Source organism: Constrictibacter sp. MBR-5 (assembly GCF_040549485.1).
Lineage (GTDB): Bacteria > Pseudomonadota > Alphaproteobacteria > JAJUGE01 > JAJUGE01 > Constrictibacter.
In genome coordinates, this window is sequence record NZ_JBEPTK010000001.1 from 1 (window position 1) to 452251 (window position 452251).

The following is a 452251-nucleotide window of genomic DNA, read 5'->3' on the forward strand; positions in this document are numbered from 1 at the left end:
CGCCTACGGCTCCGCATCACCCAGGACGGCAGCGAGCACTTCAGGGGGTCAATATTGCAAGCCGATACGGGGTCAGCTTTGAACGCCGTTTGACAGTCGTCGGTTTCGAACAGCCGACTGCAGATGCATCCGATGACCTTGCCCTCCCTGTCGCGCAGACGGACCCAGAAGCTGTTAGCCGGTGTCAGCCAACTGTGTTCCGGGTCGAAGCTGGGGGAAACGGCGGTGATCGAAGGCGCGTTCCGCATCGTGTCGGCCCAGGCGGCAAGGTCGCTCTCCACGGAAAAGCTCAACCCTGCGCTCTCGAACGCCGCGACCGTCTTGTCGACGTAGGCCTGAAGCAGTTCGAGTTGACGATCAGTGAAACGTGCCATCGATGCCTCCCGCAGCGTCACCAAGTGCAGCAAGCTTAGCCCTGAACAACTACCGTAACAACATATAAAATCGTATATATACAACTATAAGTTATATTTCGCCAGTAGGGCCTGGAAGACGCCTGGACCATCAGCCGTTCTTGCGCGGGCGCTCTTCGATCGGTGACACGGCACGACGTCCGAGACGCCACCCCCGCCGCGGACGACGCCGACAATTCGCCTGCCGCCTCAGGATAGGAGGAAGGCAGCGCCTGAATGAGAATACTGGTCAGGCGAGGACGAGGCGGACCATGTACCCAGTCCCGCTGTGTTCGAGACCGGAAACCAAAAGCCCCCGGAAACCTAACGTTTCCGGGGGCTTGAAATGGTGGGCGCACAAGGACTCGAACCTTGGACCCGCTGATTAAGAGTCAGCTGCTCTACCAACTGAGCTATGCGCCCGCGAGGGAGGTGGGTAGGTAGCAAACGCCGGACGGCTTGTCGAGAGTTGATGGACGTCGGTGCGCCGTTTTATCGCGGTGGGCCGCTCTGGGCGCTGCCAATGCGCGTGTCGCGGTAGACGGAAACGCTGAGCACGAGCCCCAGCCCGAGTTGCACCGTGAGCATCGAGCTGCCGCCGTAAGAGATGAGCGGCAGGGGGACGCCGACCACGGGCACGAGGCCCATCACCATCGCGATATTGATGAAGACGTGGACGAACAGCAGCGCCCCGACCCCGACGCATACCAGTCTGCCAAACTGGTTTTCGCTGCGCAGTGCGACGACGTAGCAGATCGCGATGACCAGGGCGAACAGGGCCAGCACGAAGATGCAGCCCATGAGCCCGGCCTCCTCCGCCAACATGGTGAAGACGAAATCCGTCTGCTTCTCCGGCAGGAAGTTCAGCTGGCTCTGGCTTCCCTGCAGAAAGCCTCGTCCGAACAGCCCCCCGGCGCCCAGAGCGATCTTCGACTGAAGAATGTGATAGCCGGCGCCGAGCGGATCGCTCTCCGGATCGAGGAACGTCATGACGCGGCGCTGCTGATAGTCGTGCAGCATCGTCCAGGCGATAGGCGCGGCGGCCGCCACGACGAGGCCCGCGACCAGGAACTTCCAGAGCGCGAGGCCGGCGACGAAGAGGATGACGGTCCCCACGGCAACCATCAGCACCGCCGTTCCGAGGTCGGGCTGCTTCAGGACCAGGAGCGTCGGCAGCGCCATCATGGCCGCCGGAACGAGCATCGTCCCGATTCGGTTGACCTGCGCGTCGTCCAGGTCGTGGAAGTAGCGCGCGAGCGCCAAGATGAGCGCGAGCTTCATCATCTCCGACGGCTGCACGCTGACCACCCCGAGATCGAGCCAGCGGGTCGCGCCCATCCCCGTCAGGCCGGCCACTTCGACCGCCACGAGGAGTACCAGGACGACGAGGAAAATCAGGTAACTCCAGCGCAGATAGAAGCGGACGTCGACGAAGCCCATGGTCAGCATGATCGCGAGGCCGAAGGCAAACCGATACATCTGGCGTCCGGCCCACGGCTCGAGGCTGGCGTCGGCGGCCGAGTAGAGGACCAGCCAGCCGATCGAAGCCAGCGCCACCACCAGGACGACCAGCAGCCAGTTGACTTGGAGCAGCTTCGTCACGAAGCGCAGCCTCGGCCCCTCGGAGGGCGGCGCCTGGAACAGAGTCGTCATCATCGGCGCATCACCTCCATCGCCTGCATGACGTCTGGCGATGCCGACGCCTGCGGGGAACCGGGCAGGGTGCGCGCCGGATCGCGGCGCTGCGTCTCGATCAGGATATCGCGGGCGATGGGGGCGGCCACCGCCGATCCGCCGCCGCCGTGTTCGATGACGACCGCGACTGCGTACCGCGGCGCGTGCAGAGGTGCATATCCGACGAAGAGTGCATGGTCGCGCTCCTTGCGATCGAGCATCTCGTTGCGGCGCACGCCCGTACGACGCTCCGTCATGGTGATCCGCCGGACCTGCGACGTGCCGGTCTTGCCGCCCATGGCCATTTCGCGGTCCTCGATGCGGGCGGCATACGCTGTCCCGCGCTGGGTCGTCGTGACCGCCGCCATTGCCCGCCCCATCACCTGAAGCGTTTCCTGTGAGATGCCCACCGGGCCGGCCGAAGCGACCGGCAACGGCCGCATGGCGCCATCGCCGCCGGAGAGTGCGGCGGCGATGCGCGGCGAGACGGCCAACCCGCCGTTCACCAGCCGCGCCGTCATCACCGCGAGCTGCAGGGGCGTCGCCAGAACGTAGCCTTGACCGATGCCTGCGATCAGGGTCTCGCCGATGGTCCACGACTTGCCGAGTTCCGCCTTCTTCCAGGCGCGCGTGGGCACAAGGCCGGCGCGTTCGTTCGGCAGTTCAACGCCGAGACGAACGCCGACCCCCAGGCGAGCGGCCATTTCGGCGATCCGATCGATGCCGACGCGTCGGGCAACCTCATAGAAGTAGACATCGCAGGACTGGGCGATCGCGTCGTGTACGTTCATCGAGCCATGGCCGCCACGGCGCCAGCAATGAAAGCGACCGTCGCCGAGTTCGATCGACCCGCCGCAGAAGAACGTCTGACCGGGCGTGACCACCCCGGCTTCGAGTGCAGCCGCGGCGACGATCATCTTGAAGGTCGAGCCGGGCGCATACTGTCCCGAAACAGCCTTGTTCGTCAGCGGACCCCGCTCGTCGGTGGAGAGCGTCTTCCATTCCTCGGGCGTGATGCCGCGGCTGAATGCGTTAGGATCGTAGGCAGGATTGGACGCCATGGCTAGGACGTCGCCGGTCTTGACGTCGAGCACCACCGCCGCACCCGTTTCGGTGCCCAATCGATTGAGTGCGAACCGTTGGAGTTCGACATCAAGGCTGACGGTCAGATCCCTGCCCGGCTCGCCGTCGATTCGGCGCAACTCGCGAACGACCCGGCCGACGGCATTGACCTCCACCTCTCGAATATCGGCCGTGCCACGGAGCGCAACGTCGCGAGCCCGCTCAATGCCGCTCTTACCGATACGGAATTCCGGTATTGTGAGAAGTGGATCGCCCGTCAGATCGGCGACGGAGGCAGGCCCGACATAGCCGACGACGTGCCCCGCGAGCTCGCCATAGGGGTAGAGCCGGCGCGGCACCATCTCCACCTCGACCCCAGGCAGTTCCGGCGCATTGACCGAAATCTTCGCGATGTCCTCCCAGGAGAGGCTGTCGAGCACGGTGACGGGCTGGAACGCGCGCTGGCGACGCGCCGTCTTGAGCACGCGCTGGCGATCATGATCGGCAATCGGCACGAGCTGCGCGAGACGGTCGAGGGTCTCTTCCAGGCCTCCGCTCTGTTCCGGCGTGACCGAGACGCGCCACGTTTTCTGATTCACGGCCAGCGGCACGCCAGCGCGGTCGAAGATCAGCCCTCGGGTCGGCGCGACGAGCCGCGGGCTGATCCGGTTGTCGTCGGCCATGGCGGCGTAGCGCCGGCCCTCGACGACCTGGAGGTAGTACATCCGGCTCGCGAGGACGCCGAACATGCCGAGTTGCCCGGCGCCGAGCAGCAGCGCGCGGCGGGTGAAGGTCCGGTATCGCTTGTTGTCGCGACGCATGTCAGGCCCTTCCCACCACGACGCGCTGGACACCCGCGAACAGCAGGCTGAGAGGCGGATAGAGGCAGACGCCGAGCAGATACTGGACCAGGAAGGGCTGGGGCGCGAGCGGAACGAGGAAATACAGGGATCCGAACGCCCACAGGGCGACCTCGGCCAGCGCCGCCAGGACGGCGTAGCCCCACCAGGTGACCACGAAGGGCTGCCGGGCGAGCGGACCGCGGCGCAGCTGGACGAGGGCGCTGGCGAGCAGCAGGACGAGCGCGTTGAGCCCCACCGGCGCGCCGCCGAGCAGGTCCTGGGTCAACCCGAGGAAGAACACGGCCGGCGGCGGCAGCACGTCGTCGCGCTGCAGGGTCCAATAATACACCGCGGCCAATGGCAGCGCCGGCGTCACCGGCGGCGCTCCCGGCAGCGGCCAGGGCAGTACCGCCACGATCGCCAGCATCAGGCCGAGTACGAAGGGCGTGGAGAGACGGGCCCAGCGATCGAGCTTCTGCCAGATCGTCCACCGCATCTCAGCGGAGAGCCCCGGACTCGCTGACCAATCCACCACTGAAGTCGACGATGCGCACGAACTCCAGACGGTGCCAGTCGATCAACGGCACCACTTCGGCGGCGTCGTCGGATTCGGCGCTGGCCCGCGCCACCGTACCGATCGGCAGGCCGGGCGGGAACATGCCCCCCTGCCCCGAGGTCATGACGAAGTCGCCGTCGGCGACCGTGTCGTCACCGACAAAATACCGCAGCACGGGCCGGTCGCCGTTCGTGCCGGAGAGGATCGCGTGCAGCCGCCGATCGCCCACGACGACGGGCACCCGCGAATTGAGGTCGGTGATCAGTAGGACGCGCGCCGACCGGCGCCCCACCTGCACCACGCGGCCGACGAGCCCCTCGGATGACAGGACGCTCTGCTTCTGCCGGACGCCGTCCAGCGTCCCGGCGTTGACCAATACGGAACGCGCAAACGCCCCGCCCGTGTCGGCGACGACACGCGCCGCGATGTGGCGTGCCGGCGGCCCCGGCTTCAGGCGCAGCAGGTCGCGGAGCGACTGGTTCTCGCCCTCGAGGCGGCGCGCCAGGAGCTGCCAGTGGATCAGGCGCTCGTTCTCCTCGCGCAGACGGGCATTCTCGGACCGCAGCGACGCCAGTTCGTCGAGGCTCTCGACTGCGCCGGCGAAGCCGGCCACGGGGCGCGAAAGAAAATCGAGGATCGGCGTTATGGCGTCCGTCGCACGCATGCGCAGTTCCTCGACCACGACGGTCTCGATCTTGCCGACAAGCATCAGGGCGACCGCCGCCCCGACGAAGGCCATGAACACGAACCGCCGGAGTATGGCCTTCAGGGGCAGTGATTCTTTCAGTGGCGGTCCGGGTATGCGTGCCACCTCTCGTCCTCGCACCGCTGGCGGGTCAGCCGATCAGGACGTGCTTCAGCAGCTTCATTTCTTCCAGGCATCGCCCCGTGCCCAGGACAACGCAGGACAGCGGGTCCTCGGCGATGGTGATCGGCAGGCCGGTAGTATGGCGCAGGACCACGTCCAGATTGGTCAGCAGCCCGCCGCCCCCGGTGATGACGATACCCTTGTCGACGATATCGGCCGCCAGTTCGGGTGCGGTATGCTCCAGCGCAACCGTCACCGCCTCGATGATCGCGTTGACGGGATCGGACAATGCCTCCGCGACCTGGGTCTGGGTCACGGCGATCTCGCGCGGGACGCCGGTCATCAGGTCGCGGCCCTTGATCGGCATCCACTGCTCCTCGCCGCGCGGCGGCGGACAGGCCGAGCCGATGTCCTTCTTGATCCGCTCCGCCGTGCTCTCGCCGATCAGCAGGTTATGGTGGCGGCGGATATAGGCGATGATCGCCTCGTCCATCTTATCGCCGCCGACACGGACCGAGCGGGAATAGACGATGCCGCCCAGCGACAGCACGGCGACCTCGGTGGTGCCCCCGCCGATGTCGACGACCATGGACCCAGTCGGTTCGGTGACGGGCAGGCCGGCGCCTATGGCGGCCGCCATAGGCTCCTCGATCAGATAGACACGGCGCGCGCCAGCACTCTCGGCGGATTCCTGAATGGCACGGCGCTCGACCGCGGTGGAACCGGACGGCACGCAGACGATCACCTGCGGACTGACGAAGCTGCGCCGGTTGTGCACCTTGCGGATGAAGTGCTTGATCATCTCCTCGGCGACCTCGAAGTCCGCGATGACACCTTCGCGGAGCGGACGGATCGCCTCGATGTTACCCGGCGTGCGGCCCAGCATCTGCTTCGCCTCCTCGCCGACGGCCAGCACCTGCTTGCGCCCCTTCACTGTGGCGATCGCCACGACGGACGGTTCGTTCAGCACGATGCCGCGGCCGCCGACATAGATCAGGGTGTTCGCCGTGCCCAGGTCGATCGCCAGATCTGCCGAAACCAGGCCGAGAAAACTCGAGAACATCTCACCTCGCGATGCGCGGCCTGCCACCGGGGCGACACGCGGGACCTACCCAAACACGAACGACCGGAAGCGGGCCTGCGCAGGCTGTGCGCGGCAGACCATGCGGATCGGGCCGCCAAACCATCCCGGATCCTGCTGACGCAGAAAGTAGATTGGATCGGCCATGGCGCCGCCGGCACCGGCGCCCTGGCGCCCACTGCCGATCCGGAGGGAACCCGGAGGGTCGCTCACCCGGCGGGGCCGCGATTATTAAGGCCGTCGGCCTGCCGCCCGCAACTCTTTTCGTCTTCCTCAGTCTCCCATTGCGACGCCCTCACGGCGCGGATCCGCCGCACCGACCAGCGAACCGTCGGGAAGGATGCGGATCATGTTGAGGCCACTCGTCAGCGTGACGCGACGTACCTCGTGACCACGCGTCACCAGGGCATCTACGACCGAGGCAGGCATCGTCGTCTCGACCGCCGCCACGCCATTCCGGTCCGACAGATTCGGCAGCACAGCCGCGGCTGCCGGTCCCATGTCCCAGTCCAGTTGCGCGACGATGCTTTTGGACACGTAGTTGATGATGTGAGCGCCGCCGGGCGAGCCCGTGACCAGGACGGGTCGACCGTCAGGGTCGGTGACGATCACCGGCGACATCGAACTCCGCGGCCGCTTCCCAGGCGCCACGGCATTGGCCACGGGCGACCCGTCGGCCGCCGGCCGGAAGGCGAAATCGGTCAGTTGGTTGTTCAGGATGAAGCCTCCGGCCATCAGCCCCGTTCCGAACGATCGCTCGACGCTGGTCGTCATCGACAGGATGTCGCCGTCGTCGGCGACGATGCTCATATGCGCTGTCCCCGGCGGCCGCTCCATCGCGTCGGGCGACAGGTCGGTCCGGCGGTGCACCGGAACGCCGGCTTCGACTTCGTCGAGAGCCCTTCCTGGATCGATGAGCGCCGCGCGCCCGGCGAGATATCCGCCATCGAGCAGGCCCGCTGTCGGCACATCGACGCGGTCGGGGTCGGCCAGCCACATGTTGCGATCGGCAAAGGCGATCGCCGACGCCTCGGCGAACAGGTGCGCGGATTGCGGCGACCAAGGCCCGAGGGCACGCATGTCGAAGCGCTCGAGCATCTTGAGCGTCTGCAGCACGGTGACCGGCCCGGACGTTGGGGGCGGCGCGCCGCAGACACGGTAGCCGCGGTAACTGCCGCACACTGGCGGCCGTGCCTTGGCCTCGTATCCAGCCAAATCGTCCTCGGTCATTCCGCCTGGATGGATCGGCGCGCGGCGGACGGCCGCGACAATCTCGCGCGCGATCTTCCCGGCGTAGAAGGCGCCGGGCCCTTCGTCGGCCAGAACGCGCAAGGTCGCGGCGAGCGCCGGATTGCGCAGCACAGTGCCCTGGCCGTGCGGGATCCCCGGCGGGTCGAAGAAATAGGTCCCCGCCACCGCCGCCGATCGCAGTTGGGGCGCCGCGGCGATCGACGCGGCGAGCCGCTCCGATACCGGAAAACCAGCTTCCGCCAGAGCGATCGCCGGCTCCAGGAGCCGTCGCCAGGGCAGCTTGCCGTGAGCGGCGTGCGCCATGCCCAGCATCCGGACCGCCCCTGGCACGCCAACCGCGATTCCGCCGGCCGCCGCTTCGTCGAAGGCCATTGGCCGGCCGTCGGTGTTCAGGAACATCCCTGGCGTCGCCGAGGTGGGTGCCGTCTCACGGCCGTCATAGGTAAGGATCCGGCCGTCCTCAGCGCGTCGCAGGACGAGAAACGCACCGCCGCCGATGCCGGACGACTGCGGCTCGACCAAAGTCATCACCAGCTGCGCGGCGATCGCTGCATCGACGGCGCCCCCGCCGTCGCGAAGAACATCCATCGCCACCTGCGCGGCGAGGGGATGGCTCACCACCACCATCTGCCGCCGTGCGACCACATCGTCCGCACGCACTGATGCCGCCCCCGAAGGGAGGAGCAGGACGAGCGGGAACAGGATCAGAAGAATGAGGCCGCGCATCGCCAGATGGTGGCCCGAAGATCGTCGCGCGGAAAGCCCGGATCGCTTCGGGTCATTCGGCGTAGCGGGGCGGCGTCTCCGAAGAACCGACGTGCGGCGCAGCGGTGCCCCAGGCATTCTCTTCCATCTCGTGCGGTGTCATCGATCCGGTAACCGGACGTTCCGGCGCATCGCGCGGATCGATCCCCTCCCCGTCCGGGCGCGGCACTGGCCCGTGGCCGCCCGGCCGCTGCGGCAGATAGCGCCGGAACGCCTCATACAGCAGCCACCCGGCACCGGCGGCGATCCCCAATAGGGCGAGCGCGCGCGGGTTGCCGAAACCGCAGGCGCAGGATGTCCGATTCCGGTTCATGGGATCCTCGTCGATCGTTCTGTGACGGGGGACGAACGTCGCTGCCGCCCTCCGGTTGCATCAGGCGAGGCGATAGAACCGCTGTGCAGTATCGCGAAACAGGTCGGCCTTCTCGGCGGGCGACGCGCCAGAGGCGAGGCGCTTGAACGCGTTCCACAGCGCCGCATACGTGCAGGACGCTTTATCTACTGGGAAATTGCTCTCGAACATGCAGCGCCCGGCGCCGAACGCCTCGATGCAGGTGTCCACGTAGGGCCGCCAAGCGTTGGCCAGTTCCTGCGAGGTGGGCGGCTCCGGCCGCTCGTGCCACCCGAACCCTGCCCGCTTCGACCCAAGCCCGCCCAGCTTCACGTGCACGTTGGGACATGCGGACAGGTCGCGCATCGCTGCCGACCAGTCCGCGAACACCTCGTCGCGACGCCCCGCATAGTGGCCGATGCCGATCGGCCCGCCTACGTGATTGAGGACGACGGGCAGTTCCGGGAAGGTCCGTGCCAGATCGACGACATCGCTGATCTGCGGGTGATACACCCAGGCATCGAAAGTCAGCCCCATCCGGCCGAGAACGGCGATGCCCTGGCGGAAGATCGCGTCGCGGTAGAGGCCGGGGTCGGGGCGGCCATGGCTGCTGGCGATAACGAATCCGGGATCCCAGGCGGCGGCTTGCCGGACGCCGCGGAACCGCCCCCCTGCGGCAGCGGCCAGCGCCTCCAGCACTGGTGCGACACGCGCCCCGAGCCTCAGGTCGGCATAGCCCACGAAGGCAGCGGCGACGCGGCTCGCACCGTAGCAGCCGCTGTCGCTCATGGCGCCGATACCGGCGACGAATTCCGCCTCGCCGACCGAGCGCTGTTCGGGCGGTCCCTGGGTCCGATAGAACGAGCCGCACTCCAGGTAGACTGTGCTGACGACATTGTGCCCGCTGCCGGCGTCGAGGAGGAAATCGGTGAGCAGGTACGGGTGTCCGTCGCGCTGCCAGAGATGATGGTGGGGGTCACAGATCGGCAGATCCGGCTCGATGATCTCTTCGTGGCTCCGTGCGAGCCAAGCGTCGTCCAGGCCGGAAATCAGGCTCGGCATCACCATCGCTTCGGCGCTCATCGTCCCTCCCCTCTATTGCTCTGCAGAAACGATACCCCCTGCGCACAGAGCCCGCCATCCGCCCCCGGGGCGTGCAGGCGGCTACGCGGGTCGGTCCGTCACAATCGCACGCTTGCACCGTTCGGTCGGCGGCAGGCATTCTCCGCAGGACGGATGTGCATCGGCCGGCAGCCGCAGTGGAGGCGACACCCATGCCGCACGATCATCATGACCACCAGCACGACGATCACGGAGAAGGGTCGGAACTGTCCGATGTCGCGCTGCGCGTAAAGGCTCTCGAATCCCTGCTGGTCGAGAAGGGATTGGTCGACCCGGCATCGCTCGACTATCTCGTCGACCTCTACGAGACGAAGATCGGCCCCCGCAACGGTGCGCGCGTCGTTGCTAGAGCCTGGACCGATCCGAGTTACAAAGCATGGCTCCTGAAGGACGCGACCGCGGCCATCGCGTCGCTCGGCTTCGTCGGACGCCAGGGCGAGGACATGGTCGTGCTGGAGAACACAGCCGAGGTGCACAACCTCGTCGTCTGCACTCTTTGCTCCTGCTATCCATGGCCGGTGCTCGGCCTGCCGCCCGTCTGGTACAAGGCTGCCCCGTACCGCGCCCGAGCCGTTATCGATCCCCGTGGCGTGCTGCGCGAATTCGGTGTCGAACTGCCTCATACGACGACGGTGAAGGTGTGGGATTCCACGGCCGAGCTCCGGTACCTCGTGCTGCCGATGCGCCCCGAGGGGAGCGAAGGCATGGACGAGGAGACGCTCGCCGGCCTGGTGACCCGCGATTCGATGATCGGCGTGGGACTGGCGAGCCGGCCGGGAGCCCCGACATGAATGGCGCCCACGACCTCGGCGGCATGCACGGCTTCGGTCCAATCGCACCGGAGGCGGACGAACCTGTCTTTCATGCTGAATGGGAGCGTCACGCCTTCGGCATCACGCTCGCCGCCGGCGCGCTGGGCAAATGGAACATCGACACCAGCCGCTTCGCCCGCGAGGGGATGAATCCGGCGGATTATCTCGGCACGACCTACTACGAACACTGGCTGCACGGGCTGGAGACCCTGCTCGTCGAGAAGGGTCTCGTCGGCGCCGACGAGATGGAACAGCTGAAAGCCTTGCGCCCCGCCCCTGCCGGAATCGCGGCGGTGCCCCCCGAGCGGATGGCCGAGGTCATCCGACGCGGCGGTTCGGCGAAGCGCGCCGACGCCCCTGCGCGTTTCACTGCCGGTCAGCGGGTCGTTGCACGAAACATCCACCCGACCGGCCACACGCGCATCCCGCGCTACGTCCGCGGCCGGAACGGCACGATCGCCATCGACCATGGCGTGTTCGTGTTCCCGGATACCAACGCCCACGACCGGGGCGAAGCTCCGCAGCACTGCTACAGCGTCCGCTTCACGGCGCGCGAACTTTGGGGGCCCGACGCGCCAGAAGGGGATTGCGTTCATGTCGACCTCTGGGACAACCATCTCTCCCCCGTCTGAGCCTGAGGACACCGTCGAACCGCCGGAGCGCACGTCGCTACCGGCACTGTTCCTGGTGTTCCTGCGACTGGGCCTGACGTCCTTCGGCGGGCCGATCGCCCACCTCGCCTACTATCGCGAAGCCTTCGTCGTGAAACGCCGATGGCTCGACGAGCGCGGCTATGCCGACCTGGTGGCGCTCTGCCAGTTCCTGCCAGGCCCAGCCAGCAGCCAAGTCAGTTTCGCCGTCGGCATCCTGCGCGGCGGCTTGCCCGGCGGGGTTCTCGCTTGGCTCGCGTTTACCGGCCCCTCCGCACTGCTGCTGATCGCGTTCGCCTGGGGCCTCGCCGAATCGTCTCAAGGGGCAGGGTGGCTGCACGGCCTGAAGCTGATTGCAGTGGCGGTCGTCGCCCAGGCCGTGTGGGGCATGGCACGCAACCTTTGCCCGGATCGGGAGCGTGCGACGATCGCCGGCATCGCCGCTGTCGCGGTCATCCTGTGGCAGACGAACCTGACGCAGATCGCGGTCATCATGCTCGGCGCGGCCGCTGGCGCACTCCTGCTGCGCGACAAGGCGCCGGCACCAGGGCCGGCTGTCGGGTTTCCGATAGGCCGGCGAAGTGCGTGGACCGCGCTTGCTCTTTTCACGGCCTTTCTCGTCGGCCTGCCGTTCTTCGGCAGCACCCAGCCCACGCTGCTATCGGTGGCGGACGCCTTCTACCGCACAGGCGCGCTGGTGTTCGGCGGCGGTCATGTCGTCCTGCCGCTGCTGCAGACGGAGGTGGTGGACCCAGGCTGGGTCACATCCGACGCGTTTCTCGCCGGCTATGGCGCGGCACAGGCTGTTCCCGGGCCGCTCTTCACGTTCGCCGGCTATCTCGGCATGGTCGTTGCGCCGAACGGTGCGGCGCTCGCACCACCGATTCTGACGGCTTTGGTCGCGGTGGTCGCGATCTTCCTGCCCGGCCTGCTGCTCGTCGTCGGCACGCTCCCCTTCTGGAACGACCTCCACAACGAGCCGCACGCCCAGGCCGTGCTCCTTGGCGTCAACGCCGCGGTGGTCGGCCTGCTGGGCGCAGCTCTCTACGACCCGATCTGGATCAGCGCGGTGCGCGGCCCTCTCGACTTCGCCATCGCCCTCACCGCATTCCTGGCCCTCCAGGTGTGGAGGGCCCCGGTCTGGGCAGTCGTCGCCGCAACGGCGGTCGCCGGGTCGATACTGCTGTGAGGAGACCTTGCCGGCTCAGTGCGACGCACCATAGAGGATCCGCGCCCGAACCGTCTCGGGTATCGCGCGGAGGTCGGAGAGGATCGCCGCACCGTCCCAATCGCCTTCGGCGTCAGCATCTACCACCAGATATCCCACGTCCGGATCCGTCTGGAGGTACTGCGCTCCGATGTTGGCGCCGTGCCGCGAGAAGACCTCGATGACGCGCGCCAGAACCCCCGGCGCATTGCGGTGGATGTGCATGAAGCGATAGCCGCTCGGGCGGGTCGGCAGCTGGACCTGCGGGAACTCCACCGCCCCAATGGTGCTGCCGACGTCGCTGTAGTCGCCGAGTTTCTTCGCCACCTCGAGGCCGATCCGCTCCTGCGCTTCGGCCGTGCTACCGCCGATATGCGGCGTCAGGATGACGTTGGGAAGGCCGCGCAGGGGCGACACGAATTCCTCGATCGAGCTTGAAGGCTCGGCGGGAAACACGTCGATCGCGGCCCCCAGCAGGTGCCCACTCTTCAGCGCTGCCGAGAGAGCCTCGAGATCGACCACGTTGCCTCGTGACGCGTTGATCAGGAACGCCCCCTGCCGCATCGCCCGGATCTCCGCCGCCCCCATCATGCCGGCCGTGGACGCCGTCTCCGGCACGTGAAGCGACACGGCGTGGCTCTCTGCCAGGAGTTCGGGCAGCGACTTCACGGGCACGGCATTGCCGAGCGGCAGCTTATCGGTGTGATCGAAATAGAGAACCCGCATGCCGAAGCTCTCGGCAATGAGGCCAAGCTGCGAGCCGATGTTCCCGTAGCCGATGATGCCAAGGGTCTTGCCCCGCACCTCCCAACTGTTGGCCGCCGACTTCAGCCATTCGCCACGGTGGGCTGCGCGCGACTTCTCCATTATGCCTCGCATCAGCATAACGATCTCGCCCATGACGAGCTCAGCGACACTGCGGGTATTGGAGAACGGCGCGTTGAACACCGGCACGCCGGCGCGCCGCGCCGCGACCAAATCGACCTGATTGGTGCCGATGCAGAAGCAGCCGACGGCGATCAGCCGGTCTGCCGCGGCGATCACCTCCTGCGTGACCTGCGTCCGCGATCGGATGCCGAGGATATGGACGCCGCGCAACCGCTCGATCAGATCCCGCTCGGCCAAAGCCTTCGGCACCTCCTCGATCGAGGTGTAGCCGCTGTCGGCCATATGTTGCACCGCTGAGGGATGAACCCCCTCGAGCAGGAGGACACGGATCTTGTCTTTCGAGAGGGACAGCTTTCGCATTGGCGGGCCAGTTCAGTCTTCAGGATGCGGTATACCGGCCGCCCCCGCGCCACTTTCGCGCGGGCGGACGACCGACGCCTCAAGCGTGGTCTACCTACCACGCCGCGCGGCGCGCGTCGCCCCGCACGGCCAGGGGGGCGCGTCGATACCGCTCCTCCGCGATCCATCGAGGGCACGAACCGCCCGGAAGGGCGCGCGTTGAGATCGAGGTAAACTCACTCCTGAGGAGGCGCGCCATGGCGTTCGAACTCTACTATTGGCCGGGCCTGCAAGGCCGCGGGGAATTCGTCCGGCTCGCTCTGGAAGAGGCCGGAGCCGACTATGTCGACGTGGCGCGGCGGCACGACGGTATGGTGGCGATGAACCGGTTGCTCGAAGGCGACGGCGCGAACCGTCCCCCCTATGCGCCGCCGTTCCTGAAGGATGGTGATGTCCTGGTGGGTCAGACGGCGGCGATCCTGCTTTACCTCGGGCGCAAACTCGATCTCGCCCCGCGCGACGAGCAGGGCCAGTTGTGGACGCATCAGATCCAGCTGACCATCGCCGATCTGGTCGCCGAGGCACACGACTGCCATCACCCCATCGCATCGAGCCTCTACTACGAGGATCAGAAGACCGAGGCGAAGCGGCGTTCGGCCGATTTTCGGGACTCAAGGATCCCGAAATATCTCGCCTGGTTCGAAACCGTGCTCGCCCGCAATCCGCACGGGACCGAACATCTCGTTGGCGATGCCATCACATATGCGGACCTTTCGCTCTTCCAGGCGGTCGACGGCCTCAACTACGCATTCCCGATAGCGATGGCTAGGCTACTGTCGGAAGCGCCTGCGGTAGCGGCTTTGCATACCCAGGTAGCGCACCGGCCGCGCATCGCGGCATATCTCGCCAGCGAACGGCGGCAGCCGTACAATGAGCAGGGCATCTTCCGCCACTACCCTGAGTTGGACGCCTGAAGCGAGTTGCGAAGCGGCTTGCGCCGACGCCCCGACGGGCCTCATACTTCGACCAACAAAAGAATAGGGAAGAAGATGTCCGAGCCGATCAAGGTATTCTGGCAGCCGGCTTGAACCAGTTGCCTGAAACTCAAGGAGTTTCTCTCGATCCGTGCGATCGGGTTCGAATCGATCAACATCACCGACCGACCGGACGGGATCGAGGAGCTGCGGCGCCTGGGCATCCGCACCATCCCGGTGGTCACACGCGGCGATAGTTTCGTCTTCGGCCAATCCCTGAAGGACGTGGCCGCGTTCCTCGGCATTGCGGTGGAGGCCCGGCGAGAGCTGACGGTATCGGAAATCGCCGGCCGCATGAATACGATCCTGGCTGCAGCGGAACGTTATGTGCGCCAGATGCCGGACGACCTGCTCACGCACAAGGTGCCGAACCGCGACCGCACCTACCGGGTGCTCACGCATCATATCTTCCGGATTCCGGAATCTTTCGTCGAAATGGCGGACGACGGCACCCTGACCGCCGAGGCTCTGGTCGCGCGACCGCCGGACGACATGCAGAGCTTCGGCGCCATCGCCGACTACGGTGCGGTGGTGCGGCGGCGTGTAGCGGACTGGTGGTCCGCCGCACCAAGCCGGCCGGACGACAAGCCCGTCTCCACGTATTTTGGCATCCATCCGTTACGCGACGTGATGGAGCGGACGGCATGGCATTCCGGCCAGCACGTCAGGCAACTGATGGCGATCCTGGAGATGAACGGAATTCCACCTGAACGACCGCTCGGGCCCGCCGACTTCGATGGGCTTCCCTTACCGGAGAAGGTTTGGGACGAGTAGGGGAAGAGCGGAGGCGGACTCCTCTTGAACGGCGCTCGCTGCTGCCGTTAAATGGCGCCGGTTCGCGGGTGTAGCTCAATGGTAGAGCAGTGGCTTCCCAAGCCACCGGTGAGGGTTCGATTCCCTTCACCCGCTCCAGTCGCCCCATGAAACACCACAAAAGGGAATGTTTGCACCGTCGCAAGGCTCGCCCGGCGCGTGACCATCCGTTATTGTTTTGCGCTTGCGAACGAAGGCGCCCTCGGGCGCGACGCGGAGGTGGTCGTGGACAAGCCCTACCTGCTCTTTCTCGGCGACGTGCCGGATCAACTCGCCGCCAAGACGGCGCGCGGCATAGCGGATTGGCGCCCCGAGTGGGTGGTGGGACAGCTGCGGCTGCCGGGCTGCAACGCCGACGCGGGCGTACCCGACACGACCGTCGCCGAGGCCGCGCAGAAGGGCGCTCGCACCATGGTCGTCGGCGTCGCCTTCTCCGGCGGCGTGATGCCGAGCCACTGGGTCGGCACGATCGTATCGGCCATCGAAGCCGGCATGGACATCGCGAGCGGCCTGCACGACCGCCTGGGCGACGTGCCGGAGATCGCCGACGCTGCGGCGAAGCACGACCGTAAGCTCTACGACGTGCGCCATTCGACGCAACGCTTCTCGACCGGCAAGGGCCACAAGCGAACCGGCAAGCGGCTTCTCACGGTGGGCACCGACTGCTCGGTCGGCAAGAAGTACACGGTCCTCGCACTCGAAAGGGAGATGCTGGCGCGCGGCATGAAGGCGCGCTTCTGCGCCACCGGTCAGACCGGCGTTTTCATCGCCGAGCGCGGCGTGGCGATCGACGCCGTCATCTCCGACTTCATCGCGGGTGCGGCGGAGTGGCTGTCACCCGACAACGAACCCGACCACTGGGACCTCATCGAGGGCCAGGGATCGCTCTTCCATGCGGCCTTCGCCGGCGTGACACTGGGCCTGCTGCACGGCGCACAGCCCGATGCTCTCGTGCTCTGTCACGAGCCGACCCGCACACACATGCGCGGCCTGAAGCACATGCCGATACCGAAGCTCGAGGATTGCTTCGAGCCCTATCTCCACCACGCCTACCTGACCAACCCCGAGGCGAAGTTCATCGGCATTTCGATGGATACGCACCTTCTTTCACCGACAGAGGCGGAGCGCGTGCTCAAGTCGACGGAGGACAGGTTCGGCCTTCCCTGCTGCGACCCACTCGCCACGGGCACCGGCGCCATCGTCGATAGGCTGACCTCGTGAGGCGTCTGACGCACACGATCGAGGCGCTGCCGATTCGCGGCGCCTTCACGATTTCGCGCGGTTCGCGCACCGAAACGGTGGTGATCGTCGTCGAGATCACCGACGGCTACGTCTCCGGCCGCGGCGAATGCGTTCCCTATGCCCGGTACGGGGAGACCCCTGCCAGCGTCGCGGCACAGATCGAAGGCATGGCCGAGGCGATCGCCGGGGGCATCGACCGCCTAGCCCTGCAGAGCGCGATGCCGGCAGGTGCCGCACGCAACGCCGTCGACTGTGCCCTCTGGGATCTCGAGGCCAAGCGGGCGGGCAAACGGGCTTGGGAGATTGCCAGCATCACGATGCCCGAGCAGCTGACCACCGCCTACACGCTCAGCCTCGATACTCCGGAAGCGATGGCTACGGCAGCGCGGGAGGCTGCCCACCGTCCCCTGCTGAAGCTGAAACTCGGCGGCAGTGAGGACATCGAGCGCGTTCGCGCCGTGCGGTCGGCGGCTCCGGACTCCGAACTGATCGTAGATGCCAACGAGGGCTGGCAACCCGACCAGCTGCCTGTCCTGATGCAGGCGATGGCGGATCTAGGGGTCGCACTGATCGAGCAGCCACTTCCCGCCGGAGGCGATGGAGCCCTCGCCATCGTGCCACATCCGGTGCCGGTGTGTGCGGATGAATCGTTTCACGACAGAACGAGCCTCGCCGAGGTAATCGGTCGCTATGACTTCGTGAATATCAAGCTGGACAAGACAGGAGGCCTGACAGAGGCGCTGGCTGCTGTTCGCGAGGCCGAGCGAGCCGGACTTGGGATCATGGTGGGGTGCATGCTCGCCAGCTCTCTATCGATGGCCCCCGCGACCCTCGTCGCCGCCGTCGCTCGCTTCGTCGACCTTGACGGCCCACTTCTCCTGGCGAAGGACCGGCGGCCAGGACTTGTCTACAAGGGCAGTACCTTAGGAAGGCCACCGCCTGACTTGTGGGGCTGACCTCGCGCGGGTCAGCGTCCCAGCCGTGCTGGCTTCACGCATCACACTAGGCGCAAATGAAAGGAAGCCGCCATAAATGAGGCAGTTCGGTAGCTCAACCGACTGGCGGCATCATACCGCACTGCACCATATGGACGTTCGGCATAGGAACCGCATAGAGTGTGACTATCGTCGCATTCTGTTCGGGCGTATGACCCTCTAAGACAATGGTGGCGGCTAGGGGATAGGCTCGCAACGACAGCAGTTTTGTCCCTCTGTGACATTACTAAGTCGTCTGGGCTCGGTTCTGCCATCGCCTGTCGGCAGGGTTCAAGTAGAGGCGAAACAGCGGCGAGGAACGAATTAATGCTGCGATCGCTCGTAGGCAGTAACGATCGAAACGGACACGACGGGACCGTGCAGAAACGCTCACTTCTTGAAGCCGTACATGGTTTCGCCGTTGGGGCGACCCAATGGCCGCGTTGGGGGAAACGGCTCCTATCCGGAGCCGTAGATTTCATCATCGCCGCCGCGGCTCTGTCCGTGGTCGTCGCCGCCTATCAAATGCTGTGCAGCTGCTACGCAGGCCCGCTCCATCCGGTTCTCCTGGTGTTTGCGTGCGGTCTGCTGACCGTCGGATCACTGGCGATCTGCGGCATCTACCGGAACGTCGTCCGGCACTGGTCGTATTCGGAGCTCTTTCCTTTCGCTCTAGGCGTCTTCGCGGCATCGACCGCCAGCGCTACGCTGCTCAGCTTCTCCCTGCCCAACGGAGCTGTTGCGCTCGCGTATCCGCTGCTGGCGGTGTCGCTGTTCGGGCCTCTGCTCGCATGGCGCCTGATGGCCGTCGCCTTCCTTTATCGTGCGCCAAACCCGCTTCCGCCGGACCAGCGTCGCCGCAAGCTCGCTGTCTACGGCGCAGGCAGCGCTGGCGCGCAATTGATCAATTGGTTGCAGCGCGAAGGCCGTGCCGAAGTCGTGGCCGTTTTCGACGACAACAGCGACCTCCATGGACGGCGACTGCACGGACGTGAGATTAGCCCACCGAGCGATCTTGAGCGGCAGATCACTGCGAAGGGTCTCGAGCAGATCGTGGTTGCCATCCCGTCGGCTTCGGTCGAGCAGCGGCGAGCGGTTCTCAACAAATTGGCGCGCTACCCAATCAACGTTCAGACGTTGCCCTCCTTATCGGAGATCGTCGATGGGCGCCGATCGGCGACGGAATTCCGGGAAGTGACACCGGAGGAACTTCTGAGCCGCGAGCCGGTGAAGCCCGACATCGCGCTGATCAGCCATGAAATCGAAGGCAGGCGCGTGATGGTGACTGGCGCCGGCGGCTCGATAGGCTCAGCGCTCTGCCGTGAGATCCTCAGGCACAAACCGCTTGTTCTCGTGCTCTTCGACGTTTCGGAATTCGCGCTCTACTCAATCGAGCGCGAATTACGCGGCGTGCTGAAGCGTCGCGGCCTTCGGGTGGAGCTAGTGCCAATCCTCGGATCCGTGCTGAACCAGGAAGGCCTCAGCCGTACCATGGCCGAGCATCGGATCGACATTGTCTACCATGCAGCGGCGTATAAGCACGTTCCGCTCGTCGAGGCCAACCCGCTCCGCGGCGTCGAGAACAACGTCTTCGGAACGATGAACGTGGCGAAGGCGGCCATCGAAAACGATGTCAGAAAATTCGTCCTGATCTCTACCGACAAGGCGGTGCGGCCGACGAACGTGATGGGCGCCTCCAAGCGAATGGCGGAGAAGGTGGTCGAGGGCCTCAGCGGCGCCGGAACAAGGACCCGCTTCGCCATCGTCCGGTTCGGCAATGTTCTTGATTCAGCCGGGTCCGTCGTACCTCTGTTCCGCGATCAGATCCGCGACGGTGGCCCCGTCACCGTGACCCACCGCGACGTCGTGCGATTCTTCATGACGATACCCGAAGCCGCAGAACTCGTGATCCAGGCCGGGGCGATGGCCGACGAGGGCGTCGAAGTATTCCACCTCGACATGGGCGAACCGGTCCGGATCGGCGATCTCGCCGAGAAGCTGATCCACCTCAGCGGCTTTGAGGTCGCGTGCCCGGATCACCCCGGCGGTATCCAGATCGAGTATGTCGGGCTTCGTCCGGGCGAGAAGCTCTATGAAGAGTTGCTGGTTGACGGCGAGGCCCAACCGACAAGCCACCCGCGCGTCTACCGCGCCCGCGACGTGAACGCCTCCTGGGAAAGCATCGAACCGCAGGTGATCCGTGCGCGCGAAGCGATCGAGACGGCCGACGTAGCGATGCTCAAGAGCGTGCTGCGGGCCTGCGTCGAGGACTACAACCCGCAGCCGTTGAGCCAGACTGCCTCGCCGGCTCTCCCCCAAGCGGCCGCCCCGGTCCGTGAACCGGTCGTCACGGGCGCATAACACTCCAAGACGCACCGCGGTGGCAGTCCGGCCATCGCAGCGCGTGCCGCCTCGTGTCAGGCGGTCAGTTCCGGAAGGGCCTTGTAAAGATCGAGCGCAGCGGGATTGTCCAGCGCCTCGACATTCTTGACCGGTCGACCATGCACAATGTCGCGCACCGCCAACTCGGTGATCTTGCCGCTCTTCGTCCGCGGAATGTCCGCGACCTGAATGACACGGGCAGGGACATGTCGTGGCGACGCATTCTCGCGGATCTGACGCTTGATTCGATCCCGCAGTGCATCATCCAGGGATACGCCCTCGCGCAGCCGAACGAACAGGACCACCCGGGTATCGCCGTCCCACTCCTGCCCGATGACGATCGATTCGACGACCTCCTCCAACTGCTCGACCTGACGGTAGATCTCCGCGGTACCGATCCGGACACCGCCCGGGTTGAGCGTGGCGTCCGATCTGCCATAGATCATCATGCCGCCGGCCTGGGTCCACTCGGCCCAGTCGCCGTGACACCAGACGCCCGGGAATCGTTCGAAATATGCGGATCGATAGCGCTCGCCGTCGGGATCGTTCCAGAACATGACCGGCATCGACGGAAACGGTTCGGTACAGACGAGTTCGCCCTTCTGCTCACGGATCGGCTTCCCATCGTCGTCCCATACGTCGACCGCCATTCCGAGCATCGGACCCTGAATTTCACCGCGCCGCACCGAAGCCAGCGGATTGCCACCGACGAAGCAACCATAGAGGTCGGTACCTCCCGACATCGAAGCCAGATGGACGTCGCTCTTCACCCGCTCATAGACGTAGTCGAAGCCTTCCGGGACCAGGGGCGAACCAGTCGAGAGGATGGTCCTGAGCTTGCTCAGATCGTGCGTCTTCGCAGGCTCCAGCCCCGCCTTGCGGATGCTGTCGATATATTTCGCGGACGTTCCGAAGACGGTCATGCCCTCGTCCTGGGCGAAATCCCAAAGGGCCTCGGGGCCGGGGTGGAAGGGTGAGCCCTCATACAGCAGCAAAGTGGCGCCGGTGCCGAGCCCGCCGAGCAGCCAATTCCACATCATCCAGCCGAGGGTGGTGAAATAGAAGAGACGATCGCCCGGCCGCTCGTCGACATGCAGTGCGTGCTCCTTCATGCCAGTGAGCAACGCGCCGCCGTGACTGTGCACGATGCATTTCGGCATACCCGTCGTGCCCGACGAGAACAGAATGCAGAGCGGGTGATCGAATGGCAGCGGCGCGAAGCTGGGCTCACCCACAGTCGCACGCCCGAGAAAGGTCTCGAATGAGACGGCCTTAGGAAGACCGCCGAGATCAGGTTCATTCTGCAGGAACGGGATGACGACGAGTGCCTCGACCGTCGGCAACCCCACCATTACGTCCGTCAGCTTTGCAGCTTGGTCGAGACTCTTGCCGGCATATTTATAGCCGTCGACCGAGAACAGGATCCTCGGTTCGATCTGCCCGAAGCGGTCCGTAACGCCCCGCACACCGAAGTCGGGCGAACAGGACGACCACACCGCACCAATGCTCGCAGCCGCGAGCTTGCACGCCATTGCCTCGGGGATGTTGGGCAGGTAGCCCGCCACCCTGTCCCCTTTCTTGATCCCCGCATCGACCAACGCGGTCGCGATTCGCGCGACCAGCGCCCGCAGTTCGTCCCGCGTCAGGCTGCGCCGCAACCCGTCCTCCCGGCGGAAGATGATCGCCGGCTCGCTGCCGGTGTGGCGCAGCATGTTTTCGGCGAAATTGACGCTGCCGTCGGGGAAGAAGCACGCCCCGGGCATCTTCTCGCGATTCGACAGGACACGTTCACCACAGTCCCCGACCAGATCGAGCTCGTCCCAAAGTGTCTGCCAGAACTCCTCGAGCCGATCGATCGACCAGCGGTGGGCGGCGTCGTAGTTCGGCAGCGCCACTCCCCATCGGCCCTCCGCCGCGCGGAGGAACCGATGGAGATTGGTAGCCGCCTTGCGGTCCTCGGAAGGTTCCCAGAGCACCTCGTTCACCACGACCACCTCTTTAAAACACAGCGCCAACTTCGGCAGAAACTAACATGTGGCCGGCAGGGCTTCGAGTCCGGGCCGGATCGGGCGGTCAAGTGGCACGCCGCGCGAGATCTTCGAGCACGAAAGAAGTCAGACCCTCGGGCCGATCCCGCAGCGCTGCGATGCAGGGCACCGGCTCCGCCAGCAGCAGCCGCTCGACCACTTGAGGGTTGGCGCCGCGCGCGATACTCGGCAGTCCCTCGATCGGCACTTCGAGTGAGCCCATGCAGCCGATGCGCCCCGCGGGAGTAGCCCTCAGCTTGGCGAGGCCGCAAGGCGTGGCGCAGTGCGGCCCTACGAAAGGAATCGTCCAGTTCGCGAGGTTACGGAAACGCCCCTGGAGCACATCGCCCGGCGCAGACGAATAGACGGCGACGCCGGGTGTCGCGAACAACTTGCTCATATGCGCCGGTCCGGAATCGGCGAATACTCCATAGTCGAAGCCGTCGATCGCCGACAGCAGCGCGCCGATACTGGCGAAACCGTCAAGAATCTCTACGCCAGCTGGCAACCCGCCGATCTCCCGGGCGTAAAGGACGCCCTGGTGCTGGTCCTTGTTGAGGCACAGCACGACGCGCCCTCGTTCCGCCAGCGCTTCGCAGAGTGCGCGCGTCGCCGCGATCGGCAACGTGCGGAGCGGGGAAGACGCCAGTGGCAGGATGCCGATCACCGGCGGACGGTCCGCGGGAAGAGCTTTCCCCTCTACACCGTATCGCCGGCTCGGCGCCACATTGAACGCCTCGAGAAGATCGGCCTCCATATCGACCGGCCAAATGTCGATGTCCCGACGGCTCTCCAGATGTCCGAGATCGACGACAACATCCCACCGCCGCAGTTCCCGCTCGCCGATCCAGAGCGGGAAGACGGTCGTCTGCGGGTCCGTCAGGTAGATATCGGCGGCCGAGCGGGCGCAGAAGACGCCAAGCCCGCCCATGGAGAATTTCTCGCGCAGCGCCTGCAGGAAAAGCAGCGTCGCGACGTTGCTGCCGAGAGCCTGGGATGGCAGCAGGAAAAGGGCACGCTTGCCGGTGAAGTCGTAGGTCGGCCAGTCGCTTCGCGGCAGCGATGGCAGTGTGGCACGGGTTTCGATCACCCGGAACTGCTTGGGCGTCGCGACGACCACCCGGTTCGCGAACTGCTCCGACGTCGTATAGAAGGTCTCGCCGCCCCGGCCCATCTGCAGCGCGTTCTCGCCGGTGTTATGCTGGCGAAACCGGAACGGTGCCTTCGCGGCGAACTTCAGCAGCGGGGTGCGCGTCACCGCGGTATCGGGCACCGTCATGCCCGCCCGGGCTTTACCGCACGCAGCACGATCTCGGTTTCCTTGATCACGTTGTTGAAGCGGCGCATCGCGACGGCGAGATCGGCCGGCTTCAGCCTTCCGGCGTCCAGATCACCGCGCCACGGCTGGTCGGGCCGCATGTTCACCGACTCGATGGCGAAATCGACGCCGAGGTAAATGCCCAGTGGCGAGTTCGGCATCCCCTTCGCCGCCCATTCGCGGTTCTTGGCTTGGTCGAACAGTTCCAGGCCCTGCGGGGTCACCGGCCGCACATGCGTCGGGTCGCTGAGAAAGTCGTCATGTCGCGGGTGCGGCACGGCGATGCGCACCGAGGCGCCCGGCGCACACACCCGATAGAGCTCCCGGATGACGTTCAGGTAGATCGCAGGTGTCGCTCCCAGATGCTCGAGAACGTGGCGAAGCTCGATCTCCTGCGCCGCGTCGTCGGGGAACGGCCACGGAAACTGCTCCAGGTCCACCACGGCGTCGGGCGCACAGGCGGGCGAGTGATCCACGTTCACCCAGCCCTCCATCTTCTTCAGCCCGCATCCGAGGTTCAGCCGCACCGGTCTTTCCACATCCTTGCCGACAATGCGCAGACATCATAACCCAGCATGTGGAATCAAGCCGCCCGGCTGTTAAAGTCCGTTCCATGGAACACGCGACGGAACAGAACGAAGTCGAGATCACGGTCGCCGCAGCACTGGCGGGGGTCCGTGGACGCATCGCAAAAGCGGCGACGGCCGCAGGCCGCTCCGCCGATGCGGTAACGCTCGTCGGCGTCAGCAAGGTGCAGCCGCCGGAGCGCATAGAGGCCGCACTCGCCTCCGGCCTGCGGGTCTTCGGCGAGAATCGGGTCCAAGAGGCGGCGGGCCGGTGGGAATCGCTCCGGCCGCTCTACCCCGACCTCCAACTGCACCTGATCGGGCCGTTGCAGACCAACAAGGTGAAGCAGGCCGTCGCCCTCTTCGACGTCATCGAGAGCGTCGACCGACCACGTCTCGCCGAGGCATTGGCCGCGGAGATGACGCGAACCGGCCGCCAGCTTCCCTGCTTCATCCAGATCAACACCGGCGAGGAGCCGCAGAAGGCGGGCGTGCTGCCCGCCGATGCCGATGCCTTCATCGTGCGCTGCCGTGATGAGTTCGGCCTTCAAGTGGTCGGCCTGATGTGCATCCCACCGGCCGACGAGGAGCCCTCGCCCCACTTCGCGCTGCTCGCGGAGATGGCGAAGCGGCACGGGCTGTCGGGGCTGAGCATGGGAATGAGCGGCGACTACGAAATCGCCGTGCGGCTCGGCGCCACCCATGTCCGAGTCGGCAGCGCGATCTTCGGGACACGCCTGCAGAAGTAGGCGCTGCCGGAGCAGCCGCGCTCAGCCCGAACTGGCGCCTCCACTTTCGGTGGGTTTGCGAGCCGGCTGACCCGCTCCGCCGTAGCGATCGAGATTCTGCAGGACGCGGTCGGCGAACCACGGCGGCACCTGCCGGTTGGGTTGCGGTGCCGCGCGCGCCGGCTCGGCGGCAACCGGATCGGGCTCTCCGACGGGTTGCGCTTCATTTCGAACCGTCGGGGCAGAGGCCCGCCCGATCGCATTTTCGGCAGGCGCCGAGGCGGCACTCTTGGCAGAAGCGGGTTCCGCCGTTGCCTCGGCGGCGGCCGCAACGGGCGGCCGCCGCACGACCGGCACGCTCGGGACGGCCGTGGCGAAGTAAGTGCGAATGTCCTTTCCAGCGGCGGATCGCGTGGCACCGGCATTGCCGTTGTAGGCGGCAAGATCGAATCGGTTGGGCGGCTCGGCACCCTTCAGATCCCGAGGCTGCGAGGCGGCCATCAGGGCCGCGAGCGTCGCTTCACCCGCCGCGCCGATGTCCGCAGGCCCCGCCGCCTTCGGCTCGGCAGCAGGTGCCGGGGCCTCATCCGGTCGCACGGACTGTGGGAGTACCGGTTCCCCTGGGTTGGTGGCCCTCTTGGGGAGCTCGGCGACCTGCTGCAGTGCTGTGGTATCCGGTGGAGTGATCGCGGCGGACTCCAGAGTCGGAGCCGTAGCGGCGGCAATGGAGGTCGCCGGCGAGGTCCGCGAGGAGTTCGTCCCGAGGGCGGCGTCCGCAACCCGCGCCAGCGGATCGCCGAGCATGCTGTCCACCACCGCACCGCCGGCGCCCAGCAGCAAGCCGGCAGGGCCACCGAACACGAGGCCGCCCATGACCTTGACCGCGGGCTTGATCGTATCGCCCGTCAGAGCCCGATAGACCTGTGACACGCCCGGAATGTGCTGGAGCGGATTGATCAGATCGACGAGGTCGCTGAAGGTCAGATCCTCGGTGGCCGCCTGGGTGTAGCCACCCATCGTCCCCTTTTCGACATCGAACGCATCGGCGGCGCTCCAGTCAGCCCGCACCGCCGCCGCCCGCGGGCGAATCGGTTCGACGGTCTGAATGGTGGGCGGCAGCGCGGCGGTTGTCGTCATCCGATCCTCCTCGTCCCGATGGAGAGCAACAACGGTGCCACCCGAAAGGCCAGCAAAATGGCGGGCCTATCTCAACGGGCGGGCAGATCTTGCCGACCGTTCGGCATCTGCTGCCGGGCCAGTCCTGCCCTTCCTGGCAAGGAGGGCGATGTCGCGCGCGAAGGACCACGACAACGCCGCCAACGCCGCCAGCAGCGCGACCGAGGGCCACGGCGCCGGCATCCAGGGCGGTATGCACGCGACGAGCGTCGCGACCTGAATCACACAGACGGTCTGGCGCCGGCGGCTCGGCGGCAAGTCGGCGCGCAGCCATGGCCACAGCGATCCCGCCGCGACGAACACGTAGCGCATGAGGCCGGACGCGATGACCCAGATGCCCGCGTGGCCCAGGCGAAAGACCAGGATTGCGAGAACGAGGGTGGTGAAGGCGTCCACCTCCCTGTCCATGCGCGCGCCGAACTCCGACGCGGATCGGCTTCGTCGCGCGACGAAGCCGTCGACGCCGTCCGTCACCAGCGCAATCGCCGCCATGCCGGCCAGGAGCCAAAGCTGGCCATCGGACAGTTCCGGAGCGGACACCGCTCCGGCTGCCACGAGGCTGGTGGCGAAGCCTCGCGCGAGCGTGATGCGATCGGCCGCTCGCAGATCCCTGTCACGGCCCCATCGCCACGCCGCCACACCGGCGCCGAGGATCGTCAGCGCCCAGCACACCGCCATGCCGACCCCGGCGGGCACGGACGCCAAACGCCCCAAACCCGCGGCGGCCATCATGCCCGCCGCACACAGCAAGAGGAGTTCAGTTATCGTCGCCTCGAAAGAGCGGATGCGCACCTGAGCGCCTCGCAGAACGTATCTAAAGGATCGCCCCGACCGGACAGTGGGCGGGTCGGCTTCTCGCTCTATCATCTTTGTGGTCGCGAGCACTCGGAGACAAGGTTGCGACGCGGAACTGCGGAGGGGACCGTTTGAGGATCGAACTTGAGGCCGCCCGCCCGCCGGGGGCGGCCAGGCGGCCGGACGTCGATGCGGACACGGCTTGGGCCGCACTGCTGGCGGTTCGCGACCATACGCGGCGATCGGGCAGGACGCGGGGAGACCTGTCGCTGCGGCGCTGCGACGACCGCAGCGGCTTTGACGTTCTGACGGGACGCGCCCGCGACGCGATCCTGATCAGCACCGACGATGGCGGATGGGAGAGCGCAGCACCGCCCGACCGGGGTGCGGCGCTTCTCCTGGACCTGTACATGCCGTTGTGTCGCGAGTCCGGCGGCGACGGCCGTCCCTACGTCGTCGGCCACCTCGGCCAGAGCCTGGACGGTCGGATCGCCACGGTGAGCGGCGTCTCCCAATGGGTGACCGGCCCGGCGGACCTAACCCACACGCACCGGATGCGCGCGCTCGCCGACGCTGTCCTGGTCGGTGCGGGAACGGTGAGACAGGACGATCCGCGCCTCACCGTTCGCCGCGTCGACGGCCGCAACCCGCTGCGCGTCGTCATCGACCCGCAGCGCCGCCTTCCCGCCGATCGCCACGTCTTCACCGATGGGAACGCAGAGACCCTGGTGTTCTGCGGAAGGGACGCCGCAGAGCCCGCCGGTCCCCGCACAGCCGCCAGTGCCCAGGTCATCGGACTTCCCTGCGATCAGACCGGCGGCCTGCAGCCGGCGGCCATCTGCGCCGCCCTCGCGGAGCGCGGCATAAGGCTGCTCTTCGTCGAAGGCGGCGGTGTCACCGTCTCTCGCTTCCTGCAGGCGGGCTGCCTGGATCGATTGCAGGTGACGGTGGCGCCCCTGGTGATCGGCTCCGGCAGGCCCGCCATATCGCTGCCAGAGATAGCCGACCTCTCGCGCGTGCTCCGACCGCGTGTGCGGCACATCACCCTCGGCGTCGACGTGATGTTCGACTGCGTCTTCGATGGGTGATGCACCGATCGCGAAGGCGTTCTGGACGCTGAAGCCCGGCTGCGCCGCGATCCGGGATGAGCCGCTTCCGGAGCCGGGTCCCGACGAGGTCCGGATTAGAACGGCCTTCAGCGGCGTGAGCCGCGGCACCGAGGCTCTCGTCTTCAGAGGGCTCGTGCCGGAGCGCCTCTACGACACGATGCGTGCGCCGTTCCAGGCCGGGGATTTTCCGGGACCGGTGAAGTACGGCTACATGTCGGTCGGTACGGTCGAAGCCGGGCCGGCCGACCTGGTCGGGCGGGCGGTGTTCTGCCTGCACCCCCATCAGGATCGCTATGTCGTGCCGGCCGCCGCTGTGGTCCTCGTGCCGGCGGCGGTCCCCCTGCGGCGCGCCGTCCTCGCCGCCAATCTGGAGACAGCGATCAACGCGCTGTGGGACGCACCGCCCCTGGTCGGCGACCGGATCGCGGTGGTCGGCTGCGGCGTCGTCGGCGGCATGGCGGCAGTGCTCGCGGCGCGCGTGCCGGGCGTCGAGATCGAACTGATCGATCCCTCGCCGCACCGGCACGCACTGGCCGACGCAATCGGGCTGCCGCTCGTCGCCGAAGCCGGCGCCCGGACCGGCCGTGACCTGGTCATCCACGCGAGCGGCACGTCCGAAGGCCTCGCCGCGGCGCTCCGTCTCGCAGGCGACGAGGCGACCATACTGGAACTGAGCTGGTACGGCGCAAACCCGGTCGCCGTCCCGCTGGGCGAGTGGTTCCACGCGCGCCGCCTGCGCCTCGTCTCGTCTCAGGTCGGCAAGGTGGCGCCGGCGAAGCGTCTGCGATGGAGCCACAGGCAGCGGCTGGAACTGGCGTTGCGCCTGCTCGCCGATCCTGTCTTCGATGCCTTCCTGACCGGGGAGAGCCGGTTTGCCGACCTGCCCGAGACGATGGCGCAACTCGCCGCCGGGCGCGGCAATGCCCTGTGCCACGTCATCCGCTACGAGGATCCCGATGTATAGCCTGACCGTCCGCGACAGCATCATGATCGCCCACAGCTTCCGCGGCGCCATCTTCGGCCCGGCGCAGGGGCTGCACGGTGCCACATTCGTCGTGGAACTGACGTTCCGCCGGCCCGAGATCGACGCGGACGGCCTCGTCTGCGACATAGGCGCCGCCTCGGTCCTGCTGAAGAAGGTCCTCGCCCCGCTGAACTACGCCAACCTGGACACGATCCCCGAGTTCGCCGGCATCAACACCACCACCGAGTTCCTGGCGGGCGAGATCCACCGGCGGGTCTCGGCGGCGCTGCGCGCAGGCGAACTGGGCCTGCCGCCGGAGACCTTCTCCGCCCTGCAGGTGCTGCTGCGCGAGTCGCCCGACGCCTGGGCCGCATACGAGGCACCGCCGTCGTGAGGCGATGCCTATGACCCTGGCGCAGGTCCATCTCGCCGTCGCCGGACCGATCGGCCAGATCACCGGCGGCTACATCTACGACAGGCGCATCGCCGAAGGCCTGGAGGCGAACGGCCAGCCGCTGCGGATCCACGCGCTGCGCGGCGCGCATCCCGCGGCGGACGCGGAGGCGCTCGCCGCCGCATCCGACTGCGTGGACGCGGTGCGGGCGGGCGAGATCTTGCTGGTCGACGGCCTGGCCCTCCCCGCCTTCCTGCCGGCACTTCCGCGACTGGCCGGCGGCGCGCGGCTGGTGGCACTGGTCCATCATCCGCTCGCCGACGAGACCGGCGTGGACGCGGTCACACGACGGACGCTCGACGAGGCCGAGCGCGCGGCCCTGGCCCGGGCGGCACGCGTGATCGTCACCAGCGACACCACCGCCGCGGCGGTGGCCGCCATGGGCGTTCCGCGCGACCGGATCGGCACGGTGCGCCCCGGCGTTGACCGCCGTCCCGAGGTGGCCGCGCGACGCGTGCCGTCCGAGGCGGACCCGGTCGCGCTTCTCTGCGTCGCCACCATCACGCCGCGCAAAGGCCATGCGCTGCTGGTCGAGGCGCTGGCCGGTCTCGACGCCCTGCCCTGGCGCCTCGACTGCGTCGGCAGCGACGCGCGCGACCCGGCGACCGTGGCGGCCTTGCGCGACCTGATCGCCCGCCACGGCCTGGACGGGCGAGTCCTGCTGCACGGCGAGCGCCCGGCGGCAGAGATGGCGGCCGCCTATGCCGCAGCCGACCTGTTCGTGCTGCCGTCCTATCACGAGGGCTTCGGCATGGCCTTCGCCGAGGCGCTGACCCAGGGGCTTCCGGTGGTCGGCACCACCGCCGGCGCCATCCCGGAGACGGTGCCGGGCGACGCGGGCATCCTCGTCCCGCCCGGCGACGTGCCGGCCCTGCGCGAGGCGCTGCGCCGGCTGCTGACGGATCGCGCTCTCCTGCATCGCCTGGGCCAGGGCGCGACACGCGCCCGTTTCCCGACCTGGAGCGACGCCGCGGACGCATTCGCCCGGCAGCTCGAATTGGCGGCGGCGTGAGCGAGGCTCGCAGCTTCGATGCCGATTGGCTGGCGCTGCGCGCGCCGGCCGATGCGGTGGCGCGATCTTCCGCGCTGACCCGGCGCTTCGCCGAGGCGGTTGCCGCCGGCGAGCAGCGCCCTGCCCGGCTCCTCGATCTCGCCGCCGGCACCGGCGCCAACCTCCGCTTCCTGGCACCACGGCTGGGAGCCGCGGGCATCGCCGCGCAGACGTGGCGACTGGTCGACTACGACCCCGATCTTCTGGCCGCCTGCATCGACGCCTGCCGCACCTGGGCGGGCAGCAACGGCTGGTCGCTCCACGACAACGGCGCAGGCTTCAGGATCGTCGCCGACGGATGGCACGCTTCCGTGCGCTGCGTGCGCCGCGACCTGAGCCGCGGGGTCGACACGCTTCCCGTCCAGCCCGGCGAGGCCGTGGTGACGACGGCGCTGCTCGACCTCGTGTCGCACGACTGGATGGAGGGGCTGGTCCGGCTCGTCGACCGTACCGGCGGGCCGGTGCTGGCGACCCTGACGGACGACGGGCTGCTCCGCTTCGCGCCGTTCGACGCGCTCGACGCCACGGTCGCCGGTCTGTTCGAAGCGCATCAGCACCGCGACAAGGGCTTCGGCCCCGCCTTGGGCACCACGGCCACCGCCGTGCTCGCCGGACTGCTCGGACGAACGGGCTGGCCTGTCGCGGTCCGGCGCAGCGCCTGGGTCCTGGGGGCGGAGTCCCGCAGCCTTCTGAGCGAGACGATCCGCGGGATCGCTACCGCGGCGAAGGAGCAGGATCCTTCACGGACCACCGAAACCGAGGCATGGCTGGCCCGCCGCGTATCGCAGGCGGAGGCGGGTGGCCTGCGCCTCGTCGTCGGTCACCGCGACCTGTTCGCCCAGCCGAAGCCTTCGGCTGGGCCGACCCCGTAGGATCAGCCGTCCAGCCACGTGCGGATGAGCCTGTAGGCGATCGAGTCGGCCCGCGGCATCTGCATGCCCAGGTCCTCGATATTCTCCACCTCGGCGCGGGTCAGCCAGCGCGCGTCCTCGATCTCCTCGGGGTCGAGGGTGAGTTCCATCGTCTCCGCCACGGCGTGGAAGCCTAGCATCAGCGAGGACGGGAACGGCCAGGGCTGCGAGCCCAGGTAGCGCACGTCGCCGACGCGCACGCCGACCTCCTCGAACACCTCGCGCGCCACCGCCTCCTCCAGGCTCTCGCCCGGTTCGACGAAGCCCGCCAGGGTCGAGTACATGCGCGGCCGGAAATTGTGCGTGCGGCCGAGCAGGCACATGTCGTCCTTCACGACCAGCATGATCACCGCCGGGTCGGTGCGCGGGAAGTGCTGCGCGCCGCAGGAGGTGTTGGTGCAGGTGCGCTGGTGGCCGGCGTGGGTGATCTCGGTCGGGCTGCCGCAGACGCCGCAGAAGCCGTGCTTCGCATGCCAGTGCATCAGCCCGCGCGCATGGGCGAGGATCGCCCCCTCGGTGCGCGCGAGGTTCGGCCCGACGCTGCGCAGGTCCTCGAAGGCGCCCTGCTCGCCGATATACGGGTGCGCGTAGGGGTCCTCGATGTGCGACAGGTCGACCGCGAAGTAGGCGACCCCGTCGACCACGCCGAGCAGCGACGGGAAGCGCCCCTCGTCGAGAAGGTCGCCGGCTTCGGCGAGAGTCGGCAGCAGCGCGCGTTCGTCCTCGACGTGGACGAGGCTGCGGCTGCGCCACACGGGCACGATGCGCGTCTGCTCCGCCTTGCGCAGGCCGTGGAGCCAGATGTCGTCGCGGCGACGCTGGGAGACGCGGTCGAGCGGCGACTTGGTGTACCAGAGATCGGGTATCATGCCGAAGTCTAGGCATAAGCCGGCGCCGCGGGCAATCGGTCGGCTGATGCCTGTGGCTAGTTCGTGAAGTGTCCGCACCTGCTGAAGCGACGCGGCTGCCAGCCGGGCTACACGGTGACAAATGTGCACGCCGACCCGGCGGAGACGTGGCGCGAGATCCTCGCCATTCAGGAGAAGCGCACCATCGACAACGACAATCCCGTCAAATGGCACGAGCTACCAACAGCGGGCATGTCGACCGGCTGGCTGCAACGCGAAGCAGAGCACTACTGAACGACGAGTGTCGAGCGCCCATCGAGTGTAACGGGCCCGATAGGCAGCAGGCCAAGCAGGACACGGAACGGGCTGGATGTCGCGACCGTGACGGAACTGCCCGAACGGTTATCAGGCGCCCAGGCCACATTCACGCTCACAGTACCAGGATCGAGGCCATAGATGCGGGAGCGAGCCACGGCGCTCACCTGCTCTGCCGTGGCGGGAGCGGCGGACTCGGCCCCGCGCAATGACGCATATCGCGCTGCTTCCTGCGCACCCCTTGTGAGGGACGCGGTGGCCAAGCCGATCCGGCCGAGATCGACCAGAGAAAACGCCACCAGCAGCATCGCCGGCGCCACCAGCGCGAACTCTGTGACGGTTATTCCTCGCCGGTCTTCGAGAAAACGGTGAAGCGCCAACATGGTCAATTCACTCTCACGACACGAGTGCCGGCGAGCCTCATTGGGTTCTCGAAGCCTGGAAAGCCGAACAGCAACCGCACGTCGGCGATTGTCGAGACCTCGACATAGTAGGGCGCGAGTTGACCGGAAGTGCAGTAGGAGCCGCAGGCGACCTCGGTCGCGCAGGCGCAGAACTGGCGAGCGGCAACCTCGATCGGCATGTCGGCGGCATCGGCCAGGGCTGCCCGCACCATCCCCTCGCTGTCGGATGCGGTGAGCATATCCCGCATGCCGTACTGTGCACCGGCCTGGGCCGCATTGATGAGGTGCAGCTGAGCGAGAAAGATGCGCGCACCGTCGAACGTGCCGAGCGCAAGAACCATCAGGATCGGCACGACGAGTGCGAACTCGACGGCGATGTTTCCGTCGGCGGCGCAGCGGAAGCCTCGGAGCAGCTTCATCATCATGTGCCTACTCGAGCAAGGCGGCCCGCACCAGGTAGCGGTTTTCGGCAACGGCGGAGGCCGCCAGGTTGCCGACGTGGCTGTTGCCGGTAAATGTCAGGCTGTCCACAACGATCAGCGACGCACTGAGGTCGGCCTCCGAGCCCCCGGCATAGGTGACCGCCTGCTTTGGAAAGTAGAGGATCCCGCTCATGCGCATGCTGCTCCCCCCGGCCAGCGTGTGGGTCACGTTCGCTGGAGCGTTGCGGTCCTGGAAAAACAGCACCCCCGCATAGTCCCCGTCGACGGGCGCCGAGAGGTCGACGTTCGCATCGCCGGCGATCGCGATTCCGTCGCTCGCGCCGGAATTTTCGGTGAGATAGAAGAAGACCCCTTCGCCGAACACCTCGCTTTGGGCGGAGAACTTCAATCCGGCGCCGTCCAGAACGTAAAGACCGGGTGCGAAGGTGAGGCGACCCGATCCGTGGACCTCGATGCCGCTGCAGTAGACGCCAGGCTGGATTGTGCGGGTTTCCCCACCCATGACCTTGATCTTCTGATGCGTATCGCAGGCGCCATAGACCGGCGCAGGCATCCCGGCGAGCGGATCCGCCACATGCGCGGCCTGACGCGTCGGCTGCGGATGGACGCAGTCGCCCGTGAAGTCGCCGACAAGGCGGATGCCGCTCGCCGTGAGGCAGGATCCTCCGCCATCCTGGGACAGCGCAGACAGGTCCGCAGAATTCACGACGATGCCGCAGTCGAGATTGACGACGGCACCGCCCGAAACCTTCACCGCAGCTCGCATCTCAGGGTTCATCGCCCAGACGCAGTAGTGGCCGGATGCGGAAAAGCTCGCCCGCGCAACGGAACGGGCGGTGAGGACCGGGCCGTCGGAAGCGAGAATGCGGCCGAAGAACAGAGAGCCCGGCCGGTTTACGACGATTTCGGCGGCACTGGGGTCTCCGGCAAAGGGCCCTGACTGAGGAGGAATGTTGACGGAAATGTCGTCGCCGCTGGCCGCACCGACACCGTTCCGTGCGGCATCCCGCAGCGCTGCGGCCTGGATCTGAGCGGGATCGCTCGTACGCATACTCTCCAAGGCCGCCGATATGGCGGCAGCGTCGGCCGCGGTCTGAATGGCGCGCGCCTGGGCATACCACCCCGCAACGTCCACCCCCAGGGCGGCGAACCCCAGCAGTACAGGAAGAGCCAGAGCGGTGATTACCGCTATCGCGCCTCCCTGGTCCCGAAGGATACGGTCAAAATTCCCGAAGGATTTGCCCCGCAAACCGAGACTATTGTATGAAATCGCCCTTTTCATAGGCGATGTTGGCGAACGGAGATTAATCGAACGTAAACGTGAGACTGTCGGCGCACGTTCGGGCCAATGATGTGCCTGTGCGGGCCAATTCGGGCCAAGTGGGCCTATTGAGGCCAAGTCCGGGCCCTCGTCTGTCAAAATATCACATGAAGATAGCCGTTTATCGTATTGATATTAATCCATTTTGCCAATCAATCATCCGGCTGGACCTCTAGTTCGGGAGGGGCGTCGGCGAGGAGCCTGCGGATCATGGCGTCGTGCCGGCGCTGCTCAGCCTCGGCCCGTTCCTCGGCCTGCTCCTCGGGTGAGAGCGGCGGCGACAGCGGCGTGTCGTCGAGGCCGAGGTGCTCGGCCAGCCAGAGCAGCACCCGGACGTTGCCGCAGGCCGCCGCGTCGGCGAGACCGCCGGCGACGAGTCCGCGCAGCGCGCCGAGCGACAGCGCCGCTTCGGCGGCGACGGTGCGGCGTTCGCTGTCGATGCGGTCCCGGAAGCGCCGCGACCGGCGCAGGTTGCGGCGGATCTGGTCCACCGTCCCGCCGAGGCGCCCGGCCACCTCCTCCGCCGGTACGCCTTCGGCCATCAGCCGCGCCGCCGCGGTCCAGTCGAGCCGCGGACGCCGCGGGCGGGGCATCGCACGGGTGTGTTCGCGTTCGAACATCGCCGATCCTCGTGTGAATAAAGTCCGATGCCGAGAGATATGGGACTTTATTCTGTTTTGCAAGGCGGGGATGTTCGTAGGGGCGGGGCTCGCCCCGCCCCTGTGACCGCTGAAGGCCGCAATGGGGTCGAGAGGGCGGGGCGAGCCCCGCCCCTACGTGAGCCTGACGGTCAGATGACGGCGTGCCGGACGCGGGCCGAGACCCACTCGCTGACGATGACGGTCACGAAGATCGCGATCAGGATGACGCTGACCCGGCTCCAGGCCAATTCGCCGAGGGCGGCGTTGAGCTGGAGGCCGATGCCGCCGGCGCCGACGAGTCCGAGCACCGTCGATTCGCGGATGTTGATGTCCCAGCGGAACACCGTGATGCCGGCGAAGGCGGGCATGATCTGCGGCGCGATCCCGTAGGCGATGACCTGTCCCCGCCCCGCCCCGGTCGCAGTGATCGCCTCCACCTGGGCGTGGTCGATCTCCTCGATGGCTTCGTAGAGCAGCTTCGCGACGAAGCCGATCGACCGGAAGGCGATGGCGAAGATGCCGGCCAGCACGCCGGGGCCGAGGATGGCCACCAGCAGCAGCGCCCAGATGAGCGCGTTGATCGAGCGCGACGCGACGATGACGAAGAGCGCCAGCGGTCGCACGAAGCCGGCGCTGGGCGTCGTGTTGCGCGCCGCGAGGAAGGCGACCGGCACCGCGATCAGGATCGAGAGCAAGGTACCGAGGGTGGCGATGTTGATCGTGTCCCAGAGCGCGCGCCACAGCCGGTCCATGTAGGTCCATTGCGGCGGGACCATGCGTTCGAGCAGGTCGCCCGCCTGCTCCGGCGCGTCCCAGACGAACGCCCAGATGGTCCGGTCCGAGATGAACTGGAAGCTGTAGGCGAAGAGCGCCACGCCGACGAGCCAGCCGGCCCAGATCGCCAGCTGCGCCCAGGTCGTGCGCCGCCGCCAGTCCTGGCGGCCGTCGTCGGAACGTACCGGCATCACTGCACCCAGCGGCGGATGTGGCCGGACGCATACTCGGCCAGCATGACGATCACGATGATCATGATCAGGATCGCGGCCGCCGAATCGAACTCGTAGCGGTCGAACGCCGTGTTGAGGGTGGCGCCGATGCCGCCGGCACCGACGATGCCGATCACCGCCGATTCGCGGAAGTTGATGTCGAGCCGGTACACGGCGAGGCCGATCATGCGCGGCATCACCTGCGGCAGGACCGCGTAGTTGAGCCACTGGGTCCAGGAGGCGCCGGTCGCCCGCACCGCCTCCGCCTGGCCGGGATCCATGTCCTCAATGTCCTCGGCGAGGAGCTTGGCATAGAAGCCCATGGTCGCGACGACCAGCGTGATGAAGCCGGCGAAGGGGCCGAAGCCGAACAGCTTCACGAAGAAGATCGCCAGGATCACCTCCTGGAAGGTACGCGACAATGCGACGACGGAGCGGCAGGCGTAGTAGATCGGCCGGGGTGCTATGTTGCGCGCGGCGCCGAGCGCCAGCGGGATGGAGAGCGCGATGCCGACCGCCGTCGCGGCGATCGTCATCCACACGCTTTCCAGCATGCCGTCGAGGATGTCGCCCCAGCGGCTGGCGAAGTCGGGCGGGAAGAAGGCGGCGACGAAGCGTGCGCCGCGCGGCAGCCCTTCCGACACGCGCGCCCAGTTGATCTCCAGCGTTCCGAGCGCCAGCGCCAGATAGACTGCGGCGCCGAGGCCGAGCGCCCAGCGCAGCCGTCGATCGGCGATCATCGGCGGGGGACGCCAGCGGCGCGGCGCCCCGCCGGCCACGGCACCCGCCGCGACGGGGGTGGTCATGTCATCCCCGCGAGTCGCTCGGGATCGAGTACCGGCGCATGGCGATGACGTTCCGTCGCGGCCCCTTCCACGCCGTCGTCGCCTTCCTCGCCGTCCTCGTCCGCCGGCCGGATCGTCTGCGACCAGTCCTCCTCGCCGTAGATGCGCGTGAGGACGTCGGCGGTGAGGCCGTCCGGGGGGCCGTCATAGACGATCTCGCCCGCCTGCAGTCCGACGATCCGCTGCGCGAACATCTGCGCCAGCATCACGTCGTGGATGTTGATGATCGCTGCCAGCCCGCGCTCGGCGCAGAGCTCGCGGATGAGCCGCATGATCTGGCGCGACGTCTTGGGATCGAGGCTGGCCGTCGGCTCGTCGACGAGCAGCAGGTCCGGCTGCTGGATCAGCGCCCGGGCGATGCCGACCCGCTGGCGCTGGCCGCCGGAAAGCGCGTCGGCCCGCTTGTCGACCATGTGGTCGAGGCCGACCCGGCCGAGCAGGCGGAACGCCTCGTCGACGTCCGATTGCGGGAAACGGCGGAACCAGCTCCGCCAGAAGCCGACATAGCCGAGCCGGCCGGAGAGGACGTTCTCCATCACCGACAGCCGCTCCACCAGGGCATATTCCTGGAAGATCATGCCCATGCGCCGGCGCACGCGCCGCAGCGCGCCGATCCCCAGGCCGGTGACCTCGCGGTCGCCCAGGAAGATGCGGCCGCCCGTCGGCTCGACCAGCCGGTTGACGCAGCGGATGAGCGTGCTCTTGCCGGCGCCGGACGGGCCGATAAGCGCCATGACCTGACCGTCGGGGACGGTCAGGTCGACGGTCTTCAGAGCGAGATCGCCGGTCGGATAGCGCTTGACCAGTCCCTCGATGCGCAGCACGGGCGGACTACTTGCACTCGTAGGAGACGCCGAGCGCAGCGTCGATCTTGCGGATGATGTCCCAATCGTTCTTGTGACGGATACCGATGAAGCGATCCTCCGCCTTGAACTCCTTCTTCAGCTCCGAACCTTCCCAGTCGAACGTGAAGAAGGCCTGCTTCACCTTCGCCGCCAGCGTCGGGTCCAGGTTGTAGACATGGCCGTAGCCGGTGGTCGGGAAGGTCTGCGACTTGTAGACCGTGCGGATCTTCGCGGCATCGACGACGCCGCGGTCGACCATGCGCTTCATGACCGAGTTGGCGATCGCCGCCGCGTCATAGTCCTTGTTGGCGACGCCGAGGATCGAATTGTCGTGCTTGCCGGAGAACTCCGCGGTGAAGTCCTTCTCGGCCTCCAGCCCGAACTCGGACTTGAGCAGCGCGGACGGCGCCTTGAAGCCGGAATTCGACGTGGGCGAGGTGAAGGCGACCTTCTTGCCCTTCAGGTCCTCCACCTTCTGGATGGGGCCGTCGGCCTGGACGATGATCTCCATCTCGTAGCCGAAGGAGCCGTCCTTCGACGCCATCATGGCGAACGGCACGAAGCCGGCGCATGTGGTGGCGATCGGGTTGCTGCCGGTGTTGAAGCCGGCGATGTGCAAGCGGCCCGACCGCATCGCCTCGAGCTGTGCGGCGTTGGACTGGACCGGGAAGAACTGGATGCGCTTGCCGGTGACCTTGCCCAGATGTGCCAGGAAGCCGTCCCAGACCTTGGCGTAGATGGCGGGATCCTCGACCGGCGTGTAGGCGAAGATCAGGGTGCCGGGATCGATCCAGTCCTTCCGGTCCAGCGGCAGGTCGGCGACGAGGTCGCCGTCCCAGTCGCAGTAGCGGTCTCCCAGCTTGCTCGGGCATTCGCGGTCGGCGGCCAGCGCGGGCGTGGCGGCGGGCGTCGCGGCGGCCGCCATCAGGCCCAGGCCGCCAACCAGGGCGGCCATGAGGGTCGTCTTCAATGACATGATCGTTCAGCCCTTTTTCGAGCGTTGCATCTCCCTCCCTTCATCCTAGTGCAACGCTACAGCGGCGTGAAAGACCGATGACAGTATGATGACGCCGATCGATGCCGCCGATTGCTGAAAGGGGCGTCGACCGGTACGACAGTCGCGGATGCGGGCCGTCCGGCATGGCCGTGACGGCGGCACACGAAAGGGGATGAAGGCTACGGACACGCTCCTGCATATCGCCGGCGGCGTCGCTCTGCTGCTGTGGAGCGTGCGGATGGTCCGCACCGGTATGACCCGCGCCTTCGGCGCGGCGCTGCGCCGGGCGATCGCCAAGGGTACCGGCACGCGCGTGACGGCGCTGCTGACCGGCGTCGCCGTCACCACCGTCCTGCAGAGCAGCACCGCCACCGCCCTCCTCCTCGTCTCCTTCGTCCAGCGCGGCGCGATCGCGGTGACCGCCGGGCTCGCCATCATGCTGGGCGCCAACATCGGCACCACGGTGGTCGCGCAGATCCTGTCGTTCGGCCTGGACTGGCTGGCGCCGCTGCTGCTGATCGCCGGCTTCGTCTCGTTCAGCGCGGTCGGCTCCGGCCGCTGGCGGCACATCGGGCGCATGATGATCGGGCTCGGGCTGATGCTCGTCTCGCTCGACCTGATCGGCGCCGGCTCCGCACCGCTGCGCGATTCGCCGACGCTGCAGCTCGTGCTGGCACCGCTCGCCGACGAACCGCTGCTCGCCGTGCTGGTGTCCGCGGCGCTGACCTGGCTGTCGCATTCCAGCCTGGCGATCGTGCTGCTGGTGATGTCGTGGACGCTGCACGGCGTCATCCCTGAGCCGCTCGCCTTCGCCTTCGTGATCGGCGCCAACATCGGCGGCGCCCTGGCACCCCTGGCGGTCGGCTGGAGCGCCGGGCCGGTGGCCCGCCGCGTCCCCGCCGGCAACCTGGCGACGCGCGCGGTGGCCGGGCTGCTGCTGCTGCCGCTCATCGCGTGGATCGGGCCGTGGATCGCGGCGATCGACGCCGATCCGGCGCGCCAGGTCGCCAACTTCCACACCGCGTTCAACATCGCCTCGGCGCTCGTCTTCCTGCCGCTGGTCGGCATCGTCGCGGCAGGCTGCGCGCGACTCTTCCCGGCGCGGGCGACGCCGGACGATGCGAAGCGGCCGCGCTACCTGGACGACGACGCGCTCGACACGCCGTCCGTGGCGCTCGCCGCCGCGGCGCGCGAGACGCTGCGCATGGGCGACCTCGTCGAGGACATGCTGCGGCGGAGCATCGACGTCTTCCGCACGGACGACGCCAAGCTGGCCCAGGCGATCGAGGCGGAGGACGACCAGGTCGACAGCCTGAACGAGGCGATCAAGCTCTACCTCACCAGCGTGTCGCAGGCCGGCCTGGACGAGGACGAGAGCCGGCGCATGACCGACATCCTGACCTTCACGACCAACCTGGAACATGTCGGCGACATCATCGACAAGAACCTGATGGAACTGGCGCGCAAGAAGATCCGCCACCGCATGCTGTTCTCCGAGGCGGGCTTCGCCGAGATCAGCGCCTTCCACGCCCGGGTGCTGGACAATCTGCAGCTGGCGCTCAACGTCTTCATGTCGCGCGACGTCAACCTCGCCCGGCGGCTACTGAACGAGAAGGTCGCGATCCGCGACGCCGAGCGCGCCGCGGCCGAGAGCCATATCGGCCGCCTGCGCGCCGGCCGGCCGGAGTCGATCGAGAGCAGCAGCCTGCACCTGGACGTGATCCGCGACCTGAAGCGAATCAACAGCCACGTCACGTCGGTGGCCTATCCGCTGCTGGAGCAGACCGGCGCGCTGCGCGCCAGCCGGCTCCAGTCGGCGGACTGAGGAGGCACCCGGGGCATGGCGACCAACTGTCTCATGTGCAGGTTCGCCGCCGACGGCCTACGGTGAGCCGAACAACGTTGTTTTGGGGGAGCCAGCCATGCCCACACCGTTCGAGATCGTCCGCCGCCACGTCGACGCCGCCCTGACCGAGGCCGCCGCCAACGGCATCGCCGCCGACCAGGTCGGCCGCACGCTGCTCGACGTCGCCGCCGAGGTCCTCGGCCGCGACCGCTCGCCCCAGGAAGTCGCCGACGAGATGACCTTCATCGCCCGCAACATCGCGGACGAGGAGGATCATTCGTTCATGCGGCCGTGAGGAGCGACCGTAGGTCCCCTCACCCGGCGAGCGCCTCGCCAGCCAGCGCCTTGTCCAGCAGCGTCACGAAGGCGGCGCGGCCGTAGAGGGCGATGAAGGAGCCCATGCGGGGGCCCTCGCTCTGGCCGAGCAGGACTTCGTAGAGGGCCTTGAACCAGTCGCGCAGGTTGGCGAAGCCGTGGCGCTTGCCGATCTCGTAGACCTCGTTCTGGAAGGCCTCGGCGCCCGCATCGTCGGCCAGCGCCGCGAGGGCGGCGCGCAGGTCCAGCAGCGCCGCGCGCTCCTGCTCGGTCGGCGCGCGGTAGCTCTTCTTCGGCTTCACGAAGTCGCGGTAGTAGTTCAGCGCATAGCCGACGAGGCTGTCGAGCATCGGCGCCGTCGCCGGGGTCGCCTCCGGCGCGTAGCCGCTGATGAAGCCCCACAGCACCGCCTTGTCCTCGGCGTTGCAGACGCTGGCGAGGTTCAGCAGCATCGTATAGCTGAGATCGGCGCGGTCGAGCGTCGGGATGTCGCCGGCGTGGATGTGCCAGGCCGGGTTCTCCAGCAGCGCCGCCGGCTCCATGGCGGGCGCCTTGTCGACCCAGGTGCGGTAGTCGTCGACGGCGCGCGGCAGCACGTCGAAATAGAGGCGCTTCGCCGCCTTCGGCTTCTGGAACATGAAGAGCGCGAGGCTCTCCGGCGGCGCGTAGGTCAGCCACTCGTCGACCGTCAGGCCGTTGCCCTTCGACTTCGAGATCTTCTCGCCCTTCTCGTCGAGGAAGAGCTCGTAGGTCAGGTCGACCGGCGGCCGGCCGCCGAGGACGCGGCAGATCTGCGACGACAGGCGGACCGAGTCGATCAGGTCCTTGCCGGACATCTCGTAGTCGACCTCGAGCGCATACCAGCGCATCGCCCAGTCGGCCTTCCACTGCAGCTTGCAATGGCCGCCGGTGACCGGCACCTCGACCTTCGCCCCGCTCTCGTCCTCGTAGACGACGGTGCCGGCGTCGACGTCGCGTGCCACGATCGGCACCTGCAGGACGCGCCCGGTCTTCGGGCAGAGCGGCAGGAACGGGCTGTAGGTCGCCCGGCGCTCCGGCCCGAGGGTCGGCAGGATGACCTTGATCACGTCGTCGTAGTTGCGCAGCACCGCCAACAGCGCCGCGTCGAAGCGGCCCGAGCGGTAGCAGTCGGTGGCGCTCTGGAACTCGTAGTCGAAGCCGAAGCGGTCGAGGAAGACGCGCAGGCGGGCGTTGTTGTGGTGGCCGAAGCTCTCGTGCGTGCCGAACGGATCCGGCACTGCGGTCAGCGGCTTGCCGAGATGCTGCGCCATCATCTCCTTGTTCGGGACGTTATCGGGCACGCGGCGCAGCCCGTCCATGTCGTCGGAGAAGGCGAAGAGGCGCGTCGGCAGGTCGGAGATGCACGCGAAGGCGTTGCGCACCCAGGACGTGCGGGCGACCTCGCCGAAGGTTCCGATGTGCGGCAGGCCCGAAGGGCCGTAGCCGGTCTCGAACAGCACGTAGCCCTTCTCGGGCGGCGCTTTCTCGAACCGGGCCAGCAGCTTGCGCGCCTCCTCGAACGGCCAAGCCCGCGCCTGCATCGCCAGATCCCGATCCGCACCCATATCGCCCTGCCTTTCCGAGTGCGGCGGAAGGTAGCGACGAACGCCGGGCGGTCAAGCCGTTGTAGGGCGTGAGGGGACGGAGCGCAGGCGTCCCGCCCGCGCTCCGGAGGGAAGATCAGATGTCGGCGTAGGACTTGATCTCGGCCGCGGCACCCGGATGGGTGACCGCGCCCTTGCTCGCCGGGCCGACCGTCTGGGCGTATTTCCAGATGGCGCCGGAGCGCAGGTCGGGGGTACGCGGCTGCCAGGACTTGCGGCGCTCGGCCAGTTCGGCGTCGGAGACGGCAACGTCGAGCGTGCCCTTCACCGCGTCGATGGTGATGACGTCGCCGTCCTTCAGCAGGCCGATCGGGCCGCCGACAGCCGCCTCCGGCCCGACATGGCCGATGCAGAAGCCGCGGGTGGCGCCGGAGAAGCGGCCGTCCGTGATCAGGGCCACGCTCTCGCCCAGGCCCTTGCCGTAGATCGCCGAGGTGGTCGACAGCATCTCGCGCATGCCGGGACCGCCCTTCGGACCCTCGTAGCGGATGACGATAACGTCGCCCGCCTGGACCTTGTTCTTCATCACCGCCTCGAACGCGTCCTCCTCGCAGTCGAAGCAGCGGGCGGGGCCGGAGAAGGTCAGCTTCTCCATGCCGGCGACCTTCACGATCGCGCCGTCGGTGGCGAGGTTGCCCTTGAGGCCGACGACGCCGCCCGTCGGGGTGATCGCGTCCTTCACGCGGCGGATGACCTTCTGGTCGTCGCGAAAGCGCACGCTCTCCATGTTCTCCGCCAGGGTCTTGCCGGAGACGGTCATGCAGTCGCCGTGCAGGAAGCCGGCGTCGAGCAGTTCCTTCAGCAGCGCCGGGATCCCGCCCGCGTCCCACATGTCCTTGGCGGCGTATTTGCCGCCCGGCTGCAGGTCGGTGATGTAGGGCGTGCGCTTGAAGATCTCGGCCACGGCGTCGAGGTCGAAGTCGATGCCGGCCTCGTGCGCGATCGCCGGCAGGTGCAGGGCGCCGTTGGTCGAGCCGCCGGTCGCCGCAACGACGGTCGCCGCGTTCTCCAGCGCCTTGCGGGTGACGATGTCGCGCGGCCGCAGGCCGAGCTCGAGCAGGTTCATCACCTGCTGGCCGGCCGCCTCGCACAGGGCGTCGCGGGATTCGTAGGGTGCCGGCGCGCTGCAGGAGAAGGGCAGCGCCAGGCCGATCGCCTCGGCCACCGTCGCCATGGTGTTGGCGGTGAACTGGCCGCCGCACGCACCGCCCGACGGGCAGGCGTGGCATTCCATCTCGTGCAGGTCGGCATCGCTGTATTCGCCCGAGGCATGCTTGCCGACCGCCTCGAACACGTTGAGGACCGTCACCTCCTGGCCGCGGAAACGGCCGGGCAGGATCGAGCCGCCATAGAGGAAGACCGACGGCACGTTGAGGCGGACCATCGCCATCATCATGCCGGGCAGCGACTTGTCGCAGCCGGCGAGGCCGACGAGCGCGTCGTAGCAATGGCCGCGCATGGTGAGTTCGACAGAGTCCGCGATGACCTCGCGGCTGACCAGCGAGGCCTTCATGCCCTGGTGGCCCATGGCGATGCCGTCGGTGACGGTGATCGTCGTGAATTCGCGCGGACTGCCGCCGGCGGCCTTCACGCCCTTCTTCGCCGCCTGCGCTTGGCGCGACAGGGTGATGTTGCAGGGCGCGGCCTCGTTCCAGCAGGTCGCGACGCCGACGAGGGGCTGATGGATCTCCTCCTCGGTCATACCCATCGCATAATAGAACGACCGGTGCGGCGCGCGCTCCGGGCCCTCGGTGACGTGGCGGCTGGGCAGCTTCGACTTGTCGAAGCGGCGCTTTGCTGCGTCGAGCGGCATGCGATCCTCCCTCGCCGCTGCCTTGCGGTGCGGCCGTTTTTGAACTGCTGCGGTGCGGCGGCGAACTGCCGCGGCGCGGCGACGTTGAACTGGTGCCGACGATACGTGCTGATATCGGCGCTGGCCAGACCGACGTCCGCTGCACGGCGACACGCGGATGACGGCACCGCCGGCCTGACGACGCGGGCGCATTCATATCGACGAACGATGGTCTTGGTCGCATGATACCGGGCATGGCTTCCCTGGCGCACCGACAGGCTGACGACGTCTTCATAACGGACGAGCTGAACACGCGGGCGCCGGGCCGCGTCGATTCGCTGAAGGAAAAGCAGGCGCTGCAGGATCTCGCCGGCCGCATGTCGAGCTGGCCGGAAGAGGTCCTGCCGCGCTTCGTCGAACTGGCCATGGAAATGACCGAAGGCAGCTCGGCAGGGCTGAGCCTCTACGAGGAGGAGCCGGCGCCGGGCGTCTTCCGCTGGCGCTGGCTGCAGGGCCTGCTTTCGCCGTTCGAGGGCACGACGGTACCGCGCGATTTCAGCCCCTGCGGGGTGGCCCTCGACCGGAACGACATCGTACTCTGCGCGCATCCGGAGCGGGTCTACAACTGGATCGCCGAGGCAGGACTGACGATACCCGAGGCGCTGCTCGTGCCCCTCTACCTGGGCGGCACGGTCCCCCTCGGAACGCTCTGGATCATCGGCCGGGGCCCGCGGCATTTCGACCGCGGCCACGCGCGAGCCATGAAGGAGCTGGCGAGCTTCGTCGACATCGCGCTGCGCATGGTCCGGACCGAAGAACGCCTGCAGCAGGCACTGGATGCGCAGCAGATGCTCGCGCGCGAGATGAGCCACAGGATCAAGAACCTGTTCGCCATGACGAACGGCCTGCTGCGGCTGAGCGCCCATGCGGCCTCGGACAAGGACGAACTGGTGCAGCTGATGTCGGGCCGGCTGCAGGCGCTGGCGACGGCGCATGCGCTCGTCCGGCCCGCCTTCCGGGGGCCGGTGCGCGGCGACCGCGACCACGCGGGCGCTGCGAAGGCGGCCGGACACGACCTCGACACGCTGATCCGGACGATCGTGAGCCCTTACGAACGCTCCGGAACGGAGCAGGGATCGCGCTTCGCGATCGCAGGCCCCGGCGTCTCCTGCGGCGAACAGAGCTCCAACGGCATGGCCCTGGTCCTCCACGAACTGGCGACCAATGCGGCCAAATATGGCGCGCTGACGACGGAGCACGGCCGCATTGCCGTCGACTGGCGGCTGAGCGAGGGAAAACTGGCGCTGCAATGGGAGGAAACCGGCGGGCGGCCTATCGAGGCGGAACCCGCGAGCACCGGCTTCGGCGGCTCCCTGGTCAGAACGATCGTCCAGCACCAATTCGACGGCACCCTGTCGTATGACTGGCGCGGCGACGGCATCACCGTGCGCATCGCCGTCCCGGCGGACCGCCTGTCGGCCTGACGGGGCCACCCGCCGCACGGCGGCGAGGCCGAAGCCCGGCGGAGTCCGCATATCCTCATGCCGATGCCGAAGCTTGCCGGCAGGCGTATTTCCGCCACCTTCCCCGCAGAAGACCGAGCACACGACGCCATCCGTGCAGGGGACATCCATGAAGAACGCCGCCATTCTCTCGATCTGCGCCATCGCCCTCGTCGCCGCATGCGCCCCGCACCGCGACCATGCCCCGCCTGCAAGCCCCCCGACCGACAGCGCCTGCAACGCCGACGCCGCGTCCTTCGCGGTCGGGCGGCCGGCCACGGCGGCGCTGGGCGAGGAGGTCCGGCAGGCCGCGGGCGCACGGCGGGTGCGGGTGATGGAGCCCGACAAGGCCTATACGATGGAGTTCGACGCGCAGCGCGTGAACCTCGTCCTCGACCGCGCCGGCAACGTCCAGGCCGTCCGCTGCGGCTGACGGAGGCCTGTTCGGATTTCCGGACATCGCCGGCTTCCGGCGTTCGGATCTCCTGACGCGCGGCATCGCGACATTTCCCTAAGGGACTGATTTTCCTTCATTCGTTCGGCTGGCACCGGCATTGCGACGTGTTCCGCACCAGAGCGCGGAGCATCATGTGCCGGAACTGCTGATCTACGTCCTGCTGCCCTTCTTCCTCGCAGGCCTGCTGTGCGCCTTGCCGGGCGGCCTGCGGGCATACGGTGCGGCCATGGCCGCGCTGCTGTGCGCGGTGCTGTTCGGCCTGTTCGCCACGGCGCTGCCGACGGTGGGCGCCGGCGGGGCGGTGGTGCAGTCGATGCCCTGGCTGCCGTCGCACGGCGTCGAGCTGGCGCTGCGGCTCGACGGCCTGTCGATGCTGTTCGCGCTGCTGATCACCGGCATCGGTGCCTTCATCTTCCTCTATGTCGGCCGCTATCTGGCCGGGTCGGCGATGCTGACGCGCTGCGTCGTCCTGCTGCTGCTGTTCATGGGCGCCATGCTGGGCTCTGTGCTGGCGGACGACGTGGTCATGCTCTTCGTCTTCTGGGAGCTGACCAGCCTGATGTCCTTCCTGCTGATCGGCTTCGACGGCAAGGAGGCCAAGGGCCGTGCCGCGGCGCTGCAGTCGCTGCTGGTGACCGGCGGCGGCGGCCTCGCGCTGCTCGCCGGCCTGCTGCTGCTCGGCAACGTGGTCGGCACGTTCCGCATCTCCGAGATGATCGCGGCGACGCCGCTGGTGCTGGAATCGCCGCTGCTGCCGGCGATCGTGCTGCTGATCCTGGGCGGCGCCTTCACGAAGTCGGCGCAGTTCCCGTTCCACTTCTGGCTGCCGAACGCCATGGCGGCGCCGACCCCGGTCAGCGCCTACCTGCACTCTGCGACGATGGTGAAGCTGGGCGTCTACCTGATGGCGCGCTTCACCCCCGTGTTCGGCGAAGATCCGCTGTGGACCGGCGCGCTGCTGACGGCCGGCAGCATCACCATGCTGCTGGGCTGCGCCCTGGCGCTGCGCGAGCGCGACCTGAAGCGCATCCTGGCCTACACGACCGTCGTCGGCCTCGGCACCCTGACCATGCTGCTGGGCATCGGCGGCGCGGTCGCGGCGCTGGCCGCGGTGATCTTCCTGGTCGTCCACGCCCTCTATAAGGCGTGCCTCTTCCTGGTCGCCGGCGCGATCGACAAGGCGACTGGCACCCGCGACATCACCCGTCTCGGCAAGCTGGCGCGCGCGATGCCGGTCACCGCCTGCGCCGCCATCCTGGCCGGCCTGTCGATGGCCGGCCTGCCGCCGCTGGTCGGCTTCCTCGGCAAGGAGCTGGTCTACGAGGCCGCGCTGGGCGGATCGGCGGTCGTCGTCGTCGTCGCGCTGCTGACCAACGCCGCGACCGTCGCTGCCGCCGGCGTCCTGGTCTACCGGCCGATGTTCGGCCCCGGCCATCCGCTGCCGAAGGCGCCGAAGGAGGTCTATCTCAGCCTCTATGCCGGCCCGATCGTGCTAGCCGTGCTCGGCCTGCTCTGCGGCCTGGTGCCGGCCCTGATGCTGGGCCCGCTCGCCAGCGCGGCGGCCGCGGCCATCGGCGGGCACGAGTACGTCCTCATCGACCTCTATCTGTGGCACGGCTTCACGCCGATGCTGCTGCTGAGCATCGTGACCGTCGCACTCGGGCTCCTCATCTTCCGGTTCGCCGATCGCTGGCGCCGGGCGGAACTGCCCGGCTCCGTCAGCGCGGAGGGCGTGTACGCCACGCTGCTGGAAGGCATGCAGCGTCTGGCCGTGTGGCAGACGCGGCGCCTGCAGACCGGCAGCCTGCGCGGCTACATGCGGGCTGTCTTCGCGGTGATCGTCGTGACGATCGGCTCGGCGCTGCTGGTCTTCGACGGGCTCGCGATCCCGGACGACGTGCTCGCGCCGCGCCTGCTCGACATGATCGTGATCGGCCTCGTCCTGCTCGGCGCCGTCGCGACCGCCCTGCTCTCCTCCCTGCTCGCCGGCATCGCCGCTGTCGGCCTGGTCGGCTTCGGCGTGGCGCTGATCTTCCTGCTGTTCGGCGCACCGGACTTGGCCTTCACCCAGTTCGCGGTGGAGACGCTGTTCCTCGTGATCCTGACGGTGCTGCTGCTGCACCTGCCGCACCGCGAGCCCGAGCACCGGACGCGCGGCCAGCGTCTCGCCGACGGGGCCGTGGCCATCGGCGTCGGCACGGTGGCGTGCCTGCTGCTGCTGGCGGTGCTGTCGCAGCCGTTCGACCGCTCCGTGACCGCCTTCTACGAGACCGTGAGCCTGCCGCTCGCGCACGGAAAGAACATCGTCAACGTCATCCTCGTCGACTTCCGCGCTCTCGACACGCTGGGCGAGATCGCCGTGCTCGGCTTCGCCGGGCTGGCCCTGGCGGCGCTGCTGCGGGTGACGCGCGGTGACGACGAAGCCGAGAGGAGCGCCGACCGATGAACTCGCTGATCCTGCGCACCAGCGCGCGCCTGCTCCTGCCGGCGATGCTGATCTTCTCGCTGATCGTCCTCTTCCGCGGCCACAACGACCCCGGCGGCGGCTTCATCGGCGGACTGATCGCCGCGAGCGGCGTGGCGGTCTTCGCCTTCGGCTTCGGCCGCGAGTCCGCCCTGCGCGTCCTGCGCGTCGATCCGATCGTGATGCTCGGCATCGGCGTGCTCGTGGCCCTGAGCAGCGGTCTCCTGGGCCTGTTCGCCGGCGAAGCCTTCCTGACCCACCACTGGACGTTCCCGGGCGGCCTGCCGATCGGCACGGCCCTGGTCTTCGACGTCGGCGTGTACCTGGTCGTGCTGGGCGCCGTCACGTCGATCCTCTTCGAGTTCATGGAGCGCTGACATGGAAGCCCTGATCGCCATCGCCGTGGGCGTCCTCCTCGCGTCCGCCACCTATCTGCTGCTGAGCCGCAACCTGCTCCGGCTGATCCTCGGCCTCGTGCTGATCGGCAATGCCGCCAACCTGACGATCTTCGCCGGCGGGCGGCTGGTCGGATCGACGCCGCCGCTGCTCGGCGGCAGCGACGCCGGCGTCATGGCGAACGCCCTGCCGCAGGCACTGATCCTGACCGCCATCGTCATCAGCTTCGCGCTGATCGCCTTCACCATGGGCCTGATCTACCGCGCCCAGGCGACGCTGGAGACGGTCGACACCGACGGCATGCGCCTGGCCGAGCCGCCGAACGAGCCGCCGGCGGTGCCCGGCACCGAGATCGCCGAGCCGGCCGCCGCGCCGGCCTCGCGGCCCGCGCCGCGGCCGCGGCGCACCGCTGCCGGAGCCGCCGAATGACCGATTCCATGACGATCGCGGCACCGATCCTGATTCCGCTGATCGCGGCGGCGCTCTGCGCGGTCTTCTGGCGCTCCGCCTCGGTCCAGCGCGCGATCAGCCTGGCGAGCTCGGTGCTGCTGCTGGCGGCGGCCGTCTGGCTGCTCCGCACCGTCACGACGCAGGGCATCATCGCCAGCAACATGGGCGGCTGGCAGGCCCCCTTCGGCATCACCATGGTCGCCGACACCTTCTCGGCCGTGATGGTCGTCATCACCGCGGTCATGGGCATGGCGGTGGCGATCTACAGCGTCGCCTACCCGGACACCGCCGCACGCGAGGCCGCCGGATATCACCCGCTGTTCCAGGGCATGATCTTCGGCGTGACGGGCGCCTTCATGACCGGCGACCTGTTCAACCTCTACGTCTGGTTCGAGGTCATGCTGATCACGTCGTTCGGCCTGCTGGTGCTGGGCGGGCGGCGCGACGCGATCGACGGCGGCGTGAAGTACGTGGCGCTGAACCTGGTCGCGACCACCGTCTTCCTGATCGCCATCGGGCTGCTCTACGGCGTCGCCGGCACGCTCAACATGGCCGATCTCTCCGGCAAGCTGGCGCTGGTCGAGAACCAGGGCCTCGTGACGGTCATCGGCCTGCTGTTCCTGCTGGCCTTCGGTATGAAGGGGGCGGTGTTCCCGCTGTTCTTCTGGCTGCCGGCCTCGTACCACACGGCACCGATGCCGATCGCGGCGATCTTCGCGGCACTGCTGACCAAGGTGGGCGTCTACGCGATCATCCGCGCCTTCACCCTGATCTTCACCGGCGACGTCGGCTTCTTCTCGAACGCCATCGCGTTGATCGCAGCCGCGACGATGATCACCGGCGTCCTGGGTGCGGCCGCGCACTACGACATCCGGCGGATCCTGTCGTTCCACATCATCAGCCAGATCGGCTATATGCTGATGGGACTGGCGATCTACACGCCGCTCGCGGTGGCCGGGGCGATCCTCTACATCGTCCACCACATCGTCGTGAAGGCGAACCTGTTCCTGATCGCCGGCGCGATCCGGCAGGCTGGCGGCTCGTTCCAGCTCAAGAAGCTGGGCGGCCTCTATCACACCCGACCGCTGCTCGGCGTGCTCTTCCTGATTCCCGCTCTGTCGCTCGCCGGCATTCCGCCCTTCTCCGGCTTCTGGGGCAAGCTGCTGGTGATCGACGCCAGCCTGCAGGCCGAGCACTACGCGCTGGCCGGGATCGCTCTGGCCGTCGGCCTGCTGACCCTCTACTCGATGATCAAGATCTGGCTGGAGGCCTTCTGGAAGCCGGTTCCCGAAGAGGGCTCCGCGTATGGCGGTGCCGTGCCGGTCACGCTCAGCCGTCTCCGCTTCGCGGTGATGCTGACGCCGATCGTCGGCCTGGCCGCGATGACGATGACCATCGGCATCTGGACGGAACCCTTCGTCGCACTGGCGGGCGACGCCGCGGCGCAGCTGCTCGACCCGCGTGCCTATATCGCCGCCGTCATGGGAGCGCCGCGATGATGCGCCGCCTGCTGCTCGTCCCGAAGGTCGGGATCCTCGGCCTGATCTTCCTGCGCGAACTGATCCTCTCGAGCCTGGCCGTCGCCCGCGACGTGCTGCGGCCCGGGCACGCCTACCGGTCGGCGATCGTGGGGGTGCCGCTCGACCTGCGCAACGACGCGCAGATCACCGTGCTGGCGAACATGGTCACGCTGACGCCGGGGACGACGAGCCTGTTCATCTCCGACGACCACGAGACCCTCTACGTCCACGTCATGGACACGCCGTCCCCCGAGGCGACGATCGCGTCGATCAAAGACGGCTTCGAAAAGAAGGTGATGGAGACGTTCCGATGATCCCCGAAGGCGCGATGTTCTCCGAAGGCGCGACGTTCGTCGACATGGTCACGATCCCGGTCGTCGCGATGCTGCTCGCCGCCGTCCTGGTGGCGGCGTGGCGGATGGTGCACGGACCCACGCTAGCGGACCGCATCGTCGCCCTCGACATGCTGGGCGTGATCGCGATCGGCTTCACCGCGGTGGCGGCCCTGCTCGCCGGTCACCTGGGCTTCCTCGACGTCGGGCTGGGCGTGGCGCTGTTCGGCTTCCTCGGCACCGTGGCCTTCGCGGCCTTCGTCGAGCGTTCCGCGAGGGCGCCGCGATGAACGGGATCCTCGACGCGGCCGCAGCCGTCCTGATGCTGCTCGGCGCCGGTTTCGTGCTGGTCGCCGCGATCGGCGTGGCGCGCCTGCCCGACATCTTCATCCGGATGCATGCGGCGACGAAGGCAGGGGTGGTCGGCGTCGGTCTGCTCCTGCTCGGCGTCGCCCTGTCGTTCGACGAGGCGGGGGCCTGGGTGCGGGTGCTGCCGGCCATCGTCTTCCTGATCGTGACGACACCGATCGCGGCGCATGCCCTGGCCCGCGCCGCCTATTGCGCCGGCGCCCAGCTCTGGCCCGGCACGTTCGCCGACGAACTCTCCGAAGTCATTCCACGGCGCGTCCAGCGCCTCGACGCCGGCCGGCCGCAAGCAGACGAACGCGAGCCCGCATCGGCGGACCCGGCAAGACAGAAAACGGCAAGCGAGGTCGACCCCATGACGATCCTTCCCTTCGACGGCCGCTCGACGGCCGAGCGCCACATGCCGGCCACCATGCGCACGCGGCCGGACACCGGACTGCGCCGCCTGCTCGTCGGGCTCGTCTCGGGAGACGCCGGTCGCATCGCAATCGACCAGGCGGTCCGGCTCGCCCGCGAGACCGGCGCCGAGCTCGTCGGCTTGTCGATGGTGGACGTCCCGGCGGCCCGGCGGGTGGGCGCCGTGCCGCTCGGTGCCATGCACTATGCGCGGCGCCTTTCGGAACATCGCCTGCACGAGGCGCGCGACAAGGCTGCGGACGTCGTCTCGGCTTTCGAGGTCGCCGCGGCGGCAGCCGGCGTCCGGTACGAGGTCCGCCACGAGGAGGGCGATCCGCGGACGCTGCTAGCCGACGCCTCCGGCTCATTCGATCTTGTCGCCATGCCGGCCTATGGCTGGGAGAGCGACGGCGCCGAGCCGAACGGCCCCGGCCTCGACCCGCTGCTGGCCGCCGGGGTACGCCCGCTGCTGACCGGCACGCCGGCACGGCGCGAGGTCCGGCACGTCCTGCTGGTTCACGATCTGAGCCAGCGCGCCGGCCAGACCGTCCGCTGGTTCGGCCAGACGCGGCTGTGGCCGAACGCCACGATCCACGTCGCCGGCATCGGCGACGCGAAGCCGACGATGGACGCGACGCTGGAGGAGGCCGCGGCCTATCTCGGCGCTCACGGCTATGCCGCCGAAGCGATCGGGCCGATGCCGCAGTCCTCGGTCGCGGCCGACCCGCTCGCGGACCTGCCGTTCCGGTGCGACGTCGCGATCATCGCGAATGCGGGCAGCGGCGGACGGCTGCAGCGGCTCCAGGCCGATCCGGGACGCCGGCTGCGCGACGCCCGCTGCACGCTCGTGCTGGGCTGAGGACTTCGCGCCGCGTTCCGGTGGCGGCGTGCGGCTGCTAACCTGCCGCACCGCGCCCCGGAAGCCGCAGGCAAGCATTTGAAGCGCATCGGCGTCCCCGCCCTTCGTCGGGTTCCCATCGCCGTCCGGCTGCCGATCGTCATGGCAGCTTTCTTCCTGGCCGGCATGATCGGCACCTCGCATGTCGCGCTGCTGTCGATGCTGACTGAGCTGGAGCGGCAGGTCGAAAGGGTCGGCGCGGTCTATGTCGACGCGATCTCGATCATGGCCGCGCCGCACATCCTGGCGAAGGACCGCCAGGCGGTCTATTACGCGCTCGACCGCGCGATGCGCCTCGCACGGAGCGTGCACAAGCACCAGGTGCTGGCGCTCGACGCCGAGGGCAACGTCCTCGCCCACATCGTCCGCGACGCGGACGCCGACCCCGACATCCCCCGGCCGGCCAACAGCCTCTTCCGCATGGGTGCGGGCGGCGAGTCCGCGTGGGTCGGGGAGGCGGTCTGGATCGACGGCGACGTCATCGGCTACCTGATGACGGAGATCGACATCAGCGACATCCGGGCGCACCACACCTGGCTGCGCTGGACCGTCATGGTGGTCGACCTCGTCATCGGCGTGTTCTGCGCCCTGCTCGGCTTCGCCCTGATGCACCGGATGCTGACGCCGATCCGCGTCCTGACGGACCGGCTGACGGCGTTCGGCCACGGCGACGTGCGGGTCATGCCGGCCGAGGAACTGCCGCCGGCATCCACCGAGTTCGGCCGGCTGATGCGGAGCTTCAACGGCATGGCGGCGGCCGTGCGCGACCGCGAGCGGCTGGCGGCCGACATGGCGGCGCACGATCGCAGTGCTGCCCTGGGCAAGCTGGCGGCGACGGTCGCGCACGAGGTGCGGAACCCGCTGGCGGGCATGTCCAACGCCGTCGCCACCATCCGCCGGTTCGGCGACTCGCCGACGGTGCGGGACCAGTCGCTCAGCCTGCTCGAGCGCGGACTGGAGAGCATCGGCGACGTGGTGCAGGCGACCCTCTCGACCCATCGCGGCGGGCCGGGCCAGCGCGTCCTCACCGCGGCCGACCTGGAGGACCTGCGGCTGCTGGTGGCGCCGGAGGCGCGCCGGCGCGGCGTGGTACTGGAATGGACCGTGGCGGTTCCCGACACGGCGGACGTGCGGGCCACCGAACTGCGCCAGATCCTGCTGAACCTGCTGCTGAACGCCTGCGCGACGACGCCCGCGGGCGGCACGGTCCGCTTCACGGCCGAGCGCGGCGGCGATGCCCTGTCCTTCTCGATCGAGGACCAGGGTGGCGGCATGCCGCCGGAGGTGGCGCGCAGCCTGGAGCGCCAGGAGGAGGATCCGGGACTGCCGCCGAAGGGGCTCGGCACGCGCGTCGTCATGCATCTGGTCCGCGAACTGAGCGGCAAGGTCAGCGTCGCATCGTCGCCGGACACGGGAACGCGCATTACATTGACGATACCATTGAACCAGGAGTGACCGTGTCGGAACGCAGCGCGCTGCGGGTGGCCCTGATCGAGGATGATCCGATCCTCGGCGAATCGCTCGTGCAGCGCCTGACCTTGGAGGGGATGGAGGTCGTCTGGTGCCGCAGCGGCGCCGAGGCGGTGACGCGCCTGCGCCGGTCGCGCTGGGACTTCGTCGTCTGCGACATCCGCCTGCCCGACATGAACGGCGAGGAGGTCTACGGCGCCGTCATGCCCGAACTGGGCGGCGCGCCGATCATCTTCATGACGGCGTTCGGCGACATCGAACAGGCGGTACGCCTGATGCGCGCCGGCGCCGACGATTATCTGATCAAGCCGTTCAAGATCGAGGAACTGGTCGAGCGGCTCGACAGGCAGCGCCGCCTCGCACCCGAGGGTCGCGAGGGCGAGCCGGTGCTCGGCCTGTCGCCCGCCATGCGCCAGGTCGAGACGGTGCTGCGGCGCGTTGCCTCGCTGGACACGACGGTGCTGCTCCTGGGCGAGAGCGGCGCCGGCAAGGAGGTCGCCGCGCGCTTCCTCCACGGCGCGGGAAACCGGGCGACGAAGCCGTTCGTCGGCGTGAACTGCGCCGCACTGGCGCCCGAACTCGCCGACAGCGAGATCTTCGGCCACGAGCGCGGCGCCTTCACCAGCGCCGTCGGCCGCCACACCGGCGTCGCGGAGCGTGCGGCGGACGGCATTCTGTTCCTGGACGAGGTCGCAGAACTGCCGGCCGGGCTGCAGGCGAAGCTGCTGCGCCTGATCGAGGAGCGCAGCTTCACCCGGGTCGGCGGCGAAAAGGCGATCCCCTTCCGCGCCAAGCTCGTCTGCGCCACGAACGCCGACCTGCGCGCCCGGATCGCGGAGGGCAGCTTCCGCGAGGATCTCTACTACCGGATCAACGTGATCGAGGTGACGGTGCCGCCGCTGCGCGACCGGCGGATGGAGATCGTTCCCCTCGCCCGCCACTTCCTGCAGCGGTTCGGCGCGCGCTTCGAGCGCGGCGCCATGCGGCTGTCGCCGGATGCCGAGACGGTACTCATGGCGCACGACTGGCCCGGCAACGTGCGCGAGCTGCGCAACCGCTGCGAGCGGGCGGTGGCGCTGGCCGAGACGCAGACCGTCGATGCGCGCGCCCTCTTCCCGGAACGGACGCTAAGCGGCCGGGGGCCCGGCGGCGAGGCCGCGGTCAGCATGGAGGCCGCCATCGAAGACCTGGGCGCCGTGCGCGAACGGGCGGAACGCGAGCACATCCGCAACGTCCTGGTCCAGACCGAAGGCCAGGTGGGCCGCGCCGCGGGCATCCTCGGCATCTCGCGGACGACGCTGTGGGAGAAGATGCGCCGCTTCGGCATCGGTGGCGACGGCTGAAGCCACAGGGGCCGGGTTTCGGCGCCGCGGCCATACCGAACGTTAACCATCGGTCGATAAGTTGTTCTAAGTTGTGCGCCGCGCGGCGCCCGGGTGCGGGTGCCGGACCATCGGCGCGGAAGCATGGTCGGGGCATCGACGCCTCGGTGCCGCCGGATTGGTGCGGCAGAGACGAACGGAACGTGAGGAGCGGCGGCGGCATGCGGATTTCGAGACGGTCTCTGCTCGGCGGCGTCCTCGCCGCCCCGGTAGCAGGCTCCGCGTGGCCCACCCTCGTCGAACCCCGGTTCCTGGAAATCCGCCACCGCACGCTGACGCTGCCGCACATGCCGGCGGCGCACGGGCCGCTGCGCATCGTCTTCCTGACGGACCTGCATGTCGGCTGCCCGCACGTGACGCTCGACCGCACCGCGGCATTGGTCGAGCAGGCGAACGCGCTGTCCCCGGACGTGATTCTGCTCGGCGGCGACTATGTGGTGCAGGGCGTCGTCGGCGGCCGGTTCGTGGCACCCGAGGACACGGCACGGGTGCTCGGCGGCCTGCGCGCGCCGCGCGGCGTCTACACCGTTCTGGGCAATCACGACTGGTGGCTGGACGGCTGGCGCGTGCGCAAGGCCTTCGAGGCGGCCGGCATCCCGGTGCTGGAGAACGAGGCGATACCACTGCCGGAGGGTCCGAAGATGTGGCTCGCCGGGCTCGCCGACGAGCAGACCCGCACGCCCGACGCGGTTGCGACCCTGGCCCGCGTGCCCGAGGACGCGCCGGTCGTCGTGCTCGCCCACAATCCGGCGACCTTCGCGACGGTGCCGGACAGGGCGCTGGTCACGCTGTGCGGCCACACCCACGGCGGGCAGGTCTCCCTGCCCTTCTACGGGCCGCTGGTCAACGCCACGAAGTCGCCGCTGCGCTGGACTTACGGCCACATCGTCGAGGGCGGCCGCAACATGATCATCTCCGCCGGGATCGGCACCAGCGTGCTGCCGATCCGCTTCAACATGCCGCCGGAGATCACGGTCGTCGACCTGCAGTCCGCCGCAGCGGCCGAGGCGCTCGCCGCCTGACGCGGCGAGGCCTCTCCCCGCGTCAGGCGGCGGCCCTGCGGGCGGCGTAGCCCCAGAGATAGACCACGCCGACGATCGCGGCACCGCCGAGGTCCGACCAGGTGCCCGGGATCAGGAGCACCAGCGCACCGGCGAGCAGCAGGATCCGCTTGACCGGGTCCAGCCGGCCGACCCCGTAGAGCCACCCTTCGAAGCCGGACGCGATCAGCCAGACCGCGAAGACGGCGGTCGTGACGTCGTGCGCCACGTCGATGGGATCGCCCTGGAGAATCAGCGTCGGGTTCAGCACGAACAGGAACGGCAGGATGAAGTTGATCGCCCCCATGCGCATCGACTTGAAGCCGGTGGCGAGGGCGTTCGCCTTGGCGATGCTCGCCGCCGCCACCGCCGCCAGTGCCACCGGCGGGGTGATGAAGCTGAGCATGCCCCAGTAGAGGATGAACAGGTGGCTGGCGATCGGGTCGAGGCCGCCGCCGATCAGCGCCGGGCCGAGCACGATCGCGAGGAAGATGTAGCAGGCCGATGCGGTCATCCCCATGCCGAGGATGAAGCTGGTGATCGCGCCGAAGATCAGCAGCAGGTAGATGTTGCCGCCGGCGAACTGCAGCAGTTCGCGCGAGAAGGCGCCGCCGACACCGGTGTAGGACAGCGCGCCGACGATCATGCCGATGCCGACCAGAATGCCGACGATGTTCGCGATGTTCTTGGTGGAGTCGACGATGAGTTCGAGCATCGCCGCGAGGCCGAAGCGGTTGGTGGGCCTGAGGGCGCAGGTGACGAGGAGGACGGCCGTCGCGAAATAGGGCGCGTAGGACTCGATCCGCATCGCCAGCAGCATGTAGACGAGAAGGACGAGGCTGAAGAGATAGTACCAGCCGCCCTTGAGCACCTGCCAGAGGTCGGGGATCTCCGACGCAGGCTGACCCTTGAGCCCGTGCCGCGCGGCGTAGTTGTCCACCTGGAGCAGCAATGCCAGATAGAAGAGCAGCGCCGGGACCAGGGCCGCGAGCATGATCGTGCTGTAGGGCACGTTCAGGAATTCGGCCATGATGAAGGCGACCGCGCCCATCACCGGCGGCATCAGCGCGCCGCCGGTGGACGCGCATGCCTCGACCGAGGCGGCATAGACCGACGGATAGCCGATCCGCTTCATCGTCGGGATCGTCAGCTGCCCCGTCGTGACGACGTTGGAGATGACGCTGCCCGAGAGCGAGCCGAAGAAGCCGCTCGACAGGATGGCCACCTTGGCCGGGCCGCCCCGCGACTTGCCCATCAGCGCGGTGGCGAACGCCATGAAGAAGTCGCCGCCGCCGGTCACCACCAGGGCCGAGCCGAAGATCAGGAAGCCGAGGAGCAGGCTCGCGACCGTGCGCATCGGCACGCCGATGATGCTCTCCGACCCGAGGGCATGGCTGGTGAAGACCTCCTCGATCGGGCTCGACGGGCCCCAGAGGAAGCCGGGCATCTGTTCCGCGAACAGCGGATACAGGAAGAAGAAGCCGCAGATGATGAACAGCGGCAGGCCGCCGCAGCGCCGGACCGCCTCCAGGCCCAGGATGCAGAGCACCGCTGCGGCGACGACGCCCTCGGTCGGGGCGATGATGTCCCATCCCTCCTGGATGATCTGACCGCCGTGCCAGGCGAGCCACATGGTGGCGCCGAACGCCGCGGCCGCCAGCAGCCAGTCGTACCACGGCACGTTCGTGGCGGCGCCGCGCCAGGCCGGGAAGATCAGCAGCGAGAGGGAGAGGAAGATGGCGACGAGGACGTAGAAGTATGAGGTGTCGATCAGCAGGAGACCGAACACCTGCAGATTGAAGACCTGGTTGATGTTGATCAGGATCCCGGCCGCGCCGAGGACCAGAACTACCCAATAGGCGACCCCGGTCAGCCTGTGCGGGTCGCCCTGCCCGTATCCCTCGCTCTCATAGCCCCCCGCAACCACGGCCGCTTTTGCGGTCGGTTCCGCCATCCGCCCAACCTCCCGTTCTCCCTATTGCCTTGGGGAGGTACCGGACGAGGGCAGCGCTGTCCACAGAGAACGGCCCGGCCCCCGGTTGAGGAGACTCGGTGCCGCCCGCCATGCCACGTCAGGCCAGCGATTCGAGCTCTTCGTCGGACAGATTGCCGGGCACGATCACCAGCGGCACGCGCAGCCGCCCGATCTGCTTGCCGGTCAGGGACGAGACCAGCGGTCCGGGGCCCTGCGGCCCGACATCGGCGCCGAGAATCAGCAGCGCGACGTCCTCGTCCTCCTGGATCAGGGTGATCAGCTCGTCGATCATCGGCCCTTCCCGGACATAGACGACCGGTATCTTGCCGCTCCAGCGCTGAACCTGGCTGGCGGCGCGCAGGAGGTTCTGTTCGGCCTCGTCGCGCGCTTCCTCGCGCATCAGGTCGCCGACCGCCGCCCAGTGCTGAAAGTCGGCCGGGGCATCGATGACATAGGCGATGCCGACGCGCGTGTTCGGCAGGCGTTTCGCCCGCAACGAAGCGAACTCGAGCGCCGCATGCAGTTCTTCGGTATCGTCGACGACGCAGAGAAAGACCCGGTTCCGTGCGCGGGCGCGGGGTTCCTGCGACGCTCCGGTCTCTTCGGCCATGGTCACGTCCGAGGAAAAATCACGCCTTCCGGAACATCGTTCCAGCACCCCATCCTGCCACCAGGGCGACGGCGATGGCAACCAGACCGTAGGCCGGCGAATAGTCATGGGCAAAGTCGTAGACCGCGGCGCCGAAACCGGCCCGGCTCACCAGCAGCGGCGTGGACGACATCTCGCGGATCCGGCCGTCGCCGACGCTGTAGACCTCGACGTTGTAGCGGCCCGTGGGCACGTTGGCGGGAAAGGGAATCGTCGTCCTGAACAGGCGGTCGCCGACGAACGTTACCGGCCAGACCTCGCTGGCATAGAGGTCGGCCGCCTGCTTGTTGCGGATCAGCGCATCGCGGAAGGCGGCGACCCGCATCTTGTTGGCGTCCGGCTCGTCCGGTTCCGCGGCCAGGAGATCGCGGCCCAGACCGTAGCGCTCCAGCAGCTTGCGGACCGGCTCATCCGCGAGTTCCCCGGTCGCGGCGACGTGGAAGAAGGCCGGTACCGCCTTGAAGCCGACGCTGTCGCGGTTCACCCAGATGCCGGCGATCCGGTCCTTGCGCCGTACCGTCGTCGTCTCTGGCGGCCCGCGCACGACGACGACGATGTCGCCGACGCCTTCGCGCACGCCGAACAGCAGGACATCCGCCCCGGTGAACCCCGTGGTGATCGCCACCAGATGCTGCGATATGTCGACGATGAGGTCTTCGGCCCGCGCCGAGGATCGCCATGCCTCGACCAGCAGCCCCACTGCCAGAGCCGCGCACAGCGCCATGCCGGCACAGCATCTGCGCACGCGGCGGCCGCCGACTGACGGTGCGGCTGACGGTCGAGCGGTGGTGGGGCGGTGGGTTGACATCAGCCTGCCGGACGCACGGCCGGCACGCCGCGCGCGGCGCAAATCCTACTGGGGCTACCGATTCGAAAACAACCCCGGCCGACCGGCGAACACGATCTTTTGCAACGGTCGCCGTGGCGCCGGCGCCTCACCGGGAAGCCCGCCGGCCACTAAAAGCGATGGGGGGCTGTTGAGGAACATAAGGATATGTTTATATAGCGATGCACCTGCCGCCCCGTGGCGGGTGCCATGCTTTGGAGAATCACGATGAGCACGACCGCCGAGCGGGTCGAGGCCCTCAAGAAGGCAGCAGCGGAGCGGATCCTGGTCCTCGACGGCGCCATGGGCACCGTCATCCAGGGCTACAAACTGGAGGAAGCCGACTTCCGCGGCGAGCGCTTCGCCGGCTGGCCGAAGGATCTGAAGGGCAACAACGACCTGCTGATCCTGACGCGGCCCGACGTGATCCGCGAGATCCACCAGGCCTATTTCGAGGCCGGCGCCGACATTGTCGAGACGAACACGTTCAGCTCGACGACGATCGCCCAGGCCGACTACGGCATGGAGGAGCTGGCCTACGAGCTGAACCTGCAGGGCGCGCGGCTGGCGCGCGAGGCCGCCGACATCGTCACGGCGAAGGACCCGTCGCGTCCTCGCTGGGTCGCCGGCGCCATCGGGCCGACCAACCGGACAGCGTCGATCTCGCCGGACGTGAACAACCCCGCCTTCCGCAACGTCAGCTTCGACGAGCTGCGCGAGGCCTATGCCCAGGCGGCGCGCGGCCTGATGGAGGGCGGCGCGGACATCCTGCTGGTCGAGACGATCTTCGACACGCTGAACGCCAAGGCGGCGCTGTTCGGCATCGAAGAGGTCTTCGAGGAGCGCGGCGAGACGCTGCCGATCATGATCTCCGGCACGATCACCGACATGTCCGGGCGCACGCTTTCGGGCCAGACGGTCGAAGCCTTCTGGAATTCGATCCGGCACGTGAAGCCGTTCTCGGTCGGACTGAACTGCGCTCTCGGTGCCGAGCAGATGCGGCCGTTCCTGGCCGACCTGTCGCGCGTCGCCGATACGCTGATCTCGACCTACCCGAACGCCGGCCTGCCGAACGAATTCGGCGAGTATGACGAGACGCCCGAACACATGTGCGTGCAGATCGAGGAGTGGGCCAAGGCGGGCCTGCTCAACATCGTCGGCGGCTGCTGCGGGACGACCCCGCCGCACATCAAGCACATCGCGGCCCACGTGGCGGGCGTTCCGCCGCGCGAGGTGCCCGAGAAGCCGATCGCCATGAGACTCTCCGGACTGGAGCCTTTCGAGCTCGCATCATGAACCAGGAAAACCTCACAAGCCGCTTCGTCAACGTCGGCGAGCGCACCAATGTCACCGGCTCGGCCAAGTTCAAGAAGCTGATCGTCGAGGGCGACTTCGAAGCCGCCCTCGCCGTGGCCCGCGAGCAAGTCGAGAACGGCGCCCAGGTCATCGACGTCAACATGGACGAGGCGATGCTGGATTCGGAGGCGGCAATGGTCCGCTTCCTGAACCTCATCGCGACCGAACCGGCGATCAGCCGCGTGCCGATCATGATCGATTCGTCGAAATGGTCGGTGATCGAGGCCGGCCTGAAATGCGTGCAGGGCAAGGCGATCGTCAACTCGATCAGCATGAAGGAAGGCGAAGAAGCCTTCATAGCGCAGGCCCGCGCCGTGCGCCGCTACGGTGCCGCGACCGTCGTCATGGCCTTCGACGAAAAGGGCCAGGCCGACACCGAGGCGCGCAAGTTCGAGATCTGCGAGCGCTCCTACCGGATCCTGGTCGACAAGGTCGGCTTCCCGCCCGAGGACATCATCTTCGATCCCAACATCTTCGCGATCGCGACGGGCATCGAGGAGCACAACAACTATGCGGTCGACTTCATCGAGGCGACGCGGCGGATCCGCAAGGAGCTGCCGCACTGCCACGTGTCGGGCGGCGTCTCCAACGTCTCCTTCTCGTTCCGCGGCAACGAGCCCGTGCGGCAGGCGATGCACTCGGTGTTCCTGTACCACGCGATCCGCGCGGGCATGGACATGGGCATCGTCAACGCCGGCCAGCTCGCCGTCTACGAGGACATCCCGGCCGAGCTGCGCGAGCGCTGCGAGGACGTGATCCTGAACAAGCGGCCGGACGCGACCGACCGCCTGCTGGAGATCGCCGAGCAGTTCAAGGGCGGCGGCAAGAAGCGCGAGGTCGACCTCAAGTGGCGCGAGGCGCCGGTGGCGGAGCGGCTGACGCACTCCCTCGTCCACGGCATCACCGAGTGGATCGACGAGGACACCGAGGAGGCGCGCAAGCTCTTCGACAAGCCGCTCGAGGTGATCGAGGGGCCGCTGATGGACGGCATGAACGTCGTCGGCGACCTGTTCGGCGCGGGCAAGATGTTCCTGCCGCAGGTGGTGAAGAGCGCGCGCGTGATGAAGCGCGCCGTCGCCTGGCTGATGCCTTACCTCGAAGAGGAAAAGGCGAAAAACCCGGTCAAGGAGAAGAAGGGCAAGGTCCTTCTCGCCACCGTGAAAGGCGACGTCCACGACATCGGCAAGAACATCGTCGGCGTCGTGCTGCAGTGCAACAACTACGACGTCGTCGACATGGGCGTCATGGTGCCCTGCGCGAAGATCCTGGACGCGGCGCGCAAGGAGGAGGCGAACATCATCGGCCTCTCCGGCCTGATCACGCCGAGCCTGGACGAGATGTGCTACGTCGCGGCGGAAATGCAGCGCGAGGGCATGAACCTGCCGCTGCTGATCGGTGGCGCCACGACCAGCAAGATCCATACGGCGGTCAAGGTCGCTCCGAACTACCAGAGCCCGGTCGTCTACGTCATCGACGCGTCGCGCGCCGTGGGCGTCGTCGGCAACCTGCTCTCCGCCGGCAATCGCGACGCCTATGCGGCCTCCATCCGCGAGGAATACGCCAAGATGCGGGACGCGCATTCGCTGCAGCAGGAGGCGAAGACGCGTGTCGCCATCGCCGCGGCGCGTGCCAACCGCGTGCCGATCGACTGGGAGGCCTATGAACCGCCGCAGCCGCTGAAGCCCGGCATCACCGTTTTCGACGATTACGATCTGGCCGAACTCGCCTCCTGCATCGACTGGAAGCCCTTCTTCGAGACGTGGGAACTGTCGGGCCGCTATCCCGACATCCTGGAGGACGAGGTGGTCGGCGAGGTCGCGACGTCGCTGTTCGCCGATGCCCAGGCGATGCTGCAACGGCTGATCGGCGAGAAGTGGACGACGGCCCGCGGCATGGTCGGCCTGTGGCCGGCGAACGCCGTCGGCGACGACATCGAGGTGTATGCCGACGAGGGTCGCACGAAGCTCGCGGCGCGTTTCCACACCCTGCGCCAGCAGATGGCGCGCGAGGGTCGTGCCCGTGCGCACAACGCGCTGTCGGACTTCGTCGCGCCGAAGGAAAGCGGCCGCCCCGACTGGCTCGGCGGTTTCGTCGTCACGGCCGGCCACGGCATCGAGGAGAAGGCGCGCGAGTTCAAGGCGAATGGCGACGACTATAACGGCATCCTGGCGCAGGCGCTGGGCGACCGACTGGCCGAGGCCTTCGCCGAGCGGCTGCACGAGCGCGTCCGCAGGGAGATCTGGGGCTATGCGCCGGACGAGACGCTCTCGAACGAGGAGCTGATCGCCGAGAAGTACCAGGGCATCCGGCCCGCCCCGGGCTACCCGTCCTGCCCCGACCACACCGAGAAGCGGACCCTGTTCGACCTGCTCGACGCTGAGAATGCGGTCGGCGTCGAACTGACCGAGAGCTATGCCATGTGGCCCGGCTCGGCGGTCAGCGGCTTCTATTTCGCCCACCCGCAGAGCCGCTATTTCGGCCTCGGCCGCATCGGTCAGGACCAGGTCGAGGACTATGCGAAGCGCAAGGGCATGACGGTGCAGGAGGTCGAGCGCTGGCTCGCACCGAACCTCGCCTACGACCCGAACGCGAAGAAGGCGGAAGCGGCGTAGCCGCTGCCGCGCGGCGGACGACGGAAAACGGGGCCGGCATCGATGTGCCGGCCCCGTTTCGTATGGCGCCTCCTGCGGGACCGCTGGGAGAGATGGATTAGATCGGGACGACGGCTGCCTGTTCCGGGGCAACGTCGAGCAGGCGGTTGCGCAGGCGCACGAGGAGGCTGTCGATCTCCGCCATGCCTTCGCGGCCGAGGCTCGGCGCCGGCCAGCGGGCACGAGCGGACTTCGTCCCGCCGCGGCGGCGCAGGATCTCCTTCCGGACGGCGAGGCCGTAGCCGGGCTGCTGTTCATAGCGGATGAACGGCATGTAGGCGTCGAACAGCGCCGCGGCGCCGTCCCGGTCGCCGGCGGTGAAGCGGTCGTAGACGCCGACCAGCATCTCCGGGAAGCCGAAGCCGGTCATCGCGCCGTCGGCGCCGCGCTCCATCTCCTCCAGATAATAGAGGGCGCCGTTGCCGACGAGGATGCTGACCCGTCGGCGGCCCGCCTCGTCCGCACGCACCCGCGACAGCTTGGCGAGGCCGGGGCAGTCCTCGTGCTTCAGCATGACGATGCTGGGGAACGCGTCGGCGATGCGGTTCCAGAGCGGCACCGAGAGGTGAATGCCGGTCGACTGCGGATAGTCCTGGTAGACGACCGGCACATCCGGGCCCAGCGCGGCCGTGACCGCCTCCATGTAGCCGAAGGTCTGGTCGTCGGTCTTCAGCGGGCCGGACGGCGCCACCATGACGCCGGCGGCGCCCTGGTCCATCACCTTGCGCGACAGGTCGGTGACGCTGGCGAGCGCCGTAGCACTGGTGCCGACGATCACCGGTACCCTTCCGTCAACGGCCTTCAGGAAGCGCGCGGCAACAGCCTCGGTCTCCGCGGCGGTGAGCTTGTTCGCCTCGCCCATCATGCCGAGGATGGTGAGGCCGTGCACGCCGCAGCCGAGATAGAAATCGACCAGCCGGTCGATGCCCTCCAGGTCGAGGGCACCGTCGTCTTCGAACGGCGTGGCGGCGATCAGATAGACGCCCTTGGCGTCCTCGGTCAGACGATGGCCCATGTCCCCTGCCCTCCGCGGCGCCTGGCTCAGCTTCTGTTCTCGGGTGCCGTCACGTCGCGCAGGCCGTCGCCCATCAGGTTGATCGCCATGACGAGCGCGAACAGCGCGAATCCGGGGATGCAGATGACCCAGGGCATGAAGAACATGAAGCCCTTGCCCTCCGAGATCATCAGGCCCCAGGACGGCGTCGGCGGCTGTACGCCGAGGCCGAGGAACGAGAGCGCGGCTTCCAGAAGGATCGCGTGCGCGACTTCCAGCGTGGCCACGACGATCAGCGGGTTGGCGATGTTCGGCAGGATCTCGCTGCTCAGGATCCGCCAGCGCGAGCAGCCGACGGCCTCTGCCGAAGCGACATAGTCCAAGCCGCGTACCTGTTGCGTGGCGGCGCGCACGACCACCGCGAACCTGTCCCAGATCAGCAGGCCAAGGACGATGATGACGATCTGCAGCGAACTGCCGATCAGCGCGACCACGGCGAGCGCGATCAGGATCGCCGGCATGGCGAGACGCGTCGTCACGATCAGTGTGATGATCATGTCGATTCGGCCGCCGAAATAGCCAGCGGCGATACCCATCGCCGTGCCGATGATCCCGGAGATCGCCATCGCGGCGAAGCCGATCAGCAGCGACACCTGGGCGCCGTACATGATCCGGGAGAGGTAGTCGCGGCCGAAGGCGTCGGTGCCGAGCGGATGCTCCCACGTGCCGTTGGCGTGCCAGAACGGCGCGATCAGCCGCTTCGACAGATCCTGCGCATAGGGATCGTGCAGGGGCAGGATCGGGGCCAGCAGCGCCATCAGCACGATGACGAGCAGGACGGAGCCGCCGATCATCAGACCGGTGTGCCCAAAAATCCGTCCCCGGAGGATCGCAGCCGGCGACGGGCCGGTATTGGCTTCGGCGGCCGGGCCCGCGGTGGCGGACGACGGTGCGGTGGGCGCCGGTGCGGAATTGGCGACGGCCATCTCAACTCACCCGAATTCGCGGATCGAGGAATGCGTTCAGCAGATCGGCCAGGAAGGTCAGCACGACATAGACGCTGGCGATCACGAGAATGACGGCCTGCATGACTTCAAGGTCGGACCGCTGGATCGACTGCCAGGCGAGCCGGCCGAGGCCGTTGAGCGAAAAGATCGTTTCGATAACGATCGAGCCGCCGAGCATGAAACCCAACTGAACTGCGGCAACCGACACAACGGGAATGACCGCGTTGCGCAGCGCATGCTTGAACAGGACGACCCGGGGACGCAGCCCTTTCGCATAGGCGGTGCGGATGTAGTCCGACGACAGCACCTCGATCATGCCCGTACGGGTCAGACGCATGAGGGCCGGCGTCGCGTAATAGCCCAGAGCCAGCGAAGGCATGATGAAGTGCAGCCAGGTGTCGCTGCCGGTGATCGGCAGCCAACGCAACTGCACGCCCAGAACAAGGATCAGGATGAGCGCAAAGAAGAAGCTGGGCATCGCCTGCCCGACCACGGCGATAGACAGTGCCATGCGGTCGAGCAGGGTGTTCGGTCGAAGCGCCGCCAGGACGCCGAGGGGAATCGACACGATCAACGCAAAGGTTAGGGACAAGAGCCCCAGCGTCATCGTGACCGGCGCCCGCTCCCAGATGATCTGCGCGACCGGCTGCTTGAGATATATGGAAATGCCGAAATTGCCCTGGATCGCCCTGCCCGCCCAGTCGAGATACTGGACGATCAGGGGACGATCGAAGCCGTACTGCTTGCGGACATAGTCGATGTCCGACGGTGTCGCGTTCTCGCCGGCCATCGCTGCGGCGGGGTCGCCCGCCAGATGCAGAAGGCTGAAGGTGGCGACCGACACCAGGAAAGCGACGAGGAGGGCGAGCCCCAGCCGCCGTGCTGTAAATCTGAGCATGAGTGCTCGCCCTTCTCGATCAGTAGCGGGTTACTTCCAGCTCGCGCGGTAGAATTCCGGGATCTCGTCGGCGCTCGGCTCGAACTTCAGACCGTCCGCGAAGGCGTAGTACTTGCTGTAGGTGAAGAGAGGCACCCAGCAGGCCAACTCGGCGATGCGGGTCAGCGCCTTCTTGTAGATCGCCTTCCGCTCTTCCGCATCGACGGTGATGTCGCCCTTCTTGAGAAGCTCGATGACCTGCTCGTCGCGGCAGTTGTCGTCGCGGCCGCCCTCGAAGAACAGGCTGGTGAACGCCGAGATGTCGTTCACGGAACTCGACCCCCAGGTCATGTTGTAGATCGGGGTCTTGCCGTCCCAGACGAGGCCGCGCAGGGCCTGATACTGCATGTACTTCAGGCTGGCACGGATCCCGACCGCCTGAAGGTCGCCCAACACCGCCTCGGCGATATGCCGCTCGCGATAGGCGTACAGTTCCGTCTCGAAGCCGTTCGGATAGCCGGCCTCTTCGAGAAGCTTTTTCGCCTTCTCCGGGTTGTAGTCGTACTTCGGAACGTCCTGCGTGCAGCCGACCTGGCTGGGATAGCAGGGGGAATGGACGACTTTCGACGCACCGCCCATCAGGTTCTTGGCGATCGACTCGCGATTGATCGCATGAGCCACCGCCTGACGGACCTTCAGCTTGGTGAACGGCGTCTCGCCGCCGCGACCGGTCGCCTCCATGCCGACATAGCTGACCCGCATCGTGTCGGCGTTAACCACCGTCAACTGCGGCATCATCTCCAGCTGCTCGGCCTTCTCCTTCGGCACGTCCCAGATCCAGTCGATCCCGCCCGTCATGATCTCGGCGATCTGCGTCTCAGGGTCGGCGATCGTGCGGAACTTCACGGTCTTGATCGTGGGCTTGGGCCGGGGACCGTCGAAGTAATCCTCGTTACGGACCATCGTGAAGGATTCGCTCGGCTCGAAGCTGGCCAGCTTGTAAGGCCCGGTCCCGATCGCCGGGATCGTGCCGTAGTCGACCTTGCCGGTCTGATCCTTCTTCGCCTTGTCCCAGATCCCTTCCGGCATCATCGCGATCGGCCCGGCGAGCATTTCGAGCGCTGCGGGATACGGATCCTTCAGATGAATGCGGACCTTGTAGTCGCCGAGCTTCTCCGCGCTCTTCATCCAGTCGTAGTAGTTGCGCGAGAGGACCCCGCTGTCCGGCTTGACGATGTGGTTGACCGTGGCGACCACGTCGTCCGCATCGAACTTGCTGCCGTCGTGGAACTTGACACCCTCGCGCAGTTCGAACTCCAGCGTGAGGTCGTCAACCCACTTGTAGGACTTCGCGAGCAGCGGCTCGTACTCGAAGTTCTCTGGATTGCGATACAGAAGCGTGTCCCACATGTGGCGGGCGCTGATAACCGTCTCGCGCAGGTTGTTGTAGAAGGGCAGAACGACGTTCACTTCCTTGTTCGTCGCCCAGACCAGCGTGTCGTTGGCCTTGCCCGCGAAGGCCGCCGGAGCGGCGGCCATGCAGATCGCGCCGATGGCCCCGCCCAGAATGCTCCCGTATCTCATCCCATCTCCTTTCAGTGAACAGCGTCGCGGCCTTCTGACCGGCCGTTCCTCCACGCCAGCGCCCTGCCGAAACCCGCGTTGATTGTCGGGCGGGCCGCCTCGACGCACGGAGAGCGCCGAACGGCAGGCAGGGTCGAGTTGCGCGCATTCTAGAAGCTGACGCGCGATACCGAAAGCCCGCTGGACGGAAAAAAGGCTGCATTGCGGCTCGAATGAGCCGTGCGGCCGGTACGTCGTCAGACGGGAGCGGGAAGTCTGGGCCGGCTGCGCCGCCTACCAGAGGGTGCGGCGGATCCCGTAGCGGCGCAGACGCGGCGAACGCGTGGCCCGCTCGATGTGCCGGGCCGTCGGGACCGAGCCGATCCCGAGCGCCAGAGTGAACGCGAGGCTGACGCCGGTCGGCGCGGCCCAGAAGCCGTGCAGGATCATCACCGCCGCGACGACGGCCATGATGCAGCCGGTCCAGATCAGGGGCAAACGGTATCCAGGCATGACAACCCTCCGCCGACAGACGGGCGGGTTTAAACCCGCACCGCGGCGCCGGTACAGTGACCCGGCGCACAGACTGGAAGGTTGGTCGCCCCGGAAGGCGAAATTGCGGCGGCGGCGGGGTTTTGTTCGGCCGCGCGCCGCGATCGCCATCAGTCCCGCTTTGGGAAGAAATCCGGACCGCCGAAATTGCCGCGGTTCCAGGTGGGCGTCACGAGCAGTTCGTTGATGCAGACATGCTTGGGCTGGCGCGCGAGAAACAGGATGATCTCGCCCATGTCCTCGGACTGGACCATCTTCGCACGCGCCTCCTCGGTGACCGGAACGGGCCGCTTCTCGAGGATCTCCGTCGCCACTTCGCCGGGCGACAGGGCGGTCGCGCGGATGCCGTTGTGGCACTCCTCGAAGTTGATCGTCTCGTTCATGGCGACCAGGCCGTGCTTGGCCGCCGTATAGGGCACGCCGGAGACGTAGCCGACGCGCTTTCCCGCCATCGAGGCCACGTTGATGATCAGCCCGTCCGTCTGCGCGCGCATGATCGGCAACGCCGCGTGGACGACGTAGAAGGCGCCGTTGAGGTCGACCTGGACGATCTTCTCCCAGCTCTCCAGGTCCATGTCGTTCCAGTGCCGCTTCGCCATGTTGAGGCCGGCGTTGTTCACCAGAATGTCGAGCCGTCCGAAGCGATCGGCGATCCGCTTCGCCACCGCGGCGACGGCCTGGGCGTCGGCCACGTCGAGCGCCTCGACGATCGCCTCCCCGCCCCTGTCGCGGATGGTGGCCGCCGTCTTCTCCAGCGCGTCGACCCGGCGCCCCGAAAGGACGACCTTGGCCCCCGCGCCCGCGAGCGCCTCCGCACCGGCGCGGCCGATGCCGGAACCGGCACCGGTGACCCACGCCACCATTCCATCGATCGTACGCATGTCGCTCCCCCTTCGGGCCGCTATGGGATTGTGGCAGCGACCGCCGCAGGGCCGCTCCGCTGCAGCCTACTCTATCCGCTCGTCGGGATAGACCCCCCATCCCTCCACCTTGCGCAGCCACCCTTCCCGCCCGGCGACCGACACGTGGCACCATTCCTGGTCGCAGGTCTGGACGTCGACGATGACGCCGGGCTCCAGCCGGGCGACGGGCGGCGCCCACGTCGCAGGCTCGGCGTGCATGGTGCGGATCTCCCCCTGGATCACGATCGTGCGCTGGGCACTCAGCAGCGCGCGGTGCATCCAGCCCTCGGTCCTGTCCGGCGCGCGCACACGGCGCCAATGCTCGAACTCGGCGACGACCTCGACGGGGAGCCCCCGCCGCCTGTACACCCATTCGATCGGGTACTGATCCCCCGGACCGGCGCGCATGCGCGCCTCGTCCGACTTCAGGGAGACGAAACGCGGCAGCGACTGGCTCGTTTCCGACTGCGCCGCAGCCTGCGGCGCCGCCGGTATCGTGCCGAGCAGAAGGGTACAAAGCAAAGCCGCCGCGGCGCGCCTGCGGCGGCAGCTGATGGGACGGCGTCCTGCCGGATCTGTCATGCGAACAACGATGCTCCCGTTCCGGTGCGGAACCCGCTCGCGTATTGTCCCGGCCGGGCCCCGGGGGTCAAGGTGTCCGACCGTCGCGCCCCGTCAACGCAGTCCAGAGAGCAGAGATACGCGCATGAGGAAGAAACCGCTCGTCGTCGTCACCCGCAAGCTTCCCGATGCGGTGGAGACGCGGATGATGGAGCTTTTCGATGCGCGGCTGAATGTCGACGACCGACCGATGCCGCGCGCCGCGCTGGCGGAGGCGATGAAGACCGCCGACGTGCTGGTTCCGACGGTGACCGACCGGATCGATGCGGAGCTGATCGGCGAGGCCGGTCCGCAGCTGCGGCTGCTGGCGAATTTCGGCGCCGGCGTCGACCATATCGACCTGAAGACGGCCAAGGCGCGCGGCCTGACGGTGACGAACACGCCGGGGGTGCTGACCGAGGATACGGCAGACATGACGATGGCCCTGATGCTGGCCGTCATGCGCCGCCTGATCGAGGGCGAGCGCGTCGCCCGCTCCGGCGACTGGCAGGGCTGGGCGCCGACCGCGATGCTCGGCCGGCGAATGCGCGGCAAACGCCTCGGGATCGTCGGCATGGGCCGCATCGGTCGCGCCCTGGCGCGCCGGGCCGGCGCTTTCGGCCTGACCGTGCACTATCACAACCGCCGCCGCGTGGCCCCGGAGGTCGAGGCCGACCTGGAAGCGACCTGGTGGGAGAGCCTCGACCAGATGCTGGCCCACATGGACATCGTCTCGGTCAACTGCCCGCGCACGCCCGCGACCTATCACCTGCTCTCGGCTCGGCGGCTGGCGCTGCTGCGCCCCCAGGCGGTGATCGTCAACACCTCGCGCGGCGAGGTGATCGACGAGACGGCGATGGCGCGGATGCTGGAGCAGGGCAAGCTCGCCGGCGCTGGCCTCGACGTGTTCGAGAACGAGCCCGCGATCAGCCCGAAGCTGCTGAAGCTGGAGAACGTCGTGCTGCTGCCGCACATGGGATCCGCCACCATCGAGAGCCGCATCGAGACCGGCGAGAAGGTCATCGTGAACATCAAGACCTTCGTCGACGGCCACAAGCCGCCCGACCGCGTGATCGAGGAACTGTTCTGATCGCACCATAGAGAGGAGACGCGCATGTCCGTGATCCTGGGAAGCGGCGAGCACCGCTATCGCGTCGTCGAGGACTGGGCGAAGCTCCCCGACGGCTGGTCCTTCCGCGACGTCGCCGCCGTCGCCACGGACAGTCGGGACAATGTCTACGTCTTCAATCGCGGCGAGCACCCGATGATGGTGTTCGACCGCGACGGCAACTTCCTGCGCTCCTGGGGTGAAGGCCTGTTCCGGCGCGCGCACGGCCTGCATATCGGTGCCGACGACCGCCTCTACTGCACCGACGACGGCGACCATACCGTCCGCGTGTGCGACGGCGACGGCAAGGTGCACCTGACCATCGGCGTTCCGGGAAAGCCCACGCCCTATATGAGCGGCGAGCCGTTCCACCGCTGCACCCATACCGCCCTGTCGCCGAACGGAGACATCTACGTCTCCGACGGCTACGGCAATTCCTGCGTCCATAAATACGCGCCGGACGGACGCCTGCTGAAGACATGGGGCGGCCCCGGCACCGACCCCGGCCAGTTCAACATCGTCCACAACATCTGCTGCGACGCGGACGGCTGGGTCTATGTCGCCGACCGCGAGAACCACCGCGTCCAGGTGTTCGGCGGCGACGGCGCCTATGAGACGCAGTGGAACAACCTGCACCGGCCGTGCGGCCTGTTCATGTGCGCCGGGCGGCATCAGCACTGCTATATCGGCGAACTCGGCCCCGGCATGCCGGTGAACCGCAACATGCCGAACCTCGGGCCGCGGATCAGCATCGTCACCCACGAGGGCAAGCTGGTCGCGCGGCTCGGCGGTGAGGAAGGGCCCGGACTGACGGCGGGCAAGTTCCAGGCGCCGCACGGCATCGCCGTCGACGGCCGCGGCGACATCTATGTGGGCGAGGTCGCCTACACCAACTGGCCGAGCACCTATCCCGACAAGCCGGTGCCGGCGCACGTCCGCACGCTGCAGAAGCTGGTGAAGGTCAGCTGACCTCGTGCCGCGCCTGCCCGGCGACGTGCCAGGGCGGGCCGGCGGCGAGCGCCCGGGCGTGCGCCGGGCAGTCCTCGCGGTGGGCACCCGGCAGGTAGCCCGTGCTCATCAGGAACTCGCCGACGATCTCGCCGCCCATGAAGCGGAAGGTGGCGCGGAACAGCTTCACCCATTCCGGCAACGTGCGCGGATGGTGCGCGTCTAGCCACGCAGCGAAGGACCCGTGCGTCTCGCGGATCGCCACCAGCCGGCGCGCATTCTCGATGACGGCGTCGACCTTCAGGCGGTTGCGGATGATTGCCGCGTCCTGGAGCAGCCGCTCGCGGTCGGCCTCGCCGAAGGCCGCGACGGCGTCGATGTCGAAGCCGACGAAGGCGGCGTTGAACGCGGCGCGCTTCTTCAGCACGGTCAGCCAGGAAAGGCCGGCCTGGTTGATTTCCAGCGCCAGCCGCTCGAACAGAACGTGGTCGTCGCGGACTGGAAAGCCGTATTCCGTGTCGTGGTACGGGCCGTGCCATTCGTGGCCGGGCGCGCTGTCGCAATAGCTCATGCTGCCCCTCGCTCTCCCGGTGTCAGGGCTGCCGGAAGCTGAACACGTCCGACACGATGAAGACGTCGATTCCCACCCAGAGCACGGCGGCGACCAGGGTGGTGATCAGGGCCTTGAGCCACATCCGCGGCGCCTGTGGCGCACCGGCCTGGTGACCGACTTCCTGTTCCTCCGGCGCGCGCACGCCCCATGGCAGCACCATGAAGAACACCAGCCACCAGACGATGACGTAGACGACGATGCCGGAGACGATGCCCACGGGATCAGGCCTGTTCGAGTTCGATCAGGGTGCCGTTGAAGTCCTTGGGGTGCAGGAACAGGACCGGCTTGTCATGCGCGCCGTTTGTCGGCTCTCCCGAGCCCAGTACCCGCGCGCCCGTCCCGACCAGGTGATCGCGGGCCGCCAGGATGTCGTCGACCTCATAGCAGAGGTGGTGGATGCCGCCGGACGGGGTGCGGGCGAGGAAGGCGGCGATCGGCGACCCCTCGCCGAGCGGCTCCAGCAGCTCGATCTTGGTGTTCGGCAGTTCGACGAAGACCACCGTGACGCCGTGCGACGGCAGTGCGATAGGGTCGGAGACGGTGGCACCGAGCGCGCCACGATACTGCTGCGTGGCCGCAGCGAGATCCGGGACGGCGATGGCGACGTGATTGAGTCTGCCGATCATGGCGCGGCGATGCCTCGATTGCGTTTCCGTGCAGCACGATTAGCCGAGGCGCGGGCCGGTGTCACCCCGCGCGCGAACGTGCGTTCAGGCCGGCCGTGGCAGGAGGTCGCGCATCGCGAGCAGCCGCCCGAGCCGCGCGAGGCACTCGGCATCCGGCTGCCCGTCCATTCGCGCCGGGCGGAAGCGCCGCTGGAAGGCGGTTAGCACGACCTGGGTGGCCGCATCCAGCTGTCCGGTGTGCGGGCAGTCGTAGCCGAAGGCCGCGAGCCCCGCCTGGATCGCATCGACCGGCGCCGGTGCCGCGGGGACCGCTTCCATGTCGGGCCAGAGGCCGACGCCGGCACGGGCGAGCGCCGGCCAGTCGAACAGCTCGCCGGGATCCTGCTTGCGATCCGGCGCGATGTCCGAGTGCGCGACGACCCGGTCGGCGGGAATGCCGTGGCGGGCGATGATCTGCAGAGAGAGCGCCTCGACCGTGCGCATCTGCTCGTCGGGAAATCGCCGGTAGCCCCACTCGTGCCCCGGATTGACGATTTCGATGCCGACGGAGACGTCGTTGAGGCCGCGGCGGCCCTGCCAGAAGGAAACGCCGGCGTGCCAGGCGCGCCGCTCCTCGGGCACCAGCCGGAAGACCGTGCCGTCCTCCTCGACCACATAATGCGCGCTCACCCGGGCAGCGGGATCGCGCAGTCGGTCGATCGCGTCCCGGCCCGAGCGCATGCCCGTGTAATGCAGGACCAGCATGTCGACGCCGGCGGGACGCGCGTCGTGGTTGGGCGACGGCAGATCGATTGCGGCGATGCTCATGGCGCCTGCGCCGTCAGAGTTTCGCGCTTTTCTTCCAGCACGAGCCAGCGCTCCTCGGCCGCCTCCTGCTCGCCGCGTGCGGCGGCGAGACGGTCCGTGGCCCGGCCGAACAGGGTCGGATCACGGCTGTAGAGTTCCGGGTTGGCCAGCGCCGCCTCGAGCTTGGCGATCTCGGCCTCGAGCTTGGCGATGCGCTCCGGCAGCAGGTCGAGTTCGCGCTGCTCGTTGTAGGTGAGACGCGGCGCGGGCGACGGCTTCGGCTTCTCGCGATCCGGCCTGGACTGGTCCTTGGACTGCGCGCCACCGCCGGACCCGCGCGGATCCGGATCGCGCTGGCGGCGATAGTCGCTGTAGCCGCCGGCATATTCGCGCACGCGCCCGTCGCCTTCGACCGCGATGACGCTGGTGACGAGACGGTCGAGGAAATCGCGGTCGTGGCTGACGACGAGGAGCGTCCCGCCATAGTCGCTGAGCACCTCCTCCAGGAGGTCGAGCGTGTCCATGTCGAGGTCGTTCGTCGGCTCGTCGAGCACGAGCAGGTCGCTCGGCTGCGCCAGGATGAGGGCGAGCAGCAGCCGGTTACGCTCGCCGCCGGAGAGTGTCGAGACGGGGCTGCGCATCTGATCCGGCTCGAACAGGAAGTCCTTGAGGTACCCGACGACATGGCGGGAGCCGCCCTGCACGGCGACGGTGTCGCCGCCGCCCGGACAGAGCGTGTCCCAGAGGGAGGCCGCCGGATCGAGCTGGCTGCGCTGCTGGTCGAAATAGGCGCGGGCCAGGGGGTCGGCGACCTTCACGCTGCCCGCGTCGGGCGCCAGTTCGCCGATCAGCATGCGCAGCAGCGTGCTCTTGCCGGCGCCGTTCGGCCCGAGGATGCCGATCCGGTCGCCGCGCAGAATCCGTGTGCTGAAATCCTGTACCAGAACGCGCGTGCCGCCCTCCTCGCGCGGATAGGCCTTGGCTATGGCCTTCGCCTCGATGACCGTGCGGCTGCGCACCTCGCCGTCGCGCAGCACGATGTTGGCACGCGTCGGCCGGCCGAGCAGCGAGGCACGCTCGGCGCGCATGTCGTGCAGCCGTGCCAGCCGGCCCTGGTTGCGCTTTCGCCGGGCGGTGACGCCGCGGTGCAGCCAGCGCGCTTCCTGGGCGAGCTTGGTGTCGAGCTTCGCCTGCTGCTTCTCCTCGTCGGCGAGGACCTCCTCCATCCACTCGTCGAAGCGGGCGAAGCTGCGGTCGGTTTCGCGCAGGCGGCCGCGCTCCAGCCAGCAGACGCGGCGGGTGACGTTGGTGAGGAAGGTGCGGTCGTGGCTGACGACCAGCAGCGCGCCGGAAAAACGCGCCAGTTCCTGCTCCAGCCATTCGATGGCCGGCAGGTCGAGATGGTTCGTCGGCTCGTCGAGCAGCAGCAGGTCCGGCTCGCCGGCGAAGGCGCGCGCCAGGGCGGCGCGGCGTACCTCGCCGCCGGACATGCTGCCCATGCGACGGGCGGGATCGACCTGCAGCCGGTCGAACCAAGCGGCAACCTCGTGCGGCGCCGGCGCGAAGCCGCCCTGCGGCCGGGCGGCGAAGGCTTCGACGGTCTCGTCCGGGTCGTAGGGCGGCTCCTGCTCCAGCCAGGCGACGCGGGTGCCAGGCTGGACGAAGAGCTCGCCCGAATCCGGCTCCAGGCGACCGGAGAGCATCTTCATGAGGGTCGACTTGCCGCTGCCGTTGCGGCCGACGAGGCAGACGCGGTCGCCACGGACGATGCCGACCGAGGCGTCGTCGAGGACGCGCTTGGTGCCGAAAGCGTGGCGCACGCCACGCAGCGAGACGATGGGCGGTTGGTTCATCGCCGAAAGGTCATGCGGGCGCGGCGTTCTTCAAGATCGCATCATAGGCGGCGTTGATGGCGGCCATCCGTACGGTGGCGGTGCGGGCGAATTCGGCGGGCAGCCCCTGGGCGACGAGCCGGTCGGGATGGTTCTCCCGCGCGAGCTGGCGGTAGCGGGAGCGAATCTCCTCGACCGAGGCGGAGCGTGCGACGCCCAGGATGGCGTAGGGGTCGCGCTCGTCGCTGCCGACATGGGCGGCGCTGATCCGGTCGAAGGCGGCCGCGTCGAGGCCGAAGATGCCCGCCACGTTGCGCAGGAAGACCAGCTCGGCGTCGCCGGGCCGGCCGTCGGCCGCCGCGATGTGGAACAGGCAGTTGAGCAGTTCCTGGAGGACCGCGGGGCGGTCCTTCAGAAGCCGCGCGAGCTGCCGGGCATAGGGCTCGTAGCCGTCGGCGTCGCGACGTGCCTGATCGAACAGGCGCGCGACGTTGCGCTCCTCTTCCGGCGGCACCTTGAACAGGCGCCGGAAGGTGGCGATCTCGGCCTCGGTGACCACGCCGTCGGCCTTGGCCATCTTGGCGCCCAGAACGATGACGCCGATGGTGAAGCCGATGCTCTGCGTGGCGTCGCCAGACCCCGGCTCCTCGCGGAACCGGTCGACGGCGTGTCCTGCCACGGCACCCACGAGCGCCCCGATTGGGCCGCCCATGACGAGCCCGGCGGCACCCCCGAGAAGCTTGCCCCAGATGCTCATGCGGGCAGCTTTAAGGCGCCGCGACCGCGACCGCAAGCATCAGGCGCGGTCGCGGATCGCGTGCGGCCGTCAGGCCCGGCCGGCGCCCATGAGGGCGGGCGCCGCGCGGTCGCGATTGTCGTTGGCCGGCGGTGCCGTGTCGGCCGGCATCGGCCGCAGGATCGGGGTCGGGACGTTGCTGTTCGCCGTCGTTCGGAGGTCGACACCACGCGCCGCGGCGTCGGCCGCGTGCCAGATCTCGCCGCGGTACAGACCGATATCCTTCAGCATCGAGTCGTCGAGCATGCCCAGCTCGCGGACGGCCGCATTGCGCTCGGCGCGCTGCGCCAGACGCGTGAGGGTCCGGCCGATCGCCGAGGGAATGCCGCCGATGAGCGAGCCCAGAACCCGCGCCCGCTCCGCCCGCGCCGCGCGCAGGTGAACGTCGAGCTGATCCTGTGTAATCGGGGTATGCATCTGCCGTCTCCAGTCCTTCAGTCCGTCGAAGGTTGCGGTGCAAAACAACCACCGCCCTTTTGCTGGCTGGAATAATGGGCACCGATATCGCGCTGCACAAATGCGGTATCGGCGTGGCAGGGTTGCCGCTACGGCAGGGCTGGAGCCGGGACCGCTTCACCCTTCCTTCACCCTCGCCGCCCGGCCCTGCGCATGGACCGCGGCCAGAGGGGGTTGTCGTTGGCCGCCGGAGCGAGCCTTTCCGGATCGTCCGTGGCCGCAGGCGGCGGGGCTGCGGGTGCCGCCTCGCGCTGCTCGCCGCCAGCGACCCGCCACAGATCGTTCCGGTACAGGCCCACGTCCTTGAGCGTTCGGTCGTCGAGCGCCTGCAGGGCCCGGTATGCAGCCCGCCGCCGGAACCATGCGCGGACGGCGCGAGCGCCCGCGGCCGCCGCGGCCGCCAACGCTCTGACGTTCCGCGCGACGGCCCTCGCCCGCTCGGCCCGCGCCCGAAGCATGATCCTGTCGATACCCTCGGCTTCTCTAAGGTCGGACATAGGATTCTCCTATTGCTGAGGGATCCTGCGGCATAGGCCTACCGCCGGTCCGCCCGCCTGCATTCCATATCCGCCGTATTGCGCACTGCGACAAACGACTTATCCTAACGGTTCGCTTTAGGATTTCTCATCCATGACCGCTGCGCGCCTGCCGCCCCTCAATGCCCTCCGCGCCTTCGAATCGGCGGCGCGGCACATGAGCGTCAGCCGCGCCGCCGCGGAACTTCATGTCACGCCCGCTGCCGTGAGCCACCAGATCCGTGCACTCGAGGAGCATCTCGGCGTGCCGCTGTTCCGCCGGCTGAACCGGGGACTGGTACTGACGGAGGACGGCGCCCTGCTCGCCCCAGGCCTCCGCGACGGGTTCGACAGGCTGACGGCAGCGATGCAGCGGCTCGACGAGCGACGCAGTGGCGGTACCCTCGTCGTGAGCGTCGCCCCGTCCTTCGCGGCCAAGTGGCTGGTGCCGCGGCTGGAACGGTTCACGCGCGCCCATCCCGACATCGACGTGCGCATTTCGGCGACGATGGAACTGGCGGACCTGCGGCGCGATGCCGTGGATGTCGCCATCCGCTTCGGCTGGGGCGACTATCCGGGCCTGGAAGTTCACAAGCTGACGGCGGAAACCACGACGCCGATGTGCAGCCCGGCGCTGCTGGCCGGCGCGCGTCCGCTGCGCGAGCCCGCCGACCTCCGCCACCACGTCCTCATCCACGACGATTCGATGGCCTTCGACCCGACCGCGCCGGACTGGCGCATGTGGCTGAAGGCAGCGGGGATCGAGGGCGTCGACGTGTCGCGCGGGCAGCACTACAGCTTCGGCGACCACGCCATACAGGCCGCCGTGAACGGCGCCGGCGTGCTGCTCGGACGGCAGTCCCTGGCCGGCGACGACCTCGCCGCCGGACGGCTGGTGATGCCGTTCGAACTGTGCCTGCCGGTGAAGCCGGCCTACTACCTGCTGCTGCCGCCCCCCGGCCAGCGGCCGGCGCGCGTCGCGGCGTTCCGGGACTGGCTACTGTCGGAGATCGCGGCGCGCCGCGACGCCTGAGGGATCGGCCGACGGATCAGCCGCCGAAAATCTCGGCGAAGGAGGCTTTGAGGGCGGCGTCGACCTCGGCCATCGAGACCGGGATGCCCAGCGCGGTCAGCGACGTCACCCCGTGCTCGGCGATGCCGCAGGGGACGATACCGCCGAAATGCGACAGGTCGGGATCGACGTTCAGCGCGATGCCGTGGAAGCTGACCCAGTGGCGGATGCGCACGCCGATCGCGCCGATCTTCTCCTCGCGCCCGCCGCCGCGGTCGACCCAGATCCCGACGCGGCCCTCCCGCCGCTCGCCGCGCACGTTGAAGCGGTCGAGGGTGCGGATCATCCATTCTTCCAGATCGTGGACATAGCCGCGCACGTCGGCACCGCGGGCGCGGAGGTCGAGCATGACGTAGCCGACCCGCTGACCTGGACCGTGATAGGTGTGCTTGCCGCCCCGGCCCGCCCGATAGACCGGGAAGCGACCCGGCGTCAGCAGTTCCTCATCGCTGGCACTGGTGCCGGCGGTGTAGAGCGGCGGATGCTCCACCAGCCAGACGAGTTCCGACGCCTCGCCGGCCCGAATCGCCGCGACGCGCGCCTCCATGCGCGCGACGGCCGCCTCGTAGGCGACCAGCTCGTCGGCCACCTCCCATTCCGGCAGGTGCCGACCCGCGGCCTCTGTGCTCGTCGATCCGTGCAGCATCAAAGTGTCGTCCCGGTCCATCACGGCAGTTCCGCTCGCTCACGAAGCACGTTAGCTTACCTCGCCCGCAGACAGGCAGCACGGCGCAGTGAAACGCTTCTCGTTCCTATCCCTCGCCCGCAACGCCCTGTCCGGCCACCGGGACTGGCCACGCTACTGGCGCAGTGCGCCGCCGAAGCCGTCCTATGACGTGGTGATCGTAGGCGGCGGCGGCCATGGGCTCGCGACCGCCTACTATCTGGCCAAGGAACACGGCATCACCAACGTCGCGGTGCTGGAGAAGGGCTGGATCGGCGGCGGCAATACCGGCCGCAACACGACGATCATCCGGTCGAACTATCTCTGGGACGAGAGCGCGCGACTCTACGAGCATTCGCTGAAGCTCTGGGAAGGCCTCTCGCAGGACCTGAACATCAACGTCATGCTGAGCCAGCGCGGCGTGCTGAACGTGGCGCACACGCTGCACGACGTGCGCGAAGGCATCCGGCGCTGCAACGCCAACCAGCTGAACGGCATCGACGCCGAGTGGCTGGAGCCCGATGCCGTGAAGGCCTTCTGCCCGCCGCTGAACGTCTCGCCGCGGCTGCGCTATCCGGTGCTGGGTGCGACGCTGCAGCGCCGCGGCGGCGTGGCCCGGCACGACGCCGTCGCCTGGGGCTATGCCCGCGCCGCCGACGCGCGCGGCGTCGACATCATCCAGAACTGCGAGGTCACGGGCATCCGCACCGAGGGCGGCCGGGTGGTCGGGCTCGACACGACGCGCGGGCCGATCGCCACCGGCAAGGTGGGCCTCGCCGTCGCCGGCCACAGCACCCTGCTGGCGGACATGGCCGGCTTCCGCCTGCCGATCCAGAGCCATCCGCTGCAGGCCTTCGTCTCCGAGCCGATCAAGCCGGTGCTCGACTGCGTCGTGATGTCGAGCGCCGTGCACGTCTATGTCAGCCAGTCCGACAAGGGCGAGCTGGTCATGGGCGCCGGCATCGATCCGTGGACGTCCTACGGCCAGCGCGGCAGCATGCACATCGTCGAGCAGCAGATGGCCGCCATCGTCGAGCTGTTTCCGATCTTCAGCCGCCTGAAGATGATGCGCAGCTGGGGCGGTATCGTCGACGTGGCGCCCGACGCCTCGCCGATCATCGGCCGCACGCCGGTCTCCGGCCTGTTCATCAACTGCGGCTGGGGTACGGGCGGGTTCAAGGCGACCCCCGGCTCGGGCTGGGTGTTCGCGCACACCATCGCCCGCGGCGAGCCGCATCCGCTGGCCGCACCGTTCGCCCTGGACCGCTTCACCACGGGCGCCCTCGTCGACGAGCACGGCGCCGCCGCCGTGGCGCACTGAGCCCCGCACCGAGGACCACCATGCTGCTGATCCCCTGTCCCTGGTGCGGGCCGCGCAACGAGACGGAATTCCGTCCGGGCGGCGAGGCCGGGATAAAGCGTCCGGAGCGCCCGGCCGACGTCTCCGATGCGGCGTGGGCGGACTATCTGTTCATGCGCACCAACCCGCGCGGGCGCCTGCGCGAGCGCTGGTTCCACGTCCACGGCTGCCGGCGCTGGTTCGACGTCGAGCGCGACACGGTCACGCACGCGGTGCACGGTTCCGCCCTGCCCGGCCAGCTCGTCCCGAACGGCACTCTCGCTCATCAGGCCGGCGGGGACGGTCGCGAATGACGGGATTCCGCCTGCCGGCCGGCGGCCGGCTCGACCGCGGCCGCCGCATCCGCTTCACCTTCGACAGCAAGCCCATGACGGGGCATCCGGGCGACACGCTGGCGTCCGCGCTGCTGGCGAACGGCGTCAGGGTCGTCGGGCGCTCGTTCAAGTATCACCGCCCGCGTGGCGTCTTCTCGGCCGGCGTCGAGGAGCCGAACGCCCTGGTGCAGCTCGGCCGCGGCGAGTATTCCGAGCCCAACGTGCGCGCCACCCAGGTGGAACTGTATGACGGGCTGGAGGCGCGCAGCCTCAACGCCTGGCCGAACCTGCGCTACGACCTGGGTGCGGCCACCGGGCTGTTCGCGCCGCTGCTCGGCGCCGGCTTCTACTACAAGACCTTCATGCCGTCGCAGCGCGCCTGGCAGCGCGTGTTCGAGCCGGCGATCCGCCGGATGGCGGGCCTCGGCCGGGCGCCGCAGGTGGCCGACGGCGAGATCTACGACCACACCCACCGCCATTGCGACGTGCTGGTGGTCGGCGGGGGACCGGCCGGCCTGATGGCGGCACGCGCCGCCGCCCGGTCCGGCGCGCGGGTCGTCCTGTGCGACGAGCAGAGCGAGTTCGGCGGGTCGCTGCTGTCCGGCAGTGTCCCGGTCGACGGGCGGCCCGGGGCGGAATGGGCGAAGGACGCCCTGACCGAACTGCACGCCCTGCCCGAGGTGACCGTCCTGCGCCGGGCCTCGGCCTTCGGCTATTACGACCACAACTATGTCTGCATCGCGCAGCGGCGCACGGACCATCTGCCGGTCGGCGGTCGCGGCCAGGGTCCGCGCCAGCGGCTCTGGCACGTCCGCGCCAGGCAGGTGATCCTCGCCACCGGCGCTCACGAGCGGCCCCTGGTGTTCCCGGGCAACGACCTGCCCGGCGTCATGCTGTCGGGCGCCGTCCGCACCTATCTCGGCCGCTACGGCGTGGCGCCGGGACGCCGGCTCGTCGTCGCCACCGGCAACGACGGCGCCTACCGGCTGGCGCTCGACTGGCTGGACGCCGGCCTGCCCGTGGCCGCCGTCCTCGACCTGCGCACCGGCGTCGACAGTGCCCTGCCGCGCGAGGTCTGGCGCCGTGGCGTGTCCGTGTTTCAGGGCCACGGACCGACGGCGGCGACCGGGCGCAACGGCCTCACCGGGATCGAGGCGGCGGCACTGGATCCCGCGAACGGCGGTCTCGCCGGCCGGCCGTTCCATATCGACTGCGACCTGCTGGCCGTCTCCGGTGGATGGAATCCGGCCGTTCACCTGTTCGCGCAGTCCCAGGGGCGCCTGCGCTGGGACGACCGGCGCGCCTGCTTCGTCCCGGGCTACGCCGCGCAGTCCGTCCGGTGCGTCGGGGCCGCGAACGGGACATTCGACCTCGCGGCCGCCCTCGCCGAGGGCCTGACGGCCGGCACCGACGCGGCACGCGATGCGGGTTTCGAAAGCCCCGCCCCGACCTACGCGCCGCATGTCGACACGGTCGAAGAGACGCCGGCACAGACGGCCTGGCTGCTGCCCGGCCACGGCAAGCGTTTCGTCGACCTGCAGAACGACGTCACCGCCGACGATATCGGCGCCGCGGCGCGCGAAGGCTTCGATTCGGTCGAACTGCTGAAACGCTACACGACGGCGGGCATGGGTACCGACCAGGGCAAGACGTCGAACGTCAACGCCCTCGCTCTGCTGTCCGTCGCCACCGGCCGCAGCATCCCCAAGACCGGGACGACGACGTTCCGCGCGCCCTACACGCCGGTGCCGTTCGGCCTGCTCGGCGGCCGCTCCGTCGGGCCGCTGTTCGAGGCGGTGCGGCGCACGCCGATCTACGACTGGCACGTGGGCCACGGGGCCGTCTTCGAGGATGTCGGGCAGTGGAAACGGGCGCGCTGGTATCCGCGCGGCGGCGAGACGATGCGCGAGGGCGTGGCGCGCGAATGCCTGGCCGTGCGCAACGCCGTCGGCATGCTCGACGCCAGCACGCTCGGCAAGATCGAGCTGGCCGGGCCGGACGTCGGCATCTTCCTCGACCGGATCTACACCAACCGCTTCTCCGACCTGGGGATCGGCCGCTGCCGCTACGGCCTGATGTGCCGCGAGGACGGCATGGTGTTCGACGACGGCGTGACGACACGCCTCGACGAGAACCGGTGGCTGATGACCACGACCACCGGCAACGCCGCATCCGTGCTGGATTGGCTGGAGGAGTGGCGGCAGACGGAGTGGCCGGACCTGCGCGTCTTCTGCACCTCCGTCACCGAACAGTGGGCGACGGTGACGCTGGCCGGCCCCAACGCCCGCGACGTGCTGCAGCGGCTCGCGCCGGAGATGGCGCTGTCGGCCGCCGACTTTTCGTTCATGACGATGCGCGAGGGCACCGTCGCCGGCATGGCCGCCCGCGTCTTCCGGGTGAGCTTCACGGGCGAGCTCAGCTACGAGATCAACGTCGCCTGGCACCACGGCCTCGCCCTGTGGGAGGCGGCCATCGAGGCCGGCCGGCCGCACGGCCTCGTTCCGTACGGGACCGAGGCGATGCACGTCCTGCGCGCCGAGAAGGGCTACATCGTCGTGGGGCACGAGACCGACGGCTCGGTCACGCCGATCGATCTCGGCATGGACTGGATCGTGTCGAAGCGGAAGGACTTCGTCGGCCGGCGCTCCCTCTCCCGCCCGGACACGGCGCGCGGCGACCGCAAGCAGCTCGTCGGACTGCGGCCGATCGACCCCGGCGCGGTCCCGACCGAGGGCGCGCAGATCATCGACAAGCCGGAACTGCCGCCGCCGGCACCGATGCTGGGCCACGTGACGTCGAGCTACTGGAGCCCGAGCCTGGGCGGCGGCTTTGCGCTGGCGCTGATGCGCAACGGCCGCGCGCGGATGGGCGAGACGGTCATCGCCTGGGATCGCGGCACGGCGACCGAGGCGCGCATCGTGGAACCGGTCTTCTACGACCCGGAAGGGAGCCGCCGCGATGGCTGAGACCGCCGACATCCAGATTCGCCGCAGCCCGCTGCAGCATCGGGCGGAAGCCCTCGCCGCAGCATCGGACACTGCGGCGTCGATCCTAGAGATCCCCTTCCAGGCGCAGACTGTCGTTCGGGGCGATCTGTCCGACTCGGCCTTTCGCGCGCGGAGCACTGCCGCCCTCGGCTACGAACTGCCGTCGGCGCCTAACGGCACCGCTTCCGATGACCGCACCACCGCGCTGTGGCTAGGGCCCGACGAATGGCTGGTGACCGGTCCCGACGGAAGCGGAGCCGACACTCGCGCGCGGCTTCGGGAAAGCCTGGCCGGGCTGCATGCGGCCGTGGTCGACGTGGGCGGCTCAAGGACACTGTTGGAACTGCGCGGGCCGGGCGCACGCGCGGCACTGGAGAGCGTCTGCGTCATCGACCTGCATCCGCGCACCTTCCCCCCTGGGCGATGCGCGCAGACGATGATCGGTCCGGCACAGATCATCCTGCTGATGCGGAACGACGCGCCGACATGGTGGCTGTTCGTGCGCAGCTCCTACGCCGACTGGCTGGCCGCGTGGCTGACCGACGCGCTCAAGAATTCGCGCTGACGAAAAATACGCGCCCAAAGTCGGGACAGCGACAGATTCACGGCCGGCCGGGAACCGATCTCTCACGCGCGGGTTTAGCTCCCGTTCTTAACAGGGGGCGTGTCCCATGAAGTCGAGTGCTCTGAGCGTCAAGGTTCTGATCGGTTTCGCAATGCTGGCGCTGGCCGCCTGCAACACCATGGAAGGCGCCGGGGAAGACATCCAGTCCGGTGGCAAGGCGCTGGAGAATTCCGCGGAACGGAACAAGTAGCACGCCGCCAGCACCGGCGCCTGAACAGGCAAATCGGGGAGAGAGCGGCCAGCCCGCCTCTCCCCGATTTGCGTTCGGGGTCAGACCTCGACCAGCACGCCGTCCTCAAGGCGGACGCAGCGGTCCATCTGCGCCGCCATCTCTGGATTGTGCGTGGCGACCAGCGCGGCGACGCCGGTCCTGTGCACCAGCCGCACCAGCTGCGACATGACCCGCAGGGCCGTCGCGTGATCCAGGTTCCCCGTCGGCTCGTCCGCCAGCAGGACCTTGGGCGCGTTCGCCATCGCACGCGCGATCGCCACTCGCTGCTGTTCGCCGCCGGAAAGCTGCGCCGGCTGGTGCGCCTCCCGGTCCGACAGGCCCATCATGTCCAGCAGCTCCAGCGCCCGCATCCGCGCCTCCGCCGGTCGCAGCCCGGCGATGAGCTGCGGCAGGACGATGTTCTCGGTCGCCGTGAACTCCGGCAGAAGATGATGGAACTGGAAGATGAAGCCGATGTAGTTGCGCCGCATGGCGCTCAACGTGTCGTCGCCGAGCCCGATGCAACTCTCGCCGGCCAGCAGGACGTCGCCGGAATCGGGGATGTCGAGCAGCCCCGCGATCTGGAGCAGCGTCGTCTTGCCGGCCCCCGAGGGGCCGACCAGCGCGACGATCTGCCCGGGCATCAGCTGCAGGTCGAGGTTGCGGAGGATATGCAGCGCCTGCCCGCCCTGGGCGTAACTGCGCGACACGCCGCGCAGCTCAAGGTTCGGCACCGACGGAAAGGGAGCGCTGTCTCTGTCCGGCACGGGCCTACTCGTAGCGCAGGGCTTCGGCGGGGTGCAGCTTGGCCGCACGCCGCGACGGGAAGATCGTCGCCAGCATCGACAGCCCCAGTGCCATCAGCACGACGGTCGCCACCTCGCCGGGATCGACCTCGGCCGGCAGACGGGAGAGGAAGTAGATCTCGTCGGGGAACAGCTTCGTTCCGGTCAGCGTCTGCAGGGCGCTCCGGATGCTCTCGACGTTCAGGCTGAAGACGAGGCCGAGAACGAAGCCGGCGATCGTCCCGGCGAAACCGACGGCCGACCCGCTGAGAAAGAAGATCCGCATGATCATGCCGCGCGTGGCGCCCATGGCGCGCAACACGGCGATGTCGCGCCCCTTGTCCTTCACCAGCATGATCAGGCTGGAGATGATGTTGAACGCGGCGACCACGATGATCAGCGTCAGGATCAGGAACATGACGTTGCGCTCGACCTCGAGCGCGTTGACGAAGGTGGCGTTCGACTGCTGCCAATCGAACACGCGCGCATCCGGGCCGAGCGCCTGACGGATCGCCGTCCCCACGGCCCGCGCCTCGTCGGGATCGGCGACGGTGACCTCCAGGTTGCTGACGGCCTCGGGCAGCTGGAAGAAGAGCTGCGCCGCCGGCATCGGCATGAAGATCATGCTGTTGTCGTATTCGAACATGCCGACCTCGAAGAGGCCGACGATGCGGTAGCCGCGCATCCTGGGAACGCTGCCGAACGGGCTGATGCTGCCCTGGGGCGCGACGAGGTTGAGCACGTCGCCCGGCCCGACGCGCAGGCGCCCGGCCAGTTTCGAGCCGACGAGGATGCCGTCCTCCTCGCCGAACTGCGACAGGGCGCCGTTGAGAACGCCTTCGGCGATGGTCTTGCGCTTGGCGAGATCCTCGGGGCGGAGGCCGCGGACGAGCGCACCGGAGGCGGAGCCGCCGGCGGTGACCATGACCTGGCCTTCGACGGTCGGCGTAACCGAGACCACGCCGTCGATCTGGCGCACCTTGTCGGCCATTGTGTCGAAGCCGGTCATGCCGCCCATGGCGCTGTAGACGGAGACGTGACCGTTGACCCCCAGCACCCGGGTCATCAGTTCGCCCCGGAAACCGTTCATCACAGACATGACGATGATCAGCGTCGCGACGCCGAGGGCGATCCCCAGGAGGGAGAACCACGCGATCAGCGAAATGAAGCCCTCGCGGCGGCGCGCCCGCAGATATCGGAACGCGACCATGCGCTCGAAGGGGGAAAAGATCATGCGTCGCCCGCGATGCGCGCCAGCGCCGCGTCGAGCGGTATCTCGTCGCGCTCGCCGCTGCGGCGGTACTTCAGTTCCACAATGCCCGCCTTGACGCCGCGCGGGCCGATCGCGAGCTGCCAGGGCAGCCCGATCAGGTCCATGTCGGCGAACTTGACGCCCGCCCGCTCGTCGCGGTCGTCGTACAGCACCTCGATGCCGGCGTTCTTCAGCTGCGCGTAGGCATTCTCGCAGGCCGCATCGCAGGCGGCGTCACCGCTGCGCAGGTTGATCAGGCCGACGGCGAACGGCGCGACGGCTTCGGGCCAGACGATGCCCTTCTCGTCGTGGTTCGCCTCGATCATCGCGCCGACGAGGCGCGACACGCCGATGCCGTACGAGCCCATCTCGGCCGGCACCTGCCCGCCCTCCGGGGTGGTCAGCATGGCGCCCAGCGCCTTGGAATATTTGGTGCCGAAGTGGAAGATGTGGCCGACCTCGATGCCGCGCGCCGTGACCAGCTCGTCCTCGTCGACGGGGCAGGTCGCCGCGTCGTGCTTCTCGTCGGTCGCAGCATAGAGGTCGGTGAAGGATGCGATGACGTCGTCCAGGTTCTGATCGTAGCCGACGTCGTCGCGGCGCAGATCCAGTGTCAGCCACTGCCGGTGGCAGAAGACTTCGCTCTCGCCCGTATCGGCCAGAATGATGAACTCGTGACTGAGGTCACCGCCGATCGGCCCCGTATCCGCCGCCATGGGAATGGCGCGCAGGCCCATCCGGTCGAACGTTCGCAGGTAGGACAGGAACATCTTGTTGTAGGAGTGCCGCGACGCCGCGAAATCTATGTCGAAGGAATAGGCGTCCTTCATCAGGAACTCGCGGCCGCGCATCACGCCGAACCGGGGCCGCACCTCGTCACGGAACTTCCACTGGATGTGATAGAGCATCAGCGGCACCGACCGGTAGCTCTTCACGTAGTAGCGGAAGATGTCGGTGACCACCTCCTCGTTGGTCGGACCGTAGAGCATGTCGCGCTCGTGACGGTCCTTGATGCGCAGCATCTCCTTGCCGTAGTCGTCATAACGGCCGCTCTCGCGCCACAGGTCCGCGGACTGGATCGTCGGCATCAGCATCTCGTGCACGCCCGCACGATCCTGCTCCTCCCGGACGATCTGCTCGATGCGCCTCAGCACGCGGAAGCCGAAGGGCAGCCAGGAGTAGATGCCGGCGGACGCCTGCTTGATCATGCCCGCGCGGAGCATCAGCCGGTGCGAGACGATCTGCGCCTCGGCGGGCGTCTCCTTGAGCGTCGGCAGGAAATAGCGGGACAGGCGCATTCGGCACTCGTGATGCGGGATGCCGCCGCACGGTGCGGACGGCGCGCGACTTTAGGAAATCGCGGCGACCGGCGCAACGAACCGCGCAACGAAAAGCAAAAGGGGCCGCCCTTGCGAGCGACCCCTCCGCCGGATCAGGAGATCCTACTTCTTGTACGTGTCCTTCACCGAGACGCCGGCAGTGGCGTCGGCGTTGTATTCGGGCTGCGTCTTCAGCTGATCCTTGGTCATGGAGACCGCCAGCCCCTCGCTGCTCTTCGTCGCCTCGTCATAGGGGACGGTCACTTCCTTCTCGCCGATCCCGAGGAAGCCGCCGACGCCGACGATGAGGACCGGCCGCCCGTCAACCATGACGACGTCGTTCACTTCACCGATGTCCTCACCCGAGGCGTTGCGCACATCCTGGCCGATCAGCGCGTGGAGTTCGCCCTGGTCGTAGGTGGTCTTCGCGGTCGAACCCATACCGCCGCCGGTGGCACTGCCCTGCGCCGCCTGCGAGCCCGTGCGGGCCGGATCGGAGCCCGTCGTATCCGTCGTACCGGAGGCGGCGGTGCCGGCCGGGCTGGCACTGCGGTCGGTGCCCTGCATACCGCCGCCGGTCGCGCTGCCCGATGTCGCGGCGGAACCCGTGCGGGTAGCGTCCGCGCCAGACGCCGGGTTGGTCTCGGACCCGGCCGCGCCCGTCGTCATCTGGCCGCTGCCCGTGGTCGACGTCGCCCCGCCACCGCCGGTGGCGCTGCCGCTGACCGCGGCGCTGCCCGTGCGGGACGGATCGCTTCCGGTCGTCGTCGAATCGTTGGCGGCGAGCGCCGGACCGGCCATCAGCACTGCGGCGAGGCTTGCCGTGGTCATGAGCTTGCGCATCGTCTAAACTCCTTTTCGGATCCTGGTGGACCGTCTTCAAGTGCGTGCCGCCGGGCGCGTCGTGCCCAGCAACGTGGCTAAACAACAAGGCCGCCTCCAAACGGTTCCCGCCGACGACAGACGCTCCGCGCTTTCTCGGTGCGGCCGACGCCGAGCCGGGAAAGTGGCCGATTTCCGCGGATCGCCGAGGTTGGCAGGGCGGCGGCGATGCGTTAGCCTCACTGAAAAATCCGGATCTTTATTAGGGAAGACTCACGTTGAAATCGGCCACGCCCTTCGTGGGCCCGCAGCCTTGAGCGCACTTCTCGATGTCCGTGACCTGACCGTCGACATTCCTCTCGCGTCAGGCATCCTGCACCCGGTCCGCGGCATCTCCTTCTCGATTGCGCGCGGCGAGACCCTCTGCATCGTCGGCGAGTCCGGCTGCGGCAAATCGCTGACGTCGCTGGCCCTGATGGACCTGCTGCCGAAGCGGGCGCGCCGCACCGCCACGACCCTGTCGCTCGGCGATCAGGACCTGCGCGGCCTCTCTCAGAACCGCATGTCGGAGCTGCGCGGCAACCGGATGGCGATGATCTTCCAGGAGCCGATGACCAGCCTGAACCCGGCCTACACGATCGGGAACCAGTTGGAAGAGGCTCTGCTCCGGCACCGCAAGGTGCCGCGCCGCGAGGCGCGCGAGCGCGCGGTCTACCTGCTGGAGAAGGTCGGCATCGCGAATGCCGGCGGACGGCTCGGTCAGTATCCCCATCAGCTCTCGGGCGGCCTGCGGCAGCGGGTGATGATCGCCATGGCGCTGATGTGCGGGCCGGAGCTGATCATCGCCGACGAGCCGACGACGGCGCTCGACGTGACGATCCAGGCGCAGATCCTGCTGCTGCTCGCCGAACTCCAGCGCGAGTTCGACATGGGCCTGCTGCTGATCACCCACGACCTCGGCGTCGTCGCTCGCGTCGCCGACCGCGTGGCTGTCATGTATGCGGGGCAGATCGTCGAGCAGGGAACGGCGAAGGAGGTCTTCGAGGCCCCGCTGCATCCCTACACGCGCGGCCTGATGAACTGCATTCCGATCCCGGGCAAGACCGCGCGCGGCTCCCACCTGGGCTCGATCCCTGGCCTGGTCCCGAACCTTGTGGGCGACCTGCACGGATGCGCCTTCCGCGACCGCTGCCCGCATCGCCGCGACATCTGCGAGAACGACGTCGCGATGCGCACGCTGTCGGACGGGCGCGCCTATCGCTGCGTGATGGAGCCGGAGGAATCAATGCGCGAAGGCGCCGCGGTGCTGGAGGCCGTGTCTTGAGCACCGTCCTCGAAACCCGCGACGTCCGCCGCACCTTCCGGATAGGCGCCGGCATGTTCCAGCCCAAGAAGACGCTCCACGCCGTCAACGGCGTGTCGATCAAGGTCGAGAAGGGCGAAGTGCTGGGGCTGGTCGGCGAGTCCGGCTGCGGCAAGTCGACCCTGGCGAAGATGCTGCTCGGCCTGCTGGAGCCGACCGGCGGCGACGTTCTCTTCGACGGCCGGCCGCTCTACGAGATGGACCGGCTCGCTCGTGCGCGCCGCGTGCAGCCGATCTTCCAGGACCCTTACTCGTCCCTCAATCCGCGCAAGCGGATCGACGACATCGTTACCCTGCCCCTGCGGGTCCACAAGGTCGGTGACCGCGCCGACTGGCGGCGCAAGGCCGAGGAAATGATGGACTTGGTCGGCCTCGCCCGGCGCTACCTCACCGCCTATCCGAGCCAGCTCTCGGGCGGCCAGCGCCAGCGCGTCGCCATCGCCCGCGCGCTGATCATGCGGCCGGAGATGGTCATCTGCGACGAGCCGACGTCGGCACTGGACGTCTCCGTGCAGTCGCAGATCCTGAACCTTCTGCTCGACCTGCGGAAGGAACTGGGGCTGACCTACGTGCTGATCAGCCACAACTTGGCGGTGGTCGAACATCTCGCGACGCGGGTTTCGGTCATGTATCTCGGCCGGATCGTCGAGGAGAAGGAAACGGACGATCTCTTCCGGGACCCGCAGCATCCATACACCAGCGCACTGCTGAAATCGGTGCTGACGCCGGAACCCGGCCTGGGCGTACCCGATACGCACATGGGCGCGACCTTCCCCAACCCGATCGCGCCGCCGCCGGGCTGCACCTTCCACCCGCGCTGCCCGGACGCCATGCCGCACTGCAGCCGCATCGCCCCCTGGCCGGTGCCGAAGGCCAGCGGCTTCGCCGAGTGCCACCTCTACACCGACGCCGACGAAAACACCCCGACGGGCACCGGCGAGAAGCGCCGTGCCGAGATGGGAACCGCTGGAGCTGCCGCATGACCACGCCGACCGAGATGTGCGACATCAGTGCCGTGGAACTGCGGCGGATGATCGGTACGAAGGAGATCTCGCCGGTCGAGCTCCTGGAGTCCTGCATCGGACGCATCGAGGCGGTAAACCCGGCGGTCAACGCGCTGGTCGCGATGGACCTGGACGCCGCCCGCCGCGCGGCCCGCGAGGCCGAGAAGGCCGTGATGCGCGGCGACGAGTTGGGCGTGCTGCACGGCCTGCCGACGGGCGTGAAGGACCTGAACGACACAGCCGGCCTGCGCACCACCTACGGCTCGCCCATCTTCGCCGACCACGTACCGGAGAAGGACGAGCGCATGGTGGCGGCCGTGCGGGCCGCCGGCGCGGTTATCGTCGCGAAGACCAACACGCCGGAGTGGGGCGCCGGCGCCAACACGCGCAACCCGGTCTACGGCGCCACCGGCAACCCCTTCGATCCCAAGCGCATCTGCGGCGGCTCCTCAGGCGGCTCGGCGGTGGCACTCTCGCTCGGGATGCTGCCGGTCTGCACCGGCTCCGACACTGGCGGGTCGCTGCGCATCCCGGCCGCCTTCTGCGGCATCACCGGCTTCCGTCCCTCCCCCGGCACCGTGCCGTCCGACAAGCGCGGCTTCGGCTGGGCGCCGATCTCGGTCCAGGGCCCGATGGGCCGCACCGCGGCCGACGCGTCGCTCATGATGGCCGCACAGGCGGGTTTCGACTCCTGCGACCCCTTCTCGACGCCGATCGACGGCATGTCGTTCCGCACGCCGCAGCCCGTCGACCTGGGCCGGCTGCGGGTCGCCTATACCGAGGATCTGGGCTTCGCCCCCGTCGACAACGACATCCGGGCCGCCTTCCGTTCCAAGGTGCGGGCGTTCAAGGGGCTGTTCCGCGAGTGCGTCGAGGCGACGCCCGACCTGGGCGACGCCAACGACGTGTTCGAGGTGCTGCGCGCGGTCGGCTACCTCGCCCGCTACAAGGCCTGGTACGACGAGGATCCGGCGAAGCTGGGCGCCAACGTCCGCGCGAACTACGAGCAGGGTCTCAGCATGACCCTTGCCGACTTCTCCCGCGCCCATTCGGAGCAGACCAAGGCCTATCGCCGGGTCCAGGCCTTCTTCAAGGATTTCGACCTGCTGCTCTGCCCGGTGACGCCGGTGACGCCGTTCCCCTGGACGCAGCTCTACATGACGCACATCAACGGCGAGAAGCTGCGGACCTACTTCCACTGGCTCGCCCTCACCTACGGCATCACGAACACCGGCCATCCGGCCTGCGCCGTGCCATGCGGTGTCGACCATGAAAGCATGCCGTTCGGCCTGCAGGTGGTCGGGCCGCACAAGGGCGACGCCTTCACGCTGGGCGCCGCGCACGCGCTCGAGCAGGCGTTCGCGGCCAAGCCGGAACTGGCGCGACCGATTCCGGACCTGTCGAAGCTGAACGGCGTCGTGAACGACTTCCGCGTCTAGGCGCGTCGCAGTACCGCCCTTAACGGCTTTTTCACCGTCGGCACGGTAGCTGAGAGGACGGCGTCGCGGACGCCGCCTTTCGGGCCGGGCCATGTCAGCGATCGAGGCCTCTCGGGACGTTCGGGTCGATTTCCTGCGGGGAATCGCCCTGCTTGTCATCTTCGTCGATCATATCGACGGCAACATCCTCGCCCGCGTGACCTACCGCCTGTCCGGCTTCGCCGACGCGGCGGAATGGTTCGTCCTGCTGTCGGGCTACGTCGTCGGGATCGCCTACAGCCGGTCGGTGGAGCGTAACGGCGGGTTCCGGACGCTGGCGAAGGCCTGCCATCGTGCCGGCGAACTCTATGTCGCCCACATCGCGACCCTCGGGATTGCGCTCGCCCTGTTCCATCGCCTGCATGCCGGCGCGTCCCCCCTGACGCTCGGCTCGCTCGACTACACCTATCTGGCCGACAAGGGCCTCACGGCGCTGTGGGAGGTCCTGACGCTGAAGCACCTCCCGACGCTGTTCGACATCCTGCCCGCCTACATCCTCTTCATCCTGGCGGCGCCGACCTACCTCGTCGCCCTGCGCCGCTTCGGCTGGCGCGGCCCGCTGGCCGCGAGCGCCGCGGTCTACACCGTTCCGCTGATCTTTCCCGGCGCCAACCTGCCGAACCTGCCGGACGGTCATTGGTATCTGAACCCTCTGTCCTGGCAGTTCCTGTTCTTCATCGGCGTCTCGGCCGGCGCCTGCGGCTGGCTGCGCAAGGACCTCAACGCGCGGCCGCACCGGCTGATGCGCGCCGCACTGGCCGTCTTCGGCACCGGGTTCGTCGTGAAGGCCGCGGTCGTGCAGACCACCCACGACGCCAGCCTCGTCCCCTGGGTCGGCAAGGTCGCGCTGGAGCCTATCCTGCTCCTGCACTTTCTCAGCCTCGTCTATCTGGTGCTCTGGCTTCTGCCGCGTCGCGCCCCGGTTCTCGCACGAGCCTGGGTCGGGCCGCTCATGACCTGCGGCCGGCACCCTCTGCCGATCTTCTGCGGCGGGCTCGTCCTGTCGGTGGCGGGATCGGTGCTGGTCGCCGACCATCCCGGCCTGACGACCCAACTCGGCGTCAGCGTCGCCGGCTGCGCGGCCCTATGCGGCCTCGGGTGGTTGATCGATATGGCCACCGGTGCCGGCGGCGGCCGCGCTGCCGCAGCAATCGCGCCGGCTGCGGTGCGGGACGGCCCTGCGGCACGGGGCGGCGAACAGGCGCAGGAAAGGCGACGCGCCGCCTGATCCGGATGCCGCCCGCCTACCAGCCCTTCTCCACGATCTGCCAGCCGACCTCGGCCAGCTCGCGCGCCTTCTTGCCGCGCTCGATCGCCTGCGGCGAACTGGCGTTGCCGTCCAGGCCGCGCCTGTACACGCCCTGGGCGATGGCGCCCAGCCGGAACAGGGAGAGCACCACGTAGAACGGCCAGTTGTCGATACCGCTGCGGCCCGTCCGCTCGCAGTAGGAGGCCACATACGCCTCCTCGCTCGGGATGCCGGACGACGCAGGCATGTCGCCGAGGAAACCGCGGTGCGAATCCGGCACGTGCCAGGGCAGGCAGTTGTAGGCGATGTCCGACAGCGGGTGGCCGAGCGTGCCCAGTTCCCAATCGACCACCGCGAGCACGCGCGGCTCGGTCGGGTGGTAGATCATGTTCTCCAGCCGGAAGTCGCCGTGCACGACGGTCGTCTCGTCGGCGTCCGGCATGTTCTCGGGCAGCCAGCGGATGAGATTCTCCATCGCGGGAACCTCTTCCGTCTTGCTGGCCTCGTACTGCTTGGACCAGCGCGAAACCTGCCGCTGGCAATAGCCGCCTTCGCGCCCGAAACCCTCCAGGCCGATCGTCTTGTAGTCGACCCTGTGCAGGGCGGCGATGGCCGCGTTCATCGCATCGTAGATCGCCGTGCGCTCCGACGGCGCCATGTCGGGCAGCATGAAGTTGCGGAAGACGCGGCCCCGCACATGCTCCATGACGTAGAAGGCCTGGCCGATGACGCTCTCGTCCTCGCACAGCACGTAGGGCCGCGCGACCGGCACGTCCGTCCCGTAGAGCGCCGAGATCACCTTGAACTCACGGTCCACCGCATGCGCTGACGGCAGCAGCTTGCCCGGCGGCTTCTTGCGCATCACGAAGGTCTGGCCCTTCGCGTCGGTGATCATGAAGGTCGGATTCGACATGCCGCCGATGAACTGCGACAGCGTGATCGGACCCTTCAGGTCGGGAATATGATCGAGAAGATAGCGTTCGAGCGCCGCTTCGTCGAAGCGGTGCTGCGGCATCACGGGCTCGGCGTCCGTGGTCGAGGTTACAGCGATCTGCGCGGTCATTCTCTTCGCTCCGTCGTTGCCGCCATCCTTGCCGCCGAGGCGGCGGGGCGCAAGGCCCTGCCGGACGGCAACAGGCGACAATCCTGGATGGTGCGCGCGGCCGGCTCCGCGATCAGTCCGACGTCGACAGGGCGTGGGCAATCGCCGTCTTCAGGGTGTCGGGCTCGAACGGCTTCGTGATCACGAAGGCGGGCTCGAGCGTCCTGCCGGTGAGCAGCCGCTCCGGAAAACCTGTCACGAAAATGACCGGCATCTTGGCGGTCTTGAGGATCTCCTGAACCGTCTTGATGCCGTCGTCGCCGTCGGCGAGCTGGATGTCGGCGAGGATCAGGTCCGGCGAGGTCTGCTCGACCAGGGCGATGGCCTCGCTCTGTCGCGCCGCTGTTCCGGTCACGTTGTGGCCCATCTCGCGCACGATCTCGGCATTGTTGAGCGCGATGATCGCGTCGTCCTCGATGATGAGAATGTTGGCCGTGGTCCGCTGCGACAGGTCGGCCCGCGCCTTGCGCATCAGCGCCTCGACCTCGGCCACGTTCGTGCCGAGGATGACGCCGGCTTCGGACGGCAGGAAACCTTCGACCGACACCAGAAGGAGCGCCTGCCGCTCCCGCGACGGCAGTGAGGCGAGGCTGCGCTTGACCCGGCTGTCCAGATCGATCGTCGCGTCCTCGGGCGCAACCGAATCCACGGCCGACCAGACCGCGTGGAACCGCGCGAACAGCTCGACCCGAACATCCTTGGCCACCCGGATGCTCTCCGGCTCCTCGACGATCGCCTCAAGGCAGGCGCGGACATACTCGTCCCCCCGCTCCTGCGAGCCGGTCAGCATGCGGGCGTAGCGGCGCAAATAGGGCAGGTTGACGAGGATCTTGTCCTGAATGTCAGCCATGTCTGTTCGATTCCTTGCGAGATGACTTCAAGGCTACCCCGTAACGGGCCCTCGTGACCATGCGAAACAGCCGCACGAGCGAGGCACGCACCCCGGGCAGATGGCGATCGCGACGCCGTGCGGCCAGTCGCCGTTAGCGTCGTTCGCCCAGGGCGCAGTGCAGCGTCCCCCGCCGCGGAGCGGAGAACGACGACATCAACGCCGCCCGGCGAACCCGGTTCGCCCTATCCGACGTGGTTCCGGAAGAATGCGAGCGTCCGCTCGCGCGCGACCTTTGCATTCTCCGGACTGAAGTCCGCGCGCTGGTCGCAGTTGAAGCCGTGGCCCGCCGCGTAGACGTGGACCGTCACCTCGGGGTGCGCCGCACGCACCGCCTCGACGTCCGTCATGGGGATGCTCTTGTCGGTTTCGCCGAAGTGCAGCATGACGGGGCACTTGGGCGCCTCGTCCTTGAAACCGGCGATCTGGCCGCCGTAGTAGCCGACCGCGGCGTCCACGCCGTCGATCCGCGTCGCCGCCAGCCAAGCGAGCGAACCGCCCCAGCAGTAGCCGACCGCTCCCACCTTACCGTGGGGCTTAAGCGCCGCGACGGTGGCGGCCATGTCCATAACGGCCGCGTCCCACGGCACCTTGGCGCGGACGTCACGGCCCTTCTGGATGTCGTCGGGCTGATAGCCAACCTCGAAGCCCTTCTCGGCCCTGTCGAACAGCGCCGGCGCCAGCACGAAATAACCGTCCTGCGCGTAGCTGTCGGCGACGCTGCGCATGTGGCTGTTGACGCCGAAGATCTCCTGGATGACCAGCAGCGCCCCGCGGGGCGTGCCGGACGGTTTCGCCTGATAGACGTCGAACCGATGGCCGTCCTGCGCCGTCAGCTGAACGATCTCGCCCATGGTCTTCCTCCCTCTGCGGTGGCAAGAGTGTAGCCGCCCGCGGCCCGTGCCGCAAAAGGCAGTGGCGGCAGCCATCCGCACGGGCTCGCGGGCGGCGCCGGCTGCCGATATAAGGGAGGGAATGACCGGACACATCGGGAGGCGAAGATGGGCGAAACAGAGGATGCGGCACTGCCGCTGAAGGGCATTCGGGTGCTCGAGGTGGGCCAGGCGCTGGCGGGTCCGCTCGCCGGCTCGATCCTCGCGGACATGGGCGCCGAGGTGATCAAGGTCGAGAAGCCGGACGGCGGCGACGACGGCCGGACCTGGGGCCCCCCCTTCGCCGAGGACGGCGCCTCGCTGTTCTTCCACGCCTTCAACCGCAACAAGAAGTCCGTCACGCTGGACGTTAAGGATGCCGGCGACGTGGCGCGGCTGAAGGCGCTCGCCGCTGAATCGGACATCCTGATCCAGAATCTCCGGCCCGGAATCGTCGACGAACTCGGCATCGGCCCGGAGGCGCTGACCGCGGTCAACCCGCGCCTCATCTACTGCTCGATCTGGGCGTTCGGCTACAAGGGGCCGATGCGGCTGAAGCCGGGATACGACCCGCTGCTGCAGGCCTTCGGCGCCGTGATGACCCTCACCGGCCGCCCGAGCGACCCGCCGACCTTCCAGGCGCCGGCGATCAACGACAAGGCGACGGGGATGTGGTGCGTGATCGGCGCCCTTGCGGCGCTGCAGCAGCGCCATGCGACCGGCAAGGGCTGCGTCGTCGACACCTCGCTCTTCGAAACCGCCGTCAGTTGGGTCGAGAGCCAGGTCAACAACTACCTGGAGACCGGCAAGACGCCGGTTCGGCACGGCGCCGCGAGCGCGGTGCTGGCGCCCTACCAGGCGTTCGAGACGGCCGACCGCCCGATCTGCATCGCCGCCGGCAACGATCGCATCTTCGTGCGCATGGCGAAGGAGATGGGACACCCGGAATGGCCGCAGGACCCGCGCTTCGAGAACGGCCCGAAGCGGGCGGGCAATCGCGACGCAATCGTCGCTGCGGTGCAGGAGGTGCTGCTGACCGCCGGGCGCGACGAGTGGATCGCCCGGCTGGAGAAGGTCGGCGTGCCGGTCGCCCCGATCAACGACGTCGCCGAACTCGCCGCGGCCGAACAGACCCAGATCATGGGCATGATCCAGAAGGAGCCGGAAACCGGCCGCTCGATCGTCGGCCTGCCGATCTCCTTCGGGCAGCGGCGCCCGGCGATCCGCACCCGCTCGCCGAAGCTGGGCGAGCACAATGAGAGCGTCCTGCAGCGCACCAAGCCGGATGCTGCGGAGTAGCAGGCTTCACCGCGCCGGCCACGAGAACGGAACAATCGGCTACCGTCCGGGGTTTGCTCCCCGGAACGGCCGCCGGGCCGTTCGGACAGAGAGAGTGACCGACGATGCTGAAAGCGCTGCTGTGGTTCGTGATTATCGTGTTCGTGATCGGCCTGCTGGTCATCTTCGGACTGCTCGACCTGATCTTCTGACGCGGCGGTTCGATGCGGGCGCTTAAGGCCCCTTCAGGCTCAGCGCGCGCCCCGCATCAGCTTCTTCGTCTCGGCCCGGGCGAGTTCGTCGACGCGCTCGTTCTCCGCGTGGCCGGCATGCCCCTTCACCCAGACCCATTCGAGTTCATGGCCGGTGACGGCGGCATCGAGCCTGCGCCAGAGGTCTTCGTTCTTGACCGGCTGCCGCGCGGCGGTCTTCCAGCCGTTGCGCTTCCAGTTGGCGATCCACTGCATGATTCCGTCACGCAGGTAGCGGCTGTCCGTGTGCAGCCGCACCTTGCACGGCCGCTTCAGGGCTTCCAGCGCCGCGATCGCCGCCATCAGTTCCATGCGATTGTTGGTGGTCATCGCCTCGCCGCCGGCCAGTTCGCGCTCCGTGCCGCCGTGGCGCAGGATCGCCCCCCAACCGCCCGGGCCCGGATTGCCGCTGCAGGCGCCGTCCGTGTAGATGTCGACGGTTCCCGTCACAGTCCGTAGTCTCCCGGTCCGGTAACGCTGCGGTGGAAACGCAGCTTGTGAAGATATTCGACGGGGTCCTTCGGCGTGACGAAGGCGCCCTCCTGCCGGTTCAGCCAGTCGAAGAGCCGGGTCAGCAGAAAGCGCAGCGCGCTCCCGCGCGCCAGGATCGGCAGGGCCGCCAGTTCGTCCTCCCCCAGGGGGCGGACGCGACCGTAGTTCGACAGCAGAAGGCGGGCCTTCGTCGCGTTGAAGCTGTTGTCGCGCTCGAAGCACCAGGCGTTCAGGCACACCGCGATGTCGTATGCCAGAAAATCTTCACAGGCGAAGTAGAAGTCGATCAGCCCCGACAGCCGGCCGTCGATGAAGAACACGTTGTCCGGAAACAGGTCGGCATGGATAACGCCGCGCGGCAGATCCTGCGGCCACGCGGCGGCTAGCTCGTCCAGTTCCCGTCCGATCTCGTCGGCGAGGCCGGGCCGCACGGTATCGGCGCGGCCGCGAGTGGCCTCCACCAGGCGCCGCCACCCGTCGAGGGACAGGTCGTTCGCCCGCCTCAAGCCGAAATCGCGGCTCGCCAGATGCATCCGCGCCAAACCGGCCCCCAGTTCGGCGCAGTGGCCCGGCTGGATCCGCCGCGGCCACAAGCCGCGCAGGAAGCTGACCAGCGCCGCCGGTCGTCCGCACAGGTGGCGCAGCGCCACGCCGTCGCGCCCGTGAATGGGCGTCGGGCACGGCACCCCGGCGGCGGCGAGATGGTCCAGCAGCCCCAGGAAGAACGGCAGGTCGGCCGGAACGACGCGCTTCTCGTAGAGCGTCAGGATGAAGGTGTCGCGATCCGTTTCCAGCAGATAGTTGCTATTCTCGACGCCCTCCGCGATGCCCTTGCAGGCGACGACACTGCCGATGTCGTATTCGGCGACGAAGGCTTGCAGATCCTCGTCGGAGACTTCGGTGTAGACGGCCACGGCGGCGTCAGGCGACCAGGACGCGTGGCAGTTTGAACTCCACGTTCTCGCGCGTGACGACGACGTCGCGCAGTTCGACCGTGAAGTGATCCCGGCAGGCCGCGATGACCTCCTCGACCAGGGTCTCGGGCGCAGAGGCCCCGGCCGTGAGACCCAGGGTGCGGACGCCTTCCAATGCCTTCCAGTCGATGTCGACGGCGCGCTGCACCAGAACGGCACGCGTGCAACCCGCGTTCTTCGCGACTTCGACCAGCCGGTTGGAATTGGAGGAGTTGGGAGCGCCGATCACGAGAAGGGCGTCGGCCTCCGGCGCGATCGCCTTCACGGCCTGCTGGCGGTTCGTCGTCGCGTAGCAGATGTCCTCCTGCTTCGGCGACTGCAGCTCGGGGAAGCGGCGGCGCAGCACGGCGATGATCTCGGCGGTGTCATCGACCGACAGCGTCGTCTGGGTGATCAGTGCGACAGCGCCGGGATCCGCCACCTCGACCCGTTCGGCATCGGCCACCGTCTCGATCAAGGTGATGCTGCCGTCCGGAACCTGGCCCATGGTCCCGACGACCTCGGGATGACCGGCATGGCCGATCAGCAGCATGTGCCGGCCGGTGCGTTCGTGCCGCTCCGCCTCGCGGTGCACCTTGCTGACCAGCGGGCACGTCGCGTCGACATAGAACAGCTTGCGCCGGGACGCCTCGGCCGGCACCGACTTCGGCACGCCGTGCGCGGAGAAGACCACGGGCACGTCATCCGGCACGTCGTCGAGCTCGTCGACAAAGATGGCACCCTTCGCCTCGAGCTGGCTGACGACGTAACGGTTGTGCACGATCTCGTGGCGCACGTAGACGGGCGCGCCGTAACGCGCCAGGGCGCGCTCGACGATCTGAATCGCGCGGTCGACACCGGCGCAGAAACCGCGCGGCGCGGCGAGCAGGATGGTCAGTGGCGGCAGTGTCATGCGGTCCGATCGCTGTCGCGCCCGGCGACAGGCGCTTGTGTGCCGGGCGTCGGTTCCGTAGCTTCCCGGCGGATCGGGCCGGGAGGTCAGAGAAACTAGTATAGCGACCTGCCGAAAGGAAGGTCGCGGATCGCAGTATGGGAAGCTGCGCCGAACGTCACCATATCATGCGGCGGCCGCATGGCCGCCAGGGTCAGCCTCATTGCGACGGGACGCGCATCAGCCTGTGACACATTTCGCCCGCACGACACCGCTCCGAGCCCTCGCAGCCTGCATGGCGCTGCTCGCCTTCGCCGGCTGCAGCTCGAACGACAAGACCGAGGCGACCGTGATGTGCCCCGAGTTGCGGGTGCCAGACGACGCGGCGGAACTCACGCGCTTTCGCCCGGGTGGCGCCGCGGACCTGACGGACGTGGCGTTCCAGGCGCGAATTTCCGGCACCGGCCTCAACTGCACCAAGGGGGACGGCCGCGACACCATCGTCGACGTAGCGATCGGCTTCGAGGGCGCGCGGGGACCGGCAGCCACCCAGTCCGCCTATCCGGTGACGTATTTCGTCGGCGTGGTGGGGCCGGATGGGGCGATCCTCAACCGGGAGAGCTTCAGCATCGAACTGCAGCTGCCCGACCGGCAGTCGCTCGACGCGCGCGTCGACGAGATCCGGGTGACGATACCTGTCGCCGAGGGCCGGGTCGCGGCGGACTACACACTCATCGCCGGGATCCAGATGACGCCGGACGAACTGAAGTACAACCGCGAGGTTCGCTGAACGGCGCGACGTCCGCTGAACGGCGGACGCGCCGCCGGCGGTGCCGGCAGCGCGTCGCTCGCCGATTACTTCACCAGCGCCTTGATGCCCGAGGACAGCGCGATCCGCCCTTCCCCGGTATAGGCCTCGTGGTTCGCGTCGATGGCGTCGAGCTTGTAGAGATAGTTGATCATCAGGCCGGCCGACTGGGCGATGCCCTTCTTGGAGACGTCGCCGAGCCAGTCCAGCCGTTCCATCCGCGCGCCGTTACTGAGATGGAAGTGCGCCACGGGGTCCGCCGCACGGCTGCCCGCGCGCTTCTCCTTGGCGAGATAGATCGCGCACTGGCGCAGCAGCGGCTGCTTCGCCGCCGCCGACAGCACGGGATCGGCGTGCCAGCCCGGCATCGCCAGGAGCGCCGCGAGGCGCGAGCCCTCCCCCTCCGGGATCTGCTTCAACTCGCCGAGCGCCTTGCGCTCCGCCTCGGTCAGCACGTCGTCGCCGTTCTCGGCCAGGCGGGCGTCGAGCCAGCGCCGAAAACCGGGAATCGGCGACAGGGTCGCGAACGTCTTCAGGTTCTTGAATTCGCCCGAAAGGTCGTCGACCACGCGCTTGATCAGGAAGTTGCCGAAGCTGATACCCGCCAGCCCCTGCTGCGCGTTCGAGATCGAATAGAAGATCGCGGCGTCGGCGGCGTTGGGGTCGGCGACCGGCGAATCCTCGTCGAGCAGCTCGTGGATATTGTCGGCCATCCCGCTGACCAGGGCGACCTCGACGAAGATCAGCGGCTCGTCCGGCATGCGCGGGTGGAAGAAGGCATAGCAGCGCCGGTCCGAATCGAGCCGGTTCTTCAGGTCTGTCCAGCCGCGGATCTCGTGCACCGCCTCGTAGGCGATCAGCTTTTCCAGAAGCAGGGCCGGCGAACGCCAGGTGATGCGGCGCAGCTCCAGGAAACCGACATCGAACCAGTTCGCCAGCACGCGCTTGAGGTCCGCCTCCAGCCCGCGCAGCGACGGCTCGTCGCGGGACATGCGCAGCAGCTCCGCGCGCATGTCGACGAGGAACTTCACGCCGTCCGGCAGGGCGTTGAACTGGGTCAGCAGCCGCACGCGCGGCGCCTCCAGCGCGTTACGCAGACGGTGCTCCGCCTTACGGCGGTCGGCGGGGTCGGTCGCAGTCGTCAGGGCAGCGGCGGCCGCATCGACCGCGTCGCGATCGACGTCGAATTCCTCGGCGAGCATCTTGAGGAAGCGCAGGCGCCCCGCCTCTTCCAGGGAGAGGTAGGCGCGGCCGAGGGCGGTCGCGCGGGCACGCGCCGTCACCTCGCCGCCACGCCCTTCCAGGCAGGCGCGCATATGTTCGCGGACCGCCGCGACATCGGAATCGGGAAGGTCCGGGCGCGTCTCGATCGGCTCGAGGCCGCGGCGTCCGGGGGCGATGTCGCGCAGGGCCTGCCGAAGCGAGGCCCAAGTGCGATCGAGGATTGTCGTGTTCGCGATCTGGCTCATGGCGCCGCCATGATCGGCGGGCGCCACGCCCACTGGCAAGTCCTTCGCGTCGACAGCGACGATGCTACGCAGCCACATGATTCGATCCTGTCAGATCCGCGTTAAAGCAGAATTACGCTGGTGTTTCAGTTTTGCGAGGACCGCCGGCAGCCTGTCCGGCAGATCCTCCGCGATGAGGCCCGGCCCGAAGGCCGCAGCGGCCGCTCCGTGCAGCCAGACTCCCGCACACGCCGCCTCGAAGGCTCGCATGCCCTGAGCCAGGAGTGCTACGACGAATCCGGCGAGCACATCGCCGGTTCCGCCCGTCGCCAGATCCGGCGGCGCGTTGGCGTTGATGGCTGCCCGTCCGTCGGGTGCCGCGACGACCGTATCCGGCCCCTTCAGCACGACGACAGCGCCGCTTCGCCGCGACCCGGCGCGGGCACGGCCGAGGCGGTCCCCCTGCAGGTCGGGGAAAAGCCGCCCGAACTCTCCGTCGTGCGGCGTCAGGACGGTCGGCGTCCGGGCGATGGCGCCGAACAGCGCCTGCGGCTCGTCCCGAAAGACCGTGATGGCGTCGGCGTCGAGCACCATCCGCCGCCCGGCGGCGAGGGCATCGAGGACGTGATCGCGCGTGCGACGGTCCGTCCCGCCACCGGGCCCGACCAGCACCGCGTTCCGACGCGCATCCTGCAGCAGCGCCCGGAAGGCGTTTGCGTCGGCCACCGGCTCGACCAGCGCGCCGGCCAGGGCTGTCGCATAGATCGGCACGACCGACGGATCGGCCGCGATGGTGACGAGGCCGGCGCCGGCGCGCATCGCCGCGCGGGCAGCCAGGCGCGCCGCCCCCGTCCGATGGCTGCCGCCCGCGATCAGGGCATGGCCGCGCGTATATTTGTGCGAAGCGTGCGACGGCCACGGATAGCCGCCACCCCAGAGGTCTGGCGTGTTCTCCCAGGTATCCGGCGCAAGCGCCGACAGGACCGAGGCGGGTATGCCGATGCCGGCAACCACCAGTTCGCCGCAGAGCTCGCGTCCCGGAAACAGCAGGTGGCCGGGCTTTGGCCGGAAGAAGGTGACCGTCAGATCGGCCCGGATCGCCGTGCCGCTTACCGCGCCCGTGTCGCCGTGCACCCCGCTCGGCACGTCGACGGCGACGACGGGAACGGCGCGGTCGCGCGCCGCGGCCAACGTCGCGGCCGCAACGCCCTCGACGGGCCGCGCGAGCCCGGCGCCGAAGATCGCGTCGACGATGAGTTCCGCCCCTTCTACGGCCTCCGGCGCCAGGGGAAGCAGCGCCCCGCTCCAGCGGGCGGCGTTCTCCGCCGCGTCGCCGGCGAGCCGGTCCCGGCTTCCAAGCAGCGCCACCCGCACCGGCCAGCCTGCCTCGGCGAGCAGGCGTGCGATGACGAACCCGTCGCCGCCATTGTTGCCTGGGCCGCACAGGATTAGCGCGGGCCTCGGCGTCCAGCGCCGGCGCACGGCGTCGGTAACCGCATCGCCGGCACGCTCCATGAGGACGATACCGGGAACCCCCGCCGCCACGGCGAGCGCGTCCGCCCGGTACATCTGTTCGACGCGCAGCAATTCGCCGGTGTGCATCTCAGCCAACACAGTCTTCCCCTGCGCGCCGTCAACGATCGTCACTAACGCGGGTTACGCCCCGGAACATGACGGTTGTGCTTCATTGCACAAGCGATGTTCCCTCATGTGCCGCATGAACCACGCTTATCCTCCGGCGGCGACAGGCCTGCGCCTTCACCGCATAGCGTACGGCGACTTGGCCGGGAGCGGCAGGACCGGCTCGTGCGGCGCCACGTGGGGCGGCCAGACCAGCTTCATGTCGCCGCCGATGTACTGGATGATTACCGGGAAGGCGCGGTTGTTCTGACCGGCCATTTCATGCTCGGGCGGGTTGAACCTAATGCCGTATCCCTGGGTCGTGCCGCCGTCCGGAATGTCGGTTTCCAATGCCGCCTGACGCAGGGCATCCGGCGTGATGCCGCCATGGTTCCGGATCGCGCGCGGTAGGACGTCGTTCAGGAAGGCCCAGGTGTGGCCGAAGCCGATGCTGGCGTGCAGGGTCAGCTGCTTGGCGCTGGGATTCGCGGCGAGGTACGCCTTCTCGAGCAGATTCGTCACCTCGGCGATCTCCGGCGCCATCTTGGCAGGATCGAGCAGCGTGGCGGCGACCGAATCCACGTCGAAGATGTGGTCGACGTCGTTGCCGAAGGCGGCGTAGAGCCGGTCGACTTCGCCATAGCCGGCACCGTGGCCGATCAGCACCTTGAAGCGCAGGCCCTGCTCGCGCCCCTGCCGCAGGAACAGGGTGATGTCGGGGTTGTAGCCGGTGTGCAGGATCACGTCGGGGCGGGCGCGCTTCAGCTTGGTGATCAGCGACGATAGATCGGGGGAGGTCGCCGCATATCCCTCCTTCAGCACCACCTGCATGCCGTGGCGCCTCGCCGCACGGTCGTTGCCCTCGGCCACGCCGACGCCGTAGGGGCCATCCTCGTGGATGATCGCGACCTTCAGGTGCTTCTTGTCCATGCCGAGCTTGCTCTGGCTGAACTCGGCCAGCATGTCGGGCGACATCTCGCCGAACTGGCCGCCATGCACCTGCGGGCGGAACACGTAGCGCAGGTGCCGGTCCTTGAGGACGGCCGGCGAGATGCAGGTGTTGATCCAGAAGAACTTCTTGGCCGTGTCGACCTTGGTCGCCAGCGGCACGCAATGGGCGCTGGAGAAGACACCCATGATCATGTCGACGCCGGTCTGCGTCAGCATCCGCTCGGCCTCGTTTATGGCCACGTCGGTCTTGCTCTGCGCGTCGGCATAGGTGGGCTGGATCCTGTAGCCCTCGGTGCCGCCGCGCGCGTTGACCATGTCGATCGCGAGCTTCGTGCCCCAGGCGTGGGTCTCTGACCCGCCGGCCGCGTACGGGCCGGAATAGTCGTAGATCACGCCGATCTTGATGACCTTGTCCTGCGCCGCCGCACCGCCGGCCAGCGGCAGCAGGACAGCGGCCACCGCCGCGGCGGCGATCCTGCGGATCGACCTCGTTCCGTGCATCGCGCTTCCTTCCCTGCGGGGCGCGGTCCTTAGTTGCCACGCGTCCTGTTCTTATCCAAGCGCAACTATGGTCGGATTAGCTTACGCAGTCGTCAAGTCGACCAAGAGTGGATAGCCGATCGGGACTAATGTTCTATTGGGGCGGACGCGGCGGCTCGCGCAGTATCCAGGCCATGGCGATGGCGACGATGCTGCAGATCGGCAATATCGACAGTGCGGTGCGGAAGGTCGCGGCGTCGTACACGCGCGCACCGTCCACCACCGCACCCTCCCAGTTCAGGTCGAGCAGCAGGCCGACGACCGGCTGCAGGATGGCGCCGCTGAGCATCACGGCGGTGTTGGAGAAGCCGATCGCCGCACCGCTCGCCCAGGGCGGGTTGTGCTCCTTGGCGCAGACGAAGTTGAGCAGCATGCAGCACGAGACCGCGCCGTTGATCAGCAGCACCGCCGAGATGGCGACCAGGCTGAGGTCGGTCAGCCAGATGATCGCGGCGTTCGTGCAGAAGGACAGCATACTGCCGACGATCATGATCGGCCGCCGCGCCCCCAGCCGGTCGGACAGGAGACCGATCAGCGGTGCGCACAGGCCCCAGCCGACGAAGGAGAGCGACACGGCCCCCGCCGCCGTCGGCCGGTCGAGGCCGTAGACGGCCTGCAGATAGGACGCGCCCCACAGGCTGGTGAAGGCGAGCATCGGGCCGGTGATGAAGAAGCCGAAGCCGGCGGCGAGCCAGGTCTGGGGATTGGACGCGACCACCTTCAGGGCACCCGCCAAGCCGACCGTCGACCGCCGGGCCGACGGTCCGTCGCGGGCGGTGAGCCACATCGCTACGGCCAGGGATGCGGACAGCGCCGCCGCCCCCAGCATCACCGAGCGCCATCCCGTCGTCTGCAGCAGCGCCGCCAGGGGCGCCGCCCCCAGCACGGCACCGGCCATCGCGCCCGCCTGGGCCATACCGGTCAGCATCGCGAAGCGCCGCGCCGGAAACCAGGTCGTCGCCACCGCGAGCGCCCCGACGAAGCTGATCGCGCAGCCGGCGCCGATCAGCAGCCGCCCCGCGTAAGCGACGACGAGCTGGTCGGCGACGGCGAAGACGAAGCTTCCGGCGGCGCACACCAGGGCGGCCCCCGTCATCAGCCGGCGCGGGCCGAAACGGTCGAGCAGCAGGCCGACCGGAATTTGCAGCGCCGCATAGGCGTAGAAGTAGAAGGCCGAGAGATTGCCGAGCACCGCCCCGCCGACGGCGAAATCGCGCATCAGGTCCGAGACCATGACGGCAGGCGCCACGCGCTGCAGAAAGGCGTAGCAGAAGAACGCCACGGCAAAGCCGAAGGCGAGCCACGCGAGCGCGCCGGGCGCGCCGGGCGCGCGCGCCTCTTCCAGTTTCACGGACACGCCCGCTACCCCCGCCCGCCTCAGCCGGCGTTCGAGGAGAACGCGGGAGGCGCGAGGCGGCCTCCTGTGGTTATCGGGCGGTGCATCACGATTCCCTCTCGATGGGCCGCCCGGGCGCGGCGGGGTGCGAGAATAGTCCGCACAATTGCCCCATGAAAGCGTTGCCTGCCCCCGGTCGACTGGCTAGGCTCGCGCCCTCTCTGCAAGGCAGGCAGCACCGACGAGGGAGCACCTCCGCTTGACCGATTCCGCCTTCGTGGGCCCCGGCCCCGACGCCGAGTTCCAGAGCTACCTGGAGCACGGCAAGTTCATGATCCAGCGGGTGAAGGAGACCGGCCGGCACGTCTTCTATCCGCGCGTGCTCGACCCCGAGACCGGCTCGCCCAACCTGGAATGGGTGGAAGCCTCCGGCCTCGGCACGGTCTATTCGACCAGCGTCGTCCGCCAGCGCCCGCCGGCGAAGGACTACAACGTCGCCCTGATCGACCTCGCCGAAGGACCGCGGATGATGAGCCGGGTCGAGGGACTGGCACCCGACGCCGTGACCATCGGCATGCGCGTCAAGGCGAAGATCGTTCAGGAAGACGGCGCGCCGCTGATCGTCTTTGAGCAGGCGTAGGAAGGACCGACCCATGGCACATCCCCTGCGCGGCAGCAGCGCCATCGTCGGCGTCGGCCGGGCCGGCTGCGGCAACAGCGGCGGCCGTTCGCACCTGGAGCAGATCGGCGAGGCCGTCCACTACGCCCTCGAAGAGTGCGGCCTGAAGAAGTCCGACATCGACGGCGTCTGGAACGCCAACCTCGTCAACTTCATGCCGGCCCTGACGATTCCGGAATATCTCGGCATCAGGCCGAAGATCTCGGACGGCACCAACCTCGGCGGCTCGTCCTTCCTGTCGCACATGGTCATGGCGGCGGCGGCCATCAAAACCGGCCTCTGCGAGGTCGCGCTCGTCTGCTACGGCAGCGCCCAGCGCAGCCAGGGCGGCAAGCTGCAGACCAGTTCCGACCCCGCCCCGTACGAGTATCGCTACAAGCCGCGCAACCCGCCGACGACCTATGCCCTCGGCGCGGCGCGGCACATGTACGAGTTCGGCACGACCCGCGAGCAGCTGGCGGCGGTCGCCGTCGCCGCCCGGCAGTGGGCCCTGATGAACCCGGAGGCGTTCACGCACAAGGACGGGCCGCTCACCATCGAGGACGTGATGAGCAGCCGCATGGTCTGCGACCCTCTGACCGTGCGCGACTGCTGCCTCGTCACGGACGGCGGTGCGGCGCTGATCATGACCAGCGCCGAGCGGGCGAAGGACCTGAAGCAGAAGCCTGTCTACCTGCTGGGTGGGGCCGCCGCGACGCACAACCGTGCCGTCTCGTCGATGCCGGACATCGTCAACACCTGCGCCCAGGAATCCGGCCGCCGCGCCTTCGACATGGCCGGCATCACGACCAGGGATGCCGACGTGCTGGCGCTCTACGACGCCTTCACGATCAACGTCATCCTGCAGCTCGAGGACCTGGGCTTCGTCAAGAAGGGCGAAGGCGGGCCGTTCGTGGCGAGCGGCGCCATCGGTCCGGGCGGCGCGCTGCCGGTCAACCCGAACGGTGGGGGTCTTGCCGACGTGCATCCCGGGATGTACGGCATGTTCCTGACGATCGAGGCGGTCCGCCAGCTCCGGGGCACGTGCGGCCCCCGCCAGGTGAAGGACGCCAAGATCGCCGTGTGCCACGGCAACGGCGGCAGCTTCTCCAGCCAGGCGACGAACGTCCTTGGTACCGAAGAGACGCTCTAGCCCGATAGAAACAGAGGCCCGCGGAACCCGCGGACCCGTCCATCACGAAGAGAGAGGAACGACATGTCAGGAGTTCTCGAAGACAAGGTGGTGCTCGTTACCGGCGCCGGCCGCGGCATCGGCCGCGAGGTCGCCATCCTGGCGGCGGCCGAAGGCGCGAAGGTCGTCGTCAACGACCTGGGCGGCTCAGTCACCGGCGAAGGCCAGGACACGACGCCGGCCCAGGACGTGGTGAAGGTCATCGAGGCCGCCGGCGGCGAAGCCTGCGTCAACGGTGACAGCGTCGCCGACTTCCAGGCCGCCAAGCGCATGGTGCAGCAGGCCGTCGACACCTACGGCAAGATCGACTGCGTCGTGAACGTCGCCGGCATCCTGCGCGACGTCATCTTCCACAAGATGACCGAAGACGACTGGGATTCGGTGATCCAGGTCCACCTGAAGGGCTCGTTCAACGTCTCGCGCAACGCGGCCGACCATTTCCGCGCGCAGGAGAGCGGCTCCTTCGTCCACTTCACCTCGACGTCCGGCCTGATCGGCAACTTCGGCCAGGCGAACTACGCGGCGGCTAAGCTCGGCATCGTCGGCCTGTCGAAGTCGATCGCCCTCGACATGGCGCGCTTCGGCGTCCGCTCGAACTGCATGTCGCCGTTCGCATGGAGCCGCATGATCGGCACCATCCCGACCAAGACCCCGGAAGAGCAGGCCCGCGTTGAGCGCATCAAGCAGATGACGCCGGCTCACATCGCGCCGATGGTCGTCGCATTGCTCTCGGACAAGGCGAAGGATGTCACGGGCCAGATCTTCGGCTCTCGCATGAACGAGCAGTTCCTGTTCAGCCAGAACCGGCCGATCCGTTCGGTGCAGCGAAGCGACGGCTGGACGCCGTCGACCATCCTGGAGCACTGCCTGCCCGCGATGAAGGCGAGCTTCACGCCGAACGATCGCTCCGGCGACATCTTCTCCTGGGATCCGATCTGACCCACAGATCGGTTGCAGGCCAAGGGCGCTCCGGCTGATGCCGGGCGCCCACTTGCCGCCTCAATCGCCGTATAAGCCCCGGGGCGAGCGGGACAGGCGCAGCACGCATCGACATCGACGAGCCGAGATCGCGCAGGCATTTCGGACCGTCGACGACGCGGACCGCCCAACCGCCTCCATACGCGCTCCAACGGACAAAGCCATGACGAGACGCTGCGCGGGTCGCAGAAACGGTCTGCGGGCCATAGCCCTCCTCGCCGTCGCCCTCCACGCCGTCGCAATGGGAGCCGCACGCCAGGCGGGTGCCGCTGCTTCCGAGAAGCCGGGCGAGACGAAGGTCACGGAAGTGCGGGCGGCCGTCGGCCTGCCGCCGACGCATCCGGTCGTCGCGGAAGGATGGCGCACGTTCGAGCAGGTCGCCACGAGCGCCCCCGACAGCGGCCTGAAGTTCCGGCTCTTCATCAACGGTGCCGTCCTCGGTGCCTCCGGCGGTCTGGAGCCGCTCTCCCAGGGCGACGCCGACCTGGGACTGGTCGTGCCAGCGCGATACCCCGAGCAGTTTCCGTTCACCGGCTACGTGACCGAACTGGCGCTGGCGAGCGAGAACGGCATGGCCGCGGCGGCAGCGATGACCGAGCAGGTCCTTCTCGGCTGTCAGCCCTGTGCCGACGAATTCCTGGGCCAGGGGCTCGTTTTCCTCGGCACCTACAGCGCTCCACCCTACGTCCTGATCTCCAGAGCACGCATCGACACGCCCGCCTCGCTGAAGGGGCGCAACGTCCTCACGCCCGGCACCATCTGGGACCGGTGGGTCGCCTCGCTGGGCGCGCGCCCCGTGCATGAACCGGCGCTCGGCGCCGCGGTCTCGGGGGTCAAACCACCCGCGCCCGATGCATCGATCGACGTGGCGCTGGCGCTCAACCAGGTGAACCCCGCACAGGGCCCCCACTTCCTGACGCCGCTCCACCTCGGCGGATACCGGGGCGCCAGCCCATTCACGGTCAACCGCAGCTTCTGGCGTGCGCTGAACGTCAAGCAGCGCGCGATGCTGCTCGAAGGCGCCGCTGCCGGGATCGTCGCCGCCACCGAAGCCTACGAAGAACAGGCGCGCAGCGTCATCGCGAGCGCCGCCGACAAGGGCGTGACCTTGGTCAAGCCCGATGCCGCGCTCGACCGACTGGTCCGCGGCATGGCCGAACAGGATGGCGAGCGCGCCGCGGGCGTCGCCCGGGAACGCGAGGGCATCGTCGACGCGGACGAGATCCTGGCGCAGTATCGCTCGCTGTACGCCAAGTATGACGGCCTGTTCCGTACCGCGACCGGCGAGGACCGCGTACGCATTCTCTCTCGGGAGATCTACGCCAAGATCGACGTCGGCCGGTTCGCAGCCATCCCGTCGACCGACGAAGCGGAGGCCAAGAAAAAATGAGCTACGAAGCGCCCTATGCCGGCATCAAGGTCGTCGATCTCAGCCAGGGCATCGCGGGACCATACGCCGCGATGCTGCTCGCCCAACAGGGCGCGGAAGTCATCAAGGTGGAGCCCCCTGACGGCGACTGGGCGCGGATCCTCGGGCGTCGCTACGGCGACCACACCGCCTTCTCGATCGCCGGCAACCTGGGCAAGCGTTCGCTGTCGGTCGACCTGAAGACGGACGAGGGCCGAAAGCTGGTGCAGGCGCTGGCCGCCAAGGCGGACGTCTTCATCGAGGGGTTCCGGCCCGGCGTCGCCACCCGCCTCGGCCTCGGCTGGGACGAACTCTCGGCCGCCAACCCGGGACTCATCTACCTGTCCGTGTCGGGCTTCGGCCAGAGCGGTCCCTCGCGTGACCGGCCGGCGATGGATCCGGTGCTGCAGGCCTTCACCGGCATGATGGAATCGAACAAGGGCAAGGATGGCGTGCCCAACCGGGTTTCGTTCATCCCCGTCGACATGTGCACCGCGCTCTACGGGTTCCAGGCGCTGTCGGCCGCGCTTTATGCGCGCCGCAGCGAGCCCCGCGGCCGCTACATCCAGGCGAGCCTGATGGAAGCCGCCGCGTCCGTGCAGATCGTCAGGATGATGGCGACCTGGCTGGAGGGCGGGCAGATGGGCATGCCCCTCGTACCGTCGGGCGTCTTCCGCACGGGCGACGGGTGGCTGCAGCTGTCGATCCTCCGCGAGGCGCAGTTTCCGATCCTGTGCGACGTGCTCGGCATGCCCGAGGCGAAGACGGATCCGCGCTTCCGCGACAATGCGAGCAGAGTGGCACACCAGGCGGAACTGGAAGGCGCGCTGGAGGCGGCGCTGGCGGCGGGCAGTGCATCAGACTGGTCCACGAAGCTCGCTGCCGTCTCGATCATGCACGAACGCGTCAACACCTATGCGGACTTCCTGGCGGAACCGCAGGTGGAGGCCACGCAGGCCGTCGCATGGCTCGACCAGCCGGGCGTGGATCGGCCCGTGCCGATACCGAACATTCCAGGCGCGGCACCGTTCGTCGTAGGAACGCAGCGGGCGGAGTCCCCCACCCTTGGTCAGCACACCCGCACGGTACTCTCCGATGCCGGTTTTCCCTCGGATCACATCGACGATCTGCTTTCCCGCGGAATTCTTCGGCAGGCGTCATCCGGCAACGACTGACCGGCCGCCCGGCCGCCCGTCGCTGGGCCGCCGAGGATGAACGAGGAGGAGCCGATCACGCCGCCGCGGCGCCCGTTCGCCCCGGTCCTGCTGCGGATATCCCTGGCCACCTTCGCGGTGCTGTTGATCCTTCTCGCGGCCGGAGGCTGGTGGGGTTTCAAGCGCCACGTGGCGGACGTCCATAGCGGGACCGACGCCGTGGCGCGCCTGCTGGCCAACCAGACGGCACGCAGCTTCGAGGCGACCGACCTCGCCCTGCTCCGCCTGGTCGATGTCGCCTCGGTCGTCGACTGGTCGGACCCGCTGTCGACGCAGTCGGTGGAGAGCGAGGTCGTCTCGCTTCGCTTCCGGCTGCCGTTCATCTCGCGCGTCTTCGTCCTCGGCCCGCAGGGGGCGGTGCGCGCCAGCACGCTGGGCGATTCCGCACGTTCCATCGACGCATCGCACCGCGACTACTTCAAGGCGATGCGCGACGGGAGCACCGATCTCTTCGTCTCCTCCAGAGTGCAGTCGCTGGCGGACGGCGAGCCCGTCGTCATCCTTGCACGCCGGATCGGTCGGCCGGACGGGTCCTTCGGCGGGGTGGCGGTGATCTCGTTCCTGACGAACGACCTGAAGCAGTTCTTCTCCGGCCTTTCGGTCCGCTACGCCTCGGTGATGGTCATCATCGGCCCGGACGGGAAGCTGCTCGTCCGGGAGCCTGAACCGGAGGAGGAGGTCGACGATCCGGTGGAACAGCCGCTGCTCACGGCGATGTCCATCAGCCGGAGCGAGGGCCAGAGCTGGGGGCAGATCGAGACGGAGACTCGCTACTGGTCGTACCGGCGAGCCGGAACCTTCCCGGTCACCGTCGCGGTCGGCGCGTCGCTGGAAGCGATGCGGACGGCATGGCTGGGCTATGTCACGCCCTATGCCGGGTTCGTGCTCAGCGCCCTCGCCGCGCTGGGTACGCTGATGTACGTCGCCTATCGCCATGCCGGGCTGGAGGACGCCTATCGCCGCCGCCTCGCCGAGACCAATACGGAGTTGGAGCGGCGGGTCGGGGAGCGGACGTCCGACCTCGAAGGCCTGAACACGCGCCTGCGCGGGGCGCTGGAAGAGCGGGACGTCCTGCTCCGCGAGATCCACCACCGGGTGAAGAACAACATGCAGGTCATCGCGAGCCTGCTGTCGATCCAGTCGAACTCGGTGAACCCGGAACTCCGGCCGTATTTTCACGACAACATGCAGCGGATCCGCGCGATGGCCCGGATCCACGAGAGTCTCTACGCGTCCGACAACCTGTCGCAGGTGGACTTCGGGGCGTATCTCGCATCGCTCTGCGGCGATCTGAAACATTCCTTCGGCGCAGGGGACCGCGTCGAGGTCGACATCGCCGGTCCCCACCTCTCGTTCCCGATCGATACCGCGACGCCGCTCGGCCTGCTGCTCAGCGAGGTCATCTCGAACAGCCTGAAGCACGGCTATCACGGCGACGCGCGGGGGCGCATCCGGATCGATATCGAGAGGACGGAGGGCGCGACGACGTTCCAGGTGCATGACGACGGCGCCGGCATCCCGCCGGACCTGGACCTCGCGACGGAGAGGTCGATGGGCCTGCGCCTGATCCGAATCCTGGCGCAGCAGCTGGGAGCGACTTACGCATACGAACGGCCCGAGGGGAGCGGCACCCTCTTCCGCCTGACGTTGCCCCGGACTGCGGGAAACTGAAACGTCAAGCCGAGGGCAGCAGAGGTGACGCGTCGCTCACGGCGGGTACTGCAGTGTCCAGATCTCGGTGAGATCCCGGCCGTCGCGGTGCAGGACGAGGCGCAGATCGATCGGGTCCGCACCCTCGGCCGTGAGGTCGACATGCGCGCGCCAGCCCTTCCCTTCGGGCAGGGCGACGACGCGTGTCGCGTCGATCGTGCCGCGCGACACCGAGAGAGCGGGCTCGACCTTCGCGTCCGCCGGCAACCGTGCGAGCGGGCCGCCGACGAAGTCGATGACGAACCGGTAGCTGTCCGGCGCGGCCTTGCCCGCCCTGCGTCCGCCCGCTCCGATTCGCGTCGCCACGACGGTGCCCAGTCCCGACGGAAACGGCTCCTCGACCGTCCAGTGCAGTCGATACGCGAACGTCCACTCCGACCCCGCAGTGGCCGGACGTTTCGGCAGCCAGTAGGCGACGACATTCTCCGTGTACTCGTCGCCGGCCGGAATCTCGACGAGTTGGACGGCCCCCTCGCCCCAGTCGCCGACGGGCTCCACCCAGAGCGACGGGCGCAATTCGAAGCGCCGCCGGTCGTCCTCGTAGTCGGCGAAGTCACGCTTGCGCTGCATCAGGCCGAAGCCCTTGGGCGATGCGTCGACGAACCAGTTCGTCTGAACCACCGGCGGATTGCCCAAAGGGCGCCAGATCCGCTCGCCCTTGCCGGTCCAAATGGCCAGGCCCTGGCTGTTGTGCACGGCCCGTCGCCAGTCCCGCACCGGACGACGACCGTCGCCGCCGAACCAGAACATCGTGTTCAGGGGAGCGATGCCCAGGCGCTCGGTATCGTCGCGGACAAAGAGTTCCGCCGTGATGTCCGCCGTCACCGCCTGGCGCCCGCGCTCCCATGTCATGCGGTAGGCGCCGGTCACCGTCTCGCCCTCCATCAGGGCGTGGACGACGAGCGCCTCGGGGCGCCCTGCAACCGCCTCGAGCCAAAAGCCGGTGAAGCGCGGAAAGGATTCCGGTTCCGGCAGGCCGGTGCCCACCGCGACGCCGCGGGCGTAAACGCCGGAGCGATCGAGGGGTCCCGCGCTGCGGAAGTAGGTGGCACCGAGAAAAGACAGCCAATCCGCCCCGCCTCCGCGCGACATCACCCGGAAGCCGGCAAACCCCAGGTTCGCGGGCAGCGCACTGGCGAACGCCGCGCGCTCGCCGAACGCGAACAGGCCGGGAGAATAAAGAACCTCGCGCGCCTGACCGTCCTCGACGACATGGACGTTGACCGGCAGCTGATAGTGCCGGCCGAGATGATAGAGGCGGACGGGGAACGGCCCGCCGCCGTCGGACCAGACCGACAGCTCCGGCTTGTGGGCGATGTCGCGATGCGCCAGGTAGCCAAGCCGGTCCAGGATCTCCGGCACCCGGACGCGCGGAGGATCGTAGGGTCGCGACGCCAAAACCTTCGCCCGCGCCTTGAGCCTCTGAAAATCGAACGGATATGGGTTGGCGAACTCGACCGCAGGCGGCGTAGCCGCGTCACCTGCAGCGGCGGCGGCGAGCGGCTTCAGGAACGGCAGGGCCGCCGCGAGAGCGAGCAGGCTGCGGCGGGACAGGTCGGACTGCGTGACCGTCGTCGTTGCCATTCACGGACCGGATTCAGCGGCGAGGACGGGGCGGCGCGTCAGACTTCCGCGGCGCCGTAGTACAGCGTCACACTATGCTTCGCCTCGGCGAAAAACAGCCAGCGCTCGACGAAGGTGCCGACGAGAGCCGAAGCCGCCGCGAGCGACAGCAGCACCGTTCGCAGGCCCGCTCCGTCGATCGCCACCGCCACGAGTGCGATCAGGGCCGGCACGCCGAAGCCGACGACCAGGGCGATCATACGCAGCTTCGCGGCGTGCTTGCGGGCGATCCGGTAGCCCATCTCCTTCATGAGGTAGTTTTCCTCGGTATGCGGCGCCTCGAGCAGACGTACGCGACCGAACTTCCCCAGCCCGGTCGCCGTCTCGGCGGTCGCCGCGGCGGGCGCTGCGTCGATCTCGCGCCAGTAGATCCACTTCACCGCGCCGGCGGCGACCGCCGCGAGGGCGGCGATAAGCGGCAAGGCCGGCCCGATGAGGCCGAAGGCCGCCGCGATCGCGGCGAACAGCACCGCACCCGTCGACACCGACATGGCGAAATAGCCGGGGACGACCCACCGGTTACGCCAGCGCGGCACAGGCTTCAGCGAGGCGTAGATCATCGCCGTACAGTAGATCGTGACCGCGGCCGCTACCGCGGAGAGGATGCCCGCGACGGCCCACATGCCACCGGTCCGCCCGGCGAGAATCCACCCGGCTGCGAAGATCAGCGCCGGGATATAGGTGATCACCGACGCCACGCCCTCGCGCGAGAGCCAGGAGGAGCGCCACTGCGAGAAGGCCCGCCATGCCCGCTCGGGATGGCCGAGATGCAGCGTCGACGCCAGCAGGCCGACGGTGACGAGCGCCAGCGCCAGCCCCAGGCTCACCGCGCCGAGCCATGGATCCGGCGGCAGCAGGCCGAAGGCGCCGAAGAGACCGAGCAGCGCCAGCAGGCCATAGCCGGCGCCGGCCGCCGTGGTGAAGAACACGACCGAGGGAGCGGGATGCATCGCGGCGATCCGTCGTCAGCGCTGGAAGGTGGGGCGGACGGCGCGCCGTCCGGAGCGAGGGGCGGTCAACGGGACAGCACCCGGTCGACCCAGCGCAGCAGGCCGGTAGCCCCCGCCTCCGCCGGCGCCATCGAGGCCGCCGGCTGGCCTGTCGGGCCCAGGCGCGGCCGCGGCGGCAGGTATTTGTTGACCGGCTTGTAGCCCATCTCCGGCATCAGGTCGTAGCCGCCCCGCTCGGCGACCATGCGCGAGACGTCGGAGTCGGGATCGCCCAGGTCGCCGAAATGCCGCGCCGAGGCCGGACAGGTCGACACGCAGGCCGGCACGCGGTCGACCTCGTCGAGATTCTCGTTGTAGATGCGGTCGATGCACAGCGTGCACTTCTTCATCGTGCCGCTGTCGCCGTCGAACTCGCGTGCGCCGTAGGGGCAGGCCCAGGAGCAGAGCTTGCAGCCGATGCACAGGTCCTCGTCGACCAGGACGATGCCGTCTTCGGAGCGCTTGTAGGAGGCGCCGGTCGGGCAGACGGTGACGCAGGCCGGCTCCTCGCAGTGCAGGCAGGATTTCGGGAAGTTGACGGTGCGACCGCCGCAGCCCTCGCCGACTTCGTAGGAGTGGATGCGGTTGAACCAGACGCCGCTCTGGTCGGCCCCATAGGGGTTGGTGTCGGTCAGCGGCGCCATGTGGCCGCCGGTGTTCCATTCCTTGCAGTTCACCGCGCAGGCATGGCAGCCGACGCAGGTGTCGAGGTCGATGACGAGGCCCAGCTTTTTCGCCGGGCGCGGCTCCGGAAGACTGGTCATTCGGCGGCCTCCCGACTGCGGCGGAAGCTCTTGCCGTAACGCAGGATGCCGGGCCGGTTCGGCAGCTTCGGCTGCTTCATGTCGGGGAAGCCGATGCCGCTGGCAACGGGCGCCTCGGCCGGCGCCTTCTCGATGCGCACGCGCAGGTCGTACCAGGCCGCCTGCCCCGTCACCGGGTCGGCGTTGGCGTAGCGATAGCCGTCCTCGCGCGGCGGCAGCAGCTCCGAGATGATGTGGTTCAAGAGGAAGCCCTTCCGGAATTCGGGCGAATCGTCCGCGAGGTTCCAGGCGCCCCGCCGCTTGCCGATGGCGTTCCAGGTCCAGACCGTGTCCTCGTTGACGCCGTCCATCAGTTTGACCGGCACCTTGATGCTGCCGTGATGGCTGGTGACGACGACCCAGTCCTCGTCGGCGATGCCGAGCTTTTCGCCGAGCGTGCGGCTGATGTGCAGCTTGTTGTGGCCGTGGATCTGGCGCAGCCAGGCGTTCTGGGAGCCCCAGGAGTGGTACATCGCCATCGGGCGCTGGGTCACGGCACGCAGCGGATAGGCCGCGCTCTCGACCGCCGCATGCTCGAACGGCGCGTACCAGATCGGCAGCGGGTCGAAATATTCCGCGATCCGTCGGCGCTCGGCATCCGGCGGCTGCACCGGTCCGTGTCCCTGGGCGGCGAGCCGAAACTTCTGCAGCGGCTCGCTCCAGATCTGCATCACGACGGGCTCGGCCTTCGGGATGAAGCCGACCGAGGCGGCCCATTCCAGATAGCCGCGGTTCGCATGCTTGAAGAACTGATGCTCGAGCGGCAGCTCGTGCTTCCAGAAGCAGCCGTTGTCGATGTAGCGCTGCAGCTGGTCGGGGTTCGGTGCCCCCTTCCCCTGGCCGCTGCCGTCGGCGTTGCGCCAGCCGGCGAGCGGACCGATGCCGGGCGAGCGCTCATGGTTGACGATGTAGTCCGGATAGCCGCCCGGATAGCGCGGCTGCCCGTCCTCGGTCGTGAAGGCCGGCAATCCCAGCCGGTACCCGAGGTCGAGCACGACCTCCTGGAACGGCCGCACGTCGCGGTCCGGCTGCACCACCGGCTGGCGGATCGCGTCGCCGGCGCCGTGCGCGTTCGAGATCGGCCGGTCGAGCAGCGAGATGCAGTCCCAGCGCTCCAGATAGGTCGTATCCGGCAGCACGAGGTCGGCGTAGGGCACCGTCTCGGAGTAGAAGGCGTCCGAATAGATGATCTTGGGGATCTTGTATTCGCCGGTCGCCTCGTCCCTGTCGGTCAGCATCCTGATCGTACCGGGCACGTTCATGGCGCTGTTCCAGCCCATGTTGGCCATGTACATGAACAGCACGTCGATCGGGTACGGGTCGCCCTTCCACGCGTTGGTGATCACCATCTGCATCAGGCCATGGGCGGCGACCGGCGCCTCCCACGAATAGGCCTTGTCGATGCGCACGGGACTGCCGTCCGCCTCGACCAGCAGATCCTCCGGCCCGGCGACGAAGCCGAGCGGCGGCCCGGGCATCGGGGTGTTCGGCTTGACCTGCCCCGGCTTGCCGGCCGGCTTCGGGCCGGGCGGCGCGGGGCGCGGGAACGGCGGCTCGAAGCGGTAGGAACCCGGCGTGTCCACCGCCCCCAGGAGCATCTGCAGCAGGTGCAGCGCCCGGCAGGTGTGGAAGCCGTTGGAATGGGCCGAGATGCCGCGCATGGCGTGGAACGAGACCGGCCGGCCGATCATCCGCTCGTGCCGGCGCCCCGCCCAGTCGGTCCAGGGCTGCTCGATCACGACTTCCTGCTCGAAGGCGGCGTGCGCCAGTTCGGCGGCGAGGCGGCGGATCGTCTCGGCCGATACGCCGCATTCCGCCGCGACCGCCTCCGGCGCATAGCGCGGGTCGAGATAGCGTTCCGCGAGCAGCTGGAAGACCGGGACCGCCTTGCGCCCGTCGGGCAGCGTGAAGTCCCCGACCATGACCGGGCTCACCTCGGCCTGCATGGCGCTCGCCGCACCGCCGCTCGTCCGGTCCCAGCACAGGGGATTGCCGTCGCCGTCACGGGCGAACAGGCCGTCGTCGGCGCCGCCCGGATTGCGCACCACCAGCCAGGGTGCGTTCGTGTAGCGGACGAGCGAGTCCAGGTCGATGCGGTCGGCCTTCAGCAGCTCGTGCACCATCGCCAGGATGAACAGGCCGTCCGTGCCCGGCTTGATGCCGATCCACTCGTCCGCCGTGGCGGAATAGCCGGTCCGCACGGGATTGACCGAGACGAACTTGGCGCCGTTGGCGCGCAGCTTCGACAGGCCGATCTTGATGGGATTCGAATCGTGGTCTTCGGCGACGCCGAACATCATGAAATAGCGGGCGCGATCCCAGTCGGGCTCACCGAATTCCCAGAACGACCCGCCGATCGTGTAGATGCCGCCGGCCGCCATGTTGACCGAGCAGAAGCCGCCGTGTGCGGCGAAGTTCGGCGTGCCGAACTGCTGCGCCCAGAAGCCGGTCAGCGACTGGCTCTGGTCGCGGCCGGTGAAGAAGGCGAGCCGCTTCGGGTCGCGCGAGCGCACCTCCGACAGCCACGTCGTCGCCAGCTGCAGCGCCTCGTCCCATTCGATCTCGCGGAACTCGCCGCTGCCGCGCGGACCGACCCGCAGCAAGGGCTTCGAGAGCCGCGCCGGCGAATAATGCTGCATGATCCCGGCCGAGCCCTTGGCGCATAGCACGCCGCGGTTCACCGGATGATCCTTGTTGCCCTCGATGTAGCGGATGCGCCCATCGGCGAGATGGACTTTGATGCCGCACCGGCAGGCGCACATGTAGCAGGTCGTCGTCTTGACCTCGTCCGACACGTGGGGCGAGGTCTCGGCCGGCGTCTGGGGGCCGGTGGCGGAGCTTGCTGTCATCTGGGCCTGGGGATTGTTCTTCTGCCTGGGCGCCACCCACTGTTTGGCATGTGTCTCCGCGGGTCAAGGCCGCCGGGCCGCGTCAACGCTTGAGCCGGCTTTCGACCATCGTGGCGAACCAGCTGGCGCCGACGGGAAGGACCGAATCGTTGAAGTCGTACTTCGGGTGGTGAACCATCGCGTCGTCGCTGCCGCGCGACTGACCCAGCCAGATGTAGCAGCCCGGCCGCTCGTTCAGCATGAAGGAGAAGTCCTCGGCCCCCATCACCGGCGGCGCGTCGTGGATGACGTTCTCCTCACCCACGACACTGGCGGCGATGTCCGCCGCGATGCCGGCCTCCTTCGCCGGATTGACCGTCGCCGGGTAGCCGCGGCGATAGTTCGCGACCGCCGTGGCGCCGAAGCCGCTCGCGATCCCCGTCGCGATGGCCGCGATGCCCCGCTCGATCATGTCCTGGGTTTCCTTCTTGTAGGTCCGCACCGTGCCAGACAGCTTGGCGCTGGCCGGAATCACGTTGTGCGCCATCCCGCCCTCCATGCGCGTCACCGAGAGGACGGCGCTGTCGAGCGGATCGACGGCGCGGCTGACGAGGCCCTGCAGCGCGGTGATGACCTGGGCGGCGATGAAGACGGGGTCGATGCCGAGATGCGGCATCGCGCCGTGCGCGCCCTTGCCGTGGATCTCCACGTCGAACTGGTCGGCTGCCGCCATGATCGGCCCGGAACGCACCGCGATTCGGCCGGCCGGCAGCAACGGCCAGTTGTGCATGCCGTAGACCTCGTCGCACGGGAAGCGGTCGAAGAGGCCTTCCTTCACCATCTCCCGGCCGCCGCCCTTGCCCTCCTCGGCCGGCTGAAAGATGAAGTGCACCGTGCCCGCGAAGTTGCGCGTCTCGGCCAGATACTTGGCCGCACCGAGCAGCATCGAGGTGTGCCCGTCATGCCCGCAGGCGTGCATCTTCCCCGGCGTCTGCGATGCGTAGGGAAGGCCAGTCTGCTCGTCCATCGGCAGGCAGTCCATGTCGGCGCGCAGCCCGATGCTGCGCTCGCCGGGGCCGCTGCCACGCAGCGTGCCGACGACCCCGGTGCCGGCGACGCCGCGCGTCACCTCGATCCCCCAGCTCTCCAGCAGCTTGGCCACGATCTCGCTGGTCCGGAACTCCTCGAAGCCCAATTCGGGGTGCATGTGGAAGTCGCGGCGCCAGGCGGTCATCTCGTCTTCGGCGGCGGCGATCGAGTTGATCACGGGCATCGAGTTTCCCTTCCTGGGACGTAGCAGTCAGTTGGATGACGTTAGGGCAGGCAGGGCGCGAAGTCATGGGTTGTCGTGCTAGTTTCCGCGCCATGCACGACCTGACGACCGCCCCCCGATCGGACTCCGCGTCCCCGCCCGACGGCGACAGCAAGATCGCTGCGCCTGCCGTCGAGATGACTCCCATGCTCGCGCACTACCGCGCCTGCAAGGAGCGGCATCCCGACCATCTGCTGTTCTACCGGATGGGCGATTTCTACGAGATGTTCTTCGAGGACGCGGTCCAGGCGGCCGGCGCGCTCGACATCACGCTGACCCGGCGCGGCAAGGTGGGCGCGGACGAGGTGCCGATGGCCGGCGTGCCGGTAAAGGCGCACGAGGCCTATCTGGAACGGCTGATCCGCAAGGGCTTCAAGGTCGCGATCTGCGAGCAGGTCGAGGATCCGTCCGAGGCGAAGAAGCGCGGCGGCAAGACGCTGGTCCGGCGCGAGATCGTCCGGCTCGTCACCCCAGGGACGCTGACCGAGGACACGCTGCTCGACGCCCGGCGCCACAACTATCTGGCGGCGCTGGCGGAGGCCGCGGGCGAGATGGCGCTCGCCTGGCTCGACATGTCGACGGGCGACTTCGCCGTCGAGCCGGTGGCGCCGCCGGAAGTGGCCGCATGCCTCGCCCGGCTCGATCCGGGGGAGTTGCTGCTGCCCGACCGGCTGCTGCAGCGCCCCGACCTGTTCGAGACCTTCCGCGACTGGAAGACGGCGTTGACGCCGCTGCCCTCCAGCCGCTTCGACAGCAGTAACGCGAAGGCGCGGCTGCAGAGCCTCTACGGCGTCGGCACGCTCGACGCCTTCGGCGACTTCGGCCGCGCCGAGCACGCGGCGTGCGGCGCCGTCGTCGACTATGTCGAGTTGACCCAGCAGGGGCGCCTGCCGCGGCTCGCCCCGCCACGACGCATGAGCCGCGGCGGCAGCCTCGCCGTCGACGCCGCCACCCGGCGTAACCTGGAACTGACCCGCACGCTCACCGGCGAACGGCGTGGCAGCCTGCTCGACGCCATCGACCGCACCGTCGCGGGCGCCGGCGCGCGGCTTCTGGCGGAGTGGCTGTCGGCGCCGCTCACCGACGCCGCCGCGATCAACGCCCGCCTCGATGCGGTCGGCTGGTTCGTCGAGGGCGAACGCATCCGCACCGACCTGCGCGCGGCGCTGCGCCGGTGCCCGGACGTCGAGCGCGCGCTGTCGCGGCTCTCGGTCGGCCGCGGCGGCCCGCGCGACCTCGCCGCCGTGCGCGATGCGCTGCGGCTTGCGGCCGAACTGCGCGCGCTCCTGGAACAGGCCGCCGATGCCGGCCTCGCCGGCCTGCCCGACACCCTCGCCGCGGCGGCACGCGACCTGGGCCATCACGCGCAGCTCGTGGACCGGCTTTCCCGTGTCCTCGGGCCCGACCTGCCGCTCCTCGCTCGCGACGGCGGCTTCGTCGCCTCCGGCTATGCCGCCGAACTGGACGAACTGCGCACCCTGCGCGACGACAGCCGCCGACTGGTGGCCGAGCTGCAGGGCCGCTACGCCCGCGAGACCGGCGTCTCGGGCCTGAAGGTCCGGCACAACAACGTCCTGGGCTACTTCGTCGAGACGAACGCCGCCAATGCGCCGAAGCTGCAGGCCGACAGCCGCTTCATCCACCGCCAGACCCTCGCCTCGGCGATGCGCTTCGGTACCGTCGAGCTCGGCGACCTGGAGAGCCGCATCGCGCAAGCGGCGGATCGGGCCATGGCGCTCGAACTCGAGCTGTTCGAGACGCTGGTGAAAGACGTCGAGGCGCGCGCCGACGAGATCGCGCGCGCCGCCGGCGCCCTCGCCCGGCTCGACGTCGCTGCGGCGCTGGGCGAACTGGCCGTCGAACAGAACCACGTCCGGCCGCGCATCGACGACGGGCTGGGTTTTCGAATCGTCGGCGGCCGCCATCCGGTGGTCGAGGCGGCGCTGACGCGCGAGGGCAAGCCCTTCGTCGCCAACGACTGCGCGCTCGGCGAGGACGCCGGCCGGCTGTGGCTGGTCACCGGCCCGAACATGGCGGGCAAGAGCACCTTCCTGCGCCAGAACGCCCTGATCGCGCTGATGGCGCAGATGGGCGCTTTCGTGCCGGCGGCGGAGGCCGAGATCGGCGTGGTCGACCGCCTGTTCAGCCGCGTCGGCGCTGCCGACGACCTCGCCCGCGGCCGCTCGACCTTCATGGTCGAGATGGTCGAGGCGGCGGCCATCCTGAACCAGGCGACCGAGCGCAGCCTCGTAATCCTGGACGAGATCGGCCGCGGCACCGCCACCTTCGACGGCCTATCGATCGCCTGGGCCTGCGTCGAGCACCTGCACGAGGCGAACCGCTGCCGGGCGCTGTTCGCCACCCATTATCACGAGCTGACCAGTCTGGCCGGGCGGCTGCCGCGGCTGGCGCTCAGGACGATGCGGGTGAAGGAGTGGCAGGGCGACGTCGTCTTCCTGCACGAGGTGGCCGAGGGAGCGGCCGACCGCTCCTACGGCATCCATGTGGGCCGGCTCGCGGGCCTGCCCGCCGCCGTGGTGGCGCGCGCCGAGGAGGTGCTGAAGCTGCTGGAGTCGGGCGACCAGGGCAACGCCGTGGCGCGGCTCGCCGAGGACCTGCCGCTGTTCGCCGCCGCGCGCAAGGCGCCGCCGAAACCCGCACAGCCGGACGGCTTCGCCGAGCCGGCCGCATCGCCCGCGCTCGACGCGCTCGCGGCGCTGAACCCGGACGAACTGACGCCGCGCGCGGCGCTGGACGCGCTTTACAGGCTCAAGGAGCTGGCCGGCCGCAGCTGAGGCGGCCGGCGCTCAGGCGTTGTTCGTCTGGCGGCTGGCGAAGCGGACGGCTTCCTCGGCCGCCCGCACCAGGGCTTTCGCCTTGTCGATGCTCTCCTGATACTCGGAAGCGGCCACACTGTCCGCCACCACGCCGACGCCGGCCTGGACGTAGAGCGTCCCGTCCTTCACCACGCCGGTGCGCAGCGCGATGCAGGTGTCCATCGTGCCGTTGCCGGCGAAGTAGCCGATGCAGCCGGCATAGATGCCGCGCTTCTCCGGCTCCAGCTCGTCGATGATCTCCATCGCCCGCACCTTTGGCGCACCGGACACGGTGCCGGCCGGGAACCCCGCCATGAGCGCGCTGATCGCGTCGTAGCGCGGGTCGAGATCGCCCTCCACCGTCGAGCTGATGTGCATGACGTGCGAGTAGTATTCGATCTCGAACTGTTCGACGACGCGCACCGAGCCGATCTTGCTGACCCGGCCGACGTCGTTGCGGGCCAGGTCCAGCAGCATCAGGTGCTCGGCCAGTTCCTTGGGATCCGACAGCAGGTCCTGGGACAGCACCCGATCCTCGGCCGCGTCCTTGCCGCGCCGGCGCGTGCCGGCGAGCGGGCGGATCGTCACCTTGTCGTCGCGCACCCGCACCAGGATCTCCGGGCTCGACCCGACGACCGCGAAGTCGCCGAAATCGAGGAAGAACAGGAAAGGCGACGGGTTCAGGCGACGCAGCGACCGGTAGAGCGCGAACGGCGGCAGCTTGAAATCGAGCGAGAAGCGCTGCGACGGCACGATCTGGAAAGCATCGCCGGCCACGATGTATTCGCGCGCCGTCTCGACCACCTCGAAGAATCGCTCGCGCGTCATGTTCGAGCGCGGCTCGGGCACTTCGGCCTCGTCCAGCACCGGCGCACGGTGCGACAGGCTGCGCTCCAGGTCGCCGGTGATGTCACCGAGCCGCTCCAGCGCCGCCTCGTAGGCCGCCGTGGCGCTCACACCGTCCCTCGGCCAGACCGGGGTGACGATGGTGACGTGATCGCCGATCGCGTCGAACACCAGCATGATCGTCGGACGCACGAACATGCCGTCCGGTACGCCGATCGGGTCGGGCGGGACGTTCGGCAACCGCTCCATCAGCCGCACCATGTCGTAGCCCATATAGCCGACGAGGCTGGACCCCATCGGCGGCAGCGACGCGGGGAAGTCGGGGATGCGGCACTCCTCGATCAGCGCGCGCAGCGAATCGAGGCTGCCCTGGGCGCACGGCTCGAACGCGTCGGCGTCGGTCAGCGCGTGGCGATTGATCTCGGCCGCGTCGCCGCGGCAGCGCCAGATCACGTCCGGCTTCAGGCCGATGAAGGAATAGCGCCCGCGGATCGCGCCGCCCTCGACCGATTCCAGCAGGAAGCTGTTCGGCCGGCCGTCGGCGACCTTCAGGAAGGCCGAGACCGGCGTATCGAGGTCCGCCACGGTGCGCGACCAGACGAGCTGCGGCTTTCCGGCGTCGTAGCACTCGCGGAACGCATCGAAGCTCGGGGTAGCGGTCACGATTGCACCTTAAGTTGGTGCGCCGGATGTCCCCGGCGCAGCTGGAAAGCGGGCGGTCTCTAGAACAGCGACTGCACGACCGTCTGGTTGATGGTAACGCCGTAGCGGGCGCGCAGCGCCTGCAGATACTGTGCGCGGATGTCGGCCGCCATGCCCTGGCTCAGCTGATCCCGGACGCCCGCCACCTCGGTGGACTCGGCCGCCGGGTCGACCTTGTCGATCTTCGTCAGCTGCGCGATCGCATAGCCGCCCGGCAGCGCCTCGACGAGCACGTCGCCCTGCTTGGCAGCGAAGACCTTGGTGACGAGTGCCGGCGGCAGGTTCATCTCCGATGCGTTGGTCGAGCGGCGCACCGCCGGCGGCGTCTCCACCGTCAGGCCCGCCTCGCTGGCCGCCGCGGACAGCGCGGTACCGCCACGCACCTGCTCGGCCAATGCCTTCGCCTTCGCCTCGGCCATCCTGTGCCGCTCGGCGGCGCGCCATCGCTGCGCCACCTGCTCGCGCACCTCGTCGAGCGGGCGTTGCCGCGCCTCGATCACGTCCTTGACGCGCACGACGTAGTAGGCGCCCTCGGGCGTCTCGACCAGCCGGCTGGTCGAGCCCGCCGATGTCTGGAAGACGGTATCCAGGAGGCCGCGCACCGTCGGCATCTCTGCGGGGGGAGCGCCGCTCTGCGTCACCCCCTGGCGCGAGATCGGCGGCAGTTCGACCAGCGGCAGGCCGAACTGGCCCGCCACGTCCTCCACGGACGCTCCGCCCGCCAGGGCATCGTCGACCTCCGTCCCCACGCCGTAGATCCGGTCGACCGCGCCCTCTCGTGCGATGTCGTCGCGAATGCGATCGCGCACTTCGGCGAGCGGCGTGACGGTGCCCGGCTTTATGTCCGTGACATGCAGGAGATGCCAGCCGAGCGGGCTGCGTACCGGCTGGGTCGTGCCGGCCGCATCGAGCGCGAAGGCGGCATCGGCGACCTCGGCCGGGAAGAGGTCGTCCTTCGTCACCGTCCCGATGTCGGTGCGGTCGGCGCCGTTGCCGGCGAGATCGGCGGCGACGGCATCGAAGCTGTCGCCATCGGCGATACGCTTGCTCGCCGCCGCGGCCGCAGCCTCGTCGGAGAAGAGCAGCTGCGAGATGTCGCGCGTACCAGGGGTCTCGAACTGGGCCTTGCGTGCCTCGTAGGCCTCCCGGATGCGATCCTCGTCGACCGACACCTCGCCCATCAGGTCTTCGGGACGCAGCAGCACCGCCACGGCGCTCCGATATTCGGGCGCCATCCAGCGCTGCTTCTCCGCCTCGTACGTCTCGGCAAGCTGTGCGTCCGTCGGCTCCGGCGGCTGGTCCGCCGCGGTGTCCGGCAGGACCACCAGTTCGACGCTGCGCGTCTCCGCCTCGTCCGCATAGATCATGCGCGCGACGTCGGCCGGTATCTCGGCGCCGGCAGTGACCGTATCGGCGACCATCCCGCGAGCCAGATCGCCGCGCATCATGGCAACGAAGCCCTCTTCGGTCAGGCCGTTGTTGAACAGGGTCTGTTCGAACCGGACCCGGTTGAACTCTCCGGTCGCCGTCGTGAACGCCGGCTCCTGCAGGATCCGATCCCGCACGATGTCGTCGGAGACCCGCACGCCCAACTCGCGGGCCTCGAGTTCGAGCAGCCGGCGATCGATCGCTTGGTTCAGCGCCTGATCCACCAGACCCAACCGCGCCGCCGTCTCGCGGTCGATGGCATTGCCGAAGCGCTGCCGAAGCTGCTCCAGCTGGCGGTTGAAGTCGCGGTTCAACTCGTCGCGCGAGATTGCGAGATCGCCCACCTCGGCGGCCGGCGCTGCAGGATCAGGGCGCAGATAGTCGCCGATCCCCCATGCGCCGAAACTGAGGATCAGGAGAAAGAAGAGCCCCTTTGCGACCCAGGATTTAGCGCCCTTGCGGAGAGTGTTGAGCATAAGCCTTCGATCGCTGCGATAGGGCGTCGCGCCGCCGGACGGAACCCGGCGGAAGCTGGCGGCATCATAGGGAGGGGGTCGGCGAGCGGCAACAACGCCCACCAGGACGTGTCTGCACTCCCCTCTCCGCTCTCCCCGCCATGCCGACCGGGATGATCCGGTGCGCCACGGCGTGCTAAATGGAAAAGGTGCGTCGTGAACGCAATGCATCGGACGAGTGAAACAGAGGAGCGCACATGAAGGCGCGTCGCCCGCTTATCGCCGGCAACTGGAAGATGAACGGCTTCGCCGTCGCCGGTACCCACCTCGCCGGCGCGCTCGTCGGCCGCGCCGCGGAGGATCCGGACATCGCCGCGGACATCGTCGTCTGCCCGCCGGCGACCCTCCTCGCCCCCGTGGGCGAAATGCTGCGCGGCACCATCATCGCGCTCGGCGGCCAGGACTGCCATCCGGAACCGAGCGGCGCCCATACCGGCGACATTGCGGCCGAGATGCTGGCCGACCTCGCCTGCGATTTCGTGATCGTCGGCCATTCGGAGCGCCGGGCGGACCACGGCGAGACCGATGCGGTGGTGCGCAGCAAGGCGGAGGCCGCAGCGCGCGCCGGCCTGATCGCCATCATCTGCGTCGGCGAAACCGAGGCGCAGCGGGATTCGGGCGAAGCGCTGGAAGTCGTGCGCGCCCAGGTGCGCGGATCCGTACCCGACGGCGCGACCGCCGAATCGGTCGTGCTGGCCTACGAGCCTGTATGGGCGATCGGCACCGGCAAGGTCGCCCAGCCGTCGGACGTGGCGGAGATGCACGCTGCGATCCGCCAGGAAATACGCGGCCTGATTCCCGACGCCGACGCCCTGCGCATCCTCTACGGCGGTTCGGTGAAGCCCGACAACGCGGCGCAGCTCCTCGCGCTGGAGGATGTGGACGGCGCCCTCGTCGGCGGCGCCAGCCTGAAGGCGGACGACTTCTGGGCGATCGCGAAAACATGTGGCTAGCCCCGGCGGCGGCAACCAACTAAAAGGGCGGCCGGGCCGAACGTGGTTCGGCCGCCACCCGCACGTCCCGGACAGCGTTCCGTCGGGCGTGCTCGTGCTTGTTTCGTCTTTGCGGATTGGTCCCGGATGATCACCGTCGTTCTCGTCATCCATATCCTGATCGCCATCGCGCTCGTGGGCGTCGTGCTGATCCAGCGCAGCGAGGGCGGCGGTCTCGGCATCGGCGGCGGCGGTGGCGGCTTCATGACCGGACGGTCAGGCGCGAATCTCCTGACGCGTTCCACGGCGGTGCTGGCGGCGCTGTTCTTCGTCACGAGCCTCTTCCTCGCCTGGCTCTCCACGGGCACGTCGCGGCCGGGTTCGATCCTCGATACCGGTCGCCCCGTGGCACCGGTCGAGCAGAGTGCGCCTGCGGCACCGGCCGAGCCGGCCGTACCGCTGTCGCGCTGAGTCTATCTGCGATGCATCGATTGGCAGTTGCCCTCCGCGCTGGAACGCGGCAGGGTCTTCGGAACGCGGGCTGAGACAGGCGCCAATGACGCGCTTCATCTTCATTACCGGCGGCGTCGCATCATCCCTGGGCAAGGGACTCGCGGCCGCCGCTCTCGGCGCGTTGCTGCAGGCACGCGGTTTTCGTGTCCGCATGCGGAAGTTCGACCCCTACCTGAACATCGACCCGGGCACGATGAGCCCGTACCAGCACGGCGAGGTCTTCGTCACCGACGACGGTGCCGAAACCGATCTCGACCTCGGCCACTACGAGCGCTACACGGGCGTGTCCGCACGCCGCAGCGACAGTGTGACCACGGGGCGGATCTACTCCACCGTGCTGGGCCGTGAGCGGCGTGGCGACTATCTTGGCGCGACCGTCCAGGTCATCCCGCACGTCACCGACGCCATCAAGGAATTCATCCAGGCCGACCTGGACGGCGAGGACTTCGTTCTGTGCGAGGTCGGCGGCACGGTCGGCGACATCGAGAGCCTCCCCTTCCTCGAGGCGATCCGGCAGCTGCGCAACGAACTCGGCGCGGAGCAGACGCTTTTCGTGCATCTGACCCTGGTGCCCTGGATCCCCTCGGCGGGCGAACTGAAGACCAAGCCGACGCAGCATTCGGTGAAGGAGCTGCTGAGCGTCGGCATCCAGCCGGACATCCTGCTCTGCCGCTGCGACCGCGAGATTTCGCGCGAGTCGCGCCGCAAGATCGCGCTCTTCTGCAACATCCGCGAATCCTGCGTGATCCCGGCGCTCGACGTGGAGACCGTCTACGCCGCCCCGATCAGCTATCACGAGGCCGGGTTCGACGTGGAGGTGTTCCGCCACTTCGGGATCGAGGTCGCGGGCGAGCCCGACATGAGCCGCTGGACGGAGATCGTCGAGCGCACCCTCAATCCCGAGGGTGAGGTCACCATTGCGGTCGTCGGCAAGTACACCGAGCTCAAGGACGCCTACAAGTCGCTGATCGAGGCTCTCAACCACGGCGGCATCGCCCACCGGGTGCAGGTGAACTGCGACTGGATCGAGGCGGAGATCTTCGAGACCGAGGGTGCGATCGAGCGGCTGGAGCGGGTCGACGGCATCCTGGTTCCGGGTGGCTTCGGCGAGCGCGGCACGCCCGGCAAGATCGAGGCGGCGCGCTTCGCGCGCGAGCACAACATCCCCTATTTCGGCATCTGCTTCGGCATGCAGATGGCGGTGATCGAGGCGGCGCGGAACCTGGTCGGGCTGAAGGGCGCGAGTTCGACGGAGTTTGGTCCGTGCGAGCATCCGGTGGTCGGCCTGCTGACCGAATGGACCCGCGGCAACACCGTCGAGCGCCGCAACGCCGAGGGCGAGTTGGGCGGCACCATGCGGCTGGGCGCCTATCCGGCGCATCTGCTGCCGGGCAGCGCCGTCGCCGAGGTCTATGGCTGCACGGAGATCCAGGAGCGGCACCGTCACCGCTACGAGGTCAACGTGAACTACAAGCGCCAGCTCGAGGAGGCCGGAATGACCTTCTCCGGCATGTCGCCTGACGGCGTTCTGCCGGAGATCGTCGAGTATCCCGACCATCCCTGGTTCATCGGCGTTCAGTTCCATCCGGAACTGAAGTCGAAGCCGTTCGAGCCGCACCCCCTGTTCAAGTCGTTCGTCGGCGCGGCGGTCAAGCAGTCGCGGCTGGTATGAGCCACACCAGCACGACATCTCCCGTACCCGTCCGGGTGCGCGTTGGCAGCATCGAAATCGCCAACGACCGGCCGTTCGTTCTGATCGCCGGACCGTGCGTCCTGGAGAGCCGGGCGCATGCCCTGGAGATGTCCCAGGCGCTGGTCGAGATGTGCGGCCGGCTCGGGCTGCCGCTCGTCTACAAGAGTTCGTTCGACAAGGCGAACCGCACCAGCGTCGCCGGCGAGCGCGGGCTTGGTCTGGCGGAGAGCCTGCCGATCCTGGCCGAGGTGCGAGAGCGTTTCGGCTGTCCGATCCTGACCGACGTGCACCTGCCCGACCAGTGCGTGACCGTCGCCGAGGCCGTCGACATCCTGCAGATCCCGGCGTTCCTGTCGCGGCAGACCGACCTGCTGCTCGCGGCGGCGGCAACCGGCCGCGCGATCAACGTGAAGAAGGGCCAGTTCCTGGCGCCTTGGGACATGGCCAACGTCGCCGCCAAGATCGAGAGCGGCGGCAATCGGAACATCCTGCTCTGCGAGCGCGGCGTCAGCTTCGGCTACAACACGCTGGTCAGCGACATGCGCGCCCTGCCTGTCCTGGCGGCGACGGGTTATCCCGTCGTCTTCGACGCGACCCATTCGGTGCAGCAGCCGGGCGGCCGCGGAGGCTCCAGCGGCGGCCAACGCGAGTTCGTGCCGGTGCTCGCACGCGCCGCGGTGTCGATCGGCGTCGCCGCCGTTTTCATGGAGACGCACCAGGATCCGGACGCCGCCCCCAGCGACGGACCGAACATGGTGCCCCTCGCCCGGCTCGAAGCCGTCCTGCGCGACCTGATCGCGTTCGACCGGCTCGCCAAGGCCAACCCGATACCCCCGACCTGACCCCAGCAGCGACAGGACCAGGACAGCGATGACCGCGATCACCGACATCCACGCCCGCGAGATCCTCGACAGCCGCGGCAACCCCACCGTCGAGGTCGACGTCCTGCTCGAGAGCGGCGCCACCGGCCGGGCGGCCGTTCCGTCGGGAGCCTCCACCGGCGCGCACGAGGCGAACGAGAAGCGCGACGGCGACAAGGGCCGCTACGGCGGCAAGGGCGTGCAGCAGGCGGTTGAGGCGGTCAACGGCGAAATCTACGACGCGCTGTCCGGCATGGATGCCGAGGACCAAGTGACGCTCGACGCCGTCATGATCGACCTGGACGGAACGCCGAACAAGGCGCGGCTCGGCGCCAACGCGATCCTCGGCGTCAGCCTCGCCGTCGCGAAGGCGGCGGCAGCCGAGGTGAACCTGCCGCTGTTCCGCTATGTCGGCGGCGTCTTCGCCCGCACCCTGCCGGTCCCGATGATGAACATCGTCAACGGCGGCGCGCACGCGGACAACCCGATCGACATCCAGGAATTCATGATCATGCCGGTGGGCGCGCCCACCTTCGCCGAGGCCGTCCGGACGGGGTCGGAGGTCTTCCACGCGTTGCGGAAGCTGCTGAAGGACGCCGGCCACAACACGAACGTCGGTGATGAGGGCGGTTTCGCCCCGGCCCTCTCCTCCACCGACGAAGCCCTCGGCTTCGTGATGAAGGCGATCGAGACCGCCGGCTACAAGCCGGGCGACGACGTCATGCTGGCGCTCGACGCCGCGTCGACGGAGTTCTTCAAGAACGGCAAGTACGAGCTCGAGGGCGAAGGTAAGAGCCTGGATCCCCATGGCATGGTCCGCTACCTCGCCGACCTGGTCTCGCGCTACCCGATCGTGTCGATCGAGGACGGCATGGCCGAGGACGACTGGGAGGGCTGGAAGGCGCTGACCGACGAGATCGGCAAGAAGGTCCAGCTGGTCGGTGACGACCTCTTCGTGACCAACCCGAAGCGCCTGTCCGACGGCATCGCGAAGAGCGTCGGCAACTCGATCCTGGTGAAGGTGAACCAGATCGGCACGCTGTCCGAAACGCTCGAGGCGGTCGAGATGGCGCACCGCGCCAGCTACACGGCGGTCATGTCGCACCGCTCGGGCGAGACCGAGGACTCGACCATCGCCGACCTCGCCGTCGCGACGAATTGCGGGCAGATCAAGACGGGATCGCTTGCCCGGTCCGACCGGACGGCGAAGTATAATCAGCTGATCCGGATCGAGGAGGCGCTCGGTTCGGCCGCGCGTTATGCTGGACGCGACGCCCTGCGCGTGATTCGATAGGCGCGAATCCGGCGGAGAGTCATTTATGGATGTGCTGCGCGACATACGGCGCCGAGCCCAGGCGATGCTGGGCCCGCTCGCCGTGGCGTGCGTGGCACTCTATTTCGGCTACTACGCCGTGTATGGTGGTCGCGGTATGCTGACGATGATCCAGCTCGATCAGAAGATCGCCGAGGCGCAGGCGGTTCTCGATGTCGAACAGGAGAAGCGCGACCAGCTGAACCGGCGGGTCGCGCTGATGCGGCCGACCAGCGTCGATCCCGACATGCTGGAAGAACGGGCGCGGGTCCTGCTGAACTTCGCCAAGCCCGACGACGTCATCATCCTCAATGCCGCACCGGGCCGTTGAGCCCGATCGATCCAAGCGGCTGCGACGCCGTCGCGGCGTAGGCGGTCAGCGAAGTCCGAGTTCGCGCTGCGCCCGCTCCAGATACAACCCATACAGCTTGTCGGGCGCACAGTCGCGGTTGTAGTCGGCCAGCGCCGTATTGTAGGCAGCGACCCGCTGGTTGTAGGCCGTCATCTCTCGGGTATAGCGCTCGTACTCGCGATAGTGCCGATCGCGAAGCTCCTCATACTGACGCGAGACGGCCGGGTCGAAGACCGCCGTCGAGCGTTTGCGAAGGTCCTCGACCTGGTTGCCCAGCCGTTCGACCTCCGCCCCGTCACGCTCGACTGCGGGACGTTGCGCCTGGATTGCAGGGAGTTCCTTGTCGAGCCGCGCGCCTTCCTGGACGCAGCGGCGGGTTTCCTCGTAACTCAGCTGCCCCGGCTCCTGGGCGAGCGCCGCCCCCCAGGCGGCAGCGAGCGTGCCCGCGGCGGCGATGGATGCGAACGCAAGACGCCTGACAGTCATTGCGGATTTCCTTTCCGTTCGGCTAGGTACCGACCTTCAGCGTACTCGTCAGGCCGCGCAGTGCCGCGATGACGCTGAGGCCCGTGTTCTTGCCGGTCCGCGGGTTCTCCTCGGACGGCACGTTGGCGATCTCCAGGGTGAAGCGGGCGCTGTCGGCGTCAACCTCGATCCTGTGGGTGTTCCGGTCGAGGGCCGGATCCGCCCAGATCTCAAGCGTGGTCCGGTCGGGTCCGATCCCCGCCAGAGACAACGCCGCCGCGACGTTCACGTTCGCCGGAAATCCGCGCGCGCCCTCGCGCGCCGTGCCCTCGAAAACCTTCTTCGGCTCGGTCAGCCCCTCTACCGAGATGCCGTTCTCCACCAGATGCGGTGCTCCGGACAGGCCGCCCGGCGGCTTGCGCGTGACCATCCGGACGGAGTGGATGGTGCCTTCGGCCACGGCGCGGACAGCATCCAGCCCGAGCAGCGCCCCCGTCGGCACGACGATGCGGGCCCCGGTCTCCCGTGCCAGATCGACCAGATGCATGCGCGGCAGCAGCGCGCCGACGCTGCTCGGCACGAAGATGCGGCCGGCGCGGATCGCGGGCTCCGCGACCTCTTCGAAGACGGCGGCCGGCGCGCATTCGACCACGATGTCGGCCAGGGCGCCCAGTTCACCGAGCCGCACAACCTTGGGCGGCCGTGCGAAACCGGCGACCTTGGCGCGCGCGCCTTCGAGGTCGCGGGCCGACACGGCTACGAGTTCGAGCCCCTCGACGCCCGCATCGATCGCGGCTGCGACTTGGCGGCCGATCGCCCCAAGTCCGCCGATCCCGACGGTCAGCGATTTCCGGACATTCCCTCCAGCCTCACTTCGCATCGGCACGCTCCAGGACGGCGTGGAACAGCACGTCGCACGCGGCCGTGAGGTCCTCGGGCTTGCAGTTCTCCGCCTCGTTGTGGCTGATGCCCTTCTCGCAAGGAGCGAAAATCATCGTCGTCGGCGTGACGCGCGCCATGTAGACCGCGTCGTGGCCCGCGCCGCTGACCACGTCCATGTGGCTGTAGCCGAGGGTCTCGGCGGCCTGCCGCACCGCTGCGACGCAGCCCTTGTCGAAGGCGACCGGCGGCGAGTACCAGGTCTCCTTCACCTCCACGGGGGTGCCGTGGTTGAGCGCGGCTTCGTCGGCGGCGGCGCGAAGTTCGCCGTCCATCTCGGTCATCACGTCCGCGTCCGGGTGACGGATGTCGACCGTGAAGAAGACCTCGTCGGGCACGACGTTGGGCGAGCCCGGGGAGACGCGCATGATGCCGACGGTGCCGCGGCCGTAGGGATCGCGCCGCCTCCCGATGCGCTGTACCGCCTGGACGATCTGCGCCGCAGCGACCAGCGCATCCTTGCGCATGTCCATCGGCGTGGCACCGGCATGGCCGGCCTCGCCGCTGACCGTGATCTCGTACCAGCGCGCGCCCTGGCCGCCGGTCACGACGCCGATCTGCTTGGCCTCGCGCTCCAGGATCGGCCCCTGCTCGATGTGCAACTCGAAATAGGCGCCGACCGGACGGCCGCCGACCGACGCCTCGCCCTTGTAGCCGATGCGCTCCAGTTCCTCGCCGATCGTCTTGCCGGCGGCATCCCGGATGCCGTGGCCCTCCTCCAGCGAGAACACACCGGCGAAGACGCCGGAGGCGATCATCGGCGGTGGGAAGCGGGCACCCTCCTCGTTCGTCCAATTAACGATCTCGATCGGTGCCTCGGTCTCGACGCCATGATCGTTCAGCGTGCGCACCACCTCCAGCGCCGCCAGCACGCCCAGCACGCCGTCGAACCGTCCACCGGTCGGCTGAGTATCCAGGTGGCTGCCCGACATGATCGGCGGCAGGTCGTTGTTGCGGCCCGGACGGCGCGCGAAGATGCTGCCCATGCGGTCGACCGTCACCTCCAGCCCCGCCTCGCGGCACCAGCGCACGAACAGGTCGCGGCCGGCCTTGTCCTCGTCGGTCAGCGTCTGCCTATTGCTGCCGCCCTTCGCGGTCGCCCCGATCTTAGCCATCTCCATGATGGTGTCCCACAGCCGCTGGCCGTCGATCCTGATGTTCCGCATGTCGTAGCCCCGTGTGTCGGCGAGGTGACGAGTGTCCGGCGGGGTCGCCACGGGGTCAACGGAAACCGGGGTGGACGGGCGATCGATCCTATTGCTGGATCGGCACTCGCAGGCTCGTGGCGGAATGCATGATGGAGGTCGAACATTCCAAAGGACAATCTGACGCCAGCCAAGCGGACCGCCTTCGCGTGGATCGAACGTAACCGAGACGCTGTCGCGGCGCTGGGTGACGCCATCTTCTCCTTCGGCGAGCCCGGTCTCGAGGAGTATGAGACTGTCGCACTGATGACCGAGCTGCTGGAGGAAGCCGGGTTCACCATCCAGCGCAACCTCTCTGGCTTTCCGACGGGCTTCCTCGCCACCTGGGGCTCCGGGTTTCCGGTGATCGCACTCCACGCGGAGTATGACGGCAATCCCGACAACAGCCAGGAATCGGGTGCCACCGAGCCCACACCGATGGTCCAGGGGGCACCGGGCCACTGCGAAGGGCACAATCTCAACGCTGCCGCGCTGGTGGCGGCCGCCCTGGCGGTCCGGCACGCCCTGACCGACAGCCAGATGCCGGGAACCCTGAAGGTGTTCGGCGCGCCCGCGGAGGAGCTTGTCCTAGCCCGGCCCTACTTTGTACGGGACGGCCATTTCGCTGATGTCGACCTCGCCTTCCATGACCATGTCCTCGGCGAGTTCATGACCGAGCATGGGCAGGTCCAGATCGCCGCGGTCTCGGCCGAGTTCATCTTCACCGGCGAGACGGCACATGCCGGCCTCACTCCCTGGCGGGGACGCGACGCGCTCGACGCCGTCGTCCTGATGGACATGGGCATCGCCCAGCATCGCGAACACATGCTGCCGACGATGCGCGCTCACAGGGTCATCACCGACGGCGGCAAGCAGCCGAACGTGATTCCGGCCCGTGCTGCAGTCTGGTGGTATTTCCGCGATCCGAGCGCGGCCGGCGTGCGCGCGTTGTTCGAGCATGCGAAGCGGGTGGCGGAAGGGGCCGCGCTGATGACCCGCACGGAGGTCACGGTCGACGTGCGGAGCGCGGTCTGGCCGGTCCGCTGCAATCGGACGCTGGCGGAGGTCATTCAGCGCAACATCGAGCAGGTGGGCATGCCCGATTGGACGGACGCGGAGCACGCGTTCGCCCGGGCGCTTCAGGAGAAGGCCGGTGTCCGGACCGAAGGGCTGCGTACCGCCATTACGCCGCTGACCGGTCCCGCCGAGGCGATCGCCGCCTCCAACGACTGCGGCGACCTCTCATGGGTGGTGCCGATGGGCCGGCTCTGGTTCCCGGGCACCGTGCCGAACATCTCGTTCCATCACTGGACCGGCGGAGCGCCACTGGCGACGTCGATCGCGCACAAGGGAACAGTCGCGGGTGCGAAGGCGCTGGCCGGCGCCGTCCTCGACTTTTTCGGCGATCCCGATCTGGTGGCCGAAGCGAAGCGGACGTTCGCCGAGGAGGTCGGCGACACGGTCTACGAGCCGCTGTTGCCGCCCGGCCAGAAGCCGCGGCTCGACGTCAACACCGCCCTGATGGAGCGCTTTCGCCCCGCGATGCGCGCACATTACCGCCGGGAGCGGCCGAAGTTTCGTTAAGACGCTTCGGCTGCGTTCCCGCCGGCGCTTCGCGGATAGCCGAGCACCAGCACTTCCGCCCCCTCCTCGCCCGCGTCGACCGCGAGCGCAGGCTCGTCCGCCGGGACGAAGAGGGTCGACCAGCGGTCCAGCCTGCGGCCGTCGCGCCGGATCGCGCCCGACACCACCAGGACGGACTGCCCGGCGGTCCCTCCCGGCGCGGGCGCCGTCAGGCGGGAGCCGGGCGGCAGACGGAGCATATGGGCCGCCAGACCGTCTTCATGGGCGAGGATGCATTCGCAGACCGGGTCCGCCAGCCCCCTCAGCCCCTCCACGCCCAGCGGATCGACGGGATCTGCCAGAATGTAGCGGCGCTTGATCGGGCGGCGACGATCGCGCATCGCAGGCAGGAACTGGGCGCCGGTCGAATCGGCGCTCGCGCGGAAGGTGAAATAGCCCAGGCCCTGCGGCCCCGGCCGGATCGGGCCGTAGCCGGTGCAGGCCCCGGCGAAATGCACGGTCAGCGGTGCGAGGGGATGGTGGCCGATCTCGCCGCCGCCCTCGACGATCACCTAGAACTGATCGACATAGTGGAAGTGCGGGTGCACGACGGCGCCCGGCTCCTGCTGCACCAGGAAAGCCTGCGGCGGCCGCCGTTCGCCGGGCGCGGGATCGACATAGGCGGGCGCATCGGCCGTCGGATCGACCGAGGCCGACCCCTCCGGCGAGGGCGACGGGCCGAAATAGTTGCTGCGCCAGATGGTCGAGCCGCTCGGCGTCTGGCGAGCAAAGCGGGTGGCGGCGGCGGTGGCCGCGTCCGTGGCGACGATCATCGTCTGGCCCTCCCTGGTCGGCCGGCATCTCGGCCAGCGTCTCTCGTTTTCATAGCGCTCGGAGCCGCGCCTGCCAACGCCGACCCGAATGCCGCCGACGCGCTTCCCATTGCCTCGCGGTGCGGATCGGCCGACAATCCGGCCTGGAGGAACGCCATGCAATTGCCGGAAAACGGCCTCGTCGCCGTCGTCAAGCGCGACTGCCCGACATGCGAACTGCTCGAGCCGGTCTACCGGCAGCTGCGCGACGGACCGGGACTGACCGTGTTCTCGCAGGACGATCCCGCCTTCCCGGAAGCGATCGGCGGCGCGCACGACGACCGCGACCTTGAACGATCCTACCGGCTCGACGTCGAGACCGTGCCGACGCTGATCCGGCTGGAGGGTGGCCGCGAGGCCGGCCGCGCCATCGGCTGGCACCGCGGCGACTGGGAAGCCGTGACCGGCATTGAGGGCCTCGGCGCCGACTTGCCCGAATGGCGACCCGGCTGCGGCTCGAAGAGCGTCGAGCCCGGCATGGCGGAGATCCTGAAGGTCCGCTTCGGCGACGCCCGCTTCGGCGCACGCCCCATCGAACTTCGCAATTACGATGACCCGATCGAGGCGGCCTACGAGCGCGGCTGGAGCGACGGCCTGCCGGTCGTGCCGCCGACCGAAGTGCGCGTGCTGCGCATGCTCCGGGGCACGACCCGTGCGCCCGACGAGATCATCGGCAGCATCCCGCCGAACCTGGCGCCCTGCACGGTCGAGAAGGCGGCGATCAACGCCGTCATGGCCGGCTGCAAGCCGGAATACTTCCCGGTCGTGCTGGCGGCGATCGAGGCGGCCCTGATCCCCGAATTCACCATGCACGGCCTGCTGTGCACGACGTACTTCGCCGGGCCGGTGGTCGTCGTGAACGGCCCCATCGCCAAGGCGATCGGCATGAACTGGGGCGGCAACGCGCTCGGCCAGGGCAACCGCGCCAACGCCACCATCGGCCGCGCGCTGCAGCTGGTCATCCGCAACGTCGGCGGCGGCATCCCCGGCGGCATCGACCGCGCGACCCTGGGCCAGCCCGGCAAGTACACGTTCTGCTTCGCCGAGGACGAGACAGACCCGACCTGGGAGCCGTGGCCGGTGACGCGCGGCTTCGCGGCCGGGACGTCGACGGTCTCTCTGTTCGCGGGCGACGGCGTCCTGTCGAATTTCGACCAGATCTCGCGCACGCCGGACAGCCTGGTGCGGTCGCTGGCGATGTCGCTCTGGTCGATCGGCCACCCCAAGAAGGTCCAGGGCCACGATGCGCTGCTGGTCCTGTCGCCCGAGCATTATCGCATCTTCCGCGACGCCGGCTGGGACCGGGCACGGATCCTCGCGGAATTCGAGGACGTTCTCCGCAAGCCGGGCAGCGAGCTGGTCCGCGGCGCCGGCGGCGTGATGGAGGGCGTCGTGCCGGAGCAGGCCGAAGGCGTGCTCTCCAAGTTCCGGCCGGGCGGGCTGCACATCGTGCGGGCCGGCGGCCAAGCCGGCCTGATGTCGGCGATCATCGGCGGCTGGGCGTCCGGCGCCCGCGGCAGCATACCCGTGACCAAGGAGGTGAAGACCTGATGGAGACGAGACTGCTCGATCCCACGGCGGAGAGCGCGCCGCTGATGCGGCCGCGCCTCGATCCGCCGGACAGCCTCGACGGCAAGACCGTCGCGCTGTTCGATATCGGCAAGGCGCGCGGCAGCGTCTTCCTCGACCGGCTCGAGGAAAGGCTGTCGCAGCAGGGCCTGAAGGTCCGGCGCTACGCCAAGCCGACGAACACCAAGGTCTCTCCGGTCGAGACGCTGCAGGCGATCGCGACCGAGTGCGACCTCGTCGTCGAGGCATTGAGCGATTGAGGCTCGTGCACGTCGTGCAGTTTGCATGACATCGCGAGCCTCGATCAGCGCGGCGTACCGGGCGGCATGATCGCCACCACCGAGTTCAAGGCGGGCTTCGAGGCGCAGGCCCGCTCGCTGGGCTTCGACGGGGCAGTGGTCTACGTGCCCCACCCGATCCAGGACCGCACCGACGAGGAACTGCGCGCCATCGCCGACGATGCGGTGGAGCCCGTCCTGGGAATGCTGCGGAAGGGGTAAAGGCCGGAGCGCGGGCGTCTCGCCGCCCCCTTCGCTGGTGCGGGCGGGAACGCCCGCGCTCCGGTTTCTACTTCACCGCGCCGCTTGCGCGCAGCTTCGTGATGGCATCGGCGTCGAACCCGAAGCTCTCCAGGATCGCATCGCTGTGCTCGCCGATTCCCGGCGCAGCGCCAGCAGGACGCTTCGTGACCCCCTCCAGCACGATCGGACTGCCGACGGTGTTCTTCGCGGCCGAATTCGGATCGTTCAGCGGCACGATCACGTCGGTCGCCAGCATCTGCGCATCGGTTTCCAGATCGCCGAGCTTGGCGATGCTGCCGAACGTCACGCCGCACTCGTCCATCCGCGCCTGCCACCAGGCGTAGTCGCGGGTGGCGAACGTCCTGTCGAGTTCCGCGACGAGCGCATGCGAATTGGCGATCCGGGCCGGCTTGTCGACGAACCGCGCGTCGGCGGCGAGTTCGGGCCGACCGATCGCCTTTAGAAGACCCGGCCACTGCCGATCCTCGGAAACCATGGCCAACATGAACCACCGCCCGTCCGCCGCCTCGTACAGGTTGTTGAGCGCGTTCAGCGATTCCTCGCGCTTCGGGCGCAGCTTGAACGGCGCGCCGCACAGCATCGCCTGGGCCAGGAAGGCGTTCGACCAGACACCGTTCGCCATCAGCGAGGTGCCGACCATGCCGCCCTTGCCGGTCCGCTCGCGCCGGAACAGGGCCAGCATGATGGCGCCGAACAGCGACATCGCCGTCGCATGGTCGCCCATGCCGGGCAGCGACCGCGCCGGCGGCGCGTCGGGTGCCGACCGGACATTGTCCATCAGGCCGGAGCGCGCCCACCATGCGGTGCTGTCGAACCCGGTCTTGCTGGCCTCGTCGCCCTTTTCGCCGTAGGCGGAGAGCGAGGCGTAGATCAGCCGGTCGTTGAGATGGGACAGGTCCTCCCAGCGGATGCCGAGCCGGGTCCGGACATTGAGCGGCATGTTGGTGAGAAAGACGTCGGCGCCCTTCACCAGTGTCGCGAGCACCTCGCGCGCCGCCGGCTGCTTGAGGTCGAGGGCGATACTCTTCTTGTTCCGGCTCTCGACGATCCAGGCGTAGTCGTCCTTCGACACCGGGTTGCCCGGCGAATCGCCCAGCCGGCGGTAAGAATCGCCCTCCGGCGGCTCGATCTTGATCACCTCGGCGCCGAAATCGCCCATGACCGTCGCCGCCGCCGGCCCCGCGATGAAACTGCCGGCGTCGATCACCCTGATCCCCGAAAGAGGCATACGAACATCTCCTGGATTGCCAATCGGCCGCAGTGTGCGCGGGATCGTCCCCCGCGTCACGTGTGCGTCGGAGACGCGGCGGCCGGTCAGGCTTCGTTCGCCGGCTATTCCTTGGGCGGCTGATCCAGCCTGACGGCGAGATCCTCCATGCCGTTCTGCGCCGCCTCGTAGCGCTGCATGACCAGCGGGTCGTGACCAGGGACGATGTGCCGCGGCGAATCGGCGAGCCGGTGCAGCTTCTTCCAGCCCTCCAGCATGTCGCCGAGATTGTAGAGGATCGGGAAGGGGCGCTGCTGCTCCATGTTGGCATAGAGATGCGCCGCGTCGGAGGCGAGGACGACGTGGCCGCGCCGGGTGTTCACGCGCACCGACATCAGGCCCTTCGCATGGCCGCCGATATGGTGGACGCTGATGCCCGGCGCGATCTCCGCGTCGCCGCAATGGAAGCACACCTCGTCCTTGTAGACCTTGCGCACCATCGTACAGACGTCCTCGACGTCGTAGGGATGGCGCAGGCGCTCGTGGCACATGAGCCGGCCCGTGGCGCAGTCCATCTCCTCGTCCTGCAGGTGGAAGCGGGCGTTCTCCCAATCGCCGAGCGTGCCGGCATGGTCGAAATGCAGGTGCGTCACGACCACGTCCTGCACCTCGCGGGGGCTGACGCCGAGCCCTTCGAGCCCCTCGCGGGGCAGTCGGTCGAGGGTCCGCCCGCGCGAGGCGGCAGCTTCCTTGGTCATGCCGGTGTCGACGAGCACCGTCCGGCCGTGCCCGCGGATCAGCCAGACGTAATAGGCGATCGCGCCGGAGGTATCGTGCGGGTCGCCGTCGATGAAATTGATGTTCATCGGGCGTCCGGTATGCGCGCCGTACTTGACGGCGAAGACTTCGTACTCGGCACTCACGGCATCCTCCCCTTATTTTCTTTGCCCAGCGATCTTACACATGGTCGAACGCGCGGTGCGATGGATCCGATGAACGTCCGCGCCCGTCGTACGTTGACCGCCCGTGCCTCCACACCGACCTTAGGCCGATGAACAGCCCGAACCCGACCTCATCGAAGCTGCGCGACGCCGTTCTGGCTGCGGGACGCGCATTCTTCCGTATCGCCTTCCGGGCCAGGGTGCGCGGGGTGGAGCATCTGCGCGGACTCAAAGGCCCGGCGATGATCACGCCGAACCATCAGTCCTTTCTGGATGCGGCCCTGCTCGCGGTCTTTCTGCCGGAGATGCGGTTCGCGATCGACACGCACATCGCGCAGCGCCGGATCATCCGGCCCTTCCTGCGCCTCGCCAACACGGTCCCGATCGACCCGACCAATCCGTTCGGTGCCCGTGTCCTTGCGCGTGCCCTGGCGGACGGCGACAAGGTCTGCGTCTTCCCCGAGGGCCGCATTACGGTCACCGGTGGCCTAATGAAGATTACCGGCGGCCCGGGCATGCTGGCCGACAAGGCCCAGTGTCCGGTCGTGCCGATCATCATCGAGGGAGCCCAGCGGACCTTCCTGTCGCGCATGCGCGGGCGATTGCCGCTCGCCCTGTTCCCGCGCATCACGGTCACCGTAATGCCGCCGCGGCCGACACCCACGGTCGAGGGCCTGTTCGGCAAGAAGCGCCGGGCGGTGCTGAAGAACTGGCTGACCGACCAGATGGTCCAGGCCACCTTCGCCGCCTACGAGCCACCGAAGACGATCACCCATGCGCTGCTCGAATCGCGTCGGCAGACCGGTGCGGGGCAGGACGCCGTGCGCGATGGGATCGCGCCGCCCGTCTCCTACCGCGCCCTGGTGGCGCGCGCCGCGGTGCTGGGCGACATCCTGACCCGCGACACGACGCCTGGCGAGCCGGTGGCGCTACTGCTGCCCACCGCCTCGGTCACCGCCGGCGTCTTCTTCGGTATCGTCGCGCACGGACGGCCGGCCGCGATGCTGAACTTCACCGCGGGCGCCGAGTCGCTGCGCGGTGCCTGCCGCGCGGCGCAGGTGCGCATCGTCGTGACGTCGCGCGAGTTCGTCGAGAAGGGCCGACTGAACCATCTGGTCGAGGCCCTGGCCGAAGATTGTCGCCTCATCTACCTGGAGGATGTCCGCGCGGCGATCGGCACGGCCGACAAGCTTCGGGGGCTGATCGCCCTCGTCGCTCCGCAAGCCGTTCTGCCGAGGCGCGGCGAACACCACGACGTCGCGGCGATCCTGTTCACGTCCGGTTCCGAGGGACCGCCGAAAGGGGTCGCCCTCAGCCACGCCAATCTCCTCTCCAACATCGCGCAGATCGCGTCGGCCGTCGACTTCAACCGCAGCGACAAGGTCTTCAACTGCCTGCCGATGTTCCATTCCTTCGGGCTCACGGGCGGCGTTCTGCTGCCGGTGCTGCGCGGCGTGCAGAGCGTGCTCTACCCCAACCCGCGGCACATCCGCATGGTGCCGGAACTGCTCTACCACACCGATTGCACGGTCATCTTCGGCACGGACTTCTTCCTGTCCGCATGGGCCAAGGTCGCCGACCCCTACGATTTTCGCTCGGTCCGCATGATCGTGGCCGGCGCTGAGCGGGTGCGCGAGGAAACGCACGCCACCTACGCGGAAAGGTTGCGGACCCACGTCCTGGAAGGATACGGCACGACCGAGACGTCGCCGGTGATCGCCGTGAATACCCCCGCCCGGCATCGCCGCGGCACGGTCGGCAAGCCCCTGCCCGGCATGGAGACGGAACTGGTGCCGGTCGAGGGCATCGAAGCAGGCGGTCGCCTTCGCGTGCGCGGGCCGAACGTGATGCTCGGCTACATGTTCTCCGAAAGGCCCGGCGTCATCCGGCCCCCCGAGGGCGGCTGGCACGACACCGGCGATATCGTCGAGATCGACGCCGAGGGGTTCATCCGGATCGTCGGCCGCGCCAAACGCTTCGCCAAGCTCGCGGGCGAGATGATCGCCCTCGGGACCGTCGAGGATGTCGGCCGCGCCGCAGACCCGGAAGGCGCCCACGCGGCGATCAGCCTGCCCGATCCGCGCCGCGGCGAACGGATCGTCCTGGTGACCACGAGCCAGCACCTCGACCGCAACGCCCTGGTCCAGGCGGCCCGACAGATCCACGCACCCGACCTCGCCGTACCCCGCGACATCGTGCCGGTCGAGAAACTGCCGCTGCTCGGAACGGGCAAGACCGACTATCCGGCCGTCACCCGTCTCGCTGCCGAGGCGCTCGGGGTGGATGCTGCGGCCTGAAACCGGGTCCGAAGGCGGCGCGCACAGGCTTGCCGGCCGTTGACGCGCGTCGCACCGACCCGCACATAGGCGGCATGGGAGAGGAGCAGACGGCAGCGCCGGCATCCGCCGTTCGGGGATCCACCGAAACGGTATCGCCGCACGACGCGCAGGCGACGACCTCCGCCGCCCGGCGCGCCGCGGGTATCGCCGGCAGCGTGGCGGCCACCGTCCTCGCGCCCGCCCTGCCCCGCGGCGATCCGGACAGGCCGCTGGCGTCGGGCGTCGAGCTTCTGCGCGCGCAGATCCGCCACCTGCCGATGGGCCCTGGCGTCTATCGCATGTCGGACGCCCGCGGAACCGTTCTCTATGTCGGCAAGGCCGCGTCGCTGCGGAAGCGCGTCGTCGCCTACACCCACCCGGAGCGGTTGCCCAACCGCCTCCGCCGCATGGTGGCCGAGACCGCCGCCCTGGAGATCGTCCAGACGCACACCGAGGTCGAGGCGCTGCTGCTCGAGATCAACCTGATCAAGCGGCTCAAGCCTCGCTACAACGTGCTGCTGCGCGACGACAAGTCGTTTCCGCACATCCTCCTCACCGGCGACACCGACTGGCCGCAGGTCACCAAGCACCGCGGTGCACGGACGGCCAAGGGCGACTATTTCGGCCCCTTCGCCTCCGCCGGCGCCGTGAATCGGACGCTGACGGCCCTCCAGCGAGCCTTTCTCCTCCGATCCTGCTCCGATGCGATCTTCAACGCACGGACGCGGCCCTGCCTGCTGCACCAGATCAAGCGCTGCTCGGCACCCTGCGTCGGGCGCATCTCCCGCGAGGATTATGCGGGGCTGGTCGATCAGGCGCACGGCTTCCTCAAGGGCGAAAGCCAGACGATCCAACAGACCCTGTCGGACGAGATGCAGGCGGCCAGCGAGGCGATGGATTTCGAGAGCGCGGCCCTCTACCGCGATCGCATCCGCGCCCTGGCCCACGTCCAGTCCCATCAGGAGATCAACGTCGAGGGCCTCGGCGACGCCGATGTCGTCGCGCTCCACCAGGAGGGCGGGCAGGCCTGCGTGCAGGTGTTCTTCTTCCGCGGCGGACAGAATTTCGGTAATCACGCCTATTTTCCGACGCATGTCCAGAACCTGGAGCCGGACGAGGTTCTCGCCGGCTTCGTCGGCCAGTTCTACAGCGACCGGCCGCCGCCCCGGCTGGTCCTGATCTCCCACCCCGTCGCCGAAATCGAGCTGCTGACCGAAGCGTTGGCGCTGCAGGCCGGTCATGCGGTCAGAATCGAGCGGCCGCAGCGCGGGCATAAGCGCAAGCTCATCGAGCGGGCCGAACTCAATGCGCGCGAGGCGCTCGGTCGGCGCGTGGCCGAGAGCGCAGGCCAGGCCAGACTGCTGGCGGGCGTAGCCGATGCCTTCGGCCTCGGGGCGCCCCCCCAGCGCATCGAGGTCTACGACAACAGCCACATCGGCGGCACCATGGCTGTCGGCGGCATGATCGTCGCCGGTCCGGAAGGACTGATGAAGGGCGCCTACCGCAAATTCAACATCCGCTCGGCCGGCACGGCCGCGAACCTGGAGCCGGGCGAGATCACGCCCGGCGACGACTACGGCATGATGCGCGAGGTGCTGAACCGCCGCTTCGCGCGGGCGTTGAAGGAAGATCCGGACCGTAGCGGCGGCTCATGGCCCGACCTGGTCCTCATCGACGGCGGCCTGGGTCAGTTGAACGCCGCACGTAAGGTGTTCGAGGAACTCGGCATCGCCGATCTCGCCCTCGTCGCGATTGCCAAGGGCCCCGACCGGGATGCCGGTCGCGAGCGTTTTTTCATCGCTGGGCGCGAGCCGTTCATGCTGCCGCCGAACGATCCGACCCTCTACTTTCTCCAGCGGCTGCGCGACGAGGCGCACCGCTTCGCCATCGGGACGCACCGCGCCCGGCGGACGAAGGCCATCGGCCAGTCCACTCTGGACGAGATCGCCGGAATCGGCGCGGCGCGCAAGCGCGCGCTGCTGCATCATTTCGGCTCGGCGAAAGGCGTGTCGCGGGCGGGACTGACCGATCTGGAAGCCGTTCCCGGGATTAGCAGCTCTGTCGCGAAAAAGGTTTATGACCACTTTCATCCGCAGGGATAAGATGCGCCCTCTCCCAGCCGAGGGCCGAGGCAGGCCATGATCACGAGCATCCCCAACCTGCTCACCATTTCGCGCGTGGTGGCGATCCCCGTGATCGTGGCCCTCTTCTACGTCGAGGGACGGGAATGGCAGTGGCTGGCCTGCCTCCTCTTCTCGATGGCGGCGATCACAGACTATCTCGACGGTTATTTCGCCCGCGTCTGGCGCGAGCAGTCGGCTTTCGGCCGCTTCCTTGATCCCGTGGCGGACAAGCTGCTGGTCGCGGCGGTGATCCTGATGCTGGTCGCGTTCGGGCGTATCTCCGGTCTGTCGGTCATCCCTGCCCTCATCATCCTTTGCCGCGAGATCCTGGTCTCGGGGCTGCGCGAGTTCCTCGCGAGCCTGCAGGTCAGCCTCCCGGTCAGCCGTCTCGCCAAGTGGAAGACGACGATCCAGATGGTCGCCCTCGGCTTCCTGATCGTCGGCAATTCGGGGCCGGTCTGGCTCCCCGTCGAGACGATCGGCGACATCGGGCTCTGGACCGCGGCGATCCTCACACTGATCACCGGTTGGGACTATCTCCGCGCTTCTGCACGCTACGTGACCCCGGGTGCCGAACCGCCGCCGTCGGGCGGCGTGCCGCGGCCGGCGGCCGAGGGAGCTGGACAGCGATGAAGGTCCTCTATTTCGCGTGGCTACGCACGAAGACGGGTATCGGCGAGGAGGATGTCTCGCCGCCCGCCGAAGTCGCGACCGCGGGCGCGCTCGTCGACTGGCTCGCGAGCCGCAGCCCAGGTCATGCCGACGCGCTGGCGAACCGCAAGGTCGTGCGCGTCGCCGTGAATCAGGAGCATGTGGGCCTGGACCATCCGGTGCGGGCCGGCGACGAAGTCGCGCTCTTTCCGCCCGTCACGGGGGGCTGACGCCATGATCCGTGTCCAGCGCGAGGCATTCGACACCGGCGTCGAACTGGCGCGCCTATCGGCCGGCAATCACGGCATCGGCGGCGTCGCCTGCTTTCTGGGACTCGTGCGCGATATGCTCGGCGACGGCACTGCCGTGAAAGCCATGACGCTCGAGCACTATCCCGGCATGACCGAGCGCGAACTGGAGCGGATCGAGGCCGAAGCCAACCGGCGCTGGACGCTCGACGCCAGCCTGATCGTCCACCGCTACGGCCGCCTGGAGCCGGGCGAGCCGATCGTGCTGGTCGCCACCGCGTCGCCGCACCGTCAGGCGGCGCTCGACAGCTGCGCCTTCCTCATCGACTGGCTGAAGACGAAGGCGCCATTCTGGAAGCTTGAGGAGACGCCGGAGGGCGAACGCTGGGTCGACGCCCGCGAAGCCGACGACGCGGCCGCCGCCCGCTGGCAATCCGCCGGCTGATCCTTCCCCCATGCCGTTTCCCGGACGGAGCATTGCTCATGCGGACGACCGCGTTCGTCTTCGCCGCCGCTGCCGCCCTCATGTCCACCGCCGCCGGTGCGCAGAGCTTCTCCGCCTGCGTCGACGGCCTCCGGGCGTCGGCCGCGAGCGCCGGGATCAGCAGCGGCATCCTCTCCGACGCACTGAACATCGACGCACCGAACGAGGACATCCTGCGCGTCTCCCAGGTGCAGCCGGAGTTCAAGACGCCGATCTGGGACTATCTCGGCTTCCTCGTGGATGAGCAGCGCGTCGCCGACGGTCGCGCGATGATGCAGCGCTACGACGACGTGCTGCGCCGCGTGGAGCGGAGCTACGGCGTCGACCGCCACGTCGTCGCCGCGGTATGGGGCGTGGAGACCGACTATGGGCGCGAGACCGGCCGGAACTTCCTGCCGCACGCGCTGGCCACCCTCACCTGCGCCAGCGATCGGCGCACAGACTTCTGGCGCGGCGAACTGCTCGCCGCGCTCAAGCTGGTGCAGAACGGCGATCTGAGGCTCGACGAACTCTATGGCTCGTGGGCCGGGGCCTTCGGCCAGACGCAGTTCATTCCGTCGACCTATCAGCGCCTGGCGGTCGATTTCGACGGCGACGGCCGGCGCGATCTGGTCTCCTCGGTGCCCGACGCGCTCGCCTCTACGGCGAACTACCTGAAGCGCGCCGGCTGGCGCAGCGGCGAGCCCTGGCTGATCGAGGTCCGCGTCCCCGGCGGCTATTCCGGGCCGGAGGGACGCGGCGACAAGATGCCGATCGCCGATTGGGCACGGTACGGCATCGTTCGGGCCGACGGCGCGTCGCTGTCGGGCGGAACGCCAGCCGGCCTGCTGCTGCCGGCGGGCGCGGCGGGTCCGGCCTTCCTCGTGACCCGCAATTTCGATGCGATCTATCAGTACAACCACGCCGAATCCTATGCGCTGGCGATCTCGCATCTCGCCGACCGGCTGATGGGACTGCCGCCGTTCCGTACGGCCTGGCCGACGGACGACCCCGGCCTGTCGCGCGCCCAGCGCCTCGAACTGCAGAAGCTGCTGCTCGCCGCCGGCTACGACATCGGCGAGGCGGACGGCAAGATCGGCCCCGCCTCGCGCGCCGGGATCGCCGAGGCGGAGCGGCGTTTCGGCATGGAGCCGACCGGCCGGGCCGGCCAGAAGATCTATCGCGCGCTGGGCGGCCGATAGCTGGAGGAGCGATAGCGCGGCACCCCGTAGGGCACGCTGCAGCCCAGAATGCCGACCACCGCTGCGGCGAGCGGGATCGCCGCCTCCGGGACATCCAGCGCATAGAGCGTGAGCGCGCTCGCCAGGCACCAGAGCAGGGGGATCGCGCATACGACCCACGCCCCGGCGGCCGGGATGGTGAGGACCGCAAACCCGATCGTCGCCATCGCGGTGGGATCGGGTGCGATGCCGAACAGCTCCGCCGCCTGCCACGGCCGCCCCGCCAGCGGCGCCACGAAGGGGTGCAGGGCGACGGCGTAGACGATCAGGAGCAGCCCGCACCCCGTCCGGAGCGTCGGACCGGGCAGGTCGAGCCAAGCCCGACCGGCGAATCCTGCCGCGAACAGCAGCAGGCCCTGCACCGCGAAGAACGGCACAACGTAGGCGACGGCCCAGTTGATCGCGGCGTACCGTCCGCCGAGGAAGCTCAGCCCCACCCAGACCCAGACGGCGCCGAGCGCCACGAAAGCGGCCAGACGCAGCGCCCGCGACGGACGACTGAGGGCCCCCGCCATCAGGATCAGCGCCGCCACGCCGGCGAGCAGCGCTGGCCACGCCGCCGCATTCTGCAACTCGAACATCCGCCAATAGACGCGGGGCGAGAAGAGGACGAAGTCTTCCAGGCTGTAGCTCGACCAGTCGGCCATCAGAGGTCACGCACGTAGGCTGACATGCGTTCCCGCATCGCCGCGTCCGGCAGCGGGTCCGACGCCGCGGCAACGTTCTCGCGGACATGATCGACGCGCGTGGTGGCCGGAATCGCGACGGTCACCGCCGGATGGGACTGAATGAACTTCAGGATGATCTGCGCCCAGCTCTTCGCACCGATCTCGGCGGCCCAGTCGGGCAGCGGTTCCCGCGCCAGCCGGTCGGTCAGGCTGCCCTGGCGGAACGGCCTGTTGACGATCACCGCGATTCCCCGCTCCTGCGCCATCGGCAGGATGCGCTGCTCCACCTCGCGATCGAGGACGTTGTAGGTGACCTGGACGAAGTCGAGCGGCCGTGTCCGCATCACCTCCTCGAACAGGTCGTGGCGCCGGTTCTCGGACGTGGTGATGCCGACGTAGCGGACCTCTCCGGCCGCCTTCATCGCGGCCAGCGTCTCCAGATGCTCGCGCCACGCGAGCAGGTTATGCACCTGCATCAGGTCGAAGCGCGGAACGCCCCACCGCCGCGCCGAGCGCGCGATCTGCTCGGTCCCCCGGTCGCCTTCCGAGGTCCAGACCTTGTCGGCGGAAAACACCTGCTCCCTCGCCCCCAGCTTCTCCAGCCCGAAGCCGACGACGTCCTGGGACGCCCCGTACATCGGCGACGAATCGATCATCGTCCCGCCCGCTCCGAAGAACGCCGCCATGACCGCGGCGCTCTCGTCGCGCAGCCGCGGATCGCTGCCGACGTTGAAGGTGATCCAGGTGCCCAGCCCTACCGCAGGCACTTTCTCGCCGCTCGACGGGATCGTGCGCATCAGGGGCGCCGGCGCGGCATGGAGCGCCGGCAGGGGCAACAGCCCCGCCCCGGCGAGAGCGGCTCCGCCGCACAGAACGGTCCGCCGCGTAACCGATCGCGTCATAATATCTCCCTTCGACGGCGGCCCCGGTCATTCAACGCGGCGTCGGCGGACCGGGTCCCTTTCGGCGTTACGCCGCGCGACATGCCCTGGATTGCCGCGCGGCGCGGCCGGGGGTACGACTAAGCGCCGAGAGCCAACGCCAGCCACCGGGAACGCCGCATGCCGAACGCCAGCATCGCCGATCTGATCGAGGACCGCTTCGGTGTGCGGATCGACCCCGGCTCGGACGTGCCGGGCGAAGAGACGCTGGCGCGCGTGCTCGCGCGGCGTACCCACCGGCGCTATGCCGACCGGCCCGTCCCCGAGCCCCTCCTCCAGACCCTGCTCGCCTGCGCCTTCTCCGCCAGCGCCAAGTCCGACCTGCAGCAGTCGGGCGTCATCCTGGTCCGTGATCCGGCCAAGCGTGCCACCATCGCGGGCTGGATCCCGGACATGCCCTGGATCGCGCAGGCCCCCGTCTTCATGGTGTGGATCGGCGACAGCCGGCGCATCCGACGGATCTGCGACCTGCGCGGCAAGCCGTTCGGCAACGATCATCTGGACAGCTTCCTGAACGCGACGGCCGACTGTGCGCTGGCGATGCAGACCTTCATCCTCGCCGCCGAGGCGGCCGGGCTCGGCTCCTGCTGCATCAGTGCCGTGCGCAACCATGCCCAGGCACTGGCCGACCTCCTGGAGATGCCGAAATGGGTTTTTCCGGTCGCCGGCCTGTGCCTCGGCTGGCCCGACCGCGAGGGCTTCATCAGCGCGCGGCTGCCACTGTCGCTATCGGTCCATACCGACCGCTACGACGACTCCCGGCTCGAGGAGGAGGTCGACGGCTACGACCGCCGGCGCGAGGCGCGCAACCCGACCCCGCCCGAGAAGCAGCGCGACCGCGACCTCTACGGAACCTCGCCCGCCTACGGCTGGTCCGAGGACAAGGCCCGGCAGGTCTCGCACACCGAGCGGGACAATCTGGGTCCGTTCGTCCGGCGCCAGGGGATAGGGCTGGAGTGACCCACACGTTGAGCCGCGTATGATCGGCACTGCGGCGGTGCGGGCTCTTTTCTCGCGATCCGGCGGGATCGGCCGCGCCTTCTCCAACCGCAACTTCCGCATCTGGACGACGGGCAACGTCTTCTCGCTGATCGGCACCTGGATCCAGCGCGTCGCCGTCGGCTGGCTCACTTGGGAACTCACCAAGTCCGGTGCATGGCTCGGGCTGATGGCCTCGGCCGAGTTCCTGCCGTCGATCTTCGCCGGTCCCCTGGGCGGCGCGGTCGCGGACCGCGTCGACAAAATCAATCTGACGCGCATCTGCCAGATCTTGCTGGGCATTCAGGCGTTCGTTCTGGGTGGGCTCACCCTCGCGGACAGCATCACGCCGGAGATCCTGTTCCTCCTGACCCTCGTCTTCGGCATCGTGACGGCCTTCAACCAGCCGTCCCGGCTGTCGCTGATCGCCGTTCTTGTTCGGCGCGAAGACATCTCTGCCGCCGTCGCGATCAACTCGATCATGTGGAACGGCGCCCGGTTCGTCGGCCCGGCGATCGCCGGTGGTTTGATCGTGTGGGTCGGAGTCGGCTGGACCTTCATGGTGAAGGCGGCGACGATCCTGATCTTCCTCTTCTCGATATCGCTGCTGCGGCTGCCGCCGGTCCCCAGCAAGCAGTCCACCGTGTCGATGTGGCGCGAGATCACCGAGGGCTTCGCCTACGTCTTCCGCCACCCGGCGATCGGTCCGCTGCTCCTGGTCCTCGTCGCCGGGTCCGTCTTCGCGCGCCCCTTCGCCGAGCTGCTGCCCGGCTTCGCGGACGCGGTCTTCGGCCACGGTGCAGACGGCCTGGCGATTCTGACCTCCGCCACCGGCCTGGGTGCCATGATCGGCGGCATCTGGCTCGGCCAGCGCGGACGCCTGGGTGGCCAGACCGGCATCTCCATCACCAGCACGCTGCTGCTGTCTCTGGGCCTCCTCGGCTTCTGCGCGACGGACGTCTTCTGGATCGGCGCCGCCAGCCTAGTCGTGGCGGGCTTCGGCATGGTGGTGCATGGGGTCACCACGCAGAGCCTGATCCAGCACGCCTGCGATCCGGCCATGCTGGGCCGGACGCTCAGCATCTACGGCTTGAGCTTCCGTGCCGGGCCCGCGCTCGGCGCCATCGTCATGGGGGCCGCATCCGACTTCGTCGGCCTGCGGGCACCGGTGGCCGTCGGTGCCGTGCTCTGTATCGCCGTCTGGGCCTGGGCGATCACGCGACGGGAATCACTGGCCGGGATGCTGGAGGCGACGGAAAAGGAGGGATGACACCTCGCGCTCAGCGCCGGTAGCCCAGCACCCTGCCCGCGACCGCATCGAGCCGCGCCATCGTCTCGGGATCGCGCATCTCCGGCGGCGTGATGATCGCGTTGTCGAGGGCGTGGTGGCAGCCGGCGGAGCACGGCCCGGAGTGGGCGCCCAGCTTCGGTACGACAGCCCGCACCAGCGAGCGTGCGGTATCGGCATTGCCGAGAAGAACCTTCACCACCGCCTCGACCGTCACATGGTCGTGGTCCGGATGCCAGCAGTCATAGTCGGTAACCATCGCGACGGTCGCGTAGCAGATCTCGGCCTCGCGGGCGAGCTTGGCCTCCGGCATGTTCGTCATGCCGATGACGTCGCAGCCCCAGGACCGGTAGAGGTTGGATTCGGCCCGCGTCGAAAACTGTGGGCCCTCCATGACCAGGTACGTCCCGCCCCGCACCGCGTCGATACCCTGCTCGGATGCGGCCGCCTGCAGGGCGTCACCGAGGCGGCGGCAGACGGGATCGGCCACCGAAACATGGGCCACGCACCCCGTGCCGAAGAAGCTCTTCTCGCGGGCGAAGGTGCGGTCGATGAATTGGTCGACGATGACGAAGCGCCCCGGAGGCAATTCCTCCTTGAGCGAGCCGACCGCCGAGAGGGACAGGATCTGGGTGACGCCGCAGCGCTTCATCACGTCGATGTTGGCGCGATAGTTCAGTTCCGTGGGTGGGCGACGGTGCCCACGGCCATGGCGGGGGAGGAAGACCAGACGCTGGCCTTCCAACTCGGCGTGCATCAACTCGTCGGAGGCGGTGCCGAAGGGCGAGTGCACCCGCTCCCATCGGACGTCGTGGAGGCCCGGGATGTCGTAGATACCGCTGCCGCCGATGATGCCGAGAACGGTCGGCCGCTGCGCGTCGGACATCTAGGCCTCCTCCGGTCGGGAGTCGGGAGCGTCGTCCAAACGACGCCCCCGACGGATCAGGTCAGTGGATGTTCGCCCAGACCTTCCGCTTCACCGCATAGAGCAGCGCGGTGAAGATGATCAGGAACAGAAGGACCTTGACGCCCATGCGCTTGCGGTCCTCGAGGTTCGGCTCCGCCGCGAAGGCCAGGAAGGCCGATACGTCGAGTGACATCTGCTCGACGGTGGCTTCGGTCCCATCCGGATACTCGATGCTTCCGGCGGCCAGCGGCGGCGCCATGGCGATCATGTGGCCCGGAAAGTACAGATTGTAATACATGCCCGGCGGCACGGTGATGCCCGCGGGCGGCTCCTCGTAGCCGGTCAGGATGCCGTGCACATAGTCGGCGCCACCGACCCGGGCCTTGGTGATCAGCGACAGGTCGGGCGGATAGGCCCCACCGTTCGCCGCACGTGCCGCCTTCTCGTTCGGGAACGGCGACACGAAGCGGTCCGACAGGCGGCCCGGACGTTCGAACATCTCGCCGTCGTCGTTGGGTCCGTCGACGACGATCTTGCTGGCCGCGATCTCCGCCGCCGCCGCTTCCGAGACGCCGACTTGCGTCAGGTTGCGGTACGACAGCAGCGACATCGCATGACACGCCGCGCAGACCTGATTGTAGACCAGGAAGCCCCGCTGCACGCTCGGCTGGTCGAACGTGCCGAAGATCCCGTTGAACGACCAGTCGACCGCCGGAGGATGCACCGCCTCGCCGGCTGCGAACGCGGCACCCGGCAGGACGACGGCGGTCATTCCCGCCGCGAGGGCCGTTCCCCGCAGACGCTTAAAGAACCGTCCGAACATCACGCCTTCTCCATCGGTCGCGCAGAGGGGGCGCCAGCAGCGACACGTCCGCCGCCGCGCAGCACCGGCTCGCTGATGCTGGCTGGCAGGGGCCGCGGACGCTCCATCTTGCCGAGGAGCGGCACGATCACCAGGAAGTGCAGGAAGTAGTACGCGGTGGCGAGGCGACCGACGACGATGTACCAGCCCTCCGCCGGCTTGCCGCCGGCCCAACCCAGCACGAACACGTCGATCAGCAGCAGCCAGAAGAACCACTTGTAGACCGGCCGGAAGCGCGCGCTGCGCACCGGCGAACGATCAAGCCAGGGCAGGATGACCAGGACGAAGATCGCGGCGAACATCAGGAGCACACCGCCGAGCTTGTCGGGCACCGCGCGGAGGATCGCGTAGAACGGCAGGAAGTACCATTCGGGCACGATGTGCGCCGGCGTCACCAGCGGGTTGGCCGGGATGTAGTTGTCCGGATGGCCGAGATAGTTCGGCGCGAAGAAGACGAACGCGCAGAACACGATCAGGAACACGCCGAGGCCGAAGAGGTCCTTGATCGTGTAGTAGGGATGGAAGGGGATCGAGTCCTGCGGGCCCTTGGTGTCGATGCCGAGGGGATTGTTCGACCCGTGCGTATGCAGCGCAACGATGTGCAGAACCACCACGCCCACGATCACGAAGGGCAGCAGGTAGTGCAGCGCATAGAAGCGGTTCAGCGTCGGGTTCGCGACCGAGAAGCCGCCCCAGAGCCACGTCACGATCGATTCGCCGACCAGCGGTATGGCCGAGAACAGGTTGGTGATGACGGTGGCGCCCCAGAAGCTCATCTGGCCCCACGGCAGCACGTAGCCCATGAACGCCGTCGCCATCATCAGCAGCAGGATGACGACGCCGAGGATCCACAGCAACTCGCGCGGCTGCTTATAGGAGCCGTAGTACAGCCCACGGAAGATGTGGATGTACACCACGATGAAGAAGAACGACGCGCCGTTCATGTGGATGTAGCGGATCAGCCAGCCATAGTTCACGTCGCGCATGATGCGCTCGACGCTGTTGAAGGCCATGTCCACATGGGCGGTGTAGTTCATCGCCAGCGTGATGCCGCTGACCAGCATGATGGTCAGCACGATGCCGGCGAGCGACCCGAAGTTCCACATGTAGTTGAGGTTCTTCGGAGTCGGATACTCATGCAGTTCGTGATGCATGTAGGTGAAGACCGGAAGCCGGTCGTCCACCCACTTCACGAGCCCGTTGCGAAAGGCGGGAGAGCTCATCTGCGTCAGCCGATCCGTATCTTCTGGTCTTCGATGAAGGAGTACTGAGGTACGGCGAGGTTCGCCGGCGCAGGCCCCCTGCGAATGCGGCCCGAACTGTCGTAGTGCGAGCCGTGGCACGGGCAGAACCACCCGTCATAGTCGCCTTTGGGATCGCCGGCCTTGGTGCCCAGCGGCACGCATCCCAGATGCGTGCAGACACCGACGACCACGAGCCATTCCGGCTTCTCGACGCGGTCCGCATCCGCCTGCGGATCGGGGAGATCATTGACGTTGACCGTCTCCGCCTCCTCGATCTCCTTCGGAGTACGATGGCGAACGAAGACCGGCTTGCCACGCCAGACGACCGTGATCGCCTGACCGACCTGGATCGGCGTCAGATCCACGTCCGTCGTCGATAGGGCGAGGACGTCGGCCGACGGATTCATTTGATGGATGAACGGCCAGACCGCCGACGCGAGGCCGACGGCGCCCACCGCGCCAGTCGCCAGATAGAGAAAGTCCCTGCGGGACTCGCCGTCTGAGTGACCCGCCGTGTGTGCCGCTTGCGCCATGAATTCCCCTTATCGTCGAGTGCCGGACGACGAGCGGGCCAGAATGCTTCCCCACCCGGCGGCGGCAATGCGGCAAGCTGACGCGGAACCGGGTCCGGCACCTCAGCCCCGCAGGCCGCCGAGACGTATAATCGAAACGTCCGGCGATGCAAATGCCCGGACTGCCACATTTCGGACGGAGTCGACCCTGCGCATCGCCCTGCTCGAACCGGACATCCCGCAGAACGTCGGCACGATCCTCCGTCTCGGAGCCTGCATGGGCGTGCCGATCGACGTCATCGAGCCGTGTGGCTTCATCCTGGAGGACCGCCGGCTGCGCCGCGCCGGGATGGATTATATCGCGCTGTCGAACATGACGCGGCACCGCGCATGGGAGGATTTCCGTATCGCCCAGGCCACGCGCGGCGGGCGCCTGGTGCTGCTCACGACGGCCGCAACGGCGGACTGCTACAGCTTTTCGTTCGATCCCGCGGACACCCTGCTCCTCGGGCGCGAGAGCGCCGGCGTTCCGGCCGCGGTGCACGCGGCGGCGCACGCGCGCCTGCGCATTCCGATGGCACCGGGAGCACGTTCGCTCAACGTTGCGCTGGCCGCCGCGATGGTATTGGGTGAGGCCCTGCGACAGACAGGCGCGCTGCCGAAGGACCCATGAGCGAAGAGATCGAATCCCGAAAAGCGACTGCCCGCACCTGGTTCGAGTCGCTGCGCGACCGGATCTGCGGCGCGTTCGAAAGGATCGAGGACGAGCTGTCCGAGGCGCAGGCCCGCGGCGTGGCGCCCGGCCGATTCGAGCGTCGCGCCTGGCAGCGGCCGCCGACCGCCCCGGAGACGGATGCCGGCGGCGGCGTCATGTCGATCATGCATGGCCGCGTGTTCGAGAAGGTCGGCGTCAACGTGTCCACCGTCTACGGCACCTTCTCCGAAGAGATGCGCAAGCAGATCCCGGGGGCGGACGAGGATCCGCGCTTCTGGGCGAGCGGCATCTCCCTGGTCGCGCACATGCGGTCGCCGCTGGTCCCGGCGGTGCACATGAACACCCGCCACATCGTGACGACCAAAGCCTGGTTCGGCGGCGGCGCGGACCTGACGCCGATGAGCGAGGATCCCGATAGCGCGGCGATGCTGCACGGCGCGCTCCAGGCGGCGTGCGACCGGCACGGTGCCGACTACTACGCGCGGTTCAAGGCGTGGTGCGACGAGTATTTCTATCTTCCGCACCGGGGCGAACCGCGCGGCGCGGGCGGGATCTTCTACGACTGGCTGGACAATGGCGACTGGGACGCCGACTTCGCCTTCACCCGGGATGTCGGAGAGGCGTTTCTGGTCGCCTATCCGGCCATCGTCCGGCGCCGCATGGAGGAACCCTGGACCGAGGCTCAGCGCGAGCACCAACTCGTCCGCCGCGGCCGCTACGTCGAGTTCAACCTGCTCTACGATCGCGGCACCCAGTTCGGCCTGCGCACCGGCGGGAATGTCGAGGCCATCCTGATGTCGATGCCGCCCGTCGCGAAGTGGCCGTAACGAGGCGATCACCCTACTCCAGGCGGACCGGCTCGTTGCTGAGGTTGCGGCCGAGCGCTTCCACGAACAGCGGCGCCAAGGCAACGGCCCCGAGCGGCAGATCGCCGTTGTTCATCCGATAGACGGCGCGGCCCTCCCAGATCGTCTGGCCAGACGCGACGTCGACCAGTCCGCCCTCCAGGACGCCGAGCACGTACAGTTCCTCCTGCTGGCCGGCGCCGGTGCCAGCCGGGGGCTTGCCGCTCCCCCGCCTGCCGTCCCTGGTCTTGCCGCCCTGCGGCGGCTCGGCCGTGCCTGCGGCACCGATAGTATAGGTGTCCAGGGTCAGCCGGAGCGTCGGCCCCTTGTCGGCGAGCCATCCCGCCTTTTGCAGCAGGTTGTGCGTCTCCCATGCGAGCCGGACATTGTCCGGGCTGTCGTCCGCCAGAACCACCTCGACATAGGACGGCCGGGGCGCTGCCGCATAGGCGACGGCGGAGAGCGACGCGCTGCCCAGGGCTGGTGCAGACGCTTCCTGCGCCACCACGGCTCCGCCCGCGGCGACCGCGGCAGCGGCCAGCATGCACGTGAGTGCCAGTGCGGATCTGATCGGACGGTGGATTCTCAAGGTCGGTACCCGGACTGTGGGCGCATGCGCTGGTGCCGACATGTCGGCGGCACCGCGACGAGGCGCAAGGCCGTCCGTCACCCGCCGGCGGCGGCGGCGCCGCGCGCGACGATGGACCGGAGCTCGGCGAGACACGCCTCCCGGTCGGGGCGAAAATCACGCTCCATCCACCATGTCTCGACGCCACGGAGCGCGGCCCCCACCGCAGGCCCCGCGGTCACCCCCGCCTCGGCAGCGTCGCGGCCGTTGATCGGCAGGCGCGGTGCCGTCCACGATCGTGCCGCCTCGAGCCGCCGCGCGAGGAGCCGGGCGGCCTCACCGCCCTCGGCCGCGTCGAGATAGGCAAGGTCGCGATAACGCTCGGCGCCGTCACGGTAGAGGCGCCGCCGCATCGCCGCGGCATCATCCCCGAGCGCCCCTTCCCCGCCTGTCGCGGCACGAAAGCGGGCGGCATCGAGCAACCTGCGACGCTCGCCGTTCGAGAGCCTGAGCCGGTGCGCGAATGCATCCACGGCATCGGGCGCCATGTCGACGAGCGCCGCGAGCCGTCGGACGGCGTCCGTCTCGCCGCCGGCGCGCTCGAGATCGACCAGCGCCGACAGCCTCGCGAGGCAGTAGGGTTGCGGGAGAAGGTGGACGAGGATTCCCGCCTCGTCCATGACACGAAGCGCGGGGATCGGATCGGGCGCTTGCAGCAGGCGCAGGAATTCGCGGCGCACTCGCTCGGCCGACAGGCCAGCCAGCATCGGCGCCGCCTCCCGGCACGCCGCCAAGCCTTCGGCATCCGGCGGAGGCCTCCCGTACCAGGCATGGAACCGGAAGAAGCGGAGCAGGCGCAGCACGTCCTCCGCGATCCTGCGGCGCGCATCGCCGACGAAGCGGACGCGGCCGGCGCGCAGGTCGTCAATGCCGCCGAACGGATCGAACACAGTGCCGTCGGGTCGGCAGGATAGCGCGTTCATGGTGAAGTCGCGGCGGGCGGCGTCGGCCTGCCAGTCGTCGGTGAAGGCGACGCGGGCATGCCGGCCGAACGTCTCGACGTCGTGGCGCAGGGTCGTCACCTCGTAGGGATGGCCGTCGACGATAGCGGTAACTGTCCCGTGCGCGATCCCCGTGGGTACCGCATGCAGGTCGGCCGCATGCAGCAGGTCGACGACCCGGTCGGGCGGGTCCGGTGTCGCCAGATCGATGTCGCTGACCGGCCTGCCGGCGATGGCATCGCGCACGCAACCCCCGACGAACCGCACCTCGGCACCACCGGCGGTCAGCGCAGCGAGAAGACGCCGCGTCGCCGCGCTCTGCATCCAGGGCTGGGGAGCGAGCGGGACCGCATGCTGCATGGTCTACTGGAAGTGGCCCGGGACCAGCTTGCCGTCCTCGAAGCGCGGCGGCACGTAGGTCGATCCGGGCGGCTGGTGTTCAACGGCGATCCATACGGCGGCGCTGGCGGCCACCAGGACCAAGCCTGCGCCGACGAGCCAGATCCACGGGCCTCGCCGCAGATCCGCCAGCGTGTGCTGTCGCGCATAACGCGCCCACAGCACATACGCCACGGTCGGGAGCAGCAGCGGAACGACGATCTGGAGAATGATTCGAATCAAGCGCGCAATACCTCGTAAAGGTTGACCAGCATGCCGGCCGTCGCGCCCCAGATGTACCGGTCCTGGTAGGGTAGCACATAGAAGCTTCGACTCCGGCCGTCGCGAACGGCACTGTCCCGCCGGTGGTTCGCGGGATCGAGCACGAAGTCGAGCGGCACTTCGAAGACGTCGGCGACCTCGAACGGATCGATCTTCAAGGGAAACGGCGGCTGGATCCATCCCACCACCGGCACGACGCCATATGCCGTCGACGTCTCGTAGAGATCGAGCCGGCCGAGCACCGCCACATGCTCCGGCGGCAGGCCGATCTCCTCCTCGGTCTCGCGCAGCGCCGTGGCCACCAGATCGGGGTCCTGCGGTTCATGGCCGCCGCCGGGGAAGCTGATCTGCCCGGCGTGCTTCTGGAGATGTGCCGTCCGCTGGGTCAGCAGGACCGTGAGGCCCTCCGGCCGGTCGATCAGCGGCACCAGGACACCCGCGGAACGCAGGGTCCGCTCGCCCTTCGGACGACCCGCCGGGTCGAGGTCGAAGTCGCTGCGGCCGGCGGAGGAGCGGCGGCCCGGCGCTTGGCCGTTCAGCTTCGCCGCGATCTCGTCACGCGTCATTCGGCCGGCGCCGTTCCGAGCGGGAAGAAACCGCCGGCGCTGCGGACGCCGAGCATGGTCTCGCCCTTCCCGTCTTCCCGCTCCTCGGCGCGCTCCACGAGGTCGTAGAAGACCGCCCGCGTCACCAGCGCCTCGATCCCTTCTCGCAGGAGGATGTAGGGAGACGGTTCGCCGGTCGCCGGATCGAGTTCGACCCGCAGCGGGTGCTCCTCGTCGAGCGTCACCCACTCGTCGATGTTCGTGCGGAACCGGAGGCACCGCGTCTCGCCCTCGCCTTCCTCGACCATCTCCACGGCGACGAACGGTGCATCCTCCACCTTGACCGCGACGCGCTCCACCGGCGTGGCCAGCATATAGCCGCCGTCTTCGGTCCGCCGCAGGACGGTCGAGAAGAGCTTGACCAGGGGCAGGCGCTTGAACGGCGTGCCCTCGTGGTACCAGGTCCCGTCGCGCGCGATCCGCATGTCGCCCTGCACGAGCGGCGGCACAGGGCGTGCGCCGGGTGCGGCCGCCGTCGATCCTGTGTCCGGCGCGCTGTCGTTGTTTGGCGTTTCCGTCATTTGGCCGTCCCGCTTTCGCCGTATTTCACGTTACACTCAACCGAACGCCGTCCGGTGGTCGCCGCCCGGTCGGGACATATAATTCACGGCGCACCGTCACGGTTCGAACGGAAGCCATCCGATGCTGGGCAGCGACACGGTTCTCAGGAGCGCGACCGGCGAGGCACTCGCCGCGGAGATAGAGGCGCTCGGCGATCGCCTCGCTCGGGCACGGTCCGAGATCGGCAGCATCATATTCGGGCAGGAGGAGGTGGTCGACCAGACCATCGTCACCCTGCTGTCCGGCGGACACGCCGTGCTGATCGGCGTGCCCGGGCTCGGCAAGACTCGACTGGTCGAGACGCTGGGCGCCGTGTTTGGCCTCGACGAGAAGCGGGTCCAGTTCACGCCGGACCTCATGCCGGCGGATATCCTCGGATCGGAGATCCTAGAAGAGACCGAGAACGGCCGGCGCGGCTTCCGCTTCGTGGAGGGCCCGGTCTTCGCGCAGCTCCTGATGGCCGACGAGATCAATCGCGCCAGCCCGCGCACCCAATCGGCACTGCTCCAGGCGATGCAGGAACGGCGGGTTTCGGTAGCCGGGCAGTATCGGCCGCTGCCCAAGCCGTTCCACGTGCTCGCGACCCAGAACCCCCTGGAACAGGAAGGCACCTATCCACTGCCAGAGGCGCAGCTCGACCGTTTCCTGATGGAAGTGGACGTCGTCTACCCGGACCTCGCGGCGGAGCGTCAGATGCTGATCGCCACGACCGGCCTGGAGGAGCAGCCGCCGCAGCGCATTCTCACCACGACGGACCTGCTCGAAGCGCAGCGCCTCGTGCGCCGCATTCCGGTCGGCGAGGGCGTCCTCGACGCCATCCTGCGGCTGGTTCGGTCGGGCCGACCCGGGGAGAGCTCACTGCCCGGTATCGACGACGCGGTGGCCTGGGGTCCCGGACCCCGCGCCTCTCAGGCCCTGATGCTCGCCACCCGCGCCCGCGCGCTGCTCGACGGACGGCTGTCGCCGTCGGTCGACGACGTGCTCGCCCTCGCCCGGCCCGTCCTGCGCCACCGCATGGCGCTGACCTTCGCGGCGCGCGCCGACGGCATGACCGTGGACGCGGTGATCGATCGGCTGTGCGAGCCCCTGGCCTGACGCGCCCGATGACAGCGCCGCGTGCCGGATCCCGTCTCGATGCCGAACGGCTGGGAGCCGGCCTGCCGCCGCTGCTGCTGGCCGCCCTGCGGATCGCCGAGACCGTCTCTCCCGGCGTGCACGGCCGCCGCCGATCCGGTCCGGGCGACGCCTTCTGGCAGTTTCGTCACTATCAGCCGGGCGATTCGGTCCGGTCGATCGACTGGCGCCGTTCGGCGCGCGCGGAGCCGGTCTTCGTACGCGAGAACGAGTGGGAATCCGCCCAGACCCTTCTGCTGTGGCGCGACGTGTCGCCGTCGATGCGCTGGCGGTCGGCGCGCACGCTCCCGGAAAAGGCGGAGCGCGCGACGGTGCTCATGCTCGCGCTCTGCTCGCTCCTGCTGCGCAGCGGCGAGCAGGTCGGCCTGCTCGGCGACGCCGCGCCGCCCGTTCGCGGCGTTCCCGGACTCGGCCGGATTGCCGACATCGTGGAGCGCGGCGAGCCGTCGGCGGACGACGCGATCGGAATGCCGCCGCCCGTGCCGGTTCCGCGGCATGCGCAGGTCGTGATGTTCGGTGACTTCCTCGATCCCCTGCCGGAGATCGAGGCACGCATGCGGACCTTCGCGGCGCAGGCGGCACGCGGACACCTGCTGCAGGTGCTCGACCCAGCGGAGGAGGCCCTGCCCATGCGCGGCCGCATCCGCTTCGAGGGCCTGGAGCATGAAGGCTCGCTGCTCGTCCGCCGGGCAGAGCGCCTGCGGCCCGACTATCTCAGCCGCCTCTCGGCGCAGCGAGCGGGCCTTGCGGTCCTGGCACGGCAGCTGGGTTGGACGTTCGCCACCCACCATACCGACGCTCCACCCCACCTGGCGCTTCTGGCCCTGCACCGGGCGCTCACGCTGGCGCCGAGCGTCTGATGCTGCAGCTCGGGCCGCTCGCCTTCCTCTCCGCCCCGATCCTCGGCGCGCTGCTGCTGCTGCCGCTGATCTGGTGGATCCTGCGGATATCGCCGCCGGCACCGCGGATGGTACGGTTTCCGGCGATCCGGCTGCTGTTCGGCCTGCGCCAGGACGAAGAGACGCCGGCGCGCACGCCCCTTTGGCTGCTGCTGCTGCGCATGCTGCTGGCGGCGCTGGTCATCCTGGCCCTCGCCCATCCGATCCTGAACCCAGCCGTCGGCCGGATCGGGACGGGCCCCATCCTGATCGTCGTCGACGACGGCTGGGCGGCAGCCCGCAACTGGCCAGCGCGAATCGCTGCGGTAGACGCTCTGCTCGACGATGCCGAACGGACCGAGAGGCCGGTCGTGCTTCTGACCACGGCTGCGGCCCCCAGCGGCGAGCCACCGCCCGAACTATCGCTGCAACGGGCGGCGGACGTCCGCGCCGCCGTGCGTGCCCTGGAGCCTAAGCCGTGGCCGGTCGACCGCGCCGCGGCGGCAAGGCGCCTCGACGGCCTGTCTTTGGATGCGCCGGCGTCGGTGCGCTGGATCGCGGAAGGCGTCGAGGGGCAGGATGTGGCGGTGCTCGCGCGACGCCTCCAGCGGTTCGGCCGCCTCGAAGTCGTCACCGATCCGCGGGCGGAGGCGGCCCGTCTGATCCGTGCGCCCCGACGCGACGGCTTGACGCTGACGCTCGTGGCGGAGCGCGCCGCCGCGATCGGCCCGGAACGTCTCTTCATGCGCGGCCTCGCCACCGACGGACGCACCGTGCTGCGTGAGGAACTCGCCTTCGCGCCGGACGCGACCCAGGCGGAAACCGCCCGGGACCTCCCAAGCGAGATTCTCAACGCGCTGGCCGTACTGCGCATCGACGAGGAGCCGAGCGCCGGCGCGACGTTCCTGCTCGACGAAGGCTGGCGCCGCCGCCCGGTCGGCATCGCCGTCTCCGGCGCGGTCCAGTCCGGCCACCCGCTGCTCGACGACCTGCACTATCTGACCCGCGCTCTCGCGACCTACACCGATCTGCGCAGGGGCTCCCTGTCCGAACTGCTCGACGGCCGTCTGGCAGTCATCGCCATCACCGATGCGGTAACCATCCCGGATGATGTGCGCCCCCGGTTGGACGCCTGGGTCGAGGCGGGCGGGGTGTTGCTGCGCTTTGCCGGCCCCGACCTGTCGGACGGCCGCGACGACCTCCTGCCCGTGACGCTGCGCGTCGGCGGCCGCGCCCTCGGCGGTGCGCTGTCCTGGTCGCAGCCGCAGCCGCTGTCGGGCTTCGCGGCCGACGGCCCCTTCGCAGGCTTGGCGCCGCAGGCCGAGGTGACGGTGTCGCGCCAGCTCCTCGCCGAGCCCAGCATCGACCTCGTCCAGAAGACCTGGGCCAGCCTCGCGGACGGCACCCCGCTCGTCACCGGCGCACCGAACGGCAAGGGATGGCTGGTCCTGTTCCATACGACGGCGTCTGCGGACTGGTCGTCGCTGCCGATGTCGGGCCTGTTCGTTCAGATGCTGCAGCGGATCGTCGCCCTCAGCCAGGGGGTGACCGGCGGCGACGCCGAAGGCCCCCTGCCACCGGTCGAAGTGCTCGACGGCGCCGGCCGGCTCGAACGGCCGACACGCCCGATCCGACCGATCGCGGTGTCCGACATGCTCCGGACGGCACCCGGACCTGATCGGCCGCCCGGATTCTACGGCGACGCTGCGGGGGTCCGGGCCTTTAACCTGAGCCCCTCCCTCGCGGCGCTGACGCCGTTTCCGCGAGACCTGCCGGGAGGTGTCGCCATCGGCACCTTCGGCCGCGGCACCGCCGAGCGCGACCTGAAGCCGTGGCTTCTGGTCGGCGCCGTCCTGCTGGCGCTCGCCGACCTGATGATCGCCCTCGGCCTGCGCGGCCATCTCACCGGACTCGGCCGCCCCCTGCGGCGCACCGCGGCCGTCTCGTTCGTCGCGGCGGCGGGACTGGCCGCGGGACTGGCCGCGGGCGCCCCGCTTGCCGAGGCCCAGACCGCTGAACCGAGCGTATCCGAGGAGGCGGCGCTCGCCGCCACCCTGAAGACCCACTTGGCCTATGTCCGCACCGGAGTCGCCGATGTCGACCGCATCAGTCGCGCCGGCCTCGGTGGACTCAGCCGGACCCTCAGCCAGCGCACCTCGATCGAACCCGGCGACCCGATCGAGGTGGATATCGAGACCGACGAACTCGCCTTCTTCCCGCTGCTCTACTGGCCGGTCATGCCAGAACAGCCTGCGCTGACGTCGCGTGCGCACGGGCGCCTTCTGGCCTATCTGCAGAACGGCGGCACCGTATTGTTCGATACCCGCGACCAGGGCGCCGTCGCCGGAACCCTCGATCTCGGCGCGCAGCTGGTGACACCGGAGGGCCGGAAGCTCCGGGAGATCCTGCGGGGGGTCAACCTACCCTCGCTGACGCCGGTCCCGCCCGATCACGTCCTGACCAAGGCGTTCTATCTCCTGCACGATTTTCCCGGCCGCTGGACCGGCGGATCGGTCTGGGTGGAAGCGACGTCGGGGAATCGGAACGACGGCGTCTCGCCCGTGATCATCGGCGGGCACGACTGGGCGGGCGCCTGGGCGACCGGTCCCGAGGGGCAGCCGCTGCTCCCGGTCGTTCCGGGCGGTGAGCAGCAACGCGAAATGGCGTGGCGGTTCGGCGTGAATCTCGTGATGCATGTCCTGACGGGCAACTACAAGACCGATCAGGTGCACGTTCCCGCCATTCTGGAGCGGCTCGGCGAATGAGCGCGGCTCTCACCAGCATCGCGTTCAGCCCGTTCGTTCCCTGGTGGACCATCGGGGCCCTCGCCACCGTGGCCCTCCTCCCGATCTGTTTCGGCTTCGTACGTAGTGCACGGGGCATGGTGTGGCGCGCCGGTATGCTGGCACTGCTGCTGCTCGCCCTCGCCAACCCGTCGCTCGTCGAGGAGCAGCGGCGGCCGCAGCAGGACGTTGCCCTGCTGGTCGTCGACGAATCGGGCAGCCAGGGCGTCGGCGACAGGACGGCGCAGCGCGAAGAGGCCGTCGCCAGGCTTCAGGAGGAACTGTCGGACCTGCGGGATCTCGACGTCAGGGTCGTTCGCGTCGGCGACGAGAAGCTGGCGCCGGGGACGGAGCCGACAGAAGGCGGCACCCGGCTGTTCGGCGCCATCGCGCGCGAACTGGCCGATGTACCGGTGCAGCGCCGCGCAGGCACCATTCTCGTCACCGACGGACAGGTGCATGACGCGCCCTCGGCCGGCGACGCACAGCCCGGTGCGCCGGTGCACGCCTTGCTGACCGGTCGCCCCGCCGAACGCGACCGGACCCTGCGCATCGTGCGCGCCCCCGGCTTCGGCATCGTCGGACAGGAGGTCGAGGTCACCATCCGGGTCGACGACCTGCCGCTCTCGGGCGATCGCCCCACCGTCGTTCCCGTGGCGATCCGCCAGGACGGGCAGCCGGCACGGACGCTCAATCTGCTGTCGGGGCGCGACGAGATCGTCCGCATCCCCATCGAACGGGCGGGCGGCACCGTGGTCGAGTTCGAGACAGCCTCTGCGCCCGGCGAACTGACGGACATCAACAATCGCGGCGTCGTCGTCATCAACGGCGTCCGCGACCGGCTGAGGGTGCTTCTGGTCTCGGGGCAGCCCCACGCGGGCGAACGCGTCTGGCGCAACCTGCTGAAGTCGGATCCGGCGGTGGATCTCGTCCACTTCACGATCCTCCGCCCGCCGGAGAAGCAGGACGCGACGCCGATTCGGGAGCTTTCGCTGATCGCCTTCCCCATCCGCGAGCTTTTCGAGGTCAAGCTCTCCGAGTTCGATCTCGTGATCTTCGACCGCTACTCGCGCCGCGGCGTCATCCCGCAGCTCTACCTCTCCAACATCGCCAAGTTCGTTCAGGACGGCGGCGCCCTGCTGGAAGCGGTCGGCCCCGGCTTCGCCGAACCGTTCGCGACGCTCTACCGCACGCCGCTGGGGCAGGTCCTGCCGAGCGAGCCCACCGGACGCGTGATCGAACGCGGTTTCCGGCCGAAGGTGACCCCCCTCGGCGAGCGCCATCCGGTAACCGCAGGCCTCGCCGAGCGCGCCGCGCGCGGCGCCCCATGGGGCCGTTGGTTCCGGCAGGTCGACGCCGACGTCCGCGAGGGCGAAACGCTCATGACCGGGGCCGACGACCGGCCGCTGCTCGTCCTCAGCCGTATCGGCGAGGGCCGTGTCGGGCAGTTGCTCAGCGATCACATCTGGCTCTGGGCGCGCGGCTTCGAAGGCGGCGGGCCGCACGGCGAACTGCTCCGCCGCATGGCGCACTGGCTGATGAAGGAGCCCGACCTCGAGGAAGACGCCCTGCGCGCCGAAATCTCGGGCGACCGGCTGCTGATCCAGCGACAGAGCCTGGCGCCGGATCCGGCGCCGGTAACCATCGTGGCACCCGACGGGACGCGCACCGAGGTCACACTGGAGGACGGCACCGGCGGCCACTCCACCGCGTCCGTTCCGATCGCCCAGGCGGGCCTCTATCGCATCGAAGACGGGTCGAACACCGCCATAGCCGCCGCCGGCCCGCCGAACCCCGTCGAGTTCACCGATGTCCGTGCCACGACGCGGCGGCTGACGCCGGCTGCGGAGACGACCGGCGGCGACGTGCGCTGGCTGGTCGACGGCATTCCCGACATCCGTCGTGTCCGCCCGGATTCGGGGGCGCATGGCCGTGGCTGGATCGGACTGCGCGTCAACGGCGACTACACGGTGACCGGCGTCCGCGAGATCCCACTGCTCCCGCCGCTGGCGCTGCTGGTCCTGATCTGCGGCAACTTGGTGGCTGCATGGCGGCGCGAGGCACGCTGACCATGACGCCGCACGCTTCGACGGACCTCGTGATCTTCGACTGCGACGGCGTGCTGATCGACAGCGAGTCGATTGCCTGCCGGGTCGATGCCGCGTGCCTCACCGAAGCCGGCTTTCCGACGGAGGCGCACGAGGTGCGCAGCCGCTACGTCGGGATCGGCGCCGCAGCCATGTTCGCGGACCTGGAGGCGCGCCACGGTCGTCCCCTGCCCGCCGGCATTCCCGATCTGATCCATGACCGACTCGCGGCCGCCTTCGAAGCCGAGTTGGAAGCGGTTCAGGGAATAGCGGACGTGGTCGCCGCCCTGCCCTGCCGCACCTGCGTCGCGTCGAGCAGCGGGCCCGAGCGGCTCCGACACTCCCTCGGCCTCGTCGGCCTGTACGAGCGCTTCGCCCCCCACATCTTCAGCGGGACGCAGGTCGCGCGCGGCAAGCCGGCACCGGACCTCTTCCTGTTCGCCGCCGGCCGGATGGACGTTCCGCCGCACCGGTGCCTGGTCGTCGAGGACAGCCTCGCCGGCGTGGAAGCCGCCGTCGCGGCCGGAATGCGGGTCATCGGCTTCACCGCGGGAGGCCATTGCCTGCCGGGACACGGCGCGAGGCTGAAGGAGGCCGGCGCTTTCGCTGTCGCGGCGGACAGCGGCGCGCTGTCTTCGCTCCTCCCCTCCCGCTAGGGTCGCCCCTCGCTGTTCCGCAGACTGCGCCGGGGCCTTATCGACCTTTGACATGCGGACCGCGGAGGCCCATGTATCAGCAGCGAATTCACAACGATCGCGGCGAGTATTTTTCATTCTCATGACTTTTGCTGATCTCGGACTTGGCGACGGTGTCCTGCGTGCCGTAGCCGATGCGGGCTATACGCAGCCGACGCCGATCCAGGAGCAGGCGATCCCTGTCGTCCTGATGGGACGCGACGTCCTGGGGTGCGCCCAGACCGGTACCGGAAAGACGGCCGGTTTCACGTTGCCGATGATCGAGATCCTCGCTGCGGGCCGTGCACGGGCACGGATGCCGCGGTCGCTGATCATCGAGCCGACGCGCGAGTTGGCGGCCCAGGTGGCCGAGAACTTCAACGTCTATGGCAAATATCACAAGCTCTCGATGGCCCTGCTCATCGGCGGCGAATCCTTCACCGAGCAGCAGCGCCTGCTCGAGCGCGGCGTCGACGTGCTGATTGCGACGCCCGGCCGCCTGCTCGACCTGTTCGAGCGCGGCAAGATCATCCTCACCGACGTGAGGGTGCTGGTGATCGACGAGGCCGATCGCATGCTTGACATGGGCTTCATCCCGGACGTCGAGCGGATCGTGTCGCTGCTTCCGCCGCTGCGCCAGACGCTGTTCTTCTCGGCGACGATGGCGCCGGAGATCCGTCGTCTCGCCGACGCCTTCCTGTCGAACCCGAAGGAAATCTCCGTCGCACCGCCGGCCTCGCCGGCTCTCACGGTGGAGCAGCATCTCACGATCGTCCACGACGAGGACAAGCGCGAGGCGCTACGCGAACTGCTGCGCGCCGAGGATGTCCGCAACGCGATCATCTTCTGCAACCGCAAGCGCGACGTCGACATCCTGTTGAAGTCGCTGGTAAAGTACGGCTTCGACGCGGTTGCGCTGCACGGCGACATGCCGCAGCACAAGCGGACCGAGACGCTCGATCGCTATCGCACGGGCCAGGTTAGGCTGCTGGTGGCAAGCGACGTGGCGGCACGCGGCCTCGACATTGACCATGTCAGCCACGTCTTCAATTTCGACGTGCCGATCCATGCCGAGGACTATGTCCATCGCATCGGCCGCACCGGACGTGCCGGCCGCAGCGGCAAGTCGTTCACGCTCGCGAGCCCCGACGACGGCCGCTTCGTCGAGGCCATCGAGAAGATGCTCGGCCGCGCGATTACCCGCTTCGTGATCCCGGACATCGAGCCGACGGAGTTCGCGGCGGACGAGGACGGTGGGCGGCGCGGTCGCGGTCGCGGTCGCAGCCCGGCACGCGGCGCATCTTCGCCGAAGCCTGCCGCCGAGCGCTCCAGGAGCCGAGGTCGCAAGCCCGCCCAGAGCGAAATCGAGGCGCCGCTTCAGGCCTCTGTGCCGGCCCCCGTGCGAGTGGACGCGGTCGAGATCGTGCCGTCGCCGACCCCACCAGCGCATGCGCCAGCCTCCGTCGAGGTCGACGAGCAGCGCGATGCCCCCCGGCGTCGCCGTCCCGCCGCCGCGCGGCCGACACCCGCCCCTGCGCCAGCCGAGCGCGTCGAGGCCGCCAACGGCCGCGACGATCGTCGTCCGCGGCGCAGCGGTCGGCACGAGCAGGACGACGAACCCGCGCCCCTCGGACTCGGCGACCATGTTCCCGCGTTTCTGCTGAGGCCGGTGCCGATCGCCCGCGCGCGCTGAGGCGCAAGACCTCGCGACGCCCACACGGGAGCAGCGCATGAAGCCGATCTTCGTGATGATCAAGTGCGAGCTGGGCAAGGCCTACGACGTGGCCGATTCCCTCGTGCAGCAGATCGAGCAGGCGTCCGAGGTCTACTCCACCTCGGGAGACTATGATCTGCTGGTGAAGTGCTACCTGGACTCCGATGCCGACGTCGGCCGCTTCGTCACCGAACGGCTTCAGACGCTGCCCGGCATCAAGGACACGTTCACGCTGATCACCTTCAAGGCGTTCGCCTGAGCGGTCTGCCTCACTCCACCGCGATCAGGGCCGCGGCCACCCGCCGCCCCTCGGCCATCAGCACATTGAACGTGCGGCACGCCGCCCCGGTCGCCATCGGCTCCAGGACGACGCCTCCCGTGCGTAATGGCTGGCGGATGGAACGCGGTACGAGGCACATGCGCGGCCCGCATCCAAGCAGCAGCAGATCCACGTCGGCCGCAGTGATGCCGGCGAAGCTGCCCTGATCGATCTGATCGAACGCGGCAATCCGCCAGGGCTCCGTGCGGTCGGGGAAGACGATTACCGAACCCTCGTGAACCGTGCCGCTCACGCGGAAGCGGCCGGCGCCATAGCTCTCGATCACCTGACGACCCGGTGTCTTGGCCTGGGCGAGTTCCATCTCTCACGCCTCCTCAGCCGCAAACGCGGCGCAGCCAGCCGAAGGCTCAGGTGGCTTCCGGCTGGCTCGCCTCGATGGCGTCCTGCTGCGTTCCGGAACCCGTTCCCGGGCGTAGCCCCAGGTGGAGCAGCACGGGTACCGCGATCCACACCGAAGAATAGGTCCCGATGATCACGCCCCAGATCATCGCGAAGGTGAAACCACGGATCACCTCGCCGCCCAGCACGTAGAGCGCGCCCAGGGCGAGCAGCGTGGTCAGCGACGTCAGCAGCGTACGGGACAGCGTCTCGTTGATGCTCCGGTTCAGGATCTCCGTCGTCGGCAGACTCTTGTAGCGGCGGAGATTCTCGCGGACCCGGTCGAAGACCACCACGGTATCGTTGATCGAATAGCCGATGATCGTCAGCACCGCCGCGACCGTCGACAGGTTGAACTCGATCTGCGTGATCGCGAAGATTCCGACGGTCACCGTAATGTCGTGCAGCAGCGCGATCACGGCGCCGACGCCGAACTGCCACTCGAACCGGAACGACACGTAGATGAGGATCGCCAGCAGCGCGAGCCCGACGGCCATGAAGCCGGACTGGATCAGTTCCTCACCCACCTGTGGGCCGACGTACTCGACGCGCCGATACTCCACCCCCGCACCGAGTGCCTCCTTAACCCGCTCGATCGCCGCAATCTGGGCCTGCTCGTCGCCCTCCTGCTGCTGGAGCCTTATCAGGATGTCGCGGGGGCTGCCGAACTCCTGCAGGGACACGCCGCCCAACCCGAGATCGGACAGCGTTCCGCGCATTGCAGCGGTGTCTGCCGGCTCCGCCGTCCGAATCTCGATCAGCGTGCCGCCGGTGAAGTCGATGCCGAAGTTCAGTCCCTGGACGGCGAAGGCCACCACCGACACCACGATCAGCAGCGCCGAGGCCATATAGGCCAAGATCCGCTGTTCCATGAAACGGATCGTCGTACCGGGTCGAACGAACTTCATCGGTCGCATCCGGCTCTCCTCAGATCGGAAGGGTCTGCGGGCGCCGCCGACGCAGCCACAGCACCACCATCAGCCGCGTGACCCAGATGGCCGTGAACATGGACGTCACGAGGCCGATCGCCAGGGTGACGGCGAAACCGCGCACCGGACCCGACCCGAAGATGTACAGCAGCATGGCTGCGATCAGCGTCGTCAGATTCGCGTCGACGATGGTCGTCAGGGCGCGCTTGTAGCCGGCGTCCACGGCCGAGATCGGCGTGCGTCCCAGCCTCACCTCCTCGCGTATCCGCTCGAAGATCAGCACGTTCGCATCGACCGCCATGCCGATGGTGAGGACGATGCCGGCGATGCCGGGCAGCGTGAGAGTCGCCTGCAGCACCGACAGGGACGCCACGATCAGCGACATGTTGAAGAGCAGCGCGATGTCGGCCATCAGGCCGAAGAGGCCGTAGGCGAGCACCATGAAGATCACGACCAGAACCATGCCGACGATGCTGGCGATCTTGCCGGCATCGATCGAATCCTGACCGAGGCCGGGACCGACCGTCCGCTCCTCCAGGATCTTCAGCGGCGCCGGCAGCGCACCAGCCCGCAGCAGCAGCGACAGGTCCTGTGCGCCCTGCACCGTAAAGCTGCCGGAGATGATACCCTCGCCGCCGAGGATCGGCTCCCGGATCACCGGGGCGCTGATCACCCTGTTGTCGAGCACGATGGCGAGCGGCTGGCCGACATTCTCCTGCGTCGCACGGCCGAATCGGCGCGCACCCTGGGTGTCGAAGCGAAAACGCACGACCGGCTGACCATCCTGGAACGACGGCTGTGCGTCGATCAGATGCTCGCCGCTGACGATCGGGCGGCGGCGGACGACATACTCCGTCTCCTGCCCCTGTGAACTCGTTCCGGGCAGCAGAACCGACCCGGCCGGTAGGCGGCCCGCCCGTGCATCCGCCGCGGTCGCGGTTGTATCGGCCAGATGGAAGTCCATCTTCGCCGTTTCGCCGAGCAGGCTCTTGATCCGCTCCGGGTCGTCGACGCCGGGCAACTGCACGATGATGCGGTTCTCGCCCTGCCGCTGGATCGTCGGCTCCCGCGTACCGGTCTCGTCGATGCGGCGGCGGACGATCTCGATCGACTGCTGGATCGCGCTGTCGCGGATCTGTCTCTCTTCCGCCTCGGGCATGGCGACGGTGACGAGCGCGTTGTCACCGACGGTGACGTCGACCGTGCTGTCCTCGGCGCGGATCAGCCGGCGCACCTCGTCGGCCCGCTCCGGCTCCCGCAGGGTGAAGCTCACCACGCGGTTGCGCGTGCCGAGATTGGTATAGCCGATGTTCTGCGGACGCAGGGCGGCGCGAACGACGCCCTCCAGCGCCTGGACGCGGTCGCGCACGACGGCGTCGACCTCGACTTCGAGCAGCAGGTGCGAACCGCCCTGCAGGTCCAGGCCGAGATTGATCTTCTGCACCGGCAGCCAAGTCGGCAGCCCTTCCAGCGCGCGGCTCTGGAAGAAGTTCGGCGCGGCATAGATCACGCCCAGGAAGCAGATCGCGAGGATGACCCCGATCTTCCACTTGGCAAAATATAGCATGTGAGCGCCTCCGCGCGGCTGCGCTAGCCGCCCTTGCGCCCGAACAGACCGCTACCCTTCTTCGCCGGGGGCTGCTCGGCGGACGCATCCTCGACCGTCTCGGCCGGCTCATCGACCTCCGGTGCCGTCTCCTCGTCCGGCTCGGGCTCCTTCTTGGTCCGCGTCGCCGGTGCCGGTTTTGCCAGCACCTCGATGATCTGGGACCGCACGACCCGTACTCGCACGCCCTCGGCGATCTCGACCTGGACCTCCGCGTCGTTCACGACCTTGGAGACCGTGCCGATGATGCCGCCCGCAGTAACGACACGGTCGTTGCGGCGCAGATTGCTGACCAACTCGCGATGCTGCTTGACCTTCTTCTGCTGCGGCCGGATCAGCAGGAAATAGAAGACCGCAAAGATCAGGATCAGGGGCAGGAAGGCCGCGATGTCGAATGCACCCCCGCCGCCGGCAGCCTGCGCATAGGCCGGTGAGATCAACATTTTCGCTCCAAAAGCTCCGCCGCGAAGAGGGCGGGACTATACAGACTGGTCCACCGCATGCAACTGCGGCGGACCGGCGCGGAAGGCGGAACTCAGCGGTTGGAGAAGCGCGGCTGCCGCTTCTCGGCGAACGCCGCCATGCCTTCCTTCTGATCCTCGGTCGCGAAGGTCGAGTGGAACAGGCGCCGCTCGAACCGCACGCCTTCCGCCAGCGTCGTCTCGTAGGCCCGGTTCACGGACTCCTTCGCGATCATCACCGAAGGGCGCGACTTGGCGGCGATCGCCTCCGCGGTCTTCATCGCCTCGTCGATCAGGTCTGCCGCCGGCACGACCCGGCTGACGAGCCCGGAACGCTCGGCCTCGGCCGCGTCCATCATGCGGCCCGTGAGGACCATTTCCATGGCCTTCGACTTTCCGACGAAGCGCGGCAGGCGCTGTGTGCCGCCGGCCCCCGGAATGGTGCCGAGATTGATCTCGGGCTGGCCGAACTTGGCATTGTCCGCCGCGAGGATGAAATCGCACATCATCGCCAGTTCGCACCCGCCGCCGAGCGCATAGCCTGAAACCGCCGCAATTACAGGCTTGCGGCAGCGTGTCACCCGCTCCCAGCCCTTCGTGATGAAATCTTCCAGGTAAACGTCCATGTAGGACTTCGACTGCATCTCCTTGATGTCGGCCCCGGCGGCGAACGCCTTCTCGCTGCCGGTGATCACCACCGCGCCGATGTCGTCGTCGTCCTCGAACGCATCGAGGGCTGCAGCCACGTCGGCCACGAGCGCGCCGTTCAGCGCGTTCAGCGCCTTGGGGCGATTCAGGGTGATCAGCCCGACCGCGCCGCGCTTGTCCACGATGATATTGTCGTAAGGCATGAGGGCTCTCGTCTCCTCGGAATGGGCGGGCGTTGGGGCGCGGCGTTTTCGCCGTCAGCCGGGTGTCAGGAAGAAGCGCACCTGGCGCGTACGTCGGTCGTCGCGGATCTCGATCTGCAGCGTTTCCTGGCTGCGCTTGAACAGCAGGCCGCCGAAGCCGCCGACAGGCTGCCAGCCGAGTTCGGGCAGGGTCGCATCGTAGAAGGAGCGGATATCGGCGACCGCCGGCCTGCCGCCTGCGATCGTCTCGACGATCCGGCCGGTCGGCTTCTCGAACAGCACGCCGGCCGTAGCGTCGACGGCGAGCCCCGGCATCAGCGGCAGGTCTTCGAAGCCGTCGACGAATCCGACCTCGTTCGCACGGCTCTCGGCTGCGGCACCGAGAAGGCCGGACGTGCCGAGAAGAAGCGCCAGAAGGACGACCGTGATGTGCGTGCGCCTTTGCATCGCCACACAGTACATCATCATCGCTGACGCTTCACGCAGAAGAACGTCGATCGCCCCGACTGGACCAGACGGTTGATGCCGCCAGTCACGCGCCGATCGCAGTTGCAGGCCGGACATGCCTCTCCCTCCCGCCCATAGACGGCCCAGCTGTGCTGGAAATATCCCAGCTCGCCTGACGTCTGCACATAGTCGCGCAGGGACGACCCGCCCGCCGCGATCGCATCCTCCAGCACCGAACGAATGGCTTCGGCGAGGCGCGCCGCCCGTGCGCCCGTCACGGTGCCCGCGATGCGCGTCGGCGACAGCCGCGCCCGGAACAACGCCTCGCAGGCGTAGATGTTGCCCAGGCCGGCGATCAGGCGCTGGTCCAGCAACGCGGCCTTCAGCGGTGCCAGCCTGCCGGCGAACAGGCCCGCCAGCACCGGTCCGGTCAGCGGCGCGACATCGGCGCCCACCGGCTCCAGGCCGAGCCCGGCGAGCCGCGGGTGCGCATCCAACCCCGCCTTGGGGAAGAGATCCATGAAGCCGAACCGGCGCGCATCAATGTAGCGGACATGTTGGCCGTCGTCGGTCTCGATCGTCACATGCTCGTGCAGGCCGACCTCGTTGAGAGACCCGGAGCCGAGCACCATGCGCCCCGCCATGCCGAGATGCGTCATCCAGATCGCGCCGTCGTCCAGTTCGGCGAGGATGTACTTCGCCCTGCGGCCGATCGTCACCACGCGCCGCCCCTGCAGGCGCTCGGCGAAGCGTTCGGGAAAGGCGAAGCGCAGGTCCGGCCGGCGCACGGTCACGCGCACCAGCCGGCGGCCGACCAGTGCGGCACGCAGTCCGCGGCAAACGGTCTCGACTTCGGGCAATTCGGGCATGGGCGCCAAGCTAGCGCGAACGGGTGCCGCGCGCTATGTTCCGGCCCATGTCAAACACCGCCGATACCGCGCGGCAGCCGGCATCCGGCACCCAGGACCCCGCGATGGACGAGCCCGTATCGTTCGGCTTCCGCTCCGTCCCGGCGGCGGGCAAGGCCTCCATGGTCCGCGGCGTCTTCGATAGCGTCGCGCCGCGCTACGACCTGATGAACGACCTGATGAGCATGGGCGTCCACCGCTTGTGGAAATCGGTGCTCGTCGACACGCTCGATCCGCAGCCCGGCATGACGATCCTCGACGTCGGCGGGGGAACCGGCGACATCGCGTTCCGCATCATCGACCGGATCGGCTCGCGGCAGGCGACGGTCCCAGGCGATATCGTCGTCTGCGACGTCAACGCGGAGATGCTGTCGGTCGGCCGCGACCGCGCCGTCGACCGCGGCCTCGTGGGCCGGCCCGGCTGGGCCGGCGGCGATGCGGAGCGCCTGCCCTTTCCCGATCGCTGCGCCGACGCCTGCACGATCGCCTTCGCTCTGCGCAACGTGACCCACATCGACCGTGCGCTGGCCGAGATGTACCGGGTGCTGAAGCCCGGCGGCCGGATGCTCTGCCTGGAGTTTTCGCGCGTCGCCGTGCCCCTGTTGGCGGAAGCCTACGAGACCTATTCCTTTAAGGTCCTCCCGATCCTCGGCAAGGTCGTGGCGGGCGACCGCGAGGCGTACCAGTATCTGGTGGAGAGCATCCGGCGGTTCCCGCCCCAGGAAGACCTCGCGGGACGCATGCGCGCCACCGGCTTCGAGCGGGTGACTTGGCGGAACCTGTCGGGCGGCATCGTCGCCCTCCATTCCGGATGGCGCCTCTGATCGGGGTGCGCGTGTCCCGGACAGCCGCATGATCGCCGGCCTGCGCAATCTCGCCCGCCTGATCGTCATCGCCCGGACGCTGTCGCGCCATGACGCCCTCTTCCCGCTCGCCCTCCTCTCCGGCACGCCGCGCGTCGGATGGCTGGCGCGCCGGCTGGGGCGTGAGCGAACGGCCGGAACGCGACGGCGGGGCGAGCGGCTCGCCGATGCGCTCCAGGAACTGGGCCCGACATTCATCAAGCTGGGGCAGGCCCTGTCGACGCGCCCCGACCTCCTCGGCGCCGACGTCGCCGAGGATTTGTCCCGCCTGCAGGACAGGCTGACCCCTTTCGACGGCGACACTGCCATGAGCGTCGTCGCCCGCGAACTGGGACGGCCGGTGGAGACGCTGTTCTCCACCTTCGATCCAAACGCCGTAGCGGCGGCCTCGATCGCCCAGGTCCATCGCGCGGTGACGACGGAAGGCGAGGTCGTGGCGGTGAAGGTGCTGCGGCCCGGCGTGGAAGCCGGCTTCGCCCGCGATCTCTCGCTCTTTCTCTGGCTCGCCCGACTGACGGAGCGGCTGGACCGCGGAATGCGCCGCCTTCGGCCCGTGGAGGCGGTCGAGACCTTCGCCGACAGCGTGCGCAGCGAAATGGACCTGCGCCTCGAGGCGGCCGCCGCTTCGGAACTGCGCGAGAACTTCATCGACGTGCCCTGGTTCCGCGTGCCCGAGGTGGACTGGCAGCGCACGGCCCGCGGCGTCATGACCCTGGAATGGATCGACGGCATTCCCGTCGACGAGAAGGAGCGGCTGATCGCGGCGGGGCACGATGTCCGCACCATCCTCAGCCACGCCGCAAATTCCTTCTTCACCCAGGTCTTCCGCGACGGCTTCTTCCACGCCGACATGCATGCCGGCAACGCCTTCATCGCCGCCGACGGCACCCTGGTGGTGATCGACTTCGGCATCATGGGCCGGCTCGACCGCAGCACCCGAGACCATCTGGCGGACATGCTGATCGGCTTCGTCATGCGCGACTACGACCTGGTCGCCGACGTCCATTTCCGCGCCGGCTGGATCCCGCGCCACCAGTCGCCCGCATCCTTCGCCCAGGCGGTCCGCTCGATCGCCGAGCCGATCATGGAGCGGCCGCTGAACGAAATCTCGATCGGCCGTCTTCTGGCTCAGCTGTTCGAGGTCACCGAACGGTTCGACATGCAGGCGCAGCCGCAGCTGCTCCTCCTGCAGAAGACGATGCTGATGGCCGAGGGCATGGGTCGCCAGCTCGACCCGACGATCAACATGTGGACGCTCTCGCGGCCGCTGATCGAGGACTGGCTGCGCGAGAACCGCGGCCCGGAGGCGCGGATGCGCCGCTTCGCGGCCGAATTCGTCGCCAACGTCGTCCGCCTGCCCGAACTGCTCGACAAGATGGAGACGGCGGCGGACCGGATCGCCGAGGCGGAGGCCGACCGGGAGCAACGATCCGTGCGGGCACGACCGCGGTTCTGGCCGTGGCTCGCAGCGCTCGTCTTCCTAGCGGTGGCTCTCGCGGCGGTCTGAGCGTCAACGAAAAAGGGCGCCCCGAACGGGACGCCCTTCCTTCGATGGCCGTGAGGCCAGGCGATCAGCGCTTCGAGAACTGGAAGCTGCGGCGCGCCTTGGCCTTGCCGTACTTCTTGCGCTCGACGACGCGCGGGTCGCGGGTCATGAAGCCCGCGCTCTTCAGCGCCGGACGCAGCGGCGGCTCGTAGCAGATCAGCGCGCGGCTGATGCCGAGACGGACCGCACCGGCCTGACCCGACAGGCCGCCACCGGCGACCGTGCACCAGACATCATACTGGTTGGCGCGGTTCGTGGTCACGAACGGGGCCAGCAGAACCTGACGCAGGTTCGGGCGGGCGAAGTAGTTCTCGCCGTCGCGGCCGTTGACCGTGATCTTGCCGCTGCCCGGCTTGATCCAGACGCGGGCGACCGCGTTCTTGCGGCGACCGGTGCCGTAGGACCGGCCCTGCGCATCGATCTTCGGTTCGCGGGGCGCGTCGTCCGTCTCGACCGGCGTGCTGCCTCCGAGCGCGGACTTCAGATCGGCGAGCGAATGTGCATCCGCAGCCATGCTCAGAAGCTCCTCTTGTTCTTCACGTTCATCGCACCGACGTCCAGCGCCTCGGGCTGCTGGGCGCCATGCGGGTGCTCCGCGCCGGCATAGACGTGCAGCTTGCGCATGACGTCGCGGCCGAGGGGGCCGCGCGGCACCATGCGCTCCACCGCCTTCTCGATGATCCGCTCCGGGAACCGGCCCGACAGGATCTGCTGCGCCGAGCGCTCCTTGATCCCGCCCGGATGACCGGTGTGGTGATAGTACATCTTGTCGGTGATCTTGTTGCCGGTCAGGCGAACCTTCTCGGCATTCACGATCACGACATGGTCGCCGCAATCCATGTGCGGCGTGAACATCGGCTTGTGCTTGCCGCGCAGGCGCATCGCGACGATCGTCGCGAGCCTGCCGAGCACAAGGTCTTCGGCGTCGATCAGGCACCATTTGTGCTCGATGTCCGCCGGCTTGGCTGAATAGGTCTTCATGTGTCCGTCCGCTGGCCTCACGCCATCCCGTGTGGCGGCGGGATATAGGGGGGTGCACCAAAGGCGTCAACAACAATCGATTTTTCGTTTTAAAACAGCCACTTGATATGAACTACCATTTTACCGCGATATCAAGCCTCTGACGGCATTGCGTAAGTGACGGATGCCTGGGCGACGGGGTCGGCGACGCCCTCGCTGTAGAGCAGCACGTCGCCGAAGGCGAGCCGCCGGCCCATGCGGAGCAGCCTTCCCTCCGCCACCACGGCCGCCGCGGCGGGGCGGCGCAGGAAGGCCATGTTGAGATGCGTCGTCACCGCCAGTTCGACCGCCCCGGCCCGGCTCATGACCAGGCCGTACATCGTGATGTCCGCCAGAGCCATCAGCACCGGACCGGAGACCGTGCCGCCGGGCCGCAGGAAATCCGGGTCGAACGGCGCCCGGATACGCACGAAGCCATCCTCCAGCCGCTCGACCTCGGGCCGCAGGATCCGGGTCATCGGCACGGCCTCGCGGACGAGCGCCTGGAACGCGGCGGCGGTAACGGCAGCGATGGCGGCGGCTGGCATGGCTTTCCCTTGGTCGGTTGGCGCGGACGGGCCTATCTTCCACCCCAGCGACCGTGATCGGAAGCACCGCGAGGCCAGTCATGAACCACCTGCCCAACGCCGAGCCGCTGCTGCTGCGCGACGACCGCGACGGCATCGTCACCCTGACGCTGAACCGGCCCAAGGCGTTCAACACGCTGTCGCGCGCGCTGATGACGGATCTCCAGACCGCCTTGGATACCATCGCCGAGGACCCTGAGGCCCGCGTCGTGGTGATCGCCGGCAGCGGCCCCGCCTTCTGCGCCGGCCACGACCTGCGCGAGATGCGCGCCGATCCCAGCCGCGCGGCGCAGCAAGCGCTGTTCGACCAGTGCAGCCGCCTGATGCTGACGCTCACCCGCATGCCGCAGCCGGTGATCGCGCGCGTCCACGGTCCGGCCGCCGCCGCCGGCTGTCAGCTGGTCGCGACCTGCGATCTCGCCGTCGCCTCCGATGCCGCGAAGTTCGGCACCCCCGGCGTGAAGCTCGGCCTGTTCTGCTCGACCCCGATGGTGGCGCTGACGCGCGCCGTCGGCCGCAAGGAGGCCATGCGCCTGCTCGTCACCGGCGACATCGTCGATGCAGCGACCGCACAGAGCATCGGGCTTGTGAACGAGATCGTCGCGCCCGATGCGCTCGACGACGCCGTCGCCGCGCTGGCCGGAAAGATCGCTGCCCATTCCGGCACCGTGGTGGCCATCGGCAAGACGGCCTTCTACCGCCAGATTGAGCTCGGCCTGGAGGAAGCCTATGCCTATGCGAGCGGCGTCATGGTCGAGAACATGATGAAGCAGGATGCGGCCGAGGGCATCGACGCCTTCCTGGAGAAGCGTCCGCCCGTCTGGCGCAACGGCTGAATGGCATAACGGCCGGCGCGCCGCCGACTGGAGGAGAGCGCCATGGCGTGGAACTTGCTGGCCTTGCTGACCCGCCCCCGCCGCCGCGAGGCCAGATCCGCGCCATGCTGACCATCACGCCAGAGCCGCTGACGAAGGAAGCCTTCGCTCCCTATGGCGACGTACTGGAGGCGCCCGTCGAGAAAGGGCGCCTCTATTACGAGGAGGCCCTGGGTAACGGCCGACCGGACGCCTGGCCCAGCCTGTTCCTCTCCTGCGCCCTCCCCGTCGCCGACTTGCCGCTCGACGCGACGATCATGGAGCGTCACGAATTCTCCTCGCAGACCTTCGTGCCCCTCGCGCCGACCCGCTGGGTCGTCATGGTGGCGCCGCACGCCGCCGACGGCGGCCCGGACATGCGCCGCGCCCGGGCCTTCCTGCCCGCGCCCGGCCAGGGCATCACCTACCGTATGAACGTCTGGCACCATCCGAACACGGTGTTCGGCGCCCGGGCGCCGTTCGCCGTCTTCATGTGGCGCGACGGCGGCAAGGGCGACGAGGAGTTCTTCACCCTGCCCGAGCCCGTGCGCATCGCCGGATGAGGAGAATGCGATGACCTACGACCGCGACCTCATCGGCTACGCGAACGATCCGCCGGACCCGAAATGGCCGGACGGCGCCCGCATCGCGATCAACTTCGTGATGAACTACGAGGAGGGCTCCGAACCCTCCGTGCAGGACGGCGAGGGCTATACAGAACGGGCGCTCACCGAGGCCGGCACCGCCGATCCCGGCGTCGTCGGCCGCGACCTCGCCGGCGAGGGCCTGTTCGCCTACGGCTCGCGCGTCGGCTTCTGGCGGCTGATGCGCCTGTTCCAGGAGCGCGGCCTGCCGATGACGATCTTCGGCTGCGCCCTCGCCCTCGAACGCAACCCGCCCGCGGCCGCGGCCATCAAGGCCTCCGGCTTCGACATCTGCTGCCACGGCTGGCGCTGGGTGCCGCACTACAAGCTGACCGAGGCCGAGGAGCGCGACCACATCCGGCGCGCGATCGCCTCGTTCGAGAACATGATGGGCGAGCGCCCGCTCGGCTGGTACTGCCGCTACGGGCCGTCCGTGAACACCCGGAAGCTGGTCGTCGCGGAGGGTGGCTTCCTCTACGACTCGGACGCCTACGACGACGAACTGCCCTACTGGGTGAAGGTCGACGGCAAGCCGCACCTCGTCGTGCCCTACAGCATCACCAACAACGACGCGCAGTTCGGCCGCGGCAAGTTCGCCACGGGGGACGACTTCTTCACCTTCTGCCGCGACGCGTTCGACATGCTCTACGCCGAGGGCCGGACCCAGCCGAAGATGATGTCGGTCGGCCTGCACATGCGGATGATCGGCCACCCGGCCCGCGCTGCCGGCCTCGCGCGCTTCCTGGATTACGTCCAGATGCACGCCGGCGTCTGGGTGACGCGCCGCATCGACATCGCCCGGCACTGGATGGAGCATCACCCCTACCAGGGGTGACGCCCCTGCCCGTGCCCGATCAACCGAGCTTCGGCTCGAGGTCGACGCTGTAGAGCGTGTCGCCCTTCAGGTCCTTCAGCATGACGGTCATCACCTCGGTGCGGCCGTCGATCCTGGTCTCGCCGAAGAACTGCAGGCCGGCGGTCGGCGGAGTGTTGGCCTTGCCGTCCGGATGCTTCGTGTAGACGACCTGCGGCCCGAACGTGTCGTCCATCTTGCCGGGCCCGAACGAACCCGCGTTCAGCGGGCCGCTGACGAACTCCCAGAAGGGTTCGAAGTCGGTGAACTGCGCCTTGCCGGGATCGTAATAGTGCGCGGCCGTGTAGTGCACGTCCGCCGTGAACCACACCGTGTTGCGGATGCCGTTCTGCTTGATGAAGCGCAGCAGGTCGGCGATCTCGTGCTCGCGGCCGAGCACCGGGCCGTCGCCGTTGGCGATCGCCTCGAAGGCCTCCTTGCCGTCCGCGACGACGATGCCTATCGGCATGTCGGCGGCGATCGCCTTCCAGGTGGCGCGCGAGGCGAGCAGCTGCTGCTTCAGCCAGCGGATCTGGTCCGCGCCCATGAACGCCGTCTCGGCCCCCGCGACCGGCTGGCGGTTGCCGCTGTTGGCGGCGCGATAGGTGCGCATGTCGAGGAAGAAGACGTCGAGCAGCGGCCCGTAGCTGATCGCGCGATATATGCGATCGGGATCGGTCGGCTCCTCGCGGATCGGCATGTACTCGCTGAACGCGCGCCGCGCGCGGGCCGAGAGCAGCGAGGCGCTCTTCTCGGTATAGCGGTCGTCGAGCATCTCGCCCGGATACCAGTTGTTCGTCGTCTCGTGGTCGTCCCACTGCGCGAACATCGGCACCTCGGCCGCCAGCCGGCGGACGTTGGCGTCCATCAGATTGTAGCGGAAGTTGCCGCGGAACTCCGCCAGGGTCTCGGCGACCTTCGACTTCTCCTCGATCGTCACGTTCTTCCAGAGCGTGCCGTCGGGCAGCTTCACCTCGGCCTGGATCGGGCCGTCGGCATAGATCGTGTCGCCCGAGTGGATGAAGAAGTCGGGCTCCGACTTCCGCATCACCTCGTAGATCTTCATGCCGCCCCAATCCTCGTTGATGCCCCAGCCCTGGCCGGCGGTGTCGCCGGACCAGACGAAGGCGACGTCGCGGGCATGGCCCGGGGCGGTGCGGAAGCGGCCGACCGCGGCCTCGCTGACGATGCCGGGCTCGGCCAGGTCTTCGAACTGCACGCGATAGAAGATCGTCTGCCCCGGCGGCAGGTCACGCAGGTCGACCTTCGCCGTGAAGTCGGTGACGTCGAGCGCGGCCGGGCCGACCACCCGCCGGGGGTTCTTGAACGACTCCGTCGTGGAGTATTCGACGATCATCCGCGCCGGCCTGTCCGTGCGGCTCCAGACGATGCCGCGATCCATGCCAACATCGCCGCTCTGCACCCCGTTCGGGATCGTCGGCCGGACCTTGTCCGAAGTGATCGACGCCGGCGCCGCAAGGCCGGAGCGTGCCAGGAGGCCGGAGGCGGCAAGCCCGCCGCCGATCAATGCGGTCCGCCCCATGAACAGGCGTCGAGTCAGCGGCTGGACAAGGTTGGTGCGGCGCATGATGTCTCCTGGCACAGGCTCGGCTTCTCGGCCCCGGACCCTAGCGCCGCCGCGTGTCGCGGCGGTGACTCGGCTGTTGCAGCCTCATGACGCGCACAGCAGTACGCGCCACGTTTCCGCCGGTGGACGGTCCCGCTATCATGCGCCGCGACGCACTGCCGGAGAACATGCCGATGCCCGAGACGCCCGCCCCCTGCCGCATCGCGATGGTGATCTTCCCGCGCATGACGCAGCTCGACCTGACCGGCCCGTTCGAGGTGCTGGCGCGGATGCCGGGCGCCAAGGTCGACCTGCTCTGGCACCATATCGAGCCGGTGAAGGACGCCCAGGGCCTGACCTTCACGCCGACCGCGACCTTCTCCACCTACGGCACGCCGGACATCCTGTTCATCCCCGGCGGTCCCGGGGTCCTGGAAGCGATGCAGGACGAGTATCTGATCGCCTTCGTCCGCTCGGCCGGCGAAGGGGCGTCGCTCGTCACGTCGGTCTGCACCGGCTCTCTCGTCCTCGGCGCCGCCGGCCTGCTGAAGGGCAAGCGCGCGACGACGCACTGGGGCGCCATCGAACAGCTCGCCCTGCTCGGCGCGATTCCGACGCCCGAGCGCGTCGTCGTCGACGGCAACACCGTCACCGGGGCCGGCGTCACCTCGGGCATCGATTTCGGCCTCGCCGTCGTCGCCAAGCTGCACGGCGAGGAGAAGGCGCGTGAGATCCAGCTCCAGATCGAATACGACCCGCACCCGCCCTACGACAGCGGCTCGGTCCGCAGCGCCAGCCCCGAACTCGTCGCGCGCCTGAAACGCCGCAGCGCCGGCATCACCGAACAACGCCGCGCCGCCGCCGAACGCATCGGCCGAACACTGGGCGCCCCCGGCTCCGCCCGTTAAGCAAGGCACCGGCCCTTTAGCTGCTTAGACGCGGATCAGGTTGTTTCGGGCAGCGGCGCGTCGCTACAGCGGCTAGCCGTCGCGCGACGCCATTGCGCCGCGACGGGGCTCCGTTCGGGGAGTGAGACCCCGTTCGGCCAAGCGACGGCGGCGGCGGCGCCACTGGACGGTGCCGAAGATCATGGCGATCGCCAGGATGATGGGCCCGCCGAAGATCGCGAAGCCCCATAAAGCTGCAAAGAACTGTTCCATATCCCGCTCGGATGCTGCGAACCTTGCGCTCGCAACACGCAGGGTCCCTCCCGGTTCCGTATAAGAGAGAGGCTACAGATGGAGTCAGCCAGGATCGCCGCCGCGGTGTCGGCACGGCGCCCGCTCGCGGAAGGCTTTTTCGACACGCTGCGCGCCAAAACGTTTGACGGTGTCGGCATCACGCGTGCCTCGTACGGGCCGGGCGAGCAATTCGCGCACGAACTGCTGCGTGCACGGGCGGCGGAGCTGGGGCTCGAGACGGCGACCGATGCGGCCGGCAACAGCTACGTGACCCTCCCCGGCCGCGACCGGTCGGCGAAGCGGACGGTGATCGGCTCTCACCTCGATTCGGTGGCGCAGGGCGGCAATTTCGACGGGGCCGCCGGGGTGATCGCCGGCGTGACCGCGATCGTTGCACTGGCCGACGCCGGCTGGTGCCCCGAGGCCGACGTCTCGGTCATGGGCATCCGCGCCGAGGAGAGCGCCTGGTTCGGCGTGTCCTATATCGGCAGCCGCTCCGCCCTGGGCACCCTGCCCCACGGCGCGCTCGACGATGCGCGCCGCGCGGACACGGGCCGAACCCTCGCCGACCATATGGCCGAACTTGGCTGCGATCCAGAGACGGTGCGCAGCGGACCACCTCATCTCGACACCTCATCGCTCGCAGCCTACCTGGAACTGCACATCGAGCAGGGACCGGTACTGGAAGACCAGGAGATTCCGGTCGGCATCGTCACCGGCATCCGCGGCAATCTGCGCGTGCCCGCTGCACGCTGCGTCGGCGAATACTCCCATTGCGGCGGGGTGCCGCGCAGCCACCGGCGCGACGCGGCGATTGCCGTGTCGGAACTGGTGATGGGCCTCGACCGGATCTGGGACGCGTGCGAGGCGCGCGGCCAGGACTTCGCCTTCACCGTCGGCAAGATGGCGACCGACGCGCAGCGCCACGCGATGACCATCATCGCCGGCCAGGTCGACTTCAGCGTCGACATGCGCAGCCTCGACATCGCCTTCCTGGACGAGATGGAGGCGCGCATCCAGGAGATGGCGCTGGAGATCGCCGAAAAGCGCCGGGTGCGCTTCGACCTGGGCCGTTTCACGCGCGCCGCACCCGGCATCCTCGACGAGGGCATCAAGGCGCGGCTGCGCGAAGGCGTCGCCGCGCTCGCCATCCCTTCGATGGACATCCCCTCCGGCGCCTCGCACGACGCGGCGGCGTTCGCTGCCGCCGGGGTGCCGACGGCGATGATCTTCGTGCGCAACGCCAACGGCAGCCACAATCCGGACGAGGCGATGGAGATCGCCGACTTCATGAAGGGCGTCGAACTGCTCGCCTGGTACCTAGCCAATCCGGTCTGACCGCCGCGGGAGTGGACGGAGACGGGTGCGGCGCGTCATCTTCGGCGGCGATCAAGACCACGGACCGGGAGAGAAGCATGCCGCGCGTCGCCGTTCTCGACGACTATCAGAACGTCGCCCTGAAGATGGCGGACTGGTCCGCCATCCCCGCAGGCTACGACGTCACCGTCTTCGACGACCATGTCTCAGAGCCCGAGGCCCTGGTGCGCCGTCTCGCCGACTTCGAGGTGGTCTGCATCATGCGCGAGCGCACGCCGTTCCCGCGCGCCGTCTTCGCGGCATTGCCGAAGCTGAAGCTCCTGGTCACCACCGGCGGCCGCAACCTCTCGGTCGACGTCGCTGCGGCGACCGCCCAAGGCGTCACGGTCTGCGGCACCCGCGGCACCACGCCGCCGACGCCGGAACTCGCGATGGGACTGATCCTGTCGCTCGCGCGCAACATCCCGTTCGAGCACCGCGCCATGCAGGAAGGCCGCTGGCAGACGACGATCGGGCGCAGCCTGCACGGCGCGACCCTCGGCCTGCTCGGCGTCGGGCGCCTCGGCGGCTATGTGGCTAAGCTCGGCAAGGCCTTCGGCATGGAAGCGATCGGCTGGAGCCAGAACCTCACCGATGAGAAGGCGGCGGAGCATGGCGTGAAGCGGGTTGAGCGCGACGCGCTGTTCGCACAGTCCGACTTCCTCAGCATCCACCTGGTCCTGGGCGACCGGTCGCGCGGCCTCGTCGGCGCCGACGACCTCGCCCGGATGAAGCCCACCGCCTTCCTGGTCAACACCTCGCGCGGCCCCATCGTGCAGCAGGAGGCGCTGCTCGCCGCGCTGCGCGAGCGGCGGATCGCTGGCGCCGGCCTCGACGTCTACGACGTGGAGCCGCTGCCCGCGGATCACCCGCTGCGCAGCCTCGATAATGTCGTGCTGACACCGCATCTCGGCTACGTCACCGACGACACCTACCGCTTCTTCTACAGGGACACCGTCGAATGCATCGCCGCTTGGGCGAAGGGTGAGCCGGTCAGAGTCATCACGGCCTGATACCGTCAAGAGCGCCCCGGAACCTGCGGTCTGGCGCCGCGTTGGTGCCAGGCCGCGTGCGTCGTTCCCTCCCCCTATAGCGAGAACCCAAGTGCCGGATCGGCGCGCCGTCCTGATCGTCAATCGCAATGCGCGCTCAGGCGCCGAAGCGTATGAGGCCGTCGTCGCGGCTCTCGACGAGGTCGGCATCGAGGCCGTGCCGCCGAAGGGCGAGGCGACCGACGACAGCATCGCGATGGCCGCCGCCAACGCCGACATGCTGATCCTCGGCGGCGGCGACGGCACGCTGAACCATTTCGCCGAAGCGGCCGTCGCAACGGGCCTGCCGGTCGGCATCCTGCCGCTCGGCACGGCCAACGATCTGGCCCGCACGCTGGGGATACCGGCGGATCCGGCCACCGCCTGCGCGATCATCGCGGCCGGCGAGACCCGCCGGATCGATCTCGGCGAGGTCAACGGCAAGCTCTTCTTCAACGTCGCGAGCATCGGCCTGAGCGTCGAGGTCGCGACCCGGATGACCAAGCAGTTCAAGAAGCGCTGGGGCGTCTTCAGCTATCCCTTCGCCGCCGCCGATGCATGGCGCGCGATGCGCAGCTTCCGCGCCCGGATCACCGCGGACGGCAGCCAGCAGGTCCTGCGCTCGATCCAGCTCGCCGTCGGTAACGGCCGCTACTATGGCGGCGGCATGTCCGTCTCCGAAGACGCCGCGATCGACGACGGCCTGCTCGACCTCTACTGCATGGAGCCGCGACCGCTGGCGCGGATGGCCGCACTCCTCCCGGCCTTCCGGGCCGGCCGGCACCGAGCGAACGAGGCCGTCCACTGCCTTCGTGCCCCCGAGATTAAGGTAGAGACGAGCCGCCCGATGCGGGTCAACACCGACGGCGAGTTGACCACCGTGACGCCGGCGACCTTCCGAGTCGTGCGTCACGCGCTGGAAGTGTTCGTGCCGCGACCGCCAGAGGATCGCTCCGAGGCGGGCTGATACGACACGGGCTGTTCACCAGCCCCCGCCGCCACCGCCACCGCCCCCACCGCCGCTGGAGCCGCCGCCGCCGGAACCGGAGCTGGACTGGGTTGTCGCACTGCCGACAGCCGAGGAGATCGAGCCGCCGATCGCCGAGATGCCCGCGGCATCGAAGCTCCGGCCGCCATACCAGATGGGCCGGTACGTCTCCTGCCCGGTGCGCTGCGCCTGTCGCAGCGCCTCGGCGAACTGCTCCGCCCACTGCGTCTCGACGTCGAGCGCTATGGCGTAGGGGAGGAAGCGTTCGAACAGCTCCGGCGTGATCGGACTGCCGTGGTGGAATCGCAGGCGCTCGGCCTCGGCCACGGAGAGGTAGAGCAGCATGCCTTCGATCTCGTCGAGCGCGTCCCTGCCGATCGCCGTCGGCGCCCTGAGCAGACGAAAGAACAGGATGTTGAGCCCGAGCGCGGCGACCAGAAAGACGGCGGCAGCCGGGCCGACGGCTTGGCTCAGGGCGAAGACTCCAAAGAGCCAGCCGCCGACGAATGGCATGGCGAAAGCCGTGCCGAACAGCGCGCCGAACACGTGTCCGAACCCCGCTCCACCGAGCGCCAGCCGCCACTGGCGGACTAAGAAGACCAGCAGCCACCCGGTGCCGACCGACCAGCCGGCCAGCCAGACCGACAGGAACAACGTCTCGAAGAGGGTCGGTGCCGATGCCGCGACGGCCAGCCAGCCGAGGACCGTAAGACCCGCACCGACCATGAAGTACGGGCGGTTGTGGCGGAAGAAGGTCGTGTCGAACGTCTTGTCGAAGTGACCCTTCAGCGCCCGCCGAGCCGCGATCAGTGTCTTGCGCGACTCCCTGTCGAGGGCGACGCGACTGCCGGTCGCAAAGAGCGTCCGACGCAATGCATCCTCTCCCGGCGAGGCCGGCTGGCTGCTCGTGTCCCGCCGCTCCACCGTGGGTGTGCCGTCGCCGTCGCGGATGACGAGATATCCCTTGACCGCGAGGCTGACCAGGGCGGCCGCGAGGCAGCGATCATCATAGCCCATCCGCCGGATGTAGCGCATCGCGGCCGGGGGCAGTGTCGGCGCGTAGACCGGGATGATCGGCCCGCCTCGAGGATCGCGGCCGACGCGATGCCAGACCAGCAGGTAGTACACCAGGACGAGCCCCAGGACGGCCAGGGCGACGAGGGATTGCCGGCTGTCAGTCAGGAACCAGCGCCAGCGCTCCGCTGCGGTCGGTTCGGCCACGTAGCCTTTCGCCCAGCCCACCGCCACGGTCAAGCCTTCGCCCGGTGCCAGTTGCCGGGTCGCCGTCACGAGGATCTCGCCGGCGGCACCGCTCGCGATCTCCACTGCCTGCTCGGTGTCGCCGCGGGCGCCGGTATAGCCGGCGACCTGCAGGACCGGCGCCCGCGGCGGAGGCATGACCCTCACCCGCGCGTTCTCGATGCGGAAAGCCCAGTCGTTGCCGGTGACGTTCCAGTAGATTTCGTCGAACCCGTCGAAGAAGCGAACCTGTCGGGCGACGGTGTAGACCAGTTCGTATGTATGGACGCCCGGCTGCAGAAGCCTGTCCGGGTCGCCGACATAGATCCGGATGCCGTCGCCGGCGGCTTCCTGGCTGTGGGGCTCGGCCTTGCCGTCGCGGCGCACGGCGACGAGGTCGAAAGCCGGCTGCGAGCGACCGAGCAGGCTCTCCTGCACCAGCGGCAGGTCGCGGTAGATGCCGCGCCGGATCTCCCGGCCGAGTGCCACGACCGTGATCCGCTCGGTGACGGTCGTCAGGCCGTCCGCCGCGACCTGCACCGTGACGTCGTAGTCGGTGATCCGCTCATGGTCGAGGCGCGTCTGCGCGACGGCAAGTCCAACGCCCAGCAGCAGCGCGACCAGCGCAACGACCAGATATCGCATCGACGTCAGGGAAACGCGACGCGCGGCGGCTCAGCGGCCTCAGGCGTATCCAGTTCGAAGAAGTCCGCCGTACGGAAGGAGAACTGTTTGGCGACCAGACTACTCGGAAACTGCTCGATCGTCACGTTCAGCTCGCGCACGTTGCCGTTATAGAAGCGGCGGGCCGACTGGATGCGATTCTCGGTGTCGGCGATATCGTGCTGCAGCACCAGGAAGTTCTGGTTCGCCTTGAGGTCGGGATAGGCCTCCGCGACGGCGAGCAGGCTGCGCAACGCCCCCTGGAGCAGGTTTTCCGCCTTCGCCTGCTCGGCCGGGGATCCCTGCGACGAGACCGCGGCGGCACGTGCTGCCGTCACGGCGTCCAGCGTGCTGCGCTCGTGCTGCATATACCCTTTCACCGTCTCGACCAGGTTCGGAATGAGATCGTAGCGGCGCTTCATCTGCACCTGGATATCGCTCCAGGCTTCTTCAACGCGCCGCGAGAGGCTGACGAGCTTGTTGTAGACGGCGATGAAGTAGCCGCCGACGAGAGCGACCGCTCCCAGGAGGATCAACCATTCCATGCGCGGTCCGCCTGCCCCCTTCTTCCGATATCAGCCTATAGAGTGAACACGCCGCCGCCAAGCACGGCCACCGCGGCCTGTGCCTTGCATCGCCGCGGCATAGGGTGATGATGCCGAAGCGTCGTAACGGCGCGCGTCGCATCCCGGTTCCGGAAAACGGCGGAGTAGGACATGGCACGGGTTATCACGGTCGCGGGCGCGCAGATGGGGCCGATCGCACGCGGCGAGACGCGCGCTGAGGTGGTCGAACGCATGGTGGCGCTGCTCCGCCGGGCCCACGAACGTGGCGCCAAGCTGGTCGTGTTCCCCGAACTGGCGCTGACGACCTTCTTCCCGCGCTGGTACATGGAGGACTGGAACGAGGTCGATGCCTTCTTCGAGAAGGAGATGCCCGGTCCGGATACGCAGCGTCTGTTCGACACGGCGCGCGACCTCGGCATCGGCTTCTACCTCGGCTATGCCGAGCACGAGCACCGCGACGGGGTGCTGCACCGGTTCAACACCTCGATCATCGTCGACTTCGAGGGCCGGATCGCCGGCAAGTACCGCAAGGTCCACCTGCCGGGTCACACCGATTTCGAGGGCCACCGCCCATGGCAGCATTTGGAAAAGCGCTATTTCGAGGTGGGTGACCTGGGCTTCCCGGTCTTCCGCACGATGGGCGGGATCATGGGCATGTGCCTGTGCAACGACCGCCGCTGGCCCGAAACGTGGCGCGTCATGGGCATGAAGGGCGTCGAACTCGTCATGCTCGGCTACAACACGCCGGCGGCCAACTCGCTGTCCGCCACCGAGCCCCCGCACGTCCGGATGATGCACAACCATATCACCGTGCAGGCCGGCTGCTACCAGAACGGGACCTGGGCCGTCTCGGTGGCGAAGGCGGGCCACGAGGACGGCTGCGACCTGATGGGCGGCAGCATCATCGTCGCGCCGTCGGGAGAGATCGTGGCGCAGGCGCACACGCTCGCGGACGAACTGATCGTCTACGACGCCGACCTCGACGAGGGCCGCTTCAACAAGACGACGATCTTCAACTTCGCCGCCCACCGGCGCCCGGAAGTCTACGGGATCATCACCGAACGGGCGGGCATGATCGAGCCGGACTGACGGCTCGACCGAAGCCCCGCGGATGGTTCAGATCGTCATGTGCCGAGCGCGTGCGCCGCGCTCGATCGCGGCGGCGGCGAGCCGGCCGACCTGCAGGCGGTAGCGGATGATGTCGAGCATCCGCGCCTCCTCCTGGGTCACGCGGCCGTCGGCTGCGGCGACGTCGCAGGCGAGCGCGTAGGCCGTCTCCCGCAGGCGCTCGGGCAAAGCCGCCTCGACCTGATCGAGAACGTTCTCCAGGCCGTCGTCGTCGTTCAGCAACCGGCCGCAGGCAGCCGCGTCCTTCGTCAGGCGGTCACGGTCGTAGTCGCGGAAGATCGGCAGGTACTGGACGACCTCGCCGATGCTGCGCAGTTCGGAGTTCGGCATACCGCCGTCCGAACCGGCGACGAGCACCATGACGTAGATCAGAGCCGTGTGATGGGTCGTGGAAGTCGTCAGTGTCATAGCGCGTCCTTCGCTGATCTGCTGGTGCTGTTAAGCAGGCGCGCAGCCTAGGTCAAGTTAAACGCCGGTAACGCGGTCCGCGCGCGGCTCGCCTCCGGCGCCGATGAAGGCGCGCGTCGTGGCGACGGCTTCGGCCAGTCCCACCCTTTGGACAGCCACGCCCTCCGGGAAAGCGCTGCAGAGGCGCGACGGCATCATCGGATCGAGGAGGACGAACACGCCGCAGTCGTCGGCGCGCCGGACGAGGCGGCCGAACGCCTGCCGCAGGCGCAGGCGCGTGATCCGGTCGTCGTAGGCGCGACCGCCGAACCGCGCGCGCCGCGCCCGATGCAGGATGTCCGGCCGCGGCCAGGGCACGCGGTCGAAGACGATCAGGCGCAGGGCACGTCCCGGCACGTCGACCCCGTCGCGCACCGCATCCGTTCCGAGCAGACAGGAATCCGGCTCGGCACGAAAGATCTCGATCAGGGTATTCACGTCCATCCGGTCGACATGCTGGGCGAGCAGCATCCGACCTTCCGCCTCGAGCGGTTCCACAATGCGCTCGTGCACCGCGCGCAGCCGGCCGATCGCCGTAAACAGACCGAGTCCGCCGCCGCCGGAGGCCATGAACAGGGCACGATAGGCCGCGGCGACCTGGCTCAGATCATCCTTGCGCACGTCCGTGACGATCAGGACCCGTGTCTGGCGCACATAATCGAAGGGCGACGGCACCGCCGCCCGCAGTGCCGGCGCCGAGAAATGCACCGCCCCGGTGCGTGCCTCGGCGGCCAGCCAGTCCGCCTCGGGATTTCCGGTCGCGTCGCGCAGGGTCGCTGACGTGACCAGCAGCCCATGGGCGTGGCCGCCGATGCTCGCAGCGAACGGGACAGTCGGGTCCACCCAGTGGCGGTGCATGCCGACATCGAAGTCGCGACCCTCGATCCGGTCGATGGCCAGCCAGTCGACGAACTCGGCCGTAGGCTCGGCGCCCATGCCGTCGAGCATGCTGCGCCACGCCGTGACCTGGACCTCGGCCCGGCGCTGCAGCGACCGGCACAGCCCCTCGATGCGCAGCCGCATCGCGGTCTCGAGCGTGTCGGCTTCATCCTCCAGGCGCTGCAGCAGGCGCCGGCGCAGGGCCGACAGCGGGCGGGCGAGCTTGGCCAAGGCCGCCGCGAGGCTCGCCGACGCCTCTGGCAAGCCGTCGACAGCCGGCAGCAGGTCCGCTTCTATGCCATAGGGTGCGTCGGGACCGACGGCCCGCGCCGCCACCTGCTGGCGGACCAGCGCCAGGAAGGTTTCGACCGGTCCCTGCGGCCGGCCTTCGGCGAGCCGCAGCATCCAGCCTTCCGCCGGCAGGATGGCAGCCGCACGCACCGCCTGCTCCACCGCGTCCGCCGTCTCCTCGTCGGCGGACAGGTCCTCCATCCGGCGGCGCAGGCCGCGGGCGCGGCTGCGGCCGCCCTCCGCGCCCAGCATCCAGCGCCGGAGTTCCGCCGTCTCCAGGCCGGACAGCACGGCCGAGAAGGCCGAATCCGCGGCGTCGAACAGATGATGGCCCTCGTCGAACACGTAGCGCGTCGGCAGATACGCATCGTCGAGCCCGCCGAGCGCGGCCTGCGCCATGACGAGCGCGTGGTTGGCGACGACGAGTTCCGCCCGTCGGGCGCGGCGGACATTCCGCTCGATGAAGCACTTCTGATAGTGCGGACATGCGGCATAGATGCACTCGCCGCGCTGGTCGGCGAGACCGCGGGTGCGCGCTGCCCCGAGGAGGTCCGGCAGCCAGGCGGGGAAGTCGCCGCCGACCATGTCGCCGTCGCGCGTGCGCTCGGCCCAACGGACCATCAGCCCCAGGACCACGGTGTCGCCGGGCCGCGCGCCGACCACCCGTGTCGCATCCTCCAGGTTCAGAAGGCAGAGATAGTTCTCGCGTCCCTTGCGGATGACGACCTTGCCCTGCCGCTCCTCGGCATCGGGGAAGAGCCGCTCCAGTTCCCGGTCGACCTGATGCTGCAGATTGCGCGTATAGGTACTGATCCAGACGGGGGCGCCGTTCTTTTCCGACCAGACGCTCGCCGGCGCGATATAGCCGAGCGTCTTGCCGACGCCGGTGCCCGCCTCGGCGATTACGAACAGCGGCTCATCGCGGCGCTCGCGCGGCTGGAAGGCGCCGGCCGCGGCAGACGCATAGTCCGCCTGGCTCGGCCGCGGCTCGGCGTCGGTGCCGAGGAGGTCCGACAGCCGGTGGCGCGTCTCCGCCGACGAGACGGGGTGGCTGGAGGGCGGAGGCAGCGGCGCCTCCTCCTGCCAGGCCTGAAGCCGCTCCCACACCGCCATGGCGCGCTGCACCCGAGGCGCCTCTGTCGCGTTACCGTTTTCGGGGCTGAAGCCCAGGGCGTTCAGCAGCGCCGGTCCCCACGGCCATCCGGCCCTGGCCATTCCCCAGGCGACGGGCAGGGCATGCGGATCGTCGGAGCGCGCCGCCTGTTCCTGCAGGAGCACACGCGCCGCGCCGATCAGCGCCTCGACTTCCGCCGCCTTACTGCGGGGCGGCGGCAGGCCGACGGCGGCAGCGAGGCCGCGCGGGGTCGGCAGACAGAAGCGCGCGGCTCTGACGAACGCGAACAGTTCCAGCAGGTCGAGACCGCGGAAAGGCGCGATCCCCAGCCGCCGCGCCAGGGCCGGGGCGTGCGCGACCAGCGGCATCTCGGACTGGATGCGCGCGGCCGCCTCGGCCGGCGCGAGTTCCAGCATCTCGCCGTCAGGGGTTACCCAGAGAGCCGATCTGAACGTGGCGATCAGGACGGGGGAGCGCGGGACGTGCAGCAGGGCGTACGGCCTCCTCGGGTCATCGGTCTACGCCCGGACGTCCAACTTGCTGAGGTGCGCCGCGGCGTGCAAGGCCGCAGAGGCGACCGAGGACCTCGTGACGTCTTGACGACCGCCGCAGCCGCGCATATCCGATTGGCAAGGTCCCGACGGGGGCGCGGAAATGAACAGAGAGGCGACATGCAGCCGGCGAAAGCGGATATCGACCGTCATCGCGACATTTGGGGAGGTTTCGTGCTCTTCACGAAGCTCTCCATCGCCGCGATCGCAGTGGTGATGGTGCTGATGTGGTTCTTGGTCGCTTGATGCACTGAAACGCGAAACGGCGGCCTAGGGCCGCCGTTCCACTGTCGACCGGTCGGCGTTTCAGCCGACGATGTCGCACTCGGCGAAGAAGAAGCCGATCTCGCGCTTTGCGTTCTCCAGCGAGTCCGAACCGTGCACCGAGTTCGCCTCGACGCTCTCGCCGAAATCCTTGCGGATGGTGCCGGGTGCGGCGTTCGCCGGGTTGGTGGCGCCCATCACGTCGCGATGACGCTGCACCGCATTCTCGCCTTCCAGGGCCTGCACGACGACCGGACCGGAGGTCATGAACGCGCAGAGGTCCTTGAAGAACGGACGCTCCCGGTGGACTTCGTAGAAGCGCTCCGCCTGCTCGCGGGTCAGCTTGACCCGGCGCTGGGCGATGATCCGCAGCCCTGCTTCCTCGAAGCGGGCGTTGATCTTTCCGGTCAGGTTGCGCCGCGTGGCGTCGGGCTTGATGATGGAAAGTGTCTGCTCGGTAGCCATGTGGCTCCTGTCTCCCTAGGGGATCAACGGCGCGGCGTTATAGCCGCGCCCGTGATGCCGGGCAACTCCATTGGACGGCGTAGGCCCTTCAGCCGTTCTTCCGCCACCCTTGCGCCGAAAACTCCCAGTAGACGGGAGTATGCCCGGCCGCGAGGCAGTTGCGCCAGCGTGCGCGGGCCGCATCGCGCACAGCCGGATCGTTCCTGTCGAAGAGTATGCTGCATTTCTCGAAGGCTTCGGGCGCCGCCGCCTCGGCATCGTCGATCATGACCAGCAGCGACGCCGCGTTCGGGTTCTCCTCCGCCAGCGTCAGATAAACCGGCTGCCGCTCGGCGTGGCCGTCGGCCTCGCTGCCGTGCGGCAGAAAGGATGCGGGATCGTAAGTCCAGAGGCCGAGGTTCAGCGCCTCCAGGCGTTCACGCGTACCGCAAAGCACGACGGCGCGCCGCCCGGCGGCGAGTTCCGGCTCGAGGAACGCCGCCAAGCCCGTTTCGAAGCGCTGCCCGGCCACGTTGCGGAACTCGATCTCCACGGCCCCTCCCCGGCCCCGTGCTGCGGGCGCTCACTGCTCGTAGTGATCGGCGACGAAGCGGTCCAGCAGGCGCACGCCGAAGCCGGTACCCCCCTTCGGCGACGTGGGCTTCGCCTTGCTGCCCCACGCGACGCCAGCGATGTCCAGATGCGCCCAGGGCACGTCGTTGCAGAACCGCTTCAGGAACTGCGCCGCAGTGACGCTGCCACCGTCGCGACCGCCGATATTCTTCATGTCGGCGATGTCCGATTCGATCTGCTTGTCGTAGGCGTCATCCAGCGGCATGCGCCACAATGTCTCGCCGGAGGCCTTGCCGGCCGCCAGCAGGCGCTCCGCCAGCGCGTCGTCAGTGGCGAACAGGCCGGCATTGTTGTGGCCGAGCGCGACGATGATGGCGCCCGTCAGGGTGGCGAGGTCGATCATCGCCTCCGGCTTGAACCGGTCCTGGGTGTACCAGAGGACGTCGGCGAGAATCAGGCGGCCCTCGGCGTCGGTATTGATGACTTCGATCGTCTGGCCCGACATCGACTTCACTACGTCGCCCGGACGCTGTGCCGTGCCGGAGGGCATGTTCTCGGCGAGGCCGATGATGCCGACCGCGTTGACCTTGGCCTTGCGGCCGGCCAGTGCCTTCATCAGGCCGACGACGGCCGCCGCGCCGCCCATGTCCCACTTCATGTCTTCCATGCCGGCGGCGGGCTTGATCGAGATGCCGCCGGTGTCGAACGTGACGCCCTTGCCGATGAAGGCGACCGGAGCCTTGCCCTTCTTGCCGCCGTTCCACTGCATGACGACAATGTAGGAATCATGCTGGCTGCCGGCGCCGACGCCGAGCAGCGCCCCCATGCCGAGCTTGCGCATGTCCTTCTCGCTCAGGACATCGATCTCGACGCCGAGCTTAGACAGTTCCTTGGCCCGGTCGACCAGCGTCGCCGGGTAGAGCACGTTCGCGGGCTCGGAAACGAGATCCCGCGCCGTGAAGACGCCGTCTGCGACCTTGTCGAGGCCGGCGAACACCTTTTTCGCGGCGGAGTGGCCGTCGAGCATCACCGACAGACGGTCCAGCGCGGGCTTGTCTTCCGGCTTCTGCTTCGTCTTGTAGAGGTCGAACCGGTAGCTCGCCAGGCGGAACCCGAAGGCTAGTCGCGCACCGATCTCGGCCGCGGTCTGCGGCGCGCCGTCGATCGGATCGAGCGACACCGTCACGCGCTTCGTCCCCGTGCCGGCGAGGTGACCGAAGATGGCACCGCCAAGATCCTCAGCCGCACGCTGGTCGAGTGCAGCGGCCTTGCCGAGGCCGGCGAGGACGACCCGATCCACCGGCAGTCCGGCGGGTGCCAGCACGTCCAGCATCTGCCGCGCCTTGCCGGTGAAACGGCTGGCACCGATGGCACGGCGCAGCGCGCCGTTCAACCGCCCGTCGAGTTCTTCCGCCGATGGCGTCAACACACCGTCCTCGAACACGCCCAGGACGTGCGCGCCCGTGTCCGGCTGCGTCGGCGCTCCAAACTCGATCTTCATGCGGCACTCCTCGGTGGGTCTCGGCGCGGCGCCCGCGGCTCCCGGACGCCGGCATCCTCGTTGGATAGGAGCAAGCCCAAGGCCCGTCAACCTTACGGACCGAGAATTCCCGGCCACAGTGGGAAACGCCGGGCACATCAGCCGCTCCGACAGCCTTGACACGGCCCCGGCCCCATGATGCCTAGAAGCCGATGCAGCGCGGGATCTCAGCTCGCGAGGCCAGGACTCAGGCTGACGACGATGTGGTCGCAGGCCCACCGGTACATCTTCCGGCAGACGGCGCTGGCCCTACTCTGCGCCGCCGCCGCCTTCACGGCTGTGGTCTGGCTCGTTTATTCGCTACGGTTCCTCGATCTCCTGGGCGCCGGCAGCGTTTCCCCCGCCGTCTTCGCGCAACTGGTCCTTCTCAACCTGCCCCGCTTCCTCGCGGCGGCGTTGCCGCTCGCCCTCTTCGTCGCGATCCTGCTCGTCTTCCATCGCCTCGCCGGAGACCGGGAACTCGTGGCGCTGCGTGCGGCGGGCATGAGCAATCCGCGGCTCGCCCTCGCCCCGGCCGCCGTCGCGCTGCTGACCGCCGTGGCGGTGGCGTCGATCAACCTGATCGTGGCGCCCCTGGCCGCACAGGCCTTCAGGTCGTTGAACCAGACGGTGCGGGCGGACCTGCCGCTGGCGGGAATCCGGCCGGGCGCGTTCCAGTCGCCTCGCCCCGGACTGACCATCTTCGCCGCCGCCGTGAACGGCGACGGCACACTGTCGGGCCTGCTCGTCCACGACACACGCCGATCGGATCGCACCGTCACGATCTCGGCGCGCAGCGCCCTGCGCATCGATCGTCCCGACGGCGCTGCCCTCCTGCTCGACGACGGGTTGCTGCAGGAGCGCAATCCGGAGGACGGTCGACTGACCACGGTGCGCTTCGAGCACTATACCCTCACGGCCGCCAGCCTGACGGATGCCGCGGCCACGCGCAGGCCCGATCCCTCGGAGATGTCCCTCGCCATGCTCCTCGCGGGAGGCGCCGGCTGGGCACCGCCCGGCACCGCGGCCCGGATGCTGGCCGAGGGGCACTACCGGCTCGCGGGAATCCTTCACGCTCCAGCCATGGCGGCGCTCGCGCTCTGGCTTCTCCTCCACCCGGTGGCCGCACGGCAGACGCCCGGCCTGCGCCTGGCCGGTACGGTCGCGGCCGCCCTCCTGCTCCAGGCGGCCATCCTCGCTGCCCGCTGGGCCGCCGCGCGGAATCCCTGGATGCTCGGCGCGGTATACCTCGTGCCGCTGCTTCCAATCGCGACGGCAGCGGCCCTGTGCCTGCGCGATGCGGACGGTCCCAGCCGTACGGCAGCAGCCCAGTGACCCATTCCACCACATTGTCGGCCTATCTTGGCCGCCAGTTCCTGCAGTGGCTGCTGGCGGCTGCGACGCTCGCTGCCGTCCTCATCCTGCTGTTCGATTCCCTCGAACTCATGCGGCGCGCCGCCGATCGCCCGGACATGACGATGGGCATGGTGGCCGAGATGGCGCTTCTGCGCCTGCCCGGTCAGTTCCGGACCGTCCTGCCGCTCTGCGTGCTGCTGGGCGCCCTGTTCGCGTTCAGGCATCTGACGCGGAGCCGCGAACTGGTGGTGGCCCGCGCTTCGGGTATCTCGGTCTGGCAGTTTCTCGCACCCGCCCTCGGGCTGGCGCTCGCGATCGGCCTCTTCGCCGTGACCGTGCTCGGACCGGCCGCGGCGATCCTGCGCGACTGGGCCGACCGCGTGGAGCATGACCATCTGCCGGTGGGCGCCGCGGCGGTCTCCGTCGGCGCATCCGGCATCTGGATGGCCGACGGCGCGGGCGGCGGACAGCTCCTGGTCAATGCGGCCGAGGCCGACGGCAATGCCGGGCAGCTGAGATCGGTGACGATGTACCGACTCGACGGCGATGGCCGTCTGGTCGAGCGCATCGACGCCGAAGCGGCACGCCTCACGGATGGCGGCTGGATGCTGGAAGCCGCAGTGGTAACCGACCGTGACGGCAGAACGGTGCGCCACGACCAAGATCTGCCGGTAACGACCGGGCTGACGTGGCAGCGGATCGAGCATGCCGGTGCACCGGTCGAGACGATGTCCGTCTGGGATCTGCCGGGTGCCATGGCATCGCAGGAACAGGCCGGCCTGTCGAGCCTGCGCCACAGACTTCAACTGCATACGCTCCTCGCCTCGCCCGCACTCCTGTGCGGCCTCGTCCTGGTCGCGGCCGCATTCGTGCTGCATCCGGGGCGCAGGCTGCATCCGGTCGCGGTAGCCGCCGCCGGGGCCGCAACCGGGCTCGTCCTCCTTCTGTGTTCCGACCTCGTCACTGCGCTCGGGGCGGCGGGGCGGCTCCCGCCGATCCTGGCCGCGTGGGCGCCTGCCGCCTTCTGCATCGTGGCGGGAACGGCCGCACTCTTGCGCAGCGAGGACGGTTGAGGCGTTTGCGTCGCCGGGGCGCGGGGGCTATTGTCGCCGGTCCCCGGGGGGCGGCCGTACGCGAGCGACGAGTTCAAACAGTCATGTCTATCAGACCGACCGCCATCCTCCGTCATGCGGCCCTAGCGGCACTCGTCGCCACCTCGACGGTGGCGGCGTCGGGTGAGGTTCTGGCGCAGCGCGGCCCTAGCCAGCAGGCTCCCGTACAGCAGCCTTCCATTCAGCAGGGCCCCATCCAGCAGGGGCCGACGATCGCTGCGATAGTCAACGAGCAGTTGATCTCGACATACGATCTGCAGGCACGCCTCCGGCTGGCGCTGTTCAGCGCCAACCTGCCCGACACGCAGGAGAGCCGACAGCGGCTGCTGCCGCAGGTCTTGCGCCAGTTGGTCGACGAGCAGCTGCAGATGCAGGAGGCGCAGCGCCTCGGACTGACGGTGTCCGAGAAGGAGTTGGCGGACGCCCAGGCGACCATCGAGCGGCAGAACAACCTGCCCCCCAGCGGGCTGCCCCAGCATCTGGCGCAGGGCGGCGTACCCTTCGAGACGCTACGCGCGCAGCTCCGCGCCAGCATCGCCTGGGGTAAGATCGTCCGGCGCCAGATCCGCCCGCAGGTCGAGGTCGGCGAGGAGGAGGTGGACGACTATCTCCGCGACCTCCGCGCCCGCGGCGGCCGGACGGAGTATGACGCCGCCGAAATATTCCTGTCGGCCGAAGTGTTCGACAGTGTCGAGGCGGCGCGCCAGGCGGCCGAACGCCTCGCCATTCAGGCTCGCGGCGGCGCAGCCTTCGGCGCGCTGGCCCAGCAGTTCTCGCAGGCGCCGAGCGCGGCCAACGGCGGTGCCCTCGGCAAGGTGCAGGAGGGCCAGCTTGATCCGCGCCTCGAGGCGGCACTGGCGACGATGCAGCCCGGGCAGATATCCGATCCCGTGCCCGTGGAGAACGGCTTCTACATCCTGCAGCTGAACGAGAAGCGGCGCATCGAACACGGTGCCGGCGGCCCGGAGACGGTGTCCCTGCGGCGCGTCTTCCTTCCGGTGGCGCCGGGCGCCGCCGCCGAAGTCGTGGCCGAACAGGAGGCCGCCGCCAGCCGGATCAGCAACACGGCGCGAAGCTGCGCCGACATGGAGCGCCTGGGTCGTGAGGCCGGCAGCCGCGGCAACATGAACCCGGGCCCCATCCCGCTCTCCGAACTGCCGCAACAACTCCGCGACATCGTGGCGCCCCTGCCGCTCAACCGCCCCACCCCGCCCCTCCGCCTCGACGACGGCTTCCTCGTCATGATGGTCTGCGCGCGCAGCGTCGGCGACACCGCTGGCCTGCCGTCGCGTGACGAGGTCATGCAGTCGCTCGGCATGCAGCGCATCGACATGATGGCGCGGCGCTACCTGCGCGATCTGCGCCGGTCGGCGTTCATCGACGTCCGCCTATGAGCGGTCGCGGCGAAGCGCCGCCGCTCGCCGTCACGATGGGAGATCCCGCCGGAGTCGGCGGGGAGATCGCTCTCAAGGCGTGGCTGGCAACGCGTGGCGATGCGGCTGCACCGCCCTTCTTTCTGATCGATTCGCCCGACCGCATTGCGGCGCTGGCACGAAGCGTCGGCATCGATGTCCCCGTGCGGAGCGTCGCCGCCGCGCGCGAGGCGTCGGCCGTCTTCCGTTCGGCGCTGCCGGTGCTGGCGATCGATGTCCCCCGGCCGGTCGTCCCCGGCAGGCCAGACCGGGGCAACGCCGCGTCGGTCGTGGCGGCCATCGACCGTGCGGTGGCGCTGTCGGTGGCGGGCGATGCCGCCGGCGTCGTGACCAATCCGATCCACAAGGAATCGCTCTACGCCGCCGGCTTCCGCCATCCCGGTCATACCGAGTATCTGGCCGAACTGGCGGGCGGGGTGCCGGTGGAGATGATGCTGGCGTCGCCGCAGTTGCGCGTCGTGCCGATGACCATCCACGAGCCGCTGCGCGAGGCGATCGGCCACGTCACCGTCGAAGCGGTGCTGGGATGCGTCCGCCGCACCGCCAAGGCGCTGCGCGAAGACTTCGGCGTCGTACGCCCGCGGATCGCCGTGGCGGGCCTCAACCCGCACGCGGGAGAAGGCGGGACCATCGGCCGCGAGGAGGTGGAGATCATCGCGCCCGCGATCGCGACGCTGCGTGCCGAAGGCCTCGACGTCGCTGGCCCACTGCCCGGCGACTCGATGTTCCACGCAGAGGCGCGCGCGGGATACGACGCCGCCGTCTGCATGTATCACGACCAGGCTCTGATCCCGATCAAGACGCTGGATTTCCACGGCGCGGTCAACGTCACCATCGGCCTGCCATTCGTGCGGACATCGCCGGATCACGGCACGGCCTTCGGCATCGCCGGGACCGGCCGGGCCGATCCGGCTAGCCTGATCGCGGCGATCGCGCTCGCCGCGGAGATCGCCCGCCGGCGCGCCGATGCCGCCGGGAACTGACGGGCCGGAGACTGACGGGCCGCCGTCCCACGCCGCGATGCGCCTGCCGCCGCTGCGCGAGGTCATCGCCCGGCACGGACTGGCCGCGCGCAAGGGGCTGGGCCAGCACTTCCTCTTCGACGAGAACCTGACGCGCCGCATCGTCCGCGGCGCCGGCACACTGGCGGGCCACACGGCCATCGAGGTCGGGCCCGGCCCAGGCGGCCTCACGCGCGCTCTGCTGGAGTCCGATGCGCGCGAGGTGGTCGCGATCGAGATCGACACGCGCTGCCTCGGCGCGCTGGCCGAACTCGCCGCGACCGCGCCCGGCCGGCTGCGCGTGATCGAGGGCGACGCCCTCTCGGTCGACCTGTTTGCGATCACCGAGGGACCGCGCAAGATCGTCGCCAACCTGCCCTACAATGTCGGCACGCGGCTCCTGGTCGGCTGGCTGCCGCGCACCGATGCCCTCGCCGGCATCACCGTGATGCTGCAGAAGGAGGTGGCCGAACGCCTCTACGCCGTTCCGCGGACCAAGGCGTATGGCCGGTTGAGCATCATGGCGCAATGGCGCTGGCGCGTCCGGCGCCTCTTCGACGTGCCGCGCCAAGCCTTCGTGCCGCCGCCGAACGTGACCTCCGCCGTGGTAGGCCTGGAGCCGCTGCCGGCACCCGCCGCAGAAGCGGATTGGGAAGCACTTCAAACGGTTACTGCTGCTGCCTTCAACCAACGCAGGAAGATGTTGAGATCAAGCCTCAAGGCGCTCGGCCCCCATGCCGATCGTTTCCTCGAACAGACCGGCATCCGCGGCGAAGCGCGCGCCGAGGAACTCGACGTGGTCGCCTTCTGCGCCCTCGCCCGCGCATGGCGGGAGGTGAATCCGTGACGCACGCAACCGTCACCGTGAACGGCGTGCCGCTGATGGTCGATGCGAGCGGCGCCCTGTGGTGGCCGGAACATCGCCTGCTGGTGGTCGCCGACCTGCATCTGGAGAAGGGCTCCGGCTTCGCCGAGCGCGGCGCCTTTCTGCCGCCCTACGACACCCGTACCACGATCGAGGGCCTGGAGCGGCTCGTGCGCCGCTACCGGCCTGGGTCCGTCGTCGCCCTCGGCGATAGTTTCCACGACACGCGGGCGCGCACGCGGCTCGGCGAGGCCGAAATCGAGCGCCTGCGCCGGCTGACGGCCGCGACGGACTGGCTGTGGATCGCCGGCAACCATGATCCGGCCCCGCCTGCCGACCTGGGCGGACGGGTCTCCGACGAGACGACCCTGGGCGCCCTCACCTTCCGCCACGCACCGGTGGCCGAGGGCGGCGCCGGCGAAATCTGCGGCCATCTGCACCCGAAGGCGTCGGTCGCGGTGCAGTCCCGCCTGGTCACGGCGCGCTGCTTCGTCACCGACGGCCGGCGCATGGTGCTGCCGGCCTTCGGCGCCTTCACCGGTGGCCTGGATGTAAACGACGACGCCTTCCGTCCGGTCTTCCGACGCGGCTTCCGCGTCTTCATGACCGGCAGTGATCGCCTGCACATGTTCCCCGCCTCGCGCCTCACCCGTCGGGCCGTCCCGGTCGAGGCGTAGGACTGCTGGAGACGCGGGCCCGGCGCCGCGGACTGCGCGAGCGTCGGGGGTGTCTGGAACAATCGACGATGTCCGGCCTATGCTCGGCACCAACGAGAATGCTTGCCCCGGGGAAACACCGATGACCGTCCGCATGATCGGCGACGTGAGCCTGAGCCGTGTCGAGGAGAACGCCGGCCCGTCCTTCACGCCGAGCGCGCTCTACGCCGACTGGACGCCGGCGGCGCTAGAGAAGCACCGCGACTGGCTGGTGCCGCGCTGCTTCCACGAGCGGACGGGCCGCTTCCTGATGAGCCTGCACAGCTGGATCATCAGGACCGACCGGCACACGATCCTGGTCGATACCTGCGTCGGCAATCACAAGACGCGCTCGCGCGCCATGTGGAACGGGCTGGACACGCCCTGGCTCGACCGGCTGAAGGCGGCCGGGGTCGAGCCGGAGGCCGTCGACTTCGTGCTCTGCACGCACCTCCACACCGATCATGTGGGCTGGAACACGCGCCTTAAGGACGGCCGCTGGGTGCCGACCTTCCCGAACGCGAAGTACCTGTTCTCGAAGACCGACTACGACTATTGGGGCGAGAAGAACCGGACGGAGCCGGCGCTGGACGGGGCTTATACCGACAGCGTGCTGCCGATCGTCGAGCACGGCCGGGCGGTGATGGTGGACGGCGAGCACGCCATCGACGACCAGATGATCATCCGGCCGGCACCCGGCCACACGCCCGGACACGTGACGATGCGGCTCGATTCGAAGGGCCAGTCCGGGCTCTTCACCGGCGACATCATGCACCACCCGATGCAGGTCTACGAACCGCACTGGAACAGCCGCTTCTGCGAGTTTCCGGACGATGCGGCGAAGACGCGACGGCAGGTGCTGGAGAGCCTGTGCGACACGCCGACGCTGATGCTGCCGGCGCATTTCCCCGCACCCCACTGCGGCCACGTGAAGAGCAGCGGCCACGGCTTCCGCTTCGCCTTCGCCGACTGAGGCCTCCGTCTTGCACGATTCGGCGGAGGCGCCGACGCGTCTCGACCGCTGGTATCCCTGGCTGATCGTCGTCGCGTCGCTGACGATGATCGTGGTCGGCCAGGGCATCCAGTTCGTCCTGTCGGTGTCGCTGAAGGCGATGACGGCCGACCTGGGCTGGCCGCGGCAGGTTCCGTCGCTGGCCTATGCCGCATCCATGGTCTGCGCCGGCATCGGCGCGCTCTATCTGGGCCGCCTGTCCGACCGGCTCGGCATGGGGCCGGTGGCGCTGATCGGCGCGGTGATGATCCCGGGCGGCGCCGTGCTGACCAGCTTCGTCACCGAGCCGTGGCAGCTCTATCTGGTCTTCGGCGTAATGATCGGGCTGTTCGGCAACGCGACGATCTTCGCGCCGCTGATGGCCAACACGACCCGCTGGTTCGACCGCAACCGCGGCCTGGCGCTGGGCATCGTCGCCAGCGGCCAGAGCATGGGCGGCACGATCTGGCCACCGATCGCGACGGCGCTGAACATCGAGATCGGCTGGCGCGGCACCTTTCTCTGGTACGGGGTGGCTGCCCTGATCCTGATGATGTGCATGACGCTGATCCTGCGCCGCAGGGCGCCGGGCCACCTGCCCCCCGCCCCCGTTTCCGCGGGCAGCCGGCGGGCCGCGGCGGCGCCGGTGCTCGGCTGGCCGGCATGGCTGGTGCAGGCGATGCTCTGCGCCGCCATCGTCGGCTGCTGCGTGCCCATGGCGCTGCCCCTCGTCCACCTCGTGCCGCACGCCAGCGACCTCGGCTTCGGGCCCGCGGCGGCGGCCGGCCTGCTCTCCGTGGCGCTCGCGACGAGCTTCGTCAGCCGGGTCGGCGGCGGCATGCTGGCGGACCGGATCGGCGGCCTGCGGACGCTGTTCATCGGTTCCGCCATTCAGGCGGCGATGCTGGCGGGCATCGCCTCGACCACCGATCTGGCCCTGCTCTTCGGGTTCGCGGCGATCTTCGGCCTGGGCTACGGCGGCATCATCGCGATGTACGCCTTCATCGTACGGGAATATTTCCCATCGGAAGGCCTCGGCGGGCGGATCGCCGTCGTCTATCTGTTCGGCACGCTCGGCATGGCGCTGGGCGGATGGACGGGCGGCTACGTCTACGATGCGGTCGAATCCTATGCCGTGGCTTTCGCCATCGGCGTCGCTTTCAACGTCGGCAATCTTGCCTTGATCGGCACCCTGATCCTGCGAAGCCGCGGCCGCTCGGCCGCGGCGGTCGCCTGAAGAAGGTCAGCGCGGCACCTCGGCTCGGCTTTCGCCGACATTTTGAGCCATGGTCAGCCCGGCCCAGGGCCGCAACGCGCGGCGATAGGCCGCCTGATCCAGCAGCAGCGACTCCGCCAGCGTCTCGTCTGCGGCGCTCTCGTCGGTCTCGGCAGGGCAGACGAGGCGAAGGGTCCGCGCCAGGGCATCGTCGCTGTGGTCGTAGGCATGCCATGCGATGAAGTCCGACTGGACTGCGTAGCGCGGCGTGTTGCTGTGCTCGCCGATCACCTTGCCATCCGGTCCCCGGTTTTCCGCTGCCTCGCTGGTGCAGACGCCGGGCAGCACGCCCAGCCGGTCGAGCACATATCCCGAGGGTGCATGCATGCGGGACCAGGTGATGATCAGTTCCCCGCCGTTCGGCATGCGGGCGACGTTCTGCACCGACCCCTTGCCGTGGGTCGTCGAGCCGATGACGACCGCCCTGCCCCAGTCCTGGAGCGAGGCGGCGACCATCTCCGCGGCCGAGGCGGAGCGGCCGTTGATCAGGATCGCCATCGGGATGCCGCGTGCGATGTCGTCGCGGCTGGCGGTGAAGGCGCTGTTGCTGGCCGGGTGGCGGCCGCGCGTCGACACGATCACGCCGTCGGTGAGGAACAGGTCGGCCACGCCGATCGCCTGGTCGAGCAGGCCGCCCGGGTTTCCACGCAGGTCGAGCACGATGCCGCGGAGATTGCGCCCCATCTCCTGGCGCGCCTCCCTGACCATGCTCATCAGGTCGCTGGTCGTATGGCGGTTGAACGAGGACAGGCGGAACGTCGCAATGTTGCCTTCTCTCTTCCACGTCACCGTCTGCGGCACGATGTGCGCGCGCTGGAGCACGAGGTCGAAGACGACCTGCGGGTCCTTGCGGGCGATGCGGATCCGCACCTCGGACTCGAGCGGCCCGCGCAGGAACTCGACAGCATCGTGGTGCGACATGCCCTCGAGCGCATAGCCGTCCACATGCGTGATCTCGTCGCCCGCGAGGATTCCGGCGCGCGACGCTGGCGTGTCAGGCAACACCCGGACGACGCGCGGCCTGCCTTGCTCCTCCTCGACCACGATGCCGATGCCGCCGAACCCCTCGCGCGAGGCGCGTGCCTGATCGGCGGAGTCGGCGTCGGTGTAACGCGAGTAGCCGTCCAACTGCGTGAGCAGGGAGCCGAACATGCTGTCGTAGATGCGCTCCGGCGCCACACCCCGAAGCTTCGGCGAATGCGCCCAGCTCGCATCGAGCACGCCAGCGGTGACCCGCGCCCATCCCTCGGCGTCGCTGGCCGAGGGAACCGGGAAGGTTCGCGCTTCCCGTCCCTCAATCAACAGCTGGACCTGATCGGATGTGCGCCGGATCTGCAACCCGGAGTCGAGGCTGGTCAGGCCGTCGAAACTGGCCTGCGCGATCCGCTCGACCGGCAGCGGATCGATATAGCGCTCGTGCACATGGCGGTAGCCATCGGCGAACAGCAGTTGCGCCGACGCCTCGGGGAACGCCGCGACGGCATCCGGCTGCGCCGGCTTCGCACAGGCCGAAAGAAATGCACAAAGGCCGCCCACGGCGAGGAACGCCATTGTCGTCCGCCGCTTCGCCGAGCCGGCAACTACTGGGGTCACGCCACTGTCCATCGCCAAGATGGTAATACCTTACGATAACGCCGAGAGGCGCACCACGATCCGTGCAAGCTAAAGGCGAATGATCAACAGGCCGTCAATGGGCTGTTGCTTCGCCGACACAACGTCCCACACTGGGCTACCGTTGCTCGCGACCTGTACAGGACGCAACCATGCGGTGCCAAAACATCATGCGGATTCGGCGCTGGCCGCAGCTTCAGTCCACGGATCGAGCTGCACGGGCGGCGGCGTCGTCGTCGACATCGGCACGAACACCGTCTTCTCGTCGTGAGGCGCCGGCGACCGCTGGCGAATCCGCCACAGGGTGAAGGCGGCGAGCAACACTCCGCCGCCGAGCGAGTAGTAGAACAGGGCGTTGCGGCCGAACACGTCCATCAGGATGGATGCGGCGATCGGCCCCAGCATCGCGCCGAGCCCGAAAGCCAGCAGCAGCCCACTAGTCGCGGCAATGGCATCCTCCGGCGGCAGGAAGTCATTCGTATGTGCCACGGCGATCGGATAGATCGCGAAGGCGGTCCCGCCATAGACGGCACCGACCGCGAGCAGAAGACGCAGGTCCTCGCCCCCGGTCGCCGCCAGCACGCCGGCGGCCGCGACGAGACAGACGCAGACCGCCAAAAGGATGCGACGGCGGTCCATCCTGTCCGAGAGCCGCCCGATCGGCCAAGCCAGCACGAAGCCGCCGAAGATGATCGCCGCCATCCAGATCGAGACCTGCGACACGTCCAGCCCGGCGCCGCGCCCGTAGATCGGTACCAGGGCGTAGAGCGGTCCGAGCAGTGCCCCGGAGATGAGGCAGGCCACGATACCCAGCGGCGACGCCTCGACCAGCTGACGCAAGGTGAGGCGCGACACCTCCTCCTGCGACGGCACTGCCTGCCGCGTCAGGCAGACCGGCACGATCGCCAGCATCACCAGGATCGTCGCGACGCTGAAGGCCTCGAAGCCGCGCGCGCCGAAGACCAAGAGCAGAAGCTGCCCCAGGCCGATAGCGACATAGTTCGCCACCATGTAGAGGGAGAAGACGCGGCCGCGGTTCTCGTTGCGCGACGACATGTTGAGCCAGCTCTCCATGACGATGAAGAGCGCCGCCAGGCTGTAGCCGGCGATGGCGCGCAGCACGCACCAGACGACCGCGTCGACGAAGATCGCATGCAGCAGCATCGTCGTGCCGGCGATCGCGGCGAAGGCCGCGAACGAGCGGATATGCCCGACGCGAAAGATGAGGTCCTGGCTGATCCGGGTGCCGAAGAGCAGGCCGAGATAGTAGGCGGCGGAGACGAAGCCGGCCGTTTGGGTCGAAAACCCGGCGATATCGAGCCGAAGGCTGAGCAGCGTCGTCATCAGCCCATTGCCGAGTTGGAAGATCAGCGACGCGAGAATGACGGGCAGGACGGCACGATAGACGGACATGGCTCACCGATGGGCCGGCAGGAAGCGACCTTAGATGGGGCCCCGATCGCTCACGCCAACCGTCGATGGCGGCTCAGCCGACGTGCGGCTGGGCGATATAGTCTTCCGCCTGCATTTCCATCAGGCGGGATGCCGTCCGCTGGAACTCGAAGGCACCACGGCCTTCGGGATAGAGTTCCTGCGGCGGGGCCGCAGCAGAGCAGACCAGATTGACCCTGTGTTCGTAAAGCGAGTCGATCAGGGTGACGAACCTGCGGGCCCGGTCACGGTGATCGGGCTGCATGCGCGGAATGCCCGACACAATAACCGTGTGAAAGGCTTTCGCCAGGGCCAGGAAGTCAGCCGGACCGAGCGGCTTGTCGCAAAGTTCGAGGAACGTGAACCAGGCCACGCCCCGCGCCGCCCGCGGCACATCCAGCTTGCGCCCCTTCAGCCGCAGTTCCGTCGGCCGCGCCGGCGCCTCGTCGGTCAACGCCGCGAAGGCTTCGGCCAGCGCCGCCTCGGCGCGCGCATCCGCCGGCACGTGATAGGTCGGCTGGCCCTTCAGCCGCGCGAGCCGGTAGTCGGTGCCGCCGTCCACGGAGAAGACCTCGCAGCGTCGCTCGATCATGCCGATAAACGGCATGAAGCTCTCCCGCTGCAGTCCGTCCTTGTAGAGGTTGCAAGGCTCGACGTTGGAGGTCGCGACGACCACCACGCCGCGCTCGAACAGGGCCTCGAACAGCCGGCCCAGGATCATCGCATCGGTAATGTTGTCGACCTGGAACTCGTCGAAGCAGAGCAGCCAGGCATCCTCGGTCACCGCGTCGGCGATCGCGGGGAGCGGATCGCCCCCCTTTCCGCCGCGGCGCAGCCTGTGTGCGCGCTCGTGCACCTCCTGGAGAAACTCGTGGAAGTGGACGCGCCGCTTGCGCGCCACGGGTGCGGTGACGAAGAAGAGGTCCATCAGCATCGACTTGCCGACGCCGACCGGCCCGAACATGTAGATGCCGCGCGGTGGCTCCTGCTTCGGCCGGTCGAGGCCCAGCTTGGCGCGCCAACCCGTCGAGCCCCCCGGCCGATAGGTCGCGAGCTCGTCGTAGAGCCGCTGCATCCGGCACGCCGCCTCGTCCTGCGCCGCGTCCGGTCGCATGTCGCCGCTCTTGCGGCGCTCGGCGAGCGCCGCGACTGGTCCCTGTGTCATTCCCGAAGCCGTATCCGCCGGTATGGGTGGTTTCGACACTTAGCGGATGTACCCCGCAGCGTGAAGCCTCTGCAGGCGCACCCGCGGCCGCCAAGAGTTCTCTCCTGGCCGACGCGCTCTACCGCGGGGCCGGCGCGAAGGCGGCTTCCATTTGGCGGCGGAAGGCAATGGCGGGATCGGCAGCATCGAAGCTCACATCGCTCCAGCGCAGTGTCTCGCCCGCCTTGACCGCCCGGTTCAGCCGCACACCGTGCGCGAGACCTATCGGGAGGCCGCCGAGTGCCAAGCTGCGTTCTGCCGGCATGATCTTGCCCCACACCTTGTAGCCGCCCTCGCCGTCCAGCATGTCGCCTTCCGGCAGGTCGAACTTCGCCGTGGCCACGACGTCGGCCCGCCAGCTCTGCGCCGATCCGGTCGCCTCGCGGCGCAGGGCGGCGCTGGCCACCGAGATGCCCAGTTCCAGGCCGATCAGGTGGAACGGCCGCCACAGCGCCGCGTAGTTGCCCTCCTCGTCGCGAGCGAGGCCGTATTCGCGGAAACAGCGGCGGACATACTCGGTGTCGCCGGCGAAGACGACGTAGACGCCCCAGCGCAGATTGTCGGGAACGGGCCCTCCCTCGTGCTTCTCGCTGGACACCACCTCCACCATGCCGCGCCGCTCCAGCAGCCCGTCGTCCGCCTCCGGCTTCAGGAACCGCGCAAGGTCCGGGATGGAGATCGCAGGGAAGGATAGGCCGCGGCTCGGCGCCGACAGGCCGGTGGCGTTCGCGACCGCCGCCATCTCGATGCCCGACTTCGTGCCGTCGATGAAGCTGTTGAACATCTGCGGGTTCAGGCTGTTCGCGCGCGCGTGCTCGGCGGAGAGCCCGTAATAGTCCCAGACCGTCTCGGGCGTCGACTGGTGGAACATCGGCCGGTAGCGCGTGCCCTTGCCCGCCGCGATCACCTCGAACCCGCAGGTCCGCGCCCAGTCGACGAGTTCGCAGATCAGCGCCGGCTGGTCGCCGTAGGCGAGGCTGTAGACGACGCCCGCCTCGGCCGCCCGGCGGGCCAGCAGCGGGCCGGCCAGGGCGTCGGCCTCGACGTTGACCATCACGACGTGCCGCCCGTGGTCGAAGGCCAGCAGGGCGTGCCGGATGCCGGCACCGGGATTGCCGGTCGCGTCGATGACCACGTCGAGGCCGTCGGCGGCGATCAGTGCCGCCGCATCGTCGGTTAGGAAGGTACCGCCATGCTTGCGCGCGGCGGCGAAGGAATGGGCGGAGTATTGGTCCTCCGGCCATCCCACCCGCGCCAGCGCCGCGCGCGCCTTGTCGAGATCGAGGTCGGCGATGCCGAGCACGTGGATGCCGGGCGTGCGGATCGCCTGGGCGAGGTACATCGAGCCGAACTTGCCGGCGCCGATGACGCCGATGCGCACCGGCTTCTTCTCCGCCTCGCGCGCTGCGAGCAGCTTGTGAAGATTCATGTGGTGTCTCCTAGAAGCTGGCGAATTCGGCGTTGAGCCGGTCGGTCACGAGCATGTGTCCGGCCTTGTGAGTGATGCAGAACGGCGGCTTCGCCGCTTCTATCGCCAGTTGCGGGGTCACGCCGCAAGCCCAGAACAGCGGCACCTCGCCGGGCCTGATCTCGGGGTCGACCCCGGACCAGGGCGTGCGGATGTCCGGGATGCCGATCATCGCCGGATCGCCGAAATGCACCGGCGCGCCGTGGACCCGCGGGAAGCGCGACGTCACCTGGATCGCACGGATCGCGTCGCGCGGCGCGAACGGCCGCATCGAAACGATCATCGGCCCGGAGAAGGCACCGGCCGGCGCGGTTGCGATGCCGGTCCGGTAGATCGGCACCTTCGTGCCGTTGGCGATGTGCTGCAGCCGCAGCCCCGCCTGAAGCAGCGCCTCCTCGAACGAGTAGGAACAGCCCAGGGCGAAGGTAACCAGATCGTCCCGCCAAAGTTCACTTATGTCCGACGGTTCCTCGGTGCAGACGCCGTCGCGGAAGACGCGGTAGCGCGGCACGTCGCTGCGGATGTCGATATCGTCTCCCAAGTCCGGCAGCGTCCAGTCGCCCGGCGCACCGACGCCGATGACCGGGCAGGCCTGGCCGTTGCGCTGGCAGTAGAGCAGGAAGTCCGCCGCCCAGGCCTTTGGCAGGATGACGACGTTCGCCTGCACGAACCCAGGGGCGAGACCTGTCGTAACCGTGTCGTGCGCACCCGAGCGCGCTGCCGTGCGCACGGCGCGGCCGGCGTCGCGACGGCCACCCCCGCCGTCGACGAGGGACCCATCCATCATCGGTAAGCCTCCACGGCCGCAGCGCCGACGCCCGTGCGTCAGGCGGCGACGATGATACCGCGGTCGCGCAGGTCCGCGATACGCTCGGCAGAGATACCGACTTCGCGCAGGATCGCGACCGTATCGGCGCCGACGGCCGGCGGCTGCCGGCGCAGGCCCATGTCGTGGTCGCCGATCTCCAGCGGCAGGCGCGGCAACTTCGTGGTGCCGCCCTGAGGCAGTTCGACCTCCAGCACGCGGCCGGCGGCGTTCACCTGCGGGTCGTCGAAGAGATCGCGCGTGCGCGCCACTGGTGCGAACGGCACGCCGATGCGCTCGCACACCTCGACGAGCACCGCCTTGGACTGCCGCCTGGCGATGTCGGCGACGATCGGCAGCAGGATCGGGCGTGCCGCGACGCGCGCCTCGTTCGTGGCGTAGTCCGGGTTGTCGAGCAGGTCCTGCCGGCCGAACTCCGTGCAGAAGCGGCGCCAGTGATTGTCGCTGGTGATGCCGACAAAGACCTGTTCGCCATCCTGGGTCTCGAACGGCTCGTAGATGCCCCAGGCGCCGTGACGGGCGGGCATCGGCGGCACTTCGCGTCCGGTCAGCGCCTCCCCGGCCATGTGCTGCGCCATCAGGAATACGGTCGACTCGAACAGGGCGCTCTTCACGAGTTGCCCCTTTCCGGTGCGGTCGCGCTCGCGCAGCGCGGCCAGGACGGCAATGACGGCGAAGGTACCGCCCATGATATCGATCACCGATGTGCCGGCCCGCAGCGGCCGCCCCGGCGGGCCGGTCATGTAGGCGAGTCCGCCCATGAACTGAACCACCTCGTCCAGCGCCGGCCGGTGCTCGTACGGACCCGAGAGGAAGCCCTTCAGTGCGCAGAAGATCAGCCGCGGGTTCGCCTTGCGCAGGTCCTCCCAGCCGCAGCCGAGCCGCTCCATCGTACCGGGGCCGTAATTCTCCAGTACCACGTCGGCCTTCGCGGCGAGCGCGTGGGCGAGTTGCCTGCCTTCCTCGGACTTCAGGTCGAGCGCGATGCTGCGCTTGTTGCGGTTGAAGGTCAGGAAGAAGCCGGCGGCGAAACCCGGCAGGCGCCGCGTCTTATCGCCGCCCGGCGCCGGCTCCACCTTGATCACGTCGGCGCCCATGTCAGCGAGGACGAGCCCCGCCGACGGCCCCATGATCGTGTGACAGAATTCGAGCACCCGCACGCCCGCCAGCGGCAGGGCATGTCCAGTCTCAGGCGAACTCGCGGCTTCGGCGGTCATCGTTCCGGCATCCTGCTGTGCGACGGTGGCATGGTAGTCCGGCCCGACGTGGACACGCAAACGGCCGGACCGAGGCGCTAAAACCTCGGTCCGGCCGCTCGTGTCGGCCAGGCCGCAGCCGTTCAGGCGCTCTTTTCGAACGCCATCGCCGTGGCTTCGCCACCACCGATGCACAGGCTGGCGACGCCCTTCTTCACATCGTACTTGTACATCGCATTGATCAGCGTCGCGATGATGCGCGCGCCGGACGCACCGACCGGATGGCCGAGCGCGCAGGCGCCGCCATGTACGTTCACTTTGTCTGGCGACAGGTTGAACTCCTTCATCGCCGCCATCGGGACGACCGCAAAGGCCTCGTTGATCTCATAGAGGCCGACCTCGTCCGGCGACCAGCCGGTCTTGGCGTAGAGCGTCTTCAGCGCGCCCACCGGGGCCGTGGTAAACCACTCCGGCTCCTGGCTGTGCGTCGAGTGCGCGACGATCGTCACCAGCGGCGTCAGTCCGCGGCGCTCGGCCTCGGAGCGGCGCATCATGACGAGTGCGGCGGCACCGTCGGAGATCGAGCTGGAGTTGGCCGGGGTCACGGTGCCGTCCTTCGAGAAGGCCGGACGCAGCGTCGGGATCTTCTCGATGTTCGCGGTGAACGGCTGTTCGTCGCGGCTGACGACCCTCTCGCCCTTACGGCCCTTGACGGTCATCGGCACCATCTCGCGGTCGAAGGTGCCGTCCTCGTTGGCCTTCTTCGCGCGGTTGAGCGAGCGGATCGCGAACTCGTCCTGCTGCTCGCGCGTGAACTGATAGCGCTCTGCCGTCGCCTCGGCGAAATGGCCCATCAGCTTGCCGGGCTGATACGCGTCTTCCAGGCCGTCCCAGAACATTGCGTCGAGGACCTGGCCGTGGCCCATACGTAGGCCGCCGCGGCCCTTCGGCAGCATGTAGGGGATGTTGGTCATGCTCTCGAAGCCGCCCGCAACCATGATGTCGTTCGAGCCGGCGACCAGCAGATCGTGCGACAGCATGGTCGCCTTCATCGCCGAGCCGCAGAGCTTGTTGATCGTGGTGGCGCCGGCGGACATGGGGATGCCGGCATTGATCGCCGCCTGACGGGCCGGGCCCTGACGCTGACCGTGCTGGAGCACGCAGCCCATGATGATCTCTTCGACGTCTTCCGGCTTCACGCCGGCGTCGGCGAGAGCGCCCTTGATCGCCGTCGTGCCGAGCTCGGGCCCGGTCGCGTCGGCGAGGTCGCCCTGGAAACCGCCCATGGGCGTGCGCGCCATGCCGACGATGACGATCGGGTCTTCCCGCATATTCCTTCTCCTCATTCTGTCTGCGCGGCGCTCCGCGCGCTCGCGCGCACTATACCACCTGCGGCGGGGCCCGCTATCGGGCCCCGCCGTAAGCTCGATCAACGGCCCAGGCGCTTGAGATCGGCCTTTGCGGCGGCCGTTTCGACCAGCGTCCGGTCGCCGCTGGCGGCGGAGCGTTGGAGCATCTCCCGTGCGCTCTGCTTCTGGTTCTGCAGCAGGTACCACTCGCCGATGTAGAAGTTCGCCTCCGCCAGCCGGCTCGCCGCCCTGGCCGGATCGGCATTCGCCGCCGCAACTACGGCATTCGGATCAGTCTGGCCCAGAAAGAGTTGCACCGCAGGCCAGGGCCAAGCCGCCTTGTTTATGCTGTCAGACTGCTTCGCCAGCAGTTCGGCGCCGGTGTCGCCGCTGCGGCTGCGGGCGATGTGCGCGAACATGGCCGCATAGGCATTGGACGGTGCCGCGGCGGTCACCTTGCCGAAGTCACCCGCCGCCTCCTTGAAGCGCCCGTCCAGGAAGCGGAAGACGCCCCGCTCCCACAATGCCAGCGGGTGGTTCTTGCGCAACTCGACGACGCGCGTGCCACGCTCGACGGCGGTGGCATAGTCGCCCTTCTCGACACTGGCCCAGGCGAGGCGGCTGAGTGTGACGGTATCGTTGGGTTCCAACTTGGCCGCGGCTTCGAGATCGGTGATCGCACGGTCCACCGCCCCCTGCCGCAATTCGAGATTCCCGCGAGCGCTCAGGACGGAGGCCTCGTTCGGGTTCAGTTCGAGCGACCTGTTGAAGTCGGCCAGCGCGCCAGTGACATCGGCCGCATCGGCCTTAACGCGGCCGCGGGTAGCGTACCACGAAGCCAGCAGGTCGGGCCGACCCTCCGGTACCAGCCCGATCGCACCGTCGAGGTCGGCGATGGCCTCGGCATTGCGGTCGAGAGTCGCATAGACGCTGCCGCGCATCGCATAGAGGACGGCGCGCCGGATCGGCTGCGCCTGGACCATGAGGGTCAGCGCCTTGTTGAGGTCGGCAAGCGCCGGCTCGAAGCGCCGCTCGTCGATGTGCAGGCGCGCCCGCAGGAAATAGCGGTCAGCGAGAGCGGCCGAGCCCTTCGGCGACGCAGCGATGGCGACGTCGAGATCCTTGAGTGCCTTTGCCTCGTCCCGCATCGCGGCGTGCATGCGGGCACGGTCGGTGTACCACTTGGCCCGCTTCGCCGGCGCTGCCTTTGGATTGGCGGCGATAACCTTGTCCATCGCCGCGATGCCTTCGGCGGGCTTTCCGCCGACGGCCAGCAGCGCGGCACGATCAACCGCAACGTCCGGATCCTTCGGATCGAGCTTCGCGGCCTGGTCGTAGGCGGCGAGCGCGCTCGCCATGTCCTGCTGGGCCGCCGCAATGGCGCCGCGGCAGGCATAGGCCTCGCTCGACTTGGGGTTCAGTTCCAGGGCCTTCGCCGCATCCACCTTGGCCGGCTCCGCGTTGCCGGTCATCGCGAGGACGCTGCACCGCAGCGCGTGTGCCGATGCCAGATCCCGGCCCTTCAGCGTGTTCGACTTGATGGCCTGGTCGACCTGGGCCATTGCCGCGCGCGGGTCGCCGCGATCGAGAGCATCGCGTGCCGCGGCCACATCGCCCTTCGCATCAGCGAAGGCGGGACCGGCGACGGCCATCGCCGCGAAGCAGGTTAGGACGAGCCGTTTCATGCATTCTCCTGGGCCGTGGCTAGACGCCTAATTTGGCCGGCAGGCGGCGTTCCGCAATGGGAACCGCCCCTTCAGCGCGTGATCAGGCGCTTGGCGTAATGGTACTCGACGGTGTTCGAGATATCCGCCAGCGAGCGCGTCTGCGTCTGCCGGACATAGCCGCAGCGTTCGTAGAGGCGGTGCGCATCAAGGAAGCGAGTGTCCGACCAGAGTTCGACCTCGCCCGCGCCGGTCTCCACCGCTGCAGCCTCGACCATCCCAACGAGCGTCCGGCCCAACCCGCGGCGGCGCTGAGACCGGTCGACATAGAGCTTGCAAACTTCGACCCCCAGCGGCGACGGCAGGTAGCCCGCCGATGCAACGATGCGGCCGTCCTGCTCCGCCACCCAGAAACGGCCGCCACGCTCGGAGACGTAGCGCGCGATCGCCCGCAGTTCCGGCACCTCGCCGTCGACGTCGAGGAAGCAGCCGTCATACTCGGCCCAGCAGGCCCCGATGAGCGCGATCAGGCCATCGGCGTCCGAATCGCGCGCCTCCCGGATCGCCGGACTCACAGCAGCACCAGGGTGCCGAGGCCGAGGAAGGCGAGGAAGCCCACCACGTCGGTCACCATGGTAACGAAGATCGACGCGGCGATCGCCGGGTCGATCTTCAGGCGGTCGAGGACGACCGGAATGACCACGCCGACGAACCCCGCCACGACCAGGTTCACGACCATCGCCGCCGCGATAACCAAGCCGATCAGGACGTCTTGGAACCAGGCGAAGGCCACCAAGCCGACGAGTATCGCGAACGCGACGCCGTTGAACATGCCCACCACCGTCTCCTTCCAGACGATGCGCATGGCGTTGGATGCCGACAACTCGCGAGTCGCGAGGGCCCGCACGGCCACAGTCAGCGTCTGCGTCGCCGCATTGCCGCCCATCGAGGCGACGATCGGCATCAGTACGGCCAGCGCCACCACGGCCTCGATGGTCGCCTCGAACAGCGAGATGACCGTCGCCGCCAGGAACGCGGTGCAGATGTTCACGGCCAGCCAGGTCGAGCGCGAGCGCGCCGTGGCGAAGGCGGCGCGATAGAGATCGTCCTCCAGCACGCCACCCATCTTCATCAGGTCGTCTTCGGCCTCCTCGTCGATCACGTCGACCACGTCGTCGACGGTCACGACGCCGACCAGCCGGCCGTCGTCGTCGACCACCGGCGCGGACACGAGGTCCTGCTGCCGGAAGACCCGAGCCAGTTCCTCCTGGTCCATCGACACCGGCAGCGGCGAGAGGTCCACCGACATGATGTCGTCGATGCGGACCGCACGCCGGTTGCGCAGGACGCGCGACAGCGACACGGTCCCGACCGGACGGTGACGCGGATCGACCACGAACAGGTCGTAGAAGTCGTCGGGTAGGTCGGGCGACGCGCGCATGAAGTCGATCGTCTCGCCGACCGTCCAGAAGGCCGGCACGGCGACGAGGTCGCGCTGCATCAGGCGCCCGGCGGAGTATTCCGGGTAGGTCAGACCCTGCAGTAGTGCCACCCTGTCGGCGACCGGCAGCCGCGCCAGAAGCTCCTGCTGCTGCGCATCGTCGAGGTCGGCGATGACGTCGAGTGCGTCGTCGGTATCGAGTTCCTGAACCGCGGCCGCGAGTTGCTCGGGCTGGAGAAGCCCGAAGACCTCGTCGCGGATCTGCTCGTCGAGTTCCGGCAGGATCTCCGGATCGAGCGTGGCGCCGATCGATTCGATCAGCGCGCGCCGCTCGTCCGGCGATAGGCTGGCGATAAGGGCGGCCGCATCCGCCGCATAGAGATCGTCGACGATCTCGACGACCCGGCCGGCGTCGCCCGCGCGGAGTGCCTCGCCGACCGCACGCACCGTCTCCGGCGTAAGGCCGTACTCATCGGCCGATGGCTCGGCCCGCGCTTCGTCTTCGACCGGCATTGTCATCGGCTGCCTCCCGCCGGACGGTTGCCGGCGGCTCGCGGGTCACGGCTGGCTGGACGGCTGGGCCGCCGCACCGCCACATCGGAGGCGAACCTCACCATGTCCAGCACCTTCAACAGGATGCCGGCCGGTCGATGGCGTCGCCACATTCCTTAGGGGCCGCCGCTCCGGGTCTCCCGCCCCCGATCGTCCGGCCGAGGCGCGAGATAGCGCGGGCGCCTTCGAAAGTCCAGCGCAGGCACCGGAACATGCGCGCCGCGCACGGCCTTCCTTGACATGCCCGGCCGCGCCCCGTAAATCACCCGCCACGGCCCGGGCGCGTAGCTCAGCGGGAGAGCATCGCCTTCACACGGCGGGGGTCGTAGGTTCAATCCCTACCGCGCCCACCACCCGGCCCTCCGCCGCTCCGGACCATCCCCGCCCAGGAGCAGGCAGGCATGAAAACCAGAATCAAGTGGGTCGAGGAAGCCTCCTTCCTCGGCGAAACGGGCAGCGGCCATGCCGTGCTCATGGATGGCGCCGCCGATGCGGGCGGCCGCAACCTCGGGCCGCGCCCGATGGAGATGCTGCTGCTCGGCCTCGGCGGCTGCACGGCGTTCGACGTGATGCTGATCCTGAAGCGCTCGCGCGAGCCGGTCACCGACTGCGTCATCGAGATCGACGCCGAGCGGTCGGAAGACGTCCCAAAGGTTTTCACCAAGATCCACCTGCGCTACATCGTGACGGGGCGCAAGCTGAACCCCGCCAAAGTCGAGCGGGCCGTCGCGCTGTCGGCGGAAAAATACTGCTCGGCATCGGCGATGCTCGGTCGTGTCGCCGACCTAAGTCACGAGATCCAGATCCGCGAGGACGGCGCCGCCTGAGGCGGACGCCGGCTTTCGACCCCCGGACAGCGAAAAGGCGGATCTTTCGACCCGCCTTCGACGCGAAGATATACCCAATGGTGCCCGGAGGCGGCCCGGAGCCGATCAGACGGCTGCCGGATCCCGCGCCGGCGTCGACACCTCGGCCTCCTCGCCGCTTGCCGCGGCCCGGCGCCTTCGCGTCCGCGGCTTCGGTTCCGCTTCATCGCCGGACGTTTCCGCATCGGGCGCTGCGCGGCGCCGGCGCGTCCGAGGTGCCGGCGCGGCAGCCTCTTCGGGCGCTGCCGCAGCGGGAGCGATATCGAGCGACGGCTGAGCGGCAGCCGCCTGCTCGACGGCGGGCGCAGCCGCCGGCGGCTGCTCGGTAGATGCCGAGCGTCGCGACCGGCGCGCAGGAACGCGTTGCGCCGCCTCGCCCGGACTTTCGGCCGAGCGATCGTCGTTCCGCGTCCCGGACGGTTGGCCAGTCGGCAGGTAGCGAGCCGGAAGGCTCTCCTCGACCGGCTGCGGCTGCGGCTGCGGCTGCGGCTGCGGACGATCGAACTGCTGGCGCACCGACGGTTCGCCGGCTGACGCATCGGAACGCCGCGGCTCATGCTGCGGACGTCCCTGCTGCGGACGCCCTTCCTGGGCCCGAGGCTCGTGCTGGCGACTGTCGTTCTGACGGTTGTCGTTCTGACGATTGTCGTTCTGACGATTGTCGTTCTGACGATTGTCGTTCTGGCGGGCTTCCTGCTGACGATAATCCTGCTGGCGCCCGTCCTGGTTTCGCCCGTCCTGGCCGCGCAGGTCATTGCGCCGCCCGTCCGGGTTACGGGCTTCCTGGTAGCGAGCGTCGTTGGAGCGTCCGTCCTGCTGCCGTCCGTCCTGACGGAAGTCCTGTCGGCGGCCATCGTTGCGCTGGCCCTGCTGACGATCCTGCGGACGGCCATCATCGGACTGGTCGTCGCGGTAGGACTCGTTGCCGTCGTCCTCCTCATCGTCGTCCCGCATGTCGATATCGCCGAACTGGCGCGGGCGCCCCTGGTTAGCCTGCTGCTGCGTGCCCTGACCGTTCAGGTTCATGACGCGGAAGTAGTGTTCCGCGTGCTGCAGGAAGTTTTCGGCAAGCACCGTATCGCCGCTGGTCTGCGCATCCCGCGCCTGCACCAGATACCGCTCGTAGATGTGAGACGCCGTACCGCGGACACGGCCCTCGGGGCCGTTGCTGTCGAGCTGCTGATTGGGGCGGTGCATGTGGCGGCCGCCACGAGGGGGACCCCCGCGACCGCGCGAACGACGCGTGTTCAAGCCAAGCCTCATCAATGCTGTCGATGCCGAACCAATGGGTTCATCACTCCCATCCCTTCCCGGGGCCGAAACCCGCGGATATTCCCGGCCGGATCTACAAATGACCAGCGTCGGAACCTGAAGAAGGGAGTGGCCTAAGGGCGCCGCGACGCCCGCGGTGCGTATAGCCGAGTTGAACGTAGTCGCTGATACCGGCCGTGCAAACCCCTTTTCGCCCGTCAGCCCGCTTTTTCAGTCGATTGCACCAGGATGCACCGTTCGATACCCGCCAGGTCGCACTTCGCCCCCAGATCGGCCAGTCCGGCGGTACGACACAACTCCCGCACGTCCTTCGCCTGTCCGGCGCCAACCTCGAACCCCGCGACTCCGCCCGGCGAAAGCAGCCGCGGAAGATCGGCCACGATCGACCGGTAGGCCGAGAGACCGTCCGCCCCTCCCGCCAGCGCCCGGTGCGGATCGTGTCGACGGACTGCAACGTCGAGTTCGGCGATGTCGCAGTCCGGAATATATGGCGGATTGGACACGACGACGTCGAACTGCCCGTCCACGGCCGTGGCCCAGTCGGACACGGCAAAAGCCGCCCGCGGCGCGATGTCCAACGCCGCCGCATTCTGCGCGGCGATGACGCAGGCACCGGGTGCCACGTCGAGGCCGACACCGTACGCGGCGGGGTACTCCTTCAGCAGCGCCAGCACGATGCAGCCGGTGCCCGTACCGAGGTCCAGGATCCGCAACGGGAGCCGCCGGTCAGGGACCGCTTCGAGCACGGCCTCGACCAGCGTCTCGGTGTCCGGCCGTGGATCGAGCGTGTCGGGCCCGAGACGGAAGGGCATGCTCCAAAACTCGCGCATGCCGGTCATCCGGGAGAAAGGTTCGCCGACGCACCGGCGCGCGACGAAGCTGCTCAGTCGCATGGCCGCTTCGTCCGGAAAGGGTCGCTCCGGCCAACCGATCACGACCTCCGGCCCGACGCCGGCAGCGAGCGCCACCAACAGGCGGGCCTCGCGTCGCGCCTGTCCGACGCCGGCCGCCTTCAGACGTCCGGCGGTCTCCTGCAGTGCCCCGCCAAGGGTGCCTGCCGCCGCTGCGGTCATTCCAAGCTGGCCAGCGCCATCGCCTGGTCTTCCTCGGTCAGCGCGTCGATGATCTCGTCCAGCGCTTCGCCGGTCATCACCTTGTCGATCTTGTGAAGCGTGAGGCCGATCCGGTGATCCGTCACCCGTCCCTGCGGGAAGTTGTAGGTGCGCACGCGTTCCGACCGGTCGCCGCTGCCGACTTGGCTGCGCCGGTCTGCCGACCGCTCCGCCTCCAGCGCCAACCGCTGCGCCTCATACAGGCGGGCGCGCAGCACCTTCAGCGCCTTCGCCTTGTTCTTGTGCTGCGACTTCTCGTCCTGCTGCGACACCACGATACCCGTCGGCAGATGGGTGATCCGCACCGCGCTGTCCGTGGTGTTAACGCTCTGCCCGCCGGGTCCGCTCGACCGGAAGACGTCGATCCGCAGGTCCTTGTCCTCGATCCTGACGTCAACCTCTTCGGCCTCCGGCAGCACCGCCACGGTCGCTGCTGAGGTGTGAATGCGCCCGCCACCCTCCGTCACCGGCACCCGCTGCACGCGATGGCCGCCCGATTCGAACTTCAGCCGGGCGAATACGTCCCGCCCAGTCACGTTCGCGATCGCCTCCTTGTAGCCGCCGAGGTCGGTCTCGGCGATGCTCATCGTCTCGAAGCGCCAGCCGTGCAGTTCGGCGTAGCGCTGATACATCCGGAAGAGTTCGTAAGCGAACAGTGCGGCTTCCTCACCGCCCGTCCCCGCCCGGACTTCGAGGATCGCGTTGCGCGCATCCGCTTCGTCCTTCGGGATCAGCATGAGGCGCAATTCGCGCTCGATCGCTGGCAGGCGCTCACGGAGCGCCTCGGCCTCGTCGCGCGCCAATTCGCGCAGATCCGCGTCGGTCACCGGGTCGGCAGCCAGGGCCGCCAGTTCCTCCGCTTCTGCCCGCACCTTGCCGAGTTCGCCGAATTTTTCGGCGATCGGGGTGACGTCGGAGAGTTCCTTGGACATCCGCGCCATTTCGACAGGCGTCAGCGCCTCACGACCGGCGAGCCGGTCGCGCAGTTCGTTATAGCGGTCGACGACCGCGCCGAGCTTCGCTTCGAGGCTCATATTCGGTGACACTTTTCGGAGCAGGAAAGCTGCGCTTTTTGCCAGTGGGCGGAACGCGAGACAAGACCGTAGCCGAATCGCATCGCAAGTAGGCAAGAAGCCGTGGGGGTGTCGATCTTTGTGATTACAACAATAGGTTCATGGCGCAAGGTGACTCCAATCCGGTAGCTGGGAGGCCGAGGAACACATATGGGGCTTTTCCGAGGAGGCTACAGCGGCTGGTCGAGCGACCGGCGCACCGCCGAACAGCAACTGAGGGAAAGCGAGAGCCGGCTCCGGGCCGTGGTCGAAACTGCGGTCGACGGCGTTATCCTGATCGACGCGTTCGGTCTCGTGGAGATGTTCAACCCGGCCTGCGAGACGTTGTTCGGCTACCGAGCAGACGAGGTGCTGGGGCAGAACGTCAAGATGCTCATGCCGCAGCCCTACGAGGCGGAGCACGATGTCTATCTCCGCCGGTACCGGCATACTGGCGAACGCCGGATCATCGGCATCGGGCGCGAGGTCGCCGGTCAGCGCAAGGACGGCACGGTCTTCCCGATGGAGCTGTCCGTCGGAGAAGCCCAACGCGACGGTCGTCCGGTGTTCGCCGGGATCATCCGCGACATCAGCCAGCGCAAGCAGGCGGAGCAGAGCCTGCGCGAGAGCGAGGGGCGCCTGCGCGCGCTCGTCGAAACGGCCGTTGACGGGGTCATCCTGATCGACGCCGTCGGCACGGTGCAGATGTTCAATCCGGCCTGCGAGACGCTGTTCGGTTATCGCGCGGAGGAGGTCGTCGATCGGAACGTCCGAATGCTCATGCCGGAACCGTATCAGAGCGAACACGACCGCTACCTCGAGCAGTATCGCGAGGACGGAGTGCGCAGGATCATCGGCATCGGCCGTGAGGTATCGGCCCGGCGCAAGGACGGATCCATCTTCCCGATGGAACTTTCTGTCGGCGAGGCCACCCGGGGCGACCAGCCGGTCTTCGTCGGCATCATCCGTGACATCAGCGCCCGCAAGGAGGCGGAAACGGCCCGCGAGCAGCTGCAGCAGGCGCAGAAGATGGAAGCAATCGGTCAGCTGACCGGCGGCATCGCCCACGATTTCAACAACCTGATGGCGGTGATGTTGGGCAATCTCGAGCTGGTCCTGGACCGGCTCGACCCGGCCGACGCGTCGACTGACCTCATCCGAACGGCGATCCACTCCGTCGAGCGTGGCGCGCAGTTGACCCAGCGATTACTGGCCTTCTCGCGAACCCAGACGCTGAAACCGCGCCAGATCGACGTCAATCAGCTGATCACCGGGATGATGCCGCTCGTCCGCCTCTCGGTGGGTGAGGCCATCGACATCAGGATGGACCTGGAGGCTGAGATCTGGACGACGATGATCGACGCAGCACAGTTGGAGAACGCGCTGCTCAATCTGGCGAACAACAGTCGCGATGCCATGGCGGGCAAGGGTCGCCTCACGATCTCGACCGCGAATGTCGCGATATCCGCCGACGATCTCGTCGACGAGGGTGCCGCTCCCGGCGCCTATGTCCGCGTGACGGTCCGCGACGACGGCGCCGGAATGGACGCTGCCGTTCTCGCCCACGTCTTCGAACCCTTCTTCACCACAAAGGAGGTCGGCCACGGAAGTGGCCTCGGGCTCAGCATGGTCTACGGCTTCGTAAAACAGTCGAACGGCTTCGTCGCTATCGACAGCAGGGTCGGCGGCGGCACGCGCGTCGATCTCTTCCTGCCGCGCGTGACCGACCCTGCGCTGTCCGACCGCCGCGCAGAGGAGGGGCCGGCGCCGCGGTCCACTGCACGATCCTGGAACATTCTGTTGGTCGAAGACGACGCGGCTCTGCGGCAGTTGGCTCGCCGTATACTGGAATCGCTCGGCCATTCGGTCCGGGGGGCGTGCGACGGGCCGGAGGCACTGCGGTTGCTGCGGGAAGACCCGCGCGTCGATTTGCTTTTTACGGACATCATACTGCCCGGTGGCCAAAACGGCGTAGACATCGCCCAGGCAGCGCGGGAGATGCTCCCGGACCTGAAGGTACTTTTCACGTCCGGCTACCTGGAGACCCGGGATCGCGGTGCCGAACTGTCTCCCGACGAGGAGTTGATCACGAAGCCGGCGCGCCGCCGCGACATCGAGGCCGCCATCCAGCGCGTGATGAACGGCTCCCGCTAGGATGTCGGCTTCAGCCTTTCCACCAACCCGGCCAGGGGCACCTCGGCCTGCTCGCCGCCATCCATGTCCCGCAGCGTCGCCACCCCCCGCGACAGCTCGTCGTCGCCTATGATGACGGCCGCCCGGGCGGCCGCGCGGCTCGCACGCGCCAGCCGACGCTTCAGATTACCGCTATAGCCAAGTTCGACGTGCAGGCCCTCGCGCCGCAGGCTCCACGCCAGCTTCTGCGCCTCGCGCTCGGCAGCCGGTCCCATGGGCACGATCGCCACCGGCCGCGGCGGCGGCGGCGGCTCGCCGGCCAGCATTGCCAGCCGCTCGATCCCCGCCGCCCAGCCGATGCCCGGCGTCTCCGGTCCGCCCATCGCGCCGATCAGCCCGTCGTACCTGCCGCCGGCCAGCACAGTGCCTTGTGCGCCGAGATCGGTCGTCGTGAACTCGAACGCGGTATGCGTGTAGTAGTCGAGGCCGCGCACGAGGCGCTGATTGACCTCATAGGCGATGCCGATGTCGTCGAGGCCCTGGCGCACGGCGGCGAAGAAGTCCGCCGCAGCCGGCGACAGGTGCTCGGCAAAGGAGGGTGCCTCGGCCACGACGTGCCGGTCGCCCTCGTCCTTGGAGTCGAGAATTCGCAGGGGATTGCGTTGCAGGCGCGTACGACTGTCCTCGGACAGCGCGTCGCGATGACCGGTGAAATACTCCACCAGCACGTTGCGATAGGCGCGGCGGCTCTCCAGATCGCCCAGCGTGTTCAGTTCCAGCACGGTGCGGCCGAGCAGGCCCAGTTCGTCGAGGATCTGAGCGCCGACGGCGATCACCTCCACGTCCGCCTGCGGCCCCGACACGCCCAGGATCTCGATGCCTATCTGGTGAAACTGGCGCTGCCGCCCCTTCTGCGGCCGCTCGTAGCGGAACATCGGCCCCGCATAAAACAGCTTGAGCGGCAGGCTCTGCGAGAGGCCGCCGGAGATGAAGGCGCGCGCAACGCCCGCCGTTCCCTCGGGGCGCAGGGTGATCGAATCACCGCCGCGATCCTCGAAGGTGTACATCTCCTTCGTGACGATGTCCGACGTGTCGCCCAGAGTGCGGGCGAAGACCTCCGTGAACTCGAAGATCGGCGTGGATATCTCACCGAACCCGTAGCGCTCGGTCACCGAACGCGCGCGCTCGACGATCGCCCGGAAGCGGCGCGACTCGTCGGGAAGCAGGTCGCGCGTGCCGCGGACCGGTTGCAGATTCGCCAATGTCCCGCCCTTCAGATGATGCCGTCAGCCCGCCGCGAGTGCGGGAACCGGTCGGGTCGCCGCCGCCTCAGCCTCGGCGCGTTCGGCGTCGATCTCAGCGGCCTTCTCTTCGATCAGGCCGACGAGATGATCGACCAGCTGCTCGTCCTTGATCTTGTGATCGGGCAGGCCGGCCACATAGACCATGTGCGTACCCCTGCCGCCGCCGGTGATGCCGATGTCGGTCTCGCGTGCCTCGCCCGGTCCGTTCACGACGCAGCCGATCACCGAAACGGTCATCGGCGTCGTGATGTGCTCCAGCCGCTTCTCCAGAAGCTCCACCGTGTTGATCACCTGGAACTGCTGCCGCGCGCAGGATGGGCAGGAGATGATGTTGACGCCGCGGTGACGCAGGTTCAGCGACTTCAGGATGTCGAAGCCGACCTTCACCTCCTCGACCGGATCCGCCGAGAGCGACACCCGGATCGTGTCGCCGATGCCGGACCAGAGCAGCATGCCCATGCCGATCGACGACTTGACCGTACCGGTGCGGAGGCCCCCCGCCTCGGTGATGCCGAGATGCAGCGGGTAATCACACGCCTCGGCGAGTTGCTGGTAGGCGGCCACCGCCAGGAACACGTCCGAAGCCTTCACGCTGATCTTGAACTCGCGGAAGTCGTTGTCTTCGAGAATGCGCGCGTGGCGGAGCGCACTCTCGACCATCGCCTCGGGACAAGGCTCGCCATAGCGCTCCAGGAGGTCGCGCTCCAGGCTGCCGGCGTTCACGCCGATACGCATCGAACAGCCGTAATCCTTCGCCGCCTTCACGACCTCCCGCACGCGCGCATCCGACCCGATGTTGCCGGGATTGATGCGCAGGCATGCGGCTCCCGCTTCGGCGGCTTCGATGGCGCGCTTGTAGTGGAAATGGATGTCGGCGACGACCGGTACCGTCACCTCCGCAACGATCTCCTTCAGGGCCGCCGTGGACTCCTCGTCGGGACAGGAGACGCGGACGATATCGACGCCCGCCATCTCCGCCTGCCGGATCTGCCGTATCGTCCCCGCGGCGTCCGCCGTCAGAGTGTTCGTCATCGTCTGGACGCTGATCGGCGCATCACCGCCGACGGCAACCTTGCCGACCATGATCTTGCGGCTGATGCGGCGGTCGATATCCCGGTACGGCCGGTGGCTCATGCCATCCTCGTGCGCGCGGCTTCGGTGTCGACGCCTATATAGCGGCACGGCCACCGATTCTGAAGGTGCGAAGGGGCGGTTGCCGCCTCAATTCCGCGTTGCTGTCCCGGACAGCAGCCGCGGCCCCTCGAGCGGGATCTCGCGGATGACCGCGCCCCGTGCCCCAAGCTTGGGCGTGACCTCGCCGCCGACGGTCACGTCCAGGCCGCCCGCGTTGCCCGTGGTGAGGCGCAGGCCGGCGCGCTGGGGCACCTCATAGCTGTCGCCCGCCTTCATCAGCTTGGCGTGGACGACTTCGCCCGTCTCGGCACGCACCTCGATCCAGCTCGCCTCCGCGGCCCGGAGCACGACCGGACCCGTCGCGACGCTAGGCATCTGCGCCCATGCGACGCCGGGACTCGCACTGGACGGGCTGGGAGTGCCCGGGCTTGCAACCTCGACAGGATTCGGCTGCCGCATGACCGGCATCCAGGACGAGCCTTCGGCGATCCGATCGGGGCGCACGACCGCGCCGGATCCAGCCATGACGGACCTAGTCGCCTGCGCGACCTCGGTGCCCCGCGGCTCGATCGTCACGGCCGGTACCGTCGCATACTGGCCGGGAGACACCGATCCTGCCGAGGCATGGCGGGTGTCGCCGGGTGCGCCGGACGGATCCTGAACCGATGGACTTGGGGCGGGTCTGCTCGGGTCCGGGCGCGCGCGCGGGAGCGGCGGTCCCGAGGGCACGGGGGCGTTCGCGACCGTCGTCGCCGGGGCGGACACCTCGTTCAGCGGGACGGGCCGCCAGACGCCGAGCACCTGATCCGCAGGTGCCGTTGCGACCGCCAGGGTCCGAGCCGCCGACTGATCGGAAGGCGGCACGAACTCGCTTCGCCCGCCGAGGCCCGGCGCCAGATCGGCGACCCGCCGCTCCGTCGCCGGTGGCGAATCGTCCTGTGCGATCTCGATCGGCGCGACCGGGACGCGGTCACCGTGCGCCCAGTGCTGAGCGGTCTGCATATACCAGACGACATAGACGGCGAGCGCCGCGCAGACGCTTACCGCGACGAGTGCACCGCCGGGTACGCGACGCTCCGTTGCAGGCTCCGGAAACAGGAGAACCGGACGGGCGGCGAGTTCGAGCGCTTCCTTCTTGAAACGCTCGACGGCCGCACGCGCGTCCATGCCGAGATAGTCCGCATAGGAGCGCACGAAGCCGATCGCATAGATTCGCGCCGGCAGCGCCTTATGCCGCGCAGTCTCGATGGACTCGATGTGGCGCGGCGGAATCCGAATCGCGGCGGCCACGTCGTCAAGATCCAGCCCGAGGGCCTCGCGACGGCGCCGCAGTTCGGCTCCTATGCACGCGGAAGCGGCACCGGCCGCCACCGCGGTGGGCGGGTGTTCCACCCACAGCCTAAGTCTGTGTGCCCTCGGCTTCGACATCCCGACTCATTGCTGGAGGACGCGGCGCGGCGACTGCCGACAGCGCCCGCGGTATTAGAGTATCCTAACCGACGATCGGCCCGTGTTTTTACCCGTGACTCCGTCAACGTTCAACGAGGGAAACCGGTCGGGGCATCATCAGACCGTTACGGCATGATCATTGGCGTAGGCGCGGATCTTGTCCCGTACCGAGTGGTCGGGCAAGGACAGCAGAGTTTGCATGTAGGTGGCGAGCGGCCGCAAGCGAAGGCTGCGGATCATCAGCTTGATCGCACCGACCGCCGGTGGCGGCATCGACAGCGAACGGAAGCCGAGGCCGACCAGCGCCATCGCCTCCAACGGCGTGCCCGCCATCTCGCCGCAGAAAGTAACGGGCGTCCCGCCCGTGTCGCAGCCGGCGACGATGAAGCGCAGGAAGGACAGGACGGCGGGCGAGAGCACGTCGTAGCGGTTTGAGAGGCGCGGATTCTGCCGGTCGGCGGCGAGCAGGAACTGAACGAGGTCGTTGCTGCCGACCGAGAGAAAATCGACCCGCCGGCACAGCGCCGGAAGCTGCCAGGCAAGCGACGGGACCTCGATCATCGCGCCCATCATCACCCGGGTCGGCATCGGCCCGCCGATGCGCTGCTCCCGCCGGCTCTCGACATCGAAGATCGCGCGGGCCCGCTCCAGCTCCGCCACCTCGGTCACCATCGGGAACAGCACACGCAACTCGCGGCCGGCCGAGGCGCGGATCAGTGCGCGCAGCTGCTGATGCAGCAGGAACGGGCGGTCGAGCGACAGGCGCAACGCACGCCAGCCGAGTGCAGGATTGGCGTCCCGCCCAGCGCGCCAGTAGGGCAGCAGCTTGTCGCCGCCGATGTCGAGCGTGCGGAACACCACGGGCTTATCGCCTGCCAGCTCAATGATGCGCCGATAGAGTTCAGTCTGGTCGGTCACGTCCGGGAAGCGGTCGCGCACCATGAACGGCACTTCGGTGCGATAGAGGCCGATCCCGGCCGCACCGCTGGTGGACACATGCTCGGCGTCGATCTGCAGGCCGGCGTTGATGTGCAGCGCCACCTCGATCCCGTCGAGGCTGATCGCTGGCTCGTCGCGGATGGCGGCGTAGCGCGCCTTCTGCATCTCGCGCAGCCGGACGCTCTCGACGAAGACGGCCTGCACGTCCTCTCCGGGGCGGATCAGGACCTGACCGTTGTTGCCGTCGACGATGATCGGGTCGCCAGGCTGCACCGCGCCAAGCGCGTCCTCGACCGCCCCGATCATCGGGATGTCGAGAGCTCGGGCGACCACCGCCACATGCGCGGTCGGCGTGCCCTCCTCCAGCACGACCGCCGCGATCCGCTCCCGCGGATAATCCAGGAATTCCGCCGGGCCCATCGAGCGGGCGAACAATACCGCGCCCTGCGGCAACTCCGTCGGCGGCGCGCCGTTGGGATCGCCGGCGGCTAGATGCTGAAGCAGGCGGTTGCTCAGGTCGTCGAGGTCGTGCAGCCGTTCGCGTATATAGGGGTCGCGGATCTGCCGCATGCGCGCACGCATGTCGTCCTGGACGCGCCGAACCGACGCCTCCGCCGTCAGGCCGTTGTGCATCGCCTCGCGGATCCGCTCCAGCCAGCCGCGGTCCTGGGCGATCATCAGGTACGAGTCGAGGACGTCGCGATGCTCGCCGGTCGCCGCTAGGTCCGGTGCTGCAAACATGCTGTCGAGGCTGCTATACATCTCCCGTAGTGCCGCATCGAGACGGATCTCCTCTTCGGCAGGATTCTCCGCGACCATCCGGCGGATCGAGATCCGCGGCTCGTGCAGGAACGCCGTCCCCAGTGCCACACCCCCTCCGAGGATCGTGCCGGTCAGGCGCACAGGGCGCGCGGTCGCCTCAGCGATCGCCGCCGTCTCCTGCCACCGCGGCAAGTCGCCCGAAGCGGCAACCTCGGCGAGAACCATCGCCACTGTCTGCAGCGCCTCGACCTCGTCCTCGGTATAGTTGCGCCGGCTGCGGTTCTGGACCGCGAGCACGCCGAGCAGGCGCCCGCCACGCAGGATCGGCACGCCCATCAGGGAGTGGTAGATCTCTTCGCCCGTCTCCGGCCGGTAGGCAAACTGCGGATGCGACTGGGCATCCGCCAGCGCCAGCGGCTGTGCCTGCTCGCCGATCAGGCCAATCAGGCCCTCGCCCAGCGCCAGCCGCGTAACATGCACGGCGTCGGGCTTCAGGCCCTGGGTGGCATAGAGGACGAGCATCCTGCCGCTGCGGCGCAGATAGACCGAACAGACCTCGGCCACCATTTCCGCGGCGATCACCCTGACGACCTTGTCGAGCCGGTCCTGGGACGGGCCGCCGTCGGCCATCACGTCGCGCACGCGCCGGAGGAGCCGTCGCGAGGCCTCCCAGCTTTCGTGCACGGCGGACATCAGCCGTCGTCCATGTCGCGGGCCCGCGCCGCCAGCACCGCCGCGGCTTGATCCGCCAGTTCCTCCAGGATCTCCGCCACGGTCTGCTCGCACCGCACCATGCCGACGCTCTGGCCCGCCATCAGCGAGCCGCGCTCGACGTCGCCGTCGATCACCGCCCGCCGCAGGGCGCCCGCCCAATAGTGCTCGATTTCGAGCTGGGCCGCGCGCTGGTCCATCTCGCCGGCGCGAAAGCGGCCGATGACCTCGTGCTGGAACTCGGTGAAGAGACGCGTCCCGTCATTGTTCAGGGCCCGCACCGGAATGACCGGGAAGCGCGGGTCGACCTGGACCGTCGGCATGGCGTCGCGCGCCTCGGCACGGATGAATGCCTGCTTGAAGCGCGGATGCGCTATCGATTCGCGAGCGCAGACGAAGCGGGTGCCGAGTTGGCAGCCCGAGGCACCCATCTCCAGGAAGGCCACCATCGCCTCGCCACGGCCGATGCCGCCGGCGACGAAGACCGGGATCTCGCGGATGACGGGCAGGATCTCCTGGGCGAGCACCGCGGTCGAGACCGGGCCGATGTGGCCGCCCGCCTCCGCCCCCTCAATGACCAGAGCATCGGCGCCGTCGCGCATCAGCTTGCGCGCCAGGACCAGGGCCGGCGCAAAGCACACCAGCTTGGCGCCGTGGCTCTTCACCTGACGCATCGCGTTGCGCGGCGGCACCCCGCCCGCCAGCACCACATGCGTGACGCCCAGGTCGCCACAGACGTCGATCAGCTCCAGGAGCTGCGGGTGCATGGTGATCAGGTTGACGCCGAACGGCCGGTCGGTCAGCGCCTGCGTTCCCTGGATCTCCAGTCGCAGGCGCGCCGGGTCCATTGAGCCGCACGCGATCACGCCGAATCCGCCAGCGTTGGAGATTGCCGCGACGAGGTTGCGCTCCGACACCCAGGTCATGCCGCCGCCCATTACGGCATAGCGGGACCCCAGGAACGCGCAGCCTCGTCTTTCCAGCTTCTCGAGTTTCGCCCGTCCGCTCAGGGCCGCCATCAGGACAGAACCATCATGCGGCATCCAGACCATAGGCGGTGTGCAGCGTGCGCAATGCGAGTTCGATGTACTCCTCGGCAATCAGCACGCTGATCTTGATCTCCGAGGTCGAGATCACCTGGATGTTGATGCCGCGCTCGGCGAGCGCTTCAAACATCCGATTGGCGATGCCCGCGTGGCTGCGCATGCCGACGCCGATCACCGAGATCTTCACGACGTTCGGGTCGGGCAGGATGCGGTCGAACTTCAGTTCATCGCGCTTCTGCTCGAGCAGCGCCACCGTCTTGTCCAGGTCCGCCTTCGTCACCGTGAAGGTTATGTCGGTCGCGGCACCGTCGGGTGAGACGTTCTGCACGATCATGTCGACGTTGATCTCGGCCGCCGCCAGCGGGCCGAAGATCGCCGAGGCGACGCCCGGACGGTCCGCCACCCGCGTCAGCGTGACCTTCGCTTCGTCGCGGCTGTAGGCGATGCCGCTGACCAGTTCCTGTTCCACGATTTCGTCCTCGTCTACGACCAGAGTGCCGGGTCGGTCGTCGAAACTCGACAATACCTGAACGCGCACTCGATGTTTCATCGCCATCGCGACCGACCGGGTCTGAAGGACCTTGGCCCCCTGGGAGGCCATCTCCAGCATTTCCTCGTACGTCACCTTGTCGAGCTTGCGCGCCTTCGTGACGATGCGCGGGTCGCAGGTATAGACCCCGTCCACATCGGTATAGATGTCGCAGCGCTCCGCTCCCAGCGCCGCGGCCAGCGCCACGGCGCTGGTGTCCGAGCCGCCGCGGCCGAGCGTGGTGATCCGCCCGTCCGGCGCCACGCCCTGGAATCCGGCGACGACGCAGACCTGCCCGTCGTCGAGGCGCTTCCGCATGTCCTCGGTTTCGATCGCCTCGATCCGCGCGCGGCCGTGCATGCCGTCGGTTCGCAGCGGGATCTGCCAGCCGAGGAACGACCGCGCCGGAATGCCGATCTGCTGCAGCGCCAGGGCGAGAAGGCCGCTGGTCACCTGTTCGCCGGAGGCGACGATCACGTCGTATTCGCGCGCGTCGTGCAGCGGCGCGGTATCCCGCACCCACTCGACCAGCTGGTTCGTGACGCCGGCCATCGCGGAGACCACGACGGCAACCCGGCTGCCGGCATCGACCTCGCGTTTGACCCGCAACGCGACGTTGCGGATGCGCTCGACGTTGGCGACGGACGTGCCGCCGAATTTCTGCACGATCAGGGCCATGTATACAGTCGGCCCGGCGAAGGGCCTCCCCCGACGCGCGCCGCCACGGCGGTGGGCGGAAGCAGCGTCTCATCTGTGTTGCGGTTGTCGCCGGAAGGCGGCCGTAACATATTCGGTCGACCTATGGGCAGCAAGTCCGCGTGGCCCGACGGCCGCGCGTTCCTGCGCCGACGTGGAGCCAAGGATGCAGATGCCGGCAGCGGCCCCCCCGACCACCACGACCACCGTCGACCCCGCCGAGACGGCACGCTTCGGCGCCATCGCGGCCGAGGTCTGGGACCCTCACGGCAAGTTCCGCCCGCTGCATCAGCTCAATCCCGCACGCCTGCAATTTCTGCGCGACCGTCTGACCGAACATTTCGGCCACGGTAAGGCGGCGACGCGGCCACTCGACGGTCTCAGCGTCGTCGACGTCGGCTGCGGCGGTGGAATCCTGACCGAGCCGCTCGCACGCCTCGGCGCGACCGTCGTCGGCATCGACGCCGCGGCGGAGAACGTCGCCGTAGCGGCGGCGCACGCGGCAGAGGCCGGGCTCGACATCGACTATCGGTGCACCACGGCCGAGGCCCTCGCCGCGACGGGCGCCCGGTTCGACGCGGTCATCGCCATGGAGATCGTCGAGCACGTTTCCGATGTCGGCCTGTTCCTGGGCGCGACGGCGGCGCTCGTGCGGCCGGGCGGCACCTTCGCCATCGCGACGCTGAACCGGACCGTCAAGTCGCTGCTGCTGGCGAAGATCGGTGCCGAATACATCCTGCGCTGGCTGCCTGCCGGCACGCACGACTGGCGCCGCTTCCTCAAGCCTTCGGAAATCGCCGTCCATCTGCGCCGCAGCGGGCTGACGGTCCGCGACGCGACCGGCGTGGTCTACAGCCCGCTGACCGACGAGTGGCTTCTGTCGAAGGACCTGGACGTCAACTACATGATGTTCGCAGCCAAGCCGCCGGTCTGACGGTCGGCCGCCGCCTCAGCCGCGCAGCGTCTCCCGCGTGGCGCGCGGGTCGAGGGCGTCCTGCAGGCCGTCGCCCAGAAAATTAAAGGCGATGACCGTGGCGAAGATCGCCAGCCCCGGATAGACCGCCAGCATCGGCGCCTCCCAGACCAGTTCCTGAGCATTGGTCAGCATGTTGCCCCAGCTCGGCAGCGGCGGCTGGATGCCGAGGCCGAGGAAGCTCAGGACCGATTCGAACAGGATGATGTTGCCGACCGAAAGTGTCGTCGCCACGACGATCGGCGACACCACCGCGGGCAGGATGTGGACCGCCATCAGCCGCAGCGGCCCCGCTCCCAGCGCCCGCGCCGCGCGTACGAATTCCTGCTCGCGCACCGCGAGCGCGGAACCGCGCACCAGCCGCGCCACGGTCGTCCAGCCGAACAGCGAGACGATCACCACGATCCGATAGAGGCTGATCTCGGGCGATTGGGCCAGCGCCGGCGACATGCCGAGCTTGGTGAGGTCGACAGCGGCGAGGACGATCAGCAGCGGCAGCAGCGGCAGCGAGATGACGCCGTCGGTGAAGCGCATCAGCAGCGTGTCCAGCCTGCCGCCGTAGAAACCGGCCGCCAAGCCGATGACGGTCCCGAAGACCGCGCTGGTCAGCGCCGCCGCCAGCCCGACGAACAGAGAGACCCGCCCGCCCTGGAGCAGACGCGCCAGCACGTCGCGGCCGAGATCGTCGGTGCCCAACGGATGCGCCGCGGACGGCTGGCCGAACCGCAGCAGAAGGTCGACCGCCTCGCCGTCGACGCCACGCCACGCGGCGATCCAGGGCGCACCCAGCGCCAGTAAGGCCAATAGGATCAGCAGAGCGGCACTCGCCAGCGCCAGCCGGTGGGCTCGGAAGCGCCGCCATGCCAGGGCACCCGGACTGACGGAGACGGGCATGGCCGCCGGCACGCTCACCGGACCGCCTCGCCGGTGAAGCTGATGCGCGGATCGAGCGCGGCATAGGCGACGTCGGCGCCGAAATTGGCCAGCATCGTCACCAGCGTCGCAAACAGCAGCCCGACCAGCGCCAGATTGTAGTCGTTGCTCATGACGGCGTCGTAGAGCAGCTTTCCCATTCCCGGCCAGCCGAACATGATCTCGGTGATCAGGGCACCGGAGAACAGCGCTCCCGCGTCGAGCGCCAGGATCGTCACCACCGGGACCATCGCGTTGCGCAGCGCGTGCCGCAGCACGAGCCGCCCGCCGGACATGCCCTTGGCCCGGGCGGTGCGGATGAAGTCGTGGCGCAGCGTCTCGCGCATCGACGCGCGGACGTAACGCGTGATGCCGCCGGCGCGCAGCAGTGCCAGCGCGGCCACCGGCAGCACCAGGTGCCGGATCCGGTCGAGGATGCCGATGTCCGCGTCGAGCGGCACCGCGCTGGCCGGCAGCCAGCCGAGGCTGACCGCGAACAGCATGATCAGCAGCAGCGCCAGCCAGAAGGGCGGCACGGAGATCCCGGCGAAGCAGAGGAAGTTCACCGCATAGTCGGCGGCCGAGTATGGCCGCAGCGCCGCCCAGATGCCGACGGGCAGCGCGATGGCGACGGCGATCGCGAAGCTGGCCCCCATCAGCAGCAGCGTGTTGGCCAGCGGCTGACCGATCACCTCCAGCACCGGCCGTGCATAGAGGCGCGAGTAACCGAAGTCGCCCTGCACAGCGCTGACGAGCCAGGCGAGGTAGCGCTCGTGGATCGGCCGGTCGAGCCCGTGGAGCGCCTTGAGGCGCGCCGCATCCTCCGCCGTGAGGTTCGGGTCGCCGCTGATCATCAGGTCGACAGGGTCGCCCGGCATCAAGCCGAGCAGCAGATAGATCGCCGCAGACATGAGCAGCAGGACGATCACGACCTGGAAGAGGCGGCTCGCGAGGAAGCGGATCATCCGCCGCCTGCCGCCGCGAGCCCCCGCACCGTGCCGCCGCCTACTTGTTCATCAGCAGGTGGATGAGCGCCGACGTGTCCCAGCGCCCGCCGCCACGCTCCTGCACATGGGCGTAGAACTGGTCGACCAGTGCCGTCACCGGAAGACGTGCGCCGTTGCTCTTCGCCTCCTCCAGGCAGATACCCAGGTCCTTGCGCATCCAGTTCACGGCGAAGCCGAAGTCGAACTTGCCCTCGATCATCGTCCGGCCGCGGTTCTCCATCTGCCAGGACTGCGCCGCCCCCTTGGAGATGACGTCGAGCACCTTGTTGCAGTCGAGGCCGGCCTTCATGCCAAAGTTCATGCCCTCGGACAGCGCCTGGACCAATCCGGCGATGCAAATCTGGTTGACCATCTTGGTCAGCTGCCCGGCGCCCGGCTCGCCCATCAGCGTCACCGCGCGGCCGTAGCAGCGCATCGCCGCCTCCGCGCGGTCGAATGCCGCCTGATCGCCGCCGCACATCACGGTCAGCGCCCCGTTCTCGGCACCGGCCTGTCCGCCGGAGACCGGCGCATCGATGCAGTGCACGCCCTTTTCCTTGCCGGCGGCATGCAGTTCGCGCGCGAGATCGGCCGAGGCGGTCGTGTGGTCTACAAAGACCGCATCCTTGGCGATGCCCGCGAAGATCCCAGCGTCGCCATAGACGACGCTGCGCACGTCGTCGTCGTTGCCGACGCAGGAGAAGACGATATCCGCGCCCTTCGCCGCTTCAGCCGGGGTCTTCATCGCCTTGCCGCCGTGCTTGCCGGCCCATTCCTCGGCTTTGGCGAAGGTGCGGTTGTAGACGCTGACCTCATGTCCCGCCTTGGCGAGGTGCCCCGCCATGGGAAAGCCCATGACGCCCAGGCCGACGAACGCAACCCTGCTTGTAGCCATTTCTCTGTCCTTCTTCCTCGGAACGGCCGGGATGATAGACGGCGGCCATGCGGCGGTTCAACGCCGCGGGGTGGCTCAAGCCGACTTTCGCGTCTCGCCGAGGGCCGGCTGGACTAACTCGCGGTCCAACAGGTCCCACAGTGCGGGATCGGTCGCGACGACGATGCCCGGATCGCGGGCGGCCGGCCGGTAAGGGGTGCCGTCGAAACGCATGACGTGTCCGCCTGCCTCGGCGTGCAGCAGGCAGCCGGCGGCGTGGTCCCAGGGATTGAGGCGGGTATAGACACCGAAATGCATCCCGCCCTGCAGCCGCGCCAGATACTCCTGGCCGACGCAACGCGGATTGAACACCTGCCCCAGCCGACCGCGGCCGCCGGACCACAGGCCGCGATAGACCTCGCTGAAGCGGAAGGGACGACCGTAGACGGCCCCGTTGAGCTTGCGCAGATCGTCGGGGCGGCCGACGCGCACGCGGTGGCCGTCGATCCAGGCCCCCTCGCCCTCCAAGGCCGTCGCCATGCGCCCGTTCAACGGATCGTGGATCCAGCCGGCCTTCACGCGTCCCTTGACCACCAGCGCCACGATCACGGCGAAGATGGGGAGCCCGGCGGAGAAGTTGCCGGTACCGTCGAGCGGATCGACCACCCAGACGGGATCGTCCCGTTCGAGCATCGACAGCAGGCCGGCATCCTTCGCGACGGCCTCCTCGCCGAGGACGACCGAGCCGGGCAGCAGGTCGGGCAGCGCTGCGCCGAACCGCTTCTCCGAGGCCAGATCCGCCACGGTGACGAGATCGCCGGGCGACTTCTCGACGACGTCGCCGGTGCCGAGACGCGCGAAGCGCGGCACGATCTCCTCGGCGGCGACCTCCCGGACCAGCGCCTCGACCTTATGGGCATCGAAATTCATCAGGTGTCGGCCTCGGGTCAGTGCAGCGCGTCGGCGAAGCGACGCTCAAAGCGCGCCCGGTCGGCCGGCTCCAGGCCGACGGCGATATTGGCGGTTTCGCCCTCGTCCCTGCGATCGAGCACGTTGCCGTTCTCGTAAAGCCACGCGATGGCGGCGCCGTTGCTGGCGTCGACGGCGAAGCGCACGACCTCCTCGGAGCGCGAAATGCGCCGGTCGATGGCGGCGAGCAGGTCGCCCTCGCCCTCGCCCGTCAGCGCGGAAACGACGACCGACGCATCGGCGCGGACCGCTTGCTGGGCGATGCGGTCGCGTTCCTCCACATCGAGCAGATCGACCTTGTTCAGCACCTCGATCAGCCGCGAATCCTCGGCGGTGATGCCGAGCTCCGCCAGGACCTTGCGCACGTCGCTATTCTGCAGGTCGCTCTCGGGGTCGGCGATATCGCGCACGTGAAGGATAACGTCCGCCTCGAGAACCTCTTCGAGCGTCGCGCGGAAGGCCGCGACGAGTTGGGTCGGAAGTTCCGAGATGAAACCGACCGTATCCGACAGGATGACGTGGCGGCGCGACGGCAGCTTGACCACACGCATCGTGGGGTCGAGGGTCGCGAACAACTGGTCACGCGCCACGACGTGCGCCGCGGTGAGGCGGTTGAACAGCGTCGACTTGCCCGCATTGGTGTAGCCGACCAGCGCCACCACCGGATACGGCACACGCTTGCGGGCCTCCCGGTGCAGGCTGCGGGTGCGCTTCACGTCCTCCAGGTCGCGTTCAAGACGGACGATCCGCTCGTCGATCCGCCGCCGATCGAGTTCCAGCTGCGATTCGCCGGGGCCACCAAGGAAGCCGGCACCGCCGCGCTGGCGCTCCAGATGGGTCCAGGACCGCACCAGCCGCGTGCGCTGATAGTTCAGCGCGGCGAGGTCTACCTGAAGGCGGCCCTCCCGCGTTCGCGCGCGGGCGCCGAAGATCTCCAGGATAAGACCTGTCCGGTCGATGACCTTGCAGTTCCAGGCCTTTTCGAGATTGCGCTGCTGGACCGGCGACAGGGTCGTGTCGACGATCGCGATCCCGGCCTCGCTCTCCTCGATCTCGGCCTTCAACTCCGCGACGATGCCCTCGCCGAGGAAGGTGGCTGGATTGATACGCGACACCCGCACGATGCGGGTGTGCACGATGTCGAGGTCGATCGCTCCAGCGAGGCCGATGGCCTCCTCAAGCCCGGCCTGCGCGGAGCGTCCTCGACCACGCTTGAGCGTCGTCTCGGGGTGAACGATCAGTGCGCGGCCGGTCTCGCCGGCCGCAGAACCCGGTGTGCTTTCGGTCAATCGGCCGCCACTTCGTCGTCCGCCGGCTCGAACAGGCTGATCGGTCCGCCCGGCATCACCGTGGAAATGGCGTGCTTGTAGACCAGTTGGGAATGCCCGTCGCGCCGCAGGAGGACAGAGAAATTATCGAACCAGGTGATCATGCCCTGCAGCTTGACGCCATTGATCAGGAAGATAGTGACCGGCGTCTTCTGCTTGCGGACATGGTTCAGGAACACATCCTGAAGATTCTGTGACTTTTGCGAACTCATGTCGCAGTCCTTTTCTTTGTTGTGTCTACCAGGACCGCGTCCGACCGACGCACATAAGTGGCCAGACCCCTTGCGGGAATGCGCCCCCGGATCGAACGCTATATGGATGCCCGCCGGCGACGGGCAAGGGCGGCAATCTGCCCCAGCCGTTCCACCGTCACGTCCGCAGCGAGGCCCTCGGGAAGCGGCGTCGGGTTGGCACCCCGATGCCGGATGAGGATCGCCGTGCAGCCGGCGTTGCGGGCCGTCTGCATGTCCGTGGCGGAGTCGCCGACGAACCATATCGAGCTCGCCGCTGCATGCCCCGTGCCATTCAGGACGAGGTGCACCGGGTCGGCGGCGGGCTTGTCCTGGGCGGCGTCGTTGGCGCCGACCACGCCGCCGAAATAGCCGCCCCAGCCCAGATGCGCCACTTCCTTGCGCAGATAGTCGCCGCGCTTGTTGCTGACCACGCCCATCCAGATGTCGGCGGCCCGCAGGGCATCCAGCGTCTCGACCACCTCCGGCAGGAGTTCGAGGCCAACGAGATGGTGCTTCTCGAACTGCGCGTAAAAATGGTCGCGCGCCGCCTCCCATTCGTCGCCGAACAGGATGGGGAAGCTGTCGCGCTGTGATTTGCTGACCCGCTCCATCACCTCCTGCATCGACCAGGGCTCGCGGCCCCAGGCGACGAGGGTGTCGTTGAGCGCCAGTCGGATCACCGGCCAGTTGTCGATCAGCGTGCCGTCCCAGTCGAAAAGGATCGCGCGCGGTGCCGCGATCGCATCGCTCAACGGCTGGCTCCCGCACCTTCCATGTGGGCGAGATAGGCCTGCAGCAGCGTCCGGGCGATGGTGCCCGGCTTGCCGTTGCCGATCACCGCATCGTCGATCTGCACGATCGGCAGCACGTAGGAGGTGGCGCTGGTGATGAACGCCTCTCGCGCCTGCTTCGCCTCCTCCGCGGTGAAGGGCCGCTCGACGAAGTCGATGCCTTCGCGCTTCACGAGGTCCATGACCGAGGCGCGGGTGATGCCGCTCAGGATCTCGTTGCCCGTCGGGCGCGTGACGAGCTGCCCCTCGCGCGTCACGATCCAGGCGTTGGTCGACGAGCCCTCGGTGACGTTGCCCTGCGCGTCGACCATCCAGGCTTCGTAGGCGCCGGAGGTGCGCGCATGCTGCTTGGCCAGCACGTTCGGCAGCAGTCCCACCGTCTTGATGTCGCAGCGGCCCCAGCGGATGTCGGGAACCGTCACCGCCTTCTTGCCGGTCTCCAGCACGGAGAGGTCTGGCGGCGGCTTGCGCGACGCGGTCATCACCAGCGCCGGAACGGAGACCTTCGGGAACGGATGATCACGGCGCGCCACGCCACGCGTCACCTGCATGTAGACGATGCCCTGGCGGATGCCGTTGCGGCGGAGCAGTTCGCGTATCACCGCCATCAGCGCCCGCCGGCTCATCGGCTGGTCGATGCGGAGTTCGCGCAGAGACCGGTCGAGCCGGTCGAGGTGCGGGTCGGCGTCGACCAGCATCCCCTTGTGGACGGCGATCACCTCGTAGACGCCGTCGGCGAATTGATAGCCGCGATCCTCGATATGGACCTGGGCACGGTCGTGCGGGACGTAGCGACCGTTGACGTAAGCAATGCGCCCCATGGGTCGGTCGGGCCTCCAAAAACGGTTAGAAATATTCCAGGCGGACGGCGAACATCTTCTCGACCTTCTTCACCACGGCCTCGGTCGAGAAGACGATCACGCGGTCGTTCGCGCGCACCACGCCGCTGCCGCGCGGGATCACCACCTCGCCGTCGCGCACGATGGCGCCGACGATGGCGCCCTGGGGCAACTTCAGGTCACGGATCGGCATGCCGACGATCCCGGAGGTCTCCATCGCCTCGACCTCCAGCACCTCGCCGAAGCCGTCGCCGATGGTATGCACGGCGCGTACCCGTCCGCGCCGGACATGCTGCAGGATCGTGGAGACGGTGATGGCCCGCGGATTCACCACCGCGTCGATGTCGAGCACCGAGAAGAGCGAATTGTAGGTCTGCTTGTTGATCAAGGCGACCGTCCGCTGACAGCCGTAGCGCTTTGCCAGCAGCGACACGAGAATGTTGGTCTCGTCGTCGTCGGTCAGCGCGATCAGCGTCTCGGTCTTGCGAACGTTCGCCTCTTCCAGGATCTCCGGGTCGAGCGCGTCGCCGTGCAGCACCATGGTACGGGTGAGCGACTGCGCGATCTGTTCGGCGCGCTCGCGGTCACGTTCGATGATCTTGGTCGATACCGACGGCGTGCGCGCCTCCAGGAGACCCGCCAAGCAGAGGCCGATATTGCCGCCGCCGACGATCACGATGCGCTGGGCTTCGCGCTCCTCGTGGCCGAACGCCGCCATGGCGCGCATCATGTGCTTGGTGTCGGCGACGAAGTAGACCTCGTCCTTGACCAGCATCTGGTCGTCGCCGTGCGGCACGAACTGCGTGTCGCCGCGCATGATCGCGACGACGTTGATGTTCAGGTCCGGAAACAGCGCCGTCAGCTGGCGCAGCGGCGTGTTGATGATCGGACAGTCCTCGCCCAGCCGCACCCCGATCAGCCGCACCTTGTCCCCGGCGAGCGGGATCATCTCCGATGCTCCCGGCAGCAGCAAGCGCCGCGCCACCGCCTTCGCCACCTCCAGCTCCGGCGAAATGATGACGTCGATGGGCATGTGGTCGGCGCTGAACAGCGCCATGTAGTCCTCGCGCAGATAGATCTGCTGCCGCACGCGCGCGACCTTGGTGGGCACGTTGAACAGCGAGTGGGCCACCTGACAGGCGACCATGTTCACCTCGTCGGAGTAGGTCGCCGCGATGATCATGTCGGCGTCGCTGGCGCCCGCCTGCTCCAGTACGTTCGGAAAGGAGGCGAAACCCACCATCGCCTTCACGTCGAGGGTGTCGCTGATCTTCTGGATCAGCTCCGGTGAAGAATCGATGACCGTGACGTCGTTCGCCTCGGCGGCAAGGTGGCGGGCGATGTTGCTGCCCACTTGGCCGGCCCCGCAGATGATGACCTTCATCGTCGGGCGGTCCGGCCGTCTGTCCGGTCATCCATCATCCGCGCTCCCCCGAGACCTGGACCCCCAGCGATTTCAGCTTTCGGTGGAGCGCAGACCGCTCCATGCCGATGAAGGTCGCCGTGCGTGAGATGTTGCCGCCGAAGCGGTTGACCTGCGCCAGCAGGTATTCGCGCTCGAAGACCTCGCGCGCGTCGCGCAGTGGCATGGTCATCATCTGCTCGCCCTTGTCCATGCGCAGCACGGTCGGGGCGATCGCGCTGATGTCCGGCGGCAGCATGTCCGATCGGATCGGATCCCGCACCTCGCCCGGCGCCATGATCAGCAGCCAATCCATCACATTGCGCAACTGGCGCACGTTGCCCGGCCACTCGTAGCTCTGCAGGGTCGCCAGCGCGTCCTCGCCGATCTCCCTGGCCGGCAGGCCGGCCATCTCCGCGGCGACCTTCAGGAAATGCTTAGAGAGCAGCGGGATGTCCTCGCGCCGCTGGCGCAGCGGCGGCACCGTGATCGGCACGACGTTCAGGCGGTAATAGAGGTCCTCGCGGAAATTCCCCTGCCCCATCGCCTGGACCAAGTCTCGGTTCGACGAGGCGATGACGCGGACGTCGACCTCGACCCGCTGGGTGCCGCCGACGCGCAGGAAGCTCTGCTCCTGCAGCACGCGGACGATCTTGCCCTGGGTCTGCAGCGGCATGTCGGCCACCTCGTCCAGGAACATTGTGCCACCGTGCGCCTGCTCGAGCACGCCAATCCGGCGCGGCGTGTCCGGTCCGTTCGACCCCGGCTCGGTGCCGAACAGCTCGGTCTCCATCCGATCCGGGCTCATCGTGGCGCAGTTCAGCACCACGAACGGTCCTTCAGCGCGGCGCGACCGCGCGTGCAGCAGCCGGGCCACCACTTCCTTGCCGGCGCCGGGAGGGCCGGCGATGAACACCCGGCTGCCGGTCGGCGCGACCCGCTCGATCGCCTGGCGCACCGCGTTGATGGCCGGAGAGATGCCGATCAGCTCGCCCTGCCCGCCGGCGCGCAGACGCAGCTCGGCGTTCTCGCGCCGCAGCTGCGCCGCCTCGATCGCCCTTTCCACCACGAGGATGAGCCGGTCGGCCTTGAACGGCTTCTCGATGAAGTCGTAGGCACCTTCCTGGATCGCCGCCACGGCGGTCTCGATGTTGCCATGGCCGCTGATCATGACGACGGGCACCAGCGGGTGCTCCTCGCGCAGGATCTTCAGCAGGTCGATGCCGTCATACTCGCTGCCCTCCAGCCAGACGTCGAGAATTACGAGGTTGGGCTGGCGCGCGCGCATTGCCGCCAGGGCGCTCGCCGCGTCTCCGGCTGCGCGCGTCTGATAGCCCTCGTCGCTCAGGATGCCGCCGATCAGCATCCGGATGTCGGCTTCGTCGTCGACGATCAGAATGTCACGCGCCATAGGCCTTCTTACCGCTCTGCCTGCCTTCTGTCGGAGGCTCGCCATCGGAAGCGGACGGGGCACCGACCGCGATCTCCTCTAGAAGAGGTAGGGCGATCACTGCGCGCGCGCCACGTTCCTCGCGATCTTCGAGTACGAGCTCGCCGCCGTGCTCCTCCATGATCTTCTTAGCGATGGCCAATCCCAGTCCTGTGCCCTTGCTGCGCGTCGTGACGTAGGGCTCCGTCAGACGGTCCTTAAGCGCGGTCGGCAGGCCGACGCCGTTGTCCTCGACGAGGATCATCGCACGCCCGTCCTCTTCCTGCATCCGGAGGCCGATCCACCCGCGCCCCTCGATGCTGCCGGCCGCCCTGGCGGCCTCGATCGCATCGGCAGCGTTCTGCAACAGGTTGGTGAGCACTTGATTGATCTGCCGGCGGTCGCAGCTGGCCAACACGCCGTGCTCGGGCAACACGACGCCGAAGTCGATGTCCGAATGGGCTTGCCGTTGCAGGAACACGGCCTTGCGGCAGATGTCCGCCAGGTCTTCGGGCGCCATGACCGGTGTCGGCAGCCGGGCGAAGGAGGAGAATTCGTCCACCATCTGCCGCAGGTCGTCCACCTGCCGCACGATCGTGTCGGTACACTGCTGAAATGTCTCGGGGTCGTTGGTGATCTGCGGGAGATAGCGTCGGCGCAGGCGTTCGGCGGCGAGTTGGATCGGCGTCAGTGGGTTCTTGATCTCGTGCGCGATGCGCCGGGCGATGTCCGCCCACGCCGCCTTCCGTTGTGCCGCCAGCAGGGCGGTGATGTCCGTGAAGGTGACCACGAAGCCGCCGAGATCGCCGCCGGCGACCTCCGCGGTGACCCGCACCAGCAGGGTGCGCGCCCGGCCCTGCACCGTAATCGTCACCTGCGACTCGACCAGCCGCGCCGGACGGCGACGCGACTCGTCTAGCGCATCGGCCATTTGCGGCACAATCTCGCGCAGCGGCTGGCCGACGAAGGCGTCAAGGTCGATCCCGAGCAGCTCCGAGCCGGTCCGGTTCGGCAGGTTAAGGCAGCCCTCGGCATCGAGCCCGATGACGCCTGAGGCTACGCCCGCAAGCACCGCCTCGGTGAAGCGGCGGCGCTCGTCGAGCTGCCGGTTGGCCTCGATCAGTTCGTCGCGCTGCGCCTCCAGCTGGCCCGTCATCCGATTGAACGCACGGCTGAGCACGTCGAGCTCGTCTCCGGTGCCGGGCGTCGGCACCCGGACCCCGACGTCCCCTGCGCGTATTCGCTCCGCCGCCCCCACCAGCCGTCCGATCGGCTTCGCCAGGCCGGAAGCGAAATTGAAGCCGAACCAGACCGCCGCGAGCAGGAAGAGCAGCGCCACCATCGCATAGAGCAGCGCGAAATTGATCTCGATCTGCGACCGCCGCCCCTCGAGCGTCTCGTAGGCCGAGACCGCCGCGCGCACCTGTTCGAGGTGGTTCAGGACGCGGCGTTCGACGAACCGACCGACATAAAGGAACAGGTCGTCGAACACCTCCAGCTTCACCAGCGCGCGCAAGCGGTCATCGTCGTCGCTGGTAAGAATCGGCACGCCGCCGCGTCGCGCCTCGTCGAGCGCCCAGTCCGGTACGGGCTCGAACTCCAGGCCGAACGTCAGTCCGGCACGCGCTAGGACGCGGCCGTCGCGGTCGAACAGCACCGCCTCGGTCAGGCCCCGCACCCGCGCCTGCCCCTCCAGGAATCGTTGCATGCGCGGCAGGTTCGCGAGCAGCAGCGGGCCCTCGCGGTTGAAGTCGTTGGCCATCGCGAGGACGTCGCCGATGATCGTCTGCCGATGTTCGGACAGATAGGCTTCGGCGACCGCGATCGACTCGCTCAGGGCGGTGCGTACCCGGTCGCTGAACCAGCCCTGCAGCCCGAAATGGAAGAAGAGGACAGAGAAGCTGGCGATCACGATCGTCGGCACGATGGCCACGACGCTGAACAGCATCACAAGCCGAACGTGCAGCCTCGAGCCGGCGAGCTGACGGCGCTGGTTGGCGATCAGCAGCACGACCCGATACGCGATCACCGCGCCGAGGAGCAGCAGGACGATCAGGTCGAATAGCAGCAGGCCGAGCACGTTCGGCGTGGTCGGCCGCATCACCGGGACACGCCCGGTCATCACCGCATAGGTCAGGAAGCCGCTGAGAATGGCGAGGATCGCCAGACCCACCGCGAGCGTTCGTCCCACCGCAGGCCGCCGCATGACGCGGACGAGCCGGGTAGCATGACGGCGGAGCCAGTCCACCCGAGCCGAATCCATCAACCAGCCGATCGGCGTGCGCCGCAGGCTGCCCGCACGGCGTTCCTGCGACGCGCCCTGAGTGCGCCGCGGGCTATTTTAGACCGCGAATCACCGGGATATCCAGTTCGCGTATCTTCTTGCGCAGGGTGTTGCGGTTCAGCCCGAGCAGCTGCGCCGCCCGGATCTGATTTCCGCGGGTCGCGCCCAGGGTCAGCGTAATCAGCGGACGCTCCAGCTCTTGAAGAATGCGGTCGTAGAGGCCGGCCGGGGGGAGTGCTCCGTCGTGCGCGTGGAAATAGTCCCGCAGGTGCCTCTCGATCGCCTCGGACAGGGATTCGCCCGAGCGCGGCGCCGACTCCATCGGCGTGGATTCGGCCGGAACGGTGTCGGCGAGTTCCTTCTCGATGATGTCGACGCCGATCACCTCCTCCGAATAGAGGGCGGCCAGACGCCGGACCAGATTCTCCAGTTCCCGCACGTTGCCAGACCAGCGATGGGACCGCACCCGCTCCATGGCCGCGGCATCCAGGCTCTTCGCCGGCAGGCCGGCAAGCGACGTCTGCGCGAAGAAGTGCCGCGCCAGATCCGGGATGTCGTCGGTGCGCTCGCGCAACGGCGGCAGGCGAATCGGCACGACATTCAGTCGGTAGAACAGATCCTCGCGGAAGGTGCCCTGGCGGATGAGCTGGCGCAGGTCGCGATGGGTGGCCGCGATGATGCGCACGTTCGCTTTGATCGCGGTGCGGCCACCGACAGTCGTATATTCGCCCTGCTGGAGCACGCGGAGGAGGCGCGTCTGCGCCTCGAGCGGCATGTCGCCGATCTCGTCGAGGAACAGCGTGCCGCCCTCCGCCTGCTCAAACCGGCCTGGCGCCCGCGCCGAAGCGCCTGTGAAGGCGCCCTTCTCGTGCCCGAACAGGTCGCTCTCGATCAGATCGCGCGGGATCGCCGCCATGTTGACGGCGACGAACGGACCGTTACGGCGGCGGCCGTACTGGTGCAGCGCGCGTGCCACCAGTTCCTTGCCGGTGCCCGATTCGCCGACGATCATGACGGTGAGGTCGGTGTTCATCAGCCGCGCGAGAACCCGGTAGATCTCCTGCATCGCCGGCGACCGGCCGATGAGCGGCAGCTGCTCGTCGATCTCGCTCGCCGCTTCCTGAACCGGGCTGGACCGCGGCTCGGTCAGCGCCCGCGTGACGATGCTGGAGAGTTCCTTCAGGTCGAAGGGCTTCGGCAGATACTCGAAGGCACCACGCTCGGTCGCCTTTACCGCCGTCATCAGCGTGCTGTGCGCGCTCATCACGATGACGCGCAGCTCCGGCCGCAGCTTGCGGATGCGCGGCACGAGGTCCAGGCCGTTCTCGTCAGGCATCACCACGTCGGTGATGACCAGGTCGCCCTGCCCGTCGGAGACCCAGCGCCAGAGAGTACTCGCATTCCCGGTCGCGCGGACGTCGTGGCCGAGGCGCCCCAGCGCCTGGCTCAGGACCGTCCGGATGCCCCGGTCGTCGTCCGCCACCAGAATGGTCGCGTTAGACATCGCTGCTGTTCTCCTCAGTGGCACACATGGGCAACATCACCCGGAAGACGGTGCGGCGGGGCTCGCTCTCGAACTCGATGACCCCTCCATGCTCGTCGACGATCTTCGCGACGAGCGCCAAGCCGAGGCCGTGACCGCCAGCCTTGGTCGTGACGAACGGATCGAACAGATGCTGGCCGAGATCCTCGGGGATGCCCGATCCGTTGTCCTGGATGCTCACCATCAGCGGCAGGGCGACCTTCTCGCCCGTGCTGCGAACCGCGAGCCGTACGCCGTGCCTATATGCCGTGGAAATGACGATTTCGCCGTTCTCTTCGGGCACCGCCTCGGCGGCGTTCTTGATGAGGTTGAGGAAGACCTGGACCAGCTGGTCGCGGTCGCCGAGCACCGGCGGCAACGAGGGGTCGTAGTGCTCCGCGAAGCGGACGTGCCGCGCGACGCCGCTCTTCGCCAGCCGGCGCACATGATCGAGGACCTCGTGGATGTTCACCGGCCCGCGCACAATTGGGCGCTGCTCGGCGAAGATGTCCATCCGGTCGACCAGCGCACAGATCCGGTCGGCCTCGTCGCAGATCAGGCGCGTCAGTTCCCGGTCGTTGTCGTCGCAATTCTCCTCGACCAGTTGCGCCGCGCCGCGTATGCCGGCGAGCGGGTTCTTCACCTCGTGCGCCAGGACCGCGGCCATGCCGGCGACCGATCGCGCGGCATTGCGGTGGATCAGCTGCTGGTCGATCTTCTGGGCAATGGAGGGTTGGTGGATGGTCAGCAGCACACCGCCGCCGCCATCGGCCAAAGGACCGGCGTGAACGGTCGCCCCGGCGACGGCGAAGCGCGGCGATTCCAGCGCGACGCCGTACTCCGTCAGACTGTAGCCGCCTTCCCGGACCTGGTGGACGAGCCCGACAAGCGGATGCGAGCGGCTGAGCAGCTGGCCGAGTTCCTGCCCCCAGAGATTCTCGATACTGGCCTGAAAGAGCTGTTCGGCAGATGCATTGGCGTAGCGGATCCGGCTGCCGTCGTCGAGCAGTAGCACGGCGTCGGGAAGTGCGTTCAGGATCGCGCCGACATCGACATCCGCACGGGCGACGGTCGCCGAGTTCGAAGTGCCGTCCGGCAAACCTTTCTCCTCCGGCGAGCCCATCACGCGTACTGGCACCGCATGTTTGTGCATAATTTGTCGGCACCACCATTGAATGACTATTCGATAGGCATTCTAGCCGGTCGGGCCTGCCCGTCAAGCTGAGCAAACATCATGCAACTCTGGTGCCGCCGCCTTCGCCAGAGTAGGTTCGCGCCGTTCCGTTACGAGAATCCCATGAAGCGCCGCATCGCTCTCGTCGTCGCCGCCGGACGCGGCACCCGTTTCGGCCGCGCATTGCCCAAGCAATATGCCGACCTCGCCGGTGCGCCGGTCATTCGGCGGGCAGTCCTCGCCTTCCTTCGACATCCGGGCGTCGCCGGGGTCCGCTGCGTGATTCATCCGGACGATGCCAGCGCCTATGAAGCGGCCGTCGGTGACCTCGGCCTGCCCCCTGCCGTTCACGGAGGGCCGACCCGCCAGGAGTCCGTGCGGCTCGGCTTGGAAGCACTCGCCGCCGAACCGCCGGACATGGTCCTGATCCACGACGGTGCGCGTCCGATGATCGACAGTAACGTGATCGACCGGACCGTCGCAGCGGCCGAAGCGCACGGTGCCGCCGTCGCCGCCCTGCGAGTCAACGACACGCTGAAGAGGGGCGACGCGATCGTCACCGCGACGGTGGACCGGAACGGCCTTTGGCGGGCGCAGACGCCGCAGGCCTTCGCGTTCGGGCCGATCCTCGCCGCCCATCACACCCATGCCGGCGCCGACCTGTCCGACGATGCCGCCGTGGCGGAACGGGCCGGAATCGCCGTGGCCCTCGCCGAGGGTGCGGAGGACAATCTTAAGATCACCAATCCCGAAGACCTCGACCGCGCGCGGCGCCTGCTCGATTGCCGCGCCCTCACGGTGCGGGTCGGACAGGGATTCGACGTCCATCGCTTCGGCCCAGGCGACATCGTCGTGATCGGCGGGATCGGCATCCCGCACGACGCGGGCCTCGTCGGTCATTCCGATGCCGATGTCGCGCTGCACGCCCTGACCGACGCCATCCTGGGCGGGCTCGCCGACGGCGACATCGGCAGCCATTTCCCGCCATCCGACCCGCGCTGGCGCGGCGCCGATTCGGCCATCTTTCTGCGCCACGCCGCGGCGCTCGTCCGCGGGCGCGGCGGTGCCATCGACCATGTCGACCTCACCATACTGTGCGAGCGTCCGAAGATCGGCCCGCACCGGCCGGCGATGACCGCGCGCATCGCCGAACTGCTGCAGATCCCGCCGTCGCGGGTCGGCGTGAAGGCGACCACCACCGAGGGCCTGGGCTTCACCGGGCGCGGCGAGGGGATCGCCGCCCAGGCGGTGGCGACACTGCGGCTGCCGCCGGAGGACTGAGGGCTCACTGACCGGCCTCTGGCCAGTCCCTGTCGACCCGCCCGGCGAAAAGCCGATAGTCTCGACCAGTCGCCCCCAACGGAGCCCCCCTATGACGCTCTTCCCCGATCACCTGACGGCGCTGTCGCGCGAGACGCTGGAGTCCTTCCGGCGAGCAGGCCTGCGTGCCACAGCGGCCGAATCCTGCACCGGGGGCCTGATCGCGGGCCTGCTCACAGAGATCGCCGGATCGTCGGACGTGGTCGGCCGTACCTTCGTCACCTATTCGAACGAGGCGAAGCAGCAGGTGCTGGGCGTGCCGGCGTCGGTGCTGGAGGCGAAGGGCGCCGTCAGTGCCGAGACGGTGACTGCGATGGCCGAGGGCGCCCTACGCGCCTGCGGACGGGACGCCGACGTCGCGGTCGCCGTCAGCGGGGTCGCGGGGCCGGGCGGCGGCTCGCCGGAAAAGCCCGTCGGGACCGTTTATATCGCGGTCGCCAGCCGCGGCGGCATGACGAGCGCCGACCGGCACCAGTTCCCCGGCGACCGCACGGAGATCCGGCTCAGGACCGTCGAGGCCGCGCTCCGCATGATGGCCGAGCGCGTGTCCTCGAAACCAGCTTAAGTCGCCTGCGGCGGCACCGGCCGCGCCCGCTTCGCCGCCTGGACGGCGACCTCGAGCGCGGAGAGGAAGCGCGATCGATCCTGCCTCGAGAAGGAAGGCGGGCCGCCGGTCATCGTGCCCGCGTCGCGAAGATCGGCCTTCAGGTTGCGCATGGCGAGCGCCATGCCGATCGAAGCCTCGGTGAACGGCCGGCCCGACGGGCCGAGCACGCGCGCGCCCCTGTCGAGGCAGCGTTTCGCCAAGGGAATGTCCGTCGTCACGGCGATATCCTCGGGGCCGATCCGCTCCGCGATCCAATCGTCGGCGGCATCGGCGCCCTGGGCGACCACCACCTTACGCACCAGCGGATGATCAAGCCCGCGCTGCCAGCGGTCGGAGACATAGTGCGCGACGAGCGCATGGCGGGCGGCGACCTTTAGCACCTCCTCCTTCACGGGGCAGCCGTCGGCGTCGACGTAGATCTCGGTCATGGGCGGATTCGCAGCGTAATGAGCCCCGGAAAGACGAAGGGCCGCCCCATGGGACGGCCCTTCCATTGTCGTGTAGCGGTCCGCTAGGGCCGCGGGGGCCGCGTTCAGGCGACCCGGATCTCCGCGACAGAGGCGAGGATCCAGCTCCGAGCGACCGACGGCCGCGACACACAACGATGAGACACTGGATCACCTCCTTTCGGTTGTTGACGCCTAGTGGCAATTATGGAGGCGGTTCCATCGGTCGGCAAGTCTTTCACATTCTGAAATTGCCCAGGGTAACAGTGAAACCGGCCGTTGCCGCATGACGGCAGTTCGCTATCATATGCGCTTAATGTCTGTCGGCGCCGCCCCCGTGTGCCGGAACTTCGCGACGAGGGCGATCCCGTGAACCACGACGACCGCCGAGACGGATCGGCGCCGACAGAAACGCCTGAGTTTCTGACGGGCGGTGGCGAAGTCGGCCTGCTGATGCGAGCAAAGGACTGGTCCGCGACGCCGCTGGGCCCGCCCGAGGACTGGCCGCAGAGCCTGAAGACCGTCGTCCGCATCATGCAGACGTCGCGCTACGCGATGTGGATGGGCTGGGGCCGGGAGCTCACTTTCTTCTATAATGACGCGTACCGTCCGACCCTCGGCGTGAAGCATCCGCATGCGCTCGGAATGCCCGCGCAGAAAGTCTGGGCGGAGATCTGGCCGGAAATCGGCCCCCGGATCGCGAAGGTGCTGTCAAGCGGCGACGCGACGTGGGACGAGCGGCTTCTTCTGCTCCTCGAGCGGAGCGGTTACCCCGAGGAAACCTACCACACCTTCTCCTACAGCCCGCTCCCCGGCGACGCGGGCGGCATCGAAGGTATGCTCTGCGTCGTCACCGAGGAGACCGAGCGGGTAATCGGGGAGCGGCGCCTCCATACCTTGCGTGACCTCGGTGCACGCTTGGCGGGAACCAACGTCGAAGACGAGGTCCTGAACGCATTCGGCGGCGCCCTCGCCGGAAATCGCCGCGATCTGATCTTCGCCCTTGTCTACCTGTTCGACGCAGACGGCACCGCAGCCCGCCTCGCCACGGCGTGCGGAATCGCCCCCGGTCATCCGGTGGCACCCCAGACCATCCCCGTCGATGCGGACCGACATGCTTGGCCGGCGGCGACATTCGCCGCGCGCAACCCGAGCACCTTGCGCATGTCTGATATTGACCGCGTTTTCGCCGACCTGCCGACCGGCGATTGGGCGAAACCGCCTCGCGAAGCGGTGGTGGTGCCGATTGCGCGTCAGGGTCAGGAGCGGCCCGCCGGGTTCATTGTCGCCGGCCTGAGTCCGCTCCGTACCTACGACGCCGACTATGCGGGCTTCGTGGAGCTGATCGCCGGACAGATCGAAGCGGCCCTCGGCAACGCCAATGCCTATGCCGAAGAGCGGCGCCGGACCGAAGCGCTCGCTGAACTGGATCGCGCCAAGACATCGTTCTTTTCCAACATCAGCCACGAATTCCGCACGCCGCTGACCCTGATGCTCGGACCGATCGAGGAGATCTTGTCGAAGGCGCCGGAGGCGGTCCCGATGGACGACCGGCGCAACGTCGAGTTGGCTCACCGCAACGGCATCAGACTTCTGCAGCTGGTCAACAGCCTCCTGGATTATTCCCGGATCTCCGCCGGACGCATCCATGCGCGCTACCGGCCCGTCGACCTCGCCGCCGCCACATCCGACATCGCTGCGAACTTCCGTGCCGCCGTGGAACGGGCGGGGCTCCGCTTCACCGTCGACTGTCCGGGGCTGCCGCATCCGGTCCACGTCGACGTCGGCATGTGGGAGACTGTTGTCATCAACCTGCTGTCGAACGCATTCAAGTTCACGATGGCGGGCGAGATCGCGGTCGAACTCCGGCCGTCAGTAGATCAGGCGTCGGTGGAACTTCGGGTACGCGACACTGGCGCCGGCATCGCCGCCGACGAGCTGCCGCGCCTCTTTGAGCGGTTCCACCGCATCGAAGGCGCCCGCGGCCGCAGCTTCGAGGGCAGCGGCATCGGCCTCGCCCTTGTGCTCGAACTGGTTCAGTTGCACGGCGGGACCATCTCGGTAGAGAGCGAGCCCGACCGCGGCAGCACGTTCCGCGTACGGATCCCCTTCGGTCGGGCCCACCTGCCCGCGGACCGCATCGGCGACGGGGTGGAGACTGATGTCGGACCGAGCGGCCGTCGCAATGCGCGCGTCGAACAGGCGCTCTACTGGCTGTCCGACGGCGACGTCGAGACCGACGAGGCGGCCGAGACAGATACCACCATCGAACGCGGCGCCGGCGAACGCATCCTCCTGGCGGACGACAATGCGGACATGCGCGGCTACATCGGCCGCCTGCTGATCGCTCAGGGCTACGACGTCGAGGCCGTCCACGACGGGCAGGCAGCGTTGGATTCCGTCCGAAAGCAACCACCGGATCTCGTCCTGACGGACGTCATGATGCCGCGGCTCGACGGCTTCGGTCTCCTGCAGAAGCTGCGCGAGGATGTGCTGCTGCGGGAGATACCGGTCGTCCTCGTCTCCGCCCGGGCGGGCGAGGAAGCCAGGTCCGAAGGCGTCGCCGCCGGAGCGGATGACTATCTGATCAAGCCGTTCTCGGCGCGCGAACTCTTGACGCGGGTCGCCAGTTCACTGGCGAACGCGCGCATGCGACGGCAAACGGAGCATGCGCTGCGCGAAGAAGCCCGCATGCTGGAGACGCTGAACCGCGTGGGTGCTGCGGTCTCGGCCGAACTCGACATGAAGCAGCTGGTCCAGACCGTCACCGACGCGGCGACCGAGCTGACCGGCGCGGCGTTCGGCGCCTTCTTCTATAACGCGGTCGACGACGGAGGCGAATCTTACACGCTCTACGCCCTGTCCGGCGCGCCACGGGAGTCCTTCGAGGGCTTCCCCATGCCGCGCAATACGCCGATCTTCGGACCGACATTTGCCGGAGAGCGACCGGTCCGGTCCGACGACATCACGGCGGACCCGAACTACGGACTGAGTTCCCCCCACCGGGGCATGCCGGCAGGCCATCTTCCCCTGCGCAGCTACTTGGCCGTACCTGTCGTCTCCCGTTCGCGCGAGGTGCTGGGCGGCCTGTTCTTCGGGCATCCCGCGCCGGGGGTCTTCACCGAGCGTTCCGAGCGCCTCGCCACTGGCATCGCGGCACAGGCCGCCGTCGCCATCGACAATGCCACCCTCTATCGCGCGGCCCAAAACGAGATCGCCGAGCGCAAGCAGACCGAGTCGGCGCTGCGCGAGAGCGAGATGCGCTACCGCGAGCTCACCGCTACCCTGGAGACGCGGGTCGAAGAACGCACGGGGGAACTGGCCGAGGCCAACGCCAACCTCCGCGCCCAGATCGAGGAGCGGGAGCGGATCGAGGAAGCGCTGCGCCAGGCACAGAAGATGGAAGGCATCGGCCAGCTGACAGGTGGCGTCGCGCACGATTTCAACAACCTGCTGACCATTATCATCGGCAACCTCGAATCGCTGCAGCGCCAGATCGACCGCGACGAGATGGAGCCGACGCGGATGCGGCGGTGGATCGACAATGCCCATCGCGGCGCACAGCGGGCCGCCGCGCTGACGCAGCGCCTTCTCGCCTTCTCACGGCGTCAGCCGCTGGAGCCGCGGCCGGTCGACCCGAACCGCCTCGTCGCGGGCATGTCGGACCTGCTGCGGCGCACGCTGGGCGAGACCATCGAGGTCGAGACGGTCCTGTCCGGCGGGCTGTGGTGGACGCATGCCGACCCGAACCAGCTGGAGAGCGCCATCCTCAACCTCGCGGTCAATGCCCGCGACGCAATGCCTAGCGGCGGTAGGCTGACCATCGAGACAGCCAACGCCTTCCTCGACGAGGGCTACGCGGCCCGGCAGGCCGAAGTGGCGCCTGGCCAGTATGTCGTGCTTTGCATCAGCGACTCCGGCACCGGGATGAGCCGCGAGGTACTGGCCCAGGCATTCGAGCCCTTCTTCACGACCAAGGATGTCGGCCACGGCACCGGCCTCGGCCTCTCGCAGGTCTACGGATTCGTCAAGCAATCCGGCGGGCATGTGAAGATCTACAGCGAGCCCGGCGAGGGCACGACCGTGAAGATCTACCTGCCGCGCCTGCTCGCTGCGGTGGACGATTCCCATCCGGTCGAGCGCCCGCAGCAGGAAGCAAAGGGCTCCAGGTCGGAGACGATCCTGGTGGTGGAGGACGACGACGACGTCCGCCACCATTCGGTGGAGATCCTGTCCGAACTCGGCTACCGGGTGATCGAGTCGGCCACCGGTGCGGCGGGGCTCGAGCAGCTGGCCACCCACCCGGACGTGAGGCTCCTCTTCACGGACGTCGGGCTGCCGGGCGGCATGAACGGGCGCCAACTCGCCGACGCGGCCCGTCAGCTCCGTCCGCGGCTGGCCGTCCTGTTCACCACCGGCTATGCGAAGAACGCCATCGTCCACGACGGTCGCCTCGACCCCGGAGTTCACCTCATCACCAAACCCTTCACCTATGCCGCCCTCGCCGCGAAGGTGCGCGACGTCCTCGACGTGCGCAGCGGTCCGCCCTGCCTGCTCCTGGTCGAGGACGAGCCGCTGGTCCGCATGGTCGTCGCGGAAGCGCTCGACGATCTCGGGTTCAAGGTCGAGGAGGCGGCATCCGCGACCGAGGCGATCAACAAGATGCGCCTGCTCCAAGGCAAGGTCGACGCGGCGGTTGTCGACGTCGGGCTCCCGGACCGCAAAGGGGACGCGCTCGCCGCGGAGCTCCGCGCGATGGACGGCTCCCTGCCCATCGTCATCGCCAGCGGCTACGATGGCGATTCCCTGCGCGGCCGGTTCGCCGCCGACCCGCTGGTCGCCTTCCTCGACAAACCCTACGAGGCCCACCAACTCGCAGCAGTTCTCGGCGAGTTCGACGTGAAGCCGCTCGCCGGCGGCTGAGCAAGAGCGGCGTCGCGGCAGCCGTGCTGGACACGCTGGCCGAAATGGGCGACATCGGGCCATTCCCAGGCCGGGACCGCCCGACCGGCACCGGTATGTGAGTCGTAACCTCCGCATGCAGCGCGACGAACACACGAACGCAGCCGCGGCGCCCCTCATCCGGCGGTTCGAGGAACCGGCATTCGACTTCGCTGGCCGTTCCGTCCTCGTCACCGGCGGGACGGGCTCGTTCGGCCGCGCCTTCGTCAAAGCGGTGCTGGCCGGGCCCGCACCGCGCAAGCTGATCGTGTTCTCGCGCGACGAGCAGAAGCAGTACGAGATGGCGCAGCGCTGGGACCAGTCGGCGCATCCCTGCCTGCGCTGGTTCATCGGCGACGTGCGCGACGTCGACCGTCTGGAGATGGCGATGCGCGACGTCGACATCGTCGTCCACGCCGCCGCGCTGAAGCACGTCTCCGTCGCCGAGTACAATCCGTTCGAGTGCGTGAAGACCAATGTCCACGGTGCCGAGAACGTGGTCACGGCAGCGCTGCGCACGCGGGTCCAGCGCGTCATCGCCCTCTCCACCGACAAGGCTGCCAACCCAGTCAGCCTCTACGGCGCCAGCAAGCTCGCAGCGGACAAGATCTTCATCGCCGCCAACAACCTCCGCGGCACCGACGGTGCCACATTCTCGGTCGTGCGCTACGGCAACGTGCTCGGCTCACGCGGGAGCGTCGTCCCCTACTTCCAGCGCCTAATCGCCGAGGGTGCCGCCGATCTGCCGATCACCGACCCGCGCATGACGCGCTTTTGGATCACCATCGGCCAGGGCGTTGCCTTCGTGATCTCGTCGCTGGCGATGATGCAGGGCGGCGAGGTCTTCGTGCCGAAGATCCCGAGCATGAAGGTCGGCGAGCTGGCGCGCGCGCTCGCACCGGGGCTGCCGCAGCGGATCGTCGGCATCCGCCCCGGCGAGAAGCTGCACGAGGCGATGATCCCCGAGGACGAGGCGCGCTCGACCCTCGAGCTGGCCGACCGCTATGTGGTGATCCCCGGCCATCCGGGCTTCGACGTGGCCCCTTACCGGGCACTGGGGGCCACACCGGTACCCGAAGCCTTCCGCTATTCCAGCGACGAGAACGCCGAGTGGCTCGACGCCGATGCCCTGCGCCGGCTGCTCGGAAGCACCGCATGACGGCGTTTCTCCCCTATGGCCGGCAGACCATCGAGGACGACGACATCGCTGCCGTCGCCGCCGCCCTGCGAGACGATTTCCTCACCACTGGTCCCGGTGTCGCGCGGTTCGAGGCGGCCTTCGCCGAGGCGGTGGGAGCCCCGCATGCCATCGCGTGCAACAGCGGCACCGCGGCGCTGCACCTCGCCGCGATGTCGATTGGGCTCGGGCGGGGCGATACCGTCGTGGTGCCGAGCCTTACCTTCCTCGCCACCGCTAACGCCGTTCGTTATGTGGGCGCCGAGGTGGCCTTCGCCGATGTCGACCCGGACACCGGCCTCACCGGACCGGAGCAGGTGCTCGACGCAGCCGCCCGGGCGACTGGTCCGGTGAAGGCGGTCTTCCCGGTGCACCTCAACGGCCAGGCCGCCGACAGCCGCGCCATCGCCGCCGCTCTATCCCCCGAGGTCGCCCTGGTCGAGGATGCCTGCCACGCGCTCGGGGCCGGCCTGCGAGGCGGCGACATGCTGATGCGCCCTATCGGCAACTGTGCCGACGCAGCCATGACCTGCTTCTCGCTCCATCCCGTGAAGGCGGTCGCCATGGGCGAAGGTGGCGTCGTCACCACCCGCGACCCCGCCCTTGCCGAACGGGCAATGCGCCTGCGCAATCACGGAATAGACCGGGATCCTGCCGGTTTCCGCAATCGGGACCTTGGCTTCGCCGCGGACGGCACACCGAACCCCTGGTACTATGAGATGGCGGAGCCGGGCTTCAACCTGCGCGCCCCCGACCTGCTTTGCGCTCTCGGCCTCAGCCAATTGGGCAAGCTGCCCCGTTTCATCTCCCGACGGCAGGCGCTCGCCGCCCTCTACGACGACAGGTTGGCCGCACTCATGCCCGTCGTGAAGCCGGTGCCGCGCGTTGCTTGGTCAGGCCACGCCCGGCATCTCTATGCTGTCCTCATCGACTTCGCCGCGGTTGGGCTCGACCGGGCCGCCCTGATGCGCACCCTGCGCGACCGCGGCATCGGCAGCCAAGTTCACTACACGCCAGTCCATCTGCAGCCCTACTATACCGACCGCTACGGCTCGCTCGCCCTGCCGGGCGCCGAGGCCTACTACGCCCGCTGCCTCTCTCTGCCGCTGTTCCCGACCATGGCGGACGGCGATGTCGACCGCGTGGTCGAGGCGCTGGCGGACGTCGTCGGCCTGCAGGCATAGTCTCGCCCCATGAAGGTCGCCGACATCCGTCCGGACGCGCTGATGGAAGGCCAGCAGGCCGCCATGCAGCGCGACATCGCCATGCTCCAGGCCCGCAGGGCAGAGTTCGTCGAGACCCCCTGCCCCGCCTGCGGCGACGACGCCGGCGCCCCGCTCTACGAGAAGTACGGCATGACGCACCGGCGCTGCGCCGCCTGTGCCACCCAGTATGTCTCGCCCCGGCCCAGCCCCGCCGTGCTGCGCGACTTCTATCGCGGCTCCGAGAACTACGCCTACTTCGCCCGGCACATCTTCCCGGCGAGCGCCGAACAGCGCCGCGAGCGCCTGTTCCGGCCGCGCGCCGCCATGGTGGCCGATCTCGCCCGCGCGAGCGGCATGGATCGCCCCGCGCTGGTCGAGGTGGGTGCAGGCTACGGCCTGTTCTGCGAGGAGGTGCGGGCGACCGGCGTCTTCGGCCGAATCGTCGGCGTCGAGCCGACCCCCGACCTCGCCGGCATCTGCCGCGACAAAGGCATAGAGGTGATCGAATCGGCCGTCGAGGAGATCGACGCGGTCGAGCCGTTCGACATCCTCGCCGCCTTCGAGGTGATCGAGCATCTTTTCGACCCCGCCGCCTTCCTGACCGCCTGCCGCCAGCTGGTCCGGCCGGGCGGCCGTATCCTGCTGACCTGCCCGAACATCCAGGGCTTCGACACCATCCTGCTCGGCAGCGCCTCCAGCGCCGTCGACCACGAGCATCTGAACTATTTCAACCCGGACTCGATGGCGCTGCTGCTGCGCCGTGCCGGCTTCGAGGACATCGAGGTGACGACGCCCGGCCGGCTCGACGTCGACCTTGTGCGTCGCGCGCTGGCCGAGGGAACGGTCGCGCCGGCTCAGCTTGGCCCCTTCCTGGCGCACCTGCTGGACCGGAACGACGCCGGGACCGATACCCTGCTCCAGGATTTCCTGCGCCGCGCGCGCCTCTCCTCGAACCTGCAAGCCGTCGCGCGGCTTCCCGCCTGAGATGAGCGCGGCGCGGCATCCGCACGAACCGCGCTGGCGACACGCCGTACGTCTCGCCGCCGAGACGGGGCCGCTAGTGAATGCCTATCTCGGCGTCTGCGACGCCGCCGGCCGCACGCCGCGCAACGACCTCGGCTGGCGCCATCTCGACGCCTGGCTCGCCGGCACCGCCCCGTTCGTGCCGGACGCCCCCCCGCGCCGGCGCCTGCTGATCTTCGCGATGCAGCCGCACTGGGTCGACATGTCGCTCGCCCTGGCGGCCCTGCTGGTCGGGCACGGCGACACCATCGACTTCGTCTGGAGTCAGGCGGCGACGCATCTGCCGGATGTGCCGCCGCCGCTGCTCTACGGCCATTGGCTGGCATCCGGCCGACGCACCCAGCAGGCCTTCAGCCATCCGCGGCTGCGGCTGATCGCACTGGAGGCGCTCACCCCCGGCGCGGCGAACGACACGATGCATGCCGCGGCGATGGCCCAGGCCCACGCCGACGCGAGCTATGCCCTGCGCAAGGAGCGCCTCGACCTCCGCCCCGGCACACCGGACCTTTTCGAACTGGAGCGCCGCCGCGCCGCCGACCTCGACGTGCTCCGCCGCCTCGCCCCTCTCCTCGACGGCGGCGACTACGACCGTTTGCTGATGCCCTCCGGCGGCATTCTGGAGTTCGGCGCCATCCATCGCTACGCAGCGGCGCGCGGCCTAGCCACGACGACCTACGAGTTCCCGGACGCTCACGGCCGCATCATGGTGTCGGCGGCCGGCGCCGTGACCTCGCTGCCGACCACTCCGCTCTGGGATGCCGCGGCACCGCACATCCTGCCCGACGCGGACCGGGCGCGGATCGTGGCCCAGTTGGTCGAGGCGCGGCAGTCGCGGCCGAACGATCCCGCCGCGCCCAGCTTCCAGCGCGCCGCCATGGTCGCACCCCAGGCGGTGCGCGAGGCGCTGGACCTGCCGTCGGACCGGCGCACCGTGCTGGTCTGCTGCAACGTTCCCTACGACGCGATCTTCTACGCCGCGCGTCGGAAGTTCTTCGCCGGCATGTGGGATTGGCTGGCGGAGACGGTGCGCTTCCTCGGCGGTCGCGACGACTGCACCGTCGTCGTGCGCGCCCATCCGGCCGAGCCGCGCTTCGACACGCCCGAGACCGCCGAGGCCCTGCTGCGCGAGGCCCTGCCGGTACTGCCGGAGAATGTGCGCTTCGTCGGTCCACTCTCGCCGGTGAACACCTTCGCGATCATGCAGGTCGCCGACATCGGTGCCGTCTACGCCTCCACGACAGGGCTGGAGATGGCGATGCGCGGCATCCCGGTCGTCTGCGGCAATCCCGACCAGCACTACAACGGCAAGGGCTTCACCACCGACCCGGACGATCGCCCCGGCTATTTCGCCGCCCTCGACGCGCTTCTCGTCGCAACGGCCCGGCCGCGCCTCGCCGCGGAGCAGGTCGATCGCGCGCTGCTCTATGCCGACCTCTATTTCAATAAATGGCCGCGGCCCTTTCCGTGGCACCTGTCGACCTTCTGGCGCGACGTCCGCGCCTGGCCACCGGCTCGCATCCTCGGCCCGGACGGCACGGAACGCTACGGCACGACGGTCGACGCGTTCTGATCCTCGGCCAGATCGGCCTCGTCCCGGCCGCGATAGCGCCGCGGGCCGTAGCACATGCCGATCGTCAGCCCGACCAGCGGCAGCGCCAGCGGCACCGCCGTCAGCATCAGTGGGTGCAGCAGCGCGCTCGCCACCACCGCATGGCGGACGCTGCCGCGGAAGTAGCGGAACAGACCGAACCCAGCCACCAGCGGCACTGCTAGACCGAACATCCCCAGTTCGTAGAGCGCCGCGCCGTAGCCCGAGAGGATGCGCTCGGTCGGGTCGGCGAAGAACAGTGGCCACGCCCCGCCATCCAGTTGCGCGCCCATATAGGCGCCGAAATCGGCGAGGCTGCCGGGCAGGAGGCCGTGGTCGAGGAAGCCCTTGAAGGCGAAGAAGATCGCCGCCAACCGCTGATTTCCGCTGGGATCGGCGACGACCAGCAGCGCCGGATTGTCGATCAGCAGGCCCAGCAGTTCCAGGATGCGCAGCCCATCCGTACGCAGCGTCACCTCCAGGCCCCATGCCGCCAGGACCGCCAGCGGCGCCAACAATCCGACGAGAAAGACCAACGGACGCGCCATCGCGAGGCCGTAGACCACCACGGCGAAGGCGAGCAGGAGGGCCACCTGCGCCGACTGCGCCAGCAGCACGATCTGCACCACGCAGAGCAGCCCGGCCAGCGACCGCTCCCGCCCGCGCAGGAACAGCAGCAGCAGCAGGAAGGCCGCCACGGTCGCATAGTGGCTGGGCTCCGTCGCGAGGGCCGTCACACCGCGGTCGGCGGTCGTGCGCGCCTCCGACACCAGCCCCGTCAGCAGCGTCCGCCCCGCGAACATCTGCAGCACGCCGACCGTGAACCAGACATAGACGGAAGCGGCCAGCAACCGGTCCGACAGGGGATGCCCGCCGCGGGCCAGGAGCAGGGTCGCCGACGCGATGGCGAACAGCGACACGTAGGCGAGCGCGCTGCGCCACGCCGTGAAGTTACCGATGTCGGCTGGCAGCAGAAGGAACGCCACAGCGACCGGGAGCAGCAGGGCCAGGAGCGCCACCGGCACGGGCGCGCGCAGGCCGAGCAACAGCAGCGCGATCCCCGCCACCAGCAGCGCGTATGGCTGCGTATCGGTCGGCAGCGGGAGCGGCGCCAGATACGGAAACAGGCAGAACAGGTGGAACGCCGCAGCCAGGACGGCGACCAGCCCGAAGGTGAAGTCCGGTCGGGCGGCGGGTGCCGCCCGTATCGCCCCGATCGTCACGGCCGCCGAACTCCTGCCCGCACGAAGACGATCACGATGCCGAGGCCGAGCCCCGTCGCCAGCGCTATAAGCAGCGTCCGCCCGAGGCTGGGCGAGGTCGGGCGCGGCGACACGGTCGGACCGTCGACGATGCGCGCGCCGTAGCCGACGTCGACGTTCGTCATCATGCGCTGCCGCGTCTGGTCCAGCAGCAGCGCCCGCATCGCCGCGCGTGTCTCGACATTCTGTTCCTGCTGCAGTTCGCGCGTCAGGAAGGCGATGTACCGCTCGGCCCGTTCCCGGTGCGCCTCGCGCAGCACCGCGTCCGCACCCTGGTTCACCCAGGACAGCAGATCACGCGCGAAGGCGCGATCGGGGTGCACGAACTCAACGGTGTGAATTCCGCGCGCCTCGCCCGAGTCGGTCACGCGGATCCGCGCCTGCAGATATTCGGCCAGCGCCGCGTCGTCGGGCGGCGACCAGCCCGGCAGCCCGACGATCCAGCGCAGTGCAGCCCGCGCCCAGGTCACCGGCCCGCCCGGCTCGTAATAGCCGCCGCCGTCGGCGTCGTACGGGAACACGCGCTGACCGAGCTTCTGACTCGCGTTGAGGTGGCGGGCCAGCCGCTCGGAGTGCAGCAGCACCCGGTACTCGGCGAAAGGATCGGCCGCCTGTTCGGCCTGCCGCCCGGGCAGCAGGGCGGCAAGCTGGCTCAGGCCTTGGGAATCGTTCGACGGGCTGGCACTCGCGACCTGCAGCCGCGCGGTGTATTGCGGCGTCGCGAACAGCAGCCACAGGAAGCCGAGCAAGAGGCAGATCGCGGTCGTGCCGAGGATCGTGCGTCGCCCGTCCCACAACGCTGTCCACACGTCCCGCAGGGTCGCCTCGCCCGTGGAATCGGCCGGGCGGAAAAGCGGCTCGTAGTCGCCCGGCATCGCCGCTCGTATCCCCCCTGTACCCGGACGCCGCCTTGCCAGAACCGCGCCGGCCAGCTTCAGCCGGCCGACGGGGGCCGGCTCAGCCGCCGGCCTTCATCGCCTGCTGCCGCTTCGCCGCATCGTCGGATGCCGGCATCACGATCTGCGTCTGCGTCACCACCGCCAGCTTGCGGCCCTTCTCGTCCTTCACCACGGTCTGCCAGACTTGGGTGGTGCGCCCGACATGTACCGGCGTCGCCTCGCCGTACAGTTTGCCCGGCGGCGTGCCGCGCAGGAAGTTGGTCTTCGACTCCAAGGTGCTGGTCCGCGTCCCGTCGGGCAGGTTCATGATGGTGCCGCGCGCGCCCAGCGTGTCGGCGAAGGCCATGTAGACGCCCCCGTGGACGACGTTCGCACCGTTCGTGTGCTGCGGCCCGGTGTCCATCTCGGCGAGGATGCGCTCCTTGCCGACCTCGGTGAAGCGGATACCGAGGGCCTCGATGAAGTTGGTGCTGTCGGTCATGACGTGCTCGTCTGGGAGGGAATGAAGCAGAATCGGATGCGGCGGCCAGCGGGGTCAACTACCCCCGAGGTCGTCATGCCGGCCGGTTGTCCACCGGCTTGGCGTCGATGGCACCGGCGGGCTCGGTCGCGGCGACCGTGTCGTGCAACACCAGGGGCTGCGTCTGGGAGATCCGCCGCAGCCGGTCGGGCACACGCCATTCAAGCGTGTCGAACCCATCCTCGCCGGGGACCGCGGACCACTCGTCCAGCGCCACGCCGCTCTCGCGCGACACCCAGGCCGGGTCCGGCTCCGCCTCGACCGCGCGCTCCAGCCAGGCGCGCGCCGCCTCGGGATCGTTGTTCTCGCGCATCTCGACGTCGGCCATCAGGCGGCAGACCCGTGCCGAGGGCTCGGGCTGGCTTGCGTCGCGCAGGTGGCGGCGCGCCTGGGTCCACTGCTCGGCCTCGATCGCCGCCTCGGCCAGCATGATCCGCGTCTCGCGGTGATCAGCATTGGCGCCCGCCAGCTTTTGGGTGCGCGCATAGCGCTCCAGCGGCGGCAGGTCGGCGATGATATCGCGGAAGACGGCGAGCAGAGCCGGGTGCGGTCCCCGCTTCCACGCGTCGAAGATCGTCCGCTCCGCCTTGCGCGGGCTGCCGGCGGCGAGCTGACGGCGTGCCAGTTCCACCGACGCCGGAACGAGCTCCGGATCGAGCTTGTGCGCCGACTGCGCGATCATCAGCGCGCGGTCGCCGTCGCCCTCGCGGGCGATCTGCCGCGTGCGCTCGACCTGCAGCACCGCCCGCTTGTGCCGTGTCTCCGGCTTCGGCAGCAGCTTGTGCTTCTCGATGGACTCCATCGTGCGCTCCGCCTCGGACCAGAGGCCGGCCCGCGTCTGCAGGTCGAAGAGCGTCTCCAGCACCCAGCGGGTGCCCGGCCGCTGCCGGTTGGCGCGCTCGGCCAGTTCGATCGCGCGCGGCAGGTCGCCCTCCCGCTGCGCCTGGACGAGCAGGCCCCGCATGCCCATGAACGCCGTCTCGGGCCGGTCGAGCATCTGGGTGAAGTAGCGCCGCGCCGCGGCCGAATCGCCGTCCAGCTGCGCCGACTGCGCCGCCAGCAGCATGGTCAGCGGCGGATCGTGCAGCAGGCCGTCGGCCCGACGCGCCTGCCGCCGCGCCTCGTCGGCGTCGCCGGCGGCGACCGCCACCATGCCCAGCGTCAGCGCGCGATAGCCGCGCTCGCGCCGGCGCAGGCGCCGGTGACGCATGTAGCGTCCGGGCGCATGCCGGATGGCGCTGATCGCCCCCCAGAACAGCGTCAGGATCAGGGCCACCGTCACGACGGCGGCGAGCAGGATGCCCACCGTCGTCTCGATGACCCACCCCTGCCACTCGATGACCACCGCACCCGGCCGGTCTGCGAGCCAGACCGCGATCGCGACAATGATCGCGACCTTGATGAAGAAAAGGACCGCCCTCAGCATCAGCCGGCCCCCCTCACGGCCAGTGCGGCTTTCTCGAGCCGTTCGAGACCGTCGGCCACGGCGAGACGCGCCTTGGCGTCGGCCAGCCAGTCGGCAAAGGCCGCAGCGGGCTCACCCTGCAGCGCACCCACTTCGTCCACCGCCTTCGCGAGATTGCCGTTGTCCATCGCCGCCTCGGCGCGCGCCAGGACGGCATCCGGCGTATCGCCCGCGGCGTCCTCGCCGACGCGGCGCACGCGCACAACCGAAGTCGCCCGCTCGATCATCGAATCGAGCCACCCCTCGCCGGTCTGTGGCCTGATCCGGCCACCCACCTCGGAGGCGATCTCCTTGAAGCGCTTCGTCAGCTGCGGCCGCGTCGGAATGCCCGCCGCGGCGCGGTCTGCCCAACCGCTCAGCGCCTCGGCGACGGCCGGCTCGTTCTGGCCGAGTTTGCGCAGGTCGGACACCTGGGTATCGAACGGCGCGCCCTCGGCCAGGGCGTCCCTGACGCCGTTCAGCGCCATCAGCATCGCCGCCGTCCGGTCGCGTGCCGCCTCGCGCGTGGCCTCTTGGGCCGCCTCGGTCGCGGCGGTCACCTGCTTCTCGATGTCCGCGAGCCCCGTGGTCAGCCGATCGCCGAGCTTGCCGGTCGATTGCTCGACCGCGCTGAGCTGGTCCTGCAACGCGCCGCGCGCGTCCTGCACCGCGGTCAGCTTGGCCTGAAGGTCGTCGATCCGTGCCTCGAGGTCCGGCTGGCCCTGGTCGCGCGCCGCGACTTCAGTGATGCGCGATTCCAGCGCGTCGAGCCTGTCGCCCAGTCGCTGCTCGATCCGCGACAGATTCTCCGTCATCCGAGCTTCCGCAGAACCGATCCGCCCCTGCAGATCGGTGATCTCGGCGGTCGGTATGCGGCTGCGCTGGCCCTGCTCCATCGCGACGCGCAACTGCTCCTGCCGGTCCCACAGCATGTAGCCCAGGACGCCCGTGGCGAGCGCCAGGAGGACGAGCAGAGCGGCCACGACGCCGGAGCCGACGCCGCGGCGGCGCTGCGGCTGAGGCGGCGGCGACGCGCGTTGCGCCTGGTCCTTCTGCTCCCAGCGGATCTCCGGCTTGCGCACCGGTTCGGCCGCGGAGGCGGCGGCTTCAGCCGCCGGCTGCGACTGCTCGTCCTGTGGCGGCATCGTCCCTGTCTCCAACCAGCGATCGACCAGCGCGATCATCGCCGGCTGCTCCGGCCGGTCGGCGATCTCGACCCTGCGCCAGCCGACGCCGCGCGCCGCTTCCGCCACCTGCGCACTCAGGCACAGCGCCGTCACCTGGGCGCATCTGTCCGCGACGCCGGCTTCCTGCACCAGCCGCACGAAGGTGCCCGCGGTGCGCGGCGAGAAGAACAGCACGAGATCGAGGCCGCCCGACTTGAGCGCCTCGATCGTCTCGATCGACAGGGCCGGCGCCGGCAGTGCCGAGTAGAGCTCGACCCGGCGCACCTCGTAGCCCGCCTCGCCGAGCTGCCCGGCGAGGTCGCCCGCGATGGTCCGGCCGCCCGCATGGAGCAGTGCGCCGTCGGCAGGCTTCAGCTTCTCCATGACCAGCATGGCGAGCGCCTCGGCATCGCCGCGCGCGCTCTCGACCTTGTCGAAACCGGCGTTCCGCGCCGCGTCCGCCGTCGCGTCGCCCACCGCGAAGATCGGCAGGTCGCGCCGCTCGGTCGACGTCGCGAACTCGCGCGCGCCGAAGGCGCTGGTGAGCAGGACCGCCTGGACGCCGTCCAGGTCGATCGGTCCGTGGTCCGTCGCCCGGATCTCGAGCAGCGGCTCCTGGATCGGCTCGATGTCGCGCTCGCTCAAGGCCCGCGCGATCGCTCCCGCATTCTCACGCGGGCGGGTGATCAGCGCCCGCATCCTGCCCCCTTCCGTTCGCACTCGGCCCTCATCAAAGGAATAGCTCCCGGTCTCCGGCAGCGCGCAGTGCGCGCCCGGCATCTTCGCCCATCGCGGCCGCGTCGGCCACCGTACCGCGTCTCTCGCAGCGCCAGACCCTGCTGCCGTCCGGCCGCGCGAGCAGCGCGCGCAGGACGAGGTCGTCGCCGCTCTGCTCGGCGAGAGCCGCGACCGGTGTCCGGCACGAGCCGTCCAGCGTGCCGAGCAGCGCCCGCTCCGCCGTCACCGCCGTGCGCGTCGGCGCATCGTCGAGCGCATCGAGCCAGCCGATCAGTTCCGCGTCGTCCGAGCGGCATTCGACGGCGATGGCGCCCTGCGCCGCGGCCGGCAGCATGTCTTCCGGCGACAGCACCGCCCGCGCCTGGCTCTCGATGCCGAGCCGCTTCAGGCCGGCGAGCGCCAGGATCGTCGCCGCGACCTCGCCCTGTTCCACCTTGCGCATGCGCGTGCCGACATTGCCGCGCAGCGGCACCACGTTCAGGTCGGGCCGCACGGCCAGAAGCTGCGACTGGCGCCGCAGCGACACCGTGCCGACCGTCGCGCCCTGCGGCAGGTCCGCGATGCTCGCCGCCGTCGCGATCAACGCGTCGCGCGGGTCTTCGCGCGGCAGGATCGCGGCCAGGGTGAAGCGCGGGTCGACGACGGTCTCCATGTCTTTCAGGGAATGCACCGCAAGATCGATCCGACCGTCCGCCAGGGCCGCCTCGATTTCCTTGACGAACAGGCCCTTGTTGCCGATTTCCGAGAGGCGGCGGTCCTGAACGCGGTCGCCCGCGGTCGAGATCGGAACCAGTTGAACGGCGTCCGCGGCCGCGAGTTCCGGATGCGCGCGGATCAGCCGGTCCCGCACCTGCTCGGATTGGGCAAGGGCGAGCGGGCTTCCGCGCGTTCCAATTCTGATCGACCGTTCCCGCCGCATGCGGTTTGTGTAGCCCGTCGGCCGCGGATTGGCAAAGGTGGATTGGCAAAGCCGGAGTTCCCGCCGCCGAGCGGGCGAAAGGGTATGGCGTGATCGTCCTGGGGATCGAAACGAGCTGCGACGAGACGGCGACCGCCATCGTCCGGGACGACCGGACGATCCTGGCGGAGGCCGTCCTGTCGCAGATCGAGGCGCACGCGCCCTATGGCGGCGTCGTGCCGGAGATCGCCGCCCGGGCGCATCTCGACAATCTCGACGGACTGGTCACGCGCGTGCTCGATGAGGCCGGCGTCGGCTTCGCCGACCTCGACGGCGTCGCCGCGACCGCCGGCCCCGGGCTGATCGGCGGCCTGCTCGTCGGGTCGACCATGGGCAAGGCGATCGCCATGGTCCACGACAAGCCCTTCGTCGCGGCCAACCACCTGGAGGGCCATGCGCTCACGGCGCGGCTCACCGACGGCGTCGACTTCCCCTACCTCCTGCTGCTCGTCTCCGGCGGCCACTGCCAGTTCGTCTCGGTCGAGGACGTCGGCCGCTACCGCCGCCTCGGCGCCACCATCGACGACGCGGTCGGCGAGGCCTTCGACAAGACGGCCAAGATGGTCGGCCTGGGCTATCCCGGCGGGCCGCAGGTCGAGGCCGCCGCCCGCGCCGGCGACCCGCGCCGCTTCGATCTGCCGCGGCCGATGCGCGGCCGTCCCGGCTGCGACTTCTCCTTCTCCGGCCTGAAGACCGCCGTGCGCCGCCGGATCGAAGCGCTGCCCGGCGGCCGCCCAGCGCCCCAGGACGTCGCCGACCTCTGCGCCTCGTTCCAGGCGGCGGTGGCCGATTCGTTGACCGACCGCTGCCGCAACGCCCTCGCCATGTTCCGCGAAGCCCACCCGCAGGGCGGCCCGCTGGTCGTCGCCGGCGGGGTCGCCGCCAATGCCTTCCTGCGCGAGCGCCTCGCCGCGGTCGCCGCGCAGAGCGGCACGCCGCTGATCGCCCCGCCGCTGCGGCTCTGCACCGACAACGCCGTGATGATCGCCTGGGCGGGCGTGGAGCGGCTGCGCCTCGGGCTTCACGACGGCCTCGATTTCGCGCCGGTGCCGCGCTGGCCCCTCGATTCGCTGGGAGGCGCCTGATGCGCGTCGGCATCGCCGGGGCCGGCGCCTGGGGCACCGCCCTCGCCCACGCCGCCTGCCGCGCCGGCCACGAGGTCGGCCTCTGGGCGCACCGGCGGGAGACCGCCGAGGCGATCGCCCGCACCGGCGAGAGCCCCTACCTTCCCGGCATCAAATTCCCCGCGGCGGTCGCGGCGACGACCGACATCGCCGAGACCGCGGCCTGCGACCTGCTGCTCCTCGTCACCCCGGCGCAGCATCTGCGCGCCACCTGCGCCGCCTTCGCGCCGCACTGGCGGCCGGGCACGCCCGCCGTGATCTGCGCCAAGGGCATCGAGCAGGGCAGCGGCGAACTGCTCGGGGACATCGTCGCCGCCACCCTGCCCGGCGTCCCCTGGCTCGTCCTCTCCGGCCCGACCTTCGCCCGCGAGGTCGCCGAGGAGCGGCCGAGTGCGGCCACCGTCGCGGCGCACGACGCGACCCTCGCCGCGGACGTCGCCGCCGGCCTCGCCACCCGGCGCTTCCGCCTCTATTCCAGCACCGATCCGGTCGGCGTCCAGATCGGTGGTGCCGTCAAGAACGTCGTCGCCATCGCCGCCGGCGTCGTCGAGGGCCGCAAGCTCGGCGACAATGCACGCGCCGCGCTGATCACCCGCGGCCTCGCCGAGATCGGCCGCCTCGCCGCCGCCCTGGGTGCCGAGCCGCGCACCCTGATGGGCCTGGCCGGGCTCGGCGACCTCACCCTCACCTGCTCGGCGATGCAGTCGCGCAACTTCTCGCTCGGCGCCGCCCTCGGCGCGGGGCGCGGCCTGGACGAGATCCTGGGCGAGCGGACCTCGGTCGCCGAGGGCGTCTGGACCGCCCGCTCGGTCGCGACGCTGGCCCGCAGTCGCGGCGTCGACATGCCGATCTGCTTCGCCGTCGAGGCCGTGCTGCACGGCGGCGCCGACCTGGGCGCCACGATCGAGGCCCTGCTCGCGCGGCCCTACGTCGCCGAATAGACACCGCACCTTCGCCGACACGGCGCGATCGGCGATTGCAATGCGGCCGCTTCCCGTTCTCTGATGGCGCAAAGCGTCGTCAGAACGTCTTCGGGGAGATGCCCAAGTGACCCTATCCGTCACCACCCCCACCCGCGATGCGCATCCTGCGGCTGCAGCCTCCGCCGTGCCGCTCGACCGCATCGACGTCAGCGACCCGCAGATCTACCAGGACGACAGCTGGGACCCCCTCTTCGCCCGGCTGCGCGACGAGGACCCGGTGCACTGGTGCGCCGAGAGCGCCTACGGCCCCTACTGGTCGGTCACCCGCTACAAGGACATCATGCAGGTCGAGGTGAACCACGCGGTCTTCTCCTCGGCGGCGGAACTCGGCGGCATCCAGGTCGAGGACCAGCCGAAGGAGATGGACCGGCCGAGCTTCATCCGCATGGACCCGCCCGGCCACACCAAGCAGCGCAAGGTCGTCGCCCCCATGGTGGCGCCCCGCTATCTCGTCGAGATGGAGAAGACCATCCGCGAGCGGACGCGCCGCGTCCTGGACGACCTGCCGCGGGGCGAGACCTTCGACTGGGTCGACCGCGTCTCCATCGAACTGACAACCATGATGCTCGCCACCCTGTTCGACTTCCCGTGGGAGGACCGGCGCAAGCTGACCTTCTGGTCCGACGTCGCCACCGCCAACGTCCGCTCGCCGGCCGCCCCCGTCCATTCCGAGGCGGAGCGCTTCGCCGAGCTGACGAAGATGGCCGAGTATATGGGCCGCCTGTTCAAGGAGCGCGCCGCGGCCGAGCCGAAGTTCGACCTGCTGTCGATGCTGGCCCACGGCGAGGCGACGCGCGAGATGCCCTTCCGCGAATTCATGGGCACCCTCGGCCTGCTGATCGTCGGCGGCAACGACACGACCCGCAACTCGATGACCGGCGGGCTGATCGCGCTGAAGGAGAACCCGGCCGAGTACGCCAAGCTGAAGGCGAACCCGGATCTCGTCGGCAGCCTCGTCCAGGAGACGATCCGCTGGCAGACGCCGGTGATCCACATGCGCCGCACGGCGAAGTCGGACGCCGAACTCGGCGGCAAGACCATCCGCGCCGGCGACAAGGTCGTCATGTGGTACGTCTCGGGCAATCGCGACGAACGCGCCATCGAGAACCCCGAGGCCTTCGTCATCGACCGCGCCAAGCCGCGCCTGCACGTCTCGTTCGGCGCCGGGGTGCATCGCTGCGTCGGCGACCGGATCGCCGAACTGCAGCTGCGCATCCTGTGGGAGGAGATCCTGGCCCGCGACCTGGACATCGAGATCGTCGGGCCGCCGGAGCGGCTCTACTCCAACTTCCTGCGCGGCTACCGGGCACTGCCGGTGCGGCTCGCGGCATAGGGTACGGATCGCGGCGTAGGCGTCGGGTTCAGCCGGCGCGCCGCAGGTCCGGCGGGGCCAGTCCGGCCGTCGCGGCGAGCGGCATGGCCGGCCACGCCGCGGCGGTGCGCGGCAGGTGCTTCAGGAGATCGGTGACCGGCGGCAGGTTCCGCGTGGCGAGGCCCACCGGTGCGGGTGGCGCCTTGTGAAACGTTCTGGAACGTCGGCGGGCGGATGTTTCACGGGGTGCGGCGGGCGGCGCCTTCGCGATGGTCTCCGCTTTCCCGTCTCCCTCATTCACCGCGGCCGGCGGTCCGGCCACCGCAGCCGGCGGTCCGGCCAGTTCGGCTTCGACCTCGGGCTCCAGCGTCAGCGGCGCGTCGAGGGCGAACAGCGCCGCATCGACCGGCGGCCCCTCGCCCCAGGCCGCCGCGTCCTCGGCGATCGCGAGGCCGGCCCTCGCATCGCCGACGTCGGTCTTCGCCAGGCCCAGCCGGTCCGCCACCCAGAAGGCGGCACGCAGGTCGCCGCGCCTGACGGCCGCCTCGATCGCGTCCACCGCCGCCGCGTGCAGCCCCCTGAACCGCCCCGCCGCCTCCACCGCGAGGAACCGCTGCTCCTCCAGGATTCTGGTCCTCAGTCGATCGGACCGTTGCAGAACCCGCCAGAGCGTGGTGCGCGAGCAGCCGAGCCGCTCCGCGACGGATCTGAGCGGCGCCCCTCCGGCGATCATGACGGCGGCTTCGTTCCAGGCGTGGGGCGAGGCGACGCGGCTGCCGTCGCCGGTGGGGCGGAACATCGCAGGGCTATCGGGCGTGGTGCTGTCATCGAGCGGCGGCATGGGCGTCTCCTCGGGCAAAGGGGACTTTCATCCTATTTCGCACCGCAGTCCGAATCAAGGAATCATTACTTATCTCCGCTCGGCGGGCGCACGTCCCCGCCCTTCGGTTCCGTCATTGCGAGCCGAAGGCGAAGCAACCCAGGGCCCGCGCACCGATGCTTCGGCGCTCGCCCTGGGTTGCTTCGTCGCTGCGCTCCTCGCAATGACGGAACCGGGGGCGCTCTTCGCAATGACGGCACTGAAAGGGCGCTCCTCGCAGAGGACGGCACTGGAAGGGCGCGCCCCGCAATGCCGGCACCGGAAGGCGGCACGGTCGGGTCTCGGGTGCGGAGGTTCGGCGACCCCCGCACCCGCCCGGCCGATGCCCGCCCACCGTTCAGCCGCCCGTGGGCCGGCGCAGGGCGGCCAGGAGCGCCTGCGCCGCCTCGGCCGAGGATGCCGGGTTCTGGCCGGTGATGAGTTGGCCGTCGACCACCGTGTGCACGCCCCAGTCCTTCACCTTGGAGAAGACGGCGCCGAGGCCGACGAGTTTGTCCTCCAGGAGGAACGGCACGACCTCCGCGAGACCGACGGCCGCTTCCTCGCTGTTGGTGAAGCCGGTCACGGAGCGCCCCCGGACGAAGGGCGTGCCGTCGGGATTGGTCACCCGATGCAGGACGCCCGGCGCGTGACAGACCAGGGCGAGCGGCTTGCCGGCCGCGACGACGGATTCGATCAGGGCGATCGAGTTCGGATCCTCGGCCAGGTCCCACATCGGCCCGTGGCCGCCGGGGTAGAAGACCGCGTCGAAATCCTTCTGGTCCACGCCGTCCAGGCGCAGGGTCTGCGCGAGCTGCGCGTTGGCGGCTTCGTCGGCCTTGAAGCGCCGCGTGAGGTCGGTCTGGAAATCCGGCTCGTCGCTCTTCGGATCGAGCGGCGGCCGGCCGCCCTCGGGCGAGGCGAGCGTGATCTCGGCCCCGGCATCCTTCAGGACGTAATAGGGGGCTGCGAGCTCCTCCAGCCAGAAGCCGGTCTTCCTGCCGGTGTCCCCGAGCCTGTCGTGGGACGTCAGTACCATGAGGACTTTCATCGTCGTTCCTTTCGTCGTTCGGCGCTGGGTCCGGCGGCGCCTTGCGGCCGTCGGCCGGATCGCGCCGCGTTCGATCGGCCGTATCGGCCTTTCGATGAAGGGAAGATGGCATCGGCGGAGATATTCGAGAAATTTACTTGTCCGATTTCAGATATTCATGAAAACTATATCACCATGAAGTACGACCTCAACCTGCTGCCGGTCTTCGTGGCGCTCATGGAGGAGCGGAGCGTCACGCGGGCCGCCAACCGGCTCGGGATGACGCAGCCGGCCCTCTCGAATGCGCTGGGCCGCCTGCGGGACACGCTGCGCGACCCGCTGTTCATCCGCGAGCGTTACGGCATCCGGCCGACGCCGCGCGCCGAGGAGATCGCGCCGACGATCGAAGCGGCACTGGCGCGGCTCGACGAGGTGGTGGTCCACCAGCAGGATTTCGATCCCACGCACGCCGAGCGCCAGTTCCTGATCGCGCCGAACAGCTATGCGGAGCTGATCCTGATGCCGGCGCTCGTCGCGCGGCTGCGCGCGCAGGCGCCCGGCATCAGGCTGCGCATGACGCCGTTCGGCAACGATCTCGCCGAGACCGGGGTGATCTCGGGGACCACCGCGATGGTGCTGGGCCGGATCGTCGACCCGCCGGACAACCTCGTCGTCCAGCACCTGATGGACGACGGCCTCGCCTGCATCGTGCGTAGCGACCATCCCGACGTCGACCGCGCCATTTCCCGCGAACGGTATGAGAGCCTGAAGCACGTCAACGTGCTGCCGCCCGGCCGCATCCGGGCCGGCGTGTTCCAGGCGCTGGGAAAGCGGAACCTGAAGCGGGACGTGGCCGTCTCGGTCACGCACTTCCTCGCCGTTCCCGAGATGATCGCCGTCACCGACTACTGCGCGACCCTGCCGATCCTGATCTGCCGCGGCCTCGAACGCGACCCACGCCTGAAGGTGCTCCCGGCTCCGGTCGACCTCGGGACCTTCCCGGTCGAACTGGCGTGGCATGTCCGATATCGGAACGATCCCGCACACAGGTGGCTCAGGGCGGCATTGATCGATACCGCACGGTCGGTTTCGGGGACGTCCGGCGTGTGAACCGTGTCGCGATGCGTGGACGTAGCGGCGGATCCCGCTCTGTTCAGCCATCGGCGCGCGTGCTGGGTCTGGATCGGCGCGCTGCGCGCTTGTCCGGGAAGGTGGGAAAGGGGGGCTGTTCTTCGGGAGATGCGCCCTTCCCCGGCGCCGTTTGGTGCGGTTCAGGTGGCGGCCGGTTGCGGGTCGATCGGCTTCCCCTCGAAAGGCGCCACCTCGATCTCGGCTTCCCGGCTGCGCGCCTTTGCGATGTCGTAGCTGTTCTGCATGCGCATCAACGTGTCCATCGAGACGCCGAACGCCTTCTCGATCCGCAGCGCCATCTCCGGCGACAGGTGAGCCCGCTCGTTCAGCATCGCCGAAAGGGCGGCACGCGTGACCCCGAGAACCCGCGCCGCCGCCGTCACCGAGAGGCCGAGGGGCTCGATGATCTCGCTTTTCACGAAGCCGCCGGGATGAGCGGGGTTCTTCATCCGAAATCCCTGTGCCGCGCTCATGTCCGCCTCCTAATGGTAATCTTCGAAATCGAGATCGATGATCTCGATCTCCGCCCGATCGATGCGGAAAGTGATGCGCCAGTTCCTGGTGACGAAGAGGCTCCATGTGCCCTTGCGGTCCCCGGTCAGCTGATGCGCCTTCCAACTCGGCACCGTCCGCAGTTCGTCTTCGCGCTCCATATCCTGAAGGAACGAGATGATCCGGCGAATCTTCGGCACGATGGCCGGTTGCAGGCCGGCGGCGTCGTCATCCTGGATGAAGCGGCGTAGCCGTTTGTCGATCACGTTCCTGATCTTCATGCCCGACCTAAGAACGAAGCCGCATAGCGTCAAGCTACACGATACAGGCGCGATCGCGAAAAGCGAAACCTTCCCGGACGCGCCGCCGCAGGCGGCGTGATCCGGGATCCATGCGGCCGGCGCAGCGGAGGACGCTGCGAGGTTCGGCCATTGGCGCGCGTGCGCCGGGTCCCGGATCGGCGCGCTGCGCGCTTGTCCGGGAAGGTGGGAAAGGGAAGCGTCGGGCGGTTACGCCGGATGCTCCCCATTCACCCCGTGCGCGTCAGCCGCCCGTGCCGATCTTGTCCTGCGTCTTCGTGTCGAAGTCGCTCGCGTCGTGGCGTTCGTGGAGCTGGCTCTCGGGCTTGCCTTGCAGGCGGTTCACCATTCGGCCGCGACGCACCGCCGGCCGCTGGTTCAGCATGTCGGCCCAGCGGTTGACGTGCTTGTATTCGTGGACGGCGAGGAACTCGGCCGAATCGTAGAGCAGGCCCTTCGCCAGCCCGCCGTACCAGGGGAAGATCGCCATGTCGGCGATGGTGTAGTCCGACCCCGCGATGTACTCGCTCTCGGCCAGACGCCGGTCGAGCACGTCGAGTTGGCGCTTCACCTCCATGGCAAACCGGTCGATCGCATATTCGATCTTCATCGGCGCATAGGCGTAGAAGTGGCCGAAGCCGCCGCCGAGATAGGGCGCGGAGCCCATCTGCCAGAACAGCCAGGACAGGCACTCGGCGCGCGCGGCAGTCTCGCTCGGCAGGAAGGCGCCGAACTTCTCGGCCAGGTGCATCAGGATCGCGCCCGATTCGAAGACGCGGATCGGCGTCGGGCCGCTGCGGTCCAGCAGCGCCGGGATCTTCGAGTTCGGGTTGATCGCGACGAAGCCGCTGCCGAACTGGTCGCCGTCGCCGATCCTGATCAGCCAAGCGTCGTACTCGGCGCCGCTATGGCCGGCGGCGAGCAGTTCCTCCAGCATGATGGTGACCTTCACGCCGTTCGGCGTGCCGAGCGAATAGAGCTGCATCGGGTGCTTGCCGACGGGCAGTTCCTTGTCGTGCGTCGGCCCGGCGATGGGGCGGTTGATGCTGGCGAAGCGCCCGCCGCTCTCCTTGTTCCAAGTCCAGACCTTCGGCGGGGTGTAGTCTTCGGCCATAGGCGACCTCCAGGCGTGGGATGCGGCGCCGCGTCCGATGCGGACGGCGCCTTCGTCGGAGACATGGTGCCTGCGGCGCGGCGCTTCGTGAAGCCGGGTTCGCGCGCTGCCGAACCCGACCGTCGTCCGGCATCAGCGGAGACGATCGAGGACGAAATCCGCCCGCTCGACGACGCCGACCTTGGGAAGGACGATGGTCCGGTAGCCGAGGTCGGCATAAGCGGCCAGCAGGCGGTCGTATTCCGGCACCGCTTCGTCCAGGCCATGCCGCCGCCCCGCGTCCACGACGTAGATCTCCGGCCAGGGCGGCGTCAGGAACACCTGCGCGTGGTAGCGGTCATATCGATCGAGCACGCGGGCCGCAGGCTCGCCCGTCTCGTGCTGGAGCGCCACCGCCGCGTCCACGAGACCGCGATCGAAGAAGGTCCAACCGCCGGCCTCTCCCGCGCGCTCGCGGTCCCGGGCCGCGACGGCGATCGCCCGCCGCGCGAAGGCGGCCGGATCCGTCCAGGGAAGCGCCCGGCCGTCGCCGCGCAGTTCCTCCTCAACGATCCGCCGGCCGGGCTCCGGAACCACGGCGAAGCCCCGGCGCGCCAGTTCCGCCAGCAGGCTGGACTTTCCGCCGCCGGAGCAGCCCGAGAGAACGACGTGTCTGGAATTCACGAGGGCGCGTGTCGATGGACGAAGCGTCGGGGAGCCCCGGTCAGCCGCTAGACGGCACGAACCTGAACCCGTCGTCCCACGGCTTCACGTGACCGACCGAGGGCGACGGGAAGTGGCCGGTGCAGATCAGCGTGTCGGTGTCGCAGTGGGTTTCGAGGAAGCGGCGGCGGGTCGCGGCGGCCTGGGCCTTGTCGTAGTCGACGCGGGTCGACAGGTCGGGATAGCGCGCCTGGATCGGGCTGTGGATCAGGTCGCCGGTGATGACGCCGCGCCGCCCGGCCGAGGCGATGTGTACGGCGCGGTGGTCGATGGTGTGGCCGGGCGTCGGCTCCAGCGTGACGTGATCGCCGATGCCGTGGTCGCAGGTCACCAGGTCGGCCTTCCCCGCCTCGACGATCGGCAGGACGCTGTCGGCGATGCAGCCGATCTCCTGCTTCTCGTTCATGTCCTTCCAGTAGGCGAATTCGCGGTCGCCGAACAGGTAGCGCGCGTTCGGGAAGGTCGGGACCCAGCGGCCGTCGACCAGCTTCGTGTTCCAGCCGACATGGTCGACGTGCAGGTGGGTGCACATGACGTAGTCGATGTCCTCGACCGTCAGGCCGGCCGCCGCCAGGGCGCGCATGTAGCGGTCGCCGGTCTGCATGTGCCAGAAGGCGCGCGCCGGCCGGTCCTTGTGGTTGCCCACACAGCTGTCGACCAGGATGGTGTGGTGCGGCGTGCGGATCACGTAGGACTGGATGCAGAGCACCAGCTTGCCTGTCGCCGGATCGAATGCCGACGGTGCCATCCAGGACGCGTTCTCGGCGAGCATCTCCGCCGTCAGGTCCGGCAGGAAGTCGCGCGCCTCGAGCAGCGGCTCCTCCTGCTCGATGATCCGGTGGATCGTCAGGTCACCCAGTCCGAACGTCGTCGCCATCGCGCCCTCCCAACTCGTCTGTTCGGCGAACAGTAGATCAGGCGGATCGGACCGGGCTAGGACCCCCTAGAAATTGTCCTTGCGCTTGCGGATCTCGGCGAAGACGTCGACGGGATCGGCGCCGGGCATGCCGACGGCGGCCTGCAACTCGGGCACGTCGGCGCGCAGGAAGGGGTTGGTGCGCTTCTCCTCGCCGAGCTCGCTGGGGATGGTGCGGCGCTTCTCGGCGCGCAGGGCGTCGATCCGCTTGGCGCGGGCGGCGAGTTCGGCGTTGTCCGGCTCCACCGTGACGGCGAAGCGGGCGTTCGACTGGGTGTACTCGTGGCCGCAATAGATCTTCGCCGAATCCGGCAGCCCCCGCAGCTTCAGCAGCGAATTCCAGAAGCCCTTCGGATTGCCTTCGAACATCCGCCCGCAGCCGAGCGCGAAGAGGGTGTCGCCGGGGAACAGCGCGTCGCTGTCGGGGAACCAGAAGGAGATGTGGCCGGTGGTGTGGCCGGGCGTGTCGAACACCTGGGCCGTCTGCGAGCCGACCGTGTAGGTGTCGCCGTCGCCGACCTGCACGTCGATGCCGGGGATGCGCGCGGCGTCGGCGCGCGGCCCGACGATCGGCACGCCGAACCGCTCCTTCAGTTCCAGGTTGCCGGCCGTGTGGTCGGCGTGATGGTGCGTGTTGAGGATGTGCGTCAGCGTCCAGCCGCGCTTCGACAGCGCGTCCAGCACGGGCTGCGCCTCGGCCGGGTCGACGACCGCGGTGGCGGACGTCGCCGGATCGTGCAGGATGTAGACGTAGTTGTCGCTGAGGGCCGGGACGATCTCGATCTCGAAGCTGGCCATCGCGGGCTCCTGGGTTTGGTCTGACGAGGCTCGGGGCGCTGCCGGAAGGGTGCCAAGGTAACACCCGCAGCCGGCGGGACCAACCCGGACCGGCCGATGAGGACCCATCCATCCGTCGACGGCGCGGGCCGGCGGCCTATCTCCAGGTGGCGATGCATACGGACATCTCCGAGCTCTACGAGTTCTACCGCACCAGCCTCGGCCGCACGGCCCAGCGCATGCTGCGCCGGCGGCTGCGCGCGCTCTGGCCGAACGTCGCCGGCATGACCGTCGTCGGGCTCGGCTACGCCTCGCCCCTGCTGCGGCCGTTCCGCGACGAGGCGGTGCGCTGCATCGCCGCGATGCCGGCCGGCCAGGGCGTCATGCGCTGGCCGGAGGAGGAGCCGAACGCCGCGATGCTGACCGACGAGACGGAGCTGCCGTTTCCCGACCTCTCGGTCGACCGCATGATCCTGGTCCACGCCGTGGAGACGTCCGAGCATCTGCGCCCGATGATGCGCGAGGTCTGGCGCGTCCTGACCGGCAGCGGCCGGGTCGTCGTCGTCGTGCCGAACCGCCGCGGCCTGTGGGCGCGCTTCGACAACAATCCCTTCGGCAGCGGCCGTCCCTACTCCGTATCGCAGCTGCGCCGGCTGATGCGCGATACCCTCTTCACGCCGCTGAACGCCACGTCCGCGCTCTACGTGCCGCCGAGCGGCCGGCGCATGCTGCTGACCGGTGCCGAGGCCTGGGAGAATGTCGGGCTGCGCTGGTTCCCGCGCTTTGGCGCGGTCGTCATGGTGGAGGCGACAAAGCAGGTCTATGCCGCACCGCGCGTCTCCGCGCCCCGGCGGCGGGCCGTCTATGCGCCGCGCCCGCAGGTGGCGCTGCCGCCCGCCGGTGCCGCCAGCAGCGCGCCGGACGGCGGCCGTGGCAGTGCCGTCCCCTCTCCGCTATCGTGCGCGCCGAAAATCGAGCCCCACGGAGACAGGACATGATCGACCTCGGCACCGACCGCATGATCGCCCGCAAGGAAGGCGGCATCGGCTGGATGATCTTCAACGCCCCGGACCGGCGCAACGCCGTATCCTTCGCCATGTGGCAGGCGATCCCGAAGATCCTGAAGGCCTTTTCCGAGGACGACGAGGTCCGGGTGATCGTGATGCGCGGCGAAGGCGGCAAGGCCTTCGTCTCCGGCGCCGACATCTCCGAGTTCGCCGAGAAGCGCTCCACGCCGGAGCAGGTGGCGATCTACAACGACGCGACCGAGGCGGCGCACAATGCCATGGACGGGCTGGAGAAGCCGTTCATCGCGATGATCCAGGGCTTCTGCATCGGCGGCGGCCTCGCCACGGCGCTCGACGCCGACATCCGCATCGCCTCGGACGATTCGAAGTTCGGCGTGCCGGCGGCGAAGCTGGGCCTGGGCTATGCCTATGACGGCATCAAGCGGCTGATGGACCTGGTCGGCCCCTCCTGCGCCAAGGAGATCTTCTTCACCGCCAAGCATTTCACCGCCGCCGAGGCGCTGCGCATGGGCCTGATCAACAAGGTCGTGCCGGCCGCCGAACTGGAGGCGACGGTGCGCGACTATGCGGAGACGATCGCCGCCAACGCACCGCTGACCGTGAAGGCGGTGAAGGCCACCGTCGGCGAGGGCGTGAAGAACCCGGACGAGCGCGACCTCGGCATGATCGAGCGCATGGTGAAGGCCTGTTTCGACAGCGCGGATTATGTCGAAGGCCGCACCGCGTTCATGGAGAAGCGCAAGCCGGCGTTCCAGGGACGGTGATCTTTTCCGTTTCGTGACAGCGACTTAGGAGAAAGTCGCACGTTTTTCCGGGCTGCCGGCGGCGTTCATGCTGGGTTCAGCGACGGCTTCATAATCTGGCATCGGTTCGACAAGCCGAAGAAGACGACGTCGACAAGGAGCCAGATCATGAGCAGCACGAGCATCGCCAGCAGGATCGCCAGCCGCGCGTCGCGCGTCGGTCTCGCGGTGGTCGCCGCCCTCGCCTTCACGGCCCTCGCCGCACCGGCCGAGGCCGGCGGGCGCGGCCACGATCGCGACTGGCGCGACGGCCGTCACCACGGCCGCCATTACGACCGCCACGATCACCACCGGCACAAGAAGCACTGGCGCGGCCGCGGACGCGACCGCGAGGTGCATCACTATTATCACGGCCGCCCGCGGGTGATTTACCGCGACCCGCCGCCGGTCGTGTACCACGCGCCGCCGCGGCACTATTACGGCCGGCCCGAGGTGAACGTGGTCCTGCCGCTGCGCTTCTGAGCGCTTCGATCGGCTTCGCACCGGCAGGATGACGGGACCGCGGCGGGGGCCTCTCCGAAACGGGGAGTTCGTTGACTTGCCCCCGCCGCGTCCCTATCTTCCGCGGCCGAAGCGGCGAGACCGCCAACAGGACAGAGACGGGACAATGAAGATCGTTCGTTCGCTGAAGACGCTGAAGTCCCGTCACAAGGACTGCCGTCTGATCCGCCGCAAGGGCCGCATGTACGTCATCAACAAGACGAACCCGCGGTTCAAGGCGCGCCAGGGCTGAGGCCCGGCGACTTCCGGGACGACTTCGACGTCGAAGCCGCGCCGGAAGGCGCGGTTTTCATTTGTGCATCAAGCGCCTATGCTGTGACGGTTAATTCCGGTCGCGAGGCGCCACCATGAAGATGCCCGATCCGGACGCGTCGGTCCTGGCGCGCCGCGACGCACTGGTCGCCGCACTGCGCGCGATCGTGCCCGGCGAAGGCGTCATCGACGACGAGTCCGCGCGCCGCGCCTACGAGAGCGACGGCCTGACCGCCTATCGCACCCTGCCGATGATCGTCGTCCTGCCGGAGACGGTCGAGCAGGTGTCCCAGGTGCTGGCCTACTGCCACCGGGAAGGCGTGAAGGTCGTGCCGCGCGGCGCCGGCACCTCGCTGTCCGGCGGCGCCCTGCCGCTCGCCGACGGCGTGCTGCTGGGCCTGGGCAAGTTCAACCGCGTGCTGGAGATCGACTACGCCAACCGCTGCGCCGTGGTGCAGCCGGGCGTCACGAATCTCGGCATCTCGACGGCCGTCGCCGACGACGGCTTCTATTACGCGCCGGACCCGTCCAGCCAGATCGCCTGCACCATCGGCGGCAACGTCGCGGAGAATTCCGGCGGCGTGCACTGCCTGAAATACGGCCTGACGACCAACAACATCCTCGGCATCGAGATGGTCACCATGGACGGCGAGGTGATCCGCCTCGGCGGCCGCCACATGGAGGCCGAGGGCTACGACCTGCTCGGCGTGATGACGGGGTCGGAGGGGCTGCTCGGCGTCGTCACCGAGGTCACGGTGCGCATCCTGCCGAAGCCGGCGACGGCGCGCGCCCTGCTGATCGGCTTCCCGTCGAGCGAGAGCGGCGGCGACTGCGTCGCGGCGATCATCGGCGCCGGCATCATCCCCGGCGGCATGGAGATGATGGACCGCCCGGCGATCCACGCGGCCGAGGCCTTCGTCCATGCGGGCTACCCGCTCGACGTCGGGGCGCTGCTGATCGTCGAACTCGACGGCCCGCCGGCCGAGGTCGACCATCTGATCGAGGTCGTACGGTCCATCGCCGAGCAGCGCGGCGCCGTCTCGCTGCGCATCTCGAACAGCGAGGAGGAGCGGCTGGCCTTCTGGGCCGGGCGCAAGGCCGCCTTCCCGGCCGTCGGCCGCATCTCGCCCGACTATTACTGCATGGACGGCACGATCCCGCGCCGCCGCCTGCCCGACGTGCTGAACCGCATCACCCAGCTGTCCGAGCAGTACGGCCTGGGCGTGGCCAACGTCTTCCACGCGGGAGACGGCAACCTGCACCCGCTGATCCTCTACGACGCCAACAAGCCGGGTGAACTCGACAAGGCCGAGTCCTTCGGCTCCGACATCCTGCGCCTCTGCGTCGAGGTCGGCGGCGTGCTGACCGGCGAGCACGGCGTCGGGGTCGAGAAGCGCGACCTGATGCCGGCGATGTTCACCGAGGACGACCTGAAGCAGCAACAGCGCCTGAAATGCGCCTTCGACCCGAAGCAGCTGCTCAATCCCGGCAAGGTCTTCCCGACGCTGCACCGCTGCGCCGAACTCGGCCGCATGCACATCAGCGGCGGCCGCGTGCCGTTTCCCGAACTGCCGCGATTCTGATGGGCGGCGTGCTGCACGTTTCCGCCGCGACATTCGCTCCTCCGTCATTGCGAGCCGAAGGCGAAGCAACCCAGGGCCGGCGCACAGGCCGTGGCCCTGGGTTGCTTCGTCGCTGCGCTCCTCGCAATGACGGGATGGAAAGGCCCCCTCGTAAACTCCGTACGCTTGGCGCCGCATGACGACGATCCACTCCCCAGCCGACGCCCGGGAGGTCCTGGAACTGGTCCGGTCCGCCGTGGCGGACGAGGTTCCCGCCGAAATCGTCGGTACCGGCACGAAGCGCGCGCTCGGCCGGCCGATGGCCGTGGAACGGCGCATTGCACTGCACCGCCTGTCCGGCATCGTCGACTACGAGCCCGAGGAGCTGGTCCTGACGGCGGCCGCCGGCACGCCGCTGCGCGAGATCGAGGCCGCCCTCGCCGAACGCCGCCAGATGATGGCGTTCGAGCCGATCGACTACGGCCCGCTGCTGGGCGGCGAGCCCGGCGCGGGGACGATCGGCGGCCTGCTCGCCTGCAACCTGGCCGGCCCGCGCCGGGTGAAGATGGGTGCGGCGCGCGACCATTTCCTGGGGGCCGCCTGCGTCACCGGCCGCGGCGAAGCAGTGAAGACCGGCGGCAAGGTGGTGAAGAACGTCACAGGCTACGATCTCTGCAAGCTGCTCGCCGGCTCCTGGGGCACGCTGACCGTGATGACCGAGGTGACGATCAAGGTCCTGCCGGCGCCCGAGGACGTGCGCACCCTGCTGCTGCACCGGCTGGACGACCGTGCGGCGGTGGCCGCCATGACGGTCGCGATGCAGAGCGCGCACGAGGTCTCGGGTGCGGCGCACCTGCCCGCCGACACCACCGGCGACCTGGGCATGGCGCGGGTCAGCGGCGCCGGCACCGCGGTCACCGCCCTGCGCCTCGAAGGCTTCGGCCCGTCGGTGCGCGCCCGCGTCCAGGCGCTCGGCGCCGAACTCGCCGCGTTCGGCGACGGCACGGAACTGGACGCCGTGCCGTCGCGGGCGCTGTGGCGGTCGATCCGCGACGTCGAGGCCTTCTCCTCGCTTTGGGACCGGCCGGTCTGGCGCCTGTCGGTGCCGCCCGCCGCCGGGGCGGAGGTCGCCGAGGCGATCCGCACCCAGGTCGACTGCCGCATCCTGTTCGACTGGGCGGGCGGCCTGCTGTGGGTGGCACCCGTCGCCGAACCCGGCAGCGATCTCGGCCAAGCCGCGATCCGCCTCGCCGTCTCCACGTCCGGCGGCCATGCCACCCTGATCCGGGCATCGGCCGAGTATCGCGACGCGCTCGACGTCTTCCAGCCGCCCGCGGCCGGCGCCGCCGCCCTGTCGCGCCGGGTCAAGGAGGCCTTCGACCCGACCCGAATCCTGAACCGTGGCCGCATGTACCGGGACGTCTGACGATGCAGACACGCTTCACGGCCGCCCAGCTCGCCGACCCGGACACGCGCGAATCGGAGAAGATCCTCCGCGCCTGCGTGCATTGCGGCTTCTGCACCGCGACCTGCCCGACCTACGTCCTGCTCGGCGACGAACTCGACAGCCCGCGCGGCCGCATCTACCTGATGAAGGAGATGCTGGAGAAGGGCGGCAAGCCGACCGACGAGACGGTGCGCCACGTCGACCGCTGTCTCTCCTGCCTGTCCTGCATGACGACCTGCCCCTCGGGCGTCCACTACCAGCATCTGGTCGATCACGGGCGGACCTATATCGAGCAGAACTACAGCCGCTCGCTGCCCGACCGGTTCGTGCGCGGCATGCTGTCGACGGTGCTGCCGCGGCCGTTCCTGTCGCGCCTGTCGCTGATCGGCGCCTGGTTCGCCAGGCCGCTGGCGCCGGTCATGCCGCCGCGCCTGTCCGCGATGCTGCGCATGGCGCCGCGCGCCCTGCCCGCGCCGTCGCCGGTCGACCGGCCGCAGGTCTTCCCGGCCGCGGGCGAGCGCCGGATGCGCGTGGCCCTGCTTACCGGCTGCGTCCAGCAGGTGGTGGCGCCGTCGATCAACGAGGCGACGATCCGCCTGCTGACGCGCCACGGCGCCGAGGTCGTGGTGGCACGGGGTGCCGGCTGCTGCGGCGCCCTCTCGCACCATCTCGGCAAGGAGAGCCCGTCGCACCGCTATGCCCGCGCCAACATCGCCGCCTGGATGCGCGAGATCGACGGCGAGGGCCTGGACGCCATCGTCATCAACGCGTCCGGCTGCGGCACCCAGGTGAAGGATTACGGCTTCATGTTCCGCGAGGACCCGAAATGGTCCGAGCGGGCGGCGAAGGTCGCCGCCCTGACGCGCGACGTGACCGAGGTGATGACGACCCTGGGCCTCGCCGAGCCAGCGCCGTTCGCGCGGCCGGTTCTCGCCTACCACTCCGCCTGCTCGATGCAGCACGGCCAGCAGATCCGCCGCGAGCCGGTGGCGCTGCTCCAGGCCGCCGGCTTCGAGGTGCGCACCGTGCCCGAGGGCCATATCTGCTGCGGCTCCGCCGGCACCTACAACCTGCTGCAGCCCGAGATCGCGACCCGCCTGCGCGACCGCAAGGTGGCGAACATCGAACGCACGGCCGCGGATGCGGTCGCCACCGGCAACATCGGCTGCATCAACCAGATCGCCTCGGGCACCGGCACGCCAGTGGTGCACACGGTCGAACTGCTCGACTGGGCCACGGGCGGGCCTCGGCCGCAGTCCCTCGCGTGGAGCGCACCGGACGACGCCACGGCACCCGAACATCCATCCGCGCCGCCGCCGGCCCCCGGCCAGTCCGATCTCAATCCCCGCTTCAGCGGTGGTGCCAACCCCTCAGCCGCATAGAGCCTCCCATGTGTACCGGAGATGTTCTGTCCTGGCTCTGCCTGGCCGATACAGCGCGACTAATTCTGATGTTGATGGCGATGGCGTTTACGGCCGCCCTTATTTGGTCATGGTACAATATTCACAACAATGTTGTCGCACATAGACAATCTATCTATAAATGGCTTGGTGTAGTTATACTTATTCTTCCAGGATCTCTCACAAGAACCGGGGCAATACACTCTAGACGATTCCTTATATTTCTCATTCTGACGGGATTGTCTGTTGCCTCCTCTCTCTTATTGGATGACTCGCTCCGGTGCGCGCGTGCTTCTGCGAACGGGATGCCTGGACCGGGAGCGAATTCGCCTGAGAGTGCGGCATACGCAGGCGGGATCAGACAGCCAGATCGTAAGTGCAAATTTCCGGCAAAGGTGACGCAACACAGAAATAGTCCAGGCGTTGGTTCCAATACCAAAGCCGAAGCAGGCGCACCCTTACCGCGATCAGACATTTTCCCTAGTGACGGGCCCTAATCGCGCCGCCAGCGCTCGATTCCGTCAAAGCAAGGCCAGCGCATCGCGCAGGCGCGGCGCGGCGAAGTCGAGAAACACCCGCATCTTCGAGGGGAGCGCGCCGCGGCCGGCGTGCAGCAGGTGGATGGGCGCCGGCTCCGGCTCGAAGTCCGCCAGGACGATGCGCAGCGCCCCCGCACGGACCGTCTCCGCACACTGATAGTGCAGGACGCGGGTGGCACCCACGCCCCGGGCAGCGGCCCAGACCGCCGCCTCGGCCGTCGAGACGGAGAGGCGCGGCCGGATCGGCACGTCGACCGTCCGGCCCGTCCCGCCCGGCCGGAACGACCAGGTCGCGGCGGGCGACAGGAAGTCGAAACTGACGCAGGGCAGCCGGGCCAGGTCGCCCGGCGCCTGGGGCGTGCCGTGCGCGGCGAGCAGCGTCGGGCTGGCGCAGACGACCCGCCGCATCGTGCCGACGCGCGTCGCCACCATGCTGCTGTCGGGCAGTGCGCCGATCCGCACCGCCATGTCGACATGATCGTCGACGAAGTGGAGATTGCGGTCCGACAGCAGCAGCCGGACGTCGATTTCCGGATAGGCCGCCAGGAAATCCGTGACGACGGGCAGGATGTGCAACCGGCCGAAGAGGACGGGCGCCGTCAGGATCAGTTCGCCGCGCGGCGCCTGGAATTCGCCCGCAGCGACGCGCTCGGTCTCGTCGATCTCCTCCAGGATCCGCCGGGCCGAAGCGACGTAGGCAGTTCCCGCCTCGGTCGGCGCCACCCGCCGCGTCGTGCGGACCAGCAGCCGGGTGCCGATGTGCGCCTCGAGTTCGGCGACCTTGCGGCTGACGGTCGCCAGCGGCATGCCGAGATCCCGGCTGGCCGCCGAGAAGCCGCCCTTGTCGACCACCCGCAGCAGGATCGCCATCGCTTCGAGCCGGTCCACGATCATCCCGCCAGATGAGAAATAGCTTCCCGAACTTAGCCGATTATCCCGCACTGCGTTAGCGGCCATCTTCGCCGGCAGGACAGCCGAAGGAGGCGGACATGGCTTACGGTTTCCTCGACATCGCCGCGACGCCGAGCGTGCGGGCGGCCCAGGCGGCGATGGGCGCTGCGCGGAACTGGGAAGACTTCAAGGGCGACCGGGCATTCGACCGGCTGACACCCGACGTGTCGGCCTTCATCGCCGCCCGCGACAGCCTCTACATGGCGACGGTCTCCGAGACGGGCTGGCCCTATGTGCAGCACCGCGGTGGTCCGGCCGGCTTCCTCCACGTTCTCGACGACCGGACACTGGCCTTCGCCGACTATCGCGGCAATCGCCAGTACATCAGCGTCGGCAATCTGGCGGCGAACGACCGGGCTTCGCTGATCCTGGTGGACTATCCGGCACGAGCGCGCCTGAAGATGTATGTGCGGGTGGAGGCGGTCTCGCTCGAGGCCGATCCGGCGCTCGCCGCACGCGTCGCCGTGCCGGGCTATGCGGCCAAGGCGGAGCGGACGCTGCTGCTGCACCTGGAGGCGTTCGACTGGAACTGCCGGCAGCACATCGTGCCGCGCTTCACGCAGGCCGAGATCGCGGCGGCGGTCGCGCCGCTGCGTGACCGGCTGGCGGCACTGGAGGCGGAAAACGCCGCGCTGCGGGCGCGGCTTCCGGCCGAGGACGGCGTCGGCTGACGGCGTGCCGTCGCGGTCAGCCGCCCCAGATCCGTCCCAGCACCCGCCGCAGATTCTCGCCCAGATAGCCGCGGACATGCTCCTCGCGCCAGCCGCGCTCCAGCAGGGCCGCCGTCACCCGCGGCAGCTCGCGGTGCGAGGTGCAGTCGGAAAGGTAGCGCGCCGGGATGTCCTCGCCGAAGGCCCGGTTGAAGCGGTCGATACCCTCCCAGCGGCGCGGCGTCGCCCGCTCGAAGGCGATCTTGCGCAGGTCGCGGCCGGTCGAGAGGTCGGTGCCGAACGAGACGTGCTCGATGCCCGCAACCTCGACAAGGTATTCGAGGTTGCGGACATAGTCGGCGATCGCCGGCTTGGCGCTCGTGTCGCCGTTCCAGCACATCGGCCCGTAGATGCTGGCGCCGATGACGCCGCCCTTGGCGACCAGCGCGCGGATCAGGTCGTCCGGCTTGTTGCGGGCGAGATCGGTGACCGCGAGCGGGTTGGCGTGGGTGACCAGCACCGGCTGCTCGCTCAGTTCGATCACGTCCATCGCCGTGCGGTAGCCGACATGGCTGAGGTCGATGGCGATGCCGAGTTCGTTCATCAGCCGCACCGCGTCGCGGCCGAAGCTGGACAGGCCGGCACCTTCGTCCTCCAGGCAGCCGTCGCCCAGGAAGTTCCGATAGTTATAGGTCGGCTGCATGATCCGCAGGCCGAGCCGGTGGAAGAAGTGCAGCCGGTCGAGCCGGTCGGCGATCGGCCGCGTGTTCTGCCAGCCCATGACGAGGCCGGTCCGGCCCTCCGCCCGCGCCCGGTCGAAGTCCGCCGCGGTCTCGATGAGGCGCCAGCCGCTGTCCTTCGCGCCCAGGATGCCGTGCCACTGCGCGACCTGGGCGCAGGCCTCGGGGAAGTCGGCCTCGAAGTGACAGACGGTGACGTTGATCGCGTCGATTCCGCCCGCCTTCAGATCCTCCGTCCAGCCGTCGCAGTGATAGACCAGTCCGTCCATCACGAAAGCGTCGCGATGCAGCCGCTCCGCGTCCGTCATTTGGTCTCTATTCCCGTCGATCATTTAGGATGCGCCGTTCAGTTCTCGTTCATCGACGGAAATTAAGCTCGATCTTCACGCCGTTGGGATCGAAGAGGAACACTTGCCGGATCTTGCCGCCGGGCACGTCGCGCACTTCGTATTCGATGGCCTTGCCGGACAGTTTGGCCGCGAAGCCGTCGAAATCGTCGGCGCCGAACGCGACGTGGTCGATCGTGCCCGTTCCTTCGCCGGCACCGGCGCCGCGTTCGCCGCCGATCAGGTGGATGACCGGCTCGCCGCCGATGTAGAGCCACGCGCCCGGAAAGGCGAAGTTCGGCCGTTCGCCGAGCTCCAGGCCGATGACGTCGCGGTAGAAGGCGACCGTCTCGTCGAGACGTTCGGTGCGGATGTTCACATGGTCGAGCGAACTGATGGACATGAGCGCCCTCCTTTGCGATCGGCCCCTCTGCGACCGATGCGAGCCGTCTGCGGTCGAACCGTAGGACGAAGCGGGCGCCGGGTCCAGAAGCGGCCGGCCGCCGCCGTGACGATCGCCGGTGCCGCGGAGGATAACCGATTTGTAAGGTGTGCGACGGCGACCACCGACATAGATTCGATGTCGAGAGAGCATGTGCTCGATGGTCGCAGCTTCGTCCGGATCCATGGTCCCGACCGTACGGTAAAGAAATCGTGCGCGACGGCACTGCACGAGTTCACGGAAATGTCCGGATGAAGGTGCACCGGCTTCTTTTATGACCGGCGAGGCATGGTTTGCACGGACTTGGGGAACCCGAAGATGATTGCGAAATTCATTGACAAAACGGGGTCGCATCCGTATCTTGTCCGTGAATGTCGCGAGGGCGACATCGGTGATCCCAAGAAACCGAAGTTTCCTTAGGGGGTGCGGCGTCCGACGCCGTCGCCGCCTGAGGCGTCCGCGTCACCAATTGCGGGCGAGGACGAGGTGTTACGGGGGTAACCACTGACGTAAAGGACGAGGCGAGTTGAACATCACGACCCACATCTCAGAATCCGGCCTGTCGCACTATCTCGCGGAGGCGAAGGGGTTCCCGATGCTGGCACCGGAGCTGGAACAGCTCCTGTCGCGCGCGTGGCGTGATTCGCATGATGAATCCGCGCTTCGCCAGCTCGTGGGCAGCCATCTTCGCCTCGTCGTCAAGATCGCCCGCGGCTACAGCGGATACGGTCTCCCTGTCGAAGACCTCATCGCCGAAGGTAATGTCGGCCTGATGCAGGCGGCGGAGAAGTTCGATCCCGATCGCGGCTTTCGCTTCGCGACCTATGCGATGTGGTGGATCCGCGCCGCGATCCAGGAATACATCCTGCGTTCCTGGTCGCTCGTGAAGATGGGAACGACCGCGGCCCAGAAGAAGCTTTTCTTCAACCTGCGCAAGCTGAAGGCGCGCATGCAGGAGCTGGAGAGCGGCGACCTGTCGCCGGAGACGGTGGCGACCATCGCGACCGAGCTCGACGTCCCGCAGACGGACGTGATCGAGATGAACCGCCGCCTCGGCGCGTCGGACAGCTCGCTCAACGTCACGATCGGCGCCGACGGCGACACGGAGTGGATGGAGCTGCTCGGCGACGACCGCCCGAGCCAGGAGACGCTTCTGGCCGATGCGGACGAGCTGTCGCTGCGCCGCCGGCTGCTGACGAAGGCGCTGGAAGGCCTGACCGACCGCGAGCGCAAGATCGTCCTGGAGCGGCGCCTGCGCGAGGAGCCGATGACCCTGGAGGCGCTGAGCCACCAGTTCAACGTCTCGCGCGAGCGCGTGCGCCAGATCGAGGTGCGGGCGATGGAGAAGCTGCGCAAGGCGGTGCTCAACGCCGCCCGCGCCCTGCGCGCCGAGCCGCAGCAGATCCTCGCCGCGGCGTAAACGTCGCCGATCATCGGTGAAGACGCGACCGCCGGGCGAAAGCCCGGCGGTTTGCGTTTGGGGGCCGAGGGGTCACCCCCTAAACGTACCTTCCCGGACAAGCGCGCAGCGCGGCGATCCGGGACCGAGGGCCCGCGCCGAGGCCGACGGTCAGAGAGCGTCCAGGCGGCCCGGTGGGTCCCGGTTCTGCGCCGCCTGCGGCGGCTTGTCCGGGAAAGCACCGAGGTGGGCCGGCCGCCCCTACCCCCACGAAACGGAATGAAACACCCTCACCCCGCCCGCGCCGCTCCTCTGACGAAGGCCTGCACGGCCGCCAGGTCGTTCGGCAGCGGCGTCGCGCGCTCCTCGCGCTGCAGCAGGTCGGCGAGGCGCTTCGGCAGTTCCGGGCGGATGCCGCAGGCGCGCTGCACGGCGTCCGGGAATTTCGCCGGATGCGCCGTCGCCAGCGCCACGGTCGGCACGCCGGCGATGCGGTGCTCGCGCGCCGCCGCCACGCCGATGGCGCTGTGCGGGTCGAGCAGTTCGCCGGTCTCCGCCTGCTCGGCGGCGATCACCTCCAGCGTGCCGACGTCATCGATGCCGGTCGACTTGATCAGGTCGGCCGCCGCACGCCAGCGGTTCTCGCCGACGCCCAGCCTGCCCGTCTCGCGGAAGGCCGTCATCGCCTCCGCCGTCGCCCGCCCGTCGCGGTCGTAGAGGTCGAACAGCAGCCGCTCGAAATTGCTCGATACCTGGATGTCCATGCTGGGCGACAGCGTCGGCTTCACCGGCCGGACGCTCATATCGTCGGCGCCGAAGAAGCGCGCCAGGATGTCGTTCTCGTTGGTGCCGATGGCGAAGCCGGCGATCGGCAGGCCCATCTGCCGCGCCAGATAGCCCGCATAGACGTTGCCGAAATTGCCGGTCGGCACGGCGAACGCCACTTCGCGTTCCGGCGCGCCGAGCTGGACCGCGGCGTACACGTAATAGGCCGCCTGGGCCATGATCCGCGCCCAGTTGATCGAGTTCACCGCCGACAGCCGCATCTCGTCGCGGAAGGCGGCGTCGTTGAACATCGCCTTCACCAGGTCCTGGCAGTCGTCGAACGTGCCCTCGATGGCGACGTTGTGGACGTTGGGCGACAGGACGGTGGTCATCTGCCGGCGCTGCACCTCGGACACACGGCCCTTCGGGTGCAGGATGACGATGTCGATGGACGCCCGGTCGCGGCAGGCCTCGATCGCCGCGGCACCGGTGTCGCCGGAGGTGGCGCCGACGATCGTCACCCGCTCCCCCCGCTTCGTCAGCACATGGTCGAACAGCCGGCCGAGCAGCTGCAGCGCCACGTCCTTGAACGCCAGGGTCGGGCCGTGGAACAGCTCGAGCAGCCACAGGTCGCTGTCGAGCTGGCGCAGCGGCGTCACGGCGCGGTGGCCGAACCCCTCATAGGCGTCGGCGACGAGGCCGGCGAAATCGTCCTCGGCGATCTCGCCGCCCAGGAAAGGCAGCATCACCCGCGTCGCGACCTCGGCATAGGGCCGCCCGCGCAGGTCGCGGATGTCGTCGTGGCTCAGCGTCGGCACCGTCTCCGGCACGTAGAGGCCGCCGTCGCGCGCCAACCCCGCCAGCAGGACGTCGGCGAATCCCAGGACCGGGGCCGCGCCCCGCGTGCTCACATAACGCAAGATCGTCACTCCGCTGCCGGTCTGGCCGCTGCCGCGCTGGGCAGGTCGCGGCGGTAGCACGGGCGGCCGGGGAGCGCAACGGAGCGCGGGTGACCTGCGCCTAGGCCGCCGCCATCTCCCGGTCGATCGCCAGGGCACCCGCCTTCACCCGCGGGATCAGCTCGCGCCCGAAATCCTCGACGTCGGCGACGGGATCAAAGCCGCGGATCAGGAAGGAGGCGACGCCCAGCCGGTAGTAGCGCAGCATCGCCTCGGCCACCTGCTCCGCCGTGCCGACCAGACAGGAGGTGTTGCCCTTCGCGCCGGTCGCCTGCGCCACCGCCATCCACAGCCGCTCGTCGTGCACCTCGCCGCGCGCCGCCAGTTCGAGCAGGCGCTCGGCGCTGCGGTCCTGGCCCTTGCCCGGCGTGCCGGAGCCTTCCATGTCGGCGAGGATGCGCCGCGCCCGGTCCCACGCCTCGCCCTCGGTGGCGCCCAGGATCGGCCGGAAGGAGATGTTGAAGCGCGGCCGCTTGCCATGGATGGCGGCGCGGGTGCGGAAGTCGTCGATGCGCTCGGCGGTCTCCTTCAGCGGCTCGCCGAAGAGCGCGTAGACGTCGCAATGCTCCGCCCCCATGGCGAGCGCGCCGTCCGACGACCCGCCGAAGAACAGCGGCGGATAGGGCCGCTGCAGCGGCTTCACCGCCGTGAAGCCGGCGTTGATGCGGTAGTGGTCGCCCGCATGGTCGAACGGCGCCGCCTCGGTCCACAGCCGCCGCATCACGTGCAGATATTCGGCGGCGCGGGCGTAGCGGGCGTCCTTGGTCAGGAAGTCGCCCTCGCTCTCCTGCTCCTTGTCGCTGACCCCGGCGATGATGTGCAGCGACAGCCGCCCGTCGGACAGGTGGTCGAACGTCGCCGCCGCGCGCGCCGCGAGCGTCGGCGCGACGATGCCCGGCCGGTGCGCGATCAGGTAGCGCAGGGTCTTGGTATGCGCCGCGGCGTGCGAGGCGACCGTGAAGCCCTCGGCCGAACTGGAATAATAGCCGACCAGCACCTCGTCGAACCCGGCCGCCTCGTGCGCCTGCGCGAACGTCCGCAGGAACGGCGCCGACACCGCGCCCGCGATGACGTGCAGCGTGTTCCCCTGCGGCGGCGCCACGCCGATCATGCCGAGAATGCGGACGGGCATGGAATGCTCCTGGAGGACGGTTGCGGTTGCCGCGATGCTGTCCGGACAAGGCGGGGGCGTCAAGGCGGGGGCGTCGAGGCGAGGCCGGCGCGCCCTCGCTCACGTCCCTCTCCCGCCGCGCCGCGGCGAAACCGCCAAGCCGAGGAACACCATCACCGCCTGGTTGAGCCGCACCACGTCCTCGTCGTCCAGACGGCCGACGCGCACGCCGATCTTCGACCTGGGGACGGTGGTGATCTTGTCGACCATCAGACGGCACGCCGAGCGCAGTCCGTTGCGCGCGTTCGGCTCCACGGGCAGACGGAACAGGGGCGCTTCGGTCGGGTCCGTCGTGAAGGCGCAAACGGTGATCGAATCCGTCGCGTCGAAACTGTCGTCCTGCACGATGACCACCGGACGCGGCTTACCGGCGTAATCCTTGCCGCCGGAGACGGTCCAGATGTCGCCGCGCCTCATTCATCGTCCCAGTCTATAAAGTCGGCCGGCAAGGCGTCCGACACGGCGTCGATGAACGCCTGATCCTCCGCTGCGTGCGGGCTGCCGGCGACCGCGAGCGACTGGCGATGTGCCTCCGCCCGGAAGGCGGGCGCACGCACGTCCGGCACCCATATCTGAATCGGCCGCAGCCCCTGGGCGCGCAGACGCTCGCGATGGTTCTGCACCTTGTCCCGGGAAGGCTTGGGCCTGGATGATGATGCCATGATCATTCTCCCCGCCGATGGTTACATGTAACCTATCACGGTTTAGGGGCGGTGGCCAAGGCCGCAGGTCGCGAGGCCTCGATAACAAACCCTCATCCGAATTGCGAGGCGCGCAGCGCCGCGGCGATCCAGGAGCCGGCTCACCGGCGCCGATGCGCGCGCCATGGATCGCTTCGCCTTTGGCTCACGATGACGGCTGAGTTCAAAGCTCCTCGGCGAAGAAGTCCTCGTCCAGGCGCTTGAACTCGATGGCGCGGCTCAATCGCACGCCGACGCCATGCTCGATCATCAGGTCGGCCAGCCGCTGCCCTTCGATCAGGATCACCCGCTGCGAGAGGTGGCGGACGAAGTCGACAGCCTGAGGACTGAACGAGGACGTCGTGACGAAGACACCCTTGGTCGCACCCAGCCCGACGAGGCTGCCGACAAAGGCCTGCACGTCGGGGCGACCGACCGTATTGCCGGACGCATACCGCTTCGCCTGCACGTAGACGCGGTCGAGGCCGAGCCGATCCTCGTTGATCACGCCGTCGACACCACCATCCCCGGAACGTCCGAGTTGGGCGGCGGCGTTCCGGTGCGATCCGCCATATCCCATGGCGACGAGCAGAGCGACGATGACCTGCTCGAAGAACGCGGGACTGTTCTGGGCGATCCGTTCGAGCAGCTCCGTTCGAAGCGCCGACTGCACCGCCTGATAGGCCGCCTCGATCTGCTCCTCGGGCGTATCGCCGTCGAGGCGGGAAGGCGACGGATCGTCCGTCGGCGGAACAGAAGGCGCGACTGCCTGGCCGCTGCCCTTGTAGAAGGCTCGGAAGTCCGGATAGTCGAGCAGCCGGTTTACGTCGATCCTTTCGGGGTTCTGCGCCAGAAGTGTCTTGCCCGCGTCGGTCGCGATGAAGCGCCCGCGCCCCGGTGCCGTCAGCAGACCGGCCTTCGACATGTAGAACTTGGCCCAGTGAATCCGATTGTGCAGAATTCGCTGCCGCCCACTCGGGAGCATTGCCTCCCGCTCCTGTGCCGTCAGGTGGAACCCGTCGGCGATCTGATCGACGACGTCCCCCACCCGGCGCTCCCGTTCGGCAGCGAGCCTGAGCACCGGCAGCATCAATGTCTGGTAGTCCGGAATTGCCACCCTGTCCGCTCCTGCCGCCTGCTTTCGCCGTCAGAGTATGGGTATGACCCTGTCGTTTCACCCTGGTAAGCGACCGAAGCGACTGGCAAGGAGTCCATCACGATGATCCTGATCGTTGAAGCCGGCGGACAGATCCTTCTACCGGACGAACTGCTCGAACACCTCGGTGTCAAAGCGGGCGGCGAAATCAGTGTCGCATTGCAGGCCCAGGGCCGGATCGTGCTGAGATCGGCCGAACGCACCGCCAGCATCAAGGACTTCTTCGGATGTCTCGACAATGAAGACGGGCCGTCGTTGAGCCTCGAAGAGATCGAGACGGCCACCCGACAAGGGTGGGCGGGCGAGCGGTAGCGGACCCTACTGCGACACGGAACCGAACAGATGAATGCGCTCGAACCCACCGACCGCGGCACCTCCCATCACCTTCACTCGACCCTGCGCGAGCGCATCGTCGAACATGTGTTCGTCGGCGAGACCCTGCGGCGCATGTGGCAGCGCGGGGTCACCGACGTGGAGGTGCTGCGCTCGGAGTTCGACGTCCTGGAACGCCTGTTCGGACCGATCCACGACGCGACGGCTCAGGTCAACTCGACGCCCGTCGCTTCGCCGACCACCCCAAGCGTGGCCGTCATCTCGTAACCCGCCCGCCTCAGCGCCGCGACGCACGCCTCCGCCTGCTCCGCCGGCACCCCCGCGAGCAGCCCGCCCGCCGTCTGCGGGTCGAACAGCAGCAGGTAGCGCGAGTGTCGCCGGGCAGTGGCGGGATCGGTCAGGCCGCTCTCCGCCCGCGCATTCGCCGTGTGCAGGGAACTCAGCAGCCCCTGCCCCGCCGTCTCCTCCGCGCCGTCCAGCACCGGCAAGGCGTCGAGCCGGAGCGTCGCACCGACGCCGGAGGCCTTGGTCATCTCCAGCAGGTGGCCGAGCAGGCCGAAGCCGGTCACGTCGGTGCAGGCCGTCGCGCCGTGCGCCTGCAGGATGGCGGCGGCTTCGCGGTTGGGCCGGAGCATCGCGGCGATGGCGGCTTCGATCCAGCGGCGCTTCGCGCGGCCCCGCATCTCCGCGGCGAACAGGGTGCCGGTGCCGAGCGGCTTGGTCAGGATCAGCGCGTCGCCGGGGCGCAGGCCGGACTTGCGCATCAGGCGGGCCGGGTCGGCGAGGCCGTTGACGGCGAACCCCAGGGCCATCTCCGCGCCCTCGCCCGTGTGGCCGCCCGCCAGCGTGCAGCCGGCCTCCTCCAGGGTGCGGGCGGCACCGGACATGAGCTGGAACAGCTGCTCCTCGACCTGCGCCTCGGGACCGTAGGGCACGGTGACGATCGCCAGGGCCGACTGCGGCTCGGCGCCCATGGCGTAGACGTCGCCCAGCGCATGGTTGGCGGCGATCCGGCCGAACAGGTAGGGGTCGTCCAGGATGGCGCGGAAATGGTCCACCGTCTGGACCAGCACCTTGCCCGGCGGCACCGCGATCACCGCCGCATCGTCGGGCGCATCGAGCCCGACCAGCACGTCGTCGCGAACGACCGGCTTCAGCCCACTCAGGGTGCGCGCCAGCAGGTTGGCACCGACCTTGGCACCGCAGCCGCCGCAGCGCATGGCGGCTTCGGCCAGCATCGCCCGGGCGGCGGCGTCGGCGACGGCGGGCACCGGCGGCTCCGGCTGTTCCATTGCCGGCAGGGCGGCGAAACGGCGCATGAAGCGGCGGTCGATCCGGTCTTTCCAATGCCAGACCCAGCCGCCCTCCACCGACCAGCCGTCGCGCAACCAACCGCGCCGGAAGGCCACCGCATGCCGGTCGCCGGTGCCGACGATGCCGAGGAAGGCACGCTGCGGCCGGTAGCGGCGCAGGCCGTGGCCCTCGAAAGCACGGCGCAGATTGTCGGCCAGCGGCCGGCCCTGGCGGACCGCGAATACGCCGGACTTCGGCCGCGGATGCGCCACCATGGCGGCGATGTCGCCGACGGCGAAGAGGCGTGCGTCGGAGACGGAGCGCAGGGTCTCGTCGACCTGGACGAAGCCGCGGTCGTCGAGGGCGAGCCCGGTCTCGCGCAGCCACGGAGCGGCGGCGGCGGCCGTCACCCAGAGTGCGGCGTCGACCGGATGGGCCGTGCCGTCGTCGGTCGTCACCGCGTCGGCGGCCACTGCGGTAACCGCTCTGTCGTGAACGGCCACGTCCCGCTCGGCAAGAATTCGGCCGAGCCGTTGCCGCGCACCGGCGGGATGGGTCGGCACGATGCCGCCGGTCCCGGCGAAGAGCGCGAAGCCGAGCCGGTCCGGGTCGTCGCCCTGCGCCAGCAGCGCGCGCAGGCGGTGGCGCACCGACAGCAGCAGTTCGACCCCGCCGGCACCGCCGCCGACTACGGCCACGCGGAACGGCCCGGCGCTCGCCTGCACCCGCGTGACCAGCCCCGCCCATTTCTCGAGGAAGCGGCCGATCGGCTTCACCGGGATGGCGTGCTCGGCCGCACCGGGCACGCCGAGGTCGGGGGTCGAGCCGATGTCGAGCGAGACGAGGTCGTAGCGTACCGGCGGGCGCCCGGCGCAGAGCACCCGGCCCGCGGCGCGGTCGAGGCCCACCGCCTCGTCGCGATAGAGCCGCGCGCCGGCGAAGCGGCAGAGGGGCCCCAGGTCGATATGCGCGTCGTCGAAGCCGTAATGGCCGGCGATCATGCCGGGCAGCATGCCGGAATAGGGCGTGTGCACCTCGCGGCAGATGACGGTGATCCGCACGCCGGGCAGCGGCTTCATGCCGAAGCGGCGCAGCACGGCGACATGCGCGTGGCCGCCGCCGACCAGGACGAGATCTTTCAGGACCGGTACGTCAGGTTTCCGCACGCGCTGCCTCCGACCGCCTCGATAGCGGCTGCGGCGGACGGGGGCAATGCGGGTTAGGCTTCGACGGCCGGTGCGCCCGCGCTGGGTTGCCGGGTCTTCGCCCGGCAACGACAATGGAGGTGACGGGGACGACGGGACGAACCATGCGCGCGATCGGGTTGATGAGCGGCACGTCGATGGACGGCATCGACGTGGCGCTGCTGGAGACGGACGGCGAGCGGGTGCAGGCGTTCGGGCCGCGCACCACCCTGCCCTACGCGCCCGGCCTGCGCGCCGCACTCGGCGATCTGGTCGGCGACGCGCAGCGCGCCGAGCACGACCCGGCGGGGGATCTGGTCGCGGCCCTGACCGACGCCCATGCCGACGCGGTGCGGGGCCTGCTGGCCGAGAGCGGCGTGGCGGCGGCGGATGTCGACGTGATCGGCTTCCACGGCCATACGGTGCTGCACCGGCCGGAGCGGCGCCTGACGCGCCAGATCGGCGACGGCGCGCGGCTGGCCGCCGCGACCGGCGTCGACGTGGTCTGCGACCTGCGCGCCGCCGACGTCGCGGCGGGCGGCCAGGGCGCGCCGCTGGCGCCGCTGTTCCACCGGGCGCTGGCGGCCGGACTGGTGCAGCCGCTGGCCGTGCTGAACCTGGGCGGCGTCGGCAACGTCACCTGGCTCGACGGCGCGCGGGTGGTCGCCTTCGACACCGGCCCGGGCAACGCGCTGATCGACGACTGGGTGCGGCGGCACACGGGCGAGGCCTGCGACCGCGACGGCCGGCTCGCGGCGGCCGGCACGGCCCAGGCGCGCCCGCTGCAGCGGCTGCTCGACAACGGTTATTTCGGCCGCCCCCCGCCCAAGTCGCTCGACCGCAACGACTTCTCCGGCGACGCCGTCTTCGGCCTGAGCGTCGAGGATGGTGCGGCCACCCTGACCGCCTTCACGGTCGCCAGCGTCGCGCGCGCCCTGCGCCACCTGCCCGCCCCGCCGAAGCGCTGGCTGGTCACCGGCGGCGGGCGGCACAACCCGGTCCTGATGCAGATGCTCGCCGACGACCTCGCCGTCCCGGTCGATCCGGTCGAGGCCGTCGGCTGGGACGGCGACGCGATCGAGGCCCAGGCCTTCGCCTTCCTCGCCGTCCGCTCCCTGCGCGGCCTGCCGCTCAGCCTGCCGTCGACGACCGGTGTGCCGGCGCCGACGACGGGCGGCGTGCTGCACCGGGCGCCGCGATAGAGACCGGATCAGTCGCGAGCGCCGAATTTGCGTCGGCCGCGCCAGGGGCGGGTGTCGGGATAGCCGCTGACCGCCCAGGCGCCGTCGACCAGCAGGCTGGCGCCCGAGACGTAGGAGGCGTCGTCGCTCGCCAGGTAGAGGGCGGGTCCGGCGATCTCCTCGGGCTGGGCGGCGCGGCCGAGCGGGATGCGCTCCTTGAAGGCGGCGAGCGCCTGCTCGTTCTCGAAGTGGCGGCGGGTCAGCGGCGTCTGGACGAGGCCGGGCAGGATCGCGTTCACGCGGATGCCGTCCTCGGCCAGTTCGAGGGCGGCGTTCTTCGTCAGCATCTCGACGCCCGCCTTGGCGCTGGCATAGGCGGCCCCGGCGTGCATCGGCACGTGGGCGTTGAGCGAGGCGATGGTGACGATCGCGCCCCCGGCCCCGTCGGCGCTGCCCTGGGCTATCATTTGCCGCGCGGCGTGCTTGACGGTGAACATCACGCCCTTCAGGCACAGGTCGACGGTGAAGTCCCAGTCCTCTTCCGGCATGTCGACGATGTGCGCCGGGCGCGAGGCGCCGGCGACCGCGAAGGCGCAGTGGACGGCGCCGAACCGCTCGGCGCACCGCTCGAACAGGTCGGCGACATCCGCCTCGCGCGTGACGTCGGCCTGGAGCGCCAGGACATCGGTGCCCCACTCGTCCTCCAGGGCGCGCAGCCTGTCGGCATCGAGGTCGCACAGCGCGACCTGGCCGCCCTCCAGCAGGAAGCGGCGCACGATCGCGAGGCCGATACCGGAGGCCCCGCCGGTGACCACGGCGACCTTCCCGTCGAACCGTCCCGTCATCATCTACCTGCCTCCTCCGCTGTGTCGCCGCGATCCCGTCTGGTCGCGATCTTCTCTGCTCGCGCGCTTCTCAGGCCGGCAGCGCCGGGTCGATCAGCACCTTCAGATGGTCGTTGGGCGTGCGCAGCTCCTCGAAGACGCGCGGCAGGTCGGCGAAGCCGATGACCGACGAGACGAGGCTGGCGCCGTCGATGCGGCCGGCGCGCATATGGCCGACCACGCGGTCGAAATCCTCGGCCGTGTAGGCCAGGACCCAGCGCACCGCGAGTTCCTTCTTCAGCGCGGCGCGCGGGATCATCCGGTCCTCGGTCATGCAGACGCCGACCACCACCACGCGGCCGCGCGGGCCCGACAGCTCGATGCACTGCTGCAGCAGGCCGGACTTGCCGACGCAGTCGAAGATCACGTCCGGCCCGCGGCCGGCAGCGGCGGCGAACTGTCTCGCGAGGTCGCCGGCGGCTGGGTCGAGCACCGGGTCGACGCCGGCACCCGCGGCGCGCCGGCGGCGTCCGGCGGCAGGCTCGCTGATGGCGACATGGGCGGCACCGTCGAGCCGCGCCATGATCGCGACGGCGACGCCGATCGGCCCGGCGCCGAGGACCAGGACCCGGCTACCCTCGACCGGTCCGGCCGCCGCGACCGCGTGCGCGCCCACGGCGAGTGGCTCCAGCAGGGCGCCGTCGCGCAGCGAGACGCCGTCCGGCAGGCGGATCGCCTGCGCGGCGCGCACCGTCGCATATTCGGCATAGCCGCCCGGCGCCGGGCCGAACAGGCCGGTGAAGCGGCTGTTCGGGCAGAGGGCGCCCAGGCCGTCGCGGCATACGCCCTCCGACGCGCAGTCGTCGCAGGCGCGGATCGGGTTGACCGCGATCCGGTCGCCGGCGCGGAAGTCCGCCGAGCCCGACGCGACCACCTCGCCGGAGAATTCGTGGCCGAGGGTGGCGCCGAGGGCGAGGCCGTAGCTCTCGGTGTCGGTCGCGTGGAGGTCGGAGCCGCAGATGCCGCAATAGGCGACCTTCAGCAGCAGCTCGCCGGGCCCGGCTTCCGGCATGTCCCGCGCGGCGATCGCGAGCGGTTTGCCGACGCCCCGGAAGACCGCCGCCCTCATCTCTCGCGCCATCCGTCCTCCCTCCGCCGGCTGTCCAGGATCTCCGTCCTGCGTACCCGTGCGGAATGTCCCTACCGCGACACCGGCATGTTGAACTCCGCACCACTGCGGATGCCGGTCGGCCAGCGCGAGCTGACGGTCTTCAGCTTGGTGAAGAAGCGCACGCCGTCCGGCCCGTGCACGTGCAGGTCGCCGTAGAGCGAGGCCTTCCAGCCGCCGAAGCTGTGGAAGGCCATCGGTACCGGGATCGGCACGTTGACGCCGACCATGCCGGCGGCGACGCGGCTGGAGAATTCGCGCGCGGCGTCGCCGTCGCGGGTGAAGATGGCCGCACCGTTGCCGAACTTGTGCGCGTTGGTCAGGTTCAGCGCCGTCTCGAAGTCCGGCACGCGGACCACCGAGAGGACGGGGCCGAAGATCTCCTCGCGGTAGATCTTCATCTCCGGCGTCACGTCGTCGAACAGGCAGCCGCCGAGCCAGTTGCCGCCCTCGTAGCCCTGGAGCTTCAGGCCCCGGCCGTCGACCACCAGCTTCGCACCCTCGCGCACGCCCTCGTCGACATAGGCCGACACCTTGTCGCGATGCTCGCGCGTCACGAGCGGCCCCATCTCGGAGGCCGGATCGCCGCCCGGACCGACTTTCAGCCCCTGGACGCGCGGCACCAGCCGGTCGATCAGCGCATCGCCGGCGCCGCCGACGGCGACCGCCACCGAGACGGCCATGCAGCGCTCGCCGGCCGAGCCGTAGGCCGCACCCATCAGCCCGTCGACGGCGAGGTCGAGGTCGGCGTCGGGCATCACGACCATGTGGTTCTTGGCGCCGGCCAGCGCCTGGACGCGCTTACCGTGCGCCGTGCCGGTCGTGTAGACGTAGCGCGCGACGGGTTCGGAGCCGACGAAGCTGATCGAGGCGACGCGCGGGTCGGAGAGCAGCGCGTCGACCGCCTCGCGGCCGCCGTTGACGACGTTCAGCACCCCGTCGGGCACGCCCGCCTCCTTGGCCAGCTCGGCGATGCGCAGCATGGCCGACGGCACCTTCTCCGACGGCTTCATCACGAAGGTGTTGCCGCAGGCGAGCGCCACCGGGATGGTCCAGAGCGGCACCATGACGGGGAAGTTGAAGGGCGCGATGGCGCCGCAGACGCCCAGCGGCTGGCGCATCGACCAGCTGTCGATGGATGTCCCGACATTCTCGCTGAACTCGCCCTTCAGCAAATGCGGGATGCCGCAGGCGAACTCGACCACCTCGATGCCGCGGGTGATCGAGCCGCGCGCGTCCTCGCGCACCTTGCCGTGCTCGGACACGACCAGGTCGATCAGTTCCTCGACATGCCGCTCCAGCAGGTCCTTGAACCTGAACATGACCCGCGCCCGGCGCAGCGGCGTCTGCGCCGCCCACGCCGGAAACGCCGCCTCGGCCGCCGCGATGGCGGCCGCCATGTCCGACGCCGACGCCATCGGCACCCGCTTCGTCACCTCGCCGGTGGCGGGGTCGAAAACGTCGCCGAACTGCCCGGAAGCACCCGCCGTCCGGGCACCGTTGACGAAGTGGTGGAGTGTCTCGGGCATCGGAACCTCTGCGGCTAGACGTGTTCTTGTTCGTTGAGCGTAGGGACCGGAACGCCCCGCCCTTCGAGACTGGCCTTCGGCCCTCCTCAGGACGAGGCGTTCCTATTGGTGCATTCCGGAACCCCGTGCTGAGGAGCCGCCGAAGGCGGCGTCTCGAAGCACGAGGGGTGACAGCTCAAGCGACCTTGGCGAGCTTCTTCTGGTCGACCATGGCGGCGGTGTCGTCGAGGGCCTTGCCGAAGCGGCTCAGCATCTCGTCGATCTCGGCCGCGGTGATGATCAGCGGCGGGCAGAAGGCGAGGCTGTCGCCCATGCCGCGGGTGATCAGGCCGTGCTCCTGCGCCCGGTCCTGGCAGAAGGCGCCGATGCCGTCCTTCGGGTCGAACGACTCGTGCGTCGCCTTGTCCTTGACCAGTTCGATCGCGCCGATCAGGCCGATGCCGCGTACCTCGCCGACCAGCGGATGGCCGGCGAACTTGCGCATGCCGTCCTGCAGGCGGCCGGAGATCGAGGCGATGTGGCCGAGGATGTCGCGCTCCTCGTAGATCTTCAGCGTCTCCAGCGCCACCGCCGCGGCGGCCGGATGGCCGCTGTAGGTGAAGCCGTGGCCGAGTACGCCGACCTCGCCCGACTGTTTGGAGATGCCGTCGAACACCTCCTGGCTCATCATCACGCCGGAAATCGGCAGGTAGGCCGACGAGAGCGCCTTCGCGACCGTCATGAAGTCCGGCTTCAGGTCGTAGGTCTCGGTGGCGAACATCTTGCCCGTCCGGCCGAAGCCGCAGATCACCTCGTCGGCGACGAAGAGCACGTCGTACTTCTTCAGGACCGCCTGGACCTTCTCGAAATAGGTCTTCGGCGGGGTGATGACGCCGCCGGCACCCATGATCGGCTCGGCGAAAAAGGCGGCGACCGTGTCCGGCCCCTCCTCCAGGATCATCTTCTCCAGGCTGTCCGCCATGCGCGTGGCGAACTCTTCCTCGCTCTCGCCGTCCTTGCCGAAGCGGTAATAGTGCGGGCAGTCGGTGTGGAGGATGCCCGGCATCGGCAGGTCGAAGGCCTTGTGCATGTGCGGCAGGCCGGAGAGGCTGGCCGCGGCCAGCGTCGTGCCGTGATAGCCCTTGATCCGCGCGATGACCTTCTTCTTCTGCGGCCGGCCGAGCGCGTTGTTGTAGTACCAGATCAGCTTCAGGATCGTGTCGTTCGCCTCGGAACCCGAATTGGCGAAGAAGACCTTCGACATGCCTGCGGGCGCGATCGACAGCAGCTTCTCGGCGAGGTCGATGCCGACATGGTGCCCCATGCCGCGGAACTGGTGATAGTAGGGCAGCTGGCGCATCTGGCGCGCGGCGGCCTCGACCAGCCGCTCCTCGCCGAAACCGAGCGAGGTGCACCAGAGGCCGGCGAGGCCCTCGATATATTCCTTGCCGGTGTCGTCGTAGACGTAGATGCCCTTGCCGCCGGTCACCACGGTCGGCTCGATCTCCAGATGACGCTTCAGGTTCGTCATCGGGTGCATCAGGTATGCCTTGTCGCGGCTCGCCGCGGAATTGCCTGCCGTATCCACCGCCAATACTCCCCTGCCGTACCGCTGAAGCAGGGACTGTATACCCTTCAGGCGGAGGCCGGCAAACGCGTCGTCTCGTCGGTCACGGCGCGCTCCAGCTGCGACGCGGTCAGGCCGCGGACGAGCCGCAGGTCGACCCGGCGCAGGTCGGCGCCGTCGAGATGCGCGCCGTGCAGGTTGACGTCGTGCAGGTCGGCCTCGGCCAGCACCGCGCCGGTCAGGATCGCACCCTCCAGGTCGACGCCCGAGAACTCAGCGCCGCGCAGGTTGGCACCGGCGAGATCGACGTTCCTCATGCTGGCGCCGATGCAGACCGCCCGGCCGAAATCGGCGCCGGTGCACTTGGCGCCGTCGAGCCGCGCCTGATACAGGCGCGCCGCCTCGAGCCGCGCGTCCTTCAGGACGGCACGCGTCAGGTCGGCGCGGCGCAGATTGGTGCGCCGGAGGTCGGCGCCCGTCAGGTCGGCGCCGATCAGGCTCGCCTTCTCGAAGTCGCCGCCGACGAAATAGACCTGCGTGAGGCGCGCGCCGTCGAGGATCACCTTGGCGAAGCAGGCGGCTTCCATATTGGCCTTATGCAGGTCGGCGCCACCCATCTGCGCCTTGCGGCAGTTGGCCTCCTCCAGGTCGGCCTTGCGCAGACAGGCGCCGGACAGGTCGGCCTTCTCCAGGTTCGCGCAGATCAGCACGGCCTTGGACAGGTTGGCCTTGCGCAGGAGGGCCCCGTCCAGATCCGCCCTGAAGAAATAGGTGTGGGAGAGCCGCGCATCGCACAGGTCAACCTGGGCTGCGATGGCGCGGCTCAGATTGGCCCAGCGGAGGTCGGCCCCCGGAAGCTGGACACCGCGGAGATCCAGCCCCCGGAGCTGCACCGGTCCTGGCGGCGGCGTCCCGGTTGCCGACAGCGCTAGAAGCCAGGCGCGATGCTTGTCGACCGCTGCCGCGAGGTCAGCGGCACTGATCGCCTGGGGCGGCGTGCGAGCGGTCCCGGTAACGACGATGGCCATGGCTGCCTCCGTAGCGGACGGCTCCCGCATCGGCGCGGGTGGCGCATCGTTATCCCAACGTCGCCGCCCGCGTCCACCCCGAGAAGGGACGCGGGCGTGATGTCGGCTACAACTCAGCCGGTGAACTGCATGATCGCGAGCGTGATACCGACCGAGAACGTGACGATGATGGCGATCACGGCGGCACCGCCGGCCATCTCGCTGTTTGCGAGCACGGGCTTCGCCACGCCGTTGCGGGCGCGCGCCCAGTTCAGGAGATAGAAGCTCGCGACGATGAAGACGATCCCGAGGACGAGATACATTGGAGCGCCTGCGTGTCCGGTTGATGATGAGTGCGGGGAAACGTGTGTTTCTTGATCACGGCGGGGCCCCGGGGCCGGCAAGGCCGGCCTCGGGGCTTCCCTCGTGCGTCAGACGTTGGAGACGCGGAGCGCCGCTGACCTGCGGGCGAGCCAGCAGACGCCGAGGCCGCACGCCATCGCCACGAACGACGCTACCGTAAGCTGGTAGAACCCGAGTCCGCCGGTCCCAGGAGGAGCGGCCATCGCCACCCCGCCCAGCATCACCAGCGCACGGCCAAAGATGCCGAGGGGTCCCGATCCCAGCGTGCCGAAGCCGATCAGGTAGTCCTGAAGGGCAGCGGCGATGAAGAGGACCCCGATGACCGCCGTCGTCGCGACGAGGATGATTTCGTCGAGCGGGGCGTTCAGCATCAAGGCCGAGTTGTAGATGAAGAAGAAGGGCACGAAGTACAGGATCACGCCGAACTTCATCGACTCGATGCCCGAGCGCCACTGCGGCGCCTGCGCGAGGCCCGCGGCGATGGTCGACGCGATCGCGACCGGCGGTGTGATGAACGAGATCGTGCCCCAGTAGAGCAGGAACATGTGCACGGCCATGCGGTCGAGGCCGGCCTTTTCCAGCGCCGGGGCCAGGATGACCGCCAGGAAGATGTAGCAGGCCGTGGTCGTCAGCCCGAGACCCAGGATGAAGCTGGTGATCGCGCCCATGATCAGTAGCAGCAGCGTGCTGCCGCCGGCGATGAAGACGAGGTCGTTGGTCAGGGTGCCGACCATGCCGGTGACGGTAAGGCCGCCGATGACGAGGCCGATCGGTGCCAGGAATCCGGCGAGTTCGACGAAGAGCAGGCCGCAGCCATAGACGAACTTGCCGAAGCCGGCCGCATTCATCCGATATTTGGACGAGAACTGGTTGATCACCAGCAGGATGAGCGTCGCGTAGAACGGCGCGGTCTGTTCGCGCTGCAGGAACAGCAGCATCCACAGAAGCACGCCGAAGGCGGCGCAGTAGTACCAGCCGTCCTTCAGCGTCTGCCAGAGGCCGGGCAGTTCCGAACGCTTCATGCCGGTCAGCTTGTGCTTGGCGGCATAGGCGTCGATCTGCATGAACAGGCCGAGATAGTAGAGGATCGACGGCAGCGCCGCGGCGATCGCCACCTCGGCATAGGAGACGCCGAGGAACGAGGCCATGACGAAGGCCGTGGCGCCCATCACGGGCGGCATCAGCGCGCCGCCCGTGGAGGCGCAGGCCTCGATCGCCGCGGCATGAGTCGGGGCGAATCCGGCCTTCTTCATGGCCGGAATGGTCATCGAGCCGGTGGTGAGCACGTTGGAGGCGACGCTGCCGCTCATCGAACCGAACAGGGCGGAGGCGAAGATTGCGACCTTGGCGGAGCCGCCACGGACGTGACCGAGCAGCGCGAAGGCGATGTTGATGAAGAACACGCCGGCGCCGGTGTACTGCATGGCGACGCCGAAGATGAGGAAGCCGAAGACCAGCAGCGCGAGCGCCTGGAACGGCGGGCCGAGCAGGCTCTCGACGCTCATCATGTGGAAGCCGGCGGTCGTCCAGAAATCCTGGTTCACGCCGCCGAGCGGGTCCGGGATCAGGTGCGCGAACACCGGATAGAGCGACGGGATCAGCGCCATCCAGAAGACGACGGGACCGCCGGTCCGGCGCCCCGCCTCGAGCAGCAGCGGCCACAGCAGGACGCTGGCCACGATCGCATGGGTCGGCGCCCGGTATTCCCACGCCTCCTCGAGAATGCGGTCCGCGAAGTAGACGAAGTAGCAGAGCAGGAGGAAGGTCACGACCGCGGCGGCGATGTCGTACCATGGCACCCTGTCCTCGCTGCGGTTCTCGCGCAGCGGGAAGACGATGAAGACGAACGGCAGCAGGATCGCCGCGATCATGTAGAGGTAACGGTTGTCGATCAGGACGTAGTCGACGAACAGACCCAGATTGAACATCTGGTTGATCGCCAGGAAGGTCGCGACGATCGCTACCGCCTGGAACATCCTGGTCCAGACGGGACCGATCTTCCGATAGCGGCGCAGCTCCTCCTCGCCGGCCATCTCCAGCGTCTCGGCAACGCTGGGCAGTATCTGTCCCGTATCGGGATCGATGCGCGGGGCATCGGCCGGAGACGACTTCACGGGCGTACTCATATCTCGGTGCTCCTCCAGCCACGGCGACCGCTGCGGCGTTGCTTCGTCCTGCGCGCGACGTCTCTTCCCGCCCCGGTGGCGACAGGGGCCCGGCGGGATCGCTCCATCGCGTCCGACAATGCGGGTTTCATTCCTTGCAGTTGCAGAGAGGGGTCCACGTCAGCCTCCCGTCAGGCCCGCCAGGGCCATGGCGCCGGCAACGAAGCCTCCCGTCACCAAGACCGCGGCGGCGATCCCGAGGATCCCCATCGCAATCCCCGCGAGCACCGCCGCCCCGTCGCGTTCGATGAGACCGGCGGCCATGAGGGCGAGCGCCACGCCCGGCAGCCAGTTGGCGAAGGGTATCGGCAGGGCGACGATGATGGCCTGGACGACCATGTAGCCGCCGACCCACCGCTCCGCGCGGCCGTGGACGAGGCCCGCGAGCCGCGGCCGGGAAATCCGCTCGAACCGCCGCAGCGACGGAAGCGCCGACCGCACGATCCGGGCGAACCCCGCCCGGTCGAAGCGCTTGCGCTCGACCCAGGCCGGCAGTCGCGGCCGATCGCAGCCGGACGCCAGCTGGCCGGCGAACAGCGCCATGAGGACACCCGTGACGCCACCGAAGCCCGGGGGCGCGATCACGCAGTTCGGAAGCGCGAGGGCCAGCACGACGATGCCGAAGGCACGGTCGCCCAACGCGGCGTTCATCTCGCCGACGCTGATCTTGCCGCCGCCGTCGCTGCCGACCGCGCGCAGCAGGATGTCGGAGATCCGCTCGTCGTGGCCCGCCGCCGGCACGGCCACCGGAACGACCGCCGCGGTCATGGCCGCGATCCGCCGGCAGCGTCGCCGGTCTTGGCGGCGAGCGCGACTGCTCCCGGTTCGCTCGCGGCCGCCGTCGGCACCTCGGCGCGCCGGATCGCCGGCAGGTAGAGCAGCAGCGCGCCGGCGACATAGACCGACGAGAAGGTGCCGATCAGCACGCCCCAGAACACCGCCAGGCTGAAGTTGAACAGCGTGCTGCCGCCGAACAGCAGCAAGGGCAGCACCGCCAGGAGCGTCGTGCCGCTGGTCAGGACCGTACGGGCGAGCGTCTCGTTGATGCTCAGGTTGATGATCGCCGCCATGTCCGGGTTCTTCTGCCGGCGCAGGAGCTCCCGGATGCGGTCGAACACCACGACCGTGTCGTTCACCGAGTAGCCGGCCAGTGCCAGCAGCGCCGCCACGGCGGTCAGGTTGAAGTCGAGGCCCAGGACCGAGAACAGCCCGAGCGCTATGAGCACGTCGTGCCCGGTGGCCAGCAGGGCCGAAACGGCGAACTGCCACTCGAAGCGGAAATAGACGTAGACGCCGATCGCGAGCACGGCGAGCACGGTGGCGGTGACCCCGTCCTGGAACAGCTCGCCCCCGACCTTGGGACCGACCAGTTCGACGCGGCGATACTCCCAGCTGTCGCCGAGGGTCTGGCGAATGGAGTCGACGGCGGCCTTGGAAGCCTCCTCCGTCTCCTGGGCCTGGACGCGGATCAGCGCCTGATTGGGCGAGCCGAACTGCTGCAGGTCGACCTCGCCGAGGCCGAGACCGTCGAGCCGGCCGCGCAGGTCGGCCATGTTCACGGGCGCCGGAGAGGCGACCTCCATGAGCACGCCGCCCTTGAAGTCGATGCCGAGATTGAGGCCCTGCACCGCCAGCGACACGACGGTCACGAGCAGCAGCAGGCCGGTGAATGCGAAAGCGACGAAGCGCTGACGCACGAAGTCGATCTTCGTGCCGTCGGGCACGAAGCGGATGCCGTGAAAAGCCACGAGAGCCTTCTCCGACTGCGCGCCGTACCGGACACGCGGAGGCGTGGCGGCTCAGGCGCGGAGGGAACCGATGTCGGAAGAGAGGTGCGCGCCGCTACAGGGCGGCGGCACCGGAACGGCCGAAGCCGTCAGGCGGTGACTAAGGGCGGGCCGGTCGGGCTGCGGTCGCCGCGGCGGATGCCGCTGTCGGCGATCGCGACTTCGGGCCAGGACAGGATCGGAGCGATCGTCGACTCGCCCCAGGCCAGCGCCGTGGCCGCGCATGGCGGCAGGACGGGCTTGCCGCCCCCGACGATGCGTTTGGTGTCGCCGGAATCGATCGAGAGAAGCTTGCCCAGCATCGCCGGCTGGTCGGCGGACCCCGCATCGACCTCCAGTCGCGGACCGCCCGAGATATCGGCGGCCAGTGCCGCGACATGCTGCGACGCCGCCCCGTTCGCGAGGGGCAGCATAGGCAGCAGCAGGCCGAGGAGGCAAAGAAGCGCGATCGCGCGGCGCCGGATGCCTCCGGCGTCGCAACCTTCACCCTCGTCGGGGTTCACGCTGTGGGCGAGGCGGTCGATCTCGGTGACCTTTCCCTGGGCGGTGCCTCTGCGGGCACTGCGCGGACGATGAGATCGCACCACCCGCGCGAGCATTCAAGCGAAATCGCGGTGCGCTGTTCGGACGGCTCGCACTGCGGCACCGCCGCAACCACATCGCCTCAGCTCAACCCTTTCGAGACCCCATGGCCCTGACCCGCTCGCACAAGATCAAGCTCGCCGTCCTGACCGTCCTTCTCGCCGCCGCCGGCGTGCGCGAGACGGAATGGGCCAAGCGGACCTTCGCCCTCGACGGCTATTGGGAGGAGGAGGTCCGGCACCGGGAGATGGCGGTTTGGGATATCGAGGGCGACCTCGCCGCCCTGGAGACCGCGCTCCAGGCTGCGGATCAACCCGCCGAGCGGGCGCGACTGGAACGCGAGATCCGGGCGGCGCTCAGCGAGGCCCAGGAACTCCGGCGTGCACTCGAGACGGCGCGGTCGCGCCTGTGACCGTCGCACCTTGATTGGCGCGCCTGCGATCCGGCTCAGCCGCCGGCGCTCGCGTAGCTCGCCCCCTCGGCGCGCAGACCCGCACCGAAGCTCCGAGCGTCCTGGCGCGGTGCCGAAACGGCCGCGCGGAGCCAGAACTGCTCCATCAGCTTCAGCGTCTCGTTCGCCTCGGCGATCCGCTTACCGTCGGCATGCTCGTCGGCGAGCGTGGCCGCGTGGCGCTGGAACATCTCGTTGATCCGCTTCCACAGTTCGACGCCCTTGGCCGAGAGGCGGATCCGCACCGAGCGCCGGTCGTGCGGCGATCGCTCCTGGGCGATATAGCCGTTCTCGACCATCTTCTTCAGGTTGTAGGAGACGTTCGAGCCGAGATAGTAGCCGCGGAGCGTCAGTTCCCCGACGGTGAGTTCCTCGTCGCCGATATTGAAGAGGATCAGCGCCTGCACGTTGTTGATGTCATGGATGCCGAGCCCGTCGAGCTCCGCCTTCACAACGTCGAGGAACTGACGGTGCAGACGCTCGATGAGGGAAATCGATTCGAGATAAGCCTGAAGCACTGTGCCCTCATTCCGGTTCGGCTCCCCCACGGGGAGGTACGGCATTGGCCCAATGTTTCGAGGGAGACCGTTAAAATCCGCTGAATGATCGCCTCGACTTTGCGCCGGATTGGGCTGCTATCAAGAGGATGGCATCGTTAACGGCGGTTGCAAGGGATGGCGGCGGATCAGCTTTCGCCGCGCAGCATGCGAATGATACCGGAGAAGTCGGCCGCACCGTGCCCCGAGCCGGTGTAGAGCGAATAGAGCGCCTGTGCCGCCGCGCCGAGCGGGGTCGCCGCACCCGACTTCTGGGCGGCATCCTGTGCGAGGCGCAGGTCCTTCACCATCATGTCGGCGGTGAAGCCGGCCTGGTAGTCGCGATTCGCCGGCGATGTCGGGACCGGTCCGGGAACCGGGCAATAGGTCGTGACGGACCAGCACTGGCCGGACGACTTCGAGGCCACGTCGAACAGCTTCTGATGGTCGAGGCCGAGTTTTTCGGCCAGGGCGAAGGCTTCGCAGGTCCCGATCATCGAGATGCCGAGGAGCATGTTGTTGCAGATCTTGGCGGCCTGGCCATTCCCCGGCCCGCCGCAATGCACCACGGTCCTGCCCATCGCCTCGAGGACCGGCCGCGCCCGCGCGAACGCCGCCTCCGTCCCGCCGACCATCATGGTGAGCGTCGCCGCTTCGGCACCGCCCACGCCGCCGGAGACGGGGGCATCGACCATGGCGAACCCGGCCGTCTCGGCCGCCGCCGAAACCTCGCGCGCCGTCCCGACGTCGATGGTCGAGCAGTCGATCAGCAGCGCCCCCTTCCGTGCGGCGCCGAGGATGCCCCCCTCGCCCAGATAGGCCTGACGGACATGGGGCCCGGCCGGCAGCATGGTGACGACGATCTCGGCATCGGCCACCGCATCGGCGAGCCCGGATGCTTTCGTCGCGCCCGCCTGAACGGCCGCGTCGAGTGCCGCGGCGCTCAGGTCGAACGCCTTCAGGGCGTGGCCCGCCTTCAGCAGGTTGCGCGCCATCGGCCCGCCCATGTTGCCGAGGCCGATGAATCCGATCGCCGTCATGTTCGTGTCTCCCTGATGTCGTGTGCGACGGCTAAAGCGCGTCGGGGCCGTGCGGGCCGAAACCGGTCGGCGGGAAGCGCAGCTCTTCGTCCAGCGGCGCGAAGCAGGCATCGACCATGTCCTGCGTCACGTCCTCCAGCCGCGCCGGGTTCCACCGCGGCGCGTTGTCCTTGTCGAGGATGGTCGCGCGTACCCCTTCGAAGAAGTCGTGGCCGGCCATGAAGGCCTGGCTTACCCGGAACTCCAGTGCCAGCGACGCATCCAGGTCCAGGCGCGCGCCGCGCCGGACCTGCTCCCGCGCCACCTTCAGGGCGAGCGGCGAGCGGCGGCGCATGGTTGCTGCCGCTTTCGCCGCCCAGGCACCCCCGTCGGCGTCCAGCCGGTCCAGGATCTCCTCGACGGTGTCGGCCGAGAAACAGGCGTCGATCACCCGCCGGTGCACCTCGATCGGTGCGGTGCCGGCATTCTCGGACAGGCGCTCGATCGCGACGGTGACCGCGGCGTGCGCCGCCTCCAGGTCGTCGGCGGGAAAGTTCGGCGCCAGCAGGTTCGACGCCAGCTGCGGCAGGCGCTCGCTCGGCATGTAGTGGGTGCCGATGCCGGCGTAGACGCAATCGGCGCCGCCGAGGCGCGCGCCGGTCATGGCCAGGTAGACGCCGAGCGCCCCCGGCAGACGCGGCAGGAAATAGGTGGCGCCGACGTCGGGGAAGAAGCCGATGCCTGTCTCGGGCATGGCGAAGACGGTGGCCTCGGTCACGACCCGGTGCGAGCCGTGGATCGAGATGCCGACGCCGCCGCCCATGGTCACGCCGCTCATCAGCGCGACATAGGGCTTCGGATAATGGAAGATCCGCCAGTCGAGCGTGTATTCGTCGCGGAAGAAGTCGGCCGTGTAGCGGTCGCGCGACCGGCCGGCGTCGTAGAGGCGCCGGATGTCGCCGCCCGCGGCGAACGCGCGCTCGGTGGTCGAGTGGATCATGACGGCGAGGACGCCGTCGTCGCCTTCCCACTGCCGCAGCTGCGCGTCGAGCGCGTGCACCATCTCCAGCGTGACCGCGTTCAGCGCCTTCGGCCGGTTCAACGTGACGATCCCGAGCCCGCCGGCGACCTCGAACCCGATGTCTTCGCTACTCAACGTCCCTACCCCGTTCCGTCACTGTGCCAGCAATCGCCGCGCGATGATCACCCGCATGATCTCGTTGGTGCCCTCGAGGATCTGGTGGACGCGGGTGTCGCGCACGTAGCGCTCCAGCGGGAAATCCTTCAGGTAGCCGTAGCCGCCATGCAGCTGCAGCGCCTTGTTGCAGATGTCGAAGCCCGCATCCGTGGCGAAGCGCTTCGCCATCGCGCAGTGCAGCGTCGCTTCCGGGTCCTTGGCGTCCAGGGCGGCGGCGGCACGCCAGACCATCAGCCGCGACGCCTCCAGCATCGTGCCCATGTCGGCGATGTCGAACTGCAGGGCCTGGAAGTCCGCAAGCTTGCGGCCGAAGGCCTCGCGCTCGCCGAGATAGCTTCGGGCGGCGGCGAGCGCCGCGCCGGCCGCGCCCAGCGAGCAGGCGGCGATGTTGATCCGGCCGCCGTCGAGGCCGCGCATCGCGATGCGGAACCCCTCGCCTTCCTCGCCGAGCCGGTTGGCGACGGGAACGCGGCAGTCCTCGAAGATCACCATGGCGGTCGGCTGGCTGTTCCAGCCCATCTTCCGCTCCGGCTTGCCGAACTTCAGCCCTGGCGTGTCCTTCTCGACGACGATGCAGGAGACGCCCTTCGGCCCCGGCTCCCCCGTCCGCACCATGCACACGTAGAGGTCGGTGGCACCGGCGCCGGAGATGAAGGCCTTCACGCCGTTGAGGACGTAATGGTCGCCGTCGCGCTCGGCCCGCGCCTTCAGCGCCGCCGCGTCCGAACCGGCTCCCGGCTCCGTCAGGCAATAGCTGGCCAGCAGGTCCATCGCGGTCAGGCCCGGCAGCCAGCGCGCCCGCTGCTCCTCGCTGCCGCGCACGTCGATCATCCAGGCGGCCATGTTGTGGATCGACAGGTAGGCGGCGGTCGAGGTGCAGCCGGCCGAGAGCTCCTCGAAGATCAGCGCCGCATCGAGCCGGCCCAGGCCCGAGCCGCCGACGTCGTCGCGTACATAAATCCCGCCGAAACCGAGGGCCGCCGCGGCGCGCAGGGTTTCCACGGGAAATACGCACTTCTCGTCCCAATCGGCGGCCTGGGGCGCCAGCTGCTCCGCCGCGAACTGCCGGGCCGTTTCGCGAAACGCCTGCTGCTCTTCGGCCAGGCTGAAATCCATATCCTCGACATCACGCTGTGGGCGGGAACTACGATCATACCGGCCGGACCGGCCCTCGCAAGCGGGCGGGCCGCGCCGTCCGCCATGCGTTAACCAATCCATCATCCCCTCGGATGGAAGGTGCGTCACCTGCGACAACGGGTTCGATTGCAGGCACCTGCCCGATTTCATACTATCCGACGATAAATCTGCACGAACGGACGCGGCCGGACAGACATGGTCAAGCTTCTGAAAGACGTCGCCGACGCACAGACGCACGAGAACACCGTTCGCGGCGAGGTTCGCCCGACCGGGCAGTTTCCGCGCGTGCGCATGCGCCGGAACCGCCGCGACCCGTGGACGCGCCGTCTCGTCGCCGAGAACAGGCTCAGCGTCGACGACCTGATCTGGCCGGTCTTCGTGCAGGAGGGCAACGCGAAGTCCTCCCCCATTCCCTCCATGCCCGGGATTGCGCGCCATTCGATCGACCGGCTGGTCGACGCCGTGGGTGAAGCCGCCGAACTCGGCATTCCCGCCATCGCCATCTTCCCGGTCGTCGACGAGCGGCTGAAGTCGCCGGAAGCCGAGGAAGCCTGGAACTACGACAATCTCGTCTGCCGCGCCGTGTCGGCGGTCAAGGCCGCCTTCCCGCACGTCGGCGTGATCTGCGACGTGGCGCTCGACCCGTTCACCAGCCACGGCCAGGACGGGCTGATCCGTGACGGCTACGTCGTCAACGACGAGACCCTCGACGCCCTGATCAAGCAGTCGCTCGCCCAGGCGACCGCCGGCTGCGACGTCATCGCGCCGTCCGACATGATGGACGGCCGCGTCGGCGTCGTCCGCGATGCGCTCGACGCGAACGGCTTCGAGCATGTCCGCATCATGTCCTATGCGGCGAAATACGCCTCGGGCTTCTACGGCCCGTTCCGCGATGCCGTGGGCTCGGCCGGCTTCCTCGGCGCCGGCGACAAGAAGACCTACCAGATGGACCCGGCGAACACCGACGAGGCCCTGCGCGAAGTGGCGCTCGATCTCGCCGAGGGCGCCGACATGGTCATGATCAAACCCGGCCTGCCCTATCTCGACGTCATCCGCCGCGTGAAGGACAAGTTCGCGGTGCCGACCTTCGCCTACAACGTCAGTGGCGAGTACGCGATGCTGAAGGCCGCCGCGGCCCAGGGCTGGCTCGACTACGACCGGGTGATGATGGAGAGCCTGCTGGCCTTCAAGCGGGCGGGCTGCGACGGCATCCTGACCTACGCCGCGGTCGAGGCGGCAACGCTTCTCAAGAAGGGCTGATCCGGCCCTTGCCCGCGGCGGGCCCTACGGCCCGCCGTCGCGACGGTTTATCCGCCGTCTGTTGCCAGGGTGGCGGCACGGGTTCCGGCCGCCCGGCTCTCGATGAAATCGATCTGGTTCCGATCGGAAGCCACTGGTAATGGATGTGCGGCCGGCGCGCGTCGTTGCTCGGCCATTGCCAGTTGGCAGCGCACCACTCGCGAACATCCAAATTCACCTAAATTCCAAATTGTCTTGTGCCTCTGACGCTTTTATGTCGGTGGCGTTCGAGTCTTAACCTCACGGAAGCAAGTGAGGTCCTATGGTGCCACAAGCGGGTTTCGCCGATGCGGGGCACTGGATTTGGCGAAAATATGCAGAACGCTGAATCGCAATGAGTTTTGTCACCAAACCGAGATGTCATGAGAAGCGACGCCATCGAGGTCCGCCGTGAGCGGGCCCTCGACGATCTGGAGATCGTCGGGTCGGAGACCGAAGAGCGCTTCGACCGCATCGTCCGCTTGGCGGCGAGCCGCTTCAGCGCGCCGGTCGCGCTGATAAGCCTGATCGGCGGCGACCGGCAGTGGTTCAAGGCGCGGGTCGGCTTTGCACAGCAGGAAACCCCGGCGTCCGAAGCCTTCTGCGTCCACACCATCGCCAGCGACGCGGTCATGGTCGTCCCGGACGCGACGCTGGATCGACGGTTCTCCGACCACCCGCTCGTGCGTGGGACATCCGGCATCCGATTCTATGCCGGCGCGCCCCTCACGCTCAGCAACGGTCATCGCGTCGGGGCGCTGTGCGTGCTGGATCACGCCCCTCGGCCGGGTTTCGACGAGCCGGATAGGCACGATCTGGCCGATTTCGCCGCCATCGTCGCCGATCTGATGGAACAGCGCGTGGCGATGATGCGCCACGCCACGACCGAAGTGCGCTATCGCGACATCGTGGAATCGGCAGCCGCCAGCATCGTGGTGGTCGATACCGATGGAGCGATCGTGTCAGCCAATCCCGCCACCGAGATGATCTTCAAACGCGACGCGGACAGTCTCCAGGGTGCGGCCGTTCGCCTGCTGCTTCCCGATCTCGTCGCCACACCCGCGAACGATGGCGCGGCGACAGGCGCCGACGAGACCATGAAGCTTCGGGGGCGCCGAGCCGACGGGTCCGACGTGCCGGTCCAACTCCACGTGAACCGTTGGCACGACAGTCGGGGCCGCCAGTTCACGACGCTGGTGATACGCGACCTGACGGCCCGCAACGAGGCGGAAAGAGCGCTCGCGGCCTCGAAGCGGGAGACGGATGCAGCCCGCGCCGCCGCCGAGCAGGCGCACCTCCGGCTGGAAGAGGCCATCGAAGTCCTCCCCGGCGGCTTCGGCCTCTTCGACGCCGAAGACAGGCTGGTGGTCTGCAATGCCGGGGCCAGATCGCTGTATCCCACCCTCTCCCATCTCCTGACTCCGGGGACCAGTTACGAAGAGCTGCTCCGGACGTTCGTCGAGGCGGGCATCTTCGTCCTGCCCGATGACATGAGGCCGGAGGACTGGGTTCAGAAGCGGCTCGCATTCCATCGCGCCCCGGCAGGCCACGACGACGTCCAACTCACCGGCGGGCGATGGCTCCGCTTCGAAGACAGGATCACCCGGGAAGGCGGCCGCGTCGGCATCCGCATCGATGTCACCGCATCGAAGCGCCGCGAGGAGTCCTTCAAGCTGCTCTTCGAGGGCAATCCGGTCCCGATGTGGCTGCACGATCCCCGGTCCGGACGCATCGTCGAGGTCAACGACACCGCCGTCGCGGCCTACGGCTACGACCGCGAGACGTTCCTCGCGATGAGTCTCGCCGACATAGAACTCACAGAGGATCCGGACGCCGTAGCCCCGACAGCCGAGCGGCGCCACCGGCGGGCCGACGGTTCTCTCATGGACGTCGAGATCGTGCAGTCCCGGATGGTTTTCGAAGAGCGCGAACTGACGCTCTGCGGACTGATTGACGTGACCGCCCGGAATCGGGCAGAGGCTTCCCTGCGGCTCGCCCGCGACTCGGCGGAAGAGGCGAGCCGGATGAAATCGCAGTTCCTGGCGAACATGAGCCACGAGCTGCGCACGCCCTTGAATGCGATCCTCGGATTCGCGCAGCTCCTGGAGAGCGGGATCGCGGGGCCGCTCTCGACGAACGCCCACGCCTATGTCGGCTATATCGGCAGTTCCGGCACGCACCTGCTGTCGATCATCGAAGACGTGCTCGATCTCTCCCGGTTCGAAGCCGGCTACCTCACGCTGGAGGAACAGGAGGTCAACCTCTCCGAGACGATCGCGTCGGCGGTGGAACTCGTTCGCTGCACCGCGGTCGACCGGGGTATCACCATCCGCGTCTGCCATCCCTCGGCCGATTACCGGATCCTCGGCGACTCGTTCCGGCTGAAGCAGATCGTCACCAACCTCCTCTCCAACGCCGTCAAGTTCAGCCTGCGGGACGGCACGGTTTCCGTGGAACTCGCGCCGGCTCCCTCGGGAGGACTGGACCTGAGGGTCGTCGACCACGGCATCGGCATGCACGAAGAGGACATCCCGATCGCCCTCGAACCGTTCATGCAGGTCGAAGGCGGACTCAACCGCCGGTTCGAGGGCTGCGGGATCGGGCTGCCGCTGACCCGGTCCCTGGTTCAACTCCATCAGGGCAGCCTGACGATCGACAGTGCCCCCCGCAGAGGCACCAGCGTCCGGGTGCGTTTCCCGGCCGATCGCATCCTATCGGCATCGTGGCTCGGAGGGACGGAGGCTCGGCCGCCACAGTCGACGCCTCCGGGCCGGCGATGACGGACGACCGCAGCCGGTCGCTCCACGAGCTCCGAATTCTCGGTACGCCGACGGAACCCGCCTTCGATAGTCTGGTCGCGCTTGCCGCGGGTCGCTTCGATGCGGCGATAGCCGTCGCCGCATTCCTGGACGGCGACCGGCAGTGGTTCAAGGCACGTGTCGGCCTCGCCGCCGAGGAACTGCCTGCAGCGGGATCCATCGCGCGGGCGGCGATGGACGCGAACACTGCGATCGTCGTCCCGGACATGACGCATGATACCCGTTTCGCATCGGATGCGATCCTGCGGGAGCATCCCGCCCGCTTCTGCGCCGCCGCGCCGATCCGTACCGCGGCAGGCGTGGCGATCGGTGCGCTCGTGGTCCTGGATGGCGCGCCACGCGCCGCCTCGCCCGCGGCGGCGCGCGACATCGAGACCCTCGCCACACTCGTCGCGAAGGAGTTGGAGCGGCGACGTCGGCAGTTCTCGGACACGCTGGTCGAGGGCTCGTACCGCGGCCTGCTCGAACTGTCGTCCAACGCGATCATCGTGATCGACGAAGCGGGAACGATCCACGCGACGAACCCGGCGACGGAACAGATGTTCGGCCACCCGCACGACAGGCTGATCGGACGCAACATCTCGGCTCTGATGCCCCCGTCGCATCGTTCCGCCCATCCCGGCTACCTGGAGCGCTACCGTGCGACTGGAGAGCGCCGTGTCATCGGCTTCCGACGCGAGGTCGAGGGATGCCGCGCCGACGGATCGACCTTTCCGATGGTGCTGCGCGTCGTCGAGTGGCGGGATGCGTCCGGCGCCCGGTTCTTCACGGGCATGGCACGCGACATCTCCGAGCAGAAGGCCGCCGAACGCGCACTGATCGAGGCTCGAAACGAGGCGACCAGGGCATGGGAGCGCCTCGAGGACGCCATCGACGCCCTGCCGGAAGGCTTCGCACTGTTCGACGCCGAGGACCGCCTGGTGGCTGTCAACGAGCGGGTGCGGACTCTCTATTCAGGAATAGCGGTCGACCTTCTGGAGGGAGCGCAGTACGAGCACCTGCTGCGAACGGCGGTGTCGCAGGGCCTGTTCAAGCTGCCGCCGGACACGGATCGCGAGGCGTGGATCGCCGACCGGCTGACCTATCATCGGGCACCCGACGGTGTGGAGGAAATCGAACTCGCCGATGGCCGCTGGGTGCGATTCCAGGAACGCGTTACCCGGGAGGGTGGCCGGGTCGGGCTCCGGCTCGACATTACGGCGACGAAGCAGCGCGAGGCGGTCCTGCGCCACTCCATCGAAGCCGCAGAGGCATCCAACCTGTCGAAGACGCAGTTCCTGGCGACGATGAGCCACGAGTTGCGCACCCCGCTGAATGCGATCATCGGCTTCTCGCAGCTGATGCTGGCCGGCCTGGCCGGCGAGATTTCCGAGAGCAACGCGGTGTACCTCCGCCTGATCGCCGAGTCCGGCGAGCATCTGATCAAGATCATCAACGAAGTCCTCGACCTCGCACGGCTCGACACGGGCCACCTTACGCTGAGCACCCAGGTCCTGGACATTCGTCGGATCCTGTCTGCCGTCCTGTCCCAGGCCCGCCAAACTGCGCGGGCGAACAACGTCACCCTCGGGCTGGATGCGCCCGAGGCGTTGCCGTCGCTGCGGGGCGACCCCCTGCGCCTGCAGCAGGCGTTCGCCAGTCTGGTCGCCAACGGGATAAAGTTCGCACCGAACGGCCACGTCACGGTCACCGTTTCGCCGGACGTCCGGGATCGGCTGACGGTGGTCGTCGCCGACACCGGCATCGGAATGCGGCCGGAGGATGTCGCCGTCGCATTGGAACCGTTCAGCCAGCTCGATGCGGGCCTCGACCGCAAATTCGAGGGGTGCGGCATCGGTCTGTCGCTCGCCAGCCGGCTGATCGCACTTCACGACGGGCAGATCGTCATCAACAGCACGCCAGGCCACGGGACGCGCGTCCAGGTACGACTGCCGGTCGAGACCCAGGCTGCCGCACCGGCGAACGACGGGGCGTGACCGCCTGAACCCTCGACCGTCGCGGCGGGTCAGCCGTGCTCGTCCGCCGGACCTCCCGCCACCAGCCCCGGCGGCCGCCGGCGCCGCACCGGCGTCTCGGCATCGCGCCGCCTGAGCAGCGGCACCAGCGCGATCAGCGTTCCCGCCCCCAGAACCCACCAGACAGGTCGGACGGAATAGGAAAAGTCCAAGTTCGCCGCGAGGATGAGCACCGGATCGACGCCCGTGGCGGCGGCGAACCAGCCGACCTCGGTCAGGGCCGTCGCCATCGCGGCGCCGACCGCCACCACGGCGAGAACCGGCAGCGTCGATCGGAAGCCCCGCCAGTCGGCGACGCGATAACCGACGGCGAGATAGAACAGCCCGGTCATCAGGGTCGCCTGGGTCACGTCGAGCTTCGACTGCATGAAGAAGTGCAGCAGCGCCAGCACGCCGATCCCGTAAACCGCCCGGTGCAGCCGTCCCCAATTCCGCCCGAGGCGCCGGACGGCCCGATCGGTCGACGTCGCGCCGAGCAGGGCGAGGCCGACCAGCGCGACGAACCCTATGGTCAGGTAGATCCGCAGCACGATCTCCGACGCCACCCTCGGAATGTCGAACTTCAGCTCCGCCGCGTAGAGCATCAGGTGCAGAAGGGCATAGGCCATGGCGGCGAGGCCGATCATGCGCCGCACCAGGACAAGGCGCGGCCATTTCCCGATCCGGCGCAACGGCGTGACCGCGAGGGAGAGGAGCAGGAAACGCACCGTCCAGTCTCCGGTCTCGTGGATAGCCGCCATGATCGGCCGCGCACCGAGCCCGCCGCTCCAGAACGACCAGGCGATCCACATCGCGGGGAGGAAGAGGCCCACGAAGGTGAGCGATTTGAGCGCGGAGAACTGTCCGCTGCGGTCCGTCCAGGGTGTCACTGACGCTGTCCTGCTGCGTGTCTGCCAGAGTGATACGTTCCGCTAATGCGATTCGTAACGGCTCCTGGCTTCACGGAGGTTTGAGAACGAGCGGACCCGCTGACGCGGATCGGCTGGCGCGGTTCTTCCCGGAACCCTCGCTCGCCGGCCGCCGTTTCGAGTCGGTACCGTACGAGCAGGAGTACAGGTGTCGGAAGCGGCCTTTCCTCCCATAGGCGACTACGCGCTCATCGGGGATTCGCGTTCGTCGGCTCTCGTCTCCAGGGCGGGGGCGATCGAATGGCTCTGCTGGCCCGACTATGCGAGTCCGTCGGTCTTTGCCGCCATACTCGACCGCGAGCGCGGCGGAGCGTTCAGTATCGGATCGGCGTCCCAGGCACGGACGAGCCGACGCTATCTCGACGACACGGCGATCCTCGAAACGCTGTTCACGACCGCGGACGGTCGGTTCCGCCTGGTCGATTTCATGCCGATCCCCACCGACCGGACGCTGCAGCCGCAGCGGGAGATCCTGCGGCTCGTGGAGGCGCTCGACGGCACGCCGGAGGTGGATGTCCACTACCGACCGAGGCCCGACTATGGCCGCAAGGCCCCGCGGATCGCCTCGCGCGGTCGTCTGGGCTGGCTCGTCGAGCACAGGGGGCAGACGTTCCGCCTGACGTCAGACATACCGCTCGAGCGGAACGGCGGAGACCTTTCCGGACGAATCCGTTTGATGACGGGCGAGCGTCGATGGCTGACGCTGACGCATGTCTGCGCCGACGTCGGCATCGTGCCGCCGCACGGCGCCGAAGCCGACCGCAAGCTGACCGCCACGGCGGAATGGTGGCGGCACTGGACCGGCCACTGCACCTATCGCGGCCCCGATGCCGCGATGGTCCGGCGTAGCGTGATCACGCTGAAGCTGCTCGCCCACATCCTCTCCGGCGCCGTGATCGCAGCCCCCACGACCTCGCTGCCGGAGGTCGAGGGCGGCAGCAGCAACTGGGACTACCGTTACTGCTGGCTGCGCGACGCCTCGCTCACCCTGCGCGCGTTCGCGGACCTCGGCTTCATCGACGAGGGAGCGGCTTTCCTGCGTTGGCTGCTCCTCGCCAGCGCACGCACGCACCCTGAGCTCCAGGTCCTGTACGACGTCTACGGCCGGACGAGGCTGCACGAGGTCGAGTTGGACCATCTCTCCGGCTATCGGGGCGCGCGTCCGGTGCGGGTGGGCAACGCCGCAGAAACGCAGCTTCAGCTCGACGTCTACGGTCAGGTCGCGACGGCCGCCGCGGATTTCGCCATGCGCGATCAGGTCGTGGACAGCCATGAGCGACGGCTGCTGACCGGCTTCGGCGACGTGGTCTGCCGCCGCTGGTGCGAGCCCGACAACGGCATCTGGGAGGTCCGCGGCGGCCGCCGCCACCACACATTCTCGAAGCTCATGTGCTGGGTGGCGCTCGACGCGCTGCTGCGACTGTACGAAGACGGGGCGATCGCGGTCGACGCCGCGCGCTTCGCCAGTGTGCGTGACGAAATCCGCGAGACCATCGAGACCCGCGGCTTCGACAGCGAACTGGGCAGCTTCGTCGGCGTGCTCGACGAGAAGCTGCTCGACTCGGCGCTCCTGCTGATGCCGCGCTACGGCTTCATCGCCGCCGATGATCCGCGCATGACGGGGACCTACCGGCATCTGGTCGAGAAGCTCGGAAGCGGCGGCTTCCTGCGCCGCTACTGCGCAGCCTTCGACCCGATGAACGCGTCGGAGCACGCCTTCGGCATCGTCGGCTTCTGGGCCGTCGACTATCTCGCGCGCGCCGGGCGCATCGACGAAGCGGAAAGCCGCTTCCAAGCCCTCCTCGGCGAAGCGAACGACCTCGGCCTGTTCGCGGAAGAGACGGACGCCGGGACAGGACAGCTGTTCGGCAACTTCCCGCAGGCCTTCACCCATGTGGGACTCATCAGCGCGGCCCTCGCCCTGGAGGCGGCCAGGGCCCGCGCGCACGGCGACACGCGACGGAGTGCAATCGCATGATCGCGCAGCTGCTGGCGAAGCTCGACCAGATCCTGCTCTGGGGCTGCGTCGCGACCGCCGCCATGACGACGCTGATGGAGGGCGCGCAGCAGTTCCGCCTCTCGCGGATGAGCCTGCCTTTCCTGTTCGGCACGATCTTCTCCGACAACCGGCGAGAGGCGCTCGTCTACGGGTTCGTCGCCTATGCGACGGGCGGGCTGCTGTTTTCGTTCCTCTACGCGGCGATGTTCGAGAGCATCGGGCGGGCCGACTGGTGGATCGGCGCCATCATCGGCCTCGCCCACACGGCCTTCCTGCTCGTCGTCTTTCTGCCGCTGCTCGCGCGGCTGCACCCGCGCATGGCGAACGAGTATGACGGCCCCAGCGCCATTCGCCGCATCGAGCCGCCGGGGCCGCTCGGCCTGCACTACGGCCGGCCCACGCCGCTGGTCACCCTGGTCGGCCAGACGGTCTTCGGCCTCATTCTCGGAACCTTCTATCCGATGCCGCTTTGACGCACCGAGACATCGAACAGGAGCATCAGATGCTGCAGCAGGTCATCGCGATCACCGGCGCTTCGGCAGGCGTGGGACGTGCCGCCGCGGTCGCCTTCGGCAGGCGCGGCGCCGCCGTCGCCCTGATCGCCCGCAGCCTGTCCGGCCTCGAGTCCGCCGCAGAGGAAGTGCGTGCCGCAGGCGGTCGTGCATTGCCGCTCGTCGCCGACGTCTCGGATCCCAGTGCGCTGGCCGCCGCAGCATCGGAGGCCGAGCGGGCGCTCGGTCCGATCGACGTCTGGGTCAACGCGGCGATGGTGACCATCTTCGGCGAAGTGGAGCAGATGACACCCGAGGAGGTCCGACGCGTGACCGAGGTGACCTACCTCGGCACCGTCAACGGCACCATGGCGGCCCTGCACCGCATGCAAGAGCGCGGACACGGCACCATCGTCCAGGTCGGGTCCGCCCTCGCCTACCGGTCCATACCGCTTCAGTCGGCCTATTGCGGCGCCAAGGCGGCGGTCCGCGGCTTCACCGATTCGCTCCGCTGCGAGCTGATCCACCAGGGCAGCGCCGTGCGCCTCACCATGGTCCAACTGCCGGCGGTGAACACGCCGCAGTTCGAATGGGCGCGGGCCTATCTGCCCCACCATCCGCAGCCCGTGCCGCCGATCTTCGAACCGGAGGTCGCGGCGGACGCCATCCTTTGGGCGGCCGAGCATCCGGCGCGCGAGTATGTCGTCGGGGCGAGTTCGGCCATGGCGATTCTCGGCCAGAAGGTCGCGCCCGGCCTGCTCGATCGCTACCTCGCCTCGACCGCCTATGCCGGGCAACAGACGGCGGAGCCGATCTCGCTCGACCGGGCCGACAACCTGTTCCATCCGGTGGAGGGGCTGCACGCCACCCGCGGCCGCTTCACCCGGGAATCACGCGGCCACAGCCTGCAGTTCGAGGCCGTCAAGCACGCCGGCACCATCGGCCTGGCCGCGCTCGCGCTGCTCGCAGGGGCGACACTGGCGGCAACTGCGACGATGCGGAAGGACCCGCCGCGGACAGGCGCGGCGGCCTGACCGACCGCCGCGGCCGATCAGGCCTCGACCACCACGTACTGCTCTTCGACGGTCACCGGAAAGGTCTCCGCCTGGAGCGTCTCCGGTTCGCCCTCGACCGCCCCGGCACAGGCGAGTTCGGCGCCGGCGGCGACGGCGACCGCGAAGGCCGGAGTCTTCAACCGGTCGGGATCGATGCGCGAACGGCCGGTACGGATGTCGAACTCCCAGCCGTGCCACGGGCAGCGCAGGATCTCCCCACGACGGGTATAGGCGTAGTCGCCCGGCTCGTTCGCCTCGACCAGGCCGATCAGCTTGCCTTCGCACAGGCTGCCGCCCTGGTGCGGGCAGCGGTCGAGGATGCCGAAGAACTCGCCGTCGACGTTGAAGACGACGACCGGCCGGCCCTTCACCATGACGCGCTTGCGGCTGCCCGGCGGAATGTCGCGGACCGGGGCGACGACGTGTTTCGACATGCCTGCCTCAGAGCCTGTCGGCGTAGACCGCGCGGGCGTTGTCCATGAAGAACTTCTGCCGCTGCGCCTCGCCGACCTTGGGGGGCAGCACGAACTGCGGATCGTCGAAGTCCCAGTGCGGATAGTCGGTCGCGAACAGCAGCCTGTCCCAGCCGATCCAGTCGATGGTGTCGAGCAGGTGCTTGCGCGGCTCCGGCTCCTCCATCGGCTGCGTCGTCAGCCACACCTGCCGACGGATATATTCGGACGGCAGCATCGAGAGATGCGGCGTCTCGTCGTGCATGCGGGTCGCGAGCTTGTCGAGCCGCCACGCCAGCGGCGGCAGCCAGGCGAAGCCGCTCTCGACCAGCACCAGCTTCAGCGTCGGCAGCCGCTCGAACACGCCCTCGAAGATCATGCTGGTCAGCAGCGCCTGGCTGCACTGCGAGTGGCCGACCATCTCCTCGATGTAATAGGAGGGCCAGCCGCTGCCCGACACCGGCGAGCCGCCGTAGCCGAAGGCGTGGATCGCGACCGGCAGCCCGGCCGCGGCGGCGGCCTCGTAGATCGGCCAGTAGCGGCGCTGGCCGGCGGGATCGGCGGTGCGGCTGAGCAGCAGGACCTGGGCATAGTCGCGATTGCCGGCGCAGCGCTCGATCTCGCGCGCCGAGGCGGCACCATCCTCGTAGGGCACCACGATGGAGGCCTTGAGGCGCGGCTCCTTCGACGTCCACTCCGCCACCTGCCACTCGTTGATGGCGCGGCAATAGGCGATGGCGAAATCCAGGTTCTGCATCCCCTGCCCGCTGCGCAGCGGATTGAGAATGCCGAGCTGCACGTTCAGCGGGTCGAGATGGTGCTCGCGCATGAATTCCAGGTCGCTGCCCGGCCGGCCGCCGTTCGGCGGATAGGCGTCGCGGCGTGCGGCGTCCGGCTGGCCCTTCGGATAGGCCGGCCCGTTCTGGTATCCGTGACGCGGCAGGGACCCGTAGGTCTGCATGTGGTGCTGCCAGCGCTTGTCGAGGAAGGGGAAGACCTCCTTCTCGATCGACTTGGGGCTGGGATGGATGTCGCAGTCGGCGATGGCGATCCGCGTCTGCGCCGGGCGCCGCGCCGTCGGGCGATCGAGGACCTGGGTATCCATGGGGGCGGTCATTGCACCGTCTCCGTCAGGCGGGCGTACGTCGCCCGCGGGTTGTCGACCATGATCTTCCGAACAAGGTCGGGCGACAGCCCCTCCGGCAACGCCGCGTCGCCGTCGAACTGCCAGTGCGGATAGTCGGTCGAGAACAGCAGCAGCTCGTCGGAGCGCATGTGGTCGATCAGCCGCTCCAACTGCTCCGGATGCGGTGGGCCGTCGACGGGCTGCAGGGTGAAGCGGACATGCTCGCGCACGATCTCGACGGGCGGGCGGTCCACCCAGGGGATCTCCATGCGCAGCCCCTTCCAGTACTTGCCGAGCCGCCAGAGGTGCGCCGGCAGCCAGGTGAAGCCGCTCTCGATCATGACGACCTTGAGCGCCGGGAACTTGGCGAAGACGCCCTCGCAGATCAGGCTGGTCAGCGTCTGCTGGAAGGCGAGCGCCTGGGCCGCATAATCCTCGGTGTAATAGTTCGGCCAGCCGACCGGGGTGACCGGGTGCTTGTAGGCGCCGCCGGCATGGATGCCGACCGGCAGGCCGTGGCGCTCCGCCGCCTCGTAGATCGGCCAGTAGCGGCGGCGGCCGAGCGGCATCTCGTCCATCGCCAGCATCAGCACCTGGACGAAGCGGCGGTCGGCGGCGCAGCGCTCGATCTCTTCCACCGCCGCCTCGGGCGACTGCGGCGAGATCACGATGGAGGCGCGCAGGCGCGGTTCGCGGTCGAGCCACTCGCGCGCCATCCAGTCGTTCACCGCCCGCGCGAAGCCGGCCGCCATGTCTTCGGAGAAGAAGAGCTGCACCCCGTACAGGCAGTTGCAGATGGCGAGGCTGGTGCCGAAGCCGTCGAGCGCCTGGGTACGCAGCATCTCGAGGCTGGTGCCCGCCTTGCCCGACGCGGGCCGCCAGTCCGGCCGCGCCGTCAGCGGCGCGTTGTTCGGATAGGCGACGGAGTCCAGTTCGTGCACGCCGCGCTGCTCGACCATGTCGCGCCAGTGGTCGCTCAAATAGGGCAGCAGCGCCTTGATGCTGGGCACCGCCGGGTGGATATCGCAGTCGATTCCGCCGGCGGGAACCCGGCTGCCGCCTGCCTGACCCGAACCGGGCATGGGTGGATGGGCGTTCACGTCTCTCTCCCGCGGCCCGCCTCGGCGCCGCGCGGACGCCGGCAATCTGTCCGGACCTTCTTATGCCCAAATTTGAGGCCGGGGCCCCCGGATGTCAAACGGAGCGGCGCCGCGCCCGGCGAAAACCAGGGGCGGCGAGCATCCGATCAATTGCGAAGCTTGCCGTTCAAGAGGATCAAGAGACAGAGTGCGTGCTTGCCTCGCGCTCCGCCGCCGTTTGCGAGGCTCTCCAGAGCCTGACCACATCCCTGACACGCGAATGCAGCAGCCTGGCGTCTGCCTCGCCCAATTTCTTGTTCATGTCGTAGTCGGCGTCGTGCCGCTTCGCCTGAGCATCCAAAAAGGCCCTGGCCAAATCGCGCACGAATCTCGGAGTGGCGACGGCATCATTCGCGGCTGTCGGCGATCCCAGAAACGCCGCGACCGAAGGATCGACCATCGTCCCGCGCACCTTGTCCAGGGCACTCTTGACGTCGGCGTGCGCCACCGTCCGCGAGATGATGCGGCGACGGACGCGCAGATCATTGTGTGTGCCGACGACCCGCTGCCCGACCTCATCCAGGATGAAATGAAACAGAGCATAGTAACTGGTCGAGATGCTCCGCCGGACGCGCGCAACGGGCAACCGCCCCCTCTGCCCTGCCCGGCGGGCAATCAGACGTCGCGCGGCATCGAGGAGTTCCTCGTCGTATGTCGGCATTAAGCCGCATCCGAAAAGCGCACGCTGGGATAACGCTCGTCGACCTCTCCGATCGCGTCTTCTACGATCTCGAGCAGCCTCATCAGGTCTTCGTCACGCGGTGCAACACCGGGCCCCACCTGCACCATGACCCGCAGAAATTCGCCGCCCTCATCGTCACGGTCGGATTCCAGTGCGATATCCTGGATCGGGACAGCCAGGGAAGAGGCCTCGATCGCTGCAAAAGCTCGCTGCCTCAGCGTTGCAAGATCGCTCTGCATCTTATCCTCCAGTCGCAACAGAGACCGAGATTAGCAGGTCGCCCAACGCATCGGCTCGGGCAAATCTCTTGTTCAACCCCGGCGGCGCACCGATCTGAATCTCGCCACAGCACCTTCGACTGTGATCGTCCACGACGCTAGGAAGGCAAACCGGCATGGGCATCGTCGAGACCATCGCCATCACCATGGGCCTAGGCTGGGCGAGCGGCTTCAACCTCTACGCCGCCATGCTGACGCTCGGACTGCTCGGCGCCACCGACTCCATGGTCCTGCCGGAGGGGCTGACGATCCTGCAGCATCCGGCGGTGATCGCGGCCGCCGGCTTCATGTATTTCATTGAGTTCTTCGCCGACAAGACGCCCGGCGTCGATACCGCCTGGGACACCGTCCACACCTTCATCCGCATCCCGGCCGGCGCCGTGCTGGCGGCGATGGCCGTGGGCGACGTGTCGCCGGTGGCGGAGACGGTGGCGCTGATCGTCGGCGGCGGCATGGCGGCGACCGCCCATGCGACCAAGGCCGGGACGCGCATGCTCATCAACACCTCGCCCGAGCCCTTCAGCAACTGGACGGCGTCGGTGGCCGAGGACGTCGCGGTGGTGGGGGGCCTGTGGCTGGCCCTGGCGAACCCGGGGCTCTTCCTGGTCCTGCTGGCCGCGGCACTGGTCGCGATGATCTGGCTGCTGCCGAAGATCTGGCGCGGCCTGAAGGCGGTCGCCGCACGCATCCGCGGCTGGCTCGGCGGGACGCCCGACGCCCCCGAACCCAGCGCGACGAACCGCACCGACCTTACCGACGGCGATGCGAGCTTCACCCTGGCCCTCGATCGCGGCCGGCCGGGCGACCGCCCGGCCTGACCCCCCTACTCGGCGGGTGCCGCCACCGGCGCCTGCCGCTTGACGCGGCCGAGCACCCAGGCGAGCGGCAGGGCCAGCACGAAGACGATCGCCAGGATCATGAAGCTGTCCTGGTAGGCCATGGTCAGGGCCTGCGCGTAGACCACCTTGCCGAGATAGTCGAGCGCCATCGGGTCGCTGAGCGCGCTCGACAGGCCGGCCGATTCGAGGCTGGTTCCCACCGTGTCGAGGAACTGGCGCACCGTGTTGTTGTCGGCCGTCTGGGTCGCCGTCAGCGCCTCGGCATGGAACATCGTGCGGAGCTGCAGCCAGACGACGATCAGGTTCGTGCCCGCCGCGCCGCCGAGTTGCCGGAAGAAGTTCAGCGACCCCGACCCCTTGTTCAGCTGCTCCGGCGGCAGCGCCCGCAGCGCTGCGGCGCTGAGCGAGGGGAGGATGAAAGCGAGGCCGAAGCGGCCGACCATGGCGAAGGCGGCAAACGTCCAGAACGGCGTGTTGACGTCGGACGTGACCATCAGCGCCATGCCGAGCGCGAAGAAGGCGAGCCCGGCCATCACCGGCACATGGTCGGGCAGCCTGTCCGCCGCCCGACCCGTCAGCGGCAGGCAGGCGACCAGGAGCAGGCCGGCCGGCAGGATCACCATGCCGGCACGCGTCGCCGTGTAGCCCTGGATCGTCTGCACGAACACCGGGATGACATAGGTCGATGCGAAGTTGCCGGCGCCGAAGACGAAGGCGACGGACGCCGCCGAGGCGAACTTGAGATTCTGGAAGAGGGTGCAGTCGAGGATCGGCGCGCGCCCGCGGATCTGCGAGAAGACGAAGCCGACGGCCGCGGCACTGCCCAGGATGAACTCCAGGAGGATCGTGTCGGACAGCCAGCCTTCGCGCGGCCCCTTCGCGGCGGCGGTCAGCAGCAGGAAGATCGCCGCGCACAGAAGGATGTAGCCGGTCCAGTCGAATTTCGGCGTCGGCCCGCGGTGGGCGCGCGTCGGCATGAAGATCGTTCCCATCAGGAACGCGACCGCGACGAACGGCAGCGGCATGAGGAACATGTGCCGCCAGGAGAAGGTGTCGATCATGATGCCGCCGAGGGCGGGGCCGATGGCCGGCGCCATGACGACGCCCGTTCCGTAGATGCCCATGGCGAGGCCGCGCCGGTTCGCCGGGAACACCTGGAAGATCGTCACCATGACCAGCGGCTGGACGACGCCGGCCGCCGAGCCCTGCAGCACGCGCCCCACGATCAGCATGTCGATCGACTGCGACGTGGCACTGACCAGGGTGCCGACGATGAATACGCCCAGGGTGCAGAGGAAGGCGACCCGCTGCCCCAGCGCCGCGACGACCCAGGCGTTGAGCAGCTGGCTCGCCGTCATCGTCGCGATGAAGGCGGTGGCCATCCACTGCGCCTCGTCCTGGCCGACGCCGAATGCACCCATGACGTGCGGCACGGCGACGTTGACGATCGTCGCCGACAGCACCATCGCGAACGCCCCGAGCAGGCCGCCGATGGTCACGAGCCACCGGTAGGACTGGCCGTAACGCTCGAACAGGACTTCGATGGATTCGTTGGTCAAGGCGAGGGGGCGCGCTGGCGGTCCATGTCACGATTGTGACGCCATTGGCGACGGAGGGAAACCGGCTGCCCTCCGCCACGGCGCCCGGCTATCCTCGGCGCCATGATCGTACCGGCCCTATCGACCCCCCGACTGCGCCTCAGGGCGCGCACCCTCGACGATGTCGAGGCGAACCTGGCCATGGACATGGATCCGGAGGTGCAGCGCCATCTGCCCAACCTGCACGACCGTTCGCCCGACGCGCACCGCAAGGAACTGACCGACCGGATCCTCGACGGCTGGCCACGGACCGGCGCGCTTTGGGTCGTGGAATGGCGCGACCCGCAGGCGGCGGGCGGCCCTGCAGGCTTTCTCGGATGGTGCGCCCTCTTCCCGCTGCAGGAGTCGGGCCTGATCGAGATCGGCTACCGCTACGTTCCCGCCGTCTGGGGCCGCGGCGTCGCGACCGAGGCGGGCCGGGCAGTCCTGGACCACGGGTTTCGAGTCATGGGCTTCGACCCGATCGTCGGCGTGACGGCCCCCGAGAACTTGGCCTCGCAGAACGTCCTGACGAAAATCGGGCTGAGACCCGAGGGCCGGCAGTTCCACTACGGCCTGATGCTGCCCTTCTTCGCCCTGCGGCGGTCGGAACATCTCGGCGACGACTGACCCTCGCTCCGGTCTCTCCGCCCGGCTTTCGCCCGGCCCGGCCGCGCGATAAGATCCGGACATTCCGACAAGCAGAACCTCTAGGAGATACGCGCGTGAGCGGCGAACTGGTCACCTATACCTCCGAGAACCGCATCGCGGTGATCACCCTCAACCGTCCGGACAAGCTCAACGCGCTGTCGAACGGCCTCGTCATCGAGCTGCGCGAGGCGATGAAGCGGCTGCAGGCCTCCGACGACCGCGTGGCGATCGTTACCGGCTCCGGCGACCGCGCCTTCTCGGTCGGCGCCGACCTGACCGACCCGCCGCGCGACCCGGACCTTTGGGAGTGCATGCCGGGCGTCGGCGTCGACGTCGACAAGCCGCTGATCGCCGCGGTCGCCGGCCACTGCGTCGGTGGCGCCTTCTGCCTCGTCCAGTTCTGCGACATCGCCGTGGCGGCCGAGAACGCGAACTTCTTCTACCCGGAGGCGCAGCTGGGCTTTTGCGGCGGCCTGGTGGCGAGCGTCGCAGCGCGCATCCCGCACAAGATCGCCATGGAGTTCATGCTGACCGGCAAGCGCTTCGACGCGCAGCGCGCCTACGAGGTCGGGATGGTCAACAAGGTCGTGCCGACCGGCCAGCAGGTCGAGGGCGCGATGGAGTATGCGAAGATCCTGGCCGACAGCTCGCCGATGGTCATGGGCATGCTGAAGCGCTTCGTGCGCGACGACGTCATGGCGCGCGGCCCCTCGGAGAAGGCGGCGCTCGCCCGCCGCCAGCTGCTCTCCCTCGCCCGCAGCGAGGATCAGGCCGAAGGCGGCCGGGCGTTCCGCGAGAAGCGCAAGCCCGTCTTCACCGGCAAGCCGGGCTGACCGGCGCAGCGATCAGCGGACCGGATAGGTCACCACGTCGACGGTCGTTCCGACCGCCGTCGTGGTGACGTCCACGCCCGTCTCCACCACCGCACCGGCGACGCCCACCGTCGCTCCGACGACGGAACAGCCGGCCATCAGGGCCGCCGCGGCAGCGATCATCAACAGTCTCATGTCTCGCGGCCCTCGCCCTCGGTTCGATGCGGCCGCATGCTAGCGGCCGGTTGTTGCCAGTCCGTCAATGCGCGATCGCCTACGCCCCACCGCCCGCCCGTCGTGCCCGTGTCCGGCGATGGAGATCGGCCCAGGCGCCGATCAGCCGGTCGATGTCCGCGGGCGCCGTGCCCCAGCCGAAGCTCACGCGGATCGCGCAGCGCGCCTCTGCCTCCGTCACGCCCATCGCCCGGAGCACGTGGGACGCCGACACCTTACCCGAGGAACAGGCCGCACCGGCACTGACGGCGATCCCGGCGAGGTCGAACGCCATCAGCTGCGTCTCCGCGGACACGCCCGGCATCCCGATACAGCTCGTCCCCGCCGCGCGGCGCGCCTGCACGCCATGCACGACCGCCTCCGGACATACCGACTGCACCCCCTCCTCCAGCTGCCGGCGCAGCGCGTCGAGGCGCTGCATCTCCACAGGATCCGCGACGGCCAGCGCCGCCGCAGCCCCGAAACCGGCTATGCCGACGAGATTTTCCGTCCCGGCGCGGCGCCCGCGCTCCTGACCGCCGCCGCGCTGCGGCTCGAGCGAAACGCCGGGGCCGAGGACGAGCGCGCCGACGCCGGCCGGCCCGCCGAGCTTGTGCGCCGAGACCACGATGAAATCCGCGCCTGCCGCCTCTGCCGCCACGTCGAGTCGGCCCGCTGCCTGGACCGCGTCGCAGTGCAGCAGCGCGCCGTGTGTCTTTGCGATCTCGGCAGCGGCGGCGACCGGCTGGACCACACCCGTCTCGTTGTTGACCAGCATCAGCGCGACCAGCGCCGGCTCGTCCGAGGCAGCCAGCATCTCGGCCAGGACGTCGAGCCGGACGAGCCCGTGCGCGTCGACGGGCACGACCGCCGCGTCGGGCACGGCGGAGAGGACGGAGTCGTGCTCCACGGCAGAGACGAGCACCCGGCGCCGGCCGCTGCGACGCAGGGCCAGGGCGCTCGCCTCCGTTCCGCCGCTGGTGAAGACGACCGCCGCGGGCGCGGCGCGGAGAAGCGAAGCGACCGATGCGCGTGCCTCCTCCACCAGACGGCGCGCCTGACGGCCCTGCGCATGCACCGAAGAGGGGTTCCCGATCGTGCCGAGCGCGCCGACCATCGCAGCGCGTGCTTCCGGCCGCAGCGGCGCGCTGGCGTTGTAATCGAGATAGATCGGGGCGCCCATATGTTCGGCTTGGCTCCGTCGGAACCGCCGAAATGCTTGAAAGCTCTTCCGGTTCGGCCCATTTAGCGAGTGGCGCACGCTGCGTGGCCGGCATCGATGCCTCGACAGCCGCGCCGGACGCCATATGGCTGTCGCGCCGTGCCGATCAAGCTCGTGTACCGCACCGCAATTTCGTGCGCACCGGCTCCGGCTGGCCGCGATTCGCCAGCCGTCGGATAGCGCAACACGCAGCAGGTGCCCAGGCATATGCCGGAAGTGATCATCAACGGCCCCGAAGGCCGCATTGAAGGCCGCTACCACCACAGTCCCGTCGCCGGAGCGCCCATCGCGGTGCTCCTGCATCCGCACCCGCTGCATGGCGGGACGATGAACAATCGCGTCGTCCTCAACATGTTCCACGCCTTCACCCGGCGCGGTTTCTCCGTCCTCCGCTTCAACTTCCGCGGTGTCGGCCGGTCGCAGGGGCGCTTCGCCCGCGGCGAGGGCGAACTGGCGGATGCGGCGGCGGCGCTCGACTGGCTGCAGGCGGTCAATCCCAGCGCGCCGGTCGCCTGGGTCGGCGGCTTCTCCTTCGGCGCCTGGATCGGCATGCAGCTGCTGATGCGCCGGCCGGAGATCAACGGCTTCATCTCCGTGGCGCCCCCGGCGAACACCTACGACTTCACCTTCCTGGCGCCCTGCCCCTCCTCCGGCCTGATCGTCCACGGCGACGCGGACGAAATCGTGCCGCGCGCCGACGTGAAGAAGCTCGTCGACCGCCTCTCGAACCAGCGCGGCATCACGATCGACTTCCGCAGCATCGGCGGCGCCAACCACGTCTTCCAGGATCGCATCCCGGAGCTGGTCGAGCACGTCGAGACCTATCTGGAGCATGCGCTCGGACAGGAAGCGGCGGTCGCTTGAGGCCGTAGTTCCCGGCGGGGTTGCCCCTCCCGCAAGGGAGCGGGCGCGGGAACCAATCCCGTAAGGCGCCGTTCCAGCGCGCACCATTCCATCGGGATTGAAACCAATGCGCCTGTTCGAGTGCCAGAACTGCGGGCAGCTCGTCTATTTCGAGAACAGCCACTGTCTCCGTTGCGGCCATACGCTGGGCTTCCGCGTCGAGGACATGGAACTTCACGCGCTGACGCCCGACGACGATGGCACGTGGCACCCCGTTGCGGACCCCGACCGTTCCTATCGGTTTTGCGCCAACGCGGCGCACGACGCCTGCAACTGGCTGGTGCCGACGGAGGAGCCGGAGACGCTCTGCATCGCCTGCCGCCTCAACCGCACGATCCCGGACCTCGACAATCCCGAGAACCTCGCCCTGTGGCAGAAGATCGAGATCGCCAAGCGGCGGCTGGTCTTCTCGCTCCTGCGGTGCGGCCTGCCGATCGTGGCCAAGGTCGACGACAAGCCGCAGGGCCTGGCGTTCGATTTCCTCGCCGACGACGGCACGCCGGACGGGACGAAGGTGACCACCGGCCATGCCGACGGCCTGATCACGCTGAACGTCGCGGAGGCGGACGACGCCCATCGCGAGAAGCACCGGCTGGAGATGGGCGAGCCCTATCGCACGCTGCTGGGCCATTTCCGCCACGAGGTCGGCCACTATTACTGGGACGTCCTGGTTCGCGACCGCAATCATCTGGATGCCTATCGTGCCCTGTTCGGCGACGAGCGCGCGGACTATGGCGAGGCGCTGCAGAACCACTATCAGAACGGCCCGCCGGCGAACTGGCCCGACCATTTCGTCAGTTCCTACGCCACCGCCCATCCGTGGGAGGACTGGGCCGAGACCTGGGCGCACTATCTGCACATCATGGACACGCTGGAGATGGCCGGCGCCTTCAACCTGCGCGTCCGCCCCGACGCCGGCACCGACAAGGACCTGTCCGCCCGCCTCGACTTCGACCCCTATGACGGGCGACCGTTCGACGACCTGATCGCCGGGTGGCTGCCGCTCACCTATGCGGTCAACAGCCTGAACCGCAGCATGGGGCAGCCGGACCTCTATCCCTTCGTCCTGCCTCCGGACGTGATCGAGAAGCTGCGCTTCGTGCACGACCTCATCAGCCGGGGCGCCGACAAGGCGGATTGACTCCACGACATTTCTAGTTCTATCGTCCGGTCCATGGAAGACGTGCTTTCCGAACAGGCGGCAGCCGATGCGCTCGCCGCCCTGGGCAACCGGACGCGGCTGCGGCTCTTCAAGCTGCTGGTGCGGGCGGGGACGGACGGCCTGATCGTGGGCGAGGTGCAGCGGCATATGGACATGCCCGCTTCGACGCTCGCCCACCACCTCGCCGCCCTCACCCGGGCCGGTCTCGTCGTCCAGGCGCGGAACGGCCGCGAGGTCGTCTGCACCGCCGACTATGCGGCGATGCAGCACCTTCTCGGCTGGCTGACGCAGGAATGCTGTGCGGGCGTCGCGTGCCGGAGCGGCATGGTCGCCTGATTTTTTGGCCCCGTTTTTTTGGCCGATAGAACGACTTTTCTAGGGGTATCGTAGCATGCAGCTCGCTTCGGTCGCAGCCTCCCTGCCGGGCAGGGTCTCCCGCCTCGATCGCGCCTGGCTCGCGATCGCCTGCATCCTCGTGCTTCTGCTCGCCCTGTCCCCGACCCAGGCCGAGGCCTCGCTGATCTTCACGGCCCGCGCCCTGCTCGGGGTGGCCCCCTTCCTCGTGCTGTCGGCCGGGATCGCCGCCTACGCCAAGGCGACCGGCGCCGAGCACCTGATCGCCCGCGCCTTCCAGGGCCATGTCCTGATGATGGTGCCGGTCGCGGCGGCCGTCGGGGCGCTGTCGCCCTTCTGCTCGTGCGGCGTCATTCCGATCATCGCCGCCCTCCTCGCCGTGGGCGTGCCGCTGGCGCCGGTCATGGCCTTCTGGCTCGCCTCGCCGCTGATGGATCCCTCGATGTTCCTGATGACGACGGGCACGCTCGGGCTCGGCTTCGCTCTCGCCAAGACCGCCGCGGCCCTGGGCGTCGGGCTACTCGGCGGGTTCGGCATCCACCTGCTGCAGCGCCGCGGCCTGCTGACAGAAGGCCTGCGCGAGGGCGTCGGCAACGGCGGCTGCGGCGGCGCCAAGATCCGCAACCCGAAGGCGGTGGTCTGGCGCTTCTGGGACGAGCCGGCGCGACGCACGGCGTTCGGTACCGGCGCCGTCGACACGCTGCTGTTCCTCGGCAAGTGGCTGATCCTGGCCTTCCTGCTGGAGAGCCTGATGCTGGCCTACATCCCCGCCGAGACCGTGGCCCGCTTCGCCGGCGGCGACGGCCTGCTCCAGGTGGTCGGTGCGGCTTTCGTCGGCATCCCGGCCTACCTCAACGGCTATGCCGCGCTGCCGCTGGTGTCCGGCCTGATGACCCAGGGCATGGGCGGCGGCGTCGCGATGACCTTCCTCATCGCCGGCGGCGTCACCAGCATTCCCGCCGCGATCGCCGTCTGGGCGGTCGCCCGGCCGCCGGTCTTCGCCGCCTATATCGGCTTCGCCGTCGCCGGTGCCATCGCCTCCGGGCTGCTGTACGGCCTCGCCTGAGCCCGGTCAGGCGGAGGCCGACGCCGCCTCGCGGCCGACGGGGCCGGCCGCGATCGGCCTGAGGTCCTCGACGAAGCGCGCATACGCGGCCGTCCGGGCCGCCTCCTCCGGCAGGCGCAGGATGTAGGAAGGGTGGACGGTCGCGAGGACCGGGATGCCGTCGGCGCGCTGCAGGACGCGGCCGCGCACCCGCGTCACCGGCAGGTCGCGGCCCAGCAGGGCGAAGAGCGCCGTCGACCCCAGGCCGACGATCAGGCGCGGCCGGACCTGGGCGATCTCGCGGGCGAGCCACTGCCCACAGGCCTGCACCTCGCCGCGCCCCGGCCGCTCGTGGATGCGGCGCTTGCCGCGCAGCCTGAATTTGAAGTGCTTCACCGCGTTGGTGACGTAGACGTCGAGCCGGTCGAGGCCGGCCTCGGCCAGCGCCCGGTCGAACACCTCGCCGGCCGGCCCGACGAACGGCCGGCCCGCCAGATCCTCCTGGTCGCCCGGCTGCTCGCCGACGAACATGATGCCGGCCGTGGCGGGCCCCTCGCCGAACACCGTGCCGGTCGCGTCGCGCCAGAGGGGACAGGCGCGGCAGCCGGCGGCCTCGGCGGCGAGCGGGACATCCGCCGCCGGTACCTCCAGCGCCGAGCGCGCCGCGACCGCCTGCGCGGTGCGTTTCGCCGGCACCGTCCCGCCGCGATCCACCATGGCGCCGGCTCGCCCGCCCGCCGCCTCGATCAGCGGCCGGATCAGCCGTGCCTCCGGCAGGTTGTGCCAGTATTTCTTCGGCATCTCGGCGCGCATGTGCGCCGGCTTCAGGCGCGCCGGGTTGAAGATGCTCGCATAGTAGGTGCGCCACTGGTCGTCGAGCGCGTCGGCGTCCGGCACCGCCTCGCGCCTGCCGCCGGGGCCGAAGGTCACCGCCTCGCCGTCCCACGCCATGCTGCGATAGGGTGTCAGGATCGCCCAGCGCATCGCCGCGAAACGGTCGGCGAAGAACGGCGCCAGCGAGTCCACGACGAAGTGCTCGGGCTCGAACCACGACAGGAAGCGCACCCCGCCGTCCTCGTCCGCGACCTCGCGGAAGCGGACGAAGGCCTTCATCTTGTGCTGGTCGCGCCGAACCGCCTTCGCCATCTCCGACACCCGCGCGACCAGCGGGTCCGAGGCGATCTCCAGCAGCGACCGCTCGCCCGCGTGCAGCCGCCAGAGCAGGGCGTAGAGCAACCCGAACCGCTCGCGGTCGCTGTGGCAGATCGCATCGGCCGCGAGGGTGACGAAGGCGCGCGGCACGGTGAAGGCCGGCGCGGGCGGCTCCGCCTGCCGGTCGGGGACCGGTGCCGGCGCGAACAGGTCCCGCTGACGGTCGGCCACCGTCCAGACGACGTCGCCGGGCGGCACGCGCCCGGCCACCAGCCGGCGGGCGGCGGCGCGCCAGCCGTCGAAATCCGCCTCGAAGCCCAGGTCAATGTGCTGCATGGCCGTCGAACAGCGACAGCTGCGCCGGCGCGGGCGCCAGTTGCCGCCGCAATTGCGCCGACTCGATCTCCGCCGCGCGCGGCGTGTGATCGGACGTGCAGAGGAAGGGAAGAACCTTCTTCAGCGGCACCCGCAGCCGCGCCAGGTCGGCGACCCGCACACCGTGGTGCCGGCGGATCGCCAGGATGCGGTCGACATTGCGCGCGCCCAGGCCCGGCACGCGCAGCAGGTCCTCGCGCGACGCCCGGTCGACGTCGAGCGGAAAGCGGTCGCGGTGGCGCAGCGCCCAGGCCAGCTTCGGATCGATCTCCAGGTCGAGCATGCCGTCGCCGCCGCCGGCGAAGATCTCCTCGGTGGCGAAGCCGTAGAAGCGGAACAGCCAGTCGGCCTGATAGAGCCGGTGCTCGCGCAGCAGCGGCGCCGGCCGCGACGGCAGCGTCCGGCTGGCGTCGGGGATCGGGCTGAACGCCGAGTAATAGACCCGCCGCAGCCCGTAGGACCCGTACAGCTTGGCACTGGTCCCCAGGATGGTGGCGTCGGTCGCCGCATCGGCGCCGACGATCATCTGCGTCGACTGGCCGGCCGGGGCGAAACTCGCCGGGCGCCGCTCCTCGCGGGCCGCGTCGATGCGCAGGCGCATGCGCCCCATGCTCCGCCGGATGACGCTCTCGTCCTTCTCCGGCGCCAGATGGCGCAGCGCCGCCGCCGTCGGCAGTTCGACGTTGATGCTCAGCCGGTCGGCGAGCCGCCCCGCCTCGGCGATCAGCTCCTCCGACGCTTCGGGAATGGTCTTCAGGTGGATGTAGCCGCGAAAGCCGTGCTCCTCGCGCAATGCGCGCGCCACCGCCACCATCCGCTCCATCGTGTAGTCGGCGTCGCGGATGATCCCGGAGCTCAGGAACAGGCCCTCGATATAGTTGCGGGCGTGAAAGCCCAGCGTCAGCCGGACGACCTCCGCAACCGTGAAGCGCGCCCGCGGCACGTTGCTGGAAACGCGGTTCACGCAATAGGCGCAGTCGAAGACGCAAAAATTGGTGAGCAGGATCTTCAGCAACGAGATGCAGCGGCCGTCGGGCGCGTAGCTGTGGCAGATGCCCATCCCCGCCCCAGCGTCGGTCGGCGCCGCACCCCGCTTGCCCTTGCCACCCGAGGCGCAGGACGCATCGTATTTCGCCGCGTCGGCGAGGATGGCGAGCTTGTCCTTCAGGTCCATGGTCCGTCCACGCGTCGCGCTTGCCCGTCATGTTCCCTATATGTTCTAGTTCGTCGCCGCCGTCGCGGCAAGGCCGTGTTGCCGATCAACGTCATGTGAACGCGCGCGCCTGATCCCCATTGTTGGCGGGGCGTGCGCGGGCGTGGCAGAGGGTATTGATCGACGGGAGCCGACTCGGCGGCAACGAAGTGTTAGGGTCGCCCGATACTTAGTGCTTAGGCCGTCACGCTCCGCCCCCGGCGGTCGTTGCGGCTTTGTTACGCCCGATGCGGAGCCGCAGCGGGAATGCTCCATCCCCTCCCCGGTGCGGGAGGACACTGATCGTCAGGTGGGTCCGTCCATGAAGCGCGCAGCAATCCTCGTCGTAGCGGCAGTCGTGCTGGCTGCGCTGATCGGCGGCTTTGCCTGGTTCCAGTTCGTCATGAAGCCGGAGATGGTCCGCGGCTTCATCACCGGCGCACCGCAGCCGCTGGTGACCGTCACCGCCGAACCCGCACGGCAGGAGCAGTGGCAGACCCGGCTCCCGGCGATCGGCAGCCTGCGCGCCATCCGCGGGATCGACGTGGCCCCCCAGGTGTCGGGCCTCGTCTCGGCGATCCGGTTCGAATCGGGCAGCACCGTCGAGCGCGGCGCGGTCCTGGTCCAGATCGACGATTCCATCGAACAGGCGGACCTGAAGGCGGGTCAGGCGGAGCTGCGCAACGCCGAACTGAACCTGTCGCGGCAGCGCGAGCTGCTTGGCCGCGGCAACACCAGCAAGACCGCGTTCGACACCGCACAGTCAAACCGCGACGTCGCGGCCGCGACGATCGACCGGACGCGGGCGCTGATCGCGCAGAAGGTGATCAAGGCGCCCTTCCCCGGCCGCCTCGGCATCCGGGTCGTCGACCTGGGCGCCTACGTCTCGCCCGGCACCACGATGGTGACGCTGCAGCAGCTCGACCCGATCTATGCCGACTTCCCGATCCCGGAGCAGCAGTTCGACATGCTGCGCACCGGCCAGACCGTCGAGGTGACGGTCGACGCCTATGCGGGGGTCGTCTTCAAGGGCCAGATCGACTCCATCGATGCCCGCGTGAACGAGGAGACGCGCAACGTCCTGGTGCGGGCCGAACTGGCGAATCCCGACCGCCGCCTGCTGCCCGGCATGTTCGCGAACGTCGCCGTGGTCGCGGGCGACGCGGCGACCGTCGTGACGGTGCCGCGGACGGCCGTGACCTACAGTCTCTACGGCGACAGCGTCTATGTCGTCGGCGAGGACGGTGCCGCGGCGGAGGCCGGCAGGCCGATCGAGCGCCGTTTCGTGCGCACCGGCGACACGCGCGAGGGCCGGGTGGCGATCACCGAAGGCATCAAGGCCGGCGACCAGGTCGTCACCTCCGGGCAGCTGAAGCTGCATACCGGCAGCCGCGTGCGCATCGAACAGGCCGAGATCCTGACGCCGCCCGCCGTCCGACCGAAGGAATAGGACCGCCAGGATGGCCATCACCGACATCTTCATCCGGCGCCCCGTCCTCGCGACGGTCGTCAGCCTCCTGATCCTCCTGATCGGCCTGCAGGCCGGGCTGAGCCTGCAGATCCGGCAGTACCCGGAACTCTCCAGCACCACGATCACGGTCACCACGTCCTATCCGGGCGCCAACGCCGACCTGATCAAGGGCTTCATCACCACGCCGATCGAGCAGGCGGTCGCCAGCACCGAGGGCATCGACACGCTCGTGTCGACGTCGCGGCAGAACGTGTCGACGGTGACGCTGAACCTGCGCCTCAACGCCGACCCCGACCGCGCCGCCACCGACGTGCTGTCGAAGGTCAACCAGGTCCGCGGCGTCCTGCCGCGCGAGGCGAACGACCCGATCGTCGTGAAGCAGACGGGCCAGGGCTTCGCCCTTATGTACCTCTCCTTCAACTCGGACGAGCTGACCGGGTCGCAGATCACCGACTATCTGACCCGCGTCGTCCAGCCGCGCCTGCAGACGGTCGACGGCGTCGCCAATGCCGAGATCCTGGGCGGCCAGACCTTCGCCATGCGCATCTGGCTCGACCCGAACCGGATGGCGGCGCTGGACATCACACCGGCGGACGTTCGCACGGCCCTGGCCGCAAACAACTTCACCTCGGCGGCGGGCCAGATCAAAGGCGACTTCGTGCAGACCGGCATCGAGGCGCTGACGTCGCTGAACAGCGCGGAGGCCTTCTCGCGCCTGGTGGTGGCGACGCGCCAGGATTCGCTCATCCGGCTCGGCAACATTGCCACAGTGGAGCTCGGGCCGCAGAGCGTCGACGCCTCCTCCGTGTTCGACGGGCTGAAAGCGGTGTTCGTCGGCATCTACGCGACGCCGACCGCCAACCCGCTGACGGTGATCACCGACGTCCGCAACACCATGCCGGAGATCCAGGCGCAGTTGCCGCCGGCGCTGGACGCCGCCATCGCCTACGATTCGACGGAGTTCATCCGCGCGTCGATCGACGAGGTCGCGCGCACGCTGATCGAGGCGGCGGTCATCGTCGTCGTCGTCATCTTCCTCTTCCTCGGCAACCTGCGCTCGACGCTGATCCCGATCGTGACGATCCCGCTCTCGCTGATCGGCGTGATGATCATGCTGGTCGCGCTGGGATACTCGATCAACCTGCTGACGCTGCTGGCGTTGGTGCTGGCCATCGGGCTCGTCGTCGACGACGCCATCGTGGTCGTGGAGAACATCTACCGGCACATCGAGGAGGGCATGACGCCCTACGAGGCGTCACTGAAGGGCGCGCGCGAGATCGCCCTGCCCGTCATCGCCATGACGATCACCCTGGCCGCCGTCTACGCCCCGATCGGCTTCGTCTCGGGCCTGACCGGCGCCCTCTTCCGCGAGTTCGCGTTCACCCTCGCGGGCTCGGTCGTCGTTTCCGGTGTGGTCGCGCTCACGCTCTCGCCGATGATGTGCTCGCGCCTGCTGCGCCCGACCACCGAGCAGGGCCGGTTCGTGAAGTTCCTCGACCGGATGTTCGACCGGCTGAAGCAGCGCTTCCAGCGCCGCCTGCACCGCACGCTCGACTTCCGCGCGATGACCATCCTCGTGCTGGCGGCGGTAATCGCGATGACCGGCCTGCTCTACCTGTCGACCCCCCAGGAACTGGCGCCGGAGGAGGACCAGGGCATCGTCTTCTCCATGGTGAAGACGCCGCAATACGCCAACCTCGACTATCTCGAGCGCACGACGGCGAACCTCTACGAAACCTTCGCCAAGGTGCCCGAGCAGGCGCACGTCTTCACGATCAACGGTTCCGGCGGCGTGCACGAAGCCTTCGCCGGCCTGCTGCTGAAGCCCTGGGCCGAGCGATCGCGCACGGCCAAGGAGATCACCCAGTCCCTGCAGCCGGATCTGGCCAAGGTGGCGACCGGCCAGGTGCTGGCCTTCTCGCCGCCGGCCCTGCCCGGCTCGACCGGGGGCCCGCCGCTGCAGTTCGTCGTCACGACGACGAACGACTATCAGCAGCTCGCGACCGTCATGGAGCAGCTGCAGCAGGCGGCAACCAAGAGCGGCATGTTCCTGTTCACCGACACCGACCTGAAGTTCGACACGCCGCAGTACGAGTTCCGCATCGACAGCGACAAGGCGAACAGCCTGGGCATCAGCATGGAGGATGTCGGCGTCGCGCTCGGCACCATGCTGGGCGGCGGCTACGTCAACCGGTTCAACCTGTACGGCCGCAGCTACGAGGTCATCCCGCAGGTGCCGCGCGATTTCAGGCTGACCGCCGACTGGCTGACGCGCTATCAGGTGCGCACCAGCGGCGGCGAGATGGTGCCGCTGTCGACGGTCGCCTCGATCGCGCAGACGGTGCAGCCGAACGCGCTGACCAGCTTCCAGCAGCTCAATGCCGCCACCCTGTCGGGCGTGCCCTTCCCCGGGCAGACCCTGGGCGACGCGCTCAATTTCCTGGAATCGGAAGCCGCCGACATCCTGCCGGAGGGCTTCAGCTACGACTATCAGGGCGAGAGCCGGCAGTTCATCCAGGAGGGCGGCACCCTGGTCGTCACCTTCGGCTTCGCGCTGATCGTCATCTTCCTGGTGCTGGCCGCCCAGTATGAGAGCTTCCGCGACCCGTTCATCGTGCTGATCGCCCTGCCGACCTCGATCTTCGGCGCGCTGCTGCCGCTGAACATCGGCGGAATCATGGGCCTGACCAGCGTCAACATCTACACGCAGATCGGCCTCGTGACGCTGATCGGCCTGATCTCCAAGCACGGCATCCTGATGGTCGACTTCGCCAACAAGCTGCAGGAGGAGGGCATGGGCCGGCGCGAGGCCATCGAGGAGGCCGCCGCCGTTCGCCTGCGGCCGATCCTGATGACCACCGCCGCCATCGTGCTGGCGATGATCCCGCTGATCATCGCCGACGGCGCCGGTGCGCGCAGCCGCAGCGACCTGGGCATCGTCATCGCCGCCGGCATGACGATCGGGACGCTGTTCACCCTGTTCGTGACGCCGGCCGTCTACACCCTCGTCGCGCGCGACCACAGCCGCGACAGGGCGAAGGCCGTGGCACGCCGGGGGGCGGAAGCGCCGGCGCACTAATGCGCCGGCGCGGGCGTCAGCCGCCCTTGCGGATCAGGCCCGCGGCGAGCATCCGCTCGGCCAGGGCGCCGACCTCCTTCGCACATCGGTCCGGCTCCACGTCGAACCGCTCCTGCAGCGCCGCACAGAGTGCCGCGAAGGTCATCGGCTCCTCCAGCATCTCCCACACCCGCAGGGCGGTGGCGTTGAGGTGCAGGTATTTCCCCGCCTCGACGTCGAGCACGACATAGCCGCCCTCGACGGGCGCGCCGATCATGCCGTCGTTGCGGCGGAGTGTTTCGTCGGGTGCAACGGACGCCATCGCAATCATCCTCGTTTCGGTCGCACGCGATCGACCGGCAGGTTCGTCAAGCACCGCGGCTTCGCTCACGGCCGCCCGGACATGAGACGCCGGGACAGCAGGCGCGTGGCCTGCGGCAGCGCCGAGACGTCGTCCGGCAGGCTCAGGGTGCGGACGGGCCGTCGGCAGGCGATTTCGAGCGCCGCCCCCATCACCCTGCCCCGCTCTTCCGGCGGCAAATGCGGCACCCAGTAACCGCAATCGGCCAGCGCGGCGGCCGCCTGCACCGCAGGCAACGGCGGTGACAGTGCCGGGCGCTCCCCGCCGTGCCGCTGCCCCAGGAGGATGATCTCGCCGATCGGCAATGCCGCGCGTGACACGAACTGCGCCCCGTCGAGATCGACGAGCACCCCCTCGTGCCCGTAATCGGCATGCGCGTAGGCCGGGCGCGCCCGACCGGCGAATCCCAGGACAGCGGCGATCTGCGGGGAAACCTTTACGGCCGGCGTGCCGGCGACCACGGTCAGCGGATCGGCGCCGAGCATGACGATCTCCTCGGAGACCAGCCGCGCGCCCTCCGCGATCATCGCGGCGGCGAGGGTGGATTTCCCCCGGCCGCTGGCCCCCAGGACGAGGGTCGCGCGATCCCCGGTCGCGACGGCACAGCCGTGCAGGCAGACGCCGCCGCGGACATAGGCGTGCGCGGCGAGCACCAGGCTCACGAGGTGGCGGGCCACGTCGCCGCGCAACACGCCCGCGTTCCACCCCACGTCGACCCGTCCGGGTCGCACGCTGGCGGCGTAGCGCTGGGCCGGATCGAAGCCGCAGGCATGGATCTCCCAGCGATCGGCAGCCCGGAAGGCGAGCCGCAGCAGGGGCGACACCACGGCGATATCGCTGCCCGCGCCCGGCGCCTCCAGAAGCGGCCCCTCACGGATCGTGAGGTCCGGCGTCCGGCCGGGTTCGAACTCCGCAGACGCGGGCAGCGCGATCTCCGATTCGATCGTCAGTCCGTAGGCGCGATATCGGCGACCGCGGTTCACGGTCCGCTTCCTCTGTCGACCGTGGTGGCGGTCGAGCGGCTCTCCAGCAACCGTCGGCGCATGCGCAGCACCGCCGCCGTCGCCATGTCGCCCTGTCGCTCCAGCCGCCGCTGTTCGACCGCCAGGGCGAACGGATGGAAGGGGTGTGCGGCCAGCATGTCCCGATGATAGCGGGCGGTCTCGGCGTCGCCCTCGCCCCGGGGCGCTATACGCAGAAAGGGAATGCCGGTGCGCTGCCGGAGGTCCCGATCGCCGGTGAGGGTGGCGGCGAACGGCCACCAGACGTGCCGGAACACCGGACACGCCGCCAGCGCCGCCCCGACGGCCAGCGCTTCGTCGGTCCGGCCGAGCCTGGCCAGCAGGCGCGCCGCCAGCCACCGCGCCTGGGCGTGGTCGGCATCCTCGGCGAGCAGGCCCGCCGCCGTCTCCAGCGCCGCGAGCCCGTCGCCGCCGCGGGCGCGTTGCAGGGCGTTGTCCAACCGCGGCGCGGGATCGGGGTCGGGGGGCGGCGGCAGCGGGCCACCCGGCGTCGCCGGCCATCGCCGGTACCAGTCCATCTGCTGCGCCCGCACGGCGGCTGCGCCGCGCCGGGCACCGACGGCGCGGCGCATCGCGCAGGCGGTATCCGCCAGCGTCGCGCGGTCCCGGTAGAGCCGCTCCAGCCGTGCGCCGAGGTCTGCCCCGTCCGTGAACAACTCCACCGTACCGCCGAGATGCCGGTATGCCGGTGCGTCCTGTGCCAGCACCACCGCCCCGGCCGCCGCCATCTCCACCGGCTTCACGTCCGAGCGCCCGCGGTTGAAGACCGTGTCGCCGAGGGGAACCAACCCGACGTGCAGGCCGGCCAGGAACGCCCGGTAGTCCGCGTACGCGCCGAACGGCCGCGCGGCGAACTGCGCCCCGAGCGTCTCGAAAGGTGGCCAGAGTTCGGGATCGCCCATCAGTGCGAAGCGGACATCGGGATGGCGCCGGCAGAACGCCGTGATGGCGGGCGCCAGCGACGCGAGGTCCGTCTCGTGCGAGCGCGTCCCCGCCCAACCCAGCACGAAGCCGTCCGGCTTCCCCGGCACCGACGGCGGAAAGGCGACCAAATTGTCCAGCACGGCATTGCACGGGTTCACGGCGGCGTACCGGTCGCGCAGCCAGGGCGACGAGAACTGGACGCCGTCGGACAGCGACGCGTGGAGCAGGACGCGTCCCACCGTCAGCGGACCGGGAGCATCGGGGCTCCGCCGGCTCCAGGGCCGCGGCGACGACAGTTCGTCGCCGATCTCGAACAGCGTGATCCGGCCCGCCCGGCGCCGCTCCCTGATCAGCCCCTCGATCTCCTCGCGGGCCAGGCCATGGACGACCACGATGTCCGCAGACATCGCCAGCCGGGGCGCGTCGGGGCTCAGCCAGGAGCGATGCGTCGGCGCGAAGTCCGGATCGGTCGCGAGCAACGCGATCGGGTTGGCGATGCGATGCTGGAACTGCCCCTCGTCCTCGCCCGACCGGTCCAGCGCGTGGAGATGCAGCACGGAGGCCGGCGCCGGCTCATTCATCCTTGCGCCAGTGGATCACCGTCCAGTTGACCCGCTCGATCCGCGCCGTGATCCCGCGGCGTTCGCGGAATTCGTCCACCGCTTCGCGGCACGACGGCAGCCACGCATAGTCGTCGACGATCACGAAGCCGCCGGGGACGACCCTGTCGTACAGCGCCTCCAGGCATTCCATGGTCGAACTGTAGAGGTCGGCATCGATCCGGAGCAGCGCGATGGCGCCGATCGGCGCGTCGGCCAGCGTGTCGGCGAACAGTCCGGGCAGGAACCGAACCCCGTCGTCCAGCAGATCGTAGGTCGCGAAGTTGTCGCGAACCGTCTCCAGCGACGCCGTCAGCCAGGGATAGCGCTCCTCCGTCAGGTCGACCTTGTCGCGCAGATCCGCCGCCGCCGTCGAGGGCGGCACGCCGCTGAAACTGTCCGCCACCCACACCCGGCGCTGCGCCTCGCCGAACGCCTGCTGCAGCGCGCGCATCAGGATGGCGCAGCCGCCGCGGCAGGTTCCGGCATCGACGAAATCGCCCGCGATCCCTTCGGCGAACAGCCGTTCGGCCAGCCGTTCGATATGCGTCAGTCCGTGCAGCCCGACCATGGTGTGGGCATAGCGGCCCGGCTGCCGGTTGATGACCGTGCCGATCCGCTTGGCGTCGACCAGCGACTGGTACCCCGCCGGCTCGCGGTAGCGGATGTCGCGCATATGCGTCTGGCTCGGCGGCTCGGCCGGCGGTCCGTCCGGACCGCAGAGCAGCCACAACCGCTGCTCGTTGTCGACGTAGATCAGGTTGACCAGCGCCCGCTTGAGCAGTGACAGATACCGGTCGCGCATCGGGTCGGGTGCGTCGACCTCGACGATCAGCCCCCTGCCGCCGAGCATGCTCAGGAAGCGAGCCACCTCACGCCGGCACGTCTCCGCGTCGATGTCGTATCGCGCCGTCAGAGCGGCAGAGATCTTATCGAGGGTGGTGGCGTACTCGGCGGCTTCCCAGATCCGCTCCCCGATTGCGCTGAGCAGGACCGGGCGGTCGGCAGCGCCGATGACCAAGCCTTCGTCACCGATGTGCGCGAAGCCCTCGACCCGACGAATGAAGCAATTGGCTTCCAAAAGATGCCGGACATCGGTAACGAGAACTGCAAATCCTGTCCGACCCTGTGGCAGATGCCGCATTACGTCCGCGCTCTCAGCATCACGTGAAGTGCGGAAAACCAGGCAGCGAGATGGACCATCCGTACGGGCGGCCACCCCGCCCGGCCGGAGCAGCCAAACGGTCAGCTATAGAGACCGCCATCGGCGGCGCCGCCGGGACCGGGTGCTTCCGTGAGTGCCTCGATGTCGTAGTCTGACATATCCGGCGTGACCCAGGGCTCCCTGCGCATCGCCCCCGCATCGGGCGTGACGGGCTTACTGTCCTGATCTCGATTCACAGAATTCTCCCGAGGCAAAGGGCCGTTCGTCACGAGAGATAGCATAACGAACGATATGCCTGTCGACGCCGAAACCTACTTCCCGATCGCCGCCTGCGCCGCCGCCAGCCTTGCGATCGGCACGCGGTAGGGCGAGCAGGAGACGTAGTCGAGCCCGGCCTCGTGACAGAACATCACGGATTGCGGGTCGCCGCCGTGTTCGCCGCAGATGCCGAGCTTGATGTCGGGGCGGGTCTGGCGGCCGCGTTCGGCGGCGATCTTCACCAATTCGCCGACGCCGTCGACGTCCAGGCTGACGAACGGGTCCTTCTCCAGGATGCCGCGTCGCTGATAGGCGTCGAGGAAGGAGGAGGAATCGTCGCGCGAGATGCCGAAGGTCGTCTGCGTCAGGTCGTTGGTGCCGAAGCTGAAGAACTCGGCGCTCTTCGCGATCTCGCGCGCCATCAGCGCGGCGCGCGGCAGTTCGATCATCGTGCCGACCAGATAGTCGATATGCACGCCCGAAGCCGCCTGCACCTCGCCGGCGACGCGGTCGACGACCTCCTTCAGGAGCTCCAGCTCCTTCGGCATGCCGACCAGCGGGATCATCACCTCGGGCACGACCGGGTTGCCGGTCTCCTTGCCGATCTCCACGGCCGCCTCGAAGATGGCGCGCGCCTGCATCTCGTAGATTTCGGGATAGGAGATGCCGAGGCGGCAGCCGCGATGGCCGAGCATCGGGTTGGATTCGTGCAGTTGCAGTGCGCGATGCCGGACCATGTCCATCGACTTGCCGGACGCCGCCGCGACCTCGCGCATCTCCTCGTCGGTACGCGGCAGGAACTCGTGCAGCGGCGGGTCGAGCAGGCGGATGGTCACCGGCAGGCCGGCCATGATGCGGAACAGGGCCGCGAAATCCTCGCGCTGCATCGGCAGGATTTTGGCGAGCGCCGCCCGGCGGCCGGCCTCGTCCTCGGCCATGATCATCTCGCGCACCGCGATGATGCGCTCGCCGTCGAAGAACATGTGCTCGGTCCGGCACAGGCCGATGCCCTCGGCGCCGAACTTGATCGCCGCCTCGGCGTCGGCCGGCGTCTCGGCGTTGGTGCGCACCTTCAGGCGGCGGATGCCGTCGGCCCAGACCATCAGCTTGGCGAAGTCACCGGAGACCTTCGGCTGGATCGTTGCGACGGCGCCCAGCATCACCTCGCCGGTCGACCCGTCCATGGTGATCGTCTCGCCCTTGGAGACGGTCTTGTCGCGCGCCGACAGGGTCTGCGCCTTGTAGTCGATGCGCAGCTCCCCGGCACCGGCGACGCAGGGGCGGCCCATACCGCGGGCGACGACCGCCGCGTGGCTGGTCATGCCGCCGCGGCTGGTGACGATGCCGCGTGCCGCGTGCATCCCGTGGATGTCCTCGGGGCTGGTCTCGATGCGGACCAGGATGACGTCCTCGCCCTTCTGCGCCATCGCCTCGGCCTCGTCGGCGCTGAAGACGACCTTGCCGGAGACGGCGCCGGGCGAGGCCGGCAGGCCGCGCGCCAGCACGGTGCGCGGCGCGTCGGGGTCGAGGCGCGGATGCAGAAGCTGGTCGAGCGACTGCGGCTCGATGCGGCGCACGGCCTCGGATTCGGAGATGAGCTTCTCCTCGACCATGTCGACGGCGATGCGCAGGGCGGCACCGGCCGTGCGCTTGCCGCTGCGCGTCTGCAGCATCCAAAGCCGGCCCTGCTGGACCGTGAACTCGATGTCCTGCATGTCGCGATAGTGGCTTTCCAGGCGATTCTGGATGTCGACCAGCTGCCCGAACACCTCCGGCATCACCTCTTCCATCGCCGGCAGGTCGGAGCCGTGCTCCTCCTTGCCCGCCAGGGTCAGGTGCTGCGGCGTGCGGATGCCGGCGACGACGTCCTCGCCCTGGGCGTTGACCAGGTATTCGCCGTAGAGGCGGCGCTCGCCGGTCGACGGGTTGCGGGTGAAGGCGACGCCGGTGGCGCTGGTGTCGCCCATGTTGCCGAACACCATGGCCTGCACGTTGACCGCCGTGCCCCAGCTCTCCGGGATGCCGTTGAGGCGCCGGTAGGTCACGGCGCGCGCCGTCATCCAGCTGCCGAAGACGGCGCCGATGGCACCCTTCAGCTGCTCGCGCGGATCCTGCGGGAAGGGCCTGCCGAGCTGGTCGGCGACGACCTTCTTGTACTCCTCGACCAGCTTCTCCAGGTCGGAAGCGGCGAGTTCCGTGTCCAGCGACACGCCCTTGCGCTCCTTCATGATCTGGAGCGCCTCCTCGAACAGCGAGTGGTCGACCTCGAGCACGACGTCGCCATACATCTGGATGAAGCGGCGATAGCTGTCGTAGGCGAAGCGCCGGTCGTCGGCGGCCTTGGCCAGCCCCTCGACCGTCTCGTCGTTGAGGCCGAGGTTGAGGACCGTGTCCATCATGCCCGGCATCGAAGCGCGCGCGCCCGACCGGACCGAGACGAGCAGCGGCTTGGACGGGTCGCCGAAAACCATCCCGGTGATCTGCTCGATCTGCTTCAGCCCGGCGTCGATCTGGGCCTGGAGATCGCCGGGATAGGTCTGGCCGTTCGCGTAATAGAAGGTGCAGACTTCCGTGGTGATCGTGAACCCGGGCGGAACCGGCAGGCCCAGATTGCTCATCTCGGCGAGATTGGCCCCCTTGCCGCCCAGCAGCTCGCGCATGTCGGCCCGGCCCTCCGCCTTGCCGTCACCGAAGCCGTAGACCCACTGCGTCATTGTCCGACCCTCGTTTCGGAGCGCTTGTCGTAAAGGTCCGGCGCTCGTTGCGGACGGCAGATGCCGAAAGACCCGATCAGAGACCCCCGATGGTCACCGGCGCCGGTCAACCCTCGACCTTGGAGAAATCCGCGACCACCTGCATCGTATCGCGGATCTGCGCCAGCAGGCGCAAACGGTTTGCGCGCACCGCCGGTTCCTCGACGTTGACGGTCACCTTGTCGAAGAAGGCGTCGACATAGCGACGCAGGCCCGCCATGCGGCCCATCGCGCCGGCGAACGCCTCGGCACGGACGGCATCGGTGATCGCCCCCCGCTCCGCCGCGAGCTGCATCGCCAGCGCGACTTCCTCCTCCTCGCGCAGCCGGTCCCGCTCCGGCGCGCCGTCGTAGCGGGCGCCGTCCTTCTTCTCCTCGATCGCGACGATGTTGGCCGCGCGCCGATAGGCGATCAGCAGGTTGGCGCCGTCGTCGGTCGCCAGGAACGCGCCCAGCGCCTCGACCCGCGCCAGCAGCCGCACCAGGTCGTCCTCGTCGCCCAGCGCGAAGACGGCCGAGACCAGATCGTGCCGGACCCCCTCCTCGCGCAGATGCACCTTCAGGCGGTCGGCGAGGAAGTCGAGCAGTTCGTCGGCCACGAGGTCGGCGCTGCGGTCCTCCGGCGCCGTCCCCTGCCCGGCATAGAGCGCGTGCGCCGCGGCGAACGCCGGACGCAGGGCGACGCGCAGGCCGTTTTCGCGGATCAGCCGGATGATGCCGAGGCCGGCGCGGCGCAGGGCATAGGGGTCGCGCGAACCGGTCGGCTTCTCGCCGATGGCGAAGAAGCCGGTCAGCGTATCGATCTTGTCGGCGAGCGCCACGGCGACCGCCACCGGGTCGGTCGGGCAGGCGTCACCCGGCCCCTGCGGCGCATAGTGGCGCGCGATCGCCTCGGCCACCGGTGCCGGCTGGCCCTCCTCCAGGGCGTAGTAGCGGCCCATCAGGCCCTGCAGCTCCGGGAACTCGCCGACCATGCCGGTGACGAGGTCGGCCTTGCACAGGGTCGCCGCGGCCTCGACCGACGGCGCGTCGGCGCCGGGGATGTGTCGCGCCAGAGTCGCGGCGAGGCTGCGCAGCCGGCGCACCTTGTCGCCGACGCTGCCGAGCTTCGCGTGGAAGACGATCCGGTCGAGCGCCGGCAGGCGGTCCGCCAGTGCCACGCGCCGGTCCTGGTCCCAGAAGAACTTCGCGTCGGACAGGCGGGCGCGCAGCACGCGCTCGTTGCCGGCGATGACCTTCCGCCCGCCGTCGCGCGTCTCGGTGTTGGCGACGACGACGAAGCGCGGCGCGAGCCGGCCCTCGGCCGTCTCCAGCGAGAAGTACTTCTGGTGCGCCCGCATCGACCCCACCAGCACTTCCGGCGGGACGGTCATGAAGACCTCGTCGATGCTGCCGACGTAGGGAACCGGCCACTCCACCAGGCCCGTGACCTCGTCCAGCAGCCCCTCGTCCTCGCGCAGCACCAACCCTTCGTCGGCCGCGAGGCGACGTGCCTCGGCCAGGATGATCGCGCGCCGCTCCGCCGGATCGAGCAGGACGTAGGCCTCGCGGAGGCGCACCCCGTAGTCGGCGAAGTCGCGGACGGCGAACGGCTCCGGCGCCAGGAAGCGATGGCCGCGCGTCGTGTCGCCGAAGGGAATAGTCCCCGCCGCACCGCCGACGTCGTAGCCGCCGTCCAGCACCGCCCCGTCGAACAGCGCAACGATGCCGTGCAGCGGCCGGACGAAGCGCGCCGGCGAATCGGCGACCCAGCGCATCGATTTCGGCCAGGGAATGTCGCGGATCGCCCCGACGATCAGGTCGGGCAGGACCTCGCGCGTCGGCAGTCCCTCGCGCTTCCGCACGACGAACCAGACCATCGCGTTGCCGACCTCGCGCTGCTCGCACTGGTCGAGGCTCGCGACACCGGCGGCGCGCAGGAAGCCCTCGACCGCCTTCTCCGGCGCGCCGACCTTCGGTCCCTTACGCTCCTCGGTCGTGTCGGGCTGGCGGCCCGGCAGGCCGTCGACGACGACGGCGAGTCGCCGCGGCGTCACGAAGGCGCGTGCGGTGTCGAAGGCGAGCCCGGCACCGGCCAGACGCTCGGTCAGCAGCCGCCTGAAATCCTCCGCGGCGCGCGCCTGCATCCGCGCCGGGATTTCCTCGGTCAGGACCTCGATCAGCAGTTCGGCCATCGTCTCAGCCCGCCTCGGCGAGATGGCCGCGTGCCTTCAGCCAGGCCTCGGCACAGCCGCGCGCCAGCGCCCGCACCCGGCCGATATAGGCGGCTCGCTCGGTCACGCTGATCACCCCGCGGGCGTCGAGAAGGTTGAAGGTGTGGCTCGCCTGGATGCACTGGTCGTAGGCCGGCAGCGGCAGGCCGGCGCCGATCAGCGCGGCGCACTCCTTCTCCGCATCGCCGAAATGCCGGAACAGCAGTTCCGTGTCGGCCTTCTCGAAATTGTAGGTGGAGAACTCGCGCTCGGCCTGTTTGAACACGTCGCCATAGGTCAGGCCGTGGCCGTTGAAGTCCAGGTCGTAGACGTTCTCGACGCCCTGGACGTACATCGCCAGACGCTCCAGCCCGTAGGTGATTTCGCCGGAGACGGGGTTGCAGTCGAAGCCGCCGACCTGCTGGAAATAGGTGAACTGCGTCACCTCCATCCCGTCGCACCAGACCTCCCAGCCGAGGCCCCAGGCGCCCAGCGTCGGGCTCTCCCAGTCATCCTCGACGAAGCGGATGTCGTGGTCGCGATGGTCCAGGCCGATGGCTGCCAGCGAACCGAGATACCGGTCCAGGATGTCGGCCGGGGCCGGCTTCATGATCACCTGGAACTGGTAATAGTGCTGCAGCCGGTTCGGGTTCTCGCCGTAGCGGCCGTCGGTCGGCCGGCGCGACGGCTGTACATAGGCCGCCGCCCAGCTTTCCGGGCCGAGCGCCCGCAGGGTCGTCGCCGGGTGGAAGGTGCCGGCACCGACGGACATGTCGTAGGGCTGCAGGATGGCGCATCCCTGCCCCGACCAATAGGTCTGGAGCTTCAGGATCAGCTCCTGGAAGCTGTTGCCCTCACCACTGCCGCTGGGCGCACGCGCCATGCTCTCGAACCCGTCTGAACGACCCGTCCCGAAGTGCGGCGCACCATAGCGATGCGCCTCGGGAGCGACAAGTCGAACGGCCGGAGCGCGAGGGTCGGGACACGGGAGCCGGAGCGTCAGCCGTCCCGCCGGTCGGACGGGCGGCGCGGTTCGAAGGCGCCGGTGCGCGGGTTGCGCTCCAGGTCGACCACGCTCTCCGCCTCGGTGCTTTCCCGGACGCGGCGTCGCCGCTGCGCGTCCAGCCGCCCATCCTGCAGCGCACGGAACAGACGGAATCCGTACAGGACAGCGACGATCAGGATCGCCAGCAGGACCAGCTTGCCCAGGCTCAACCCCATGCGACGTCGCCTTCCCGGCCGTGCAGCACCATGCGCGGCGTCATAGTCCGAACCGGCCCCACAGCGCCCGCTCTTCGGCGGCGGCGACCAGCGCGTCCGCCAGGCCCCTGGCACCGTCCGGGCCGACCGGGATCCGCAGCGAGGTGCCCGGCCGGTTGAACATCCGCTGCAGCATCGGCCGCCGTTCGCCGACCACGCGCAGCCGCACCCGCTCGCCGTAGCGCGCGCGCATCACCGAGCGCAGTTCGCCGAAGCCGTCGATCAGTCCCAGTTCGAGGGCGCGCCGGCCGGTCCAGAACTCGCCGGTGAACAGCGCCTCGTCGTCGGCCTTCAGTCGCATGCCACGGCGGTCGCGCACCATCCGGTTGAAGGTCTCGTGCATGTCGGCCAGCAGCGTCTTCAGGCGCGCCACCTCCTCCGGCTGCTCCGGCTGGAAGGGGTCGAGCTGCGCCTTGCGCTCGCCCGACGTGTAGAGCCGGCGTTCGATCCCCAGCCGCTCCATCAGCGCCTGAAAGCCGAACCCGGAAGCCACGACGCCGATCGAGCCGATGATCGAGGCCTCGTGCGCCAGGATCTCGTCGGCGGCACAGGCGAGCCAGTAGCCGCCCGACGCCGCGACGTCCTCGACGAAGGCGACGACCGGCACGTTGTGCTCCAGCGACAGCGAGCGGATCCGCGTCGCGATCAGCGCCGACTGGACGGCGGAGCCGCCCGGCGAATTGATGACGACGGCGACCGCGCTGAGGTTGCGCAGCTTGAACGCCACGTCGAGCACCGCCGCCAGTCGCGTCAGCGACAGCCCCTGCCGGTATCCGCCGACGTCGCCGATCATCCCGGTCAGGCGCACGACCGCCACGACCGGTGCCGCCGGCCGGCGCAGTCCCCTGAACCAGTCGCTCATCTTCCATCGCGGTGCCATGAAGCGAGACTAGTGGCGGCGACAGCCGATTCCAATCCCGCGAAGGCCTACAAAGGGAGCGGAGCGGCGTCGCGCAGGACGGCCTCCGCCTCCAGCGTGAACGCGCCGCCGGCACCGTGCAGCACCAGCCCAGGCAGAAGCCGCGCTCGCGCCCGGCTGCCGCGGCGGCCCTGGACGATCAGGCGTTTGGCCGGTTTGCCCTGTCGGGGCCACAGCGGCAGGATCGCGATGCCGCCCATGCCCGCGCCGACCATCGCCGCGATCAGTTCGTCGCAGCGGTCGGCGCGATGGACGACGGTCACGGTGCCGCCCGAACGCACCCAGAGGCCGCAGGCGCGTACCCAGGCGGCCAGCGGCACCGTCCCCTCCTGGCGCGCCGGGCGGCCGCGGGCGGTCGCCGGCGTGCCGCGGCCCGCCGGCATGAACGGCGGATTGGTCAGCACATGCTCGAACGACGCGCGCCCCAGGCCGCAGGGGGCATCGGCGACGTCCGCCTCGTGCACCGCGAAAGGAGGGGGGATCGGCTGGGCGGCGGCCGCGAGGGCCGCATTCTCCCGGGCGAGGGCCGCCGTCGCCGGCTCCGCCTCGAGAAGCGTCAGGTGAAGTCCGGGCACGCGTGCCGCCAGGCAGAGCCCCGCGGCCCCGGGGCCGGCCCCCACGTCCAGGACACGGTCGCCCGTCCCCGCGGGCACCGCCGCGGCCAGCAGGACGGGATCGATCGCCGCCCGGTAGCCCGCGACCGGCTGCCGCAGCCGGACGCGGCCGCCGAGCAGCCTGTTCTCGGAAACGGCGCCCGCCGTCGCGTCCGGCCGATGGTCGCCGCTCAATGGATGCCGTCCTCGCGCGCCTGGTCGAAAAACCGCTGCGCCGCCTCGAAATCCTCGGCGAGCACCATGACGCGCCGCGGGATCGCGCCGATGCTGCCCTCGATCACGCTGGTATGGGCGTCGAGAACGACCGCCTCGATCCCTTCGGCCCGCAGGGCGGCGACCAGCCAGGAGAGGAAGACGACGTCGTTGCTCCGCGTCAGTTCGCGCATCCGGCCTCCCTGTCGGCGGAGGTCTCGCTTGACCCGCGGGCACCCGCGCCTATGCTCGCCGTCACGGGTGCACGCGTCAACTAGGCAGGACTCATTGGCCGTCGCGGCGAAAACTGACCACGACGCGCGGGAAGCGTCGCTAAACGCGCTGGACGCATTGCGGGCGCAACTGGACGGCGAGATGGCGAAGGTGAACGCCCTCATCGTCGAACGGATGCACAGTCCGGTCGCGCTCATCCCGCAACTCGCCGGCCACATCGTCGCGGCCGGCGGCAAACGGCTGCGCCCGATGCTGACCCTGGCGTCGGCCCGGCTCTGCGGCTACGCGGGCGAGCACCATCTCGGGCTGGCCGCGTGCGTCGAGTTCATCCACACCGCCACGCTGCTGCACGACGACGTCGTCGACGAGAGCGACCTCCGGCGGGGCATGCCGACCGCCAATGCGCTGTGGAGCAACCAGGCGAGCGTGCTCGTCGGCGACTTCCTGTTCAGCCGCGCCTTCCAGCTGATGGTGTCGGCACAGTCGCTGGAAGTGCTGCGGATCCTCGCCCAGGCATCGGCGACGATCGCCGAAGGCGAGATCTTCCAGCTGACCACCGCGAACCACCCCGAGACATCGGAAGCGGACTATATGGAGGTCATCCGGGGCAAGACGGCCGCGCTGTTCGCCGCCGCCACGCGGATCGGCGCCGTCATCGCCGACCGCCCCGCCGCCGACGCCGAAGCGCTCGACTCCTACGGCCTCCACCTCGGATTGGCGTTCCAGCTCGTCGACGACGTGCTGGACTATGCCGCCCCCCAGGCGACCCTGGGCAAGACGATCGGCGACGATTTCCGCGAGGGCAAGGTCACGCTGCCGGTGATCCTCGCCTACCAGCGCGGCGACGCCGACGAGCGCGCCTTCTGGGAGCGCACGATCACGCGGCTCGAACAGAGCGACGACGATCTGGCGCATGCGACCGCGCTGATGCGGCGGCACCGGACGATCGAGGAGACGCTCGAGCGGGCACGCGGTCACGCGGCGCAGGCGAACGCGGCCATCGGCCGTTTCCCGGCCTCTCCGATGCGCAAGATGCTGACCGACGTCGCCGACTTCTGCGTCGAACGCGCCTTCTGATCCTGCCGCCGCGCCCGGCGCCTTTCGGGCCGGGCCGGCACCGGCCCTCCCGCATCCCGCTGCGCTCCCGACCGCGAGACCGGGCTTCCGATCCCGGCCCGCGCAGTTGCTTGGCCGCCTCCCTCTGCCTATTCTGCGACGCCACGCATCCTCAGAAGATGCAGGCGAAGGCGGAGCCGGACCAAATCCGGCCCGTGAAGAAAAAAACTCAGGGAGGTAAGGCTCATGCGGCTTCAGCATTATTTCGCGACGGCATCATTACTTGCAGCGTGCCTCGTCGGCACAGCCGCTCATGCGGCAGAGAAAGTCTCCTGGAACTGGTCGGTGCACGGCCCGTCGCGCGCCTTCACCAAGGGCATGGAGCGGATCGCCGAGATCGCGGCGGAAAAGAGCGGCGGCGACTTCGCCATCAAGATCCACTACGCCGAAGCGGTGTCGCCGGCCAAGGAAGTCCTCGACAGCATCAAGATCGGTGCGATCGAGGGCGGGATCATGTGCATCTCCTACGCGCCCGGAAAGGCGCCGCTCAATGGCGTCCTCGACCTGCCGTTCCTGCCGTTCGGGAACCTGGAGATCCAGAAGCAGGTCCACGAGGCCGTCTACAAGCACCCGGCGATCGCCAAGGAACTGCAGCAGTGGGACTCGATCCCGTTCTTCTCCGCGCTGCTGCCCCAGTACGAGTTCATGGGCTCCGGCAAGGCCCCCAAGGAACTGGCAGACTGGAAGGGGATGCGCGTGCGCGCCCTGGCCGGCCTGGGCGAGGCGATGAAGACGCTCGGCGCCGTGCCGACCACCGTCCCCTCGCCCGAAATCTACACCGCGCTGGAGCGCGGCACCTTCCAGGCGGCGTCCCTGCCGTTCAGCTATGCGCACGCGACCTACAAGCTCCAAGAGGTCTCGCGCTGGTACACCTACGGCATGGCGCCGGGCAGCATCAATTGCCCTCTCCTGCTCAGCCGCACCGCCTTCGACAAGCTGCCGGCCGCCTACAGGACGCTGCTGATCGACGCCAAGGCCGACGCCTATGCCGCGATGATCGCGGCCTACAAGGCGGCGGACGACAAGAACATCCCGATGTTCGTCGCGGCCGGCCTGGAGCGCATCACCTATGCGCCGGATGTCCGGACACAGTTCGAGGCCCGGGCCGCCAAGCCGGTGTGGGACCAATGGGTCGCCGACATGGCAAAAAGGGGCCTTCCTGGTAAAGAGGTTCTTGACGTCGTGCTGGCGGAAGCGAAGAAAGCCGGGTCGTGATCCGGTGAACGGATCTCTCAGGGCCGGGGCAACACCCGGCCCTCTTTACGCAAGGCAGGGAGCGAATGGCATTAACCGCTGATACGCCGTCCCAAGGGGGCGGAGCGCTCGGCGCGGTGGACCGGTTCATGGCGCGCATCGAGGACGCGTTCAACATCGTCGCCGCGATGGTGATCTTCCTTCTGATGTTCTTCATGGTCGCCGAGGTCGTCGGCCGGAAGATCTTCAACGCACCGATCCCGGGCGCCATCGACTGGATCGAGGTGAGCATGGCCACGTTCGCCTTCATGGGCGCGGCCTACTGCCAGCGCCTCGGCGGCCACATCCGCATGGATCTGGTGATCTCGAACTTTCGGGGCCGTTTCCTCTGGTGCGTCGAGGCCTTGGCGACCGCTTTCGCCATGCTCTACATCTTCGTCATCGTCCGGCGCAGCTTCATGCACTTCCTGCGCGCCTACGAGATCGGCGACAGCACGATCGACACGCAGCTGCCGGTCTGGCCGTCCAAGCTCATCGTGCCGATCGCCCTCGGCCTGCTGTTCATCCGGCTGGCGATCCAGCTGTTCGGTTACTTCCGGCTGATCGCCTATCCGACCGCCACGCCGATCGCGGTGCCGATCATCAAGAGCGCGGCCGAACACGCGAAGGAGGAAATCGCCGAAATCATTCACGACGATGCCCCGGTCGACGACCGTCCGGGCACCGGCGCCGGCCGCCGTTAGGAGCACATCCATGGACGCTTATTCGGCCGGTATTCTATCGATCATCGCGCTGGTCGGGCTCATCCTGCTCGGCGTGCGCATCGCCTACGCATCGGGCCTCGTCGGACTGATCGGCCTCGCCATCCTGCGCGGCTGGGATCCGGGCACGGGACTGGCGGGCTTCCTCGCCCATTCCGAATCCAGCCACTACACCCTTTCGGTTCTGCCGATGTTCATCCTCATCGGCTACCTCGCCTTTTACGCGGGCCTCACCCAGGGCGCCTTCTACGCGGCACGCTGCTGGCTCGGCTGGCTACCCGGCGGCCTCGCCGTGGCGACGATCTTCGCGACCGCCGGCTTCGCCGCCGTCTCCGGCGCCAGCACGGCGACCGCAGCCGTGTTCAGCCGCGTCGCCATTCCGGAGATGCTGCGCTACGGCTACGACCGCAGCATGGCCGCCGCGGTGGTCGCCGCCGGCGGTACGCTGGCATCGCTCATACCGCCCAGCGCGATCCTCGTGATCTACGGCATCATCGTCGAGCAGTCGATCGGCGCGCTGCTCCTGGCGGGCTTCATCCCCGGCGCCCTCACCGCCTTCTGCTACAGCTCGATCATCGTCCTGCGCGTGATGATCAACCCGGCGCTCGGCCCGTCGATCGAGGGCGTGAGCTGGGGCGAGCGGTTCCGCTCCCTGCAGGGCGCGTACGGCATCGTCTTCGTGATCGGCGTCATCCTGTTCGGCATCTACACCGGCGTCATGACGCCGACCGAGGTCGGCGGCGTCGGCGCCTTCATCATCTTCATCATGGCGCTCGCCAAGCGGGAGATGTCGTGGCGCAACCTCTATGACGCGCTGATGGAGACCAGCAAGCTCTCGGTGATGATCTTCACCATCATCTGGAGCATCCTGATCTACGTCCGCTTCCTGGGCTTCACCGGCCTCCCCGGCGCGTTCGCCGACTATATCGCCCACATCGAGGTTCCGCGGCTCGTCATTCTGCTGCTGATCCTGTTCGTCTACATCATCCTGGGCATGTTCATGGACGGCATCGGCATGCTGCTGCTGACGCTGCCCGTCGTGTTCCCTGCGATCGTCGCCCTGGGCTACGACCCGATCTGGTTCGGCATCATCGTCGTGAAGATGGTCGAGATCGGCCTGATCACCCCGCCGATCGGGTTGAACTGCTTCGTCGTCAACGGGGTCAGACCGGACATCCCGCTGTCGGCGGTGTTCAAGGGCGTTTGGCCGTTCGTCGTCGCGGACCTCATCTGCGTCGGCCTGCTGATCGCGTTCCCGCAGATCGTGCTCTACCTGCCGCAGCTGATGATGCAGAACGTCGCCGGCTGATCTCGCAGCGACTGCGAACGGCTCCGGCCGGCGTCCCCTGGACGCCGGCCGGTTTCGTTTCGGGACCGCCTACTGGCCGACCTTCTCGAAATTGTCCCTCTTCCACTTGTCCGAATGGGCTTTCGAAGAGGACGAGGAGGACCCTCCCCCGAACCAGGATTTCGGCAGGAAGGACGGCGCCCATCCCTTGTCCTGGCGCTGCGGCTCGGCCGCCGCGACCGGCTGCGACGGCGCCGGCCTGGGCGGCACCTGGCCGACGCCGGGGATCGGCTGCTTCGGCAGGCCCTTGTTCGCCGCCAGCATGAAGTCGTGCCAGATGCGCGCCGGAACGCCGCCGCCGGTCACGCCGCGCATCGGGCTGTTGTCGTCGTTACCGGTCCAGACGCCGGCGACGAGCTGGGCCGTAAAGCCCACGAACAGGGCGTCGCGGGAGTCCTGGGTGGTGCCCGTCTTGCCGGCCGCCGGCCTGTCGAGGCGCGCTGCCTTGCCGGTCCCCCATTCGACGGCGGCGGCCAGCATGTCGTTCACCGACGCGACGGCATCGGCGTCCACGACGCGCACTTCGCCGTCGCCGGCCCGGCGGTAGAGGATGTTGCCCTGGCGGTCCGTGATCTCGCGCACCGCATGCGGCCAGACGGCGAGGCCCTTGTTCGCCATCGTCGCATAGGCGCCGGTGAGCTCCATGAGCGTCACCTCGCTGGTCCCCAGCGCGATGCTGAGGTCGCGGCGCAGGTCCGAACCCACGCCGAGCCGCTCGGCCGCTTCGATGACCTTCGCCGGCCCGACCCGGTCGGCCAGCTGCACGGCGACGGAGTTCAGCGATCGTGCCGCCGCCTCGCGCACCGTGACGTCGCCATAATAGCGGTCGCCGTAGTTGCCCGGGCTCCAGTCGCCGATCGAGATCGGCCCGTCCGTGTAGCGGTCGTCCGGGTGGATGCCCGCTTCGGCGGCCGCCAGGAAGACGAAGAGCTTGAAGGCCGACCCCGGCTGGCGCAGCGCCTGGGTGGCACGGTTGAACTGGCTCTCGGCATAGTCCCGGCCGCCGACGAGGGCGCGCACCGAGCCGCCCGGCGTCATCGCGACGATGGCGCCCTGCTCCGGCTGCCCCGGCTTGCGGGTGAGGCCCTTGCGCAACGCGTCGAAGGCCGCCTGCTGCATGGCTGGGTCGAGCGTCGTCTTGACCAGCAGGTCGCGGTCGATGAACCCCAGATGCGCCTGGACCTCGTCCGTCACCATGTCGGCGAAATAGCGTAGCCCCTCGTCCCCGTCGCCCGGCGGCGTGACCACGGTGACGGTGTCGCGGCGCGCGGCGTCCGCCTGCTTCTGGGTGATGTAGCCCTCGTCGACCATCAGCGACAGCACGAGGCGCGCGCGCTCGGCCGCGAGGTCGGGATTGCGCGTCGGCGCGAGGCGCGACGGCGCCTTGGGCAGGCCGGCCAGCACCGCCGCCTCCCACAGGCCGATCTCCGCCGCAGGCTTACCGAAATAGCGGCGCGCGGCGGCGTCGATACCGTAGGCGCCGGCGCCCAGATAGACCCGGTTGAGGTAGAGTTCGAGGATGTCGTCCTTGTCGTATTTGCGCTCCAGCCAGAGTGCCAGCAGGGCCTCGCGCAGCTTCCGGGTCAGCGTCCGCTCCGGCGTCAGGAACAGGTTCTTCGCCAGCTGCTGGGTGATCGTGCTGCCGCCCTGGACGAAGGCGCCCGCGGTCACGTTCACATAGATCGCCCGGGCGAAGCCGCGCGGGTCGAGGCCGCCATGGTCGTAGAAGCGCCGGTCTTCGACCGCGACCAGTGCCTGCGGCACGAAGGCCGGCAGCGCGTCGACGTCGACCGCCGCCCCATAGAGCTCGCCCAACCCGACCAGATAGCTGTCGTCCTTGCTCAGCAGCGTCATGCTGGGCTTGCGGTCGGCGGTGCCGGCGGTCTCGATTCCGGGCAGGTCCCAGGCGAGCCATGCCAGCCCGGCGATCAGCAGAACCATTCCCCAGGCGCCGACGATCAGGCCGATGCGCAGCAGCGGCCCCCAGCCGCGGCGGCGGCCGCCGCCCTTCGCCGGCCGCTTTCCCCGCTTGGCGCCGGCAGATCCCATGCTGCGCCACGATGGCGGATCGCCGGCCGTCCCGAGACGCGGTGCCCCTCCCGTCGCGGCGGCGGCCGGACGGCGGCCCCCTGCCCTCGGTCCCTTCGGCGGATGCGGCGGGGTCGGTTTACGACTCATCGACGGGCTTTCGGCAAGGAGGCATCGGCGCGGCCGTTCGCGGGCCGCCGGTGACGATTGCTGCTAAGGGGCTGCCGGGACGGAATTGCGGCGTGGCCACGGCTTCTTTCGGATGTCGACGGAACGGCGCGGGCTGTGACCCTGTGACAACGCTCGCGCGGCCCAGCCGGTCCCTCGTACCGCTCTTTCCCGCCTGGCCTCTTCGGCGAAGACCGCCCGGATGCCGCTTCGGGCGATCCGCTACGCGGCCATGGCGTCGACCAGCAGCGCCTCGACCGCCGCCAGATCGACGTCGCGTGCGACGAACGACCGGCCGATGCCGCGCGCCAGGATGAAGGTCACGCGGCCGCCGCGGGCCTTCTTGTCCTTCTGCATCCGTCGCAGCAGCGCCTCGACACTGTGACCCGCCGGCGGCCGTACCGGCAGGCCGACGGATTCCAGGTGGCGGCGGACCCGCACGGCATCCTGTCCGGAACAGAGGCCGAGGCGCACCGACATGTCGAACGCCAGGACCATGCCCAGCGACACGGCCTCGCCGTGCAGCAGGTCGCCGCCATAGCCCGCCTCGGCCTCGAAGGCGTGGCCGAAGGTGTGTCCGAGGTTGAGGAGCTGCCGGTCGCCGGTCTCGTGTTCGTCGCGCGCGACGATGGCGGCCTTGGCGCGGCAGCTGGTCACGACCGCCCGGCGCATCGCGGCCGGATCGCAGTCGACGACCGCCGGGCCGTTGGTCTCCAGCCATTCGAAGAAAGCGGGGTCGTCGATCAGCCCGTATTTCACCACCTCGGCATACCCCGCCAGCCGCTCCCGCCGCGGCAGGGTCGACAGGACGCCGGTGTCGGCGAGCACCAGGCCCGGCTGGTAGAAGGTCCCGATCAGGTTCTTGCCGTGCCGCGTGTTGATGCCGGTCTTGCCGCCGACCGAGCTGTCGACCTGCGACAGCAGCGTGGTCGGCACCTGGATGAAGCCGATGCCGCGCAGCACGATGCTGGCCGCGAAGCCGGCGAGGTCGCCGACGACGCCGCCGCCCAGCGCGATCACCGTCGAATCGCGGTCGATGCCGGCATCCAGGATCGCGTCGAGCACGCCGCTCAGCCGGTCGAATGCCTTCGTCGCCTCGCCCGGCGGTACCACGACGCTGTCGCAGCGGATGCCCGCCGCCTCCAGGCTGGCCTGCAGCGGTGCCAGGTGGAAGCGCGCCACCGTCTCGTCGGTCACGACGATGGCGCGCGGCCGGCGCAGCCGCGGCGCAATCAGCGGACCGGCGCCCTCGATCAGGCCCGCACCGACGAGGATGTCGTAGCTGCGGTCGCCGAGTTCGACCCGTACCGTCTCGACCGGATGGACGCTCATGAAGCCTCTCGCAAGGGCGCGACCGGGTGGCCGCACCAGGTTTCCAACGCGGCGATCACGCGCGCCGCGGTCGCATCGGGCGGGCCGTCGATGCAGTCCACCGCGACATCCGCCTGGGCATAGATGGGCCCCCGCTCGGCCATCAGACGCTCGACTGTGCCGCGCGGGTCCGCGGTCTTCAGGAGCGGCCGGTTGCTGCGCTTGCCGACGCGCCGCATGATCAGGTCGAGGTCGGCGCGGAGCCATACCGAGATGCCGTGCGCGCGGATACTGGCACGCGTCTGCTCGTCGTTGAAGGCGCCCCCGCCTGCGGCAATGACGCACACCGGCCCCGCCAGCAGCCGGGCGATGACGCGGCGCTCGCCGTCGCGGAAGGCGGCCTCGCCATGGCGCGCGAAGATCTCCTCGATCGTGCAGCCGGCCGCCGCCTCGATCTCGACGTCGGCATCGACGAAGGGCACGGCCAGCTTCGCCGCGAGCCGCCGGCCCACGGTCGTCTTTCCCACGCCCATCATGCCGACGAGAACGACGGTCTTGGGAAGGCTGGGGGTGGAACGCTCGGTCACGTCAACGCCCGCCGTCCGGCCGGTAAACCCGTGCCGGGAATGCGCGGCACCGGTCGTTGAACATACGTTTCCACCTCATATAAACTCGCGGCCTCTGCTAGGAGTGGGACTGTAGCACAATACATCCCGTTGGGAATCCGAGGGGCCGGGCGAAACGGCACGCGGTGTCCGCCTGCGCTAGCGAGAAGGTATGAGCATTTTTTCCCGCGTCATCATGATCGCCGTGGCGGCCGGGCTGGTCGCCGGAACGATATTCCTCGCCACATGGGATATCCCGCCGCCCACCCGCCAGATCGAGAAAGACATCCCGGATGAGCGTTTCCCGCGCTGACCGAGGCCGCCGCGGCGGTGCCATCGCGGTGGCCGCGCTGCTTCTGTCGGCGACCCTGCCCGGTGCCGACGCGCAGACCGCGGCACCGGCGGGCGGAAACGCCGACGGCCCCCTGATCCTCGGGCCGGTCGGCCGGCCGCCGCCGGCCGATGCGGTGCGCGCGGAACCGCTGCCGGCCTTCGTGCCGACTCCGGTACTGCCGAGCGCAGGGCCCGGCGATTCGGGTGCCGACCTGACGGTACACGAGGTCAGCGGCGATCTCGGCGCCGATCTCTGGGCCGGCAGCGGTCGGGCCGACATCGCCCGGCTGATCGCCGACCTGCCGCCGCGGATCGATGCGCCGACGCTGAACCTGCTGGTCCGACGGGCGCTGCTGACCGAGGCGGTGCCGCCGCGTGGACCGGCGCCGACACCGGACATTCCGGTCCTCAGCGTCGCCGCGCTGGCCACCCTGGGCGACCTCGACGGCGCGTCCGTCCGCGCCGACGCCATCCCGGCGAAGGAGCGGACGGAGGACCTGTCGCGGCTCAGCGCGGACCTCGACCTTCTCCGGGGCGATCTCGATTCGGCCTGCGCCACCGGCGCCGAAGCGATCGCGAAGAGCACCGACGCCTACTGGCAGAAGCTGGTCTCCTTCTGCCAGGTCCGTGAGGACCGGCGCGATCAGGCGGCGCTGGCCACGGACCTGCTGCGCGACCGGGGGCACCGCGATCCCGCCTATTTCGCCCTGATGGACACGCTGCTCGGCTTCGACAAGGCGAAAATCTCGACGCTCCCCTCCATCACGCCGCTCCAGTTCGCGATGCTAAAGGCCGCGAAGCTGCCGCTGCCGCCCGATGCCGCGGAGGGTGCCAAGCCCGCCCTGCTCCGCGCCGTCGCCCAGTCGGACGAGATAGATCTGGCCGTGCGGCTGACCGCCGCCGAACAGGCGGTGGCGGCGAACGCGCTCGACCCGGCGATCCTCGGAAGACTCTATCTGCAGGGCGGCACGAGTTGGACGCCGGCCGCCCGTCCCGGCGCCGAGGGTATCTCGGCCGAGACGGCGGCGGAGCGCGCAGCGCTGTTCCGCTCCGCCCGCACCGCCACGGAGCGCGTACCGCGCGCCGGTGCGCTGAAGCAGCTTTTCGACGCGGCGGCGCGGAACGGGGTGCTGCGGCCCGTCGCCGAGATCTCGATGCCGCTGATGCGCGACCTCCGGCCCGCGGCGCATCTCTCTTTCTTCGCGCCCCAGGCGGTTCGCGCCGCCGTCTCCGCCGATGAGCCCGCCGTCGCCGCCGAGTGGTTCCAGATCGCCCTGCGCGAGGCGCCCGGCAATCCCCTTGCCGCAAAGGGTGCCGCAGAGGTGTGGCCGCTGATGATGCTGGCCGCCCCCGACACGGCTTGGTCCGACCAGCTGTTCCGCACCTGGTGGGACCAGCAGCTGGAATCGGACGCGGCACGGGCGGCGGAGCGTGCCGCAGCCTTCCTCGCCCTTCTGGAGGCGCTCGACACGCGGGTCCCGGCCCAGGCCTGGTCGCTGCTGCCGGCCGCGACGCCGCAACGCGGACAGGCGGTGCCCGCCCTGCGCGACCTCCGCGCCGCCGCCGAGAAACGCCGCAGGGGCGAGACGCTGCTGCGCGCCGCCGTCGCGACAAAGGCCAATCCCGAGCGGACACCGGAATCCGCGCGGCTGCACGCCATCGTCAGTGCGCTGCGGACCGCCGGCTTCGGCAGCCATGCCCGCAGCTTCGCCGTCGACGCGGCACTCGGCCTCGGGATCTGAGTCGATGGCCGAGGGCAAAGCCGCCCCCCGCGGACTCCCCAGGCGCGGCCGCCCACCCGGCCCGGCCGCCGCATTGACCGGGCGCGGCGAGGCCTTCCTGGAAATGCTCGCGGCGGAACGGGGGGCCGCAGCGAACACCCTCGCCGCATATCGGCGGGACCTCGCCGACTTCGGCGCCTTCGCCGGGCGCCGCGGGGTTCGCCCCGAGGACGCGCCCACCGACGCCGTCCGCGCCTACATGGCGTCCCTCGACGGCGCCGGCCTGTCGCCGCGCACCGCCGCGCGGCGGCTCTCCGCGCTGCGCCAGTTCTTCCGCTTCCTCTATGTCGAGGGCATGCGCGGCGACGACCCCTGCGCCCCGCTCGACAGCCCGCGCCAGGGCCGCAGCCTGCCGAAGATCATCGCCGAATCCGACCTCGATGCCCTGTCGGAAGCGGCCCGCGCGAAGCCGGGGCCCGAGGGCGTGCGACTGGTCGCGTTCGTCGAACTGCTCTACGGCGCCGGCCTGCGCGTCTCGGAACTGGTCGCCCTCCCGGCCTCGCTGGCAGGCGCGCGCATCCCCCCCGTGCTCCTCATCCGCGGCAAGGGCAACAAGGAGCGCATCGCGCCCCTGAACGAGGCGTCGATCGCGGCGCTGGAGGCGTATCGCGACGTCCGCGACCACTTCCTGCGCGGCCAGAAATCGTCGCCGTGGCTGTTTCCCTCGCACAGCGGCACCGGCCACGTCACGCGCCGCCGGCTGGGGCAGCTGCTCGACGAGTTGGCGCTGAAGGCGGGCCTCGATCCGGCGCGCATCTCGCCGCACGTGCTGCGCCATGCCTTCGCGACGCACCTGCTCGACCACGGCGCGGACCTGCGCAGCGTGCAGCAGATGCTCGGCCATGCCGACATCGGCACCACCCAGATCTACACCCACGTCCAGTCGGAACGGCTGCGGACGGCGATCGCCGCCCACCCGCTGGCAGGGCAGCGCCGGAAGAACTGAGGCCCGGCCGACGCCGTTGACATGCCCGGCGCGCAAGGTCATGTAGGACCGCTCTTCCGGCGCCGGCCGGCACCTTGCGCCGCAGACAGGGCCGGCCTTTGCGCCGCAGACAGGAATGAGATGGTGCTCACCCCACTCGACTTCGAAAAGCCGATCATCGAGCTCGAAGCCAAGATCGAAGAGCTCCGGCACCTGTCCCATTCGGACGACATCAACATCAACAAGGAGGTCGGCGACCTCCAGGCGAAGGCCGACCGCCAGCTCCGCCAGATCTACGCGAAGCTGACGCCCTGGCAGAAGGTCCAGGTGGCGCGCCACCCGAACCGCCCGCATCTGCGCGACTACCTGTCGGCGCTGATCGACGAGTTCACGCCCCTCGCCGGCGACCGGCTGTACGGCGAGGACGCGGCGCTGGTCGGCGGCCTCGGCCGGCTCTACGGTCGCCCGGTCGTGGTCATGGGGCACGAGAAGGGTCATGACATCGAGACCCGGATGCGCAGCAATTTCGGCATGGCCCACCCCGAGGGCTACCGCAAGGCGCAGCGGCTCATGGATCTCGCCGATCGGTTCGCGCTGCCGCTGGTCAGCTTCGTCGACACGCCCGGCGCCTATCCGGGCGTCCAGGCGGAAGAGCGCGGCCAGGCCGAGGCGATCGCCCGGGCCATCGCGCGCTGCCTGGAGCTGCGCGTGCCCTTCGTCTCCGTCGTCATCGGCGAAGGCGGATCGGGCGGCGCCGTCGCCATCGCCACGGCGAACCGCGTCCTGATGCTGGAACACTCGATCTACTCGGTCATCTCGCCCGAGGGCTGCGCGTCGATCCTGTGGCGCAGCGCCGAGAACGCCAAGGACGCGGCGGATGCGCTGAAGCTGACGGCCCAGGACCTCACCCGCCTGGGCGTCGTCGACCAGGTGGTCGAGGAGCCGCTCGGCGGCGCGCACCGCCACCCGAAGGAGACGGTCGAGACCGTGGGCCGCGCACTGGAAACCGCCCTCGACGACCTGCGCGGCCACGACGGCGACGCACTCCGCCGCGAGCGCCGCGAGAAATTCCTGTCGATGGGGCGCAGCGGCCTGACCTGATCTCCTCGCGAAGCTCGGCTCGGCGCGCTTCGTCGGCACGGCCCCAGGATCCTGTGACGAACGATTGGGCGCCGCCGACAGCGCGCTTTTTCCGCCGGTTCCCCGGAACGAATGCCGTTCGATCCTGTTGCGCGAGGCAGCGAAACAGGAGGACGCAATGGCGGCACTCAGCACGCGAACACACGGCTTCGCCGACTATGCGGTCGGCCTTTTGCTCATCGTCGCGCCCTATCTTTTCGGCTTCGCCGACGGCGGTCCCGCGCAATGGGTGCCGATGGCGCTCGGGGCGATCCTCATCGCCTACAGCCTGTTCACCGACTACGAACTCGGCGCGGTGCACCTGATACCGATGCCTGTCCATCTGGGGCTGGATATCGGCGGCGGCGCGCTCCTGCTTTTCTCCCCCTGGCTGTTCGGTTTCGCGGACGTCATCGTCTGGCCCCACGTGCTCGTCGGCCTCGTGGAAATCTGCACCGCGAGCATCACCCGAAGGCACCCGGCCTCGCGCCCGGTCAAGGCCTGACGCTTCGGCCCCGGTGTCACCGGAGCGTGATGGCCCCACGGGCGCACGCCCCTGGGGCCATTCGCGGCTTGCCGCTGCGTGCCTGCAACCGAAGCGGCCGCACGTGATGCCGCCGGGGCGCAGAGACCCATTTCGAGAATCTTTCGCATCGGCTGGAACGACCGCTCTCTGACCTTGTTCGGCTGCTCGGATGCGCGTGAGGCGCAGCCGCATCAACAAAACCCGGACGATGAGGAGGCACGGATGTTCATCCGTCATAACCGTTTGCAATATAATGCAAAGCCGGACCGTCCCGATCCGGTCTATGCCAAGCAGCTCCAGGAAGTTCTCGGCGGACAGTGGGGCGAGATAAGCGTGATGATGACTTATCTCTTCCAGGGCTGGAACTGCCGTGCGCCGGCAAAGTACAAAGACATGATCATGGATATCGGGACGGAGGAGATCGGTCACGTCGAAATGCTGGCGACCATGATCGCGCGCCTGCTCGAGGCGTCGCCGGTCGAGGCGCAGGAGGACGCCGCGCGGGATTCCGTGATCGGCGCCGTCCTGGGTGGCGCCAATGTCGAGGATGCGATCGTCGCGGGGATCAACCCGCAGCATGTGATCGTCACCGGCTCGGGGGCCGCGCCGACCGACAGCGTCGGCTATCCCTGGACCTCCCGCTACACCGTGGCCAGCGGCAACCTGCTCGCGGACTTCCGGTTCAACGTCACCGCCGAATCCCAGGGCAGGCTGCAGGTCTCCCGGCTCTACCAGATGACCAGCGACAGTGGCGTGCGCGACATGCTCTCGTTCCTGCTGGCGCGCGACACGATGCACCAGAACCAGTGGCTGGCGGCCATCAGGGAACTCGAGGAAGACGGTCTCGAAACGACCCCCTGCCCGAGCAGCTTTCCCCAGGAGCGCGAGCTTCAGGACGTGTCCTACAAGTTCATGAACTTCTCCGAGGGCACCGAGAGCCGGTCGGGCCGCTGGGCACAGGGGCCGGCACCCGACGGCCGCGGCACCATCGAGTATGTCGAGACGCCCGCGGCCATGGGCGACGACGGAGAACTGGGCATGATCGACCCGCGTCTCCAGGGTACGCCGAAGATGCGCAGCTAGCGCGTCCCGCAATCCGGGAGGTGCCGCCGGATCGGGCGCCTCCCGGTCGCCGCGTCGCGAGCGTGGTAATACGGATCACAGGATGGCGGACGCGAACCTGTTAGGCTGACGGACCGCGGGAGCGACGGCGCGCTCGACGCCCCTTCCGCGCGTGGCGATGGCCGCCGCGGTTTGGCGCGGCGGCATTGCTCGTCTTCCACGAGGGGGGAGTCCAATGCCCGACAGCCCGCAGCATCCCTACCACCCGATCATCTATGTCCGCGGGTTCGCCGCCACCCAGGGCGAGATCGAGGAAACGGTGGCCGATCCCTACATGGGCTTCAACATCGGCTCGACGAAGTCGCGGGTCGCCTGGACCGGCGATGTGAAGCGCTTCTACTTCGAATCGCCGCTCGTCCGCCTGATGAGCGACCACAAATACGAGGACGTCTTCGTCGAGGGCGACGACCTCGTGGCGGCCGAGCGTCACGACAAGCCGGTGCCCTATCGCAGCATCGTCATCTACCGCTACTACGACGAAGCCTCCCAGGATTTCGGCACCGGCGACGGCACGCCGCCGATCGAGCATTTCGCCCGCGGTCTCGACAAGCTGATCCTGCGCCTGCGCGACAAGGTCTGCGCCAACCCGAAGAACGGCGTGACCCCGGCGGATTTCCGCGTCTATCTCGTCGCCCATTCCATGGGTGGCCTCGTCTGCCGCGCCTTCCTGCAGAACGAGACGCTGGGATCGCCCGAAGCGCGCGCGGCGGTCGACAAGCTCTTCACCTACGCCACGCCGCACAACGGCATCGACATGCGCCTCGTGCGCAACGTGCCGGGCTGGCTCTCCTTCGGCGACGTCAACAACTTCAACCGCGAGCGGATGGCCAAGTATCTCGGCCTGAAGAAGAGCGACGACGTGTCGGTCGTCGAGAACTTCCCGCCGGAGCGCATCTTCAACCTGATCGGCACCAATCCGCGCGACTACACCGCCGTCGGCGGCGTCTCGGCCTGGGCGGTCGGCGACGCCAGCGACGGGCTCGTACGCATCGAGAACGCCGTGACCCATGGGATCGGCGCCGGCGGCACCGACGTCGGATCGCCGCGCGCCTTCGTGCACCGCAGCCACTCCGGACACTACGGCATCGTCAATTCCGAGGAGGGGTACCAGAATCTCACGCGCTTCCTCTTCGGTGCGATGCGCATCGACGGGTTCCTGGACGTCGACGACATCACGCTCCCGGTCGAGGTCCAGCAGGCGATGGACAAGGGCCAGAAGATCGAGGCGTCGTACCAGTTCGAGGTCGTCGCCAGCATCCGCGGCTGCCAGTGGCAGATGACCCGGCGCGAGGCGCGCGAGAACTCGGCCATCTTCCGGCGCTATGCCGACCTCTTTCCCGGCGAGGCCGGCACCCGGCGGGCGGCGGACCGCAGCATGAGCCCGCACCTCTTCTCGGTGTTCCTCGACCCGCGCAAGAGTGTCAAGACCTCCAAATCCGTCAGCTTCGCCTTCGACCTCAAGGTCCTCGTGCCCGACTACGAGGTGGACGGCCTGCTGTTCCTGAAGCGCCACTACGAGGGCGGCTACATCTACCGCGACCTGACGCTGATCGAGGCGTTCCCGGACGAGGATGCGGTCGGCGGCTGGCGCATCAAATACGGCTCGCAGGAGAACAACCCGGGGAAACCGGGCAGGGCTGTCGAAACCCGCCCGCTCGACGGCGGGCCCGGGCAGGCGCCGGGCCTCACCTTCGAGATCCCCATCGAGCAGACGACCCGGCCCGGCCTCAAGGGCAAACTGCGGATCGAGGCGCGGCCCTGGGGTTAGCGCCCCCCGCCCCTACTCGGCGGGCGCCGCCGCCGCCGCACGTCGCGGCGACGGCAGTGCCAGCCCGGCCGCCGCGACCAGCGCGGCGCAGATCGCCATCGCGACGAACAGCGTCGAGAAGCCGTTGCCCCAGCCGTGCAGGATGGCGATCGACGGCACCGCCAGCGACGCCACGCCCAGCGTGATGACGTACTTCACGGCGTAGACCCGCGCCCGCCACGGGCTCGGCGTGTAGCGCGCGACCAGGGTATCGCCGATCGGGATCTGGCCGAAGACCAGCGCCATGATGATCAAGGCGCCCAGGAACATCGCCCAGCCCTCCGCCTGCGCCACCAGCAGCAGCGCCACGGCGAGTGCGGCCGCCAGCCAGACCAGGATCGGCCGCACCGGGAATCGGTCGATGGCCCGCCCGACCGCGATCTGGGTGAAGGCGGCGATCGCATAGACGATCGAGGCCAGCACGCCGACGCCGAAGGTCGAGGCGCCCAGCCCGGCCAGCCGCTCGTCGAACACCTTGGGCAGCGACACGGTCGTCGCGTTGAACACGAGGCCGGAGAACAGCGTCGTCAGCGCCAGCACGATCAGCGCGCGCTGCCAGCCGGGCACGAAACCGACTCCCGCCTTGCCGCGCGTCCCCGCCTGGACCTGCAGGTTCGCCCGGCGCACGAAGACGATGAAGCCGATGCCGACCAGAATTGACACGGCGCCCGGCACCAGGAAGGCGGCGCGCCAGTGCACCCACTGCGCCAGGGCTCCGGCGACGATCGCCGCCGCCGCCACGCCCAGATTGCCGTAGACGCCGTTGACGCCCAGCCGGCGCCCGACGCTCTCCGGCGGGCCGTCCACGACCATCGCGATGCCGACCGGGTGGTAGATCGACGCGAACAGGCCGATCAGCAGCAGCCCCGCGCCGATCTGCAGCGGCGTGCTGGCGAGGCCGGTCACCATGCTGGCGGCACCGATGCCGATGAAGAAGATCGCGATCATGCCGTTGCGGCTCCAGCGGTCGCCGAGCCAGCCGGACGGCAGCGCGCCGGCGCCGAAGGCGATGAAGCCCGGCGTCGCCAGGGCCAGCAGTTCGCCGTAGCTGAGGTCGAAATAGCGCTCCATCGCGATCACCGCGGTCGCGTAGAGCAGCATGAACAGATGGTCGAAGCTGTGCCCGATGTTCAGGAACAGGAGGCGGATGCGGAGGGCGTCCATGTCGTCGCTCCCTTGACGCGGGTGCGGTTGATCTTGCATCCCATAGTGAAGCTGGCGCGCCTGCCCGTCCTTCGATAAAGTGCCAAGCAATGTCGCAGGACGGACATCTATCGCCCAACCCGGCGTCAATCAGCCCGCGGATTGAGGCGCTGCAGGCACTGCCGCAGGCCGTGCACGCGCACGCCTCCGACTATCCCGCCGGCCACGACATCCCGCCGCACACCCATCGCCGCGCCCAACTGATCCATGCCGCCGAGGGGGTGATGACGGTGCGCACCGCCTCGGGCGCCTGGGTCGTGCCGCCGGGCCTCGCCCTCTGGATGCCGGGCGGCATGCAGCATGAGGTGCATGCGGTGACGCCGCTACGCATGCGCACCCTCTACGTCCGCACCGACGCGGCCCCGTGGCTGCCGAAGAGCTGCTGCGTGGTGACGGTGCCGCCGCTGCTGCGCGAGCTGATCCTGCGCGCCGTCCATGTGCCGAACGACTATGCGCTCGACAGTCCGGCCGGCCGCCTGATGCAGGTCACGCTCGACCAGGCGCACGACCTGGAGGAGGCGCCGCTGCACCTGCCGATGCCGCGCGACCGCCGCTTGCACGGCCTCGCCGAGGCACTGATCGCCGATCCGGGCGACGCCCGCGACCTCGCCGACTGGAGCCGCCGCGCCGGCGCCAGCGAGCGCACCCTCGCCCGCCTGTTCGTCGCCGAGACGGGCCTGACCTTCGGCGCTTGGCGCCAGCGGCTGCGTCTCCTGACCGCGATGACCCGCCTCGCCGCCGGCGAGCCCGTCACCACCGTCGCCCTCGACCTCGGCTATGCCAGCCCGAGCGCCTTCACCGCCATGTTCCGCCGCCGCATGGGTGCCGCGCCCACGCGCTATCTGCGCCAATAGCATCTGCGCCAACAGCATCTGAGCCGCTAGCCGCCGCGGGCACATCGCGATACCTCGCGCCCGCACATTGCTTTACGGTCAGCGCGATGGCGACGCGACCGAAATGGCACCGGGCGTGCCGGCTCCTGCCAGCCCGGCCTGGCAGATGCTGCGCCCGGCGAACGGTAGGCCCGCCGGACGGGCAGCGGGATCGGACGACGCCGAATCCTGGGACCCCGACCTGGGCACCTGGCTCCAGGAGCGCGTCCTGGTCACCGCGAAGCATCACCTGATCAACATCGTCAGCCTGCTGGCTCCCTTCCTCGTCGGGCCGCTCGGCAGTCTCCTCTCCGGCATCGCCGGCGGCTGAACCGCGTAACGGCGACGTCGCCGGTCCCGATCTCTGCTACACTGCTTCCCGCCGCCGTTTCACAGCGCGCGAGGCCGCCAATGCCCGTCACGCATGAGAGCATCGGTCGCGACACGCCCATGGGCGCCACGCTCCGCCACGGGGGTGCTGCCTTCCGCACCTGGGCACCGGCGGCGCGCGACGTCTATGTCGTCACCGCGGCGGACCTGACCGCCGGCTGGACGCACTGGGTCCCCAACCCGGCGAACCGCCTGGTGCCGCTCGGCGACGGCACCTGGGCCGGGTTCGTGCCGGGACTGGTCGACGGCGATCCCTACCTCTTCTGGGTGCGCGGCCCGGAGGGCGGCAGCGAGGGCTTCAAGCGCGATCCCCATGCGCGCGAGCTCGCCGTGCACCCGCCCTTCCCCGACGGCCCCTGCCTCCTGCGCGAGCCGCACGCCTATCCCTGGCACGACACCGGCTGGAAGCCGCCGGCCTTCCGCGACTTCATCGTCTATCAGCTGCATGTCGGCGTCTTCTGGGGCGCCGATTTCGAGACGCCGCGCTACGGCACCTTCCTCGACGTGATGTCGCGCATCCCCCATCTGCGCGACCTGGGCGTCACCGCGATCCAGCTGCTGCCGGTACAGGAGTATGACGGCGCCTTCGGCCTCGGCTACGCTGGCCTCGACTATTTCTCGCCGGAGATGGCCTACCAGGTCGAGGATCCGCTGGCGCTGGCCGAACCGCTGGCGGTCGCCAACGCCCTGCTGGCCGAGCACGGGCGGTCCCTGCTCGCAGCATCCGACCTGGAGTCCGGCCCGAACCAGCTCAAATGCCTGATCGACCTGTGCCACCTGAACGGCATCGCGGTGATCGTCGACCTCGTCTTCAACCACGCCGGCGGCGGCTTCGACGACCGCAGCATCTGGTACTACGACCGCCAGGCCCAGGGCGACGACGACCGCAGCCTCTATTTCACGCGGGCCGGCTGGGCCGGCGGCAAGGTCTTCGCCTACCGGCGCGACGCCGTGCGCCAGTACCTGATCGACAACGCCCTGTTCTGGCTGGACGAGTATCGCGTCGACGGCATCCGCTACGACGAGGTCACGGTCATCCACCATCACGACGGCGACCGCTTCTGCCGCGACCTCACCGCCACCCTGCGCTACGCCCGGCCGGACGCGCTGCAGATCGCCGAATACTGGGACTGGGACCGGGCGCTGCCGGTGACGCCGGCGCCCGCCGGGCTCGGCTTCGACGCCGCCCTGGGCGACGGCCTGCGCGACGCGCTGCGCAGTGCGCTGGCGGCTGCGGCGCGCGGCGCGGGCGCCCACGTGCCGCTCGACCGGGTGCGCGACGCGCTCTACCCGCCGCCCGGCTTCCCGGACGCGTGGCGCACGGTGCAGTGCCTGGAGAATCACGACGTCGTCCGCTGGGACTATGACGGCCACCGGCCGCGCGCGCCGCGCGTGCCCGCGCTGGCCGATCCGACGGGCCCGCACGCCTGGTACGGCCGCAGCCGCACCCGCGTCGCCACCGCCCTGCTGCTGGCCGCGCCCGGCATCCCGATGCTGTTCATGGGCCAGGAGATCCTCGAGGAGAAGCCCTGGCACGACGACATCCGCTTCTGGGCCCAGTTCCGCATCGGCTGGGACGCGCTGGCGACCGACCCGGCGCGCCGCGACTTCCTGCGTTTCGTGCAGGACCTCGTCCGCCTGCGCCGCCGCCTGCCGGCCCTCGCCGGCGACGGCGTCCGCGTGCCCCAGGTGCACGAGGCCGACCGGGTGATCGTCCTGCACCGCTGGGTCGAGGGCGAGGGCCGCGACGTCGTCGTGGTGGCGAGCCTCGCCGAGACGACCCGCGAAGCCTATCCGATCGAGATGCCGCACCCCGGCCACTGGCACGAGGTCTTCAACAGCGACGTCTACGACCACTTCCCCAACCCGTGGGCCGCCGGCAACCCCGGCGGCGTCACCGCCGACGGACCGCCGGGCGCCGTCTACCCCCACACGGCGCGCCTGCGCATCCCCGCCAATGGCGTGATCGTCCTGGCACGGGAGGGGTGACGCAGCGCCGCCCCTTCGTCCCAGCCATTGCGAGGCGCGCAGCGCCCCACCCCATTGTCATCCTCGGGCGGAGCGAAGCGCAGACCCGAGGATCCACGGCACGCGCCCAGGCCCCGCTGGATCCCCGGATGTCCGCTTCGCTGCGTCCGGGGATGACACCTGTGGGTGCCATCCGGGGACGACACCTATGGGTGCCGGTAGGGTGAGAGGCCCCCCTCAATCCCGCTTGAACCGGTAGTTGAACCGGTCCGCCCCGTCCGACGTCACCAGCCCCGCCGTCGGCGCCGCGAAGTGGATCGGCAGCATGAGCGTGTCCGTGTCCGCCACCGACGACAGGAACCTGCGCCGCGACACCGCCGACTGCTTCGGGTCCCAGTCGGGCTTCACCGACCAGTCCGGCTCGCGGCACTGGATGGCGTGGTGCATCATGTCGCCGGTCACCACGGCGCGCTGGCCCTTGGAGTGGATGTTGACGCAGCAGTGGCATGGCGAATGGCCCGGCGTCGGCGTCAGGGTGATGGTGTCGTCCAGCGCATAGTCGTCGTCGACCAGCAGCGCCTGCCCCGCCTCGACGATCGGCAGGCAGTTGTCGCGGAACACCGTGCCCGGCGGGTTGGCGCCCTTTTTGTGCTGCTCCTCCCACACCGCGTACTCGCCCTTGTGGAAGACGTATTTGGCATTCGGGAAGGTCGGCACCCAGCGGCCGTCGCGCAGCGTCGTGTTCCAGCCGGTATGGTCGATGTGCAGGTGCGTGCAGAAGACGTAGTCGACGCTTTCGAAGCTGACGCCCAGCGCGAACAGCTCGTTGCGCCAGCGCTCCTTGCCCGGGAAGTCGAAGGGTGCGGGATGGCCCTTGTCCTCGCCGGTGCAGGTGTCGACCAGGATCGTATGCTTCGGCGTGCGCACCACGAAGGTCTGATAGGTCATCACCATCTTGCCGGTGGCCGTGTCGTAGACCTCCGGCTCCATCGACGGCAGATGCCGGTCGAAGGTCGCCCGGTCGAACATCGGGAAGAACTCCTCCGGCTTGCGCCACGGCCCGTCGCGCTCGATGGCCACGTCAATGGTGACGTCGCCGACCCTGATCTGCCGCATCCGATCCTCCCTCGCTTCTCGCCGGGTACGCCCCGGATCCGCGCGTCCCCCGCGCCGTTGCAGGAGATGAGACGCCAGCGATGGCGGGAAATCAACCGACGGGCGGGCGTCGCAGGCAAGTGGCTCGGCTCTTCGTCGTCACCGCCTGCGGCCCAGTGCGATTCGGTACAATGTTGCCTCTGCTATTGGTCGCAACTTGTTCAATGTACACTTGGAGGAGATACGGATTCTTGCTGGAAAATATCGGGCTAGATTGGCGGAATGAACGATATTCGGGAGAGTTATCGGCTGTTCGGCCTGAGAATCTCGAGCGACATCCGGCTGCCTGAATTACAACCCTTCTCGGCCGACGAACCCGGAGACGTTGAAATCCGCCGCGGGCCGGTTCCGGCCGACGGCACGGAAGTCGGCCCGAAGATGGGGCCGTTCAGCCATGCCGCCGAAAATGCGCTCTGGCTTCGCGTCCCCGGCGTCGCGCGATATCTGATCCGTGACGGCGGTAAACTCATCTACCAGCCGGAGGGCGATATCGACGAAGACAGCGTGCGTGTGTTCATGCTGGGTACCTGCATCGGCGCCCTGCTCGCGCAGCGCGGACATTTGGTACTCCACGGCAACGTGTTCGAAGTCGGCGGCGGTTGCGCGGTATGCGTCGGTTCGTCGGGTGCGGGAAAGTCCACCCTGGCCGCGCGGATGCTGCAACGGGGCCATCGGATCATCGCGGACGACGTCTGCCCCGTCGACCTGAACGGCCGCGCGATCCCCGGCATATCGCGCTTGAAGCTGTGGCAGGACACGGCGCGGCGGCTGGAGATTGACACCGCCGCGCTGCGGCGCATCCGACCCAACATCGCGAAGTTCGAGATGCCGCTCGGGGACGCGTTCCGGGCGGAACCGGCCCCGATACGCGCGATCTACGTGCTGACACCGTGGAACCAGGACCGTTTCACGATCGCCGACATGTCCGGAATTGCAAAGTTTCAGGCACTGCGCGCCAACAGCTACCGATTCCGATTCCTCAAGGGCATGCAACTCGGGCCGCGGCATTTTCGGCAATGCAGGACGCTGGCGGCCGACGTCCCCGTCGCCCAGGTGTTCAGGCCGCGCCTCGGATTCGATATCGACGGGCTTGTCGATCTCATACTCGCCGACCTTGCGGGCCGGGGGGCTGTGTCATGACGGCAAGGCTGTTCTGGCTGGCCTCCTATCCCAAGTCGGGCAACACCTGGTTGCGCGCCTTCATCAGCAATCTGACCGGGGAACGCGACGTGCCCGCGTCGATCAACGACCTCGGGGCCGGCGGGTTGGCGAGTTCGCGCGGCTGGCTGGACGACGTGCTCGGCTTCGACACGGCGGACCTGGATAGAGGCGAAATCGCGCGCCTGCGCCCCGCCGTCTACGGCTTCGCCTCGGAGCGACGCCGCAGCTTCGGCTATCACAAGGTCCACGATGCGTGCCACCGGGTCGACGGTCGGCAATGGGTCGTCAACGCCGGCGCCACGGCCGGGGCGCTCTACCTGATCCGCAATCCGCTCGACGTGGCGATCTCCTACGCGAACCACGGTGATTGCTCGATCGACGAAGCCATCGCGATGATGGAGGATCCCGAGCATCGCCTTGCGCGTGACGATGGGGAACAACTGAAATCGCAGGTCGAGCAGCGTCTCCTGACCTGGTCGGACCATGTGCGGAGCTGGGTCGACAATCCCGAAATCCGGACCCACGTCATCCGCTACGAAGACATGAAGACGGATACCCATTTGGCCTTTTCCGCAGCCGCCCGTTTCCTACGGTTGCCCACCCATCCGCAGGATATCGCGCGGGCCCTCGCCTTCTCGGCATTCGACAAGCTCAAGGCGCAGGAAGACGAGGAGCCGTTCCGCGAGCGCGATCCGCGAAGCCCGCGCTTCTTTCGCAAAGGTGTGGCCGGCGACTGGCAGACCACGCTGACCGGCGCGCAGATCGACAGCATCGTCGCGGCGCACGGTGCCGTGATGGAACGCTTCGGCTACCTCGACGCGGCGGGCTCGCCGAAGGTCATGTGAAGGACGAGGCGCAGTGTTGGATTCCCACACGATATTGAGGCGCAGAGCGGAGCTCCTGGCATCCACCATGGATGGCGAAACGGTCATGCTCGATGTCGAAACCGGCCACTATTTCGGACTTTCCGGGGTGGGCCCGCATATCTGGAGCATGCTGGAGCAGGATCGCAGCGTCGGGGCCATCGTCGACGGCGTGAAGGCCCATTTCGCGGTCGGCCCGGAGGACAGCGTCAGCGAGGATGTCCTGGCGTTTCTGCAGAAGCTCGTTGACAAGGGGCTGGTCATGGTCGCCGGCTAGAATGCGCAAGGTCGCTTTCGTCGTGCACCGTCTCAACCGCCAAGAACGATCATGTTCGCCGGGATAATCATCCGCGACGGCCGCGGCGATCCGCGGGATTTCGCCGACGCGGAAACGCTCCTGGCGGCACTCACGCCGTATGGGCAGGCCGACAGGACGGGCGCCTGGCAGGGAAGCGGCGCGCTGCTCGTGCAGGCGCTGACCTGGAACACCGCGGAATCGAAGCACGAGGCGGTGCCCGAAAAATGCGCCGAGACCGGACGCGTGATCGTCGGCTGGGTCCGGCTCGACAATCGCGCCGAACTCTGTGCGCAACTCGGCCTCGCGCTTCGCGAAGAGTTGACCGATCCGCAGCTCATCCTGGCTGCGCACCGCACCTGGGGCGAGGCCTGCCCCGACCGGCTGGAAGGCGATTTCAGCTTCGTCGTCTACGATCCGGCGCGGCATGCGGCCTTCTGCGCGCGGGACGCGCTGGGCATCAGGCCCTTTTTCTACCATGCCAGCAGTGAGCTGTTCGTGTTCGCCAGTACGGCGGCGGTCTATCGCCGCCTCCGATGCTTCGACGCCGCCCCCTCGCAGGAGTGGATGGCACGCTTCCTGATCGGCGAGTCCGCGGACCCGGTGAAGACCGCCTATGCGCAGGTCAGGAAACTGCCGCCTTCGCATTTCATCAACCTGGGCCGCGCAGGTGCGGCCGACCCCGTGCGATATTTCGACCTCGTGGACGCCGCCCCGGAGACATATCGGCGCGAAGACAGGTGGGTCGACTCCTACCGCGAGGCGTTCCACCGGGCTGTCGAAGTCCGTCTCCGCAGCGCCTATCGCCTCGGCGCGGAGAACTCGGGCGGGCTCGACAGCGCGACGATCATCGGCCACGCCGCCCCGAAACTGTGGGACGACGGGGCGGACCTGCCTTGTTTCAGCGTATGCCACCTCGAACGTGAATCGCACTACATCCTCGATCTCGCCAGCCATTGCGGGATCAAGCACAATTACGTTTTGACGCGTCCGACATACCAGCCGTCGCAGCGCGAAGACGATCGGGCGATCCGCGTGCTCGGCTACCCCCCGGAGCACACGCACGCCCTCTTCCACCTGCCGTTTTTCGAGCATTGCGAGGCGTTGGGCATACGGACGCTGCTGTCCGGGTTCGGTGGCGATGAAATCGTGACGAGCCGGGCGGAATTCCTGATTCGGGAGCTGTTTCTCGCCGGGCGCTACGCCCAGCTCTTCATGGAATTGCCGGGCAATGTCGCGATGCGCACGGCCCGGATGGTCGCAATGCTCGGCAGGCACGCGCGCGGAATGCGGGAACAGGTGCCGCGGGATCGCACGCCGCGCCTAGCCCGCAGCATTCTGCGCCGGGACGTCATGGAGAAATACCGATTGGCCGGGTTCCGCCAGGCGCAGGCGGACGCCTACAGGCGATCGCGCACGCTCAACGGCCATCTGCTGGCAAAGCCGGCTTTTCGAACGTTCCTGGTCGGGCGCCTCGAGGGCTGCTCGCTGATGGCCGGCAGCTATCGGGTCGATTACCGGTGGCCGATGCTGGATCGCAGGCTGATCGCGCAGTTTCTCGGCACGCCCTCCATCGAAAAGCGGCACCGGGAATGGGGACGCTATCTCCACCGGCGGGCTTGCATCGGCACAGTGCCGGAGAAGATACTGTGGAAAGAGGGAAAGAACCTCGGGACGTTTCGGCATTTCGGGCGCGACAGGCGCGTCGATGCCATTGACGTTGAGGCGTTGTCGGGTGTGCTGGGCGACATCGTGGAGCGCGACGCCGTCGCGGCGCAGGCTGAAGCATTGGAACGGGCTTTCGGCGATGACGACCTTTGGTTCTCCAAAGCACCGGAAAGAAACAACTTGCGCGCATTAAGCACGCTCGATAGTTGGTTGAAGAGCGACTAGCGGTCAGAGGATTGAACTATGGCGAATGACATTGCCTCGGCAGCCTCCCAGGACGATGTGCAGGAAATCAAGCCTGCGTACCGGCGCCCCGTGCTGACCGAGCTCGACGTCGAAGAGACGGCCACCGGCGTTCAGAACGGTCCGACTGAAAACATCAGCTATATCAGCTGACGATCTGCGCTGGGCGATCCCGCCCCGACCCGGCAGGCGGGGCATCCGGGTCCGTTACCGGATGGGCCCCGCGTCTCGCCCTGTCGGGGCTACCGCCCGGCCTCGATCGATCCGGTCCTGACCGATCGATCTCGATCGCGGGCGGTGCGCGCCGATCAGCTCCGCGAGGGGAAAATCCCCTGCAGCGCGATGATGAAGTTCACGGCCTGATAGGGGCCGCGAAGGCCGAAGCTCTGATTTCCGCCGGTATTGCCGATCGAAGTCGGTGCCAGGGTCCGATCCTCGTTCGCGTTCGGTGCGGCATAGACCGGCATTTCCGGTCCGGTCAGCGCCAGCATGTTGCCCTGGGGCGACTGCTTGTCGGCAGCTGCCAGTTCGCCATGCATGCTGTGGCTGTGGGACGGCATTTCGTTGACCGTCAGCATATGCGTTTCGGCCCCGCCCTTCTGCCCGAGTTGGACCGGTGCCAGTCCGCCGCCGCTTCCGAAATGGACGGGTGCGCGGCCCCGGAGATCCGGAAGGGCGAACGTGGTGCGCCCATCGCCGCCATAGGTCGTACCGAGGATCGAGAACAGCGCGCTGTTCTGTGCGATCGACAACAGCTGTCCGTTACAGAACGCCCAGCCCCTTGGCTCGAAATTCCCGCCGAACATCATGATCTGACCAAGAAATGGCTCCATGATCCTGCTCCCTTATTTTCCATCCCCGAGACGCTCGAAGCGTTGTTCGCCTGAGCAATTTTGTACATGCGCAGTGCGAAATATTCGTAATATGGTGCCGCAGGTTTGTCAAATACTCCGGCTCTTATGTCGTTAAACTTCTAGATAAATCCGCTCCGAATGCGACTCTGCCGACGACTCGCGGACCATTGTTCAAAGGCCCATCGACGTTCCATTGCGATATTCGCTCTACGGTCATCCGGCACCGCCTGCACGAACAGCCGCACCTTCGCCACGTTGTGCCGCGCGCGTCGGTGACGGTTCCGGCAAAGCCATGACCGAAGATACCCGCATGACCGTCGGTGCGGTTTCCCGTCGACGGGTCGCCGATCACCGCGTCCGGCGTGAACAAGTTCGCCGCAGCGTCGGCATCCGAGACGCTGGGCGCGGCGAACAGGGCATTGCCCCGTGCGCAAGCTGTCCTCGGTCATCGCATCAGTTCCCGTGCTGCCAGCTCTTGAACACGAATTCGAGGCTGTAGCCGTCCGGGTCTCTGACCTGCGCCGCGTAGTAGCGGGGATCGTAGTGGAACTGCGGCCCGGGGGGATGGATCTCGGTCGCGCCTGCTGCGAGGGCTTCGGCATGGGCGGCATTCACCATTGCCTCGGAATCGGCGACGAAGCCGACATGGACCGCGCCGGGTGCTGCCGCCCCCCGTCTCAACCAGAAGAACATCCGGCCGTTCACACCGAAGCCGTTGAGGTCGGGATGCTCCGCCGGGGCGTCTCTTCCGTCATAGTCGAGGCGGGCGGTGATCCCGAGGATCGGGAGCACGGTCTCGTAGAAGGCGACCGAGCGAGCGGTGTCGCTCACCGTGAGGAAGATATGATCGAGCATTTGAATCCCGTCAGATGATGTGGCCGCCGGCGAGTTCGGCGTTCTGGGCATTGATCCAGCGGTTGTCGTCCGACAGCAGGCTCGAGACCATGCAGCCGACATCCTCCCGTTCGCTGACGGTCCGAGCACCGTCTGCCCGGCCAGCGGCGCCTCAAATCCGCCGCTGAGGCCTCCACAAGCGCGCCATCCAATGGATCGGAGAAAGCTTCGCCAGGCCGCTGCGCGTGGAGACCCTGGCGGAGCTGGCGGCACCCAGCATCCCCGTATCCCACCGTCACTTCAAGGCGGTGACGGCGCACAGCCCGCTCCAGTACCAGAAGCACGTGCGGATGCTGCACGAGCGATCCTTCCTGATCGCCGGCGAAGGCAACGCCACATCCGTTGCGTTCGGCGTGGGTTCCGAAAGCCCGACGCAGTTCAGTCGCGAATACGCGCGACAGTTTGGCCTGCCGCCACCGAAAGACGCAGCGAGACTGCGAGCCCACGGGCAATCGCGGAGCCGATGGCTCGCGAGCGAGAACGGAAGTGCGGATGCAGAGGGAAATCGACGGTGTTCGGCGCCAGGTCGTTCGCCGAACCGGCCGCCGTCAGATAATGGCGGAGGGAGAGGGATTCGAACCCTCGGTAGGGCTTTACAACCCTACGACGGTTTAGCAAACCGTTGCCTTCAGCCGCTCGGCCATCCCTCCGCAAGAGCGCCGTTTCTAGCGACCGGGCCGCCGCCCTGTCAATGGCGCTGCTGCCGGTCGGGGGCGCCGATCGGGCATCGTGCCGCGGCTGCCGGGCGGCGTGGAGGATTCTTCGAAAAAATGCGACTCTCCCCGGACGTTGTCTCAAAATTAAGGATTAACGGCCGATAGTGAGCATCGAAGACAGAAACACTCGCTGATAGGGAGTACCGTCATGGCCGTTTCCCTGCACAAGCCCGCCGCAGCCCTGACCCGCGGCACCGCCGACCTGCTGATCGACCTGGTCGAGATCAAGATCGGCTGCATGGAGGTCTGGGACCGCGAGGACGCCCGCGAGTTGAAGGCGCTCGAGAAGGCGCGCTGTGAACTGGCCGCCATGCTGGGCCGCCCGGCGCCGCAGCCGGTCGCCGCCATGCCGTCCGCCCGCGGGCGCCGCCCCGCCGCGATGAGCCGCGTCGCCGCCTGATCGGCGACGGTTCGGCGACCGTCCCGCCCGGGACGGCCGCAGGTGATGCCGATCGCAGCCCTACCGATCCGGCCTATGCCGGCTTCGGCACGTCCATGCCGCGCTGCACCGCCGGCCGCGACCCCACCAGATCGAACCAGCGTTTGACGTTGGGGAAGTCGGCCCAGTCGATGCCGTGCCACTCCCACCGTGCGAACCACGGATAGGTGATCACGTCGGCGATCGAATAGTCGGCGCCCGCCAGATAGTCGTTGCCCGCCAGGCGCCGGTCGGCCACCCCGTAGAGGCGGTGCGTCTCGTCCGTGTAGCGCTTGACGCCGTAGGGCACCTTCTCGCCCGCCATGCGCCGGAAATGATGGGCCTGGCCGAACATCGGCCCCACCCCGCCCATCTGCCACATCGTCCATTCCAGCACCGGAACCCGCTGACGCATCGCCTTGGGCAGCAACGGGCTGTCCGTCTTCTCCGCCAGATAGATCAGGATCGCGCCCGATTCGAACACGCTGATCGGCGCGCCGCCGTCGGCCGGCGCATGGTCGACGATCGCCGGGATGCGGTTGTTCGGGCTGATCTTCAGGAAGGCCGGATCAAACTGCTCGTTCTTGGAGATGTTGATCGGGTGAGCCCTGTAGGGCAGCCCGAGCTCCTCGAGCATGATCGAGACCTTGCGGCCGTTCGGCGTGGTCCATGTGTAGAGGTCGATCATCGTCGGCGTCTCCCTTCCCTGTCGGAAGACCCGTTGTAACCGCTGCGGCGGCCCCCCGGCCAGAAGTCAGCGCCCAGAAGCCGCCGTCCGGAAGCCAGCGTCCGGTAGAGAGCGTGCAGAAGCGCCGGCCCGCCGCTATGCGGCGGCCAGCCCGACGATCCGGTCCGCCGGCAGCGTCAGCGTGACGGTGGTCCCGACCCCGACCTCGCTCTCCAGCGAGACGGTGCCGCCGTGCAGCTCGATCAGGTGGCGGGTGAGCGGCATGCCGAGGCCGGTGCCCTTGGCGTTCATCGACCGGCCGCTCTCGACCTGCCGGAAGGCCTCGAACACCTTCGGGATGTCCTTGTCGGCGATGCCGATGCCGGTGTCGGCGACGATGAAGGCCAGCCCTTCCCGACGATGCGCGGCCGACACGGTGACGCGGCCGCCGGCCGGGGTGAACTTGATCGCGTTCGAGACGACGTTCAGCAGGCTCTGCACGACCTTCTGCCGGTCGGCGCGGAAGGCGATCCTGGGTATCCCGCCGAGCACGAGGTCGACGTCCTTGGCGGACGCCACGGGGCGGCACATCGCCAGGGTGCGGTCGACGCAGTCCTGCACGTCGCCGGTCTCCTCGTGCAGTTCCATGCGGCCCGCTTCGATCTTGGCGAGGTCGAGCAGCGAGTCGATCAGGGCGAGGAGATGCGTGGCACCGGAGTTGATGTCGCGGCCGTACTCGGCGTAGCGGTCGATCGCGTCGCGGCCGAAGAACAGGCCGCCGATCACCTCGGAAAAGCCGAGGATGGCGTTCAGCGGCGTACGCAGTTCGTGGCTCATGCCGGCGAGGAACTCGGACTTGGCCCGGTTGGCCCGCTCTGCGTCCAGGCGCGCCTCTTCCAGCGACGACTGGACCGCCTTCATGCGCGCCTCGTGCTCCGCCTCGGCGGTGATGTCGCGATAGACGGCGAGCACGCCCAGCCCAGGAATCGGCTGGCCGCGGCACTCCATCCAGCGGCCGTCGGCGAGGCGGCGGATATACTGGAACCGCTCGGTCGTCCGGGTGATCTCCAGCCGGCTGCGGATCAGGTCCTCGATGTCGCCGGGCCCATACTCGCCGCGCCGTGCCAGGATCTCGAAGAAGCGGTGCGTCGGATCCGGTGCGGCGAAGACGTCCTGCCGGTCGACCCGCAGAATCGAGAAGAGCCGGTCGTTCCAGCCGATCATGCGCTGCTCGCCGTCGAACAGCTGCGTGCCGTCGGGAAGTGCCGCGAGGATGGCGTCGACGAGCGCTTTCTGGCGTTGCAGATCGACCAGCGACCGCCGCATCGACCGCTCCGCCGCCCGCCGTTGCCGGATCTCGCGCACCGTCTGGGCCGCAAGAAACGCCACGAGGCCCAGCAGGGCCCCGGCGAAGCTGAGATAGACGAAGCCGTTCGCCCGCCACTCGGCGAGCACTTCGGCCCGCGGCATCGACGCGTAGACCAGGAGCGGGTAGCGGGACAGGATCCTGTAGCCGACCAGCCGGACCTTGCCGTCCACGGGGGAGACGACCGATCCAGCCCCCTCCGACGCGGCCGGCGGGCGACCGTTCAACAGGCCGCTGAAGTCTTCGTCGAACCTGGGCTCGCTGTGCGGGAACCGCACGACGAGCCGCCCCGCCATCGTCACGAGGCCGATGCTGCTGCCTGCGGTCAGCTGGATGCGATCGTAGAGCTGCTGCAGATAGTCGAGGTCGATCTCGACCAGCAGGACTCCGGCGAAGGCGCCCAGCGCCGACTCCAGCCGACGCGACATGAACAGCCGACGCCGCCCCTCGGCGTGGTGATCCTCGGGATCGACGAGCTTCAGTTCGATCGACGGGTCGGCGCGGTGGCGCTGGAAGAAGGCCTTCTGCGAGGCTTCCACATGCGCTGCCTCCAGCGGCGCGCCGATTCGCCGCTGCCGGCCATGCTCGTCGACGAAATGCACGGCACGCAGCTGCGGCAGCCGCTCCGCCGCGCTGGCGATCATCGGTTCGAGATCGCGCGCGTGGGGCTTGGTCAGCCCATGGTCACGCACGCTCGCCGAGGTCAGGTCGAGCAGATGCTCGACGGTCGCCAGCATCTGGTCCGCCTGCTGCTCCAGCACCAGGGCGACCCCTTCCACACGCCGTTCGCCCTCCGTCAGCGCGGCTTGGCGCGACTGGACGAGCGTCCACACCGCCAGGGCCACACACACGAGGCACAGAGCGACCACCACGGCGACGATGCGGACCGAACCGATAGGCCTCATGCGGGTGTTGATCCTCCGGACATTCGGAGGGTTCGTACCAAAAGTCTGACAACACCACGTTAATGCGGGCGCGTTAGTCGGGCGAGCCGAAGCCGCCACCCCCCGGCGTCTCGATGACGATCACGTCGTCGACTTGCATCTGTGCCTTTCCCGCACCGCCCAGGTCGATCGCTTCGCCGTCGCGGCGCAGGACGGTGTTCCGGCCGGTCCGTCCCGGCTCTCCGCCCTGCAGGCCGAACGGCGCGATACGACGCCTGTTGGACAGGATCGCGGCCGTCATCGGCTCCAGGAAGCGAATTCTCCGCACGATCCCGTCGCCACCGCGATGGCGGCCGGCGCCGCCGCTCCCGCGCCGTATCGAGAATTCCTCGAGGATCACGGGGAAGCGCCACTCCAGCACCTCCGGGTCCGTGATGCGGGTATTGGTCATGTGCGTGTGCACGGCCGAGGCGCCGTCGAAGTCGGGGCCGGCGCCGTGGCCGCCGCAGATCGTCTCGATATACTGGTGCCGCTCGTTCCCGAAGGTGAAGTTGTTCATCGTGCCCTGGGACGCAGCCATGGCACCGATCGCGCCGAGAAGGCTGTCGGTGATCATCTGCGACGTCTCGACATTGCCGGCGATGACTGCCGCCGGATAGACCGGCGCCAGCATCGAGCCCTCCGGCACGACGATCCGGATCGGCTTCAGGCAGCCGTCGTTCAGCGGGATGTCCTCGTCGACGAGCAGGCGGAAGACGTAGAGCACCGCGGAACGGGCGACGGCGGTGGGGGCGTTGAAGTTGTTGGTCGTCTGCTGCGGGCTGGTACCGGTGAAGTCGATCACCGCCTCGCGCTTCTCCCGGTCGACGGTCAGCTTCACGCGGATGACGGCGCCGTTGTCGGCCTCCCACGTGAAGCTGCCTTCCGGCAGCGTCTCCAGCACGCGCCGCACGCAGGCTTCGGCATTGTCCTGGACATGGCCCATATAGGCGTGGACGACGTCGAGGCCGAAGCTCGCCACGATGCGGCGCAGTTCCTGGACGCCCTTCTCGCAGGCCGCCATCTGGGCGCGCAGGTCGGCGATGTTCTGGTGGACGTTGCGTGTCGGCCAGGGCGCGCCGGTCAGCTGCGCGATCAGCTCCGCCTCCCGGAAGCGGCCCTGCTCGATCAGCAGGAAGTTGTCGAAGATGACGCCTTCCTCGTCGATATGGACGCTGTCGGGCGGCATCGAGCCCGGCGTGATGCCGCCGATGTCGGCATGGTGGGCGCGGCAGCCGACGAAGAACAGGATGTCGCGCTCGGCCGCGTCGAACACCGGCGCCACCAGCGTCACGTCCGGCAGGTGCGTCCCGCCGTTGTAGGGCGTGTTGACGCAGTAGACGTCGCCCGGCCGCATCGTCTGCCCACGCAGCCGGATCAGCGTCTTCACCGTCTCGCCCATGGCGCCCAGGTGGATCGGGATGTGCGGTGCGTTGGCGACGAGGCCGCCCGTCGGATCGAACACCGCGCAGGAGAAGTCCAGCCGCTCCTTGATGTTCACCGAATAGGCGGTGTTCTCCAGCACGGCACCCATCTGCTCGGCGATCGACATGAAGAGGTTGTTGAACACCTCCAGCATGACGGGATCGACCTGGGTGCCGATCGCGGCGGTGCGCGCCAGCGCCACGGCGCGGCGCGCGATCAGGTGGCCGCGGGCGTTGATCTCGGCGCGCCAGCCCGGCTCGATCACATTGGTCCCGGTCTTCTCCAGGATCGTCGCCGGCCCTTCGACCACGTCGCCCGGCTGGAGCGTGGCCCGGTCGTAGATCGGCACGTCCGCCCAGCCGCCCTGCCCCGCCCCCTGGCTCGCGAGATACATCGGCCGGTGCGCCACCGGCTCCGGCGGCCCGACGCGGGTACCGGGCGGCAGTTCGGGTTCCTCCGCCGTGTCAGTCTCGCCGATCACCTCGACGGCAACCGCCTCGACGGTGTGGAGCTTACCCTCCATGACGAAGCCGTAGCGCTGGCGGTGGGCCTCCTCGAAGGCTGCGATCAGCGCGGCGACGGCCGCCGCCGCCTCGGCGTCTTCGGGGAACGCCACGATCAGCGGCGCATCGGTGCCCTGATAGCGCAGGTGCACGCGGCGCTCGACGCGGATGCGCGTCTCGGGCACGCCCTGGCGGCGCATCTCGACGCGGCCGTCCTCGGCCAGCGCCTCCATCTGCGCCACCAGCTCCGGCACCACCTCGGGTGCCAGCACCGCCTCCACCGCCTGCTCGCGCAGCGCGCGCAGGTCGGCGAGGCCCATGCCATAGGCCGACAGCACGCCGGCCAGCGGGTGGACGAAGACCGTCGTCATGCCCAGCGTGTCGGCGATGGCGCAGGCGTGCTGGCCGCCGGCCCCGCCGAAACAGCAGAGCGCGTAGCGCGTCACGTCGTAGCCGCGCCGGATCGAGATTTCCTTGATGGCGTTCGCCATGTTCTCGACGGCGATCCGCAGGTAGCCGGCTGCGACTTCCTCCGCCGTGCGGGCGTCGCCGCTCGCCGCCTCGATCTCGTCGCGCAGTGCCGCAAACCGTGTGCGGACCACGTCGGCGTCGAGCGGTTCGTCGCCGCCCGGCCCGAACACGCGCGGGAAGAAGTCCGGCTGCACGCGGCCGAGCATCACGTTCGCGTCGGTCACGGTCAGCGGCCCGCCGCGCCGGTAGGACGCGGGACCGGGATTGGCGCCGGCGGACTCCGGGCCGACGCGATAGCGGCTGCCGTCGAAGAACAGGATCGAGCCGCCGCCGGCCGCCACCGTGTGGATCTGCATCATCGGCGCGCGCATCCGCACCCCGGCGACACGCGTGTCGAAGGCTCGCTCGTAGGCGCCGGCATAGTGGGACACGTCGGTCGAGGTGCCGCCCATGTCGAAGCCGATGATCCGGTCGAACCCGGCCATGGCGCTGGCCCGCGCCGCCCCGACGACGCCGCCGGCCGGCCCGGAGAGGATCGAATCCTTGCCCTGGAAGAAGTGCGCGTCGGTCAGGCCGCCGTTCGACTGCATGAACATCAGCCGCACGGGATCGGGACCATCGGCACCGAGTTCGCCCGCGACGCGGTCGACATAGCGGCGCAGGATCGGCGACAGATAGGCGTCGACCACGGTCGTGTCGCCGCGCGACACCAGCTTCATCAGCGGGCTGGTCTGGTGGCTGGCGGAGACCTGGGTGTAGCCGATCTCACGCGCGATCGCGGCGACCCGCGCCTCGTGCGCCGTGTGGCGATAGCCGTGCATCAGGACGATGGCGACGGCCCGATAGCCCTCTGCGAAGGCCGCCTCGAGATCGGCGCGGACGGCCGCTTCATCCAGTGGCCGGATCGTCTCGCCGTGCGGCCCCAGCCGCTCGTCCACCTCGATCACGCGGCCGTAGAGCATCTCCGGCAGTTCGATCTTGCGGACGAACAGCTTCGGCCGGTTCTGGTAGCCGATCCGCAGCGCATCGCCGAACCCGCGCGTGATCGCCAGCAGGGTGCGCTCGCCCTTGCGCTCCAGCAGGGCGTTGGTCCCGACGGTGGTGCCCATCTTGACCGCGTCGATCGCCGCCGCCGGCAGCGGCTCTCCCGGTGCCACGCCCAGGATCTCGCGGATGCCCTGGGTGGCGGCGTCGGCGTAGCGCTCCGGGTTCTCCGACAGCAGCTTGTGCGTGTGGAGGGTGCCGTCCGGCGCGCGCGCCACGACGTCGGTGAAGGTACCGCCCCGATCGATCCAGAACTGCCAACCGTCGGGCATCGAAACCCCTCCCCTGTCTGAACCGGACCGAACTCACGCCGCCTGGGACGGAGACCGGGTCACCCTTCCTCGGACGCGCCCGCCGGCGGACCGGCCATGCCGAGGGCATGCATGTAGAGGTCGAGCAGCGCCTCCTGCTCGTCGCGATCGGACGCGTCCATCTTCCTGATCTTCAGGATCTGGCGCATCGTCTTCACGTCGAAGCCGTTGCCCTTCGCCTCGGCGAAGATGTCCTTGATGTCGGAGGCGAGGCCGGCCTTCTCCTCCTCCAGCCGCTCGATCCGCTCGATGTAGGAGCGGAGCTGTTCCGCGGTGATGCCGTGCACGTCCGTCATGCGCTCTCCTGAACCGTCCCTGTTCCGCTCGCCCTGGCCCGCTCGCGGGCGCGCGACCTTATTCAGCGGCGCAGGACCGTGCAACATCGGCCTGCCGCCGTCGCGTCACGAACGCCGTCAGAGCGGGAAGACGAGGCAGGTCGTGGTCCCATGCGCCAGCAGCTTGCCCCCGGCATCCAGCAGGCGGCCCTCGGCCGTGCCGGCCGTGCGGCCCACGTTCAGGATCGTCCCCTCCGCCCGCACCAAGCCGGTCGTCTCGCGGACGGCCCGGATGAACGTCACCTTGAACTCCAGGGTCGTGTAGCCGCGCCCCGCCGGGAGCATCGTGTGCACCGCGCATCCCATGCAGGAATCCAGCAGGGTCGCGATCCAGCCGCCGTGCACGCTTCCCAGCGGATTGTAGTGGTCGAACCGCGGCGTCCCCGCGAAGACGGCCCTCCCCTCGCCGACCTCGACCAGAGAGAAGCCCAGTAGCGCCGTTATGGGTGGCCCTGGCAGACGCCCCTCGGCCATCCCGCGCAACAGTTCGAGGCCGCTCGTCGCCTTGAAGATGTCCGGCGGCACCAATCCGACCGTCCCATCATCCGCCATCTCGATCCCGCTCCAGTCCCGCGTCGCTCGCTTGCGAGGAAGGTACAGTGCATATACACTCTTCGACAAGGATGGAACGGACACGATCATGACCGGCCGGGAACCGACGGACGCGCCGCGTGGCGATGGCGGCAGCCTGTGCACGTGCTTCGCGCTGCGCCGGGCGACCCGGCGGGTGACCCAGATCTACGACCGGCACCTGCAGCCCACGGGCCTGCGGATCACCCAGTACGGCCTCCTCGCCCGGCTGCGCGGCGGACCGCTGCACATGACCGAACTCGCCGAGCGGATGGGCATGGACCGCACCACCCTGACCCGCAACCTCCGCCCGCTGGAGCGTATGGGCTACGTCGCCATCGACCCCGGCGAGGACAAGCGCACCCGCTCGGTCGCGATCACGGCCGCCGGCCGCACCGCGGCGGCAGAGGCCCTGCCATACTGGAAGGACGCGCAGGCGTCGGTCCGGGACGCGCTGGGCACGGCGCTCACCGACGATCTTCACGGATTGCTCGATCGGGCCTTCGCCGGACTGCCGGCGGAGTAGCAGCCGTGCGAGAGGGGCGGATTGACGCCGACTTTGCGACGATATACGTGCATATGCACCCTCAGGAGACAGACCATGCCCGCTGAGCAGGCGACCATGACCGCATCCCGCCCGCTCCCGAAAGCGGCACCCCCGGGGGTGGCCGCGACGCGCCGCGCCGCCATGACCCGCCGGCTCCTCGACGCGCCGATCGCGCCGACCCTCCTCGGCCTCGCGGCGCCGAACGTCGTCGCCGTCGCCGCCCAGACGGCCGTGAGCATGGCCGAGGCCTGGTACGTCAGCCGGCTCGGTATCGACTCCCTTGCCGGCCTGGCGCTCGTGTTCCCGCTGGTCACGATGATGCAGATGATGTCGGCGGGGGCGATGGGCGGCGGCGGCGCCTCCGCCGTGGCGCGCGCCCTCGGCGCCGGCGATACGGCGAAGGCCGAGGCGCTTCTCCTGCACATCATCGTCATCGCGGCCGGCATGGCCGCGCTGTTCTCCGTCGTCATTCTGGGCTTCGGACGGATCTTCTTCGGAGCCCTGGGCGGCCGCGGCGCGGTCCTCGACCAGGCACTCGCCTATTCGGGCGTGATCTTCTCGGGTGCGATCGCCGTCTGGGTGATGAACATGCTGGCCTCCGCGATCCGCGGCTCCGGAAACATGCTCATACCGGCCAGCGTCATCCTCAGCGTGGCGGCCGTCCAGGTGGCGCTCGGCGGTGCGCTCGTCCTCGGGATCGGCCCCTTCCCGCAGCTCGGCATCGCGGGCGCCGGTGCGGCCCAGGTCATCGCCTTCGGCCTCGGCGGGGTGTTCCTGATCGCCTACCTGCGCAGCGGCGCCGCCGGCCTGACCCTCCGCCTTCGCGGCGTCCGCCTGCAATGGGCGCTGTTCCGCGAGATCCTCAGGGTCGGCCTGCTGGCGTGCATATCGGCGCTGCTGACCTGCGTGACGATCATCGTCGTCACCGGCCTGGTCGCGCGCTTCGGCGCGGCCGCCCTGGCCGGCTACGGAATCGGCGCACGACTGGAGTTCCTGCTGATCCCCATCGTCTTCGGCATAGGGGCGGCGCTCACCGCGATGGTCGGCACCAATGTCGGCGCCGGAAACTGGCCGCGGGCGCGGCGGGTGGCATGGACGGGTGCCGCCATCGCCGGCGCGGTCGTCGGCGCGATCGGACTGACGGTCGGCCTGTGGCCCGACCTCTGGATCGGGATTTACACCCGGGATCCCGGCGTGCTCGACGCCGGGCGGACCTACCTGCGGATCGTCGGCCCCGCCTATGTCTTCTTCGGGTTCGGCATGGCCCTTTATTTCGCCTCCCAGGGTGCCGGCCGCATGCGATGGCCGCTGATCGGCGGCGTCCTCCGCCTCGTCGTGGCCATCGGCGGCGGCTGGCTGGCTTCGTCCGTCTTCGGCCTCGACGGCCTGTTCGTCGCCGTCGCGATCGGCATGGTCCTCTTCGGCACCGTCATCGCCGGCTCCATCGCCCTCGGCACCTGGCGAGACTGAGCGGCGCTGGCGCGATCCTTGCTGCGGCACGGGCATCACCGCCTCGCCGGTGGCGGGCGGCACCGCGCAGCACGGGAGCCGTGCCATGAGCCGACAGATCGAGATCGCGCCGAACTGGCGCCGCGACGCCGCCGAACGCGGCATCCTCATCCGACCGCTGTCGCCCGGGATCGGCAGCGAGGTCACGTGCCTCGACCTGACCACACTGTTCGACTCCGAGGTGCTGGCGCTGCTCCGCACCGCCTGCGCCGAACGGGCGGTCCTGGTCCTTCGCGGGTGGCAGGGGATATCGGAGGAGAAGCTCACCGCGCTCGCCGCGGCCATGGCCACGCGTCGCAAGGGCGACGCCTGCATCTCCCTGGTGCACACGGTCGGCGTCCCCCTCAGTTTCGGCGAGACTCGCTTCGTCGACGGAACCGCGGCGTATGAAGCGCTGCCTGAGGCGTTGCGGCACGAATTGGCCGCCGCGGAAGCGGGCGTCGCGCGGCCGCTCGTCCGGGCGCACGACCCGTCGGGCCGCCCCTGCGTCGATATCGTGGGCACGAATCTGCGCAGCCTGGAGGGGCTGCCGAAAATTCAGGCAAACAATCTCGGGGCGGCGCTCGACGCCCATATTCTGCGCAGGCGTCTCGCCTACACCCACTATTGGCGCGAGGGCGACGTCCTGCTGGTCGAGGATCGCTGCCGCATGCATTCGGCGCGGCCCCCCGTCCCGAGGCCGAACCCTGTCCGCGGCATCGCGCGCGCAGAATCTGTGGGCCGCCTCGCCCCCCAGGCCGTCTGACCGGAGGCATTGCCCCGCCGCCGACCGGGGGCTGCGGCGGAGGCCCGTCCGTGCGAAGATCGCGGCCGGTGCACGCGGTACGGGATCCGCCCATGACGACGATCGAGTTCTTCTTCGACTATTCCAGTCCCTGGACCTATCTCGCCTTCGACAGGATCGAGGCGGTCGCCGCGGACGTGGGGGCCGAACTGGTATGGCGGCCCTTCGTGGTCGGCGGCGTCTTCAATGCGGTGAATCCCAGCATCTACCAGCGGCGCGAGAACCCGATCCCGGTCAAGGATGCCTATTACCGCAAGGACATGACCGACTGGGCCGAACTCCAGGGCATCACGATCGGCCACCCGCCGGTCTTCCCGGTCAACAGTGTGAAGGCCCTGCGCGGCGCGTTCCTGGCGATCGAGGAAGGCCTGATCGTCCCCTATTCCCGCGCCGTGTTCTCGGCCTACTGGACGGACCTGCGCGACATCAGCAAGGACGACGTGCTGACCGGTATCGTCGGGCGGGTCGGCATCGAGCCCGCCCGCTTCTTCGAATACATCGCCCGCCAGGACACGAAGGACCACCTGCGGTCCGTTACGGACGAACTGATCGCCCGCGGCGGCTTCGGTTCGCCGACGATGTTCGTCGACGGCACCGACATGTATTTCGGCAACGACCGGCTCGACCTGATCCGCGACCTCCTGCGCAAGCGCGCCGGCGCCGCCTGAGAAGCCGGCTCGGCCCGTTAGCCGGCTCCCGTGGAGCCGTCTAGCGGCGTCCGCGGGCCTTGCGCGCGGCGTAGCGGGCGTCGCGGATGGCCTTCCGTTCGATATCGTGCTCCAGCTGGCGCTGGCGCTCGGCTTCCTTCTCCGCCTTCTCCGCCTCGATCGCGGCCAGGCGGGCCTGTTCCGCGGCGGCACGCTCCTCGGCCTTGCGCGCCTCCTCGGCCTGTCGTGCCGCCTCACGCTCGGCGGCACGCGCCTCGCGCGCCTCGGCGATCCGGCGCCGCTCTTCCTGACGCTCGGCGAAGTTCGGATCGTTCTGAGGCGCGCTCGCCCGCGCCTTCTCCAGCAGCGCCCGCTTGGCCTTCGCCTGCTCGCCAAGCCGGTCTTGCAAACTGGGTTCCCTACCCTTCATCTCCACGAACCTCTTATCACTCAATAAACTGCTGACCCCGCAAAGTGGGGTCTCGGCGGCTCCGGTTAAACGCTGTCGTGCTACGCCGTGTCCAGGTGGGCGGTATTCCTATGCCCGCGGCACCCGCGGTTCGGCGGAGCGGATGCCGGCCCGACTAGGCAGGAATGTCCCGCCCGCCCGGCAAAAAATTCCCGGCCGGAAGCTGCCTCCCGGCAAAATCTGCCCGGCACGGGCTGCCGCATCCGCAGAAAACCGCCATTCCTCGGGTTGGCACAGACGGTGCTTCCAGAGAGTGTCCCCCGGATGCCCGGAGGACGGAGGCGAAAGCCTCACGCGGCAGGATGCCGGCTCACATTCCAGGAAGGAATCTATCATGGGTCTCAATATCGTTTCCAACTACGCCGCCAACGTTGCGCACCGCAACCTGACGGCGACGGACGCCCAGGCGACCTCTTCGCTCGCGAAGCTGTCGTCCGGTACCCGCGTCGTGTCGGCGAAGGACGACGCGGCGGCCATGGCCATCGGCTCGCGGATCAGCTCCGAAGTCGCTGGCCTGAAGCAGGCGAGCGTCAACGCCGGTCAGGCAGCCTCCATGCTGCAGATCGCCGACGGCGCGATGGGCAAGACCTCCGACATTCTGACCCGCATGAAGACTCTGGCGGTTCAGGCCGGTTCGGACCAGCTCGGCGACACCGAGCGCGCCATGCTCGACACCGAGTACCAGTCGCTGGTCAGCGAAGTCGACCGTATCGCCGGCTCGACCACGTTCAACGGCCAGAGCCTGGTCGCGGGTCAGGCAGCGACCGAACTCAACACGGGCACGCTCGGCACCAGCCTCGAGGCGGCCGACGGCTTCGCCAAGATCGAGTTCAACCCTGATGTCGGTGCCGCCAGCTTCACCGTCGCGTACGACGACGATGCGACCGGCACGGGCGTCCTGACCGTCACCAACACGACGACGGGCGAAAGCCAGGGTATCGATCTCGAACTCTCCGGTGCCGGCGCGATCGCCGCGAATTCCGAGCGTACGATCGACTTCAGCCAGCTGGGTGTCAGCATTACGCTGAACTCGGCCTTCGCCGATACCGACATCACCGCGACCAACACCATGGACTCGGTGGTGAACGCGGCGGCGGACTCCACGTTCAACTTCAAGATCGGTGCCGGCACGACGGCGAACGACACGGTGGCGATCACGATCGGCGCAACGACGTCGAACGCTCTCGGCCTGACGGGTACCGACATCACCACCTCCGCCAACGCCGATACGGCGCTGGACGCGATCAACGGCGCCATCGACGACATCAACACCAAGCGTGCGAATGTCGGTGCGTCGCAGAACCGGCTCGAGTTCGCTGCCGCCAACCTGGCTTCGACCATCGAGAACCAGGAAGCGGCTCGCAGCTCGCTGCTCGACCTCGACGTGGCGGCTGAGATGACGAAGTTCACCAGCAAGCAGATCCTGATGCAGGCCGGCGTCTCCATGCTGGCCCAGGCGAACCAGATGCCCCAGAACATGATGCGTCTGTTCGGCTGATCCGGACTCGAAGGAGGAGGGCTTTCCGCTCTCCTCCTTCACCTTCCCGCACATCGGCGACCTCGTCGGTCGCCCGCTCGGGTTCGGGCGGAGCGTGTAAGGAAATGTTTACCTCGGACGGGGTATCCAAGGCATCCGCCCGCACTGTTTGCGCCGGCACGCCGACCCAACCGAGCCGCTGGGAGCAGCGACGATGGCCGACACGACCCTCAACAGCCTCGTCATAAGCAATTCAGGCCGCGTGTCCTTCTCCGGACTGGGTTCGGGAATCGACTTCCAGGCCACGGTCGATGGTCTCATCGCCGCCAAGCGCATCCCGGTCGACCGGCTCGAAGCCCAGATCGAGACGAACCAGACCAAGATCACCGCCTATCAGGAGCTGCGCAGCCAGCTCACCGTCCTTCAGGACTCGCTCAAGAACCTGTACGGCGCGGTCACAGTCGACTCCTCGCGCAACATCTTCGAGGCGAAACAGGCTTTCGCGGGCGCCAGCCGCACCGACGGCCAGTCCGCCTCGAACCCCGCCAACCTGCTGGGCGTGACGGTCAACAACAAGGCCGCCGTCGGCAAGCACACGATCGAAGTCGTACAGACCGCAGCCTCGCACCGGATCGGAAGCGGCGCCTTCACCAGCGCGACGCAGGATCTCGGCACGGCCCGCGGCCAGGCGGCCAACTCGATCTCGGGCAGCATCCAGATCGGCGGCGTGGCGATCGACGTTCTCGCGACCGACACGCTGCAGAGCCTCGTCGACCGCGTCAACAACGCCAACAAGGGCACGGGTGCCACCGGCGTATCCGCCAGCGTCGTGAAGGTCTCCGAGACGGAAAGCTACATGGCGCTGACGGTCGACAAGGCCGGCCAGAGCCTGGGCACGGACATCGCCCTCGGCGATCCGGACGGGGTGCTCGAGCAGCTCGGCGTCCTGAACGGCGGCGCCATCGACAACGAGTTCCAGGCGGCGCGCAAAGCACAGTTCTATGCAGACGGGATCGTCGATCCCGTGACGAAGCAGCCGCTGCTCATCGAGCGCGACAGCAACACCATCAGCGACCTGTTCGGGGGCGTGACCCTCAGCCTCTACCAGGCCGAGCCGGGCACGACGATTTCCATCGACGTCGATCGCAACCTGACCGAAGCGAAGAGCGCCATCACGGGGTTCGTCGACGCCTACAACTCGGTGCGCAGCTTCCTGAACCTGCACCTCGACACCGACGCCAGCACGGGCGAGCCGCGCGAAGACGCGACGCTATTCGGCTCGACCACGCTGGCCGACATCGAGACGCGGCTGTCGCGCATCGTCGGCAGCGGCGCGCAGGGCACCAGCTCCGCCTTCAGCGTCCTGGCGCAGATCGGCGTCGGGTTCGTCAACAACAACGCGCTGGCCGATCCGCTCGCCGCCAACACGCTGACCATCGACAACGAGAAGCTGGACGAGTCGCTGATCGGCGACATCGACAACGTCAAGAAGATGTTCTCTTTCGACTTCGCCTCGTCGACGCCGCAGGTCTCGATGCTGGGCTTCAACGGCAACACGACCTACAAGGCCGACGGTTACAAGCTCAGCGTCGACTGGGACGAGGTCACCGGCACGATCGCCTCCGCGACGATCGACGGAGAGGCGGCGACGATCGACGGACGTCGCATCTCCATGGAGAGCGGCGGCGCCAAGGGGCTGTCGCTGTATTTCAACGGCGGTTCGGACATGGCCGACGTCGACCTCGACTTCAGCGTCGGGATCGGCGCGAGCATGTTCTTCGAACTCGACAACCTCCTGAACGCACAGACGGGGCTCGTGGAGACCGAGATATCGGCGCTCACCACGGGCAACGAGCAGAAACAGACGCGCGTCGAGGAGATGACGGTTCGCCTGGACCTTCAGCGCGAGACGCTCCTGGCGAAGTACCTCGCCATGGAAACGGCGCTGACGTCGATGAACCAGACCATCGAGAATCTGAAGCAGATGACCGAGTCCATGTTCAGCGATAATTAACCAGACCGGTCCATCCTCCGATAGCACATCGCCGGGGAGACAAGACGTGCATCAGGCCTCAGTCGCCTATCAAACGCAGCAGATCATGACGGCGCCGCCGGTAAAGCTGGTCGCGATGCTCTACGAGCGCGCCATCCGCGCCCTGCGCGACTCCTTGCGCGCCATCGATGCGGGCAACGTGGAACTGCGGTTCCAGAACGTCGAGAAGGCGTCCGAGATCATCGTGCACCTCGCCGGTACGCTCGACACCGAGCGCGGCGGCGAGGTCGCGGCCAACCTGTCGCGCCTCTACGTCTTCATGCTGCGCCGGCTCTCCGAGGTGAACCTGCGGAACGACGCGCAGGCCGCGCGGGACGTCATCGGCCTGCTCGAGCCTCTGGCCGAATCGTGGCGCGAACTGGCCCGCGGTGCGCCCGAGGCGAGTTCCACGCTGTCGCCCGTCACGCCCTCCGCACAGCCGCGCGGCCTCGCCGTTTCCGCCTGATCATCCGGCGTCTTCTCCCCTGAACCCCCGGGTCGCAAGATCCGGGGGTTTTCGATTCCGCCGGCCGAGCAGCTGCCGCGCGTCCTCTCCCGGATATCCCCGGCCGGATCGGCCGGCGCCCGATGACTTCTGGTGGTGGTTCCTCCCTACGCTCCCGCGGCCGCCTCGCCGAAGACCGCCGCGCGCCGCGTTGTCGATCAGGAACATAGTCCCCACATGCGGATCCCCGCGGTGCGGCGATCGCTGTCGCACATCGTGAAGACGTCGAAGGGGCTCGCCGCCGGGGCCGTCGCCCTGCGTCCGCGGCGCTGCGCTCCACCATGAAAGGGAAGGAAAGGGAATGAACAGGGATCGGCACGCCACCAGGCGGGGGCCGACGGCAGCCTTGGAACCGGTACCGCCTGACGCATCAGGGAAATCACGGTCGCGGACAGCGTCCGCAGCAGGTTTTAACAACTAAATCAATGTGTTAATCGACTTTTACAAACGATCGATCGGCTGCCGTGGGCTCGAACGGGCGCCACTTGGCTCGAATTGGCCTGAATTGGCCCCGCACTGGCCCCTCGGGCCCCGGCAACTTTCAGTCCTGCCCGTAGGGCCCGGCTGCTCCGCATATCGATCAGCCCGAAGCCGACGCGACGCAGCCCGGCAGGGTCCGGACGCGGCGGCGGCACGCGGCGATCGAGCCGATCCGACCCGGCATTTACCACCACATCCCTTCCTCCTGCCCGGCAGTCTTTGCCGGATCACCCCGTCATTCTTTCCGGGCGCCCTGGGGCAGCGCGCACCACAGAAGACAACTTTCTCTTTCAAATCAGTCTCTTATCGTCTGGCACAGCCGCTGGCCCACCCCTTGCTCTCTCAGATGCGATCGTTCCAGGTCCGCAGCACGGCGATGCCGGGCAGCATCCGGAAGGCGGCTCGGCAATCCCGCCGGGAAGCGTTTGCAGGAGTAGAAGTCAATGGCACTCAACATGGTCAGCAACTACGCTGCCAACGTTGCACATCGCAACCTGGCGGCGACCGACATGCAGGCGACGGCGTCGCTCGCCAAGCTGTCGTCCGGCACCCGCGTCGTGTCGGCGAAGGACGACGCGGCGTCGATGGCGATCGGCTCGCGCCTGAACGCCGAGATCCAGGCGCTCCGCCAGGCCACCGTCAACGCCGGACAGGCTGCATCGATGATGCAGATCGCCGACGGCGCCATGGCGCGCACGTCGGACATCCTGACCCGCATGAAGACCCTGTCCGTGCAGGCCGGCTCGGATCAGCTGGGCGACGTCGAGCGCGGGATGCTGCAGACCGAATACTCCGCCCTGCTGTCCGAGATCGACCGCATCGCCTCGGCCACCACCTTCAACGGCAAGACGCTTGTCGCCGGGTCGGCCGCGACCGAGTTGGCCACGCTGGGTGTGGATCTGACCGCCGCCGACGGCTTCGCACAGTTCCAGTTCGACCCGAGCGTCGGCGCAGCGAGCTTCACCGTGGCCTACACCACGGCCGACAACGTGATGACCATCACGAACACCACCACCGGCGAGAGCCAGGGCGTCACGCTGCCCACCGCCGGCGCCATCGCGATCAACGAAACCGAGACCATCGATTTCAGCCAGCTCGGCGTGAAGCTCACGCTGAACTCCGCCTTCGACAAGACCGCGAACTCCGGTGCCGGCAACGTCGTCACCACGGCCGTCAACGCGAACGCCAACACCAGCTTCGACTTCAAGATCGGTACCGGCACCACGGCCAACATCGACACGCTGACGATCACCATCGGCGCCGCCACCGCGAACGCCCTGGCACTCGACACCACCAGCATCGGCACGTCGGCCAACGCCAACATCGCGCTCGACGCGATCAACCTGGCCATCGACTCGCTGAACACGTCCCGTGCCGGCATCGGCGCCTCGCAGAACCGTCTGGAGTTCGCCTCGTCGAACCTCGCCTCGACCATCGAGAACCAGGAGTCGGCGCGTTCGAACCTCCTCGACCTCGACGTGGCGTCGGAGATGACCTCGTTCACCAGCAAGCAGATCCTGATGCAGGCCGGCGTGTCGATGTTGGCACAGGCGAACCAGATGCCGCAGAACCTGCTGAAGCTCCTGGGCTGATGCCGGCACCGCAGCAGACGTCGCAAAGGAGGGCCATTAAATGAACGAGTTCGACTTCGACCCGGGCCGCGTGATGTCCGCGGCCCGCCCGTCGCAGATGGTGGTCATGCTGTACGAGGAGACACTCGTGTCGCTGGACCGGGCGGTGGATGCCGTGGAGCGGGGCGACCTGGCGGCGCGGAACAGGCATGCGCGGCGCGCGGCCGACATCATCGACCTGTTGTACGGCTGTCTCGACATGCAGCGCGGCGGGGCTCTGGCCGCCAACCTCGCCAGCCTCTACCGCACCGTGCTCGGCCGCCTGGTCCTGTTCAACGCGGGACGCGACGGAACCGCGGGACGAGAAGCGATCGGTCTGCTCGCTCCGTTGCTCGATGCTTGGAAGACCGTGGACCGGGGTGCGGATCGAGCCGCCGCGGCGGCCTGATCCAATCCCCCCGCCCCGCCATCCGGCGAGACACGGGGTGCTGATGCAGCGGAGGGAGCGGCCCAACCGCCCCTCCCGCAGCCCGCACCGACCAACCACCCCTTGGACCAAGTTTGGGCAGGTAGCCGAAACATGCTTGCGCCGATCGCAGTACAGCCCCCATCCGCGACCGAGGCACCACGCTCCCAGACGAGCGACGCCAAGGCGAACAAGGGCAAGTTTTCCGACATTCTGGAAGGCGTCCAGTCCCGAGACCGGACACGCTCCCGCGATGTCGCGGAGGCCGAGGAAACCGGTCCGCGCGAAGCCCAGATCGACCAACCGTCGGCTGTCGCCGCGATGTTCATGCAGGCACCGCCGGAAGACACTCTGAAGCTGCAGCCGGAGGCATCCGCCGAAGCCGAACAGGCGCTGGTCGCGACAGCCGAGGCTGTTGCAGGTGAGATTGACGCCGCGCAGCAGGGCTTGACGACCGATGCCGCCGCTACGGGCGCCGACATCGGCAACGAGTTCTCGGACCTGATCGACACGCCGCAGGCACAGACGGAGGACAGTGCGGCTGTCGACGCCGATGCCGCGCAGGAGGTCGAGAGCAAGCTCCGCCTGGGCCGAGACGGTCAGGGCGCCGGGAGCGAGGCGGACAAGATTGCCGCCGGCAGCACCGACACGGCGGACGCACAGGCGACGGACGATCTGCTCGCCGACCCCCGCGCCGCGGCGCCGCAGCAGCCCAGCCAGGCGCAGGATGGGACGCGTCCGGGAGCCCATCCGCTCGACATGCACCACATGCAGGCCGACGCCAAGCCGGTGAGCGCGCAACTTCCTGCAGCGCAGCCGCAACCGGCCACTCAGGCGGTGCAGGTCCCGCTCGACGGCGTCGCCGTCCAGATCGCCAAGGCCGCGACCGATGGCATCGATCGTTTCCGGATCGAGTTGCATCCTGCATCGCTCGGCGGCATCGACATCTCTCTCGAGATCAGCCGCGACGGCCGCGTCGATGCAGTCGTCCGGGCCGACCGCCCGGAAACGCTGGAGCTGCTGCAGCGCGATGCGCGCCAGCTCGCGCGTGCGCTTCAGGATGCCGGCCTCCAGGCCGACAGCGGCAGCTTCGCGTTTCAGCGCCGCGACGAGGACGGTCGGCAGCCATCGCTCTTCGCTCGGTCCAACGGCCCTGCGAGCACCGGCTCGGAAGAGCGTGGCTTAGCGATCGATACGATCTACCGGACGATCCGCCCCAGCGGCGTCGACCTCCGCGTCTAGAAGGACCGCAACGATGACGAGCGTCGACTCCTTGACCAACACTCCCGTGGCCTCGGCCACGACCCAGGCTACCACGACGAAGGACGGCTCTATTGCCGGCGACTTCGACCGGTTCCTGCTGCTGCTTACGACGCAGCTGCAGAACCAGGACCCGCTCTCGCCGATGGACGCGACCCAGTTCACGACGCAGCTGGTCCAGTTCAGCCAAGTCGAGCAGTCGGTGAACATGAACAAGTACCTGTCCGACTTGGTCGACCTCCAGATCAGCGACCAGATGCAGTCGGCCTTCGGCTATGTGGGCCAGACGGTCGACGTGCTGAGCGACGAGGTACCGCTGCAGGATGGACAGGCCGAACTTTTCTATGCGGTCTCGGGCAAGCCCACCGCCGTCGCACTGCAGATCCTCGACGCCAATGGAAAGACGGTGCGGACGATCGCCGGGACGACCGATACCGGAATCCAGCGCATCGAGTGGGACGGCCGCGACTCCAGCGGCAACACCCTCAAGGACGGGACCTACACGCTGAAGCTCATCGCCGAGGATGCCGACGGTGTCGCCCTGTCGGCGCAGACTGGGTACACCGGCGGGGTAAGCGAGGTGACCAACGTCAACAGCCAGATGCAGCTCAACGTGAATGGGCTGCAGATCCCCATGACGGAAATCGTCGCGGTGCGTAAGACCGCCGCCGAAGACGTCTGAGAGACATCGTCCACGCAGGCCCTCGCGTTTCCGCGACCAGGTAGGATGGAGCCAAAGGCATGAGCCTCTACAGCGCTATGTATTCCGGTGTTTCCGGTCTTTCCGCCCAGAGCACGTCGCTCGGGATCATTTCGCAGAACATCGCGAACGTGAATACCGTTGGCTACAAGGGCAGCCGCGCCGAGTTCTCCTCGCTCGTCACCGGCCACTGGAACGGCGGGCTCGACGCATCGGCGGGCGGAGTCAAGGCAACCGCCGGCAGCCTGATCCGCCAGCAAGGCCTTCTGCAGGCCACCGGATCGGGGACCGACCTCGGAATCTCCGGAGAGGGCTTCTTCATCGTCAATTCCGCCGTGAGCGACGGCGAGGCGGTCGGCGAGAATCTGTTCACGCGTGCGGGCGCCTTCACGCTCGACGCCAATCGAAATCTGAAGAACACCTCCGGCTATTTCCTCACCGGCTGGCGGACCGATGCTGCGGGCAACTATGTCGGCACCAACGGCAATACCATAACGCCGAACCAGACCAGCTACGCGAACCTGGAGCCGATCAATCTCAGCGGATTGGAGTTCGCCGCCCAGGGGACGACGAACGTCAGCCTCGCCGCGAACATGCCCGCGAACGCCAAGGTCGGCGACACCTATGAGACGCCGGTCGAGTTGTTCGACGCGGTGGGCACCTCGCATCAGTCGACTCTGACATGGCTGAAGGTCGATACGATCGCCTCGACCGGACAGCTCAGTGCCGCACAGTCACCGACCAGCGTCGTCCGCAGCGTCACCGATGCCGACGGCAACGTTCACGACCTGAACCTCACCTACACGCGGAACGCGACCAACGACTGGAGCCTGACTGCGAGCACTGCGGACGGCACCGTGCAGGGAGGCCCGATCGCACTCGCGTTCGACGCCGAAGGCAACCTGACCACACCGGCCGATGCCGAGATCTCGGTCGACTGGACGGGCGATACGACCGACAGCGTGCTGCGCCTCGATCTCTCCGGCCTGACCCAGGTGGCGACTGGTGCTGCCACGGTCGCGGCAGAACTCAACCCTGCCGGGGCGTCGTGGAAGCTCTCGGTCGCGACCGATGATGCTGCGGATACGCTCACCGGCGGCGCCAGCACCTATGTCACTTTCAACAAGGACGGCACGCTCGCAGGCCCCAGCACGCATACGTTCGGGATCGATTGGGCTGACTCCACCACCATGGCCGCCGACAGCAGCATCACGCTCAATTTCGCCTCTCCGAACGGAAGCGGCGGCATGGGCAGTTTCGGTGAATCCTACAGTGTGGGCTCGGTGAACCAGGACGGGATTGCCTTCGGTGCCTTCTCCGGCGTCAGCGTCGGCAATGACGGGCTGGTCGTCGCCCTCTTCGACAACGGCCAGTCGCGCCCCGTCTACCGGATCCCGCTCGCCCGCTTCGCGAGCCCTGAGAACCTCGCCATCCGCGACGGCAATGCCTACCAGATGACGAACGCCTCCGGCGGCATGTTCCTCAGCGCCTCCGGCGAAAACGGAGCCGGAGCCGTCACGGGGGGGACTCTCGAATCGTCCACCGTCGATCTGGCTGGGGAATTCACCAGCATGATCACGACACAGCGGGCCTACTCCGCCAACGCCACCATCATCCGCACGGCGGATGAAATGCTGCAGGAACTGTCTCAGTTGAAGCGATGACACTCTAGGAAGTTTGGGGCGCGGCGCCCATCGCCGCTGATTGCTTTTTAGGCAAATCGTCGCTGTTAACCCTGGGACTTAGGTAATCATTCACCCGTGTCGCCTACTCTCGCATGCAGCACGTAGCTCTTCACGAGGTCTGAGACAGGCATGTCCGGAGAAACCGACAAGGCGGCGCGGGTGATCGGCCCGAGCGGAGACCCTCTTACGATCAGCAATCTGCCGCCGGCGGACACCAAGCGATGGGTGATCCGCCGCAAGGCGGAAGTCGTCGCCGCGGTTCGCGGCGGCCTGCTGAGTCTTGAAGAAGCCTGTGAGCGTTACAGGCTGTCCGTGGAGGAGTTCCTCGCATGGCAGCGCCTCATCGAAACGCACGGCTTGCAGGGATTGCGGACGACCCGCGTCCAGACGTACCGGCGCGAGGTCTGCAGCGCATGAGGTGACGCTCCCGGTGGGCAGTTTTTGCCGGGCATTAACGCCTTCTTCACGCTGCCGGCCCTAGCTTCCACGTGCCGGACGAGACCTTTCCGGCGCGTGTTCCTCGGACAGCGGGGCGGCAGGGCCGGTGGCAGCGTTCCTTCAAACGATGGCGAGGCTTGGACCGACACGGCTGGCCGCACTCGGTGCGGTCGGCATCGGCCTCCTCGCCTTCTTCGTATTCATGACGGGCCGCCTCTCGCAGGAGGAAATGGCCATCCTCTACAGCGACCTGGATTCCGCCGACAGCGGCAAGGTCGTCTCAAAGCTCGAGGGGATGAACGTGCCCTACGAGCTCAGCCGTGACGGAACCCGGATCCTGGTCCCGGCGAGCCGCGCCGCACGTCTTCGCATGGCAATGGCGGAGGAAAACCTGATCTCGGGCGGCAGCCTGGGCTACGAGATATTCGACAAGGGCTCGGCCCTCGGCACGACGAGCTTCGCGCAGCGGATCAACCACCTCCGCGCGCTCGAAGGCGAAATCGCCCGGTCGATCCGCACGATCAACAATATCCAGTCGGCACGCGTCCATCTCGTACTGCCGCGGCGGGAGATCTTCAGCCGCGACGCCGATACGCCCAGCGCGTCCATCATCCTGTCGCTCCGTGGTGCGACGCAGTTGCAGCGCCAGGAGGTGATGGCGATCCAGAACCTCGTTGCCTCGGCCGTGCCGAAGCTCAGCACCTCGCGCGTATCCATCATCGACGACCGTGGCAACCTGTTGGCACGCGGCGGCGAGGAGAATGTGGGCTCGCTGGCAGCGGTCACGGCACAGGAGATGCGGACCGCGTATGAGCGCCGTCTCGCGCGCACGGTCGAAGAGTTGCTGGAGCGCTCCCTCGGATTCGGCAAGGTTCGCGCCGAGATCGCGGTGGAGATGGATTTCGACCGCGTGACGACGAACTCCGAGACGTTCGATCCCGAGCAGCAGGTCGTGCGCTCGACCCAGACGATCTCGGACAACAGCCAGTCGAGCGACGGCCAGAAGGACAGCGGCGTCAGCGTCGCGAACAATCTGCCCGATGCGCAGGCCGCCAAGTCGGACAGCGGCCCCACCCGGTCGGAGAAGAACGCCCGCCAGGAAGAGACCGTCAACTACGAGATTTCGAAGACCATCAAGACTCACGTCCGTGAGTCGGGGTCGGTCCGCCGTGTCACGGCGGCGGTGCTCGTCGACGGCCGCAGCGTCACCGACGCAAGCGGCACCACAAGCTACGAGGCACGCTCGCCTGAAGAAATGGAGAAGCTCGCGGCCCTGGTCCGCAGCGCGATCGGCTTCGACGCCGACCGCGGCGACAAGGTCGAGATCGTAAACATGCAGTTCGCCCGTCCCGACGAAATCGGCACCGACGGCACCGACGGCCTGGGCCCGCTGGGCCTGGAAAAGTCCGACATCTTCCGCATCGCGGAGATGGCGCTCCTGGGCATCGTGGGCATCCTTGTCCTGCTGCTGGTCGTACGCCCGCTGATGGCGCGGCTGCTCGATAGCGCTGCGGCACCAGCCGAAGCGATGGGCGAACAGCAGATGCTCATTGCCGGCCAGCCGCAGGCGATGGCGGCCCTGGCCGGCCCTTCTGCCACGGCGATCGTCGGCGAGGTCGACGAGGACGGCGAACCGACGATGACCGAGGAAGGGATGATCGACGTGAAACAGGTCGAGGGTCGGGTCAAGGCCTCCTCCGTGAAGCGCGTCGGCGAAATCATCGAGCGCCACCCCGACGAAGCAGTCGGGATACTTCGCCACTGGATGTACCAGGACGCCTGAGCAGGATAAGCCATGGCCCTCCCCCGCAAAGCGACGGCTCTCGACACGCGCGCCCTGTCCGGCCGCGAGAAGGCTGCGATCATGATGCTGGCAATCGGCGAGGAGAACGCCGGGAAACTGTTCCAGCGCATGGACGACGAGGAGATCAAGGAACTCTCCCAGAACATGGCCAATCTGGGCACGATCCCCGCGTCGCTGGTCGAATCGATCTTCATCGAATTCAGCGAACGGCTGTCGTCCACCGGATCGCTCGTCGGCAGCTATGAGAGCACGGAGCGACTGCTCGGCAAGGTCCTGTCGAAGGACCGCGCCACGGCGATCATGGAAGAGATTCGCGGTCCGGCCGGCCGGACGATGTGGGACAAGCTCAGCAATGTGAACGAAAACGTCCTCGCGAACTATCTGCGCAACGAATATCCCCAGACCGTCGCCGTCGTCCTCTCCAAGATCCGTTCAGAGCATGCCGCGCGGGTCCTGGCACTCCTCCCGGAAACCGAGGCGGTCGACGTGATCATGCGCATGTTGCGGATGGAATCGGTGCAGAAGGACGTGCTCGAAGACATCGAGCGCACGCTGCGCGCGGAATTCATGAACAACCTGGCGCGGACGAGCCGGCGTGACTCGCACGAGACCATGGCTGAGATATTCAACAACCTCGACCGCAGCAGCGAGAGCCGGCTGATGGGCGTTCTCGAGGAGCGCAATCGCGACGCCGCGGAGAAAATCCGCGCGCTGATGTTCACCTTCGAGGATCTCGGCAAGCTCGATGCGGGCAGCGTCCAGACGCTGCTGCGCTCGGTGGAGAAGGACAAGCTGGCGATTGGCCTGAAGGGTGCGTCTGAAACCCTCCGTAAGCTCATCTTCGACAATATGGCCGAGCGGGCCGCGAAGATTCTCAGGGAGGACATGGAAGCGCTCGGGCCGATCCGGCTGCGAGACGTCGACGAGGCGCAGCTCTACATCGTCAACCTCGCTAAGGAGATGGCCACGAAGGGCGAATTGGTCATCGCCGACAGCAAGGGCGACGACGAGCTCGTCTACTAGGAGCGCGCAGATGGCAAGCATCCGCAAATTCCTGTTCGACGTCTCGTTCGACGATGCCGCGAGCGGCGGCTCGCCAGCGGAACCGGAGGTCCAGGACGAGGCACCTCCCCCTCCTCCGACGTACAACGAGGACGAACTCGAGGCGGCACGCGCCGAGGCTCGTGCAATCGGCTACGCCGCCGGCGAACAGGCGGAACGCGGGCGCTCAGAGAGGCTGGCGGCCGAAGCCGTCGCAGATTTGATCGGCCGCCTCGATGTGCTCGCAGAGGACATCTCCGCCATCTCGGCGGCTGCGGAAAGGCGGGCGACGGAGATCGGTCTCGCCGTGGCGCGCAAGCTGGTCCCGGACCTGCTCCGGCGCGAGGGCGCCGGCGAGATCGAGGCGGTGATCCGCACATCGCTGCGCGACATGTTCGAAGAGCCACGCATCGTCCTGCGCGTCTCCGACGCGATGCTCGACCTCGTGAAGGCGCGCGCAGACGCGGTCGCCGGCGAGAGCGGTTTCGACGGGAAGATCGTCATTCTCGCCGAGGAAGGAATGGTCGATGGCGACTGTCGGATCGAATGGGCCGACGGTGGCGTCGAACGCAGCGCAGCGAGGCTGAGTGCACAGATCGAAACCGCGGTGAGCCGGGCTCTATCCGGCGGCGCGGCGACCTCCCGGGGCGAACCCGGCGACCACATCGGCACATGACCGGCGGCAACGCCACTCTGGAGGCTCCGTATGGGCGACAAGGACGGTTTGAATTTGGAAGAACTGCGTAGCGGGACCGGCCTGCCGGCGACGCCCGACGACGATCGCTTCGATCACCCGGAGTCGCGCCTGCACGGAGCGACCGAGTTGGAGGCCGTCTACGACATTCCGGTTCAGATGTCGGCCGTGCTCGGCAAGGCGACGATGCAGGTGAGCCAGCTGCTGAAGCTCGGCCGTGGCGCGGTGGTCGAACTCGACCGCAAGGTCGGTGAGGCCATAGACATCTACGTCAACAACCGGCTCGTCGCCCGCGGCGAAGTGGTCGTGGTGGATGATCGTCTGGGCGTAACGATGACCGAGATCATCAAGTCGGACCGGAGCTGAACACGTGGCGACCGCCCCTGCATCAGCCTCCGCCGACGCCCCCTTGTCGCTGCCCCGCATCGGGCTGCGCACGGGGTTCGACACGGCCACGGTGCTGGGTATCGCCAGTGGGTTCCTGCTGGTCGGTGCCGCCGTTGTGCTGGGAGGATCATCGGTCGCCTTTCTCGATGCGGCGTCCTTCCTGATCGTCGTCGGCGGGACGCTGGGCGTCAGCATCGCCTCCTACAGCTGGACGGAAGTCGGTGCCGCGCGCCGCGTGCTGGTGCGCACGCTCCGCCGCCCGGCGATCGCACCGCGCGATGCCGCCCTGCTCGTCCTCGGCGTCGCCGACAATGCCAGGCGCCGCGGCGTCCTCGCGCTGCAGCCGCTGCTGCCACAGCTGCGCCGGTTCCCGTTTCTGGTCAACGGCCTCGGCTTGATCCTCGATGGATTGGGGATCGGCGAGGTGGAGACCTCGCTGCGACAGGAGATCGAGGCCACCACAGCACGCCACGCGACAGGAGCCGCCTTCATGCGCAAGGCCGCAGAGGTCGCTCCCGCGATGGGGCTGATCGGCACGCTCGTGGGTCTTGTCCAGATGCTTGGCAGACTGGAAGACCCGACCTCCATCGGCCCGGCCATGGCGGTCGCGCTGCTCACGACCCTCTATGGCGCGGTCCTCGCCAACATGCTGTTCGCACCGCTCGCCACGAAGCTGGAGCGGAATGCGACGGAGGAGGCGCTCGTCAGTCAGATCTATCTGACGGGGCTCGTTTCGATCCTCCGCCAGGAGAACCCTCGCCGGCTGGAGCTGCAGCTGAATACGCTGCTGCCGCCCGCTCAACGCCTGAACGTGTTCAACTAGTCGAAGTCCGGGAGATTTATGTAATGAGGCTCCTGATCGTCGGATCGCTCAACGGCTACATGGGCGCCGCCAGCCGGATTGCGCTGAAGAAGGGCGCGCGCGTCCTTCACGCCGAAACCATCGACCGGGGCCTCGCGACGCTGCGCGCCGGCCAGGGTGCCGATCTCGCCTTCGTCGACGTGGCACTGGATGTCGGATCCTTCATTGCGAGCCTGGTGTCCGAGCGGATCAACGTTCCGGTGGTCGCATGCGGTATCGGCGCCGACACGGCAGCCGCAGTTCGCGCGATCAAGGCAGGTGCGAAGGAGTATCTCCCACTCCCGCCGGACCCGGAACTGATCGCGGCGGTGCTGGCTGCCGTCGGTGAGGAATGCCATGCGCTCGTCTATGGCGACCCGGTCATGCAGCGGACCCTGCGGCTGGCCGATCAGGTGGCTCCCAGCGAGGCGACCATCCTGATCAATGGCGAGTCTGGCACCGGCAAAGAGCTGATGGCCCGCTACATTCACCGCAAGAGCCGTCGGGCCGACAAGCCGTTCGTGTCGGTCAACTGCGCCGCCATACCCGAGAACCTGCTCGAGTCCGAGCTGTTCGGCCACGAGAAGGGCGCCTTCACCGGCGCCGTCGCCCGGCGTGTCGGCAAGTTCGAGGAGGCCGACGGCGGTACGCTGCTGCTTGACGAAATCAGCGAGATGCACCCGCACCTACAGGCGAAGCTGCTGCGCGCCGTCCAGGAGCGGGAAATCGACCGGGTCGGGGGGGCGCAGCCGGTCAAGGTCAACATCCGGCTTGTCTGCACCACAAACCGACACCTCGAAGAAGAAGTCCGCGCCGGCAAGTTCCGCGAGGACCTCTACTTCCGCATTAATGTGATGAACCTCCGCCTGCCCAGCCTGCGCGAGCGAGTCGGCGACATTCCGAAGCTCGCCGAGCACTTCATCGAGAAGTACTCGACCGCCAACGGCGTCGCGTCGCGGCCGCTCTCCAGCGAGGCGCGCGACCTCCTGCTGCGCCACAGCTGGCCGGGCAATGTGCGCGAGTTGGAGAACACCATGCACCGCGCGGTGCTGCTGGCCCACGGCGACACCATCGGCGCGGAAGCGATCTTCCTGACGAGCACCATCCTGTCGGATCGGACCTCCGGCGCCGCGCCGGCGGCAGGCGGAGGAGCTACCGCATCGGCACCGGCAGACGCGCAACGCGCCGGCGAAGCCGACCTACCCGCGATGCTGATCGGTCGCACCGTTGACTCGGTCGAGCGGGACCTCATCATCGGGACGTTGAGCCATTGCCTGGGCAACCGCACGCACGCCGCGACGATCCTCGGCATCTCTATCCGGACACTGCGCAACAAGCTGCGTCAATATTCGGACGACGGCGTCCGGGTGCCGCCGCCTCAGTCACCGACCTACGCGTGACGACCCCGCAGACGATGGCCTGAGATCAGATCCCCATCATGGCAAACGCAGCACAGGCTCCCGCGGCCGCGATATTGAAGGCGCTGAAGCGGGGCGAACTGGCCCTGGCGCTCGGCATCGTCGGCATCCTCGTGATGCTGATCATGCCGATGCCGACCTGGCTGCTCGACCTGTGCCTGGCCATAAGCATCACCTTCTCGGTCCTCGTGCTGATGACGGTGCTGTTCATCGAGAAGCCGCTCGACTTTAGCTCGTTCCCGACCGTGCTGCTGATCGCAACCATGCTGCGCCTCGGGCTCAACATGGCGTCGACGCGTCTGATCCTGAGCGAAGGACATGAGGGCCCCTCAGCCGCCGGCCAGGTGATCGAGGCCTTCGGCAAGTTCGTCATGGGCGGGAACTTCGTCATCGGCATCATCGTGTTCGCGATTCTGGTGATCGTGAACTTCGTCGTCATCACCAAGGGTTCGGGGCGCATCGCCGAGGTCGGCGCGCGCTTCAACCTCGACGCCATGCCGGGCAAGCAGATGGCGATCGACGCGGACCTTTCGGCGGGCCTAATCGACGAAACGCAGGCCCGCACCCGGCGTAAGATGCTGGAGGACGAAAGCCAGTTCTTCGGTGCCATGGACGGCTCGGCGAAGTTCGTCAGGGGTGACGCGATCGCCGGCCTGCTGATCACGTTCATCAACGTCATCGGCGGTATCATCATCGGCACAGCCCAGATGGGACTGAGCCTGGGCGACGCGGCCTCCACCTATACCGTTCTCACCGTCGGCGACGGCCTGGTGTCTCAGATCCCGGCACTCATCGTCTCGACCGCAGCCGGCCTGCTGGTCTCCAAGGCCGGCGTCGTCGGAACCGCTGACAAGGCACTGTTCGGTCAGCTCGGCGGCTATCCCACCGCCCTGGGCGTCAGCGCGTTCCTGATGGGTACGATGTCCCTGTTGCCCGGCATCCCGATGCTGCCGTTCCTCGCGATTGCGGGAGGGGCCGGCTGGCTGGCATGGCAAGGCGCGCGCAATGCTGCGACCGTAGTTACCGATGCGGCCGACGCTGCCACCGCCGCGGCCCAGGCACCGGCAGCCGACGAACCCATCGCAACCGCCCTTCAGATCGACGAGGTCCGCCTCGAGCTCGGCTATGCGCTGCTGACGCTGGTCAGCGGTGAGAACGGCACCCGCCTCACCGATCAGATCAAGGGCCTGCGCCGCCAGCTGGCAGGCGAGATGGGCTTCGTGCTGCCGTCGGTGCGCATCCAGGACAACATGCAGCTGCCGCCCAACGGCTACGTCCTGCGTATCAAGGAAATCGAATCCGGCAAGGGCGAACTCCGGCCCGGGATGCTGCTGGCGATGGATCCGTCCGGCGGCACCGTGGCATTGCCCGGCGAGGACACAACCGAACCGACATTCGGCCTTGCGGCGCGCTGGATCCGCGAGAGCGATCGGGAGGAGGCGCAGTTCCGCGGCTACACCGTCGTCGACCCGGCGACGGTCATTACCACGCACCTGACCGAGCTCATTCGCGACAACATGGCCGATCTGCTGTCCTACGCCGAGACGCAGAAGCTGCTCGACGAACTGCCGAAGGAGCACCAGAAGCTCGTCGGCGACGTCATCCCGTCGCAGATTTCGGTCGGCACGCTGCAGCGCATTCTGCAGAACCTGCTGCATGAGCGCGTCTCGGTCCGCGACCTGCCGACGATCTTGGAAGGCGTGTCGGAGGCCTGTGCCTTCACGCGGAACGTCACGATGATCACCGAGCACGTCCGCACTCGCCTCGCCCGCCAGTTGTCGGACGCCTATGGCGACCATGAGGGCGTCCTGCCGCTGATCCCATTGACCGCGGCCTGGGAGCAGGCATTCGCCGAAGCGCTCATCGGCGAAGGCGAGGAGAAGCAGCTCGCCATGGCGCCGAGCAAGCTCCAGGAGTTCATCCGCGCGGTGCGCGAGACGTTCGACCGGCGCGCCGTGCTGGGCGAGGTGCCGGTCCTGCTGACGAGCCCCGGCATCCGGCCCTACGTCCGCTCGATCGTCGAGCGCTTTCGGGCCAACACGCCCGTGCTCTCGCAGAACGAGATCCACCCGCGGGCGCGCATCAAGACCGTCGGCCACGTGTGAGCTGAGGCCGCGCCGTGCTCCTCCGCACCATCATCGGTACCGACATGCGCGACGGCATGCGGCGGGTGCGCGAGCAGCTGGGCGACGACGCCATCATCGTGCAGGTCGAGGACCTGGAGGGCGGCGGCGTCATGCTGCTGGCCGCGGCGGACGGCAGCGTGCCGGTGGCCCAGCCGCCCGCAGCGAGTGCGCCTCCGCCCGAGCGCCCGGCAAAGCGGCCTGGACTGACGAAGCCGCAGTTCCCGCCGGCGCCGAAGCCGGCCGCCGAGCCCGCGATGGCCCCCGCCCCGCCGCCCCGCATGGGAGCGGAGCGGATCCTCGACCGCGTTGCCGAAGCGCTGTCGTTTCACCGCGTGGCGCCGCCGATCGCCGAGGCGCTGATCGACGCGGTCGAGGCGGGCGACTGGAGCGATCCACAGCAGGCCCTCGCCGGGGCGCTCGGCAGCGCGCTCGGCTTCTCCGACACGCCGCCGCCGGCGATCGCGGCGCCGATGCTGCTGGTCGGCTCGGCCGGCACCGGCAAGACGGTGACGCTCGCCAAGCTGGCCGCCGAGGCGGTCATCGCCGGGCGGCGGATCGGCATCGTCTCCGCCGACATCGGCCGAGCCGGCGGCCTCGCCCAGATCAACACCTTCGCCGAGGCCCTCGGCACCGATGTGCTGCAGGCCGTCGGCCCGCGCGACATCCAGGACGCGATGATCGCGCTCGGCGGCTGCGAGGCCGTCTTCGTCGACACGCCGGCCGCCACGCCCTTCGTGCCGGAGGACGTGGCCGACATCGTCAAGCTGGCCCGCGCGGCGCGCGGCCAGATCGTGCCCGTCTTCGCCGCCGGCAACGACCCCCTGGAGAGCGCCGAAGCCGCCGCCGTCTGGCGCGAGGCGGGTGCCGCGCGCTGCATCGTCACGCGCACCGACACGGCGCGGCGGCTGGGCGGACTGCTCGCCGTGGCGGCCGCCGGCCTCGTCGTCTCCGACATCGGCGTCTCGCGCGCCATCGCCCACGGCCTCGCCGCGGCGACCCCGGCGCGCGTCGCCGAGATGCTCCTCGCCGCCCCCGGCGTCCCGTCCACCCAGAAGCGGTCCGTCCGATGAGCGACCCGAACACCGACCCCGCCGTTCGCCGCACCGGCGGCGCCGGCCGCATCCTGGCCGTCGCGTCCGGGAAGGGCGGCGTCGGCAAGACCTGGTTCTCGGTCACGCTCGCCTCGGCGCTGGCCCGGATGGGCCGGCGCGTCCTCGTCTTCGACGGCGACCTCGGCCTCGCCAACGTCGACGTCCAGCTCGGCATCGTCGCCAAGCGCCACCTCGGCACCGTCCTCGCCGGCACGGTGACGCTGCAGGGCGCCATCACCCCCTACCCCGCCGGCGGCTTCGACGTGATCGCGGGCAGCTCCGGCTCGGGCAGCCTGGCGAGCCTGACGCTGCCGCAGCTGATCGAGATGGCGCGCGCCCTGCGCGAGGCGGCCGCCGGCTACGACGACACCATCATCGACATCAGCGCCGGCCTGGACCGGACGGTGCGCCGCCTCTCGCAGCTGGCCGGCACCTGCCTGGTCGTCACCACCGGCGAGCCGACGTCGATCACCGACGCCTATGCCTTCATCAAGCTCAGCCACGCCGAGCGGCCGGAGGGCGACATGCGCATCGTCGTCAACATGGCCGAGACCCGCGCCGAGGGCGAGCGGACCTATGGCGCGCTGCTGAAGGCCTGCCGCAGCTTCCTCGGCACCGAGCCGCCGCTGGCGGGCATCGTGCGCCGCGACCGCAAGGTGCCGGACGCCATCCGCCACCAGACGCCGCTGCTGGTCCGCCACCCGGGTGCAGAGGCGGCCGTCGACGTCGAGGCTGTCGCCGAGCGGCTGCTCGCACCGCGATGACGACCGTCGGCGGGCCAGCCCCCGGCGCCGTCCCCGCCGCGGCACCCGTCCAGCCGGTGGCCGAGGTCGGGCCGCAGGCGGCGCGGCCGGAGGGCCGGCCGCCGAGCCCGCAGGGGCCCGCACAGGCGCCCCAGGGACCGCGGGTCACGGCCCGCCTGCCGGCCGACCTCTATCTGCTCCTCCTGCGCGCCGGCCCGCTCACCGCCACGGTCGAGGGGCGCAGCGGCGCCGGCGAGACGGTGCTGCGTTTCGCCGACGGCCGGACGGCGGCCCTGCCGCTGGGCGACGCCTTCGCGCGCGGCGCCACCCTGCTGCTGCGCGCCAATGCCGACATGGCGCGGCTGGAGGCGCTCGTGACGCTGGCGCCGGCCGACCCGCGCGCCGCAGCCAAACCCGGCGAGACGGCGGCGCCCCAGCCGGCGAAGCCGGCGTCCGCCGTGCCCACCGCCCCGCCGCCGCCGGCGACGGCCGAACTGGTCGCACCGCCGCCGGCACAGCCGGGCCGGGCGGCGCCGCAGTTCGCGGCCGACCTGTGGCCGGGCGACCGCATCATGCTGCGCCTGCCGGACGCCGCCGGCGGACGGCCGGTGCCGGCACTGGTGCTCGGCGGCGCGCCGCTGCAGCCGGTGCAGATCGCGGGCCCGTTCGGCCGCGCCGCACTCGACGCCTCGCAGCCGCTCCAGCCGGGGCGCAGCCTGCCGCTGCTGCCGGCCAGTCCCCTGCCCGGCCCCGTCGGGCCACTCGGCACGCTGGCGGCACTCGGCAGCGCCTGGCCGCGGCTCGAGGCGCTGTTCGGCGCCACGCCCGGCGCACCCGCGGGCTTCGTGCCCGGCGCGCCGCTCCAGGCGCAGCTCGCGCCGGCCGGCGGCGCGCCGCTCTCGATCGAGCAGGCGGCGCAGCTGATCCAGGCGGCGCACACGGCGGCTCACCCGACGGCGCTGGCGGCGCTAGTGCATGCCGCGCTGCCGGCCTTGCAGAACGGCCCGGCCGGGCTGGCCGAGGCGCTGTTCTTCATGTCGGCCGCGCGGCGCTCGGACCCGGCGCAGTGGCTGGGCGACGACCTGATGCGGATCGCCGCCGATGCCGAGGGCGGCCAGCCGCTCGCCCGCATGCTCGACGACTTCGTGCGCATCGGCCGCCTGCCCGACGCCGACGGACCGTGGCAGAGCTGGCTGGTGCCGTTCTGGGAGAACGACGCCCTGCGCCAGCTGCGCATCCACCTGCACCGCCGCGGCGACGGCCCCGACCAGGCCGGCGGCCAGCGCTTCCTGGTCGAGACGGAGCTGAGCCGGCTCGGCGCGCTGCAACTCGACGGCTTCTTCCGCGAGCGGCACCTGCGCATCGTCCTGCGCTCGCAGCGGCCGCTGCCGCGGGCCGGCCAGCGCGACATCGAGGACGCCTTCCGCGACCGGCTGCTGTCCGACGACCTGACCGGCGAGATCGCCTTCGACGGCACCGGCCGCTTCGTCTCGGTCGACTATGCGCCGGAGCCGATGGAGGGCCTGTTCGCCTGAACGGTCCTTCCCCGGGCGTTCAGGGAGCATTGCCGAACATTCCCTTTCATTCCTTTTCGCTCCTTTTCATTCCCTGCGCCTGTGTTTCCGGCCAGTCGTTTCCGGCCCGGCGGAGGGCGGGTCCGAGACGGCCCCGGGCGAGTGCGCGACATTCCCTTTCATTCCCTTTCATTCCCTTTCCTTCCCGTTCATGGGTCGGTCGGCGAACGGCCTCGTCTTCACATATCCGACAGCGTCCCCGGCGGCGGCCGGCCGGTCTTCACAGATGGCACCTGCCGAGGCCGAGGCCAAGCACGATAGCGGACCATTTACCTATGCGTGCCGCACAGCGCATCGCACCGCCGGCCGAACCGTCAGCTCTTCGGGAACTCGACTCGCGGCCCCAGCGTGGCGGTCACCTTGCTGGCGTCGAACACGTCATTGCGGTCCGCCGGGCGCGCATCCAGCATTTCGATCGTCGCGAATGCCTCGTAGGAATCGCGGGTCACGACCTGCGGCCGTTGCCAGTAGCCGGGCAGCGTCGAATAGTAGGGGAAGCCGGCGAAGCCGGGGCCATAGCCGAGGCCGGCCCCGTAGCCGTAGAAGCCGGGGGCAGAATAATAGCGTTCGACGTCGACCTGCCGTTCGGTCTCGTCATCGACGACGGCGAAGTAGGGGTGACCGGTGCGCTGGGCGAGTTCGGCCGCGTGGAACAGCAGATAGGATTCGACCGTCTCGCGCGACGTGGCGGCGTTGCCGTCGAAGCTGACGCGGTAGCGGTTCTCGGACAGCTGCGTCGTGCGATAGCCTTCGTCCGTGGGCGAATCCGCCTGGCGGTAGGTGGTCGGTCCGGCGCAGGCACCGACCACCATCGCGGCGGCGAAGGCGGCGGCGAAACAGCCGAGGCGGCGGCGGTCGTAGGTGCCAGTGCGTGTTCTGGCCATCGCTGAACTCCCTGTGGCTGGTCTCGATACCCGCCAAACAAGGACCCGCGACGATAGTGCCACGCTGGCGGCAAAAAGGCCGGCCGCAGGCCCCGTGGCCGGTCCCGCCGCGGAGGCGAACATCGCTTCTCGTGCGGCGACGGCGCGGCGCCCGGTCCCGTCGCGGTCGTGCGGTACCATATCGGGCCGAGACCGATGACGGGCCGCGGATGCGGCTTCTGCAACGCGAGGTGGCGCATGACGGATATCGAAATGCTCGACCGGGACTGGCCCCTGCCCGGCCGGTTCGATTTCGAGGGACAGGCGGTGCGCTGGGGCACCCTCGGTCCCGCAGAGGGCAGTGCGGAGGCGCTGCCGCCGCTGGTGCTGCTGCACGGCACGCCCTTCTCCTCGTGGGAGTGGCACCGGGTGGCACCCTGGCTGGCGCGGCGGCGGCGGGTGTTCTTCCACGACATGCCGGGCTATGGCCGCTCCGACATGCGCGACGGGCAGGACGTGTCGCTGGCCGTGCAGGGGCGGGTCTTCGCGGCGCTGCTCGACCATTGGGGCATCGCGCGCCCCGACACCCTGCCGCATGTGGTGGTGCACGATTTCGGCGGGGCGACGGCCCTGCGCGCCCACCTGCTGCACGGGGCCGCATACCGGTCGCTGACGCTGATCGACGCGGTCGCCGTGCGGCCCTGGGGGTCGCCCTTCGTGCAGCATGTGCGCGAGCACGAGGCCGCGTTCGCCGGCATGCCGGCCTATATGCACGCCGCCTTACTGCCGGCCTACGTGCGCACGGCGGCGCACCGCGAACTCCCCGACTCCGCCCTCGCCCCCTATCTGGCGCCGTGGCTGACCGCGGCCGGGCAGCGCGCCTTCTATCGCCAGATCGCGCAGATGGACCTGGCCTATACCGACGAGGTCGAGCCGCTCTATCCGACGATCCGCTGCCCGGTGCAGGTGGTCTGGGGCGAGGCCGACGCCTGGATCCCGATCGAACGCGGCCCGGCGCTCGCCGCCGCCATCCCGGGCGCGCGCTTCCTCGCGGTGCCGCACAGCGGCCACCTGATGCAGGAGGACGCGCCCGAGGCTATCGTCCACGCGGTGGAGGGATTCGTGGGGGAACTGGACGCGGCGGGAGACAAGCCACAACCTTGACGGTTATTTCTCCCGCGCGACGACGCCCTTGTTGCGCCACTGCGTGTGAATCATGCTAAATCCCTCGGAATCGTGGGGGGAGAGGGATCGGCATGTCGCAGCGGGACCAGGTGGCGGCCGTCGTGGGCGACGGCTGGTGCTTCCGGCGCGGGGTGCGCGGCATGCCGGCGGTCTGGCGGCACCTGTTCTTCAGGACGGCGGATTTCTTCGCGATCCTACGGTCGAGCGGGAAGCCGGGCGTGCGGACGGCGCTGCTGGTCTTCGTCCTGTCGACGGCGACGGTGACGGCCGCGACCGTCACGCTCGATGCGCTGCTGACGGCCATGCTGGCGCGACCGGGCGCGCGGACCTACGACCCGATCGGCGCCGAACCGCTCGCCTGGCTCGAACTGATGCTGATCGCGGGCGCGGTCCTGGCGGCGGTGATCTACCCCCTCGCCACCGGCTTCGCCGCCTGGCTCCTGCGGCACAGGCCCAGCCTGCGCAAGATGTTCGTCGGCACGGTCTATATCGGAGTCTATCTCCAGGTGGCGACGACGCTGATCGTCCTGTGCTCCGTGCCTCTCGCGCTTCTGGGCGGGATCCGACTGATCTACATCGTCTACGAGACGATCAACTTCCTGATGGGCTACCGCGTCACGCTGCAGGACCCCGAACTGCACGTCTACATCTCGCTCGTCTTCCTGTGGACCGTGATCGCCTATCCGGCCCTGGCGGGGGCACCGGCGATGTACATGACGGGCATCCACCCGGTGAAACTGTACGCGGTGCTGTTCCTGGCCTTGCTGACGATCCCGGCGCTGGTCCTGCTCGTCTGCTTCGGCGTCAGCGTGGCGTATTGATGGTGGAGTCTGCGGCCATGCTTCGAGACGCGGCCTGCGGCCGCTCCTCAGCATGAGGGGCGGTGGTGCGGCATGGTGGGGATGGCCGGTGTGTCCGCCAAAGCGGCCCACGCCCTGAGGAGGCCGCGAAGCGGCCGTCTCGAAGGGCGCGCCCCGCGCATCCACGGCGCCACGTTGACCCGCCGCCGGCCGGGTGGTGTGCTGGCGGTCCAACCGCGCTCAGGCGAAGGCAGTCATCCGATGATCGAGACGAGGCAGGTCGAGACGTCACCCGGCATGGTGTTCGACGTTTCGGTGGCGGGCGATCCGGCGGCGCCGCTGGTGCTGATGCTGCACGGCTACAACGTCTCGCGGCACCTGTGGGACGCCCAGGTGCCGGCCATCGCGGCGGCGGGCTATTTCGCCGTGGCGCCGAACCAGCGCGGCTATTCGGCCGGTGCGCGGCCCGACCCGGCGGACCATGACCAGTACCGGCTCGACCTGCTGGTGCAGGACGCGTTCGACATCGTGGCGGCGCTCGGCCACGGCGAGCGGCGCTTCCATCTGGTCGGGCACGACTGGGGCGGCAGCCTGTCCTGGGTGATGGCGTGGCGCCGGCCGGAACGGCTCGCCTCGCTCACCATGTTCTCGCGCCCGCATCCGGGCGCCTTCGCGCGGGCGATGCGCGACGACCCAGAGCAGCCGCACCGCTCGCGCCACCACAAGGCGTTCCTGGAGCCCGACGCGGGGCCGAAGCTGCTCGCCGACGACGCCGCCATCCTGCGCACCCGCCTGGAGAAGTCCGGCGTCCCGGCCGAGATGATCGCGCGCCACATGGCCGTCCTCGCCTCGCCGCCGGCGATCGAGGCGGCGCTCGCCTGGTACCGCGCCCGCGGCGAACGCGACCCGCTCGGCCCGATCGCCGTTCCCACCCTCTTCGCCTGGGGCGACGCCGACGACACGGTCGGCCGCATGGCCGCCGAGGGCACCAGGGACTTCATCGCCGCGCCGTACCGGTTCGAGGTCCTGCCGGGCGGCAGCCACTACACGCCGAACCAGTTCCCGGAGCGGGTGACGGAGCTGGTGCTGGAGTGGGTGGGGACGCATAGGAGGTGATGGGCGGGATGCTCTCATCACCGTCATAGTTGGCACCCCTATTGCGAACGCTGCCGGTTCACTGGATACGAGCGGGGGTCAAGGCGGCGTTCGGAGGCCACACCATATCTGCAGGTGACGTATTGCCTGTATTCGTCGCAAAGCGCCACTGGCCGCGCTGAACCGGCCGGCAAAAGCGAACGCGGTGCACAAAATTAGGTCTGTGCGCGAAAACCGAGAGCCCGCTCCTTAACCTCGCCCACCAACCCTGCCCCCTTCACTTTGTCTCTTGTTATTTCATCGATGTTTACTATGTGAGCACACAGATCTCTTATTTTTTTTAACGTGTCATCATCATTGCCACTCATGAAGGATTCTATTTTTTCGCATGTGCTCTTTATTTTGGGCGAAGTCATATTAGGCACGTCCGCGCCAAATACGAAATATTTTATTGCCATAATTATATGCCAGCGCAGTTTACCGAATCGAGCATCAATTTTGCCATTGCTCAACAAAAGACGCAGCCTGTACAGTGTATAGGCAGCTACGTGATACACCTCTTCTTGATATTTCCTATTGAAAACTTGACTTCTCATGTCTCCCGTCAACCTGTTTGGATACCTACTAGCAATCTCTGGTTTATCCAAAAACATTGCAGAGACACAGCGAGCAATTTCTTTTATGTCAAAAACTCGTATGGCTTTGACATTTTCGTGTAGTGCAAATTGATTCTTTCTGCGCTCAAAGTAGAGCCGATAATCTTCTTCAGCCCCTTTCGCGTCAAAATATCTCTCGATTGCCCTTACCGCATCAAGTGTCGCTAAGAATTGGTCTTCTTCAACTTTTGCTTGTCTATTTGTTGACCTAACGATGTCATCAACGACAGTAGGGTCTGATGTCTCTATGATTTTGAGCATTAGCGTCGCATCATCGGTGATCCCCTCTCTATTTTCGAATAAAACATTTGATGTTTGGCACCCATTAACAATCTGAAAATCCTTCATGTATATGTCAAAACCGGATATACGAATATCCGGCGATATAATCGTAACTCCATTATTCAATATACCAAATCTTTTTTGCTTTATTCCGTCACTAATAGTCTCCGCCATTTCCTGATTAACCTCACCATCGACACCAATAAAGTCGCGAACATTTTCTTCAAATATCCTCTGACGAAGTTTTCCATTCTTGTCACTAAGAATTTGATCAATGAAGTCTCTAGCTCTAACCGTGACAACGTACCCCTCTTCAATCTGCGGAGCCCTCGGAAATGCTGCAGAACCTAGTACGCGCAGCGTCGATTCAATCTGCCCCTCTGCCGCCTTCCACATATCAATTACAGAGTCGCGATTTAGTAAAACAACCTCTACATCGCTGAAGTAACCTGTACCCGCCACCGCGTCCTCAAGTGCTTCTCGTGCAGCAAGAATCTCCCGGTCATCTGCCGCGCGCGCCGTGGTGGCAAAATAAACTTGAGCACGCGGCTTACCGTCGCGGATTTTACCAACATTGCCGATTATCGAATCAAATACATCCTTACAGTTTTCCATGTAATCGCTGTTTGGATAGCGATTATTATCGGAAACAAAATCCACAATGGCCGACTGAAAGGTGTTTATTTCAGCCTTACTCCATTTTTCAGATGTCTTCACCTGCGTAAAGGTAATTGTCACATCCGCATCGCGGCGCCTGCCACCAAGCGCCTCCGTCACCTCCTCGACAGAAGATACATAAGAATCGTCAATAAATAGCATCATCCCGTCTATCCCAGGATCATCCCCAGTATATATTAATTCCTTCGGATCTACATTTTCCGCCGAAAATGCCCTAAATACGCAATAATTAACAAATGCTTCAAACACCCTGCTCTTATCGGTGCCGACATCAAACTTCTCATTGAAATTTTTGACGTGCGCCTTAACCACCCGATGCATGAGTGCCTCCGAATTGCCGTGTTCACGCAATTATGCGGGCGCACCACAACCTCACACAAGGCATAAACCGCAGTTTTCCAAAGCGCTGCCGATCCGGTACGGCGCCGCCTCAAACCGGATCCCGTTCCGGGTGTTGGAAACGTCGCGGGTCACGCGGTATGTCATTCCGGATTGTTTCACCGACAGTGCCCGCATGAACCGCTGATTAAGGTAAATCAGCACCACCATGACCGCCCTCCCCGCCTACGCCGGCCTTTTCCTGTCCGCCTTCCTCGCCGCGACCGTGCTGCCGATGCAGTCGGAGGCGGTGCTGGTCGGGATGGTGCTGACCGACTATCCGCCGGTGCTGCTGGTGGCGGTGGCGACCGTGGGGAACGTGCTGGGGTCGGTGGTCAACTGGGCGATCGGGCGGCAGGTCGAGCGGTTCCGGGGCAAGCGCTGGTTTCCGGCGAGCCCGGCGCAGGTCGAGCGGGCGACGGCGTGGTACCGGCGCTATGGCCGCTGGTCCCTGTTGCTGAGCTGGGTGCCGGTGATCGGCGACCCGCTGACCGTGGTGGCGGGGGCGCTGCGCGAGCCGCTGGTCAGTTTCGTCGCCATCGTCGCGGTGGCGAAGTGCGCGCGCTACGTCGTGCTGGCGGCGGCGCCGATGGCGTTCGGGTGAGGTGCCGCGCCGCTATTCGGGCAGCGCCGCGATCTTCATCATCGCCTCGAGCAGCGGGCTCATCTGCGCGTCGCGGCCGAAATTGGCGTGGAAGATCGCGCGCACCGTGCCGTCGCTGAACAGGTGGTAGATCGCGCCCTGGAGCTGGACCAGCAGGTCGGGCCGCGCCGGGGAGACGGCCACCGCGTAGGGCTCGATGGAGAAGAAGACGTTGGACGGGAGGGCCTTGCAGCCCGTCGTGCGCCGGGCCATGGCGGCAAGGATGTCCTTGTCGCCGACATAGTAGGCGATCTTGCCGCTGCACACTTGGCCCACGCCCTCATGGTGGCTGTCGACGCCGGACACCTCGATAGCGGCCTTGGATTCGGTGCCGAAGCGGTGTTGCAGGCGGCTCTTCAGTTCGTTCGCCGGGCCCTCCGCCGTGGTGCCGCGAAGATAGCGGATGTCGATGCGGCCGCTGCCCCGGGCGACGGCGACGTCCGGCCGGTAGAGGTAGGAGGTACCCGAGAGGAAGACGATCTGCGAGAAGCCATAACCGCCGTCGATGCGCGTCAGGTTGATGGTCGTCGGCTCGCACAGGATGTCGACCGTCCCGCCGCTCTCTCCCTTGCCGGCCGCGGCGTCCTCCCGGGTGCCGGCCAGGGACGCGAGGCGGGTCTTCGCGGTCACGGGGATGAAGTCGTAGCGCCGGCCGAGGCGCTTCAGGGCTTGGACGCAGAGGTCGACCATGTAGCCGCGCGGCTCGTTCGCGGCGAGCACCGCGGCGTCGCACGTCCCGCCGTTCGGCACGTCGACATAGGAGAAGGGCGGCGCGTCGCAGCGCACGCCCAGGCGCAGGCGGGCATCGGCATCCCGCCCCGCCGCCGGGGCGGGCACGACCGCCGCACAGACCGCGGCCAGTCCGGCGAGGAGCAGCGTCGCCGCAAAAGGCGCGCGGCGGCTGCCCGGCAGAGGCCGCGAGCCAGTGGCGGCGGTGGCGGTGGCGGTGGCGGCCACGGTCACAGCCCCGGTCACGGCGCCGGGCTCCCGCCGGGGCCGAGGGCCGGCGCGGCACCCCGCATCTCCAGCACGACGCCCTCGTTCACCACGGCGTAGAAGTAGATCTGCACCAGGCCGAACAGGAACCCGATCGTCATCGAGAAGTACCAGTTGAAGCTGAGCCAGAAGTCCGGTGCGCCGCTGGGCGCCGACAGGCAGGCGGCGGCGACCACCGCGAACACCAGCGCCTGGGATCCGCAGGAGACGAGCATGTCGACCGGTCCGATCGGCGTGCGGGTGGCGGCCCGCTGCTCGATCCACTCGACCCGGCGGCACTGCACGATCGCCAGCGCGGCGCCGAGCAGCGGCCAGCACAGGATCGGCGTCATGCCGTCCCAGGTCAGCAGCTCGTTGTAGGCGCCGCCCGGTTCGAACGAGCGCACGGTGCGCACGACGAAGGCGTGAATGAAGAAGAAGCAGCCCGAGGCCAGATAGGCGGCGACGCCCACCCGGAGGAACTGCCTGAACCGGATCTGCCGCGGATGAGGCGGATGCCACCGCCCCTTGGCCAGCCGCGCGCTGCGCACCAGCCAGCCGACCGCGGCGGCCGGCAGGTAGATGGACAGGGCGCCGCTCGCATAGATCAGCGCCGCCAGGAACTCCGGCCCGACCGTCGTCGACGGCACCGGCGCGATGAACCCCAGGGAGGCGGCCATATAGGTTACGACCAGCACGAACAGTACGATGATGGCGACCGAGGCGAGCGTGGCGTCGAGCGCCTGGCGGCCGCCGCTCGCGCGTACCTCGAGGATGCTGGTCGCCAGGGCCTTCGACTTCGCCTCGGCCGGCGGCGGCGCCGAGTGCACGGCGCAGAGTGCAAGATAGAGGCTGAGGATCTTGCCGGCATGCTCGGCGAGCGCCTGCAGCTCGCGCACGTCGTCGGCGTCAAGGGGATCCGCGGTGGCGGCCACGCGATGGCAGAGCAGGTAGAACGAGCGCGTGTCGTTGTCGACGTACCGCTTGTACGCCGCGAAGCGGCTGCGCGTCGCGAAGTCGGGGAAATGCTGCGAGGTGGGGCCGACGAAGAGCCAATGCCGCGCGAGCAGCGCCAGCCGGATCTTCTGGAAGAGGACCTCGACGCTCTCGGTCAGCTCGACATCGGCGGCCTGCAGCTTTGCGGCGACGCGGCGCGCAACCTCGCACTCGCGCCGCTCGCCCTCGCGCAGGTCCTGTTCGTCGATGTCGCCGCGCCGGAGCATGTCGGCGATCTGGATGATGTTGCGCGGAATGCCGACGAGTTGGTGCGCGATGCGGCGCAGGCTCTCGACGACGTCGCCCAGGACGGGGAGCGTCGGCCCCAGCCCGACGATCGCGAGCGCGAAGGCCAGCGGCCACTTCACGTCCTCGCCCGAGACGGGCGCGCCGCCGACGGCGTAGCCCGCCAGGTCGGCGCTGAACAGCGGCGCGTTGCCGACGACGGCCGCACAGAAGGACGCGGTGAAGTAGATCACCAGCAGGATCGAGACGAAGACGAGGTAGGAGCGCAGGAATTCCCCCGAGAGGGAGAAGTTGCGCATGCCGACCAACTCGTAGAGCGTCCTCTCGTCCTCGTCCTCGACCACGATGGGCCGGTTCAGCTGATTGAAGGCGAACCAGCAGATGACCATGACGCCGAGCGCCAGGTACACGAGGTAGTCGAGCCCGACGGGCGTCCCGAACAGGTGAATCGCGCCATTCTCGGCCATCCCGATGCTCCATGGTCCGGACGACGAGGCGTCGCGCCGGGAGCCGGCAGTATGGGAAAGGCGTGCGGCCTGCGGGCGCCGCTCCGGCAGGCGCCGCGGGCCGGCCGCCTACTCCGGCCGGCCTAGCAGCGCTGGCTACCCGAACAGGTGCTTTGTGCCACCGACGGGCCACCGGCAACGAGAACCGCCACGGGCGCGCCGAGAAGGCAAAGGAGAGCAAATACGTGGAAGAATCTCACCGTCGACATCGTCGACCTCCCTCTTCCAGAACATCTCCACGCGATCAGCCTAGCAGACTTGCCACTGTGGACAAACGGCATCTTTATGCGCGAGTACCTGACGGCTGTTTCGGCCGTCGCGATGATCATTTAGGCGGAGGGTCGCCGGCGCGGTATGACCTGCGTCACAGCGGACGCGGGCCTCAGCCGCCGCGGGCTTCGCGCCGGGCCTGGGCGGTGGCTTCCTTCAGGCTCGTGTAGCGCCAGGTACCGTAGTGGAAATGGTCGGCCGGCACCCGCGTGATTCCGAAGGCGTCCATCTCCGCCTGCTCGGCGGCGTCCGCCCGCTCCAGGGCACGCCGGTCGGTTGCGGTACGGCCGATGGGCGGCGGGGCGGGGGTCAGGGGCGCTTGTAGTAGTCCGCCGCCTTGTTCTCGAACGCCTCGGCCCGCGCCTTCGAGCGCGTCGACTGATCGGCGTAGAAGCTGTCCTGGGCCGCATCGACACGGGCCCGCTCGGCGTCCCGCCCCTGCACCGCGGCGCGCTCCGCGGCTTCGCGCGACTGCATGGCGGGGCGCCAGGGCGTGGGTGCGCGATCAGTGGGGTCGGCGGCCGTGATGGCGCCGGCCCGGGCACCCGATGGAGCACCCGATGGAGCGCCCGCCGGTGCGATCGGCGGCGCGTCGGCGGCGGCGACGCGGCCCGACAGGCCCGCCGCCGTTAAACCGGCCGACAAGAATCCGGCCGCCACCATCCCGGCGATGCCGAACAATGCCAGACGCCGCGTCCGCGTCGAAAGCTTCGCTGCCATACCGCTTCTCCCTGACGACGATCCCGCCCATGCGGGGGATCCCGGCGGCCGGACCAGAATAAACCCCTGTCCGCACCGCGCCCCAAGAACGATATGGCCCCGCCATCACGGTAAAACAGCGCGCATTCTCACGAACAGGCGCCACTTCATGTAATTATCGTGCCGCTCTTGTTTTCGGCCCCGCAAAAGAGAACCCTGGCAGGACCGGCAGAATATCTGTCCGACCGAGGGACTTTTTCATGGCATTCGCCGAAAATTCGCCGCCGCCGCGTCATCCGTGGCTGCTCAACTGGATCCGCCTGAACGGCAATGCGCTGAGTTGGATCCTGCTGCTGGTCGGGCTGCTCCTGGTGGGGAGCCTGGCGGGCTTCCGCTGAGGGCGGGCGGGCTTCCGCGGCGCGGGGAGCAGAGCCGGGCGCCGAAGGGTGGCGCATCGCCGCCGGCTTTCCCATGTCGGACTGCTGAATGCGCCGCAGGCGTCCCCGCGCCGGCGCGCGCGCCGACAGCCGCCAGACCGAACAGCCGAGGTAATGGACGCACTCACATCGCTGCGCGGGATCGCCGCCGTCCTGGTCGTCGTCTACCATTTCTCGGGCGGCTTCCTGCCCAACCTCGAGCTCGGCACCCATTCCGAGTTCGTGCCGAAGAGCTATCTCTGGGTCGACCTGTTCTTCGTCCTGAGCGGCTTCATCATCACGCACGCCTACGGCGACAGTTTCGCCGAGCGGGTGCGGTGGGAGACGGCGAGGCCATTCCTGTTCGCACGCATGGCGCGCATCTATCCGCTGCACCTGTTCGTGCTGGCCGCCTTCGCGCTGCTCGAACTGGCGAAGTGGGGGCTGGAGGCGTCGGGCGAGGCGGAATTCCGTGCGGAGCCCTTCGAGCACGCCAAGCATCCCGGCGCCATCGCGACCAACATGATGATGCTCCAGGCGGCGGGGGTGGAAGACGGCCTGACGTGGAATGGACCCGCCTGGTCGGTCGGCGCCGAATGGTTCGCCTATCTGCTGTTCCCGTTCTTCATCCTGCTGGTGTTCCGGATGGGCTGGATCGCACGCGTACTGCTGGTCGCCGCAGCCGGCGTCGGCCTCGCGCTGATCTCCGACTACGGCCGCAATCTGGACGTGACGTACGACTACGGCGTCCTGCGCTGCGCCTTCGAGTTCAGCCTGGGCGTGGTGCTGTACCTCGCCTACCGGTCGGTTCCCGGAACGGCGGCGCTCGGCCGAGACGCGGTCCTGGCGGCGGTCCTCGCGGCGATCCTGACGGTCATGCATCTGGGCTATCGCGACATCCTGCTGGTGCCGCTTTTCGGACTGCTGATCGTCGGCCTCGCCGCCGGCGGCGGCACGGTCGCGCGGATGCTGAGCGTTCGGCCGCTCGTCTGGCTCGGCGAGATATCCTACTCGGTCTATATGAGCCACATCTTCGTGCTCGAGCTGGTGGACACCGGCTGGGAGTTCTTCCTGGACGAGCGCTTCGCCAAGCGATGGAACGACGTCGAATCGCTCGGCGTGCTGCTGCTGCTGCTCGGCGTGGTGCTGCTGCTGTCGGCCGCGCTCTATCGCCGCGTCGAGCTGCCGGCGCGCGAGGCGCTGAAGCGCAGCCGCTTCGCGCGGCGCTATGTCCAGCCCTCGCCTCGAGCGCAGTAGGCCCGAGCAGTCCCCGGACGCGACAAGGGCGACGGAACCGCCGCTCCGTCGCCCTTCCGCGGATTCCCGTGGGAAGCCCCGCGCCTACTGGCGCATCATCGCGACGATCCGCTCGCGGAGCTGCGGGTCGGCCTGGGCGGCCCGAGAGATCTGGTTGAACTCCTCGACCGACATGCCCTGCTGCTTCACGGCGCCGACCATCTCCTCGGTCGCCTGCTGCTTCATGGTCTCGGCCTGCTCCGGCGCCGCCTCCGACACGCGCGGCTGCCACTTCTGGCGGATCGTCTGAACTTCGGTCGCCGCGGCGGCGAAGGTCTCCAGCTGTTGGTCGCTCACGTTCGTCATCGGAGCGGGCGCCGTCTGGGGGGCCGCCTGGGGCTGCGTCTGCGCCTGGGCCAGATCACGGGCGGCCGTCGGACCGGCGAGCGCCACCACCATCGCGGTGGCCATCAGCGGGGCCATCAGGGCGGTTTGAGCCGTTCGGTTCATGTCGTCCTCCTTTGTTCAGTACGATCCAGGCGACCTGGGGCCGCAATCCGGGACGCGCAACCCCTGGCCGCCGCCCCGTTCGAAGCCGGCAACCCCTCACCGAACGGAAAAACTGCGGCGCGACGGTGAACCGGATGGCGGCTCGGCGGTTGGTAGGGTCACGAAGCGACGCCGGGTGCCCGTCGGCGCTCGGGCCGGACGAAACGGGGCGCTCGCCCCGCCCCGGCCGTCGCGAACGCACCGACCCAGCACCGGGCCGGCCGCGCCTTTACCGGACGACAGGAGTTCACATGACCTACGGCAAGACGACTGCCCTCGCCGCCGTCCTCGCCGCCGCGCTGACGGCTCCGGCCATCGCCGCCGGCACCGCACAGCAGCAGGGGACGATGCAGCAGGGTACCGGCGCCGACCGCACGCAGACCATGGAACGCGGCGCGACGGGTACGGGCGCAGCCGGCACGGGCATGCAGACCGGAACCGGACAGGATACGAGCGGTGCCATGCAGACCGCTCCCGCCGGGGTGACGCGCGACTGGGAGAACAGCCGCGCCATCGACCAGGCGACGTTCCGCGCCGAGGACATCATCGGTCGCGACGTGGTCAACCTCGAGGGCGAGGATGTCGGCGAGGTGAACGACGTCGTCATCGCCAACGGCCGCGACGAGATGTTCCTCGTGGTCGGCGTCGGCGGCTTCCTCGGCATGGGCGAGAGGGACGTGGCTCTGCCGGTTTCCGACCTGCGCATGTCCTCGGACAATGTCCTGCTGATGTCCCAGAAGAGTGAGGACCAGCTGAAGGAGATGCCCGAGTTCAAGGAAAGCGACTATCGCAAGTTCGAGCGGTGATCTTCGGGCTCACCCCCTATGACCAACTCGGAGCCGCAAGGCGTGCGGCTTCTTTCTTTGTCCGGCTTGTTCAGGACGCGTCGAAGGCGGAATGGTAGCGCACTGTCCCGGCCGGCGGTGCCGCCGCAAAGGGCAGGCACAGGAAGTATTCGGGCGGCACGCCGTCCAGTCGCAGCGCGGGATCCGGCGCGAAGCCGAAGCGGCGATAATAGGCCGGATCGCCCAGCACCACGCAGCCGGCGGCGGCGCGTTCCCGGAGGCGGGAGAGGCCGTGGAGGATCAGCGCCCGGCCGATGCCCCGCCGCTGGCGGGTCGGATCCACCGAGACCGGTCCGAGCCCGTACCAGCCGCGGTCGGTACCGTCGATCGTGATCGGCGAGAACGCGACGTGGCCGACAACGCGTTCCTGCTCACGCGCGACGAGCGAGAGCGTCAGCGCGCCGGCCTCGCGCAAGGCATCGACGATAGCCGCCTCGGTGCCGCTGGCATGCGCGGCATCGGCGAACGCCGCGGTGGTGACGGCGCGGATCGCGTCGGCATCCTCCGGCCGCTCCGGGCCGATCGAGGTAACAGCGCTATTCGTCATGCTTCTCGGTCTTACCGAAATCCGTCAGTGCCCGCAGCGCCAGCCCGCGCGCCGACGGCGGCCGGCGGCGCGAGGGGAACGGGCGGATCAGCGTCATCGCCGCGACGGCGAGACGGGCGGTGAGCAATCCATTAAGGATGCCGATGCCGGCGCGGCGCGAGAGCTTGCTGGCGATGCCGGCGCCGAGTGCCGCACCGATCGTGTCGTCGCCGATGTCGAGGGCGCCGCTCGCCAGCACCGCGCCGAGGCTCATCCGCAGCAGGCGCAGGGTGGCGATCCAGCCGGGCCGGCCACCATAGAGCCGCGCCATGCGGCGCAGCAGGGCGGCGACGATGACCGTGCTGACCGCCATGTCCATGAAGGCGAAGGGGCTGACCGCGGTGATCGCGGCGGCGCGGCGCACGGCGGCGACGGCCAGCGCCTCCGCCCGGCGGTCCAGGGGTGCGATCACCTCGCGGTCGACCAGATGCAGCAGCGCGTCACCGTCGAGGCCGGCCTTACGCTCGTCGACGCGCGCCCAGGCCCATTCCAGGTCCGGCCGGCCGCGATAGAGACGGCGCAGGCGCGCCACGACCTTGGCCGCGGCCTGGGGGTCACTGCCGGTCTCCTCGGCGCGCGCGGCGGCGAGGCGCGCGGCGCGCAGATCGTCGAGGCTCTCCAGCGCCAGCCACTCGCGCACTGCCGCCAGCACGAATCCCAGCACCAGGGCGGCGATGCCGCCGACGATCAGCCAGGCCGGCCAGGCGCCATCGGCCAGCGCCGCCGTCACCAGCCCCTCCAGCGCCCAGGCGGTGGCGCCCGTGACCGCGAGGCCGAGCCCGGTGCCGATCAGCCAGCGCACCCAGGGACGTCGCTTGCGCAGTGCCGGATCGGGCACGCCGGTGACATCGGCCTCCTCGGCCGGGCGGGTCGCTTCGATCTCCAGCGTGTGCGCGGCGAGAGCGACGCCGGGCAGTTCAGGTTCTGCGTCGCGTTCCAGTTCGTCGAGCGGCCGGCTGCGCGGCGCGTCGCGGTCGTTCATGCCAGCCGGTCCCCGGCGCTTCGAAAGGTCCGCACCGGACGCCCGGGGCGGTCGTCGCGCTTATATGGGGGCCCGGCGCGGCGTGTCGCCCCTCGGCGCGCGGCCTCGGCCGGGCGCCACCGGAAACGGCTACCAGCGGCGTTCGTACTGCTTGCCGCACATCAGCATGTCGATCCTGGTGCCGTCCGCGGCGAGCGGCAGCCAGAGTGCCTCGTACGTCACCGGCACAGGTGAAGAGACTTTGCCGCCGACGGCGAGCGGCCGGCGTGTCTCCAGCACCCGCGCGCAGGCCTGCAGGAGGTCGTCCTTCGCCGGCTGGTATGGCCACTCGTCGAGGAACCGGCCGGTGTGGTCGTGCCGCACCTGGTCGACCAGGCGGGAGCCGTGCAGGCGCACGCGGAGGCGACCGCCGTCCGCCAGTTCGATCAGCAGTATGTGACCGAGCATGAACTTCAGCTCGATCGGGTCGAACATGCCGCGGCCGGGCAGCGCCCCGCCGGGACGCTTCTGCCGCCACAGGTCGAGCAGCCGGACGAGGTCCGGATGCTCCAGATGAATGGACTCGGTCACGATGGTCCCCTTTGTCAGGGGCGCATCCTGCGCCGCGGCGGCGGCTTCGGCGTTAAGACGCGGCTTAAGGCCACCGACACGGCGGGCGCCGGCGGCTTAGGCCCGCGCGGCGGCGGGCATGGACCACCGGATATGGGGCCGCGGGCATGGAGCCGCGTTAGGCCAGCCAGTCGCCGATCAGCATCTCCACCGCCCGGTCGAGCCGCAGGTGCGGCCACGGCCCGGCGGGATCGAGGCCCGGCGGCGGCAGGAAGCGGGCGATGCGGAAACTGTCCCGCGCCCCCCAGGGCCCCCGGTCGGCCGGTCCGCGGTCAGTGAGCCCGGGATCGAGACGGCCGGGAAAGTGCGCCACGTCGCGCAGAGCATCTTCGGTACGGCCTGCGACATAACGCCGGTCCTCGTCCTTCGACAGCACCTCGCGCGTCGCCCGCAGGGCGGCGAGGCTGATCACGTCGAGTTCGGCACCGCGATAGGCTGTGCGGCGGATGCTCTCGCCCAGGCTGCGGCGCAGCAGGTCCTCCATCGCCGGATGCTGGTCCGACGGCAGGTGGTCGGCCTTGCTGGCGGCGAACAGGACGCGGTCGATGCGCGGGCTGAGCCAGCGCGGCAGCCAGCCGGACCCGCCGATCGCCAGCGCCTTCAGCACGGCGTCGAGCGACTGCGACACCTCGGCGAGCGGACGCCCGCCGGCGCTCATGTGCGCGCCCAGGTCGACCAGCACGACCTGACGGTCGAGCCGGGCGAAATGGCGCTCGTGGAAGGCCTTCACGACATGGCTGCGATAGGCGCGGTAGCGCTCCTCCATCAGCGTGCGCAGGGAACTGCGTGCGGGACGCGCGCCGGGCGCCTCGGGGGGCAGCGGGCAGAAGGTCAGCAGCGGCGAGCCTTCCAGCTCGCCCGGCAGCAGGAAGCGGCCGGGACCGAGCAGCGTCGCCCTGCCCTCCGCCGCGCGGCGGGCACGCAGATACGCGGTGTAGCGGCCGGCGGCCTCCAGCGCCGCGGTCTCCGCGGCGGGATCGGGGGCGTCGGGGTCGAGCGTGTCGAGATGTTCCAGCCAGGGTGCGGCGAAGGCATCCGCCGCCGGCTGGCGCGCCAGGGCCAGCGCCCCGGCCGACCATTCGGCGAAGGAGCGGTCGAGCAGCGTCAGGTCGAGCAGCCACTCGCCCGGATAGTCGAACAGGTCGAGATGCAGCAGCCGGTCGCCGAAGGCCGAGACGAGCCCGGTCGGCCGGTAGCGGATCGAGACGCGCAGTTCGGCGATCGAGCGCGTGCTCTGCGGCCAGGCCGGCTTGCCGTCGCCGTTCGCGGCATGCCCGGTCAGCTGCGCGACGCAGGCCTCGTAAGGGAAGCGCGGCAGGTCCTGGGACGGTTGCGGCCGCAGCACCGCCACGTCGAGCCGCTCCTCGCCGACGACGGACAGGCGCGTCATGCGCGCCGGATGCAGCAGGCCGTGCACGAGGCTGGTGATGAAGACGGTCTTGCCAGCGTCGCTCAACCCGGTCACGCCGAGCCTCACCCGGCGCTCGGTCAAGCCGCGGCCGATGTCCAGTGCCTGGTCGAACAGGTTCATGCGCCGGCGTCAGCCTCTTCCCGCACGGCCACGCCGGCCGGGTCTTCGGATCGCAGTGTCGACCCGAAGAGATGGGGACGCTCGGCAGGAGTGCCTAGGCTATGCCTCGGCCGCCCCCTTCGACCCGGGCGGCTTGAGCACGTCGTAGTTTCGGTTCTTGTACCAGGTCATGTACTGGAGATAGGTCGTCGGCTCGAACCTCGGCGGGTGGTCGGCGTCGATGGTGGTGGGGACGGCGGTGATGGGCCAGTCGATGTTGCAGTCGAAGAAGAACGGGATCGCATAGCGCTCGCGGCCGGAGCGGTTGATGACGCGGTGGGGCGTGGCGAGGAGGCGGTCGTTCGACCAACGGCGCAGCATCTCGCCGCCGTTCACGATGAAGCTGCCCGGGATCGACGGCGCGTCGATCCAGTCGCCGCCGCGCGTGCGAATGGAGAGGCCAGGGATCTCGTTCTGAGCGAGCAGCGTCATGAAACTGCTGTCGACATGCGGGGCGATGCCGAACTCGCCCTCCTCGACCACGTCCTGACGCGGATAGTGGGTCATGCGCAGGTTGAACTGGGGATCGCGGAAGGGCTCGTCGAAGAAGTCGGGCGGCATGCCGAGCACCGTCGCGTAGAGCGGCAGCAGCGACGTCGCGAGCCGCTCCAGCGCGTCGCAATAGGCCACAACCGTGGCGCGGAAGTCCGGCATGTCGGTCGGATCGGGCCACTGGTTCGCCGGGCGGAAGGGCTTGCCCGCCAACACGTCGGGATGGTCGGGCGGCAGGTCACGCTTGATGAACAGCGCCTCGTTCAGGTTGCCCTTGGTGTTCCTGTTGATCTCCGAGGTGCGCAGCGTGTCGCCGCGCATCGGCAGGTAGCCCACCGCCTGCTCGTTGAACTTCATCCGCATCTTCGTATCGAGCGGCTGGGCATGGAAGGCGGCCGCCGCGGCGAAGGCGGCGTCGATCAGCGCTTGCGGCACGCCGTGGTTCACGACGAAATAGAAGCCGACGTCGGTGAGCGCGTGTCTCAACGCATCGGCGGTGCGTGCCAGCGCACCTGCCTCGCCCGCCAGGTAGGGACCGAGGTCGATGACGGGAATGGCGCTCGCCGGCGCCTCTGATGCGATGGAAGGGGCACTGGCTGTCATGGCATCCTCCTGTTCGCCGGAATCATGCACAGGTCGAGCCAGCCGCCCTCTCCTCCCCTCTCGAACGAACCTCAGTGATAGCCGGCGTGCGGGTCGACCTTGCCGCGGAACACCCAGTAGGCATAGGCGGTGTAGCCCAGCACGAAGGGCATCATGATCGCCACGCCGACCAGCATGAAGAGCTGCGTCTCGGGCGGCGACGCGGCGTCCCAGATCGTGATGTCGGGCGGCACGATGTTGGGGAACAGGCTGATCGCGAGACCCGCATAGCCGAGCAGGAACAGGAACAGGGTCAGCAGGAACGGCAGCCGCTCCCGGTCGGTGAGCAGCGCGCGCACCAGCCAGAGGGTGGCGAGCACGACCAGGATCGGCACCGGCGAGAGGTAGAGGATGTTCGGCCAGGAGAACCAGCGCCGGCCGATATCCGCATCGAGCAGCGGCACCCACAGGCTGACCGCCACCATGAAACCGAGCACGGCGATCAGCAGAGGCATCGACACCCTGTAGGCCCAGCGCTGCAGCGGCCCGTCGGTCTTCATGATGATCCAGGTCGAGCCGAGCAGGGCGTAGCCGGCCGTCACGCCGAAGCCGACCAGGATGCTGAACGGCGTCAGCCAGTCGAAGGGGCCGCCCGCATAGGAGCGGTCGACGACCTCGAACCCCTGGACGAAGGCACCCAGGACGACGCCCTGGGAGAAGGCGGCGACCAGAGAGCCGAGACAGAAGGCCCAGTTCCAGACGAACTTGCCGCGGATCGCCTTGAAACGGAATTCGAAGGCGACGCCGCGGAAGACCAGCGCCACCAGCATCACGATGATCGGCAGGTAGAGCGCCGGCAGCAGCGTGGCATAGGCCAGCGGATAGACCCCGAGGAGGCCGCCGCCACCGAGCACCAGCCACGTCTCGTTGCCATCCCAGACGGGCGCCACCGAGTTCATCATGATGTCGCGTTCGTCGTCGGTGGGCACCGTCTGAAACAGGATGCCGATGCCGAGGTCGAAACCGTCCATCAGCACGTACATGCAGACGGCGAAGGCGATCACCCCGGCCCAGATCAGCGGCAGGTCGAGTTCCATGACGTCCCCCCTTATTCGGCCGGCTCGATGCGTTCGGTCGGCTGCGACAGGGGCCGCATCGGCGTGCCCGGGATCGGCCGCGAATGGTCCTCCGGTGTCGGTGCCGCCGGACCGATCGAGATCATCCGCAGCATGTACCAGGTGCCGGCACCGAAGATCGCGAGGTAGGCCACGACGAACAGTGCCAGCGAGAAGCCGATGCTGGTGCCCGGCACCGGCGAGGACGCGTCGGCCGTGCGCATGAGCCCGTAGACGATGTAGGGCTGACGCCCGACCTCGGCGACGAACCAGCCCGCCAGGACGGCGACGAAGCCGGATGGCGTCATCAGCATCCAGAACGTCTTGAACCAGCGTGTTTCATAGAGGCGCTTGCGCCACAGGAGCCAGGCCCCGAAGAGCCCGGCGAAAGCCATCAGGAAACCGAGCGCCAGCATGACCCGGAAGGACCAGAAGACGATGGCGACGGGCGGGCGTTCCTCGACCGGCCAGTCCTTCAGTCCCTGCACCTCGCCCTGCAGCTCGTGGGTCAGGATCAAGCTGCTGGCGTAGGGGATCTTCAGGGCGAAGCGCGTCTCCTCCCGCGCCTCGTCCGGCCAGCCGAACAGAATGAACGGGATGCCGGGGCCGGTATCCCAATGGCCCTCCATCGCGGCGACCTTGCTCGGCTGATGCTCCAGCATTTTCAGGCCGGTCATGTCGCCGATCACGATCTGCAGCGGGGCGAAGATTGCGGCGAAGCCCACCGCCATGCCCAGCATGATCCGCGACTCGGCGATATGGCGACCGCGCAGCAGGTACCATGCCGCGACGCCGCCGATGACAAAGCAGGTCGTCAGGTAGGCGGCAGAGACCATGTGCGCGAGGCGGATCGGGAAGGACGGATTGAACACCACCGCCCACCAATCCAGGGCGTAGAAGATGCCGTCGCGCAGCTCATAGCCGGCCGGCGTCTGCATCCAGCTGTTCGCCGAGATGATCCAGAAGGTCGAAACCAGCGTGCCGACCGCGACCGCGCAGGTGGAAAAGAAATGCAGACCGCGGCTGACGCGGCCGGCGCCGAACAGCATGATCCCGAGGAATGTCGCCTCCAGGAAGAATGCCGTCAGCACTTCATAGCCGAGCAGCGGCCCGAGAACGTTGCCGGTGGCGTCGGAGAAGCGGCTCCAGTTCGTGCCGAACTGGTAGCTCATCACGATGCCCGACACGACGCCCATGCCGAACGACACGGCGAACAGCTTCACCCAGAAGCGGTAGAGCCGGATGTAGGTGTCGTTGCCGGTGCGCAGCCACTGCGCCTCCAGCACCGCGAGGAAACTCGCCAGCCCGATCGTGAAGGACGGGAAGAGGATGTGGAAGGAGATGGTGAAGGCGAACTGGATCCGCGCGAGGAGGAGAGGATCGAGCTCCATGGGCTGGCTCCGAACCGCGTGCAGCGTGACCGTGAGCTTAGACTACCAGGGGCCCCTGCCAACCCACCCCGCGCCCTTGCGACGAATGGGCACTGCCGGGCGGATCGCCCGCGCCGATCGAAGAAAAACGGGGCGACGCACGATTGTCTGGAATAGAACGCTGGGCGGTGCGTTCACAGAGCAAGATGCGCGTCGCGCGACACGCCGCCGGCAACGGCGGCGGAGGGCCTGCCGGCAACGGCCCCCAGCGGACGGCAGCCCGGCGCGGCGCGCATCCCTCCTCCAAGGCCGTACCTTCCGACGCCGGATCGAAATGCGAACCGCGCGTCGGACTTTTCTCGGCCGAATATTTCCATTATTGTGGAGATATGGAGAAGAAGACGGCCATAGCCGCGCTGGCGGCGCTCGCCCAGGAAACCAGGCTCGACATCTTCCGCCTGCTCGTCCAGGCGGGCGGCGGCGGGATGCCCGCCGGCCTGATCGCGGAGCGGCTCGCCCTGCCATCGGCCACGCTCTCCTTCCATCTGAACCAGTTGAAGCATGCCGGACTGGTGACGTTCCGACGCGAGGGACGGTCGCTGATCTATGTCGCGGAGTACGACGCGATGAACGGCCTGCTCGCCTTTCTCACGGAGAACTGCTGCCAGGGCGAACGCGCCCCGTGCGGCGGTCCCGGCCCTCTGAACGCATGAAGGAAACGACCGTGGCTGCAGACGCCGCCGATCGCATCACCCGCCTGTGCCCCCTGCCCGACCCCGACCGGCTGCCGGCCCTCGACCGCCGCCATGCGTCCGTGCCGGCCGGTGCGGGCCTCGGCCCCGACGCGCATCCGCCGCGGATCCTGCTGCTCTACGGGTCGCTGCGCGAGCGCTCCTATTCGCGCCTCGTCGTCGAGGAGGCGGCGCGGCTGGTGCGCTTCTTCGGCGGCGAGCCGCGCATCTTCGATCCGTCCGACCTGCCGCTGCCGGGACAGATACCTGGGGACGACCATCCGGCGGTGGCGGAACTGCGGGCGCTGTCGATCTGGTCGGAAGGGCAGATCTGGTGCAGCCCGGAACGGCATGGTCAGATCACCGGCGTGATGAAGACTCAGATCGACCATCTGCCCCTGAGCATCGGCGGGATCCGGCCCACGCAGGGCCGGACGCTGGCGGTCATGCAGGTCTCCGGCGGATCGCAGTCGTTCAATGCGGTGAACACCCTGCGCCTGCTCGGCCGCTGGATGCGGATGCTCACCATGCCGAACCAGTCGAGCGTGGCGAAGGCCTATGACGAGTTCGACGCGGACGGCCGCATGCGCCCCTCGGCCTATTACGAACGGATCGTCGACGTGGTCGAGGAACTGATGCGCTTCACACTTCTCACCCGCCCGCACGTCGCGACGCTGACCGACCGCTATTCCGAGCGCGTGGCGGCGGACCGGGCGCCGACGGGCCCGGATCTCTCGGCGATCGCGATCGCGCCGCAGCGCGCGACGGGACGCTAGGCGGATGCCGGACGCGCGAACGGGCGGAAAGACGAGCGGAAAGACGGGCGACCGGCGCCGCGCCGTCATCGTCACCGCGCTCGGCTGCGGGCAGATCATCGCCTGGGGCTCGACCTATTACCTCACGGCCGTCCTGGCCGGGCCGATCGTCGCGGATACCGGCTGGCCGGCGGGCTGGGTGGTCGGCGCCCTGTCGATCGGCCTGCTGATCTCCGGGCTCGTATCGCCACGCGTCGGCCACCTGATCGACCGCCACGGCGGCCGCCCGGTACTCTCCGGCAGCGCACTGCTCCTCGCCGGCGGCCTCCTGACGCTGGGGCTGGCGCCGTCGCTGCCGGTATTCGTCGTCGGCTGGATCGTCATCGGCGTCGGCATGGGGATGGGCCTGTACGACCCGGCCTTCTCGGCGCTCGGGCGCATCTACGGGACGGACGCGCGCGCCGCCATCACGATGGTGACGCTCTATGGCGGCTTCGCCAGCACCGTCTGCTGGCCGTTCAGCGCCTTCCTGGTCGAGACCGTGGGATGGCGCGGCACCTGCCTGACCTACGCCGCCATCGCGCTCGCCGTGCTGCTGCCGCTCTACTGGTTCGGCATGCCGCGCGAGGCGCGGCGCGTGGACGACGCGCCGAGCGCCGACGGCAGCGCGCCGGTGCGCGGACGGGTGCGACCGGACCAGCGGGTGGCCTTCGTGCTGCTGGCGGCCGGCTTCACCATCGCCGCGATGATCATGACCGTCCTCGCCGTGCACCTGCTGACCCTGCTGCAGGCCCAGGGCCTGACGCTGGCCGCGGCGGTGGCCCTCGGCACGCTGCTCGGGCCGGCGCAGGTCGGCGCCCGCATCCTGGAGGCCGCCTTCGGCCGCAACCGGCACCCGATCTGGAGCCTGCTGGTCTCGACGCTGCTGGTGCTGGTCGGCATCTTCATGCTGATCGGCGCGCCGGGCATCGCCGCGGCGGGCATCGTGCTGTACGGCGCCGGCAGCGGCATCCGCTCGATCGCACGCGGCACCGTCCCGCTCGCCCTCTTCGGCCGCGAGGGCTACGCGATCCTGATGGGCAAGCTCTCGCTGCCGACGCTGGTGGCGCAGGCGGCGTCGCCGATGGTCGGCGCGCTGCTGATCGAGGCGTTCGGATCGGGCGGGACGCTGCTTGCCCTCGCCGTGGCGGCCGCGTTCAACACGGTGCTCGTGCTGATGCTGTTCCCGATCGCCTTCCGGAGCGAAGCCGGCGCGCCGGCGCCGTAGGCCGCGGGGCACGGTCCGACCGATCCGCAGACGAGAGGCCGCCGCAGCGATCTGCCCGGCCCGCCGTTTTTGCGTCTTCCATTGATTCTATAATTCATGTATCGATGAATTATGGAACACGAAGGCTTCGCCGCGACCCTCTCCGCCCTCGGGCATCCGACCCGGCTGTCGGTCTTCCGCCTGCTGTCGCGCCGTGCCCCGGGCGGGGTGCCGGCGACCGAGATCGCCGAGGCCGTCGGGGTGGCACCCAACACGCTGTCGGTGCATGTCGACATCCTGACCAGAACCGGCCTGATCGAGCGCCAGCGTCAGGGCCGCTCGCTGCTGTACCGGCTGAACGTCGAGGGCGCGGGCGCGCTGATCGACTATCTCGCCGGCGACTGCTGCCAGGGCCGGCCCGACATCTGCGCGCCGCTCTACAACCGTGCCGCCAACCTGAACCTGCCGGGGAGTGCCCAAGCGATGGTACCGGACAGACCGCTCAACGTGCTCTTCATCTGCACCGGCAATTCCGCCCGCTCGATCTTCGCCGAGGCGATCCTGAACCGGATCGCCGGCGGCAAGTTCCGGGCGTTTTCGGCCGGAACGCACGCCTATTCGGAGCTCAATCCGCGTGCCGTGGAGCTGCTGCGGCGCAACGGCTACGACGTTTCGGGCCTGCGGTCGAAGCACGTCGCGGAGTTCCAGGCGCCCGGCGCGCCGGCGATGGACTTCGTGTTCACCGTCTGCGACCGGTCGGCCAACGAGGACTGCCCGCCCTGGCCGGGGCAGCCGATGACCGGCCACTGGGGCGTACCCGACCCGGTCAAGGTGGAGGGCACCGACGCCGAGAAGGCCCTGGCCTTCACCGAGGCCTTCCGGATGCTCTACCACCGCATTTCGGCCTTCGCCGCCCTGCCCTTCGACACGCTCGACCGCATGTCGCTGCAGAAGCAGATCGACCGCATCGCCCTGGACTCCGGCACGCCGGCCGCGGCCGCAGGCTGACCGCCGTAAACCGACAGGACTGTACATGGCAAGAATCGCGATCAACGGCCTGGGCCGCATGGGAAAGCTGCTCGTGCGCGCCCTGTTCGACGGCGGCCACGGCGGCGACGTCGTGCTGCTGAACGACGCTGCCGGCGATCCCGCGGTGCATGCGCACCTGCTGGAGTTCGACACCGTCCACGGGCGATGGGACCGACGGATCGGCCACGACGAAGAGGCAGTGACGATCGGCGACCGCCGGGTCCGCCTGACGACGCAGAAGCGCATCGAAGACCTGCCGCTCGCGGCGCTGGGCGTCGACCTGGTCGTCGACTGCACCGGCGTCTTCAAGACGCCGGCGAAGCTGCAGCCCTACTACGATGCGGGCGTGGCCAAGGTGGTCGTCTCGGCACCGGTCAAGGAGGCGCCGGCGCTGAACCTGGTCTACGGCGTCAACCACCACCTCTACGACCCGGCCGAACACCATCTGGTCACCGCGGCGAGCTGCACGACGAACTGCCTCGCACCCGTGGTGAAGGTGCTGCACGAGGCGATTGGCATCACCCATGGGTCGATCACGACGCTGCACAACGTCACGAACAGCCAGGTGATCGTCGACCGGCCGCACAAGGACCTGCGCCGTGCCCGCTCGGCGCTGAACGCGCTGATCCCGACGACGACCGGATCGGCGACGGCGATCACGCTGATCTATCCGGAACTGAAGGGACGGCTGAACGGCCATGCGGTGCGCGTGCCTCTGCTCAACGCCTCGCTGACCGACTGCGTCTTCGAGATGAAGCGGCCGACCTCGGTGGAAGAGGTCAACGGCCTGTTCGAGGCGGCCGCCGGCGGCCCGCTCGCCGGCATCCTGGGATACGAGACGCGGCCGCTGGTCTCCACCGACTATCGCGGCGACCCGCGCTCGGCGATCGTCGACGCCGCCAGCACGATGGTGGTGAACGGGACCCAGGTGAAGGTCTACGCCTGGTACGACAACGAGTGGGGCTATGCCTGCCGGCTGGGCGACGTGGCGATGCTTGTCGCAAAGGCCCTCGCGGCGAATGGAGTTCCGTCGAGGGGGATGGTGTCGTGACCGCGGCATCCGACCTCGCGCGGCGCAACGCGCTCGGCGCCTATGCCGCAGTCACGGCCGCCTACTGGGCCTTCATGCTCACCGACGGCGCGCTGCGCATGCTGGTGCTGCTGCACTTCCACACGCTGGGCTTCTCGCCCGTCCAGCTCGCCTATCTGTTCCTGCTCTACGAGTTCATGGGCATCGTGACCAACCTGTCGGCGGGCTGGATCGCCGCCCGGTTCGGCCTCACCTCGACGCTCTATGCCGGCCTGCTTCTGCAGATCGTGGCACTGGCCGCCCTCACGCAGCTCGATCCGGCCTGGACCATGGCCGTGTCCGTCGCCTTCGTCATGCTAGTCCAGGGGGCATCCGGCGTGGCGAAGGACCTCGCCAAGATGAGCGCCAAGAGTGCGGTGAAGGTGCTCGCCCCGGCCGAGGACCAGGGTGCGCTGTTCCGCTGGGTGGCGGCGCTGACCGGGTCCAAGAACGCAGTGAAGGGGCTCGGCTTCCTGCTCGGCGCGGCGCTGCTGGCGACGATCGGCTTCCAGGGTGCCATGGTCGGCATGGCCGCCGTACTGGCCGCCATCCTGGCCGCGGTCGTGCTGCTGATGCCGGCGGGCCTGCCGCGCGGCAAGAAGAAGGTGAAGTTCGCCGAGGTCTTCTCGAAGAACCGCAACGTCAACCGCCTCTCGGCCGCGCGCATGTTCCTGTTCGGCGCGCGCGACGTGTGGTTCGTCGTCGGCATTCCGATCTATTTCTACGGCGTCCTGTCCGACGGCACGCCCGAGGGCAACCGCGCCGCCTTCTTCCTGATCGGCAGCTTCATGGCGGTCTGGATCATCGGCTACGGCATCGTCCAGGCCTTCGCGCCGCGGCTGCTGCGGGCACGCGACAAGGGGCTGGCGCAGACGGTCGGCATGGCGCGCCTCTGGGTGGGCATCCTCACCCTCGTCCCGGCGGCGCTCGCCGCGGCCGCCTTCTTCGCGGGCGGTGCGGTCGAGACATGGCTGACGGCGCTGCTGGTGATCGGACTGCTGCTCTTCGGCGCGGTGTTCGCGCTCAACTCCGCGCTGCACTCATACCTGATCCTCGCTTTCAGCGAGGGCGACCGGGTGACGATGGACGTCGGATTCTACTACATGTCGAATGCGGCCGGCCGATTGCTCGGCACCCTCCTCTCGGGGCTGAGCTTCCAGGCGGGCGGCCTGCCGCTCTGCCTCGCGACGGCAGCGGCGATGGCGGCGGCGAGTTGGCTGTGCGCCGGGCGACTCGCCAAGCAGCGCGGCCTCTCGGCCGCCTGATGGCGTCGCGGCTGGCACGGAAGCTGCTTCGGGTGCGACCGCCAGGTCCGGACAGCGACCTGCGGTGACTGCATGGCCCCCCGCGGGGAGCGCATGAACACAGCCCTCCAGTCATGTTGCATCGCACAAATCACTGCTCCATATTGCTCCTGCGAGGCGAACGAAGACCTCGCCCAGGACGACAAGAAACGACGCGAGGGAACGCCAACACAAGGAGATTGTGATGCGTTCCGA

420 protein-coding genes, 4 tRNA genes and 2 pseudogenes (1 of these 426 cut by a window edge) are annotated in these 452251 nt (G+C 68.7%); 200 read left to right on the forward strand and 226 right to left on the reverse strand.

The features are described 5' to 3' along the window. The 10 genes from ABIE65_RS00005 to ABIE65_RS00050 all read right to left on the reverse strand — a co-directional run. Positions 1-374, reverse strand: a 374-nt coding sequence (locus ABIE65_RS00005) for a hypothetical protein (protein WP_354074754.1), incomplete at its 3' end; no start/stop codon positions are given. A 365-nt stretch (positions 375-739) separates the two neighbouring features. After that, a tRNA-Lys gene (locus tag ABIE65_RS00010) sits at positions 740-815 on the reverse strand. Between the two features lie 69 nt (positions 816-884). Then, on the reverse strand, positions 885-2048 hold the full coding sequence (rodA, locus tag ABIE65_RS00015; protein WP_354074755.1) for a rod shape-determining protein RodA: 1164 nt from the start codon (positions 2046-2048) through the stop codon (positions 885-887). Next, positions 2045-3949 carry a penicillin-binding protein 2 gene (gene mrdA, locus ABIE65_RS00020; RefSeq protein ID WP_354074756.1) on the reverse strand — a complete coding sequence of 635 codons (1905 nt, stop codon included), beginning with the start codon at positions 3947-3949 and terminating at the stop codon, positions 2045-2047. The genes rodA and mrdA overlap by 4 nt, the downstream gene beginning before the upstream one ends. 1 nt (position 3950) lies before the next feature. Continuing rightward, entirely contained in the window at positions 3951-4466 is a 516-nt protein-coding gene (mreD, locus tag ABIE65_RS00025) for a rod shape-determining protein MreD (RefSeq protein ID WP_354074757.1), read from the reverse strand. 1 nt (position 4467) lies between these two features. Beyond that, positions 4468-5265 carry a rod shape-determining protein MreC gene (mreC, locus tag ABIE65_RS00030; protein WP_354074758.1) on the reverse strand — a complete coding sequence of 266 codons (798 nt, stop codon included), beginning with the start codon at positions 5263-5265 and terminating at the stop codon, positions 4468-4470. A gap of 97 nt (positions 5266-5362) precedes the next feature. Next, positions 5363-6397 carry a rod shape-determining protein gene (locus tag ABIE65_RS00035; RefSeq protein WP_354074759.1) on the reverse strand — a complete coding sequence of 345 codons (1035 nt, stop codon included), beginning with the start codon at positions 6395-6397 and terminating at the stop codon, positions 5363-5365. A gap of 291 nt (positions 6398-6688) precedes the next feature. Further along, the gene (ggt, locus tag ABIE65_RS00040; protein ID WP_354074760.1) at positions 6689-8392 is read right to left on the reverse strand and encodes a gamma-glutamyltransferase; all 1704 of its coding nucleotides are present in this window, start codon (positions 8390-8392) and stop codon (positions 6689-6691) included. Between the two features lie 52 nt (positions 8393-8444). Beyond that, complete coding sequence (locus ABIE65_RS00045) at positions 8445-8744, reverse strand: hypothetical protein (protein ID WP_354074761.1); 300 nt, start codon at positions 8742-8744, stop codon at positions 8445-8447. A 60-nt stretch (positions 8745-8804) separates the two neighbouring features. After that, complete coding sequence (locus ABIE65_RS00050) at positions 8805-9845, reverse strand: amidohydrolase family protein (RefSeq protein WP_354074762.1); 1041 nt, start codon at positions 9843-9845, stop codon at positions 8805-8807. Between the two features lie 191 nt (positions 9846-10036). On the opposite strand from ABIE65_RS00050, the gene nthA reads away from it, so the two are divergent. From nthA to chrA, 3 genes are read left to right on the forward strand one after another with little or no spacing between them, the layout of a single operon-like run. Beyond that, a complete protein-coding gene (gene nthA / locus ABIE65_RS00055) occupies positions 10037-10675 on the forward strand; it encodes a nitrile hydratase subunit alpha (protein ID WP_354074763.1) in 639 nt (212 codons plus the stop codon). Further along, positions 10672-11328 carry a nitrile hydratase subunit beta gene (gene nthB / locus ABIE65_RS00060; RefSeq protein WP_354074764.1) on the forward strand — a complete coding sequence of 219 codons (657 nt, stop codon included), beginning with the start codon at positions 10672-10674 and terminating at the stop codon, positions 11326-11328. The genes nthA and nthB overlap by 4 nt, the downstream gene beginning before the upstream one ends. After that, the gene (chrA, locus tag ABIE65_RS00065) at positions 11291-12535 is read left to right on the forward strand and encodes a chromate efflux transporter (protein ID WP_354074765.1); all 1245 of its coding nucleotides are present in this window, start codon (positions 11291-11293) and stop codon (positions 12533-12535) included. Before nthB ends, chrA begins: the two co-directional genes overlap by 38 nt. Before the next feature lie 15 nt (positions 12536-12550). Here the strand turns inward: chrA and serA are convergent, their stop codons facing one another. Beyond that, positions 12551-13801, reverse strand: a complete 1251-nt coding sequence (gene serA, locus ABIE65_RS00070) for a phosphoglycerate dehydrogenase (protein WP_354074766.1) — start codon at positions 13799-13801, stop codon at positions 12551-12553. A gap of 236 nt (positions 13802-14037) precedes the next feature. Between serA and ABIE65_RS00075 the strand changes: the two genes are divergently transcribed. From ABIE65_RS00075 to ABIE65_RS00100, 6 genes are all read left to right on the forward strand, one after another. Next, positions 14038-14754: a glutathione S-transferase gene (locus tag ABIE65_RS00075; RefSeq protein WP_354074767.1), complete on the forward strand. Its 717-nt coding sequence runs from the start codon at positions 14038-14040 to the stop codon at positions 14752-14754. Between the two features lie 237 nt (positions 14755-14991). Continuing rightward, complete coding sequence (locus tag ABIE65_RS00080; protein WP_354074768.1) at positions 14992-15588, forward strand: DinB family protein; 597 nt, start codon at positions 14992-14994, stop codon at positions 15586-15588. Positions 15589-15652: 64 nt separating this feature from the next. Then, positions 15653-15726: transfer RNA gene (locus ABIE65_RS00085), tRNA-Gly, on the forward strand. Positions 15727-15852: 126 nt separating this feature from the next. After that, the gene (dgcN, locus tag ABIE65_RS00090) at positions 15853-16848 is read left to right on the forward strand and encodes an N-acetyltransferase DgcN (protein ID WP_354074769.1); all 996 of its coding nucleotides are present in this window, start codon (positions 15853-15855) and stop codon (positions 16846-16848) included. Next, the gene (dgcA, locus tag ABIE65_RS00095; RefSeq protein WP_354074770.1) at positions 16845-17825 is read left to right on the forward strand and encodes an N-acetyl-D-Glu racemase DgcA; all 981 of its coding nucleotides are present in this window, start codon (positions 16845-16847) and stop codon (positions 17823-17825) included. The genes dgcN and dgcA overlap by 4 nt, the downstream gene beginning before the upstream one ends. 345 nt (positions 17826-18170) lie before the next feature. After that, on the forward strand, positions 18171-20204 hold the full coding sequence (locus tag ABIE65_RS00100) for a polysaccharide biosynthesis protein (RefSeq protein ID WP_354074771.1): 2034 nt from the start codon (positions 18171-18173) through the stop codon (positions 20202-20204). A gap of 56 nt (positions 20205-20260) precedes the next feature. Here the strand turns inward: ABIE65_RS00100 and ABIE65_RS00105 are convergent, their stop codons facing one another. The 3 genes from ABIE65_RS00105 to ABIE65_RS00115 form a co-directional block, all read right to left on the reverse strand. Next, positions 20261-22219, reverse strand: coding sequence for an acetoacetate--CoA ligase (locus ABIE65_RS00105; RefSeq protein WP_354075674.1), 1959 nt, complete (start codon positions 22217-22219; stop codon positions 20261-20263). A 79-nt stretch (positions 22220-22298) separates the two neighbouring features. Beyond that, positions 22299-23531 carry a glycosyltransferase family 9 protein gene (locus ABIE65_RS00110; RefSeq protein ID WP_354074772.1) on the reverse strand — a complete coding sequence of 411 codons (1233 nt, stop codon included), beginning with the start codon at positions 23529-23531 and terminating at the stop codon, positions 22299-22301. Continuing rightward, positions 23528-24097 (reverse strand): class I SAM-dependent methyltransferase, encoded by a 570-nt coding sequence (locus tag ABIE65_RS00115; protein ID WP_354074773.1) that lies wholly within the window; start codon positions 24095-24097, stop codon positions 23528-23530. The genes ABIE65_RS00110 and ABIE65_RS00115 overlap by 4 nt, the downstream gene beginning before the upstream one ends. An 86-nt stretch (positions 24098-24183) precedes the next feature. Between ABIE65_RS00115 and ABIE65_RS00120 the strand changes: the two genes are divergently transcribed. Continuing rightward, positions 24184-24885, forward strand: a complete 702-nt coding sequence (locus tag ABIE65_RS00120) for a YggS family pyridoxal phosphate-dependent enzyme (RefSeq protein WP_354074774.1) — start codon at positions 24184-24186, stop codon at positions 24883-24885. A 21-nt stretch (positions 24886-24906) separates the two neighbouring features. Here ABIE65_RS00120 and ABIE65_RS00125 read toward each other — a convergent pair whose 3' ends face one another. Then, positions 24907-26001 carry a hypothetical protein gene (locus tag ABIE65_RS00125; protein ID WP_354074775.1) on the reverse strand — a complete coding sequence of 365 codons (1095 nt, stop codon included), beginning with the start codon at positions 25999-26001 and terminating at the stop codon, positions 24907-24909. A 66-nt stretch (positions 26002-26067) separates the two neighbouring features. Beyond that, positions 26068-26832, reverse strand: a complete 765-nt coding sequence (locus tag ABIE65_RS00130; RefSeq protein ID WP_354074776.1) for a CDP-alcohol phosphatidyltransferase family protein — start codon at positions 26830-26832, stop codon at positions 26068-26070. A gap of 134 nt (positions 26833-26966) precedes the next feature. On the opposite strand from ABIE65_RS00130, the gene ABIE65_RS00135 reads away from it, so the two are divergent. The 5 genes from ABIE65_RS00135 to ABIE65_RS00155 are packed head-to-tail and all read left to right on the forward strand — an operon-like array spanning position 26967 to position 31285. After that, positions 26967-27923: a RibD family protein gene (locus tag ABIE65_RS00135; protein ID WP_354074777.1), complete on the forward strand. Its 957-nt coding sequence runs from the start codon at positions 26967-26969 to the stop codon at positions 27921-27923. Then, the gene (locus ABIE65_RS00140) at positions 27916-28908 is read left to right on the forward strand and encodes a zinc-dependent alcohol dehydrogenase (RefSeq protein ID WP_354074778.1); all 993 of its coding nucleotides are present in this window, start codon (positions 27916-27918) and stop codon (positions 28906-28908) included. The genes ABIE65_RS00135 and ABIE65_RS00140 overlap by 8 nt, the downstream gene beginning before the upstream one ends. Continuing rightward, complete coding sequence (locus ABIE65_RS00145; protein ID WP_354074779.1) at positions 28901-29302, forward strand: 6-pyruvoyl trahydropterin synthase family protein; 402 nt, start codon at positions 28901-28903, stop codon at positions 29300-29302. Before ABIE65_RS00140 ends, ABIE65_RS00145 begins: the two co-directional genes overlap by 8 nt. 10 nt (positions 29303-29312) lie before the next feature. After that, a complete protein-coding gene (locus ABIE65_RS00150; protein WP_354074780.1) occupies positions 29313-30374 on the forward strand; it encodes a glycosyltransferase family 4 protein in 1062 nt (353 codons plus the stop codon). Beyond that, positions 30371-31285 carry a class I SAM-dependent methyltransferase gene (locus ABIE65_RS00155; protein ID WP_354074781.1) on the forward strand — a complete coding sequence of 305 codons (915 nt, stop codon included), beginning with the start codon at positions 30371-30373 and terminating at the stop codon, positions 31283-31285. The genes ABIE65_RS00150 and ABIE65_RS00155 overlap by 4 nt, the downstream gene beginning before the upstream one ends. A 2-nt stretch (positions 31286-31287) precedes the next feature. On the opposite strand, the gene nudC is transcribed toward ABIE65_RS00155, so the two are convergent. After that, positions 31288-32193: an NAD(+) diphosphatase gene (nudC, locus tag ABIE65_RS00160; RefSeq protein ID WP_354074782.1), complete on the reverse strand. Its 906-nt coding sequence runs from the start codon at positions 32191-32193 to the stop codon at positions 31288-31290. Between the two features lie 63 nt (positions 32194-32256). Between nudC and ABIE65_RS00165 the strand changes: the two genes are divergently transcribed. After that, positions 32257-32466: a hypothetical protein gene (locus tag ABIE65_RS00165; RefSeq protein ID WP_354074783.1), complete on the forward strand. Its 210-nt coding sequence runs from the start codon at positions 32257-32259 to the stop codon at positions 32464-32466. Here the strand turns inward: ABIE65_RS00165 and ABIE65_RS00170 are convergent. The 8 genes from ABIE65_RS00170 to phnD form a co-directional block, all read right to left on the reverse strand. Next, positions 32460-32870: a TadE/TadG family type IV pilus assembly protein gene (locus ABIE65_RS00170; RefSeq protein WP_354075676.1), complete on the reverse strand. Its 411-nt coding sequence runs from the start codon at positions 32868-32870 to the stop codon at positions 32460-32462. The genes ABIE65_RS00165 and ABIE65_RS00170 overlap by 7 nt on opposite strands. A 2-nt stretch (positions 32871-32872) precedes the next feature. Beyond that, positions 32873-33310, reverse strand: coding sequence for a TadE/TadG family type IV pilus assembly protein (locus tag ABIE65_RS00175; RefSeq protein ID WP_354074784.1), 438 nt, complete (start codon positions 33308-33310; stop codon positions 32873-32875). 10 nt (positions 33311-33320) lie between these two features. Continuing rightward, a complete protein-coding gene (locus ABIE65_RS00180) occupies positions 33321-34616 on the reverse strand; it encodes a pilus assembly protein TadG-related protein (RefSeq protein ID WP_354074785.1) in 1296 nt (431 codons plus the stop codon). A 191-nt stretch (positions 34617-34807) separates the two neighbouring features. After that, positions 34808-35275 carry a hypothetical protein gene (locus tag ABIE65_RS00185; protein WP_354074786.1) on the reverse strand — a complete coding sequence of 156 codons (468 nt, stop codon included), beginning with the start codon at positions 35273-35275 and terminating at the stop codon, positions 34808-34810. Positions 35276-35445: 170 nt separating this feature from the next. Continuing rightward, complete coding sequence (gene phnE, locus ABIE65_RS00190; protein WP_354074787.1) at positions 35446-36261, reverse strand: phosphonate ABC transporter, permease protein PhnE; 816 nt, start codon at positions 36259-36261, stop codon at positions 35446-35448. Then, entirely contained in the window at positions 36261-37088 is an 828-nt protein-coding gene (gene phnE / locus ABIE65_RS00195) for a phosphonate ABC transporter, permease protein PhnE (RefSeq protein WP_354074788.1), read from the reverse strand. Before phnE (ABIE65_RS00195) ends, phnE (ABIE65_RS00190) begins: the two co-directional genes overlap by 1 nt. Continuing rightward, positions 37085-37951, reverse strand: coding sequence for a phosphonate ABC transporter ATP-binding protein (gene phnC / locus ABIE65_RS00200; RefSeq protein ID WP_354074789.1), 867 nt, complete (start codon positions 37949-37951; stop codon positions 37085-37087). The genes phnE (ABIE65_RS00195) and phnC overlap by 4 nt, the downstream gene beginning before the upstream one ends. 7 nt (positions 37952-37958) lie before the next feature. Then, positions 37959-38948, reverse strand: a complete 990-nt coding sequence (gene phnD / locus ABIE65_RS00205; RefSeq protein WP_354074790.1) for a phosphate/phosphite/phosphonate ABC transporter substrate-binding protein — start codon at positions 38946-38948, stop codon at positions 37959-37961. Between the two features lie 193 nt (positions 38949-39141). Between phnD and ABIE65_RS00210 the strand changes: the two genes are divergently transcribed. Both ABIE65_RS00210 and ABIE65_RS00215 read left to right on the forward strand, forming a co-directional pair. After that, a complete protein-coding gene (locus tag ABIE65_RS00210) occupies positions 39142-40794 on the forward strand; it encodes a Na/Pi cotransporter family protein (protein WP_354074791.1) in 1653 nt (550 codons plus the stop codon). A 97-nt stretch (positions 40795-40891) separates the two neighbouring features. Then, a complete protein-coding gene (locus ABIE65_RS00215) occupies positions 40892-41110 on the forward strand; it encodes a hypothetical protein (protein WP_354074792.1) in 219 nt (72 codons plus the stop codon). A gap of 19 nt (positions 41111-41129) precedes the next feature. On the opposite strand, the gene ABIE65_RS00220 is transcribed toward ABIE65_RS00215, so the two are convergent. Both ABIE65_RS00220 and ilvD read right to left on the reverse strand, forming a co-directional pair. Continuing rightward, positions 41130-42716, reverse strand: a complete 1587-nt coding sequence (locus ABIE65_RS00220) for a lysine--tRNA ligase (RefSeq protein WP_354074793.1) — start codon at positions 42714-42716, stop codon at positions 41130-41132. 115 nt (positions 42717-42831) lie between these two features. Beyond that, positions 42832-44568, reverse strand: a complete 1737-nt coding sequence (gene ilvD, locus ABIE65_RS00225) for a dihydroxy-acid dehydratase (RefSeq protein ID WP_354074794.1) — start codon at positions 44566-44568, stop codon at positions 42832-42834. Between the two features lie 233 nt (positions 44569-44801). On the opposite strand from ilvD, the gene ABIE65_RS00230 reads away from it, so the two are divergent. The 12 genes from ABIE65_RS00230 (at position 44802) to ABIE65_RS00285 (ending at position 57202) form a co-directional block, all read left to right on the forward strand. After that, on the forward strand, positions 44802-46031 hold the full coding sequence (locus ABIE65_RS00230; RefSeq protein WP_354074795.1) for a sensor histidine kinase: 1230 nt from the start codon (positions 44802-44804) through the stop codon (positions 46029-46031). Between the two features lie 148 nt (positions 46032-46179). After that, the gene (locus ABIE65_RS00235) at positions 46180-46482 is read left to right on the forward strand and encodes an I78 family peptidase inhibitor (RefSeq protein WP_354074796.1); all 303 of its coding nucleotides are present in this window, start codon (positions 46180-46182) and stop codon (positions 46480-46482) included. A 157-nt stretch (positions 46483-46639) separates the two neighbouring features. Next, the gene (gene mbhE / locus ABIE65_RS00240) at positions 46640-48952 is read left to right on the forward strand and encodes a hydrogen gas-evolving membrane-bound hydrogenase subunit E (RefSeq protein WP_354074797.1); all 2313 of its coding nucleotides are present in this window, start codon (positions 46640-46642) and stop codon (positions 48950-48952) included. Beyond that, positions 48949-49347 carry an MnhB domain-containing protein gene (locus tag ABIE65_RS00245; protein WP_354074798.1) on the forward strand — a complete coding sequence of 133 codons (399 nt, stop codon included), beginning with the start codon at positions 48949-48951 and terminating at the stop codon, positions 49345-49347. Before mbhE ends, ABIE65_RS00245 begins: the two co-directional genes overlap by 4 nt. Before the next feature lies 1 nt (position 49348). Next, positions 49349-49795, forward strand: coding sequence for an NADH-quinone oxidoreductase subunit K (locus tag ABIE65_RS00250; protein ID WP_354074799.1), 447 nt, complete (start codon positions 49349-49351; stop codon positions 49793-49795). Further along, a complete protein-coding gene (locus tag ABIE65_RS00255; RefSeq protein ID WP_354074800.1) occupies positions 49792-51315 on the forward strand; it encodes a Na+/H+ antiporter subunit D in 1524 nt (507 codons plus the stop codon). Before ABIE65_RS00250 ends, ABIE65_RS00255 begins: the two co-directional genes overlap by 4 nt. Continuing rightward, positions 51312-51650 (forward strand): Na+/H+ antiporter subunit E, encoded by a 339-nt coding sequence (locus ABIE65_RS00260; RefSeq protein WP_354074801.1) that lies wholly within the window; start codon positions 51312-51314, stop codon positions 51648-51650. The genes ABIE65_RS00255 and ABIE65_RS00260 overlap by 4 nt, the downstream gene beginning before the upstream one ends. Then, the gene (locus tag ABIE65_RS00265; RefSeq protein ID WP_354074802.1) at positions 51647-51958 is read left to right on the forward strand and encodes an MrpF/PhaF family protein; all 312 of its coding nucleotides are present in this window, start codon (positions 51647-51649) and stop codon (positions 51956-51958) included. The genes ABIE65_RS00260 and ABIE65_RS00265 overlap by 4 nt, the downstream gene beginning before the upstream one ends. After that, entirely contained in the window at positions 51955-53289 is a 1335-nt protein-coding gene (mnhG, locus tag ABIE65_RS00270) for a monovalent cation/H(+) antiporter subunit G (RefSeq protein WP_354074803.1), read from the forward strand. The genes ABIE65_RS00265 and mnhG overlap by 4 nt, the downstream gene beginning before the upstream one ends. Positions 53290-53430: 141 nt before the next feature. Further along, a complete protein-coding gene (locus ABIE65_RS00275) occupies positions 53431-54783 on the forward strand; it encodes a sensor histidine kinase (RefSeq protein ID WP_354074804.1) in 1353 nt (450 codons plus the stop codon). A 2-nt stretch (positions 54784-54785) separates the two neighbouring features. After that, positions 54786-56141, forward strand: a complete 1356-nt coding sequence (locus ABIE65_RS00280) for a sigma-54-dependent transcriptional regulator (RefSeq protein ID WP_354074805.1) — start codon at positions 54786-54788, stop codon at positions 56139-56141. Between the two features lie 200 nt (positions 56142-56341). Next, positions 56342-57202: a metallophosphoesterase gene (locus tag ABIE65_RS00285; RefSeq protein WP_354074806.1), complete on the forward strand. Its 861-nt coding sequence runs from the start codon at positions 56342-56344 to the stop codon at positions 57200-57202. 22 nt (positions 57203-57224) lie between these two features. Here the strand turns inward: ABIE65_RS00285 and ABIE65_RS00290 are convergent, their stop codons facing one another. The 3 genes from ABIE65_RS00290 to ABIE65_RS00300 all read right to left on the reverse strand — a co-directional run bounded on the left by ABIE65_RS00290 (position 57225) and on the right by ABIE65_RS00300 (position 60568). Then, positions 57225-59174, reverse strand: coding sequence for a TRAP transporter permease (locus tag ABIE65_RS00290; RefSeq protein ID WP_354074807.1), 1950 nt, complete (start codon positions 59172-59174; stop codon positions 57225-57227). Between the two features lie 118 nt (positions 59175-59292). Then, on the reverse strand, positions 59293-59805 hold the full coding sequence (locus ABIE65_RS00295; protein ID WP_354074808.1) for a universal stress protein: 513 nt from the start codon (positions 59803-59805) through the stop codon (positions 59293-59295). Between the two features lie 19 nt (positions 59806-59824). Next, a complete protein-coding gene (locus tag ABIE65_RS00300; protein WP_354074809.1) occupies positions 59825-60568 on the reverse strand; it encodes a TIGR02186 family protein in 744 nt (247 codons plus the stop codon). Positions 60569-60898: 330 nt separating this feature from the next. On the opposite strand from ABIE65_RS00300, the gene ABIE65_RS00305 reads away from it, so the two are divergent. Together ABIE65_RS00305 and metH are read left to right on the forward strand one after the other, a co-directional pair. Next, positions 60899-61966 carry a homocysteine S-methyltransferase family protein gene (locus ABIE65_RS00305; RefSeq protein WP_354074810.1) on the forward strand — a complete coding sequence of 356 codons (1068 nt, stop codon included), beginning with the start codon at positions 60899-60901 and terminating at the stop codon, positions 61964-61966. Further along, the gene (gene metH, locus ABIE65_RS00310) at positions 61963-64638 is read left to right on the forward strand and encodes a methionine synthase (protein ID WP_354074811.1); all 2676 of its coding nucleotides are present in this window, start codon (positions 61963-61965) and stop codon (positions 64636-64638) included. Before ABIE65_RS00305 ends, metH begins: the two co-directional genes overlap by 4 nt. A gap of 97 nt (positions 64639-64735) precedes the next feature. On the opposite strand, the gene ABIE65_RS00315 is transcribed toward metH, so the two are convergent. From ABIE65_RS00315 to ABIE65_RS00345, 7 genes are all read right to left on the reverse strand, one after another. After that, positions 64736-65692: a dihydrodipicolinate synthase family protein gene (locus ABIE65_RS00315; RefSeq protein ID WP_354074812.1), complete on the reverse strand. Its 957-nt coding sequence runs from the start codon at positions 65690-65692 to the stop codon at positions 64736-64738. Between the two features lie 26 nt (positions 65693-65718). Further along, complete coding sequence (locus ABIE65_RS00320; RefSeq protein WP_354074813.1) at positions 65719-66657, reverse strand: ABC transporter permease; 939 nt, start codon at positions 66655-66657, stop codon at positions 65719-65721. Position 66658: 1 nt separating this feature from the next. Then, positions 66659-67576: an ABC transporter permease gene (locus tag ABIE65_RS00325; protein WP_354074814.1), complete on the reverse strand. Its 918-nt coding sequence runs from the start codon at positions 67574-67576 to the stop codon at positions 66659-66661. 30 nt (positions 67577-67606) lie between these two features. After that, positions 67607-69139, reverse strand: coding sequence for an ABC transporter substrate-binding protein (locus tag ABIE65_RS00330; RefSeq protein WP_354074815.1), 1533 nt, complete (start codon positions 69137-69139; stop codon positions 67607-67609). A 273-nt stretch (positions 69140-69412) separates the two neighbouring features. Then, positions 69413-69631: a hypothetical protein gene (locus ABIE65_RS00335; protein ID WP_354074816.1), complete on the reverse strand. Its 219-nt coding sequence runs from the start codon at positions 69629-69631 to the stop codon at positions 69413-69415. 149 nt (positions 69632-69780) lie between these two features. Then, complete coding sequence (locus ABIE65_RS00340) at positions 69781-70551, reverse strand: SDR family oxidoreductase (RefSeq protein WP_354074817.1); 771 nt, start codon at positions 70549-70551, stop codon at positions 69781-69783. Between the two features lie 66 nt (positions 70552-70617). Beyond that, the gene (locus tag ABIE65_RS00345; RefSeq protein WP_354074818.1) at positions 70618-71094 is read right to left on the reverse strand and encodes an SH3 domain-containing protein; all 477 of its coding nucleotides are present in this window, start codon (positions 71092-71094) and stop codon (positions 70618-70620) included. Positions 71095-71278: 184 nt separating this feature from the next. Here ABIE65_RS00345 and ABIE65_RS00350 point away from each other — a divergent pair, with 184 nt between their 5' ends. Next, positions 71279-72262, forward strand: a complete 984-nt coding sequence (locus ABIE65_RS00350) for a 2-hydroxyacid dehydrogenase (RefSeq protein WP_354074819.1) — start codon at positions 71279-71281, stop codon at positions 72260-72262. A gap of 24 nt (positions 72263-72286) precedes the next feature. After that, positions 72287-73249: a peptidyl-alpha-hydroxyglycine alpha-amidating lyase family protein gene (locus ABIE65_RS00355; RefSeq protein ID WP_354074820.1), complete on the forward strand. Its 963-nt coding sequence runs from the start codon at positions 72287-72289 to the stop codon at positions 73247-73249. Here ABIE65_RS00355 and ABIE65_RS00360 read toward each other — a convergent pair. The 8 genes from ABIE65_RS00360 to ABIE65_RS00395 all read right to left on the reverse strand — a co-directional run bounded on the left by ABIE65_RS00360 (position 73242) and on the right by ABIE65_RS00395 (position 78834). Further along, the gene (locus ABIE65_RS00360; protein WP_354074821.1) at positions 73242-73799 is read right to left on the reverse strand and encodes a DNA-3-methyladenine glycosylase I; all 558 of its coding nucleotides are present in this window, start codon (positions 73797-73799) and stop codon (positions 73242-73244) included. The two genes, ABIE65_RS00355 and ABIE65_RS00360, sit on opposite strands and share 8 nt — an antisense overlap. A 22-nt stretch (positions 73800-73821) precedes the next feature. Continuing rightward, positions 73822-74058: a DUF1467 family protein gene (locus tag ABIE65_RS00365; RefSeq protein ID WP_354074822.1), complete on the reverse strand. Its 237-nt coding sequence runs from the start codon at positions 74056-74058 to the stop codon at positions 73822-73824. Between the two features lie 4 nt (positions 74059-74062). Beyond that, positions 74063-74467 (reverse strand): methylmalonyl-CoA epimerase, encoded by a 405-nt coding sequence (gene mce, locus ABIE65_RS00370; protein WP_354074823.1) that lies wholly within the window; start codon positions 74465-74467, stop codon positions 74063-74065. 84 nt (positions 74468-74551) lie between these two features. Continuing rightward, positions 74552-75274, reverse strand: coding sequence for an N-acetylmuramoyl-L-alanine amidase (locus ABIE65_RS00375; protein ID WP_354074824.1), 723 nt, complete (start codon positions 75272-75274; stop codon positions 74552-74554). Then, positions 75271-77106, reverse strand: coding sequence for an ABC-F family ATP-binding cassette domain-containing protein (locus tag ABIE65_RS00380; RefSeq protein WP_354074825.1), 1836 nt, complete (start codon positions 77104-77106; stop codon positions 75271-75273). The genes ABIE65_RS00375 and ABIE65_RS00380 overlap by 4 nt, the downstream gene beginning before the upstream one ends. A gap of 10 nt (positions 77107-77116) precedes the next feature. Further along, positions 77117-77842 carry a TerB family tellurite resistance protein gene (locus ABIE65_RS00385; RefSeq protein ID WP_354074826.1) on the reverse strand — a complete coding sequence of 242 codons (726 nt, stop codon included), beginning with the start codon at positions 77840-77842 and terminating at the stop codon, positions 77117-77119. A gap of 69 nt (positions 77843-77911) precedes the next feature. After that, complete coding sequence (locus tag ABIE65_RS00390) at positions 77912-78298, reverse strand: DUF1127 domain-containing protein (RefSeq protein WP_354074827.1); 387 nt, start codon at positions 78296-78298, stop codon at positions 77912-77914. A 167-nt stretch (positions 78299-78465) separates the two neighbouring features. Beyond that, positions 78466-78834, reverse strand: a complete 369-nt coding sequence (locus ABIE65_RS00395; protein ID WP_354074828.1) for a YjiS-like domain-containing protein — start codon at positions 78832-78834, stop codon at positions 78466-78468. Positions 78835-78967: 133 nt separating this feature from the next. On the opposite strand from ABIE65_RS00395, the gene ABIE65_RS00400 reads away from it, so the two are divergent. After that, a complete protein-coding gene (locus ABIE65_RS00400; protein WP_354074829.1) occupies positions 78968-79885 on the forward strand; it encodes a transcriptional regulator GcvA in 918 nt (305 codons plus the stop codon). 16 nt (positions 79886-79901) lie between these two features. Here ABIE65_RS00400 and lipB read toward each other — a convergent pair whose 3' ends face one another. Next, on the reverse strand, positions 79902-80570 hold the full coding sequence (gene lipB, locus ABIE65_RS00405) for a lipoyl(octanoyl) transferase LipB (protein ID WP_354075678.1): 669 nt from the start codon (positions 80568-80570) through the stop codon (positions 79902-79904). An 88-nt stretch (positions 80571-80658) separates the two neighbouring features. On the opposite strand from lipB, the gene ABIE65_RS00410 reads away from it, so the two are divergent. The 5 genes from ABIE65_RS00410 (at position 80659) to ABIE65_RS00430 (ending at position 86064) form a co-directional block, all read left to right on the forward strand. Beyond that, a complete protein-coding gene (locus tag ABIE65_RS00410) occupies positions 80659-81909 on the forward strand; it encodes a sarcosine oxidase subunit beta family protein (protein ID WP_354074830.1) in 1251 nt (416 codons plus the stop codon). A 20-nt stretch (positions 81910-81929) separates the two neighbouring features. After that, entirely contained in the window at positions 81930-82241 is a 312-nt protein-coding gene (locus tag ABIE65_RS00415) for a sarcosine oxidase subunit delta (protein ID WP_354074831.1), read from the forward strand. Continuing rightward, complete coding sequence (locus ABIE65_RS00420; RefSeq protein ID WP_354074832.1) at positions 82238-85228, forward strand: sarcosine oxidase subunit alpha family protein; 2991 nt, start codon at positions 82238-82240, stop codon at positions 85226-85228. Before ABIE65_RS00415 ends, ABIE65_RS00420 begins: the two co-directional genes overlap by 4 nt. Further along, positions 85221-85814 carry a sarcosine oxidase subunit gamma gene (locus ABIE65_RS00425; protein WP_354074833.1) on the forward strand — a complete coding sequence of 198 codons (594 nt, stop codon included), beginning with the start codon at positions 85221-85223 and terminating at the stop codon, positions 85812-85814. The genes ABIE65_RS00420 and ABIE65_RS00425 overlap by 8 nt, the downstream gene beginning before the upstream one ends. A 106-nt stretch (positions 85815-85920) precedes the next feature. After that, the gene (locus tag ABIE65_RS00430; RefSeq protein WP_354074834.1) at positions 85921-86064 is read left to right on the forward strand and encodes an entericidin A/B family lipoprotein; all 144 of its coding nucleotides are present in this window, start codon (positions 85921-85923) and stop codon (positions 86062-86064) included. An 80-nt stretch (positions 86065-86144) separates the two neighbouring features. Here the strand turns inward: ABIE65_RS00430 and ABIE65_RS00435 are convergent, their stop codons facing one another. The 4 genes from ABIE65_RS00435 to ABIE65_RS00450 form a co-directional block, all read right to left on the reverse strand. Beyond that, positions 86145-86852, reverse strand: a complete 708-nt coding sequence (locus ABIE65_RS00435; protein ID WP_354074835.1) for an ABC transporter ATP-binding protein — start codon at positions 86850-86852, stop codon at positions 86145-86147. 4 nt (positions 86853-86856) lie between these two features. Beyond that, positions 86857-88104: a lipoprotein-releasing ABC transporter permease subunit gene (locus tag ABIE65_RS00440; RefSeq protein ID WP_354074836.1), complete on the reverse strand. Its 1248-nt coding sequence runs from the start codon at positions 88102-88104 to the stop codon at positions 86857-86859. Further along, entirely contained in the window at positions 88101-89420 is a 1320-nt protein-coding gene (proS, locus tag ABIE65_RS00445) for a proline--tRNA ligase (protein ID WP_354074837.1), read from the reverse strand. The genes ABIE65_RS00440 and proS overlap by 4 nt, the downstream gene beginning before the upstream one ends. A 144-nt stretch (positions 89421-89564) precedes the next feature. After that, a complete protein-coding gene (locus ABIE65_RS00450) occupies positions 89565-90284 on the reverse strand; it encodes a PRC-barrel domain-containing protein (RefSeq protein ID WP_354074838.1) in 720 nt (239 codons plus the stop codon). Positions 90285-90576: 292 nt separating this feature from the next. Here ABIE65_RS00450 and ABIE65_RS00455 point away from each other — a divergent pair, with 292 nt between their 5' ends. The 4 genes from ABIE65_RS00455 (at position 90577) to ABIE65_RS00470 (ending at position 95336) form a co-directional block, all read left to right on the forward strand. Further along, positions 90577-91587: an ABC transporter ATP-binding protein gene (locus tag ABIE65_RS00455; RefSeq protein WP_354074839.1), complete on the forward strand. Its 1011-nt coding sequence runs from the start codon at positions 90577-90579 to the stop codon at positions 91585-91587. Next, the gene (locus ABIE65_RS00460) at positions 91584-92609 is read left to right on the forward strand and encodes an ABC transporter ATP-binding protein (RefSeq protein WP_354074840.1); all 1026 of its coding nucleotides are present in this window, start codon (positions 91584-91586) and stop codon (positions 92607-92609) included. The genes ABIE65_RS00455 and ABIE65_RS00460 overlap by 4 nt, the downstream gene beginning before the upstream one ends. Then, positions 92606-94069: an amidase gene (locus ABIE65_RS00465; RefSeq protein ID WP_354074841.1), complete on the forward strand. Its 1464-nt coding sequence runs from the start codon at positions 92606-92608 to the stop codon at positions 94067-94069. Before ABIE65_RS00460 ends, ABIE65_RS00465 begins: the two co-directional genes overlap by 4 nt. 91 nt (positions 94070-94160) lie before the next feature. Further along, complete coding sequence (locus ABIE65_RS00470) at positions 94161-95336, forward strand: OpgC family protein (protein ID WP_354074842.1); 1176 nt, start codon at positions 94161-94163, stop codon at positions 95334-95336. A 16-nt stretch (positions 95337-95352) separates the two neighbouring features. Here ABIE65_RS00470 and ABIE65_RS00475 read toward each other — a convergent pair whose 3' ends face one another. The 3 genes from ABIE65_RS00475 to ABIE65_RS00485 all read right to left on the reverse strand — a co-directional run bounded on the left by ABIE65_RS00475 (position 95353) and on the right by ABIE65_RS00485 (position 98202). Continuing rightward, positions 95353-96420 (reverse strand): phosphotransferase, encoded by a 1068-nt coding sequence (locus ABIE65_RS00475; protein WP_354074843.1) that lies wholly within the window; start codon positions 96418-96420, stop codon positions 95353-95355. A gap of 112 nt (positions 96421-96532) precedes the next feature. Next, on the reverse strand, positions 96533-97309 hold the full coding sequence (locus tag ABIE65_RS00480) for a response regulator (protein WP_354074844.1): 777 nt from the start codon (positions 97307-97309) through the stop codon (positions 96533-96535). A 224-nt stretch (positions 97310-97533) separates the two neighbouring features. Then, positions 97534-98202: a dienelactone hydrolase family protein gene (locus ABIE65_RS00485; protein WP_354074845.1), complete on the reverse strand. Its 669-nt coding sequence runs from the start codon at positions 98200-98202 to the stop codon at positions 97534-97536. A 147-nt stretch (positions 98203-98349) separates the two neighbouring features. On the opposite strand from ABIE65_RS00485, the gene ABIE65_RS00490 reads away from it, so the two are divergent. Both ABIE65_RS00490 and ABIE65_RS27830 read left to right on the forward strand, forming a co-directional pair. Beyond that, on the forward strand, positions 98350-99519 hold the full coding sequence (locus ABIE65_RS00490; protein ID WP_354074846.1) for a CaiB/BaiF CoA transferase family protein: 1170 nt from the start codon (positions 98350-98352) through the stop codon (positions 99517-99519). 104 nt (positions 99520-99623) lie between these two features. Next, positions 99624-99710 carry a small membrane protein YohP gene (locus ABIE65_RS27830; RefSeq protein WP_502918497.1) on the forward strand — a complete coding sequence of 29 codons (87 nt, stop codon included), beginning with the start codon at positions 99624-99626 and terminating at the stop codon, positions 99708-99710. Between the two features lie 39 nt (positions 99711-99749). Here ABIE65_RS27830 and rnhA read toward each other — a convergent pair whose 3' ends face one another. The 3 genes from rnhA to ispH are packed head-to-tail and all read right to left on the reverse strand — an operon-like array spanning position 99750 to position 102107. Further along, positions 99750-100199, reverse strand: coding sequence for a ribonuclease HI (rnhA, locus tag ABIE65_RS00495; RefSeq protein WP_354074847.1), 450 nt, complete (start codon positions 100197-100199; stop codon positions 99750-99752). Next, the gene (locus ABIE65_RS00500) at positions 100196-101155 is read right to left on the reverse strand and encodes a homoserine kinase (RefSeq protein WP_354074848.1); all 960 of its coding nucleotides are present in this window, start codon (positions 101153-101155) and stop codon (positions 100196-100198) included. The genes rnhA and ABIE65_RS00500 overlap by 4 nt, the downstream gene beginning before the upstream one ends. A 7-nt stretch (positions 101156-101162) precedes the next feature. Beyond that, positions 101163-102107 carry a 4-hydroxy-3-methylbut-2-enyl diphosphate reductase gene (gene ispH / locus ABIE65_RS00505; RefSeq protein ID WP_354074849.1) on the reverse strand — a complete coding sequence of 315 codons (945 nt, stop codon included), beginning with the start codon at positions 102105-102107 and terminating at the stop codon, positions 101163-101165. 274 nt (positions 102108-102381) lie between these two features. On the opposite strand from ispH, the gene ABIE65_RS00510 reads away from it, so the two are divergent. Beyond that, positions 102382-102876 carry a hypothetical protein gene (locus ABIE65_RS00510; protein ID WP_354074850.1) on the forward strand — a complete coding sequence of 165 codons (495 nt, stop codon included), beginning with the start codon at positions 102382-102384 and terminating at the stop codon, positions 102874-102876. 65 nt (positions 102877-102941) lie between these two features. Here the strand turns inward: ABIE65_RS00510 and ABIE65_RS00515 are convergent, their stop codons facing one another. The 4 genes from ABIE65_RS00515 to ABIE65_RS00530 form a co-directional block, all read right to left on the reverse strand. Beyond that, complete coding sequence (locus ABIE65_RS00515; RefSeq protein WP_502918498.1) at positions 102942-104363, reverse strand: malonyl-CoA decarboxylase; 1422 nt, start codon at positions 104361-104363, stop codon at positions 102942-102944. A gap of 90 nt (positions 104364-104453) precedes the next feature. After that, entirely contained in the window at positions 104454-105944 is a 1491-nt protein-coding gene (locus tag ABIE65_RS00520; RefSeq protein WP_354075680.1) for an NAD(P)H-hydrate dehydratase, read from the reverse strand. Positions 105945-106100: 156 nt separating this feature from the next. Beyond that, entirely contained in the window at positions 106101-107414 is a 1314-nt protein-coding gene (locus ABIE65_RS00525; protein WP_354074852.1) for an ABC transporter substrate-binding protein, read from the reverse strand. Positions 107415-107547: 133 nt separating this feature from the next. Then, positions 107548-108810 carry an MFS transporter gene (locus ABIE65_RS00530; RefSeq protein ID WP_354074853.1) on the reverse strand — a complete coding sequence of 421 codons (1263 nt, stop codon included), beginning with the start codon at positions 108808-108810 and terminating at the stop codon, positions 107548-107550. 238 nt (positions 108811-109048) lie between these two features. Here ABIE65_RS00530 and ABIE65_RS00535 point away from each other — a divergent pair, with 238 nt between their 5' ends. From ABIE65_RS00535 to ABIE65_RS00560, 6 genes are all read left to right on the forward strand, one after another. Further along, a complete protein-coding gene (locus tag ABIE65_RS00535; RefSeq protein WP_354074854.1) occupies positions 109049-109429 on the forward strand; it encodes a Zn-ribbon domain-containing OB-fold protein in 381 nt (126 codons plus the stop codon). Between the two features lie 13 nt (positions 109430-109442). Then, positions 109443-110600, forward strand: coding sequence for an acetyl-CoA acetyltransferase (locus tag ABIE65_RS00540; RefSeq protein ID WP_354074855.1), 1158 nt, complete (start codon positions 109443-109445; stop codon positions 110598-110600). A gap of 63 nt (positions 110601-110663) precedes the next feature. Continuing rightward, entirely contained in the window at positions 110664-111578 is a 915-nt protein-coding gene (locus tag ABIE65_RS00545) for an SDR family NAD(P)-dependent oxidoreductase (RefSeq protein ID WP_354074856.1), read from the forward strand. A 202-nt stretch (positions 111579-111780) separates the two neighbouring features. Further along, positions 111781-113007 carry a type 2 periplasmic-binding domain-containing protein gene (locus ABIE65_RS00550; protein ID WP_354074857.1) on the forward strand — a complete coding sequence of 409 codons (1227 nt, stop codon included), beginning with the start codon at positions 111781-111783 and terminating at the stop codon, positions 113005-113007. Continuing rightward, positions 113004-114200: a CaiB/BaiF CoA transferase family protein gene (locus tag ABIE65_RS00555; RefSeq protein ID WP_354074858.1), complete on the forward strand. Its 1197-nt coding sequence runs from the start codon at positions 113004-113006 to the stop codon at positions 114198-114200. The genes ABIE65_RS00550 and ABIE65_RS00555 overlap by 4 nt, the downstream gene beginning before the upstream one ends. Positions 114201-114236: 36 nt before the next feature. Continuing rightward, positions 114237-115910 carry a sensor histidine kinase gene (locus tag ABIE65_RS00560; protein WP_354074859.1) on the forward strand — a complete coding sequence of 558 codons (1674 nt, stop codon included), beginning with the start codon at positions 114237-114239 and terminating at the stop codon, positions 115908-115910. Positions 115911-115946: 36 nt separating this feature from the next. Here ABIE65_RS00560 and ABIE65_RS00565 read toward each other — a convergent pair whose 3' ends face one another. The 5 genes from ABIE65_RS00565 to ABIE65_RS00585 all read right to left on the reverse strand — a co-directional run bounded on the left by ABIE65_RS00565 (position 115947) and on the right by ABIE65_RS00585 (position 123465). Continuing rightward, a complete protein-coding gene (locus tag ABIE65_RS00565) occupies positions 115947-117533 on the reverse strand; it encodes an OpgD/OpgG family glucan biosynthesis protein (RefSeq protein WP_354074860.1) in 1587 nt (528 codons plus the stop codon). A 38-nt stretch (positions 117534-117571) separates the two neighbouring features. Continuing rightward, positions 117572-118522 (reverse strand): dimethyl sulfoxide reductase anchor subunit family protein, encoded by a 951-nt coding sequence (locus ABIE65_RS00570; RefSeq protein WP_354074861.1) that lies wholly within the window; start codon positions 118520-118522, stop codon positions 117572-117574. Positions 118523-118587: 65 nt separating this feature from the next. Next, a complete protein-coding gene (locus tag ABIE65_RS00575; protein WP_354074862.1) occupies positions 118588-119325 on the reverse strand; it encodes a 4Fe-4S dicluster domain-containing protein in 738 nt (245 codons plus the stop codon). Continuing rightward, a complete protein-coding gene (locus tag ABIE65_RS00580) occupies positions 119322-122213 on the reverse strand; it encodes a molybdopterin oxidoreductase family protein (RefSeq protein WP_354074863.1) in 2892 nt (963 codons plus the stop codon). The genes ABIE65_RS00575 and ABIE65_RS00580 overlap by 4 nt, the downstream gene beginning before the upstream one ends. Before the next feature lie 82 nt (positions 122214-122295). Next, a complete protein-coding gene (locus tag ABIE65_RS00585) occupies positions 122296-123465 on the reverse strand; it encodes a M20 aminoacylase family protein (RefSeq protein ID WP_354074864.1) in 1170 nt (389 codons plus the stop codon). Between the two features lie 92 nt (positions 123466-123557). On the opposite strand from ABIE65_RS00585, the gene mutS reads away from it, so the two are divergent. Beyond that, a complete protein-coding gene (gene mutS, locus ABIE65_RS00590) occupies positions 123558-126299 on the forward strand; it encodes a DNA mismatch repair protein MutS (RefSeq protein WP_502918499.1) in 2742 nt (913 codons plus the stop codon). A gap of 12 nt (positions 126300-126311) precedes the next feature. On the opposite strand, the gene trpE is transcribed toward mutS, so the two are convergent. Beyond that, positions 126312-127829, reverse strand: coding sequence for an anthranilate synthase component I (gene trpE / locus ABIE65_RS00595; protein ID WP_354074866.1), 1518 nt, complete (start codon positions 127827-127829; stop codon positions 126312-126314). Positions 127830-127888: 59 nt separating this feature from the next. Further along, positions 127889-129772 (reverse strand): peptidylprolyl isomerase, encoded by a 1884-nt coding sequence (locus ABIE65_RS00600; protein ID WP_354074867.1) that lies wholly within the window; start codon positions 129770-129772, stop codon positions 127889-127891. 236 nt (positions 129773-130008) lie between these two features. Between ABIE65_RS00600 and tpiA the strand changes: the two genes are divergently transcribed. From tpiA to ABIE65_RS00630, 6 genes are all read left to right on the forward strand, one after another. Further along, on the forward strand, positions 130009-130764 hold the full coding sequence (gene tpiA / locus ABIE65_RS00605) for a triose-phosphate isomerase (RefSeq protein ID WP_354074868.1): 756 nt from the start codon (positions 130009-130011) through the stop codon (positions 130762-130764). Positions 130765-130890: 126 nt separating this feature from the next. Beyond that, the gene (gene secG, locus ABIE65_RS00610; RefSeq protein WP_354074869.1) at positions 130891-131214 is read left to right on the forward strand and encodes a preprotein translocase subunit SecG; all 324 of its coding nucleotides are present in this window, start codon (positions 130891-130893) and stop codon (positions 131212-131214) included. An 85-nt stretch (positions 131215-131299) separates the two neighbouring features. Then, entirely contained in the window at positions 131300-132928 is a 1629-nt protein-coding gene (pyrG, locus tag ABIE65_RS00615) for a CTP synthase (RefSeq protein WP_354074870.1), read from the forward strand. Further along, on the forward strand, positions 132925-133791 hold the full coding sequence (kdsA, locus tag ABIE65_RS00620; RefSeq protein WP_354074871.1) for a 3-deoxy-8-phosphooctulonate synthase: 867 nt from the start codon (positions 132925-132927) through the stop codon (positions 133789-133791). Before pyrG ends, kdsA begins: the two co-directional genes overlap by 4 nt. A gap of 28 nt (positions 133792-133819) precedes the next feature. Then, on the forward strand, positions 133820-135103 hold the full coding sequence (eno, locus tag ABIE65_RS00625; protein ID WP_354074872.1) for a phosphopyruvate hydratase: 1284 nt from the start codon (positions 133820-133822) through the stop codon (positions 135101-135103). 25 nt (positions 135104-135128) lie between these two features. Beyond that, entirely contained in the window at positions 135129-135452 is a 324-nt protein-coding gene (locus ABIE65_RS00630; RefSeq protein ID WP_354074873.1) for an FtsB family cell division protein, read from the forward strand. A 45-nt stretch (positions 135453-135497) separates the two neighbouring features. Here the strand turns inward: ABIE65_RS00630 and ABIE65_RS00635 are convergent, their stop codons facing one another. Genes ABIE65_RS00635 through ABIE65_RS00645 form a run of 3 tightly spaced genes read right to left on the reverse strand, consistent with a single transcriptional unit; the run spans position 135498 to position 138043 of the window. Next, a complete protein-coding gene (locus ABIE65_RS00635) occupies positions 135498-135959 on the reverse strand; it encodes a hypothetical protein (protein WP_354074874.1) in 462 nt (153 codons plus the stop codon). Between the two features lie 22 nt (positions 135960-135981). Further along, the gene (locus ABIE65_RS00640) at positions 135982-136818 is read right to left on the reverse strand and encodes an aspartate dehydrogenase (protein ID WP_354074875.1); all 837 of its coding nucleotides are present in this window, start codon (positions 136816-136818) and stop codon (positions 135982-135984) included. After that, positions 136808-138043 (reverse strand): Zn-dependent hydrolase, encoded by a 1236-nt coding sequence (locus ABIE65_RS00645; RefSeq protein ID WP_354074876.1) that lies wholly within the window; start codon positions 138041-138043, stop codon positions 136808-136810. Before ABIE65_RS00645 ends, ABIE65_RS00640 begins: the two co-directional genes overlap by 11 nt. Positions 138044-138277: 234 nt before the next feature. On the opposite strand from ABIE65_RS00645, the gene ABIE65_RS00650 reads away from it, so the two are divergent. Continuing rightward, positions 138278-139645: an amidohydrolase gene (locus ABIE65_RS00650; protein WP_354075682.1), complete on the forward strand. Its 1368-nt coding sequence runs from the start codon at positions 138278-138280 to the stop codon at positions 139643-139645. Here ABIE65_RS00650 and ABIE65_RS00655 read toward each other — a convergent pair. Both ABIE65_RS00655 and ABIE65_RS00660 read right to left on the reverse strand, forming a co-directional pair. Then, the gene (locus tag ABIE65_RS00655; protein WP_354074877.1) at positions 139642-140196 is read right to left on the reverse strand and encodes a hypothetical protein; all 555 of its coding nucleotides are present in this window, start codon (positions 140194-140196) and stop codon (positions 139642-139644) included. The two genes, ABIE65_RS00650 and ABIE65_RS00655, sit on opposite strands and share 4 nt — an antisense overlap. Beyond that, positions 140197-140457: a hypothetical protein gene (locus ABIE65_RS00660; RefSeq protein WP_354074878.1), complete on the reverse strand. Its 261-nt coding sequence runs from the start codon at positions 140455-140457 to the stop codon at positions 140197-140199. 156 nt (positions 140458-140613) lie between these two features. Between ABIE65_RS00660 and ABIE65_RS00665 the strand changes: the two genes are divergently transcribed. Both ABIE65_RS00665 and ABIE65_RS00670 read left to right on the forward strand, forming a co-directional pair. Next, complete coding sequence (locus tag ABIE65_RS00665; protein WP_354074879.1) at positions 140614-142047, forward strand: thioredoxin family protein; 1434 nt, start codon at positions 140614-140616, stop codon at positions 142045-142047. Further along, on the forward strand, positions 142047-142565 hold the full coding sequence (locus tag ABIE65_RS00670; RefSeq protein ID WP_354074880.1) for a UGSC family (seleno)protein: 519 nt from the start codon (positions 142047-142049) through the stop codon (positions 142563-142565). Before ABIE65_RS00665 ends, ABIE65_RS00670 begins: the two co-directional genes overlap by 1 nt. A 67-nt stretch (positions 142566-142632) precedes the next feature. On the opposite strand, the gene ABIE65_RS00675 is transcribed toward ABIE65_RS00670, so the two are convergent. Next, the gene (locus ABIE65_RS00675; protein ID WP_354074881.1) at positions 142633-143835 is read right to left on the reverse strand and encodes a CaiB/BaiF CoA transferase family protein; all 1203 of its coding nucleotides are present in this window, start codon (positions 143833-143835) and stop codon (positions 142633-142635) included. A gap of 104 nt (positions 143836-143939) precedes the next feature. Beyond that, positions 143940-144737, reverse strand: coding sequence for an N-acyl homoserine lactonase family protein (locus tag ABIE65_RS00680; protein WP_354074882.1), 798 nt, complete (start codon positions 144735-144737; stop codon positions 143940-143942). A gap of 128 nt (positions 144738-144865) precedes the next feature. Here ABIE65_RS00680 and ABIE65_RS00685 point away from each other — a divergent pair, with 128 nt between their 5' ends. From ABIE65_RS00685 to ABIE65_RS00710, 6 genes are all read left to right on the forward strand, one after another. Continuing rightward, complete coding sequence (locus tag ABIE65_RS00685; protein ID WP_354074883.1) at positions 144866-147052, forward strand: AMP-binding protein; 2187 nt, start codon at positions 144866-144868, stop codon at positions 147050-147052. Positions 147053-147126: 74 nt separating this feature from the next. Continuing rightward, positions 147127-149175 carry an excinuclease ABC subunit UvrC gene (uvrC, locus tag ABIE65_RS00690; protein ID WP_354074884.1) on the forward strand — a complete coding sequence of 683 codons (2049 nt, stop codon included), beginning with the start codon at positions 147127-147129 and terminating at the stop codon, positions 149173-149175. A 36-nt stretch (positions 149176-149211) separates the two neighbouring features. Next, complete coding sequence (pgsA, locus tag ABIE65_RS00695) at positions 149212-149829, forward strand: CDP-diacylglycerol--glycerol-3-phosphate 3-phosphatidyltransferase (protein ID WP_354074885.1); 618 nt, start codon at positions 149212-149214, stop codon at positions 149827-149829. Continuing rightward, positions 149826-150077, forward strand: coding sequence for a molybdopterin converting factor subunit 1 (moaD, locus tag ABIE65_RS00700; RefSeq protein ID WP_354074886.1), 252 nt, complete (start codon positions 149826-149828; stop codon positions 150075-150077). Before pgsA ends, moaD begins: the two co-directional genes overlap by 4 nt. 4 nt (positions 150078-150081) lie before the next feature. Continuing rightward, positions 150082-150540 (forward strand): molybdenum cofactor biosynthesis protein MoaE, encoded by a 459-nt coding sequence (locus ABIE65_RS00705; protein ID WP_354074887.1) that lies wholly within the window; start codon positions 150082-150084, stop codon positions 150538-150540. Between the two features lie 38 nt (positions 150541-150578). Further along, positions 150579-151760, forward strand: coding sequence for a lytic murein transglycosylase (locus ABIE65_RS00710; protein WP_354074888.1), 1182 nt, complete (start codon positions 150579-150581; stop codon positions 151758-151760). On the opposite strand, the gene ABIE65_RS00715 is transcribed toward ABIE65_RS00710, so the two are convergent. Together ABIE65_RS00715 and ABIE65_RS00720 are read right to left on the reverse strand one after the other, a co-directional pair. Next, positions 151736-152446 (reverse strand): DUF6064 family protein, encoded by a 711-nt coding sequence (locus ABIE65_RS00715; protein WP_354074889.1) that lies wholly within the window; start codon positions 152444-152446, stop codon positions 151736-151738. The genes ABIE65_RS00710 and ABIE65_RS00715 overlap by 25 nt on opposite strands. Continuing rightward, positions 152446-153369: an aldo/keto reductase gene (locus ABIE65_RS00720; RefSeq protein WP_354074890.1), complete on the reverse strand. Its 924-nt coding sequence runs from the start codon at positions 153367-153369 to the stop codon at positions 152446-152448. The genes ABIE65_RS00715 and ABIE65_RS00720 overlap by 1 nt, the downstream gene beginning before the upstream one ends. A 159-nt stretch (positions 153370-153528) precedes the next feature. Between ABIE65_RS00720 and ABIE65_RS00725 the strand changes: the two genes are divergently transcribed. Both ABIE65_RS00725 and ABIE65_RS00730 read left to right on the forward strand, forming a co-directional pair. Next, positions 153529-154368, forward strand: a complete 840-nt coding sequence (locus ABIE65_RS00725; RefSeq protein ID WP_354074891.1) for a nitroreductase family protein — start codon at positions 153529-153531, stop codon at positions 154366-154368. A gap of 19 nt (positions 154369-154387) precedes the next feature. Next, the gene (locus ABIE65_RS00730) at positions 154388-155656 is read left to right on the forward strand and encodes an MFS transporter (RefSeq protein ID WP_354074892.1); all 1269 of its coding nucleotides are present in this window, start codon (positions 154388-154390) and stop codon (positions 155654-155656) included. A gap of 10 nt (positions 155657-155666) precedes the next feature. Here the strand turns inward: ABIE65_RS00730 and ABIE65_RS00735 are convergent, their stop codons facing one another. From ABIE65_RS00735 to petA, 4 genes are all read right to left on the reverse strand, one after another. Next, positions 155667-156560 (reverse strand): S-methyl-5'-thioadenosine phosphorylase, encoded by an 894-nt coding sequence (locus ABIE65_RS00735; RefSeq protein WP_354074893.1) that lies wholly within the window; start codon positions 156558-156560, stop codon positions 155667-155669. A 61-nt stretch (positions 156561-156621) separates the two neighbouring features. Continuing rightward, positions 156622-157404 (reverse strand): cytochrome c1, encoded by a 783-nt coding sequence (locus ABIE65_RS00740; protein WP_354074894.1) that lies wholly within the window; start codon positions 157402-157404, stop codon positions 156622-156624. Next, positions 157404-158666: a cytochrome b gene (locus ABIE65_RS00745; RefSeq protein ID WP_354074895.1), complete on the reverse strand. Its 1263-nt coding sequence runs from the start codon at positions 158664-158666 to the stop codon at positions 157404-157406. The genes ABIE65_RS00740 and ABIE65_RS00745 overlap by 1 nt, the downstream gene beginning before the upstream one ends. 5 nt (positions 158667-158671) lie before the next feature. Continuing rightward, entirely contained in the window at positions 158672-159220 is a 549-nt protein-coding gene (gene petA / locus ABIE65_RS00750) for a ubiquinol-cytochrome c reductase iron-sulfur subunit (protein ID WP_354074896.1), read from the reverse strand. 199 nt (positions 159221-159419) lie between these two features. Between petA and ABIE65_RS00755 the strand changes: the two genes are divergently transcribed. Both ABIE65_RS00755 and hemF read left to right on the forward strand, forming a co-directional pair. Continuing rightward, positions 159420-159872, forward strand: a complete 453-nt coding sequence (locus ABIE65_RS00755) for a tRNA (cytidine(34)-2'-O)-methyltransferase (RefSeq protein WP_354075684.1) — start codon at positions 159420-159422, stop codon at positions 159870-159872. After that, on the forward strand, positions 159869-160741 hold the full coding sequence (gene hemF, locus ABIE65_RS00760) for an oxygen-dependent coproporphyrinogen oxidase (RefSeq protein ID WP_354074897.1): 873 nt from the start codon (positions 159869-159871) through the stop codon (positions 160739-160741). Before ABIE65_RS00755 ends, hemF begins: the two co-directional genes overlap by 4 nt. Before the next feature lie 13 nt (positions 160742-160754). Here the strand turns inward: hemF and ABIE65_RS00765 are convergent, their stop codons facing one another. From ABIE65_RS00765 to ABIE65_RS00785, 5 genes are all read right to left on the reverse strand, one after another. Beyond that, positions 160755-161303, reverse strand: a complete 549-nt coding sequence (locus ABIE65_RS00765) for a hypothetical protein (protein ID WP_354074898.1) — start codon at positions 161301-161303, stop codon at positions 160755-160757. A 122-nt stretch (positions 161304-161425) separates the two neighbouring features. Next, entirely contained in the window at positions 161426-162688 is a 1263-nt protein-coding gene (locus ABIE65_RS00770; RefSeq protein WP_354074899.1) for a CCA tRNA nucleotidyltransferase, read from the reverse strand. A gap of 3 nt (positions 162689-162691) precedes the next feature. After that, positions 162692-162949 carry a DUF6111 family protein gene (locus ABIE65_RS00775; protein ID WP_354074900.1) on the reverse strand — a complete coding sequence of 86 codons (258 nt, stop codon included), beginning with the start codon at positions 162947-162949 and terminating at the stop codon, positions 162692-162694. Continuing rightward, positions 162946-163554, reverse strand: a complete 609-nt coding sequence (locus ABIE65_RS00780; protein WP_354074901.1) for a CoA pyrophosphatase — start codon at positions 163552-163554, stop codon at positions 162946-162948. The genes ABIE65_RS00775 and ABIE65_RS00780 overlap by 4 nt, the downstream gene beginning before the upstream one ends. Continuing rightward, the gene (locus ABIE65_RS00785) at positions 163551-164114 is read right to left on the reverse strand and encodes a DUF1285 domain-containing protein (RefSeq protein WP_354074902.1); all 564 of its coding nucleotides are present in this window, start codon (positions 164112-164114) and stop codon (positions 163551-163553) included. The genes ABIE65_RS00780 and ABIE65_RS00785 overlap by 4 nt, the downstream gene beginning before the upstream one ends. A gap of 121 nt (positions 164115-164235) precedes the next feature. Here ABIE65_RS00785 and ABIE65_RS00790 point away from each other — a divergent pair, with 121 nt between their 5' ends. From ABIE65_RS00790 to ABIE65_RS00820, 7 genes are all read left to right on the forward strand, one after another. Next, positions 164236-165249, forward strand: coding sequence for an AAA family ATPase (locus tag ABIE65_RS00790; protein ID WP_354074903.1), 1014 nt, complete (start codon positions 164236-164238; stop codon positions 165247-165249). Between the two features lie 8 nt (positions 165250-165257). Further along, a complete protein-coding gene (locus ABIE65_RS00795; protein WP_354074904.1) occupies positions 165258-166148 on the forward strand; it encodes a DUF58 domain-containing protein in 891 nt (296 codons plus the stop codon). Then, complete coding sequence (locus ABIE65_RS00800; RefSeq protein ID WP_354074905.1) at positions 166148-168931, forward strand: DUF4159 domain-containing protein; 2784 nt, start codon at positions 166148-166150, stop codon at positions 168929-168931. The genes ABIE65_RS00795 and ABIE65_RS00800 overlap by 1 nt, the downstream gene beginning before the upstream one ends. Continuing rightward, positions 168928-171018 carry a hypothetical protein gene (locus tag ABIE65_RS00805; RefSeq protein WP_354074906.1) on the forward strand — a complete coding sequence of 697 codons (2091 nt, stop codon included), beginning with the start codon at positions 168928-168930 and terminating at the stop codon, positions 171016-171018. Before ABIE65_RS00800 ends, ABIE65_RS00805 begins: the two co-directional genes overlap by 4 nt. Then, positions 170997-171692, forward strand: coding sequence for an HAD-IA family hydrolase (locus ABIE65_RS00810; RefSeq protein WP_354074907.1), 696 nt, complete (start codon positions 170997-170999; stop codon positions 171690-171692). The genes ABIE65_RS00805 and ABIE65_RS00810 overlap by 22 nt, the downstream gene beginning before the upstream one ends. Before the next feature lie 121 nt (positions 171693-171813). Beyond that, the gene (locus tag ABIE65_RS00815) at positions 171814-173403 is read left to right on the forward strand and encodes a DEAD/DEAH box helicase (protein WP_354074908.1); all 1590 of its coding nucleotides are present in this window, start codon (positions 171814-171816) and stop codon (positions 173401-173403) included. Positions 173404-173440: 37 nt separating this feature from the next. After that, the gene (locus ABIE65_RS00820) at positions 173441-173683 is read left to right on the forward strand and encodes an Lrp/AsnC ligand binding domain-containing protein (protein ID WP_354074909.1); all 243 of its coding nucleotides are present in this window, start codon (positions 173441-173443) and stop codon (positions 173681-173683) included. A 10-nt stretch (positions 173684-173693) separates the two neighbouring features. Here ABIE65_RS00820 and ABIE65_RS00825 read toward each other — a convergent pair whose 3' ends face one another. The 7 genes from ABIE65_RS00825 to mutM all read right to left on the reverse strand — a co-directional run bounded on the left by ABIE65_RS00825 (position 173694) and on the right by mutM (position 179305). After that, the gene (locus ABIE65_RS00825) at positions 173694-174065 is read right to left on the reverse strand and encodes an Mth938-like domain-containing protein (protein WP_354074910.1); all 372 of its coding nucleotides are present in this window, start codon (positions 174063-174065) and stop codon (positions 173694-173696) included. Positions 174066-174111: 46 nt separating this feature from the next. Further along, entirely contained in the window at positions 174112-175050 is a 939-nt protein-coding gene (gene secF / locus ABIE65_RS00830) for a protein translocase subunit SecF (protein WP_354074911.1), read from the reverse strand. A gap of 19 nt (positions 175051-175069) precedes the next feature. Continuing rightward, positions 175070-176638 carry a protein translocase subunit SecD gene (gene secD / locus ABIE65_RS00835; protein WP_354074912.1) on the reverse strand — a complete coding sequence of 523 codons (1569 nt, stop codon included), beginning with the start codon at positions 176636-176638 and terminating at the stop codon, positions 175070-175072. 23 nt (positions 176639-176661) lie between these two features. Then, positions 176662-177120: a preprotein translocase subunit YajC gene (gene yajC, locus ABIE65_RS00840; protein ID WP_354074913.1), complete on the reverse strand. Its 459-nt coding sequence runs from the start codon at positions 177118-177120 to the stop codon at positions 176662-176664. 92 nt (positions 177121-177212) lie between these two features. Next, positions 177213-177989, reverse strand: coding sequence for an enoyl-CoA hydratase (locus ABIE65_RS00845; RefSeq protein ID WP_354074914.1), 777 nt, complete (start codon positions 177987-177989; stop codon positions 177213-177215). A 54-nt stretch (positions 177990-178043) separates the two neighbouring features. Beyond that, positions 178044-178457: a hypothetical protein gene (locus tag ABIE65_RS00850; protein WP_354074915.1), complete on the reverse strand. Its 414-nt coding sequence runs from the start codon at positions 178455-178457 to the stop codon at positions 178044-178046. Continuing rightward, positions 178454-179305, reverse strand: a complete 852-nt coding sequence (gene mutM / locus ABIE65_RS00855) for a bifunctional DNA-formamidopyrimidine glycosylase/DNA-(apurinic or apyrimidinic site) lyase (RefSeq protein WP_354074916.1) — start codon at positions 179303-179305, stop codon at positions 178454-178456. Before mutM ends, ABIE65_RS00850 begins: the two co-directional genes overlap by 4 nt. Before the next feature lie 104 nt (positions 179306-179409). Here mutM and ABIE65_RS00860 point away from each other — a divergent pair, with 104 nt between their 5' ends. Continuing rightward, entirely contained in the window at positions 179410-180168 is a 759-nt protein-coding gene (locus ABIE65_RS00860; protein WP_354074917.1) for a class I SAM-dependent methyltransferase, read from the forward strand. Positions 180169-180196: 28 nt separating this feature from the next. Beyond that, positions 180197-181714, forward strand: coding sequence for a 2-polyprenylphenol 6-hydroxylase (gene ubiB / locus ABIE65_RS00865; RefSeq protein ID WP_354074918.1), 1518 nt, complete (start codon positions 180197-180199; stop codon positions 181712-181714). A gap of 64 nt (positions 181715-181778) precedes the next feature. Here ubiB and rpsI read toward each other — a convergent pair whose 3' ends face one another. From rpsI to ABIE65_RS00880, 3 genes are all read right to left on the reverse strand, one after another. Then, on the reverse strand, positions 181779-182267 hold the full coding sequence (gene rpsI / locus ABIE65_RS00870; RefSeq protein WP_354074919.1) for a 30S ribosomal protein S9: 489 nt from the start codon (positions 182265-182267) through the stop codon (positions 181779-181781). 2 nt (positions 182268-182269) lie between these two features. Continuing rightward, a complete protein-coding gene (rplM, locus tag ABIE65_RS00875) occupies positions 182270-182734 on the reverse strand; it encodes a 50S ribosomal protein L13 (protein WP_354074920.1) in 465 nt (154 codons plus the stop codon). A gap of 131 nt (positions 182735-182865) precedes the next feature. Continuing rightward, complete coding sequence (locus ABIE65_RS00880; RefSeq protein WP_354074921.1) at positions 182866-183300, reverse strand: PaaI family thioesterase; 435 nt, start codon at positions 183298-183300, stop codon at positions 182866-182868. Between the two features lie 80 nt (positions 183301-183380). Between ABIE65_RS00880 and ABIE65_RS00885 the strand changes: the two genes are divergently transcribed. The 3 genes from ABIE65_RS00885 to ABIE65_RS00895 all read left to right on the forward strand — a co-directional run bounded on the left by ABIE65_RS00885 (position 183381) and on the right by ABIE65_RS00895 (position 185672). Then, on the forward strand, positions 183381-184175 hold the full coding sequence (locus ABIE65_RS00885) for an enoyl-CoA hydratase (protein ID WP_354074922.1): 795 nt from the start codon (positions 183381-183383) through the stop codon (positions 184173-184175). 104 nt (positions 184176-184279) lie between these two features. After that, on the forward strand, positions 184280-184756 hold the full coding sequence (locus tag ABIE65_RS00890; RefSeq protein ID WP_354074923.1) for an ureidoglycolate lyase: 477 nt from the start codon (positions 184280-184282) through the stop codon (positions 184754-184756). Positions 184757-184766: 10 nt separating this feature from the next. Further along, positions 184767-185672, forward strand: coding sequence for an allantoinase PuuE (locus tag ABIE65_RS00895; RefSeq protein WP_354074924.1), 906 nt, complete (start codon positions 184767-184769; stop codon positions 185670-185672). Positions 185673-185691: 19 nt separating this feature from the next. On the opposite strand, the gene ABIE65_RS00900 is transcribed toward ABIE65_RS00895, so the two are convergent. Continuing rightward, on the reverse strand, positions 185692-187278 hold the full coding sequence (locus tag ABIE65_RS00900) for an alkaline phosphatase D family protein (protein WP_354074925.1): 1587 nt from the start codon (positions 187276-187278) through the stop codon (positions 185692-185694). Between the two features lie 140 nt (positions 187279-187418). Between ABIE65_RS00900 and ABIE65_RS00905 the strand changes: the two genes are divergently transcribed. Continuing rightward, complete coding sequence (locus ABIE65_RS00905) at positions 187419-188165, forward strand: DJ-1/PfpI family protein (protein ID WP_354074926.1); 747 nt, start codon at positions 187419-187421, stop codon at positions 188163-188165. 72 nt (positions 188166-188237) lie between these two features. Here ABIE65_RS00905 and ABIE65_RS00910 read toward each other — a convergent pair whose 3' ends face one another. Then, the gene (locus ABIE65_RS00910; RefSeq protein ID WP_354074927.1) at positions 188238-188417 is read right to left on the reverse strand and encodes a hypothetical protein; all 180 of its coding nucleotides are present in this window, start codon (positions 188415-188417) and stop codon (positions 188238-188240) included. Between the two features lie 78 nt (positions 188418-188495). Here ABIE65_RS00910 and ABIE65_RS00915 point away from each other — a divergent pair, with 78 nt between their 5' ends. The 3 genes from ABIE65_RS00915 to ABIE65_RS00925 all read left to right on the forward strand — a co-directional run bounded on the left by ABIE65_RS00915 (position 188496) and on the right by ABIE65_RS00925 (position 191792). Next, complete coding sequence (locus ABIE65_RS00915) at positions 188496-189776, forward strand: hydantoinase/carbamoylase family amidase (RefSeq protein WP_354074928.1); 1281 nt, start codon at positions 188496-188498, stop codon at positions 189774-189776. A gap of 77 nt (positions 189777-189853) precedes the next feature. Beyond that, a complete protein-coding gene (locus ABIE65_RS00920) occupies positions 189854-190807 on the forward strand; it encodes a D-2-hydroxyacid dehydrogenase family protein (RefSeq protein WP_354074929.1) in 954 nt (317 codons plus the stop codon). Positions 190808-190898: 91 nt separating this feature from the next. Beyond that, on the forward strand, positions 190899-191792 hold the full coding sequence (locus tag ABIE65_RS00925) for a lipid kinase (RefSeq protein WP_354074930.1): 894 nt from the start codon (positions 190899-190901) through the stop codon (positions 191790-191792). A 15-nt stretch (positions 191793-191807) separates the two neighbouring features. On the opposite strand, the gene ABIE65_RS00930 is transcribed toward ABIE65_RS00925, so the two are convergent. Next, a complete protein-coding gene (locus ABIE65_RS00930) occupies positions 191808-193697 on the reverse strand; it encodes a DUF2207 domain-containing protein (RefSeq protein WP_354074931.1) in 1890 nt (629 codons plus the stop codon). Between the two features lie 5 nt (positions 193698-193702). Then, the gene (locus ABIE65_RS00935; protein ID WP_354074932.1) at positions 193703-194260 is read right to left on the reverse strand and encodes a LemA family protein; all 558 of its coding nucleotides are present in this window, start codon (positions 194258-194260) and stop codon (positions 193703-193705) included. Between the two features lie 171 nt (positions 194261-194431). Between ABIE65_RS00935 and ABIE65_RS00940 the strand changes: the two genes are divergently transcribed. Beyond that, positions 194432-195370 (forward strand): N-carbamoyl-D-amino-acid hydrolase, encoded by a 939-nt coding sequence (locus tag ABIE65_RS00940; RefSeq protein WP_354074933.1) that lies wholly within the window; start codon positions 194432-194434, stop codon positions 195368-195370. A gap of 27 nt (positions 195371-195397) precedes the next feature. Here the strand turns inward: ABIE65_RS00940 and ABIE65_RS00945 are convergent, their stop codons facing one another. Then, positions 195398-195817 carry a tellurite resistance TerB family protein gene (locus ABIE65_RS00945; RefSeq protein ID WP_354074934.1) on the reverse strand — a complete coding sequence of 140 codons (420 nt, stop codon included), beginning with the start codon at positions 195815-195817 and terminating at the stop codon, positions 195398-195400. Positions 195818-195874: 57 nt separating this feature from the next. After that, positions 195875-198556, reverse strand: a complete 2682-nt coding sequence (locus ABIE65_RS00950; protein WP_354074935.1) for an ATP-dependent DNA helicase — start codon at positions 198554-198556, stop codon at positions 195875-195877. A gap of 255 nt (positions 198557-198811) precedes the next feature. On the opposite strand from ABIE65_RS00950, the gene ABIE65_RS00955 reads away from it, so the two are divergent. Beyond that, positions 198812-198937, forward strand: a complete 126-nt coding sequence (locus ABIE65_RS00955) for an aa3-type cytochrome c oxidase subunit IV (RefSeq protein WP_354074936.1) — start codon at positions 198812-198814, stop codon at positions 198935-198937. 60 nt (positions 198938-198997) lie between these two features. On the opposite strand, the gene ndk is transcribed toward ABIE65_RS00955, so the two are convergent. The 3 genes from ndk to ABIE65_RS00970 all read right to left on the reverse strand — a co-directional run bounded on the left by ndk (position 198998) and on the right by ABIE65_RS00970 (position 201473). Beyond that, positions 198998-199420 carry a nucleoside-diphosphate kinase gene (ndk, locus tag ABIE65_RS00960; protein WP_354074937.1) on the reverse strand — a complete coding sequence of 141 codons (423 nt, stop codon included), beginning with the start codon at positions 199418-199420 and terminating at the stop codon, positions 198998-199000. Positions 199421-199508: 88 nt separating this feature from the next. After that, positions 199509-199952 carry a DNA polymerase III subunit chi gene (locus tag ABIE65_RS00965; RefSeq protein WP_354074939.1) on the reverse strand — a complete coding sequence of 148 codons (444 nt, stop codon included), beginning with the start codon at positions 199950-199952 and terminating at the stop codon, positions 199509-199511. Positions 199953-199982: 30 nt separating this feature from the next. Beyond that, positions 199983-201473: a leucyl aminopeptidase gene (locus tag ABIE65_RS00970; RefSeq protein ID WP_354074940.1), complete on the reverse strand. Its 1491-nt coding sequence runs from the start codon at positions 201471-201473 to the stop codon at positions 199983-199985. A 240-nt stretch (positions 201474-201713) separates the two neighbouring features. On the opposite strand from ABIE65_RS00970, the gene ABIE65_RS00975 reads away from it, so the two are divergent. From ABIE65_RS00975 to ABIE65_RS01010, 8 genes are all read left to right on the forward strand, one after another. Further along, entirely contained in the window at positions 201714-202826 is a 1113-nt protein-coding gene (locus tag ABIE65_RS00975; RefSeq protein ID WP_354074942.1) for an LptF/LptG family permease, read from the forward strand. Next, positions 202823-203920 carry an LPS export ABC transporter permease LptG gene (gene lptG, locus ABIE65_RS00980; protein WP_354074943.1) on the forward strand — a complete coding sequence of 366 codons (1098 nt, stop codon included), beginning with the start codon at positions 202823-202825 and terminating at the stop codon, positions 203918-203920. The genes ABIE65_RS00975 and lptG overlap by 4 nt, the downstream gene beginning before the upstream one ends. An 83-nt stretch (positions 203921-204003) precedes the next feature. Further along, complete coding sequence (locus ABIE65_RS00985; RefSeq protein WP_354074944.1) at positions 204004-205353, forward strand: peptidylprolyl isomerase; 1350 nt, start codon at positions 204004-204006, stop codon at positions 205351-205353. Then, positions 205350-206375 (forward strand): 4-hydroxythreonine-4-phosphate dehydrogenase PdxA, encoded by a 1026-nt coding sequence (gene pdxA, locus ABIE65_RS00990; RefSeq protein ID WP_354074945.1) that lies wholly within the window; start codon positions 205350-205352, stop codon positions 206373-206375. Before ABIE65_RS00985 ends, pdxA begins: the two co-directional genes overlap by 4 nt. Then, positions 206359-207240: a 16S rRNA (adenine(1518)-N(6)/adenine(1519)-N(6))-dimethyltransferase RsmA gene (rsmA, locus tag ABIE65_RS00995; RefSeq protein ID WP_354074946.1), complete on the forward strand. Its 882-nt coding sequence runs from the start codon at positions 206359-206361 to the stop codon at positions 207238-207240. Before pdxA ends, rsmA begins: the two co-directional genes overlap by 17 nt. Next, positions 207237-207935, forward strand: a complete 699-nt coding sequence (pdeM, locus tag ABIE65_RS01000; RefSeq protein WP_354074947.1) for a ligase-associated DNA damage response endonuclease PdeM — start codon at positions 207237-207239, stop codon at positions 207933-207935. The genes rsmA and pdeM overlap by 4 nt, the downstream gene beginning before the upstream one ends. Positions 207936-208056: 121 nt before the next feature. Continuing rightward, positions 208057-208926, forward strand: a complete 870-nt coding sequence (locus tag ABIE65_RS01005) for an MBL fold metallo-hydrolase (RefSeq protein ID WP_354074948.1) — start codon at positions 208057-208059, stop codon at positions 208924-208926. Positions 208927-208936: 10 nt separating this feature from the next. After that, positions 208937-210181 (forward strand): MFS transporter, encoded by a 1245-nt coding sequence (locus tag ABIE65_RS01010; RefSeq protein WP_354074949.1) that lies wholly within the window; start codon positions 208937-208939, stop codon positions 210179-210181. Between the two features lie 6 nt (positions 210182-210187). On the opposite strand, the gene ABIE65_RS01015 is transcribed toward ABIE65_RS01010, so the two are convergent. The 10 genes from ABIE65_RS01015 to mgtE all read right to left on the reverse strand — a co-directional run bounded on the left by ABIE65_RS01015 (position 210188) and on the right by mgtE (position 222929). Next, positions 210188-211813 (reverse strand): S41 family peptidase, encoded by a 1626-nt coding sequence (locus ABIE65_RS01015; protein WP_354074951.1) that lies wholly within the window; start codon positions 211811-211813, stop codon positions 210188-210190. Positions 211814-211999: 186 nt separating this feature from the next. Next, on the reverse strand, positions 212000-213244 hold the full coding sequence (locus ABIE65_RS01020; protein ID WP_354074952.1) for an MFS transporter: 1245 nt from the start codon (positions 213242-213244) through the stop codon (positions 212000-212002). A 73-nt stretch (positions 213245-213317) separates the two neighbouring features. Then, positions 213318-214427 (reverse strand): cell division protein ZapE, encoded by a 1110-nt coding sequence (gene zapE / locus ABIE65_RS01025; RefSeq protein ID WP_354074953.1) that lies wholly within the window; start codon positions 214425-214427, stop codon positions 213318-213320. 118 nt (positions 214428-214545) lie between these two features. Beyond that, the gene (locus ABIE65_RS01030; RefSeq protein ID WP_354074955.1) at positions 214546-215895 is read right to left on the reverse strand and encodes an NAD(P)H-dependent oxidoreductase; all 1350 of its coding nucleotides are present in this window, start codon (positions 215893-215895) and stop codon (positions 214546-214548) included. 10 nt (positions 215896-215905) lie between these two features. Then, positions 215906-216721 (reverse strand): putative hydro-lyase, encoded by an 816-nt coding sequence (locus ABIE65_RS01035; protein ID WP_354074956.1) that lies wholly within the window; start codon positions 216719-216721, stop codon positions 215906-215908. Positions 216722-216759: 38 nt separating this feature from the next. Beyond that, positions 216760-217977 carry a CaiB/BaiF CoA transferase family protein gene (locus tag ABIE65_RS01040; RefSeq protein ID WP_354074957.1) on the reverse strand — a complete coding sequence of 406 codons (1218 nt, stop codon included), beginning with the start codon at positions 217975-217977 and terminating at the stop codon, positions 216760-216762. 122 nt (positions 217978-218099) lie between these two features. Then, positions 218100-219287 carry an acetyl-CoA C-acyltransferase gene (locus tag ABIE65_RS01045; RefSeq protein ID WP_354074958.1) on the reverse strand — a complete coding sequence of 396 codons (1188 nt, stop codon included), beginning with the start codon at positions 219285-219287 and terminating at the stop codon, positions 218100-218102. A gap of 98 nt (positions 219288-219385) precedes the next feature. After that, positions 219386-220990, reverse strand: coding sequence for a tetratricopeptide repeat protein (locus ABIE65_RS01050; RefSeq protein WP_354074960.1), 1605 nt, complete (start codon positions 220988-220990; stop codon positions 219386-219388). A 71-nt stretch (positions 220991-221061) separates the two neighbouring features. Next, entirely contained in the window at positions 221062-221544 is a 483-nt protein-coding gene (locus ABIE65_RS01055; protein ID WP_354074961.1) for a GNAT family N-acetyltransferase, read from the reverse strand. Next, positions 221541-222929 carry a magnesium transporter gene (gene mgtE, locus ABIE65_RS01060; protein WP_354074962.1) on the reverse strand — a complete coding sequence of 463 codons (1389 nt, stop codon included), beginning with the start codon at positions 222927-222929 and terminating at the stop codon, positions 221541-221543. The genes ABIE65_RS01055 and mgtE overlap by 4 nt, the downstream gene beginning before the upstream one ends. Positions 222930-223240: 311 nt before the next feature. Here mgtE and ABIE65_RS01065 point away from each other — a divergent pair. Further along, a tRNA-Val gene (locus ABIE65_RS01065) sits at positions 223241-223315 on the forward strand. Positions 223316-223363: 48 nt separating this feature from the next. Further along, complete coding sequence (locus tag ABIE65_RS01070) at positions 223364-223789, forward strand: OsmC family protein (RefSeq protein ID WP_354074963.1); 426 nt, start codon at positions 223364-223366, stop codon at positions 223787-223789. Between the two features lie 105 nt (positions 223790-223894). Here the strand turns inward: ABIE65_RS01070 and ABIE65_RS01075 are convergent, their stop codons facing one another. The 3 genes from ABIE65_RS01075 to prfA all read right to left on the reverse strand — a co-directional run bounded on the left by ABIE65_RS01075 (position 223895) and on the right by prfA (position 227246). Continuing rightward, positions 223895-225091 (reverse strand): DUF4167 domain-containing protein, encoded by a 1197-nt coding sequence (locus tag ABIE65_RS01075; protein ID WP_354074964.1) that lies wholly within the window; start codon positions 225089-225091, stop codon positions 223895-223897. 206 nt (positions 225092-225297) lie between these two features. Continuing rightward, entirely contained in the window at positions 225298-226173 is an 876-nt protein-coding gene (gene prmC, locus ABIE65_RS01080; RefSeq protein WP_354074965.1) for a peptide chain release factor N(5)-glutamine methyltransferase, read from the reverse strand. After that, positions 226170-227246, reverse strand: a complete 1077-nt coding sequence (prfA, locus tag ABIE65_RS01085; RefSeq protein WP_354074966.1) for a peptide chain release factor 1 — start codon at positions 227244-227246, stop codon at positions 226170-226172. Before prfA ends, prmC begins: the two co-directional genes overlap by 4 nt. A 189-nt stretch (positions 227247-227435) precedes the next feature. Between prfA and ABIE65_RS01090 the strand changes: the two genes are divergently transcribed. Continuing rightward, entirely contained in the window at positions 227436-229418 is a 1983-nt protein-coding gene (locus ABIE65_RS01090; protein WP_354074967.1) for a hybrid sensor histidine kinase/response regulator, read from the forward strand. On the opposite strand, the gene hisS is transcribed toward ABIE65_RS01090, so the two are convergent. From hisS to ABIE65_RS01120, 6 genes are all read right to left on the reverse strand, one after another. Beyond that, complete coding sequence (hisS, locus tag ABIE65_RS01095) at positions 229415-230659, reverse strand: histidine--tRNA ligase (protein WP_354074968.1); 1245 nt, start codon at positions 230657-230659, stop codon at positions 229415-229417. The two genes, ABIE65_RS01090 and hisS, sit on opposite strands and share 4 nt — an antisense overlap. Before the next feature lie 24 nt (positions 230660-230683). Further along, positions 230684-231835 carry a flavodoxin-dependent (E)-4-hydroxy-3-methylbut-2-enyl-diphosphate synthase gene (ispG, locus tag ABIE65_RS01100; RefSeq protein WP_354074969.1) on the reverse strand — a complete coding sequence of 384 codons (1152 nt, stop codon included), beginning with the start codon at positions 231833-231835 and terminating at the stop codon, positions 230684-230686. Positions 231836-231922: 87 nt separating this feature from the next. Next, positions 231923-233263 (reverse strand): RodZ domain-containing protein, encoded by a 1341-nt coding sequence (locus ABIE65_RS01105; protein ID WP_354074971.1) that lies wholly within the window; start codon positions 233261-233263, stop codon positions 231923-231925. 138 nt (positions 233264-233401) lie between these two features. Beyond that, on the reverse strand, positions 233402-235678 hold the full coding sequence (gene ptsP / locus ABIE65_RS01110; RefSeq protein WP_354074972.1) for a phosphoenolpyruvate--protein phosphotransferase: 2277 nt from the start codon (positions 235676-235678) through the stop codon (positions 233402-233404). Then, positions 235678-236715, reverse strand: a complete 1038-nt coding sequence (locus ABIE65_RS01115) for an NAD(P)H-dependent flavin oxidoreductase (RefSeq protein ID WP_354074973.1) — start codon at positions 236713-236715, stop codon at positions 235678-235680. The genes ptsP and ABIE65_RS01115 overlap by 1 nt, the downstream gene beginning before the upstream one ends. Positions 236716-236728: 13 nt before the next feature. Next, positions 236729-237949, reverse strand: a complete 1221-nt coding sequence (locus tag ABIE65_RS01120; protein WP_354074974.1) for an aspartate kinase — start codon at positions 237947-237949, stop codon at positions 236729-236731. Between the two features lie 190 nt (positions 237950-238139). On the opposite strand from ABIE65_RS01120, the gene ubiG reads away from it, so the two are divergent. Further along, positions 238140-238901 carry a bifunctional 2-polyprenyl-6-hydroxyphenol methylase/3-demethylubiquinol 3-O-methyltransferase UbiG gene (ubiG, locus tag ABIE65_RS01125; RefSeq protein ID WP_354075686.1) on the forward strand — a complete coding sequence of 254 codons (762 nt, stop codon included), beginning with the start codon at positions 238140-238142 and terminating at the stop codon, positions 238899-238901. Positions 238902-238916: 15 nt separating this feature from the next. Here the strand turns inward: ubiG and ABIE65_RS01130 are convergent, their stop codons facing one another. The 13 genes from ABIE65_RS01130 to ABIE65_RS01190 all read right to left on the reverse strand — a co-directional run bounded on the left by ABIE65_RS01130 (position 238917) and on the right by ABIE65_RS01190 (position 253608). After that, complete coding sequence (locus tag ABIE65_RS01130) at positions 238917-239852, reverse strand: ABC transporter permease (RefSeq protein WP_354074975.1); 936 nt, start codon at positions 239850-239852, stop codon at positions 238917-238919. Next, on the reverse strand, positions 239849-240817 hold the full coding sequence (locus tag ABIE65_RS01135; protein ID WP_354074976.1) for an ABC transporter permease: 969 nt from the start codon (positions 240815-240817) through the stop codon (positions 239849-239851). The genes ABIE65_RS01130 and ABIE65_RS01135 overlap by 4 nt, the downstream gene beginning before the upstream one ends. Positions 240818-240857: 40 nt before the next feature. After that, positions 240858-241733, reverse strand: coding sequence for an NAD(P)-dependent oxidoreductase (locus ABIE65_RS01140; RefSeq protein ID WP_354074977.1), 876 nt, complete (start codon positions 241731-241733; stop codon positions 240858-240860). A 75-nt stretch (positions 241734-241808) separates the two neighbouring features. Next, positions 241809-242642, reverse strand: a complete 834-nt coding sequence (locus ABIE65_RS01145; protein ID WP_354074978.1) for an inositol monophosphatase family protein — start codon at positions 242640-242642, stop codon at positions 241809-241811. Positions 242643-242659: 17 nt separating this feature from the next. Beyond that, a complete protein-coding gene (gene hflX, locus ABIE65_RS01150; RefSeq protein WP_502918488.1) occupies positions 242660-243970 on the reverse strand; it encodes a GTPase HflX in 1311 nt (436 codons plus the stop codon). After that, a complete protein-coding gene (gene hfq / locus ABIE65_RS01155) occupies positions 243967-244221 on the reverse strand; it encodes an RNA chaperone Hfq (protein ID WP_354074979.1) in 255 nt (84 codons plus the stop codon). Before hfq ends, hflX begins: the two co-directional genes overlap by 4 nt. A gap of 98 nt (positions 244222-244319) precedes the next feature. Continuing rightward, positions 244320-244994 carry an HAD family hydrolase gene (locus ABIE65_RS01160; RefSeq protein ID WP_354074980.1) on the reverse strand — a complete coding sequence of 225 codons (675 nt, stop codon included), beginning with the start codon at positions 244992-244994 and terminating at the stop codon, positions 244320-244322. Beyond that, positions 244991-245854: a D-amino-acid transaminase gene (locus ABIE65_RS01165; protein WP_354074982.1), complete on the reverse strand. Its 864-nt coding sequence runs from the start codon at positions 245852-245854 to the stop codon at positions 244991-244993. Before ABIE65_RS01165 ends, ABIE65_RS01160 begins: the two co-directional genes overlap by 4 nt. Positions 245855-245879: 25 nt before the next feature. Further along, positions 245880-247256, reverse strand: coding sequence for a Trk system potassium transporter TrkA (trkA, locus tag ABIE65_RS01170; RefSeq protein WP_354074983.1), 1377 nt, complete (start codon positions 247254-247256; stop codon positions 245880-245882). 34 nt (positions 247257-247290) lie between these two features. Continuing rightward, positions 247291-248685, reverse strand: a complete 1395-nt coding sequence (gene ntrX / locus ABIE65_RS01175; RefSeq protein WP_354074984.1) for a nitrogen assimilation response regulator NtrX — start codon at positions 248683-248685, stop codon at positions 247291-247293. After that, positions 248675-250894, reverse strand: coding sequence for a sensor histidine kinase NtrY-like (locus ABIE65_RS01180; RefSeq protein ID WP_354074986.1), 2220 nt, complete (start codon positions 250892-250894; stop codon positions 248675-248677). The genes ntrX and ABIE65_RS01180 overlap by 11 nt, the downstream gene beginning before the upstream one ends. Positions 250895-251039: 145 nt before the next feature. Next, a complete protein-coding gene (gene ntrC, locus ABIE65_RS01185; protein WP_354074988.1) occupies positions 251040-252491 on the reverse strand; it encodes a nitrogen regulation protein NR(I) in 1452 nt (483 codons plus the stop codon). Further along, entirely contained in the window at positions 252484-253608 is a 1125-nt protein-coding gene (locus ABIE65_RS01190; protein ID WP_354074989.1) for a two-component system sensor histidine kinase NtrB, read from the reverse strand. The genes ntrC and ABIE65_RS01190 overlap by 8 nt, the downstream gene beginning before the upstream one ends. 198 nt (positions 253609-253806) lie before the next feature. Between ABIE65_RS01190 and ABIE65_RS01195 the strand changes: the two genes are divergently transcribed. Further along, entirely contained in the window at positions 253807-254964 is a 1158-nt protein-coding gene (locus ABIE65_RS01195) for a bifunctional 2-C-methyl-D-erythritol 4-phosphate cytidylyltransferase/2-C-methyl-D-erythritol 2,4-cyclodiphosphate synthase (protein ID WP_354074990.1), read from the forward strand. 91 nt (positions 254965-255055) lie between these two features. Continuing rightward, positions 255056-255568, forward strand: a complete 513-nt coding sequence (locus tag ABIE65_RS01200; protein ID WP_354074991.1) for a CinA family protein — start codon at positions 255056-255058, stop codon at positions 255566-255568. Here ABIE65_RS01200 and ABIE65_RS01205 read toward each other — a convergent pair. Then, positions 255565-256038 carry a YaiI/YqxD family protein gene (locus ABIE65_RS01205; protein WP_354074992.1) on the reverse strand — a complete coding sequence of 158 codons (474 nt, stop codon included), beginning with the start codon at positions 256036-256038 and terminating at the stop codon, positions 255565-255567. The genes ABIE65_RS01200 and ABIE65_RS01205 overlap by 4 nt on opposite strands. A 387-nt stretch (positions 256039-256425) precedes the next feature. On the opposite strand from ABIE65_RS01205, the gene ABIE65_RS01210 reads away from it, so the two are divergent. The 5 genes from ABIE65_RS01210 to ABIE65_RS01230 all read left to right on the forward strand — a co-directional run bounded on the left by ABIE65_RS01210 (position 256426) and on the right by ABIE65_RS01230 (position 265972). Beyond that, positions 256426-260979, forward strand: coding sequence for a response regulator (locus ABIE65_RS01210; RefSeq protein ID WP_354074993.1), 4554 nt, complete (start codon positions 256426-256428; stop codon positions 260977-260979). 115 nt (positions 260980-261094) lie between these two features. Next, complete coding sequence (gene pseB, locus ABIE65_RS01215) at positions 261095-262156, forward strand: UDP-N-acetylglucosamine 4,6-dehydratase (inverting) (RefSeq protein ID WP_354074994.1); 1062 nt, start codon at positions 261095-261097, stop codon at positions 262154-262156. Then, positions 262153-263358: a UDP-4-amino-4,6-dideoxy-N-acetyl-beta-L-altrosamine transaminase gene (pseC, locus tag ABIE65_RS01220; RefSeq protein WP_354074995.1), complete on the forward strand. Its 1206-nt coding sequence runs from the start codon at positions 262153-262155 to the stop codon at positions 263356-263358. The genes pseB and pseC overlap by 4 nt, the downstream gene beginning before the upstream one ends. 9 nt (positions 263359-263367) lie before the next feature. Further along, complete coding sequence (locus tag ABIE65_RS01225; protein WP_354074996.1) at positions 263368-264363, forward strand: class I SAM-dependent methyltransferase; 996 nt, start codon at positions 263368-263370, stop codon at positions 264361-264363. Between the two features lie 76 nt (positions 264364-264439). Then, on the forward strand, positions 264440-265972 hold the full coding sequence (locus ABIE65_RS01230; RefSeq protein WP_354074998.1) for a hypothetical protein: 1533 nt from the start codon (positions 264440-264442) through the stop codon (positions 265970-265972). Here the strand turns inward: ABIE65_RS01230 and ABIE65_RS01235 are convergent. The 6 genes from ABIE65_RS01235 to hemC all read right to left on the reverse strand — a co-directional run bounded on the left by ABIE65_RS01235 (position 265945) and on the right by hemC (position 272938). Beyond that, positions 265945-267213: a hypothetical protein gene (locus tag ABIE65_RS01235; RefSeq protein ID WP_354075000.1), complete on the reverse strand. Its 1269-nt coding sequence runs from the start codon at positions 267211-267213 to the stop codon at positions 265945-265947. The genes ABIE65_RS01230 and ABIE65_RS01235 overlap by 28 nt on opposite strands. After that, positions 267210-268127 carry a Wzz/FepE/Etk N-terminal domain-containing protein gene (locus ABIE65_RS01240; RefSeq protein ID WP_354075001.1) on the reverse strand — a complete coding sequence of 306 codons (918 nt, stop codon included), beginning with the start codon at positions 268125-268127 and terminating at the stop codon, positions 267210-267212. The genes ABIE65_RS01235 and ABIE65_RS01240 overlap by 4 nt, the downstream gene beginning before the upstream one ends. An 82-nt stretch (positions 268128-268209) precedes the next feature. Further along, positions 268210-268632 (reverse strand): PaaI family thioesterase, encoded by a 423-nt coding sequence (locus ABIE65_RS01245; protein ID WP_354075002.1) that lies wholly within the window; start codon positions 268630-268632, stop codon positions 268210-268212. Between the two features lie 73 nt (positions 268633-268705). Continuing rightward, on the reverse strand, positions 268706-270097 hold the full coding sequence (locus tag ABIE65_RS01250) for a heme biosynthesis protein HemY (RefSeq protein ID WP_354075003.1): 1392 nt from the start codon (positions 270095-270097) through the stop codon (positions 268706-268708). Beyond that, positions 270097-271980 carry a uroporphyrinogen-III synthase gene (locus ABIE65_RS01255; protein ID WP_354075004.1) on the reverse strand — a complete coding sequence of 628 codons (1884 nt, stop codon included), beginning with the start codon at positions 271978-271980 and terminating at the stop codon, positions 270097-270099. The genes ABIE65_RS01250 and ABIE65_RS01255 overlap by 1 nt, the downstream gene beginning before the upstream one ends. A 31-nt stretch (positions 271981-272011) precedes the next feature. Continuing rightward, positions 272012-272938: a hydroxymethylbilane synthase gene (hemC, locus tag ABIE65_RS01260; RefSeq protein WP_354075005.1), complete on the reverse strand. Its 927-nt coding sequence runs from the start codon at positions 272936-272938 to the stop codon at positions 272012-272014. A gap of 89 nt (positions 272939-273027) precedes the next feature. Here hemC and tsaD point away from each other — a divergent pair, with 89 nt between their 5' ends. The 3 genes from tsaD to ABIE65_RS01275 all read left to right on the forward strand — a co-directional run bounded on the left by tsaD (position 273028) and on the right by ABIE65_RS01275 (position 276417). Further along, the gene (gene tsaD / locus ABIE65_RS01265) at positions 273028-274062 is read left to right on the forward strand and encodes a tRNA (adenosine(37)-N6)-threonylcarbamoyltransferase complex transferase subunit TsaD (protein WP_354075007.1); all 1035 of its coding nucleotides are present in this window, start codon (positions 273028-273030) and stop codon (positions 274060-274062) included. Beyond that, positions 274062-275042, forward strand: coding sequence for an NAD(P)H-dependent glycerol-3-phosphate dehydrogenase (locus ABIE65_RS01270; RefSeq protein ID WP_354075008.1), 981 nt, complete (start codon positions 274062-274064; stop codon positions 275040-275042). The genes tsaD and ABIE65_RS01270 overlap by 1 nt, the downstream gene beginning before the upstream one ends. Positions 275043-275148: 106 nt before the next feature. After that, positions 275149-276417 carry a cytochrome P450 gene (locus ABIE65_RS01275; RefSeq protein WP_354075009.1) on the forward strand — a complete coding sequence of 423 codons (1269 nt, stop codon included), beginning with the start codon at positions 275149-275151 and terminating at the stop codon, positions 276415-276417. A 28-nt stretch (positions 276418-276445) separates the two neighbouring features. Here the strand turns inward: ABIE65_RS01275 and ABIE65_RS01280 are convergent, their stop codons facing one another. Together ABIE65_RS01280 and ABIE65_RS01285 are read right to left on the reverse strand one after the other, a co-directional pair. Beyond that, positions 276446-277237 carry a helix-turn-helix domain-containing protein gene (locus tag ABIE65_RS01280; protein ID WP_354075010.1) on the reverse strand — a complete coding sequence of 264 codons (792 nt, stop codon included), beginning with the start codon at positions 277235-277237 and terminating at the stop codon, positions 276446-276448. A 376-nt stretch (positions 277238-277613) separates the two neighbouring features. Continuing rightward, a complete protein-coding gene (locus ABIE65_RS01285) occupies positions 277614-278306 on the reverse strand; it encodes a type 1 glutamine amidotransferase domain-containing protein (protein ID WP_354075011.1) in 693 nt (230 codons plus the stop codon). Positions 278307-278480: 174 nt separating this feature from the next. Between ABIE65_RS01285 and ABIE65_RS01290 the strand changes: the two genes are divergently transcribed. Next, positions 278481-279395 (forward strand): LysR family transcriptional regulator, encoded by a 915-nt coding sequence (locus ABIE65_RS01290; protein ID WP_354075012.1) that lies wholly within the window; start codon positions 278481-278483, stop codon positions 279393-279395. Between the two features lie 161 nt (positions 279396-279556). On the opposite strand, the gene ABIE65_RS01295 is transcribed toward ABIE65_RS01290, so the two are convergent. The 6 genes from ABIE65_RS01295 to gloB all read right to left on the reverse strand — a co-directional run bounded on the left by ABIE65_RS01295 (position 279557) and on the right by gloB (position 283737). After that, a complete protein-coding gene (locus ABIE65_RS01295) occupies positions 279557-279889 on the reverse strand; it encodes a HigA family addiction module antitoxin (RefSeq protein ID WP_354075013.1) in 333 nt (110 codons plus the stop codon). Between the two features lie 9 nt (positions 279890-279898). Then, positions 279899-280189 (reverse strand): type II toxin-antitoxin system RelE/ParE family toxin, encoded by a 291-nt coding sequence (locus ABIE65_RS01300; RefSeq protein WP_354075014.1) that lies wholly within the window; start codon positions 280187-280189, stop codon positions 279899-279901. A gap of 262 nt (positions 280190-280451) precedes the next feature. After that, entirely contained in the window at positions 280452-281321 is an 870-nt protein-coding gene (gene yghU / locus ABIE65_RS01305; protein WP_354075016.1) for a glutathione-dependent disulfide-bond oxidoreductase, read from the reverse strand. Between the two features lie 132 nt (positions 281322-281453). After that, positions 281454-281984, reverse strand: coding sequence for an AAA family ATPase (locus tag ABIE65_RS01310; RefSeq protein WP_354075017.1), 531 nt, complete (start codon positions 281982-281984; stop codon positions 281454-281456). A 40-nt stretch (positions 281985-282024) separates the two neighbouring features. Continuing rightward, positions 282025-282900 carry an MBL fold metallo-hydrolase gene (locus ABIE65_RS01315; protein WP_354075018.1) on the reverse strand — a complete coding sequence of 292 codons (876 nt, stop codon included), beginning with the start codon at positions 282898-282900 and terminating at the stop codon, positions 282025-282027. A 66-nt stretch (positions 282901-282966) separates the two neighbouring features. Then, positions 282967-283737, reverse strand: a complete 771-nt coding sequence (gloB, locus tag ABIE65_RS01320) for a hydroxyacylglutathione hydrolase (protein ID WP_354075019.1) — start codon at positions 283735-283737, stop codon at positions 282967-282969. Between the two features lie 152 nt (positions 283738-283889). On the opposite strand from gloB, the gene ABIE65_RS01325 reads away from it, so the two are divergent. From ABIE65_RS01325 to glcF, 7 genes are all read left to right on the forward strand, one after another. After that, entirely contained in the window at positions 283890-284714 is an 825-nt protein-coding gene (locus ABIE65_RS01325) for a methyltransferase domain-containing protein (protein WP_354075020.1), read from the forward strand. Beyond that, positions 284711-285508: an enoyl-CoA hydratase gene (locus ABIE65_RS01330; RefSeq protein ID WP_354075021.1), complete on the forward strand. Its 798-nt coding sequence runs from the start codon at positions 284711-284713 to the stop codon at positions 285506-285508. Before ABIE65_RS01325 ends, ABIE65_RS01330 begins: the two co-directional genes overlap by 4 nt. A gap of 147 nt (positions 285509-285655) precedes the next feature. Next, positions 285656-286009, forward strand: a complete 354-nt coding sequence (locus tag ABIE65_RS01335; protein ID WP_354075022.1) for a hypothetical protein — start codon at positions 285656-285658, stop codon at positions 286007-286009. Between the two features lie 145 nt (positions 286010-286154). Then, the gene (gene ykgO / locus ABIE65_RS01340; RefSeq protein WP_354075024.1) at positions 286155-286280 is read left to right on the forward strand and encodes a type B 50S ribosomal protein L36; all 126 of its coding nucleotides are present in this window, start codon (positions 286155-286157) and stop codon (positions 286278-286280) included. A 115-nt stretch (positions 286281-286395) separates the two neighbouring features. Then, the gene (locus ABIE65_RS01345) at positions 286396-287883 is read left to right on the forward strand and encodes an FAD-linked oxidase C-terminal domain-containing protein (RefSeq protein WP_354075025.1); all 1488 of its coding nucleotides are present in this window, start codon (positions 286396-286398) and stop codon (positions 287881-287883) included. A gap of 175 nt (positions 287884-288058) precedes the next feature. Further along, complete coding sequence (gene glcE / locus ABIE65_RS01350) at positions 288059-289288, forward strand: glycolate oxidase subunit GlcE (RefSeq protein ID WP_354075026.1); 1230 nt, start codon at positions 288059-288061, stop codon at positions 289286-289288. A gap of 2 nt (positions 289289-289290) precedes the next feature. After that, positions 289291-290691, forward strand: a complete 1401-nt coding sequence (gene glcF / locus ABIE65_RS01355; protein ID WP_354075028.1) for a glycolate oxidase subunit GlcF — start codon at positions 289291-289293, stop codon at positions 290689-290691. Positions 290692-291230: 539 nt separating this feature from the next. Here the strand turns inward: glcF and ABIE65_RS01360 are convergent. After that, entirely contained in the window at positions 291231-292136 is a 906-nt protein-coding gene (locus ABIE65_RS01360; protein ID WP_354075029.1) for a LysR family transcriptional regulator, read from the reverse strand. Positions 292137-292237: 101 nt separating this feature from the next. Between ABIE65_RS01360 and ABIE65_RS01365 the strand changes: the two genes are divergently transcribed. Then, positions 292238-292870 carry a pyridoxamine 5'-phosphate oxidase family protein gene (locus ABIE65_RS01365; RefSeq protein WP_354075030.1) on the forward strand — a complete coding sequence of 211 codons (633 nt, stop codon included), beginning with the start codon at positions 292238-292240 and terminating at the stop codon, positions 292868-292870. A 16-nt stretch (positions 292871-292886) separates the two neighbouring features. Here the strand turns inward: ABIE65_RS01365 and ABIE65_RS01370 are convergent, their stop codons facing one another. Then, positions 292887-293897 (reverse strand): dipeptidase, encoded by a 1011-nt coding sequence (locus ABIE65_RS01370; protein WP_354075032.1) that lies wholly within the window; start codon positions 293895-293897, stop codon positions 292887-292889. A 49-nt stretch (positions 293898-293946) separates the two neighbouring features. Further along, positions 293947-294318 (reverse strand): VOC family protein, encoded by a 372-nt coding sequence (locus ABIE65_RS01375; RefSeq protein WP_354075033.1) that lies wholly within the window; start codon positions 294316-294318, stop codon positions 293947-293949. A 565-nt stretch (positions 294319-294883) separates the two neighbouring features. Here ABIE65_RS01375 and rpoH point away from each other — a divergent pair. Beyond that, positions 294884-295777 (forward strand): RNA polymerase sigma factor RpoH, encoded by an 894-nt coding sequence (gene rpoH, locus ABIE65_RS01380; protein ID WP_354075034.1) that lies wholly within the window; start codon positions 294884-294886, stop codon positions 295775-295777. A 269-nt stretch (positions 295778-296046) separates the two neighbouring features. On the opposite strand, the gene thrC is transcribed toward rpoH, so the two are convergent. The 5 genes from thrC to ABIE65_RS01405 all read right to left on the reverse strand — a co-directional run bounded on the left by thrC (position 296047) and on the right by ABIE65_RS01405 (position 300448). Continuing rightward, a complete protein-coding gene (thrC, locus tag ABIE65_RS01385) occupies positions 296047-297441 on the reverse strand; it encodes a threonine synthase (protein WP_354075035.1) in 1395 nt (464 codons plus the stop codon). Between the two features lie 100 nt (positions 297442-297541). After that, positions 297542-298612 (reverse strand): LLM class flavin-dependent oxidoreductase, encoded by a 1071-nt coding sequence (locus tag ABIE65_RS01390; RefSeq protein WP_354075036.1) that lies wholly within the window; start codon positions 298610-298612, stop codon positions 297542-297544. A 99-nt stretch (positions 298613-298711) separates the two neighbouring features. Continuing rightward, complete coding sequence (locus ABIE65_RS01395) at positions 298712-299068, reverse strand: type II toxin-antitoxin system PemK/MazF family toxin (RefSeq protein ID WP_354075037.1); 357 nt, start codon at positions 299066-299068, stop codon at positions 298712-298714. Continuing rightward, complete coding sequence (locus tag ABIE65_RS01400) at positions 299065-299313, reverse strand: antitoxin MazE family protein (protein ID WP_354075038.1); 249 nt, start codon at positions 299311-299313, stop codon at positions 299065-299067. Before ABIE65_RS01400 ends, ABIE65_RS01395 begins: the two co-directional genes overlap by 4 nt. A gap of 202 nt (positions 299314-299515) precedes the next feature. Continuing rightward, positions 299516-300448 (reverse strand): restriction endonuclease, encoded by a 933-nt coding sequence (locus ABIE65_RS01405; protein ID WP_354075039.1) that lies wholly within the window; start codon positions 300446-300448, stop codon positions 299516-299518. A 102-nt stretch (positions 300449-300550) separates the two neighbouring features. Between ABIE65_RS01405 and ABIE65_RS01410 the strand changes: the two genes are divergently transcribed. Then, complete coding sequence (locus ABIE65_RS01410) at positions 300551-300799, forward strand: hypothetical protein (RefSeq protein ID WP_354075040.1); 249 nt, start codon at positions 300551-300553, stop codon at positions 300797-300799. A 30-nt stretch (positions 300800-300829) separates the two neighbouring features. Next, positions 300830-301087 (forward strand): hypothetical protein, encoded by a 258-nt coding sequence (locus ABIE65_RS01415; RefSeq protein WP_354075042.1) that lies wholly within the window; start codon positions 300830-300832, stop codon positions 301085-301087. On the opposite strand, the gene selD is transcribed toward ABIE65_RS01415, so the two are convergent. Both selD and ABIE65_RS27840 read right to left on the reverse strand, forming a co-directional pair. Further along, entirely contained in the window at positions 301027-302139 is a 1113-nt protein-coding gene (gene selD / locus ABIE65_RS27835; protein ID WP_502918500.1) for a selenide, water dikinase SelD, read from the reverse strand. The genes ABIE65_RS01415 and selD overlap by 61 nt on opposite strands. Continuing rightward, a pseudogene (locus ABIE65_RS27840) lies at positions 302140-303279 on the reverse strand (FAD-dependent oxidoreductase); the annotation flags it as partial. It lies immediately after the preceding gene. 143 nt (positions 303280-303422) lie between these two features. Here ABIE65_RS27840 and ABIE65_RS01425 point away from each other — a divergent pair. Then, positions 303423-304499: an anhydro-N-acetylmuramic acid kinase gene (locus tag ABIE65_RS01425; protein ID WP_502918489.1), complete on the forward strand. Its 1077-nt coding sequence runs from the start codon at positions 303423-303425 to the stop codon at positions 304497-304499. A gap of 8 nt (positions 304500-304507) precedes the next feature. Here the strand turns inward: ABIE65_RS01425 and ABIE65_RS01430 are convergent, their stop codons facing one another. The 10 genes from ABIE65_RS01430 to ABIE65_RS01475 all read right to left on the reverse strand — a co-directional run bounded on the left by ABIE65_RS01430 (position 304508) and on the right by ABIE65_RS01475 (position 315466). Beyond that, positions 304508-305326 carry an SDR family NAD(P)-dependent oxidoreductase gene (locus tag ABIE65_RS01430; RefSeq protein ID WP_354075046.1) on the reverse strand — a complete coding sequence of 273 codons (819 nt, stop codon included), beginning with the start codon at positions 305324-305326 and terminating at the stop codon, positions 304508-304510. A 67-nt stretch (positions 305327-305393) separates the two neighbouring features. Beyond that, positions 305394-306443 carry an alcohol dehydrogenase catalytic domain-containing protein gene (locus ABIE65_RS01435; RefSeq protein ID WP_354075047.1) on the reverse strand — a complete coding sequence of 350 codons (1050 nt, stop codon included), beginning with the start codon at positions 306441-306443 and terminating at the stop codon, positions 305394-305396. Positions 306444-306502: 59 nt separating this feature from the next. Next, entirely contained in the window at positions 306503-307999 is a 1497-nt protein-coding gene (locus tag ABIE65_RS01440) for a CoA-acylating methylmalonate-semialdehyde dehydrogenase (protein WP_354075048.1), read from the reverse strand. A gap of 175 nt (positions 308000-308174) precedes the next feature. Next, positions 308175-309572, reverse strand: a complete 1398-nt coding sequence (locus ABIE65_RS01445) for an aspartate aminotransferase family protein (protein WP_502918490.1) — start codon at positions 309570-309572, stop codon at positions 308175-308177. A gap of 41 nt (positions 309573-309613) precedes the next feature. Then, complete coding sequence (locus ABIE65_RS01450) at positions 309614-310573, reverse strand: pentapeptide repeat-containing protein (protein ID WP_354075051.1); 960 nt, start codon at positions 310571-310573, stop codon at positions 309614-309616. A gap of 113 nt (positions 310574-310686) precedes the next feature. Then, on the reverse strand, positions 310687-310875 hold the full coding sequence (locus ABIE65_RS01455; RefSeq protein ID WP_354075053.1) for a hypothetical protein: 189 nt from the start codon (positions 310873-310875) through the stop codon (positions 310687-310689). A gap of 108 nt (positions 310876-310983) precedes the next feature. Beyond that, positions 310984-313041, reverse strand: a complete 2058-nt coding sequence (locus tag ABIE65_RS01460) for a TRAP transporter permease (protein WP_354075054.1) — start codon at positions 313039-313041, stop codon at positions 310984-310986. Between the two features lie 159 nt (positions 313042-313200). Beyond that, complete coding sequence (locus ABIE65_RS01465) at positions 313201-313848, reverse strand: exopolysaccharide biosynthesis protein (protein WP_354075056.1); 648 nt, start codon at positions 313846-313848, stop codon at positions 313201-313203. Next, the gene (secF, locus tag ABIE65_RS01470) at positions 313845-314828 is read right to left on the reverse strand and encodes a protein translocase subunit SecF (protein WP_354075057.1); all 984 of its coding nucleotides are present in this window, start codon (positions 314826-314828) and stop codon (positions 313845-313847) included. The genes ABIE65_RS01465 and secF (ABIE65_RS01470) overlap by 4 nt, the downstream gene beginning before the upstream one ends. Before the next feature lie 128 nt (positions 314829-314956). Continuing rightward, the gene (locus ABIE65_RS01475; RefSeq protein WP_354075058.1) at positions 314957-315466 is read right to left on the reverse strand and encodes a hypothetical protein; all 510 of its coding nucleotides are present in this window, start codon (positions 315464-315466) and stop codon (positions 314957-314959) included. Positions 315467-315555: 89 nt separating this feature from the next. Here ABIE65_RS01475 and ABIE65_RS01480 point away from each other — a divergent pair, with 89 nt between their 5' ends. Beyond that, positions 315556-315861, forward strand: coding sequence for a hypothetical protein (locus ABIE65_RS01480; protein ID WP_354075059.1), 306 nt, complete (start codon positions 315556-315558; stop codon positions 315859-315861). A 35-nt stretch (positions 315862-315896) separates the two neighbouring features. On the opposite strand, the gene ABIE65_RS01485 is transcribed toward ABIE65_RS01480, so the two are convergent. The 4 genes from ABIE65_RS01485 to ABIE65_RS01500 all read right to left on the reverse strand — a co-directional run bounded on the left by ABIE65_RS01485 (position 315897) and on the right by ABIE65_RS01500 (position 319769). Next, positions 315897-316418 (reverse strand): MarR family winged helix-turn-helix transcriptional regulator, encoded by a 522-nt coding sequence (locus ABIE65_RS01485; RefSeq protein ID WP_354075060.1) that lies wholly within the window; start codon positions 316416-316418, stop codon positions 315897-315899. 167 nt (positions 316419-316585) lie between these two features. Next, positions 316586-317476: a 3-hydroxyisobutyrate dehydrogenase gene (mmsB, locus tag ABIE65_RS01490; RefSeq protein WP_354075061.1), complete on the reverse strand. Its 891-nt coding sequence runs from the start codon at positions 317474-317476 to the stop codon at positions 316586-316588. Between the two features lie 31 nt (positions 317477-317507). Then, entirely contained in the window at positions 317508-318611 is a 1104-nt protein-coding gene (locus ABIE65_RS01495; protein WP_354075062.1) for an enoyl-CoA hydratase/isomerase family protein, read from the reverse strand. A gap of 18 nt (positions 318612-318629) precedes the next feature. Beyond that, complete coding sequence (locus ABIE65_RS01500) at positions 318630-319769, reverse strand: isobutyryl-CoA dehydrogenase (RefSeq protein ID WP_354075064.1); 1140 nt, start codon at positions 319767-319769, stop codon at positions 318630-318632. A 312-nt stretch (positions 319770-320081) separates the two neighbouring features. On the opposite strand from ABIE65_RS01500, the gene hemB reads away from it, so the two are divergent. From hemB to ABIE65_RS01515, 3 genes are all read left to right on the forward strand, one after another. After that, positions 320082-321050, forward strand: a complete 969-nt coding sequence (gene hemB, locus ABIE65_RS01505; protein ID WP_502918501.1) for a porphobilinogen synthase — start codon at positions 320082-320084, stop codon at positions 321048-321050. Positions 321051-321451: 401 nt separating this feature from the next. Then, positions 321452-323848 (forward strand): sensor histidine kinase, encoded by a 2397-nt coding sequence (locus tag ABIE65_RS01510; protein WP_354075066.1) that lies wholly within the window; start codon positions 321452-321454, stop codon positions 323846-323848. Further along, the gene (locus ABIE65_RS01515; protein ID WP_354075067.1) at positions 323845-325863 is read left to right on the forward strand and encodes a PAS domain S-box protein; all 2019 of its coding nucleotides are present in this window, start codon (positions 323845-323847) and stop codon (positions 325861-325863) included. Before ABIE65_RS01510 ends, ABIE65_RS01515 begins: the two co-directional genes overlap by 4 nt. Positions 325864-325892: 29 nt before the next feature. Here ABIE65_RS01515 and msrQ read toward each other — a convergent pair whose 3' ends face one another. Further along, entirely contained in the window at positions 325893-326771 is an 879-nt protein-coding gene (gene msrQ, locus ABIE65_RS01520; RefSeq protein ID WP_354075069.1) for a protein-methionine-sulfoxide reductase heme-binding subunit MsrQ, read from the reverse strand. Positions 326772-326958: 187 nt separating this feature from the next. Here msrQ and ABIE65_RS01525 point away from each other — a divergent pair, with 187 nt between their 5' ends. The 3 genes from ABIE65_RS01525 to ABIE65_RS01535 are packed head-to-tail and all read left to right on the forward strand — an operon-like array spanning position 326959 to position 330334. Further along, positions 326959-328788, forward strand: coding sequence for a glycoside hydrolase family 15 protein (locus ABIE65_RS01525; RefSeq protein WP_354075070.1), 1830 nt, complete (start codon positions 326959-326961; stop codon positions 328786-328788). Next, positions 328785-329282 carry a hypothetical protein gene (locus ABIE65_RS01530; protein ID WP_354075072.1) on the forward strand — a complete coding sequence of 166 codons (498 nt, stop codon included), beginning with the start codon at positions 328785-328787 and terminating at the stop codon, positions 329280-329282. Before ABIE65_RS01525 ends, ABIE65_RS01530 begins: the two co-directional genes overlap by 4 nt. A gap of 29 nt (positions 329283-329311) precedes the next feature. Continuing rightward, positions 329312-330334 (forward strand): SDR family oxidoreductase, encoded by a 1023-nt coding sequence (locus tag ABIE65_RS01535; RefSeq protein WP_354075073.1) that lies wholly within the window; start codon positions 329312-329314, stop codon positions 330332-330334. 17 nt (positions 330335-330351) lie between these two features. Here the strand turns inward: ABIE65_RS01535 and ABIE65_RS01540 are convergent, their stop codons facing one another. The 5 genes from ABIE65_RS01540 to ABIE65_RS01560 form a co-directional block, all read right to left on the reverse strand. Continuing rightward, positions 330352-330789, reverse strand: coding sequence for a Rieske (2Fe-2S) protein (locus ABIE65_RS01540; RefSeq protein WP_354075074.1), 438 nt, complete (start codon positions 330787-330789; stop codon positions 330352-330354). A 7-nt stretch (positions 330790-330796) separates the two neighbouring features. Continuing rightward, positions 330797-331924 carry an amidohydrolase family protein gene (locus ABIE65_RS01545; RefSeq protein ID WP_354075075.1) on the reverse strand — a complete coding sequence of 376 codons (1128 nt, stop codon included), beginning with the start codon at positions 331922-331924 and terminating at the stop codon, positions 330797-330799. Next, entirely contained in the window at positions 331921-333033 is a 1113-nt protein-coding gene (locus tag ABIE65_RS01550; protein WP_354075076.1) for an amidohydrolase family protein, read from the reverse strand. Before ABIE65_RS01550 ends, ABIE65_RS01545 begins: the two co-directional genes overlap by 4 nt. Before the next feature lie 175 nt (positions 333034-333208). Next, positions 333209-333733, reverse strand: coding sequence for a hypothetical protein (locus ABIE65_RS01555; protein WP_354075078.1), 525 nt, complete (start codon positions 333731-333733; stop codon positions 333209-333211). After that, positions 333733-333993 carry a hypothetical protein gene (locus ABIE65_RS01560; protein ID WP_354075079.1) on the reverse strand — a complete coding sequence of 87 codons (261 nt, stop codon included), beginning with the start codon at positions 333991-333993 and terminating at the stop codon, positions 333733-333735. The genes ABIE65_RS01555 and ABIE65_RS01560 overlap by 1 nt, the downstream gene beginning before the upstream one ends. A gap of 155 nt (positions 333994-334148) precedes the next feature. Between ABIE65_RS01560 and ABIE65_RS01565 the strand changes: the two genes are divergently transcribed. After that, entirely contained in the window at positions 334149-334850 is a 702-nt protein-coding gene (locus ABIE65_RS01565; RefSeq protein ID WP_354075080.1) for a DUF4126 domain-containing protein, read from the forward strand. Between the two features lie 5 nt (positions 334851-334855). On the opposite strand, the gene ABIE65_RS01570 is transcribed toward ABIE65_RS01565, so the two are convergent. After that, the gene (locus ABIE65_RS01570; RefSeq protein ID WP_354075081.1) at positions 334856-336430 is read right to left on the reverse strand and encodes a DHA2 family efflux MFS transporter permease subunit; all 1575 of its coding nucleotides are present in this window, start codon (positions 336428-336430) and stop codon (positions 334856-334858) included. A gap of 102 nt (positions 336431-336532) precedes the next feature. Between ABIE65_RS01570 and ABIE65_RS01575 the strand changes: the two genes are divergently transcribed. Together ABIE65_RS01575 and ABIE65_RS01580 are read left to right on the forward strand one after the other, a co-directional pair. Beyond that, entirely contained in the window at positions 336533-337078 is a 546-nt protein-coding gene (locus ABIE65_RS01575; protein ID WP_354075082.1) for a GNAT family N-acetyltransferase, read from the forward strand. Positions 337079-337173: 95 nt separating this feature from the next. Further along, positions 337174-337932, forward strand: coding sequence for an enoyl-CoA hydratase/isomerase family protein (locus ABIE65_RS01580; protein ID WP_354075083.1), 759 nt, complete (start codon positions 337174-337176; stop codon positions 337930-337932). Between the two features lie 12 nt (positions 337933-337944). On the opposite strand, the gene ABIE65_RS01585 is transcribed toward ABIE65_RS01580, so the two are convergent. Both ABIE65_RS01585 and ABIE65_RS01590 read right to left on the reverse strand, forming a co-directional pair. Further along, positions 337945-338106 (reverse strand): hypothetical protein, encoded by a 162-nt coding sequence (locus tag ABIE65_RS01585; protein ID WP_354075084.1) that lies wholly within the window; start codon positions 338104-338106, stop codon positions 337945-337947. 79 nt (positions 338107-338185) lie between these two features. Continuing rightward, positions 338186-339307, reverse strand: a complete 1122-nt coding sequence (locus ABIE65_RS01590) for a cysteine desulfurase family protein (RefSeq protein ID WP_354075085.1) — start codon at positions 339305-339307, stop codon at positions 338186-338188. 246 nt (positions 339308-339553) lie between these two features. On the opposite strand from ABIE65_RS01590, the gene ABIE65_RS01595 reads away from it, so the two are divergent. The 4 genes from ABIE65_RS01595 (at position 339554) to ABIE65_RS01610 (ending at position 342831) form a co-directional block, all read left to right on the forward strand. Next, positions 339554-340210, forward strand: coding sequence for an alpha/beta hydrolase (locus ABIE65_RS01595; protein ID WP_354075086.1), 657 nt, complete (start codon positions 339554-339556; stop codon positions 340208-340210). A 106-nt stretch (positions 340211-340316) separates the two neighbouring features. Next, positions 340317-341390 (forward strand): zinc-binding metallopeptidase family protein, encoded by a 1074-nt coding sequence (locus ABIE65_RS01600; RefSeq protein WP_354075087.1) that lies wholly within the window; start codon positions 340317-340319, stop codon positions 341388-341390. A 33-nt stretch (positions 341391-341423) separates the two neighbouring features. Continuing rightward, the gene (locus ABIE65_RS01605) at positions 341424-341747 is read left to right on the forward strand and encodes an ArsR/SmtB family transcription factor (protein ID WP_354075088.1); all 324 of its coding nucleotides are present in this window, start codon (positions 341424-341426) and stop codon (positions 341745-341747) included. 55 nt (positions 341748-341802) lie between these two features. Then, positions 341803-342831, forward strand: coding sequence for a permease (locus ABIE65_RS01610; RefSeq protein WP_354075089.1), 1029 nt, complete (start codon positions 341803-341805; stop codon positions 342829-342831). A 6-nt stretch (positions 342832-342837) separates the two neighbouring features. On the opposite strand, the gene ABIE65_RS01615 is transcribed toward ABIE65_RS01610, so the two are convergent. Both ABIE65_RS01615 and ABIE65_RS01620 read right to left on the reverse strand, forming a co-directional pair. Continuing rightward, complete coding sequence (locus tag ABIE65_RS01615) at positions 342838-344298, reverse strand: UdgX family uracil-DNA binding protein (protein ID WP_354075090.1); 1461 nt, start codon at positions 344296-344298, stop codon at positions 342838-342840. Further along, positions 344285-345511 carry a putative DNA modification/repair radical SAM protein gene (locus tag ABIE65_RS01620; protein WP_354075091.1) on the reverse strand — a complete coding sequence of 409 codons (1227 nt, stop codon included), beginning with the start codon at positions 345509-345511 and terminating at the stop codon, positions 344285-344287. Before ABIE65_RS01620 ends, ABIE65_RS01615 begins: the two co-directional genes overlap by 14 nt. Before the next feature lie 340 nt (positions 345512-345851). On the opposite strand from ABIE65_RS01620, the gene ABIE65_RS01625 reads away from it, so the two are divergent. After that, positions 345852-346979: an efflux RND transporter periplasmic adaptor subunit gene (locus ABIE65_RS01625; RefSeq protein WP_354075092.1), complete on the forward strand. Its 1128-nt coding sequence runs from the start codon at positions 345852-345854 to the stop codon at positions 346977-346979. A 10-nt stretch (positions 346980-346989) separates the two neighbouring features. Continuing rightward, positions 346990-350079, forward strand: a complete 3090-nt coding sequence (locus tag ABIE65_RS01630; protein WP_354075093.1) for a multidrug efflux RND transporter permease subunit — start codon at positions 346990-346992, stop codon at positions 350077-350079. A gap of 16 nt (positions 350080-350095) precedes the next feature. On the opposite strand, the gene ABIE65_RS01635 is transcribed toward ABIE65_RS01630, so the two are convergent. The 12 genes from ABIE65_RS01635 to ABIE65_RS01690 form a co-directional block, all read right to left on the reverse strand. Next, complete coding sequence (locus ABIE65_RS01635) at positions 350096-350380, reverse strand: PqqD family protein (protein WP_354075095.1); 285 nt, start codon at positions 350378-350380, stop codon at positions 350096-350098. 65 nt (positions 350381-350445) lie between these two features. After that, a complete protein-coding gene (locus ABIE65_RS01640) occupies positions 350446-351402 on the reverse strand; it encodes a hypothetical protein (RefSeq protein WP_354075096.1) in 957 nt (318 codons plus the stop codon). Continuing rightward, on the reverse strand, positions 351399-352946 hold the full coding sequence (locus tag ABIE65_RS01645; RefSeq protein ID WP_354075097.1) for a glycosyltransferase family protein: 1548 nt from the start codon (positions 352944-352946) through the stop codon (positions 351399-351401). The genes ABIE65_RS01640 and ABIE65_RS01645 overlap by 4 nt, the downstream gene beginning before the upstream one ends. Beyond that, entirely contained in the window at positions 352939-353985 is a 1047-nt protein-coding gene (locus ABIE65_RS01650) for a PqqD family peptide modification chaperone (RefSeq protein ID WP_354075098.1), read from the reverse strand. The genes ABIE65_RS01645 and ABIE65_RS01650 overlap by 8 nt, the downstream gene beginning before the upstream one ends. 224 nt (positions 353986-354209) lie before the next feature. Continuing rightward, positions 354210-354365, reverse strand: coding sequence for a hypothetical protein (locus ABIE65_RS01655; RefSeq protein ID WP_354075099.1), 156 nt, complete (start codon positions 354363-354365; stop codon positions 354210-354212). 75 nt (positions 354366-354440) lie between these two features. After that, the gene (gene ppdK / locus ABIE65_RS01660) at positions 354441-357101 is read right to left on the reverse strand and encodes a pyruvate, phosphate dikinase (RefSeq protein ID WP_354075101.1); all 2661 of its coding nucleotides are present in this window, start codon (positions 357099-357101) and stop codon (positions 354441-354443) included. Between the two features lie 106 nt (positions 357102-357207). Continuing rightward, complete coding sequence (gene glyS, locus ABIE65_RS01665; protein ID WP_354075102.1) at positions 357208-359313, reverse strand: glycine--tRNA ligase subunit beta; 2106 nt, start codon at positions 359311-359313, stop codon at positions 357208-357210. A gap of 4 nt (positions 359314-359317) precedes the next feature. Further along, a complete protein-coding gene (locus ABIE65_RS01670) occupies positions 359318-360214 on the reverse strand; it encodes a glycine--tRNA ligase subunit alpha (protein ID WP_354075103.1) in 897 nt (298 codons plus the stop codon). 116 nt (positions 360215-360330) lie between these two features. Next, entirely contained in the window at positions 360331-360552 is a 222-nt protein-coding gene (locus ABIE65_RS01675) for a hypothetical protein (RefSeq protein ID WP_354075104.1), read from the reverse strand. A gap of 40 nt (positions 360553-360592) precedes the next feature. Then, on the reverse strand, positions 360593-361453 hold the full coding sequence (locus ABIE65_RS01680) for a S49 family peptidase (protein ID WP_354075105.1): 861 nt from the start codon (positions 361451-361453) through the stop codon (positions 360593-360595). Between the two features lie 65 nt (positions 361454-361518). Next, positions 361519-362298 (reverse strand): tRNA1(Val) (adenine(37)-N6)-methyltransferase, encoded by a 780-nt coding sequence (locus ABIE65_RS01685; RefSeq protein WP_354075106.1) that lies wholly within the window; start codon positions 362296-362298, stop codon positions 361519-361521. Further along, complete coding sequence (locus ABIE65_RS01690; protein WP_354075107.1) at positions 362295-362510, reverse strand: putative signal transducing protein; 216 nt, start codon at positions 362508-362510, stop codon at positions 362295-362297. The genes ABIE65_RS01685 and ABIE65_RS01690 overlap by 4 nt, the downstream gene beginning before the upstream one ends. 94 nt (positions 362511-362604) lie before the next feature. On the opposite strand from ABIE65_RS01690, the gene ABIE65_RS01695 reads away from it, so the two are divergent. From ABIE65_RS01695 to ABIE65_RS01710, 4 genes are all read left to right on the forward strand, one after another. Then, a complete protein-coding gene (locus tag ABIE65_RS01695) occupies positions 362605-363627 on the forward strand; it encodes a polyprenyl synthetase family protein (protein ID WP_502918491.1) in 1023 nt (340 codons plus the stop codon). Positions 363628-363852: 225 nt separating this feature from the next. Next, complete coding sequence (gene dctP / locus ABIE65_RS01700) at positions 363853-364881, forward strand: TRAP transporter substrate-binding protein DctP (RefSeq protein WP_354075109.1); 1029 nt, start codon at positions 363853-363855, stop codon at positions 364879-364881. A 65-nt stretch (positions 364882-364946) separates the two neighbouring features. Next, a complete protein-coding gene (locus ABIE65_RS01705; RefSeq protein WP_354075111.1) occupies positions 364947-365603 on the forward strand; it encodes a TRAP transporter small permease subunit in 657 nt (218 codons plus the stop codon). A 10-nt stretch (positions 365604-365613) separates the two neighbouring features. Continuing rightward, positions 365614-366930: a TRAP transporter large permease gene (locus tag ABIE65_RS01710; RefSeq protein ID WP_354075112.1), complete on the forward strand. Its 1317-nt coding sequence runs from the start codon at positions 365614-365616 to the stop codon at positions 366928-366930. A gap of 69 nt (positions 366931-366999) precedes the next feature. Here the strand turns inward: ABIE65_RS01710 and ABIE65_RS01715 are convergent, their stop codons facing one another. From ABIE65_RS01715 to ABIE65_RS01725, 3 genes are all read right to left on the reverse strand, one after another. Next, entirely contained in the window at positions 367000-369018 is a 2019-nt protein-coding gene (locus ABIE65_RS01715; RefSeq protein WP_354075113.1) for a transglycosylase domain-containing protein, read from the reverse strand. 369 nt (positions 369019-369387) lie between these two features. Beyond that, a complete protein-coding gene (gene aroB, locus ABIE65_RS01720; protein ID WP_354075114.1) occupies positions 369388-370497 on the reverse strand; it encodes a 3-dehydroquinate synthase in 1110 nt (369 codons plus the stop codon). After that, a complete protein-coding gene (locus ABIE65_RS01725) occupies positions 370494-371063 on the reverse strand; it encodes a shikimate kinase (protein WP_502918492.1) in 570 nt (189 codons plus the stop codon). The genes aroB and ABIE65_RS01725 overlap by 4 nt, the downstream gene beginning before the upstream one ends. 190 nt (positions 371064-371253) lie before the next feature. Between ABIE65_RS01725 and ABIE65_RS01730 the strand changes: the two genes are divergently transcribed. From ABIE65_RS01730 to ABIE65_RS01760, 7 genes are all read left to right on the forward strand, one after another. After that, complete coding sequence (locus tag ABIE65_RS01730) at positions 371254-371394, forward strand: hypothetical protein (protein ID WP_354075115.1); 141 nt, start codon at positions 371254-371256, stop codon at positions 371392-371394. After that, positions 371375-373156, forward strand: coding sequence for a hypothetical protein (locus ABIE65_RS01735; RefSeq protein ID WP_354075116.1), 1782 nt, complete (start codon positions 371375-371377; stop codon positions 373154-373156). The genes ABIE65_RS01730 and ABIE65_RS01735 overlap by 20 nt, the downstream gene beginning before the upstream one ends. A gap of 4 nt (positions 373157-373160) precedes the next feature. Continuing rightward, positions 373161-374141: a site-specific tyrosine recombinase XerD gene (locus ABIE65_RS01740; protein WP_354075117.1), complete on the forward strand. Its 981-nt coding sequence runs from the start codon at positions 373161-373163 to the stop codon at positions 374139-374141. Between the two features lie 120 nt (positions 374142-374261). Then, a complete protein-coding gene (locus ABIE65_RS01745) occupies positions 374262-375221 on the forward strand; it encodes an acetyl-CoA carboxylase carboxyltransferase subunit alpha (protein WP_502918493.1) in 960 nt (319 codons plus the stop codon). 157 nt (positions 375222-375378) lie between these two features. Continuing rightward, positions 375379-375744, forward strand: coding sequence for an SPW repeat domain-containing protein (locus ABIE65_RS01750; RefSeq protein WP_354075119.1), 366 nt, complete (start codon positions 375379-375381; stop codon positions 375742-375744). Between the two features lie 243 nt (positions 375745-375987). Next, entirely contained in the window at positions 375988-376848 is an 861-nt protein-coding gene (locus tag ABIE65_RS01755; RefSeq protein ID WP_354075120.1) for a manganese catalase, read from the forward strand. Between the two features lie 214 nt (positions 376849-377062). Next, entirely contained in the window at positions 377063-378655 is a 1593-nt protein-coding gene (locus ABIE65_RS01760; protein ID WP_354075121.1) for a PGAP1-like alpha/beta domain-containing protein, read from the forward strand. Between the two features lie 12 nt (positions 378656-378667). Here ABIE65_RS01760 and ABIE65_RS01765 read toward each other — a convergent pair whose 3' ends face one another. Beyond that, positions 378668-379858 carry an MFS transporter gene (locus tag ABIE65_RS01765; protein ID WP_354075122.1) on the reverse strand — a complete coding sequence of 397 codons (1191 nt, stop codon included), beginning with the start codon at positions 379856-379858 and terminating at the stop codon, positions 378668-378670. An 89-nt stretch (positions 379859-379947) separates the two neighbouring features. Here ABIE65_RS01765 and ABIE65_RS01770 point away from each other — a divergent pair, with 89 nt between their 5' ends. The 3 genes from ABIE65_RS01770 (at position 379948) to ABIE65_RS01780 (ending at position 383148) form a co-directional block, all read left to right on the forward strand. After that, positions 379948-380751, forward strand: coding sequence for an AraC family transcriptional regulator (locus tag ABIE65_RS01770; protein WP_354075123.1), 804 nt, complete (start codon positions 379948-379950; stop codon positions 380749-380751). A 115-nt stretch (positions 380752-380866) separates the two neighbouring features. Then, a complete protein-coding gene (locus ABIE65_RS01775; protein WP_354075124.1) occupies positions 380867-381100 on the forward strand; it encodes a hypothetical protein in 234 nt (77 codons plus the stop codon). 80 nt (positions 381101-381180) lie between these two features. Further along, a complete protein-coding gene (locus tag ABIE65_RS01780; RefSeq protein ID WP_354075126.1) occupies positions 381181-383148 on the forward strand; it encodes an alpha amylase C-terminal domain-containing protein in 1968 nt (655 codons plus the stop codon). Between the two features lie 216 nt (positions 383149-383364). Here ABIE65_RS01780 and ABIE65_RS01785 read toward each other — a convergent pair whose 3' ends face one another. Next, positions 383365-384243: an MBL fold metallo-hydrolase gene (locus tag ABIE65_RS01785; RefSeq protein ID WP_354075127.1), complete on the reverse strand. Its 879-nt coding sequence runs from the start codon at positions 384241-384243 to the stop codon at positions 383365-383367. A gap of 261 nt (positions 384244-384504) precedes the next feature. On the opposite strand from ABIE65_RS01785, the gene ABIE65_RS01790 reads away from it, so the two are divergent. The 5 genes from ABIE65_RS01790 to ABIE65_RS01810 all read left to right on the forward strand — a co-directional run bounded on the left by ABIE65_RS01790 (position 384505) and on the right by ABIE65_RS01810 (position 388665). Then, the gene (locus ABIE65_RS01790; protein WP_354075128.1) at positions 384505-385422 is read left to right on the forward strand and encodes a hypothetical protein; all 918 of its coding nucleotides are present in this window, start codon (positions 384505-384507) and stop codon (positions 385420-385422) included. Continuing rightward, positions 385419-386288, forward strand: coding sequence for a sulfotransferase domain-containing protein (locus ABIE65_RS01795; RefSeq protein ID WP_354075129.1), 870 nt, complete (start codon positions 385419-385421; stop codon positions 386286-386288). The genes ABIE65_RS01790 and ABIE65_RS01795 overlap by 4 nt, the downstream gene beginning before the upstream one ends. Before the next feature lie 85 nt (positions 386289-386373). Continuing rightward, positions 386374-386583 (forward strand): PqqD family protein, encoded by a 210-nt coding sequence (locus ABIE65_RS01800; protein ID WP_354075131.1) that lies wholly within the window; start codon positions 386374-386376, stop codon positions 386581-386583. A gap of 51 nt (positions 386584-386634) precedes the next feature. Beyond that, the gene (locus ABIE65_RS01805) at positions 386635-388494 is read left to right on the forward strand and encodes an asparagine synthase-related protein (RefSeq protein WP_354075132.1); all 1860 of its coding nucleotides are present in this window, start codon (positions 386635-386637) and stop codon (positions 388492-388494) included. Between the two features lie 18 nt (positions 388495-388512). After that, positions 388513-388665: a hypothetical protein gene (locus ABIE65_RS01810; protein ID WP_354075134.1), complete on the forward strand. Its 153-nt coding sequence runs from the start codon at positions 388513-388515 to the stop codon at positions 388663-388665. 155 nt (positions 388666-388820) lie between these two features. Here the strand turns inward: ABIE65_RS01810 and ABIE65_RS01815 are convergent, their stop codons facing one another. After that, a complete protein-coding gene (locus ABIE65_RS01815) occupies positions 388821-389345 on the reverse strand; it encodes a phage tail protein (RefSeq protein WP_354075135.1) in 525 nt (174 codons plus the stop codon). A gap of 474 nt (positions 389346-389819) precedes the next feature. Beyond that, on the reverse strand, positions 389820-390221 hold the full coding sequence (locus ABIE65_RS01820) for a VOC family protein (protein WP_354075136.1): 402 nt from the start codon (positions 390219-390221) through the stop codon (positions 389820-389822). Between the two features lie 224 nt (positions 390222-390445). Here ABIE65_RS01820 and ABIE65_RS01825 point away from each other — a divergent pair. Further along, positions 390446-390664, forward strand: a pseudogene (locus ABIE65_RS01825) (helix-turn-helix domain-containing protein); the annotation flags it as partial. Positions 390665-390816: 152 nt separating this feature from the next. On the opposite strand, the gene ABIE65_RS01830 reads toward ABIE65_RS01825, so the two are convergent. Further along, positions 390817-390910 (reverse strand) — tRNA-Ser (locus ABIE65_RS01830). Between the two features lie 214 nt (positions 390911-391124). Here ABIE65_RS01830 and ABIE65_RS01835 point away from each other — a divergent pair. Then, positions 391125-391376 carry a hypothetical protein gene (locus tag ABIE65_RS01835; RefSeq protein ID WP_354075137.1) on the forward strand — a complete coding sequence of 84 codons (252 nt, stop codon included), beginning with the start codon at positions 391125-391127 and terminating at the stop codon, positions 391374-391376. Positions 391377-391449: 73 nt separating this feature from the next. On the opposite strand, the gene ABIE65_RS01840 is transcribed toward ABIE65_RS01835, so the two are convergent. The 5 genes from ABIE65_RS01840 to ABIE65_RS01860 all read right to left on the reverse strand — a co-directional run bounded on the left by ABIE65_RS01840 (position 391450) and on the right by ABIE65_RS01860 (position 398991). Then, positions 391450-392082: a glutathione S-transferase N-terminal domain-containing protein gene (locus ABIE65_RS01840; protein ID WP_354075138.1), complete on the reverse strand. Its 633-nt coding sequence runs from the start codon at positions 392080-392082 to the stop codon at positions 391450-391452. A 135-nt stretch (positions 392083-392217) separates the two neighbouring features. Continuing rightward, complete coding sequence (locus tag ABIE65_RS01845; RefSeq protein ID WP_354075140.1) at positions 392218-394332, reverse strand: ATP-binding protein; 2115 nt, start codon at positions 394330-394332, stop codon at positions 392218-392220. A 73-nt stretch (positions 394333-394405) separates the two neighbouring features. Then, positions 394406-398065 carry a hydantoinase B/oxoprolinase family protein gene (locus ABIE65_RS01850; RefSeq protein WP_354075142.1) on the reverse strand — a complete coding sequence of 1220 codons (3660 nt, stop codon included), beginning with the start codon at positions 398063-398065 and terminating at the stop codon, positions 394406-394408. 59 nt (positions 398066-398124) lie between these two features. After that, entirely contained in the window at positions 398125-398400 is a 276-nt protein-coding gene (locus ABIE65_RS01855; protein WP_354075143.1) for a DUF2312 domain-containing protein, read from the reverse strand. Between the two features lie 117 nt (positions 398401-398517). After that, a complete protein-coding gene (locus tag ABIE65_RS01860) occupies positions 398518-398991 on the reverse strand; it encodes a PaaI family thioesterase (RefSeq protein ID WP_354075145.1) in 474 nt (157 codons plus the stop codon). 88 nt (positions 398992-399079) lie between these two features. On the opposite strand from ABIE65_RS01860, the gene ABIE65_RS01865 reads away from it, so the two are divergent. The 4 genes from ABIE65_RS01865 (at position 399080) to ABIE65_RS01880 (ending at position 402517) form a co-directional block, all read left to right on the forward strand. Then, positions 399080-399535, forward strand: a complete 456-nt coding sequence (locus ABIE65_RS01865; protein ID WP_354075146.1) for a MarR family winged helix-turn-helix transcriptional regulator — start codon at positions 399080-399082, stop codon at positions 399533-399535. A gap of 75 nt (positions 399536-399610) precedes the next feature. After that, positions 399611-401026: an MATE family efflux transporter gene (locus ABIE65_RS01870; protein WP_354075147.1), complete on the forward strand. Its 1416-nt coding sequence runs from the start codon at positions 399611-399613 to the stop codon at positions 401024-401026. Positions 401027-401111: 85 nt separating this feature from the next. Further along, entirely contained in the window at positions 401112-401810 is a 699-nt protein-coding gene (locus ABIE65_RS01875) for a TauD/TfdA dioxygenase family protein (RefSeq protein ID WP_354075149.1), read from the forward strand. 92 nt (positions 401811-401902) lie between these two features. Next, the gene (locus tag ABIE65_RS01880) at positions 401903-402517 is read left to right on the forward strand and encodes a 2-hydroxychromene-2-carboxylate isomerase (RefSeq protein WP_354075150.1); all 615 of its coding nucleotides are present in this window, start codon (positions 401903-401905) and stop codon (positions 402515-402517) included. 40 nt (positions 402518-402557) lie between these two features. Here ABIE65_RS01880 and ABIE65_RS01885 read toward each other — a convergent pair whose 3' ends face one another. Continuing rightward, a complete protein-coding gene (locus ABIE65_RS01885; protein ID WP_354075152.1) occupies positions 402558-402905 on the reverse strand; it encodes a DUF6481 family protein in 348 nt (115 codons plus the stop codon). Between the two features lie 394 nt (positions 402906-403299). On the opposite strand from ABIE65_RS01885, the gene ABIE65_RS01890 reads away from it, so the two are divergent. The 19 genes from ABIE65_RS01890 to ABIE65_RS01980 all read left to right on the forward strand — a co-directional run bounded on the left by ABIE65_RS01890 (position 403300) and on the right by ABIE65_RS01980 (position 425259). Next, positions 403300-404463, forward strand: a complete 1164-nt coding sequence (locus ABIE65_RS01890; protein WP_354075153.1) for a flagellin N-terminal helical domain-containing protein — start codon at positions 403300-403302, stop codon at positions 404461-404463. A 193-nt stretch (positions 404464-404656) separates the two neighbouring features. Continuing rightward, positions 404657-406456, forward strand: a complete 1800-nt coding sequence (gene fliD / locus ABIE65_RS01895; protein WP_354075155.1) for a flagellar filament capping protein FliD — start codon at positions 404657-404659, stop codon at positions 406454-406456. Positions 406457-406502: 46 nt separating this feature from the next. Next, positions 406503-406940: a flagellar export chaperone FliS gene (fliS, locus tag ABIE65_RS01900; protein WP_354075156.1), complete on the forward strand. Its 438-nt coding sequence runs from the start codon at positions 406503-406505 to the stop codon at positions 406938-406940. Positions 406941-407902: 962 nt separating this feature from the next. Continuing rightward, positions 407903-409051 carry a flagellin N-terminal helical domain-containing protein gene (locus ABIE65_RS01905; protein ID WP_354075158.1) on the forward strand — a complete coding sequence of 383 codons (1149 nt, stop codon included), beginning with the start codon at positions 407903-407905 and terminating at the stop codon, positions 409049-409051. Positions 409052-409091: 40 nt separating this feature from the next. After that, positions 409092-409478 carry a flagellar export chaperone FliS gene (gene fliS, locus ABIE65_RS01910; RefSeq protein ID WP_354075159.1) on the forward strand — a complete coding sequence of 129 codons (387 nt, stop codon included), beginning with the start codon at positions 409092-409094 and terminating at the stop codon, positions 409476-409478. A gap of 132 nt (positions 409479-409610) precedes the next feature. Next, positions 409611-410738, forward strand: a complete 1128-nt coding sequence (locus ABIE65_RS01915) for a flagellar hook-length control protein FliK (protein WP_354075160.1) — start codon at positions 409611-409613, stop codon at positions 410736-410738. Positions 410739-410751: 13 nt separating this feature from the next. Beyond that, a complete protein-coding gene (locus ABIE65_RS01920; protein WP_354075161.1) occupies positions 410752-411438 on the forward strand; it encodes a flagellar hook assembly protein FlgD in 687 nt (228 codons plus the stop codon). Between the two features lie 59 nt (positions 411439-411497). Beyond that, a complete protein-coding gene (locus ABIE65_RS01925) occupies positions 411498-413120 on the forward strand; it encodes a flagellar hook protein FlgE (RefSeq protein ID WP_354075162.1) in 1623 nt (540 codons plus the stop codon). Between the two features lie 150 nt (positions 413121-413270). Then, positions 413271-413558 carry a CtrA inhibitor SciP gene (gene sciP / locus ABIE65_RS01930; protein ID WP_354075164.1) on the forward strand — a complete coding sequence of 96 codons (288 nt, stop codon included), beginning with the start codon at positions 413271-413273 and terminating at the stop codon, positions 413556-413558. A gap of 148 nt (positions 413559-413706) precedes the next feature. Next, complete coding sequence (fliF, locus tag ABIE65_RS01935) at positions 413707-415362, forward strand: flagellar basal-body MS-ring/collar protein FliF (protein ID WP_354075165.1); 1656 nt, start codon at positions 413707-413709, stop codon at positions 415360-415362. A 12-nt stretch (positions 415363-415374) separates the two neighbouring features. Continuing rightward, positions 415375-416406, forward strand: a complete 1032-nt coding sequence (gene fliG, locus ABIE65_RS01940; protein ID WP_354075167.1) for a flagellar motor switch protein FliG — start codon at positions 415375-415377, stop codon at positions 416404-416406. A 10-nt stretch (positions 416407-416416) separates the two neighbouring features. Then, positions 416417-417100, forward strand: a complete 684-nt coding sequence (locus ABIE65_RS01945; protein WP_354075168.1) for a FliH/SctL family protein — start codon at positions 416417-416419, stop codon at positions 417098-417100. 30 nt (positions 417101-417130) lie between these two features. Next, entirely contained in the window at positions 417131-417484 is a 354-nt protein-coding gene (gene fliN / locus ABIE65_RS01950; protein ID WP_354075169.1) for a flagellar motor switch protein FliN, read from the forward strand. Between the two features lie 43 nt (positions 417485-417527). Further along, positions 417528-418328, forward strand: a complete 801-nt coding sequence (locus tag ABIE65_RS01955; protein WP_354075170.1) for a motility protein A — start codon at positions 417528-417530, stop codon at positions 418326-418328. A gap of 23 nt (positions 418329-418351) precedes the next feature. Further along, complete coding sequence (locus ABIE65_RS01960; protein WP_354075172.1) at positions 418352-419746, forward strand: sigma-54-dependent transcriptional regulator; 1395 nt, start codon at positions 418352-418354, stop codon at positions 419744-419746. A 38-nt stretch (positions 419747-419784) separates the two neighbouring features. After that, positions 419785-421869, forward strand: a complete 2085-nt coding sequence (gene flhA / locus ABIE65_RS01965; protein ID WP_354075173.1) for a flagellar biosynthesis protein FlhA — start codon at positions 419785-419787, stop codon at positions 421867-421869. A 14-nt stretch (positions 421870-421883) separates the two neighbouring features. Further along, positions 421884-422960 (forward strand): flagellar biosynthesis protein FlhF, encoded by a 1077-nt coding sequence (locus ABIE65_RS01970; protein ID WP_354075174.1) that lies wholly within the window; start codon positions 421884-421886, stop codon positions 422958-422960. After that, positions 422957-423745: a nucleotide-binding protein gene (locus ABIE65_RS01975; protein ID WP_354075175.1), complete on the forward strand. Its 789-nt coding sequence runs from the start codon at positions 422957-422959 to the stop codon at positions 423743-423745. The genes ABIE65_RS01970 and ABIE65_RS01975 overlap by 4 nt, the downstream gene beginning before the upstream one ends. Beyond that, on the forward strand, positions 423742-425259 hold the full coding sequence (locus ABIE65_RS01980) for a hypothetical protein (protein WP_354075176.1): 1518 nt from the start codon (positions 423742-423744) through the stop codon (positions 425257-425259). Before ABIE65_RS01975 ends, ABIE65_RS01980 begins: the two co-directional genes overlap by 4 nt. A 353-nt stretch (positions 425260-425612) precedes the next feature. On the opposite strand, the gene ABIE65_RS01985 is transcribed toward ABIE65_RS01980, so the two are convergent. Then, the gene (locus tag ABIE65_RS01985) at positions 425613-426182 is read right to left on the reverse strand and encodes a CC0125/CC1285 family lipoprotein (protein WP_354075177.1); all 570 of its coding nucleotides are present in this window, start codon (positions 426180-426182) and stop codon (positions 425613-425615) included. A gap of 237 nt (positions 426183-426419) precedes the next feature. Here ABIE65_RS01985 and ABIE65_RS01990 point away from each other — a divergent pair, with 237 nt between their 5' ends. From ABIE65_RS01990 to ABIE65_RS02000, 3 genes are all read left to right on the forward strand, one after another. Then, positions 426420-427325 (forward strand): alpha/beta fold hydrolase, encoded by a 906-nt coding sequence (locus ABIE65_RS01990; protein ID WP_354075178.1) that lies wholly within the window; start codon positions 426420-426422, stop codon positions 427323-427325. A gap of 92 nt (positions 427326-427417) precedes the next feature. Then, entirely contained in the window at positions 427418-428167 is a 750-nt protein-coding gene (locus ABIE65_RS01995) for a hypothetical protein (RefSeq protein ID WP_354075180.1), read from the forward strand. A 240-nt stretch (positions 428168-428407) separates the two neighbouring features. Next, entirely contained in the window at positions 428408-429262 is an 855-nt protein-coding gene (locus ABIE65_RS02000) for an alpha/beta fold hydrolase (RefSeq protein WP_354075181.1), read from the forward strand. Positions 429263-429456: 194 nt separating this feature from the next. On the opposite strand, the gene ABIE65_RS02005 is transcribed toward ABIE65_RS02000, so the two are convergent. Together ABIE65_RS02005 and ABIE65_RS02010 are read right to left on the reverse strand one after the other, a co-directional pair. Next, complete coding sequence (locus ABIE65_RS02005) at positions 429457-431178, reverse strand: AIPR family protein (protein WP_354075182.1); 1722 nt, start codon at positions 431176-431178, stop codon at positions 429457-429459. A 51-nt stretch (positions 431179-431229) separates the two neighbouring features. Next, a complete protein-coding gene (locus ABIE65_RS02010; protein ID WP_354075183.1) occupies positions 431230-431406 on the reverse strand; it encodes a hypothetical protein in 177 nt (58 codons plus the stop codon). On the opposite strand from ABIE65_RS02010, the gene ABIE65_RS02015 reads away from it, so the two are divergent. After that, a complete protein-coding gene (locus ABIE65_RS02015; protein WP_354075185.1) occupies positions 431405-431839 on the forward strand; it encodes a YqaA family protein in 435 nt (144 codons plus the stop codon). The two genes, ABIE65_RS02010 and ABIE65_RS02015, sit on opposite strands and share 2 nt — an antisense overlap. 12 nt (positions 431840-431851) lie before the next feature. On the opposite strand, the gene ABIE65_RS02020 is transcribed toward ABIE65_RS02015, so the two are convergent. The 3 genes from ABIE65_RS02020 to ABIE65_RS02030 form a co-directional block, all read right to left on the reverse strand. Then, entirely contained in the window at positions 431852-432853 is a 1002-nt protein-coding gene (locus ABIE65_RS02020; protein WP_354075186.1) for a transporter substrate-binding domain-containing protein, read from the reverse strand. Next, a complete protein-coding gene (locus ABIE65_RS02025; protein WP_354075187.1) occupies positions 432850-434562 on the reverse strand; it encodes a hypothetical protein in 1713 nt (570 codons plus the stop codon). The genes ABIE65_RS02020 and ABIE65_RS02025 overlap by 4 nt, the downstream gene beginning before the upstream one ends. A 618-nt stretch (positions 434563-435180) precedes the next feature. Continuing rightward, positions 435181-435591 carry a hypothetical protein gene (locus ABIE65_RS02030; protein WP_354075188.1) on the reverse strand — a complete coding sequence of 137 codons (411 nt, stop codon included), beginning with the start codon at positions 435589-435591 and terminating at the stop codon, positions 435181-435183. 239 nt (positions 435592-435830) lie between these two features. Here ABIE65_RS02030 and ABIE65_RS02035 point away from each other — a divergent pair, with 239 nt between their 5' ends. Continuing rightward, complete coding sequence (locus ABIE65_RS02035; RefSeq protein WP_354075189.1) at positions 435831-435968, forward strand: hypothetical protein; 138 nt, start codon at positions 435831-435833, stop codon at positions 435966-435968. Positions 435969-436121: 153 nt separating this feature from the next. After that, the gene (locus tag ABIE65_RS02040) at positions 436122-437243 is read left to right on the forward strand and encodes an acyltransferase family protein (protein WP_354075190.1); all 1122 of its coding nucleotides are present in this window, start codon (positions 436122-436124) and stop codon (positions 437241-437243) included. 84 nt (positions 437244-437327) lie between these two features. Here the strand turns inward: ABIE65_RS02040 and ABIE65_RS02045 are convergent, their stop codons facing one another. Next, positions 437328-437732 (reverse strand): DUF4168 domain-containing protein, encoded by a 405-nt coding sequence (locus ABIE65_RS02045; RefSeq protein ID WP_354075191.1) that lies wholly within the window; start codon positions 437730-437732, stop codon positions 437328-437330. 290 nt (positions 437733-438022) lie between these two features. On the opposite strand from ABIE65_RS02045, the gene ABIE65_RS02050 reads away from it, so the two are divergent. Then, positions 438023-438577, forward strand: coding sequence for a PRC-barrel domain-containing protein (locus tag ABIE65_RS02050; RefSeq protein WP_354075192.1), 555 nt, complete (start codon positions 438023-438025; stop codon positions 438575-438577). A gap of 70 nt (positions 438578-438647) precedes the next feature. Here the strand turns inward: ABIE65_RS02050 and ABIE65_RS02055 are convergent, their stop codons facing one another. The 7 genes from ABIE65_RS02055 to ABIE65_RS02085 all read right to left on the reverse strand — a co-directional run bounded on the left by ABIE65_RS02055 (position 438648) and on the right by ABIE65_RS02085 (position 445943). Continuing rightward, complete coding sequence (locus ABIE65_RS02055; RefSeq protein WP_354075193.1) at positions 438648-439163, reverse strand: GNAT family N-acetyltransferase; 516 nt, start codon at positions 439161-439163, stop codon at positions 438648-438650. After that, the gene (locus tag ABIE65_RS02060; protein WP_354075194.1) at positions 439153-440184 is read right to left on the reverse strand and encodes a TIGR01620 family protein; all 1032 of its coding nucleotides are present in this window, start codon (positions 440182-440184) and stop codon (positions 439153-439155) included. Before ABIE65_RS02060 ends, ABIE65_RS02055 begins: the two co-directional genes overlap by 11 nt. Positions 440185-440313: 129 nt before the next feature. Continuing rightward, positions 440314-440754, reverse strand: a complete 441-nt coding sequence (locus ABIE65_RS02065; RefSeq protein WP_354075195.1) for a PAS domain-containing protein — start codon at positions 440752-440754, stop codon at positions 440314-440316. Positions 440755-440911: 157 nt separating this feature from the next. Continuing rightward, positions 440912-442324, reverse strand: a complete 1413-nt coding sequence (locus ABIE65_RS02070; RefSeq protein ID WP_354075196.1) for a YcjX family protein — start codon at positions 442322-442324, stop codon at positions 440912-440914. A gap of 99 nt (positions 442325-442423) precedes the next feature. After that, positions 442424-443458, reverse strand: coding sequence for an isopenicillin N synthase family dioxygenase (locus tag ABIE65_RS02075; protein WP_354075197.1), 1035 nt, complete (start codon positions 443456-443458; stop codon positions 442424-442426). 71 nt (positions 443459-443529) lie between these two features. Then, positions 443530-444534, reverse strand: coding sequence for a cytochrome d ubiquinol oxidase subunit II (gene cydB, locus ABIE65_RS02080; protein ID WP_354075199.1), 1005 nt, complete (start codon positions 444532-444534; stop codon positions 443530-443532). A gap of 11 nt (positions 444535-444545) precedes the next feature. Further along, a complete protein-coding gene (locus tag ABIE65_RS02085) occupies positions 444546-445943 on the reverse strand; it encodes a cytochrome ubiquinol oxidase subunit I (RefSeq protein WP_354075200.1) in 1398 nt (465 codons plus the stop codon). A 368-nt stretch (positions 445944-446311) separates the two neighbouring features. Here ABIE65_RS02085 and ABIE65_RS02090 point away from each other — a divergent pair, with 368 nt between their 5' ends. From ABIE65_RS02090 to ABIE65_RS02120, 7 genes are all read left to right on the forward strand, one after another. Continuing rightward, positions 446312-446635: an ArsR/SmtB family transcription factor gene (locus ABIE65_RS02090; RefSeq protein ID WP_354075201.1), complete on the forward strand. Its 324-nt coding sequence runs from the start codon at positions 446312-446314 to the stop codon at positions 446633-446635. Between the two features lie 11 nt (positions 446636-446646). Beyond that, entirely contained in the window at positions 446647-447429 is a 783-nt protein-coding gene (gene arsH / locus ABIE65_RS02095; protein ID WP_502918494.1) for an arsenical resistance protein ArsH, read from the forward strand. A 4-nt stretch (positions 447430-447433) separates the two neighbouring features. Then, positions 447434-448675 (forward strand): MFS transporter, encoded by a 1242-nt coding sequence (locus tag ABIE65_RS02100; RefSeq protein WP_354075202.1) that lies wholly within the window; start codon positions 447434-447436, stop codon positions 448673-448675. Positions 448676-448786: 111 nt separating this feature from the next. Then, positions 448787-449662: a metalloregulator ArsR/SmtB family transcription factor gene (locus ABIE65_RS02105; protein WP_354075203.1), complete on the forward strand. Its 876-nt coding sequence runs from the start codon at positions 448787-448789 to the stop codon at positions 449660-449662. A gap of 25 nt (positions 449663-449687) precedes the next feature. Then, complete coding sequence (locus ABIE65_RS02110; protein ID WP_354075204.1) at positions 449688-450734, forward strand: ArsJ-associated glyceraldehyde-3-phosphate dehydrogenase; 1047 nt, start codon at positions 449688-449690, stop codon at positions 450732-450734. Beyond that, on the forward strand, positions 450731-452017 hold the full coding sequence (gene arsJ, locus ABIE65_RS02115) for an organoarsenical effux MFS transporter ArsJ (RefSeq protein ID WP_354075205.1): 1287 nt from the start codon (positions 450731-450733) through the stop codon (positions 452015-452017). The genes ABIE65_RS02110 and arsJ overlap by 4 nt, the downstream gene beginning before the upstream one ends. Before the next feature lie 223 nt (positions 452018-452240). After that, positions 452241-452251 carry the 5' portion of a hypothetical protein gene (locus tag ABIE65_RS02120; protein ID WP_354075206.1) on the forward strand. It continues 247 nt past the right edge of the window, so the window shows 11 of its 258 coding nt (coding positions 1-11); the start codon lies at positions 452241-452243; its stop codon lies off the right edge, out of view.

Coding starts and splice junctions, on each gene's coding strand:
- rodA (WP_354074755.1), bottom strand. CDS start 2,048: ATGATGACGACTCTGTTCCAGGCGCCGCCCTCCGAGGGGCCGAGGCTG.
- mrdA (WP_354074756.1), bottom strand. CDS start 3,949: ATGCGTCGCGACAACAAGCGATACCGGACCTTCACCCGCCGCGCGCTG.
- mreD (WP_354074757.1), bottom strand. CDS start 4,466: ATGCGGTGGACGATCTGGCAGAAGCTCGATCGCTGGGCCCGTCTCTCC.
- mreC (WP_354074758.1), bottom strand. CDS start 5,265: ATGGCCTTCGTCGGGGCGGCGGTCGCCCTGATGCTTGTCGGCAAGATC.
- ABIE65_RS00035 (WP_354074759.1), bottom strand. CDS start 6,397: ATGTTCTCGAGTTTTCTCGGCCTGGTTTCGGCAGATCTGGCGATCGAC.
- ggt (WP_354074760.1), bottom strand. CDS start 8,392: ATGCGCGGCCTCATTCTTCTGATCCTGTTCCCGCTCGTCCTGCTCCTC.
- ABIE65_RS00045 (WP_354074761.1), bottom strand. CDS start 8,744: ATGAACCGGAATCGGACATCCTGCGCCTGCGGTTTCGGCAACCCGCGC.
- ABIE65_RS00050 (WP_354074762.1), bottom strand. CDS start 9,845: ATGAGCGCCGAAGCGATGGTGATGCCGAGCCTGATTTCCGGCCTGGAC.
- nthA (WP_354074763.1), top strand. CDS start 10,037: ATGCCGCACGATCATCATGACCACCAGCACGACGATCACGGAGAAGGG.
- nthB (WP_354074764.1), top strand. CDS start 10,672: ATGAATGGCGCCCACGACCTCGGCGGCATGCACGGCTTCGGTCCAATC.
- chrA (WP_354074765.1), top strand. CDS start 11,291: ATGTCGACCTCTGGGACAACCATCTCTCCCCCGTCTGAGCCTGAGGAC.
- serA (WP_354074766.1), bottom strand. CDS start 13,801: ATGCGAAAGCTGTCCCTCTCGAAAGACAAGATCCGTGTCCTCCTGCTC.
- ABIE65_RS00075 (WP_354074767.1), top strand. CDS start 14,038: ATGGCGTTCGAACTCTACTATTGGCCGGGCCTGCAAGGCCGCGGGGAA.
- ABIE65_RS00100 (WP_354074771.1), top strand. CDS start 18,171: ATGCTGCGATCGCTCGTAGGCAGTAACGATCGAAACGGACACGACGGG.
- ABIE65_RS00110 (WP_354074772.1), bottom strand. CDS start 23,531: ATGACGGTGCCCGATACCGCGGTGACGCGCACCCCGCTGCTGAAGTTC.
- ABIE65_RS00120 (WP_354074774.1), top strand. CDS start 24,184: ATGGAACACGCGACGGAACAGAACGAAGTCGAGATCACGGTCGCCGCA.
- ABIE65_RS00125 (WP_354074775.1), bottom strand. CDS start 26,001: ATGACGACAACCGCCGCGCTGCCGCCCACCATTCAGACCGTCGAACCG.
- ABIE65_RS00140 (WP_354074778.1), top strand. CDS start 27,916: ATGGGTGATGCACCGATCGCGAAGGCGTTCTGGACGCTGAAGCCCGGC.
- ABIE65_RS00145 (WP_354074779.1), top strand. CDS start 28,901: ATGTATAGCCTGACCGTCCGCGACAGCATCATGATCGCCCACAGCTTC.
- ABIE65_RS00150 (WP_354074780.1), top strand. CDS start 29,313: ATGACCCTGGCGCAGGTCCATCTCGCCGTCGCCGGACCGATCGGCCAG.
- nudC (WP_354074782.1), bottom strand. CDS start 32,193: ATGATACCCGATCTCTGGTACACCAAGTCGCCGCTCGACCGCGTCTCC.
- ABIE65_RS00170 (WP_354075676.1), bottom strand. CDS start 32,870: ATGTTGGCGCTTCACCGTTTTCTCGAAGACCGGCGAGGAATAACCGTC.
- ABIE65_RS00175 (WP_354074784.1), bottom strand. CDS start 33,310: ATGAAGCTGCTCCGAGGCTTCCGCTGCGCCGCCGACGGAAACATCGCC.
- ABIE65_RS00180 (WP_354074785.1), bottom strand. CDS start 34,616: ATGAAAAGGGCGATTTCATACAATAGTCTCGGTTTGCGGGGCAAATCC.
- ABIE65_RS00185 (WP_354074786.1), bottom strand. CDS start 35,275: ATGTTCGAACGCGAACACACCCGTGCGATGCCCCGCCCGCGGCGTCCG.
- phnE (WP_354074787.1), bottom strand. CDS start 36,261: ATGCCGGTACGTTCCGACGACGGCCGCCAGGACTGGCGGCGGCGCACG.
- phnE (WP_354074788.1), bottom strand. CDS start 37,088: ATGACCACCCCCGTCGCGGCGGGTGCCGTGGCCGGCGGGGCGCCGCGC.
- phnD (WP_354074790.1), bottom strand. CDS start 38,948: ATGTCATTGAAGACGACCCTCATGGCCGCCCTGGTTGGCGGCCTGGGC.
- ABIE65_RS00210 (WP_354074791.1), top strand. CDS start 39,142: ATGAAGGCTACGGACACGCTCCTGCATATCGCCGGCGGCGTCGCTCTG.
- ABIE65_RS00215 (WP_354074792.1), top strand. CDS start 40,892: ATGCCCACACCGTTCGAGATCGTCCGCCGCCACGTCGACGCCGCCCTG.
- ABIE65_RS00220 (WP_354074793.1), bottom strand. CDS start 42,716: ATGGGTGCGGATCGGGATCTGGCGATGCAGGCGCGGGCTTGGCCGTTC.
- ilvD (WP_354074794.1), bottom strand. CDS start 44,568: ATGCCGCTCGACGCAGCAAAGCGCCGCTTCGACAAGTCGAAGCTGCCC.
- ABIE65_RS00230 (WP_354074795.1), top strand. CDS start 44,802: ATGGCTTCCCTGGCGCACCGACAGGCTGACGACGTCTTCATAACGGAC.
- ABIE65_RS00235 (WP_354074796.1), top strand. CDS start 46,180: ATGAAGAACGCCGCCATTCTCTCGATCTGCGCCATCGCCCTCGTCGCC.
- ABIE65_RS00245 (WP_354074798.1), top strand. CDS start 48,949: ATGAACTCGCTGATCCTGCGCACCAGCGCGCGCCTGCTCCTGCCGGCG.
- ABIE65_RS00250 (WP_354074799.1), top strand. CDS start 49,349: ATGGAAGCCCTGATCGCCATCGCCGTGGGCGTCCTCCTCGCGTCCGCC.
- ABIE65_RS00255 (WP_354074800.1), top strand. CDS start 49,792: ATGACCGATTCCATGACGATCGCGGCACCGATCCTGATTCCGCTGATC.
- ABIE65_RS00260 (WP_354074801.1), top strand. CDS start 51,312: ATGATGCGCCGCCTGCTGCTCGTCCCGAAGGTCGGGATCCTCGGCCTG.
- ABIE65_RS00265 (WP_354074802.1), top strand. CDS start 51,647: ATGATCCCCGAAGGCGCGATGTTCTCCGAAGGCGCGACGTTCGTCGAC.
- mnhG (WP_354074803.1), top strand. CDS start 51,955: ATGAACGGGATCCTCGACGCGGCCGCAGCCGTCCTGATGCTGCTCGGC.
- ABIE65_RS00275 (WP_354074804.1), top strand. CDS start 53,431: ATGGCAGCTTTCTTCCTGGCCGGCATGATCGGCACCTCGCATGTCGCG.
- ABIE65_RS00285 (WP_354074806.1), top strand. CDS start 56,342: ATGCGGATTTCGAGACGGTCTCTGCTCGGCGGCGTCCTCGCCGCCCCG.
- ABIE65_RS00290 (WP_354074807.1), bottom strand. CDS start 59,174: ATGGCGGAACCGACCGCAAAAGCGGCCGTGGTTGCGGGGGGCTATGAG.
- ABIE65_RS00295 (WP_354074808.1), bottom strand. CDS start 59,805: ATGGCCGAAGAGACCGGAGCGTCGCAGGAACCCCGCGCCCGCGCACGG.
- ABIE65_RS00300 (WP_354074809.1), bottom strand. CDS start 60,568: ATGGCGCTGTGCGCGGCTCTGGCAGTGGGGCTGCTGGTCGAGGCATGG.
- ABIE65_RS00305 (WP_354074810.1), top strand. CDS start 60,899: ATGAGCACGACCGCCGAGCGGGTCGAGGCCCTCAAGAAGGCAGCAGCG.
- metH (WP_354074811.1), top strand. CDS start 61,963: ATGAACCAGGAAAACCTCACAAGCCGCTTCGTCAACGTCGGCGAGCGC.
- ABIE65_RS00315 (WP_354074812.1), bottom strand. CDS start 65,692: ATGGGCCATCGTCTGACCGAGGACGCCAAGGGCGTCTATCTGATCGCC.
- ABIE65_RS00320 (WP_354074813.1), bottom strand. CDS start 66,657: ATGGCCGTCGCCAATTCCGCACCGGCGCCCACCGCACCGTCGTCCGCC.
- ABIE65_RS00325 (WP_354074814.1), bottom strand. CDS start 67,576: ATGCTCAGATTTACAGCACGGCGGCTGGGGCTCGCCCTCCTCGTCGCT.
- ABIE65_RS00330 (WP_354074815.1), bottom strand. CDS start 69,139: ATGAGATACGGGAGCATTCTGGGCGGGGCCATCGGCGCGATCTGCATG.
- ABIE65_RS00335 (WP_354074816.1), bottom strand. CDS start 69,631: ATGCCTGGATACCGTTTGCCCCTGATCTGGACCGGCTGCATCATGGCC.
- ABIE65_RS00340 (WP_354074817.1), bottom strand. CDS start 70,551: ATGCGTACGATCGATGGAATGGTGGCGTGGGTCACCGGTGCCGGTTCC.
- ABIE65_RS00350 (WP_354074819.1), top strand. CDS start 71,279: ATGAGGAAGAAACCGCTCGTCGTCGTCACCCGCAAGCTTCCCGATGCG.
- ABIE65_RS00355 (WP_354074820.1), top strand. CDS start 72,287: ATGTCCGTGATCCTGGGAAGCGGCGAGCACCGCTATCGCGTCGTCGAG.
- ABIE65_RS00360 (WP_354074821.1), bottom strand. CDS start 73,799: ATGAGCTATTGCGACAGCGCGCCCGGCCACGAATGGCACGGCCCGTAC.
- mce (WP_354074823.1), bottom strand. CDS start 74,467: ATGATCGGCAGACTCAATCACGTCGCCATCGCCGTCCCGGATCTCGCT.
- ABIE65_RS00375 (WP_354074824.1), bottom strand. CDS start 75,274: ATGAGCATCGCCGCAATCGATCTGCCGTCGCCCAACCACGACGCGCGT.
- ABIE65_RS00380 (WP_354074825.1), bottom strand. CDS start 77,106: ATGAACCAACCGCCCATCGTCTCGCTGCGTGGCGTGCGCCACGCTTTC.
- ABIE65_RS00385 (WP_354074826.1), bottom strand. CDS start 77,842: ATGAGCATCTGGGGCAAGCTTCTCGGGGGTGCCGCCGGGCTCGTCATG.
- ABIE65_RS00390 (WP_354074827.1), bottom strand. CDS start 78,298: ATGCATACCCCGATTACACAGGATCAGCTCGACGTTCACCTGCGCGCG.
- ABIE65_RS00395 (WP_354074828.1), bottom strand. CDS start 78,834: ATGTCCGACCTTAGAGAAGCCGAGGGTATCGACAGGATCATGCTTCGG.
- ABIE65_RS00400 (WP_354074829.1), top strand. CDS start 78,968: ATGACCGCTGCGCGCCTGCCGCCCCTCAATGCCCTCCGCGCCTTCGAA.
- lipB (WP_354075678.1), bottom strand. CDS start 80,570: ATGCTGCACGGATCGACGAGCACAGAGGCCGCGGGTCGGCACCTGCCG.
- ABIE65_RS00415 (WP_354074831.1), top strand. CDS start 81,930: ATGCTGCTGATCCCCTGTCCCTGGTGCGGGCCGCGCAACGAGACGGAA.
- ABIE65_RS00420 (WP_354074832.1), top strand. CDS start 82,238: ATGACGGGATTCCGCCTGCCGGCCGGCGGCCGGCTCGACCGCGGCCGC.
- ABIE65_RS00425 (WP_354074833.1), top strand. CDS start 85,221: ATGGCTGAGACCGCCGACATCCAGATTCGCCGCAGCCCGCTGCAGCAT.
- ABIE65_RS00430 (WP_354074834.1), top strand. CDS start 85,921: ATGAAGTCGAGTGCTCTGAGCGTCAAGGTTCTGATCGGTTTCGCAATG.
- ABIE65_RS00440 (WP_354074836.1), bottom strand. CDS start 88,104: ATGATCTTTTCCCCCTTCGAGCGCATGGTCGCGTTCCGATATCTGCGG.
- proS (WP_354074837.1), bottom strand. CDS start 89,420: ATGCGCCTGTCCCGCTATTTCCTGCCGACGCTCAAGGAGACGCCCGCC.
- ABIE65_RS00450 (WP_354074838.1), bottom strand. CDS start 90,284: ATGCGCAAGCTCATGACCACGGCAAGCCTCGCCGCAGTGCTGATGGCC.
- ABIE65_RS00465 (WP_354074841.1), top strand. CDS start 92,606: ATGACCACGCCGACCGAGATGTGCGACATCAGTGCCGTGGAACTGCGG.
- ABIE65_RS00470 (WP_354074842.1), top strand. CDS start 94,161: ATGTCAGCGATCGAGGCCTCTCGGGACGTTCGGGTCGATTTCCTGCGG.
- ABIE65_RS00475 (WP_354074843.1), bottom strand. CDS start 96,420: ATGACCGCGCAGATCGCTGTAACCTCGACCACGGACGCCGAGCCCGTG.
- ABIE65_RS00480 (WP_354074844.1), bottom strand. CDS start 97,309: ATGGCTGACATTCAGGACAAGATCCTCGTCAACCTGCCCTATTTGCGC.
- ABIE65_RS00485 (WP_354074845.1), bottom strand. CDS start 98,202: ATGGGCGAGATCGTTCAGCTGACGGCGCAGGACGGCCATCGGTTCGAC.
- ABIE65_RS00490 (WP_354074846.1), top strand. CDS start 98,350: ATGGGCGAAACAGAGGATGCGGCACTGCCGCTGAAGGGCATTCGGGTG.
- ABIE65_RS27830 (WP_502918497.1), top strand. CDS start 99,624: ATGCTGAAAGCGCTGCTGTGGTTCGTGATTATCGTGTTCGTGATCGGC.
- ispH (WP_354074849.1), bottom strand. CDS start 102,107: ATGACACTGCCGCCACTGACCATCCTGCTCGCCGCGCCGCGCGGTTTC.
- ABIE65_RS00510 (WP_354074850.1), top strand. CDS start 102,382: ATGGCGCTGCTCGCCTTCGCCGGCTGCAGCTCGAACGACAAGACCGAG.
- ABIE65_RS00515 (WP_502918498.1), bottom strand. CDS start 104,363: ATGAGCCAGATCGCGAACACGACAATCCTCGATCGCACTTGGGCCTCG.
- ABIE65_RS00520 (WP_354075680.1), bottom strand. CDS start 105,944: ATGCACACCGGCGAATTGCTGCGCGTCGAACAGATGTACCGGGCGGAC.
- ABIE65_RS00525 (WP_354074852.1), bottom strand. CDS start 107,414: ATGCACGGAACGAGGTCGATCCGCAGGATCGCCGCCGCGGCGGTGGCC.
- ABIE65_RS00540 (WP_354074855.1), top strand. CDS start 109,443: ATGGCACATCCCCTGCGCGGCAGCAGCGCCATCGTCGGCGTCGGCCGG.
- ABIE65_RS00545 (WP_354074856.1), top strand. CDS start 110,664: ATGTCAGGAGTTCTCGAAGACAAGGTGGTGCTCGTTACCGGCGCCGGC.
- ABIE65_RS00550 (WP_354074857.1), top strand. CDS start 111,781: ATGACGAGACGCTGCGCGGGTCGCAGAAACGGTCTGCGGGCCATAGCC.
- ABIE65_RS00555 (WP_354074858.1), top strand. CDS start 113,004: ATGAGCTACGAAGCGCCCTATGCCGGCATCAAGGTCGTCGATCTCAGC.
- ABIE65_RS00560 (WP_354074859.1), top strand. CDS start 114,237: ATGAACGAGGAGGAGCCGATCACGCCGCCGCGGCGCCCGTTCGCCCCG.
- ABIE65_RS00565 (WP_354074860.1), bottom strand. CDS start 117,533: ATGGCAACGACGACGGTCACGCAGTCCGACCTGTCCCGCCGCAGCCTG.
- ABIE65_RS00570 (WP_354074861.1), bottom strand. CDS start 118,522: ATGCATCCCGCTCCCTCGGTCGTGTTCTTCACCACGGCGGCCGGCGCC.
- ABIE65_RS00575 (WP_354074862.1), bottom strand. CDS start 119,325: ATGACCAGTCTTCCGGAGCCGCGCCCGGCGAAAAAGCTGGGCCTCGTC.
- ABIE65_RS00580 (WP_354074863.1), bottom strand. CDS start 122,213: ATGACAGCAAGCTCCGCCACCGGCCCCCAGACGCCGGCCGAGACCTCG.
- ABIE65_RS00585 (WP_354074864.1), bottom strand. CDS start 123,465: ATGCCCGTGATCAACTCGATCGCCGCCGCCGAAGACGAGATGACCGCC.
- mutS (WP_502918499.1), top strand. CDS start 123,558: ATGCACGACCTGACGACCGCCCCCCGATCGGACTCCGCGTCCCCGCCC.
- ABIE65_RS00600 (WP_354074867.1), bottom strand. CDS start 129,772: ATGCTCAACACTCTCCGCAAGGGCGCTAAATCCTGGGTCGCAAAGGGG.
- tpiA (WP_354074868.1), top strand. CDS start 130,009: ATGAAGGCGCGTCGCCCGCTTATCGCCGGCAACTGGAAGATGAACGGC.
- secG (WP_354074869.1), top strand. CDS start 130,891: ATGATCACCGTCGTTCTCGTCATCCATATCCTGATCGCCATCGCGCTC.
- pyrG (WP_354074870.1), top strand. CDS start 131,300: ATGACGCGCTTCATCTTCATTACCGGCGGCGTCGCATCATCCCTGGGC.
- kdsA (WP_354074871.1), top strand. CDS start 132,925: ATGAGCCACACCAGCACGACATCTCCCGTACCCGTCCGGGTGCGCGTT.
- eno (WP_354074872.1), top strand. CDS start 133,820: ATGACCGCGATCACCGACATCCACGCCCGCGAGATCCTCGACAGCCGC.
- ABIE65_RS00630 (WP_354074873.1), top strand. CDS start 135,129: ATGGATGTGCTGCGCGACATACGGCGCCGAGCCCAGGCGATGCTGGGC.
- ABIE65_RS00635 (WP_354074874.1), bottom strand. CDS start 135,959: ATGACTGTCAGGCGTCTTGCGTTCGCATCCATCGCCGCCGCGGGCACG.
- ABIE65_RS00640 (WP_354074875.1), bottom strand. CDS start 136,818: ATGCGAAGTGAGGCTGGAGGGAATGTCCGGAAATCGCTGACCGTCGGG.
- ABIE65_RS00645 (WP_354074876.1), bottom strand. CDS start 138,043: ATGCGGAACATCAGGATCGACGGCCAGCGGCTGTGGGACACCATCATG.
- ABIE65_RS00660 (WP_354074878.1), bottom strand. CDS start 140,457: ATGATCGTCGCCACGGACGCGGCCACCGCCGCCGCCACCCGCTTTGCT.
- ABIE65_RS00665 (WP_354074879.1), top strand. CDS start 140,614: ATGCAATTGCCGGAAAACGGCCTCGTCGCCGTCGTCAAGCGCGACTGC.
- ABIE65_RS00675 (WP_354074881.1), bottom strand. CDS start 143,835: ATGCCTCTTTCGGGGATCAGGGTGATCGACGCCGGCAGTTTCATCGCG.
- ABIE65_RS00685 (WP_354074883.1), top strand. CDS start 144,866: ATGAACAGCCCGAACCCGACCTCATCGAAGCTGCGCGACGCCGTTCTG.
- uvrC (WP_354074884.1), top strand. CDS start 147,127: ATGGGAGAGGAGCAGACGGCAGCGCCGGCATCCGCCGTTCGGGGATCC.
- pgsA (WP_354074885.1), top strand. CDS start 149,212: ATGATCACGAGCATCCCCAACCTGCTCACCATTTCGCGCGTGGTGGCG.
- moaD (WP_354074886.1), top strand. CDS start 149,826: ATGAAGGTCCTCTATTTCGCGTGGCTACGCACGAAGACGGGTATCGGC.
- ABIE65_RS00705 (WP_354074887.1), top strand. CDS start 150,082: ATGATCCGTGTCCAGCGCGAGGCATTCGACACCGGCGTCGAACTGGCG.
- ABIE65_RS00710 (WP_354074888.1), top strand. CDS start 150,579: ATGCGGACGACCGCGTTCGTCTTCGCCGCCGCTGCCGCCCTCATGTCC.
- ABIE65_RS00715 (WP_354074889.1), bottom strand. CDS start 152,446: ATGGCCGACTGGTCGAGCTACAGCCTGGAAGACTTCGTCCTCTTCTCG.
- ABIE65_RS00720 (WP_354074890.1), bottom strand. CDS start 153,369: ATGACGCGATCGGTTACGCGGCGGACCGTTCTGTGCGGCGGAGCCGCT.
- ABIE65_RS00725 (WP_354074891.1), top strand. CDS start 153,529: ATGCCGAACGCCAGCATCGCCGATCTGATCGAGGACCGCTTCGGTGTG.
- ABIE65_RS00730 (WP_354074892.1), top strand. CDS start 154,388: ATGATCGGCACTGCGGCGGTGCGGGCTCTTTTCTCGCGATCCGGCGGG.
- ABIE65_RS00735 (WP_354074893.1), bottom strand. CDS start 156,560: ATGTCCGACGCGCAGCGGCCGACCGTTCTCGGCATCATCGGCGGCAGC.
- ABIE65_RS00740 (WP_354074894.1), bottom strand. CDS start 157,404: ATGTTCGGACGGTTCTTTAAGCGTCTGCGGGGAACGGCCCTCGCGGCG.
- ABIE65_RS00745 (WP_354074895.1), bottom strand. CDS start 158,666: ATGAGCTCTCCCGCCTTTCGCAACGGGCTCGTGAAGTGGGTGGACGAC.
- petA (WP_354074896.1), bottom strand. CDS start 159,220: ATGGCGCAAGCGGCACACACGGCGGGTCACTCAGACGGCGAGTCCCGC.
- hemF (WP_354074897.1), top strand. CDS start 159,869: ATGAGCGAAGAGATCGAATCCCGAAAAGCGACTGCCCGCACCTGGTTC.
- ABIE65_RS00765 (WP_354074898.1), bottom strand. CDS start 161,303: ATGCTGGCCGCTGCCGCGGTCGCCGCGGGCGGAGCCGTGGTGGCGCAG.
- ABIE65_RS00770 (WP_354074899.1), bottom strand. CDS start 162,688: ATGCAGCATGCGGTCCCGCTCGCTCCCCAGCCCTGGATGCAGAGCGCG.
- ABIE65_RS00780 (WP_354074901.1), bottom strand. CDS start 163,554: ATGACGCGTGACGAGATCGCGGCGAAGCTGAACGGCCAAGCGCCGGGC.
- ABIE65_RS00785 (WP_354074902.1), bottom strand. CDS start 164,114: ATGACGGAAACGCCAAACAACGACAGCGCGCCGGACACAGGATCGACG.
- ABIE65_RS00790 (WP_354074903.1), top strand. CDS start 164,236: ATGCTGGGCAGCGACACGGTTCTCAGGAGCGCGACCGGCGAGGCACTC.
- ABIE65_RS00795 (WP_354074904.1), top strand. CDS start 165,258: ATGACAGCGCCGCGTGCCGGATCCCGTCTCGATGCCGAACGGCTGGGA.
- ABIE65_RS00800 (WP_354074905.1), top strand. CDS start 166,148: ATGCTGCAGCTCGGGCCGCTCGCCTTCCTCTCCGCCCCGATCCTCGGC.
- ABIE65_RS00805 (WP_354074906.1), top strand. CDS start 168,928: ATGAGCGCGGCTCTCACCAGCATCGCGTTCAGCCCGTTCGTTCCCTGG.
- ABIE65_RS00810 (WP_354074907.1), top strand. CDS start 170,997: ATGGCGGCGCGAGGCACGCTGACCATGACGCCGCACGCTTCGACGGAC.
- ABIE65_RS00815 (WP_354074908.1), top strand. CDS start 171,814: ATGACTTTTGCTGATCTCGGACTTGGCGACGGTGTCCTGCGTGCCGTA.
- ABIE65_RS00820 (WP_354074909.1), top strand. CDS start 173,441: ATGAAGCCGATCTTCGTGATGATCAAGTGCGAGCTGGGCAAGGCCTAC.
- ABIE65_RS00825 (WP_354074910.1), bottom strand. CDS start 174,065: ATGGAACTCGCCCAGGCCAAGACACCGGGTCGTCAGGTGATCGAGAGC.
- secF (WP_354074911.1), bottom strand. CDS start 175,050: ATGAAGTTCGTTCGACCCGGTACGACGATCCGTTTCATGGAACAGCGG.
- secD (WP_354074912.1), bottom strand. CDS start 176,638: ATGCTATATTTTGCCAAGTGGAAGATCGGGGTCATCCTCGCGATCTGC.
- yajC (WP_354074913.1), bottom strand. CDS start 177,120: ATGTTGATCTCACCGGCCTATGCGCAGGCTGCCGGCGGCGGGGGTGCA.
- ABIE65_RS00845 (WP_354074914.1), bottom strand. CDS start 177,989: ATGCCTTACGACAATATCATCGTGGACAAGCGCGGCGCGGTCGGGCTG.
- ABIE65_RS00850 (WP_354074915.1), bottom strand. CDS start 178,457: ATGATGATGTACTGTGTGGCGATGCAAAGGCGCACGCACATCACGGTC.
- mutM (WP_354074916.1), bottom strand. CDS start 179,305: ATGCCCGAATTGCCCGAAGTCGAGACCGTTTGCCGCGGACTGCGTGCC.
- ABIE65_RS00860 (WP_354074917.1), top strand. CDS start 179,410: ATGGACGAGCCCGTATCGTTCGGCTTCCGCTCCGTCCCGGCGGCGGGC.
- ubiB (WP_354074918.1), top strand. CDS start 180,197: ATGATCGCCGGCCTGCGCAATCTCGCCCGCCTGATCGTCATCGCCCGG.
- rpsI (WP_354074919.1), bottom strand. CDS start 182,267: ATGGCTGCGGATGCACATTCGCTCGCCGATCTGAAGTCCGCGCTCGGA.
- rplM (WP_354074920.1), bottom strand. CDS start 182,734: ATGAAGACCTATTCAGCCAAGCCGGCGGACATCGAGCACAAATGGTGC.
- ABIE65_RS00880 (WP_354074921.1), bottom strand. CDS start 183,300: ATGCCAGCCGCCGCCATCGCTGCCGTTACCGCCGCCGCGTTCCAGGCG.
- ABIE65_RS00885 (WP_354074922.1), top strand. CDS start 183,381: ATGAACCACCTGCCCAACGCCGAGCCGCTGCTGCTGCGCGACGACCGC.
- ABIE65_RS00890 (WP_354074923.1), top strand. CDS start 184,280: ATGCTGACCATCACGCCAGAGCCGCTGACGAAGGAAGCCTTCGCTCCC.
- ABIE65_RS00895 (WP_354074924.1), top strand. CDS start 184,767: ATGACCTACGACCGCGACCTCATCGGCTACGCGAACGATCCGCCGGAC.
- ABIE65_RS00900 (WP_354074925.1), bottom strand. CDS start 187,278: ATGCGCCGCACCAACCTTGTCCAGCCGCTGACTCGACGCCTGTTCATG.
- ABIE65_RS00905 (WP_354074926.1), top strand. CDS start 187,419: ATGCGCCGCGACGCACTGCCGGAGAACATGCCGATGCCCGAGACGCCC.
- ABIE65_RS00910 (WP_354074927.1), bottom strand. CDS start 188,417: ATGGAACAGTTCTTTGCAGCTTTATGGGGCTTCGCGATCTTCGGCGGG.
- ABIE65_RS00915 (WP_354074928.1), top strand. CDS start 188,496: ATGGAGTCAGCCAGGATCGCCGCCGCGGTGTCGGCACGGCGCCCGCTC.
- ABIE65_RS00920 (WP_354074929.1), top strand. CDS start 189,854: ATGCCGCGCGTCGCCGTTCTCGACGACTATCAGAACGTCGCCCTGAAG.
- ABIE65_RS00930 (WP_354074931.1), bottom strand. CDS start 193,697: ATGCGATATCTGGTCGTTGCGCTGGTCGCGCTGCTGCTGGGCGTTGGA.
- ABIE65_RS00935 (WP_354074932.1), bottom strand. CDS start 194,260: ATGGAATGGTTGATCCTCCTGGGAGCGGTCGCTCTCGTCGGCGGCTAC.
- ABIE65_RS00940 (WP_354074933.1), top strand. CDS start 194,432: ATGGCACGGGTTATCACGGTCGCGGGCGCGCAGATGGGGCCGATCGCA.
- ABIE65_RS00945 (WP_354074934.1), bottom strand. CDS start 195,817: ATGACACTGACGACTTCCACGACCCATCACACGGCTCTGATCTACGTC.
- ABIE65_RS00950 (WP_354074935.1), bottom strand. CDS start 198,556: ATGCTGGAACTCGCGCCGGCCGAGGCGGCCGCGCGCATCCAGTCCGAG.
- ABIE65_RS00955 (WP_354074936.1), top strand. CDS start 198,812: ATGCAGCCGGCGAAAGCGGATATCGACCGTCATCGCGACATTTGGGGA.
- ndk (WP_354074937.1), bottom strand. CDS start 199,420: ATGGCTACCGAGCAGACACTTTCCATCATCAAGCCCGACGCCACGCGG.
- ABIE65_RS00970 (WP_354074940.1), bottom strand. CDS start 201,473: ATGAAGATCGAGTTTGGAGCGCCGACGCAGCCGGACACGGGCGCGCAC.
- ABIE65_RS00975 (WP_354074942.1), top strand. CDS start 201,714: ATGTGGTCGCAGGCCCACCGGTACATCTTCCGGCAGACGGCGCTGGCC.
- ABIE65_RS00985 (WP_354074944.1), top strand. CDS start 204,004: ATGTCTATCAGACCGACCGCCATCCTCCGTCATGCGGCCCTAGCGGCA.
- pdxA (WP_354074945.1), top strand. CDS start 205,350: ATGAGCGGTCGCGGCGAAGCGCCGCCGCTCGCCGTCACGATGGGAGAT.
- rsmA (WP_354074946.1), top strand. CDS start 206,359: ATGCCGCCGGGAACTGACGGGCCGGAGACTGACGGGCCGCCGTCCCAC.
- ABIE65_RS01005 (WP_354074948.1), top strand. CDS start 208,057: ATGACCGTCCGCATGATCGGCGACGTGAGCCTGAGCCGTGTCGAGGAG.
- ABIE65_RS01020 (WP_354074952.1), bottom strand. CDS start 213,244: ATGTCCGTCTATCGTGCCGTCCTGCCCGTCATTCTCGCGTCGCTGATC.
- zapE (WP_354074953.1), bottom strand. CDS start 214,427: ATGACACAGGGACCAGTCGCGGCGCTCGCCGAGCGCCGCAAGAGCGGC.
- ABIE65_RS01030 (WP_354074955.1), bottom strand. CDS start 215,895: ATGAATCTTCACAAGCTGCTCGCAGCGCGCGAGGCGGAGAAGAAGCCG.
- ABIE65_RS01035 (WP_354074956.1), bottom strand. CDS start 216,721: ATGATGGATGGGTCCCTCGTCGACGGCGGGGGTGGCCGTCGCGACGCC.
- ABIE65_RS01040 (WP_354074957.1), bottom strand. CDS start 217,977: ATGACCGCCGAAGCCGCGAGTTCGCCTGAGACTGGACATGCCCTGCCG.
- ABIE65_RS01045 (WP_354074958.1), bottom strand. CDS start 219,287: ATGCGGGAAGACCCGATCGTCATCGTCGGCATGGCGCGCACGCCCATG.
- ABIE65_RS01050 (WP_354074960.1), bottom strand. CDS start 220,990: ATGAAACGGCTCGTCCTAACCTGCTTCGCGGCGATGGCCGTCGCCGGT.
- mgtE (WP_354074962.1), bottom strand. CDS start 222,929: ATGACAATGCCGGTCGAAGACGAAGCGCGGGCCGAGCCATCGGCCGAT.
- ABIE65_RS01070 (WP_354074963.1), top strand. CDS start 223,364: ATGAAAACCAGAATCAAGTGGGTCGAGGAAGCCTCCTTCCTCGGCGAA.
- ABIE65_RS01075 (WP_354074964.1), bottom strand. CDS start 225,091: ATGAGGCTTGGCTTGAACACGCGTCGTTCGCGCGGTCGCGGGGGTCCC.
- prmC (WP_354074965.1), bottom strand. CDS start 226,173: ATGACCGCAGCGGCGGCAGGCACCCTTGGCGGGGCACTGCAGGAGACC.
- prfA (WP_354074966.1), bottom strand. CDS start 227,246: ATGAGCCTCGAAGCGAAGCTCGGCGCGGTCGTCGACCGCTATAACGAA.
- ABIE65_RS01090 (WP_354074967.1), top strand. CDS start 227,436: ATGGGGCTTTTCCGAGGAGGCTACAGCGGCTGGTCGAGCGACCGGCGC.
- ispG (WP_354074969.1), bottom strand. CDS start 231,835: ATGAGCCACCGGCCGTACCGGGATATCGACCGCCGCATCAGCCGCAAG.
- ABIE65_RS01105 (WP_354074971.1), bottom strand. CDS start 233,263: ATGTCGAAGCCGAGGGCACACAGACTTAGGCTGTGGGTGGAACACCCG.
- ptsP (WP_354074972.1), bottom strand. CDS start 235,678: ATGTCCGCCGTGCACGAAAGCTGGGAGGCCTCGCGACGGCTCCTCCGG.
- ABIE65_RS01115 (WP_354074973.1), bottom strand. CDS start 236,715: ATGGCGGCCCTGAGCGGACGGGCGAAACTCGAGAAGCTGGAAAGACGA.
- ABIE65_RS01120 (WP_354074974.1), bottom strand. CDS start 237,949: ATGGCCCTGATCGTGCAGAAATTCGGCGGCACGTCCGTCGCCAACGTC.
- ubiG (WP_354075686.1), top strand. CDS start 238,140: ATGCCGGCAGCGGCCCCCCCGACCACCACGACCACCGTCGACCCCGCC.
- ABIE65_RS01135 (WP_354074976.1), bottom strand. CDS start 240,817: ATGATCCGCTTCCTCGCGAGCCGCCTCTTCCAGGTCGTGATCGTCCTG.
- ABIE65_RS01140 (WP_354074977.1), bottom strand. CDS start 241,733: ATGGCTACAAGCAGGGTTGCGTTCGTCGGCCTGGGCGTCATGGGCTTT.
- ABIE65_RS01145 (WP_354074978.1), bottom strand. CDS start 242,642: ATGAATTTCGATGCCCATAAGGTCGAGGCGCTGGTCCGGGAGGTCGCC.
- hfq (WP_354074979.1), bottom strand. CDS start 244,221: ATGAGTTCGCAAAAGTCACAGAATCTTCAGGATGTGTTCCTGAACCAT.
- ABIE65_RS01165 (WP_354074982.1), bottom strand. CDS start 245,854: ATGGGGCGCATTGCTTACGTCAACGGTCGCTACGTCCCGCACGACCGT.
- trkA (WP_354074983.1), bottom strand. CDS start 247,256: ATGAAGGTCATCATCTGCGGGGCCGGCCAAGTGGGCAGCAACATCGCC.
- ntrX (WP_354074984.1), bottom strand. CDS start 248,685: ATGGCGCGTGACATTCTGATCGTCGACGACGAAGCCGACATCCGGATG.
- ntrC (WP_354074988.1), bottom strand. CDS start 252,491: ATGTCTAACGCGACCATTCTGGTGGCGGACGACGACCGGGGCATCCGG.
- ABIE65_RS01195 (WP_354074990.1), top strand. CDS start 253,807: ATGAAGCGCCGCATCGCTCTCGTCGTCGCCGCCGGACGCGGCACCCGT.
- ABIE65_RS01200 (WP_354074991.1), top strand. CDS start 255,056: ATGACGCTCTTCCCCGATCACCTGACGGCGCTGTCGCGCGAGACGCTG.
- ABIE65_RS01205 (WP_354074992.1), bottom strand. CDS start 256,038: ATGACCGAGATCTACGTCGACGCCGACGGCTGCCCCGTGAAGGAGGAG.
- pseB (WP_354074994.1), top strand. CDS start 261,095: ATGCAGCGCGACGAACACACGAACGCAGCCGCGGCGCCCCTCATCCGG.
- pseC (WP_354074995.1), top strand. CDS start 262,153: ATGACGGCGTTTCTCCCCTATGGCCGGCAGACCATCGAGGACGACGAC.
- ABIE65_RS01225 (WP_354074996.1), top strand. CDS start 263,368: ATGAAGGTCGCCGACATCCGTCCGGACGCGCTGATGGAAGGCCAGCAG.
- ABIE65_RS01240 (WP_354075001.1), bottom strand. CDS start 268,127: ATGCCGGGCGACTACGAGCCGCTTTTCCGCCCGGCCGATTCCACGGGC.
- ABIE65_RS01245 (WP_354075002.1), bottom strand. CDS start 268,632: ATGACCGACAGCACCAACTTCATCGAGGCCCTCGGTATCCGCTTCACC.
- ABIE65_RS01250 (WP_354075003.1), bottom strand. CDS start 270,097: ATGCTGAGGGCGGTCCTTTTCTTCATCAAGGTCGCGATCATTGTCGCG.
- ABIE65_RS01255 (WP_354075004.1), bottom strand. CDS start 271,980: ATGCGGGCGCTGATCACCCGCCCGCGTGAGAATGCGGGAGCGATCGCG.
- hemC (WP_354075005.1), bottom strand. CDS start 272,938: ATGCGGCGGGAACGGTCGATCAGAATTGGAACGCGCGGAAGCCCGCTC.
- ABIE65_RS01270 (WP_354075008.1), top strand. CDS start 274,062: ATGCGCGTCGGCATCGCCGGGGCCGGCGCCTGGGGCACCGCCCTCGCC.
- ABIE65_RS01280 (WP_354075010.1), bottom strand. CDS start 277,237: ATGCCGCCGCTCGATGACAGCACCACGCCCGATAGCCCTGCGATGTTC.
- ABIE65_RS01285 (WP_354075011.1), bottom strand. CDS start 278,306: ATGAAAGTCCTCATGGTACTGACGTCCCACGACAGGCTCGGGGACACC.
- ABIE65_RS01290 (WP_354075012.1), top strand. CDS start 278,481: ATGAAGTACGACCTCAACCTGCTGCCGGTCTTCGTGGCGCTCATGGAG.
- ABIE65_RS01295 (WP_354075013.1), bottom strand. CDS start 279,889: ATGAGCGCGGCACAGGGATTTCGGATGAAGAACCCCGCTCATCCCGGC.
- ABIE65_RS01300 (WP_354075014.1), bottom strand. CDS start 280,189: ATGAAGATCAGGAACGTGATCGACAAACGGCTACGCCGCTTCATCCAG.
- yghU (WP_354075016.1), bottom strand. CDS start 281,321: ATGGCCGAAGACTACACCCCGCCGAAGGTCTGGACTTGGAACAAGGAG.
- ABIE65_RS01315 (WP_354075018.1), bottom strand. CDS start 282,900: ATGGCGACGACGTTCGGACTGGGTGACCTGACGATCCACCGGATCATC.
- gloB (WP_354075019.1), bottom strand. CDS start 283,737: ATGGCCAGCTTCGAGATCGAGATCGTCCCGGCCCTCAGCGACAACTAC.
- ABIE65_RS01325 (WP_354075020.1), top strand. CDS start 283,890: ATGCATACGGACATCTCCGAGCTCTACGAGTTCTACCGCACCAGCCTC.
- ABIE65_RS01330 (WP_354075021.1), top strand. CDS start 284,711: ATGATCGACCTCGGCACCGACCGCATGATCGCCCGCAAGGAAGGCGGC.
- ABIE65_RS01335 (WP_354075022.1), top strand. CDS start 285,656: ATGAGCAGCACGAGCATCGCCAGCAGGATCGCCAGCCGCGCGTCGCGC.
- ykgO (WP_354075024.1), top strand. CDS start 286,155: ATGAAGATCGTTCGTTCGCTGAAGACGCTGAAGTCCCGTCACAAGGAC.
- ABIE65_RS01345 (WP_354075025.1), top strand. CDS start 286,396: ATGAAGATGCCCGATCCGGACGCGTCGGTCCTGGCGCGCCGCGACGCA.
- glcE (WP_354075026.1), top strand. CDS start 288,059: ATGACGACGATCCACTCCCCAGCCGACGCCCGGGAGGTCCTGGAACTG.
- glcF (WP_354075028.1), top strand. CDS start 289,291: ATGCAGACACGCTTCACGGCCGCCCAGCTCGCCGACCCGGACACGCGC.
- ABIE65_RS01365 (WP_354075030.1), top strand. CDS start 292,238: ATGGCTTACGGTTTCCTCGACATCGCCGCGACGCCGAGCGTGCGGGCG.
- ABIE65_RS01370 (WP_354075032.1), bottom strand. CDS start 293,897: ATGACGGACGCGGAGCGGCTGCATCGCGACGCTTTCGTGATGGACGGA.
- ABIE65_RS01375 (WP_354075033.1), bottom strand. CDS start 294,318: ATGTCCATCAGTTCGCTCGACCATGTGAACATCCGCACCGAACGTCTC.
- ABIE65_RS01390 (WP_354075036.1), bottom strand. CDS start 298,612: ATGCCCGTCCGCATTCTCGGCATGATCGGCGTGGCGCCGCCGCAGGGG.
- ABIE65_RS01395 (WP_354075037.1), bottom strand. CDS start 299,068: ATGAGGCGCGGCGACATCTGGACCGTCTCCGGCGGCAAGGATTACGCC.
- ABIE65_RS01400 (WP_354075038.1), bottom strand. CDS start 299,313: ATGGCATCATCATCCAGGCCCAAGCCTTCCCGGGACAAGGTGCAGAAC.
- ABIE65_RS01410 (WP_354075040.1), top strand. CDS start 300,551: ATGATCCTGATCGTTGAAGCCGGCGGACAGATCCTTCTACCGGACGAA.
- ABIE65_RS01415 (WP_354075042.1), top strand. CDS start 300,830: ATGAATGCGCTCGAACCCACCGACCGCGGCACCTCCCATCACCTTCAC.
- selD (WP_502918500.1), bottom strand. CDS start 302,139: ATGCGCCGTTTCGCCGCCCTGCCGGCAATGGAACAGCCGGAGCCGCCG.
- ABIE65_RS01425 (WP_502918489.1), top strand. CDS start 303,423: ATGCGCGCGATCGGGTTGATGAGCGGCACGTCGATGGACGGCATCGAC.
- ABIE65_RS01430 (WP_354075046.1), bottom strand. CDS start 305,326: ATGATGACGGGACGGTTCGACGGGAAGGTCGCCGTGGTCACCGGCGGG.
- ABIE65_RS01435 (WP_354075047.1), bottom strand. CDS start 306,443: ATGGCGCGAGAGATGAGGGCGGCGGTCTTCCGGGGCGTCGGCAAACCG.
- ABIE65_RS01440 (WP_354075048.1), bottom strand. CDS start 307,999: ATGCCCGAGACACTCCACCACTTCGTCAACGGTGCCCGGACGGCGGGT.
- ABIE65_RS01450 (WP_354075051.1), bottom strand. CDS start 310,573: ATGGCCATCGTCGTTACCGGGACCGCTCGCACGCCGCCCCAGGCGATC.
- ABIE65_RS01455 (WP_354075053.1), bottom strand. CDS start 310,875: ATGTATCTCGTCCTCGGGATCGTCTTCATCGTCGCGAGCTTCTATCTC.
- ABIE65_RS01460 (WP_354075054.1), bottom strand. CDS start 313,041: ATGAGTACGCCCGTGAAGTCGTCTCCGGCCGATGCCCCGCGCATCGAT.
- ABIE65_RS01465 (WP_354075056.1), bottom strand. CDS start 313,848: ATGACCGCGGCGGTCGTTCCGGTGGCCGTGCCGGCGGCGGGCCACGAC.
- ABIE65_RS01475 (WP_354075058.1), bottom strand. CDS start 315,466: ATGCTCGCGCGGGTGGTGCGATCTCATCGTCCGCGCAGTGCCCGCAGA.
- ABIE65_RS01480 (WP_354075059.1), top strand. CDS start 315,556: ATGGCCCTGACCCGCTCGCACAAGATCAAGCTCGCCGTCCTGACCGTC.
- mmsB (WP_354075061.1), bottom strand. CDS start 317,476: ATGACGGCGATCGGATTCATCGGCCTCGGCAACATGGGCGGGCCGATG.
- ABIE65_RS01500 (WP_354075064.1), bottom strand. CDS start 319,769: ATGGATTTCAGCCTGGCCGAAGAGCAGCAGGCGTTTCGCGAAACGGCC.
- hemB (WP_502918501.1), top strand. CDS start 320,082: ATGCGCCGGAACCGCCGCGACCCGTGGACGCGCCGTCTCGTCGCCGAG.
- ABIE65_RS01510 (WP_354075066.1), top strand. CDS start 321,452: ATGAGAAGCGACGCCATCGAGGTCCGCCGTGAGCGGGCCCTCGACGAT.
- ABIE65_RS01515 (WP_354075067.1), top strand. CDS start 323,845: ATGACGGACGACCGCAGCCGGTCGCTCCACGAGCTCCGAATTCTCGGT.
- ABIE65_RS01530 (WP_354075072.1), top strand. CDS start 328,785: ATGATCGCGCAGCTGCTGGCGAAGCTCGACCAGATCCTGCTCTGGGGC.
- ABIE65_RS01535 (WP_354075073.1), top strand. CDS start 329,312: ATGCTGCAGCAGGTCATCGCGATCACCGGCGCTTCGGCAGGCGTGGGA.
- ABIE65_RS01540 (WP_354075074.1), bottom strand. CDS start 330,789: ATGTCGAAACACGTCGTCGCCCCGGTCCGCGACATTCCGCCGGGCAGC.
- ABIE65_RS01545 (WP_354075075.1), bottom strand. CDS start 331,924: ATGACCGCCCCCATGGATACCCAGGTCCTCGATCGCCCGACGGCGCGG.
- ABIE65_RS01555 (WP_354075078.1), bottom strand. CDS start 333,733: ATGCCGACATACGACGAGGAACTCCTCGATGCCGCGCGACGTCTGATT.
- ABIE65_RS01560 (WP_354075079.1), bottom strand. CDS start 333,993: ATGCAGAGCGATCTTGCAACGCTGAGGCAGCGAGCTTTTGCAGCGATC.
- ABIE65_RS01565 (WP_354075080.1), top strand. CDS start 334,149: ATGGGCATCGTCGAGACCATCGCCATCACCATGGGCCTAGGCTGGGCG.
- ABIE65_RS01575 (WP_354075082.1), top strand. CDS start 336,533: ATGATCGTACCGGCCCTATCGACCCCCCGACTGCGCCTCAGGGCGCGC.
- ABIE65_RS01585 (WP_354075084.1), bottom strand. CDS start 338,106: ATGAGACTGTTGATGATCGCTGCCGCGGCGGCCCTGATGGCCGGCTGT.
- ABIE65_RS01590 (WP_354075085.1), bottom strand. CDS start 339,307: ATGGGCGCCCCGATCTATCTCGATTACAACGCCAGCGCGCCGCTGCGG.
- ABIE65_RS01595 (WP_354075086.1), top strand. CDS start 339,554: ATGCCGGAAGTGATCATCAACGGCCCCGAAGGCCGCATTGAAGGCCGC.
- ABIE65_RS01600 (WP_354075087.1), top strand. CDS start 340,317: ATGCGCCTGTTCGAGTGCCAGAACTGCGGGCAGCTCGTCTATTTCGAG.
- ABIE65_RS01605 (WP_354075088.1), top strand. CDS start 341,424: ATGGAAGACGTGCTTTCCGAACAGGCGGCAGCCGATGCGCTCGCCGCC.
- ABIE65_RS01610 (WP_354075089.1), top strand. CDS start 341,803: ATGCAGCTCGCTTCGGTCGCAGCCTCCCTGCCGGGCAGGGTCTCCCGC.
- ABIE65_RS01615 (WP_354075090.1), bottom strand. CDS start 344,298: ATGCAGCACATTGACCTGGGCTTCGAGGCGGATTTCGACGGCTGGCGC.
- ABIE65_RS01620 (WP_354075091.1), bottom strand. CDS start 345,511: ATGGACCTGAAGGACAAGCTCGCCATCCTCGCCGACGCGGCGAAATAC.
- ABIE65_RS01625 (WP_354075092.1), top strand. CDS start 345,852: ATGAAGCGCGCAGCAATCCTCGTCGTAGCGGCAGTCGTGCTGGCTGCG.
- ABIE65_RS01630 (WP_354075093.1), top strand. CDS start 346,990: ATGGCCATCACCGACATCTTCATCCGGCGCCCCGTCCTCGCGACGGTC.
- ABIE65_RS01635 (WP_354075095.1), bottom strand. CDS start 350,380: ATGGCGTCCGTTGCACCCGACGAAACACTCCGCCGCAACGACGGCATG.
- ABIE65_RS01645 (WP_354075097.1), bottom strand. CDS start 352,946: ATGAATGAGCCGGCGCCGGCCTCCGTGCTGCATCTCCACGCGCTGGAC.
- ppdK (WP_354075101.1), bottom strand. CDS start 357,101: ATGACGCAGTGGGTCTACGGCTTCGGTGACGGCAAGGCGGAGGGCCGG.
- glyS (WP_354075102.1), bottom strand. CDS start 359,313: ATGGCCGAACTGCTGATCGAGGTCCTGACCGAGGAAATCCCGGCGCGG.
- ABIE65_RS01670 (WP_354075103.1), bottom strand. CDS start 360,214: ATGGCGCGTGCGCCCAGCGGCAGTGGTGAGGGCAACAGCTTCCAGGAG.
- ABIE65_RS01675 (WP_354075104.1), bottom strand. CDS start 360,552: ATGGGGTTGAGCCTGGGCAAGCTGGTCCTGCTGGCGATCCTGATCGTC.
- ABIE65_RS01680 (WP_354075105.1), bottom strand. CDS start 361,453: ATGAGCGACTGGTTCAGGGGACTGCGCCGGCCGGCGGCACCGGTCGTG.
- ABIE65_RS01690 (WP_354075107.1), bottom strand. CDS start 362,510: ATGCGCGAACTGACGCGGAGCAACGACGTCGTCTTCCTCTCCTGGCTG.
- dctP (WP_354075109.1), top strand. CDS start 363,853: ATGCGGCTTCAGCATTATTTCGCGACGGCATCATTACTTGCAGCGTGC.
- ABIE65_RS01705 (WP_354075111.1), top strand. CDS start 364,947: ATGGCATTAACCGCTGATACGCCGTCCCAAGGGGGCGGAGCGCTCGGC.
- ABIE65_RS01710 (WP_354075112.1), top strand. CDS start 365,614: ATGGACGCTTATTCGGCCGGTATTCTATCGATCATCGCGCTGGTCGGG.
- ABIE65_RS01715 (WP_354075113.1), bottom strand. CDS start 369,018: ATGGGATCTGCCGGCGCCAAGCGGGGAAAGCGGCCGGCGAAGGGCGGC.
- aroB (WP_354075114.1), bottom strand. CDS start 370,497: ATGAGCGTCCATCCGGTCGAGACGGTACGGGTCGAACTCGGCGACCGC.
- ABIE65_RS01730 (WP_354075115.1), top strand. CDS start 371,254: ATGAGCATTTTTTCCCGCGTCATCATGATCGCCGTGGCGGCCGGGCTG.
- ABIE65_RS01735 (WP_354075116.1), top strand. CDS start 371,375: ATGAGCGTTTCCCGCGCTGACCGAGGCCGCCGCGGCGGTGCCATCGCG.
- ABIE65_RS01740 (WP_354075117.1), top strand. CDS start 373,161: ATGGCCGAGGGCAAAGCCGCCCCCCGCGGACTCCCCAGGCGCGGCCGC.
- ABIE65_RS01745 (WP_502918493.1), top strand. CDS start 374,262: ATGGTGCTCACCCCACTCGACTTCGAAAAGCCGATCATCGAGCTCGAA.
- ABIE65_RS01750 (WP_354075119.1), top strand. CDS start 375,379: ATGGCGGCACTCAGCACGCGAACACACGGCTTCGCCGACTATGCGGTC.
- ABIE65_RS01755 (WP_354075120.1), top strand. CDS start 375,988: ATGTTCATCCGTCATAACCGTTTGCAATATAATGCAAAGCCGGACCGT.
- ABIE65_RS01760 (WP_354075121.1), top strand. CDS start 377,063: ATGCCCGACAGCCCGCAGCATCCCTACCACCCGATCATCTATGTCCGC.
- ABIE65_RS01765 (WP_354075122.1), bottom strand. CDS start 379,858: ATGGACGCCCTCCGCATCCGCCTCCTGTTCCTGAACATCGGGCACAGC.
- ABIE65_RS01770 (WP_354075123.1), top strand. CDS start 379,948: ATGTCGCAGGACGGACATCTATCGCCCAACCCGGCGTCAATCAGCCCG.
- ABIE65_RS01780 (WP_354075126.1), top strand. CDS start 381,181: ATGCCCGTCACGCATGAGAGCATCGGTCGCGACACGCCCATGGGCGCC.
- ABIE65_RS01785 (WP_354075127.1), bottom strand. CDS start 384,243: ATGCGGCAGATCAGGGTCGGCGACGTCACCATTGACGTGGCCATCGAG.
- ABIE65_RS01790 (WP_354075128.1), top strand. CDS start 384,505: ATGAACGATATTCGGGAGAGTTATCGGCTGTTCGGCCTGAGAATCTCG.
- ABIE65_RS01795 (WP_354075129.1), top strand. CDS start 385,419: ATGACGGCAAGGCTGTTCTGGCTGGCCTCCTATCCCAAGTCGGGCAAC.
- ABIE65_RS01800 (WP_354075131.1), top strand. CDS start 386,374: ATGCTCGATGTCGAAACCGGCCACTATTTCGGACTTTCCGGGGTGGGC.
- ABIE65_RS01805 (WP_354075132.1), top strand. CDS start 386,635: ATGTTCGCCGGGATAATCATCCGCGACGGCCGCGGCGATCCGCGGGAT.
- ABIE65_RS01810 (WP_354075134.1), top strand. CDS start 388,513: ATGGCGAATGACATTGCCTCGGCAGCCTCCCAGGACGATGTGCAGGAA.
- ABIE65_RS01815 (WP_354075135.1), bottom strand. CDS start 389,345: ATGGAGCCATTTCTTGGTCAGATCATGATGTTCGGCGGGAATTTCGAG.
- ABIE65_RS01820 (WP_354075136.1), bottom strand. CDS start 390,221: ATGCTCGATCATATCTTCCTCACGGTGAGCGACACCGCTCGCTCGGTC.
- ABIE65_RS01835 (WP_354075137.1), top strand. CDS start 391,125: ATGGCCGTTTCCCTGCACAAGCCCGCCGCAGCCCTGACCCGCGGCACC.
- ABIE65_RS01840 (WP_354075138.1), bottom strand. CDS start 392,082: ATGATCGACCTCTACACATGGACCACGCCGAACGGCCGCAAGGTCTCG.
- ABIE65_RS01845 (WP_354075140.1), bottom strand. CDS start 394,332: ATGAGGCCTATCGGTTCGGTCCGCATCGTCGCCGTGGTGGTCGCTCTG.
- ABIE65_RS01850 (WP_354075142.1), bottom strand. CDS start 398,065: ATGCCCGACGGTTGGCAGTTCTGGATCGATCGGGGCGGTACCTTCACC.
- ABIE65_RS01855 (WP_354075143.1), bottom strand. CDS start 398,400: ATGACGGACGTGCACGGCATCACCGCGGAACAGCTCCGCTCCTACATC.
- ABIE65_RS01860 (WP_354075145.1), bottom strand. CDS start 398,991: ATGGCGGATGATGGGACGGTCGGATTGGTGCCGCCGGACATCTTCAAG.
- ABIE65_RS01865 (WP_354075146.1), top strand. CDS start 399,080: ATGACCGGCCGGGAACCGACGGACGCGCCGCGTGGCGATGGCGGCAGC.
- ABIE65_RS01870 (WP_354075147.1), top strand. CDS start 399,611: ATGCCCGCTGAGCAGGCGACCATGACCGCATCCCGCCCGCTCCCGAAA.
- ABIE65_RS01875 (WP_354075149.1), top strand. CDS start 401,112: ATGAGCCGACAGATCGAGATCGCGCCGAACTGGCGCCGCGACGCCGCC.
- ABIE65_RS01880 (WP_354075150.1), top strand. CDS start 401,903: ATGACGACGATCGAGTTCTTCTTCGACTATTCCAGTCCCTGGACCTAT.
- ABIE65_RS01890 (WP_354075153.1), top strand. CDS start 403,300: ATGGGTCTCAATATCGTTTCCAACTACGCCGCCAACGTTGCGCACCGC.
- fliD (WP_354075155.1), top strand. CDS start 404,657: ATGGCCGACACGACCCTCAACAGCCTCGTCATAAGCAATTCAGGCCGC.
- ABIE65_RS01905 (WP_354075158.1), top strand. CDS start 407,903: ATGGCACTCAACATGGTCAGCAACTACGCTGCCAACGTTGCACATCGC.
- fliS (WP_354075159.1), top strand. CDS start 409,092: ATGAACGAGTTCGACTTCGACCCGGGCCGCGTGATGTCCGCGGCCCGC.
- ABIE65_RS01915 (WP_354075160.1), top strand. CDS start 409,611: ATGCTTGCGCCGATCGCAGTACAGCCCCCATCCGCGACCGAGGCACCA.
- ABIE65_RS01920 (WP_354075161.1), top strand. CDS start 410,752: ATGACGAGCGTCGACTCCTTGACCAACACTCCCGTGGCCTCGGCCACG.
- ABIE65_RS01925 (WP_354075162.1), top strand. CDS start 411,498: ATGAGCCTCTACAGCGCTATGTATTCCGGTGTTTCCGGTCTTTCCGCC.
- sciP (WP_354075164.1), top strand. CDS start 413,271: ATGTCCGGAGAAACCGACAAGGCGGCGCGGGTGATCGGCCCGAGCGGA.
- fliF (WP_354075165.1), top strand. CDS start 413,707: ATGGCGAGGCTTGGACCGACACGGCTGGCCGCACTCGGTGCGGTCGGC.
- fliG (WP_354075167.1), top strand. CDS start 415,375: ATGGCCCTCCCCCGCAAAGCGACGGCTCTCGACACGCGCGCCCTGTCC.
- ABIE65_RS01945 (WP_354075168.1), top strand. CDS start 416,417: ATGGCAAGCATCCGCAAATTCCTGTTCGACGTCTCGTTCGACGATGCC.
- fliN (WP_354075169.1), top strand. CDS start 417,131: ATGGGCGACAAGGACGGTTTGAATTTGGAAGAACTGCGTAGCGGGACC.
- ABIE65_RS01960 (WP_354075172.1), top strand. CDS start 418,352: ATGAGGCTCCTGATCGTCGGATCGCTCAACGGCTACATGGGCGCCGCC.
- flhA (WP_354075173.1), top strand. CDS start 419,785: ATGGCAAACGCAGCACAGGCTCCCGCGGCCGCGATATTGAAGGCGCTG.
- ABIE65_RS01975 (WP_354075175.1), top strand. CDS start 422,957: ATGAGCGACCCGAACACCGACCCCGCCGTTCGCCGCACCGGCGGCGCC.
- ABIE65_RS01980 (WP_354075176.1), top strand. CDS start 423,742: ATGACGACCGTCGGCGGGCCAGCCCCCGGCGCCGTCCCCGCCGCGGCA.
- ABIE65_RS01985 (WP_354075177.1), bottom strand. CDS start 426,182: ATGGCCAGAACACGCACTGGCACCTACGACCGCCGCCGCCTCGGCTGT.
- ABIE65_RS01990 (WP_354075178.1), top strand. CDS start 426,420: ATGACGGATATCGAAATGCTCGACCGGGACTGGCCCCTGCCCGGCCGG.
- ABIE65_RS01995 (WP_354075180.1), top strand. CDS start 427,418: ATGTCGCAGCGGGACCAGGTGGCGGCCGTCGTGGGCGACGGCTGGTGC.
- ABIE65_RS02000 (WP_354075181.1), top strand. CDS start 428,408: ATGATCGAGACGAGGCAGGTCGAGACGTCACCCGGCATGGTGTTCGAC.
- ABIE65_RS02005 (WP_354075182.1), bottom strand. CDS start 431,178: ATGCATCGGGTGGTTAAGGCGCACGTCAAAAATTTCAATGAGAAGTTT.
- ABIE65_RS02015 (WP_354075185.1), top strand. CDS start 431,405: ATGACCGCCCTCCCCGCCTACGCCGGCCTTTTCCTGTCCGCCTTCCTC.
- ABIE65_RS02010 (WP_354075183.1), bottom strand. CDS start 431,406: ATGGTGGTGCTGATTTACCTTAATCAGCGGTTCATGCGGGCACTGTCG.
- ABIE65_RS02025 (WP_354075187.1), bottom strand. CDS start 434,562: ATGGCCGAGAATGGCGCGATTCACCTGTTCGGGACGCCCGTCGGGCTC.
- ABIE65_RS02030 (WP_354075188.1), bottom strand. CDS start 435,591: ATGGCAGCGAAGCTTTCGACGCGGACGCGGCGTCTGGCATTGTTCGGC.
- ABIE65_RS02035 (WP_354075189.1), top strand. CDS start 435,831: ATGGCATTCGCCGAAAATTCGCCGCCGCCGCGTCATCCGTGGCTGCTC.
- ABIE65_RS02040 (WP_354075190.1), top strand. CDS start 436,122: ATGGACGCACTCACATCGCTGCGCGGGATCGCCGCCGTCCTGGTCGTC.
- ABIE65_RS02045 (WP_354075191.1), bottom strand. CDS start 437,732: ATGAACCGAACGGCTCAAACCGCCCTGATGGCCCCGCTGATGGCCACC.
- ABIE65_RS02050 (WP_354075192.1), top strand. CDS start 438,023: ATGACCTACGGCAAGACGACTGCCCTCGCCGCCGTCCTCGCCGCCGCG.
- ABIE65_RS02055 (WP_354075193.1), bottom strand. CDS start 439,163: ATGACGAATAGCGCTGTTACCTCGATCGGCCCGGAGCGGCCGGAGGAT.
- ABIE65_RS02060 (WP_354075194.1), bottom strand. CDS start 440,184: ATGAACGACCGCGACGCGCCGCGCAGCCGGCCGCTCGACGAACTGGAA.
- ABIE65_RS02070 (WP_354075196.1), bottom strand. CDS start 442,324: ATGAACCTGTTCGACCAGGCACTGGACATCGGCCGCGGCTTGACCGAG.
- ABIE65_RS02075 (WP_354075197.1), bottom strand. CDS start 443,458: ATGACAGCCAGTGCCCCTTCCATCGCATCAGAGGCGCCGGCGAGCGCC.
- cydB (WP_354075199.1), bottom strand. CDS start 444,534: ATGGAACTCGACCTGCCGCTGATCTGGGCCGGGGTGATCGCCTTCGCC.
- ABIE65_RS02085 (WP_354075200.1), bottom strand. CDS start 445,943: ATGGAGCTCGATCCTCTCCTCCTCGCGCGGATCCAGTTCGCCTTCACC.
- ABIE65_RS02090 (WP_354075201.1), top strand. CDS start 446,312: ATGGAGAAGAAGACGGCCATAGCCGCGCTGGCGGCGCTCGCCCAGGAA.
- ABIE65_RS02100 (WP_354075202.1), top strand. CDS start 447,434: ATGCCGGACGCGCGAACGGGCGGAAAGACGAGCGGAAAGACGGGCGAC.
- ABIE65_RS02105 (WP_354075203.1), top strand. CDS start 448,787: ATGGAACACGAAGGCTTCGCCGCGACCCTCTCCGCCCTCGGGCATCCG.
- ABIE65_RS02110 (WP_354075204.1), top strand. CDS start 449,688: ATGGCAAGAATCGCGATCAACGGCCTGGGCCGCATGGGAAAGCTGCTC.